Annotated in this window: 460 protein-coding genes, 11 tRNA genes, 3 pseudogenes and 1 riboswitch (1 of these 475 running past the window's edge); of the genes and pseudogenes, 221 read left to right on the top strand and 253 right to left on the bottom strand. The window is 68.3% G+C overall.

Going from position 1 to position 438,523, the window contains the following annotated elements:
* Positions 1 to 6: 6 nt before the first annotated feature.
* The 5 genes from gcvPB to gcvT form a co-directional block, all read right to left on the bottom strand.
* Positions 7 to 1,602 carry an aminomethyl-transferring glycine dehydrogenase subunit GcvPB gene (gene gcvPB / locus BS69_RS0105605; protein WP_029940990.1) on the bottom strand — a complete coding sequence of 532 codons (1,596 nt, stop codon included), beginning with the start codon at positions 1,600 to 1,602 and terminating at the stop codon, positions 7 to 9.
* A complete protein-coding gene (gcvPA, locus tag BS69_RS0105610) occupies positions 1,599 to 2,957 on the bottom strand; it encodes an aminomethyl-transferring glycine dehydrogenase subunit GcvPA (RefSeq protein WP_029940991.1) in 1,359 nt (452 codons plus the stop codon). Before gcvPA ends, gcvPB begins: the two co-directional genes overlap by 4 nt.
* On the bottom strand, positions 2,958 to 3,704 hold the full coding sequence (locus tag BS69_RS0105615; RefSeq protein WP_029940992.1) for a class I SAM-dependent methyltransferase: 747 nt from the start codon (positions 3,702 to 3,704) through the stop codon (positions 2,958 to 2,960). It lies immediately after the preceding gene.
* A 104-nt stretch (positions 3,705 to 3,808) separates the two neighbouring features.
* A complete protein-coding gene (gene gcvH / locus BS69_RS0105620; protein ID WP_029940993.1) occupies positions 3,809 to 4,180 on the bottom strand; it encodes a glycine cleavage system protein GcvH in 372 nt (123 codons plus the stop codon).
* Entirely contained in the window at positions 4,177 to 5,289 is a 1,113-nt protein-coding gene (gene gcvT / locus BS69_RS0105625) for a glycine cleavage system aminomethyltransferase GcvT (RefSeq protein ID WP_037504395.1), read from the bottom strand. The genes gcvH and gcvT overlap by 4 nt, the downstream gene beginning before the upstream one ends.
* Positions 5,290 to 5,453: 164 nt before the next feature.
* A riboswitch (glycine riboswitch) is annotated at positions 5,454 to 5,545 on the bottom strand.
* Between the two features lie 146 nt (positions 5,546 to 5,691).
* On the opposite strand from gcvT, the gene BS69_RS0105630 reads away from it, so the two are divergent.
* Together BS69_RS0105630 and BS69_RS0105635 are read left to right on the top strand one after the other, a co-directional pair.
* Positions 5,692 to 6,954 carry a vanadium-dependent haloperoxidase gene (locus BS69_RS0105630; RefSeq protein ID WP_051676569.1) on the top strand — a complete coding sequence of 421 codons (1,263 nt, stop codon included), beginning with the start codon at positions 5,692 to 5,694 and terminating at the stop codon, positions 6,952 to 6,954.
* Positions 6,954 to 7,307 carry a hypothetical protein gene (locus BS69_RS0105635; protein ID WP_029940996.1) on the top strand — a complete coding sequence of 118 codons (354 nt, stop codon included), beginning with the start codon at positions 6,954 to 6,956 and terminating at the stop codon, positions 7,305 to 7,307. The genes BS69_RS0105630 and BS69_RS0105635 overlap by 1 nt, the downstream gene beginning before the upstream one ends.
* Here the strand turns inward: BS69_RS0105635 and BS69_RS0105640 are convergent.
* Entirely contained in the window at positions 7,297 to 7,938 is a 642-nt protein-coding gene (locus BS69_RS0105640) for a hypothetical protein (protein ID WP_245605115.1), read from the bottom strand. The two genes, BS69_RS0105635 and BS69_RS0105640, sit on opposite strands and share 11 nt — an antisense overlap.
* Before the next feature lie 50 nt (positions 7,939 to 7,988).
* Between BS69_RS0105640 and ispH the strand changes: the two genes are divergently transcribed.
* Both ispH and rnhA read left to right on the top strand, forming a co-directional pair.
* Complete coding sequence (ispH, locus tag BS69_RS0105645; protein WP_029940998.1) at positions 7,989 to 8,945, top strand: 4-hydroxy-3-methylbut-2-enyl diphosphate reductase; 957 nt, start codon at positions 7,989 to 7,991, stop codon at positions 8,943 to 8,945.
* A 32-nt stretch (positions 8,946 to 8,977) separates the two neighbouring features.
* Complete coding sequence (rnhA, locus tag BS69_RS0105650; RefSeq protein WP_029940999.1) at positions 8,978 to 9,400, top strand: ribonuclease HI; 423 nt, start codon at positions 8,978 to 8,980, stop codon at positions 9,398 to 9,400.
* Here the strand turns inward: rnhA and BS69_RS0105655 are convergent.
* On the bottom strand, positions 9,397 to 10,467 hold the full coding sequence (locus BS69_RS0105655; RefSeq protein WP_029941000.1) for an NAD(P)/FAD-dependent oxidoreductase: 1,071 nt from the start codon (positions 10,465 to 10,467) through the stop codon (positions 9,397 to 9,399). The two genes, rnhA and BS69_RS0105655, sit on opposite strands and share 4 nt — an antisense overlap.
* Before the next feature lie 167 nt (positions 10,468 to 10,634).
* On the opposite strand from BS69_RS0105655, the gene cpaB reads away from it, so the two are divergent.
* The 7 genes from cpaB to BS69_RS0105690 all read left to right on the top strand — a co-directional run bounded on the left by cpaB (position 10,635) and on the right by BS69_RS0105690 (position 17,623).
* A complete protein-coding gene (gene cpaB, locus BS69_RS0105660; RefSeq protein ID WP_029941001.1) occupies positions 10,635 to 11,693 on the top strand; it encodes a Flp pilus assembly protein CpaB in 1,059 nt (352 codons plus the stop codon).
* Position 11,694: 1 nt separating this feature from the next.
* Positions 11,695 to 13,170: a type II and III secretion system protein family protein gene (locus BS69_RS0105665; RefSeq protein WP_029941002.1), complete on the top strand. Its 1,476-nt coding sequence runs from the start codon at positions 11,695 to 11,697 to the stop codon at positions 13,168 to 13,170.
* Between the two features lie 26 nt (positions 13,171 to 13,196).
* Positions 13,197 to 13,838, top strand: a complete 642-nt coding sequence (locus tag BS69_RS0105670; protein WP_029941003.1) for a CpaD family pilus assembly protein — start codon at positions 13,197 to 13,199, stop codon at positions 13,836 to 13,838.
* Complete coding sequence (locus tag BS69_RS0105675) at positions 13,838 to 15,115, top strand: pilus assembly protein CpaE (RefSeq protein WP_029941004.1); 1,278 nt, start codon at positions 13,838 to 13,840, stop codon at positions 15,113 to 15,115. The genes BS69_RS0105670 and BS69_RS0105675 overlap by 1 nt, the downstream gene beginning before the upstream one ends.
* 48 nt (positions 15,116 to 15,163) lie before the next feature.
* Positions 15,164 to 16,138 carry a type II secretion system F family protein gene (locus tag BS69_RS0105680; RefSeq protein ID WP_029941005.1) on the top strand — a complete coding sequence of 325 codons (975 nt, stop codon included), beginning with the start codon at positions 15,164 to 15,166 and terminating at the stop codon, positions 16,136 to 16,138.
* Between the two features lie 16 nt (positions 16,139 to 16,154).
* Entirely contained in the window at positions 16,155 to 17,153 is a 999-nt protein-coding gene (locus tag BS69_RS0105685) for a type II secretion system F family protein (RefSeq protein WP_029941006.1), read from the top strand.
* Positions 17,154 to 17,260: 107 nt separating this feature from the next.
* Positions 17,261 to 17,623, top strand: coding sequence for a hypothetical protein (locus tag BS69_RS0105690; protein ID WP_051676570.1), 363 nt, complete (start codon positions 17,261 to 17,263; stop codon positions 17,621 to 17,623).
* 84 nt (positions 17,624 to 17,707) lie between these two features.
* Here BS69_RS0105690 and glyS read toward each other — a convergent pair whose 3' ends face one another.
* Both glyS and BS69_RS0105700 read right to left on the bottom strand, forming a co-directional pair.
* A complete protein-coding gene (gene glyS, locus BS69_RS0105695; RefSeq protein WP_051676740.1) occupies positions 17,708 to 19,774 on the bottom strand; it encodes a glycine--tRNA ligase subunit beta in 2,067 nt (688 codons plus the stop codon).
* Positions 19,775 to 19,878: 104 nt separating this feature from the next.
* A complete protein-coding gene (locus BS69_RS0105700) occupies positions 19,879 to 20,754 on the bottom strand; it encodes a glycine--tRNA ligase subunit alpha (protein WP_029941009.1) in 876 nt (291 codons plus the stop codon).
* Between the two features lie 83 nt (positions 20,755 to 20,837).
* Between BS69_RS0105700 and BS69_RS0105705 the strand changes: the two genes are divergently transcribed.
* From BS69_RS0105705 to rsmD, 8 genes are all read left to right on the top strand, one after another.
* Positions 20,838 to 21,728: a TraB/GumN family protein gene (locus BS69_RS0105705; RefSeq protein WP_029941010.1), complete on the top strand. Its 891-nt coding sequence runs from the start codon at positions 20,838 to 20,840 to the stop codon at positions 21,726 to 21,728.
* 102 nt (positions 21,729 to 21,830) lie between these two features.
* Positions 21,831 to 22,631, top strand: coding sequence for a TraB/GumN family protein (locus BS69_RS0105710; RefSeq protein ID WP_169738062.1), 801 nt, complete (start codon positions 21,831 to 21,833; stop codon positions 22,629 to 22,631).
* Positions 22,632 to 22,753: 122 nt separating this feature from the next.
* Positions 22,754 to 22,885, top strand: coding sequence for a hypothetical protein (locus BS69_RS14620; RefSeq protein WP_281169695.1), 132 nt, complete (start codon positions 22,754 to 22,756; stop codon positions 22,883 to 22,885).
* Between the two features lie 11 nt (positions 22,886 to 22,896).
* Positions 22,897 to 23,376 (top strand): hypothetical protein, encoded by a 480-nt coding sequence (locus BS69_RS0105720; RefSeq protein ID WP_029941012.1) that lies wholly within the window; start codon positions 22,897 to 22,899, stop codon positions 23,374 to 23,376.
* The gene (locus BS69_RS0105725) at positions 23,373 to 23,570 is read left to right on the top strand and encodes a helix-turn-helix transcriptional regulator (protein WP_029941013.1); all 198 of its coding nucleotides are present in this window, start codon (positions 23,373 to 23,375) and stop codon (positions 23,568 to 23,570) included. The genes BS69_RS0105720 and BS69_RS0105725 overlap by 4 nt, the downstream gene beginning before the upstream one ends.
* Positions 23,554 to 23,979: a hypothetical protein gene (locus tag BS69_RS0105730; RefSeq protein WP_029941014.1), complete on the top strand. Its 426-nt coding sequence runs from the start codon at positions 23,554 to 23,556 to the stop codon at positions 23,977 to 23,979. The genes BS69_RS0105725 and BS69_RS0105730 overlap by 17 nt, the downstream gene beginning before the upstream one ends.
* Before the next feature lie 30 nt (positions 23,980 to 24,009).
* A complete protein-coding gene (locus BS69_RS0105735) occupies positions 24,010 to 24,930 on the top strand; it encodes a TraB/GumN family protein (RefSeq protein ID WP_029941015.1) in 921 nt (306 codons plus the stop codon).
* A 35-nt stretch (positions 24,931 to 24,965) separates the two neighbouring features.
* Entirely contained in the window at positions 24,966 to 25,505 is a 540-nt protein-coding gene (rsmD, locus tag BS69_RS0105740; protein ID WP_029941016.1) for a 16S rRNA (guanine(966)-N(2))-methyltransferase RsmD, read from the top strand.
* 6 nt (positions 25,506 to 25,511) lie between these two features.
* On the opposite strand, the gene BS69_RS0105745 is transcribed toward rsmD, so the two are convergent.
* Entirely contained in the window at positions 25,512 to 25,880 is a 369-nt protein-coding gene (locus BS69_RS0105745) for a hypothetical protein (RefSeq protein ID WP_029941017.1), read from the bottom strand.
* 18 nt (positions 25,881 to 25,898) lie between these two features.
* Positions 25,899 to 26,489, bottom strand: a complete 591-nt coding sequence (locus tag BS69_RS0105750; protein ID WP_037504398.1) for an SOS response-associated peptidase — start codon at positions 26,487 to 26,489, stop codon at positions 25,899 to 25,901.
* A gap of 146 nt (positions 26,490 to 26,635) precedes the next feature.
* On the opposite strand from BS69_RS0105750, the gene BS69_RS0105755 reads away from it, so the two are divergent.
* Both BS69_RS0105755 and BS69_RS0105760 read left to right on the top strand, forming a co-directional pair.
* Positions 26,636 to 26,941, top strand: a complete 306-nt coding sequence (locus tag BS69_RS0105755; protein ID WP_029941019.1) for a glycine zipper 2TM domain-containing protein — start codon at positions 26,636 to 26,638, stop codon at positions 26,939 to 26,941.
* A gap of 85 nt (positions 26,942 to 27,026) precedes the next feature.
* Positions 27,027 to 28,139, top strand: coding sequence for a hypothetical protein (locus BS69_RS0105760; RefSeq protein ID WP_029941020.1), 1,113 nt, complete (start codon positions 27,027 to 27,029; stop codon positions 28,137 to 28,139).
* Here BS69_RS0105760 and BS69_RS0105765 read toward each other — a convergent pair.
* Both BS69_RS0105765 and cysE read right to left on the bottom strand, forming a co-directional pair.
* On the bottom strand, positions 28,120 to 28,464 hold the full coding sequence (locus tag BS69_RS0105765; protein WP_029941021.1) for a DUF2794 domain-containing protein: 345 nt from the start codon (positions 28,462 to 28,464) through the stop codon (positions 28,120 to 28,122). The two genes, BS69_RS0105760 and BS69_RS0105765, sit on opposite strands and share 20 nt — an antisense overlap.
* Complete coding sequence (gene cysE, locus BS69_RS0105770) at positions 28,461 to 29,147, bottom strand: serine O-acetyltransferase (RefSeq protein WP_029941022.1); 687 nt, start codon at positions 29,145 to 29,147, stop codon at positions 28,461 to 28,463. The genes BS69_RS0105765 and cysE overlap by 4 nt, the downstream gene beginning before the upstream one ends.
* 141 nt (positions 29,148 to 29,288) lie before the next feature.
* Between cysE and BS69_RS0105775 the strand changes: the two genes are divergently transcribed.
* Positions 29,289 to 30,053 carry a sulfite exporter TauE/SafE family protein gene (locus tag BS69_RS0105775; protein WP_029941023.1) on the top strand — a complete coding sequence of 255 codons (765 nt, stop codon included), beginning with the start codon at positions 29,289 to 29,291 and terminating at the stop codon, positions 30,051 to 30,053.
* Positions 30,054 to 30,057: 4 nt separating this feature from the next.
* Here the strand turns inward: BS69_RS0105775 and BS69_RS0105780 are convergent, their stop codons facing one another.
* Positions 30,058 to 30,735 carry a DUF2490 domain-containing protein gene (locus BS69_RS0105780; RefSeq protein ID WP_029941024.1) on the bottom strand — a complete coding sequence of 226 codons (678 nt, stop codon included), beginning with the start codon at positions 30,733 to 30,735 and terminating at the stop codon, positions 30,058 to 30,060.
* Positions 30,736 to 30,841: 106 nt separating this feature from the next.
* Between BS69_RS0105780 and obgE the strand changes: the two genes are divergently transcribed.
* Both obgE and BS69_RS0105790 read left to right on the top strand, forming a co-directional pair.
* Positions 30,842 to 31,885: a GTPase ObgE gene (obgE, locus tag BS69_RS0105785; RefSeq protein WP_029941025.1), complete on the top strand. Its 1,044-nt coding sequence runs from the start codon at positions 30,842 to 30,844 to the stop codon at positions 31,883 to 31,885.
* The gene (locus BS69_RS0105790) at positions 31,882 to 32,787 is read left to right on the top strand and encodes an NAD-dependent epimerase/dehydratase family protein (protein ID WP_029941026.1); all 906 of its coding nucleotides are present in this window, start codon (positions 31,882 to 31,884) and stop codon (positions 32,785 to 32,787) included. The genes obgE and BS69_RS0105790 overlap by 4 nt, the downstream gene beginning before the upstream one ends.
* Before the next feature lie 7 nt (positions 32,788 to 32,794).
* Here BS69_RS0105790 and BS69_RS14220 read toward each other — a convergent pair whose 3' ends face one another.
* On the bottom strand, positions 32,795 to 32,944 hold the full coding sequence (locus BS69_RS14220; RefSeq protein WP_156956916.1) for a hypothetical protein: 150 nt from the start codon (positions 32,942 to 32,944) through the stop codon (positions 32,795 to 32,797).
* 123 nt (positions 32,945 to 33,067) lie between these two features.
* Between BS69_RS14220 and purS the strand changes: the two genes are divergently transcribed.
* Both purS and purQ read left to right on the top strand, forming a co-directional pair.
* Positions 33,068 to 33,304, top strand: a complete 237-nt coding sequence (purS, locus tag BS69_RS0105800) for a phosphoribosylformylglycinamidine synthase subunit PurS (RefSeq protein ID WP_029941027.1) — start codon at positions 33,068 to 33,070, stop codon at positions 33,302 to 33,304.
* Entirely contained in the window at positions 33,301 to 33,972 is a 672-nt protein-coding gene (purQ, locus tag BS69_RS0105805) for a phosphoribosylformylglycinamidine synthase subunit PurQ (RefSeq protein ID WP_029941028.1), read from the top strand. The genes purS and purQ overlap by 4 nt, the downstream gene beginning before the upstream one ends.
* Here the strand turns inward: purQ and BS69_RS14225 are convergent.
* Positions 33,969 to 34,142 carry a hypothetical protein gene (locus tag BS69_RS14225; RefSeq protein WP_156956918.1) on the bottom strand — a complete coding sequence of 58 codons (174 nt, stop codon included), beginning with the start codon at positions 34,140 to 34,142 and terminating at the stop codon, positions 33,969 to 33,971. The genes purQ and BS69_RS14225 overlap by 4 nt on opposite strands.
* 133 nt (positions 34,143 to 34,275) lie before the next feature.
* Between BS69_RS14225 and BS69_RS0105815 the strand changes: the two genes are divergently transcribed.
* The 4 genes from BS69_RS0105815 (at position 34,276) to BS69_RS0105830 (ending at position 37,983) form a co-directional block, all read left to right on the top strand.
* Positions 34,276 to 34,352, top strand: a tRNA-Arg gene (locus tag BS69_RS0105815).
* A 25-nt stretch (positions 34,353 to 34,377) separates the two neighbouring features.
* Entirely contained in the window at positions 34,378 to 34,926 is a 549-nt protein-coding gene (locus BS69_RS0105820) for a pseudouridine synthase (RefSeq protein ID WP_029941029.1), read from the top strand.
* A gap of 35 nt (positions 34,927 to 34,961) precedes the next feature.
* A complete protein-coding gene (locus BS69_RS0105825) occupies positions 34,962 to 35,792 on the top strand; it encodes a 23S rRNA (adenine(2030)-N(6))-methyltransferase RlmJ (RefSeq protein WP_029941030.1) in 831 nt (276 codons plus the stop codon).
* A 40-nt stretch (positions 35,793 to 35,832) separates the two neighbouring features.
* Positions 35,833 to 37,983 (top strand): penicillin acylase family protein, encoded by a 2,151-nt coding sequence (locus BS69_RS0105830; RefSeq protein ID WP_029941031.1) that lies wholly within the window; start codon positions 35,833 to 35,835, stop codon positions 37,981 to 37,983.
* Here the strand turns inward: BS69_RS0105830 and BS69_RS0105835 are convergent, their stop codons facing one another.
* Entirely contained in the window at positions 37,984 to 39,228 is a 1,245-nt protein-coding gene (locus BS69_RS0105835) for a metal-dependent hydrolase family protein (RefSeq protein ID WP_029941032.1), read from the bottom strand. It lies immediately after the preceding gene.
* 55 nt (positions 39,229 to 39,283) lie between these two features.
* Positions 39,284 to 41,278 carry a TonB-dependent receptor gene (locus BS69_RS0105840; RefSeq protein ID WP_051676571.1) on the bottom strand — a complete coding sequence of 665 codons (1,995 nt, stop codon included), beginning with the start codon at positions 41,276 to 41,278 and terminating at the stop codon, positions 39,284 to 39,286.
* A gap of 107 nt (positions 41,279 to 41,385) precedes the next feature.
* Here BS69_RS0105840 and bchI point away from each other — a divergent pair, with 107 nt between their 5' ends.
* The 4 genes from bchI to BS69_RS14625 are packed head-to-tail and all read left to right on the top strand — an operon-like array spanning position 41,386 to position 44,929.
* Positions 41,386 to 42,381 (top strand): magnesium chelatase ATPase subunit I, encoded by a 996-nt coding sequence (gene bchI / locus BS69_RS0105845; protein ID WP_029941034.1) that lies wholly within the window; start codon positions 41,386 to 41,388, stop codon positions 42,379 to 42,381.
* On the top strand, positions 42,378 to 43,946 hold the full coding sequence (locus tag BS69_RS13625; protein ID WP_245605116.1) for a VWA domain-containing protein: 1,569 nt from the start codon (positions 42,378 to 42,380) through the stop codon (positions 43,944 to 43,946). The genes bchI and BS69_RS13625 overlap by 4 nt, the downstream gene beginning before the upstream one ends.
* Positions 43,947 to 43,949: 3 nt before the next feature.
* Complete coding sequence (gene bchO, locus BS69_RS0105855; protein WP_029941036.1) at positions 43,950 to 44,810, top strand: alpha/beta fold hydrolase BchO; 861 nt, start codon at positions 43,950 to 43,952, stop codon at positions 44,808 to 44,810.
* Positions 44,807 to 44,929, top strand: a complete 123-nt coding sequence (locus tag BS69_RS14625) for a hypothetical protein (protein WP_281169696.1) — start codon at positions 44,807 to 44,809, stop codon at positions 44,927 to 44,929. The genes bchO and BS69_RS14625 overlap by 4 nt, the downstream gene beginning before the upstream one ends.
* On the opposite strand, the gene BS69_RS0105865 is transcribed toward BS69_RS14625, so the two are convergent.
* Positions 44,926 to 45,792, bottom strand: coding sequence for a hypothetical protein (locus BS69_RS0105865; protein WP_342665816.1), 867 nt, complete (start codon positions 45,790 to 45,792; stop codon positions 44,926 to 44,928). The two genes, BS69_RS14625 and BS69_RS0105865, sit on opposite strands and share 4 nt — an antisense overlap.
* Entirely contained in the window at positions 45,765 to 47,312 is a 1,548-nt protein-coding gene (gene crtD / locus BS69_RS0105870) for a 1-hydroxycarotenoid 3,4-desaturase CrtD (protein ID WP_029941038.1), read from the bottom strand. The genes BS69_RS0105865 and crtD overlap by 28 nt, the downstream gene beginning before the upstream one ends.
* 77 nt (positions 47,313 to 47,389) lie before the next feature.
* On the opposite strand from crtD, the gene BS69_RS0105875 reads away from it, so the two are divergent.
* The 10 genes from BS69_RS0105875 (at position 47,390) to pufC (ending at position 57,298) form a co-directional block, all read left to right on the top strand.
* Positions 47,390 to 48,490, top strand: a complete 1,101-nt coding sequence (locus tag BS69_RS0105875; protein WP_037504401.1) for a methyltransferase — start codon at positions 47,390 to 47,392, stop codon at positions 48,488 to 48,490.
* Between the two features lie 110 nt (positions 48,491 to 48,600).
* Positions 48,601 to 49,536: a chlorophyll synthesis pathway protein BchC gene (gene bchC / locus BS69_RS0105880; protein WP_029941040.1), complete on the top strand. Its 936-nt coding sequence runs from the start codon at positions 48,601 to 48,603 to the stop codon at positions 49,534 to 49,536.
* Positions 49,536 to 50,516, top strand: a complete 981-nt coding sequence (locus tag BS69_RS0105885; protein ID WP_211248107.1) for a chlorophyllide a reductase iron protein subunit X — start codon at positions 49,536 to 49,538, stop codon at positions 50,514 to 50,516. The genes bchC and BS69_RS0105885 overlap by 1 nt, the downstream gene beginning before the upstream one ends.
* 96 nt (positions 50,517 to 50,612) lie before the next feature.
* Positions 50,613 to 52,049 carry a chlorophyllide a reductase subunit Y gene (gene bchY, locus BS69_RS0105890; protein WP_211248119.1) on the top strand — a complete coding sequence of 479 codons (1,437 nt, stop codon included), beginning with the start codon at positions 50,613 to 50,615 and terminating at the stop codon, positions 52,047 to 52,049.
* The gene (gene bchZ / locus BS69_RS0105895; RefSeq protein ID WP_029941043.1) at positions 52,046 to 53,488 is read left to right on the top strand and encodes a chlorophyllide a reductase subunit Z; all 1,443 of its coding nucleotides are present in this window, start codon (positions 52,046 to 52,048) and stop codon (positions 53,486 to 53,488) included. Before bchY ends, bchZ begins: the two co-directional genes overlap by 4 nt.
* A 49-nt stretch (positions 53,489 to 53,537) precedes the next feature.
* Positions 53,538 to 53,864 (top strand): light-harvesting antenna LH1, beta subunit, encoded by a 327-nt coding sequence (pufB, locus tag BS69_RS0105900; RefSeq protein WP_245605117.1) that lies wholly within the window; start codon positions 53,538 to 53,540, stop codon positions 53,862 to 53,864.
* A gap of 12 nt (positions 53,865 to 53,876) precedes the next feature.
* Positions 53,877 to 54,092, top strand: a complete 216-nt coding sequence (pufA, locus tag BS69_RS0105905; RefSeq protein ID WP_029941045.1) for a light-harvesting antenna LH1, alpha subunit — start codon at positions 53,877 to 53,879, stop codon at positions 54,090 to 54,092.
* Positions 54,093 to 54,208: 116 nt separating this feature from the next.
* Positions 54,209 to 55,030, top strand: a complete 822-nt coding sequence (gene pufL, locus BS69_RS0105910) for a photosynthetic reaction center subunit L (RefSeq protein WP_029941046.1) — start codon at positions 54,209 to 54,211, stop codon at positions 55,028 to 55,030.
* A gap of 16 nt (positions 55,031 to 55,046) precedes the next feature.
* Complete coding sequence (gene pufM / locus BS69_RS0105915) at positions 55,047 to 56,147, top strand: photosynthetic reaction center subunit M (protein ID WP_084184326.1); 1,101 nt, start codon at positions 55,047 to 55,049, stop codon at positions 56,145 to 56,147.
* Between the two features lie 11 nt (positions 56,148 to 56,158).
* Entirely contained in the window at positions 56,159 to 57,298 is a 1,140-nt protein-coding gene (gene pufC / locus BS69_RS0105920; RefSeq protein ID WP_051676572.1) for a photosynthetic reaction center cytochrome PufC, read from the top strand.
* A gap of 16 nt (positions 57,299 to 57,314) precedes the next feature.
* On the opposite strand, the gene BS69_RS0105930 is transcribed toward pufC, so the two are convergent.
* The 15 genes from BS69_RS0105930 to bchF form a co-directional block, all read right to left on the bottom strand.
* The gene (locus tag BS69_RS0105930) at positions 57,315 to 57,521 is read right to left on the bottom strand and encodes a hypothetical protein (RefSeq protein WP_029941049.1); all 207 of its coding nucleotides are present in this window, start codon (positions 57,519 to 57,521) and stop codon (positions 57,315 to 57,317) included.
* 118 nt (positions 57,522 to 57,639) lie between these two features.
* Positions 57,640 to 58,860, bottom strand: coding sequence for a 5-aminolevulinate synthase (gene hemA, locus BS69_RS0105935; protein ID WP_029941050.1), 1,221 nt, complete (start codon positions 58,858 to 58,860; stop codon positions 57,640 to 57,642).
* Positions 58,850 to 59,659, bottom strand: coding sequence for a putative photosynthetic complex assembly protein PuhE (puhE, locus tag BS69_RS0105940; RefSeq protein WP_169738063.1), 810 nt, complete (start codon positions 59,657 to 59,659; stop codon positions 58,850 to 58,852). The genes hemA and puhE overlap by 11 nt, the downstream gene beginning before the upstream one ends.
* Positions 59,656 to 60,696: a magnesium-protoporphyrin IX monomethyl ester (oxidative) cyclase gene (gene acsF, locus BS69_RS0105945; RefSeq protein ID WP_029941052.1), complete on the bottom strand. Its 1,041-nt coding sequence runs from the start codon at positions 60,694 to 60,696 to the stop codon at positions 59,656 to 59,658. Before acsF ends, puhE begins: the two co-directional genes overlap by 4 nt.
* A complete protein-coding gene (locus BS69_RS0105950) occupies positions 60,693 to 60,989 on the bottom strand; it encodes a hypothetical protein (RefSeq protein WP_029941053.1) in 297 nt (98 codons plus the stop codon). Before BS69_RS0105950 ends, acsF begins: the two co-directional genes overlap by 4 nt.
* Positions 60,986 to 61,468, bottom strand: coding sequence for a photosynthetic complex assembly protein PuhC (puhC, locus tag BS69_RS0105955; protein WP_037504402.1), 483 nt, complete (start codon positions 61,466 to 61,468; stop codon positions 60,986 to 60,988). The genes BS69_RS0105950 and puhC overlap by 4 nt, the downstream gene beginning before the upstream one ends.
* The gene (gene puhB, locus BS69_RS0105960) at positions 61,465 to 62,091 is read right to left on the bottom strand and encodes a photosynthetic complex putative assembly protein PuhB (protein WP_029941055.1); all 627 of its coding nucleotides are present in this window, start codon (positions 62,089 to 62,091) and stop codon (positions 61,465 to 61,467) included. The genes puhC and puhB overlap by 4 nt, the downstream gene beginning before the upstream one ends.
* A gap of 5 nt (positions 62,092 to 62,096) precedes the next feature.
* Positions 62,097 to 62,870, bottom strand: coding sequence for a photosynthetic reaction center subunit H (gene puhA / locus BS69_RS0105965; RefSeq protein ID WP_029941056.1), 774 nt, complete (start codon positions 62,868 to 62,870; stop codon positions 62,097 to 62,099).
* Positions 62,871 to 62,891: 21 nt separating this feature from the next.
* On the bottom strand, positions 62,892 to 64,313 hold the full coding sequence (locus tag BS69_RS0105970) for a BCD family MFS transporter (RefSeq protein ID WP_029941057.1): 1,422 nt from the start codon (positions 64,311 to 64,313) through the stop codon (positions 62,892 to 62,894).
* A complete protein-coding gene (gene bchM, locus BS69_RS0105975; RefSeq protein WP_029941058.1) occupies positions 64,310 to 65,026 on the bottom strand; it encodes a magnesium protoporphyrin IX methyltransferase in 717 nt (238 codons plus the stop codon). Before bchM ends, BS69_RS0105970 begins: the two co-directional genes overlap by 4 nt.
* Complete coding sequence (gene bchL / locus BS69_RS0105980; RefSeq protein ID WP_029941059.1) at positions 65,026 to 65,928, bottom strand: ferredoxin:protochlorophyllide reductase (ATP-dependent) iron-sulfur ATP-binding protein; 903 nt, start codon at positions 65,926 to 65,928, stop codon at positions 65,026 to 65,028. Before bchL ends, bchM begins: the two co-directional genes overlap by 1 nt.
* A complete protein-coding gene (locus tag BS69_RS0105985) occupies positions 65,925 to 69,458 on the bottom strand; it encodes a magnesium chelatase subunit H (protein WP_029941060.1) in 3,534 nt (1,177 codons plus the stop codon). Before BS69_RS0105985 ends, bchL begins: the two co-directional genes overlap by 4 nt.
* On the bottom strand, positions 69,448 to 70,995 hold the full coding sequence (gene bchB, locus BS69_RS0105990) for a ferredoxin:protochlorophyllide reductase (ATP-dependent) subunit B (protein ID WP_029941061.1): 1,548 nt from the start codon (positions 70,993 to 70,995) through the stop codon (positions 69,448 to 69,450). The genes BS69_RS0105985 and bchB overlap by 11 nt, the downstream gene beginning before the upstream one ends.
* 6 nt (positions 70,996 to 71,001) lie before the next feature.
* Positions 71,002 to 72,279 (bottom strand): ferredoxin:protochlorophyllide reductase (ATP-dependent) subunit N, encoded by a 1,278-nt coding sequence (locus tag BS69_RS0105995; protein WP_029941062.1) that lies wholly within the window; start codon positions 72,277 to 72,279, stop codon positions 71,002 to 71,004.
* Positions 72,276 to 72,779: a 2-vinyl bacteriochlorophyllide hydratase gene (gene bchF, locus BS69_RS0106000; protein WP_029941063.1), complete on the bottom strand. Its 504-nt coding sequence runs from the start codon at positions 72,777 to 72,779 to the stop codon at positions 72,276 to 72,278. The genes BS69_RS0105995 and bchF overlap by 4 nt, the downstream gene beginning before the upstream one ends.
* A gap of 102 nt (positions 72,780 to 72,881) precedes the next feature.
* Between bchF and BS69_RS0106005 the strand changes: the two genes are divergently transcribed.
* The 6 genes from BS69_RS0106005 to BS69_RS0106030 are packed head-to-tail and all read left to right on the top strand — an operon-like array spanning position 72,882 to position 79,225.
* Positions 72,882 to 73,859, top strand: coding sequence for a cobalamin B12-binding domain-containing protein (locus BS69_RS0106005; RefSeq protein ID WP_169738064.1), 978 nt, complete (start codon positions 72,882 to 72,884; stop codon positions 73,857 to 73,859).
* A gap of 26 nt (positions 73,860 to 73,885) precedes the next feature.
* Positions 73,886 to 75,307 carry a transcriptional regulator PpsR gene (gene ppsR, locus BS69_RS0106010; protein WP_029941065.1) on the top strand — a complete coding sequence of 474 codons (1,422 nt, stop codon included), beginning with the start codon at positions 73,886 to 73,888 and terminating at the stop codon, positions 75,305 to 75,307.
* Positions 75,308 to 75,355: 48 nt separating this feature from the next.
* Positions 75,356 to 76,258: a chlorophyll synthase ChlG gene (gene chlG, locus BS69_RS0106015; protein WP_029941066.1), complete on the top strand. Its 903-nt coding sequence runs from the start codon at positions 75,356 to 75,358 to the stop codon at positions 76,256 to 76,258.
* Positions 76,255 to 77,568: an MFS transporter gene (locus BS69_RS0106020; protein ID WP_051676575.1), complete on the top strand. Its 1,314-nt coding sequence runs from the start codon at positions 76,255 to 76,257 to the stop codon at positions 77,566 to 77,568. Before chlG ends, BS69_RS0106020 begins: the two co-directional genes overlap by 4 nt.
* Complete coding sequence (locus tag BS69_RS0106025) at positions 77,541 to 78,728, top strand: geranylgeranyl diphosphate reductase (protein WP_029941068.1); 1,188 nt, start codon at positions 77,541 to 77,543, stop codon at positions 78,726 to 78,728. The genes BS69_RS0106020 and BS69_RS0106025 overlap by 28 nt, the downstream gene beginning before the upstream one ends.
* On the top strand, positions 78,725 to 79,225 hold the full coding sequence (locus BS69_RS0106030) for a TspO/MBR family protein (RefSeq protein ID WP_029941069.1): 501 nt from the start codon (positions 78,725 to 78,727) through the stop codon (positions 79,223 to 79,225). Before BS69_RS0106025 ends, BS69_RS0106030 begins: the two co-directional genes overlap by 4 nt.
* Before the next feature lie 3 nt (positions 79,226 to 79,228).
* Here BS69_RS0106030 and BS69_RS13210 read toward each other — a convergent pair whose 3' ends face one another.
* Positions 79,229 to 79,768, bottom strand: a complete 540-nt coding sequence (locus BS69_RS13210; RefSeq protein ID WP_037504404.1) for a c-type cytochrome — start codon at positions 79,766 to 79,768, stop codon at positions 79,229 to 79,231.
* Between the two features lie 129 nt (positions 79,769 to 79,897).
* Between BS69_RS13210 and BS69_RS0106045 the strand changes: the two genes are divergently transcribed.
* Positions 79,898 to 81,151: a DUF3422 family protein gene (locus BS69_RS0106045; RefSeq protein WP_029941071.1), complete on the top strand. Its 1,254-nt coding sequence runs from the start codon at positions 79,898 to 79,900 to the stop codon at positions 81,149 to 81,151.
* A 3-nt stretch (positions 81,152 to 81,154) separates the two neighbouring features.
* On the opposite strand, the gene BS69_RS0106050 is transcribed toward BS69_RS0106045, so the two are convergent.
* The 7 genes from BS69_RS0106050 to cyoA are packed head-to-tail and all read right to left on the bottom strand — an operon-like array spanning position 81,155 to position 87,875.
* Positions 81,155 to 81,688, bottom strand: a complete 534-nt coding sequence (locus BS69_RS0106050; RefSeq protein WP_029941072.1) for a response regulator transcription factor — start codon at positions 81,686 to 81,688, stop codon at positions 81,155 to 81,157.
* Complete coding sequence (locus BS69_RS0106055; RefSeq protein WP_084184334.1) at positions 81,685 to 82,992, bottom strand: sensor histidine kinase; 1,308 nt, start codon at positions 82,990 to 82,992, stop codon at positions 81,685 to 81,687. The genes BS69_RS0106050 and BS69_RS0106055 overlap by 4 nt, the downstream gene beginning before the upstream one ends.
* Positions 82,992 to 83,693 (bottom strand): SURF1 family protein, encoded by a 702-nt coding sequence (locus BS69_RS0106060; RefSeq protein WP_037504405.1) that lies wholly within the window; start codon positions 83,691 to 83,693, stop codon positions 82,992 to 82,994. Before BS69_RS0106060 ends, BS69_RS0106055 begins: the two co-directional genes overlap by 1 nt.
* Positions 83,690 to 84,073 (bottom strand): cytochrome o ubiquinol oxidase subunit IV, encoded by a 384-nt coding sequence (gene cyoD, locus BS69_RS0106065; protein WP_037504406.1) that lies wholly within the window; start codon positions 84,071 to 84,073, stop codon positions 83,690 to 83,692. The genes BS69_RS0106060 and cyoD overlap by 4 nt, the downstream gene beginning before the upstream one ends.
* Positions 84,070 to 84,702, bottom strand: a complete 633-nt coding sequence (gene cyoC, locus BS69_RS0106070; RefSeq protein WP_029941076.1) for a cytochrome o ubiquinol oxidase subunit III — start codon at positions 84,700 to 84,702, stop codon at positions 84,070 to 84,072. Before cyoC ends, cyoD begins: the two co-directional genes overlap by 4 nt.
* Positions 84,702 to 86,753, bottom strand: a complete 2,052-nt coding sequence (gene cyoB / locus BS69_RS0106075) for a cytochrome o ubiquinol oxidase subunit I (RefSeq protein ID WP_051676576.1) — start codon at positions 86,751 to 86,753, stop codon at positions 84,702 to 84,704. The genes cyoC and cyoB overlap by 1 nt, the downstream gene beginning before the upstream one ends.
* Positions 86,754 to 86,762: 9 nt before the next feature.
* Positions 86,763 to 87,875 carry a ubiquinol oxidase subunit II gene (cyoA, locus tag BS69_RS0106080; RefSeq protein ID WP_211248108.1) on the bottom strand — a complete coding sequence of 371 codons (1,113 nt, stop codon included), beginning with the start codon at positions 87,873 to 87,875 and terminating at the stop codon, positions 86,763 to 86,765.
* 146 nt (positions 87,876 to 88,021) lie between these two features.
* Between cyoA and BS69_RS0106085 the strand changes: the two genes are divergently transcribed.
* Entirely contained in the window at positions 88,022 to 89,380 is a 1,359-nt protein-coding gene (locus tag BS69_RS0106085; RefSeq protein WP_029941079.1) for an MFS transporter, read from the top strand.
* Here BS69_RS0106085 and BS69_RS0106090 read toward each other — a convergent pair.
* Together BS69_RS0106090 and BS69_RS0106095 are read right to left on the bottom strand one after the other, a co-directional pair.
* Positions 89,377 to 92,448: a helicase-related protein gene (locus BS69_RS0106090; RefSeq protein WP_245605118.1), complete on the bottom strand. Its 3,072-nt coding sequence runs from the start codon at positions 92,446 to 92,448 to the stop codon at positions 89,377 to 89,379. The two genes, BS69_RS0106085 and BS69_RS0106090, sit on opposite strands and share 4 nt — an antisense overlap.
* 102 nt (positions 92,449 to 92,550) lie before the next feature.
* The gene (locus tag BS69_RS0106095) at positions 92,551 to 93,948 is read right to left on the bottom strand and encodes an FAD-binding oxidoreductase (RefSeq protein ID WP_029941081.1); all 1,398 of its coding nucleotides are present in this window, start codon (positions 93,946 to 93,948) and stop codon (positions 92,551 to 92,553) included.
* 108 nt (positions 93,949 to 94,056) lie between these two features.
* Here BS69_RS0106095 and BS69_RS13630 point away from each other — a divergent pair, with 108 nt between their 5' ends.
* Positions 94,057 to 94,908 carry a class I SAM-dependent methyltransferase gene (locus BS69_RS13630; protein WP_245605149.1) on the top strand — a complete coding sequence of 284 codons (852 nt, stop codon included), beginning with the start codon at positions 94,057 to 94,059 and terminating at the stop codon, positions 94,906 to 94,908.
* Complete coding sequence (locus BS69_RS0106105) at positions 94,905 to 95,384, top strand: dihydrofolate reductase (RefSeq protein WP_029941083.1); 480 nt, start codon at positions 94,905 to 94,907, stop codon at positions 95,382 to 95,384. The genes BS69_RS13630 and BS69_RS0106105 overlap by 4 nt, the downstream gene beginning before the upstream one ends.
* Here the strand turns inward: BS69_RS0106105 and BS69_RS0106110 are convergent.
* From BS69_RS0106110 to rpsJ, 24 genes are all read right to left on the bottom strand, one after another.
* Positions 95,381 to 95,908: an SRPBCC family protein gene (locus BS69_RS0106110; RefSeq protein ID WP_029941084.1), complete on the bottom strand. Its 528-nt coding sequence runs from the start codon at positions 95,906 to 95,908 to the stop codon at positions 95,381 to 95,383. The genes BS69_RS0106105 and BS69_RS0106110 overlap by 4 nt on opposite strands.
* Positions 95,909 to 95,947: 39 nt before the next feature.
* Entirely contained in the window at positions 95,948 to 96,598 is a 651-nt protein-coding gene (locus tag BS69_RS0106115) for an adenylate kinase (protein WP_029941085.1), read from the bottom strand.
* 60 nt (positions 96,599 to 96,658) lie between these two features.
* The gene (gene secY, locus BS69_RS0106120) at positions 96,659 to 98,032 is read right to left on the bottom strand and encodes a preprotein translocase subunit SecY (RefSeq protein WP_029941086.1); all 1,374 of its coding nucleotides are present in this window, start codon (positions 98,030 to 98,032) and stop codon (positions 96,659 to 96,661) included.
* Positions 98,033 to 98,175: 143 nt separating this feature from the next.
* Complete coding sequence (gene rplO, locus BS69_RS0106125; RefSeq protein ID WP_029941087.1) at positions 98,176 to 98,721, bottom strand: 50S ribosomal protein L15; 546 nt, start codon at positions 98,719 to 98,721, stop codon at positions 98,176 to 98,178.
* A gap of 121 nt (positions 98,722 to 98,842) precedes the next feature.
* Complete coding sequence (gene rpmD, locus BS69_RS0106130; RefSeq protein ID WP_029941088.1) at positions 98,843 to 99,019, bottom strand: 50S ribosomal protein L30; 177 nt, start codon at positions 99,017 to 99,019, stop codon at positions 98,843 to 98,845.
* 5 nt (positions 99,020 to 99,024) lie between these two features.
* Positions 99,025 to 99,771, bottom strand: coding sequence for a 30S ribosomal protein S5 (rpsE, locus tag BS69_RS0106135; RefSeq protein WP_029941089.1), 747 nt, complete (start codon positions 99,769 to 99,771; stop codon positions 99,025 to 99,027).
* 2 nt (positions 99,772 to 99,773) lie between these two features.
* Positions 99,774 to 100,127, bottom strand: a complete 354-nt coding sequence (gene rplR / locus BS69_RS0106140) for a 50S ribosomal protein L18 (RefSeq protein WP_029941090.1) — start codon at positions 100,125 to 100,127, stop codon at positions 99,774 to 99,776.
* Entirely contained in the window at positions 100,127 to 100,663 is a 537-nt protein-coding gene (rplF, locus tag BS69_RS0106145; protein ID WP_029941091.1) for a 50S ribosomal protein L6, read from the bottom strand. Before rplF ends, rplR begins: the two co-directional genes overlap by 1 nt.
* A 1-nt stretch (position 100,664) precedes the next feature.
* Entirely contained in the window at positions 100,665 to 101,060 is a 396-nt protein-coding gene (gene rpsH / locus BS69_RS0106150; RefSeq protein WP_029941092.1) for a 30S ribosomal protein S8, read from the bottom strand.
* Between the two features lie 10 nt (positions 101,061 to 101,070).
* Complete coding sequence (gene rpsN, locus BS69_RS0106155; protein ID WP_029941093.1) at positions 101,071 to 101,376, bottom strand: 30S ribosomal protein S14; 306 nt, start codon at positions 101,374 to 101,376, stop codon at positions 101,071 to 101,073.
* Between the two features lie 21 nt (positions 101,377 to 101,397).
* Positions 101,398 to 101,982, bottom strand: coding sequence for a 50S ribosomal protein L5 (gene rplE / locus BS69_RS0106160; RefSeq protein ID WP_029941094.1), 585 nt, complete (start codon positions 101,980 to 101,982; stop codon positions 101,398 to 101,400).
* Positions 101,975 to 102,295 (bottom strand): 50S ribosomal protein L24, encoded by a 321-nt coding sequence (gene rplX, locus BS69_RS0106165; protein ID WP_029941095.1) that lies wholly within the window; start codon positions 102,293 to 102,295, stop codon positions 101,975 to 101,977. The genes rplE and rplX overlap by 8 nt, the downstream gene beginning before the upstream one ends.
* On the bottom strand, positions 102,295 to 102,663 hold the full coding sequence (gene rplN, locus BS69_RS0106170; RefSeq protein WP_029941096.1) for a 50S ribosomal protein L14: 369 nt from the start codon (positions 102,661 to 102,663) through the stop codon (positions 102,295 to 102,297). Before rplN ends, rplX begins: the two co-directional genes overlap by 1 nt.
* Positions 102,664 to 102,692: 29 nt before the next feature.
* Positions 102,693 to 102,968, bottom strand: a complete 276-nt coding sequence (rpsQ, locus tag BS69_RS0106175) for a 30S ribosomal protein S17 (RefSeq protein WP_029941097.1) — start codon at positions 102,966 to 102,968, stop codon at positions 102,693 to 102,695.
* A gap of 12 nt (positions 102,969 to 102,980) precedes the next feature.
* The gene (gene rpmC / locus BS69_RS0106180) at positions 102,981 to 103,193 is read right to left on the bottom strand and encodes a 50S ribosomal protein L29 (RefSeq protein ID WP_029941098.1); all 213 of its coding nucleotides are present in this window, start codon (positions 103,191 to 103,193) and stop codon (positions 102,981 to 102,983) included.
* Between the two features lie 2 nt (positions 103,194 to 103,195).
* Positions 103,196 to 103,627, bottom strand: coding sequence for a 50S ribosomal protein L16 (rplP, locus tag BS69_RS0106185; RefSeq protein WP_029941099.1), 432 nt, complete (start codon positions 103,625 to 103,627; stop codon positions 103,196 to 103,198).
* 12 nt (positions 103,628 to 103,639) lie between these two features.
* Positions 103,640 to 104,353, bottom strand: a complete 714-nt coding sequence (gene rpsC / locus BS69_RS0106190; protein WP_029941100.1) for a 30S ribosomal protein S3 — start codon at positions 104,351 to 104,353, stop codon at positions 103,640 to 103,642.
* Positions 104,353 to 104,730, bottom strand: coding sequence for a 50S ribosomal protein L22 (rplV, locus tag BS69_RS0106195; protein ID WP_037504408.1), 378 nt, complete (start codon positions 104,728 to 104,730; stop codon positions 104,353 to 104,355). Before rplV ends, rpsC begins: the two co-directional genes overlap by 1 nt.
* On the bottom strand, positions 104,730 to 105,005 hold the full coding sequence (gene rpsS / locus BS69_RS0106200) for a 30S ribosomal protein S19 (protein ID WP_029941102.1): 276 nt from the start codon (positions 105,003 to 105,005) through the stop codon (positions 104,730 to 104,732). Before rpsS ends, rplV begins: the two co-directional genes overlap by 1 nt.
* Positions 105,006 to 105,008: 3 nt before the next feature.
* The gene (rplB, locus tag BS69_RS0106205) at positions 105,009 to 105,851 is read right to left on the bottom strand and encodes a 50S ribosomal protein L2 (RefSeq protein WP_029941103.1); all 843 of its coding nucleotides are present in this window, start codon (positions 105,849 to 105,851) and stop codon (positions 105,009 to 105,011) included.
* 6 nt (positions 105,852 to 105,857) lie between these two features.
* The gene (locus BS69_RS0106210; RefSeq protein WP_029941104.1) at positions 105,858 to 106,178 is read right to left on the bottom strand and encodes a 50S ribosomal protein L23; all 321 of its coding nucleotides are present in this window, start codon (positions 106,176 to 106,178) and stop codon (positions 105,858 to 105,860) included.
* Positions 106,171 to 106,797 (bottom strand): 50S ribosomal protein L4, encoded by a 627-nt coding sequence (rplD, locus tag BS69_RS0106215; protein WP_029941105.1) that lies wholly within the window; start codon positions 106,795 to 106,797, stop codon positions 106,171 to 106,173. The genes BS69_RS0106210 and rplD overlap by 8 nt, the downstream gene beginning before the upstream one ends.
* Before the next feature lie 3 nt (positions 106,798 to 106,800).
* Positions 106,801 to 107,550 (bottom strand): 50S ribosomal protein L3, encoded by a 750-nt coding sequence (gene rplC / locus BS69_RS0106220; protein ID WP_029941106.1) that lies wholly within the window; start codon positions 107,548 to 107,550, stop codon positions 106,801 to 106,803.
* 208 nt (positions 107,551 to 107,758) lie between these two features.
* The gene (gene rpsJ / locus BS69_RS0106225; RefSeq protein WP_028969184.1) at positions 107,759 to 108,070 is read right to left on the bottom strand and encodes a 30S ribosomal protein S10; all 312 of its coding nucleotides are present in this window, start codon (positions 108,068 to 108,070) and stop codon (positions 107,759 to 107,761) included.
* Between the two features lie 335 nt (positions 108,071 to 108,405).
* Between rpsJ and BS69_RS0106230 the strand changes: the two genes are divergently transcribed.
* Positions 108,406 to 109,164 (top strand): imm11 family protein, encoded by a 759-nt coding sequence (locus tag BS69_RS0106230; RefSeq protein ID WP_029941107.1) that lies wholly within the window; start codon positions 108,406 to 108,408, stop codon positions 109,162 to 109,164.
* 70 nt (positions 109,165 to 109,234) lie between these two features.
* Here the strand turns inward: BS69_RS0106230 and BS69_RS0106235 are convergent, their stop codons facing one another.
* The 7 genes from BS69_RS0106235 to BS69_RS0106265 form a co-directional block, all read right to left on the bottom strand.
* Positions 109,235 to 109,624 carry a reverse transcriptase-like protein gene (locus BS69_RS0106235; protein ID WP_029941108.1) on the bottom strand — a complete coding sequence of 130 codons (390 nt, stop codon included), beginning with the start codon at positions 109,622 to 109,624 and terminating at the stop codon, positions 109,235 to 109,237.
* A gap of 27 nt (positions 109,625 to 109,651) precedes the next feature.
* Positions 109,652 to 110,074, bottom strand: a complete 423-nt coding sequence (locus tag BS69_RS0106240; RefSeq protein WP_342665808.1) for a DUF6481 family protein — start codon at positions 110,072 to 110,074, stop codon at positions 109,652 to 109,654.
* Between the two features lie 35 nt (positions 110,075 to 110,109).
* Positions 110,110 to 111,300, bottom strand: a complete 1,191-nt coding sequence (gene tuf, locus BS69_RS0106245) for an elongation factor Tu (RefSeq protein ID WP_029941110.1) — start codon at positions 111,298 to 111,300, stop codon at positions 110,110 to 110,112.
* Positions 111,301 to 111,374: 74 nt separating this feature from the next.
* Positions 111,375 to 113,468, bottom strand: coding sequence for an elongation factor G (fusA, locus tag BS69_RS0106250; RefSeq protein ID WP_029941111.1), 2,094 nt, complete (start codon positions 113,466 to 113,468; stop codon positions 111,375 to 111,377).
* A 70-nt stretch (positions 113,469 to 113,538) separates the two neighbouring features.
* Positions 113,539 to 114,009, bottom strand: coding sequence for a 30S ribosomal protein S7 (gene rpsG / locus BS69_RS0106255; protein WP_029941112.1), 471 nt, complete (start codon positions 114,007 to 114,009; stop codon positions 113,539 to 113,541).
* Between the two features lie 59 nt (positions 114,010 to 114,068).
* Positions 114,069 to 114,440: a 30S ribosomal protein S12 gene (gene rpsL / locus BS69_RS0106260; RefSeq protein WP_028969180.1), complete on the bottom strand. Its 372-nt coding sequence runs from the start codon at positions 114,438 to 114,440 to the stop codon at positions 114,069 to 114,071.
* 183 nt (positions 114,441 to 114,623) lie between these two features.
* Positions 114,624 to 115,319 (bottom strand): hypothetical protein, encoded by a 696-nt coding sequence (locus BS69_RS0106265; protein ID WP_029941113.1) that lies wholly within the window; start codon positions 115,317 to 115,319, stop codon positions 114,624 to 114,626.
* 155 nt (positions 115,320 to 115,474) lie between these two features.
* Here BS69_RS0106265 and BS69_RS0106270 point away from each other — a divergent pair, with 155 nt between their 5' ends.
* On the top strand, positions 115,475 to 116,380 hold the full coding sequence (locus BS69_RS0106270; protein WP_169738066.1) for a UDP-2,3-diacylglucosamine diphosphatase: 906 nt from the start codon (positions 115,475 to 115,477) through the stop codon (positions 116,378 to 116,380).
* Complete coding sequence (locus BS69_RS0106275) at positions 116,377 to 117,438, top strand: glycosyltransferase family 4 protein (RefSeq protein WP_037504409.1); 1,062 nt, start codon at positions 116,377 to 116,379, stop codon at positions 117,436 to 117,438. The genes BS69_RS0106270 and BS69_RS0106275 overlap by 4 nt, the downstream gene beginning before the upstream one ends.
* A gap of 2 nt (positions 117,439 to 117,440) precedes the next feature.
* On the opposite strand, the gene BS69_RS0106280 is transcribed toward BS69_RS0106275, so the two are convergent.
* The 5 genes from BS69_RS0106280 to BS69_RS0106305 form a co-directional block, all read right to left on the bottom strand.
* Positions 117,441 to 117,860 carry a cupin domain-containing protein gene (locus BS69_RS0106280; RefSeq protein ID WP_029941116.1) on the bottom strand — a complete coding sequence of 140 codons (420 nt, stop codon included), beginning with the start codon at positions 117,858 to 117,860 and terminating at the stop codon, positions 117,441 to 117,443.
* Positions 117,861 to 117,923: 63 nt separating this feature from the next.
* Positions 117,924 to 119,219: a Xaa-Pro dipeptidase gene (locus BS69_RS0106285; protein ID WP_029941117.1), complete on the bottom strand. Its 1,296-nt coding sequence runs from the start codon at positions 119,217 to 119,219 to the stop codon at positions 117,924 to 117,926.
* Positions 119,220 to 119,238: 19 nt separating this feature from the next.
* Entirely contained in the window at positions 119,239 to 120,651 is a 1,413-nt protein-coding gene (gene lpdA / locus BS69_RS0106290) for a dihydrolipoyl dehydrogenase (protein WP_029941118.1), read from the bottom strand.
* Complete coding sequence (locus BS69_RS0106295; protein ID WP_029941119.1) at positions 120,644 to 121,027, bottom strand: hotdog domain-containing protein; 384 nt, start codon at positions 121,025 to 121,027, stop codon at positions 120,644 to 120,646. The genes lpdA (BS69_RS0106290) and BS69_RS0106295 overlap by 8 nt, the downstream gene beginning before the upstream one ends.
* A 445-nt stretch (positions 121,028 to 121,472) precedes the next feature.
* A complete protein-coding gene (locus tag BS69_RS0106305; protein WP_029941121.1) occupies positions 121,473 to 122,798 on the bottom strand; it encodes a pyruvate dehydrogenase complex dihydrolipoamide acetyltransferase in 1,326 nt (441 codons plus the stop codon).
* A 93-nt stretch (positions 122,799 to 122,891) separates the two neighbouring features.
* Here BS69_RS0106305 and BS69_RS0106310 point away from each other — a divergent pair, with 93 nt between their 5' ends.
* The gene (locus BS69_RS0106310) at positions 122,892 to 123,362 is read left to right on the top strand and encodes a universal stress protein (RefSeq protein ID WP_029941122.1); all 471 of its coding nucleotides are present in this window, start codon (positions 122,892 to 122,894) and stop codon (positions 123,360 to 123,362) included.
* Positions 123,363 to 123,478: 116 nt separating this feature from the next.
* Complete coding sequence (locus tag BS69_RS0106315; RefSeq protein ID WP_051676580.1) at positions 123,479 to 124,051, top strand: hypothetical protein; 573 nt, start codon at positions 123,479 to 123,481, stop codon at positions 124,049 to 124,051.
* A gap of 19 nt (positions 124,052 to 124,070) precedes the next feature.
* Here the strand turns inward: BS69_RS0106315 and BS69_RS0106320 are convergent, their stop codons facing one another.
* Genes BS69_RS0106320 through BS69_RS0106330 form a run of 3 tightly spaced genes read right to left on the bottom strand, consistent with a single transcriptional unit; the run spans position 124,071 to position 126,457 of the window.
* Positions 124,071 to 124,550: a GAF domain-containing protein gene (locus tag BS69_RS0106320; protein ID WP_029941124.1), complete on the bottom strand. Its 480-nt coding sequence runs from the start codon at positions 124,548 to 124,550 to the stop codon at positions 124,071 to 124,073.
* Between the two features lie 10 nt (positions 124,551 to 124,560).
* Complete coding sequence (locus tag BS69_RS0106325) at positions 124,561 to 124,980, bottom strand: DUF4112 domain-containing protein (RefSeq protein WP_029941125.1); 420 nt, start codon at positions 124,978 to 124,980, stop codon at positions 124,561 to 124,563.
* Between the two features lie 4 nt (positions 124,981 to 124,984).
* Positions 124,985 to 126,457, bottom strand: coding sequence for an ABC transporter substrate-binding protein (locus BS69_RS0106330; protein ID WP_051676581.1), 1,473 nt, complete (start codon positions 126,455 to 126,457; stop codon positions 124,985 to 124,987).
* A gap of 151 nt (positions 126,458 to 126,608) precedes the next feature.
* On the opposite strand from BS69_RS0106330, the gene BS69_RS0106335 reads away from it, so the two are divergent.
* The 4 genes from BS69_RS0106335 to BS69_RS0106350 all read left to right on the top strand — a co-directional run bounded on the left by BS69_RS0106335 (position 126,609) and on the right by BS69_RS0106350 (position 129,586).
* Positions 126,609 to 128,696, top strand: coding sequence for a transglycosylase domain-containing protein (locus BS69_RS0106335; protein ID WP_051676582.1), 2,088 nt, complete (start codon positions 126,609 to 126,611; stop codon positions 128,694 to 128,696).
* A 146-nt stretch (positions 128,697 to 128,842) separates the two neighbouring features.
* Complete coding sequence (locus BS69_RS13950; protein ID WP_084184338.1) at positions 128,843 to 129,007, top strand: Flp family type IVb pilin; 165 nt, start codon at positions 128,843 to 128,845, stop codon at positions 129,005 to 129,007.
* 205 nt (positions 129,008 to 129,212) lie between these two features.
* Positions 129,213 to 129,377, top strand: a complete 165-nt coding sequence (locus tag BS69_RS13955) for a Flp family type IVb pilin (RefSeq protein WP_084184340.1) — start codon at positions 129,213 to 129,215, stop codon at positions 129,375 to 129,377.
* 133 nt (positions 129,378 to 129,510) lie between these two features.
* Positions 129,511 to 129,586, top strand: a tRNA-Ala gene (locus BS69_RS0106350).
* A 37-nt stretch (positions 129,587 to 129,623) separates the two neighbouring features.
* Here the strand turns inward: BS69_RS0106350 and BS69_RS0106355 are convergent.
* Entirely contained in the window at positions 129,624 to 130,157 is a 534-nt protein-coding gene (locus BS69_RS0106355) for a hypothetical protein (protein ID WP_029941128.1), read from the bottom strand.
* 110 nt (positions 130,158 to 130,267) lie between these two features.
* Positions 130,268 to 130,597: a TIGR02300 family protein gene (locus tag BS69_RS0106360; protein WP_029941129.1), complete on the bottom strand. Its 330-nt coding sequence runs from the start codon at positions 130,595 to 130,597 to the stop codon at positions 130,268 to 130,270.
* 102 nt (positions 130,598 to 130,699) lie between these two features.
* On the opposite strand from BS69_RS0106360, the gene cmk reads away from it, so the two are divergent.
* The 3 genes from cmk to BS69_RS0106375 are packed head-to-tail and all read left to right on the top strand — an operon-like array spanning position 130,700 to position 133,454.
* Positions 130,700 to 131,338 (top strand): (d)CMP kinase, encoded by a 639-nt coding sequence (gene cmk / locus BS69_RS0106365; RefSeq protein ID WP_029941130.1) that lies wholly within the window; start codon positions 130,700 to 130,702, stop codon positions 131,336 to 131,338.
* Between the two features lie 9 nt (positions 131,339 to 131,347).
* Positions 131,348 to 133,018, top strand: a complete 1,671-nt coding sequence (locus tag BS69_RS0106370) for a thiamine pyrophosphate-binding protein (protein WP_029941131.1) — start codon at positions 131,348 to 131,350, stop codon at positions 133,016 to 133,018.
* 22 nt (positions 133,019 to 133,040) lie between these two features.
* A complete protein-coding gene (locus BS69_RS0106375; RefSeq protein ID WP_051676583.1) occupies positions 133,041 to 133,454 on the top strand; it encodes a hypothetical protein in 414 nt (137 codons plus the stop codon).
* A gap of 10 nt (positions 133,455 to 133,464) precedes the next feature.
* On the opposite strand, the pseudogene thiS reads toward BS69_RS0106375, so the two are convergent.
* Positions 133,465 to 134,475 (bottom strand): annotated as a pseudogene (gene thiS / locus BS69_RS0106380) (sulfur carrier protein ThiS).
* 38 nt (positions 134,476 to 134,513) lie between these two features.
* Between thiS and aroQ the strand changes: the two are divergent.
* The 4 genes from aroQ (at position 134,514) to aat (ending at position 137,628) form a co-directional block, all read left to right on the top strand.
* A complete protein-coding gene (aroQ, locus tag BS69_RS0106390; protein WP_029941135.1) occupies positions 134,514 to 134,945 on the top strand; it encodes a type II 3-dehydroquinate dehydratase in 432 nt (143 codons plus the stop codon).
* Between the two features lie 35 nt (positions 134,946 to 134,980).
* Entirely contained in the window at positions 134,981 to 135,460 is a 480-nt protein-coding gene (gene accB / locus BS69_RS0106395; protein ID WP_029941136.1) for an acetyl-CoA carboxylase biotin carboxyl carrier protein, read from the top strand.
* Complete coding sequence (accC, locus tag BS69_RS0106400) at positions 135,460 to 136,815, top strand: acetyl-CoA carboxylase biotin carboxylase subunit (RefSeq protein ID WP_029941137.1); 1,356 nt, start codon at positions 135,460 to 135,462, stop codon at positions 136,813 to 136,815. The genes accB and accC overlap by 1 nt, the downstream gene beginning before the upstream one ends.
* 123 nt (positions 136,816 to 136,938) lie before the next feature.
* Positions 136,939 to 137,628: a leucyl/phenylalanyl-tRNA--protein transferase gene (aat, locus tag BS69_RS0106405; protein WP_037504410.1), complete on the top strand. Its 690-nt coding sequence runs from the start codon at positions 136,939 to 136,941 to the stop codon at positions 137,626 to 137,628.
* A gap of 35 nt (positions 137,629 to 137,663) precedes the next feature.
* On the opposite strand, the pseudogene BS69_RS14705 reads toward aat, so the two are convergent.
* The 5 genes and pseudogenes from BS69_RS14705 to BS69_RS0106425 form a co-directional block, all read right to left on the bottom strand.
* Positions 137,664 to 138,038 (bottom strand): annotated as a pseudogene (locus BS69_RS14705) (DUF2155 domain-containing protein); the annotation flags it as partial.
* A gap of 2 nt (positions 138,039 to 138,040) precedes the next feature.
* Positions 138,041 to 138,424 (bottom strand): NADH:ubiquinone oxidoreductase subunit NDUFA12, encoded by a 384-nt coding sequence (locus tag BS69_RS0106410; RefSeq protein WP_029941139.1) that lies wholly within the window; start codon positions 138,422 to 138,424, stop codon positions 138,041 to 138,043.
* Between the two features lie 61 nt (positions 138,425 to 138,485).
* A complete protein-coding gene (locus BS69_RS0106415; protein WP_084184342.1) occupies positions 138,486 to 138,926 on the bottom strand; it encodes a DUF192 domain-containing protein in 441 nt (146 codons plus the stop codon).
* Positions 138,927 to 138,967: 41 nt separating this feature from the next.
* Positions 138,968 to 139,555: a cold-shock protein gene (locus tag BS69_RS13635; RefSeq protein WP_281169698.1), complete on the bottom strand. Its 588-nt coding sequence runs from the start codon at positions 139,553 to 139,555 to the stop codon at positions 138,968 to 138,970.
* 47 nt (positions 139,556 to 139,602) lie between these two features.
* Positions 139,603 to 140,184 (bottom strand): regulatory protein RecX, encoded by a 582-nt coding sequence (locus BS69_RS0106425; protein ID WP_051676585.1) that lies wholly within the window; start codon positions 140,182 to 140,184, stop codon positions 139,603 to 139,605.
* 117 nt (positions 140,185 to 140,301) lie between these two features.
* Here BS69_RS0106425 and BS69_RS0106430 point away from each other — a divergent pair, with 117 nt between their 5' ends.
* The 5 genes from BS69_RS0106430 (at position 140,302) to nusG (ending at position 144,015) form a co-directional block, all read left to right on the top strand.
* Positions 140,302 to 142,056, top strand: a complete 1,755-nt coding sequence (locus BS69_RS0106430; protein WP_051676742.1) for a fatty acyl-AMP ligase — start codon at positions 140,302 to 140,304, stop codon at positions 142,054 to 142,056.
* A gap of 72 nt (positions 142,057 to 142,128) precedes the next feature.
* Positions 142,129 to 142,977 carry a sterol desaturase family protein gene (locus BS69_RS13640; protein WP_051676586.1) on the top strand — a complete coding sequence of 283 codons (849 nt, stop codon included), beginning with the start codon at positions 142,129 to 142,131 and terminating at the stop codon, positions 142,975 to 142,977.
* Positions 142,976 to 143,051: transfer RNA gene (locus BS69_RS0106440), tRNA-Trp, on the top strand. The genes BS69_RS13640 and BS69_RS0106440 overlap by 2 nt, the downstream gene beginning before the upstream one ends.
* Before the next feature lie 217 nt (positions 143,052 to 143,268).
* On the top strand, positions 143,269 to 143,466 hold the full coding sequence (secE, locus tag BS69_RS0106445) for a preprotein translocase subunit SecE (protein ID WP_029941145.1): 198 nt from the start codon (positions 143,269 to 143,271) through the stop codon (positions 143,464 to 143,466).
* A 9-nt stretch (positions 143,467 to 143,475) separates the two neighbouring features.
* Positions 143,476 to 144,015: a transcription termination/antitermination protein NusG gene (gene nusG / locus BS69_RS0106450; protein WP_029941146.1), complete on the top strand. Its 540-nt coding sequence runs from the start codon at positions 143,476 to 143,478 to the stop codon at positions 144,013 to 144,015.
* A gap of 110 nt (positions 144,016 to 144,125) precedes the next feature.
* On the opposite strand, the gene BS69_RS0106455 is transcribed toward nusG, so the two are convergent.
* Both BS69_RS0106455 and BS69_RS0106460 read right to left on the bottom strand, forming a co-directional pair.
* On the bottom strand, positions 144,126 to 144,797 hold the full coding sequence (locus BS69_RS0106455; RefSeq protein WP_051676587.1) for a hypothetical protein: 672 nt from the start codon (positions 144,795 to 144,797) through the stop codon (positions 144,126 to 144,128).
* A 100-nt stretch (positions 144,798 to 144,897) separates the two neighbouring features.
* Positions 144,898 to 146,238, bottom strand: coding sequence for a S8 family serine peptidase (locus tag BS69_RS0106460; RefSeq protein ID WP_051676588.1), 1,341 nt, complete (start codon positions 146,236 to 146,238; stop codon positions 144,898 to 144,900).
* A gap of 75 nt (positions 146,239 to 146,313) precedes the next feature.
* On the opposite strand from BS69_RS0106460, the gene BS69_RS0106465 reads away from it, so the two are divergent.
* Both BS69_RS0106465 and BS69_RS0106470 read left to right on the top strand, forming a co-directional pair.
* Complete coding sequence (locus BS69_RS0106465; RefSeq protein WP_245605119.1) at positions 146,314 to 146,820, top strand: RNA polymerase sigma factor; 507 nt, start codon at positions 146,314 to 146,316, stop codon at positions 146,818 to 146,820.
* On the top strand, positions 146,817 to 147,509 hold the full coding sequence (locus tag BS69_RS0106470; protein ID WP_029941150.1) for a hypothetical protein: 693 nt from the start codon (positions 146,817 to 146,819) through the stop codon (positions 147,507 to 147,509). Before BS69_RS0106465 ends, BS69_RS0106470 begins: the two co-directional genes overlap by 4 nt.
* Here the strand turns inward: BS69_RS0106470 and BS69_RS14415 are convergent, their stop codons facing one another.
* The 7 genes from BS69_RS14415 to BS69_RS0106505 all read right to left on the bottom strand — a co-directional run bounded on the left by BS69_RS14415 (position 147,510) and on the right by BS69_RS0106505 (position 152,497).
* Entirely contained in the window at positions 147,510 to 147,683 is a 174-nt protein-coding gene (locus BS69_RS14415) for a hypothetical protein (protein WP_169738067.1), read from the bottom strand.
* A gap of 64 nt (positions 147,684 to 147,747) precedes the next feature.
* Entirely contained in the window at positions 147,748 to 148,347 is a 600-nt protein-coding gene (msrA, locus tag BS69_RS0106480; protein WP_425423529.1) for a peptide-methionine (S)-S-oxide reductase MsrA, read from the bottom strand.
* The gene (msrB, locus tag BS69_RS0106485) at positions 148,347 to 148,841 is read right to left on the bottom strand and encodes a peptide-methionine (R)-S-oxide reductase MsrB (protein ID WP_029941152.1); all 495 of its coding nucleotides are present in this window, start codon (positions 148,839 to 148,841) and stop codon (positions 148,347 to 148,349) included. The genes msrA and msrB overlap by 1 nt, the downstream gene beginning before the upstream one ends.
* Positions 148,842 to 148,898: 57 nt before the next feature.
* Positions 148,899 to 149,609, bottom strand: a complete 711-nt coding sequence (locus BS69_RS0106490) for an anti-sigma factor (protein WP_029941153.1) — start codon at positions 149,607 to 149,609, stop codon at positions 148,899 to 148,901.
* Positions 149,606 to 150,175: a sigma-70 family RNA polymerase sigma factor gene (locus BS69_RS0106495; RefSeq protein WP_029941154.1), complete on the bottom strand. Its 570-nt coding sequence runs from the start codon at positions 150,173 to 150,175 to the stop codon at positions 149,606 to 149,608. The genes BS69_RS0106490 and BS69_RS0106495 overlap by 4 nt, the downstream gene beginning before the upstream one ends.
* 156 nt (positions 150,176 to 150,331) lie before the next feature.
* On the bottom strand, positions 150,332 to 150,877 hold the full coding sequence (locus tag BS69_RS0106500) for a fasciclin domain-containing protein (protein WP_029941155.1): 546 nt from the start codon (positions 150,875 to 150,877) through the stop codon (positions 150,332 to 150,334).
* Positions 150,878 to 150,973: 96 nt separating this feature from the next.
* Positions 150,974 to 152,497, bottom strand: coding sequence for a hypothetical protein (locus BS69_RS0106505; RefSeq protein ID WP_156956928.1), 1,524 nt, complete (start codon positions 152,495 to 152,497; stop codon positions 150,974 to 150,976).
* Positions 152,498 to 152,932: 435 nt separating this feature from the next.
* On the opposite strand from BS69_RS0106505, the gene rplK reads away from it, so the two are divergent.
* The 12 genes from rplK to rplL all read left to right on the top strand — a co-directional run bounded on the left by rplK (position 152,933) and on the right by rplL (position 161,607).
* Positions 152,933 to 153,364, top strand: a complete 432-nt coding sequence (gene rplK / locus BS69_RS0106510) for a 50S ribosomal protein L11 (protein WP_029941157.1) — start codon at positions 152,933 to 152,935, stop codon at positions 153,362 to 153,364.
* A 4-nt stretch (positions 153,365 to 153,368) separates the two neighbouring features.
* The gene (gene rplA, locus BS69_RS0106515) at positions 153,369 to 154,064 is read left to right on the top strand and encodes a 50S ribosomal protein L1 (RefSeq protein ID WP_029941158.1); all 696 of its coding nucleotides are present in this window, start codon (positions 153,369 to 153,371) and stop codon (positions 154,062 to 154,064) included.
* A gap of 86 nt (positions 154,065 to 154,150) precedes the next feature.
* Positions 154,151 to 154,375: a hypothetical protein gene (locus BS69_RS0106520; protein WP_156956930.1), complete on the top strand. Its 225-nt coding sequence runs from the start codon at positions 154,151 to 154,153 to the stop codon at positions 154,373 to 154,375.
* Positions 154,376 to 154,378: 3 nt separating this feature from the next.
* The gene (locus BS69_RS0106525; protein WP_029941160.1) at positions 154,379 to 155,563 is read left to right on the top strand and encodes a BaiN/RdsA family NAD(P)/FAD-dependent oxidoreductase; all 1,185 of its coding nucleotides are present in this window, start codon (positions 154,379 to 154,381) and stop codon (positions 155,561 to 155,563) included.
* Between the two features lie 54 nt (positions 155,564 to 155,617).
* Positions 155,618 to 155,812 carry a hypothetical protein gene (locus BS69_RS0106530; RefSeq protein ID WP_029941161.1) on the top strand — a complete coding sequence of 65 codons (195 nt, stop codon included), beginning with the start codon at positions 155,618 to 155,620 and terminating at the stop codon, positions 155,810 to 155,812.
* A 204-nt stretch (positions 155,813 to 156,016) separates the two neighbouring features.
* The gene (locus BS69_RS0106535) at positions 156,017 to 156,442 is read left to right on the top strand and encodes a UrcA family protein (RefSeq protein WP_029941162.1); all 426 of its coding nucleotides are present in this window, start codon (positions 156,017 to 156,019) and stop codon (positions 156,440 to 156,442) included.
* Between the two features lie 298 nt (positions 156,443 to 156,740).
* Positions 156,741 to 157,754, top strand: a complete 1,014-nt coding sequence (gene aroF, locus BS69_RS0106540) for a 3-deoxy-7-phosphoheptulonate synthase (RefSeq protein WP_029941163.1) — start codon at positions 156,741 to 156,743, stop codon at positions 157,752 to 157,754.
* Complete coding sequence (locus BS69_RS0106545) at positions 157,751 to 159,244, top strand: chorismate-binding protein (protein WP_029941164.1); 1,494 nt, start codon at positions 157,751 to 157,753, stop codon at positions 159,242 to 159,244. Before aroF ends, BS69_RS0106545 begins: the two co-directional genes overlap by 4 nt.
* Positions 159,241 to 159,813, top strand: coding sequence for an anthranilate synthase component II (locus tag BS69_RS0106550; RefSeq protein ID WP_029941165.1), 573 nt, complete (start codon positions 159,241 to 159,243; stop codon positions 159,811 to 159,813). The genes BS69_RS0106545 and BS69_RS0106550 overlap by 4 nt, the downstream gene beginning before the upstream one ends.
* Positions 159,814 to 159,869: 56 nt before the next feature.
* A complete protein-coding gene (locus BS69_RS0106555) occupies positions 159,870 to 160,388 on the top strand; it encodes a GNAT family N-acetyltransferase (RefSeq protein WP_029941166.1) in 519 nt (172 codons plus the stop codon).
* 268 nt (positions 160,389 to 160,656) lie between these two features.
* The gene (rplJ, locus tag BS69_RS0106560; RefSeq protein ID WP_029941167.1) at positions 160,657 to 161,169 is read left to right on the top strand and encodes a 50S ribosomal protein L10; all 513 of its coding nucleotides are present in this window, start codon (positions 160,657 to 160,659) and stop codon (positions 161,167 to 161,169) included.
* 63 nt (positions 161,170 to 161,232) lie between these two features.
* Positions 161,233 to 161,607, top strand: coding sequence for a 50S ribosomal protein L7/L12 (gene rplL / locus BS69_RS0106565; protein ID WP_029941168.1), 375 nt, complete (start codon positions 161,233 to 161,235; stop codon positions 161,605 to 161,607).
* 81 nt (positions 161,608 to 161,688) lie between these two features.
* Here the strand turns inward: rplL and BS69_RS0106570 are convergent, their stop codons facing one another.
* Together BS69_RS0106570 and BS69_RS14235 are read right to left on the bottom strand one after the other, a co-directional pair.
* Positions 161,689 to 163,158 (bottom strand): hypothetical protein, encoded by a 1,470-nt coding sequence (locus tag BS69_RS0106570; RefSeq protein WP_029941169.1) that lies wholly within the window; start codon positions 163,156 to 163,158, stop codon positions 161,689 to 161,691.
* Positions 163,159 to 163,244: 86 nt separating this feature from the next.
* Complete coding sequence (locus BS69_RS14235) at positions 163,245 to 163,418, bottom strand: hypothetical protein (protein WP_156956932.1); 174 nt, start codon at positions 163,416 to 163,418, stop codon at positions 163,245 to 163,247.
* 311 nt (positions 163,419 to 163,729) lie between these two features.
* Here BS69_RS14235 and rpoB point away from each other — a divergent pair, with 311 nt between their 5' ends.
* From rpoB to BS69_RS0106590, 3 genes are all read left to right on the top strand, one after another.
* Complete coding sequence (gene rpoB / locus BS69_RS0106580; protein WP_029941170.1) at positions 163,730 to 167,899, top strand: DNA-directed RNA polymerase subunit beta; 4,170 nt, start codon at positions 163,730 to 163,732, stop codon at positions 167,897 to 167,899.
* Between the two features lie 68 nt (positions 167,900 to 167,967).
* Positions 167,968 to 172,239, top strand: a complete 4,272-nt coding sequence (gene rpoC / locus BS69_RS0106585; RefSeq protein ID WP_029941171.1) for a DNA-directed RNA polymerase subunit beta' — start codon at positions 167,968 to 167,970, stop codon at positions 172,237 to 172,239.
* Positions 172,240 to 172,310: 71 nt separating this feature from the next.
* On the top strand, positions 172,311 to 173,648 hold the full coding sequence (locus BS69_RS0106590; RefSeq protein WP_156956934.1) for a DUF5691 domain-containing protein: 1,338 nt from the start codon (positions 172,311 to 172,313) through the stop codon (positions 173,646 to 173,648).
* Positions 173,649 to 173,713: 65 nt separating this feature from the next.
* On the opposite strand, the gene BS69_RS14240 is transcribed toward BS69_RS0106590, so the two are convergent.
* Positions 173,714 to 173,851, bottom strand: coding sequence for an entericidin EcnA/B family protein (locus BS69_RS14240; RefSeq protein WP_156956936.1), 138 nt, complete (start codon positions 173,849 to 173,851; stop codon positions 173,714 to 173,716).
* A 298-nt stretch (positions 173,852 to 174,149) separates the two neighbouring features.
* Between BS69_RS14240 and BS69_RS0106605 the strand changes: the two genes are divergently transcribed.
* The 3 genes from BS69_RS0106605 (at position 174,150) to BS69_RS0106615 (ending at position 176,233) form a co-directional block, all read left to right on the top strand.
* Positions 174,150 to 174,235: transfer RNA gene (locus BS69_RS0106605), tRNA-Leu, on the top strand.
* A gap of 64 nt (positions 174,236 to 174,299) precedes the next feature.
* Complete coding sequence (locus tag BS69_RS0106610; protein WP_051676590.1) at positions 174,300 to 175,916, top strand: putative bifunctional diguanylate cyclase/phosphodiesterase; 1,617 nt, start codon at positions 174,300 to 174,302, stop codon at positions 175,914 to 175,916.
* A gap of 122 nt (positions 175,917 to 176,038) precedes the next feature.
* A complete protein-coding gene (locus BS69_RS0106615) occupies positions 176,039 to 176,233 on the top strand; it encodes a hypothetical protein (RefSeq protein WP_029941175.1) in 195 nt (64 codons plus the stop codon).
* A 3-nt stretch (positions 176,234 to 176,236) separates the two neighbouring features.
* Here the strand turns inward: BS69_RS0106615 and BS69_RS0106620 are convergent, their stop codons facing one another.
* Positions 176,237 to 177,574 carry an MFS transporter gene (locus tag BS69_RS0106620; protein WP_029941176.1) on the bottom strand — a complete coding sequence of 446 codons (1,338 nt, stop codon included), beginning with the start codon at positions 177,572 to 177,574 and terminating at the stop codon, positions 176,237 to 176,239.
* Positions 177,575 to 177,689: 115 nt separating this feature from the next.
* Between BS69_RS0106620 and pgsA the strand changes: the two genes are divergently transcribed.
* Positions 177,690 to 178,256, top strand: a complete 567-nt coding sequence (gene pgsA / locus BS69_RS0106625; RefSeq protein WP_029941177.1) for a CDP-diacylglycerol--glycerol-3-phosphate 3-phosphatidyltransferase — start codon at positions 177,690 to 177,692, stop codon at positions 178,254 to 178,256.
* Between the two features lie 61 nt (positions 178,257 to 178,317).
* Positions 178,318 to 178,614: an SCP2 sterol-binding domain-containing protein gene (locus tag BS69_RS0106630; protein WP_029941178.1), complete on the top strand. Its 297-nt coding sequence runs from the start codon at positions 178,318 to 178,320 to the stop codon at positions 178,612 to 178,614.
* 59 nt (positions 178,615 to 178,673) lie between these two features.
* Here BS69_RS0106630 and BS69_RS0106635 read toward each other — a convergent pair whose 3' ends face one another.
* A complete protein-coding gene (locus BS69_RS0106635; RefSeq protein ID WP_029941179.1) occupies positions 178,674 to 179,456 on the bottom strand; it encodes a LytTR family transcriptional regulator DNA-binding domain-containing protein in 783 nt (260 codons plus the stop codon).
* A gap of 78 nt (positions 179,457 to 179,534) precedes the next feature.
* On the opposite strand from BS69_RS0106635, the gene BS69_RS0106640 reads away from it, so the two are divergent.
* The 7 genes from BS69_RS0106640 (at position 179,535) to BS69_RS0106670 (ending at position 185,069) form a co-directional block, all read left to right on the top strand.
* Positions 179,535 to 180,113 carry a DUF2306 domain-containing protein gene (locus BS69_RS0106640; protein WP_156956939.1) on the top strand — a complete coding sequence of 193 codons (579 nt, stop codon included), beginning with the start codon at positions 179,535 to 179,537 and terminating at the stop codon, positions 180,111 to 180,113.
* 119 nt (positions 180,114 to 180,232) lie between these two features.
* Positions 180,233 to 180,943 carry a CoA transferase subunit A gene (locus BS69_RS0106645; RefSeq protein ID WP_029941181.1) on the top strand — a complete coding sequence of 237 codons (711 nt, stop codon included), beginning with the start codon at positions 180,233 to 180,235 and terminating at the stop codon, positions 180,941 to 180,943.
* Positions 180,943 to 181,578 carry a 3-oxoacid CoA-transferase subunit B gene (locus BS69_RS0106650; RefSeq protein ID WP_029941182.1) on the top strand — a complete coding sequence of 212 codons (636 nt, stop codon included), beginning with the start codon at positions 180,943 to 180,945 and terminating at the stop codon, positions 181,576 to 181,578. Before BS69_RS0106645 ends, BS69_RS0106650 begins: the two co-directional genes overlap by 1 nt.
* A gap of 22 nt (positions 181,579 to 181,600) precedes the next feature.
* Positions 181,601 to 183,097 carry a S41 family peptidase gene (locus BS69_RS0106655; protein ID WP_051676592.1) on the top strand — a complete coding sequence of 499 codons (1,497 nt, stop codon included), beginning with the start codon at positions 181,601 to 181,603 and terminating at the stop codon, positions 183,095 to 183,097.
* Positions 183,078 to 183,374, top strand: a complete 297-nt coding sequence (locus tag BS69_RS0106660; RefSeq protein WP_029941184.1) for a hypothetical protein — start codon at positions 183,078 to 183,080, stop codon at positions 183,372 to 183,374. The genes BS69_RS0106655 and BS69_RS0106660 overlap by 20 nt, the downstream gene beginning before the upstream one ends.
* Positions 183,371 to 184,063, top strand: a complete 693-nt coding sequence (locus tag BS69_RS0106665) for a glutathione S-transferase family protein (protein WP_029941185.1) — start codon at positions 183,371 to 183,373, stop codon at positions 184,061 to 184,063. Before BS69_RS0106660 ends, BS69_RS0106665 begins: the two co-directional genes overlap by 4 nt.
* Before the next feature lie 10 nt (positions 184,064 to 184,073).
* The gene (locus BS69_RS0106670; protein ID WP_029941186.1) at positions 184,074 to 185,069 is read left to right on the top strand and encodes an NADPH:quinone oxidoreductase family protein; all 996 of its coding nucleotides are present in this window, start codon (positions 184,074 to 184,076) and stop codon (positions 185,067 to 185,069) included.
* A 4-nt stretch (positions 185,070 to 185,073) separates the two neighbouring features.
* On the opposite strand, the gene BS69_RS0106675 is transcribed toward BS69_RS0106670, so the two are convergent.
* The gene (locus BS69_RS0106675) at positions 185,074 to 185,427 is read right to left on the bottom strand and encodes a hypothetical protein (protein ID WP_029941187.1); all 354 of its coding nucleotides are present in this window, start codon (positions 185,425 to 185,427) and stop codon (positions 185,074 to 185,076) included.
* A gap of 126 nt (positions 185,428 to 185,553) precedes the next feature.
* Here BS69_RS0106675 and BS69_RS0106680 point away from each other — a divergent pair, with 126 nt between their 5' ends.
* From BS69_RS0106680 to nadA, 9 genes are all read left to right on the top strand, one after another.
* Positions 185,554 to 185,880, top strand: a complete 327-nt coding sequence (locus BS69_RS0106680) for a DUF1476 domain-containing protein (RefSeq protein ID WP_029941188.1) — start codon at positions 185,554 to 185,556, stop codon at positions 185,878 to 185,880.
* 4 nt (positions 185,881 to 185,884) lie between these two features.
* A complete protein-coding gene (locus tag BS69_RS0106685; protein WP_029941189.1) occupies positions 185,885 to 186,121 on the top strand; it encodes a BolA family protein in 237 nt (78 codons plus the stop codon).
* A gap of 5 nt (positions 186,122 to 186,126) precedes the next feature.
* Positions 186,127 to 186,441 carry a Grx4 family monothiol glutaredoxin gene (gene grxD / locus BS69_RS0106690; protein WP_029941190.1) on the top strand — a complete coding sequence of 105 codons (315 nt, stop codon included), beginning with the start codon at positions 186,127 to 186,129 and terminating at the stop codon, positions 186,439 to 186,441.
* 273 nt (positions 186,442 to 186,714) lie between these two features.
* A complete protein-coding gene (locus tag BS69_RS0106700) occupies positions 186,715 to 187,974 on the top strand; it encodes a glycosyltransferase (RefSeq protein ID WP_037504413.1) in 1,260 nt (419 codons plus the stop codon).
* 74 nt (positions 187,975 to 188,048) lie between these two features.
* Positions 188,049 to 188,525, top strand: coding sequence for a hypothetical protein (locus tag BS69_RS0106705; protein WP_029941192.1), 477 nt, complete (start codon positions 188,049 to 188,051; stop codon positions 188,523 to 188,525).
* Between the two features lie 54 nt (positions 188,526 to 188,579).
* A complete protein-coding gene (locus tag BS69_RS0106710; RefSeq protein ID WP_029941193.1) occupies positions 188,580 to 189,413 on the top strand; it encodes an MBL fold metallo-hydrolase in 834 nt (277 codons plus the stop codon).
* Positions 189,401 to 190,108, top strand: a complete 708-nt coding sequence (locus BS69_RS0106715) for a DUF4230 domain-containing protein (RefSeq protein ID WP_051676593.1) — start codon at positions 189,401 to 189,403, stop codon at positions 190,106 to 190,108. The genes BS69_RS0106710 and BS69_RS0106715 overlap by 13 nt, the downstream gene beginning before the upstream one ends.
* Before the next feature lie 66 nt (positions 190,109 to 190,174).
* The gene (locus BS69_RS0106720; protein WP_051676594.1) at positions 190,175 to 190,909 is read left to right on the top strand and encodes a hypothetical protein; all 735 of its coding nucleotides are present in this window, start codon (positions 190,175 to 190,177) and stop codon (positions 190,907 to 190,909) included.
* Between the two features lie 21 nt (positions 190,910 to 190,930).
* Positions 190,931 to 191,941, top strand: coding sequence for a quinolinate synthase NadA (gene nadA, locus BS69_RS0106725; protein ID WP_029941196.1), 1,011 nt, complete (start codon positions 190,931 to 190,933; stop codon positions 191,939 to 191,941).
* Between the two features lie 4 nt (positions 191,942 to 191,945).
* Here nadA and BS69_RS13645 read toward each other — a convergent pair whose 3' ends face one another.
* The 3 genes from BS69_RS13645 to BS69_RS0106740 are packed head-to-tail and all read right to left on the bottom strand — an operon-like array spanning position 191,946 to position 195,240.
* Positions 191,946 to 193,850 carry a TIR domain-containing protein gene (locus BS69_RS13645; RefSeq protein WP_029941197.1) on the bottom strand — a complete coding sequence of 635 codons (1,905 nt, stop codon included), beginning with the start codon at positions 193,848 to 193,850 and terminating at the stop codon, positions 191,946 to 191,948.
* Positions 193,851 to 193,896: 46 nt separating this feature from the next.
* The gene (locus BS69_RS0106735; protein ID WP_029941198.1) at positions 193,897 to 194,970 is read right to left on the bottom strand and encodes a hypothetical protein; all 1,074 of its coding nucleotides are present in this window, start codon (positions 194,968 to 194,970) and stop codon (positions 193,897 to 193,899) included.
* Positions 194,971 to 195,240: a YdeI/OmpD-associated family protein gene (locus BS69_RS0106740; RefSeq protein ID WP_029941199.1), complete on the bottom strand. Its 270-nt coding sequence runs from the start codon at positions 195,238 to 195,240 to the stop codon at positions 194,971 to 194,973. It lies immediately after the preceding gene.
* A gap of 119 nt (positions 195,241 to 195,359) precedes the next feature.
* Here BS69_RS0106740 and BS69_RS0106745 point away from each other — a divergent pair, with 119 nt between their 5' ends.
* Together BS69_RS0106745 and BS69_RS0106750 are read left to right on the top strand one after the other, a co-directional pair.
* Positions 195,360 to 195,977, top strand: a complete 618-nt coding sequence (locus BS69_RS0106745) for a hypothetical protein (RefSeq protein ID WP_169738068.1) — start codon at positions 195,360 to 195,362, stop codon at positions 195,975 to 195,977.
* A gap of 37 nt (positions 195,978 to 196,014) precedes the next feature.
* The gene (locus BS69_RS0106750) at positions 196,015 to 196,329 is read left to right on the top strand and encodes a hypothetical protein (RefSeq protein ID WP_156956941.1); all 315 of its coding nucleotides are present in this window, start codon (positions 196,015 to 196,017) and stop codon (positions 196,327 to 196,329) included.
* A gap of 18 nt (positions 196,330 to 196,347) precedes the next feature.
* Here BS69_RS0106750 and BS69_RS0106755 read toward each other — a convergent pair whose 3' ends face one another.
* From BS69_RS0106755 to BS69_RS0106765, 3 genes are all read right to left on the bottom strand, one after another.
* Complete coding sequence (locus BS69_RS0106755) at positions 196,348 to 196,719, bottom strand: hypothetical protein (RefSeq protein WP_029941202.1); 372 nt, start codon at positions 196,717 to 196,719, stop codon at positions 196,348 to 196,350.
* A gap of 80 nt (positions 196,720 to 196,799) precedes the next feature.
* Positions 196,800 to 197,210, bottom strand: coding sequence for an alternative ribosome rescue aminoacyl-tRNA hydrolase ArfB (gene arfB / locus BS69_RS0106760; protein ID WP_029941203.1), 411 nt, complete (start codon positions 197,208 to 197,210; stop codon positions 196,800 to 196,802).
* Positions 197,200 to 197,964, bottom strand: coding sequence for an RluA family pseudouridine synthase (locus tag BS69_RS0106765; protein WP_084184348.1), 765 nt, complete (start codon positions 197,962 to 197,964; stop codon positions 197,200 to 197,202). The genes arfB and BS69_RS0106765 overlap by 11 nt, the downstream gene beginning before the upstream one ends.
* Before the next feature lie 303 nt (positions 197,965 to 198,267).
* Here BS69_RS0106765 and ctrA point away from each other — a divergent pair, with 303 nt between their 5' ends.
* Together ctrA and BS69_RS0106775 are read left to right on the top strand one after the other, a co-directional pair.
* Positions 198,268 to 198,975 (top strand): response regulator transcription factor CtrA, encoded by a 708-nt coding sequence (gene ctrA, locus BS69_RS0106770; protein ID WP_029941205.1) that lies wholly within the window; start codon positions 198,268 to 198,270, stop codon positions 198,973 to 198,975.
* A gap of 34 nt (positions 198,976 to 199,009) precedes the next feature.
* On the top strand, positions 199,010 to 199,678 hold the full coding sequence (locus tag BS69_RS0106775; RefSeq protein WP_051676595.1) for a VIT1/CCC1 transporter family protein: 669 nt from the start codon (positions 199,010 to 199,012) through the stop codon (positions 199,676 to 199,678).
* On the opposite strand, the gene BS69_RS0106780 is transcribed toward BS69_RS0106775, so the two are convergent.
* From BS69_RS0106780 to mdh, 12 genes are all read right to left on the bottom strand, one after another.
* Entirely contained in the window at positions 199,675 to 200,463 is a 789-nt protein-coding gene (locus BS69_RS0106780) for an arginyltransferase (protein WP_029941207.1), read from the bottom strand. The genes BS69_RS0106775 and BS69_RS0106780 overlap by 4 nt on opposite strands.
* Positions 200,464 to 200,586: 123 nt before the next feature.
* Positions 200,587 to 201,621, bottom strand: a complete 1,035-nt coding sequence (locus tag BS69_RS0106785; RefSeq protein ID WP_029941208.1) for an LLM class flavin-dependent oxidoreductase — start codon at positions 201,619 to 201,621, stop codon at positions 200,587 to 200,589.
* Entirely contained in the window at positions 201,618 to 202,532 is a 915-nt protein-coding gene (locus BS69_RS0106790) for an ATP-grasp domain-containing protein (protein ID WP_029941209.1), read from the bottom strand. Before BS69_RS0106790 ends, BS69_RS0106785 begins: the two co-directional genes overlap by 4 nt.
* A gap of 62 nt (positions 202,533 to 202,594) precedes the next feature.
* A complete protein-coding gene (locus BS69_RS0106795; RefSeq protein WP_084184350.1) occupies positions 202,595 to 202,954 on the bottom strand; it encodes a DUF423 domain-containing protein in 360 nt (119 codons plus the stop codon).
* Positions 202,951 to 204,375 carry an NAD-dependent succinate-semialdehyde dehydrogenase gene (locus tag BS69_RS0106800; protein ID WP_029941211.1) on the bottom strand — a complete coding sequence of 475 codons (1,425 nt, stop codon included), beginning with the start codon at positions 204,373 to 204,375 and terminating at the stop codon, positions 202,951 to 202,953. The genes BS69_RS0106795 and BS69_RS0106800 overlap by 4 nt, the downstream gene beginning before the upstream one ends.
* A gap of 9 nt (positions 204,376 to 204,384) precedes the next feature.
* On the bottom strand, positions 204,385 to 205,065 hold the full coding sequence (locus BS69_RS0106805) for a PepSY domain-containing protein (protein WP_029941212.1): 681 nt from the start codon (positions 205,063 to 205,065) through the stop codon (positions 204,385 to 204,387).
* A gap of 10 nt (positions 205,066 to 205,075) precedes the next feature.
* Positions 205,076 to 206,467, bottom strand: coding sequence for a dihydrolipoyl dehydrogenase (gene lpdA, locus BS69_RS0106810; protein WP_029941213.1), 1,392 nt, complete (start codon positions 206,465 to 206,467; stop codon positions 205,076 to 205,078).
* Positions 206,468 to 206,476: 9 nt separating this feature from the next.
* Positions 206,477 to 207,712, bottom strand: a complete 1,236-nt coding sequence (gene odhB, locus BS69_RS0106815) for a 2-oxoglutarate dehydrogenase complex dihydrolipoyllysine-residue succinyltransferase (RefSeq protein ID WP_029941214.1) — start codon at positions 207,710 to 207,712, stop codon at positions 206,477 to 206,479.
* A gap of 9 nt (positions 207,713 to 207,721) precedes the next feature.
* A complete protein-coding gene (locus tag BS69_RS0106820; RefSeq protein ID WP_051676745.1) occupies positions 207,722 to 210,547 on the bottom strand; it encodes a 2-oxoglutarate dehydrogenase E1 component in 2,826 nt (941 codons plus the stop codon).
* Between the two features lie 95 nt (positions 210,548 to 210,642).
* The gene (sucD, locus tag BS69_RS0106825) at positions 210,643 to 211,527 is read right to left on the bottom strand and encodes a succinate--CoA ligase subunit alpha (RefSeq protein ID WP_029941216.1); all 885 of its coding nucleotides are present in this window, start codon (positions 211,525 to 211,527) and stop codon (positions 210,643 to 210,645) included.
* On the bottom strand, positions 211,524 to 211,994 hold the full coding sequence (locus tag BS69_RS0106830) for a hypothetical protein (protein ID WP_029941217.1): 471 nt from the start codon (positions 211,992 to 211,994) through the stop codon (positions 211,524 to 211,526). The genes sucD and BS69_RS0106830 overlap by 4 nt, the downstream gene beginning before the upstream one ends.
* Positions 211,987 to 212,949: a malate dehydrogenase gene (gene mdh, locus BS69_RS0106835; protein WP_029941218.1), complete on the bottom strand. Its 963-nt coding sequence runs from the start codon at positions 212,947 to 212,949 to the stop codon at positions 211,987 to 211,989. Before mdh ends, BS69_RS0106830 begins: the two co-directional genes overlap by 8 nt.
* Before the next feature lie 166 nt (positions 212,950 to 213,115).
* On the opposite strand from mdh, the gene BS69_RS13650 reads away from it, so the two are divergent.
* A complete protein-coding gene (locus tag BS69_RS13650) occupies positions 213,116 to 213,544 on the top strand; it encodes a hypothetical protein (protein ID WP_051676596.1) in 429 nt (142 codons plus the stop codon).
* Between the two features lie 59 nt (positions 213,545 to 213,603).
* Here the strand turns inward: BS69_RS13650 and BS69_RS0106845 are convergent, their stop codons facing one another.
* Positions 213,604 to 215,037, bottom strand: a complete 1,434-nt coding sequence (locus BS69_RS0106845; RefSeq protein WP_029941220.1) for a M20/M25/M40 family metallo-hydrolase — start codon at positions 215,035 to 215,037, stop codon at positions 213,604 to 213,606.
* A 25-nt stretch (positions 215,038 to 215,062) separates the two neighbouring features.
* Positions 215,063 to 216,493, bottom strand: coding sequence for a M20/M25/M40 family metallo-hydrolase (locus BS69_RS0106850; RefSeq protein WP_037504415.1), 1,431 nt, complete (start codon positions 216,491 to 216,493; stop codon positions 215,063 to 215,065).
* Positions 216,494 to 216,560: 67 nt separating this feature from the next.
* On the opposite strand from BS69_RS0106850, the gene BS69_RS0106855 reads away from it, so the two are divergent.
* Positions 216,561 to 217,100 (top strand): phosphatase PAP2 family protein, encoded by a 540-nt coding sequence (locus tag BS69_RS0106855; protein WP_029941222.1) that lies wholly within the window; start codon positions 216,561 to 216,563, stop codon positions 217,098 to 217,100.
* Here BS69_RS0106855 and BS69_RS0106860 read toward each other — a convergent pair.
* From BS69_RS0106860 to BS69_RS0106880, 5 genes are all read right to left on the bottom strand, one after another.
* Positions 217,078 to 217,878 carry a COG4705 family protein gene (locus tag BS69_RS0106860; protein ID WP_029941223.1) on the bottom strand — a complete coding sequence of 267 codons (801 nt, stop codon included), beginning with the start codon at positions 217,876 to 217,878 and terminating at the stop codon, positions 217,078 to 217,080. The genes BS69_RS0106855 and BS69_RS0106860 overlap by 23 nt on opposite strands.
* Positions 217,879 to 217,930: 52 nt before the next feature.
* Positions 217,931 to 219,709, bottom strand: coding sequence for a methyl-accepting chemotaxis protein (locus BS69_RS0106865; protein ID WP_051676598.1), 1,779 nt, complete (start codon positions 219,707 to 219,709; stop codon positions 217,931 to 217,933).
* 72 nt (positions 219,710 to 219,781) lie between these two features.
* Positions 219,782 to 220,885 (bottom strand): cell division protein ZapE, encoded by a 1,104-nt coding sequence (gene zapE / locus BS69_RS0106870; protein WP_029941225.1) that lies wholly within the window; start codon positions 220,883 to 220,885, stop codon positions 219,782 to 219,784.
* Entirely contained in the window at positions 220,882 to 221,349 is a 468-nt protein-coding gene (locus tag BS69_RS0106875) for a PaaI family thioesterase (RefSeq protein WP_029941226.1), read from the bottom strand. The genes zapE and BS69_RS0106875 overlap by 4 nt, the downstream gene beginning before the upstream one ends.
* 54 nt (positions 221,350 to 221,403) lie before the next feature.
* A complete protein-coding gene (locus tag BS69_RS0106880; RefSeq protein WP_029941227.1) occupies positions 221,404 to 222,189 on the bottom strand; it encodes a succinate dehydrogenase iron-sulfur subunit in 786 nt (261 codons plus the stop codon).
* 149 nt (positions 222,190 to 222,338) lie between these two features.
* On the opposite strand from BS69_RS0106880, the gene BS69_RS0106885 reads away from it, so the two are divergent.
* Positions 222,339 to 222,857, top strand: a complete 519-nt coding sequence (locus tag BS69_RS0106885) for a biliverdin-producing heme oxygenase (protein WP_051676599.1) — start codon at positions 222,339 to 222,341, stop codon at positions 222,855 to 222,857.
* A gap of 4 nt (positions 222,858 to 222,861) precedes the next feature.
* Here the strand turns inward: BS69_RS0106885 and BS69_RS0106890 are convergent, their stop codons facing one another.
* The 3 genes from BS69_RS0106890 to BS69_RS0106900 all read right to left on the bottom strand — a co-directional run bounded on the left by BS69_RS0106890 (position 222,862) and on the right by BS69_RS0106900 (position 228,715).
* Positions 222,862 to 225,468, bottom strand: coding sequence for an HWE histidine kinase domain-containing protein (locus tag BS69_RS0106890; RefSeq protein ID WP_084184354.1), 2,607 nt, complete (start codon positions 225,466 to 225,468; stop codon positions 222,862 to 222,864).
* A gap of 116 nt (positions 225,469 to 225,584) precedes the next feature.
* Positions 225,585 to 226,040, bottom strand: coding sequence for a peroxiredoxin (locus BS69_RS0106895; RefSeq protein WP_029941230.1), 456 nt, complete (start codon positions 226,038 to 226,040; stop codon positions 225,585 to 225,587).
* On the bottom strand, positions 226,037 to 228,715 hold the full coding sequence (locus BS69_RS0106900; RefSeq protein WP_029941231.1) for a bifunctional [glutamine synthetase] adenylyltransferase/[glutamine synthetase]-adenylyl-L-tyrosine phosphorylase: 2,679 nt from the start codon (positions 228,713 to 228,715) through the stop codon (positions 226,037 to 226,039). The genes BS69_RS0106895 and BS69_RS0106900 overlap by 4 nt, the downstream gene beginning before the upstream one ends.
* Positions 228,716 to 228,774: 59 nt before the next feature.
* On the opposite strand from BS69_RS0106900, the gene BS69_RS14245 reads away from it, so the two are divergent.
* Complete coding sequence (locus BS69_RS14245; protein ID WP_169738069.1) at positions 228,775 to 228,975, top strand: hypothetical protein; 201 nt, start codon at positions 228,775 to 228,777, stop codon at positions 228,973 to 228,975.
* Between the two features lie 53 nt (positions 228,976 to 229,028).
* Here the strand turns inward: BS69_RS14245 and BS69_RS0106910 are convergent, their stop codons facing one another.
* The 3 genes from BS69_RS0106910 to BS69_RS0106920 form a co-directional block, all read right to left on the bottom strand.
* Positions 229,029 to 229,655 (bottom strand): sigma-70 family RNA polymerase sigma factor, encoded by a 627-nt coding sequence (locus tag BS69_RS0106910; RefSeq protein WP_029941232.1) that lies wholly within the window; start codon positions 229,653 to 229,655, stop codon positions 229,029 to 229,031.
* 79 nt (positions 229,656 to 229,734) lie between these two features.
* Positions 229,735 to 229,875, bottom strand: a complete 141-nt coding sequence (locus BS69_RS14420) for a hypothetical protein (protein WP_169738070.1) — start codon at positions 229,873 to 229,875, stop codon at positions 229,735 to 229,737.
* A gap of 74 nt (positions 229,876 to 229,949) precedes the next feature.
* Entirely contained in the window at positions 229,950 to 230,750 is an 801-nt protein-coding gene (locus tag BS69_RS0106920) for a response regulator (protein WP_029941233.1), read from the bottom strand.
* 240 nt (positions 230,751 to 230,990) lie between these two features.
* On the opposite strand from BS69_RS0106920, the gene BS69_RS14540 reads away from it, so the two are divergent.
* The gene (locus tag BS69_RS14540; RefSeq protein WP_156956944.1) at positions 230,991 to 231,212 is read left to right on the top strand and encodes a NepR family anti-sigma factor; all 222 of its coding nucleotides are present in this window, start codon (positions 230,991 to 230,993) and stop codon (positions 231,210 to 231,212) included.
* A gap of 31 nt (positions 231,213 to 231,243) precedes the next feature.
* Positions 231,244 to 232,794: a sensor histidine kinase gene (locus tag BS69_RS0106925; protein WP_029941234.1), complete on the top strand. Its 1,551-nt coding sequence runs from the start codon at positions 231,244 to 231,246 to the stop codon at positions 232,792 to 232,794.
* 91 nt (positions 232,795 to 232,885) lie between these two features.
* On the opposite strand, the gene tatC is transcribed toward BS69_RS0106925, so the two are convergent.
* From tatC to argS, 9 genes are read right to left on the bottom strand one after another with little or no spacing between them, the layout of a single operon-like run.
* Positions 232,886 to 233,707: a twin-arginine translocase subunit TatC gene (gene tatC / locus BS69_RS0106930; protein ID WP_084184355.1), complete on the bottom strand. Its 822-nt coding sequence runs from the start codon at positions 233,705 to 233,707 to the stop codon at positions 232,886 to 232,888.
* Positions 233,704 to 234,132 (bottom strand): Sec-independent protein translocase subunit TatA/TatB, encoded by a 429-nt coding sequence (locus BS69_RS0106935; RefSeq protein ID WP_029941236.1) that lies wholly within the window; start codon positions 234,130 to 234,132, stop codon positions 233,704 to 233,706. Before BS69_RS0106935 ends, tatC begins: the two co-directional genes overlap by 4 nt.
* Positions 234,133 to 234,150: 18 nt before the next feature.
* The gene (locus tag BS69_RS0106940; RefSeq protein ID WP_037504418.1) at positions 234,151 to 234,435 is read right to left on the bottom strand and encodes a twin-arginine translocase TatA/TatE family subunit; all 285 of its coding nucleotides are present in this window, start codon (positions 234,433 to 234,435) and stop codon (positions 234,151 to 234,153) included.
* A gap of 31 nt (positions 234,436 to 234,466) precedes the next feature.
* On the bottom strand, positions 234,467 to 235,036 hold the full coding sequence (scpB, locus tag BS69_RS0106945) for an SMC-Scp complex subunit ScpB (RefSeq protein WP_029941238.1): 570 nt from the start codon (positions 235,034 to 235,036) through the stop codon (positions 234,467 to 234,469).
* Positions 235,033 to 235,776, bottom strand: a complete 744-nt coding sequence (locus tag BS69_RS0106950) for a segregation and condensation protein A (RefSeq protein WP_029941239.1) — start codon at positions 235,774 to 235,776, stop codon at positions 235,033 to 235,035. The genes scpB and BS69_RS0106950 overlap by 4 nt, the downstream gene beginning before the upstream one ends.
* Before the next feature lie 4 nt (positions 235,777 to 235,780).
* A complete protein-coding gene (nagZ, locus tag BS69_RS0106955) occupies positions 235,781 to 236,791 on the bottom strand; it encodes a beta-N-acetylhexosaminidase (RefSeq protein WP_029941240.1) in 1,011 nt (336 codons plus the stop codon).
* A 10-nt stretch (positions 236,792 to 236,801) separates the two neighbouring features.
* Complete coding sequence (locus BS69_RS0106960; protein ID WP_084184356.1) at positions 236,802 to 237,461, bottom strand: SPOR domain-containing protein; 660 nt, start codon at positions 237,459 to 237,461, stop codon at positions 236,802 to 236,804.
* 1 nt (position 237,462) lies between these two features.
* Positions 237,463 to 238,236, bottom strand: coding sequence for an SPOR domain-containing protein (locus BS69_RS0106965; RefSeq protein ID WP_029941242.1), 774 nt, complete (start codon positions 238,234 to 238,236; stop codon positions 237,463 to 237,465).
* 3 nt (positions 238,237 to 238,239) lie between these two features.
* Complete coding sequence (gene argS, locus BS69_RS0106970; protein ID WP_029941243.1) at positions 238,240 to 239,970, bottom strand: arginine--tRNA ligase; 1,731 nt, start codon at positions 239,968 to 239,970, stop codon at positions 238,240 to 238,242.
* A 105-nt stretch (positions 239,971 to 240,075) separates the two neighbouring features.
* Here argS and BS69_RS0106975 point away from each other — a divergent pair, with 105 nt between their 5' ends.
* Positions 240,076 to 241,449: a M48 family metalloprotease gene (locus tag BS69_RS0106975; protein WP_029941244.1), complete on the top strand. Its 1,374-nt coding sequence runs from the start codon at positions 240,076 to 240,078 to the stop codon at positions 241,447 to 241,449.
* Positions 241,446 to 242,162: a DsbA family protein gene (locus BS69_RS0106980; RefSeq protein ID WP_029941245.1), complete on the top strand. Its 717-nt coding sequence runs from the start codon at positions 241,446 to 241,448 to the stop codon at positions 242,160 to 242,162. Before BS69_RS0106975 ends, BS69_RS0106980 begins: the two co-directional genes overlap by 4 nt.
* Positions 242,163 to 242,271: 109 nt before the next feature.
* Here the strand turns inward: BS69_RS0106980 and BS69_RS14630 are convergent, their stop codons facing one another.
* A complete protein-coding gene (locus BS69_RS14630) occupies positions 242,272 to 243,330 on the bottom strand; it encodes an outer membrane protein (protein ID WP_051676601.1) in 1,059 nt (352 codons plus the stop codon).
* Between the two features lie 172 nt (positions 243,331 to 243,502).
* On the opposite strand from BS69_RS14630, the gene BS69_RS0106990 reads away from it, so the two are divergent.
* Together BS69_RS0106990 and BS69_RS0106995 are read left to right on the top strand one after the other, a co-directional pair.
* Positions 243,503 to 243,763, top strand: coding sequence for a hypothetical protein (locus tag BS69_RS0106990; protein ID WP_029941247.1), 261 nt, complete (start codon positions 243,503 to 243,505; stop codon positions 243,761 to 243,763).
* 110 nt (positions 243,764 to 243,873) lie between these two features.
* Positions 243,874 to 246,552, top strand: a complete 2,679-nt coding sequence (locus BS69_RS0106995) for a BTAD domain-containing putative transcriptional regulator (RefSeq protein ID WP_029941248.1) — start codon at positions 243,874 to 243,876, stop codon at positions 246,550 to 246,552.
* 38 nt (positions 246,553 to 246,590) lie between these two features.
* On the opposite strand, the gene BS69_RS0107000 is transcribed toward BS69_RS0106995, so the two are convergent.
* The 6 genes from BS69_RS0107000 to BS69_RS0107025 all read right to left on the bottom strand — a co-directional run bounded on the left by BS69_RS0107000 (position 246,591) and on the right by BS69_RS0107025 (position 252,215).
* A complete protein-coding gene (locus BS69_RS0107000; protein WP_169738071.1) occupies positions 246,591 to 247,508 on the bottom strand; it encodes a TolB-like translocation protein in 918 nt (305 codons plus the stop codon).
* Between the two features lie 85 nt (positions 247,509 to 247,593).
* Complete coding sequence (locus BS69_RS13230) at positions 247,594 to 247,809, bottom strand: hypothetical protein (RefSeq protein WP_037504421.1); 216 nt, start codon at positions 247,807 to 247,809, stop codon at positions 247,594 to 247,596.
* A 9-nt stretch (positions 247,810 to 247,818) separates the two neighbouring features.
* Positions 247,819 to 248,949 (bottom strand): DUF1501 domain-containing protein, encoded by a 1,131-nt coding sequence (locus tag BS69_RS0107010; protein WP_029941250.1) that lies wholly within the window; start codon positions 248,947 to 248,949, stop codon positions 247,819 to 247,821.
* 3 nt (positions 248,950 to 248,952) lie between these two features.
* Positions 248,953 to 250,392, bottom strand: a complete 1,440-nt coding sequence (locus tag BS69_RS0107015; RefSeq protein ID WP_029941251.1) for a DUF1800 domain-containing protein — start codon at positions 250,390 to 250,392, stop codon at positions 248,953 to 248,955.
* A 67-nt stretch (positions 250,393 to 250,459) separates the two neighbouring features.
* A complete protein-coding gene (locus tag BS69_RS0107020) occupies positions 250,460 to 251,128 on the bottom strand; it encodes an RlmE family RNA methyltransferase (protein ID WP_245605121.1) in 669 nt (222 codons plus the stop codon).
* Between the two features lie 31 nt (positions 251,129 to 251,159).
* On the bottom strand, positions 251,160 to 252,215 hold the full coding sequence (locus BS69_RS0107025; protein WP_037504683.1) for a Ppx/GppA phosphatase family protein: 1,056 nt from the start codon (positions 252,213 to 252,215) through the stop codon (positions 251,160 to 251,162).
* A 177-nt stretch (positions 252,216 to 252,392) separates the two neighbouring features.
* Here BS69_RS0107025 and BS69_RS0107030 point away from each other — a divergent pair.
* Positions 252,393 to 252,466 (top strand) — tRNA-Gln (locus BS69_RS0107030).
* Between the two features lie 20 nt (positions 252,467 to 252,486).
* On the opposite strand, the gene BS69_RS0107035 is transcribed toward BS69_RS0107030, so the two are convergent.
* The 4 genes from BS69_RS0107035 to typA form a co-directional block, all read right to left on the bottom strand.
* Positions 252,487 to 253,758 (bottom strand): L,D-transpeptidase family protein, encoded by a 1,272-nt coding sequence (locus BS69_RS0107035; protein WP_051676602.1) that lies wholly within the window; start codon positions 253,756 to 253,758, stop codon positions 252,487 to 252,489.
* 75 nt (positions 253,759 to 253,833) lie between these two features.
* Positions 253,834 to 254,343, bottom strand: coding sequence for a LytR/AlgR family response regulator transcription factor (locus BS69_RS13655; RefSeq protein WP_051676603.1), 510 nt, complete (start codon positions 254,341 to 254,343; stop codon positions 253,834 to 253,836).
* A 135-nt stretch (positions 254,344 to 254,478) separates the two neighbouring features.
* Positions 254,479 to 255,219 carry a cell wall hydrolase gene (locus BS69_RS13660; protein WP_051676604.1) on the bottom strand — a complete coding sequence of 247 codons (741 nt, stop codon included), beginning with the start codon at positions 255,217 to 255,219 and terminating at the stop codon, positions 254,479 to 254,481.
* A gap of 488 nt (positions 255,220 to 255,707) precedes the next feature.
* Entirely contained in the window at positions 255,708 to 257,540 is a 1,833-nt protein-coding gene (typA, locus tag BS69_RS0107050) for a translational GTPase TypA (protein ID WP_029941257.1), read from the bottom strand.
* A 77-nt stretch (positions 257,541 to 257,617) separates the two neighbouring features.
* On the opposite strand from typA, the gene BS69_RS0107055 reads away from it, so the two are divergent.
* Together BS69_RS0107055 and BS69_RS0107060 are read left to right on the top strand one after the other, a co-directional pair.
* Complete coding sequence (locus tag BS69_RS0107055; protein ID WP_029941258.1) at positions 257,618 to 257,851, top strand: hypothetical protein; 234 nt, start codon at positions 257,618 to 257,620, stop codon at positions 257,849 to 257,851.
* A gap of 95 nt (positions 257,852 to 257,946) precedes the next feature.
* Entirely contained in the window at positions 257,947 to 259,134 is a 1,188-nt protein-coding gene (locus BS69_RS0107060) for an MFS transporter (RefSeq protein WP_051676605.1), read from the top strand.
* Here BS69_RS0107060 and BS69_RS0107065 read toward each other — a convergent pair.
* Positions 259,127 to 259,408, bottom strand: coding sequence for a hypothetical protein (locus tag BS69_RS0107065; protein ID WP_051676606.1), 282 nt, complete (start codon positions 259,406 to 259,408; stop codon positions 259,127 to 259,129). The genes BS69_RS0107060 and BS69_RS0107065 overlap by 8 nt on opposite strands.
* A gap of 107 nt (positions 259,409 to 259,515) precedes the next feature.
* Between BS69_RS0107065 and BS69_RS0107070 the strand changes: the two genes are divergently transcribed.
* The 6 genes from BS69_RS0107070 to BS69_RS0107095 all read left to right on the top strand — a co-directional run bounded on the left by BS69_RS0107070 (position 259,516) and on the right by BS69_RS0107095 (position 264,948).
* Positions 259,516 to 259,950, top strand: a complete 435-nt coding sequence (locus BS69_RS0107070) for a hypothetical protein (protein ID WP_156956948.1) — start codon at positions 259,516 to 259,518, stop codon at positions 259,948 to 259,950.
* Positions 259,947 to 260,816, top strand: a complete 870-nt coding sequence (gene panB, locus BS69_RS0107075) for a 3-methyl-2-oxobutanoate hydroxymethyltransferase (RefSeq protein ID WP_029941262.1) — start codon at positions 259,947 to 259,949, stop codon at positions 260,814 to 260,816. Before BS69_RS0107070 ends, panB begins: the two co-directional genes overlap by 4 nt.
* 98 nt (positions 260,817 to 260,914) lie before the next feature.
* Positions 260,915 to 261,604 (top strand): tetratricopeptide repeat protein, encoded by a 690-nt coding sequence (locus BS69_RS0107080; protein WP_029941263.1) that lies wholly within the window; start codon positions 260,915 to 260,917, stop codon positions 261,602 to 261,604.
* Positions 261,605 to 261,621: 17 nt separating this feature from the next.
* Positions 261,622 to 262,941: an outer membrane protein assembly factor BamB family protein gene (locus BS69_RS0107085; protein ID WP_029941264.1), complete on the top strand. Its 1,320-nt coding sequence runs from the start codon at positions 261,622 to 261,624 to the stop codon at positions 262,939 to 262,941.
* A 156-nt stretch (positions 262,942 to 263,097) separates the two neighbouring features.
* Positions 263,098 to 264,450, top strand: a complete 1,353-nt coding sequence (der, locus tag BS69_RS0107090; RefSeq protein ID WP_029941265.1) for a ribosome biogenesis GTPase Der — start codon at positions 263,098 to 263,100, stop codon at positions 264,448 to 264,450.
* Between the two features lie 60 nt (positions 264,451 to 264,510).
* Positions 264,511 to 264,948 carry an Hpt domain-containing protein gene (locus BS69_RS0107095; protein ID WP_245605122.1) on the top strand — a complete coding sequence of 146 codons (438 nt, stop codon included), beginning with the start codon at positions 264,511 to 264,513 and terminating at the stop codon, positions 264,946 to 264,948.
* On the opposite strand, the gene BS69_RS0107100 is transcribed toward BS69_RS0107095, so the two are convergent.
* From BS69_RS0107100 to BS69_RS0107125, 6 genes are all read right to left on the bottom strand, one after another.
* On the bottom strand, positions 264,945 to 266,207 hold the full coding sequence (locus BS69_RS0107100) for a DUF418 domain-containing protein (protein WP_029941267.1): 1,263 nt from the start codon (positions 266,205 to 266,207) through the stop codon (positions 264,945 to 264,947). The two genes, BS69_RS0107095 and BS69_RS0107100, sit on opposite strands and share 4 nt — an antisense overlap.
* A 68-nt stretch (positions 266,208 to 266,275) precedes the next feature.
* Positions 266,276 to 266,758, bottom strand: a complete 483-nt coding sequence (gene bfr / locus BS69_RS0107105; RefSeq protein WP_029941268.1) for a bacterioferritin — start codon at positions 266,756 to 266,758, stop codon at positions 266,276 to 266,278.
* Positions 266,759 to 266,811: 53 nt separating this feature from the next.
* Positions 266,812 to 267,009: a (2Fe-2S)-binding protein gene (locus tag BS69_RS0107110; protein WP_029941269.1), complete on the bottom strand. Its 198-nt coding sequence runs from the start codon at positions 267,007 to 267,009 to the stop codon at positions 266,812 to 266,814.
* Between the two features lie 69 nt (positions 267,010 to 267,078).
* Positions 267,079 to 268,206, bottom strand: a complete 1,128-nt coding sequence (locus tag BS69_RS0107115; protein WP_029941270.1) for an acyl-CoA dehydrogenase family protein — start codon at positions 268,204 to 268,206, stop codon at positions 267,079 to 267,081.
* A gap of 92 nt (positions 268,207 to 268,298) precedes the next feature.
* On the bottom strand, positions 268,299 to 269,456 hold the full coding sequence (locus tag BS69_RS0107120) for an acyl-CoA dehydrogenase family protein (protein WP_029941271.1): 1,158 nt from the start codon (positions 269,454 to 269,456) through the stop codon (positions 268,299 to 268,301).
* A 44-nt stretch (positions 269,457 to 269,500) separates the two neighbouring features.
* Positions 269,501 to 270,088 carry a hypothetical protein gene (locus tag BS69_RS0107125; protein ID WP_051676608.1) on the bottom strand — a complete coding sequence of 196 codons (588 nt, stop codon included), beginning with the start codon at positions 270,086 to 270,088 and terminating at the stop codon, positions 269,501 to 269,503.
* An 88-nt stretch (positions 270,089 to 270,176) separates the two neighbouring features.
* On the opposite strand from BS69_RS0107125, the gene BS69_RS0107130 reads away from it, so the two are divergent.
* The 6 genes from BS69_RS0107130 (at position 270,177) to BS69_RS0107155 (ending at position 276,786) form a co-directional block, all read left to right on the top strand.
* The gene (locus BS69_RS0107130) at positions 270,177 to 271,433 is read left to right on the top strand and encodes an acyl-CoA dehydrogenase family protein (protein WP_029941273.1); all 1,257 of its coding nucleotides are present in this window, start codon (positions 270,177 to 270,179) and stop codon (positions 271,431 to 271,433) included.
* Between the two features lie 90 nt (positions 271,434 to 271,523).
* A complete protein-coding gene (locus BS69_RS0107135) occupies positions 271,524 to 272,303 on the top strand; it encodes an SDR family NAD(P)-dependent oxidoreductase (protein WP_029941274.1) in 780 nt (259 codons plus the stop codon).
* 4 nt (positions 272,304 to 272,307) lie between these two features.
* Positions 272,308 to 273,081 (top strand): SDR family NAD(P)-dependent oxidoreductase, encoded by a 774-nt coding sequence (locus BS69_RS0107140; RefSeq protein ID WP_029941275.1) that lies wholly within the window; start codon positions 272,308 to 272,310, stop codon positions 273,079 to 273,081.
* 73 nt (positions 273,082 to 273,154) lie between these two features.
* Complete coding sequence (locus BS69_RS0107145; protein WP_029941276.1) at positions 273,155 to 275,218, top strand: 3-hydroxyacyl-CoA dehydrogenase NAD-binding domain-containing protein; 2,064 nt, start codon at positions 273,155 to 273,157, stop codon at positions 275,216 to 275,218.
* Positions 275,219 to 275,246: 28 nt separating this feature from the next.
* On the top strand, positions 275,247 to 276,137 hold the full coding sequence (locus BS69_RS0107150) for a hypothetical protein (protein WP_029941277.1): 891 nt from the start codon (positions 275,247 to 275,249) through the stop codon (positions 276,135 to 276,137).
* 52 nt (positions 276,138 to 276,189) lie between these two features.
* Positions 276,190 to 276,786, top strand: coding sequence for a cytochrome b (locus BS69_RS0107155; RefSeq protein WP_029941278.1), 597 nt, complete (start codon positions 276,190 to 276,192; stop codon positions 276,784 to 276,786).
* A gap of 13 nt (positions 276,787 to 276,799) precedes the next feature.
* Here BS69_RS0107155 and BS69_RS0107160 read toward each other — a convergent pair whose 3' ends face one another.
* The 4 genes from BS69_RS0107160 to BS69_RS13665 all read right to left on the bottom strand — a co-directional run bounded on the left by BS69_RS0107160 (position 276,800) and on the right by BS69_RS13665 (position 281,275).
* Positions 276,800 to 277,369, bottom strand: a complete 570-nt coding sequence (locus BS69_RS0107160) for a L,D-transpeptidase family protein (RefSeq protein WP_051676609.1) — start codon at positions 277,367 to 277,369, stop codon at positions 276,800 to 276,802.
* 54 nt (positions 277,370 to 277,423) lie between these two features.
* On the bottom strand, positions 277,424 to 279,007 hold the full coding sequence (locus tag BS69_RS0107165; protein ID WP_029941280.1) for an FAD-dependent oxidoreductase: 1,584 nt from the start codon (positions 279,005 to 279,007) through the stop codon (positions 277,424 to 277,426).
* Positions 279,008 to 279,033: 26 nt separating this feature from the next.
* Positions 279,034 to 280,593: a glutamine-hydrolyzing GMP synthase gene (gene guaA / locus BS69_RS0107170; RefSeq protein WP_029941281.1), complete on the bottom strand. Its 1,560-nt coding sequence runs from the start codon at positions 280,591 to 280,593 to the stop codon at positions 279,034 to 279,036.
* 82 nt (positions 280,594 to 280,675) lie between these two features.
* A complete protein-coding gene (locus tag BS69_RS13665) occupies positions 280,676 to 281,275 on the bottom strand; it encodes a hypothetical protein (protein ID WP_156956950.1) in 600 nt (199 codons plus the stop codon).
* A 264-nt stretch (positions 281,276 to 281,539) separates the two neighbouring features.
* On the opposite strand from BS69_RS13665, the gene BS69_RS0107180 reads away from it, so the two are divergent.
* Entirely contained in the window at positions 281,540 to 282,088 is a 549-nt protein-coding gene (locus BS69_RS0107180; RefSeq protein WP_051676611.1) for a L,D-transpeptidase family protein, read from the top strand.
* A 48-nt stretch (positions 282,089 to 282,136) separates the two neighbouring features.
* Here the strand turns inward: BS69_RS0107180 and BS69_RS0107185 are convergent, their stop codons facing one another.
* Complete coding sequence (locus BS69_RS0107185) at positions 282,137 to 284,311, bottom strand: prolyl oligopeptidase family serine peptidase (RefSeq protein ID WP_029941284.1); 2,175 nt, start codon at positions 284,309 to 284,311, stop codon at positions 282,137 to 282,139.
* 107 nt (positions 284,312 to 284,418) lie between these two features.
* Between BS69_RS0107185 and BS69_RS0107190 the strand changes: the two genes are divergently transcribed.
* From BS69_RS0107190 to BS69_RS0107205, 4 genes are read left to right on the top strand one after another with little or no spacing between them, the layout of a single operon-like run.
* Positions 284,419 to 285,627 (top strand): M20 metallopeptidase family protein, encoded by a 1,209-nt coding sequence (locus BS69_RS0107190; protein ID WP_029941285.1) that lies wholly within the window; start codon positions 284,419 to 284,421, stop codon positions 285,625 to 285,627.
* Positions 285,628 to 285,633: 6 nt separating this feature from the next.
* Positions 285,634 to 287,628: an OPT family oligopeptide transporter gene (locus tag BS69_RS0107195; protein WP_051676612.1), complete on the top strand. Its 1,995-nt coding sequence runs from the start codon at positions 285,634 to 285,636 to the stop codon at positions 287,626 to 287,628.
* Positions 287,625 to 288,077: a preQ(1) synthase gene (gene queF / locus BS69_RS0107200; protein WP_029941287.1), complete on the top strand. Its 453-nt coding sequence runs from the start codon at positions 287,625 to 287,627 to the stop codon at positions 288,075 to 288,077. The genes BS69_RS0107195 and queF overlap by 4 nt, the downstream gene beginning before the upstream one ends.
* Positions 288,077 to 288,904, top strand: a complete 828-nt coding sequence (locus BS69_RS0107205; protein ID WP_029941288.1) for a sulfurtransferase — start codon at positions 288,077 to 288,079, stop codon at positions 288,902 to 288,904. The genes queF and BS69_RS0107205 overlap by 1 nt, the downstream gene beginning before the upstream one ends.
* Here the strand turns inward: BS69_RS0107205 and BS69_RS0107210 are convergent.
* The 6 genes from BS69_RS0107210 to BS69_RS0107235 form a co-directional block, all read right to left on the bottom strand.
* Entirely contained in the window at positions 288,901 to 289,257 is a 357-nt protein-coding gene (locus tag BS69_RS0107210) for a hypothetical protein (protein ID WP_029941289.1), read from the bottom strand. The genes BS69_RS0107205 and BS69_RS0107210 overlap by 4 nt on opposite strands.
* Before the next feature lie 63 nt (positions 289,258 to 289,320).
* Entirely contained in the window at positions 289,321 to 289,872 is a 552-nt protein-coding gene (locus BS69_RS13670) for a winged helix-turn-helix domain-containing protein (protein WP_029941290.1), read from the bottom strand.
* A 26-nt stretch (positions 289,873 to 289,898) separates the two neighbouring features.
* Entirely contained in the window at positions 289,899 to 290,318 is a 420-nt protein-coding gene (locus tag BS69_RS0107220; protein WP_029941291.1) for a DUF3035 domain-containing protein, read from the bottom strand.
* Positions 290,311 to 290,811: a signal peptidase II gene (gene lspA / locus BS69_RS0107225; protein WP_029941292.1), complete on the bottom strand. Its 501-nt coding sequence runs from the start codon at positions 290,809 to 290,811 to the stop codon at positions 290,311 to 290,313. Before lspA ends, BS69_RS0107220 begins: the two co-directional genes overlap by 8 nt.
* A complete protein-coding gene (gene ileS, locus BS69_RS0107230) occupies positions 290,808 to 293,792 on the bottom strand; it encodes an isoleucine--tRNA ligase (protein WP_029941293.1) in 2,985 nt (994 codons plus the stop codon). The genes lspA and ileS overlap by 4 nt, the downstream gene beginning before the upstream one ends.
* A gap of 122 nt (positions 293,793 to 293,914) precedes the next feature.
* Positions 293,915 to 294,838 carry a bifunctional riboflavin kinase/FAD synthetase gene (locus BS69_RS0107235; protein WP_029941294.1) on the bottom strand — a complete coding sequence of 308 codons (924 nt, stop codon included), beginning with the start codon at positions 294,836 to 294,838 and terminating at the stop codon, positions 293,915 to 293,917.
* 256 nt (positions 294,839 to 295,094) lie between these two features.
* Between BS69_RS0107235 and rpsM the strand changes: the two genes are divergently transcribed.
* From rpsM to rplQ, 4 genes are all read left to right on the top strand, one after another.
* The gene (gene rpsM / locus BS69_RS0107240; protein ID WP_029941295.1) at positions 295,095 to 295,463 is read left to right on the top strand and encodes a 30S ribosomal protein S13; all 369 of its coding nucleotides are present in this window, start codon (positions 295,095 to 295,097) and stop codon (positions 295,461 to 295,463) included.
* A 71-nt stretch (positions 295,464 to 295,534) separates the two neighbouring features.
* Positions 295,535 to 295,924 carry a 30S ribosomal protein S11 gene (gene rpsK, locus BS69_RS0107245; RefSeq protein WP_029941296.1) on the top strand — a complete coding sequence of 130 codons (390 nt, stop codon included), beginning with the start codon at positions 295,535 to 295,537 and terminating at the stop codon, positions 295,922 to 295,924.
* Between the two features lie 76 nt (positions 295,925 to 296,000).
* Entirely contained in the window at positions 296,001 to 297,083 is a 1,083-nt protein-coding gene (locus BS69_RS0107250; protein WP_029941297.1) for a DNA-directed RNA polymerase subunit alpha, read from the top strand.
* A 112-nt stretch (positions 297,084 to 297,195) separates the two neighbouring features.
* Complete coding sequence (rplQ, locus tag BS69_RS0107255) at positions 297,196 to 297,621, top strand: 50S ribosomal protein L17 (RefSeq protein ID WP_029941298.1); 426 nt, start codon at positions 297,196 to 297,198, stop codon at positions 297,619 to 297,621.
* A gap of 86 nt (positions 297,622 to 297,707) precedes the next feature.
* On the opposite strand, the gene BS69_RS0107260 is transcribed toward rplQ, so the two are convergent.
* From BS69_RS0107260 to BS69_RS0107270, 3 genes are all read right to left on the bottom strand, one after another.
* Positions 297,708 to 298,157, bottom strand: a complete 450-nt coding sequence (locus BS69_RS0107260) for a hypothetical protein (protein ID WP_156956952.1) — start codon at positions 298,155 to 298,157, stop codon at positions 297,708 to 297,710.
* 73 nt (positions 298,158 to 298,230) lie between these two features.
* Positions 298,231 to 299,031, bottom strand: a complete 801-nt coding sequence (locus BS69_RS0107265; protein WP_029941300.1) for an undecaprenyl-diphosphate phosphatase — start codon at positions 299,029 to 299,031, stop codon at positions 298,231 to 298,233.
* A 3-nt stretch (positions 299,032 to 299,034) separates the two neighbouring features.
* Positions 299,035 to 299,988, bottom strand: a complete 954-nt coding sequence (locus BS69_RS0107270) for a complex I NDUFA9 subunit family protein (RefSeq protein WP_029941301.1) — start codon at positions 299,986 to 299,988, stop codon at positions 299,035 to 299,037.
* Positions 299,989 to 300,112: 124 nt separating this feature from the next.
* Here BS69_RS0107270 and BS69_RS0107275 point away from each other — a divergent pair.
* A tRNA-Leu gene (locus BS69_RS0107275) sits at positions 300,113 to 300,199 on the top strand.
* A 47-nt stretch (positions 300,200 to 300,246) separates the two neighbouring features.
* On the opposite strand, the gene BS69_RS0107280 is transcribed toward BS69_RS0107275, so the two are convergent.
* On the bottom strand, positions 300,247 to 301,164 hold the full coding sequence (locus BS69_RS0107280) for a flagellin (RefSeq protein WP_037504425.1): 918 nt from the start codon (positions 301,162 to 301,164) through the stop codon (positions 300,247 to 300,249).
* The gene (locus BS69_RS0107285; protein WP_084184538.1) at positions 301,161 to 301,550 is read right to left on the bottom strand and encodes a flagellar basal body rod C-terminal domain-containing protein; all 390 of its coding nucleotides are present in this window, start codon (positions 301,548 to 301,550) and stop codon (positions 301,161 to 301,163) included. Before BS69_RS0107285 ends, BS69_RS0107280 begins: the two co-directional genes overlap by 4 nt.
* Before the next feature lie 131 nt (positions 301,551 to 301,681).
* Here BS69_RS0107285 and BS69_RS0107290 point away from each other — a divergent pair, with 131 nt between their 5' ends.
* From BS69_RS0107290 to BS69_RS0107320, 7 genes are all read left to right on the top strand, one after another.
* Positions 301,682 to 302,251: a glycoside hydrolase family 108 protein gene (locus tag BS69_RS0107290; RefSeq protein WP_029941304.1), complete on the top strand. Its 570-nt coding sequence runs from the start codon at positions 301,682 to 301,684 to the stop codon at positions 302,249 to 302,251.
* Between the two features lie 51 nt (positions 302,252 to 302,302).
* Positions 302,303 to 302,716 (top strand): holin family protein, encoded by a 414-nt coding sequence (locus tag BS69_RS0107295; protein ID WP_029941305.1) that lies wholly within the window; start codon positions 302,303 to 302,305, stop codon positions 302,714 to 302,716.
* Positions 302,717 to 302,808: 92 nt separating this feature from the next.
* Positions 302,809 to 304,275 (top strand): phospholipase D-like domain-containing protein, encoded by a 1,467-nt coding sequence (locus tag BS69_RS0107300; RefSeq protein ID WP_037504428.1) that lies wholly within the window; start codon positions 302,809 to 302,811, stop codon positions 304,273 to 304,275.
* Positions 304,275 to 305,195, top strand: a complete 921-nt coding sequence (locus BS69_RS0107305) for an alpha/beta hydrolase (RefSeq protein ID WP_051676613.1) — start codon at positions 304,275 to 304,277, stop codon at positions 305,193 to 305,195. Before BS69_RS0107300 ends, BS69_RS0107305 begins: the two co-directional genes overlap by 1 nt.
* Before the next feature lie 11 nt (positions 305,196 to 305,206).
* Positions 305,207 to 305,743 carry an ATP-dependent protease subunit HslV gene (gene hslV / locus BS69_RS0107310; RefSeq protein WP_029941308.1) on the top strand — a complete coding sequence of 179 codons (537 nt, stop codon included), beginning with the start codon at positions 305,207 to 305,209 and terminating at the stop codon, positions 305,741 to 305,743.
* Between the two features lie 91 nt (positions 305,744 to 305,834).
* The gene (gene hslU, locus BS69_RS0107315; RefSeq protein ID WP_029941309.1) at positions 305,835 to 307,133 is read left to right on the top strand and encodes an ATP-dependent protease ATPase subunit HslU; all 1,299 of its coding nucleotides are present in this window, start codon (positions 305,835 to 305,837) and stop codon (positions 307,131 to 307,133) included.
* 70 nt (positions 307,134 to 307,203) lie between these two features.
* Positions 307,204 to 307,608, top strand: coding sequence for a GFA family protein (locus BS69_RS0107320; RefSeq protein ID WP_029941310.1), 405 nt, complete (start codon positions 307,204 to 307,206; stop codon positions 307,606 to 307,608).
* Here BS69_RS0107320 and BS69_RS0107325 read toward each other — a convergent pair.
* Complete coding sequence (locus BS69_RS0107325; RefSeq protein ID WP_169738072.1) at positions 307,596 to 308,222, bottom strand: TIGR02117 family protein; 627 nt, start codon at positions 308,220 to 308,222, stop codon at positions 307,596 to 307,598. The two genes, BS69_RS0107320 and BS69_RS0107325, sit on opposite strands and share 13 nt — an antisense overlap.
* Positions 308,223 to 308,373: 151 nt before the next feature.
* Here BS69_RS0107325 and BS69_RS0107330 point away from each other — a divergent pair.
* The 10 genes from BS69_RS0107330 (at position 308,374) to BS69_RS0107375 (ending at position 317,606) form a co-directional block, all read left to right on the top strand.
* Positions 308,374 to 308,450: transfer RNA gene (locus BS69_RS0107330), tRNA-Pro, on the top strand.
* A gap of 33 nt (positions 308,451 to 308,483) precedes the next feature.
* A complete protein-coding gene (gene yajC / locus BS69_RS0107335; RefSeq protein ID WP_084184361.1) occupies positions 308,484 to 308,828 on the top strand; it encodes a preprotein translocase subunit YajC in 345 nt (114 codons plus the stop codon).
* Positions 308,828 to 310,420: a protein translocase subunit SecD gene (gene secD / locus BS69_RS0107340; RefSeq protein WP_029941313.1), complete on the top strand. Its 1,593-nt coding sequence runs from the start codon at positions 308,828 to 308,830 to the stop codon at positions 310,418 to 310,420. Before yajC ends, secD begins: the two co-directional genes overlap by 1 nt.
* Positions 310,421 to 310,431: 11 nt before the next feature.
* Entirely contained in the window at positions 310,432 to 311,394 is a 963-nt protein-coding gene (secF, locus tag BS69_RS0107345; protein ID WP_029941314.1) for a protein translocase subunit SecF, read from the top strand.
* A gap of 68 nt (positions 311,395 to 311,462) precedes the next feature.
* Complete coding sequence (locus BS69_RS0107350) at positions 311,463 to 312,257, top strand: outer membrane protein assembly factor BamD (RefSeq protein ID WP_029941315.1); 795 nt, start codon at positions 311,463 to 311,465, stop codon at positions 312,255 to 312,257.
* 22 nt (positions 312,258 to 312,279) lie between these two features.
* Entirely contained in the window at positions 312,280 to 313,932 is a 1,653-nt protein-coding gene (recN, locus tag BS69_RS0107355) for a DNA repair protein RecN (RefSeq protein WP_029941316.1), read from the top strand.
* A gap of 16 nt (positions 313,933 to 313,948) precedes the next feature.
* Positions 313,949 to 314,659, top strand: coding sequence for a dienelactone hydrolase family protein (locus BS69_RS13965; protein ID WP_029941317.1), 711 nt, complete (start codon positions 313,949 to 313,951; stop codon positions 314,657 to 314,659).
* A 1-nt stretch (position 314,660) separates the two neighbouring features.
* Positions 314,661 to 315,176: a DUF1697 domain-containing protein gene (locus tag BS69_RS0107365; RefSeq protein WP_029941318.1), complete on the top strand. Its 516-nt coding sequence runs from the start codon at positions 314,661 to 314,663 to the stop codon at positions 315,174 to 315,176.
* On the top strand, positions 315,173 to 317,197 hold the full coding sequence (gene ligA / locus BS69_RS0107370; RefSeq protein ID WP_029941319.1) for an NAD-dependent DNA ligase LigA: 2,025 nt from the start codon (positions 315,173 to 315,175) through the stop codon (positions 317,195 to 317,197). The genes BS69_RS0107365 and ligA overlap by 4 nt, the downstream gene beginning before the upstream one ends.
* An 88-nt stretch (positions 317,198 to 317,285) precedes the next feature.
* On the top strand, positions 317,286 to 317,606 hold the full coding sequence (locus BS69_RS0107375; protein WP_029941320.1) for a UrcA family protein: 321 nt from the start codon (positions 317,286 to 317,288) through the stop codon (positions 317,604 to 317,606).
* Positions 317,607 to 317,672: 66 nt separating this feature from the next.
* Here BS69_RS0107375 and BS69_RS0107380 read toward each other — a convergent pair whose 3' ends face one another.
* The 4 genes from BS69_RS0107380 to BS69_RS0107395 are packed head-to-tail and all read right to left on the bottom strand — an operon-like array spanning position 317,673 to position 321,524.
* Positions 317,673 to 318,551 carry a 50S ribosomal protein L11 methyltransferase gene (locus tag BS69_RS0107380; RefSeq protein WP_029941321.1) on the bottom strand — a complete coding sequence of 293 codons (879 nt, stop codon included), beginning with the start codon at positions 318,549 to 318,551 and terminating at the stop codon, positions 317,673 to 317,675.
* Positions 318,548 to 319,456 carry a subclass B3 metallo-beta-lactamase gene (gene bla, locus BS69_RS0107385; protein WP_037504431.1) on the bottom strand — a complete coding sequence of 303 codons (909 nt, stop codon included), beginning with the start codon at positions 319,454 to 319,456 and terminating at the stop codon, positions 318,548 to 318,550. The genes BS69_RS0107380 and bla overlap by 4 nt, the downstream gene beginning before the upstream one ends.
* Positions 319,446 to 320,144 carry an SDR family NAD(P)-dependent oxidoreductase gene (locus tag BS69_RS0107390; protein ID WP_029941323.1) on the bottom strand — a complete coding sequence of 233 codons (699 nt, stop codon included), beginning with the start codon at positions 320,142 to 320,144 and terminating at the stop codon, positions 319,446 to 319,448. Before BS69_RS0107390 ends, bla begins: the two co-directional genes overlap by 11 nt.
* Before the next feature lie 54 nt (positions 320,145 to 320,198).
* Positions 320,199 to 321,524, bottom strand: a complete 1,326-nt coding sequence (locus BS69_RS0107395; RefSeq protein ID WP_029941324.1) for a methyl-accepting chemotaxis protein — start codon at positions 321,522 to 321,524, stop codon at positions 320,199 to 320,201.
* A gap of 178 nt (positions 321,525 to 321,702) precedes the next feature.
* Here BS69_RS0107395 and sdhC point away from each other — a divergent pair, with 178 nt between their 5' ends.
* The 3 genes from sdhC to sdhA are packed head-to-tail and all read left to right on the top strand — an operon-like array spanning position 321,703 to position 324,343.
* Entirely contained in the window at positions 321,703 to 322,113 is a 411-nt protein-coding gene (gene sdhC, locus BS69_RS0107400) for a succinate dehydrogenase, cytochrome b556 subunit (RefSeq protein WP_084184363.1), read from the top strand.
* On the top strand, positions 322,110 to 322,541 hold the full coding sequence (gene sdhD / locus BS69_RS0107405; protein ID WP_051676616.1) for a succinate dehydrogenase, hydrophobic membrane anchor protein: 432 nt from the start codon (positions 322,110 to 322,112) through the stop codon (positions 322,539 to 322,541). Before sdhC ends, sdhD begins: the two co-directional genes overlap by 4 nt.
* The gene (gene sdhA, locus BS69_RS0107410) at positions 322,541 to 324,343 is read left to right on the top strand and encodes a succinate dehydrogenase flavoprotein subunit (protein WP_029941327.1); all 1,803 of its coding nucleotides are present in this window, start codon (positions 322,541 to 322,543) and stop codon (positions 324,341 to 324,343) included. Before sdhD ends, sdhA begins: the two co-directional genes overlap by 1 nt.
* 37 nt (positions 324,344 to 324,380) lie before the next feature.
* Here sdhA and BS69_RS0107415 read toward each other — a convergent pair whose 3' ends face one another.
* Positions 324,381 to 326,306, bottom strand: coding sequence for a potassium transporter Kup (locus tag BS69_RS0107415; RefSeq protein WP_084184365.1), 1,926 nt, complete (start codon positions 326,304 to 326,306; stop codon positions 324,381 to 324,383).
* Between the two features lie 153 nt (positions 326,307 to 326,459).
* Between BS69_RS0107415 and BS69_RS14685 the strand changes: the two genes are divergently transcribed.
* Together BS69_RS14685 and BS69_RS0107425 are read left to right on the top strand one after the other, a co-directional pair.
* Entirely contained in the window at positions 326,460 to 327,770 is a 1,311-nt protein-coding gene (locus tag BS69_RS14685; protein WP_169738073.1) for a DUF4118 domain-containing protein, read from the top strand.
* Positions 327,771 to 327,831: 61 nt separating this feature from the next.
* The gene (locus BS69_RS0107425; protein WP_029941330.1) at positions 327,832 to 328,716 is read left to right on the top strand and encodes an LOG family protein; all 885 of its coding nucleotides are present in this window, start codon (positions 327,832 to 327,834) and stop codon (positions 328,714 to 328,716) included.
* Here the strand turns inward: BS69_RS0107425 and BS69_RS0107430 are convergent.
* The 4 genes from BS69_RS0107430 to BS69_RS0107445 form a co-directional block, all read right to left on the bottom strand.
* On the bottom strand, positions 328,677 to 329,144 hold the full coding sequence (locus BS69_RS0107430) for a DUF1801 domain-containing protein (RefSeq protein WP_051676617.1): 468 nt from the start codon (positions 329,142 to 329,144) through the stop codon (positions 328,677 to 328,679). The two genes, BS69_RS0107425 and BS69_RS0107430, sit on opposite strands and share 40 nt — an antisense overlap.
* A 1-nt stretch (position 329,145) precedes the next feature.
* Positions 329,146 to 329,892 carry a c-type cytochrome gene (locus BS69_RS0107435; RefSeq protein ID WP_051676618.1) on the bottom strand — a complete coding sequence of 249 codons (747 nt, stop codon included), beginning with the start codon at positions 329,890 to 329,892 and terminating at the stop codon, positions 329,146 to 329,148.
* A 64-nt stretch (positions 329,893 to 329,956) separates the two neighbouring features.
* Positions 329,957 to 330,802, bottom strand: coding sequence for an NAD(+) diphosphatase (gene nudC, locus BS69_RS0107440; RefSeq protein WP_029941333.1), 846 nt, complete (start codon positions 330,800 to 330,802; stop codon positions 329,957 to 329,959).
* Positions 330,792 to 331,778 (bottom strand): A/G-specific adenine glycosylase, encoded by a 987-nt coding sequence (locus BS69_RS0107445; RefSeq protein WP_029941334.1) that lies wholly within the window; start codon positions 331,776 to 331,778, stop codon positions 330,792 to 330,794. The genes nudC and BS69_RS0107445 overlap by 11 nt, the downstream gene beginning before the upstream one ends.
* A 27-nt stretch (positions 331,779 to 331,805) precedes the next feature.
* Between BS69_RS0107445 and BS69_RS0107450 the strand changes: the two genes are divergently transcribed.
* From BS69_RS0107450 to BS69_RS0107465, 4 genes are all read left to right on the top strand, one after another.
* Positions 331,806 to 332,393, top strand: coding sequence for a DUF721 domain-containing protein (locus BS69_RS0107450; protein ID WP_051676619.1), 588 nt, complete (start codon positions 331,806 to 331,808; stop codon positions 332,391 to 332,393).
* The gene (locus BS69_RS0107455) at positions 332,390 to 333,133 is read left to right on the top strand and encodes a thioredoxin domain-containing protein (RefSeq protein WP_029941336.1); all 744 of its coding nucleotides are present in this window, start codon (positions 332,390 to 332,392) and stop codon (positions 333,131 to 333,133) included. Before BS69_RS0107450 ends, BS69_RS0107455 begins: the two co-directional genes overlap by 4 nt.
* A gap of 42 nt (positions 333,134 to 333,175) precedes the next feature.
* Positions 333,176 to 336,580 carry a chromosome segregation protein SMC gene (gene smc, locus BS69_RS0107460; RefSeq protein WP_029941337.1) on the top strand — a complete coding sequence of 1,135 codons (3,405 nt, stop codon included), beginning with the start codon at positions 333,176 to 333,178 and terminating at the stop codon, positions 336,578 to 336,580.
* Between the two features lie 138 nt (positions 336,581 to 336,718).
* Positions 336,719 to 338,809, top strand: a complete 2,091-nt coding sequence (locus tag BS69_RS0107465; RefSeq protein ID WP_245605151.1) for a TonB-dependent receptor — start codon at positions 336,719 to 336,721, stop codon at positions 338,807 to 338,809.
* Here BS69_RS0107465 and BS69_RS13245 read toward each other — a convergent pair.
* The 11 genes and pseudogenes from BS69_RS13245 to BS69_RS0107520 form a co-directional block, all read right to left on the bottom strand.
* Positions 338,806 to 340,121: pseudogene (locus tag BS69_RS13245) on the bottom strand (TIGR03915 family putative DNA repair protein). The gene BS69_RS0107465 and the pseudogene BS69_RS13245 sit on opposite strands and share 4 nt — an antisense overlap.
* Before the next feature lie 113 nt (positions 340,122 to 340,234).
* Positions 340,235 to 341,479, bottom strand: coding sequence for a putative DNA modification/repair radical SAM protein (locus tag BS69_RS0107475; protein ID WP_029941339.1), 1,245 nt, complete (start codon positions 341,477 to 341,479; stop codon positions 340,235 to 340,237).
* A 62-nt stretch (positions 341,480 to 341,541) separates the two neighbouring features.
* Complete coding sequence (locus BS69_RS0107480; protein WP_051676621.1) at positions 341,542 to 342,354, bottom strand: DUF1206 domain-containing protein; 813 nt, start codon at positions 342,352 to 342,354, stop codon at positions 341,542 to 341,544.
* A gap of 87 nt (positions 342,355 to 342,441) precedes the next feature.
* Positions 342,442 to 342,846, bottom strand: coding sequence for a hypothetical protein (locus BS69_RS0107485; protein WP_029941341.1), 405 nt, complete (start codon positions 342,844 to 342,846; stop codon positions 342,442 to 342,444).
* A 54-nt stretch (positions 342,847 to 342,900) separates the two neighbouring features.
* Positions 342,901 to 343,392 carry a demethoxyubiquinone hydroxylase family protein gene (locus BS69_RS0107490; RefSeq protein ID WP_051676749.1) on the bottom strand — a complete coding sequence of 164 codons (492 nt, stop codon included), beginning with the start codon at positions 343,390 to 343,392 and terminating at the stop codon, positions 342,901 to 342,903.
* Between the two features lie 44 nt (positions 343,393 to 343,436).
* A complete protein-coding gene (locus BS69_RS0107495; RefSeq protein ID WP_051676622.1) occupies positions 343,437 to 343,937 on the bottom strand; it encodes a disulfide bond formation protein B in 501 nt (166 codons plus the stop codon).
* Positions 343,937 to 345,262 carry a S41 family peptidase gene (locus BS69_RS0107500; RefSeq protein WP_029941344.1) on the bottom strand — a complete coding sequence of 442 codons (1,326 nt, stop codon included), beginning with the start codon at positions 345,260 to 345,262 and terminating at the stop codon, positions 343,937 to 343,939. Before BS69_RS0107500 ends, BS69_RS0107495 begins: the two co-directional genes overlap by 1 nt.
* Positions 345,263 to 345,272: 10 nt before the next feature.
* Positions 345,273 to 346,418, bottom strand: coding sequence for a murein hydrolase activator EnvC family protein (locus BS69_RS0107505; RefSeq protein ID WP_037504433.1), 1,146 nt, complete (start codon positions 346,416 to 346,418; stop codon positions 345,273 to 345,275).
* 4 nt (positions 346,419 to 346,422) lie between these two features.
* Positions 346,423 to 346,845, bottom strand: a complete 423-nt coding sequence (locus tag BS69_RS0107510; RefSeq protein ID WP_029941346.1) for a 23S rRNA (pseudouridine(1915)-N(3))-methyltransferase RlmH — start codon at positions 346,843 to 346,845, stop codon at positions 346,423 to 346,425.
* Positions 346,846 to 347,232 carry a ribosome silencing factor gene (rsfS, locus tag BS69_RS0107515; protein WP_245605123.1) on the bottom strand — a complete coding sequence of 129 codons (387 nt, stop codon included), beginning with the start codon at positions 347,230 to 347,232 and terminating at the stop codon, positions 346,846 to 346,848.
* The gene (locus BS69_RS0107520) at positions 347,216 to 347,875 is read right to left on the bottom strand and encodes a nicotinate-nucleotide adenylyltransferase (protein WP_084184369.1); all 660 of its coding nucleotides are present in this window, start codon (positions 347,873 to 347,875) and stop codon (positions 347,216 to 347,218) included. Before BS69_RS0107520 ends, rsfS begins: the two co-directional genes overlap by 17 nt.
* A gap of 62 nt (positions 347,876 to 347,937) precedes the next feature.
* On the opposite strand from BS69_RS0107520, the gene BS69_RS0107525 reads away from it, so the two are divergent.
* Positions 347,938 to 348,909, top strand: a complete 972-nt coding sequence (locus BS69_RS0107525) for a DUF3667 domain-containing protein (RefSeq protein ID WP_051676623.1) — start codon at positions 347,938 to 347,940, stop codon at positions 348,907 to 348,909.
* Here BS69_RS0107525 and BS69_RS0107530 read toward each other — a convergent pair whose 3' ends face one another.
* The 3 genes from BS69_RS0107530 to ftsH are packed head-to-tail and all read right to left on the bottom strand — an operon-like array spanning position 348,910 to position 351,704.
* A complete protein-coding gene (locus BS69_RS0107530; RefSeq protein ID WP_051676624.1) occupies positions 348,910 to 349,293 on the bottom strand; it encodes a hypothetical protein in 384 nt (127 codons plus the stop codon). It abuts the gene before it with no gap.
* A 33-nt stretch (positions 349,294 to 349,326) separates the two neighbouring features.
* A complete protein-coding gene (locus BS69_RS0107535) occupies positions 349,327 to 349,698 on the bottom strand; it encodes a hypothetical protein (RefSeq protein WP_029941351.1) in 372 nt (123 codons plus the stop codon).
* 56 nt (positions 349,699 to 349,754) lie between these two features.
* On the bottom strand, positions 349,755 to 351,704 hold the full coding sequence (gene ftsH / locus BS69_RS0107540) for an ATP-dependent zinc metalloprotease FtsH (RefSeq protein ID WP_029941352.1): 1,950 nt from the start codon (positions 351,702 to 351,704) through the stop codon (positions 349,755 to 349,757).
* 212 nt (positions 351,705 to 351,916) lie between these two features.
* Between ftsH and BS69_RS0107545 the strand changes: the two genes are divergently transcribed.
* Entirely contained in the window at positions 351,917 to 352,771 is an 855-nt protein-coding gene (locus BS69_RS0107545; protein ID WP_245605124.1) for a serine hydrolase, read from the top strand.
* Here BS69_RS0107545 and tilS read toward each other — a convergent pair.
* The 7 genes from tilS to BS69_RS0107580 all read right to left on the bottom strand — a co-directional run bounded on the left by tilS (position 352,768) and on the right by BS69_RS0107580 (position 360,944).
* Positions 352,768 to 353,703: a tRNA lysidine(34) synthetase TilS gene (gene tilS, locus BS69_RS0107550; RefSeq protein ID WP_051676625.1), complete on the bottom strand. Its 936-nt coding sequence runs from the start codon at positions 353,701 to 353,703 to the stop codon at positions 352,768 to 352,770. The genes BS69_RS0107545 and tilS overlap by 4 nt on opposite strands.
* A complete protein-coding gene (locus tag BS69_RS14430; protein WP_169738074.1) occupies positions 353,694 to 354,551 on the bottom strand; it encodes a tol-pal system YbgF family protein in 858 nt (285 codons plus the stop codon). The genes tilS and BS69_RS14430 overlap by 10 nt, the downstream gene beginning before the upstream one ends.
* A gap of 40 nt (positions 354,552 to 354,591) precedes the next feature.
* Entirely contained in the window at positions 354,592 to 355,389 is a 798-nt protein-coding gene (locus BS69_RS0107560) for a helix-turn-helix domain-containing protein (RefSeq protein ID WP_037504435.1), read from the bottom strand.
* An 83-nt stretch (positions 355,390 to 355,472) separates the two neighbouring features.
* Positions 355,473 to 357,737, bottom strand: a complete 2,265-nt coding sequence (ptsP, locus tag BS69_RS0107565; RefSeq protein ID WP_029941357.1) for a phosphoenolpyruvate--protein phosphotransferase — start codon at positions 357,735 to 357,737, stop codon at positions 355,473 to 355,475.
* Positions 357,738 to 357,797: 60 nt separating this feature from the next.
* A complete protein-coding gene (locus tag BS69_RS0107570) occupies positions 357,798 to 358,640 on the bottom strand; it encodes a J domain-containing protein (protein WP_029941358.1) in 843 nt (280 codons plus the stop codon).
* A gap of 73 nt (positions 358,641 to 358,713) precedes the next feature.
* On the bottom strand, positions 358,714 to 359,697 hold the full coding sequence (locus BS69_RS0107575) for an NAD(P)H-dependent flavin oxidoreductase (protein ID WP_037504711.1): 984 nt from the start codon (positions 359,695 to 359,697) through the stop codon (positions 358,714 to 358,716).
* 17 nt (positions 359,698 to 359,714) lie between these two features.
* On the bottom strand, positions 359,715 to 360,944 hold the full coding sequence (locus BS69_RS0107580; protein WP_029941360.1) for an aspartate kinase: 1,230 nt from the start codon (positions 360,942 to 360,944) through the stop codon (positions 359,715 to 359,717).
* 56 nt (positions 360,945 to 361,000) lie between these two features.
* Between BS69_RS0107580 and ubiG the strand changes: the two genes are divergently transcribed.
* Positions 361,001 to 361,723 (top strand): bifunctional 2-polyprenyl-6-hydroxyphenol methylase/3-demethylubiquinol 3-O-methyltransferase UbiG, encoded by a 723-nt coding sequence (gene ubiG, locus BS69_RS0107585; RefSeq protein ID WP_029941361.1) that lies wholly within the window; start codon positions 361,001 to 361,003, stop codon positions 361,721 to 361,723.
* A gap of 3 nt (positions 361,724 to 361,726) precedes the next feature.
* Here ubiG and BS69_RS0107590 read toward each other — a convergent pair whose 3' ends face one another.
* Positions 361,727 to 361,993, bottom strand: coding sequence for a PilZ domain-containing protein (locus BS69_RS0107590; protein WP_029941362.1), 267 nt, complete (start codon positions 361,991 to 361,993; stop codon positions 361,727 to 361,729).
* Between the two features lie 184 nt (positions 361,994 to 362,177).
* Here BS69_RS0107590 and BS69_RS0107595 point away from each other — a divergent pair, with 184 nt between their 5' ends.
* Both BS69_RS0107595 and BS69_RS13685 read left to right on the top strand, forming a co-directional pair.
* A complete protein-coding gene (locus BS69_RS0107595; protein ID WP_029941363.1) occupies positions 362,178 to 362,435 on the top strand; it encodes a PilZ domain-containing protein in 258 nt (85 codons plus the stop codon).
* Positions 362,432 to 363,013 carry a PilZ domain-containing protein gene (locus BS69_RS13685; protein ID WP_051676627.1) on the top strand — a complete coding sequence of 194 codons (582 nt, stop codon included), beginning with the start codon at positions 362,432 to 362,434 and terminating at the stop codon, positions 363,011 to 363,013. Before BS69_RS0107595 ends, BS69_RS13685 begins: the two co-directional genes overlap by 4 nt.
* 4 nt (positions 363,014 to 363,017) lie before the next feature.
* Here the strand turns inward: BS69_RS13685 and BS69_RS0107605 are convergent, their stop codons facing one another.
* Positions 363,018 to 363,689, bottom strand: coding sequence for a glutathione S-transferase family protein (locus tag BS69_RS0107605; RefSeq protein ID WP_029941364.1), 672 nt, complete (start codon positions 363,687 to 363,689; stop codon positions 363,018 to 363,020).
* A gap of 57 nt (positions 363,690 to 363,746) precedes the next feature.
* Between BS69_RS0107605 and rlmB the strand changes: the two genes are divergently transcribed.
* From rlmB to BS69_RS0107630, 5 genes are all read left to right on the top strand, one after another.
* Positions 363,747 to 364,493: a 23S rRNA (guanosine(2251)-2'-O)-methyltransferase RlmB gene (gene rlmB, locus BS69_RS0107610; protein ID WP_029941365.1), complete on the top strand. Its 747-nt coding sequence runs from the start codon at positions 363,747 to 363,749 to the stop codon at positions 364,491 to 364,493.
* On the top strand, positions 364,493 to 365,110 hold the full coding sequence (locus BS69_RS0107615) for a DNA-3-methyladenine glycosylase family protein (RefSeq protein WP_029941366.1): 618 nt from the start codon (positions 364,493 to 364,495) through the stop codon (positions 365,108 to 365,110). The genes rlmB and BS69_RS0107615 overlap by 1 nt, the downstream gene beginning before the upstream one ends.
* Positions 365,111 to 365,113: 3 nt before the next feature.
* Complete coding sequence (locus BS69_RS0107620) at positions 365,114 to 365,671, top strand: NADPH-dependent FMN reductase (RefSeq protein WP_029941367.1); 558 nt, start codon at positions 365,114 to 365,116, stop codon at positions 365,669 to 365,671.
* Positions 365,668 to 367,131, top strand: a complete 1,464-nt coding sequence (locus tag BS69_RS0107625) for an FGGY family carbohydrate kinase (RefSeq protein ID WP_029941368.1) — start codon at positions 365,668 to 365,670, stop codon at positions 367,129 to 367,131. The genes BS69_RS0107620 and BS69_RS0107625 overlap by 4 nt, the downstream gene beginning before the upstream one ends.
* Before the next feature lie 111 nt (positions 367,132 to 367,242).
* The gene (locus BS69_RS0107630; RefSeq protein ID WP_169738075.1) at positions 367,243 to 368,874 is read left to right on the top strand and encodes a DUF885 family protein; all 1,632 of its coding nucleotides are present in this window, start codon (positions 367,243 to 367,245) and stop codon (positions 368,872 to 368,874) included.
* On the opposite strand, the gene BS69_RS0107635 is transcribed toward BS69_RS0107630, so the two are convergent.
* On the bottom strand, positions 368,864 to 369,043 hold the full coding sequence (locus BS69_RS0107635; RefSeq protein ID WP_029941370.1) for a hypothetical protein: 180 nt from the start codon (positions 369,041 to 369,043) through the stop codon (positions 368,864 to 368,866). The genes BS69_RS0107630 and BS69_RS0107635 overlap by 11 nt on opposite strands.
* 194 nt (positions 369,044 to 369,237) lie before the next feature.
* On the opposite strand from BS69_RS0107635, the gene BS69_RS14255 reads away from it, so the two are divergent.
* Positions 369,238 to 369,393, top strand: a complete 156-nt coding sequence (locus BS69_RS14255) for a hypothetical protein (RefSeq protein ID WP_156956959.1) — start codon at positions 369,238 to 369,240, stop codon at positions 369,391 to 369,393.
* A gap of 26 nt (positions 369,394 to 369,419) precedes the next feature.
* On the opposite strand, the gene BS69_RS0107645 is transcribed toward BS69_RS14255, so the two are convergent.
* From BS69_RS0107645 to BS69_RS13690, 7 genes are all read right to left on the bottom strand, one after another.
* Positions 369,420 to 369,493, bottom strand: a tRNA-Gly gene (locus BS69_RS0107645).
* A gap of 191 nt (positions 369,494 to 369,684) precedes the next feature.
* A complete protein-coding gene (locus tag BS69_RS0107650) occupies positions 369,685 to 370,077 on the bottom strand; it encodes an antitoxin Xre-like helix-turn-helix domain-containing protein (protein WP_029941371.1) in 393 nt (130 codons plus the stop codon).
* A 152-nt stretch (positions 370,078 to 370,229) separates the two neighbouring features.
* Complete coding sequence (locus tag BS69_RS0107655; protein WP_084184373.1) at positions 370,230 to 371,243, bottom strand: tyrosine-type recombinase/integrase; 1,014 nt, start codon at positions 371,241 to 371,243, stop codon at positions 370,230 to 370,232.
* 277 nt (positions 371,244 to 371,520) lie between these two features.
* Positions 371,521 to 374,529: a helicase gene (locus BS69_RS0107665; protein WP_029941373.1), complete on the bottom strand. Its 3,009-nt coding sequence runs from the start codon at positions 374,527 to 374,529 to the stop codon at positions 371,521 to 371,523.
* Positions 374,526 to 376,337, bottom strand: coding sequence for a phospholipase D family protein (locus BS69_RS0107670; protein WP_029941374.1), 1,812 nt, complete (start codon positions 376,335 to 376,337; stop codon positions 374,526 to 374,528). The genes BS69_RS0107665 and BS69_RS0107670 overlap by 4 nt, the downstream gene beginning before the upstream one ends.
* Positions 376,334 to 377,491 (bottom strand): DUF6361 family protein, encoded by a 1,158-nt coding sequence (locus BS69_RS0107675; RefSeq protein ID WP_029941375.1) that lies wholly within the window; start codon positions 377,489 to 377,491, stop codon positions 376,334 to 376,336. The genes BS69_RS0107670 and BS69_RS0107675 overlap by 4 nt, the downstream gene beginning before the upstream one ends.
* A gap of 857 nt (positions 377,492 to 378,348) precedes the next feature.
* A complete protein-coding gene (locus BS69_RS13690; protein WP_051676628.1) occupies positions 378,349 to 378,921 on the bottom strand; it encodes a hypothetical protein in 573 nt (190 codons plus the stop codon).
* Positions 378,922 to 379,684: 763 nt separating this feature from the next.
* Between BS69_RS13690 and BS69_RS13970 the strand changes: the two genes are divergently transcribed.
* The 8 genes from BS69_RS13970 (at position 379,685) to BS69_RS0107705 (ending at position 386,804) form a co-directional block, all read left to right on the top strand.
* Complete coding sequence (locus BS69_RS13970; RefSeq protein ID WP_084184375.1) at positions 379,685 to 380,155, top strand: response regulator transcription factor; 471 nt, start codon at positions 379,685 to 379,687, stop codon at positions 380,153 to 380,155.
* A gap of 38 nt (positions 380,156 to 380,193) precedes the next feature.
* The gene (locus tag BS69_RS14260) at positions 380,194 to 380,535 is read left to right on the top strand and encodes a hypothetical protein (protein ID WP_169738076.1); all 342 of its coding nucleotides are present in this window, start codon (positions 380,194 to 380,196) and stop codon (positions 380,533 to 380,535) included.
* Between the two features lie 39 nt (positions 380,536 to 380,574).
* Complete coding sequence (locus tag BS69_RS14265) at positions 380,575 to 381,039, top strand: hypothetical protein (protein WP_156956963.1); 465 nt, start codon at positions 380,575 to 380,577, stop codon at positions 381,037 to 381,039.
* On the top strand, positions 381,006 to 381,467 hold the full coding sequence (locus BS69_RS14270; protein WP_156956965.1) for a hypothetical protein: 462 nt from the start codon (positions 381,006 to 381,008) through the stop codon (positions 381,465 to 381,467). The genes BS69_RS14265 and BS69_RS14270 overlap by 34 nt, the downstream gene beginning before the upstream one ends.
* A 4-nt stretch (positions 381,468 to 381,471) precedes the next feature.
* Complete coding sequence (locus BS69_RS13975; RefSeq protein ID WP_084184377.1) at positions 381,472 to 381,954, top strand: helix-turn-helix domain-containing protein; 483 nt, start codon at positions 381,472 to 381,474, stop codon at positions 381,952 to 381,954.
* A gap of 358 nt (positions 381,955 to 382,312) precedes the next feature.
* On the top strand, positions 382,313 to 383,044 hold the full coding sequence (locus BS69_RS0107695) for a 16S rRNA (uracil(1498)-N(3))-methyltransferase (RefSeq protein ID WP_029941379.1): 732 nt from the start codon (positions 382,313 to 382,315) through the stop codon (positions 383,042 to 383,044).
* Positions 383,045 to 383,054: 10 nt separating this feature from the next.
* Positions 383,055 to 384,425, top strand: coding sequence for a glutamate--cysteine ligase (locus BS69_RS0107700; protein ID WP_029941380.1), 1,371 nt, complete (start codon positions 383,055 to 383,057; stop codon positions 384,423 to 384,425).
* Between the two features lie 114 nt (positions 384,426 to 384,539).
* On the top strand, positions 384,540 to 386,804 hold the full coding sequence (locus BS69_RS0107705) for a TonB-dependent receptor (protein ID WP_029941381.1): 2,265 nt from the start codon (positions 384,540 to 384,542) through the stop codon (positions 386,802 to 386,804).
* Between the two features lie 4 nt (positions 386,805 to 386,808).
* Here BS69_RS0107705 and ligD read toward each other — a convergent pair whose 3' ends face one another.
* Positions 386,809 to 389,334 (bottom strand): DNA ligase D, encoded by a 2,526-nt coding sequence (gene ligD / locus BS69_RS0107710; RefSeq protein WP_029941382.1) that lies wholly within the window; start codon positions 389,332 to 389,334, stop codon positions 386,809 to 386,811.
* Between the two features lie 6 nt (positions 389,335 to 389,340).
* Complete coding sequence (ku, locus tag BS69_RS0107715) at positions 389,341 to 390,219, bottom strand: non-homologous end joining protein Ku (RefSeq protein ID WP_029941383.1); 879 nt, start codon at positions 390,217 to 390,219, stop codon at positions 389,341 to 389,343.
* Positions 390,220 to 390,294: 75 nt separating this feature from the next.
* Between ku and BS69_RS0107720 the strand changes: the two genes are divergently transcribed.
* Positions 390,295 to 390,621, top strand: coding sequence for a hypothetical protein (locus BS69_RS0107720; RefSeq protein WP_029941384.1), 327 nt, complete (start codon positions 390,295 to 390,297; stop codon positions 390,619 to 390,621).
* On the opposite strand, the gene phoB is transcribed toward BS69_RS0107720, so the two are convergent.
* The 11 genes from phoB to BS69_RS0107775 all read right to left on the bottom strand — a co-directional run bounded on the left by phoB (position 390,618) and on the right by BS69_RS0107775 (position 400,487).
* Positions 390,618 to 391,313, bottom strand: a complete 696-nt coding sequence (gene phoB, locus BS69_RS0107725) for a phosphate regulon transcriptional regulator PhoB (protein WP_029941385.1) — start codon at positions 391,311 to 391,313, stop codon at positions 390,618 to 390,620. The two genes, BS69_RS0107720 and phoB, sit on opposite strands and share 4 nt — an antisense overlap.
* The gene (phoU, locus tag BS69_RS0107730) at positions 391,313 to 392,008 is read right to left on the bottom strand and encodes a phosphate signaling complex protein PhoU (RefSeq protein WP_029941386.1); all 696 of its coding nucleotides are present in this window, start codon (positions 392,006 to 392,008) and stop codon (positions 391,313 to 391,315) included. Before phoU ends, phoB begins: the two co-directional genes overlap by 1 nt.
* A gap of 14 nt (positions 392,009 to 392,022) precedes the next feature.
* Positions 392,023 to 392,769 carry a phosphate ABC transporter ATP-binding protein PstB gene (gene pstB / locus BS69_RS0107735; RefSeq protein WP_051676750.1) on the bottom strand — a complete coding sequence of 249 codons (747 nt, stop codon included), beginning with the start codon at positions 392,767 to 392,769 and terminating at the stop codon, positions 392,023 to 392,025.
* Positions 392,770 to 392,974: 205 nt separating this feature from the next.
* The gene (pstA, locus tag BS69_RS0107740; RefSeq protein ID WP_029941388.1) at positions 392,975 to 393,868 is read right to left on the bottom strand and encodes a phosphate ABC transporter permease PstA; all 894 of its coding nucleotides are present in this window, start codon (positions 393,866 to 393,868) and stop codon (positions 392,975 to 392,977) included.
* On the bottom strand, positions 393,861 to 395,252 hold the full coding sequence (gene pstC, locus BS69_RS0107745) for a phosphate ABC transporter permease subunit PstC (RefSeq protein ID WP_029941389.1): 1,392 nt from the start codon (positions 395,250 to 395,252) through the stop codon (positions 393,861 to 393,863). Before pstC ends, pstA begins: the two co-directional genes overlap by 8 nt.
* A gap of 10 nt (positions 395,253 to 395,262) precedes the next feature.
* Complete coding sequence (locus tag BS69_RS0107750; RefSeq protein WP_029941390.1) at positions 395,263 to 396,297, bottom strand: substrate-binding domain-containing protein; 1,035 nt, start codon at positions 396,295 to 396,297, stop codon at positions 395,263 to 395,265.
* Positions 396,298 to 396,402: 105 nt separating this feature from the next.
* Positions 396,403 to 397,404, bottom strand: a complete 1,002-nt coding sequence (locus BS69_RS0107755) for a sensor histidine kinase (protein WP_051676630.1) — start codon at positions 397,402 to 397,404, stop codon at positions 396,403 to 396,405.
* Positions 397,405 to 397,646: 242 nt separating this feature from the next.
* A tRNA-Tyr gene (locus BS69_RS0107760) sits at positions 397,647 to 397,732 on the bottom strand.
* A gap of 57 nt (positions 397,733 to 397,789) precedes the next feature.
* The gene (locus BS69_RS13695; RefSeq protein ID WP_029941392.1) at positions 397,790 to 399,151 is read right to left on the bottom strand and encodes a hypothetical protein; all 1,362 of its coding nucleotides are present in this window, start codon (positions 399,149 to 399,151) and stop codon (positions 397,790 to 397,792) included.
* 79 nt (positions 399,152 to 399,230) lie between these two features.
* Positions 399,231 to 399,923 (bottom strand): pirin family protein, encoded by a 693-nt coding sequence (locus tag BS69_RS0107770; RefSeq protein WP_029941393.1) that lies wholly within the window; start codon positions 399,921 to 399,923, stop codon positions 399,231 to 399,233.
* 39 nt (positions 399,924 to 399,962) lie between these two features.
* The gene (locus tag BS69_RS0107775; protein ID WP_029941394.1) at positions 399,963 to 400,487 is read right to left on the bottom strand and encodes a gamma carbonic anhydrase family protein; all 525 of its coding nucleotides are present in this window, start codon (positions 400,485 to 400,487) and stop codon (positions 399,963 to 399,965) included.
* Positions 400,488 to 400,565: 78 nt separating this feature from the next.
* Here BS69_RS0107775 and BS69_RS13700 point away from each other — a divergent pair, with 78 nt between their 5' ends.
* The 4 genes from BS69_RS13700 to BS69_RS0107795 are packed head-to-tail and all read left to right on the top strand — an operon-like array spanning position 400,566 to position 404,947.
* Positions 400,566 to 402,899 (top strand): PAS domain S-box protein, encoded by a 2,334-nt coding sequence (locus tag BS69_RS13700; RefSeq protein WP_051676631.1) that lies wholly within the window; start codon positions 400,566 to 400,568, stop codon positions 402,897 to 402,899.
* Complete coding sequence (locus BS69_RS0107785; RefSeq protein WP_029941396.1) at positions 402,892 to 403,242, top strand: response regulator; 351 nt, start codon at positions 402,892 to 402,894, stop codon at positions 403,240 to 403,242. The genes BS69_RS13700 and BS69_RS0107785 overlap by 8 nt, the downstream gene beginning before the upstream one ends.
* 53 nt (positions 403,243 to 403,295) lie before the next feature.
* Positions 403,296 to 403,637 carry a thiol-disulfide oxidoreductase DCC family protein gene (locus BS69_RS0107790; protein WP_029941397.1) on the top strand — a complete coding sequence of 114 codons (342 nt, stop codon included), beginning with the start codon at positions 403,296 to 403,298 and terminating at the stop codon, positions 403,635 to 403,637.
* Positions 403,634 to 404,947 carry an ABC1 kinase family protein gene (locus BS69_RS0107795; protein WP_029941398.1) on the top strand — a complete coding sequence of 438 codons (1,314 nt, stop codon included), beginning with the start codon at positions 403,634 to 403,636 and terminating at the stop codon, positions 404,945 to 404,947. Before BS69_RS0107790 ends, BS69_RS0107795 begins: the two co-directional genes overlap by 4 nt.
* A gap of 7 nt (positions 404,948 to 404,954) precedes the next feature.
* Here the strand turns inward: BS69_RS0107795 and BS69_RS0107800 are convergent.
* A tRNA-Thr gene (locus BS69_RS0107800) sits at positions 404,955 to 405,030 on the bottom strand.
* Positions 405,031 to 405,398: 368 nt separating this feature from the next.
* Here BS69_RS0107800 and BS69_RS0107810 point away from each other — a divergent pair.
* Together BS69_RS0107810 and BS69_RS14640 are read left to right on the top strand one after the other, a co-directional pair.
* Positions 405,399 to 405,737 (top strand): methyl-accepting chemotaxis protein, encoded by a 339-nt coding sequence (locus BS69_RS0107810; RefSeq protein ID WP_029941399.1) that lies wholly within the window; start codon positions 405,399 to 405,401, stop codon positions 405,735 to 405,737.
* On the top strand, positions 405,719 to 405,847 hold the full coding sequence (locus BS69_RS14640) for a hypothetical protein (RefSeq protein ID WP_281169700.1): 129 nt from the start codon (positions 405,719 to 405,721) through the stop codon (positions 405,845 to 405,847). The genes BS69_RS0107810 and BS69_RS14640 overlap by 19 nt, the downstream gene beginning before the upstream one ends.
* Here BS69_RS14640 and BS69_RS0107820 read toward each other — a convergent pair.
* From BS69_RS0107820 to BS69_RS0107840, 5 genes are all read right to left on the bottom strand, one after another.
* Positions 405,844 to 406,629 carry a class II aldolase/adducin family protein gene (locus BS69_RS0107820; RefSeq protein ID WP_051676751.1) on the bottom strand — a complete coding sequence of 262 codons (786 nt, stop codon included), beginning with the start codon at positions 406,627 to 406,629 and terminating at the stop codon, positions 405,844 to 405,846. The genes BS69_RS14640 and BS69_RS0107820 overlap by 4 nt on opposite strands.
* Positions 406,630 to 406,655: 26 nt before the next feature.
* On the bottom strand, positions 406,656 to 407,297 hold the full coding sequence (gene maiA / locus BS69_RS0107825; RefSeq protein WP_029941401.1) for a maleylacetoacetate isomerase: 642 nt from the start codon (positions 407,295 to 407,297) through the stop codon (positions 406,656 to 406,658).
* 171 nt (positions 407,298 to 407,468) lie between these two features.
* A complete protein-coding gene (locus tag BS69_RS0107830) occupies positions 407,469 to 407,867 on the bottom strand; it encodes an acyl-CoA thioesterase (RefSeq protein ID WP_029941402.1) in 399 nt (132 codons plus the stop codon).
* Entirely contained in the window at positions 407,864 to 409,261 is a 1,398-nt protein-coding gene (locus tag BS69_RS0107835; protein WP_051676632.1) for a hypothetical protein, read from the bottom strand. Before BS69_RS0107835 ends, BS69_RS0107830 begins: the two co-directional genes overlap by 4 nt.
* A complete protein-coding gene (locus BS69_RS0107840; RefSeq protein ID WP_029941404.1) occupies positions 409,258 to 411,324 on the bottom strand; it encodes a S9 family peptidase in 2,067 nt (688 codons plus the stop codon). The genes BS69_RS0107835 and BS69_RS0107840 overlap by 4 nt, the downstream gene beginning before the upstream one ends.
* Before the next feature lie 150 nt (positions 411,325 to 411,474).
* On the opposite strand from BS69_RS0107840, the gene BS69_RS0107845 reads away from it, so the two are divergent.
* Positions 411,475 to 413,259 carry an aminopeptidase P family protein gene (locus BS69_RS0107845; RefSeq protein WP_029941405.1) on the top strand — a complete coding sequence of 595 codons (1,785 nt, stop codon included), beginning with the start codon at positions 411,475 to 411,477 and terminating at the stop codon, positions 413,257 to 413,259.
* A 1,035-nt stretch (positions 413,260 to 414,294) separates the two neighbouring features.
* Positions 414,295 to 414,480, top strand: coding sequence for a hypothetical protein (locus BS69_RS0107860; protein WP_029941408.1), 186 nt, complete (start codon positions 414,295 to 414,297; stop codon positions 414,478 to 414,480).
* On the opposite strand, the gene BS69_RS14645 is transcribed toward BS69_RS0107860, so the two are convergent.
* A complete protein-coding gene (locus BS69_RS14645) occupies positions 414,477 to 414,599 on the bottom strand; it encodes a hypothetical protein (protein WP_281169701.1) in 123 nt (40 codons plus the stop codon). The two genes, BS69_RS0107860 and BS69_RS14645, sit on opposite strands and share 4 nt — an antisense overlap.
* 59 nt (positions 414,600 to 414,658) lie before the next feature.
* Between BS69_RS14645 and BS69_RS0107870 the strand changes: the two genes are divergently transcribed.
* Positions 414,659 to 414,733: transfer RNA gene (locus tag BS69_RS0107870), tRNA-Thr, on the top strand.
* Between the two features lie 28 nt (positions 414,734 to 414,761).
* Here the strand turns inward: BS69_RS0107870 and BS69_RS0107875 are convergent.
* Positions 414,762 to 415,817 (bottom strand): DUF2855 family protein, encoded by a 1,056-nt coding sequence (locus BS69_RS0107875; protein ID WP_029941409.1) that lies wholly within the window; start codon positions 415,815 to 415,817, stop codon positions 414,762 to 414,764.
* 66 nt (positions 415,818 to 415,883) lie between these two features.
* Between BS69_RS0107875 and BS69_RS0107880 the strand changes: the two genes are divergently transcribed.
* Genes BS69_RS0107880 through pepN form a run of 3 tightly spaced genes read left to right on the top strand, consistent with a single transcriptional unit; the run spans position 415,884 to position 420,413 of the window.
* Positions 415,884 to 416,885, top strand: coding sequence for a threonine aldolase family protein (locus tag BS69_RS0107880; RefSeq protein WP_029941410.1), 1,002 nt, complete (start codon positions 415,884 to 415,886; stop codon positions 416,883 to 416,885).
* The gene (locus BS69_RS0107885; protein WP_029941411.1) at positions 416,882 to 417,805 is read left to right on the top strand and encodes a DMT family transporter; all 924 of its coding nucleotides are present in this window, start codon (positions 416,882 to 416,884) and stop codon (positions 417,803 to 417,805) included. Before BS69_RS0107880 ends, BS69_RS0107885 begins: the two co-directional genes overlap by 4 nt.
* A 10-nt stretch (positions 417,806 to 417,815) precedes the next feature.
* Entirely contained in the window at positions 417,816 to 420,413 is a 2,598-nt protein-coding gene (gene pepN, locus BS69_RS0107890) for an aminopeptidase N (RefSeq protein WP_029941412.1), read from the top strand.
* A gap of 3 nt (positions 420,414 to 420,416) precedes the next feature.
* Here the strand turns inward: pepN and BS69_RS0107895 are convergent, their stop codons facing one another.
* Genes BS69_RS0107895 through BS69_RS0107910 form a run of 4 tightly spaced genes read right to left on the bottom strand, consistent with a single transcriptional unit; the run spans position 420,417 to position 423,843 of the window.
* A complete protein-coding gene (locus tag BS69_RS0107895; RefSeq protein ID WP_029941413.1) occupies positions 420,417 to 420,986 on the bottom strand; it encodes an ABC-type transport auxiliary lipoprotein family protein in 570 nt (189 codons plus the stop codon).
* Positions 420,986 to 421,939 (bottom strand): MlaD family protein, encoded by a 954-nt coding sequence (locus BS69_RS0107900; RefSeq protein WP_029941414.1) that lies wholly within the window; start codon positions 421,937 to 421,939, stop codon positions 420,986 to 420,988. Before BS69_RS0107900 ends, BS69_RS0107895 begins: the two co-directional genes overlap by 1 nt.
* A gap of 9 nt (positions 421,940 to 421,948) precedes the next feature.
* Positions 421,949 to 422,719 carry an ABC transporter ATP-binding protein gene (locus BS69_RS0107905; protein WP_029941415.1) on the bottom strand — a complete coding sequence of 257 codons (771 nt, stop codon included), beginning with the start codon at positions 422,717 to 422,719 and terminating at the stop codon, positions 421,949 to 421,951.
* A gap of 38 nt (positions 422,720 to 422,757) precedes the next feature.
* Complete coding sequence (locus BS69_RS0107910; RefSeq protein ID WP_029941416.1) at positions 422,758 to 423,843, bottom strand: ABC transporter permease; 1,086 nt, start codon at positions 423,841 to 423,843, stop codon at positions 422,758 to 422,760.
* A 104-nt stretch (positions 423,844 to 423,947) separates the two neighbouring features.
* On the opposite strand from BS69_RS0107910, the gene BS69_RS0107915 reads away from it, so the two are divergent.
* The 6 genes from BS69_RS0107915 (at position 423,948) to BS69_RS14275 (ending at position 427,811) form a co-directional block, all read left to right on the top strand.
* The gene (locus tag BS69_RS0107915; RefSeq protein WP_029941417.1) at positions 423,948 to 425,048 is read left to right on the top strand and encodes a CDP-alcohol phosphatidyltransferase family protein; all 1,101 of its coding nucleotides are present in this window, start codon (positions 423,948 to 423,950) and stop codon (positions 425,046 to 425,048) included.
* Positions 425,045 to 425,827: an NTP transferase domain-containing protein gene (locus BS69_RS0107920; protein ID WP_029941418.1), complete on the top strand. Its 783-nt coding sequence runs from the start codon at positions 425,045 to 425,047 to the stop codon at positions 425,825 to 425,827. Before BS69_RS0107915 ends, BS69_RS0107920 begins: the two co-directional genes overlap by 4 nt.
* Positions 425,827 to 426,495, top strand: a complete 669-nt coding sequence (locus BS69_RS0107925) for an HAD family hydrolase (protein ID WP_029941419.1) — start codon at positions 425,827 to 425,829, stop codon at positions 426,493 to 426,495. Before BS69_RS0107920 ends, BS69_RS0107925 begins: the two co-directional genes overlap by 1 nt.
* A gap of 326 nt (positions 426,496 to 426,821) precedes the next feature.
* Positions 426,822 to 427,295: a MarR family winged helix-turn-helix transcriptional regulator gene (locus BS69_RS13270; RefSeq protein WP_156956968.1), complete on the top strand. Its 474-nt coding sequence runs from the start codon at positions 426,822 to 426,824 to the stop codon at positions 427,293 to 427,295.
* A gap of 86 nt (positions 427,296 to 427,381) precedes the next feature.
* On the top strand, positions 427,382 to 427,555 hold the full coding sequence (locus BS69_RS0107935) for a hypothetical protein (protein WP_156956969.1): 174 nt from the start codon (positions 427,382 to 427,384) through the stop codon (positions 427,553 to 427,555).
* Between the two features lie 79 nt (positions 427,556 to 427,634).
* Complete coding sequence (locus tag BS69_RS14275) at positions 427,635 to 427,811, top strand: hypothetical protein (RefSeq protein ID WP_156956970.1); 177 nt, start codon at positions 427,635 to 427,637, stop codon at positions 427,809 to 427,811.
* 90 nt (positions 427,812 to 427,901) lie between these two features.
* Here BS69_RS14275 and BS69_RS0107945 read toward each other — a convergent pair whose 3' ends face one another.
* The 4 genes from BS69_RS0107945 to BS69_RS0107960 form a co-directional block, all read right to left on the bottom strand.
* Positions 427,902 to 429,209 carry a cystathionine gamma-synthase family protein gene (locus BS69_RS0107945; protein ID WP_029941422.1) on the bottom strand — a complete coding sequence of 436 codons (1,308 nt, stop codon included), beginning with the start codon at positions 429,207 to 429,209 and terminating at the stop codon, positions 427,902 to 427,904.
* Between the two features lie 37 nt (positions 429,210 to 429,246).
* Positions 429,247 to 430,653 (bottom strand): SLC13 family permease, encoded by a 1,407-nt coding sequence (locus BS69_RS0107950; protein ID WP_029941423.1) that lies wholly within the window; start codon positions 430,651 to 430,653, stop codon positions 429,247 to 429,249.
* A gap of 66 nt (positions 430,654 to 430,719) precedes the next feature.
* Positions 430,720 to 430,965 (bottom strand): hypothetical protein, encoded by a 246-nt coding sequence (locus tag BS69_RS0107955; protein WP_156956971.1) that lies wholly within the window; start codon positions 430,963 to 430,965, stop codon positions 430,720 to 430,722.
* A gap of 48 nt (positions 430,966 to 431,013) precedes the next feature.
* Positions 431,014 to 433,365 carry a S8 family peptidase gene (locus BS69_RS0107960; protein WP_029941425.1) on the bottom strand — a complete coding sequence of 784 codons (2,352 nt, stop codon included), beginning with the start codon at positions 433,363 to 433,365 and terminating at the stop codon, positions 431,014 to 431,016.
* A 111-nt stretch (positions 433,366 to 433,476) separates the two neighbouring features.
* Here BS69_RS0107960 and BS69_RS0107965 point away from each other — a divergent pair, with 111 nt between their 5' ends.
* The 3 genes from BS69_RS0107965 to BS69_RS0107975 all read left to right on the top strand — a co-directional run bounded on the left by BS69_RS0107965 (position 433,477) and on the right by BS69_RS0107975 (position 435,405).
* Positions 433,477 to 434,175: a pyrimidine 5'-nucleotidase gene (locus BS69_RS0107965; RefSeq protein WP_051676635.1), complete on the top strand. Its 699-nt coding sequence runs from the start codon at positions 433,477 to 433,479 to the stop codon at positions 434,173 to 434,175.
* A gap of 23 nt (positions 434,176 to 434,198) precedes the next feature.
* A complete protein-coding gene (gene dapD / locus BS69_RS0107970; RefSeq protein ID WP_425423535.1) occupies positions 434,199 to 435,002 on the top strand; it encodes a 2,3,4,5-tetrahydropyridine-2,6-dicarboxylate N-succinyltransferase in 804 nt (267 codons plus the stop codon).
* A gap of 67 nt (positions 435,003 to 435,069) precedes the next feature.
* Positions 435,070 to 435,405: a hypothetical protein gene (locus BS69_RS0107975; protein WP_029941428.1), complete on the top strand. Its 336-nt coding sequence runs from the start codon at positions 435,070 to 435,072 to the stop codon at positions 435,403 to 435,405.
* Here the strand turns inward: BS69_RS0107975 and BS69_RS0107980 are convergent.
* Together BS69_RS0107980 and BS69_RS0107985 are read right to left on the bottom strand one after the other, a co-directional pair.
* Positions 435,402 to 436,946: an MFS transporter gene (locus tag BS69_RS0107980; protein WP_029941429.1), complete on the bottom strand. Its 1,545-nt coding sequence runs from the start codon at positions 436,944 to 436,946 to the stop codon at positions 435,402 to 435,404. The genes BS69_RS0107975 and BS69_RS0107980 overlap by 4 nt on opposite strands.
* A 6-nt stretch (positions 436,947 to 436,952) precedes the next feature.
* A complete protein-coding gene (locus BS69_RS0107985; protein WP_029941430.1) occupies positions 436,953 to 437,510 on the bottom strand; it encodes a TlpA family protein disulfide reductase in 558 nt (185 codons plus the stop codon).
* Between BS69_RS0107985 and BS69_RS0107990 the strand changes: the two genes are divergently transcribed.
* Both BS69_RS0107990 and BS69_RS0107995 read left to right on the top strand, forming a co-directional pair.
* A complete protein-coding gene (locus tag BS69_RS0107990) occupies positions 437,509 to 437,865 on the top strand; it encodes a hypothetical protein (protein ID WP_342665810.1) in 357 nt (118 codons plus the stop codon). The genes BS69_RS0107985 and BS69_RS0107990 overlap by 2 nt on opposite strands.
* Positions 437,862 to 438,523 carry the 5' portion of a UTP--glucose-1-phosphate uridylyltransferase gene (locus BS69_RS0107995; protein ID WP_029941432.1) on the top strand. 208 nt of this gene lie beyond the right edge of the window, so only the first 662 of its 870 coding nucleotides appear in the window; its start codon is at positions 437,862 to 437,864; the stop codon falls past the right edge of the window. Before BS69_RS0107990 ends, BS69_RS0107995 begins: the two co-directional genes overlap by 4 nt.

Consider the following 438,523-nt stretch of genomic DNA (forward strand, 5'->3'; position numbering starts at 1 on the left):
GTTCGCCTAGCGGTCGCCGACCTCGCTCGGGGTCGGCGCCTCGGCCGCGGCGGGGACCGGCTCCTTCCAGGCGACCACGGGCTTCCTCGCCGCGAGCGTCTCGTCGAGGCGGCGGCGCGGGGCATGGACCGGCGCGGACTTGAGGCTCTCGTCGCCCGCGCGGCAACGCTCCGCCACCGAGCGCAGCGCCATGATGAACTGGTCGAGCGCGGCCTTGCTCTCGGTCTCGGTCGGTTCGACCAGCATCGCGCCATGCACCACCAGCGGGAAGTACATGGTCATCGGGTGATAGCCCTCGTCGATCAGCGCCTTGGCGAGGTCGAGCGTGCTGATCCCGTCGGCAAAGCCCTTATCGCTGAACAAAGCCTCGTGCATGCACGGGCCCGAAAAAGCGAAGGGCGCGTCGAGCACGTCCTCGAGGCTGCGGAGGATGTAGTTGGCGTTGAGCACCGCGTCCTCGGCGACCTGCTTCAGGCCATCGGCACCGTGGCTGAGGATGTAGGAGAGCGCTCGGGTGAACATGCCCATCTGGCCGTGGAAGGCGGTCATCCGGCCGAAGGTGTGCGGATGCTCCTCGCCCGCTTCCTCTTCCTCGATCAGCTTGACCGAGCCGTCGGCATAGCGGGCGGTGAAGGGCAAGGGACCGAAGGGCGCCAGCGCTTCCGACAGCACCACGGGGCCCGAGCCCGGCCCGCCGCCGCCGTGCGGGGTCGAGAAGGTCTTATGGAGGTTGATGTGCATGGCGTCGACGCCAAGGTCGCCCGGGCGGACCTTGCCGACGATCGCGTTGAAGTTCGCGCCGTCGCAATAGACGAAGGCGCCGGCGGCATGGACCGCATCGCTGATCGCCTTCATGTCGGGCTCGAACAGGCCGCAGGTGTTGGGATTGGTGATCATCACCGCGGCGACGTCGGGACCAAGCCGGGCCTTGAGCGCTTCGAGGTCGACGCGGCCGGCCGCGGTCGCGGGGATGTTCTCGACCCGGTAGCCGCAGAAGGCCGCGGTGGCGGGGTTGGTGCCGTGCGCGCTCTCGGGCACCAGCACGACCTGGCGCGCGTCACCGCGGGCTTCGAGCGCGGCGCGGATGCAGAGCAGGCCGCAGAGCTCGCCATGGGCGCCGGCCTTGGGGCTCATCGCGACGCCGTGCATGCCGGTGAGGTCGACCAGCCAGAAGGCGAGCTCGTTGATCAGCTCGATCGCGCCCTTGACCGTTTCCTTGGGCGCGAGCGGATGGATGTCGGCGAAGCCGGGCAGCCGCGCGACCTTCTCGTTCAGGCGCGGATTGTGCTTCATCGTGCACGAGCCGAGCGGGAAGAGGCCGAGGTCGATGGCGTAATTCTGCCGCGACAGGCGGGTGTAGTGGCGGACGGTCTCGGGCTCGGTGAGGCCGGGAAGCCCGATGGGAGCCGAGCGAAGGAGCGTGCCGAGCCGGCCGGTGTCGGCGCTGGCCGGGGCGATGTCGACGCCGGTGCGGTCGGTGTCGCCGATCTCGAAGATCAGCGCTTCCTCGAGCATCAGCGCGCGATTGCCGGTGACGGTGCCGGTGTCGGTCGCCGAGGCGATGGGGGTGGTGGGCTTCCAGCCGCTCTGGTTGATGGTCACTTGACTGCCTCCGTCAGCGCTTCAACCAGCGCATCCATGTCCTTGTCGGTCGCGGTTTCGGTGACGGCCACGACGAGGCCGTTGGCGAGCGCCGCTTCGCCCGGATAGAGTCGGCCAAGGCTGACCCCGCCGAGCACGTTCTTCTCGACCATCCGGTGGACGGCGGGACGCGCCTCGACCGGAAGCTTCAGCGTGAATTCGTTGAAGAAGAGGTCGTTGACGAGCTCGACGCCCGGGATGGCGGCGAGACGCTGCGACAGTTCGACCGCGCGGGCGTGGTTGAGCTCGGCCAGTTGCCGCAGCCCCTTCTCGCCGAGCAGGGTCATGTGGATCGAGAAGGCGAGCGCGCACAGGCCCGCATTGGTGCAGATGTTGCTGGTCGCTTTCTCGCGGCGAATGTGCTGCTCGCGGGTCGAGAGGGTGAGGACGAAGCCGCGGCGGCCGTCGGCGTCGATGGTCTCGCCCGCGATCCGGCCGGGCATCTGGCGGATGTGCTTCTCGCGGCAGGCGAACAGGCCGACGTAGGGACCGCCGAAGTTGAGGCCGACGCCGATCGACTGGCCTTCGCCCACCACGATGTCGGCGCCCATCTCGCCGGGGCTCTTGAGCAGGCCGAGCGCGACCGGCTCGGTGACCACCGCGATCAGCAGCGCGCCCTTGGCTTGGGCGGCCTGGGCGAGGCCCGAGAGGTCCGCGACCCGGCCGAGGATATCGGGATATTGGACCACGACCGCGCTGGTCTCGTCATCGATCCGGCCGATGAGGTCGTCGATGTCGGTCTCGGTGGTCAGCGTCGGGACGGCGGTCTCGAGCGTGTCGCCGGTGAACTTCGCCATGGTGTTGCAGACCGAGACGTAATGCGGGTGAAGCCCGCTCGAGATCAGCGTCTTCGACTTGCGGGTGATGCGCCGGGCCATGCCGATCGCTTCCCAGCAGGCGGTCGAGCCGTCGTACATCGAGGCATTGGCGACCTCGCAACCCATGAGCCGGGCGACCTGGCTCTGGAATTCGAACAGGACCTGCAGCGTCCCTTGCGCGATCTCGGGCTGGTAGGGCGTGTAAGCGGTCAGGAACTCGCCGCGCTGGATCAGGTGATCGACGCTGGCGGGGACAGGGTGCTTGTAGGCGCCGCAGCCGAGGAAGAAGGGCACCTCGCCCGCCGGCACGTTCTTGCGGGCGAGCGCCGAGAGGTGGCGCTCGACCTCGAGTTCGGTCGCATGGGACGGAAGCTTGGCGATCGGGCCATCGAGGCGGGCCTCTTGCGGAACATCGCGGAACAGGTCGTCGACATGGGCGACGCCGATCGTCTCGAGCATCGCCGACCGGTCGGCATCGGACAGGGGAAGATAGCGCATCTAGGGCTTTCTCATGGTGAAGCGGAGGCGGACGTAATCGGCGATGTTGCTGCCGTGGCGCTCGGCGACGGCGGCGGCGATGGCGGGGCGCTGGTCCTCGGGAACGCCGGCCCGGTCGAGCCAGCCCTTGCGGAAGGCGAGGACCCAGCCTTCGACCCCATGGTCGAGCGGGGTCGGGCGGTCGATCAGCTCGGCATCGACGTCGCGGAAGCCGACGCTCTCGTAGAGCTCGGTGAACTCGGCCACGGTCGGATACCAGTTGGCGGCATAGGTCGGCGGGCCGAAGCCGCGCGCGACCAGTTCGTCGTCGAGGTCGCGGCGAAGCGCGGCAAGGTTGCCCGCCCCGCCCATCTCCCCGACGAAGCGCGCACCGGGCTTCAGCGCGAACCAGATGGCGCGCGCGGCGCGTTCCTTGTCGAGCACCCAGTGAAGGGTGGCGTTGGAGAATGCGGCGTCGAAGGCCTCGGAAAAGCGCAGGTCGGCGACGTCCATCAGCCGCGCGTCGAGCCCCTTGGCCTTGGCCGCCGCGATCATCGACAGGCTGTTGTCGATGCCGACCACGTCGGCCCCGGCTTCCTTGATGCGGAGCGTGAGCGTCCCGTCGCCGCAGCCGACGTCGAGGATATGCTCGCCCGGCTGCGGGGCGAGCAGATTGAGCGCGGCCGCGCCGAGCGCCGGCACGAAGCCGCCGACCCGGGCATAATCCGCAGCGTCCCAGCTCGAGGTGGAGAGAATGTCGGTGGTCATGAAGTCAGCAACCCCGGACCGTTCGTGCCGAGTGAGGTCGAAGCACGCTTGCGCAGGCGCCCTTCGACTTCGCTCAGGGCGAACGAGGATGGGGATTGGGTCATTCAGAGCGTCGCCACCCAGTCGCGGTAGGCGGCCTCGTCCATCAGGCCGTCGAGCTCGCCCGGGTCCGACAGGCGAAGCTTGAAAAACCAGCCGGCCCCCTCGGGGTCGCTGTTGATGATCGAGGGATCGTCGGCGATGGCCGGATTGGCCTCGACCACCTCGCCGCTCGCCGGCGCATAGACGTCGCTCGCGGCCTTGACCGATTCGACCACCGCGGCGTCGCCGCCCTTGGTCAGCTGCTTGCCGGCTTCGGGCGCCTCGGCGAAGACGATGTCGCCAAGCTGGCTCTGGGCATGGTCGGTGATCCCGACCGTGGCGGTGTCGCCTTCGACCCGGATCCACTCATGCTCTTTGGTGAAGTGGAGGCTCATGCGGTTTTCCCCTTGCGATGGTAACGATGCGGAACGAACGGGAGCGTCGCGACGGTCCCGCGGAAGAGCTTGCCGCGCTGCTCGAGCGTCAGCGCAGTGCCGGGCTGGCCAAGGTGGGCCGCGACATAGCCCATGCCGATCGGCGCCTCGGTGCTGGGCGAGAAACCGCCGCTGGTGACCCGGCCGACCTCATTGCCCTCGTCGTCGAGGATCCGGGCGCCCTCGCGGACCGGCTGGCGGCCCTCCACGGTGAAGCCGACGCGTTTCGCGACAGGGCCCTGCTCGAGCTCGGCGAGGATCCGGTCGGCCCCGGCGAACCCGCCCTCGGCGCGGCGGCGCTTGTTGATCGCGAACAGGAGGTCGGCGGCGACCGGGGTGGTCGTCTCGTCGAGGTCGTGCCCGTAGAGCGGGAGCCCCGCCTCGAGCCGGAGCGAGTCGCGGGCACCGAGCCCGATGGGGCGGACCCGTTCGTCGGCGAGGAGCAGGTCGGCGACCGCCTCGGCGGCCGCGGCAGGAATGGAGATCTCGACCCCGTCCTCGCCGGTGTAGCCGGAGCGGCTGATCCACGCCTCGGTCCCGCCGAGCGAGAAGGCGCCGGCCTGCATGAAGCCCAACTCCGCGACGCCCGACGCATGCGCCGCGATCACCGCCACCGCTTCGGGCCCCTGGAGCGCGAGCAGGGCCTGGTCCTCGAGATAGGTGAAGGCGACCCCGGCGGCGCGGAGCACGTCCATGTCGCCATGCTTGGTCGCGCCGTTGACGACGAGGTACCAGCCGTCGGCCCGCCGCGTGATCATCAGGTCGTCGAGGATCCCGCCGGCCTCGTTCAGCAGCAGGCTGTACTTGGGCCGGGCCTCGCTCATCGCCTGGAGGTCGCCCGGAAGCAGCCGCTCGAGCGCCTCGGTCTGGTCGAGCGGCGCGAGGATCTGCCCCATGTGGCTGACGTCGAACAGGCCGGCGTGGGTCCTCGTCCAGCGATGCTCGGCGATGATGCCCTCATACTGGACCGGCATGTGGTAGCCGGCGAAGGGCACCATCCGGCCGCCGCGGCCACGGTGCCAGCCGTCGAGCGGCAGGGAGTTCAGGTCGGTTTCGAGCACGTCGGCCACGGGGACACTCCAAGAGGTTCGGCCCTCCCCCGCCCGTTTCCGCGCGACGAAAGAGCATTCGAACCCCCGTCTGTCCCTTGGCGCCTGAGAGCTTTCCCCCGCTACGGGCGAGGTTACCCCTTCGGCGGCCGGGGCCGGAGCCGCGGCACTTTCCAGACGACCTTCGACCACGCGCGGTCCTTTTGCCTGAGAGATTCCGGGGGCGGTTGCTCCTTCGGCGCCCTGGTCGAGCCAGGGCCTCTCCCGCGCGAGTCGCCCGGCGTTGCCGCCGGACTGGCTGAGTGCGGCTCTAGGGGGCGGTGCCTCCAAGTCAACGCGCCTTGAGGCCAGGGGTGAAGATTACACTTTGGGCCGGGCCAAGCTGTGATAGTTTCGGGTCCGCATTGTCAGGGGGATCGACCGATGCGTCACATCAGGCTGCTGCTCGCCACCACGCTCGCGCTCGGCGCGGCCGTACCCGCTCACGCCGACACCATCTGCGAGTGGATGGATTTCGCGCGAAAGGCCCTGCCCGAGCGGCCGCCACAGGGACAACTCACCATCATCCGCGATGGGCAGGGCGACCATAGCGAGACCAAGGTCGCGCTGGCGATGTTCGAGGCGCTGAACGCGATCGACCATCGCTATCGAAGCTATGTGGGCCTGCCGGTCGGGGCGGCCGATGCCGACCAGCAGGCCGCGGCGATGACCGCTGCAACCGAAGTGCTGCTGAAGCTCGCGCCCACGAACCGCACCGCGGTCCAGGAAAGCTACGACCTTGCCCTGGCCGGGATCGCCGAGGGACCGGCCAAGGCCAGCGCCATTGCGATCGGCAGGCAGGCCGCCGCCGCGGTGCTCGCCCTGCCCGACATCGATTCGACGGTGAAGCAGTCCGACTATCGGCCCGCCGCGGCGCCCGGTCAGTGGGTGCCGACCGCGCTACCGGTGATCGGCCCCTATTCGGTGGCCTACCGCCCGTGGGTCCTGCGGAGCGCAAGCGAAGTGCGGCCCGCGCCGCCGCCGCCACTGACCAGCGAGCGCTACGCCCGCGACCTCGACGAAGTGAAGCGGCTGGGCGCGATGAACAGCCAGGAGCGCACGCCGACGCAGACGCTGATGGCGCGCTACCGGATCAACAGCGACGAAATGCCGGCGCTCAGGGAACTGATGGACCAGAGCGGGCGCCGGCTGGTCGACAATGCCCGGATATTCGCACTCTACGACATGATCGGTGACGACGCCGGCATGGCGATGTCGGACGGCAAGCTGCATTATGATTTCTGGCGGCCGATCACCGCGATCCGCAACGCCGACAAGGACGACAATCCGGCGACGACCGCAGACCCGGCCTGGGTCCCGCTGATCAATACGCCCAATCACCCGGAATATCCGTGCGGCCATTGCATCGGGGCGGGCGCGGTCGCCGAGCTGATGGCCGCGGTCGGCGGCAGGAAGCCAGCCTGGGGCGTGCGGATCGCCAGCGGCTCGCTCGGCACGTCGGCGGTGCAGGTCACCCCTGACTGGGAGGAATGGGCGCGCCAGGTCAGCTTTTCGCGGACGCTGGGCGGGGTGCACTATCGCTTCAGCAACGAGGCGGGCGAAGCGATGGGCCGCAAGGTGGCAAGGCTCGGGCTTGAGCGGGCGCTCCAGCCGCTGCCGGCAAACGAATTGAGGCCGGCCTCCTGATGCTGCGGCGGATCTTCGGGACCCTTGGCGGCATCGTCGCTGGCATGGCAAACATCATGCTCATCGAATGGGTTGCGCATGTTGCGATCGGGGGCGACTCGTCCTCCCCCACCACCCCGATGCTCGTGTCCGTGCTGATCGCCTGGGCCGCGGGCTCGCTTGTCGGAAGCTCGGCGGCGCTTCGCCTGGCCAGGTGGCGCGGCGGCCCCTGGGTCGTCGGGGGTTTCATTGCGCTTGGCGTGATCGCCAATCAGTTCAGCGTTCCGCAGCCGGTGTGGATGACGGTCGTGGGCATCGCCGCGGCCCTCGTCCCCGCCTGGCTGATCGCGACGCGGGCGCCGCTTAGCGCGTAGCGTTATAGCGGAGCTGGTCGGTCGAGAGCTGGAAGCCGACCAGCTGTTCGAAGGTCGCCTTGGCGACCGCCTCGCGGACGCGCGGATCGGTCAGCGGGTCGACCGCGGCGTCGGCGTCGCCGGGGCGGCGCTCGCGGGTCAGCTCGCGCTGGATGTCGGCCGGGAGCATCACCGCCGAGCGGGCGACCCGGACCGTGGTCTGGCTGCTGGTCTGGGCGCGCAGCGAACCGGCCGGGAAGTCGAGCGCGACCGCGCCGACCTTCTTGGCGACGAGATTGGTCCCGCCCTGCACCGCCACCGCGAAATAGGGCAGCACGACCTGGCGCGCGGCGCCGGGATCGCGGCGCGTGGCGACGACATCGAAGGTCGCGGTGCTGACGACATTGGCCGCGTCCTCGGTGCAGGTCGCGCGCAAATTGGTGATGGTCGCCACCACGTCGATCGCGCGGCTGTCGCGGCTGGTCGCCGGATCGAACAGGGTGACGTCGCCGGTCGCGGCGGGAATCGCCACCTGCGGGCAGCCGGTGCGGGTGACGTAGACCCCGTTGTCGGCGATGGTCCCGTCGCGGGCACAGGCACCGAGGGCAAGGGCAAGGGCGGCGGCCGACAGGGCCCGATGCGACATCTTCATGGGAACAGGCTCATAGGAAGGCCCTTCTCGGCAGGCAAGCGATCGCTTACATGGCCGGCATGCTCGAAGGCCGTTCCCCGCTTCACCTGATCATCGCCGCGCCACGCGGTTTCTGCGCCGGCGTCGAGCGGGCGATCCGGATCGTCGAGCTCGCGCTCGAGCGCTACGGCGCGCCGGTCTATGTCCGCCACGAGATCGTCCACAACAAATATGTGGTCGACCGGCTGAAGGCGATGGGCGCGATCTTCGTCAAGGAAGTGAGCGAGGTGCCCGACGGCGTGCCGGTGGTCTTCTCGGCCCATGGCGTGCCCAAGACGGTTCCGGCCGAGGCGCGGGATCGCGGCCTCGACTATCTCGACGCGACCTGCCCGCTGGTCAGCAAGGTCCACCGCCAGGCACAGCGACTGATCGAGGCCGGGCGGCACATCATCTTCATCGGCCATGCCGGCCACCCCGAGGTGATCGGCACCTTCGGCCAGGTGCCCGCGGGCGCCATGACGCTCGTCGAGACCGAGGAGGATGTGGCGACCCTGGACGTCGCCGATCCCGAGAATCTCGCCTTCCTCACCCAGACGACCCTGTCGGTCGACGATACCGCCGCGATCGTCGCCGCGCTCCACGCGCGCTTTCCTTCGATCAAGGCGCCGCGCGGCGAGGACATCTGCTACGCGACCTCCAACCGGCAGGCGGCGGTCAAGGCGATCGTCCCCAAGGTCGAGAAGATGCTGGTGATCGGCGCGCCCAACAGCTCGAATTCGCTGCGGCTGGCCGAGGTCGCCGAGCGCGAGGGCGTGCCGGCCCGGCTGATCCAGCGCGCGGTCGAGATCGACTGGGAGTGGCTGGGCAAGCCGCGGGCCGTCGGCCTGACCGCCGGGGCGAGCGCGCCCGAGGTGCTGGTCGACGAGGTGATCGAGGCGCTGTCCGAACGCTTTCTCCTCACCACCGAGGAAGCCGAGCATGTCCCCGAGGGGCTGACCTTCAAGCTGCCGCGCGAACTGGTCGCGTGACCCCTTCCCCTTCCGACCTCCCGAAGGTCGAGATGTTCACCGACGGCGCCTGCAAGGGCAATCCGGGCCCGGGCGGCTGGGGCGTGCTGATCCGCATGGGCGCGCGCGAGAAGGAATTGTCGGGCGGCGAGAGCCCGACGACCAACAACCGGATGGAGCTGATGGCGGCGATCGAAGGGCTGAACGCCCTCACCCGCCCGTGCCACGTCATCCTCTCGACTGACAGCATGTACGTCCGCGATGGCATCACCAAGTGGGTCCACAACTGGCGCCGCAACGGCTGGCGGACGAGCGACAAGAAGCCGGTCAAGAATGCCGAGCTGTGGCAGGCCCTCTGCCAGGCGGCCGAGCGGCACCGGATCGACTGGAAATGGGTCAAGGGCCACGCCGGCCACGCCGAGAACGAACGGGCCGACCAGCTCGCCTGCGCGGCGGCCGACGCGCTGCGAAGCTAGCGGAAGCGCGCCGGGTCGTAGGTGCCGGGCTCGACCCCGGCGGGAAGGTCGCTGTCGCCAAGGATCAGCGCCGCGCCGAGCTGCGCGGCGGCGGGCGCGGTCTGGATTCCGAAGCCGCCCTGTCCGACGCACCAGAAGAAGCCGGGCTCGGCGGGGTCGACGCCGATGGCGGGGACCCGGTCGGGGGTGAAGGTGCGCAGTCCCGCCCAGCGCCGCTCGACCTTTTCGATCGGCCAGTCGACGACGTGCTGGAAGCGGTCGATGGCGATTGCGACGTCGAGCTCCTCAGGGGCGGCGTCGCAGGGCGCGCTGTCGATCTCGTCATGCGGGCTTAGCCAAATCGTCCGGTCGCCCTCGCCCTTGAAATAGAAGCTGCCGTCGGCGCCGACGACCAGCGGCAGGCGCCTGAGGCCTGTGCGTCCAAGGCGCAGCTGGACCATGGTCCGGCGCTTTGGCGCAAGGCCGAGCGGGGCGATCCCGCAGTTCGCCGCGACGTCATCGCCCCAGGCCCCCGCCGCATCGACGATGAGGCCGGCCGTGATGGCAGTCCCGTCGGCGAGCCGGACCGACCAGCCTCCCGCGGCCAGCCGGGTCGCAGCGGCAAAGGCGGCCGAAGTCCGGACGCGGGCGCCGGCCCGGCGGGCGGTGGCGAGCGCATCGGCGTGGAGCCGGGCGACATCGATGTCGGCGAGTCCCTCCTCCAGTGCGCCGTGGGTCCATGACGGTGCTAGGCCGGGCAGCCGTTCCTCGAGTTCGGCGCGGGACAGCGGACGAACGGCGACGCCCTCGACCAGCGCGATTTCCTCGCCGGGGCGGGCGAGATGGATCGCGCCACGCGGGTCGAGATAGCCGCCAGCCTCGAGCAGCGGCCGGCTGGCGCGGGTGAGCGGGGCGACCAGCGGGCCGCCATAGCCCTCGTGCCAGAAAGCTGCCGAGCGGCCGGTCGAGTGATAGCCGGGCTGGGCCTCGGCCTCGACCAAGGTGACCGAGCGCCGTGACGCCAGCGCCGCGGCGAGGCTCGCCCCGGCAATTCCAGCGCCGACGATCAGGACCTCGGTATCATGCATCCCGGGCCGGTTACGGGTTGGAAAGGCCTTTCGTCCAGTCTGCACGGGTGGAGCGGTCGCGAGGCCGGTCCGGGGGAAGTTCGCCGAACCATATCTTAACCATTTTGGCCGATTGGTGCGGCGTTCGACAATTTTCCTACGTGAGTGAGGAAGGGGCGGAAGTCGCCATGGATGTGAAGAAGATCGCGCTTCTGGTGGGAGCGTTGCTGGTTGCGGCGGTGACGGCCGTCATGGCCAAGAATATGTTCACCGGCGCTTCCGCGCCCGAGGCGCAGGCTGCGGCCGTGCCGATGGGCCCGAAGATCCTGGTGGCGAAGAAGCCGCTCCCGGTCGGGACGATCGTGGATGCGGAGAGCTTCACCTTCCAGCCCTGGCCAGCCGAGCTCATGCAGCAGGCCTATTACAGCGAAGGCGCGCCCGATGCGGACGCCGGCAAGCTGATCGGCATGGTGGTTCGCAATGCGATCACCGCCGGCCAGCCGCTGACCCGCGGCTCGCTCGTCGGTCCGCAGGATCGCGGCTTCCTCGCTGCGGCGCTCAGCCCCGGCATGCGCGCCGTCACGGTGCCCGTGAACGACAACAGCGGCGTCGCCGGCTTCGTCTTCCCGGGTGACCGCGTCGACATGGTCCTGACCCAGACGGTCACGGGCGGCGGCGACGGTCCGGCGCTCAAGGTGTCCGAGACGATCATCCGCAACCTGCGGGTGCTCGCCACCGAGCAGCGCACCGACAGCAAGGGCGAGGACGGCAAGCCCGTCGTCAAGACCTACTCCAACGTCACCCTCGAGGTGACGCCCAAGATCGCCGAGAAGGTCGCCGTGGCGCAGAGCCTGGGCCAGCTGAGCCTCGCGCTCCGCAGCCTGGCCGACAATGGCGCCGATCTCGAGCGGCTGGTCGCCAGCGGCCAGGTCAAAGTGCCCGCCGGCACCAACCCCGCCGACGAGCGCAAGATGCTGCTGGCGGTCGCCAACCAGCCGATCGACACCGCTCCGACCTTTGCCACCGGCGGCGACGTGTCGCGCTTCCAGCGCCGCACCGTGCCCGCCAAGCAGTCGGACCGTGCCGCCGAGGCACTCGGCGCCATCGGCAAGATGACCGGCGAGATGATCCGCGCCGCCCAGGGTGGCGCTCCCGCCGCCCAGGGTGCGGCTGCCGCTCCTTCGGGTCCGGTGGTCCGGGTTGCTCGCGGCAACAACGTCAGCTTCGTTCCTGTGGGGGCTCGCTAACATGAGCAACGTTTCTCGCCGCACCGGTGGCCTGGCTTCGGCCTTCGCCGCTCTGGCCCTTGGCGCCTCGGCGCTGAGCCTCGCCGCCAGCCCCGCCGCCGCGCAGCCCATGGCTGCCCGCCCGTCGGAGACCCTCAACCTGTCGGTCAACACCGGCACCATGGTCCGCCTGTCGGCCCCGATGTCCGACCTGTTCGTCGCCAACGACCAGATCGCCGATGTCCAGGTCCGCTCGTCGAACCAGCTCTACATCTTCGGCAAGGGCCGGGGCGAGACGACCGTCTATGCGACCGACAAGTCGGGCCGCGTCGTCTATGCCGCCAACGTCCGGGTCGGGAACAACATCAGCTCGGTCGACGAGATGCTCCGCGCGGCGATGCCCGAGGCGGCGATCCAGGCGACGCCGATGAACAATCTCGTGCTGCTGACCGGCACCGTGGCTTCGCCCGACGACGCCGCCGAAGCCCAGCGACTGGTCCAGGCCTATGTCGGCGACGGCACCCAGGTCATCAGCCGCCTGCGCTCGGCCGTGCCGCTGCAGGTCAACCTCAAGGTCCGCATCGCCGAGGTCAATCGCTCGGCGCTCAAGCAGATCGGGGTCAATCTGTTCAGCCGCGACTCGACCAGCGGGTTCAAGTTCGGCGTGAACCAGGGCAGCGGTGCCGCCATCACCCCCGGTGGGACCTTCAGCGTGGCGGGTGGTACCGCCGGCGGACTGACCCTGGGCGGCGCCGGCAAGCTTCTCGGCCTCGACCTCATCGGCACGCTCGACCTGCTCGCCACCGACGGGCTGTCCTCGACGCTCGCCGAGCCGAATCTGACCGCGCTCTCGGGCGAAACCGCCAGCTTCCTCGCCGGCGGCGAATTCCCGATCCCGATCAGCCAGGGCGTCGGCGGTGCGATCACCGTCGAATACAAGCAATATGGTGTCGGCCTCGCCTTCACTCCGATCGTGCTGGCCGACGGCCGGATCTCGATGCGGGTGCGGCCCGAGGTCAGCGAACTCAGCACCGAAGGGGCGCTCAAGCTCAACGGCTATGACGTCCCGGCGCTGACCACCCGTCGCGCCGAGACCACGGTCGAGCTGGGCTCGGGCCAGAGCTTCATGATCGGCGGCCTGCTGCGGGCGACCGCGTCCAACACGATCAGCAAGGCGCCGTTCCTCGGCGACCTGCCGATCCTCGGCGCGCTGTTCCGCTCGACCGGCTTCCGCAAGTCGGAGACCGAGCTGGTGATCGTGGTCACGCCGTATCTGGTCAAGCCGGTCAACGGGCAGCTCGCGACGCCGGTCGACGGCTATCGCGTGCCGCGTGACGGAACCGCCGCCTTGGAAGGCCAGATTTACAGCGGTGTCTCCGGCCCGCGTCCGGTCGCGGTCCAGGCCCGTCCGGGCATGGCCGTGAGCACCGCCGGCGCTGCCGCGGCCACCGCGGCTCCGGCCCCGGCCCCGGCGCCCGCCCCCGGCTTCAAGCTGTGAACGCCCCCGAGCGCAAGGAAACACCCATGACCAACAAGCTTTCCTTCCTGCTCCTCGCCTCGGCCGCGCTGGCCGGGTGCCAGGTCCATCGCGGGGTCGACGAGCCCGCCCGCGGCCTCGTCGCGGTCAACCAGCCGGTGGTCTCGCGGGTCGATTATGCCTTCGACGCCGCGGCGCCGGGCGGCAACCTCGATCCGACCGAGGCCGCGCGCCTCGACGGCTGGTTCCGCGGGCTCGAGCTCAGCTACGGTGACGTGGTCAGCGTCGACGGTCCCGATGCCGCCGCCGCCCGCGGCGACATCGCCCGGGTCGCCGGCCGCTACGGCATGCTCGTCTCGGACGGCGCCCCGGTCACGCCGGGCGCGATCCCGCCGGGTGCCGTGCGCGTGGTCGTCAGCCGCACCCGCGCCGACGTGCCGGGCTGCCCGAACTGGTCGGTCCCGAGCAACCCCAATTACAACAACGAGCTGATGAGCAACTACGGTTGCTCGGTGAACAAGAACCTTGCCGCGATGGTCGCCAATCCCAGCGACCTCGTCAGCGGCCGCGACCCGGGCTCGGTCAGCGATCCCCGCGTCGGGACCCGCGCGATCGAATCGCTGCGCTCGCAGCGGCCGACCGGCGAAGGCGGGCTCAAGGACATCAGCACCAAGTCGGGAGGCAAGTAATGAACGCCCCGTTCCAGGCCCGCGCCGGGCTGCGTGACCCCTTCACTGCCTTCGTCTGCGACGATGCTACCGCCGACATGCTTCGGCCGGTCGCAGTCGAGCACGGCTGGAGTCCCGAGAAGGTCAACAAGGGCGGTCTGCGCAATGCCGTGCAGTCGCTGTCGGTTTCGGCCAGCCCGAACATCCTGTTCGTGGACCTGTCGGAATCGGCCGACCCGCTGAACGACATCAACGCGCTGGCCGAAGTCTGCGAGCCGGGCACGATCGTGATCGCCGCCGGCGCCGTCAACGACGTCCGGCTCTATCGCGACCTGCTCGCCAGCGGCATCCACGACTATCTGCTCAAGCCGTTCAGCGTCGACCAGCTGCGCGACACCTTCGCCAATGCCCAGATGATCCTGTCGGGTCCGCGGGGCGAGGCGCAGGCCGACAAGCCGCACATCATGGCGGCCGTTGTCGGGGTGCGTGGCGGCGTCGGGGCCTCGACCGTGGCGACCAGCCTCGCCTGGATGCTCGGCTCGCGGGCGCAGCGTTCGACCGCGCTGCTCGATCTCGACATCCACTTCGGGACCGGCGCGCTGGCGCTCGACCTCGAGCCCGGCCGCGGCCTCACCGACGCGATCGAGAACCCCAGCCGCATCGACGGCCTGTTCATCGAGCGCGCCATGGTCCGCTGCAACGAGCGTCTGAGCGTGCTGTCGGCCGAAGCGCCGATCAACCAGCCGCTGATGACCGACGGCACCGCCTTCTTCCAGCTTCAGGAGGAGATGCGCAACGCCTTCGAGTCGACCGTGCTCGACCTGCCGCGGCACATGCTGATCCAGTATCCGCACATGGTCCATGACGCCCATGTCGCGGTGGTGGTGAGCGAGCTCACCCTGGCTGCGACCCGCGACACGATCCGGATCCTCGCCTGGCTCAAGAGCAATGCGCCGCAGACCAAGGTCATCGTGGTCGCCAACCGCGTCCCCTCGGGCGGCGCGCTGGAGATCAGCCGCAAGGACTTCGAGCAGTCGATCGAACGCAAGGTCGACATCGTGATCGGCGAGGACGGCAAGACCGCCGCCCAGGCCGCCAAGCTCGGCAAGCCGGTGGCGGAGATCGCCAGCGGCAAGTCGGCCGCGCCCTACACCCAGCTGTGCAACATGGTGCTGAGCCATGCCACCGAAGAGGGCTCGGGCGACACGGTCAAGGCCATCGCCCCGGCGGGCGGCGGCAAGAACCTGGTCGACAGCCTGAAGTCGATGCTGGCCAAGCAGCCGAAGGCGGCGGCCTGAGCGCCGTCCGCCCCACGCCTTCACCTGTGACCGAATAAGGAACGACGAATGTCCTTCACGCTTCTGCTACTCGGCCTCGGCCTGTTCGGAACGCTGGCGCTCGTCGTCATGTCCTTTTCGGGTCCGAGTGCGAGCAAGGCGACCAAGCGGCGGCTGGAGCTGATCCGCGAGCGGCATATTGAGGGCAATCTGGCGGTCGCCGCCAATGCCCAGATCCGCAAGCTGTTCGCCAACCGCAACAGCAAGGTCGAGGGCTGGTTCTCGACCCTGGTGCCCAAGCCCGCGCTGATGCGGCTCCGGCTCGAGAAGACCGGGCGCAACATCTCGCTCGGCCGCTATGCGATGGTCAGCGTCGGCCTCATCGTGGTCATCGCCGCCGGCGTCCTGGCGAAGGGCGGCCCGATCACCCTCGCGCTGACCTTCGGCCTGTTCATCGGCATCGGCCTGCCGCACCTGGTGGTCAGCCGGATGATCGCCAAGCGGCTGAAGCTCTTCAATGCCAACTTCCCCGACGCGATCGAACTGATGGTCCGCGGCCTGCGCTCGGGCCTGCCGATCACCGAGACCCTCGGCGTCGTCGCCGGCGAAATCGGCGGTCCGGTCGGCATCGAATTCCGCTCGGTCAGCGACAAGATGAAGATCGGCCGGACGATGGAAGCGGCGCTGCAAGACGTCGCGGACCGTCTCGGCACGCCCGAATTCCAGTTCTTCGTGATCACGCTGGCGATCCAGCGGGAGACCGGCGGCAACCTCGCCGAGACCCTGTCGAACCTCGCCGACGTGCTCCGCAAGCGGGCGCAGATGAAGCTCAAGATCAAGGCGATGAGCTCGGAAGCCAAGGCCTCGGCGATGATCGTCGGCGCCCTGCCCTTCATCGTGTTCACGCTCGTCTACATGCTCAACCCCAATTACATGGGCGGCTTCTTCACCGAGCAGCGGCTGATCGTCGCGGGGCTGGGCGCCCTGGTGTGGATGAGCATCGGCGTGGCCATCATGGCCAAGATGGTCAATTTCGAGATTTAGGGGGCGTTTGAGAACCATGGAACCCGTTGCTACCGGGCCTACGCTCCTCGGCGTCGACGTCATCTGGGTCGCGACCCTGCTGACCGCCGTCGCGACCATGGCGGTGCTGGTCGCCGTCTATGCCGCGACCACCGTGCGCGATCCGATGGCGCGCCGCGTCAAGGCGCTCAACGAGCGGCGCGAGCAGCTCAAGGCCGGCATCGTCGCCTCGACCAACAAGCGCAAGAAGCTGACCAACAAGAACCAGGCGGCCGACAAGGTCCGCGGGATCCTGTCCAGCTTCAAGATGATCCAGGAAGACCAGCTGCAGTCGATCCAGACCAAGCTGCTGCAGGCCGGTATCCGGACCAAGGACCTCGCCTTCTTCATCATCTTCGGCCGGCTAATCATGCCGATCGTGCTGGGCGGCGCGGCGATCCTTGCGGTCTATGTCTTCGACAGCTTCCCCGAGTGGGGCGCGTTCAAGAAATATGCGCTGGTCGCGGGCACGCTGATCGGGAGCTACAAGGCGCCCGACATCTGGCTGAAGAACAAGATCACCAAGCGCAGCCACGCGATCCGCAAGGGCCTGCCCGACGCGCTCGACCTGCTCGTCATCTGCGCCGAGGCGGGTCTCACCGTCGACGCCGCCTTCGGCCGGGTCGCCCGCGAACTGGGCAAGGCCTATCCCGAACTCGGCGACGAATTCGGCCTGACCGCGATCGAGCTGGGCTTCCTCAACGAGCGTCGCCAGGCGTTCGACAACCTCGCCAACCGGGTTGACCTCGAAGCGGTGCGCGGCGTGGTCACGACCATGATCCAGACCGAGAAATACGGTACGCCGCTGGCCAGCGCGCTGCGTGTCTTGTCCGCCGAATTCCGCAACGAGCGGATGATGCGCGCCGAGGAAAAGGCCGCGCGCCTGCCGGCGATCATGACCGTGCCGCTGATCCTGTTCATTCTGCCGGTGCTGTTCGTCGTCATTCTCGGCCCGGCGGCCTGCTCGATCAGCGACAGCATGATCGGCAAGAGCTGAGCCTCTAAGTTCCGGAGTGGGGCCGGGCGGGGCGGTCGATGGGGAACCATCGGCCGCCCTTCTCGTCTTTGTCGTTACGCATCCGCATTCGTGACGAGAGGGACGCCATGCTTAATTTCACCACCGACCAATGGGTCATCATCGGCCTGGTGTTCGTGCTCGGCCTGCTGGTCGGCATGTGGGCCACCAGCGGCGGGCGCCGCAAATGGAAGAGCCGCTACAACGAGGAAGTGACCCAGCGCAAAGCGCTCGACACTCGCCTCAAGGAACGCGAAACCCACTGGACCACCCAGGAAAAGGAATGGCGCGAGCGTGACGCACGCCGCGAGGAAGAGCTTCGCAGCCGCCCGGTCGCGGCGCCGGTGGCGACCCCGGTTCGCGACGATTATGTCGAACCCCGCCGCGACCTCGATCGCGATGGCGTTCCCGACGATTACGACCGGCGTCCGCTCGACGGCGATCGCCGCTAACCCTTCCGTCGTCCTGGCGCAGGCCGGGACCTCAGGAGGACAAGGCTTTCGTCCGCTGGGGTCCCGGCCTTCGCCGGGAAGACGCTAACCCTCGATCTTCGAGAAGTCCGCCACCGTGTGCACCGCGTTGCGGAAGCGCGCGAGGAGGTTGAGGCGGCGGCGGCGGACGGCGCTATCGCTGTCGTTGACCGTCACCTTGTCGAAGAAGGCATCGATCGGCGCGCGCAGGCTGGCCAGCGCGGCCATGGCGCCGCCGAAGTCCTCGTCCTCGACCGCCTTGCCGGCGCGCGGCTCGACCTCGTCGAGGACCATCACCAGCGCCCGCTCCTCGGCCGGCGCGTCCATCGGCAGGTCCGACCCCAGCGCCTGGCCGGCGATGGCGGCGGCAAGCTCGGGCGACTGATCGACCCCGACCAGCGGATCCTCTTCGCCGGTCTGGGGCATGCCCTGCTCGCCGGGCGAGGCCATCACCCGGGGCAGGTCCCAATTTTCTTTCTTGAGGATGTTGGCGGCGCGCTTGTAGCCGGCAAGGAGATTGCCCCCCTCCCCGCCCTCGACGAAGGCCTGGAGCGCGGCGACGCGGGCGAGCAGGCGGACGATGTCGTCCTCCCCGCCCAGCGCGAACACCGCATCGATGAGGTCGTGGCGGACGCCCGCTTCGCGCTGCTGGACCTTGAGGCGGTCGGCGAAGAAGTCGAGCAGATCGCCTGACGCGATCGGCAGGCGCAGGCCGTTGGCGGTCACGAGCTGAATGACGCCGAGCGCGGCGCGGCGCAGCGCGAAGGGATCCTTGCTTCCGGTCGGCGGCATGCCGGCGTCGAAGAACATGCGGAGCGTATCGAGCTTGTCCGCCAGCGCGACCGCGACCGTCACCGGCGCGGTGGGGACGTCGTCGCCCTGGCCGACCGGCTTGTAATGGTCGCGGATGGCGTGCGCGACCGCCTTGGGTTCGCCCTGCGCCTCGGCGAGATAGCCGCCGATCAGGCCCTGCAGCTCGGGGAATTCGCCGACCATGCCGGTGACGAGATCGGCCTTGGCAAGCTCGGCGGCGCGGCGGGCGTGGTCGGGGTCGCAATTCGGGACCACCGCCTCGATCGCAAGCCATTCGGCGAGGTCGGCGACACGGGCGACCTTGTCGGCGACGGTGCCGAGCTTTTCGTGGAAGACGATGTCCCTGAGTTTCGCCGCCTGCTCGTCGAGCGGGACCTTCAAATCCTGTTCCCAGAAGAAGCGGGCGTCGCTGAGGCGCGCGGCGAGCACACGCTGGTTGCCCGCGACGATGGCCGCTCCGCCGTCCGCCGCTTCGATGTTGGCGGTGCAGATGAAGGCGGGGGCGAGCGCGCCGCTCTCGTCCTTCAGCACGAAATATTTCTGGTTGGTGCGCGCGGTGAGCTGGATGACCTCGGGCGGCACGTCGAGATAGTCGGCGTCGAAGCGGCCGAGGAGCGGCACCGGCCATTCGGTGAGCCCGGCATTCTCGGCGACGAGGCCCTCGTCCTCGACGAGGGTCAGCCCGGCTTCCAGCGCCAGCGCCTGGGCACGGTCGCGGACGATGGCGGCGCGCTCGTCGGGATCGACGATGACATGGGCCGCGCGCATCTTCACGGCATAGTCCGTCGCGCTGCCGATGGTGATCTGGCCCGGATGATGGAAGCGGTGGCCGGTGGTGGCGGCACCGGCCTCGATCCCGTCGATGGCGACCGGCACGATCTCTTCGCCGAGCAAGGCGACGATGCCCTGCAGCGGCCGGACCCAGCGGAGCGAGGCGGTGCTGGCCGACGCAGCGCCCCAGCGCATCGATTTGGGCCAGGGGAAAGCGCGGACGATCCGTTCGATCGCGGGGCCCAGCACGGCGGCGGTCGACTGGCCGGGCCGGTCGATCACCGCGAACAGCACGCCGTCGCGCTCGACCAGCTGGTCGGCGGTGAGCCCGGTCTTGCGCAGGAAGCCTTCGAGCGCTTGCGGCGGCGCGGAGGCGCGCGGGCCTTTCAGCTCCTCGGACACCGCCGCGGTGGCGAGCGGCAGGTCGCGAGCGATGAGGCCGAGGCGGCGCGGGGTGGCGAAGGTCTCGATCGCGCCCGCCTCGAGCCCGGCCCTGGCCAGCTCCTCGGCGAACAGGCGGGCGAGGTCGTTGCGCGCCTTGGCCTGCATCCGCGCGGGGATTTCCTCCGAGCGCAGCTCGAGCAGGAAGTCGGCGGTGGTGGCGACGGCGGGCGGCGCCTCGAAGGGCGCATGGTCGCGGGTCGAGGGGGCGTTCATGCCGCCTGCTCCTGACGGCTTTCGAGCCATGCCCCGCAGGCCGCCTTCGCCAGGTCGCGGACGCGGCCGATATAGGCCTGGCGTTCGGCCACCGAGATGACCCCGCGCGCCTGGAGCGTGTTGAAGATGTGGCTGGCCTTGATCGCCTGTTCGTAGGCGGGGATGGCGAGCTTGCGGTCGAGGCAGTTCTGGCACTCGTCGGCGGCCTTGCGGAAGGCGTCGAACAGCCGCTCGGTCCCGGCGACCTCGAAATTATACTCGCTCATCTGGCGTTCGTTGGCGAGGAAGACGTCGCCATAGGTCACGCCCTCGTTGTTGAACTTGAGGTCGAAGACGTTGTCGACGCCCTGAATGTACATGGCGAGCCGCTCGAGCCCGTAGGTGAGCTCGCCCGCCACCGGCGTGCAGTCGAACCCGCCGACCTGCTGGAAATAGGTGAACTGGGTCACTTCCATGCCGTCGCACCAGACTTCCCAGCCGAGGCCCCAGGCGCCCAATGTCGGGCTTTCCCAGTCGTCCTCGACGAAGCGGATGTCGTGCGCGGTGACATCGATGCCGATCGCGGTCAGGCTGTCGAGGTAGAGCTGCTGGAGGTCGGGCGGGCTCGGCTTCAGCATCACCTGATACTGGTAATAGGCGCCGAGCCGGTTGGGGTTCTCGCCATAGCGCCCGTCGGTCGGCCGGCGGCACGGCTGGACATAGGCGCATTTCCACGGATCGGGGCCCAGCGCACGCAGGACCGTCGCGGGATGGAAGGTCCCTGCCCCCATTTCCATGTCGTAGGGCTGGAGGATGAGGCAGCCGCGCTCCGACCAGTAATGGTGGAGGGTCAGGATCAGGTCCTGGAAGCTCAAGGCCGATGATGCGGTCATGGGCCGCGGCCATAGTCGTCCTGCTGGCGAGCAAGCAAGCGGCACCCTACATGAGCGGAGAAAGTGGTTCGGGAGACAAGTGCATGGCGTTCGGCTGGATACTGAAGGGGCTGGCCGCGCTCGGCCTGGTGACGGCCGGCGGTGCGGCGGAGGCAAGGGCCCCGCAACCGCGCCCGGCGCTGTGGAAAGTGTCCGACCGCGACACCACCATCTACCTGTTCGGGACGATCCACCTGCTTCCCGCCAATTACCCGTGGCGGAGCCCCGCGCTGGAGAAAGCGGCGCAGCAGAGCCAGAGCCTGGTCCTCGAGACCATCGTCGACGAGAAGAACCCGGCGAGCTTCGCTTCGGCCTTCTCGAAGCTCGCGCTCAGCCCCAATCTGCCGCCCGTCCTCGACCGCGTGTCGCCCGACAAGCGCCCCGCGCTCGCCGCCTTGCTCGCCAAGGCGGGGCCGGCGGCCAAGGGCTTCGACCGGCTCGAGACCTGGGCGGTGGCGCTGATGCTGCTCGGGCCGCAGTTCAACTCGATCGGGCTCAAGCAGGAGGACGGCGTCGAGACCGTCCTCAAGCAGAATTTCAGCGCGGCGGGCAAACCGATCGGGCAGCTCGAGACCAATGGCGAGCAGCTTGCCTTCTTCGATGTGCTGCCCGAAGCGGCGCAGCGGACCCTGCTGGAGGGCGCGCTCGAGAATCCGGCCGAGGTTCGGACCCAGTTCAACGCGATGCTCGCCGCCTGGTCGCGGGGCGACGTCAAGGCGATCGCCAGAACCTTCAACGCCGAGATGAGCGACAGCCCGGCGCTGGCCGAGAATCTCCTCAAGCGCCGCAACGCCAATTGGTCGCGGTGGATCGAGCAGCGCATGGGCCAGCCGGGGACGGTGATGATCGCGGTCGGGGCCGGGCACCTCGCGGGCCCCGATTCGGTCCAGTCCATGCTCCAGAAGCGTGGCTTCCGGGTCACGCGCGTCCAGTGATTTCCTCACTGCCTTCAAGGCGTTGACTTGCCCCCGGCCGCTCGCGACACTCGGCGGCGAACATGAGCGGCTGGGGGGTCGCAGATGGAGTGGAAGGGCTGGGTGCGCGGCACCCGCTTGTGCGCGACGGCTCTCGCGAGCCTCCTGCTGCTGACGGGCAGCCCCTCGCCGGCACGCGCGCAGCAGGCTGCTCCCGACCCCGCCGCCTTCGCCCGTCCGGCGCTTTGGGTCGTGGGCGACGCGGATACCACCATCTTCCTGTTCGGGACGATCCACACCCATGACGGGCGCGCGCACTGGTTCGACCATGCGGTGAAGCGGGCGTTCGATTCCGCCGATACCCTGGTCCTCGAGACGATCGTCCCGGACAAGCTGCCGAGCGTCGGCGCGCCCCCGGCGGGCGGCCTCGCGGCGGCCCGGGCCACGGTCGGGGAGGCCCGCAAGCTCGGGCTGAGCGTCGAACTCGGCGCCGACCAGGTGCTGGCGCGCGCGGCGGGGGTGGTCGGCAAGCCCGTGCTCGGGCTGGAGAGCTTCGCCCAGCAGCTCGACATGTATCGCAGCCTGCCCTCGCCGGCACGCCCCGCCGCGACCGCCGGTCCGGCCGTAACCGCCGCGCCGCCCGATCCCGCGCTCGCGCCCTTCCTGCAAGCGATGGTCGACAGCTGGAACCGGGGCGATCCCAGCACCATCGCCGCAGTGGTCGGCGAAGTCCGGCGCCAGTCCCCGCAGGCCTATCAGCGGCTGTTCGTCGACCGCAACGCGGCCTGGGCGCAATGGATCGAGCGCCGCCTCCGGCAGCCGGGCGTGGTGTTCGTCGCGGTCGGCACCGGTCATCTCGTCGGTGACGACAGCGTTCAGGTGCGCCTCGCCGAAGCCGGCATCCGCAGCGCGCGCGTCAATTAAGCCTCACCTTTTGTCAGCCTTGCCGGACCTTTTGTCATGGTCGCTTGACATAGTCTCGAATCGGCGTATGTAAGGTGTCCATGACAAATGGTCATGCAGACGCGACAGGATGGACCCGCGAGATGAGGCTCTTCAATTCCTCCAGCTGCGATACGCGGCGCACTCCCGCCGAGCGGCGCCGCGACGATGCGCTCGTCTTGGGATCGAGCCTCTTCACGGTCTTCCTCTGCCTCTTCGTCGTGCTGCTGGGCTGAGGAGAAGGACGATGATCTTCTACCGTTCGCTTCGCAATCCGGGCGGCAAGCCGCGCTCGCTCGCCACCATTCGAGGTCTCGCGATCCTGACCCTCGCCGCCTATCCGGCCGGGGCGCTGATGCGGGTCTTCCTCGGCGACGACCTGGCGGTGAAGGCGGTCGGCCTCGTGCTGGTGGTCGCCAGCCTGGTCGGCCTCGCGCTGCTGGCGGGAACGCGGCTCAACCGGATCACGGGCGAGCAGCCGGGCCAGCTCGACGAATATGAGCGCAACCTTCGCGCCAGCGCGATGGAGACGGCGTTCCAGCTGTTCACCGCGCTCGTCCTCCTCGGCGTCATCTACATCGCCATCGCCAGCGACCACGGCTGGTGGGTCCCGCGCGGCTATGACGAGTGGAACGGGGTCTTCTGGGGTGCCTTCCTCTATTCGCTGACCCTTCCCACCGCCGTGCTCGCCTTCCGGCTTCGCGACGAGGACGAGGAAGGGGCATGAACAATCGCCTCCGGGTTCTCCGCGCCGAACGGGGCTGGAGCCAGGCCGAGCTCGGCGGCCGGCTGGGCGTGTCGCGCCAGGCGGTGAACGCCATCGAGACCGGCAAATATGACCCGAGCCTGCCCCTCGCCTTCAAGCTTGCCCGCCTGTTCGACCTTCGGATCGAGGAAATCTTCCATGACGACCAGCAATGAATTGTCGGGCGAACTGCGCCTGAAGCAGCGCGAACGGAAGATCTGGCTGATCAAGGGCAGCCTGTTCGCCATCGGCCTCGTGAGCGGCGGGATTGTCGGTTACCTGGTTGCCGATGACGGCTTCGCGCCCGACGCCAAATGGCCGCCCTCGCTCGCCATCGGGCTGGTCGCGACCTTCCTCGCGGCGATCGGGATCGGCTCATGGCTGCTGCGCGCGCTGTGCGACGAGGTCGAGCGCCAGCTCCAGTACAAGGCGACCGCCGCCGCAGGCCTGTTCTACGTCCTCGCCTATCCGGTCTGGTTCGTACTCTGGAAGGGCGGCCTGCTGCCCGAGCCGAGCCACTGGATGCTCTTCCTCGGCTTCTACGCGGCGCTGGCCGCCAGCTACCTCTTCTACCGATTTCGCTGAAAACCCACGGTTCCAACAGGAGTGAATGACATGCGCAAGACCCTGAAGACGGCCCTCCTGGCCGCCTCCTTCCTGCTCGCCCCGCCGGCCCTGGCCCAGGCGGCCCCGGCGACCGCGGCGCCCGCGGCGGCCAAGCTGCCCGACACCGATCCGGCCTTGTGGGTGGTGAAGGACAAGGACACGACCATCTACCTGTTCGGCACCTTCCATGCGCTCGACGGCAAGACCGACTGGTTCAACGACGAGGTCCGGGCCGCCTTCGACCGCTCGAGCAAGGTCTATCTCGAGATCATCCAGCCCGAGAATCCGGCCGAGGTTGCGCCGCTCATGCAGAAATATGCCATGGCGACCGACGGCAAGCCGCTGACCTCGAAGCTCAGCGACAAGGGCAAGAAGGACTTCGCCGAAGCCCTCGCCAGCCTTGGTGTCCCGGCGACCGGCTTCGACCAGTTCAAGCCCTTCTTCGCCTCGATGATGCTGAGCGTGCTTAGCGCCCAGAAGCTCGGCAAGACCGGCGAGCAGGGCGCCGAGGCGATCATCACCAAGGCGGCCAAGGCGACGGGCAAGCCGCTCGACCAGCTCGAGACGCTCGAATTCCAGATGGGCATCTTCGACGCGCTGCCCGAGGCCGAGCAGGTCCGCCTGCTCGAATATACGGCGGCGACGATGAAGGATGCGCCCGCGACCTTCGCGCGCATGACCAAGCTGTGGAACGACGGCGACGCCGAGGGTTTCGCCAAGCTCATCAACGAGATGGAGACGCAGAGCCCGATGCTGGCCGACGTCCTGCTGGCCAAGCGCAACGCGACCTGGGCCAAGTGGATCGACAATCGCCTGAAGGAGCCGGGAACGGTGTTCGTGGCGGTCGGCGCGGGCCATCTCGCGGGCAACAACAGCGTGCAGGACTATCTGGCGAAGCAGGGGATCAAGACCACGCGCGTCGTCTACTGACTTGCCTACCCCGGCGGTGATAGGGGCTCGTCCCCATGAGGATCATCGCCGGCACATGGCGGGGCCGCCCCTTGGTGGCCCCGCCCTCGCTTTCTACCAGGCCCACCGCCGACCGCACCCGCGAGACCTTGTTCTCGATGCTGGTGAGCCGGCTCGGCAGCTTCGAGGAGCTGCGCGTCGCCGACCTGTTCGCCGGGAGCGGCGCGCTGGCCTTCGAAGCGCTGTCGCGCGGCGCAGGGCATGCGACGCTGGTCGAGACCGACAGCGCCGCGCGCAAGGCGATCGAGGCCAATGCGGCAAAGCTGGGCGCCGCGATCGAGCTGCTCTCAGGCTCGGCGCTCCGCCTCCCCGCCCGCGCGCCCTTCGATCTCATCTTTGCCGATCCGCCTTATGCGGCGGGGTCGGGCGATGCCGTCCGTGAGGCGGTGGAAAAGGCCGGCTGGCTGGCGCCCGGCGGCTGGCTGGCGCTCGAGACCGAGCGGCGCGAAGTCGTGACGCCGGGCGGCCTCGACCTCGACACCGAGCGGGAGACCGGCCGGGCGCGGATCACCCTCCTCAGGCGACCCGCGGCCTGACCTTTTCTACTTCTTCGCCGCGGGCTTGGCCGGAGCGGCGTCCTTGGCCGCGGTGAATTCCTTGAGCAGTCGCGCACCGATTGCGGCCGCGGCGGCCTTGCCGGCCTTTTTCGCGCTGTCGGCCGACTTGATCGCGTCGGCATTCTTCGAACCGGCCTCGGCCACCGCCGCGACCGCCGCCAGCGCGCCGGCCGCGAGCAGTTCGGAGACGAGCGGATGATCGGCAAGCTTGGACAGGGCCTCGAGCGGATGGGGCCGCTCGGTGAAGCGGATCTTGAGCTTGGCGCCCTTACCCTTCTTCGCCTTGTCCTTGGCCTTCTTCGGCTTGGCAGCCTCGGGCTGGTCGCCCTTCTTCGCCTTCTTGTCCTTGGCCATCGTCCATTCCCCTGATCGTTACGGCAGACGTCGCATATCGGTGTCGGCATAGGGGACCGCAAGTTCGCAGGCGGTCGCCGCCTCGCTGTCGAGCCAGCGCGGGACGTCGGCCGGGCGGAGCATCACCGGCATCGCCTTGGGGTGAACCGCGCCGACGGTCGCATTGGGCTCGCAGGTGAGAAAGGCCATGTAGGCGATCCCGCCCTCGCCCGGGCGCCACAGGCCGGCGAAGGCGAACAACGGCTCGGATTCCTCGTGAAGCCCGAACCAGACCTTGCGCTTGGAGCCCTTCTCCCCCTCCCATTCGCAGAAGCGCGTGACGGGGACGATGCAGCGGCGATCGGGCCGGTTGAGCGCGCTTCGCCAGAAGGGGCTGGCAAGGTTTCGGATGTTGGTCACTGGCCGGCCTTTGGCCGCGGCGGGCCCGGGGAAACCCCATTCCATGAGATCGAGCCTGAGGCCGCCGGTCTCGCCCCGGCGGAGCACCGGCGCGGGCTTGCCCGGATAGATTTCGGCGAACGGCGGAAGGTTGCTGGTCTCGCCGTCGAAGCTTCCGAACAGGCGCTTCATCTCGTCCACGCTCGCGGTCATCGAGTAGAGATTGCACATGCCCTGCTTCGTCCCGTCGGAGCTTCCGCGTCGCTTGGCCGTTAATGGCTTATCCAACGCTTAACCATGCTGATCATTGCTCGACCGTTCAGGTTCAGATGTCCAGACAAGGGAAGCGATACCGCAACGAGACAGGAGAAGACGAGATGCGGAAGATGATGCTGGCGCTTGCCGCCACCAGCCTGGCGGTCCCCGTCGCCATGGCCCCCGAGGCTTCGGCGCGGACGCGCTATTATTCGGGCAAGACCTGGTACGATGGCCAGGGCCGCCTGCGCTGCCGCCGCAACAACGGCACCACCGGCCTTATCGTAGGCGCGGCCGGCGGTGCGCTGATCGGCCGTGCGATCGACACCCGCGGCTCGCGCGTGACCGGCACCATCGTCGGCGCCGCCGCCGGTGCGCTGATCGGCCGCGAGGTCGAACGCAGCCGCAAGCGCTACGTCTGCCGCTAAGCCGGCCTGACGCGGCAACTGCGCCGCTGTATTGACACAATAGCACACCTCCCTGTAGCCTCCGCGGCAACAGGGAGGTGTTTTCATGTACACACAGAACGACCTCGATGAGGCGGTGGCGGCCGGGGCGATCAGCCCCGAGTCGGCGACCGCCCTTCGCACCTTCGTCGATAACCAGCGCAGCGCGCCCGGCGTCGACGAAGAGCATTTCCGGCTGATCACCGGCTTTAACGACATCTTCGTCTCGATCGCAGCGGCGATCCTGCTGTTCGCGGTCGGCTTCCTCGGCCAGAGCCTCGGCGCCGCCGCTGGCCTGCGGATCGAGACCGACGGTCCCTCGCCCGTCGCGCCGGCGCTGATCGCCGCCACCGCCTGGGGTCTCGCCCTCTTCTTCACCGCGCGGCGCCGCATGGCCCTGCCTTCGATCCTGCTCCTCCTCGCCTTTGTTGGCGGGGTCGTCGCGGCGGTCGGCTTCACGGGCGTGCTGACGGTCGGCGAGCAGCGCTTCGACGGGCCCAATGACGGCGGCGAAGTCGTCGCCGGCATGGTCGCGGCGATCGCCGCAGCTGCGGGTGCCGCCGCCGCCTGGCTGCACTGGAAGCGCTTCCGGGTTCCGATCACCGTCGCCGCCGGCGCAGCCTCGGTCGCGGGGATTGTCGTGGCGCTGGTCGCGGCCAGCCTCGGCGACGTGCCGATGCTCAAGACCTTCGTGCTGGCGACTGTGCTGCTGCTGGGGGTCGGCGTGTTCCTATTCGCGATGCGCTGGGACAGTTCGGACCCCGCCCGCGTCACCCGCCGCTCGGACGTCGCCTTCTGGCTGCACCTGCTGGCGGCGCCGATGATCGTCCACCCGGTCTTCACCCTGCTCGGGCTGAACGACGGCGACGCGACCATCGGCGAAGGCCTGACCATCGTCGGTATCTACGTGCTGCTGGGGATCGCCGCTTTGGCGATCGACCGCCGAGCGCTGCTGGTCTCGGCGCTGGCCTATGTGCTGTTCGCGCTCAACAGCCTGTTCGAGACCTTCGGCGCGGTCGGCATCAACATCGCGCTGACCGCGCTGATCATCGGCTCGGCGCTGCTGCTCCTGTCGGCCTTCTGGCACCAGGCGCGGGCCGCGATCGTTGAGCGGCTTCCCGACGGCCTGCAGCATTACCTGCCGGCCACCGGCGCGCGGGTCAGTCCGCAACCAGCTTGATCAGCCGGCGCTCGAGCGGGGCGAGCACGGGTCCGAGCTCGTGTCCCCGCTTGAGCACCGCGCCATGTTCCGAGACCAACGCCCACGCCCCTTGCTTCACCCGAAGCGAGGGGCGTTTTTCGATGCGGATTTCGGGCCGCTCGGCAGTGCGACGGAAGGCGGCGAAGCTGGCGAGGTCGGGCGCGAACTGCATGGCATAGTCGCGCCAGTGCCCCGCCGCGACCATCCGGCCGTAGAGGTCGAGGATCTTCTGAAGTTCCCAGCGGTCGAAGGTGGCGACGGCTTTCCGGTCAACGCGCCCCGGAAAGGGAGTGACGCTGCTCACGCGCTCCGGGTCTCCGGCCGGGGCTGGCGCCGCGTCTTGAGGCTGGCGAGTTCGGCGCGAAGCTCGGCGAGCTCCTCCTCCATCGTCGCGAGCCGGGCGCGGACCGGATCGACGTCCTCGCCGCAGGGCGTGCCATAAGGGACGAAACCCGGGCTGTAGTGGACGAGATCGACCGGCACCGGCCGCGCGGGGATCCCGACCACGGTGGTGTCGGGAAGCACGTCCTTGGTCACCACGCTATTGGCCCCGACCCGGCCGCCGCGGCCGATGGTGATCGGGCCCAGCACCTGCGCGCCCGAGCCAATCACGACATTGTCCTCGAGCGTCGGGTGGCGCTTGCCGCCGATTCCCGTCGAGGGATTGGTCCCGCCGAGGGTCACGCACTGGTAGATGGTGACATTGTCCCCGATGGTGGCGGTCTCGCCGATCACCGTGAAGCCATGGTCGATGAAGAAATGGCGGCCGATGGTCGCGCCGGGATGAATGTCGATCCCGGTCATGAAACGGCTGAAATGATTGACGAACCGCGCCAGCCAGGTGAGCTTTCCCATCCACAGCCAGTGGGCGATGCGATGGTAGAGCAGAGCCCAGGCGCCGGGGTAGAGGATGACGTCCCACCGGCTTCGTGCCGCCGGGTCCCGTTCCTTCACGCTGTCCAGATATTCGAGGAGTGCCAGAGCCAAACGGCGCGTCCTTAAGTGTGGCTGTTCGGCGTGAATGTATGTCTTCCCGGCGCGGTTGCAAAGGATGCGGGCCGCCCCGCCCCTTCTCGCTCGCCCCGATGTGGGGCATGGGAGCCAACCGAACAGCGCGAGGTCGCCGCCATTTTCGCCGAAATTGCCGCCGATCCCGCGCTGCTCCTCCCCTTCATCCTGATCGGCTTCGCCGCCCAGCTGATCGATGGCGCGCTCGGCATGGCCTATGGGACCATCAGTTCGACCCTGCTGGTCGGCATGGGCGTTCCGCCGGCGGTGGCGAGCGCGGGGGTGCATACCGCGGAGACCTTCACCACCGGGATCAGCGCGGTCAGCCATGTCGCCCACCGCAACGTCGACTGGCGGCTGTTCACCCGGCTGGTCCTGCCCGGGGTGATCGGCGGGGTGCTCGGCGCCTATGTGCTGAGCAACATCCACGCCGATGCCGCGCGGCCGTTCGTGCTCGCCTATCTGCTACTGCTCGGCCTCTATCTCTTCTGGCGTGGCTTCACGCATCGCCATGTGGTGAGGCCGCCGAAGATCGTCGCGCCGCTCGGCCTCGTCGGCGGTTTCCTCGACGCGGCGGGCGGCGGCGGCTGGGGGCCCGTGGTGACCTCCAACCTGATGGTTCAGGGCAGCGAGCCGCGCTTCACCATCGGCACGGTCAACACCGCCGAATTCTTCCTGACGCTGACGATCTCGGCGACGTTCCTGCTGACGCTCGGCTGGGAAGCATTCACCACCACCATCATCGGGCTGCTGATCGGCGGGGTCGTCGCCGCTCCGCTCGGCGCGGTGATGGCCAAGCGGATCGCGGCCGACAAACTGCTGGTGATGGTGGGAATCGTCCTGACCGCCACCAGCAGCTGGGGTTTGTGGCGCCTCCTCGCCTAGCCGATCAGAGGCTCAGGCCGAGCGAGATCGAGGCAACGTGGTCGATGTTGTCGGGCCCGCCGCGGACGATGCCGTACTGGTTGAGATAGCCCGCCTCGACGTTGAGCTGCTTCGACAGCGGCACATTGACCGCGACGAGGTTGCGGAAGCGGTCGAGCCCGTTGACCTTCTGAAACGGGGTCTTCTTCAGATTGACGAAGGCTTCCGAGCTCAGGGTCAGCGAGGTCTTGCCGACCAAAGGGTGCGAATATTTGAGATAGGGCCGCATCCGCCAGGCGGTGCCGTCGACATTCTCGCGCCAGCGCTGCTCGAGCCGAAGCCGGCCGCTCAGTGAACCGCCGCCCAGCTTGGCGATGTTGTCGACCGTCACCTGCTCGCGGGCACGGTGCTCCATCATCGTGAAGTCGCCCGCGGCGTAGAGCGGGTTGTGGACGTAGCCGCCGGCCAGCGTGACCTTGGAGTCGAGCTTGTAGCCGAGCATGGTCACCGCCTCGACCTCGTAGAGGCCGTTGCGATTGTCGCTGAAGCGGCCGATCAGCTCCTGCGAGATGCGCCACTTGGGATCGAGCTTCACCGTGGCGGTGGCACCGGTCCAGACCTGGCTGTCCTCCCGCGCGGCGGCGGGTGTGGCGACGAATGCCGCGCACAGCGCGACGGCGGCAGAAATCGAAAAGTTCTTCATGGGATGCCCCTTCAAGCTCGAGGCGCGCCATGTCACAGCGATGTTACGCTTGTGTGTCAGCGCGCGCGATTGGCCTTTGCCGAGCGTCGCGGCTAAAGGCGGGCCCATGCATTTCCTTGACCAGGCCAAGATCTTCGTCCGCTCGGGCGCGGGCGGGCCGGGCGCCGTCAGTTTCCGGCGCGAAAAATATATCGAATATGGCGGACCCGACGGCGGCAACGGCGGCAAGGGCGGCGACATCGTGTTCGAGGCCGTCCACGGCCTCAATACGCTGATCGACTTCCGCTACACCCAGCATTTCCGGGCTCCGCGCGGCAAGGGCGGCGCGGGCTCGAACCGCTCGGGCGCCTATGGCGAGGACCTCGTCATCAAGGTGCCGGTTGGGACCCAGATCCTCGCCGATGATGAAGAACGCACCGTGCTCGCCGATCTCACCCGCGAGGGCGAGCGGATCGTCTTCCTCAAGGGCGGTGACGGCGGCCGCGGCAATGCCAGTTACAAGACCAGCACCAACCGCGCGCCGCGCCAGCACCAGAAGGGCTGGCCAGGCGAGGAGATGGCGGTGTGGCTGCGGCTGAAGCTGCTCGCGGACGTCGGGCTCGTGGGCCTGCCCAATGCCGGCAAGTCGACCTTCATCAACGCGGTCACCAATGCCGATGCCAAGGTGGGCGCCTACGCCTTCACCACGCTCCGCCCGCAGCTCGGCGTCGTCAGCCACCGCCAGCGCGAATTCGTCGTCGCCGACATTCCGGGGCTGATCGAGGGCGCCGCCGACGGCGCGGGCATCGGCGACCGTTTCCTCGGCCATATCGAGCGGACCCGCGTGCTGCTGCACCTCGTCGACTGCAACGATGAGGACGTGGCCGAAAGCTACCGGATCGTCCGGACCGAGCTCGATGCCTATGGGGCGGGGCTCGAGGAAAAGCCGGTGGTGGTCGCGCTGAACAAGGTCGACACGATCGACGCCGAGTTGATCGAGGCGCTGTCGGCCGAGCTCGCGGAGGAGAGCGGCGCGAAGGTGTTCGCGCTGTCGGCGGCGGGCGGAATCGGGCTGGAAGCGGTGCTCGACGCGCTCGCCGACTATCTCGATGCGCCTTCCGAGGACGATCCGCCCGAGGACGCGGCGGAAAAGGCCTGGTCGCCGCTGTGAGGATCGCGATCACCGGCGCGACGGGGTTCGTCGGCGGCCGGCTGCTGGCGCTCGCCGTCGAGGAAGGCCACGAGGTCGTCGCGCTGACCCGCCGCTCGCAGGGCGAGCGTCACGGCGTGACCTGGGTGCAGGGGGCGCTCGACAATCGCCAGGCGCTCCAGCGGCTGGTCGAGCATGCCGAGGCGGTGATCCATGTCGCGGGCGTCATCAATGCGCCCGATAAGGCGGGCTTCGAGGCGGGCAATGTCACGGGCACGCTGGCGGTGCTGGCGGCGGCGACCGCGGCCGGGGTGCGCCGTTTCGTCCATGTCTCGAGCCTCGCCGCGCGCGAGCCAAAGCTGTCGGACTATGGCGCGTCCAAGGCCCGGGCCGAGGAACTGGTTTCCCGCAGCGGGCTCGACTGGGCGATCGTCCGGCCGCCCGCAGTCTATGGGCCCGGCGACCGCGAGACGCTTGAACTGTTCAAGGCGGCCCGGCTGGGCCTGGTCCCGCTGCCGCCGGGTGGGCGGCTCAGCCTGATCCATGCCGACGACCTTTCGCGCCTTTTGCTGGCGCTGGCCGATCCCGCGGCACCGTCGCAATTGCTGGTCGAGCCCGACGACGGCCGCGAGGGCGGCTGGACCCACCGCGAATTCGCCGCGGCGCTGGCGGCCGCGCAGGATCGTCGGGCGATTGCCCTTCCCGTGCCCGCGGCGATGATCCGGATGGGCGCGAGGATCGACGGGCTGCTGCGGCGCGACAAGGCCAAGCTCACGCCCGATCGCGCGGCCTATTTCTGCCACCCCGACTGGACGGTCGATCCGGCCCGCCGTCCGCCCGAATCTTTGTGGTCACCGCGCATTCCCACCCCGCAGGGCCTTGCCGACACCGCCGACTGGTACTGCCGGCACGACTGGCTTTGAGCCGGGCTCAGCCCTTCGCCTTGTAGCCCGCCACCGCGCCGAGCAGGAACGCGGTCAGCAGCGCGAGCGACACCCGGCCGCCGGGATCGGACCAGTGGAAATAGGTCGGACCCACCAGGAACAGTCCGAGGAACAGCGCAGTCGCAAAATAGGCCATGAAAGCGGTCCCCTTACCCCCTGGTGCGGCATCCAGGTGCCGAGCGCAGGATGCGGGCTAATGCTTGCTCAACCCTTACCCATTGTCCATAGGCGCCGTGACCAAAGCGGGAGTGACAAGGCGATGAAGGCGCGGGTGCTGGTAACCCTCAAATCCGGTGTGCTCGATCCCCAGGGCAAGGCCATCCATCATGCGCTGGAAGGCCTCGGCTTCCGCGGCGTCAACGACGTTCGCGCGGGCAAGCTGATCGAACTCGACGTCGACGAGAGCGTCGACGACCAGGCGATCGAGGAGATGTGCCGCAAGCTCCTCGCCAATACCGTCATCGAGAATTTCAAGATCGAGCGGGCGGCGTTATGAAGAGCGCGGTCCTCGTCTTCCCCGGCTCCAATTGCGACCGCGACCTCGCCGTCGCGCTGGAGCGGATCGGGGGGGCCAAGCCGCACATGGTCTGGCACCGCGAGACCGCCCTGCCCGACGGCATCGATCTCGTCGCCATTCCCGGCGGCTTTTCCTACGGCGACTACCTGCGCTCGGGCGCCATGGCGGCGCGCTCGCCGATCATGCAGGCGGTGGTCGAGGCCGCGGGCAAGGGCACGCCGGTGCTCGGCATCTGCAATGGCTTTCAGGTGCTGACCGAGACGGGCCTCCTGCCCGGCGCGCTGATGCGCAACGCCGGCCTCAATTTCGTCTGCCGGTCGGTGCCGCTGCGGGTCGAGAACAACCAGACCATCTTCACCCGCGGCTACGAAGCGGGCGAAGCGATCACCATCCCCGTCGCCCACCATGACGGCAATTACCAGGCCGATGCCGAGACACTCGCCCGGCTCGAGGGCGAGGGCCGGGTCGCGCTGCGCTACACCGCGCCGGTCAACGGCTCGGCCAACGACATTGCCGGGATCGTCAACGACGCCGGGAACGTCCTCGGCCTGATGCCGCATCCCGAACGCGCGGCCGAGACGGCGCATGGCAATGAGGACGGGCGACGCCTGTTCGAAAGCCTGCTGGGCGCGCTCGAGACCGCCTAGGGGCGGCGCGGCGTGACGTCGAGGCAGCCGGTCGTCGCCGGCGGCAAGGCGCACAGCCAGACGCGGTCGGGACCCCTGGGATCGACCACCAACGTCCGCCGTTCGAGCGTCATCGGGTCGGTGACGATGACGATCGTCGCGGCCTCGGCCGCCGCGGGCGACGCAAGCATCAGAAGCAGCAATGCGGCCCGGGTTCGTCGCATGACCTTGTCCCCTGTCGTGCTCGTTCAAGACAGGCCAGCGGCGTTGAACTGCCGATGAACGGCTTGAGCGCGCGGCCGCACCCGCCTAGCGAGGGGCCGGGCGCCCGTAGCTCAGCTGGATAGAGCACGTGCCTTCTAAGCTCGTGGTCGCAGGTTCGAGTCCTGCCGGGCGCGCCACCTCGCACACCACGACCGGATGACGATGGCGCGGCTGATCCTGTTCAACAAACCCTATGGGGTGCTGTCGCAGTTCACCGACCGGGGATCGCCGACCGCTCGCGCGACGCTGTCGAACCATATCGCGGTGAAAGGCGTCTATCCCGCCGGGCGGCTCGACCGGGACAGCGAGGGCCTGCTGCTGCTGTGCGACGACGGGCGGCTGCAGGCGCGGATCGCCGATCCCCGGTTCAAGCTGCCCAAGACCTATCTCGTGCAGGTCGAGGGCGACCCGCAGGAGGAGGCGCTGGAGCGGTTGCGCAAGGGCGTGCTCCTCAACGACGGCATGACCCGCCCGGCCGAAGTCGCGATGATCGACGACCCCGGTCTGTGGCCGCGCGATCCGCCGATCCGCGTGCGCAAGTCGATTCCCGATCATTGGCTTCAGATCTCCATCCGCGAGGGCCGCAACCGGCAGGTCCGGCGAATGACCGCGGCCGTCGGCCTTCCGACCCTCCGGCTGGTGAGATGGGCCATTGGCGACTGGACCGTGGCAGGGATCGCGCCCGGCGAATATCGGGAGATCGCGGTCTAGGTGCCGAGGCTTCTGCGTCCTAAAGCGCGCTCCCGATGAACTACCGCCACTCCTTTCATGCCGGGAACAGCGCCGATGTGGTCAAGCACAGCCTGCTGATCGCGCTTGTCCGCGCGCTCCAGCAGAAGCCCGCTGCGCTGACCCTGATCGACACCCACGCCGGCAGCGGCCTCTACGACCTCGAGGGCGAGACCGCGCAGCGGACCGGCGAAGCGCTGGAAGGCGTGGTTCGGGCGCTGGCCGACGGCAGCCCGCTGCTCGACGACTATCGGGCCGCGGTGAATGCGGTGAACGGCGATGGCGAAACCCGTCTATACCCCGGCTCGCCGCTCGTCCTCGCGCAACTGCTCCGGCCGCAGGACGCGCTGATCCTCAACGAGAAGCATCCGCAGGACGTCGTGGCGCTGCGCCAGGCGATGCGCGGCACCCCGGCCGCAATCCACCAGCGTGACGCCTACGAGCTGTGGCTCGCGATGCTGCCGACCAAGACGCCGCGCGGGCTGGTTGTGGTCGACCCGCCCTACGAACAGACCGACGAGCGCGCCCGGATCACGGCCACGCTCGCCGCCGCGCAGCGCAAATGGGCGCATGGCGTGACCGTCATCTGGTATCCGCTCAAGGAGCGCGAGACGCACGAAAAGTGGAAGCAGCAGCTGCGCCGGCTCGGGATCCCGAAGTTCCTGACGATCGAGCACTGGCTGTTCGATGCCGAGCAGCCGGGAGTCTACAACGGTGCCGGCCTGTTCGTCGTCAATCCGCCTTATGCCTTCACGCAGGGACTGCCGCCGATGCTCGAGGCGCTGCGCAGCGCGCTCGCGCCCGAGGGACATCGCGGCTCGCTCACCGCGGAGTGGCTGAACCCCTGAGCCTCTTGCCGAGCGGCGGCGGGTCGCGCAGCATCCGTGGATGACCCTCGCCCTCCGCCGCACCGCCCCCCTCGCCTTTCTCGTCCTCGCTGCCGCGGCCCCGGCGCCGGTCCCGGTGGAGGCGCAACGGGTGAGCATTACCCGCGACGACTGGGGCATCGCGCACATCAAGGGCAAGACCGACGCCGACGCCGTGTTCGGGATGATCTACGCCCAGGCCGAGGACGACTTTCCGCGGATCGAGGCCAATTACCTGACCGCGCTCGGGCGCACCGCCGAGGCCGAAGGCGAAAAGGCGATCTGGCAGGATCTGCGCGCCCGGCTCTACGTCAGCGAAGCCGGGCTCAAGGCCGATTATGCCGCGAGCCCGCCGTGGCTCAGGCGGCTGATGGACAGCTGGGCGGCGGGGCTGAACTACTATCTCGCGACCCACCCCGAGGTGCGCCCGCGCGTGCTGACCCGGTTCGAACCGTGGATGGCGCTCAGCTTCACCGAGGGGAGCATCGGTGGCGACATCGAGCGGATCGACCTCGGCAAGCTCCAGCGTTTCTATGGCGGTACGACGTCGCAGACGGCGGCGGCCTATGACGGGGAGCCACGTGGCTCGAATGGAATCGCAATCGCCCCGCAGCTGACCGCCGACGGTCACGCGCTGCTGCTGATCAATCCCCACACCAGCTATTTCTTCCGGGCCGAGCAGCAGGTGTCGAGCGAGGAAGGGCTCAACGCCTATGGCGCGTCGACCTGGGGGCAATTCTTCATCTACCAGGGGTTCAATCCCGACATCGGCTGGATGCACACGTCGAGCGGGGTCGACAGCGTCGACCAGTTCGCGTTCGACGTCCGGGCCGGTGCCGCGCAGCCGCGATACCGCGTTGGCAAGGACTGGCGGCCGCTCGCCCGCCGCGACGTGACCCTGCGTTACCGGACCGCGGACGGCCACCTCGCCAGCCGGACGTTCCGGACCTGGGCCACCCCGCAGGGCCCGATCGTCGCGGCCGAGGGCAGGCGCTGGATCGCCTTTGCGATGATGGACCGGCCGGTGGCCGCGCTCCAGCAGAGCTTTCTGCGGACCAAGACCAAGGACCTCGCCTCGTTCATGAGCGTCGCCGACCTCAAGGCCAACAGCTCGAACAATACGCTCGTCGCAACCCGCAAGGGCGAGGTCGCCTACCTTCATCCCCAGTTCGTGCCCCGCCGCGACGACCGTTTCGACTATCGCGGCGTGGTCGACGGGAGCGATCCGCGGACCGCCTGGCGGGGGCTGCACGCGGTAGCCGACCTTCCCAACGCGCTTCGGCCCGCCACCGGATGGGTCCAGAACACCAATGCCTGGCCCTATCGCGCCGCGGGCAGCGCCAGCCCCGATCCCAAGCGCTTCCCGCGCTACATGGACAGCTTCGGCGAAAATTATCGCGGCCTCCACGCGCAAGCGCTGCTGACGGGGTCGAAGGGGTGGACGCTCGAGGGGCTCCGCGCGGCGGCCTATGATCCCGACCAGCCGGGCTTCGCCGAGCTCCTTCCCCCGCTCCTCGCCGCCTATGACGCGCTGCCGCCAGCCGACCCCCGGCGCGCGTTCCTGGCCGGGCCGATCGCCGCGCTGCGCGGATGGGACACGCGCTGGAGCGCGGCCAGCGTGCCGCAGACGCTCGCCATGTTCTGGGGCGAGGCGCTCCAGCCCAAGCTTCCGCCTTTGCCCAACGAATCGCGCAACGCTGCCTTCGCCCGCCTGGCCTCTGGAACGACGGGCGCGCAGAAACTCGACGCGTTGGCGCAAGCGGTCACCCGCCTCATCGCCGACTTCGGGCGCTGGCAGGTGCCATGGGGGGAGATCAACCGCTTCCAGCGGATCTCGCCCGCGATCGACCATCCGTTCAGCGACTCGGCGCCGAGCATCCCGCTGCCCTTTTCCTCGGGCATCTGGGGCTCTCTCGCCTCGGTCGGCTCGGGACCGAAGTCGGGCACGAGAAACTGGTATGGGACGAGCGGAAACAGCTTCGTCGCGGTGGTCCAATTCGGACCCCGCGTCCGCGCGGTGGCGATCACGGCCGGCGGCGAGAGCGGCAATCCCGCCTCCCCGCACTTCAACGACCAGGCGCAGCGCTTTGCGGCCGGCGACCTCCGGCCCGTCTATTTCTACCCGGACGAACTGAAGGGCCACACCGAACGGACCTACCGCCCGGGCCAATGATCAGTCGCGGGCGACCCGCCCGTTCTTGACCACCATCCGGACCCGCCGGACGGCGGTGATGTCGGCGGTCGGATCGCCCTCGACCGCGACGAGGTCGGCGCGAAGGCCCGGCCGGATGCTGCCCCGGTCGGGCAGCGCGAACGCCGCGGCATTGCCCGCGGTCGCCGCCGCCAGCACCTCGAGCGGACGCATCCCGCCTGCGACCATCAGCGCCATCTCGCGGGCGTTGTCGCCATGGGCATAGACCCCGACGTCGCCGCCCATGCAGATCCGTACGCCCGATTTCAGCGCCGCGGAAAAGGCCCGCCGGCTCTCCGCCACCCCGGCCGGCGCCGGCTCCTGCCCGTTCCAGCCGGCGTAGCGTGCCACCGCGTCGGCTGCGGCGAGCGTCGGGCATAATGTCATCCCCCGCGCCTTCATCGCCGCGAAAATCTCGGCCGTGCCGCCATAGCCATGTTCGATCGTGTCGGCGCCGGCCGCGATCGCACGGCGCATTCCCTCCGGGGTCGAGGTGTGGATCGCGACCTCGCGTCCCGCGTCATGCGCCGCCTCGACCGCGGCTTTGAGTTCGGCGAGCGAAAAGGTCGGACGGCTCTCCTCGCCGCTCCGCCAGCGATAATCGCCATAAAGTTTAATCAAGTCCGCCCCGCCCGCGATCTGCTCGCGGACCGCGCGCACGACCTCGTCGATTCCGCTCGCCTCCTGCGCGCCTTGCGGGATGGGAACCCCGGGCTCGAACCCCTTGGGGCCATAGGCGCCGCGCGCGACGATCGCCTTGGTCGCGACGAGGAGATGGGGTCCGGGGACGATCCCCTGATCGATCGCCTGGCGAAGCCCGACGTCCGCGAAACCCGCCCCCTCGGTGCCGAGGTCGCGCAAGGTGGTGAAGCCGGCCTCGAGCGTCTGCCGGGCCGCGACGACAGCCCGCGCGGTGCGCAGCGCAAGCGGCTCGTTCAGCACCTGCGCGTCCCACTTGGCCTCGTTGTAGGGATGGAGGAAGAGATGGCCATGCCCCTCGATCATGCCGGGCATCAGGGTCGTCCCGGGCAATTCGATCACCCGGACGTCGGCCGGGGCGGCAAGGGTGGGGCCGGCCGCCTCGATCCGGTCGCCGCGGACCAGCACCTGCCAGCCGGCATGCACCGCCGCTCCGTCGAAGACGCGGGCGGGCTTGAGAAGCAGGGCGGACGGTCCCGCCGGCTGTGGTTGCGCCACGACAAGGGCGGCAAAAGCGAGGCTGAGCAAGAGCGGTCTCCTTCAGCGCCGAAACGAAGCGTATCGCAGGGCGGCGCGCAAGCGCTCAGCCGCCGATCCTGATCCCCAGCCAGAAGGTGCGCGGGGTGGCCCGCTCGGTCACGCCATCGGCGGTGCGCCCCGCCACCACCGTCGCGTCGAACAGATTCTCGCCCCGAGCGAACAGCGCGACCGACCTTCCGATCGGGAGCGCGCCAAAGGCATCGAGCGTGGTCGCGGCGGGCAGGCGGATGCGGTTGAGGTCGTCCTCATATTGTGCGCCCACGTGGCGCAGCGCGAGGGTGGCGGTCTGCCCTCCGCGCGACCAGCCGCCGCCGAGCGTCGCGACGATGGCGGGCGTCTGCGCCGGGCGGAGGCCCGCGAGGGGCGCGGCGCGCCCCGGCGCGCGCACCCTTGCCCGGCTGAGGCTGAGCGATCCGTCGAGTGACCACGGACCCGAGTGCCAGCGTCCGTTCGCCTCCAGTCCGTGCACCGTGATCGCGCCGAGGTTCTGCCGCTGACGATAGGAACCGCCCGCAGGCACGAAGCCGACCCCGGGAAAGCTGCCCGGGCCGGCTGCCAGCGTCACATTGGCGACAGGATCGACCAGGCGATTGGCGAAGGCGGTGAGCGCGATGTTCAGCCCCTTCCCCTTCCAGTCGATCCCGGCCTCGATCCCGCGCAACCGTTCGGGGTCGAGTGCGGGATTGGCGGCGGTGGCATCCTGCCCGGCCCGGAATGGCCGGAACAGCTCGTTGAGGGTCGGAAGGCGCCAGCCGAGATAGGCCGCGGTGCGCAGCGCGAGGCCGGGCGCCAGGGTGAGGCCGGCCGCGGCGCGCGCGGTCGGGAGCCAGCCCGAGCGGGAGGGATAGGATTGGTCGATGGTCACCTGCCCGGTCGCCAGCAAGGTCTCGCGCAGGCTTCCGTCGCGGATCTGCCAGCGATCGATCCGCGCGGTACCGCTCAGCGTCAGCGCGCCCTCGGTCGCGGTCAGTTCGGTGAAGGCGCCGGCGGTCAGCGACTTGCCCCCCGACTTGCGGTCGCGCGTGGCGAGGCCGGCGACATAACTGCCAAGCTCCTCCGAGCGACCCCGTGCCGCGCGGCCGTCGGTCCCGATCCGCAGTTCGAGGCCCTCGCCGACCGGCGGGCGAAGCTCGGCGCTCCAGCCGAGGGCGCGGCCGGGGACATGATATTGAAGCGAGCTGCGCGTCGCGGTGGTCCGGGCGCTGTTCGTGCTCGCGGCGCTGGCCTCGAAGTGGCGGCGCTGGCCGTAGACGAGCGCCGACCAGGTCCAGTTGCCGCTCCCGACCAGCCGGGCGGAGACATCCTCGCCCTCGCTCCGGTTGGCGGTGAAGGCGAGGCCGCGTTCGCGCCGGTCGAGGAACGCCGAAGCCGCGAGGTCGAGCCGGACCTGTTCCCCCAGCGGCAGCGACCAGCGCAGCCGCCCGCCGCCATTTTCGTAGGGTGAGCGGCGGTCGGCCGGGCCGCGCCGGTCGGCGGTGATCGGCACGAAGCCGTCCCCGCGCGCGCCGTAAGCGGCGAGCGACAAGGTCCCCCCGCCCGCCTCTGTCCCGGCATAGACCCGCGCGGCGATCGCGCCCCGGCTTCCGCCCTCGAGGCTTGCCTCGACCCTGCGGTCGTTGCGACTCTCCATCGCAATGGTGCCGGCCAGCGCCCCCGGTCCGTCGGCCACCCCGCCGCCGCCACGCACGATCCTGACGCTCGCCAGCGCGGACGGGTCGTAGGCCGGCCAGTTGATCCAGCCGCCGAAGGGATCGCTCTGGGGCACGCCGTCGAGGACGAGCAGGGCCCGGCTCGCCGCATTGCCGCCCAGCGCGCGGAGGGTCAGGCCCTGGCTGGTGGGCTGGCCGCTCCGCGCGTCCGAGCGGCGGAACAGCTGGAGCCCGGCCTCCCCCTTCAGGATCTGGTCGAGGCCGGTCGACGCCGTGTCACGCAGCTGCGCGCGGTCGATCACCGTCACCCCGAGCAGACGCTCGACCGCCGGCGCGGGCAAGGCCCGGGCGGTGACGACGATCTCGGCGGGCGGCGGGACGGCTTGCATGACCGGGCTCTAGCAACTTCGCGTGCGTCGACAATCGGTCGTGCTGCACTGGACCATCGTCTGGATTGACGGTAGCAAGTGTGAAGCCGCGTTGACACTGGAGCATCATGGGCGCCTTTCCCTTCTCGGCCATCGTCGGACAGGACGAGATGAAGCGGGCGCTGTTGATCGCCGCGGTCGAGCCGCGGATCGGCGGGGTGATGGTGTTCGGCGATCGCGGCACGGGCAAGTCGACCGCCGCCCGGGCCCTCGCCAATCTCCTGCCGCCGATGGACGTGGTCGCCGGCTGCCGCTTCAATTGCGATCCCAAGGGCGCCAAGTGCAGCCACGGCGGCAATGGCAAGGTCGACCGCATGGCGGTGCCCTTCGTCGACCTGCCGCTCGGTGCGACCGAGGACCGGGTGACCGGCGCGCTCGACATCGAGCGGGCGCTGGTCGCGGGCGAGAAGGCGTTCGAGCCGGGCCTGCTCGCCAAGGCCAATCGCGGCTTTCTCTACATCGACGAGATTAATCTTCTCGAGGACCACCTCGTCGACCTCCTCCTCGACGCGGCGGCCAGCGGCGAGAATGTGGTCGAGCGCGAGAGCCTCAGCGTCCGCCACGACGCGCGCTTCGTGCTGATCGGCAGCGGCAATCCCGAGGAGGGCGAACTTCGCCCGCAATTGCTCGACCGCTTCGGCCTGTCGGTCGAGGTGCGGACGCCGCAGCGCGTCGAAGAGCGGATCGAGATCATGCGCCGCTGCGATGCGGCCGAGCGCGATCCCGCGGCCTTCAAGGCCAAGTGGCGCCGCAAGGAAACGCAGGTGGTGAAGCAGATCGCGGCGGGCCAGGCGCTGCTCGCCGAGGTCGCCGTTCCCGATTCAACGCTCGCCGATGCCGCGCAATTGTGCATGGCGGTCGCCGCCGATGGCCTGCGCGGCGAATTGACCCTGATCCGGTCGGCGCGAGCGCTTGCGGCGCTCGAGGGCGCGACGGCGGTCGGGCGCTCGCACCTGCGCGCCATCGCCCCGATGGCGCTGCGCCACCGCCTTCGCCGCAACGTCCTCGACGAGACCGGCCCGACGATCCGCATCGACCGGGCCATGGCCGACTTGTGGGATTGAGCGACGACGTCGCGCTGGCCGCGCGACTGGTCGCGGCCGACCCTGCCGGGCTGGGCGGAATCTGGCTGCGAGGGGTAAGAGACGAGGAAGCGCTGCTTGCGCTGTTTCCGCCCGGCGCGATCCGCAAGCTGCCCCTTCAGATCGACGAGGAACGGCTGACCGGCGGGCTCGACGTCGCCGCCACCCTGTCGGCCGGACGGCCCGTCCATCGCCCCGGACTCCTCGCCGAAGCGGCCGGGTCGGTGCTGGTGGTGAGCGGCGCGGAGCGGCTCCAGCCGGGGATCGCCGGCCGCATCGCCGCGGCGATGGACGAATCCGGGACGGCGCTTGTCCTGCTCGACCGCGGCGAGGACGACGACCCGCGACCACCGGCCTGCCTGCTCGAGCGGACTGCGTTTCACTTCCTCGATGGCGAAGCGGCGGCGATCGGGGTCGAGCCGGGATCGACGCTGGGCGACGAGGAGCTCACCGCCACCATCGCGGCGGCAGGAGCGGCGCTTGGCATCTCCTCGGCGCGCGCCGACCTCTTCGCCCGCCGCGCGGCACGGGCCCACGCCGGCGCGCGCGGGCACGGCCAGGCCGACGAGCCTGCGCTGGCCTTCGCCGCGCGGACCATCCTCGCGCCGCGCGCCACGCGGATGCCGGCCGAGGAAGCGCCCCCGCCGCCCGAGGACCAGGCGCAGCCGCAATCCCGGACCGAAACCGGCAAGCTCGAGGACGTCGTGCTCGACGCCGTGCGGACCGCGCTTCCCGCCGACCTCCTTGCCTCGCTGCTCGCCGCCGACAGCCTGCGCACCCGAAGCCCGGCGCAGGGCACGGGAGCAAAGCGCACCTCGCCGCAGCGCGGCCGGACCATCGGCGCGCGGCGCGGACGGCCCGGCGGCGGCGCTCGGCTGGCGATCCTCGACACGCTGCGCGCGGCGGCGCCGTGGCAGCGGCTGCGCGGCCGGACCGGGCGGATCCTCCTCACCCGCGACGACCTGCGCATCCGCCGCCACGAGAGCCGCTCGGCTTCGCTCACCATCTTCGCGGTCGACGCCTCGGGCTCGGCGGCGGCACAGCGGTTGGCCGAGGCCAAGGGCGCGGTCGAGACGCTCCTCCAGCAAAGCTATGTGCGCCGCGCCGAGGTCGCGCTGATCGCCATCCGCGGGAATGGCGCGATCCTTCTTCTGCCCCCCACCCGTTCGCTGACCCGGGCCCGCCGGCTGCTCGCCGAACTGCCGGGTGGCGGCGGGACCCCGCTTGCCGCCGGGATCGACGCCGCCCGGGCTTTGGCCGAGGCCGCACCGGCGCGGGGCCGGACGCCATCGGTCGTCCTGCTGACCGACGGCCGCGCCAATATCGCGCTCGACGGAAGCCAGGGCCGCGAGGCCGCGCAGGCCGATGCCAGCGCCGCGGCCCGGCGCCTGGCGAGCGCGGGCATCCGGGCGCTGGTGATCGACATCGGCCCCCGCGCGCGGCCCGAGGCGGCGAGCCTCGCCGCAGGGATGGCGGGACGCTATCTCCATCTTCCCGTCGCCGACCGCGCCGCCGTCAGCCGGGCGGTCGCGGCCTCGGCCGCCTGAGGAATGCTCGACTTCGCCAGCGACGGCCGCGACTGGCCATGGCGCGAGCATAGCCGCTTCGTCGAGGCAGGCGGCCTTCGCTGGCACGTCCAGGTCTGGGGCGAGGGACCCCCGCTCCTGCTGCTCCACGGCACGGGGGCGGCAAGCCACAGCTGGCGCGGGGTCGCGCCGCTGCTCGCCGACCGATTCCGGCTGGTGGTCCCCGACCTTCCGGGGCATGGCTTCACCCGCGGTCGGCCGCGCCTCGGCCTGACGCTCGATGGAATGGCCGAGTCGCTCGGGAGCCTGATCGACGCGCTGGAGATCGAGCGGCCGCGTGTCGCCGGGCACAGCGCGGGCGCCGCCATCGCCTGCCGGATGGCGGTGGCCGAACAGGTTGCGGGCCCGATCACCGCCTTCTGCCCGGCGCTGCTGCCGATGGGCGGCGCGGCCGCGCCGCTGTTCGGAAGCCTGGCGCGAATGCTGTTCCTCAACCCGGTCGCGCCGCACCTCTTCACCGGGATTGCGCGCCAGCCGGGCTCGGTTGCGCGCTTTCTCGAGCGCTCGACCGGTTCGACCCTCGATGCCGAGGGGGTGGCGCTCTATTCCCGACTGTTTGCCGATCCCGACCATGTCCGCGGCACGATCGAGATGATGTCGGGGTGGCGGCTCGAAGGCCTCGAGCGTGCCCTGCCGCACATGGGTGTCCCTTTGACCATCGTGCATGGCGAAGAAGACCGTGCGATCCCGCTGGCCGACGCGCGCAAGGCGGGTCGGCTGGCCAAGGCGCGGGTCGCGGTCCTGCCCGGCCTCGGCCACCTCGCGCACGAGGAACGGCCGGACCTCGCGGCGCAGGCCATCGCACGGGCGGGAGCGCAGGAATGACGAACAATTATGGCTGGGTCGAAGTGATCGTGGTCGGCGCCATCGCGCTCGGCCTCGGCTTCTGGCAATTGTGGTCGGTCAACCGCGAGATCCGCAAGGATCGCGAGCGCAAGGACTAGGGCCGGCGCGGCATCTTGTAGGGCAGCATCCACTGCACGATCGGCGACTTGAACCGGTCAAGCGACAGGCTCTCGTGGACTGCCAGCACGTCCTTGCCGAAGAGCCGGCTCGCCACCGCCGAACGCGCGTAGAAAGGCGAATCCTCCCAGGTCCTGACCACCCGCGCATGGCCGCGATCCGCGCGGGTTCGCCGCCCCATCAGCCAGCGCGTCGGCGGGAGCGGCGCGCCCAATGGCAATTCCTCCTCATGCGCCCGGCCGGAACCGTCGAAGCGTAGCGCCGTTGCGAAGCGCGAGCCGTCGCGCCGCACGCCCTCGTAGAGCACCGCCGCTTCCTTCCCGAGATGGGCACGCGACCAATGCCAGTCGGCAAAGCCGTCCTCGATCGGCTCCGACCCCCAGTTGCCGTCGAGATAGCCGCTCCCGCGCCAGCTCAATTCCGGCCGCTCCATCTCGACCCTGACCCGCGCCCGCGGCGCCATCGAGCGCCAGTGGTGGTTGCGCGCGGGATCGAGCGCAAAGCTTTGTCCGCTCCAGACTTCGGGCTCGACCACCACCTGCCCGCGCACCACCGGACGGACCGGGCAGCCGAGCCAGATCGCGCGTTCCTCGATATCGATGACGAGCTTGTCGCCCAACCAGCGCATCGAACTGTCGCCGATCGCCAGCGTGTCGCGGCTGCGCTCGACACTGTTCCGCCCGCGCTCGGTCATCGTCCAGCGCGCGCCGCGGGGCCCGTAGAGCGCGACATTTAGGCAGCTGTGGTCGACCGGATCGCTTCGCCCGCTGCGCTTGTAATAAGGCGAGAAGACCGAGCCGGTGAAGCCGATGATCGTCAGCCCGAAGGCACCGCAGTCGGAGATCGCATCGACATACCACCAGGCATAGCCGCCCGGCCCGACCGGACGATCGAAGAGCGGTCCCGAAGCAGGGTCGTGACCGCGAGTTGCCCGGACAAGGCGGCCATCGGCACGCCCGCGCCCGGATGGGTGCTCCCGCCCGCGCAATAGAGCCCAGGGATCCGCGTCCGGGCGCTCTGCCGGAGGAAGGAGGCCGCCCACCCGTGCGAGGCCCGTCCATAAAGGGCTCCACCCGTCGACGGCAGCAGCGCCTCGAAGTCGCGCGGGGTCGTGACCCGCGGCGGCGCCAGCGGTCGCAGCCGCAGTCCGCAAGCTGCCAGCCTCTCCTCCATCGCCGTTCCACATCGTGCGATCTCCTCGGGTCCGTAAGCATGGGTGTCGCCGTTGGCCGGCGCGTTGACGATGATCTGCAGGCGGTCGCCCGCCACGACGGGACCGTCCGGCCGGTCGAGCGCGCAGACGTAGGCGGTCGGCCGGTCGGGGAGGCGGCCGCGGCGCAGCGCGTCGAATTCGGCGCGATAGTCGGGCGAGAAGAAGACATTGTGCCGGTCGAGCGGGAAGCCGTCCGCTTCGGCCTTCATCAGCCAGACCATCGCCGAGAGCGAACGGCGACGCGGCGGCACCTTGCCCACCGCGGCCACGTCGCCCGTGCGGACCCGGCCCGAGGCCAGCGCCGCCGGATCGCAATTGGCGATCACCGCGCCAGCGCGGAGCGATTCGCCCGAGGCCAGCCGCACCCCGGCGGCGCGACCGTGCTCGACGAGCACTTCGCGGACCTCCTCGCCAAAGCGGAAGACAACGCCATGCTCGCGGGCGAGCGCTTCGAGGGCTTCGGCGAGCGCGGTGAGACCGCCGTCGATCAGCCACACCCCCATCGCCTCGACATGTGTGATCAGCATCAAGGTGGCGGGCGCGTCGAACGGCGACGAGCCGCAGTAAGTGCTGTAGCGGGCGAACAGCTGGCGCAGGCGGGGATCGCGGAAATGATCGCCGAGCGCGTTCCACAGGCTTTCGTACGGGCGAATGGCCCGCAGCGCGCCCAGCCGCCACAGACCGATCCGCCACATCAGCATCGGCGGATAGACCCGACTGTTGCGGAGGAACGGCGCGTCCAGAATGTCATGGATGCGCTGCGCCTCGACGCGGAAGTCGCGATAGCCGCGCGCGGCGTCGGCCCCGGCAAAGTCGCCGATGGCCGCCTCGCTTCGGGCGGGATCGTCGAACAGGTCGAGTCGCTCGTGCTCGCTCCAGGCGTGGCGGGCGAGAAGATCGGCGCGGCGGACGGTGCAGCGCTCCTCGAGGCGGGCGCCCGCCGCCGCAAATATCTCGTCGAACAGCGGCTTCATCGTGAAGACCGTTGGTCCCGCGTCGACCGGGACCCCGCCGACGGCCAGCTGGCGGACCTTTCCGCCCGCCTGGCGCTCCTTGTCGACGACGGTCACCCGCAGGCCCTGGACCGCGAGGAGCAGGGCGCTGGTGAGCCCGCCGATCCCGGCGCCGATCACCACCACCTCGTCGCGCATTGGCCGGGCTCCTCGCTCCCACGTTGACGCACAGGCTAACATGTGTCCATCTTGATGGACAGCCGCAGGAGGCACATTTGCTTGACACCCGGCGTTTTGCCCAGCGGCGGCAGCACGGCCTCCGCCTGCGCTGGCTGCTGTTTCGCAACCGGCTGATCGCCTCGCCGGCCTTCCAGCGCTGGGCGCTCGGCAACCCGCTCACCCGGATGAAGACCAGGCGTCACGCCCGCGCCCTGTTCGATCTCACCGCGGGCTTCGTCTACAGCCAGGTCGCGACGGCCCTGGTTGAAAGTGGCCTCCTCGACGTCCTCGCCGCCGAACCGCTCGCAACGTCCGACGCGGCGATGCTTGCAGGCCTCGACGAGGCGGCTGCGAGAACGCTCCTCACCGCCGCCGCCTCGCTCGACCTCACCGAGATGCAGGACGGCCTGTGGACGCTAGGCGAGCGCGGAGCGGCGCTGGCCGGGACGCCCGGGCTGGGCGACATGATCCGCCACCACCGGCTCTTCTATGCCGACCTCGCCGATCCGCTGGCGATGCTGCGCCGCGAGGGACCGACCCGGCTGTCGTCCTTGTGGGACTATGCGGCGGGCGCCGGAGCGGAGGAGGCCGCCACTTATTCGCGGCTGATGACCGCGACCCAGCCGCTGGTCGCCGCGCAGGCGATCGCCGCCTTTCCGTTCGCGCGCCACCGCGCCCTGCTCGACATTGGCGGCGGCCAGGGCGCCTTCCTGCGGGCGGTGGGCGACGCCGCGCCGGGTCTTCGCCTCGGCCTGTTCGACCGGCCCGAAGTGATCGCGACCCTCGCGCCCTCCGCGAACATCACGGTCCATGCGGGCAGTTTTCTCGCGGATCCGCTGCCGCGCGGTTACGATCTCCACACGCTCGTCCGCGTGCTTCACGACCATGACGATGCGGCGGCGATGACGCTCCTGAGGGCGAGTCGCGCGGCGCTCGCCCCGGGTGGCAAGCTGGTGATCGTGGAGCCGATGGCCACGCTTGGCGGTGCACCCGAGGGCCACGCCTATTTCGGCTTCTACCTCGCGGCGATGGGCTCCGGGCGGCCCCGCGAAATGGCGGAAATCAAGGCGATGGCGGCGGCCGCCGGATTTATTTCGGCCAAGGAACGTTCGACCCCGCTTCCTCTCGTGGCGAGGTGCCTGGAAGTCCGCGCCTGACCGTCAACAAAGATTGACAAGATTTTGTGTCAAGCGCACAAGACACCCGGGGGAAGGTCGGACGAAGCGGTATGTCCGCGACGCCGTAGCCGTCCCCCGCCGGAACGTTCATGGACGCACTCGCCGTCATTATCGAAGCCCCGGAGCGGCTCTCGCTGCGTCCGCTGGAGCTCGAACCGATGGGCGAGTCCGATGTTCTGGTCGAGGTCGCCTGGAGCGGAATCAGCAGCGGCACCGAGAAGCTCCTCTGGTCCGGCGCCATGCCGCCCTTCCCCGGCATGGGCTATCCCCTCGTGCCCGGATACGAATCGGTGGGCCGGATCGTCGACTCGGGATCCACCGCCCGCGGCCGCATCGGCGAATGGGTCTTCGTCCCCGGCGCGCGCTGCTACCGCGAGGCGCATGGCCTGTTCGGCGGAACCGCCCGGCGGGTCATCGTGCCGGCCGCTCGCGCGCTTCCCATTCCCGAAGCGCTGGGTGAACAGGGCATCCTCTTCGCGCTGGCCGCGACCGCCAGCCACCTGCTCGACGGAGGCGATCCACCCGAGCTGATCGTCGGCCACGGTGTCCTCGGCCGGCTGATCGCCCGCCTCGCCATCGCCTGCGGCGCCCCGCCCCCCACCGTGTGGGAGACCGACCCCCGGCGTGCGGACGGCGCGGTCGGCTACACCGTCACCACGCCCGAGGCCGACGAACGCCGCGACTATCGCGTGATCGTCGACGTCACGGGCGATTCGGGGCTCCTCGACACGTTGATCGGCCGCCTCGCGCCCCAGGGCGAGCTGGTGCTCGGCGGTTTCTATGCCGAGCCGATCCGCTTCGCCTTCCCGCCCGCCTTCATGCGCGAGGCGCGGCTTCGGATCGCCGCCGAATGGCAGCCCGACGACCTCGCCGCCGCGCGCGTGCTGGTCGATCGCGGCCTGGTCAGCCTCGACGGCCTGATCACCGACGTCCGGCCGGCGGAGGAAGCGACCGAGGCCTATCCGCACGCCTTCACCGACACGCGCTGCCTCAAGATGGTTCTCGACTGGAGAGGATGGGCCTGATGCTCGATCATCACGAAGCCCTTCGCCACGAGGCGGGGATCGAGCCCGATCCGGTCCCGACCGGCGAGCCGACCAAGACCACGCAGATCATCGCCATCTACGGCAAGGGCGGGAGCGGCAAGAGCTTCGCGCTCGCCAATTTGAGCTACATGATGGCCCAGCAGGGCAAGCGCGTGCTGCTGATCGGCTGCGACCCCAAGAGCGACACCACCAGCCTCCTCTTCGGCGGCAAGTCGACCCCGACCATCATCGAGACCAGCGCGGCCAAGAAGCTGGCCGGCGACGAGGTACGGATCGAAGACGTCTGCTTCCAGCGCGACGGCGTCTTCGCGATGGAATTGGGCGGACCCGAGGTCGGTCGCGGCTGCGGTGGTCGCGGGATCATCCACGGCTTCGAGACCCTCGAGAAGCTCGGCTTCCACGAATGGGGCTTCGACTACGTCCTACTCGACTTCCTCGGCGACGTGGTGTGCGGCGGCTTCGGCCTGCCGATCGCCCGCGACATGTGCCAGAAGGTGATCGTCGTCGGCTCGAACGACCTCCAGTCGCTCTACGTCGCCAACAACGTCTGCAAGGCGGTGGAATATTTCCGCAAGCTCGGCGGCAACGTCGGCGTCGCGGGCATGATCATCAACAAGGATGACGGCACCGGCGAGGCGCATGCCTTTGCCGAGGCGGTGGGGATCCCGGTGCTGACCGCGATCCCGGCCAACGAGGACATCCGCAAGAAGAGCGCCAACTACCAGATCATCGGCATGCCCGGCGGCCAATGGGGCAGCCTGTTCGAGGAGCTTGCCACCAACGTCGCCGCGGCCCCGCCGCTGCGCCCGGCGCCACTCGATCAGGATGGGCTGCTCGGCCTGTTCAGCGCCGACGTGACCGGGGCCGATTTCACGCTGAGGCCCGCCACCCAGGCCGACATGCGCGGCGGCGACTTCGTGCCCAAGCCCAGCCTCGAGGTCATTTACGATGCCATTTGAGTGGCGCCCCTGATGGACTATGCCGCGCCCTCCCCGCGCGAGCTCGACCGCATCGAGGTCGAGACCGGTTCCGGCTGCCATGCCGGCGCCGAGCGGATGAGCGCGGAAGCGGCGGCCAACGGCAAGAGCGCGCTGCTCGAGGGCCTTGCGAAAGACTATCCGGTCGGTCCGCACGACCAGCCGCAGAGCATGTGCCCGGCCTTCGGGTCCTTGCGCGTCGGCTTGAGGATGCGGCGCACCGCGACCATCCTCTCGGGCTCGGCCTGCTGCGTCTATGGCCTGACCTTCACCTCGCATTTCTACGGCGCGAAGCGGAGCGTCGGCTACGTCCCCTTCAACTCCGAGACCCTCGTCACCGGCAAGCTGTTCGAGGACATTCGCGACGCGGTCCACGAGATTGCCGACCCGGCGCTTTATGACGCGGTGGTCGTCACCAACCTCTGCGTCCCCACCGCGAGCGGCGTCCCGCTGCAACTCCTTCCCAAGGAGATCAACGGGGTCCGGATCGTCGGCATCGACGTGCCGGGCTTCGGGGTTCCGACCCATGCCGAGGCCAAGGACGTGCTCGCCGGGGCGATGCTCGGCTATGCCCGCCGCGAAGCCGAGGCCGGCCCCGTCGCCGCCCCGCGCGACCGCAGCGACCGGCCGTCGATCGCCCTGCTGGGAGAGATGTTCCCGGTCGATCCGGTGATGATCGGCCAGATGCTCGAGCCGATGGGTCTGGCCGCCGGGCCGGTCGTCCCGACCCGCGAGTGGCGCGAGCTTTATGCCGCGCTCGACTGCGCGGCGGTCGCGGCGATCCACCCCTTCTACACCGCCAGCATCCGCGAGTTCGAGGGCGCCGGCCGCCCGGTCGTCGGCTCGGCCCCCGTCGGCGCCGACGGCACCGCGGCCTGGCTCGACTCGATCGGCGAGACCTGCGGGATCGCCGCCGCGAAGACCGCCGCGGCCAAGAACCTCTTCCTTCCCGCGATCCGCGGCGCGCTCGCCGCCATGCCGATCAAGGGCCGGGTCACCGTCTCTGGCTACGAGGGGAGCGAGCTTCTGGTCGCGCGCCTGCTGATCGAGAGCGGCGCCGACGTCCCCTATGTAGGCACCGCTTGCCCACGCACCCGCTGGTCCGATCCCGATCGCGAATGGCTCGAGGCGCGCGGGGTCCGGATCCAGTATCGTGCCAGCCTCGAACAGGACCTTGCCGCGGTCGAGGAATATCGTCCCGACCTCGCCATCGGCACCACCCCCGTGGTCCAGCACGCCAAGGCCAAAGGCGTCCCCGCCCTCTATTCCACCAACCTCATCTCGGCCCGCCCGCTGATGGGACCGGCCGGCGCGGGCAGCCTCGCCACGGTCGTCAACGCCGCCATCGCCGGCAAGGACCGCATGGCCGCGATGAAGCATTTCTTCGAAGGGGTGGGCGAAGGGCATGCCGCGGGTCAGTGGCAGGACCTTCCGGTCGACCGCCCCGACTTCAAGGCGCGCTACGCCGCGAAGCGCCTCGCCGCCGCCAAGGCCGAGCAGGCGGTCGGCTCATGACCCTGATCCTCGATATGGACCGCGCGGGCGGTTACTGGGGCGCGGTCTATGCCTTCACCGCGGTCAAGGGACTGCAGGTGATCATCGACGGCCCGGTCGGCTGCGAGAACCTGCCGGTCACCAGCGTCCTCCATTACACCGACGCGCTTCCGCCGCACGAACTTCCGATCGTGGTCACCGGCCTCTCCGAGCAGGAACTCGGCCGCGACGGCACCGAAGGCGCGATGAAGCGCGCGTGGGCGACGCTCGACCCCGACCTCCCCGCCGTGGTCGTCACCGGCTCGATCGCCGAGATGATCGGCGGCGGCGTGACGCCCGAGGGGACCAACATCGTCCGCTTCCTGCCGCGCACGATCGACGAGGATCAGTGGCAGTCGGCCGACCGCGCGCTCGCCTGGCTGTGGACCCAGTTCGGCCCGAAGAAGAGCGCGCCGCCGAAGAAGCTGAAGGACGGCGAGAAGCCGAAGGTCAACATCATCGGCCCGCAATATGGCACCTTCAACATGCCGTCGGACCTCGCCGAGATCCGCCGGCTGGTCGAGGGGATCGGGGCCGAGGTCAATTGCACCTTCCCGCTCGGCACGCACCTGGCCGACATCCGCAAGCTGGGCGACGCGAGCGTCAACATCTGCATGTACCGCGAGTTCGGCCGCAAGCTCTGCGAGGAGCTCGACCGGCCCTATCTCCAGGCCCCGATCGGGCTGACCTCCACCACCCTCTTCCTCGAGCAGCTGGGCGAATTGCTCGGTCTCGACCCCCAGCCCTTCATCGCGCGCGAGAAGCACACGACCATCAAGCCGTTGTGGGATCTGTGGCGCTCGGTCACCCAAGACTTCTTCGGCACCGCGAGCTTCGGCATCCACGCGAACGAGACCTATGCCCGCGGGATCCGCGCCTTCCTTGAGACCGACATGGGCCTCCCTTGCAGCTTCGCCTTCGCCCGCCGGGCGGGGGTAAAGCCCGACAACCAGGCCGTGATCGAGGCCTGTCGGGCGTCCCCGCCGCTGATCGTCTTCGGCAGCTTCAACGAGCGCATGTACCTTGCCGAAGCGGGGGCCCGCGCGACCTTCATCCCGGCGAGCTTCCCGCTCCCGATCATCCGCCGCCACACCGGCACGCCCTTCATGGGCTATGCCGGCGCAACCTACCTCGTCCAGGAAGTGTGCAACGCGCTGTTCGACGCGCTCTTCCACATCATCCCGGGTGCGAGCCAGCTCGACCGGGTCGACGCCACGCCCTCGCGCGGCCTGGCCGAGTTGCAGTGGGATCCGCAAGCCAAGGCCAAGCTCGACGCGATCGTCGACGCGCAGCCGGTGCTGGTCCGGATCTCCGCTGCCAAGCGCCTTCGCGACGCCGCCGAGCGCGCCGCCGGGTCCGCGGGCGAGCGGGTGGTCACCGCCGACCGCCTCGCCGACACCCTGATGGAGCAGCCGGCATGACCCTGCTCCCTGCCTTTCGCCTGGCCCGTCCAGGCGCACCCCCTTCGCGATGGCGCAAGCGATCGCGGAGCAAGCCGCCCGGTGGCGTCCGCGCCTCAATTCTCATGCCGGGCAATTTGGAGAGCGAAGCATGAGCGACAGCAGAGAGCGTGATGATCGCTTCGGGCCAGGGACCTACCTGACGCCGGAAGAAGCGAAGGAATTTCACCGGATCTTCGTGACGAGTTTTCTCATCTTCACGGTGATCGCCATCGTGGCCCACTTCCTGGCCTGGCAGTGGCGGCCCTGGCTTCCCGGAGCCAATGGCTATGCCGATCATGCGATGATCCAGGGTGCCCAGCACCTGGCGAGCATCACCACGTCGATGTTTGCCTGAGGAGACCAAGCCATGTGGAGAATTTGGCTCATTTTCGATCCGCGCCGCACCTTGGTCGCGCTGTTCACCTTCCTGTTCGTCCTGGCCCTGCTGATTCACTTCATCCTGCTCAGCACGGACCGGTTCAACTGGCTCGATGGTCCGCGCGCTGCGGATCCGGCCGCGGCCGCGATGAGCGCGCCCGCTGCCGCACCGGCCGCAGCCCCGGCTGCCGCACCGGCGCAGTAACGCGTTCCTTCCGATCCGTGGCCGCGCGGGCGGCGGTCTGACCGACCGTCCCGCGGCCCGGAGAGGGACTTGCCGACCAATACCCCCGCGAGTCCGCGGGACAGGAGAGCTGGCCCATGATCCTGAGCTATGAGCGCAAGTACCGTGTCCGAGGGGGCACGCTGCTGGGCGGCGACCTGTTCGATTTCTGGGTCGGCCCCTTTTACGTCGGCTTCTTCGGAGTGACGACGGCCTTCTTCGCCCTCTTGGGCACCGGGCTCATCCTGTGGGGGGCCGCGATCGGCCCGACCTGGAACCCGTGGCTGATCTCGATCGCGCCGCCGGACATCAGTTACGGCCTGGCGCTGGCTCCGCTCCGCGAGGGCGGGCTCTGGCAGATCATCACCTTCTGCGCGATCGGCGCCTTCGTCAGCTGGGCGCTGCGCGAGGTCGAGATCTGCCGCAAGCTCGGCATCGGCTATCATGTGCCGGTCGCCTTCGGCTTCGCCATCTTCGCCTATGTCAGCCTGGTGGTGATCCGCCCGCTGCTGCTCGGCGCCTGGGGCTTCGGCTTCCCCTACGGCATCTTCAGTCACCTCGATTGGGTGAGCAACACCGGCTACCAGTACCTCCACTTCCACTACAATCCCGCGCACATGCTGGCCGTGAGCTTCTTCTTCACGACCACGCTCGCGCTGGCGATGCACGGCGGTGCGGTGCTGTCGGCGGTCAATCCCGCCAAGGGCGAGCCGGTCAAGACTCCCGAATATGAGGACAGCTTCTTCCGCGACCTGATCGGTTACTCGATCGGGACGCTCGGGATCCACCGCCTCGGCCTCCTGCTGGCATTGAACGCCGGCTTCTGGAGCGCGGTGTGCATCATCATTTCCGGACCGTTCTGGACCCGCGGCTGGCCCGAATGGTGGACCTGGTGGCTCAATCTGCCGATCTGGTCCTGAGGGGGGAGACAAGACGATGGGTGCCTATCAGAACATCTTCACCCAGGTGCAGCTCAGGAGCGCACCCGAATATGGCGCGCCGCTTCCCGTGGGCGACGATCCGCGCCTCGGCCGCGGCGGTTATCATTACTGGCTGGGCAAGCTGGGCGCCGCGCAGGTCGGCCCCTTCTACCTCGGCAAGCTCGGCCTCGCCTCGCTGATCTGCGGCTTCCTCGCCTTCGAGATCATCGGGCTGAACATGTGGGCGAGCGTCAACTGGAATCCGGTCCAGTTCGTCCGCCAGCTCCCCTGGCTCGCGCTCGAGCCGCCGGGGCCGGAATGGGGCTTCCAGCTGTTCGTTCCGCTGGCGCAGGGCGGCTGGTGGCAGATCACCGGCTTCCTCCTAACCTGTTCGGTGCTGCTGTGGTGGGCCCGCACCTATCGCCGCGCCCGCCAGCTCGGCATGGGCACGCACGTCGCCTGGGCCTTCGCCAGCGCCATCTGGCTGTTCCTGGTGATCGGCTTCATCCGGCCCTTCTTCATGGGCTCGTGGTCGGAGAGCGTGCCGTTCGGAATCTTCCCGCATCTCGACTGGACCGCGGCCTTCTCGATCCGTTACGGCAACCTCTTCTACAATCCCTTCCACGCCCTCTCGATCGCCTTCCTCTACGGCTCGACCCTCCTGTTCGCGATGCACGGGGCGACGATCCTGGCGGTCAGCCGCTACGGCGGTGAGCGCGAGATCGAGCAGATCACCGACCGCGGCACCGCGCTCGAGCGGGCGGCGCTCTTCTGGCGCTGGACCATGGGCTTCAACGCGACGATGGAATCGGTCCATCGCTGGGCGTGGTGGTTCGCGGTGCTGACGACGCTGACGGGCGGAATCGGCATTTTGCTGACCGGCACCGTGGTCGACAACTGGTACCTTTGGGCGGTTGAGCACCACTATGCCGAATCCTATCCGTCGACCAACGTCGCGGATCCGGCGCTGCAGCCGCTCCCGGCACCCTATCAGGTCGCGCCGCCGAGCCCGGCCGCGCCGGTCGATGCCGGCGGTCTTCCGGTCGGAGAACCGGCCACGGCCGCTCCGGCGGCGACCGCCCCCGCCCCCGCGCCCGCGCCCGCCCCGGCCCGCTGAGGAGAGACGTGATGACCAGAGGCCGCACCCTCCTTCTCGCCACCCTGCCGCTGCTGGCGCTCGGTGGCTGCGAACTCGGCAGCAAGACCGCGCAGCAGACCGGCTATCGCGGGACGGGCATGGACCAGATCACCGACGTGAGCTCGGTCCAGAAGGCGGCGTTCATCCCGCCTGCGCCCTATCCCCTGTCGCCGACCGCCGCATCGGGTCCGAAAATCCAGGGCCAGAACATCCAGGTCCTCGGCAACCTGTCGGAAGAGCAGTTCGGGCATCTGATGAGCTCGATCAGCCAGTGGGTCGCGGGCGACGCGGCCAATTGCCAATATTGCCACAATCCGGCGAACATGGCGGACGACAGCCTCTACACGAAGCGCGTCGCCCGGCAGATGCTGCTGATGACGCTGTCATTGAACTCCCAATGGTCGAACCACACCGGCCAGACGGGCGTCACCTGCTACACCTGCCACCGCGGCCAGCCGGTGCCCAAATATGTCTGGACCCCCGAGGCGCCGACCGACCGGCTGTCGGTTCGCGGCCAGAAGCGCGGACAGAATTCGCCCGACGGCAACGTCGGCTACGCCTCGCTGCCCGGCAACATCTTCGAGCAATATCTCGGCGGCAATGCCGAGAGCGTGCGGGTCCAGGCGAGCAGCGCCTATCCGGGCGGCGACAAGAACGGCACCCGCAATGCCGAAGACAGCTATGCGATCATGATGCACGTGTCGAAGGCACTCGGCGTCAACTGCACCTTCTGCCACAACAGCCAGAGCTTCCGCTCCTGGTCGCTGAGCCGGGTGCAGCGGGCGACGGCCTGGTACGGCATCCGCATGGTGCGCGACATCAACGGCACGCACATCGGCTCGCTGGCGCGGGCCGATGTCTTCCCGCCCAACCGGCTGGGACCGACCGGGCAGCCGCTTCAGGTGAACTGCCTGACCTGCCACCAGGGGCTGAACAAGCCGCTAGGCGGCAAGTCGATGATCCCCGACTATCCCTACCTGCGGCCGGCCGGCTACGTCCCCAACCCGCCTTCGCCGGCGGAACAGGGCGTGGTCCAGGCGATCCGGCAGCCCGGAGCGATGGCAGGCAAGATCGCGCCGCCCAACCAGCCGGCGACCCAGCCCGCGCAGACGGCCCAGCCGGTCCGCTAGGCGCGGACGCTATCCCTCAGGGACGGCGGATGTCGGGGACGTCGACGACGTCCTCGGCATTGCCGCGCGCGCGTTCCTCGTCGAGCGCGCGGCCGCGGTCGCCTTCCATTGGGTGACGGTTGGCGGGCTTGCGCAGGAACCACAGCAGGCTTGCGAGCACGACCAGGAAGACCGCGCCGAGGATGAACAGGTTATTGGCTGCCAGATAGTCGCCGAGGCTCATGGCTGTGACTCGCTACTGGGGTGGTCCCCGCCCGTAAGCGCCTCGAACCACAACGAAGAAAGGCGGCCGGTGGTCCGACCGCCTTTCTTCCACCCTGCCCCTGCCCCTGCCCTGTCGGTCAGGCGGCGACGGGGATCCGGCTCAATGCGCAGCGCGACCAGATTTCGCTCAGTGCCTCGACCAGATGGTCGACGTCGGCCGCCGAATGGACCGGCGAGGGCGTGATGCGCAGCCGCTCGGTCCCGCGCGGGACGGTCGGGTAATTGATCGGCTGGACGTAGATCCCATAGTCCTCGAGCAGCCAGTCGCTGATCGCCTTGCAGTGGACGGGGTTACCGACCATCACCGGGATGATGTGGCTGTCATTGTCCATCACCGGGATGCCGACGGCCTTGAGCCGCGCGCGGACGGTGGCGACGCGATCGCGCTGCCCCTGGCGCTCGACCTCGCTTTCCTTGAGGTGGCGGATGCTGGCGCAGGCCCCGGCAGCGAGCGCGGGCGGCAAGGCGGTAGTGAAGATGAAGCCGCTCGCGAAGCTGCGGACGAAGTCGCACAACGCGGTCGACGCCGCGATATAGCCGCCGAGCACGCCATAGGCCTTGCCGAGCGTGCCCTCGATCACCGTGATCCGGTCCATCAGTCCCTCGCGCTCGGCAACCCCGCCGCCGCGCGGGCCATAGAGGCCGACGGCATGGACTTCGTCGATGTAGCTCATCGCGCCATGCGCTTCGCAGACGTCGAGGATCTCGGCGATCGGCGCGATGTCGCCGTCCATCGAATAGACGCTTTCGAACGCGACCAGCTTGGGCCGATCCTTGTCGAGCGCGCCGAGCCGCCGGTCGAGATCGCGCCAGTCGTTGTGGGCGAAGACCTGCCGCTCGGCCCGGCTGTGGCGGATGCCCTCGATCATCGAGGCGTGGTTGCCGGCGTCGGACAGGATCACGACGTTCGGAATCTTGGCGCCAAGCGTGCCCAGCGCCGCCCAGTTGGAGACATAGCCGCTGGTGAAGAGCAGCGCCGATTCCTTGCCGTGGAGGTCGGCAAGCTCGCGCTCGAGGCAGACATGCTGGTGGGTGGTGCCGGCGATGTTGCGGGTGCCCCCCGCCCCCGCCCCGCAGCTGTCGAGCGTCCCGTGGATCGCGTCGAGCACGACCGGGTGCTGGCCCATGCCGAGATAGTCGTTCGAGCACCAGACGGTGACTTCGTCGTGGCCGTCGCCGGTGTGCCGCCTGGCCCTGGGATATTGGCCCGCGCGCCGCTCGAGCTCGGCGAAGATGCGGTAGCGTCCCTCGCCGCGAAGGTCGTCCAGCGCCTGGTTGAAATAGGCTTCATAATCCATGGACGGTCCCCCTAGCTTGTCCCGCAATGTGTGTCGTGGAATCCCGCCGGAGCGCCCAGTGCCACAAAGCACCGTCGCGGACCGGAAGGGCGAGAAAGGTGAGTTCGAGCACGCCGAGGCCGGCGAGCGTGAAGACGAGGCTGGGCGCGATCGCGGCGTCGCCGGCGCCTGCCGCAAGCGCGCGCTGCGCCAGCAAGGCGGCGAGGACGAGGCTGGTCGCGAGCGACGCCAGCAGGGTCGCGCTGATTCGCCGCGGGCCGAAATAACTGCGCAGATATTGCAGGTGCGCCGGGATCAGCTCGTCGCTGAAATTGGGCACGCCGCTGAAGATGCTGAGCTTGGCGGCGAGGCGCAGGACGAACAGCAGCCCGAAGACGCCCGCCGCGACCTGGTTGGCGGTGCCCCAGCTGATAGCCGCCAGCAGGACCAGCAGTCCGGCAAGCGCCAGTTCGTGCCACAGCAGCGCCTCGGTCGCCTGGCGAAAACGGAGGAAGCCGACGGCGTTACGATCGGCGGGAAGCCGGCGGGGCCCGGCCGCGGCGCCGGTCAGGAAGGCGAGTTCCTGCCATGCCCAGATGGCGAGGGCGGCGGCGGCGGCGGCGTAGGTCGCGGCCGGTCCGCTGTCGTGGCGGGTGGCGGCGATCATTCCGATCCCGACCATCGCCGCGACCGTCGTGCCAACCATCGACGCGCGGTAGGTCGCGCGCGGGCGATGGACGAGCCAGACGATGAGGCCCGTGCTTGCGAACCAGCTCAGCAGCACCGCGATCCCGGGCAGGAAGTGGCCAGTCAGGCTCACCACGCCGGCGCCACCCGGACGGTGGCGGGAAGCGCGACTTTCTCGGGTCGCATGAAATACATCCGGGCAAAGGCGAGCGCGGCCGATGCGAGGTGCGGCAGGCGGGCGAGACCGCGGCGGCGCGACAGGCCCTCATTGGCCCGGCGCAGCTGCTCCATCGCCGCGCGGAATCGCGGATCGCTGGTCTGGAGCTGGACCGGGAAGACCTGGCGGCTGATCGCCGAGCAGATGTCGAACACCTGGTAATCGTAGTCGGTCGGGCTGACGCCGAGCGCGGCGTGGAAGGCCGGCCGGCCATGGTCGCGGACGTACATGGTCGCATAGACCGACAGCAGGAAGAAGCGGATCCACAGCCGGTTGAGGCCGGTCAGCAGCTTCGGGTCGGACCGCATCAGCAAGGCGAAGGCCTCGCCGTGGCGGAACTCGTCCTGGCACCAGCGCTCGAACCAGGCGAAGATCGGGTGGAAGCGAAGCTCGGGATGCTTCTCGAGCTGGCGGTAGATGGTGATGTAACGCGCGTAGCCGATCTTCTCCGACAGATAGACGGCGTAGAAGATGAACTTGGGCCGGAAATAGGTATATTTCTTGGTCTTGGTGAGGAACCCGAGGTCGACCCCGAGGCCCGCATCCTTGAGCGTCTCGTTGATGAAGCCGGCGTGGCGGCTCTCGTCGCGGGCGAGGATCTTGAAGAGCTTCCTGACGTCGGGATTGGTCACCCGTTTCGCGATCTCGGCATAAAGGATGCAGCCCGAGAATTCCGAGGTCAGCGAGCTGACGAGAAAGTCGATGAATTCGCGCCGAAGCTCGGGCGAGAGCTTCTCGAGGATCCCGTCGAAGCTTTCCTCGCTGCGGAAATGGCGCTTGTTCTCGTCACGCTCGAACTCGGCCATGAGCGAGTCCCACTCGGCCCGCACGGGCGTCACGTCGATCCGGTTCAGCGCGGCATAGTCGGTGGTGTAGAAACGCGGCGAGAGGACCGTGTCCTGGCTGGCGAGGGCAAGGCTTTCCGCCGACTTCACCTGCGTATGCGCGTTCATGCGAGCCTCCCGGCAGTGAAACTGACCTCGTAGAGTTCGGCGAGGTCGAAATAGGCAGCCGCCCGGGTCCAGGCGCGGCGAAGCGGCCCGGCGACCTCGACCGTCGCGGTGCGGTCGATCACCATGCTGGTGCCGAACGGGACGACCACCGGCGCGCCGTGGACCTGCACCCGGTCGCCCGGTCCGATCTCGATTTCGTCGGGAAGCTCGAGATGGGCGTGGAGCGATTCCGGGCTGTGCTCGACATTGATCCGGCACGGGGTCTCGAAACGGGCGGCGCAGAGCAGGCTCACTTGAGGGCTCCCTCGGTCAGGAAGGCGGCGAAGGCGGCGCGGTTGGTGGGGCCGAAGCTGCCGAGCTCGATCACCCGGCCGGTCGCGGTATCGGTGAGGCTGAGTGCGCCGTCGGGCCAGCGCGCCAGGCGGAACGGAGCCGCGGCGCCGTCGCCGGCGAGGTGCCGCTCGCGGGCAAGGCCGCGCATCACCCCACGGATGAAGCCGCTGCCCTCGGTGCCGATGGCCGCGACCTCAGCGCCGCTGCTGGCGTCGCTGACGAGCACCTTGCCATCGGGGCTGTCGGCGAAGCGGAGCAGGCGCTCGGCGACGGGCACTTCATGCGCCTCGGCGCGGGCCTCGGCCGGGCTCGGACCGGCGGAGACCAGGCCCAGCCGAACCGCCGAGACCAGCAGCAGCGAGACCGCGATCAGCGCAAAGGCGGCCTTGAGCGCGCCCGGCGGCACCATGTTCTCGTGGCTGTGCTCGAGTTCGGTCATGCGGCGGCTCCGACGGGCTCGGCGGCGGGCCTCGCCTTGCGGCGGCGCGGGGCCGGCGCGGCTTCCGGCTCTGCCTCGACCGAGACCAGGGCGGCGCAGGCGCGGTACAGAAGGATCGCGACCGCTTCGGCTTCGGGCAGCGCGCGGAGCATCGGCTCGGGATGGCGCATCCGCCACGGCCGGACATGCGGCCACAGCAGGGCGAAGGCGATCCGGTCGCGGCCCTTGAGACGGAGCGCGATGTCGCCGCAGCCTTGGCCCAGTGCCTTCAGGTCCGCGGACTCGATCTGCTTGAGCGGGAGGTTGAAGCTCATCGGCAGCGCGACCCCGATCTTCATCACGATGCGGCGATCGGTCAGCGTGTAGACGCTGGTCCGGGCGATGGCGCGGGCGAGCAGCGTCATGACGCCGAGGCAGGCAGCACCGGCGGCGACGGTCAGCAGCGCGCCCACCACACTCCCGAGGGCGAGGCCGGCGACCGCGAGCAGACCGAAATAGATCGCCACCAGCCGTGCGTGGAAGACGCCCGCGAGAAGCTTCTTCCACTCAGGTCTGCCCTGCCAGAGGATCGTCTCTCCCCTGGGCAGCGGGCCGGGCAGGCCCTGAAGCCGGTCGGTCAGCATCGCGCTCACAGCAGCGGCTCCGCGCGGTCCGGAAGGCCATAGAGATAGCCGCCGCCGAAATAGCCCATCAATTGGTCTTCCTCGCGGCGGGTGATCTGACCGGCGGTGGCGATCGACGGGGCATTGGCGAACTGCGCCGCGCTGATCGCATCGACGTGGTAGACGCGCTTGCGGCCGTGGACGGTGCCCATCAGGAACGGCACCATCACGGTCCGGCCGCCGGTCGCGACATCGACGTAGCGGACGAGATGGTCCGAGCGATCGATCCAGACGTCGCTGATCTCGCCGACCACGACACCGTCCGCCGCGACCACCTTCATGCCGACGAGGTTCGGGTCCTCGCGGGCGATCGACCAGTGCGAGTCGCTCGACAGCGGGACGATCCGGTTGCGGCCTTCCATGTCCTGGTCGGGCCATTCGGCGCGCTTCACCCACGAGGCCGGACCGACGCCGTCGACCAGCGGATCGCCCGTCGGGACATAGGGCGCGCCGGGGAAGCGGGCGAAGGGCTGGGCGGCGATATCGACCGGCTCGCGGCCTTGCGCGGGCGTGGTCGCATAGCCCCGGTCGAAGGGCAGCTTGTAGCGCTTGAAGGTCGAGGCGGTCAGCGGGCCGAAGGCGCTGTCGACCCGGCCGGTGACCGAGTCCTCGAGGGGATAGCCCTCGCGGCGGTCCTCGCGGCGGAGGTAGACGACGAGGCCGATGAAGAAGAGCACGAACGCGTAGAAGACCAGCTCCGCCACATCGAGCCGCCCGACGATGATTTCATGATGCTGCATGGCCCCGATCTCCTTTTCCTGTCAGCTCGGGAAGTGTGCCAGGCCGAAGCGCGGCGGATTGGCGGGCGGCGCGGTCTGCGCGCGCACCAGTGGCCCCAGCACCGCGACGGTGAGGAGCAACAGCAGGATTTCGGTGGCATAGACCGCGCCATAGCCGGTGGCGCGGACCGCGAGCGTCTCGCCGAGCCGGCCGTTGGTGGCGAGCCCGGCGATGGCGTCGCGGGCGAGCCCACCGATGAAGATTGCGGCTCCGGCGGCCGAGGCCTGAACCGCGCCCCACGCGCCGAGCGCGAGGCCCGATTGCGCGTCGCGGGCGAGCGTCATGGCAGCGACCAGGGTCCCGACCATGAACAGGCCGCCACCGAAGCCGATCAACGCCGCGCCGATCATCAGCAGGAGGGGGAGCGATGTCGGCGCGGCGAAGATCACGAACAGGAAGGCGAACAGGCCGGCAACGCAGCCGAAGCCGGCCAGGCGGTGCGGCTCGCTGCCGCGGGCGAGACGCGCGCCCGCCAGCGCGAAGCCGATGAGCGCGCCCAGCGCCCAGACCGAGGTCAGCGAGGTCGTCGCCCCGACCGACAGGTGCAGGATCTCACCGCCATAAGGCTCGAGCAGCACGTCCTGCATGCTGAAGGCCGCGGTGCCGAGACCGAGGCCGACCAGCAGCCGGCGGGTGGTCTCGGCGCGCATCAGCTGCGCCCAGACCTCGCCGAAGGAAGGGCCGGGCGTGTTGACAATGGCCGCGCGCGGACGCCGCGGTTCCTGCTTCCAGCTGGCGGCGATGTTGAGCACCAGGGTCAGCAGCGCCGCGCCCTGGATGACCTGGACCAGCCGGGTCGGCGAGAATTCGGTGAGGAGCCCGCCGATGACGAGCGCGCTCACCATCGTGCCGGCGAGTAGCATGACGTAGAGCAGCGCCACCGCGCGCGGCCGGGCATGTTCGGGCGCAAGGTCGCTGACGAGCGCGAGGCCGGCGGTCTGGGCGACGTGCAGGCCGGTTCCCGTCAGCAGGAAGGCGAAGCCGCAGCCCAGAAGCCCGACCGTGTGACCGGCGGGCACACTCAGGATCAGCAGGGCGAAGGGCATGAGCGCGAGGCCGCCGAACTGCAGCAATGTCCCGAACCACAGATAGGGCACGCGGCGCCAGCCGAGCAGCGAGCGATGATGATCGGACTTGTGGCCGATAAGCGCGCGGAACGGCGCGGCGAGCAAGGGAATGGCGATCAGCGCCGCGACCAGGCCCGCGGGCACGCCCAGCTCGACGATCATCACCCGGTTGAGCGTCCCGTTGAGCAGTGCGGCGGTCATGCCCGCGGTCAGCTGGAACAGCGAGAGGCGAAGCAGCCGGCCAAGCGGAAGCTCGACGGTCGCGGCATCGGCAAAGGGCAGCCAGGCGGTCGCGACCCTGGTCCACATGCCGGGCGAGAGGAGCCGCGCGCTCAACCGATCCTCACCAGCTCGAGCGCATGGCTCTTGTAGAAGCCGCTCGACACGCGGCGGCTGCGGCCGACGGTCCAGCCGGGAAGCGCGGCGAGCTGGCGCCGAAGCGCCTCCTCGCGGACGGGAACGATCGCGGGCGAGCGATTGGCGCGCGGAAAGATCCGGCCGACGAGCAGCATCGCCGCGAGGAGGTTGCTGTAGGGCGCGAAGGTGAAGACGATCGAGTGGCGGGTCCGGCTCGACAGCTCGGCCAGCGCCGCGACGAGGTCGGGGGTCGAATAATGGATGAGCGAATCCATCGCGACCACATGGTCCATGGCGCCAAGCGCGGGGTCGAGCATGTCGCCCGAGCGCCAGTCGATCGTCTCGCCGATCCCGGTGGCGCCGCGGGCGCGGGCGACTTCGACGAGGCCGTCGGCGACATCGATGGCCGTGACCCTGGCACCGCGCTCGGCCGCCGCCAGCGCGAAGGCACCGGTGCCGCAACCGGCGTCGAGGATGGTGCGCCCGGTGAGATCATGCGGAAGCCAGGACAAGAGGGTCGCGCGCATCTCGTCGCGGCCGGCGCGGACCGTCTGGCGGATGCGGCCGACCGAGGCGTCGGAAGTGAGGTCGATCCACGCCTTGCGCGCGGTGGAATCGAAATAGGTGCGCAGCCGCTCGCGCTGGCGGCCGTAGCGGGCGCCGATCGTCGTCGAGGAAGCCGCGCTCGCCATCATTCGAAGCCCAGGAAATCGAAGATGTCGCGGTCTTTCATCGGCTTGGCGGCATTGGGCTCGACCCCGGCCCAGAGCATGCGGGCAAGCCGCAGATATTCCTCACGCGCGGCCTGGACCTCGGGTCCGTCCTCCATCTCGAACAAAGTGCACTTCTTCAGCCGCGAGCGGCGGATCGCATCGACATCGCGGAAATGGGCAAGGCGGGTGAGGCCCGTCGCCTCGGCGAAACGGTCGATCTCGTCGGTCTGGGTCGAGCGATTGGCGATCACGCCGGCCAGGCGGACGTCGTAATTCTTGGCCTTGGCGCCAATGGCGGCGATGATGCGGTTCATCGCGAAGATGCTGTCGAAGTCGTTGGCGGCGACCACCACCGCCCGCTCGGCATGCTGCAAGGGCGCGGCAAACCCGCCGCAGACGACATCGCCGAGCACGTCGAAGATGACGACGTCGGTGTCCTCGAGGAGATGATGCTGCTTCAAGAGCTTGACCGTCTGCCCGACGACGTAGCCGCCGCAGCCGGTGCCCGCCGGCGGTCCGCCCGCCTCGACGCACATCACGCCGTTGAAGCCCTCGAACATATAGTCTTCGGGGCGCAGCTCTTCGTGGTGGAAATCGACGCTTTCGAGCACGTCGATGACCGTCGGCATCAGCTTCTTGGTCAGGGTGAAGGTGCTGTCGTGCTTGGGATCGCAGCCGATCTGGAGCACGCGGTGGCCGAGCAGGGAGAAGGCCGCCGATAGGTTGGACGAGGTGGTCGACTTGCCGATCCCGCCCTTGCCGTAAACGGCGAACACCTTGGCGCCCTTGATCCGGACCGCCGGGTCCTGCTGGACCTGGACCGAGCCCTCGCCGTCGCCATGCGACGAACCGGGAAGCGTGAAGGGACTGTCTAAAGTCATTCGGCTGCCATCAGGCCTTCCAGCCTGTCCTCGATCTCGTCGCTGGCCGCATGCAGGGCAGCGAGGGTTTCGGCGTCCGGCTGCCAATATTGCCGGTCATGCGCCTCCAGCAGGCGATCGGCCATTCGGGCCGAGGCCTTGGGATTGAGATTGGCGAGACGCGCGCGCATCTCGGGATCGAGCACGAAGGTCTCGCTGATCCGCTGGTAGATCCACGGCGCGACCGCCCCCGTGGTCGCCGACCAGCCGAGGGTCGTCGCGACATGCGCCTCGATGTTGCGCACGCCTTCGCCGCCATGCTTGAGCATGCCTTCGTACCAGGCGGGATTGAGCGTCCGGGTGCGGCTCTCGAGCTCGACCTGCTCGGCGAGCGTTCGGACCTTCGTCGCACCGCGCGTCGCGTCGACGATGTAGATGGGCGGGGCCTTGCCGCGGGCACGGGCGACCGAGCGGGTAATCCCGCCGAGGCTATCCATATATTGGTCGACGTCGGTCACCCCGAGCTCGACCGATTCGAGGTTCTGGTAGGTGAGTTCGACGCCGGCCAGCGCACTCTTGAGAAGACCGCGCTGGGCAACCGGCGGGCCCTTGCGGCCGTAGGCGAACCCCTTGCGCCGCTCGAAGACTTCGGCAAGCTCGTCAGGATCGGTCCAGGCCCCGCCGTCGACCAGCTGGTTGACGTTGGCGCCATAGGCCCCTTCGGCGTTGGAGAAGACCCGCAGCGCCGCCGTCTCCATGTCGCAGCCATGCTCGGCCATGTGCGCGAGGCTGTGCTTGCGAACGAAATTCTTGTCCTCGGGTTCGTCGGCGTTGGACGCGAGCCAGGCCGCCTCGGCCAGCATCCGCGTCTGCAGCGGCAGGAGGTCGCGGAAGATGCCCGACAGCGTGGCGATGACATCGATCCGTGGACGGCCGAGCTCGGCCAGCGGGATGAGTTCGGCGCCGGCCAGCCGGCCATAGCCGTCGAGGCGGGGGCGCGCGCCGATCAGCGCCAGCGCCTGGGCGATCTGCGCGCCCTCGCTCTTGAGATTGTCGGTGCCCCACAGGACCATGGCGAGGCTTTCGGGAAGCGCACCCGTGCCGGCCCCGTGCCGCGCGATCAGCTCGCGGGCCGCGGCCTCGCCCTGGGTCACCGCAAAGGCGCTCGGCAGACGGAAGGGATCGATCCCGTGGACGTTTCGACCGGTCGGCAGCACGTCGGGATTGCGGATGACGTCGCCGCCCGGGGCCGGCCGGACATAGCCGCCGTCGAGCGCGTGGACGAGCGCGCCCAGCTCGTCGGTGGCGTCGAGCCCGGCGGCGACCGCCTCGCGGCCATCCTCCGGCAGCGCGTCGAGGAAGCGGGTGCGAACGTCGCCCTCGGGCATGGCACCAAAGACATGCAGGCCGTCGGGAATGAGCGTCGTCTCAAGTTCGTAGAGGCGCCGGGCGATGGCGGCGGGACCGCCGGCGACGTCGAGGTCGATCTCTTCCGCCTTGGCCGCGACCAGCGCCTCGAGCTCGGCCGCCTCGGCTTCCTCGGAGGCGGTCACCCGCCAGCGTTCGACCAGCGCCTTGAGCTCGGCGAGCCCCTTGTAGAGCCCGGCATTGGCAAGCGGCGGGGTCAGGTAGCTGACCAGCGTCGCGCCGCTCCGGCGCTTGGCGAGCAGGCCCTCGGACGGGTTGTTCGCGGCATAGAGATAGAAATTGGGCAGGTCGCCGATCAGCCGCTCGGGCCAGCAGGTGTCCGACATGCCGGCCTGCTTGCCGGGCATGAACTCCAGCGCGCCATGGGTGCCGAAGTGAAGCACCGCATTGGCGCCGAAGTCCTCGCGCAGGTAGCGGTAGAAGGCGCTGAACGCATGGGTCGGCGCGAAGCTCTTCTCGAACAGCAGGCGCATGGGATCGCCCTCGATCCCGAAAGCCGGCTGGATCCCGACGAAGACGTTGCCGAAGCGATGGCCGAGGACATGGATACCGCTTCCGTCGGCCTGCTGACGGCCGGGCGCCGGACCCCATTGTCCTTCGATCTCGGCCAAGTGGGGCTCGCGGCGGACATGATCGTCGGCGCTGATCCGCACCGCGACATTGGCATCGCTTCCGAACCGCTCGCGGTTGCCGTCGAGGACCGCCTGGCGGAGCGTTTCGACGCTGTCGGGGACGTCGACCGCATAGCCCTCGGCGGCCAGCCGGTGCAGCGTGGCGTGAAGCGACTCCCATACCGCGAGGAAGGCGGCGGTGCCGGTCGCCCCGGCATTGGGCGGGAAGTTAAACAGGACGATGGCGAGCTTGCGCGCATCGCGGGGGGTGCAGCGCAGGGCAATCAGTCGCGCGGTCTTGGCGGCGAGCGCGGCGGCGCGTTCGGGGCAGCTCGCCATCGCCCGCATCGGCTGGCCGCCGGTCGCGGTGCGTCCCCCGAACACGCTGGTGCAGGTCGCACCGTCAAGCTCGGGAATGGCGACCATCATCATCGCCTCGAGTGGAAGCAGCCCCTGGCTGCCCTCCTGCCATTGCTCGATCGACTGGAATTCGAGCGCCTGGGCGGCGATGTACGGAAGGTCGAGCCCGGCCAGGGTCGCGACCGCGCCGTCGGCGTCATTGTAGGCGGGACCGCCGACCAGGCTGAAGCCGGTCAGGCTGACGATGGCATCGACCGTCGGCTTCCCGTCACGCACGAAGTAACGCTCGATCGCAGGGCGCGAGTCGAGCCCGCTGGCGAAGGCCGGGACGACCGTGAGCCCCCTCGCCTCCATCGCCGCGATCACCCCGTCATAATGGCCGGTGTCGCGCCCGAGGAGGTAGGAGCGCAGCATCAGCAGGCCGACGGTGCCATTGGCCCCCTCGGACCTCGGCAGATCCTCGAGCCGCTCGACGATCCGCTGGCCGAGCGCGGGATGGTAGAGGCCGACGTCGGGATAGTCGCGCGGCGGCTCGGCCTTGAGCGTGCCGCGAAGGGCCCGCCGTTCACCGTCGGCATAGCGGTCGACCAATGCGCGGACCATCGCCACGACATTGTCGTCGGACCCGGCCAGCCAATATTGCAGCGTCAGGAAATAGGCGCGCACGTCCTGCGCCGCGCCCGGGATGAAGCGGAGCAGCTTGGGCAGCCGCCGAAGCATCTTCATCTGCCCCGCGCCCGAGCTTGCGCCGGGCTTCTTCGATCCGCGCAGGCGCTTCAGCAGCGCCATCGGCCCGCGCGCGGGCACGTCCATCCGGTAATTGCCGAGGCGGGTCAGCTGGACCACTTCGGCCCCGCTCATCAGCCCGAGCATCGCGTCGCATTCCTCGCGCCGAGCCTGGAGCGCCGGCATGACCGCGCGGATATGGTCGTCGAGGAACAGCATGGTCGCGACGACGATGTCGGCGCGGGCGATGTCGTCGCAGGTCGCTGCAAGCGCCGCGGGATCGCGGTCCCACTCGCTGGCGGCGTGGAAGTCGACCCGGATGCCGTCTTCGGCAAGGCGCAGGTTCGCGCGGTCGACCGCACCGGCGAGATGCTTATCGAGGGTGACGATCGCCACCCGAACGGGAATGGGCGCGCTACCGGCCATAATGCGCCTTGGCGTCGTAGAGGGTCGCAAGCTCGATCGTCGCAAGCCCACGCTCGGCGGCGAAGGCCTCGGTGTTGCGGCGCGCCTTGCCGCGCACGAAGAACGGGATCTTGCGCAGCTCGGCCTCGGCGTCGGCGGTCCAAGCCCCTTGCCCATCCGACGGCGCACTGACCGCCGCATGCTCAGTCTCGCTCGGCACGAGCGGGGCTGGCGCATGGCTGTGCAAATGGCTCGGCCCCGCGCCGTCGTGGAACTCGGGATCGTCGCGGAACATCGTCAGCAGATGCTCCTCGAGGCCCATGACCAGCGGATGCACCCAGCTGTCGAAGAGGACGTTCGCGCCCTCGATCCCCATCTGCGGGCTGTGCCGCGCGGGGAAATCCTGGACGTGGACCGGGGCCGAGATGACCGCACAGGGGATCCCAAGCCGCTTGGCGATGTGGCGCTCCATCTGCGTGCCCAGCACCAGTTCGGGCTGGGCCGCGATGATCGCCGCTTCGACCTCGAGATGGTCATCGGAGACGAGCGGATCGAGCCCGAGCTCGGCCGCGACCGCGCGGATTTCGCGGGCGAATTCGCGATTGTAGCAACCGATGCCGCAGACCTCGAAGCCGAGCTCTTCACGCGCGACTCGGGCGGCGGCGGCGGCATGGGTCGCGTCGCCGAAGACGAACACGCGCTTGCCGGTGAGATAGGTGGAATCGACCGAGCGGCTCCACCACGGCAGGCGCAGCGTCGGGTCATCGAGCGCGGGCGCCGGATCGACCCCGGCGAGCGCCGCCACTTCGGCGATGAACCGGCGGGTCGCGGCGGCGCCGATCGGGATCGTCTTGGTGCAAGGCTGAACGTGCACCCGCTCGAGCCAGCGCGCGGTCTCGTCGCCGATTTCGGGATAGAGGCAGATGTTGAAGCGGGCGTCCGGGATGCGCGCGATATCGGCCGGGGCGGCGCCAAGCGGGGCGACGACATTCACCGCGATCCCAAGCATCTCGAGCAGGCGGGTGATCTCGCGGACGTCGTCGCGGTGGCGGAAGCCGAGCGCGCAGGGCCCGAGGATATTGGCGCTCAAGCGGCTGCGATCGGGCACCGCCTCGGGTTTCGGGCAGAGCGCGCGAACGATCTGGTAGAAGGTCTCGGCCGCGCCCCAATGTTCCTTGCGGCTGTAGCTAGGAAGCTCGAGCGCGACGACCGGGCACGGGAGGCCGAGCGCCGTGGCAAGGCCGCCGGGATCGTCCTGGATGAGTTCGGCGGTGCAGGACGCGCCGACGATCATCAGTTCGGGCTTGAAGCGATCGTAAGCGTCGCGCGCGGCGGACTTGAACAGGTCGGCGGTGTCCTTGCCGAGGTCACGGGCCTGGAAGGTGGTGTAGGTCACCGGCGGCCGCTCGCCCCTTCGCTCGATCATGGTGAAGAGGAGGTCGGCGTAGGTGTCGCCCTGCGGCGCGTGGAGGACGTAGTGGACCCCGCGCATGGCGGTCGCGACCCGCATGGCTCCGACATGCGGCGGTCCCTCGTAGGTCCAGACGGAGAGTTTCATCGCCGCCTAGACCTTGAGCACGTCGCGGCGCCGCAGCGGCCGGGCGAAGAGTTCGGCGAGATCGCCGGCCTGGTCGAAGCCGTGGATCGGGGTGAAGACCAGCTCGATCGCCCATTTGGTCGACAGCCCTTCGGCCTCGAGCGGATTGGCGAGGCCGAGCCCGCAGACGGTGAGGTCGGGCCGTGCGGCGCGGACCCGGTCGAGCTGGCGGTCGACGTCCTGGCCCTCGCTCAGCACCACGTCGGCGGGCAGGGCGTCGAGCTCCGGCGCGAGGTGGCGGGCGTGAAGATAGGGGGTGCCGACCTCGATCAGGCGCATGCCGAGCTCGGCGTGAAGGAAGCGCGCCAGCGGCACCTCGAGCTGCGAGTCGGGCATGAAGAAAATCGACTTGCCGGCGAGGCGCTCGCGGTGGCGTTCGAGCGCGCGTTTGGCCCGTTCGCGGCCCGGGGCGATCGTGCGGCGGAAGAGCAGCGGATCGACCGCGAAGCAGTCAGCCGCCGCCTGCAGCCAGGCGGCGGTACCGTCGGCGCCAAACGGGAATGGCGCTGGCAGGCGAATGGCGCCGCGACCATCGATGACCGATGCCGTCTCACCGAGGAAGGGCTGGGCGAGAAGATAGCGGCTGTGCGGGCCGATGGCCGGCAGGTCGACCGAGGAGCGGCCGGGGAAGAAGCGGACCGGCACGCCCATTTCGGCGAACAGCCGCGCGAACTGGTCCTCGACGATGTCGGGGAGGGCGCCCACCACCAGCAGCTCGGGCTCCAGCGCCGACGCTGCCTGAGCTGGGGTCTCGGGCAGCGAGCGGGCGAGCGCTGCAAGGCAGGCGTCCTCCCCTTCCGTGAAGGTGGTTTCGATGCCGCTTCCCGAATAACTGAGGATGCGGATGCCCGGTCGGGCGTCCTGAAGGCGCTGGGCGGCGCGCGGCAGGTCGAGCTTGATGACTTCGCTGGGACAGCTACCGACCAGGAACAGGGTGCGGATGTCGGGCCGCCGTTCGAGCAGCCGGCCGACCTCGCGGTCGAGCTCCTCATTGAGGTCGGCGAGCCCGGCGAGGTCCTTTTCCTCCATGATCGCGGTGGCGAAGCGCGGCTCGGCGAAGATCATCACGCCCGCCGCCGACTGGATGAGGTGCGCGCAGGTGCGCGAGCCGACCACGAGGAAGAAGGCGTCGGGCATCTTGCGATGGAGCCAGACGATTCCGGTCAGTCCGCAGAAGACCTCGCGCTGCCCGCGTTCGCGCAGGACCGGCCGAACCGGGGCGACCGCAGGCGCCGCGACGCTCATGCGCCGACCGCCTGGAGTCGAGGGGCACCTTCGAGTCGGGCGAGCCGCAGCTTCCACAGAAACTGGCCGGCGTTGACGACGTAAGTGACATAGGCTGCGAGGGCGACGAGCATTCGATCCGAGGTAGATCCGAATTCGCCGACCAGCATCACGACATAGGCCGTGTGCAGCGCGATCACGAGCATGCTGAAGACGTCTTCCCAGAAGAAGGGCGCGGCGAAGAGCCAGCGGCCGAAGACCTTCTTCTCCCAGGCGGCGCCGGTGACCATGATCGTGTAGAGCGTCGCAGTCTTGGCGAGAACCGAGATGTCGGCGGCGAATGCCCCCTCGCCGGTCAGCAGGTAGCGCAGGACGAGGCCCAGGCTGACGAGGAAGACGAGAAACTGGATCGGGGCAAGAATTCCCTGAACCAGGGTCCAGCGAGTCGAGTCGCGGCGGCGACGTTGTTCGGCCGTGTAGATCGGCGCTCCCACCCGTCCCCTTCCGTCCTGCCCGTGCATGAAAGCCTGGCCCTCACTTCAACGCGAAGGTTACGCCCCCCTTGCGCAAAGTGTCAATCTGCCTTGACGTAAGCTATTTTTGACAGATGTCGGCTACCCGCATTGCCAGCCCGCTCCGAGTTCGATAGCCTCCCGGCCGGAACGACGTTCACGCGGCAGGTACGCCCATCGTTTCTGGCCGACGCAAAAGCGCCGACTACACTCGAGGAGACCGCAATGGCCTCAGTGATCGGTGTCGGACCCTGGGGGACGGGGACTGGCAGGACGGGACGAAGGAAGCGCGACTCGGGCCATCGCGGTGCCCGCGGCAAGGCGCACGTCGAACACGTCATCGAGTCGGAAGTCATTCCCCGCCTGCTCGTCTCGCACGACATCCTCCCGCATTCGATGCCGACGGGCAGCGGTGCCGTCGACCCGATCGAGGTCGCCGCCTTCGCGCCGCTCGCGGTCACGCTCGAAGCCCATGAACTGCTCGCCGAGGTCGAGGCCTTCGCCCGCCGCGGCCTCAGCGTCGAACGCATCTTCATCGAACTGCTGGCCCCCGCCGCCCGCTGGCTCGGCGACGAATGGACCGAGGACCGGATCGACTTCCTCGACGTCACCATGGGGCTGTGGCGGCTTCAGGAAGTGCTTCGCGAGCTCGCCGCGCGCTATCCCTCGTGCGGGCTCGGGCCGTGCTCGCCCCGCTCGGCGCTGTTCGCGCCCGTCCCCGGCGACCAGCACAGCTTCGGCGCCGCGATGATCGACGAATGCTTCTCGCGCGCGGGTTGGGATACCGAATTGCTGCTCAGCCCGACCCGAACGAGCCTGCTCGAGGAAATCAGCACGAGGCATTTCGACGTGGTCGGATTGACCGTCTCCAACGACTGCCATATCGGCCCGCTCTCCTCGCTTGTGACGGCGGTGCGAAACGTGTCCCGGAATCCGAATATCTGCATCATGCTGGGCGGCCGCGTGCTGACCGCGGACCCGGGACTTGCCGAACGGGCAGGCGCGGATGCGACGGCAGCGACGGCGATTGACGCCCTCGCCATCGCGGATCGCCTGATCGCCCCGTCCGTTCACGTCGCCACCGCCTGATTGCGCCACCCGGCGCCGGAGCATTGATGAAGCAAGCGACCCCCAGCGCCGACGATACGCGTCGCTTCAGGCAGGCCAGCCAGTGGCTGGGCCAGCTTGACGCCGATGTCGCCGCCGAGCTGGCCGCCGCCGGCGGGGACCTTGCGCTGCTGATCGATCGCGACGGCGTCATTCGCGACGTCGCCTCGGGCGAGGAAGACGAGCTCGAACTTCGGCAGTGGCTCGGCCGGCAATGGGCCGACACCGTGACCGACGAGGGCCGGGTCAAGGTTGCCGAGATGCTGGCGAGCCCGTCCGGCGCCGCCGCGCGCTGGCGTCAGGTCACCCACCCCGCCACCGGCCACGACATCCCCGTTCGCTACCGGGTGGTGAAGCTCGCCAATGGCGCTACGCTGGCGATCGGCCGGGACGAGCGGATCCTCGCCCGATTGCAGCAGCGCCTGCTCCAGGTGCAGCAAAGTCTCGAGCGCGATTATCTGCGGCTGCGCCAGGCGGAATCGCGCTACCGGCTGCTGTTCGAAATGACGGCCGAGCCGATGCTCATCGTCGATGCCGCCAGCCTCCGCATTCGCGAGATCAATCCGGCCGCGTCGCGGATCCTCACCGGCAGCGGCAACCTCCCCGGCCAGCCGCTGGTCGCGCAGGTCAATGCCGAGCATCGCGACCGGCTGATCGCCTTCCTCGGCGCGGCCGGCACCGGCAACAGCATCGCCCCGGTTCGGATCGAGCTCGCGCGCTCGGGCGAGGAAGTGGCGCTGTCGGCACGCCTGTTCCGCCAGCAGGGCGAGGGCTATTTCCTGGTCGGCCTCGCCACCGACCGCGACTCCGCGCTCCAGCCCGAAGAACGGCTCACGCTCGATCTCGTCGAGCGCCTGCCCGACGCCTTCGTCCTCACCGATTCCGCGCTCACCGTCGTCAGCGCCAACAGCGCCTTCTCCGAACTCGTCCATGCCGCCACGGTCGAGCAGCTGGTCGGGCGCCCGCTCGGCGACTTCCTCGGGCGGCCGGGGATCGACCTCGACCTCATCCGCGCCCAGGTCGGCGAGCATGGCGTCGCCCGCAATGTCGCCACGATCGCCCGCGGTATCGACGGCGGGCAGGAGGAGGTCGAAGTGTCGGCCGTCCGCACCGGCGACGGGCACGCCCATTATGCCTTCACCATGCGGCTGGTCGCTCGCCGCCTGCGCGACCTGCCCCCGGTCACCCGCGACCTCCCCCGCTCGGTCGAGCAGCTGACCGACCTCGTCGGGCGGATGCCGCTCAAGGACATCGTGCGCGAGAGCACCGACCTCATCGAGCGGCTCTGCATCGAGGCGGCGCTCAACTACACCTCGAACAACCGCGCCTCGGCCGCCGAAATTCTTGGCCTCAGCCGGCAGAGCCTTTATTCCAAGCTTCACCGCCACGGCATGGCCAGGATGGACGACACTGACGCCGCCGCCGAATAAGTGTCCAATTCGTTTGACGCCGTAGAGTGTCTGACATAGCCTACGGCCATGACTCGGCTTGCCCGCCAGCTCGCGCCGCCGGCGCCTCCTGCCGCTGCCGACATCCTTGAGCTTACCAAGCCGATCACCTGGTTTCCGCCGATGTGGGCGTTCGGCTGCGGCGTGGTCGCCTCGGGCCAGCCGGTTGGCGGAAAGCTCCTCCTCCTCATTGCCGGCGTGGCGCTGACCGGGCCGCTCGTCTGCGGCACCAGCCAGATGGTCAACGACTGGTTCGACCGCCACGTCGACGCCATCAACCAGCCCGAGCGGCCGATCCCCTCGGGACGGATCGCGGGAAGCTGGGGGCTGTGGCTCGCCTGTCTCGGCACTGCCGGGTCCCTGGCGTTGGCCGCGACCATGGGCAGCCTCGTCTTCCTGGCGACCATCGCCGCGCTGGTGCTGGCCTGGGCCTATAGCGCCCCGCCCGCGCGGCTGAAGACGAGCGGCCTGTGGGGCCCCCTCGCGGTCGGCCTCAGCTACGAATCGCTGACCTGGTTCACCGGCTCGGCGCTGATGCTCGGCGCCCTGCCCCCGGTCACGACCCTCGAGGTGCTGCTGCTCTACGGCATTGGCGCCTGGGGCATCATGACCCTGAACGACTTCAAGGCGGTGGAGGGTGACCGGCTGACGGGCGTGCGCTCGCTCCCGGCGGAAGTCGGAATCAACCCGGCGGTCCTGCTGGCCTGCCTCGCCATGGCCATTCCCCAGGCGCTGGTGGTGCTGCTCCTGCTCGGCCAGGGACTGGACAAGAGCGCGGGGGCGGTAGCGATCAGCCTCGCCCTGCAGGTCGCCTGCATGGCGCGGCTTACCACCGATCCCAAGCGCTTCGCTCCCTGGTACAATGCGACCGGGGTCACCCTCTACGTCCTCGGCATGGCGGCCGCGGCGATCGGGCTCGGATCGCTCGCATGAACGGCTGGGGCGTGATCCTCCGCCTCGGCACCGTCCAGGCGGCGATCGGCGCCATGGTGATGCTGGCGACATCGCTTCTCAACCGCGTCATGGTGGTCGAGCTCGGGCTCGCCGCGGCCATCCCCGCGGGTCTGGTCGCCTGGCATTATGCGGTGCAGCTGTCGCGCCCCTTGAGCGGCCATGCCTCGGACCGCACCGGCCGGCGGACGCCGTGGATCGTCGCGGGCATGAGCCTGCTTGCGCTGGGCTCGCTGATCGCGGTCGAGGCCGTCGCCGCGCTGCCCGTCGGCGCGGCGTCACAGCTGACGACCCTCGTCCTCGGCTTCACCATGATCGGCCTCGGGGTCGGCGCCGCCGGGACCGCGCTGCTCGCGCTGCTTGCCGCCGCGGTCCCGCCCGACCGCCGCGCCGCCGCCGCTGCGACGACATGGATCATGATGGTGGCGGGGATCGCGGTCGCGGCGGGAGTCGCGGGTAGCCTGCTCCAGCCCTTCACCTTCGACCGTCTGGTCGTGGTCGCGGGCGGGCTGGTCGCCATCGCCCTCGCCGCCGCGCTCGCCGCGATCGTCCGGCTCGAGCGCGGCATCACCGTCGCCGAGCCCCGGCCGGCGGTGCCTTTCGGGAGCGCCCTCCACGAGGTCCGCCGGGACCGCGAGGCCGTCCGCTTCACCCTCTTCGTCTTCCTGTCGATGCTCGCCTACAGCATGCAGGACCTGATCCTCGAGCCCTTCACCGGCCTCGTCTTCGGTGCGGCACCCGGCCAGTCGACCCAATATGCCGGGGTCCAGCACGGCGGGATCCTGATCGGCATGGTGCTGGCGGGCCTGGGCGGCGGGCGGGCGCGGCGGCGCTGGGGCCTGTCGCTCCAGTGGTGGACCGTCGGCGGCTGCCTCGGCTCGGCCATCGCGCTCGCCGGCCTCGCCGGCTCGGCGCTCGCCGGACCTCCCTGGCCGATTGCCGGCAACATCTTCCTCCTCGGCCTGATGAACGGCATCTTCGCCGCCGCTGCGATCGGCGCGATGATGGAGCTTGCCGGCACCGACGGCTCGGCGCGGGCCGGCGTCCGGATGGGAGTGTGGGGCGCGGCGCAGGCTTTTGCCTTCGGCACCGGCGGCCTCCTTGGCGCGGTCATCACCGACATCGCGCGGCGCTTGCTTGGCCATGACGGGCAAGCCTTTGCGCTCACCTTCGCCGGCGAGGCCGGCCTGTTCCTCGTGGCCGCCTTGTTCGCGGTCCGCCTGCCCGCCGCAGCCCGCGGCCGCCCCGAAGCTGGAGACTATCAATGGAGCGCTTCGACGCCGTCGTCATAGGTGGCGGCCCCTCGGGGGCCACCGCCGCCGACGACCTCGCGCTGGCCGGCCGCAAGGTGCTGCTGCTCGACCGGGCCGGGCGGATCAAGCCATGTGGCGGCGCGGTCCCGCCGCGGCTGCTCGAGGACTTCGCCATCCCCCATTCGCTGCTGGTCGCCCGCGCGACTTCGGCGCGGATGATCGCCCCCTCCTCCAAGGCGGTGCGGATGCCCGTCGGCGATGGCTTCGTCGGAATGGTCGACCGCGACACCTTCGACGAATGGCTCCGCAATCGTGCCGCCAGCCACGGCGCGCACCGTCGCACCGGCTCGTTCGAGCGGATCGAGCGCAATGCCGAGGGCGGCGCGGTCGTCTGCTATCGCGAGGAACGCGGCGGCGAGTTGATCCGGGTCGGGGCACGCTCGGTGATCGGGGCCGACGGCGCTCGGTCCGCCGTCGCCCGCGAGTCCCTCCCCGGCGCCGAGCGCGTGCCCTGCGTCTTCGCCTATCACGAGGTGATCAGCGCGCCCGACATCGACAACAAGGCCTATGAAGGCGAGCGCTGCGACGTCTTCTACCAGGGCGACCTCTCGCCCGATTTCTACGGCTGGATCTTTCCGCACGGGAAGACCGCCAGCGTCGGCGTCGGCGTCGCCAACAAGGGCTTTGCCCTGCGCGACGCGGTCAAGACCATGCGCGCGCGAAACGGGCTCGAGGATTGCACGACGATCCGCCGCGAGGGCGCGCCGATTCCGCTGAAGCCCCTCAAACGCTGGGACAATGGCCGCGACGTGGTCGTCGCCGGCGACGCCGCAGGCGTGGTGGCACCAGCCTCCGGCGAAGGCATCTATTATGCCATGACCTGCGGGCGCATGGCGGCCGAAGCGGTCGCCGAATTCCTCGACAGCGGCGACCCGAAGGCACTCGGGCTCGCTCGCAAGCGCTTCATGAAGGCCCATGGCCGGGTCTTCTGGGTGCTGCGGATGATGCAATATTTCTGGTATTCGTCGGACAAGCGACGCGAGCGCTTCGTCCACATCTGCGACGATCCCGACGTCCAGCATCTCACCTGGCAGGCCTATATGAACAAGCGGCTCGTCAAGGCGAAGCCCGGCGCTCACCTGCGCATCTTCCTCAAGGATACCGCCCATTTGCTGGGCCTGGCGACGGTGCGGGCATGACCCGCGAGGACGATCTCGGGCGGCCCTGGCTGCTGCCGGCCACGCTGGCGGCGGGCTGCGCGATCATCGTCGCGATGGTCGGCATGACGCTGACCGACCTCGGTCCTTGGTATCAGTCGCTGCGCCAGCCCGACTGGGCGCCGGCGCCGGCCGTCTACGGGGTCGCCTGGACGACCATCTATGCGCTGGCGGCGCTCTCGGCGGTCAGTGCGTGGAGCGCCGCGCCCAATCGCGCCTCGGCCGAGCTGATCGTCGGCGCCTTTGCGCTCAACGGCTTCCTCAACATCGTCTGGAGCCTGCTGTTCTTCAACGCGCGACGGCCCGACCTCGCTTTCTACGAGGGGATCGCGCTGTGGCTGTCGGTCGCCGCGCTGATCCTCCTGTGCCTCAGACATTCGCGCCCGGCAGCGCTCCTCCTCCTGCCCTATCTGGCGTGGGTGAGCGTTGCCGGGCTGCTGAATGCCGAGGTGGTCCGCCTGAACGGACCCTTCGGTTGAGCCTTACTTCTGGGTCGCCAGCCAGGCGATCAGGTCGGCGCGCTTCTGCGGGTCCTGGATGCCGGCAAAGGCCATCTTGGTGCCCGGAACGACGCGCTGCGGGTTCTCGAGATACTGGAACAGCTTCTCGGGGGTCCAGGTGATGCCGCTGTTCTTGTTGGCGGCCGAATAGGCATAGCCCGGCTCGACGCCCGAGTGGCGGCCGACAATGGCATGGAGGCTCGGCCCGATCCGGTTCACGCCGGCGTCGGTGACGTGGCAGGTCTTGCACTGGATGAAGACCGCCTCGCCCTTGCTGGCATCACCGGTGAAGTCGGCGAGCTTGGCGCCGCTGACGGTGGCGGTGTCGGCAGCGGCCGGAGCAGCCGCGGCGGCGGGAGTCGCGGCGGGCGCGGCCGCAGCGGTGTTGGTGGCGGCCGGCGCCGTGGTGTTGGCCGCGGTCGTCGTTCCCTCGCTCTTCGAGGAGTCGCCGCCGCCGCCGCAAGCTGTGGCCGATACAGCAACGAAAAGGGCAGAGGCGATAAAGCTGGAAGTGCGATTCATGAACGATTCCTCCCTGACTGCGACGCGGAAGTAAGCAGAAACTTCGAAGCCCGGCAATGAATACAAAGGCCAGTTGTCAACGTCGCAATTACCGGGTTTTCTCCATCAAACGGCAGAAGGGTCACACCCGTGGAATTCCACCCCTCGCGCGATACCCTGCTTGCCGAGGTCCATGCCCGGCCCTCGACTCCGATCGAAGCGCCGATGCTGGTCACCCGGATCGCCGCTCTGTCGGGCCAGGAGGGGGTCGCCGCCGACCGCCGGCACATCGCCGACCTCTGCACCCGCATGGGCAAGACCAGGCCCGCCGACGACTCGGTCTGGTGCGCGATCGACGGCGGCGACTGGCAGCTCCGCTGGGAGCGGCACGGCGAATTCTCGAGCTGGACCTTCTTCGCCAAACCCAATTGGGTCGCGGGCGAAAGCGCGACCGACCGGGTGCCCAAGGCGTGGCTCGACTCGCTGCCGGGGCCGGTCCTCGTGCTGACCACCCTCATCATCGACCGGGTCGAGGAGGAACAGGCAATCGACGCCGCCCGCTCCGAGGCGATCGGCTCGCGCGTGATGGGGGGCGCCGCGACCGTCCTTACCGATCTTCGCGCCGATGCCGCGGGTATGACCCGCTTCCTGCTGACGATGCACCGCGACGACCCCGTCCTCACGGGCCGGATTGCGCTCATCCTGCTCGAGATCGAGAGTTACCGGCTGATGGCGCTGCTCGCCTTCCCGGTCGCCCAGCAGACCGCCGCCAAGCTGTTCGACATCGAGGCCGAAGCCCGCGAGCTGACCGAGAAGATCGCGACGCATCTCGGGGTCGACGACGACCGCGACCTCCTCGCCAGACTGGTCGCCCTGTCGGGACGGATGGAGGCCATGGGGGCGAGCACCAGCTTCCGCTTCGGCGCCGCGCGCGCCTATTTCGACATCGTCCAGACCCGCATCGGCTGGCTCGGCGAAGAGCCCCTGCCCGGCCGCCAGACCATCCGCGAATTCATGGATCGCCGCCTCGTGCCCGCGATCCGGACCTGCGTCAGCGTCGCCGACCGCGAGGCCGGGATGATCGCCCGCATCGCCCGCGCCGGCCAGATGCTCAGCACCCGGGTCGAGCTCGTCACGCAGAAGATCAACGCCGACCTCCTGAACTCGATGAACCGCCGCGCCTCGATGCAGCTCGGGCTCCAGCGGACGGTCGAGGGCCTGTCGGTCGCGGCGGTCTCTTATTACGTTGTCTCGCTGCTGCTGATCCCGGTGAAGGCGCTCGGCGACCATCGCGCGGGGCTCCGGACCGACCTCATCACGATCGCCCTGGTGCCCATCGTGGTCCTGCTGGTGTGGCTGTCGCTGCGCCGGATCGGCAAGCGGATCGACGACGACGACCACTAGGCCCTAGCGGACCGGGCGCTTCTCCAGCTTCCGGGCAAGCGTCCGGCGGTGCATCCCGAGCCGCCGCGCCGTCTCCGAGATGTTGAAGCCCGTCGCGATCAGCGTCTCGTTGATCTTCTCCCATTCGAGCGTCTTGATCGAGGTCGCGCGCCCGTCGACCGGGACGTCGGCATCGCCCGCGACCCGGCCGAAGGCGGCCTCGATGTCGTCGGTGTTGCTCGGCTTGGGAAGATAATGGGCCGCGCCGAGCTTGATCGCCTCGACCGCGGTGGCGATGCTGGCGAAGCCGGTGAGGACGACGATGCGGGTGTCGGGATTGGCCTCGGCGAGCGCGGCGACGCACGGCAGTCCCGAATGCACGCCGAGCTTGAGGTCTACCACCGCGAAGTCGAAGCCGGTCTGGGCCAGCAGCGCCTCCAGCGCATTCGGGCTGAACGCGGTGCTGACGGCATAACCCCGCCGTTCGAACGAACGGGCGAGGGTGCGCGCGAAATCCTCGTCATCCTCGACGATCACCAGTCGCCGCCCGGCGCTCATGCGGAGGCCTCGGCACCGACCAGCGGAAGCGCGATGCGGACCGACGCCCCGCCCTCGCGGCGATTGCGCGCGGTCAGTTCGCCGCCCAGCCGGCGCGCGACACTGGCAGCGAGGAACAGCCCGAGGCCATGGCCCGGCCCCTTGTTCGAGCGCCCGGCGAGGCCGAGCTCGTCGAGCTGCTGGCGGGTAAAGCCGCGCCCGCGGTCGACGACGTCGATGACCAGTCGCTCGCCGCGAATTCCGGCGCGCAGGCCGATTCCTCCCGGCGAGGCCTCGCCGGCATTGTCGAGCAGGCTCCACAATGCCTGCCGGAGCGCGGGCTCGGCGGGAACGCGAAGCCCGCGGACATGGGCGACGTCGCAGGCGATCGGCACGCTCTCGCGCATCTCGCGCCAGTCGGCGACCAGCCCCTCGAGCAGGCCGGCGGCCTCGACCGAGGCCATGGCCTCGCCCCGCGTCTGACCGGACGTGTCGAGAATGTCGCTGACGATCTCGCGGCAGCGCTCGACCGCCCGGCGCGCGTCGCCCAGTTCCTCGAGGAAAGCCGGGTCACGCGACAAGGCGGGATCGCGCTGCCAGTCGCCGATCAGCACCGACAGCGAGGACAGGGGGGTGCCGAGCTCGTGCGCCGCGCCGCTCGCGAACAGGCCCATGCGCACGATGCTGTCCTCCTCGGCGGCGCTGCGGCGAAGCTCGGCGACATAAAGCTCGCGCGCGCGCAGGTTGCGGATGATCCGGGTCATGAAGGCGACCAGCAGCACCGCGACCATGACGAAGGCGATTTCCTCGCCCAGCAGGCGCAGGTCGAGCTTGCGGTCGACCGCCGGCGGAAGCGCCAGCGGCAGGTGGTTGAAGGTCAGGAAAACGAAGGCCACCACCGAGAGGACGACCAGCAGCCAGGCCCGGCTGGCAGGCAGCAGGATGGCGCCGAGCACGATCTGGAGGAGGTAGAGCGAGACGAAGGGATTGTTGGTCCCGCCCGACAGGTAGAGCTGCGCGGTCAGCGCCGCCATGTCGAGCAGCAGCGCGAGGAGGAGCTCGCCCGGGACCACCCAGGCAGTGCGCAGCGTCGAAGCGAAGAGGAGGTTGCCCAGGGCGAGCAGCGCGGCGATCGCCAGCATCGGCCCCAGCGGCAGCGGCACGCCCAGCCCGAGGCTCGCCGCCAGGATCGCCGCCACCTGGCCGCCGACCGCGATCCACCGCAGCTGGTTCAGCAGCCGCATGTTCTCGACCACGACCTGCTGGGTGCTGCGGCCGGTGGTGCGCGTCGTGTGCGGCGTCAGGGCGAGCAACGGGGCGTCCATCAGGGACGACTATCGGGGCTTTTCCAGACCAGGACCAGCCCGACGATGCTGAGCGCGGCGAGGCCGAACCAGGTCAGCGCGTAGACGAGGTGCGCATTGCGGAAGCGGACCACGGTCAGCCCGCCGCGCGGCCAGCCGGCCTGGCCCCTGGCGGCGGCGGCATCGATGAAAAAGGGCGCGACCTTGCCCAGTCCCCTCCTCGCCGCGATGGCCGCGACGTCGCGCGAATAGAACAGGTCCTGCGCGGGCCGGTTGGGGCGGAGGACGCGGCCCCCGGGCTCGCTCGGACGGAGAAGCCCGGTGACGCTGACCTCTCCGGCAGGCGAAGGCGCAAAGGCGGTCTTCTTGGGCACGAAGCCGCGATTGACGAGGATGGTGCCGGTGGCGGTGCGAAGCGGGGTGAGGACCCACCATCCGGGCCCGAGCTCGGTCAGTGCGTCGACCCGGGTGGCCTGGTCGTCCGCGAACCGGCCGCTGACGGCGACCCGGCGATAGTCGATGTCCGAAGGCGCCAGGGTCGCCCACTCCCCTGGCGCGGGCGGCGCGACCGGCGGGGCGGCGAGCCGGGCCTCGACCCGGCGGATGAGGTCGAGCTTCCACTGAAGCCGCTCGACCTGCCAGATGCCGAGGCCGCCGAACAGCAAGGCGAGGAGCCCGCAGAGCGACAGCAGGAGGACGCGCTTGGGCGCACCCCGGGTCACGGCGTGCCGGCGACCTCGCCGCTGTCCATCATCCCCGGCATCATGTTGCTGTTGAGATGGTACATGATCCACAGCGAGCCCGCGATGGTGATCACCAGCAGCACGCCGGTGAAGACATAGGCGAGCAGGGTCCAGCCGCCTTCCGAGGTCGTGTTCACGTGCAGGAAGCAGATGGTGTGAACGAGGATCTGCGCCACCGCGAACAGGATCACCAGCACCGCGGTCGCGGTCGGGTCGGCGAGCGGACGGGCCATCACCAGCCAGAAGGGGATGATGGTCAGGACCGCCGACAGCGCGAAGCCGATCAGATAGCTCTTGCGGGTGCCGTGGGTCTGGCCGTCGTCATGCGCGTGGAGGTCGGTGTCGGCGGACGAACTCATCGCAGCATTCCCAGAAGATAGACGAAGGTGAAGACGCCGATCCAGATGACGTCGAGGAAGTGCCAGAACATGCTGAGGCACATCAGCCGGCGCTTGTTGACCGTGTTGAGGCCGAACCGGCCGACCTGCACCAGCATGATCCCGATCCACAGGATGCCGACGCTGACGTGAAGCCCGTGGGTCCCGACCAGGGTGAAAAAGCCCGACAGGAAGCCCGAGCGCTGCGGTGTCGCGCCCTCGTGGATCAGCTTGCCGAACTCGTAGAGCTCGACCGCGACGAAGCTCATTCCGAGCAGCGCGGTGATGGCGAGCCAGGTCTGGACCGAGCGGACCCGGCCCTTGTCCATGGCCAGCATCGCGAAGCCGTAGGTGATCGAAGACACCAGCAGGATCGCGGTATTGAGCGCGACCAGCGGAAGCTCGAAGATCTCGCGCGGGCTGGGACCGCCGGCGAAGCTCGAGGAGAGCACGCCATAGGTCGCGAACAGCGAGGCGAAGATGAGCGCGTCGCTCATCAGGTAGATCCAGAAACCCAGCAGGACCGGGCTCGAGTGGCTGCCGTGGCCGTCCGCCTCGTCGAGGTGGAAGACGTCGCGGTCGACGGGGGCGGCGGGAGTGGGCTTGAGCATCAGCGGGCTCCCACCGGCGCCGGGTGGCGGTCTTCGATGGTCGGCACGGGCTTGGCCGGCGCCGCGGCGGCGGGGGTGAGGAAGCCGATCCGCTCGCGTTCGGTCCTCGCGACCTCGTCGGCCGGGATGTCATAGTCCCGGTCGTAGTCGAAGCTGTGCCAGATGGTCACCGCGACCAGCGCCAGCGCCGAGACGATCGCCAGCCACCAGATGTACCAGACCATCGCGAAGCCGAGCGCGGCGGCGAGCCCGGCCTGGATCACCGGCGTGCCCGTGTTGCGCGGCATGTGGATCGGCCGGAAGCCGTCCTTGGGGTGGTCGTAACCGCGGCACTTCATGTCATACCAGGCGTCGAGGTCGTGGATCACCGGCGTGAAGGCGAAATTATAGGCCGGCGGCGGCGAGCTCATCGACCATTCGAGCGTCCGCGCGTCCCACGGATCGTTGCCGACCCTGAGCCTTTCGCGGTCGCGGATCGAGACCACGATGCTGATCAGGAAGCCGACGATGCCGACGAGGATGATCGCGGCGCCGATCGCGGCGACGATGAAGTAGGGCTGGAGCGTCGGATCGTCGAAATGACGCACCCGGCGCGTGGTCCCCATCAGGCCGACGATGTACATCGGCGTCCAGGCGACCCAGTAGCCGATCACCCAGCCCCAGAAGTGGACCTTGCCCCACTTCTCGTCGAGCTTGAAGCCGAACGCCTTGGGCCACCAATATTCGATCCCCGCGAACAATCCGAACACCACGCCGCCGATGATCACATTGTGGAAATGGGCGACGAGGAACAGGCTGTTGTGGAGCACGAAGTCGGCCGGCGGGACGGCCAGCAGAACGCCGGTCATGCCCCCCACCGTGAAGGTGAGCAGGAAGGCGACGACCCACATCATCGGCAGCTCGAACCTTATCTCGCCCCGGTACATGGTGAACAGCCAGTTGAAGATCTTCGCGCCCGTCGGGATCGAGATCACCATCGTCGCAATGCCGAAGAAGCTGTTGACGCTGGCGCCCGAGCCCATGGTGAAGAAGTGGTGGAGCCAGACGAGGAAGCTCAGGATCGTGATGACCACCGTCGCATAGACCATCGACGAATAGCCGAAGAGGCGCTTGCCGGTGAACGTGCTGGTCACTTCCGAGAAGATGCCGAACACCGGCAGGACCAGGACGTAGACCTCGGGGTGACCCCAGATCCACACCAGGTTCCAGTACATCATCGGATTCCCACCAAGGTCGTTGGTGAAGAAGTTGGTGCCGATGTAGCGGTCGAGCATCAGCATGCCGAGCGCGCCCGTCAGGATCGGGAAGATGGCGATGGCGAGCGTCTGGCTGCACAAAGTCGTCCAGCAGAAGACCGGCATCTTCATCATGCTCATGCCCGGCGCGCGCATCTTGATGATGGTCGTCACCATGTTGATCGCGCTGAGCGTGGTGCCGACGCCCGCGATCTGGAGCGCCCAGAGATAATAGTCGGGCCCGACGCCGGGCGAATTCTCGAGATTGGCGACGGGCACGTAGTTGAGCCAGCCCGCGGTCGAGAACTCGCCGACGAACAGCGAGACCATCACCAGCCCGGCGCCCGCCGCGGTCAGCCAGAAGCTCAAGGAGTTGAGATAGGGAAAGGCAACGTCGCGCGCGCCGATCTGGAGCGGCATCACGAAGTTGATCACGCCCGAGATCAAGGGAATCACCACGAAGAAGATCATGATCGTCCCGTGGGCGGTGAAGATCTGATCGTAATGGTGGGCGTTGAGGTAGCCCTCATTCGCCCCGAAGGCGATCGCCTGCTGCGCGCGCATCATGATCGCGTCGGAGAAACCGCGAAGCAGCATCACCACGCCGAGGATCATGTACATGATCCCGATCTTCTTGTGGTCGACGGTGGTGAACCACTCGTTCCACAAATAGCCCCACAGCTTGAGCTTGGTGATGGCGCCGAGCACCGCGAGCCCGCCCAGCGCGACCACGATGAAGGTGCCGACTACGATCGGCTCGTGGATCGGCAGGCTGTCGAGGCCGAGGCGGCCGAAGATGATCTTGGGATCGAACACGGGTGGTGCCTAGCTCATGTTGCGGTTGGCAGGATCGCCGGGCTTGGTGACGCCAGGCGCCTTGCTCGGATCGATCGGCTTGCCGACGTTGGTTCCGGTGCCCTTTTCCTCGGGCGACTTCATCAGCGCGCCCTCGGGCTTCTGGCCGGCGATGGGCGCCGAGCCGCGGCCCGCCGGCATCGCCATGCCCTGGTGCATGCCACGGCCCATGTCCTTGGCCATGACCTCGCTCATGCACGGCTGGCCGGGGAGCAGGCAGCGCTCAAGGATGCGCTTGTAGATGTCGGGCTCGGCCGCGGCGAACAGGATCGGCGGGACCTTTTCGGTCGGCTTGAGGAGCGCGATGGCGGTCGCCCGGTCGAGCGTCCGGCCGCTCGCCTTGGCCTGGCCGATCCAGCCGGCGAACTGCTGCTCGCTCACCCCGCGGATGCGGAAGCGCATGCCCGAGAAGCCCGCGCCACTGTAATTGCCCGAATAGCCCTGGTCGTCGACCGGCCGGTCCAGCACCGCGTGGAGCGTGCTCTGCATGCCCGGCATGGCATAGACCATCCCCGCCATGGTCGGCGCGTAGAAGGTGTTCATCATGTTCGACGAGGTGATGTCGAAGCGCACCGGCCGGTCGAGCGGGAGGACGAGGTCGTTGACCGTCGCAATGCCCTGTTCGGGGTAGATGAACAGCCACTTCCAGTCGAGCGAGACGACCTGGACCCGAAGCGGCGGGAGGCTCTTCTCGGCCTGCCCCTCGAGCGCGGTCGCCTTGGCATTGATCGGCCGGAAGGGATCGAGCAGGTGGGTGCTCGACCAGGTCAGCGCGCCCAGCGCGATGATGATCAGCAGCGGGGCCGACCAGATGACGAGCTCGAGGCTGGTCGAATGGTCGAACTTGGGATCGTAGGTTCCGCCATTCCCCTTGCGGTAGCGCCAGGCGAAAACCACGATCAGCACCATCACGGGCACGATGATCAGCAGCATCAGCGCGGTCGAGATGTAGATCAGATCGCGCTGCTGGCGCGCGACGTCGCCCGCGGGATTGAGCACCCCGCGGTCGCAGGCGCCGAGCAGCAGTACGCAAACGGCAAGCGCCGCGCACTTCAGTCGATTGGAAACGGTCTGCAATTGCATGGCGCCCACCTAGGCTGCCGCCAAAATCGGCGACATTGGACAAAATGTCCAATCCCTCCCAACCGACTGCTGCGGCATTGGCTCCTCATGCGTTCGTGCGCGCGGTGTCGCGTGCTATGAAGGTGCCCGTGGGAGACGAAGAATCAATGACTGCCACCGCCGACCAGGCCAGCAGCGAGACGCTCGAGCGCGACGCCCGGGTCCTCCATGCCGATGAGGATCACGTCCGGCCGGGCGAGATCGCGATCGGGGTGATCATCGGCCGAACCACCGAATTCTTCGACTTCTTCGTCTACGCCATCGCCTCGGTTCTGGTCTTCCCGAGCTACGTCTTTCCCTATGTCGATCCGCTGACGGGGACGCTCTACAGCTTCGCGCTGTTCAGCCTGGCCTTCTTCGGCCGGCCGCTCGGCACCTTCCTCTTCACCTACATCGACCAGCACCACGGGCGCGGGGTGAAGCTCACCATCGCTTTGTTCCTGCTCGGCGGCTCGACCATGGCGATCGCGCTCCTTCCGAGCTATGCGCAGGTCGGCGCGACGAGTGCCTGGCTGCTCGGCCTGTTCCGGCTGCTGCAGGGCGTCGCGCTCGGCGGCGCCTGGGACGGCCTGCCTTCGCTCCTTGCCCTCAACAGCCCGCGCGACCGGCGCGGCTGGTATTCGATGATCCCTCAGATCGGCGCGCCGCTCGGCCTCGCGCTCGCCTGCGGCCTGTTCGCCTATTTCGTCGCGCTGCTCGAGCCCGCCGATTTCCTGTCCTGGGGCTGGCGCTATCCCTTCTTCGTCGCTTTGGCGCTCAACATCGTCGCCTTGTTCGCGCGCCTGCGGCTGGTCGCGACGCCCGAATTCAAGCGACTGTTCGACACTCGCGAGCTGCAGCCCTCGCCGCCGTTCGAGACCCTTTCGGCGGAGTGGCGGACGATCCTCCTCGGGGCCTTCGCTCCGCTGGCGAGCTTCGCCCTGTTCCACCTCGTCGCGGTGTTCCCGCTCTCCTACAACCAGCTCTTCACCGACACCGACCCGGTCCGCTTCCTCATCATCGAGGGAGTCGGCGCGCTGATCTGCGTGCTTGCGATCGTCGGGTCGGGCGTGCTTGCCGACCGGGTCGGCCGCCGCGCGGTGCTCGGGGTCTCGGCAGCGCTGATTGGTGCCTACAGCGGCTTCGCGCCCCAGCTACTCGGCGCCGGCCAGCTCGGCGAGGCCATCTACCTGTTCGGCGGCTTCGTCCTTCTGGGGCTCGCCTTTGGCCAGTCGTCGGGCGCGGTGAACAGCAGCTTCAGCCTCAATTATCGCTACACCGGCGCGGCGATCGTCTCCAACTCGGCCTGGTTCATCGGCGCGGGCTTCGCCCCGCTGGTCGCGCTGTGGCTCACCGCCCATGTCGGGCTGTGGGCGGTCGGGCTCTACCTCCTGTCGGGGGTGATCTGCACGCTGGGCGCGCTGCTCATCAACCGCGAGTGGGGCCTGCGCGAGGCCGAAAGCGCTCGGGCCGGCGCCGCCGGCTAGGCCTCGGCCAGCCCGGCCAGCACTTCCTCGAGCGCAGCGGACCGGTCCGGACCTTCCGCCGCCCGGAACAGCCAGCGCCCGTCCTTGGCCTTCACCCCGTCGGGCGCCGCCGCCTTGGGGTCGCGCGGCGTCAGCGCGATCGCCGCAGGACCGGCGTCGATCCGGCCGATGTTCGCTGACTGGGCGAGAATGCGCAGCCGCGCTTCCTCGACCAGCGCCTCGGCCTCGGGCGGCAAGTCGCTGAACCGGTCGGCAAGCTCGTCCGCGAAATCCTGCAGCGCGCCAAGATCGGTCAGCCGCGCCAGCCGGAGATAAAGCGACAGCCGAACCTCCTCCTCGGGGATCCAGTCGGCCGGCCACCGCCCCGCGCTGCCCAGCCTGATCTCGGGCGCGAGCTCGTCGGCCGGCTCGCCCCGCGCCTGCTTCAGCGCCTGGCCGAGGAGATGCTGGTAGAGGTCGATTCCGATCAGCTTGACGTGGCCCGACTGCTCCTCGCCGAGCAGGTCGCCCGCGCCCCTCAGATCGAGGTCGCGGGCACTGATCGCGAACCCCGCCCCCAGCCGGTCGAAGGCGGCGAGCGTGTTCAGCCGGTCGAGGGTCCGCGGCGCGATCGCCTTGTCCTTGCCGGTCATCAGCAGGATGTGCCCGCGCCGCGCGCCGCGGCCGACCCGGCCGCGCAACTGGTGAAGCTGACCGAGCCCGAAGCGCTCGGCATTGACCACCACCATCGTATTGGCGCGCGGAACGTCGAGCCCGGCCTCGATGATGTTGGTCGCGAGCAGGACGTCCCCCTCGCCACTGGCAAAGCCGACCATCGCCTCGTCGATCGTCGCCGCGGCCATCTTGCCGTGCGCCTCGACCACCGACAGCTCGGGCACCAGTTTCTTGAGCGTCTCGGCGAGCGGGGCCATGTCCTCGATCCGCGGAACCACCACGAAGCTCTGCCCCCCGCGCGAGCGCTCGCGCAGCAAAGCGGTCCGCAGCCGGGCGGTGTCGAAGCCGCCGACCTCGGTCCGGATCGGCTGGCGCCGCGCGGGCGGGGTCGCAAGCACGCTCATCGGCTGCAGTCCGATCAGCGCGGACTGGAGGGTACGCGGGATCGGGGTCGCGGTGAGGCTCAGGGCATGCGGTGCGCCGAGCGATCGGAGCTTGTCCTTGTCCTTGAGGCCGAAGCGCTGCTCCTCGTCGATGATGACGAGGCCGAGGTCATGATATTGGACCCCCTTGCCCGCGACCGCGCCGGTCCCGACCACCATCGCGATACTGCCGTCGGCGAGCCCCGCCTTGATCGTCTTCTTGTCCGCGGCCGACACCAGCCGCGACAGCATCGCGACCTCGATCCCCACTTCGGCGAAGCGCTCGCGGAAGGTCTCGAGATGCTGGCGGGCGAGCACGGTGGTGGGCGCGGCGAGCGCGACCTGCTTGCCCGCGAGGATCGCCATGGCCGCGGCGCGAAGCGCGACCTCGGTCTTGCCGAAGCCGACGTCGCCGATCACCAGCCGGTCCATCGGCTTGCCGCTAGCCAGGTCGGCGCGGATCGCGGCAATGGCCTTCAGCTGGTCGGAAGTCTCGCTGTGCGGGAAGCTTCCGGCGAGCTGCTCGTAGCGGGCGGAATCGGGCTCGAGCACGGGCGCGGTCTCGGCCTCGCGCTCCTTGGCGAGGGCCACGAGCCCGCGAGCGCTGGCGGCAACCGCGGCCATCACCTCCCCGCGGCGCTGTTCCCAGGTCGAGCCGTCGAGCTTGTCGAGCGTTACCGCTTCCTCGTCCGACCCGTAGCGCCACAACTTGCCCGCGTCGGCGACCGGGACCAGCCGCCGCGCCTCGCCGGCAAAGCGCAGGACGATGGCGTCGCCGCCGTCGGGCAGGTCGGTGAGGCCGGTGACCACTCCGAGCCCATGATCCTCGTGGACCACGACGTCGCCTGGACGGATTTCGGGCGCGGCAAAGGCTTCGACCGCCGAGGGGCCGCCGGTGCCCGCCTGCTCGGCGCGCGAGCCGATGATGTCGTTGGCGGCGATGGCGACGATGTCGCCGCGGGCGAACCCGCGCGGCACCGTCATCGGCAGGCAGTGGACCGTGCCCGCCTTGGCGGCGGCGACCTCTGCCCAGCTGTCCGCGGCACGGATGTCGCGCTTCAGCACCCGCTCGGCCCGTCGGACGAGGAAGCGCAGGTCGCGGCGCGAGCCCAGCAGCACGAGCTTGCGGCCCTCGTCGAGCGCGGCCTTGGCGAAGCGCGCAAAGGCCCGCTCGGGTGATTTCTGCTCGACGAAGCGCGGCGGCGAATCGCCCGCGCCTGCGCCGAGGTCGATCCGCGCACGGCCCTTGACGCTTTCGGCCCAGCGCTCCTCCGAGCAAATGTCGGCCAGCGCCCGCGCCGGTCGCCGCCGGGCCACGTCGGCGGCGAGGGCGAGGAACGTCTGCCGGCGCCGGTCTGCCCCGCGCTCGATCGCGATGGCGGCGTCGGGAAGATGCTCGGCGAGCGCCACGCCGCCTGCCGCCCGGGGTTCGGTGACGATCCCGATCTCGAGCCGCGCGCGGTCCTCGGTGGTGAGCTGGGTCAGCGGGTCATAGGCGCGCAGCGCGGTGATCGTGCCGTCCGCCACCTCGATCCGCGCGGGCCCGTGCGAATCGCCCGGAAAGATGTCGATCACCCCGCCACGGATCGCGACTTCGCCCGGCTCGTCGACCCGCTCGTCCTCGACATAGCCGAGCTTGAGCGCGGTCTCGCGAAAGTCCTCGGGGTCGAGCGCCTGCCCGACCTCGAGCGAGGGAGGCTTGGCCGCATAGGCCTTGGGGTCCGCGACCAGCCGGCCCGCCGCCTCGCCGGTCGACACAAGGAGGACGGCTTTGCCCTTTCCGAGCGCGTCGTGGAGATGGCGCAGCGCCGCGGTGCGCTGGCCGGCCACGGCGGGCGAAGCCGGTGCCTCGTCGCCCGGAAGCGCGTCGCTGCCGGGCAAGAGAAAGACCATTCGGTCGCCCCCGCCCTCCCGCGCCGCGTCGGCAATCGCCGCCGCGCGGACGTCGTCTCGGGCGAGGAACAGCAGCCGCTCCTGCGGTGCCTCGATCAACGCCGCGGCGATTTCGCCAATTTCAAGTTCACGCTCACGCGCAGGTGGTTCGTCGCCCCGTGCCATCGCGCAGCAACGGGCCGCCGGTCACGCATGTTCCGCTCAGTCGACGAGCTTGCCCGGATTGAAGATGCCGTGCGGATCCATCGCCCGCTTGATCGCCCGCAGCGCCTGCAGCCGCGCGGGAGGCGCGATCCGGGTCAGTTCGTCCCTCTTCATCTGCCCGATTCCGTGCTCGGCCGAGATCGAGCCACCGGCGGCGGTGACGAGATCATGGACGAAGGCGCTGACCGCCTTGCCCTCGGCGCTGTCCGCCCAGTCGCGAGCGGCCCCTTGAGGGGCGCGGACGTGGAAATGGACGTTGCCGTCGCCGAGGTGACCGTAGCCGCTCGCCGCCGTGCCCGGAAAGCGCTGCTCGACCGCCCTTGCGTCGTCGACAAGGAAGCCCGGCACCCGGTCGACGGGGAGCGAAATGTCGTGCTGCGCGGCCGGCCCTTCGCTCCGCTCGGCCTCGGAGATCGAATGGCGGAGCCGCCACAATTGCTCGTTCTGGTCGAGGCTCTGGGCGATGACCGCGTCGGCGACACCCGCCTTGCCGAGCAGCTCCTCGAGCAGCGCGGCGGGCGGCTGCTCGCCCTCGGGAGATACCGCCTCGATCAGCACGTTCCACGGATGCGCGGCCGCGAGCGGTGCGCGGGTGCCGGGGATGTGGCGAAGGACATGGGCGAGGCTGCTGGCGGGGATCAGCTCGAACGCCTCGATCCGGTCGGTGGCGCGCTCCACCCGGCGGAGAAGATCGAGCGCCGCGCCCGGGGTGGAAAGGCCGAGCCAGGCGACCGCGCGATGGACCCGGCCCGGCACCAGCCGAAGCCGGAGCGCGGTGATGATCCCGAGCGTCCCCTCCGCCCCGATCAGCAGCTGGTCGATCGAGGGACCGCGATTGTCCTTCTTGAGGCCGCCCAGGCCATCGTGGACGAGTCCGCCCGACAGCACCGCCTCGACCCCCAGCACCTGCGCCCGCATCGTCCCGAACCGCAGCACCTGGACGCCCCCCGCATTGGTCGAGGCGAGCCCTCCGACCGTGGCCGAGCCGCGCGCGCCGAGGTCGAGCGGAAAGCGCGCGCCGACCCCCTCGGCCGCCTCGTGCAGGTGATGAAGGATCACCCCGGCCTCGGCCACGGCATGACCGGGGGCGATGTCGCGAAGGCGATTCATCCGCCGCAGCGAGAGCAGGACTGCGCTGCCGTCGGCCGGGGGCGTCGCGCCGCCGACCATCGAGCTGTTCCCACCCTGGGGGACGAGCGCGACCCCGTGCTCCTCGGCCGCCGCGACGATTCTCGCCACCTCGGCCGTGTCGCCAGGCTCGAGCATCACCGCGCTCGTCCCGGTCCAGCGTCCGCGCCAGTCGGTCAGCCAGGGCGCAATGCGCTCGGCGTCGGTGACCAGCGAGCGCGGCTCGAGGAGCGGCGTCAGCGCGGCGATGAACGAGGCGAGACTCATTATCTTCCCCCTATCCAACTGCGCCTTGGCAGGCGAGCCCGCAGCCGCCACAAGGCCGCGGGGCTTGAGAAGGAAATAACGGCGTTGAACGGGTGGATGTTGGGCTTGGTGCTGGTCGTTTTCGTGGTGGCGACGATCGTGGTGGCGGGGCGGATGGTCCAGCTTCGGCTGCGCAGGCTGCGGGATGACCACAGCCTCCGTCCCAACCTGTGGAACCGCTTCTACGACGTCGACTGGGGCGACACCGCGACCAACAATTACGGCTTCGCGCCCGCCGACCCCGCCGATCCCGCGCCCGACCGCTTCCAGCGCCAGATGTACCGCGAGATGTTCAAGGCGCTGCAGGCAAGCGGCAAGACCATCCCGCCCGGTGCGCGCCTGCTCGAGGTCAGCTGCGGGCGTGGCGGCGGGCTCGATGCCTTTCTCGAGGCAGCCGGGCCCGGCGCGTTCCAGGCGACCGGCCTCGATGTCGCGACAAGCGCGGTGAGCTATTGCCAGCGCCAGTGGACCCGGCGCGACGGCCTCGATTTCGTCGAAGGCAGCGCCATGGACCTCCCCTTCCCCGACGCCAGCATCGACGTGCTGCTCAACGTCGAGGCGTCGAACGACTATCCCGATCGCCAGCGCTTCTTCCGCGAGGTGCGGCGGGTTTTGAAGCCGGGCGGCACCTTCCTCTACGCCGACACCGAAAAGGCCAAGAACGAGGGCCGGATGGCGGCCGAGCTGACCGAGGCCGGCTTCCGCTTCACGCTTCGCGAGATCACCCCCAATGTCGTCGAGGCCTGCCGCGAGGATAGCCCGCGCCGCCGCCAGGTGATCGCCGATCGCGCGCCCCTCGCCGCCCGGCTCCTGCTGCGCCGAGAGCTTGCCAATTATGCCGCGATCGAGGGCAGCAAGAAGTTCAACCGCTTCGCCAGCGGCGCCCGGCGTTATTATCTGACCGCGGCCGAGCCGGCATGATCCAGCTGGTCGTCGCGCGGGCGCGCAACGGAGTGATCGGCCGCGACGGCGCGCTTCCCTGGCACCTGCCGGCCGACCTGCAGCGGTTCAAGCGACTGACCCTCGGCACCGCGATGGTGATGGGCCGCAAGACCTTCGAGAGCCTGCCTGGCCTGCTGCCGAAGCGGCGTCACATCGTCATCACGCGCGATCCCGACTGGACCACGCCTGGCGCCGAGGTCGTCCACTCGCTCCCCGACGCCTTCGCCCTCGCCGAGCCCGATCCGGTGAGCGTCATCGGCGGCGCGGAGATCTTCGCGCTCGCGGTCCATTACGCCAACCGGATCGAACTCACCGAGGTGCTGGCCGACATTGCCGGCGACACGATCATGCCCGACCCCCGCGAAACCGGCGCGTGGCGCGAGACCTTTCGCGAGGAGCATTGCGCTGCGGGCGATGGCCCGGCTTATGCGTTCGTGACGCTCGAGCGCGCCTAGCGCCGGGCAAGTCCCGCCGCATAGGGACCGATCCGCTTCACCTGCTCGCCCAGCACCTCGTCGACGGCAGGCGCCAGCTTCGCCGCGCCGCCCTTGAAGAAGCCCGCGGCGCGATAGTTGATCACCAGCACTGATCCGGTGGGGGTCGCGTCGATCGCGACCTGCATGACGCCGGTGGTCGCCTCGGCCAGCAACGGCCCGAGCGAGCCGGTGAGGACGACGCGCTTGCCGGGCTCCACATAAGCCACCCGCATGTGCTCGACCCCGCCGCCGCGAGGCAGCCTTTCGCACCAGCAGCCGCCAGGCCTGAGGTCCAGGCTGAGATTGGCCGCCTTGCCCGAATAGGTGTGCGCGTCGGACCACCAGCCCGGAAGGTCGGCGAAGGCGCGGTAGAGAATGGCGGGCGGAACGGCGACCTCGGCGCGCTGTTCGACTTCGAAGCCATTGCTTCCCGCCGATTTGACCTCGGCCAGCGCGGGCGACGCGGCCGCCATCACGGCCAGTCCGATTGCCAGTTGTCGCATGATCCCCCCTCCGATCGCAGAGGGGGAGGATGCCCGCGATCAGCGTGCGCTGTCGAGTATCCGGTCGATCTGCGCCGCGACCTCTTCGACCGAGGCCATGCCGTCGACCCGGCTGACCAGCCCGCGCTCCTCGTAATAAGGAAGGATCGGCGCGGTCTTGGCGCGATATTCGGCCATGCGGGTGCGGACGGTCTGCTCGTTGTCGTCGGGGCGGCGCTTGAACTCGTGCCCGCCGCAGACGTCGCAGGTGCCCTCGACCTTGGTCGGCTTGAACCGGTCGTGATAGGGCGCGCTGCAGGTCGCGCAGGTGAAGCGGCCGGTGATGCGCTCGACCAGCGCTTCCTCATCGACGCCGAGCTCGATCACGTGGCTGAGCGCGCGGCCGCGTTCGCCGAGCAGGATGTCGAGCGCTTCGGCCTGGTGCTGGGTGCGCGGGAAACCGTCGAAGATCGCGCCCTTGCCCGCGCTCTGATCGAGATGCTCGCCGATCAGCGCCGAGACGATGGCGTCGCTGACGAGCTCGCCCGCCTCCATCACCGCCTTGGCCTTGAGGCCGACGGGGGTGCCGGCCTTGACCGCCGCCCGCAGCATGTCGCCGGTCGAGAGCTGGACCATGCCGCGCCTGTCCACCAGCCGTTGCGCCTGGGTGCCCTTGCCCGCACCCGGCGGCCCCAAGAGGATGATGTCCACGCCCGAAAAGCTCCCTGTTGTGCAGTCGGTTGTCACGGGCTTGTCACAGCCCGTCAAGCGTCAGCGGCGCGCCGGTCGTCCGCCGCTCTTGAGCTTCGACTTCTTGATGAGGTCGCCATATTGATGGGCGATGAGGTGGCCCTGGATCTGGCTGACCGTGTCCATCGTCACGTTGACGACGATGAGCAGGCTGGTCCCGCCCAGATAGAACGGAATGCCGGCCTGGGTGACCGCGAATTCGGGCAGCAGGCAGATCACGGCCAGATAGGCCGCGCCGATCACCGTCAGGCGGGTCAGCAGGTGATCGAAATAGGCTTCGGTCGCCTTGCCCGGGCGGACGCCCGGAATGAACCCGCCATGCTTCTTGAGGTTGTCGGCGGTCTCTTCCGAGTTAAACTGCACCGAGGTGTAGAAGAAGCAGAAGAAGACGATGCCGAGCCCGTAGAGGGTCATGAAGACCGGGCTGCCATGCTGCAGGTAGGTCGAGAGCGTGATCAGCCACTCCGAGCCGCCTTCGCTGCCCGGGGTTGCCCCGGCCATCTGGATGACGGTCAGCGGCATCAGTAGCAGCGACGACGCGAAGATCGGCGGGATGACGCCGGCGGTGTTGATCTTGATCGGCAGGTGCGAGCGCTCCTGCGCCATCATCCCGCGCGCGGTCGCCCGCTTCGGATACTGGATCAAGACGCGGCGCTGGGCCCGCTCCATGAAGCAGATGAAGAGGATCAGCCCGACCACCAGCGCGATCACCAGCACGATGATCAGCGGGTCGATGGTGTTGCTGCGGCCGCCTTCGAGCAGCTGCGCCAGCGTGCGCGGAAGCGAGGCGACGATTCCCGCCATGATGATCAGGCTGACGCCGTTACCGATGCCGCGGCTGGTGATCTGCTCGCCGATCCACATCAGGAACAGCGTGCCGCCGACGAGGCTGACGGTGGCGGCGACGCGGAACATGATGCCGGGGTCGACGACCGCCGGAATGCCCTGGTTGGCGCCAAGGCCCTCGAGCCCGACCGCGATGAAATAACCCTGCACCGTGGTCAGCAGGACCGTCAGGTAGCGAGTGTACTGGTTGAGCTTCTTGCGCCCGGTTTCACCCTCCTTCTTGAGGGCCATCCATGGGCCGTACATGGTCGCGCCAAGCTGCACGACGATCGACGCGGTGATGTAGGGCATGACGCCGAGCGCGATGATGCTCATCCGCGCCAGGCTGCCGCCCGAGAAGGTGTTGAAGAAGTCGAGGACGCCGCCGCGCTGCGTGTTGAACAGCGCGGCCATGGCACGCGGGTCGATGCCCGGCATCGGCACGTGGCTGAGCAGCCGGAACAGGATCAGCGCACCGATCGTGAACCAGATGCGCTTCTTGAGCTCGGTCGCCTTGCCAAAGCTGGCGAGGCTGATGTTCGAAGCCAGTTGCTCGGCTGCGGATGCCATGTGTTCTTTTCGTCCCTACCCCAGGCGGCCCATATAGGGGGCGGCGCTGCGGATGAAAGCCGTCCTCCAGCGAAAGCCGGAGCCCAGTCGCTTCTTCACCACGCGGGAAGGCACACTGGGCCCCGGCGGTCGCCGGGGATCAGTTACTTGGCCTGCTTGGCAGCCTTGTCGGCGATACGCGCGTCGCGGGCCTTGCCCTTCTTGGCCTTGGCCAGCTCGGCCTTGTCCTTGCGCTCGATCAGCTCGACGCTGCCGCCGGCCTTCTCGATCGCCTCACGGGCGCCCTTGCTGACGCCGGCGACCTTGAAGTTCAGCTTGGCCGAATAGTCGCCCTTGCCGAGGATGCGCACGCCGTCCTTGCCACCGCGAGCGACGCCCGCCGCCTTGAGCGCGGCATGGTCGATCACGCCCTTGGCATCGAGGGTGCCGGCGTCGATCAGCTTCTGGATCGCGCCCAGGTTCACCTCGGCATGGTCCTTGGCGAAGATGTTGTTGAAGCCGCGCTTCGGGATCCGCATGTGGAGCGGCATCTGGCCGCCCTCGAAGCCGAAGATCGAGACGCCCGAGCGGCTCTTCTGGCCCTTCTGGCCGCGGCCGCCGGTCTTGCCGACGCCCGAACCGATGCCGCGACCGACGCGCACGCGGCTCTTGCGGGCACCGGGGTTGTCGCGGAGGTCGTTGAGCTTGATCGTCATGTTCTGCACTCGCTTTCGCTGTTGTCGCGCATCTGGCCCCCGAACGAAACCGGAGGCCAGTCACTGGTGATGAAATGGAAACGAGCCCCTGCACGAACAGGGGCTCGAAGCCAACTTACTTTTCGACGGCCACCAGATGCTGGACCTTGCGGATCTGGCCGAGGACCTCGGGGGTCTCCTCCACTTCCACGGTACGGTGCATCTTGTTGAGGCCGAGACCGACCAGCGTCGCGCGCTGGGTCTTGTCGCGGCGGATCGGCGAGCCCGTCTGGGTGATCTTGATGGTCGCCACTTGCATTACTCCGTGATGCTGTCGGCGGTGGCCTCGGCCTCCGCCTGGCTCACGCCACCGCGGCCGAGCAGGTCGGCGACCTTCTTGCCGCGACGCTGCGCCACCGAACGGGGGCTGGTCTGATCCTTGAGCGCCTCGAAGGTGGCGCGGATCATGTTGTACGGGTTGGAGGTACCGACCGACTTGGTCACCACGTCCGCCACGCCCAGGCTCTCGAAGATGGCGCGCATCGGGCCACCGGCGATGATCCCGGTGCCGGCCGGCGCCGCACGAAGCGCGACCTTGCCGGCGCCGAAGTGGCCCTTGCCGTCGTGGTGCAGGGTGCGGCCGTCGCGCAGCGGAACGCGGATCATGGCCTTCTTGGCCGCCGCGGTCGCCTTGCTGATCGCTTCCGGCACTTCGCGGGCCTTGCCGTGGCCGAAGCCCGCGCGACCCTTGCCGTCGCCGACCACGACCAGCGCCGCGAAACCGAAGCGCTTGCCGCCCTTCACGGTCTTCGAGACGCGGTTGATGTGGACCAGCTTCTCGATCAGCTCCTCGCCGCCGTCGTCGTCCTGGTTGCGACCGCCGCGGCGATCGTCACGACGACCACGGTTGCCACCGCCACGATTGTCGCCGCCGCGGCCACGGCCGCCACGGGGACCGCGCGGACCGCGGGCATCCTGCGCCGGCTGACCGGCATCGGCCGCCTCGGTCACGGCGCCCGCTTCGGGAGCACCGGCCTGGGTCTGGGTTTCAGTCTCGTCAGCCATCATTAGAACTCCAGCCCGCCCTCACGGGCGGCATCGGCCAGGGCCTTGACCCGACCATGGAAGAGGAAGCCACCGCGGTCGAACACGACCCGGTCGATGCCAGCGGCCTTGGCGCGCTCGGCAAGCGTCTTGCCGACCAGCTTGGCGCCCTCGGTGGTGGCGTTGGCCTTGCCGCGCAGGTCCTTGTCCAGCGTCGAGGCGGCCGCGATGGTCCGCCCGGCGGCATCGTCGATCAGCTGCGCATAGATGTGGCGCCCCGAACGGTGCACCGACAGCCGCGGCTTGCCCGACGCGCGGGCCCGAAGGGTCGTGCGCACGCGGCGCCGACGACGGTCGAAGAGGGAGAGCTTGGCCATTACTTCTTCTTCCCTTCCTTGCGGAAGATGAACTCGCCGCGATACTTGATGCCCTTGCCCTTGTACGGCTCGGGCTTGCGCCAGCGACGGATCTCGGCCGCGACCTGACCGACCTTCTGCTTGTCGATGCCGCTGATCTCGACCGTGTTGGGGTCGGGAGTCTTGACGTCGATGCCCTCGGGGATCGCGTAGTTGACGTCGTGGCTGTAGCCGAGCTGCAGGCGCAGGTTCTTGCCCTGGGCTGCGGCGCGATAGCCGACGCCGGTGATCTCGAGCACCTTGGTGAAGCCCTCGGTCACGCCGGTGACGAGGTTCAGCACGTTGGTGCGCTGCATGCCCCACGCCGCGCGCGAGCGCTGGCTGTCGTTGACCGGCTGCACGCTGATCTGACCGTCCTCGATCGAGGTACGGACCAGGTCATCGAGAACCTTCATCGACAGGGTGCCCTTGGGGCCCTTGACGCTGAGGGTCTGGCCCTCGAGGCTCGCCGTCACGCCGGCCGGGACCGGGACCGGCTTCTTGCCGATACGGGACATCTTAGAACACCTCCGCCAGGACTTCGCCACCGACGTTCTGCTCACGCGCTTCCGCATCGGAAAGCACGCCGCGCGGCGTCGAGACGATGGTCATGCCCAGGCCGTTGCGGACCCGCGGAAGCTCGCGAGCGCCCGAATAGACCCGGCGACCGGGCTTCGAGACGCGCGCCAGATGCTGGATCGCGGGCTGGCCTTCGAAATATTTGAGTTCGATCCGGAGGCCCTTCTGGCCCGCCAGTTCTTCCTCGGAATAGCCACGGATGTAGCCCTCGCGCTGGAGCACGTCGAGGACGTGCGCGCGGAGCTTGCTGGCGGGAGTGAGGACGCTGTCCTTCTTCGCCTGCTGGCCGTTGCGGATGCGGGTGAGCATATCACCCAGGGGATCGGTCATCGCCATCTTGTGACCCTTACCAGCTCGACTTGGTGAGACCCGGAATCAGGCCCTTGTTGCCCAATTCGCGAAGCATCACGCGCGAGAGACGGAACTTGCGGTAGTAAGCGCGGGACCGGCCCGTCAGCTCGCACCGATTGCGGATACGGGTCGGATTGCCGTTACGGGGCAGCTCCGCCATCTTCAGACGCGCGATCAGACGCTCGGTCTCGTCGCGGCTCTCGTCGTTCGCGAGGGCCTTGAGCTTGGCGTACTTGGCCGCCTGCTTCGCGACGAGCTTCTTGCGACGCTCGTTCTTGTTGATGGAACTCAGTTTCGCCATGACTTAAGTTCTCCTGACCGCTTACGCGGCAGCCTTTTGCTGTTCAGCGTCTGCGGGGAACGGGAAGTTGAAGAGGCGCAGCAGCTCGCGCGCTTCCTCGTCGGTCTTCGCCGTGGTGGTGACGATGATGTCCATGCCGCGGACCTTCTCGATCCGGTCATATTCGATCTCGGGGAACACGATCTGTTCCTTGAGACCCATCGCATAATTGCCGCGCCCGTCGAAGCTCTTCGGGTTGAGGCCGCGGAAGTCGCGGACGCGCGGAAGGGCGATCGTGACGAGGCGGTCGAGGAACTCGTACATGCGCTCGCGGCGAAGGGTGACCTTGCAACCGATCGGCATGCCCTCACGCAGCTTGAACTGCGCGATCGACTTCTTCGCCTTGGTGATCACCGGCTTCTGGCCGGCGATCGCCTGCATCTCGGCCGCAGCGGCCTCGACCTTCTTCTTGTCCTGGGTGGCTTCACCGACACCCATGTTGATGACGATCTTTTCGAGCTTCGGAACCTCGAGACGGTTCTTGTAGCCGAACTTCTCGGTCATCGCCTTGACGATGCGCTCGTCATAATCCTTCCGCAGGCGCGGAGTGTAAGCCTGCTCAGCCATTGATCAGCTCCCCGGACTTGGCCGCGATGCGGACCTTCTTGCCGTCGCGCTCCTCGAAGCGAACGCGGGTCGCCTTGCCCGTCTTCGGGTCGGCGATCGCGACCTTCGAGATGTGCAGCGGCGCTTCCTTGCGCTCCAGACCACCCTGCGGGGCCGCCTGGGTCGGCTTCTTGTGGCGGACGGCGACGTTGACACCGCTCACCACGACCTTCTGTTCCTTGGGCATGGAGCGCACGACCTCACCGGTCTTGCCCTTGTCCTTGCCCGAGAGGACGACGACCTTGTCGCCCTTCTTGATCTTCGCGGCGGCCATTACAGCACCTCCGGCGCAAGGCTGATGATCTTCATGTGCTTCTTGGCGCGCAGTTCGCGCACCACCGGCCCGAAGATACGGGTGCCGATCGGCTCCTCGTTCTTGTTGACCAGCACGGCGGCATTGCTGTCGAAGCGGATCACCGAGCCGTCGGGACGGCGGATGTCCTTGGCGGTGCGAACGATGACGGCGCGATGCACGTCACCCTTCTTCACGCGGCCCTTCGGCGCAGCTTCCTTTACGGAAACGACGATGATGTCGCCGACGCCCGCGGTGCGACGCTTCGAGCCACCGAGCACCTTGATGCACATGACTCGCTTGGCGCCGCTGTTGTCCGCGACATCGAGGTTGGACTGCATCTGGATCATGGGTCTATCCTATCCTTGACCAGTGCCGCTCAGACGTTGGCCGCTTCGGCCAGGTCGGAGGCCTTGGCCTCGCCAACCAGCCCGGCAACGGTCCAGGTCTTGAGCTTCGAAACGGGGGCGCATTCTTCGATGCGCACCTGCTGACCCACCGAATAGGCATTCGCCTCGTCGTGGGCATGGTACTTCTTCGACAGCTTGATGATCTTGCCGTACAGCGGGTGCTTCACCCGCCGCTCGACGCGGACCACCACGGTCTTGTCACCCTTGTCGGACACCACGGTGCCGGTGAGGACGCGCTTGGGCATCTGTTACTCTCCTCAGCCCTGCTGCGCCGGCGCGCTCTTCGAGCGCTGGCCCTGAAGGGTCTTGATGCGGGCGATGGTCCGACGGACCTCACGCACGCGGCTCGGCTTCTCCAGCTGGTTGGTTGCCGACTGGAAGCGCAGGTTGAACTGCTCGCGCTTCAGCTCGGCGAGCTGGGTCGAAAGCTGGTCGTCGGTCTTCACCGACAGGTCGTCACGCTTCGCCATGGTCAGTCGGCCTCAACCAGGGTTTCGCCAAGGCGGGCAACCACCTTGACCTTGATGGGGAGCTTCTCCGCCGCCCGCTCGAAGGCGGTCTTGGCGAGCGGGCCGGGAACGCCGTCCAGCTCGAACAGGATGCGGCCGGGCTTGACCCGGGCGACCCAGAATTCGGGCGAACCCTTACCCGAGCCCATGCGGACTTCGGCGGGCTTGCTCGACACCGGCACGTCCGGGAAGATCCGGATCCACAAGCGCCCCTGGCGCTTGATGTGACGGGTGATCGCGCGGCGAGCCGCTTCGATCTGGCGGGCGGTGATCCGCTCCGGCTCCATGGCCTTCAGGCCAAAGGCGCCGAAGTTGAGCTCGGTGCCACCCTTGGCATTGCCATGGATGCGGCCCTTGAAGGCCTTGCGGAACTTGGTGCGCTTAGGCTGCAACATTGGTTCTGTTCCTTACCGGCGCCGGTCGTCGTCACGCGCGGGGCGGACGCCGGAAGTCTGCGCTTCCATCATCAGGCGGTCCTGGGCGAGCGGGTCGTGACCCAGGATCTCACCCTTGAACACCCAGACCTTGACGCCGCACACGCCATAAGCGGTGTGGGCCTGCGCCTCGGCATAATCGACGTTGCCGCGCAGCGTGTGCAGCGGAACGCGGCCTTCGCGATACCATTCGGTCCGGGCGATCTCGGCGCCGCCGAGACGGCCGGCGCAGGTGATCCGGATGCCTTCCGCGCCGAGGCGGAGGGCCGACTGGACCGCGCGCTTCATGGCGCGGCGGAAGGCGATACGACGCTCGAGCTGGTCGGCGACGCCCTGGGCAACCAGGCGCGCGTCGATCTCGGGCTTGCGGATCTCGACGATGTTGAGGCTGACTTCCGAACCCGTCATCTTCGACAGGGTCTTCTTCAGCTTCTCGATGTCCGAGCCCTTCTTGCCGATGATCACGCCGGGGCGCGCAGCATAGATGGACACGCGGCACAGCTTCGCCGGACGCTCGATCACCACCTTGGAGATGGCGGCCTGGGGCAGCGTCTTGACGATGTACTGGCGGATCTTGAGGTCCTCGAGCAGCAGCCGCCCGTAGTCCTGGCCTTCCGCGAACCAGCGGCTGTCCCAGGTACGGTTGATCTGCAGCCGGAGGCCGACGGGGTTAGACTTCTGACCCATTAGGCTTCTTCCTGCTCGCGAACGACGACGCGGATGCGGCTGAACGGCTTGACGATGCGGCTCGAACGACCACGCGCACGGGTCGCGAAGCGCTTCATCGAGATCGACTTGCCAACGCTGGCCTCGGCGACGACGAGCGCGTCGACGTCGAGGTTGTGGTTGTTCTCGGCATTGGCCACGGCCGACGCGAGGACCTTGTAGACATCCTCGCTCATGCCCTTGGGCGAGAACTTGAGGATGTTCAGCGCTTCCTCGACCTTGCGGCCGCGGATGAGCTGCGCCACCAGGTTCAGCTTGCGCGCCGAGCCACGGATGGTGTTGCCGACGGCGAGCGCTTCCTTGTCGCCCACCTTGCGGGGTGCTGCCACCTTGCCCATTAGCGCTTGCCCTTCTTGTCGGCCGCGTGACCCGGGAAATACCGGGTCGGCGCGAACTCGCCGAGCTTCATGCCGACCATGTCCTCGTTGACCGAGACGGGCACGAACTTGCGGCCGTTGTAGACGTTGAAGGTCAGGCCGACGAACTGCGGCAGGATGGTCGAGCGACGCGACCAGGTCTTGATCGGCGCGCGGCCACCATTCTCCTGGGCCGTCTCGGCCTTCTTCAGGAGCGACAGCTCGACGAACGGACCCTTCCAGACGGAACGAGCCATCTCTTAGCCCTTCTTCTTCGCGTGACGGCTACGGATGATGAACTTGTCCGTGGCCTTGTTGTGACGGGTGCGGGCACCCTTGGTCGGCTTGCCCCACGGGGTGACCGGGTGACGGCCGCCCGAGGTCCGGCCTTCACCACCGCCGTGCGGGTGGTCGACCGGGTTCTTGGCGACGCCGCGGGTGAGCGGGCGACGGCCGAGCCAGCGGGTACGGCCGGCCTTGGCGAGGGTCTGGTTGCCGTTGTCCGGGTTGGACACCGCACCGACGGTCGCCATGCAGTCCGAGCGGACATAGCGCTGCTCGCCCGAGTTCAGGCGAACGATGACCATGCCCTTGTCGCGGCCCACGACCTGCACATAGGTGCCGGCGGCGCGGGCAATCTGGCCACCCTTGCCGGGCTTGAGCTCGACATTGTGGACGATGGTGCCGACCGGCATCTGGCCGATCTCCATCGCATTGCCCGGCTTCACGTCGACCTTCTTGCCGGCGACGACCTTGTCGCCCGGCGCGAGGCGCTGCGGCGCGAGGATGTACGCCTGCTCGCCGCCTTCACCCTCGTAGGTGATGAGGGCGATGAACGCCGAGCGGTTGGGGTCGTACTCGAGCCGCTCTACGGTGGCCGAGACGTCCCAGTTACGACGCTTGAAGTCGATGATCCGGTACTTCTGCTTGTGGCCGCCCGCGATGCCGCGGCTGGTCACATGGCCCTTGTTGTTGCGGCCGCCGGTCTTGCGCTTGCCTTCGGTCAGCGCCTTGACGGGCTTGCCCTTCCACAGCGCGCTCTTGTCGACGAGGATCAGGCCACGGCGGGCCGGGCTCGTCGGCTTATATGCTTTGAGTGCCATCGGTCCTTAGATCCCGCTCGTGATGTCGATCGGGTCCTGGCCCGGGGCCAGGGTCACGATCGCCTTCTTCTCGTCCGACCGCTGGTAGGGCTTGCCCTTCCAGCGCTTCGACTTGCCCTTGGTGACGAGGGTGTTCACGTTGGCAACCTTGCGGTTGAACAGCGCTTCGACCGCCGCCTTGATCTCGGGCTTGCTGGCGTCGCCCGCCACCTTGAACACGACCGCATTATGCTCGGAGAGCATGGTCGTCTTTTCGGTGATGTGCGGCCCGCGGATCACGTCATAGTGGCGGATGTCGACCGCCTGGGTGGTCGGCTTCTTAGCCATTGAACCGGGCCTCCAGCTTCTCGACCGCGGCCTTGGTCAGGACCAGGGTCTCGTGGCGCATGATGTCGTAGACGTTGGCGCCAACCGCCGGCAGCAGGTTGATGCCGACGAGGTTGGACGAGGCGTGCGCGAAGCTGACGTTCAGCGCGTCGCCGTCGATCACCAGCGCGGTCTTGCCGAAGCCGAGCTTGCCCAGCTTCTCGACCAGCGCCTTGGTCTTGCCTTCGGCCACGTCGAGGTTGTCGAGAACGATCAGCTGACCGCCCTTCGCCTTGCTCGACAGCGCCATCTTGAGACCGAGCGCGCGGACCTTCTTGTTCAGCGACAGCGTGAACAGGCGGGCACGCGGGCCGTGGGCCTTGCCGCCGCCGATGAAGATCGGGGCGCGGCGATCGCCGTGGCGAGCCGTACCGCCGCCCTTCTGGCGACCGAACTTCTTGCCCGAACGGGCGACATCCGACCGCTCGCGGGCCGCGCGGGCCATGCCGCGGCGGTTGGCAAGCTGCCAGGTGACGACGCGGTGCAGGATGTCGGCACGCGGCTCGACGCCGAACACGGCATCATTGAGCTCGACATTGCCACTTCCAGCGGCGTCGAGGGTCTTGACTTCGACCTTCATCGCTTAGCCTTCCGTGCTCTCGTCGGCGGCCGGCGCATTGTCCGTCACCTGAGCGTCGTTGTTCTGGGGAGCCGCAGCCGCGGTCCGAAGACCGGCCGGATACGGCGCATTCTCGTTGCGGGCGATCTTCACGCTGTCCTTGACGGTCAGCCAGCTGCCCTTGTGACCGGGCACCGAGCCCTTCACGAACAGCAGGCCGCGCTCGACGTCGGTGCGGACGATCTCGAGGTTCTGCTGGGTGCGGTTGCGGGCGCCCATGTGGCCGGCCATCTTCTTGTTCTTGAAGACGCGGCCCGGATCCTGGCGGTTACCGGTCGAACCGTGCGAACGGTGCGAGACCGAGACGCCGTGGGTGGCGCGCAGACCGCCGAAACCCCAGCGCTTCATCGCGCCGGCGAAGCCCTTGCCCTGGGTGACACCCGAGATGTCGACCAGCTGGCCCTCGACGAAGTGATCGGCGGCGATCTCGGCGCCGACATCGAGGAGCGCGTCCTCGGCGACCCGGAACTCGACCACCTTGGCCTTCAGCTCGACCTCGGCCTTGCCGAAGGCACCGCGCTGCGGCTTGTTGACATTCTTGGCCTTGGCCGCGCCCGCGCCGAGCTGCACGGCGGTATAACCGTCCGTACCCTCTTCGCGGCGGCCGACCACCTGGACGCCTTCGAGCTGGAGAACCGTCACGGGAACGTGACGTCCGTCCGCCTGGAACAGGCGGGTCATTCCAACCTTCTTAGCGATCACGCCAGTGCGCATGATCTTGCACTCCTCACAGAGGCCTAACCCGTTACCGGGAGAGGCATGCAGCCCGTGAAAAAATGCGTCGGCCCCGCCTGGGCTATTCCTGCGAAAACAGGAAGCGGGGGACGCAGGCCGGACAACCTTGTGAAAAGGTCGCCCGCGGTATCCCTAACTTGTTGGCGCAGCAGGATCGCTAAGCGATTCAACCGCCACGCCGAGGCCCTTAGGCCAGTTTGATCTCCACGTCCACCCCGGCGGCGAGATCGAGCTTCATCAAAGCGTCGACCGTCTGCGGGGTCGGCTGGACGATGTCGAGCAGGCGCTTGTAGGTGCGCACCTCGAACTGCTCGCGCGACTTCTTGTCGACGTGCGGCGAGCGGTTGACGGTGAACTTCTCGATGCGGGTCGGAAGCGGAATCGGACCACGGATCAGAGCACCGGTGCGACGCGCGGTGTCGGCAATGTCGCCGGTCGCCTGGTCGAGCACGCGGTGATCGAAGGCTTTCAGACGAATCCGGATATTCTGAGTTTCCATGGGTTCCACTACCGATTGCAAAGAGCCGCTGGACGGTTACCCGCCCAAGAAAACATGAGGCCGCACCCGACTGTCCCCGGTTTCCCGGGTCGGACGACCCCAACGCTGAAACTTGACTGGCCGGGACGAATCCCCGCCGGTGGAGCGCCTCTACAGAGGACGGGGGGCGAGATCAAGCCCTTCGACCCGATGTCGAACCGAGAGCGGCCTGTCGGCGTCTCCCGAAGATAGGGGGAAACGGGTGCGCTTTGGAAAGAAATCTCTGATAGGCCGGGCCTCAGCGAGCTCCGATCCGGGAGCGTGCTGGCGGACAGGCGTGATGGGAGGGGGGAACGATGGTCTGGGGGATGAGCCTGCCGTCAACATTCGGCGAGTTTTGGCCCGACGGCGAGTTCGAAGGACCCGACACCGGCAGCCTTCCTCCCTGGTGGGAGCGGCTGCGTCTGCATTATCTGGCGCAGTCGCCGGACGAGCAGCGTCGGCTCTACGACCCTGGCGACCAGCATGTCGGGTACGGCGCGGGCAACTACCCCTCCTTCGTGACCGCCAAGTTCAGGCAGGAGCAGGGAACGCGCACCGAACCCGAAGGTCCGCCCATCGGCGCGATTCAAACGCACGAGCCGCCGCAGTCGTTCGTCACTGTGAAGAGCTACGAAACGCTCGGATCGATCATCGCCCTGAACTTCGGCCTGATCGCAGTCGAAACGAGCTTGAAGACGATCATCGAGCGATTCGAGCCGGGACGGCACCTGTTCTTTCCCATTGAGATCCGGATGCCGCGGGGCCGGGCCCTCCCCGTCAACTATCACGTGCTGGTCGTCGGGCGGTTCCTGCACGCGTTCGTGCCGGAGGAGAGCAAGAGCGGATCATGGTCCGGCTTCGGCCCCGCCTATCCGGACACTTACGCCTTTATCGACAAGGCCGCCGGGATCCAGGGGCTGGCGATGTCTGAGGCGAAGTTCGGCGACGTCCACTTGTGGCGCGAACGAAACTCCACACAGATCCTCTTCTGCCTCTCGGACGACCTTCGAGGTGCGATCGTCGATGCGGGGCTGCGCCTGCCTAGGCATTTCAAGATGAAGCAGGTCCCGTGAGATCACTCGTCGAGGGATGGCTCGTTCAGCTGGCCTCGACGACCGGCTGAACGCGGGTCCCCGCGTCAGGTCAGGCCCGCCGCCGCCGGTCGAGCGCGATTCCGGCGAGATTCTGGTGACGGGCGATCCAGCGGATCCGGCGCGGCGGGAGGACGGCGGCGACCCGATCGAAACGGGTCTTGTGGCCCTGTGCGGCCGGGTTCCGGCACGGCGCCTGCCCGTTCGCCTGACGAACGACGGCGAGGCTATCGCCGATGAGGTCGAAGGCTTGAGCCCCGAGGGCCTGCGCGACTTCCAGCGCCTTGCCGAGCGCCAGCCACTCGGCATCGGCGTGATCGCCGGTCCCGAGATCGTCGAAGAAATACACCTGCCCGCGCGCCACCACGGCGACCTCGATCCGGCCGGGATTGGGCCGGCAACCGCCGTCGAAGAAGATCTTCAGGACCCTGGCCGAAGTCACGGCGCCCCCTTCAGGCGATGATCCCCGCTACTTGCGCGCCTTGCGCGCAGCATAGCGGGCATCGCGCGCCGCCTTCATCTCTTCCGGCGATGCGGGCTTGAGGCGGGCCGCCTTGAGCTCCGCCGCCGCCTTCGCCGCCTCAAGGTCGGCCGCCTTCCGGGCCGCCTTCTCGGCCTTCAGCCGGGCCGCGGCTTCCCGCTTCGCCGTGCGCTCGGCCGCAAGCCTGAGCTGCTCGGCTTCCCACGCCTCGCGCTTCGCGGCCAATTCCGCCGCATCAGGCGCCGGCTTCGCCTTGAGCTGGGCCAGCGCTTTGTGCCTTGCGTTTCCGGCCGCTGCGACGCGGTCCTGGAACGAGGGATCCTTGAATGAAGCCAATGTAGATTCCCACTTTTGTTGAAGGAAGCACCAAAGAGAAAAGGCCCGGCACCTCATGCGAGGCGCCGGGCCCAATCTGTCAATTCCTCGCACCCGAAGGCGCGAAGCGCTTACTTGGTGATGGTGCCCACCACGCCGGCGCCGACGGTGCGGCCGCCTTCGCGAATTGCGAAACGCAGGCCCTGGTCCATCGCGATCGGAGCGATCAGCTTGACGCCGAGGGTGACGTTGTCGCCCGGCATGACCATCTCGGTGCCCTCGGGGAGGGTCACTTCGCCGGTCACGTCAGTGGTGCGGAAGTAGAACTGCGGACGATAGTTGGCGAAGAACGGCGTGTGACGGCCACCCTCGTCCTTCGACAGCACGTACACTTCGGCCGAGAAGTCGGTGTGCGGAGTGATCGAGCCCGGCTTGCAGAGAACCTGGCCACGCTCGACTTCGTCACGGGCGACGCCGCGGATCAGCGCACCGATGTTGTCGCCGGCCTGGCCCTGGTCGAGCAGCTTGCGGAACATCTCGACGCCGGTGACGACGGTCTTCTTGGTGTCCTTGATGCCGACGATCTCGACTTCCTCGCCAACCTTGACGATGCCGGTCTCGACGCGGCCGGTCACGACGGTGCCGCGGCCCGAGATCGAGAACACGTCCTCGATCGGCATCAGGAACGGCTTGTCGAGCGGACGCTCCGGCTGCGGGATCCACTCGTCGACGGCCTTCATCAGCTCGAGGATCTTCTCGTCGCCGATTTCGGGGTTGCGGTCCTCGAGGACGGCCAGCGCCGAACCGTTGACGATTGGAATGTTGTCGCCGTCGAAGCCGCGCTTCGAGAGCTCTTCGCGGATCTCGAGCTCGACGAGCTCGAGCAGCTCGGGATCGTCGACCTGGTCGACCTTGTTGAGGAACACGACCATGGTCGGAACGCCGACCTGCGCCGCGAGCAGGATGTGCTCCTTGGTCTGCGGCATCGGGCCGTCAGCGGCCGACACGACCAGGATCGCGCCGTCCATCTGGGCGGCACCGGTGATCATGTTCTTCACATAGTCGGCGTGACCCGGGCAGTCGACGTGCGCGTAGTGGCGGTTGGCCGTCTCATACTCGACGTGGGCGGTCGAGATGGTGATGCCGCGCTCGCGCTCTTCCGGCGCCTTGTCGATGTTCGCGAAGTCGACGGCTTCGCCGCCGCCGTGCTTCGAGAGCACCTTGGTGATCGCCGCGGTGAGCGAGGTCTTGCCATGGTCGACGTGACCGATGGTGCCAATGTTCACGTGCGGCTTGTTCCGCTCGAATTTCGCCTTCGCCATTTTACGCCTCTTCTTGGGTTGTCAGCGGGCCCGCTCGCCCGATTGCGAGCGCGCCCTTAGCGTCAAAAAACAGGTTACGCCAGCTTCGCCTTGACCTCGTCCGCGACGTTCTGCGGAACTTCGTCATAGTGCGAGAACTGCATCGAGTACTGCGCCCGGCCCTGGGTGAACGAGCGCAGCTGATTCACGTAACCGAACATGTTGGCCAGCGGGACCATCGCCTCGACCACCTGGGCGTTGCCCCGGCTGTCGGTGCCCTGGATCTGGCCACGGCGGCTGTTGATGTCGCCGATCACGTCGCCGAGATAATCCTCGGGGGTAACCACCTCGACCTTCATCACCGGCTCGAGCAGCGTGATGCCCGACTTCTGGGCCGCTTCGCGCATCGCGCCGCGGGCGGTGATCTCGAACGCCAGCGCCGACGAGTCGACGTCGTGGTAGGCGCCGTCATACAGCACGATTTCGAAGTCGATGATCGGGAAGCCGACCAGCGAGCCGGTCGCCGCGGTCTCGCGGAAGCCCTTTTCGATCGCCGGGATATATTCCTTGGGAATATTACCGCCCTTGATCTCGTCCTTGAAGACGATGCCCGCACCGCGCTCACCCGGGGTCAGCTTGACCTTGACGCGGCCGAACTGGCCGGTGCCGCCCGACTGCTTCTTGTGGGTGTAGTCGATGTCGACCGGCTTCTTCAGATATTCGCGATAGGCGACCTGCGGAGCGCCGACATTGGCCTCGACCTTGAACTCGCGCTTCATGCGATCGACCAGGATCTCGAGGTGGAGTTCGCCCATCCCCTTGATGATGGTCTGGCCGCTCTCGTGGTCGGTGGTGACGCGGAACGAGGGATCCTCGGCGGCCAGGCGGTTGAGGGCGACGCCCATCTTCTCCTGGTCGGCCTTGGTCTTCGGCTCCACCGCGACCTCGATGACCGGCTCCGGGAATTCCATGCGCTCGAGCACGATCGGCTTGGCCGGATCGCACAGCGTGTCACCCGTGGTGGTCTCCTTGAGGCCCGCGATCGCGACGATGTCGCCCGCGCGCGCCTCATCGATGTCCTCGCGGCTGTTCGCATGCATGAGGAGCATGCGGCCGATCTTCTCCTTCTTGTCCTTCACCGAGTTCAGGTAGCTGCCCTTGGTCAGCGTGCCCGAATAGATGCGGGTGAAGGTCAGCGAGCCGACGAACGGGTCGTTCATGATCTTGAACGCCAGCGCCGAGAAGGGCGCGTCGTCCGAGGCCGGACGGCTGTCGGCTTCGTCGGTGCCCGGCTTGACGCCTTCGACCGGCGGAATGTCGAGCGGGCTCGGCAAATAGTCGATGACCGCGTCGAGCAGCGGCTGGACGCCCTTGTTCTTGAACGCCGAACCGCAGACGATCGGAACGAAGTCCATCGCCAGCGTGCCCTTGCGGATCAGCTTCTTGAGCGTCGCGACGTCGGGCTCGTTGCCCTCGAGATAGGCTTCCATCGCCGCGTCGTCCTGCTCGACGGCGAGCTCGATGAGGTCGCTGCGATACTTGGCGGCCTTCTCCTTCAGGTCATCGGGGATGTCCTGATATTCGAACTTCGCGCCCAGCGACTCCTCGAGCCAGATGATCGCGCGGTTGTTGACCAGGTCGACGAGGCCCTTGAAGCCGCCCTCGATGCCGATCGGAAGGTACAGCACGGCCGGACGCGCACCGAGGCGCTCGACGATCGTGTTGACGCAATAATAGAAATCGGCGCCGGTGCGGTCGAGCTTGTTGATGAAGCACATCCGCGGGACCTTGTACTTGTCCGCCTGGCGCCACACGGTCTCCGACTGCGGCTCGACGCCGGCAACGCCGTCGAAGCAGGCAACCGCGCCGTCGAGCACGCGCAGCGAACGCTCGACTTCGATGGTGAAGTCGACGTGGCCCGGAGTGTCGATGATGTTGATCAGGTGCTCGGGGCCCTGACCGTCCTCGGCCTTCCACTTGCAGGTGGTGGCGGCCGACGTGATCGTGATCCCGCGCTCCTGCTCCTGCTCCATCCAGTCCATGGTGGCGGTGCCTTCGTGCACTTCGCCGATCTTGTAGGACTTGCCGGTGTAATAGAGGATGCGCTCGGTCGTCGTGGTCTTGCCGGCGTCGATGTGCGCCATGATGCCGATATTGCGGTAACGGTCGAGCGGATGGCTGCGGGCCATGGGTCTCAGTTCCTTAGCGATGTGGGGAAGAGCCGGGGTGCGGCCCTCCCCCACGATATAGGGATGGTTTTTACCAGCGGTAGTGGCTGAAGGCGCGGTTCGCCTCGGCCATGCGGTGCGTGTCCTCGCGCTTCTTGACCGCGTTGCCGCGGTTCTGCGCGGCATCCATCAGCTCACCCGACAGGCGGGCGGCCATGGTCTTCTCGCTGCGCGCACGGGCGGCACCGATCAGCCAGCGGATGGCCAGCGCCTGGGCACGCTCGGTACGGACTTCGACCGGGACCTGGTAGGTCGCACCGCCGACGCGGCGGCTGCGGACCTCGATGCCCGGCTTCACGTTATTGAGCGCGTCGTGGAACACGCCGAGCGGCTCGCGCTTCAGGCGGGTCTCGACGACCTCGAGGGCACCGTAGACAATGCTCTCGGCGACCGACTTCTTGCCGTCGAGCATGATGTTGTTCATGAACTTCGACAGGACGATGTCACCGAACTTCGGGTCCGGCAGGATCTCGCGCTTTTCTGGGCGACGACGACGGGACATAGGATATTCCTTCTTGAGCAGCGCGCCCGCGTGACGACGCGGCGCGGCCGACGATCAGCTTACTTGGGCCGCTTGGCGCCATACTTGGAGCGCGACTGACGCCGGTCCTTGACACCCTGCGTGTCGAGCACGCCGCGAAGCACGTGGTAGCGCACGCCCGGAAGGTCGCGCACACGGCCGCCGCGGATCAGCACGACGCTGTGCTCCTGGAGGTTGTGACCCTCGCCCGGGATGTAGCTGATGACTTCGCGCTGGTTGGTCAGGCGGACCTTGGCCACCTTGCGCAACGCCGAGTTCGGCTTCTTCGGGGTCGTGGTGTAGACACGGGTGCAGACGCCGCGCTTCTGCGGATTCTGCTCCATCGCAGGGACCTTGCTCTTGGCCTTCTGCGGCTCGCGACCCTTGCGGATCAGCTGGTTGATCGTTGGCATGAAGCCCTTCACCTTATGATTGCCGGAAGACCCGGCGGTTACTTTGGCTCTCAAGCGCGAAGGCCGGCCGACCCGAAGGCCGCCGGCCATCCCGCTTCAAGAAACGCAATGTTCTGCTCTGTCCGCCTTCGGCTCGAGACCGGCGCCGGACGAGCGGCCCCTTAGCGCCAGCCCCCGATCAGGTCAACCAGCCTGCGACTTGCGCCCGAAGACCGGGCGCGCCGGGGCGACGGGTTGCGTCGGCGCGGCGGCGGCCTGCGCGGCGGCGACCGGGTCGGCGTCCTTGCGGGCGAGGTAGCGGGCCAGCGCCGCGTCGGCGTCGAACTCGCTCGCGGCCTGCGGCTGGCTCCCGAGACTGACCGATTTCGCGCCCCAGCCGTGGCGCCCGGCCCCGGCCATCGCGACCCCCGCCTCGCCCACCGCCGCCACCTGCGCGGCGGTGAGCATCGCCACGAGCTGCCCGGCCCCGCCCGGCGGCAACTGCACCAGCTTGAGCGCGGTCCGCAGCCGACGCGCGCCGAACAGCCCGCCGTCGCAGCGCACGACCAGTGTTTCGTGGCGTGCGATGGGGATGATCCCCCAGTAGCGCATGGTCAGCACCTCGACCGAAATGCCCTGCACCTCGTCCCACGCAATGACCGCGGTCTGGCCCCAGGTGCGGCGGATCCGCAGCCCCTCGGCGTCGAAGGCGATCGCGGGCGCGTCGCTCATCGCGTCCAGCGTCAACTTGACCGCCGCCAGTCCGCAAACGAGCGCAATCCCCAGCGAGAAGATGCCGCCATCGGGGTCGAGCCAGCTCCATCCCGCCAGCAGCGCCGCGACTCCCGACACCAGCGCCAGAAAGGCCGACTTGCCCGATCGATAGTGAAACTTGTGCATTCCCCGCCCCCTCGGGCGTGATCCTGGGCCGGCAAGGTACAGAAAAGTTTAACGGCCAGCCGGCCGCCCGTTCACCAATCTGTCGCGAGACCGACAAACCGGCGACTCGCGCCCCTCCTATGCTGCGACCGCAAGCAGGCAGGGGAATGCCCGTCATGACGAAGAAGATGCTCGCAAGGGTGGCGGCGCTGGCCCGGACCAGCCGTCCGCCGGAGCGCCCGTCGGCCGACTGGATCGCCGAGCCGCGCCACTTCGATCCCCGCAAGCCGCGCCTCGCCTATCGCACCGTGTTCATCAGCGACTTCCACCTCGGCACGCCCGGCTGCAACGCCGAGCTGCTGCTCGACTTCCTGAAATCGGTCGAATGCGAGACGCTCTACCTCGTCGGCGACATCATCGACGGGTGGCAGCTCAAGAAAGGCTTCTACTGGCCGGCCCGCCACAACGACGTCGTCCGCGCGATCCTCAAGATGGCCAAGCACGGCACCCGCGTCGTCTATATCCCCGGCAACCACGACGAATTCCTGCGCGGCTATACGACCCTGGCCTTCGGCGGGGTCGAGTTCGCGCAGGAGGCGATTCACGTTACCGCCGACGGCCGCCGCCTGCTGGTCCTCCATGGCGACGAGTTCGACGGGGTTGTGCTCTACGCCCGCTGGCTCGCCTTCCTCGGCGACCATGCCTACACCCTGCTCCTCAAGCTCAACCGGCTTGTGAACCTCGGCCGCAAGCTCCTCGGCCTGCCTTATTGGTCGCTGTCGGCGCACCTCAAGAAGAAGGTGAAGAACGCCGTCTCCTACATCTCGGGGTTCGAGGCGGCGGTCGCCCACTCGGCCGCCGAACGGGGCGCGACGGGGGTCGTGTGCGGCCATATCCACAGCGCCGCGATCGAGCAGATCGGCACGGTTACCTATTACAATGACGGGGACTGGGTGGAGAGCTGCACCGCGCTGGTCGAGGATTATTCGGGCGAGATGTCGATCCTCAACTGGGCCGAGCGGGTCCGCGCCGAAGCCATGGCCGCCCGCCGCGCTGCTGCCCCGCTCGCCCTTCCCGCATGAAGCTTGCCCTCGCCAGCGACGCCTGGCACCCGCAGGTCAATGGCGTCGTCCGGGCGCTGAGCGAAACCGAACGCCGCCTCCGCTCGCGCGGCTGGACGGTCGAGCTTCTCACCCCGGACCGCTTCCGCACCATCCCCTGCCCGACCTATCCCGAAATTCGCCTCGCACTCGGCTGCGGACGCGCGGTGGCGGCACGGCTCGACGCCTTTGCGCCCGCCGCCGTCCACATTGCCACCGAAGGCCCGGTCGGCCTCGCCGCGCGGCGCTGGTGCGTCAGGAACGGCCGCCCCTTTACCACCAGCTTCCACACCCGCTTTCCCGATTATGTGGCGGTCCGCACCGGCCTGCCCGCCGACTGGATCTGGCCGATGATCCGCCGCTTCCATGCGCCGGCCGAGCGGGTCTTCGCCGTCACGCCGACGCTGGCCTCGGAACTTGCCGAGCGACGGATCGGCCCGGTCCATCGCTGGCCGCTCGGCGCCGACCTCGGCCTCTTCTCGCCGTCGACCGGTCCGCACCCGGCGCTAGCCCTGCTGCCGCGCCCGATCCTGCTCAGCGTCGGCCGCGTCGCGGTCGAGAAGAATCTCGCCGCCTTCCTTGCCGCCGATGTCCCTGGCACCAAGGTCGTCGTCGGCGACGGACCTGCCTTGCCCGAGCTGCGCGCGGCCTTCCCGCAGGCGATCTTCCTCGGCGCCCTCCACGGGCCCGAGCTCGCCGCCGCTTATGCTGCCGCCAACCTGTTCATCTTTCCGAGCCGGACCGACACCTTCGGCCTCGTCAACATCGAGGCGCTCGCCTCGGGCCTGCCGGTCGCGGGCTTTCCGGTCCCCGGACCGCGCGACATCCTCGGGCCCAGGGGCACCGGCACGCATGGGGGCGACCGGCGGATCGGTGCCGTCCACGAGGATCTCGCCGTCGCCATTCGGCTCGCGCTAGACGCCGACCGCGCTGCCTGCGTCCGCGAAGCGGCCCATTACGACTGGGAACGGTGCACCGACGCCTTCGTCGCCGGTCTCGCCACCGTCAGCGAACTCGCGCCGAGCCTCGCCTTCGCCTGACCTCACTCGGTCGTCCGGCCGTCCCACTCGTCCTCGTCATGCTGGGCCTCGGCCTGCGCCTTGGTCTGGTGGACCGTGCCGTCCTTGTGCTCGGGCGGGCCGTAGAGCGTGTAGAACTGCAGCGGCTCCTCGCCCGTGTTCTTCACATTGTGGCGCGCGCCGGCCGGAACGATCACCGCATAATCGTCCTTCACCCGGTTCTCGACCCCGTCGATCACCACCACGCCCTCGCCTTCCTCGAAGCGAAAGAACTGGTCGCGGTCGGGGTGGGTCTCCTCGCCAATCTCCTCGCCGGGCGCGAGGCTCATCAGCACCAGCTGCAGATGCTCGCCGGTGTAGAGAACCCGCCGGAAATCGTTGTTGGCGATGGTCGCTTCGTCGATGTCGGCGCAATAACCGCGCTTGGTCGTCAGCGTGTTCATGGGATCCACCCTCCTACCATGTTCGCAGCGCCAACCCGGAAGGGCGGCGGGTCGTTCCGCGCCTCAGCGTGGGGCGGCGGGGGCCTTCACCAGCACGCCGCCCTTGACCACCGCCAGCGGGCTCGCGAGCACCGTCGGATCGCGCAAGGGATCGCCGCCGACCGCGACCAGGTCGCCGTAGCGCCCCACCGCGATCGCCCCGACGTCGCCCTCCCGGCCCAAAGCCTCCGCGCCGTTGCGGGTCGCCGCCTGGATCGCCTCCAACGGGGTCATCCCATATTGCACCATGGTCGCGAACTGGCGGCCGGCAAGGCCGTGCGGCATCACGCCGGCGTCAGTCCCGAACACCATCCGCACACCCGCCCGGTGGCTTTTCCGGAAATTGTCGCGCTGGATCTGGGCGACCTCGCGGTCCTTCCTCAGATTGTCCTCGAGAATGCCGTTCTTCTTGCCCTCGGCCTGCGTGTAGTCGGTGTTGTAGATGTCCATCGAGAACCAGCAGGGCTGCTTGCGCTCCTTGCAGAGCCTGATGCCCTCGTCGTCGACCAGGCTGACATGCTCGATGGTGTCGATGCCCGCGCGGATCGCGGCCTTGATCCCGCTCGCGCCATGGGCGTGGGCGGCGACCCGCAGACCCCATTGATGCGCTTCGTCGGCAATGGCGCGAAGCTCGGTCTCGGACAATTGCTGCTGCCCGGGCTCGGTGTTGCGCGAGAAGACCCCGCCGGTCGCGCAGACCTTGATCACCTCGGCCCCGAACTTGCGCTGGCGGCGGACCTGGTAGCGAAGCTCCTCGACCCCGTCGCCGACGCCCTCCTCCTTCTTCGCCTTCTCAAGGCTGGGCGGGAGGAAGGTGCTGTCGCAATGCCCGCCGGTCGCGCCCAGCGCGTAGCCGGCCGGCACGATCCTCGGGCCCACCGCATAGCCATTGTCGATCGCCTGCTTCAGCCCGATGTCGTTGCGATTGCTCGACCCGACGTTGCGGACCGTGGTGAACCCTGCGTCGAGCATGTCGCGCGCATTCCTGACCGCGGTCATGCCGAAGAAGCTGTCGGTGAACTCCAGCCCGCGATAGCCGCCGATGTCGGCCGGGCTGTCGAGGTGGACGTGCATGTCGATCAAGCCCGGCAGCAGCGTGCCGCTCAGCGCGATGTGCCGGACGTCGCTCGACCAGCGGACGAGCCGCGCGTCGGCGATTCCCGTGATCCGCCCGTCGTCGCCGATGAACACGGCCGGGCTCTCGACCACCTTGCCGGTCAGTACGTCGACCATCCGGTCGGCGGTGACCACGACCTTCTCGGCCGCCGCCGGCGTCGCCAGGCCGAGCAGCGCCGCCGCGCCAAGGAGCAATCGCTTCATGTGGTCCCCCGCTACCAAATCAGATGTGAATCACCCGCCCCTGCGCGGCGAGGATGCTTTCGTGCATCATTTCGCTCAGCGTCGGGTGCGGGAAGATGGTCTGCGCGAAATCCTCGTCGAGGAGTTCGGCGGTCTTGCCGACCGTATAGCCCTGGATCAGCTCGGTCACTTCGGCCCCGATCATGTGCGCGCCGAGCAGTTCACCGGTCTTGGCGTCGACAACCGTCTTGATGAAGCCCTCGGTCTCGCCGAGCGCGATCGCCTTGCCGTTGCCGATGAAGGGGAACTTGCCGACCCGCACCTCATAGCCCGCTTCCTTGGCCTTGGCCTCGGTCAGCCCGACGCTGGCGACCTGCGGGTGGCAGTAGGTGCAGCCCGGAATGGCCGAGCGATTGAGAGGATGCGGATGCACCTCCTTGTTGCCGAGCTCCTGCGCGATCGCTTCGGCAGCGGTGACGCCTTCGTGGCTCGCCTTGTGCGCCAGCCACGGCCCCGGCGTGCAGTCGCCGATCGCCCACAGCCCCTTGGACCTGGTCCGGCCATAGGGATCGATCTGGATGAAGCCGCGGTCCATCTCGACCAGCGTCTCGATTCCCACATTCTCGGTATTGGGGACGATCCCCACCGCGACGATGCAGTGGCTGAAATCCTGATCGGCGACCTTGCCGTCCTTGCCCTTGATCTTCGCCTTCACGCCCGAGGCCGAGGCGGCGATCGATTCAACCCCCGCGCCGGTCATGATGGTGATGCCCTGCTTGGTCAGGCTCTTCTCGAGCTGGGCGGAGATTTCGGCATCCTCGACGGGCACGATCCGGTCGAGCATCTCGACCACGGTCACTTCCGCCCCCATGTCGTTGTAGAAGCTCGCGAACTCGATCCCGATCGCGCCCGAGCCGATGACTAGCAGCCTGGTCGGCATCTCGGTCGGGGTCATCGCGTGGCGATAGGTCCAGATCCGCTTGCCGTCGGCCGGCGCGAACGGAAGGTCGCGGGCCCGCGCACCCACCGCCAGGATGACATGCTTGGCGCTGAGCTGTTCCTCGCCCTTGTCGCCTTTCACCGTCATGCTGGTCGGGCCGGTCATCGTCCCCGTCCCCAGATGCACGGTGATCTTGTTCTTCTTCATCAGGTGCGTGACGCCCTGATTGAGCTGCTTGGCGACGCCGCGGCTGCGCTTCACCACCGCCGCGAGATCGGCCTCGATCTTGCCCGCGAGCTTCAGGCCATAGCTGTCGGCATGCTGCGCATAATGGAGGATCTCGGCCGAGCGGAGCAGCGCCTTGGTCGGGATGCACCCCCAGTTGAGGCAGATGCCGCCCAGGAGCTCGCGCTCGACGATGGCGACCTTGAGCCCGAGCTGCGCCGCCCGGATCGCCGCGACATAGCCGCCGGGCCCCGAGCCCAGCACGATGAGGTCGTAATTCTCAGCCATGTGTCTCTTCCTTCGCCGCGATCGGCCGCGGCCGGTTGTTCTCGTCCAGGGCGACGAAGGTGAACTCCCCCTCCGCCACCAAAGTCTCTTTGTCGCCGTCGCGCTCGCGGGCGATGCCCTCGGCCTTGAGGCGGAGCGAGGTCCGTCCCTCCTTCAGCACCTCGACATAGACCGACAGTTCGTCGCCGACCGCCATCGCGCCCGGAAATTTCAGCGCGTCCGCCGCCACCAGGATCGCCTTGCCGCCCGTCCGCCGCGACACGAAGCTCCCGCAGGCCAGCCCCATCTGCCCCATAAGCCACCCCCCGAACACGCCGCCATAGGGGTTGGTGTCGGTCGGCATGGCCGTGGTGCGGATAAGCGGAGCGCGGGTCACGACTGCCTCTCGCTCACACTGATCCGGGCTCGCCTCCTGATACTCGACCACCACGCCAATCCGGTGAATGCCCCGATCACGGCCCCGACACTCCCCGCCAACACAATGTCGCCAAGAGGCGAGATCCGACCCTCAGGGCTCTTCAAGCCAAGAAGCGACATGAAAGCAAACCCGATGAGAGCCCCCGTAAGCGGCAGCATCATCACCAGTGGTTGCGATAGGGCAGATAACCATCGAACCAACGGACTTGCGCAAGCGACGATGACGGCGATGATCGGCAGCGAAATCGCAAAAACCATTGCCGCAAAGCCGATCGCCTCTAGTACCGATGGGGGAGGCTGGGACCATCCCGCCCAAACGGTTATCAGAACAGCAGCTACCAATGCCGCTGACACGGCGGCGTCGCGGGCCGCCGCGAATCCCTGAGTGCCTTCGAGTTGCGGCGTCAAGCCACCAGACCCAGCGGGCTTTCGATCAGTTCCTTGAGCGTCTTCATCAGCCTGGCCCCGTCGGCGCCGTCGATCGCGCGGTGGTCGAAGCTGCCGGTGATGCTCATCACGGTCGCCACCGTCACCGCGTCGCCGTCAACCCACGGACGCTTCTCGCCCGCGCCGACCGCAAGGATCATCGCCTGGGGCGGGTTGATGACCGCGTCGAACTGCTTGATCCCGAACATGCCCATGTTCGAGATGCTCGCGGTGCCACCCTGATATTCGTACGGCTGGAGCTTGCCTTCCTTCGCACGGCTCGCGAGCTCGTGCATCTCGGTCGAGATGCGGCTCACCGACTTCGAACCGGCGTCGACGATGATCGGGGTGATGAGCCCGCCCGGGATGCTGACCGCGACCGCGATGTCGCTGCGGCTGTACTTGATCAACTGGTCGGGGGTGAAGCTGACGTTGCACTCGGGCACCGCCTCGAGACCGACTGCCAGTGCCTTGATCAGGAGGTCGTTGACGCTGAGCTTGACCCCGCGTCCCGACAGGCCGGCGTTGAGGTCGCTGCGCAGCTTCAGGAGTGCGTCGAGGCGGACGTCGACGGTCAGGTAGATGTGCGGGATCTCGCGCTTCGCCTCGGTCAGGCGCCGCGCGATCGTCTTGCGCATGTTCGAAAGCTTGACCGCCTCGTGCGGGATGTCGGTCGTGAAGGGCTGGGCCGGAGCCGCAGCGGCGGCCGGGGCCGGGCTGGACGGCGCGGCGGCGGCCTGCGGCTGGGCAACTGCCCCCCCGGCGGCCTGGCCAAGGTCGGCGCGAACGATCCGCCCGCCCGGGCCTGAACCCGTGAGGGTCGACAGGTCGATCCCCTGCGCTTCCGCCAGCTTGCGCGCGAGCGGGCTCGCCTTGATCCGCTCGCCCTCGGCCTTGGGCGCAGCGGCCGGCTGGGCCGGAGCGGGCGGCGTTTCGACCGGGGCGGGGGCCGGTGCGGCGGGCGCGGGCGCGGGCGCCTCGGCCTTCGCCGGAACCGCATCGGCCTTGGGCGCGGGCGCCGGAGCCGCAGGAGCGGCCGCCGCGGGAGCCGCCGCTTCCTCGCCCTCGCCGCCGATCAGCGCGATCGGGGTTCCGACCTTCACCCCGTCGGTGCCTTCGGACACCAGGATCTTGGTCACGGTCCCCTCGTCGACCGCCTCGAATTCCATCGTCGCCTTGTCGGTCTCGATCTCGGCGAGGATGTCGCCGCTGGCGACCGTGTCCCCCTCCTTCACTAGCCATTTGGCAAGCGTGCCCTCCTCCATGGTCGGGCTGAGCGCGGGCATCTTGAGTTCGATCGCCATCATGAACCTTGTGGCTTGGAGGGGAGGAATCGCGGTCCTCAAAAGACCATGCCCCCTTGCCCGTCAAGCAGCGCTGGGCCAGTTGTAGCTACGATGGCCACCGGCAAGCGCACCTATCTGGTCGTGATCGACGACAGCAAGGAGGCCCGCGTCGCCTTGCGCTTCGCCGCCCGCCGGGCCGCCAAGACGGGCGGCGCGATCGAGGTGCTGGCAATCACCGAGGCGCAGGAATTCGTCCAGTGGGGCGGGGTGCAGGCCGCGATGGAGGAAGAACAGCAACTCCGCATCGAGGCCCGCGTCGCCGCCGCTCTGGGCGACCTTCCGGGCATCGACGGGATGAAGCCCGACGCGATCCTGCTCCAGCCGGGCGAACCCGTCGCGGTGGTCCGCGAGATCGTGTCGCGCCGCGACGACATCGCCGCCCTCGTCCTCGGCGCCGCCCCGGCCGGCGACCCCGGCCCGCTCGTCACCGCCTTCTCCGGCAATGACGCGGGCCGCCTGCCCTGCCCCGTGATGGTCATTCCCGGCGGCCTCAGTGACGAGCGGCTCGAAGCGCTGAGCTAACGCGCCTGTCGAAAATCGTCGCGTCGCTTCCGTTAACCATTGATTGTCTTGCGACGATTGCAAAGATCGTCAACATCGGACCAGCCATTACTGGCTAGTCACAACGGGGGTTTTTCATGTTTGATCACGTTCGCGCCGGTCTCGGCGTCGCGGCGCTGTGCCTTGCAGCGACCGCCGGTGCCCAGTCGGCCGACCCGGTCGTCACACCGACGCCGCCGGTCGCCGTCACCGTCGCCAAGCCGCTCGAGGTCGTCTCGGGCACCATGCTGCCCAGCAATACCGAAGTCTTCCTGGCTCTCGACAAGGATCTCACCTCGAAGAAGGCGCGAGTTGGTGATTCGCTTGAATTCCACGTCGCGCGCGACGTGATGCTCGGCCAGTATGTGGTGATCCCGCGCGGCACCCCCGCGACCGGCAAGATCACCTACCGCACCGGCAAGGGTGTCTTCGGCAAGTCGGCCAAGATGGAATTCAGCATCGATCAGCTGGTGCTCGCCGGCAAGCCAATCACCTTGAGCGGCGTGCATCGCATCTCGGGCGACGGCAACACCGGTGCGACGGTCGGCGCAGTTGTCGCAGCCGGCGTCATCGGCGGCCTCGTCGTCACCGGCCGCAGTGCGACCGCCGCCGCCGGCAGCGAGTGGAAGGCGATGACCAAGGAACCGGTCGCGGTGTCGATCACCGGCTAAAGGTTCGGCGAAGCGGCGGTCAGAGCCGCTTCGCCAATACCTCACAAAGTTTCACGCAGCCCGCCTCGTCCTCCGCGTCGAAGCGGGCTTTTTGCGGGCTGTCGAGGTCGAGCACGGCGATCAGCTCGCCATTGCGGACGATCGGCACCACCAGCTCGCTCTGGCTCGCAGCGTCACAGGCGATGTGGCCGGGGAAGGCGTGGACGTCCTCGACCCGCTGGACCTTCAGCGTCTCGGCCGCCGCTCCGCATACCCCGCGCCCGAACGGGATGCGGATGCAGGCCGCGCGGCCCTGGAACGGCCCCAGCACCAGTTCGCCGCCGACGTTCCGATAGAAGCCGGCCCAGTTGAGGTCGGGCAGCGTTTCCCAGATCAGCGCCGCCGTATTGGCCATGTTGGCGATGGCGTCGCTCTCGCCAGCGGTCAGCCCGTCGAGGGCCTGGGCGAGGTCGTCGTAGAGCGTCGCCTTGTCGGCGGCAGCGATCTTGAAGTCGTACATGGAAATGTTCCTAGCGGGCCGGCACGTCGAGCGTCACGGTCGAGGGGTGATGCTTGTCGAGATGCCGCTTGATCATCCGGAGGTTGCGGGTGTTCGAGCGGAAGAAATAGTCGGGGATCGCGCCGACGAACGGGATCAGGCCGAGCAGCCAGTCGATCCCGATATTGCTCCCCATGCGAGTGATCTGCCACTTGGACATACCGAGGTTGCGCGCTTCCCAGGCCAGATAGGCACCCAGCCCCGCCGCCACCGTCGGTCCCACGCCGGGCACGAAGTCCAGCAACACGTCCAACCCCACCTTCTTGCTGGTGCCGGGGATCGTCACCAGCCCCTCGAGCAGATGCTCGAGCGCCTCGATCCGCTGGCGGACGTGGGACGGCTCGCGGCCAAGGGGCAAGTCGCGGCGAAGGGCCTGGGGTCTGACGCTCATGCCCCTAATCTTGGGTGCCGCGCTTGGCACGCAAGTCCGTCAGCGTGTGGCGGGCGAAGCGATTCTCGCTGAAACCATCGATTCCGCGCCCGACGAGCGACCAGCGGACCGGTGCCGCGACCGGGATGAACAGCACGGACTCGCGCATCATCCGCTCGGCATCGGCGAAGAAGGCGTTGCGCTGGGGGACAAACCCCGTCAGCCGGGCCGCGTCGAGCAACTTGTCCGCTTCCTCCGAGCAGATCGGCACGAACTCGCAGCGGAAGCTGCGCAGGAACCAGGCGGGCGAGGTCGAAGGCGCGACCGAATCGACCCACCGGAAATCGGCCGGTCCGCCGGGCTTCGCCGCCGCCACCGTCAGATGGCCGAGCGGCTCCCAGTCGGCCTTGAGTCGCTGCAGGATGATCGCCCCGCCCGGCCCCGGCGGAAGCGCGACCAGGATCGGGCGCGGCGGCTCCAGGGTCGGCGGCTGCTGCGCTCCGCTCGGCCGGGGAAAGAGGCGGTCGCCGGTCTCGACCAGCAGCTGGCGGCGCTCGGGCGTCATCGGGCTTGCCGACCAGGCCGGCTGGGCGGGCGCACTAACCCCATCGAGCCCCGGTTGGAGGATGGTCGCGCGCGGCTGGAGATCGGGAACGCCAAGTGCCCCGACCAGCGCCGCGCGGTCGAGCGCTTCGTCGAGCAGGGCGCGGACTTCGGGATCGGCGGCCGGGCCGTCCTTGCGCGCCGGGACCAGCCCGAACAGCCCCGCAACCGGATCGAGCCGGAGCGCGCCACGCGGCAACTTCGCGCCCAGCGCCACCGCGAGGTCGCCGACCGTGCCGCCGAGCACCAGCTCGGTCTGGCCGTCGACGAACGCCTTGACCGCCCGCTCGGCCGGGGCCGCCGAAAGCGCGACTTCCTGCTTCTGGTCCTGGTCGCCGTCGAACCCCGGCAGCGTCCGGCTCAGCAGCAGCGCCTCGTCCTTGCGGGTCGCCTTGAACGGGCCGGTCCCCTGGTCGTTGCTGACAAGCCCGAACTCGGGCTGGGCCAGCAGCTGCAGAAGATGCGGCCGCGGCGCGTTCAGTTCGATCGCGATCACCCGATCGGTCATCGCCACCACCTGGGCGATCGCGCCGATCGAATCGCGCACAGGATCGCGCCCGGCACGGGCAAGCTGGCGCTGGAGCAGCCGCACCACGTCGCGGGCGCGGACCTTGCGGCCGTCGCTCCAGTTCGTCTTCTGGAGCCGGAAGACGTAGCTCAGGCCGTCGTCGCTGACCGCCCAGCGCTCGGCGAGGCCGGGCGCGATATTGCCCGCCGCGTCGAACCGGACCAGCCCCTGCGCGACATTGCCGACCAGCACCAGATCGGCGGGCGACAACGGCTTCGCGACCGGATCGCCTAGCGCCGGCGGGCGATCGCCGATCACGGTCGCGCTGACCGCTTCATTGTCCTGGTTGCGGCATCCCCCGAGCGCGGCCAGCACCAGCAGGGGCATGGCGCCAAGCCAGAGTCGATGCGCTCGCCGTCTCGTCACGCCGCTTCACTAGACGAGGGCGCGCTTCGACACCAAGGGTTCAGTTCACCGGCCCTAGTCACGGCACTTTGAGTGTATTAGGGCGTTAGGTCACCTCTTGTCGACGGGATCAATGGCGGATCGCGACTCACCCTGGCAGCGCGGCGGACGCAACATCGAGGATCTTCCCGATCCCTTTGCCGCACCCCTGTTCGGCGCGCCGCCGACGGTGAAGCGCCTCAACTGGTGGCAGCGCCGTGAGCAGCGCCTGGCGGAGGCCAGCCGCGAGCAGGCGGTCTTTCCGACCGAGCCCGGGGCCGCCGAGCCCCCGCCGCCCCCCACGCGGCCGTCGAATCGCCGCCGCTACTGGCGCTGGGGCTTCACCGCGTTCGGCGCGCTCCTCCTCGTTATCCTGCTCTGGCTGGTCGTCACCGCGCCCTTGAGCCGTGCGCTCGAGCCGCTGCCCGACCCGGCCATGCTGATCGTCTCGAGCGAGGGGCGGGCCATCGCCCGCCGCGGCGCGATCAAGGAAGCGCCGGTCGAGGTCGCGAAGCTCAATCCCCACACCCCGGCCGCCTTCGTCGCGATCGAGGACCGCCGCTTCTACCGCCATTGGGGGATCGATCCGCGTGCCATCGCCCGCGCGATGGTCGCCAACTTCCGCGCCGGCGGGGTCCGCCAGGGCGGCTCGACGCTCACCCAGCAGCTTGCCAAGACCAGCTTCCTGAACGGTGACCGGAGCCTCAAGCGCAAGGCGCAGGAGGTGATCATCGCCTTCTGGCTCGAAGGCTGGCTGACCAAGGACGAGATCCTCTCGCGCTACCTGTCGTCGGTCTATTTCGGCGACGGCGTCTATGGCCTGCGGGCCGCCTCGCATCATTATTTCGGCCGCGAGCCCGAGCGGCTGAGCCTCGCCCAGTCGGCGATGCTCGCCGGGCTCGTTCAGGCGCCGAGCCGCCTCGCCCCAACCCGCAACCTCGCCGGCGCCCAGAAGCGCAGCCGGCTGGTGCTCGCGGCGATGGCGGATACCGGCGTCATTTCGCCCGCGCGAGCCCGCGCGACCGTGCCCGCCCGCCCGATCCGGCAGCTCGAGAAGGTGCCCACCGGCACCTATTTCGCCGACTGGGTCGCGCCTCAGGCCGCCCAGGCCTTCGAGAGCGACTTCGGTGAGGTGAAGGTCCGGACCACCCTCGACGCCGACCTTCAGCGCCTCGCCACCCGCGCGGTCGCCAACGCCCCGCTCGGGCCCGGCGTCCAGGCGGCGCTGGTCGCGATGCGCCCTGACGGGCGGGTCGTGGCGATGGTCGGCGGCCGCTCCTACAAGGATTCGACCTTCAACCGCGCAACCCAAGCGCGGCGCCAGCCGGGCTCGGCCTTTAAGCTGTTCGTCTATCTCGCGGCGATGCGCGCGGGCTACACGCCCAGCACGATCCTGCAGGACAGGCCGATCACCATCGACGGCTGGACCCCGGCCAACAGCGACGGCGTCTATCGCGGCCCCATCCCCTTGCGCGCCGCCTTCGCCCGGTCGAGCAACGCCGCGACCGTCCGCCTGTCCGAAGCCGTCGGCCGGGCCAATGTCCTGCGCACCGCGCGCGAACTGGGCATCAGCTCGCCGCTCCCCGACACGCCCAGCGTCGCGCTCGGCACCGCGGGCGTTAGCCTGCTCGAGCTGACCTCGGCCTATGCCGCGGTCGCCGGGGGCCGCTATCCCGTCGCGGCGACCGGCCTGCCGCTGGTCCCGGCCAAGGACGAAGCGCCGGGCTTCACCGCCTCCTTCTTCGGCCGTGGCGGACAGCTGGACGAGGCGCGCGACTGGCGCCCGATGCTCGACATCCTGTGGGCCGCCGCCAACGAGGGCACGGGCAGGCGCGCGGCGCTTTCCACTCCGACCTTCGGCAAGACCGGCACCAGCCAGGACAATCGCGACGCCCTGTTCGTCGGCTTCGCGGGCGATCTCGTGGTCGGCGTGTGGGTCGGGCGCGACGACAACAAGTCGCTTGGGCGCGACGTGTCGGGCGGGACCACCCCCGCGCAGATCTGGCGCAGCTTCATGGCCCCCGCGCTCAGCATCGATGGCCGAGGCGCTTCCTCGCTCCCCGCCGGCTACCGAGTCCCGCGCCGCACCGCCGCGTCGGCGCCGGCCGCCGATACCAGCCTCGACGACTTCATCGCCGGCGCCGCCAAGGCCATCGAGGAGATGTTCGGCAGCGGACGCTGAGCCGCGAAAAATGGTGAACTTGCGTTTACCGGCGCGTGCAAGAACTCCTTAACTCCTCGCTCCTAGAACGGGCTTCGACCGACGGGCTTCAACGTCTGCCGGTCCGGGGCCAGGCCCCGGGGACAAGTGGAACTAGGAGACCGGACATGACCAATTTCATCAAGATGCTGAACAACGAAGATGGTGCCACCGCGATCGAGTACGGCCTGATTGCCGCCCTCATCGCCGTTGCCGCGATCACCGCGCTCACCAACATCGGCGGCAACCTGAACAAGACGTTCTCGAACGTCGCTTCGAACCTGAACAAGTAAGCTTCAGGTCAGCAAAAGGGGCCCCGTCGCTCACCTCCCGCGCGGAGGTGAGGGCGGGGCCTTCCTGTTTTCGGCCTTGGCCGAAAAATCAGTTGCGTTGCGTTTACCGAATGGGAAGCATTGGCATCCATCATTGATGCCCTGGGACGCGGGGAGCGTGTAAGGGTAAGCTCGAAGGCCTGCGATCCTCTCGGGAGATTGCACGATGACAAGCTTTATCAAGCTGCTGACCAACGACGACGGCGCCACCGCCATCGAATATGGCCTGATCGCCGCGCTCATCGCGGTTGCCGCGATCACCGCGCTGACCAGCATCGGCACCAACCTCAACACCACTTTCAGCAACGTCGCCAGCAACCTCAACAAGTAGGCTGGCGTCCGCGTCGAGTGGACAAGTGGGCGGCGCCGCGTACTGGCGCCGCTTTCTTTTTGCGGGAAGCCGCCAAGAGGCAACAAAGGGGTTGGCAGCGGCCGAATGACCCCCTAAAGGCCGCCGCGGACAAGGGGCCGTAGCTCAGCTGGGAGAGCGTCGCAATGGCATTGCGAAGGTCAGGGGTTCGATCCCCCTCGGCTCCACCATTGTCCTGAAAGGCTCGCCGAACGGCGGGCCTTTTTGCTATCGGCCTTCCTCGGGCGGAGCGCTGCCGGTCTCCTCAACCTCGCGCTCGCGCTTCAGCAGCTGGTAGATCTCATATTCGGTGAGCTCGTGCCCGGTCTGGAGGATCTTGCCGACATCGCCCCCGGTCGCGAGGGCCTGCGCTACCGCCACCGCCGTGGCCGCCGCGCCGACGACGTTGATGGTCGGCTGGTTGATGCAGCCCATCGGACCCACGACCTGGCAGCTCGTGTCAACGAAGCGCTCGGGGCCACGCGGCGCGCTCTGGTTCTTCACCATCTTGCGCGCGGCCATCACGTCGGGGTCGATGCGATAATCCTGCCGCTTGCCGCAGACGAGGATCACCCCCGGCTCGACCGCCTGGCTGAGGCACGGGTCGCTCGCGGCCGACGTCACGGGCTTCTTCTTCGGCGCCTTGGGTTCGACCGGGCCATAATCGGTCGTCGCGGCGGATGCGGCCTCGGGCTCGGGCGCCGACGGTACCGCCGCGACACTTTGCGCGAACAGCAGCAGGGACAGGAGCGGGCCGGCCATCCCTCCCCTGATCCCGTCCAGCGGCTGAACGCCAGCCGAACGGGTGCTCACACGAAAAAGGGCGGAAGCCTTGCGGCCCCGCCCCTCTTCTTCAATCGCGTCAGAAGCGACTAGAGATTTTCTTCGTCGTCGCTCGCCGCCTCGACCCCGAGGTCGTCGTCGCCGGTCGACAGATCGACCTCATCGTCGGCGCTGGGCTCCTCGTCCTCGTCGGGCAGGGCCAGATCCTCGGCACCGAGATCGCTGTCCGCCTGCTGGGCCGGGGCCGCGGTGGTCGAGACCTGCTCGAACGGCATCGGCTGCTTGGACTTGAGCACGGGCTCGGGAACGAAGGTCGTGCCGCACTCGATGCAGGTGACCGGGTCATCCTTGCCGAGGTCGTAGAAACGAGTGGCACATTTGGGGCAGGTGCGCTTGGCGCCCCACTCGGGCTTCACCATGGACTGATGATCTCCAACTGAAATGAGGCCGGCGGCATGACTGCCCCGGCCGGTTCGGGGCGCGCCTTGCCATAGCGGGGGGTGGCTGTCAAAGCCCGCCCCATGTCCGATCGCCCGCTCGTCATCGCCGTGGACGGCCCCGCCGCCAGCGGCAAGGGGACCATCGCCAAGGGCCTCGCCCAGCATTTCGGCCTGCCCCATCTCGACACCGGCAAGCTCTATCGCGCGGCCGCGCTGGCGCTGCTGCGCCACGACGGCGACCCCGAGAGCGAATTCTCCGCGGTCCGTGCGGCACAGGACATCGCCGGCCTGCTCGACGATCCCGAGCTCAAGAGCGAGATGGTCGGCGGGATCGCCAGCCGGATCAGCGCCTACCCCGCGGTCCGCGCCGCCCTGCTCGAGCGGCAGCGCGAATTCGCGGCGCAACCCTCGGGCGCGGTCCTCGACGGGCGCGACATCGGCACCGTCATCGCGCCGGATGCGACCGCCAAGCTGTTCGTCACCGCCTCCTCGGAGGAGCGCGCCCGCCGCCGCCACGCCGAGCTCTCCGCCAGCGGCCTACCCGTCCATCTCGCCGACGTGCTGATCGACATCCGCGCCCGCGACGAGCGCGACTCGCACCGCTCGGCCGCGCCGCTGGTCCAGGCCGGGGACGCGCTTCTTCTCGACACCACCAGCCTCGATCCCGCCGCCGCGCTGGCCGAGGCGATCCGGCTGGTCGAAAGCCGCCTTCGCTCCTAAGGAGCGGGCATGACCACAACTTCCTTGCGCACCGGCGGCCGGATCCTCGTCGACCAGCTTCGCCGCCAGGGCTGCGACCGCCTCTTCACCGTGCCCGGCGAAAGCTTCCTCGCCGTCCTCGATGCGCTCCACGACACGCCCGAGATCGAGACAATCGTCTGCCGCCAGGAGGGCGGTGTCGCCTATATGGCCGAGGCTGATGGCAAGATGACCGGCCGCCCCGGAGTCGCTTTCGTGACCCGCGGCCCCGGCGCGACCAATGCCTCGGCCGGCGTCCACGTCGCCTTCCAGGATTCCACCCCGATGATCCTGTTCGTCGGCGACCTCGACCGCCGCGACAAGGACCGCGAGGGCTTCCAGGAGATCGACTTCCCGGCCTTCTTCGGCCCCATCGCCAAATGGGCCGCGCGGATCGACGATGCGCGCCGTATCCCCGAATATGTCGCCCGCGCCTGGCGAGTCGCCACGGTCGGCCGCCCGGGCCCCGTGGTCCTCGCGCTCCCCGAGGACATGTTGCGGGACGAGGTCGAGGCGCTCGACCGCCCGCCGGTGCCGCCGCTGGTCGAGCACCCCGACCCCGCCGCCATCGCCACCCTCTACGAGCTGCTCAAGGACGCCGCCGCTCCCCTCGCCATCGTCGGCGGGGCCGACTGGAGCCCGTGCGCCGCGCATCATTTCGCCGCCTGGGCGAGCCGCATCGGCCTGCCCACCGCCGCCGCCTTCCGCCGCCAGGACGCGATTCCCAACGATTGCCCGGTCTATGCCGGCAACCTCGGCTACGGCCCCAACCCCAAGCTCCTCAGCCGCGTCCGCGACGCCGACCTGCTGCTGGTCGTCGGCGCCCGTCTCGGCGAATCCACCACCGAGGGCTATACCCTCGTCACCCCCGACCATCCGGGCCAGACGATCGTCCACGTCCACCCCGACCCCAACGAGCTCGGCCGCGTCTATCATGCCGACCTCCCCATCTGCGCCGACATGGGCGAGTTCGCGCAGGCGCTCGACAGCTGGGAGGATCCCGACCTCCTCCCCTTCGGCGCCGGCCGCGAAGCCCATGCCGATTATCTCGAATGGACCACGCCGGCCCCGCGCGAGGGCGTGACGCTCGACCTCGGCCCCTGCGTCGCCCTCCTCCGCGACAAGCTGCCGAAGGACACCATCATCTGTAACGGCGCGGGCAATTTCTCGGGCTGGTTCCATCGCTACTGGCGCTACGCCGCCATGCCGACCCAGCTCGCCCCGACCAGCGGCACCATGGGCTATGGCCTCCCCGCCGCGGTCGCCGCCGCGATCCGCTTCAAGGACCGGCAGGTGCTGTGCGTCGCGGGCGACGGCGACTTCCTGATGAACGGGCAGGAGCTCGCCACCGCCGCCCAATATGGCGCCGACCTTCTCGTCATCGTCGTCGACAACGGCAGCTACGGCACCATCCGCATGCACCAGGAGCGCGACTATCCCGAGCGGCTGTCGGCGACGACTTTAGTCAATCCCGACTTCGCCGCCCTCGCCCGCGCCTTCGGCGGCTGGGCCGCGACGGTCGAGACCACCGAGGAGTTCGGCCCCGCCATCGACGAAGCGCTCGGCAGGAAGGGCATCCGCCTCCTCCACTGCAAGACCGACGTCGAGGTCATCACCAACCAGACGACGATCAGCGCGCTGCGGGCCAAGGCGAAGGGCTGAGCGGCTGGACGTGTCGCCCTCCATGCCGCTCGAACAAGGCTATGCGGCGGCACTCGGCCGCGCGGTCTTCTGCTTCGCGAGCCTTGAATGGACGGCCGTGCGCTGCTGCGAGCGATTGCAGCCGGGCTGCATGGACGACCTTTCCGAACGGACCGCGGGGCGGATCGCCGACACCTTGATCCACCTCATCAAGCGCTGGCCGGCCTCGGCGGAGCATAGCGCGCTTCACGAAGCGGCGCGCGACTTCGAGGCGCTTGTTGGCACCCGCAACAACCTCGTCCACGCCAAGCCCGGCCGGACCGCCGAAGGGACGCAGGCCCTGTTCCGGCATGGCGACCAGTGGCTGCTGGAGGAGCTGGAGCGGGTCGCCGACCGGTTCACCGACTGCAGCCGGAAACTCGAGGAGGCCTTGGCCGCGCTCCTCGCCGGGGGTTGAGCCCGGCCGCCTAGATCAGCCCGGCCAGCGGGCTCGACGGATCGGCATACATGCGCTTGCCCATCCGCCCGGCGCGATAGGCGAGGCGCCCGGCTTCCACCGCGGCCTTCATCGCCCGCGCCATCAGGATCGGGTCCTTGGCCTCGGCGATGGCTGTGTTCATCAGCACGCCGTCGCAGCCCAGCTCCATCGCCGCCGCCGCGTCGCTCGCCGTGCCGACGCCCGCATCGACCAGCACCGGCACCTTCGCGCCCTCGACGATCAGCCGGATGGTCACCGGGTTCTGCACCCCGAGCCCCGAGCCGATCGGTGCGCCCAGCGGCATGATCGCCACCGCGCCCGCGTCCTCGCAGCGCCGCGCCATGATGGGATCGTCGGTGCAATAGACCATCACTTCGAACCCTTCCTTAGTCAGGAGCTCGGTCGCGCGGACGGTCTCGATCATGTCGGGATAAAGCGTCTTGGCCTCGGCCAGCACCTCGAGCTTGACCAAGGTCCAGCCCCCAGCCTCGCGCGCCAGCCGGAGCGTCCGGATCGCTTCCTCGGCGGTGAAGCAGCCCGCGGTGTTGGGCAGGTAGGTCGTCACCTTGGGATCGATATAGTCGGTGAGCTTGGGCGCATTGGGGTCGGTGAGGTTCACCCGCCGCACCGCGACCGTGACGATCTCCGCCCCGCTCGCCGCCACCGCCGCCGCATTCTGCTCGAGGCTCTTGTACTTGCCCGTGCCGACGATCAGCCGCGAGGTGAAGTTGCGCCCCGCGACACTCCAGCCGTCCTTGTCGATCTGCGCGTGCGCGTTCACTCAACCACCTCCAACGAAATGCACGATCTCGTAATCGTCGCCATCCTCAACCTTCACATCCCCGAGCGTCGAGCGCGGCACGATCTCGAGATTGCGCTCGACCGCCACCCGCGCGGGATCGAGCCCGAGTTCGGCGACCAGTCCGGCGACAGTCATGCCGGCCGCCACGCGCCGGTGCTCGCCGTTGACGCTGATGCTGTGGGTTTCGGTCTCGCTCATTTGACTAGCGCATCTAGGTGGCGGAAGGGTGCGGAGCAATGCGCAAGGTTCTTGTTCTGAACGGCCCCAACCTCAACCGGCTCGGCACCCGCGAGACCGAGGTCTACGGGTCCGACACGCTCGACGACATCGCCGCCATGCTCCACGAGCGGGCGGGGCCGCTCGAAGTCGAGCTCGACGTCCGCCAGTCGAATCACGAGGGCCACCTCATCGACTGGCTGCACGAGGCGGCCGACACCGGCGTCCACGCCGTGCTCCTCAACGCGGGCGGCCTCACCCACACCTCGGTCGCGCTGCGCGACGCCATTTCGGCGATTGCCGTGCCGGTGATCGAGGTCCACCTCTCCAACCCCGCGGCCCGCGAATCCTTCCGGCGCCGGAGCCTGATCTCGGGCGTTTGCAAGGGGATCATCAGTGGCTTCGGCGCGCATGGCTATGCGCTTGCGCTGGACGCCGCCGCCCGGCTCTGACAAGGGCCGCCGCGACAGATTGCAGGGAAGTTTCCATGTCCGACGAACACAAGCAGATGCGGATCGACGCCGGCCTCGTGCGCGAGCTTGCCGAGCTGCTGAGCGCCAATGAGCTGAGCGAGATCGAAGTCGAGGACGGCGACCGCAAGATCAAGGTCAAGCGCGAGCTGACCGTGGCCCAGGCGCCCGCGCAGCATTTCGTCGCGGCCGCCCCGGCCGCCGCCGCGCCCGCCGCCGCCGCTCCGGTCGCCGACAGCGCACCCCAGGCGCCCGCCGTCAGCGGCGAGGCCGTGCGCTCGCCGATGGTCGGCACCTGCTACCTCGCCGCCGAGCCCGGCTCGCCGCCGTTCGTGTCGGTCGGCGACACGGTGAAGGTCGGCGACACCCTCCTCATCGTCGAGGCGATGAAGGTGATGAACCCGATTGTCGCGACCAAGGGCGGCAAGGTCACGCAGATCCTCGTCGCCAACGCCCAGCCCGTCGAGTTCGACCAGCCCCTGGTGGTCATCGACTAGTGGGCAAGATCAACAAGCTGCTAATCGCCAACCGCGGCGAGATCGCGCTGCGCATCCTGCGCGCGGCCAAGGAACTGGGTATCAAGACCGTCGCGGTCCACTCGACCGCCGACGCCGACGCGATGCACGTGCGTCTCGCCGACGAGGCGGTGTGCATCGGCCCGCCCGCCGCGCGCGACAGCTACCTCAACATCCCCAACATCATCTCGGCCGCCGAGATCGTCCACGCCGATGCCATCCACCCGGGCTACGGCTTCCTCTCGGAGAACGCCCAGTTCGCCGAGATCGTCGAACTCCACAACATCATCTGGGTCGGCCCCAAGCCCGAGCACATCCGGATCATGGGCGACAAGGTCGAGGCCAAGCGCACCGCCGCCGCGCTCGGCCTGCCGCTTGTTCCCGGTTCGCCCGGGCCCCTCGACAGCGTCGAGGAAGCGAAGAAGATCGCCGACGAGATCGGCTATCCGGTCCTGATCAAGGCCGCCTCGGGCGGCGGCGGACGCGGCATGAAGGTCGTCCCCGAGCCCGACCAGCTCGAGACCCTGATGGCGCAGGCGTCGTCGGAGGCGAACGCCGCCTTCGGTGACCCCACCGTCTACATGGAAAAATATCTCGGCGATCCCCGGCATATCGAGTTCCAGGTGTTCGGCGACGGCGACGGCCAGGCGGTCCACCTCGGCGAGCGCGACTGCTCGATCCAGCGCCGCCACCAGAAGGTCATCGAGGAAGCTCCCTCGCCGGTCATCTCGGCCGAGCAGCGCGCGCAGATGGGCGAGCGGGTCCGCAAGGCGATGGCCGACATGGGCTATCGCGGCGCCGGCACGATCGAGTTCCTCTACGAGGACGGCGAATTCTACTTCATCGAGATGAACACCCGGCTCCAGGTCGAGCATCCGGTGACCGAGATGATCACCGGCCTCGACCTCGTCGCCGAGCAGCTCCGCATCGCGGAAGGGCGCGGGCTGAGCGTCACCCAGGACGAGGTCCGGCTGTCGGGCCACTCGATCGAGTGCCGGATCAACGCCGAGGATCCCGAGACCTTCGCCCCCTCGCCGGGGCTGGTGAAGAATTTCGTCGCCCCCGGCGGGCTCCAGACCCGCGTCGATAGCGGGCTCTATTCGGGCTACAAGGTGCCGCCTTACTACGACAGCATGATCGGCAAACTGATCGTCTGGGGCGAGGACCGGCCGCAAGCCATCGCCCGCCTCCGCCGCGCGCTCGAGGAATTCGTGGTCGATGGCCCGAAGACCAACATCCCGCTCCACCAGCGCATCCTCGCCGAACCGGCCTTCGCCGCCGGCGACTATACGATCAAGTGGCTGGAGCGCTGGCTGGAAGAGCAGCGCGACTCCTGACCCGTCGTCCCGGCGCCGGCCGGGACCTCAGGCAGCGAGGTGCAAGCCTCACCAGGTCCCGGCCTGCGCCGGGAAGACGGACGGGGTGTATCCCTTGCCGCCCTCCCGCGTTACCCTCGCGCGATGAGCGCCCGGCTCGACCTCAACCTGCTGCTGCGTGGCTATGCCTCGGGGGTCTTCCCCATGGCCGACAGCCGCGACAGCGACGAGCTCTTCTGGGTCGAGCCCCGCACCCGCGCGATCATCCCGCTCGACCGCTTCCACGTCTCGCGGAGCCTCGCCAAGCGCCTCCGCTCGGGTCGCTTCACCGTCACTGCCGACCGCGATTTCGCCGGGGTGCTGCTCGGCTGCGCGGACCGCGAGGAGACGTGGATCAACCGCCCGATCGAGCAGGCGATGATCGGCCTGTTCGAGCGCGGCCAGGCCCATTCGGTCGAGGTGTGGGAAGAAGATCGCCTCGTCGGCGGGGTCTATGGCGTCGCCTTGGGTCGCGCCTTCTTCGGCGAGAGCATGTTCAGCCGCGCCACCGACGCCAGCAAGGTCGCGCTCGCCTTCCTCGTCGCGCGGCTGCGCGCCGGCCACTTCACCCTGCTCGACTGCCAGTTCATGACCAGCCACCTCGCCAGCCTCGGCGCGGTGGACGTGCCCCGCGCGTCCTACGTCGGGTTGCTGGGCGACGCGCTCGGCTCGGCCTCGGTCCCGCCCGAGCCCGACTGGCGCTCGCTCGACGGGCTGCTGTCGTCGCTCAAGGAGCCGGCTTCCTCGGCGGCCGCCGGGAAGTTCATCTCGCAGCTCCTGGGCCAGACGTCATAGACCCGGTGCTCGACCGTGTTGAGTGACGGGCTTTCCTTGTAGAGCCAGCCCGAGAAGACGCGGTCCCACGTATCGTCGGGCTGCCGCACGTCGACCTGCACGAAGGCGCCGGTCAACTGGTCGAACTCCCACGGCGGGGTCTTCTCGCACGCCCGCAGCCGCACGATCAGGTCGTTCATCCGCACCGCTTGGCCCGGCTTGAGCCGAATGTCGCGGGCGATTCCGTTGCGCTTGTTGAGGACGCCCAGCACCGCCACCCGCTCGTTCATCGGCGTGGTGCCGGGCGGCGGCGGCGCGGGCTTCTCGGCCTGCGCGGCCTTGTTCTCGTCCTGCCCCTTGCCGCCAGGCAGCCGGTCGCAGCCCGCGCCGAGCAGGCCGAGGCAAAGCATGGCGGCGACGCGCCAGCGCATGCTTATTCGGGAGTCCAGGCCTGGTAGTCGCCGGTCGCCGCAGCGCGCTTGCCGCCACGCGAGAGCGAGCCCGCCGGCCGGTAGGTTTCGCCGGTCCCCGACAGGTTGGGCATCGCCGGCTTCTCGAACGAGCGGCGCGGCGGAAGCGACTTCTCGGGCACGTCGTCGATCTGCCCGCGCAGCCAGCTCTGCCACTGCGGCGGGGCGCGGCTGGCGTCGTTGGGACCGTTGTAGATCACCCAGCGCCGGCGCGGATCGTCCTTGTGCTGGTAATAAAGATTGCCCAGCTCGTCGCGCCCGACCTCGCGGCCGTGCCGCTTGGTGAAGCGCCGGGTGGTCATGCCCGCGCCGTTCCACCAGGTGAAGATGTTCGCCAGTAAACCCATGGCCGAGCGCCCTAGCGGGAGAGGGCCCGAGGGTGCAACCACCTTCGGCCCCTCGACCCCGTCACTTCGAATGGACCCACTCGACCTTGTCGCCGACCTTGATCCCCAGTTCGGCGCTGCGGCCCCCGGCGATCTCGAGCACCGCGCCGACCGGTTCGAGGCTGGCGACCGGCTCGAGGCTCAAGGGCACCGTATTCTCGGCGATGCTGCTGATCGTCCCGTCGGCGCGGACGAAGATCATGTCGAGCGGGATCAGCGTGTTCTTCATCCAGAAGCTCGCCGCCTTGGGGGGCTCGTAGGGAAAGATCATGCCTCGGTCGGGGGCGAGGCTCTGGCGGTTCATCAGTCCCTGCTCCTGCTCGGCCGGACTGGCCGCGACCTCGACGGTGAATTTGTGAACCTGCCCGCCGGCGGTGCGGATGGTAAGCGGGACCTGCGCCAGTCCCGCGGCCGATTTCTCGAGCGGCGCGCTGTCGCTCTGGTTCGAGGTGCATGCCGCCATGCCCAGCGCCAGCGGCAGCGCCGCCAGCAGCGCCAGCCGGCTCAGTCCGCGCGCAGGTCGACCGCGGTCAGCCCCTTGCGGCCTTCCGCAATCCGCGCCGAGACCCGGTCGCCCGGCTGAAGGTCGCCGAGCCCCGCCCGGCGCACCGTCTCCATGTGCAGGAAGATGTCCTGATCCGGAGTCTCCGCCCGATTGACGAAGCCATAACCCTTGACGCGATTGAACCACTTGACCTCCACCGGTTCGAACGGCCCAGCGCCGTCGAGCAGGCCCGACCGGTCCGACCGATCCTCGCTCGGGCTCGCCGGCGCCCGCACGGGCACCGCCTGGCTGAGATCGATGGAGACCACCTGGGTCGCCTGCAGCCCGCGATCCTGCCGCAGCACGTCGCAGGTCACAACCGCTCCTTCGGGAAGCGACCGCCGCCCATGCTCGCGAAGGAGGGAGAAATGGATGAGGACGTCGCCCTCGATGTCGTCGCTGACGAGGAAGCCGAAACCCCGAGTCGCGTCGAACCACTTGACCCGGCCGGTGACGCGGACGCCAGAACCGGGGCCTGCGTCCGCCGCAGGGCCTGCAGCGCCCGAACCCTCGTCGTCCACCGACACCGACGCATACTCCCGTTGCACGATGCTACGAATAACACAGAGTGCCGGGCAGAGGAAGTTACGTCGGCTTAACGACTTTCATCAATCTCGGTTAATATTTCGTTTAATTGACTGGGCGTCGCAGCCACCACCCGGCGGGCCAGGTCGAACGAATGGCCGGCCCTGATCATCGCCCCGATCGCCTTTTCGCGCGCCGCCGGATCGTGCATCGGGGCGGTCGCATAGGGCCCGATCCGCTTGCGCTCGGCGAAGCGCAGCGCCGCCGCAAGCGCTTCCGTCTCGGCCCGCTCCAGCGCCTCGGCCCCGTCCTCCTCGCCGATCCCGCTCGCCGCGAGGGTCGCGCGGACGCGTCCGCGGCCATAGCCGCGGCGCAGCAGGCTCGCGGTCTTCATTCCCGCAAAGGCGCGATCGTCGATGAACCCCAGCTCCCGGATCCGGTCGACGAGCCGGTCGAGGTCGGGCTCCGTTTCGCCCGACCACCCCCGCTCGCGCAGCTTGCGCCGGCAATAGGTCAAGAGCTTCGCCCGGCTGGTCGCGAAGCGCGCCACATAAGCCAGCGCAAGCTCGCGCAGCGCCTCCGGATCGAGCGGTCGCGGGGCCCGTCTGCGCCGCCCGCCGCTGCCTTCGCGCTCCTCGTCCCCGCTGCCCACGCCTTCTTTGTGCCACACTCAACCGCGAACAACCACGGTCAACATGGGAGTGGCGTGCGCGCCCGCTCCCGGCTCGAACAAGACCAGATACAGGACCAGAACAACGTGATCGACGTCATGGAACAGGCCCCCATGCTCAGCCCGCTGGGCGCCACCCCGACGCTCGACGACCTGCCGCGCCGGATGGCCGACTTCGCCACTCTCGGCGACGCGCTCGACTATGCCGCCAAGGGCAAGAAGGGTCTCAACTTCCACGATCCGCGCGGCACCCTGACCCGCGCCTACACCTATGCCGAAATGCGCGAGGACGCGCTCGCCAATGCCCGTCGCCTGATGGGCATGGGCTTTCAGAAGGGCGACCGCATCGCGCTGATTGCCGAGACCGGGCCCGAATTCGCGGCCGGCTTCTTCGGCGCGGTCTATGCCGGGCTGTGGCCGGTGCCGCTTCCGCTCCCGACCAGCTTCGGCGGGCGCGAGGCCTATGTCGAACAGCTGACGGTCATGCTGACGAGTTCGGACCCCGCGCTGTTCCTCTACCCCGAGGAGCTGGCCGACTTCTGCGTCGAGGCGGGTGCCCGTCGCTCGGTCCGCGCGATGAGCTGGAACGCGCTCGCCGCCGAGCCCTTCGATCCCGCCGCCGCCCTTCCCGAGGCCAGCCCCGACGAGATCGGCTACCTCCAATATTCGAGCGGCTCGACCCGCTTCCCGCACGGGGTCGCGGTCACCCACCGCGCGCTGCTCCACAATCTTCGCGGCCACGCGCTCGGCCTCCAGATGCAGGACAGCGACCGCGTCGTCAGCTGGCTGCCCTGGTACCATGACATGGGCCTCGTCGGCTGCTTCCTCTCGCCGGTCGCCAACCAGATCAGCACGGACTATATGAAGACCGAGGATTTCGCCCGGCGGCCGCTCGCCTGGCTCGACCTCGTCAGCCGCAACCCCGGCACCACCCTCTCCTATTCGCCGACCTTCGGCTACGACATCTGCGCCCGCCGCATGTCGAGCCAGATCAAGGCCAGCGAGCGCTTCGACCTGTCGCGCTGGCGGATCGCGGGCAATGGCGCCGACATGATCCGTCCGGACGTCATGCAGGCCTTCGTCGACGCCTTTGCCGACGCCGGTTTCAAGGCCAATGCCTTCTGCCCCTCCTACGGCCTCGCCGAAGCGACGCTGGCGGTCAGCCTGATGCCGCCGGGCGAAGGCATCCGCCTCGAGCTGGTCGAGGAAAGCCAACTGTCGGGCGCCGCTGCCGAGGACGGCGAGGACCGCCCCAAGCGCTATCGCGCCATCGTCAACTGCGGCCGTGCGCTCGAGGGCATGGAAATCGAGATCCGCGACGGCGCGGGCAACGTCCTCCCCGACCGCGAGATCGGCAAGGTCTGGACCCGCGGCCAGAGCCTGATGGTCGGCTATTATCGCGATCCCGAGGCCACCGAGGCCTGCATGAAGGACGACTGGCTCGACACCGGCGACATGGGCTACCTCTCGGGTGGCTACATCTTTATCGTCGGCCGCGCCAAGGACATGATCATCATCAACGGCCGCAACCACTGGCCGCAGGACATCGAGTGGGCGGTCGAGCAGCTCCCCGGCTTCAAGTCGGGCGACATCGCCGCCTTCGCGATCACCGGGCCCTCGGGCGAGGAGCAGCCGGCGGTGCTCGTCCACTGCCGCGTCTCCGACCTTCAGGAGCGCAGCCGCCTCAAGGACGACATCAAGGAGCGGGTCCGCGCGATCATCGGCATGAGCCCGGTGGTCGAACTGATTCCGCCGCGCTCGCTGCCCCGCACCAGCTCGGGCAAACTGTCGCGGACCAAGGCGCGCAATCTCTACCTTTCGGGCGAGATCGTCCCCCTCGACATCGCCGCCTGATCGCGGACGGGCGGGCCGTCTCGTTAATAAGATTTATACCTCACTGGCGCAGTTCCTGGCTGCAAAGGGAGGATGGCGTTGATCGTCGAGCAGCTGCGTGGAATCCCGGGCGTCATCTTCTCGACCGGCTATCTGATCCTCCTCTGCACGATCGCTGAGATGGTCAGCCAGCAGGAGCCATTCCGCTGGCGGGTGCGCTGGCCGGGCGTCATGTTCGGACTGATGGTCCCGGTCTTCGCCGTGGTCGTCTCGACCCCGCTCAACTGGCTGTGGGGCCACCTTGGCATCGGGCCGCTCATCAGGCTTCCGACGCAGCAGGTCGGCAGCGTCGGCGCCGTGCTCGCGATGCTGCTCGTGACCGATTTCCTGATGTACTGGGAGCACCGCTTCGAGCACCGATTCCTCTGGCCGGTCCATGCCGTCCATCATTCGGTCGAGCACCTCAGCGCGGCCACGAGCATCAGCCATCCCCTCCAGTTCGTGCCAATGTTCCTGTTCGTCGCGATCCCGCTCTCGTTGATCGACTTCGGCTCGTACGCCATGCCCTCGATGGTCGTCATCGTGACGTCCTTCCTGCTCCTCTTCATCCACTCTCCGGTCAGGACGGGGTTCGGTCCGCTTCGCCATCTCCTCGTCGAGCCAGCCTTTCACCGGATCCACCACAGCCTCGAGGAGCGGCACTTCGACCGCAATTTCTCGATCCTCTTTTCCTTCTGGGACCGGTTGTTCGGGACCTGCGTCATGCCCCGGCCCGGCGAGTGGCCGAAGACCGGGATCCACGAGGCGCCCTCGCCCCGCAGCCTTGCCGAGCTCCTCGCCTTTCCCTTCCGCCTGTGGCGCCGCGAACAGCCCCCGGCACCGATCGTCGACTCGACCGCCTTGCAACCGGCAGTCCCTGACGCTAACCGGCAGGCGGCCTAGGGGTATAGCTCAGTTGGTAGAGCATCGGTCTCCAAAACCGAGGGTCGTGGGTTCGAGTCCCTCTGCCCCTGCCAGGCCGCAGCGAGGCGCGTAGCGAAGCAGCGCGCCGCTCCGCGAAGCGGACGCGAAGCCGCCGGCCGGGCTCGCGAAGCGAGCGTCGACGTCGGCGAATTCACTTCGCCGACGGCTCGCCTTGAACCTTCGCGGCGACCACGCTACATGCCGCTTCAACCGAGGTCCGGCGGAGCCATCCGCGGACCTCGTTTTTCTATCACGTGAAGGGTGCCTGCAGTGGCCAAGACATCCCCCGGCGAATTCATCCGCCAGGTCCGCTCCGAAGCCGGCAAGGTCGTCTGGCCGACCGGCAAGGAAACCTGGGTCACCGCCGTCATGGTGTTCATCCTGACCGCGATCCTCGCTCTCTTCTTCTTCGCGGTCGACAGCATCTTCGGCAAGATCGTCGAGTCGCTGCTCGGCCTCCTGGGGTAAAACAGAACCATGTCCCGCTGGTACATCATCCACGCTTATTCGGGCTTCGAGAACAAGGTCCGCGAGTCGATCCTGTCGGAAGCCAAGCGCCTCAACCTCGAGCCGCTGGTCGAGGCGGTCGAGGTCCCGACCGAGAAGGTCACCGAGATCCGCCGCGGCAAGAAGGTCACGAGCGACCGCAAGTTCTTCCCCGGCTACGTGCTCGCCAAGCTCGGCATGAACGACGACGTCTACCACCTCGTCAAGAACACACCCAAGGTGACCGGCTTCCTCGGCCCCAACGGCAAGCCGCAGGCGATCAGCGAGGCCGAGGCCGCGCGCATCCTCAACACCAAGGAGGAAGCCGCCGCCGCCGCGCCCAAGGCGAAGATCAACGTCGACTATGAGATCGGCGACAGCGTCAAGGTCCTCGACGGTCCCTTCGCGAGCTTCAACGGCCTGGTCGAGGAACTCGATTTCGATCGCGGCCGGGTCAAGGTCGGCGTGTCGATCTTCGGCCGCGCCACCCCGGTCGAGCTCGAGTTCGAGCAGGTCGAACGCGTCAAGTAATTCGCTCTCCCCGCGGGGAGGGCACAAGACGACAAACGGCCCGCCGGGGAGGACTCGGCGGGCCGTTTCCGTCTGCCCATCACGCGGCAGACGATAGGGGACGATCAGGCTTAGTCGTCGCGCGAGACGCGGGCCTCGCCCTGGGCCGAGCCGCTCGCCTGGCCCGAAGCATTGAGGCTTCCGCCCGCCGAACGGGTGGCGGCCAGCGCTCCGTTGAGCATGCCCGTGGCCTGGCCCTCGGCCTGCCCGCGCACCGCGCCCGCCTGCTCACGCGCCGCCGCGACCTGGCCGCGCGCCATGCCCGCGGCGCTGCCCGCGACCGAGGCGACCGTGTCGGTGCCGACGCCCTGCAGACCGAAGCTGGCGCTCTTGCTGCCCGAGGCATTGCCCGAGAGGCTGCCGGCAAGCCCGCCCGACTGGCCCGCGCCGGTCCCCGCCAGCGCGCCCTCGGCCGCGCCCGCGAGGCTCCCGGCGAGGCCCACGTCGCCGCTCGCCGAACCGCTGCGGGTATCGACCGAGCGGCTGCCGGTCAGCGATCCCGTGCCCGCGACGCTGCCCGTGACGCTCTTGGTGACGCTGCCGCTGACGCCATTGAGCGTGCCCGACAGCGCGCCATTGCCGCCAAGCGCGCCGCCGATGGTGCCGCCGAGCGAATTGCTGCCGTTCACGGTCCCGCCAACGACCCCCCCAAGGGTGCCGCCGACATTGCCGAGGAGCTGGGCCGAAGCGGGAGCAGCGGCGGTGCCGGCGACCAGCGCCAGCGCAAGGGTGAGACGGATCATGTCAGGTCCTTTCCTGTCGTTCTCTTGAATCCATGCAGCCCCGGGGGGCTTGCCTGTTGAGAACGACACGCCTTGCGCGCTTCATCCCCGCCCGCGCTTTTTATTTCGCGCCGACGATCCTCGGGTCGGTGCGGCAGGTCCGGCAGACGATTCCGCGCCCGATCTTGCCGCTGCCGCGCGACAGCTCGCGGTCCAGCGCCTGTGTCGAGCCCGTGGCCGCCAGCCGCGCGGCGACCAGCGGGGTGGCGAAGCTCGTCCCGCGTACCTTGGCATAGCCCCTTCCCGGAAGCGCCGCCGCCATGTCCGCGCCGGGCGCGGCGAAGTCGAGGCGCGCCGCCCGCCCTGCCTCGGGGAGCGCCCGGTCGCGCGCGTCGACCGCGGTCACCGCCGTCACCCCGTCATAGGCCGCCGGATACTGGATCGGCGCCGCCGGCCCGTCATTCCCGACCGCCGCCACCATCCGCACGCCGCGCCGGGCGAGGATCGCCACCGCGCGCTGGAGGAGGAGATTGCTCGGGCCGACGAGGCTGATGCTGATCGCGTCGGGCTGCTTCGACGCCGCCCAGGCCAAAGCGCGGACGATCGCGCTCGCGCTCCCCGCCGCCGGGCTCCCGCCATAGATGTCGGCGACATAGAGCCTGGCCCCGTCGGCCGCGCCTCGGAAGGCGCCGTCACGGCCGACCAGGAGGGACGCGACGGCGGTCCCGTGCCCGGTGGCCTTGGCCGGCCCGGCAAAGCCCTGCTGGACGATCGCCGCATTCTTGAGGCTGGCATGCGCCGCGACCCCGCCGTCGATCATCACGATCGATCGTCCGGCGGGCATCGGCGGCGGGCTCGCCCCCGCCAGCACCGCGCCCGCGACCGGCAGCAGCGCCCCGCCCGCGGGCTCGTAGATAGGGTCGTAATCGGCCGCGAGGCCGGGCGCGGCCGCCTTGAGCCGCTTCATCGCCGCCTTGCCCGACAGCCGCCCCGGCGCGCGCAGGGTCACGCTGACGAGGCCGCCGAGATCGTCGCGCCGCTCGACCGTGAAGCCGGCCGCGGCCACGCTCCGCAGCTGGGCATCGGTCGGGTCGATCGCGATCAGCACCCCGCGCCGCACCGGCACGCCGTCGGGCCCCGACTCGAGCTGCGCCGGATTGGCGCGGATGAGCTCGCCCAGCCGAAGCTTGCGGAGTTCGGCGAGCGACGCCTGGCCGAGCTCGCCCACCCCCTGCGCCACCCCCAGCCGGTCGAGGCTCGGCAGGGTCGCGGCCTGGCGCTGGGCCGGTGACAGCGGCGCGAGGAGGTCGCCCACCACCGTCACATTGCGCACCGCGCTCGGCAGCGGCAGCCCGCCGACCGGCAGCGAGGGCAGCAGCTGCGCCCGCGCCGCGCTCCCGGCGGCGGCGAGCGCGGCACCGGCCATCAGCAGCGCGGCAAGGGCGGAAGAGCGTCTGGACATTGCAATCGATCCTAATCAGTTCGTCGTCGGGGATGAAACGGTGCAGCCGCGTCGTTTCATCCCGCATGGAGCCCGATGACCGCCAACGACGAATTTGCCGACGCGCTGGGAATGATGCTGCCGCGATTGCGGCGCTTTGCCTTTTCGCTGTCGCGCAGCCCGGCCGATGCCGACGACCTCGCCGCGCAGGCGGTCGAGCGCGCGTTGCGCAGCCGGGCGCAGTTCATGCCCGGTACGCGACTCGACAGCTGGCTGTTCCGGATCACCCGCAACCTGTGGATCGACGAGGCCCGCAGCCGCCAGCGCAAGGCGGCCTGGGAAGCGCCTCCGGAAGAGGGCGAGCGCCAGGGTTTCGATGGCGCGGCGGCGATCGAGCAATCGGCCGAGCTTGCGACCGTGATGCGCGCGATGGGACAGCTTCCCGACGAGCAGCGCGAGGTCGTCGCCCTGATCATGATCGAGGGCCTCGGCTATCGCGAGGCGGCCGAAGCGCTCGGCCTTCCGATCGGCACCGTCTCGAGCCGCCTCGTGCGCGGCCGCAACGCCTTGCTGGCCTCGCTTGGGGCAGGAGCTGACACATGACCGACGACCCCGATTTCTACGCCTGGCTCGACGGCGAGCTCGCCGAGCCCGCGGCCTCGGCGATGGCCGCCAAGGTCGCCGCCGATCCCGAGCTCAGCGCCTTGGCCGCAGAACATCGCGCCCTCGCCGCGCGCCTCTCCGCCGCCTTCGCGCCCATCGCCGCCGCGCCCGTGCCCGAGCGCCTCGCCGCGGCCGCCCGCCCCACCGCCGAGGTCGTCGACTTCGCCGCCGCCCGCGCCTCGCGCCGCCGGTGGAGCGTCACCGGCCTCGCGCTTGCTGCCAGCCTCGCGCTCGGCCTCACCATCGGCGTCGCCCTGCCCCGCGGCGGCAGTGGCCCGTTCGAAAGCCGCGACGGCCAGCTCGCCGCCACCGGCCCCCTTGGCCACGCGCTCGACCGCCAGCTCGCCAGCGCGGGCGAGCAGGACGGGATCCGCATCGGGCTCAGCTTCAAGGACCAGTCGGGCCGCTTCTGCCGCAGCTTCTCCGCCGCCACCCAGAGCGGCATCGCCTGCCGCGCCGGCGAGGGCTGGGCGGTCGAGGGACTGGTGGCGGGTCAGCCGGGCCAGGGCGACTATCGCATGGCCGCCGGGCCCGATCCGGCGCTCGGCGCGCTCATCGACAGCCGCATCGCGGGCGAGCCGCTCGACCCCGCGGCCGAGCAGGCGGCGGCCAAGGCAGGCTGGCGCTGACTAACCGGCGAGGATCGCCGCGGCGACTTCCTCGATCGTGCCCGCCACCTGGATCGGCTCGCTGCCGATGATCCCGATCTTGGTCTGGCCGTTCTCGTGCGCGCGCAGCCAGGCGACGTTCTGGGCGATGACGAGATAGTCCCCGCCATGCGACTTCAGCAGTACGAATTTCATGGCCGGGCTTCCTATGGTGAAGCCACTCCCTAGGCCCGATAGCCTCGAGTCCCGTTAATGCCGCTCAACCCTTGTAGAGCGCCGGATAGCGCCTCTTCAGCGCCGCCACCTTCTCCACGTCATTGGCGAGGATATAGGGGTGGCGCGGGTTTCGGGCCATGAAGTCCTGGTGATAGCCCTCGGCCGGGTAGAAGCCGCCCTGCTCGATCTTCGTCACGATCGGCCGCTTGTACGCGCCGGACCTGGCGAGGCTGGCCATGAAGGCCCTGGCCTGCGCCAGCTGTTTCGGGCTCTGCGGGAAAATCGCGCTGCGATAGCTAGGCCCACTGTCGGGCCCCTGCCGGTTCAATTGCGTCGGATCGTGCGCGACCGTGAAATAGACCTGCAGCAACTGGCCGTAGCTCACCTTGGCCGGATCGAAGCGGATCCGAACCGCCTCGGCATGGCCGGTGGTCTCGCTGCTGACCTTGTCATAGGTCGCGTCGGCCGCGCTTCCACCGGCATAGCCCGAGGTCACGTCGCTGACCCCGCGGACATGCTCGAACACGCCCTCCATGCCCCAGAAGCAGCCGCCCGCGAACACCGCCGTCTCCTCGGCCGCCGCCGCCGGCGAAGCCGCGCCCACCAGCGCCAGCAGCGCCGCTCCGATCAACCGCTTGCGCATCATGCCGCTCCCGCCCTGAAGGTCATCGCCAGCCCGTTCATGCAATAACGCAGGCCCGTCGGCGGGGGCCCGTCGTCGAACACGTGGCCCAAGTGCCCGCCGCAGCGCCGGCACAGGACCTCGGTCCGCTTCATGCCGAGGCTGAAATCGCTCTTGGTCACCACCGCATTGGGCAGCGCGCGCCAGAAGCTCGGCCAGCCGGTCCCGCTGTCGAACTTGGTCGCCGAGGAATAAAGCGGCAGCGCGCAGCCCGCGCAGTCGAACACGCCCTTGCGATGTTCCTTGTTGAGCGGGCTCGAGAACGGCCGTTCGGTCGCGGCCTCGCGCAGGATCGCATAACGCTGCGGCCCGAGCTGCGCCCGCCACTGGGCCGGGCTCTTCTGGACCTGGAAGGCCGCATCGGCCCGGCCGCCAAGGCCCGTCCCCACCGCCACCGCGATTCCCGCCAGACCGGCCCCCGCGAGGACGGTTCGTCGATCGATCTGCGCCGTCATCATTGGCTCTCCTTGCGCTTCCGCTCAGATACGGCCCGTGAACGCCGCCGGATGCACTCAGGTCGTCTCGAGCTTGCCGGCCGCCACCACCGGCCCGGTCGGCAGGCCGCTCTTCGATCCGCCCAGCGGCTCGACCGACACGGCCATGGTCGCCCCCGCCTGGAGCAGCCGCGCCTGCTCGGGCGTCAGCTCGCCATGCATCTTGCCATTGCCCGGCATGACCCCGAGCGAATGCGGCTTGCCGTCGGCCGGGATGACCCACAATTCGTGGCTGTGCGGCCCGGGATCGCCCACCGCGGTCGCGGCCGCCACCACCAGGCTGCGCCGCGCCGGATCCCAGGTCGCGACCAGCCGCAGCGGGCTTCCCTCGGCGCTCATGGCGGCGACCATCGGCGGCACGGTCGGAAGGGTCGCGGGGGCCGGCACCGGCGGCGCGGGACGCACCGCGATGAACAACGCCAGCGCCGCCGCCACCGCGGTCGAGGTCATCGACCAGCCCCGCCAGAAGCGCAATTTCGCCCCGCCTTCATTATCGTTGGCGTATTGCCGCTCCGGCAGCAGCCGCTCGACCAGCCCCGGCGGAGGGGCGACCGGCTCGACCTCGTCGAGCAGCGGCGCAAGCCTCGCCGACCAGCGCCGAACCGCAGCCGCGAAGTCGGCATCGCTTGCCGCCAGCCGCTCGGCCTCGGCGCGTTCGGCCCCGTCGAGGAGCCCCATCGCCAGTTCGGCGGCCAGCGCGTCGCGCCCGCTTTCGTCTCTCCCGCTCATCCTTCCATGCACCCCTTCAGCCGCATGAGCCCGCGCCGTATCCAGCTCTTCATCGTCCCCAGCGGCACCCCTTCGCGCGCCGCGAGCTCGGGATAGGTCAGGCCGTCGAGGAAGGCCGCGCGGATCATCGTCCGCGCCTTTTCGTCGAGCCCGTCGAGGCAATGGTGGAGACGCGCCTGTTCGTCGGCGCTGGCCGCGAGCTCATCGGCCCCGGCCGAGAGATCCGGCACCTCGCCCGCCGCCTCGATCGGCTCGGCCGCGAGCGTGCGCCGGCGGCGGCGCTGGTCGATCGCCCGGCTCTGCGCGATCAGCGCCAGCCAGGTGATCGGGCTCGCCCGTCCGCCGTCGAAACGCCCGGCCTTCCGCCAGACGGTGAGATAGGCCTCCTGCAGGGCTTCCTGCGCCTCGGCCTCGCTGCCGAGGATCCGCAGGCAGATGCCGTAGAGCTTGGCGCTGGTCCGCTCATAGACCTCGGCCAGCGCCGCCCGCTCGCCAGCCGCGACCCGGCCCAGCAACGCGGCCAGTTCCTGCCGAAGCAGCGTGGAAGTCGAAGCGGGCCGGTCCATCGCTCGTTTCATGGCAGGGGCGGCGGACGCTGGAAAGGGAAACCCGGCGGGGGCCTGGCCGACCGTCAGCACGTTGGTCATGGGCTTGGGCTCCCGCCGGGCGGCGCGCGGCGTACAGGGGGGCGAACCGCCGCGCGCCTGGGTGTGGCTCGAAATTTACGGCAGCAGGACGCTGTCGATGACGTGGACCACGCCGTTCTTCTGGAAGACATTGGCCTGGGTCACGATCGACTTGCCGCCCTGGGCGTCGGTCAGCACGACCTTGCCGCCCGACAGGCGCGCGGTGAGCGTGCCGCCGGCGACCGTCTTGAGCGTCGCATGGCCCTTGCCCGCCTTGATCTTGGCGATGATGTTGGCCGCGGTCAGGCGGCCCGGCACCACGTGATAGGTCAGGACGCCCGTCAGCTGCCCCTTGTTCTCGGGCTTGAGGAGGGTGTCGACCGTGCCCGCCGGAAGCTTGGCGAAGGCGTCGTTGGTCGGCGCGAAGACGGTGAAGGGGCCCGGCCCGCTCAGCGTGTCGACCAGCCCCGCGGCCTTCACCGCGGCCACGAGCGTGGTGAGGTTGGGCGCGGTCGCGGCATTCTCGACGATGGTCTTGCTCGGGTACATGGCGGCCCCGCCAACGGTCGGCGTCTTCATGTGGGCGGCGGCGGGAACGGCGGCGGCGGCGAGGATGGCCGCGGTCAGTCGAACGAACTTCATGGCGTCGAAAACTCCCTTGTCTGTCGCAGCCCATGGGGTGGCTGCACGACAAGCTACGGGAGCGTGCGCCGAGCGGATGCGGCTACGGACGAAAGGTCAGGGTGGGCCTCGCCCGGCGGCGGCGGGATAGGCATAGACGACATAGCGCTCGTCGCTGATCGCGGGTCCGGTCACCGCGAGCCGCCGGGTCGCCGCGCGGAAGCGGGCATATTCGCCCGGATCGAGCAGCATGTCCTCCTCGAAGCCGGTGTCGGCGATCCTGCGCGCTGGCGGCGCATCGAGCGGGGTCAGGATCGCAATCACCACCGGCCGGCCCGTCCGCCGGTGCAGCCGCTCCACCTGGCCCAAAAGTTCGGCATAGCCGAAGTGCAGCCGCGCGGTCCGGGTCAGCGGGCTGACCCGCCCGAAGCGCTCCTGGCGGGTCAGCCAGACGTCGCGATCGAGCTGGTAGGCGATCGGCTCGAGCGCCGTGTCGGGCTGCCCCGTCACCACCGCATCGCCGAGCCCTTCGCGCCGCATCACCGCAACCAGGTCGCGTGCGCGGCTTTGCGGGACCTTGGCGAGCGCGAGGTTGAGAATGCTCGCGGTGAACAGCAGCTGGAGCACCAGCGTCGCGCCGAACACCGCCTCTCCCGCAAGCGCGATCGATCTCGACGCCCGCCCCCCGCCGCGTGCACGCCCGTCCGCGGCGCTCATCCAGGCGAGCGCAATCAGGAAAACGAGGAATTGCGTGCTGTGCCGATAGCTCGCCGGATAGACGAAGAAGAAGAACAGCCGGAACCCGACCAGCGCCGCCGCCGCCGCGACCAATGCCGGGCGATTGCGCGCGAACATCGCCAGGCTCAGCGCTGCCAGCAGCAGTCCGCTCGCCCAACCATAGCCGAAGTCGAACCCCCGGCTCGGACTCGCCAGCGCCGCCACCGCCGCCTGCACCCCGAACGGCCGCGTCGAAAGCGCCGACACGGCGTCGTTGGCGGGCGGATAGACGGTGAGGAAGCAGAGCAGCGCTCCAGCCAGCAGGATCGACCCGTTGACGACCAGCATGCGCATCTGCCGGGTCCAAGCCATTCCCTGCTCTGCCAGCACGGTCAGCGCGCGATAGAGAAAGAGCCCGCCCGCGAGGAAGATCGTCGGCACCGCGCTGTTGCACAGGAGCAGCAGCGCCACCCCGAACCAGGGGCTGTCGCGCAGCCGCGGCCACCAGGCGGCCAGCGGGAACATGATGAGCGCGGCCAGCCCGTAATTTCGCGCGACGACATTGTGGTGGAACAGCAAAAAGGCGCTGAAAAGCACGGCGACAAGGATCGGCAGCCGGAATGGCGCGCGAAATGCGAACAGCGCCGCCGCCGATATTCCCACCATCAGGCCCGCCACCGGCAGCACCAGCGGCGAGGGCCAAAGGTCGTGGAGCGCGCGCAGGATGACATACCAAAGCGCGGGATGACCCTCGCCATGGATCGCCCGGAGCATCGCCGCCCAGTCGCCGCCGACGGTCGCCAGCGCATAGGCCCGCGCCTCGTCCTTCCACGGCACGTGCGGGATGGCGAGCCAGGCAACCAGGATCAGCCACGTTGCGAACAGCATCGCCCGCGCCGGCCAGCCGACTGCCGTCTCGGGCACCAGCAGGCTCGCTGGCCACTTCCCGCCTGTGTCGTCCCGCTCCCCGCTCACCCGCCGACCATAGCGGGTGCCGCCCAAGACTTCCCAGCCTTGCAATGTAGGAGATTTTGCCTTTCTATGAACCGATATCTTTCAGACGGCACACTCCCGCCATTCCCGTTGCCCTATCTCGCCGGAAATCGCGGCAGCCCGGGCGCATCTGACCCGAACGCGACTCGCGCACCCTGTGACCTTCGTGACCTTCGGGCTCGTTGCGACTCGCGCACCCCGTGACCTTTGTGACCTTTGCCACCTCTTCCCTCTCGCTCCGGCCTCTGCTAGGGGCGGCGCCTTCCAGCATCACTGGATTCGCCGCGGGAGGGTGTCCTCGGGCGCCCGCTTGTACCGCTAAACTTCGTGCCCTCCGCGTGCGGCGGGCCTTTAACGAGAGTGATCATGGCCAAGAAGATTACCGGCTATATCAAGCTGCAGGTGCCCGCAGGCGCCGCCAACCCGTCCCCGCCGATCGGCCCTGCGCTGGGTCAGCGCGGCGTCAACATCATGGAATTCTGCAAGGCGTTCAACGCCGCCACGCAGGAGCTCGAGAAGGGCATGCCGATCCCGACGGTGATCACCGTCTATGCGGATCGCAGCTTCTCCTTCGCCACCAAGACCCCGCCTGCCTCGTTCCTGATCAAGAAGGCCGCTGGCCTCAAGTCGGGTTCGAAGGAGCCGGGCAAGGTCAGCGCGGGCAAGATCAAGCGCTCGCAGCTCGCCGAGATCGCCGAGACCAAGATGAAGGATCTCAACGCCAACGACATCGAGGCCGCGACCAAGATCATCGAAGGCAGCGCCCGCGCGATGGGCCTCGAAGTGGTGGAGGGTTAAGACCATGGCCAAGCTGACCAAGAAGCAGAAGAGCCAGGCCGACCAGGTCGACCGCGAGAAGCTGTACAACGTCGACGAGGCGATCGCGCTGGCCAAGAGCCTCGCCACCGCCAAGTTCGACGAGTCGATCGAGGTTGCGCTCAACCTCGGCGTCGATCCGCGCCACGCCGACCAGATGGTCCGCGGCGTCGTCAACCTGCCCAAGGGCACCGGCAAGACCGTCCGCGTCGCCGTCTTCGCCAAGGGCGCCAAGGCTGACGAAGCCACCGCTGCTGGCGCCGACCGCGTCGGTGCTGAGGACCTGATGGAAGAGATGCAGGCCGGCAAGCTCGACTATGACCGCGTCATCGCGACCCCGGACATGATGGGTGTCGTCGGCCGTCTCGGTAAGGTGCTGGGTCCCAAGGGCCTGATGCCGAACCCGAAGCTCGGCACCGTCACCATGGACGTCACCAAGGCCGTCACCGACGCCAAGGCCGGCCAGATCGAGTTCCGCGTCGAGAAGGCTGGCATCATCCACGCCGGCATCGGCAAGGCGAGCTTCGCCGCCGAGGACCTGCGCGCCAATTATGACGCGTTCGTCGACGCCATCACCAAGGCGAAGCCCGCCGGCGCCAAGGGCAAGTATCTCCGCAAGGCGGCGATCAGCTCGTCGATGGGCCCGGGCATCAAGGTCCAGCTCGAAGAGACTGCGGCCTGAGGCCGTCGACCTTTGAGGGAAATGAGGGGCCGCGGCGGAAACGTCGCGGCCCTTCTCACGTTGGGAGGGCAAGAGGAGACATGATCATGACCGACCGCCCCCGCGACGAAGACCGCCTGCTCGACGCCGAGGAAGAGCATTTCAGCAACGACCACCCCCTCGCCTCGCCCAACGAGCTCGCCGGTGACGCGCAGAGCGGGGTCGAGATGGAATTCCTTGCCCGCGACATCGCCGACGCCGAAGGCGCGGCCAGCGGCGCCGCGCTCGAGGATGGCGAGGAAGTCGACACCTTGCCGCTCGAAGGCGAGTAGTCGCTGACCCGGGGGGCCCGCCAGTTTGACGCGATCATCCTCGGCGCCGGTGGCGCCGGGCTGATGTGCGCCGCCATCGCCGGCCAGCGCGGCCGGCGGGTGCTGGTCCTCGACCATGCGCCCGAGCCGGGCCGCAAGATCCTGATCTCGGGCGGCGGCCGGTGCAACTTCACCAACCTCCAGGCGGTCCCCGACCGCTATCTGTCGGCCAATCCGCATTTCGCCCGCTCGGCCATCGCCCGCTACACCCCGCGCGACTTCCTCGGCCTTGTCGAGAAGCACCGCATCGCCTGGCACGAGAAGACCCTCGGCCAGCTCTTCTGTGACGGCTCGGCCCGGCAGATCGTCGCCATGCTCCTGGAAGAATGCCGCGCCGGCGGGGTGACCCTGGGCCTCGACGCGCCGATCCGGTCGGTCGACCATGCCGACGGCCGCTTCCGGGTCGAAGCGGGAAGCTGGAGCGCCGAGGCCCCGGCCCTCGTCATCGCCACCGGCGGCCCTTCGATCCCCAAGCTCGGCGCGACCGGCTTCGCCTACGACCTCGCCCGCCAGTTCGGCCTCAAGGTGGTCGAGCCCCGCCCCGCCTTGGTGCCGCTGACGCTCGGCGGCGAGGAAGCGCTGTTCCGCGAGCTGTCGGGCGTCGCCGCCCCGGTCGAGGCGCGCTGCGGCAAGGCCGCGTTCCGCGAGGCCGCGCTCTTCACCCACAAGGGCATGAGCGGCCCGGCGATCCTCCAGGTCTCGAGCTACTGGCGCCACGGCCAGGCGATCGCGATCGACTTCCTTCCGACGGCCGGCACCGACTGGCTTCGCGAGGCCAAGCGCCAGCGCCCCCGGGCAAAGCTCGCGACCGTGCTCGGCGAGCATCTGCCGGCGCGGCTCGCCGACACGCTGGCCGAACGGCTCGGCGTCGCTGGCGAGCTCGGCAATGCCTCCGACAAGCTGCTGGCAGCGGCCGAGCAGCGGCTCGCGGGCTGGCCCTTCCAGCCGAGCGGGACCGAAGGCTTCGCCAAGGCCGAGGTGACGGTCGGCGGGATCAGCACCGCCGAATTGTCCTCGCAGACCATGGCCGCCCGCAAGCTTCCCGGCCTTTACGCCATCGGCGAGGCGGTCGACGTCACCGGCTGGCTCGGCGGCTACAATTTCCAGTGGGCCTGGGCGAGCGGCTGGGCGGCGGCACAGGCCTTGTGAGGTAGCGCGCATCCCGACGCCGCGCGGTTCGTTGGGGGCGGGAAGGAGACCAGCATGACCGACCAGAACCGCGATACCCCCGTCATCCCCGAGCCGACCGATTTCGCCACCGCCCGCGAGGACGGCGTCGCCGACCGCATCGCCAGCGCCGACACCGAGGGCGGGACCGACCAGTTCACCCCGTCCGACGAAGCGCATTCCTCGACCGACGAACGTCGCACCAGCGACGGCAAGGTCAGCAGCCTCTAAACTAAGCAGAAAATCGAATGGCGGGAGCGGTTCCACGGGCCGTTTTCCGCCGTTCGCCGACAGGTCGAGTCCCATCGGTCGTCTGCCCGGGGGTCGACCGGCGGCGGCGGCAAGTCGAACCTCGCGCGCATCGCGCCGCCCCCATGCCTATGCCCCAATCAGCCCGGTGGGATCGTCCCGCCGGCCTGACCAGGGGTTTTGACCATGACCAAACAGATCAAGAGTACGGGCCTTGCCGCCCTTGCGTTTTCGGTATCGCTCGGGCTCGTCGGCCTGACCGTCGCCCAGCCGGCCTCGGCCGCCAATGGCCCGAACGAATATCGCGTGATCGCGCCGAGCGAGGATACGGTGCTGACCAAGACCGTCCGCGTCAGCGACCTCGACCTTGCCAATCCGGCCGACTTCCGCCGCCTCGAGTTCCGCATCAGCGCAGCCAGCCGCTTCGTCTGCGCGCCGCTCAGCAACGGCCAGGTCACGCCGGCCGAAGCCAAGTGCCGCGCTTACGCCAAGGGTTCGGCCAATCGCCAGGTCGCTTCGCTCCTCGAGCGCGCCGACAAGCTGGCCGCCGCCGGTCTCCCCAGCCGCTTCGACGCCGTGCTGACGGTGGTCGCGCCCGACAGCGGCGAGTGATCCTTGCGGCTCGGCACAAGGCCATGCGCGTCGCCCCCGGGCCCGCGCATGGCCTTCCTGCCGTCGTCAAGGGGCTTGACCTCTTGGAAAGTTTCCGGTTTTCCTGAGGCCATGGTTCGCAGCCTCCTCACGTCAAACCTACGCCATTGGTGGCGCTGGCAGACCCTTGAGCGGCGTGCCGGCCACTAGCGCGATCTTTTTCCAGCGCTGACTGCCCGACCCGCCGTGCCCCGGCGGGTTTTTTGTGGTCGCGAAATGTCCTGCCGGCTCCCCGATCCCCGACCGACAGGATTTGAAGATGATCATCGTTTTAAAGCCCGAAGCGCCCGCCGACAGTGCCGAGCGGCTGATCGCCAAGATTGCCGACGCCGGCCTCAAGCCGCTTCACATGCCCGGTGCCGAGCGAGTCGTCCTCGGCGCGCTGGGCGACGAGCGCGTGCTTGCCGAGCTGGCGCTCGACAGCGACCCCGCGGTCGAGAGCGTCAAGCCGATCCTCGCGCCCTACAAGCTCGTCAGCCGCGAGCTTCAGGCGCACGATACGGTGGTCGAGGTCGGCGGGGTCGCCATTGGCGGCGACCGGCTGGCGGTGATCGCCGGCCCCTGTGCGGTCGAGAGCCCCGAGCAACTTCACGAGACCGCCAGCGCGGTGAAGAAGGCCGGCGCGACGCTGCTGCGCGCCGGGGCGTACAAGCCGCGCACCTCGCCTTATGGTTTCTCGGGCCACGGGCTCGAGGGCCTGAGGATCCTGCGCGAGGTCGGCGACGATCTCGGCCTTCCCGTCGTTACCGAAGTGATGGACACGGCCGATGTCGCCGCGGTCGCCGACGCCGCCGACTGCCTCCAGATCGGTGCGCGCAACATGCAGAATTTCGCGCTGCTGCGCGCGGTCGGCGCGGCCGGGCGACCGGTGCTGCTGAAGCGCGGCCTGTCGGCGACGATCCAGGAATGGCTGCTGGCGGCCGAATATCTGATGGCCGCGGGCAATGCCCAGGTGATCCTGTGCGAGCGCGGCATCCGGACCTTCGAGCCGGCGACCCGCAACACGCTCGACCTCAATGCCGTGCCCTACGTCAAGAACAAGACCCACCTGCCGATCATCGTCGATCCCAGCCACGGGACGGGCGCCCGCGACCTCGTCCCGCCGATGAGCCTCGCAGCGACCGCGGCGGGGGCGGACGGCCTGATGATCGAGGTCCACCGCGATCCCGCAGTTGCCATGTCCGACGGCGCACAGTCGCTCTATCCGCACCAGTTCGAGGCGCTGATGGCGGCGCTGGCCCCCGTCGCGGCGGCGATCGGCCGCCAGCTGTGAAGGTCGAGGCACGGGTGCTCGCCCGGCGCCTGCCCGCCGGGCTCGATCCTTTGGGCGCCTATCGCGCGCTGACCGGCGGGGGGAGCGCGACCGGGCTGTTCGAAGCGCCCGACGGGCAGGTCCTGGTCATGGGCCGCGCCTGCGTCAGGGCCGAGGCCCGCGAGGGCATGGTGGTGGTCGAGGCGCTGAACGCCAATGGCGAGGCGCTGCTGGCCGCCTTCGATTCGCCCGCGATCGTCGAGCGGCGGATCGACCGGCTGCTCCTCGCCTACAGCCAGCCCGAGAGCGAGGATGCGACCGAACGCCTGCTCGGAGCGCAGCCGCTCCACGCGCTGCGCGGCCTGCTCGACGCCGCCGCGGCGCCGCGCGGCGAGCCGTTCGGCGCGGTGCTGCTCGGGGTCGCGGGGTTCGACCTCGCGGGTTGGGGCGAGGAAATGCCGGCCGCAGCGGCGGCCGACTTCCCCGACTTCCTGTTCTACGTCCCCGACACGTTGCTCACCATCGCGCCGGGCGGCGCGGCGCGGCTGCTGTGCAGCGCCTTCGGGCCGGACGAGCGCCACGCCCATGACGCGGCGCGGCGGCTGGAAGAGGGGCTGGCCGCCCTCGCCGCGCCCCGCGAGGTCGCGCAGGACCGGCCGGCCGCGCCGTCGACGGGGCCGAAGGCCTTCACTCCCGATCTCGACGATGCCGCCTTTGCCGCGCTGGTCGTTCGGCTGAAGGAAGAGATTGCGGCGGGCGAAGTCTATCAGATCGTGCCCAGCCGCACCTTCCGCGGCCCCTGCCCCGATCCGCTCGGCGCTTACGCCCGGCTGCGGCTGGCCGAGCCCGCCAGCTATCGCTTCTTCCTCGCGGGCGAGCGCTGGACCCTGCTCGGCGCCAGCCCCGAAACCAGTGTGCGGCTGTCCTCGGGCGGCCCCGGCGGGCGGACGGTCGAGGTCAAGCCGATCGCCGGCACGCGGCCCCGCGGGACCACCGCCGACGCCGACGACCGGCTCGAGGCCGAGATGCGGCTGGATGGCAAGGAGCTGGCCGAGCACATGATGCTGGTCGACCTTGCCCGCAACGACGTGGCGCGGGTGTCGCTGCCGGGGACGCGACGGGTGGCGAAGCTGCTGACGGTCGAGCGCTTCGCCCGGGTCATGCACCTCGTCTCCTCGGTCACGGGGACGCTCCGCCCCGGCCTCGACGCCTTCGACGCGCTCGCGGCCTGCCTCAACGTCGGGACCTTGGTTGGCGCGCCCAAGATCCGCGCGATGCAATTGCTTCGCGCCGCCGAGGCGACCCGCCGCGGGCCCTATGGCGGCGCCATCGGCTGGGTCGCGGGCGATGGCCGGATGGATACCGCAGTGGTGATCCGCTCGGCCCTCGTCGAGGACGGGATCGCCGCCGTGCGCTCCGGCGCGGGCGTGGTCCATGACAGCATCCCCGAGGCCGAGGCGGCGGAGACGCGTGCCAAGGCCTCGGCCCTTCTCGGAGTCCTCGGCGCATGAGGCCGGTCCTGCTCATCGACAATCTCGACAGTTTCACCTTCAACCTGGTGGAAAGCCTCGAGCGACTGGGCGCGCGGGTCACGGTTCGTCGCAACCGGGTCGTCGCCGCCGAGGCGCTGGCCGAAGCCCAAGCAATGGGCGCGGTCCTGATGATCTCGCCGGGGCCGGGCTCGCCAGCGCAGGCCGGCTGCATCCTCGAGCTGATCGCGATCGCGAAAGGCCGGGTCCCGCTGATCGGCATCTGCCTTGGGCACCAGGCGATCGTCGAGGAAGCGGGCGGCACCGTCACCCGCGCCGACCTCCCCGTCCACGGCAAGTCGATGCTGCTCGAGCATGACGGCGCCGGTCCGTTTGCGGGGATCGAAAGCCCGGCTCGGGTCGGGCGTTACCATTCGCTTTGCACCCGCGACCTGCCCGCTCGTTTCACCGTCCACGCCGAGGTCGACGGCATGGCCATGGCCTACAGCGATCGGGTGGCGCTTCAGGCCGGGCTGCAATTCCATCCCGAAAGCATCCTCACCACCCACGGCGACGCGATGCTGGCGAACCTGCTCGCGATATTCGATTAGGGCGGCGGCGAGCACTTCACCTTGGCAGGGCGCGCGGCGGCGGCCATGCCACGCGCGTGCAACCCGTCATCCGCCCTTACCGGCCAGGCGACGCCACCGCGCTTGCCGCCATCTATGCGCATCACGTCGCCCACGGCACCGCCTCCTACGAGACCGAGCCGCCCGGCGAGGCGGAGATGGCGCGGCGGCTGGCGACGGTGGTCGAGGCGGGCTGGCCGGCGCTGATCGCCGAAATTGGCGGCCGGGTCGCGGGCTATGCCTATGCGACCCAGTATCGCCCGCGCCCGGCCTATGCCTACGCCTGCGAGGACAGCATCTATGTCGACCAGGCGCTGGTCGGCCGGGGGGTTGGCAAGGCGCTGCTGGCCGCGCTGATCGAGGCGTGCGCGGCCTTGGGCTTCCGGCAGATGGTGGCGGTGGTGGGCGGGGCCGAGCCGGCCTCGATCGCCCTTCACGAAGCGCTCGGCTTCCGCGAGGTCGGGCGCCTGCCCGGCCTTGGCTGGAAGCATGGCCGCTGGCTCGACAGCGTCTATCTCCAGCGTCCGCTCGGGGTCGGCACCGGCTCCCCGCCTTGATCTCCCGGCACTTTCTGCTATTGGCCCGCCCGTGCCGGGTTCGCCCGGCCGCCGTCCGAGACAGCTGGTGGGGCCTCGCCCCTTAATTTCCGGCCTAGACGGGGAAGAGAGTTTCAGGCGGGTCCACCCGCCCCTGTCGTGCGTGGGCTTACCCTCGTACGCCGCCTCCCAACCCCACGGACATGAGCTCCCGCCCGGCCCCGGCCGAGCGGGTCATGAAGCCGGTCGTTCGTCCCTCGGGACAGACGGCCATTTGTTTGGAGTTGGCATGGATCGCAACGAAAAGGCGGATCTGGTTGCCGAACTGAAGCAGGTCTTTTCCGAGACCAGCGTGGTGGTTGTCACCCGCAATCTCGGTCTGACGGTGGCCCAGTCCACCGATCTCCGCCTGCGGATGCGCGACGCCGGAGCCCAGTTCAAGGTTGCGAAGAACCGTCTCGCCCTCATCGCGCTCGATGGCACCCGCTATCAGCCGATCGGCGAGCTGCTCAAGGGCCCGACGGCCCTCGCCACGTCCATCGATCCCGTCGCGGCCGCCAAGGTCGCGGTGGACTTCGCCAAGACCACCGACAAGTTCGAGGTTCTTGGTGGCGCGATGGGCGATACCGTTCTTGACCTCGCTGGGGTCAAGGCGCTGGCCGAGCTGCCCAGCCTCGATGAACTCCGCGGCACCCTCATCGGCCTCATCCAGGCGCCGGCGAGCAAGATTGCCCGGACCATCAACGAGCCGGGCGCCATGCTCGCGCGCGTGTTCGGCGCTTACGCGGCCGAAGCGGCTTAAGGTTCTTCGTTTCAATACCCGCACGACAATCTGGGGCCGACGAGCCCCGCAAAGGAGTATCAAATGGCTGACATCACCAAGCTCGTCGACGACCTGTCGGCGCTGACCGTCCTCGAGGCCGCCGAGCTGGCCAAGGCCCTCGAAGAGAAGTGGGGCGTTTCGGCCGCCGCTGCCGTCGCCGTCGCCGGCCCGGCCGCTGGCGCTGCCGCTCCGGCCGCCGAAGAGAAGACCGAGTTCGACGTGATCCTCACCGGCGACGGTGGCAAGAAGATCAACGTCATCAAGGAAGTCCGCGCCATCACCGGCCTGGGCCTCGGCGAAGCCAAGGCGCTGGTCGAGGGCGCTCCGAAGGCGCTCAAGGAAGGCGTCAACAAGGACGAGGCCGAGAAGATCAAGAAGCAGATCGAGGAAGCCGGCGGCACCGTCGAGCTCAAGTAAGCTTCTGCTGAGTTTGCGGGTGTCTTGAAGCGCCCGCGGACGGAAGGGGCGGCCTCGCAAGAGGTCGCCCCTTTTTGCGTGTCAGCTGTTCGCCCGGACGAAGATGGTCGCGTTCCTGTCCTCGGCGAAGACCCGCCAGCCCGGCTCGCGCTTGAGCTTGGGCAGCAGCGCGTCGTCATATTCGAGGACGACCCAGCCGATATGATAGCGCGCGGCGTCCTCGCGGAACTTGGCGATGTCGCCGGCGGTGATCGCCTTGGCGCGGAAGGTGAAGTCGTCGCCGTACATGTCGGCGCGGCCGTCGATGTAGGGCCGGACGCCGATCATCACGAGCGGGCCGCCCTGGCTATATTCGTTGTAGACCGGCTGGCGGCGGATCTCCTCCGGCACCTTGGCCAGCAGCGACAGCGGATAGGTGCTGTGCTCCTGGAACTGATAGGGCACCGCAAGCCGCACCGCGATCAGCAGCGTCAGCGCCGGGACCATCCACGCGGTCCGCTTCAGCGCCGGGCGGGGGGTCCGCGAAGGCTGGAGCAACGGCAGCACCACCAGCAGCCCGACGATCGCGAACAGCATCTGGTGGCGGGCGTGGAGGATCGCCATGACCGACAGTCCGGCAAGCAGCAGCACCCTGAGCGGCGGGAGCGTCCGCCAGCGCTTCGCGGCAAGCAGCAGCAGCCCCCCGAGGCAGGTGTAGAACAGAAAATCGGCCGGGAGCGTCGAGCGGCGCCACTCGCCGATCACCGACAGCGCCTTCATCCCGCTGACTTGGAAGGGATAAAGGAAATGCTCGGCGCCGAAGGGCGTGGCCAGCACCGCAATCGCCAGCGACAGCGCGCCGAACGCGATCCAGCGGCCGAGGAGCTTGCGGTTCCGCGGATTCTCGATCAGCGATTCAAGCCCGAACAGCCCGGCGAGGCCGAAGGCGACGATGTAGCTCGCATGAAGATTGGCCCAGACCGCCATCAGCAGCGCCGCGGCGAGCGGCGGGGCGGCGCGGGCCTCGCGGGCACGAAGCAGGATCAGCGTCCACCAGGCGAGCAGCGACCAGGCGAGCATGTGCGGCCGGGCGAGCGCGAAGGGGAACAGGATGCCCGCCGCGACCGCGACCGCGACCACCGCCAGCCGGGCGGGAAGGAAGCGGAAGGCCTCCCGGGCAAGGAGCCAGAAGGTGAAGGCGGCCGACAGGGCGAACAATGCCGCAAGGCCACCCCAGCCGCGCAGCCACTCGGCACCGACCATGACCACCTCGGCCAGCCATTCGTGCGCCATCCAGGCCTTGCCCGGCATGGTGTGGCTGAAGGGATCGACCAAGGGCACGGTCCGGTTGGCGACGATCCAGTGGCCCGCACCAAGGTGCCAGCCGGTGTCACCGTCCATGAAGAGATTGACCGGGAAGGCGATCAGCAGCGCGAGGAACAGTGGGAGCGCCGACTGGAGCGCGCGGGCATGGGCGTCGAGCCGGTCGGGCGCGAAATGGTCGGTGCCGTCGTCGGCGCGCAGCCTCGCCCGGGTCCGTTCCCACCAGCCCGCCGTCGCCGCACTTGCCATTCCGCTTCGCTCCCCGTGCCGCGCGTCGCGGCCATTGCCGGGGTCATGCCTAGCGTCCGAGCGTCACAAGATAGTTAACGCGGCGCTCAGGCGGGCGGCGTGGCGGGATCATCCTCGTCGCGCTCGCCCGGGGCCGCGGCGAGAACGCCGGGACGGCTCGCCTCGCCCGCCACATCGGGCAGTGGTCCCCGCGCTTCGGCCGAGGCCGATCCGAGAACCGCGAGAAGCACGAACGCAGGAGAGACGAGCATCAGGCGCATGGGAACCCCCTCTTCCACCAGGCGACCCGGATGAATGCGCGGAGCGGCAAATGGTTGCGTTCCCTCTTGCGAAGCAGGGGCGGAAGGTTATATGGGCTTCCTATCCGACAAACATACCGGCTCCGCCGCATGGGTTCCCATGCGCCTGGGGCCTTTCCTGCCCTCTCCGGGACAGGGTCCGAATAGCGCGCGGGCCGAACGAAGTGGAGAGACAGCGGGAGCAGCGCTCCACTATTTACGACCCCGGTTCGCGCCGGGGGACTACGGGAGCGCAGGCACGGCCTGTTCTCCCGTCCATCGCAGGGACGACCATGGCCACCAAGTCGATCGAAATTCCGCACAACACGTCTTCGGGACGCTCCACCAAGACGCGTCGCATCCGCAAGATCTTCGGCAACATCCACGAGATCAGCGAGATGCCGAACCTCATCGAGGTTCAGCGCGAAAGCTACGAGCAGTTCCTGCGCTCCGATCCCGCGACCGGCTATGTGTCGGGCCTCGAGAAGACGCTTCGTTCGGTCTTCCCGATCCAGGATTTCGCCGGCACCGCGCACCTCGACTTCGACCATTACGTCCTCGAGGACCCCAAGTTCGACACCGACGAGTGCCGCCAGCGCGGGCTGACCTATGCCGCGCCGATGCGCGTGACGCTGCGCCTCACCTCCTTCGAGATCGATCCCGACACCGAGGCCAAGTCGGTGATCGATATCAAGGAGCAGGACGTCTACATGGGCGACATGCCGCTCATGACGCAGAACGGCACCTTCATCATCAACGGGACCGAGCGCGTCATCGTCAGCCAGATGCACCGCTCGCCGGGCGTCCTGTTCGACCATGACCGCGGCAAGACCCATGCCTCGGGCAAGTATCTCTTCGCCGCGCGCGTCATTCCCTATCGCGGCAGCTGGCTCGACTTCGAGTTCGACGCCAAGGACATCGTCAACGTCCGCATCGACCGCAAGCGCAAGCTCCCGGTCACCGCGCTGCTCCACGCGCTTGGCCTGACCTCGGAAGAGATCCTCAACGAATTCTACAACCGCGTGACCTACGTCCGCGGCCCGAACGGCTGGCAGATTCCCTACGTCGCCGAGAACTGGCGCGGCCAGAAGCCGATGTTCGACATCGTCAACGCCGACACCGGCGAAGTGGCGTTCAAGGCCGGCGAGAAGATCACTCCCCGCCGCGCCAACCAGGCCGGCAAGGAAGGCCTCGCCAACCTGATCATCCCGACCGAGACCATCTTCGGCCGCTTCTCGGCCTATGACCTGATCAACGAGTCGACCGGCCAGATCTACGTCGAGGCCGGTGACGAGATCAGCCCCGAGAACCTCGAGGCGCTCGACAAGGCGGGCGTCGACCGGCTCGAGCTGCTCGACATCGATTATGTCAACACTGGCCCCTGGATCCGCAACACGCTCAAGGCCGACAAGTCGGAAGACGGCGACCAGGCGCTGAGCGACATCTACCGCGTCATGCGCCCCGGCGAGCCGCCGACGCGCGAGACCGCCGATGCCCTCTTCTACGGCCTGTTCTTCGATCCGGAGCGCTACGACCTGTCGGCCGTCGGCCGGGTCAAGCTCAACATGCGCCTCGGCCTCGACGCCGAGGACACGGTCACCACGCTTCGCCGCGAGGACATCCTGGCGGTGGTCAAGGAGCTGGTGAACCTCAAGGACGGCAAGGGCGAGATCGACGACATCGACAACCTCGCCAACCGCCGCGTGCGTTCGGTCGGCGAGCTGCTCGAGAATCAGTATCGCGTCGGCCTCCTGCGCATGGAGCGCGCGGTCAAGGAGCGCATGAGCTCGGTCGACGTCTCGACCGTCATGCCGAACGACCTAATCAACGCGAAGCCCGCGGTCGCCGCGGTGCGCGAGTTCTTCGGCTCCTCGCAGCTCTCGCAGTTCATGGACCAGACCAACCCGCTGTCGGAAGTCACCCACAAGCGGCGCGTCTCGGCCCTCGGACCGGGCGGTCTCACCCGTGAGCGCGCGGGCTTCGAAGTCCGCGACGTCCACCCGACCCACTATGGCCGCATCTGCCCGATCGAGACTCCGGAAGGCCCGAACATCGGCCTGATCAATTCGCTCGCCAGCTTCAGCCGGGTCAACAAGTACGGCTTCATCGAGACCCCGTATCGCAAGGTGGTCGACAACAAGGTGACCGACGAGGTCGTCTATCTGTCGGCGATGGAAGAGGCCAAGCACACGATCGCGCAGGCCAACGCCGAGCTGAACCCCGACGGCACCTTCGCCGAGGAGATCGTCTCGTCGCGGCGCAACGGTGACTTCCTGATCGCCCCGCGCGACCAGATCACGCTGATGGACGTCAGCCCCAAGCAGCTCGTCTCGGTCGCGGCCTCGCTGATCCCGTTCCTCGAGAACGACGACGCCAACCGCGCGCTGATGGGCTCGAACATGCAGCGCCAGGCGGTTCCGCTCCTGCAGGCCGACGCGCCGCTGGTCGGCACCGGCATGGAAGAGACGGTCGCGCGTGACTCGGGCGCCGCCATCGCGGCCCGCCGCGCCGGCATCGTCGACCAGGTCGATGCGACCCGCGTGGTCATCCGCGTCACCTCCGAGCTTCGCCCCGGCGAGAGCGGCGTCGACATCTACAGCCTGATGAAGTTCCAGCGCTCGAACCAGTCGACCTGCATCAACCAGCGTCCGCTGGTGAAGGTCGGCGACGTGGTCGAGGCCGGCGAGATCATCGCCGACGGTCCCTCGACCCAGTTCGGCGAGCTGGCGCTCGGCCGCAACGTCCTCGTCGCGTTCATGCCGTGGAACGGCTACAACTATGAGGACTCGATCCTGATCTCCGAGCGGATCGTGAAGGACGACGTCTTCACCTCGATCCACATCGAGGAGTTCGAGGTCATGGCCCGCGACACCAAGCTCGGGCCGGAAGACATCACGCGCGATATCCCCAACGTCGGCGAGGAAGCGCTCCGCAACCTCGACGAGGCGGGCATCGTCTACATCGGGGCCGAGGTCGAGCCGGGCGACATCCTGGTCGGCAAGATCACGCCGAAGGGCGAAAGCCCGATGACGCCGGAAGAAAAGCTCCTCCGCGCCATCTTCGGCGAAAAGGCCTCGGACGTCCGCGACACCTCGCTGCGTCTGCCGCCGGGTGTTGCCGGCACGATCGTCGACGTTCGCGTCTTCAACCGTCACGGCATCGACATCGACGACCGTACCCGCGCCATCCAGGCCGAGGAGAAGGATCGTCTCAAGGGCGACGCCGAGTCCGAGCGCCGGATCCTCAACCGCGCGACGTTCGCGCGTCTGCAGGAAATGCTGGTCGGCCAGGTCGCGACCGCCGCGCCCAAGACGATCAAGAAGGGGGCTACCCTCGACGCCGAGATGCTCGAGGCGACCGAGAAGCACGACTGGTGGAAGATCGCCGTCAAGGACGATGCCCGCCAGGCCGACATCGAGGCGCTCAAGGGCCAGTATGACGAGGCCGAAGCGGCGATCCGCCGCAAGCTCGAGGACCGCATCGGCAAGGTTGAGGCGGGCGACGAGCTGGCCCCGGGCGTGCTCAAGATGGTCAAGGTCTTCGTCGCGGTGAAGCGCAAGCTGCAGCCGGGCGACAAGATGGCCGGCCGTCACGGCAACAAGGGCGTCATCAGCCGCATCCTGCCGATCGAGGACATGCCGTTCCTCGAGGACGGGACTCACGCCGACATCGTGCTGAACCCGCTGGGCGTGCCCTCGCGCATGAACGTCGGGCAGATCTTCGAGACGCACCTCGGCTGGGCCGCGCGCGGCCTCGGCCGGCAGATTGGCGAGATGCTCGAGGACATGCACAATCGCGGCTCGGACTTCGCCGGCAAGGACGTGGCGGCGATCCGCGAGAAGCTGAAGAGCCTCTACGGCGAGCAGTATCACGGTGATGTCGACGCGCGTTCGGACGAGGAAGTCATCGACCTCGCCCGCAACCTCGTCGGCGGCCTGCCGATGGGCACCCCGGTGTTCGACGGCGCGCGCGAAGCGGACGTGTCGGCCATGCTGACCAAGGCCGGCCTCGCCACCTCGGGCCAGTCGACGCTCTACGACGGCCGCACCGGTGAGCCGTTCGACCGCCAGGTGACCATGGGCATCATCTACATGCTCAAGCTTCACCACCTGGTCGACGACAAGATCCACGCGCGTTCGATCGGGCCGTACAGCCTCGTCACCCAGCAGCCGCTGGGCGGCAAGGCGCAGTTCGGCGGCCAGCGCTTCGGCGAAATGGAGGTCTGGGCGCTCCAGGCCTATGGCGCCGCCTACACGCTGCAGGAGATGCTGACGGTCAAGTCGGACGACGTGATCGGCCGGACCAAGGTCTACGAAGCGATCGTCAAGGGCGACGACACCTTCGAGGCCGGAATTCCGGAGAGCTTCAACGTGCTGGTCAAGGAAATGCGCTCGCTCGGCCTCAACGTCGAACTCGACAGCGTCGACAACCTCGACGAGCCGCCGGCGCTCGCGGCGGAGTGAGGGCTCCGGCCCTCCTCCTTCCGCCACAAGATATGACCTCGAGGCCCTCCGGGGCTCAGGAGTAAAGTATGAACGAGCTGACCAACTTCGCGAACCCGGTGGCCAAGCCGGAGACCTTCGACCAGATCAAGATCGGCATCGCCTCCCCGGACAAGATCCGTTCGTGGTCGTTCGGCGAGATCAAGAAGCCCGAGACGATCAACTATCGCACGTTCAAGCCCGAGCGTGACGGCCTGTTCTGCGCGCGCATCTTCGGTCCGATCAAGGACTACGAATGCCTGTGCGGCAAGTACAAGCGCATGAAGTACAAGGGCATCGTCTGCGAGAAGTGCGGTGTCGAAGTCACCGTCTCGAAGGTCCGCCGTGAGCGCATGGGCCACATCGAGCTGGCCGCGCCGGTCGCCCACATCTGGTTTTTGAAGTCGCTGCCGAGCCGCATCGGCCTGCTGCTCGACATGCAGCTCAAGCAGCTCGAGCGGATCCTCTATTTCGAGTCTTACGTGGTCATCGAGCCGGGCCTGACCCCGCTCGAGAAGTATCAGCTGCTGACCGAGGACGAGCTCCTCGAGGCGCAGGACGAGCATGGCGAAGACGCCTTTTCGGCCGGCATCGGCGCCGAGGCGGTCAAGATCATGCTCATGGACCTCGACCTCGAGGGCGAGCGCAAGCAGCTCCTCGAGGAGCTCGCGGTCACAAAGAGCGAGCTCAAGCCCAAGAAGATCATCAAGCGGCTGAAGGTCGTCGAGAGCTTCCTGGAATCGGGCAACCGTCCCGAGTGGATGATCCTCGACGTCGTTCCGGTCATCCCGCCCGAGCTTCGCCCGCTGGTGCCGCTCGACGGCGGCCGGTTCGCGACCTCGGACCTCAACGACCTCTATCGCCGCGTCATCAACCGCAACAACCGCCTGAAGCGGCTGATCGAGCTGCGCGCGCCGGACATCATCGTCCGCAACGAAAAGCGCATGCTCCAGGAAGCCGTCGACGCTTTGTTCGACAACGGCCGCCGCGGCCGCACCATCACCGGTGCCAACAAGCGTCCGCTCAAGTCGCTGTCCGACATGCTCAAGGGCAAGCAGGGCCGCTTCCGCCAGAACCTGCTCGGCAAGCGCGTCGACTATTCGGGCCGTTCGGTCATCGTCACGGGTCCGGAGCTCAAGCTCCACCAGTGCGGCCTGCCCAAGAAGATGGCGCTCGAGCTGTTCAAGCCGTTCATCTACTCGCGCCTCGACGCCAAGGGTCTGTCGATGACCCTCAAGCAGGCCAAGAAGTGGGTCGAGAAGGAGCGCAAGGAAGTCTGGGACATCCTGGATGAAGTCATCCGCGAGCATCCGGTCCTCCTGAACCGCGCGCCGACGCTCCACCGCCTCGGCATCCAGGCGTTCGAGCCGGTGCTGATCGAGGGCAAGGCGATCCAGCTCCACCCGCTGGTCTGCGCCGCCTTCAACGCCGACTTCGACGGTGACCAGATGGCCGTGCACGTTCCGCTGAGCCTCGAGGCCCAGCTGGAGGCGCGCGTGCTGATGATGAGCACTAACAACATCCTGTCGCCCGCGAACGGCAAGCCGATCATCGTGCCGTCGCAGGACATGGTGCTCGGTCTCTATTATCTTTCGATGGAGAAGGACGGGGAGCCCGGCCAGGGCTCGCTGCTCGCCGACATGGCCGAGGTCCACCAGGCCCTCGCCGCCGGCGTGGTGACCCTGCACACCAAGATCGTCAGCCGCGTCCCGCAGACGGACGAGAACGGCAAGACCTACATGAAGCGCTTCGAGACGACGCCGGGCCGCATGCTGCTCGGCGAGACGCTCCCGAAGAGCCACAAGGTGCCGTTCGAGACCGTCAACCGCCTGCTGACCAAGAAGGACATCGGCGACGTCATCGACGAGGTCTATCGTCACACCGGCCAGAAGGACACGGTGCTGTTCGCCGACGCCATCATGGGCCTCGGCTTCCGTCACGCGTTCAAGGCCGGCATCAGCTTCGGCAAGGACGACATGGTCATTCCCCAGGCCAAGGACACCCTGGTCGAGGAAACCCGTGCGCTCGTGAAGGACTATGAGCAGCAGTATCAGGACGGCCTGATCACCCAGCAGGAAAAGTACAACAAGGTGATCGACGCCTGGTCGCGTTGCGGTGATCGCGTCGCCCAGGAGATGATGAAGGAAATCTCGGCCACGCCGAAGGGCGAGGACGGCCGCGAGCGTCCGGTGAACTCCATCTACATGATGGCCCACTCCGGTGCCCGTGGTAGCCAGGCCCAGATCAAGCAGCTCGCCGGCATGCGCGGCCTCATGGCCAAGCCGTCGGGCGAGATCATCGAGACCCCGATCATCTCGAACTTCAAGGAAGGCCTGACCGTCCTTGAGTACTTCAACTCGACCCACGGCGCCCGCAAGGGTCTCGCCGACACCGCGCTCAAGACGGCGAACTCGGGTTACCTGACCCGCCGTCTCGTCGACGTGTCGCAGGATGCCGTCATCGTCGAGGAGGATTGCGGCACCGACCAGGCGCTCGAGATGCGCGCCATCGTCCAGGGCGGCTCGGTCATCGCCAGCCTCGCCGACCGCGTCCTTGGCCGCACCACGGCCGAGGAAGTCGTCGACCCCAAGACGGGCGAAACCGTGATCGCCGAGGGCGTGCTCCTCGACGAGGCGATGGTCGCGAAGCTCGAGGCCGCCGGCCTCCAGGGCATCAAGATCCGCTCGCCGCTGGTCTGCGCCAGCCGCCAGGGCGTCTGCGGCAAGTGCTACGGGCGTGACCTCGCCCGCGGCACCCCGGTCAACATCGGCGAAGCGGTCGGCGTCATCGCCGCCCAGTCGATCGGTGAGCCGGGCACGCAGCTGACCATGCGCACCTTCCACATCGGTGGTGCGGCGCAGCTCAACGAGCAGTCGAACCTCGAGGCGCCGGTCGACGGCACCATCGAGTTCCGCGACATGCCGACGATCACCGACCCGCGCGGCCGGCACATCTCGCTGTCGCGCTCGGGCGAGATCGCGATCCTCGACATGGACGGCCGCGAGCTCTCGACGCACCGCGTGCCCTACGGCGCGCACCTGCTGTGCGAGAACGGGCACATCGTCTCGAAGGGCGACCGCATCGCCGAGTGGGATCCGAGCTTCAGCCCGGTGATCACCGAGAAGGCCGGCTCGATCAAGTTCCAGGACCTGATCGAGAACCGCACCATGACCGAGCAGACCGACGAAGCGACCGGCATCAGCCAGCGCGTCGTCACCGAGGACATGGCCAAGTCGAAGAAGGAAGATCTTCGTCCGCGCCTGACCCTGCTGGGCGACAATGCGCAGGAAGCGGGCGTCTATCGCCTCGCGGCCGGCGCGATCGTCGCGGTCGAGGACGGGGCCACCGTGGAGGCCGGCGAAGTGCTCGCCCGCATGCCGCGTGAAGCCGCCAAGACTCGCGACATCACCGGCGGTCTGCCGCGCGTCGCCGAGCTGTTCGAGGCCCGCACGCCCAAGGACAAGGCGATCATCGCCCGCGTCTCGGGCCGCGTGCAGTTCCTCAAGGACTACAAGGCGAAGCGGAAGATCGCGATCGTCCCCGACGACGGCAGCGAGCCGCACGAGGAGCTGGTCCCCAAGAGCCGCGTCATCGACGTGCAGGAGGGCGACTATGTGAAGCGCGGCGACAATCTCGTCGGCGGGTCGCCCGATCCGCACGACATCCTCGAGGCGCTCGGCGTCGTCGCACTGGCCGAATATCTCGTCACCGAGATCCAGGAGGTCTATCGACTGCAGGGCGTGAAGATCAACGACAAGCACATCGAGGTGATCGTTCGCCAGATGCTGCAGAAGGTCGAGATCACCGACGACGGCGACACCACCCTCCTCAAGGGTGAGCAGGTCGATCGCGAGGAGATGGACGAGATCAACTCCAAGCTCGGCAAGGGCGAGCGTCCGGCGAGCGGCAAGCCGATCCTCCTCGGGATCACCAAGGCGTCGCTCCAGACCCGGTCGTTCATCTCGGCGGCCTCCTTCCAGGAGACCACCCGGGTGCTCACCGAGGCCTCGGTCCAGGGCAAGATCGACACGCTGAACGGGCTCAAGGAGAACGTCATCGTCGGTCGCCTCATCCCCGCCGGCACCGGCGCGGGCATGAACCGCCTGCGGGTCGCCGCCTCGAGCCGCGACGCCTCGCTCCGTGCCGCGCAGCGCAAGCTGCAGGAAGCGCTGATCGCGCCGAACTCGGCCGCCGAGGAGCATGCCGCCGAACTCGCGCAGAACCCGCGCGACGCTTCGGCCGGTGGCCATGACCCGCTCGGCGACGTCGTCGCCAGCGGCCACGGCACCGACGCCGATGCCGGTGACTATCTGCAGAGCTAGTCCCGGCCTTCCGGCCCGGAAGTCCTGACAAACGAAGACCCCGTCGGCCCAGCGCCGGCGGGGTTTTTCGCATGCGCGGGCTGGCATTGGCCACGAGACCGGGGCAGTCTCGACACGGGGGAGCGTGGCGTATGTCTCTGGGGTCGTTTCAGACGGTCAAGCACCGCAGCACGGGCTTCGGCCCCGGGATCCACTTTTTCGCGGACGAGGCGCTCGCCGCCCGGATGCCGCCGCTGGCCCTACCGCCGATGCGGGAAGAAGCGCGAGCGGCGTTCCGGGCCGCCATCGCCTTCCTTCGGCCGACCGGCAACGGCAGCCTCAAGGACCTGCTCAACCTGGCGCAGGCACGTGGCTACAGCGCCGATCCGCGTGACTGGGTGCCCGACGCCAAGCTCCTCGACCGCTCCCCACTCCTCTATCAGCCGTGGGTCGACTTCTTCTCGGAAGAGGGGCTGACGCCCTTCAACGAGGGGAATCGGCTTACCGGCGATAATTGGAAGTGCTGGAAGCCGAAGCCACGAAGCGCGGCCTTGTCGCGCATGGCGGCGTGGGACCCGGAGGCCTACACGCGGCTCGTGACCGACGTCGGGCCATCGCTGTCGGTCACCGACCGGCTGAGCCTGCTCAACCACCTGAATGCAGGCGCGTCGCATCGCGGTATTCTCCCTTGGCAGGTGCCGCTCATCCGGCGCTTCCTCGACGATCCCGCGGCCAAGGTCCGGGAGCAGGCGCAGGCCAAGCTCGATTCCATGGGTGGCATCGAGACCGAGGCCGACCACGCCGCGATCCTCGCCGGGCACCTCGCGGTGGAAAATGGTCGAGTCCGCTACGCCGAGCGTCCGGAGCCGAATACGTTTCCCTTCTGGGCGCACTGGAAGAGCACCAGTTTTGCGGCGTTGGCGGCAGCGCTCGGCCTGACGCCGATCCAGCTCGCCCATGGTGCCGAACTCGACCTCCTCGACCAGAATTTCGTGATGCTCGCGATCCAGAGCGGCGATCGCGAGGTGCGCCACATCCTCGCGAAGCGCGAACTCGCCGGGGAGCGACCGGACGAGGTGCACCTCGCCTTGCTGCATGACGCCGAGCCGGGCCTCAGGCGCCGCGTCCTCGAGATGCTCTTCCAGGCGGTCTATTGGAACAGTGTGCAGGATTTCCTCGCGCCTGATCTCGGCAGCTTGCCGCCGTCGGACATGCACCGGATGTCAGCCTTTTCGGCGCTCGAGCCCTCGGTCGTCCTTGAGCGCAAACAGCGCAAGCTGCCGGTCAACACGAGCTACGATCCGCTCTGTGCGCTCGCCTGGTCGGTGAACAAGGAGGCCGCGCAGGAGGCGGTGGACGTCGCGCTCGCAGCGGGCATGAAGCCCGACAACTGGCGCCTCGCGCCGCTCCGCTTCAACCTCGCGCTCTGAGGCAAAGAAAAGCCCCGCCGGCACGAGGCCGACGGGGCTTGTCTTTTCGATCCTGGCGAAGCGCCTTAGCAGCGCGCCCCGTTGATCGTGTTCTCGGTGCAATTGGCGGCCGAGTTCATGTCGGCTGCCGCGCCCCGGACGGTGTTGCAGGCCGAAAGAGCCAGCGTGCCGCCGATCAGTGCCAGGGTAACGAACTTGCGCATGGGTTCACTCCGTTAAATAGGCGAAATGACCCATGGCCGATCTTAGGTGGCCTTGTCGACCGCGTTCGCCGCCGAGTTCACGTCCGCCGCCGCACCGCGAACGGTGTTGCAGGCCGCGATGCTCATCGAACCGGCGATGAGAGCCAGAGTCATTACCTTGCGAAACATGGTCTTCTCTCCTGTCTTGCGGCTGAACGAACGCCGGACTTCCGTTCCGGGTCCATGACGACCACGTTATTTTCGTCGCCCCCTGTGCGGCTTGACCGAGGGGCGTGCGGAGGGGCAAGCCTCGCCCCGCGCGGACGTGGCGGAATGGTAGACGCTGCCGACTTAAAATCGGCTTTCGGGAACGAAGTGCGGGTTCAAGTCCCGCCGTCCGCACCAGCTTCGCCCGGCAATGCTTCCAGAATGGGCAATTTGTTAAGCCTTTGGCGCTTAACAGACATCAATGTTCGGTACCGGATCAGTCCTGTTCCCGCGGGTCAGCCGCGTTTCGGCGGCGCGCGCCGAATGGATCATCATCCTGTTCCTGATCTCGGCTGTCGCCGCCTTCATCTGGAACGGAAGCGGCCTCCTCCACCTCATCGCGCAGGACAAGGTCAGCGGGCTCGACCCAAGCGTCCAGGTCGCCGCCGCCGCGCTGGTCCTGAATGTTGCGCTGATCCTGTTCGGCTGGCGCCGTTACGCCGACCTCCAGCACGAGGCTGAGCTTCGCGCCGATGGCGAGCAGCGCGCCGCGCGCCAGGCCGCCACCGACAGCATTACCGGGCTCGCCAATCGCAAGGGCTTCGCCGACGGGGTCGAGCAATTGTGCGCGACCCGGATCGACAGCGACCACTGCCTCGTCATCATCTCGCTCCAGATGCAGCGTTTCAAGCGGATCAACGACCGCTTCGGCTATGACATGGGCGACGCCCTGCTGCGCGAGATCGCCGCGGCGATGCTCGCCGACGTGCCCGAGAACGCCGTCGTCGCGCGCCTGTCGGGGGACGAATTCGCGATCGCCGCCTGCGTTCGCACCGCCGAGCTCGCCGGTGCCGAAGCCCTCGCCGAGACGCTTCTGCGCGACGTCAGCCGCACCTATGACATCCACGGCACCTACGTGCAGGTCGGGGCGATTGCCGGGATTGCCAGCGCCGGGCCGGGCGTATCGTGCCGGGCGTCGGACCTCCTGCGCCGCGCCGACATCGCGCTCGACCATGCCCGAAGCGCCCGCGCCGCCCGCCCGACCTGGTTCGACAGCGGGATGGAGCGCGCGCTGATCGAGCGCAGCGAGCTCGAGCAGGCGATCCGGGTCGCCATCGACCACGGCCAATTCGTACCCTTCTTCGAGCCGCAGGTGGACCTGGCGACCGGCTGTCTGACCGGCTTCGAGGTGCTCGCTCGCTGGCGGCACCCCAATCGCGGCCTGCTCGCGCCCGAGATCTTCATTCCGGTGGCCGAGGAAATGGGACTGATCGGGCCCCTGTCCGAGGGCCTCATCGCCGAGGCGCTCGAGCAGGCGCGCGACTGGGACGCAGACCTGTCGCTTTCGATCAATATCTCGCCCAGCCAATTGTCCGACCTGTGGCTCGCGCAGCGGCTCGTGCGGTTGCTGACCGAGCGCAACTTCCCGGCCGAAAGGCTGATCGTCGAGGTGACCGAAAGCTCGCTCTTCGCCGACCTCGACCTGGCGAAGAACCTCGTCGTCAGCCTTAAGAACCAGGGGGTGCGCCTCGCCCTCGACGATTTTGGCACGGGCTTCTCGAGCCTGTCGCACCTGCGCCTGCTGCCGCTCGACATGATCAAGATCGACCGTAGCTTCACCGCCACCCTTCACGTGGACCGCGAGAGCGTGGCGATCGTCAAGGCGGTGACGACGCTCGCCCAGGCGCTCGATATTCCCGTCACCGCCGAGGGGCTTGAGGACGCCGCGACTTTCGAGACGGTGCTCGGGCTCGGTGCCCGTACCGGGCAGGGCTGGTTCATCGGCAAGCCGATGGACGCCGAAGCCGTCGCCGATCTCCTCGCCCGCCGCCGGGTCGCCGCCGCGCCGAACGAGCCTGCCGCCCGCCGCATCGGCTGAGCGCCCGCTCCGCGACGGCGGAGCGACCTTCCCCATCTGTCAGATTCCCGATCCGGGACAGGGGCAACCGTGTCGTCGCGACTCCCGTTTGTGCATGGTAAAAATCGCGTTAAGGTTTTGCCATGCGTCGCCTGTCGACACTTTCCCTTCCCGCATCGATCCGCCTCGGCGGACCGCATCCCCTGTCGTTCGGCACCGGCCGCCGCTGGCTGCTGGAATGGGCGGAGCAATTGCCGGCCAGGTGGAGCGCGGACGCGAAACTCTTCGCCGGCGCCTATGTCGCCGGTTTCCTCGCGATCAGCCTGTTCATCGCCTGAGGCTCAGGCGCAGCCCGCTTCGAGGCAGGCGAGGTGCAGCTTGCGCCCCAGCCAGGCCGAGACGATCGTTCCCGCCGCCACCAGCAGCAGGGTCTGCGCCACCGACACGCCGAGTTTCAGCAGGCCGGCCAGCAGCACCGCCGACAGGACCATCGCCCCGGCATTGACGATATTGTTCGCCGCCACGGTGCGGGCGGTCTCCGACTTGGGCACCGTGGTCGTCAAAAAGGCGTAGAGCGGGACCACGAACATGCCGCCGAAGGTCGCCACGCCGAACAGGCTCAGCACCACCGGCCAGCCGGTCGGCTCCTCGAGGAATATGCGGGTTCCGACGAGCTCGGGATAAGGGGTCCAGCTGATGCTCAGGCCGTAGAGCGCGAGGACGCAGGCGCCCATGAGCAGCGCCGACATCGGCGCGAAACGGGCTGACACCTCGCCCTTGAGCAACCGGTTGATGATCACCGAGCCGACCGCGACCCCGATCGAGAAGATGGCGAGGAACAGGGTCGCGACGCTTTGGTCGCCGCCGAACACATTCTTGACCAGCGGCGGGAACTGCGCCGCCAGCACCGCGCCGATCGCCCAGAAGAAGCTGATCGCCATGATCGCGACGAACAGCCGCGGCACGTGCATGGTGGCCTTCACGAGATTGATCGAGGCGCGGACGATGTGCCAGTCGAGCCCCGGGCGCGGCAGGTCGGGATCGTTGAGCGTCCCGCTGTCCTCGGTGGAGGGCGGCGCGGCAGGGATGAACTGGCCGGCGATCCGACCGGCGATGGCGACCAGCAGGACGCCCAGCGCCGCATATTCGGCATGGTAGCGCCCGTCCGGGTCCTGCACGACGAGCAGGCCGCCGAGGATCGTCCCGCCGAGGATCGCGATATAGGTGCCGGCCTCGACCAGTCCGGTCCCGCCGAGCACTTCGTCGCGCTCGAGATGCTGCGGCAGGATCGCATATTTGATCGGGCCGAAGAAGGTCGAATGGATGCCCATGGCGGTCAGCGCGACCAGCATCGCGGGGATGTTGAGGAAATAGAGCCCCGCCGCGCCGAACAGCATGATCACGATCTCGGCGCTCTTCACCGCCCGCGCGATCCGCGCCTTGTCATAAGCGTCCGCAAGCTGCCCCGACAGCGCCGAGAGGAGGAAGAAGGGCGCGATGAACAGCAGCCCGGCGATCGCCGAGAACAACGCCTCCTGCTCCGCCGAGCGGTAGATGCCGTAGATCACCAGCAGCACCATCGCGGTGCGGAACAGGTTGTCGTTGAAGGCCCCGAGGAACTGCGTGACGAACAGCGGCACGAAACGCCGGGTCTTGAGCAGGTGGGTGACGTTCTGGATCAAGGAGAAGCCTATTGGCGAGAAAGGGTTGCACCGGCCTTAGCCCGGCATCCCGCCTTCGCCAAATGCGCCGCTTTGGCAAAGCGCCCAAGCCGGGCTAGACAGGCCCGAAGCAATGCTGTCGCTGCCCAACCTCCTCACCCTGTCCCGCATCTTCGCGGTGCCGATCCTGGTGTTCCTGCTGTGGACCCCGGCCCCGCTCGATTATGCGATCACCTTCGTCCTCTACTGCATCGTCGGGATCACCGATTATTTCGACGGCTATCTCGCCCGCGCGCAGGGGCGGATCAGCCGGCTGGGGCAATTCCTCGATCCGATCGCCGACAAGATCATGGTCGCCGCGGTCATCATGATGCTGGTCTCGACCCGCCAGGCGAGCGCCGAGCCGATCATCCACGGCCTCCACATCATCCCCGCGCTCGTCATCCTGCTGCGCGAGATCATCGTCTCCGGGCTGCGCGAATTCCTTGCCCCGCTCCATGTCTCGATGCCGGTGTCGCGGCTGGCCAAGTGGAAGACCACCTTCCAGCTGGTGGCACTGGGGGCGCTCATCCTCGCGGGGGCGGTGCCCGCGGCCGAGTGGGTCCACTGGACCGGCCTCGCCAGCCTGTGGGCCGCCGCGATCCTCACCGGCATCACCGGCTGGGATTATCTGCGCATCGGCCTTCGCCACATGGATTGACGCCGCTTCGGCGCTGCCGCTACCGCCTCACTGACAACTTTGTGAACAAGGAGCTCTCGAAATGACCAAGCAGGAACTGGTGCAGAAGATGCAGGACGCGGGCGCCTTCGTGCCGGGCAAGAAGGTCAAGCTCCACTTCGGCGACGAAGGCGCGATCATGCTCGACGGCCAGAACAGCCAGGTCACCGAGGACGACGGCGCCGCCGACACCACGCTCAAGGTCAGCTGGGCCGACTGGGAAGCCATGGCCGCAGGCCAGCTCGACGGCATGACCGCCTTCATGACCGGCAAGCTCAAGGTCGAGGGCGACATGTCCAATGCCATGCAGCTCCAGGGCGTGCTGGCGAAGCTTCGCTAGGCCACAGCCTCATCAAGGGCCGCGTCCGCTCCCGACCGGGACGGATGCGGCCCTTTTCGTCAGAGCCAGCCGCGCTGGCGCAGCGCCGGGACCCGGTCCCGCGACACCGGGGCTTCGAGCCCCCCACCCAGCCGCAGGAAGAGCCGGCGCCCGTCGCGCCGAACCCCCTCGACGGCGGCGCGGGCGATCCACCAGCTGCGGTGCACGCGCTCGCCCTCCACCCCTGACAATTCGCGCTCGGCATCGGCCATCCGCATCAGCAGCAGGTGCGAGCGTCCTTGCGGCCCGTGTGCGCGGACATAATGGTCCTCCATCTCGAGCGCCCGGAGCTCGCCCCGCCAATCGGGAGGAAGGCGGTCGAGGAAGGCGGGCCGTGACACGGGCGCGATCGGCGGCTGAGGCGAAGGCTCGGCCGGCAGAACGACAGGGCGCTTCTCCAGCGCCACGAAGAGGCCGGTGACGAGGGCTCCGACGATCGCGACGTTGAGATAGAGCGGGGCCAGGCCGCCGAGCGGCGGCATCCCGCCGCGGAGCGCTCCGTTCAGCCACGCGATCGCGAGCGTCCCCGGCAGGGCGGCCACCAGCACGGCGGCGACCAGTGCCCCGGCCCGCGGCAGGTCGAGCGAGCGCACCGCCCAGTCGGCGAGAAAGACGATCGGCCGGAAGACGCAAAAGCCGACCAGCACGGCCGCCAGCCAATAGCCGAGCCGGTCGACGAAGCTGCCGTTGGCGAAGCTGCCGAACGGCCCGAGCGCCGCGAGGACGAGCCCGACCAGCGCGACGACGGCGAGGCTGACCAGCCCCTCGCGCAGCCACCCTTTCGCCCCTCCCGACCGGTTCACGCTTCGCAAATCGTCCACTTGCCACCCCCGGCGAAATCCACTGCACGGCTAACGCAATCGCGCTTGCCGGAACAGGTCGTGGCTTCGCATCTCGTGCCGATCTCGACCAGACGGGGATTTGCCGTGACCGCCGCCGCCTTTATTCGACCCACCGCTCCCGCTCGCCCGCTCGACGAACGAGGCTGGGTCCGCCTCCTCATCGCCCTGTCGGCGACGCTGCTGACGGCAGTGCTGGTCTACGGGCTTGTCCGCTGGCTCGCCGGGATGGCACCGCCGACGCCGTGGGTCCGCGAAACGGCACTCGCCATCCATCTCGCGACGGTCATCCCGGCAATGCCGCTCGGCGCCTTCGTCCTGCTGACCCGCAAGGGGACCATCCGCCATCGCTGGCTCGGCGGGCTCTGGCTCGCCCTGATGCTGATCACGGCGGGCGTCAGCATCTTCATTCGCAACCTCAATCACGGAAGCTTCAGCCCAATCCACCTGCTGACGCTGGTGACGCTCATCTCCATTCCGCGGGCGTGGGCCGCCGCTCGGCGGCGCGACTTTGCCGCGCACCGCCGCCACATGCTGATCTTCTATACCGGCTCGATGCTGATCGCCGGCTTCTTCACCTTCCTGCCGGGCCGGACCATGTGGCAGTGGGCATTCGCTTGACGGTCGTCGCCCTTGCCCTTGCCGCGTCGGCGGACCACTACGCCGGCGGTGACGCGGTCGGCCGGGAAGTTGAAAAGCGATTCAACTTTGCCTAGTCGGACGGCCGTTCAGGAGGGTTGATGGCCAACAAGATCTATCCCGATGCCGCAAGCGCGCTCGACGGGCTGCTTCACGACGGCATGACCATCGCGGCGGGCGGCTTTGGCCTCTGCGGAATCCCCGAGCGGCTGATCGACGCGATCGTCGCGAGCGGCGTCACCGGCCTGACCGTCGCCTCCAACAATGCCGGGATCGACAACGAGGGCCTCGGCAAGCTCCTGCGCACCCGCCAGATCGCCAAGATGATCTCGTCCTACGTCGGCGAGAACAAGGAATTCGAGCGCCAGTATCTCGCCGGCGAGCTCGAGGTCGAATTCTGCCCCCAGGGCACGCTTGCCGAGCGGATGCGGGCGGGCGGCGCGGGCATCCCCGGCTTCTACACCAAGACCGGCGTCGGAACGAAGGTCGCCGAAGGCAAGGAAGTGAAGAGCTTCGACGGCGAGGACTATATCCTCGAGCGCGGGATCCGCGCCGACCTCGCCATCATCAAGGGCTGGAAGGCCGACGAGGCGGGCAATCTCGTCTTCCGCAAGACCGCGCGCAACTTCAACGCGCCCGCCGCCACCTGCGGCCGGATCTGCGTCGCCGAAGTGGAGGAGATCGTGCCCGTCGGCAGCCTCGATCCCGACGCCATCCACCTGCCTGGCGTCTATGTGAAGCGCCTCGTCCTGGGTGCGCCCTACGACAAGAAGATCGAATTCCGCACCGTCCGCAGCCGGGAGACCGCGTGATGCCCTGGACCCGTGACGACATGGCCGCCCGCGCCGCCAAGGAATTGCGCGACGGCTTCTACGTGAACCTCGGCATCGGCATCCCGACGCTGGTCGCCAACCACATCCCGCAGGGGCTCGAGGTCACCCTCCAGTCCGAGAACGGCATGCTCGGCATCGGCCCCTTCCCCTATGAGGACGAGGTCGACCCTGACCTCATCAACGCCGGCAAGCAGACGATCAGCGAGCTTCCCTCGTCGAGCTATTTCAGCAGCGCCGACAGCTTCGCGATGATCCGCGGCGGGCATATCGACCTCACGGTGCTAGGCGCGATGGAGGTCAGCGAAGGCGGCGACATCGCCAACTGGATGATCCCGGGCAAGATGATCAAGGGCATGGGCGGGGCGATGGACCTCGTCGCCGGCGTCAAGAAGATCATCGTCGTGATGGAGCATAACGCCAAAGACGGCAGCCCCAAGTTCATCCCGGCCTGCACGCTTCCGCTGACCGGCAAGAACGTGGTCGACATGATCATCACCGATCTTGCCGTCTTCCAGCGCCCCGACCACGCCAGCCCCTTCCGGCTGATCGAGACGGCACCGGGCGTGAGCGCCGACGAGGTCAAGGCCAAGACGACGGCGCATTACGAAGGCTGACGGCCGCAAGGGGGCCGACGGGATGACGGGCAATGGCGGGAAGGCCGCACTGGCGCTGCTCGTCGGGGCGGCGCTCGCCGGGGCCGCTCCGCCGGCCGAGCGTGAATGGGGGGCGCTTCTCGCCAGTGACGCCAAGGCGCTCCACGACGACATCGCCGCCAACCACCCCGGCCCGGTCAACAGCCTCGACCCCGGCTTCGCCGCCAATAACGACCGCCAGCTTGCCATCGCGCTCGAGCGGGCCAGGACCGCGCGCTCCTACGCCGATTATTATTTCCCGCTGCGCATCTACGTCTCGTCCTTCGACGATGGGCACATGGGCTTCGGCGCGGTCGGCGACACGCCCAACGACCTTCGCTGGCCGGGCTTCGCCACCCGCTACGACGGGCGCGGCAGGATCGTGGTCGGGACCGACGAGCCCGGGCAGGCGGTGCCCAAGGGCGCCGAACTGCTGGGCTGCGATCGCCTGAGCGCGGCGGCCTATGCCGAGGCGACGCTGGGCAGGATGTGGGGGCGCTGGCAGCTCGAGGCACAGCAGCAGCGCTTGGGCTACCTGCTCTTCATCGACGAAGGCAGCAACCTCGTTCCGATCGCCAAACAGTGCCGTTTCGCCGTCGCCGGCAAGGCGCGCACCGTCGACCTCGACTGGCGTCCGCTACCGGTCGAGCGGATGGCCGGGCTGACCGAATTGCTTCGCGGGGCGGGCCGGCGCGACTTCGGCGCGCGCACGGGAGTCGGCGGCCTCCGCTGGCTCGCCATCCCGTCGTTCAGCGGATCGCCCGGCTCGGCCGCCGCCAAGGCGCTGCCGCCGCTCATCGAGACGCTCAAGAGCGAGCGGACGGCATGGCTCGCGGCGCCCGCCATCGTGCTGGACGTGCGCGGCAACGGCGGCGGCTCGTCCGACTGGTCGCGGCAGATCGCCGAGGCGATCTGGGGCAAGGACGCCCTCGCCGCCCTCCCGCAGGACGAGGACGTCACCACCGACTGGCGCGCCTCGCCCGCCAATCTCGCCGAAATCGCCGCTGCCTATGCCGAGCGCCGTGGCACCGACGGCTTTTCGCTCGAGGCCGACGGCTGGTTCCGCTCGGTAATCGCCGGGCTCGGCACCGCGATCGGCCGCAAGCAGCCGCTGTGGCGCTTCGCTGACATCGACGCCGCGCCCGCCGCCGCGCCGCCACCGACGCCGGTCCCGCCCCGGCCCGCGCCCTTGCCGCGCCCGGTCTATGTCCTGACCGATTCCACGTGCGCCTCGGCCTGCCTCGACGCGGTCGACCTGTGGACCGCGCTCGGCGCCCTCCAGCTCGGCCGGCCGACCAGCGCCGACACGCTCTACATGGAGATCCGCGACCGCACGCTACCCTCGGGCCTGACAAGCATCAGTGTGCCGATGAAGGTCTATCGCGGCCGGACGCGCGGGGCCAACCAGCCGGCCATCCCCAAGGTCCGCTTCGCCGGCGACATCGCCGACACGCCCGCCCTCGAGCGCTGGGTGGCCGGCCTTGCCGCGAACCGCCGCTAGGCCGCTCGCCGCGGCGCTGGCGCTGCTGCTCGCCGCCTGCGCGCCCGCCGCGCCAACGGTCATCGACGGATCCTCGGCCGAACGATTCGCCGAGACGACCGAGCAAGCCCGCCGCGACCTGTCGGTGAGCGACCGGCTCGACTTCGATCGCGCGATCGCGACGGTGCCGACCCGCCGATTTTCTGCCCCCGACGCCGACCGATTGCGCCGCACGACCTTCGACGGCATGACCGCCGCGCAGGTGGTCGAGGATTACCGCCGCCGGGGGAATCGATGAAGCTCGTCATTGCCAACAAGAATTATTCCAGCTGGTCGCTGCGCCCGTGGGTGCTGATGACCGCGCTCGGGATCCCGTTCGAGGAAGAGCAGGTCCCCTTCGCCGGCCTCGACAATTACGACGAATTTCGCCGCTTCAGTCCCAGCGGGCAGGTCCCGGTGCTGATCGACGGTGCGCGCACGATCTGGGACAGCCTCGCCATCACGCTTTATCTTGGCGAGCGTTTCCCGGCCGTATGGCCGAGCGACGCCGATGCCCGCGCCTGGGCGATGTGTGCCGCGGCCGAGATGCACGGCGGCTTTTCCGCGCTGCGGTCCGACTGCTGCATGAACGTCGGGGTTCGGGTCAGCCCGCGCCCGCCCCGCCCGGCCCTGCAGCGTGACGTCGCCCGCATCGCCGAGCTGTTCGAGGAGGGCCTGACCCGCTTCGGCGGCCCCTTCCTCGCCGGTGCCGACTTCACCGCCGCCGACGCCTTCTTCGCGCCCGTGGTCTTCCGGATCCGCACCTATGGCCTCGCCATGGGCCCGCTCGGGAGCGCCTGGGTCGAGCGGATGCTTGCCCTTCCCGCGATGCGCGCCTGGGAGGAAGCCGCGCTTGCCGAAACCTATCGCGAAGAGGGTCACGAGGACGAACTTGCCGCCGCCGGCCTCATCACCGCGGACTTTCGCACCACCACCCAGACCTGTTGAGGACCGACCTATGAAAGCCCTTCTCTCCAACGCCCCCGGTGGTCCCGACACGCTCGAACTCGCCGACCTTCCCGATCCCTCTCCGGGCAAGGGCGAGCTGCTGGTCCGCGTCCGTGCGGCGGCGATCAACTATCCCGACGTCCTCATCATCGAGGACAAGTATCAGATGCGCCCGCCGCGCCCCTTCGCCCCCGGCGGCGAGATTGCGGGCGAGGTGATCGGGATCGGCGACGGCGTCGAGGGCTGGGCCATCGGCGACCGGCTGATCGCGGTCCCGGGTTTCGGCGGCCTCGTCGAACAGATCGTCATCCCCGCCAGCTCGGCCTTCCGACTGCCGGCCAGCCGCAGCTTTACCGAGGGCGCGGCGCTGCTGCTCACCTACGCGACCTCGATCCACGCGCTGTGGGACCGGGGGCAACTGAAGGCGGGCGAGACCCTGCTCGTGCTCGGCGCGGCCGGCGGCGTGGGCCTCGCGGCGATCGAGCTCGGCAAGGCCCGCGGCGCACGCGTCGTCGCCGCCGTCTCGAGCGAGGACAAGGCCGCCGCCGCGCGCGAGGCCGGGGCCGACGAGACCCTCGTCTATCCGCGCGGACCCTTCGACAAGGACGGCAGCAAGGCGCTCGCCGAGCAGTTCAAGGCCGCGGTCGGTCCCAATGGCGCCGACGTCATCTACGATCCGGTCGGCGGCGACTATTGCGAGCCCGCGCTGCGCGCGATCGCCTGGGAAGGTCGCTACCTCGTGGTCGGTTTCCCGGCCGGCATTCCGCGGCTTCCGCTCAACCTCACCCTGCTCAAGAGCTGCGACGTGCGCGGGGTTTTCTGGGGTGCCTTCGCGGCGCGGGATCCCCGCGCCAACCAGGCCCATGTCGAGGAATTGTTCGCGCTGTGGGACGCGGGCAAGATCGCGCCGAAGGTCAGCGCCACCTACCCGCTCGAGCGGGCCGGCGAGGCGATCGCGTCGCTTGCTGCGCGCCAGGTGATCGGGAAGGTGGTGGTCGAGGTCTGAGGGCCTAGCGACCCATCGGCTGGCCCTTGGCCGCCGCGGCTGCGTTCGCCCGAAGCGTCGTGATTGCGTCGATCACGCCCTGCCGCCCCTCGGCGATCCCGTCATCATATTCCTTCTGCGCCGCCGCCTTCTCGGCATCGGGGACCTTTTCGAGGATGCTCGCGAAGGCCGCGTCGAGGCCGGCCTTCTCCGCCCCGCACTGGCCGATCAGCGCGTCCGCCGCGGCTTCGGGACTGAGCTCCGCCGGCGCGGTCGCAAGCTTGCCGCGGATGCAGCCGCTGAAGGCCCTCGCGGCGTTCGCGATCGGCTCGGCCGGCGCGGACTGGGCGAGGGAGGCGGCAAGGAACAGGATCAGCACGGGACTTTCCTCCGACGCGGGGGTGGTCCCGTGTGTGGACCCCCTCCCCACCCCGTGCAAGCGCCCGCATTGCGCCAGCCACCGCGCCCGCCTATCTCGGCCCCATCAATATTGCGGGAGCAGCATGTGACCACCTTCGACGATCGTGAACGCGCCTACGAAAGCAAGTTCGCGCATGACGAGGAGATGAAGTTCCGGGTCATCGCCCGGCGCAACAAGCTGCTCGGTCACTGGGCCGCCGGCCTGATGAAGCTCTCGCCGGTCGAGGCCGAGGCCTATGCCAAGGAAGTCGTCCGCGCCGAATTCGAGGAAGCCGGCGACGAGGACGTGATCCGCAAGCTGCTGGGCGACCTCACCGCCGCCAATGTCGAGATCGACGAGGCCGCGATCCGCCAGGCGCTCGAGGACAAGCAGGTCGAGGCCCGCCGCCAGCTGATGGAAGCGCAGGGCTGATTCCATGCCAATGGCCGCCACCGAGATCGAAGCGCTGATCCGCGCCGCGCTGCCCGACGCGCAGGTCGAGATCCGCGACCTCGCCGGCGACGGCGATCATTATGCGGCGACCGTGGTGAGCGCGGCCTTTGCCGGCATGCCGCGCGTTCGTCAGCACCAACTGGTTTACCGGGCGCTCGGCGGGCGCATGGGGGGCGAACTGCACGCCCTCCAGCTGACCACCGCGACCCCGCAGGAGTAGAAGAAATGAGCGACGTGAACGAGCGCATCGACGCTTTGGTCAAGGGCAACGACGTAGTGCTCTTCATGAAGGGCACCGCGCTCTTCCCGCAATGCGGTTTCTCGAGCCGGGCGATCGCCATCCTCGAGCATTTCGGCGTCCCCTACGAGACCGTCGACGTGCTCCAGGACCAGGAAATCCGCCAGGGCATCAAGGAATATAGCGACTGGCCGACCATCCCCCAGCTCTACGTCAAGGGCGAGTTCGTCGGCGGATCGGACATCATGATGGAGATGTTCGAGAGCGGCGAACTCAAGAGCCTGGTCGGCGCGCCCGCCTGATTGCGGCCACAGAAACGCGCTAGCCAGAAACAAGAAGGGGCGGCGAGACGGGACCAGAAACCGTCTTGCCGCCCCTCTGTTTGGCGTGGAACCAAAGTGGACGCCATACAAGAAGCAGATGGCGTGCCAGTTTCTGTACAGCTTCGGTTTTCTGCGGTTTTTTGAAAAGAGGCTCTTCGTGACGCTCGGCAGGATGTCAACAATTCCGACAGGTTCGGCCCGGGCCGTCGCCGCGACCGGCACTTTGTCCGCGCTTGCGCATTGGGTGCGCGCATGAATGCCGTGCCCCCGCCCCTGACGCCCGAGCGGCCGCTGCTGCTCGCCGACCTGACGCAGAGCTGGTCGGCGGTGGGTGGCGGCGTCGGCACCTATCTGCGCGCCAAGCGCGCGCACATCCTCGCCAACACGCCCCATACCCACCTGATGATCCTCCCCGGACCGCACGACGCGATCGAGGAGAGCGCCGGCGGCCGCGCGATCACCGTCTGGCTGAAGAGCCCGAGCGTGCCCTTCAGCCCCAATTACCGGCTGCTGCTCCGCAATGGCGCGGTCCGCCGTGCGCTCGCCAGCTTCCGTCCCGACCTGATCGAGTGCCAGGACGCATACAACCTGCCGTGGGCGGCGATCCGCCACCGCAAGGACTTCCCCGAGACCGCGCTCGTCGCCGCCTACATGACCGACTTTCCGACGGTCTATGTGGCCCGTCCCTTCGCCAAGGTGATGCCCAAGGCGATGGCCGATGCCGCCGGCCGGCTTTGCTACGATTATTGCGGGCGCCTCTATCGCCAGTTCGACCAGGTCTATGCCCTGTCGGAAAATGGCGGCGGCAAGCTGCTTCGCTCGCTCGGTGTCGAGGATGTCCGCCTGCTCCCGCTCGGCGTCGACCTCAGCGATTTCGGTCCCGAGCGCCGCGATCCCGAATTGCGCCGTTCGCTCGGCCTTACCGACGACCAGCCGCTGCTGATCTACGTCGGTCGTCTCGACATCGAGAAGCGTCCCGACATCGTGGTCGAGTCCTTCCGCGCGCTCCCCGATGCCCTCGGCGCGAAGATCGCCATCCTCGGCCAGGGCCCGCAGAAGGAACAGTTCGAAGCGCTCGGCGACCCGCGAATCATCACCCCTGGTTTCGTGACCGACCGCGACGAGCTCGCCCGCTGGCTGGCGAGCGCCGACCTCTATGTCTCGGCCATGCCCAACGAGACGTTCGGCGTGTCGGTGATCGAGGCGCAGGCGTCGGGCCTCCCCGTGGTCGGGGTCGACGGCGGCGCCATGCCCGAACGCGTCCTTCCCGGCATGGGCCTTCTCGGTCCCGTCGGCGACAGCGCGGCCATGACCGCCAACATCCTCGAGGTTCTCGGGCAGGACCATCGCGCGATGGGCGAGAAAGGCCGCGCCCATGTCGCCGGCGAATATAGCTGGGGGCACAGCATGGAGCAGCTGTTCGGCACCATCGTCCCCGCCGCCCTCGCCAAGCGCCGCGCAGCGCTCGGCCGTTCCTCCGTCGTCCCCACCGGTTCGCTGGTCGAAGCCTGAACGCCCGTTCATCCGCGGTTTAACCGGGCGGCGGCAGTCCTCGTTTCAGGGACGCAACCATCAGGGGAATTGCCGTGCTCAATCTGCTCATGCTCGCCGCCGCCGTGCAGGCCGCGCCGCCGGCACCGCCGGCCGCGACCGGCCAGAAAGTCGTCAGCGAAGTCGTGGTCATCCGCAAGGATGACAAGGACGCGCCCAAGGAGAAGATGCGGGTCGAGGAGCGCAAGGTCGTCATCATCCAGGGCGGCAAGGATGGCGCCGACGCAGCCACCCATGCCGAGCACATGGCGCACATGCACGGCGACCACGCGATGATCGTCGCCAAATGCAACGATGGGACCCAGGTCTCGTCCGACGCCACCGGCGAGAAGGACGGCAAGAAGACCGAGACCCGGATCATGGTCTGCGCCAAGGGCGAGAACCGCCTCGCCGCGCTGGAGCAGGCGCAGAAGAGAATCTCGGAAAACAAGGACATTCCCGACAATGTCCGTTCCAACGTCCTCGCGCAGCTCAGCGCCGAGATCGCGAGGCTCAAGGCCGACAAGAAATAACAGGGAGGGGCAGAGGAGTTGCCGTCAGGGCACTCCTCTGCTTTTCCTCGGCCGGTGACCCACGAGCCCGGCCGCCTCTACCCCCTCGCCGACGATCTCGCCCGGCTGCTCGCGCCCAACCCCTCGCCCTACACCGGGGAGGGGACGTGGGTGCACCTGATCGGAACCGACCGGCTCGCTGTCCTCGATCCCGGCCCCGCCGACCCCGACCATATTGCGGCGATCCTTGCCGCCATCGCCGGCCGACCGGTCGACGCCATCCTCGTCACCCACACCCACCGCGACCACAGTCCTGGCGCCGCTCCCTTGCGCGCGGCGACCGGCGCGCCCCTCTGGGGCTGCGCGCCGCTGGTCATTCCCGGCAGCCAGGAAGCGGGCTTCGACGCCGATTACGCCCCCGACCGGGTGCTGACCGATGGTGAGCGGGTCGCGCTTGGCGGAACGACTATCGAGGCGGTCCACACCCCCGGCCACACCTCCAACCACCTTTGCTTCGCGGCCGGCGAGCGCCTGTTTAGCGGCGACCATGTGATGGGCTGGTCGACTACCGTCGTGATCCCGCCCGACGGCCACATGGGCGACTATATGAAGAGCCTCGCCAAGCTCCAGGCGCGCCCCGAGACCATCTACCACCCGGCGCATGGCGAGCCGGTCGCGGACCCCCAGCGGCTTCTGCGCGGGCTTCTCACCCACCGGGTCCAGCGCGAGCGCCAGCTCCTCCGCCTGGTGGAGGAGCAAGCCGGTGACGTCGCTGCGCTGACCGCGCGCGCCTATCCCGCGCTCGACCCCCGGCTGGTCCGCGCCGCCGAAGCAACTGCGCTCGCCCATCTCATCACGCTCGAGGAGCGCGGGGCCTTGTCCCGCGTTGGCGATACGTGGAAGGTCTAAAACGCTACTGGCCCCTGCTGCTCCTCGCCGCGCTGCTGCTCGGCGGGATTGGTTGGTGGGTCAACCGCCAAGCCGAAAAGGCGCAGGTCGAGGAGGAGCTCGCGCAGGCGCAGGGCATCGTCCGGGTGCTGTCGGCGACCTTTGCCAACAAGGCCGCGCTCAAGGTCGGTGAGGTCAATGGCACGCTCGACGTGACCAGCGTCGACCCCGGCGCCATTCCCGCACTCCGCTCGGCGCAGAAGGCGACCATCCCTTACAGCGTCGGCTACACGCTTGATCTCTCGGCCCTCGGCGCCGACGACTATCGCTGGGACCCGGCCAGCCGCACCCTGGTCATCCGCGTGCCTCTGGTCACCGCCGAGCCGCCCAACATCGATGAGGCGAAACGCTCCGTGCACGGCACCAGCGGGATCTTCGTCACCCGCGGCGCCTCGACCAACCTCGCCCGCCGTGCCTCGCAGCTCGCCACCGCCGAAGCAGGCCGGATCGCCGCCGAGCCCAAGAATCTCGCCAAGGCCCAGGCCAATGCCGAGACGGTCGTCGCCGACCTCGCCAAGGCCCCGCTCGACGCCGCCGGACTTGGCCCCGTCACCGTTCGCGTCGTCACCCCCGCCTCGGGCGTTCGCGACGGTGAGCGCTGGGACGTCAGCCGTTCGATCGAACAGGTGCTCGCCGAGCGTCGCCAGGCCCGCTGACAATTTGGTGGATTTGCGCTAAGGACTCGCGCGCGGCCGCAGGGGAGCGGCGTCAGGGGATTTTGCATGGCAAGCAATGCGTATTCCGCCGCACCCGCGCGCGGGTTCATGGCCGATCAGGCGTTCTTCACCCGTTTCGCGGTGGCGCTGACGGCCTTCATCCTGTTCGGCTTCATCCAGTTCGAGCTGCGCGGCTTCGTCAACATCATGACCGTGCCCTGGTTCCTGCACGTCCACGGGGCGCTGATGGTGACCTGGCTCGCCATGTACGTCCTCCAGTCGAGCCTCATTTCGGCCGGGCAGGTCGCGGTTCACCGCAAGACCGGCTGGCTCGCTTTGCTTCTTGCGGTCGGGGTAGTCGGCTTCGGCAGCTTCACCGGCATTAGCGCGATCCGCGTCGGCATGGTGCCGCCCTTCTTCACCAATCCCTTCTTCCTCGCCCTGAACCAGGTCGGCATGATCGCCTTTGCCGGCGTGGTCGCCCTCGCGATCGTCAAGCGCCGGCAGGTCGAATGGCACCGCCGCCTGATGGTCGGCACCGGCATCATCGTGATGGAGCCCGCGCTCGGCCGTCTGCTGCCGATGCCGCTGATGGGCCAGACCGCCGGCGAGCTTACGGCTGCGCTCATCCAGCTGCTCATGGTCGGGATCCTCGCCCGCCACGATCGCAAGGTCCTTGGCCGGGTCCACCCAGCCACGCTGACCCTCGCGCTCGTGCTGGTGGTCAGCCACCTCGCCATCGAGCTTCTCGCGCGGACCCCGGCCTTCCAGGCGCTCGCCGCAAGCATTGCGGCGGGCTGAGGCCCCGCCTATCTCGGGGGCATGTCCGCACCCCATGCAAGCCTCAAGGGCGTCGACCTGCTCGGCGAGATCCAGCGCCTCAAGAAGGAGCGGAACGCCGTCATCCTCGCCCATTACTACCAGAAGCCCGAGCTTCAGGACCTGGCGGACTTCGTCGGCGACAGTCTCGACCTCAGCCGCAAGGCGGCGGCGACCGACGCCGACGTCATCGCCTTCTGCGGTGTCCGCTTCATGGCCGAGACCGCCAAGATCCTGTCACCGCAGAAGACCGTCATCCTGCCCGACATGGACGCCGGCTGCAGCCTCGAGGACAGCTGCCCGCCCGATCAGTTCGCGGCCTTCCGCGCGGCCCACCCGGACCATATCGCGCTGACCTACATCAACTGCTCGGCCGCCGTGAAGGCGCAGAGCGACATCATCGTCACCTCGTCCAGCGCGGACATCATCCTCAGCCAGATCCCCAGGGAGCAGAAGATCATCTTCGGCCCCGACCGCCACCTCGGCGGCTATCTGGCGCGCAAGACCGGGCGGGAGATGCTGCTGTGGCCGGGCATCTGCATCGTCCATCAGGCGTTCAGCGAGACCGAACTCCTCAAACTAAAGGCGCAATATCCCGGCGCTCCGGTCGCCGCGCACCCCGAGTGCCCGCCGCACATCATCGACCATGCCGACCATGTCGGTTCGACCCGCTCGATCCTCGATTTCGCCACCGCCAGCCCGGCCGAGGTCATTCTCGTCGCGACCGAGCCGCACATCATCCATCAGATGGAGAAAGCCGCACCCGACAAGACCTTCATCGGGGTCCCCGGGGGCGACGGCAACTGCAACTGCAACATGTGCCCGTACATGGCGCTGAACACGCTCGAGAAGCTGTACGTCGCCCTGCGCGACCTCGAACCCCGGATCGAGCTCGACGCCGACCTCATGGACCGCGCCCGCGTGCCGCTCGAGCGGATGCTCGAGATGGCCGGCCGCACCGTTGGCCAAGGCGATGTCGGCAAGCCGGTGATCGCCACCCCGTCGGGCGACTGACGCCTCACGCAGGGAAATTCATTCGCGCCACCAGCGCGGCGAAGCGGGCACTTCCGCGAAGGGGATCGAGGAACGGGTCGACCTTGAGCGCCAGGAGATCGGAATCGCGCACCTCGAAGGCGCGTTCGAGCGACTCCATCGCGCCGTCGACCTCGCCCAATTGGGCCTCGATCCGCGCTCTGACGGAATGAAGATTGGTACTCGCCGCGCTGAAGAAGCCGCGGACCTTCCCGGCACTGCGCTCCAGCTGCGCGAGACGCGCGAGGGCATCGTCGCGCCGACCGGCCCGCGCCGCGATCAATGCCTGCCCCTCGACATTGTCGCCATAGGCCGCCGCCGCCTCTTCGGTCCTGCCGAGCATCAGCAGCGAGCGCCCGACAACTTCCGGAAAGCGGAACAGTTCGGGCGACCGGGCCTGCAGGCGCCGCGAATAGCTCACCGCCTCGGCGAACCGCCGGGCATTGGCCAGCGCCACCACATGCGCATAGTGCGACGCCCAGTTGAGCGGATCGAGAGCCTTGGCCTCGTCGACATAGCGCAACGCCTCGGCATGATTGGCATTGGCGGTCAGGGCGAAGCCGAAGTTGCGGATGACGTCGGGATCGCCGCTCGCCAGCGACACCGCGATGCGATGCTCGCGCAGGCTTTCCGCGACCTGGAGGGTGAGCGAATAAGCGAAGGCCAGCGCCGAGCGGGCGATCGGCAGCTTCGGCGCCAGCGCGAGCGCTTTCCGGGCATGGCCCTCCGCTTCCGCCCGTCCCTGCATCAGCGCCGCGGGCGACGGCGCGGACTGGCTGGCGAGGTTGTTGGCGACGAACGACTTGATCGCATAGGCCCGCGCATAATCGGGATCGAGCGCGATCGCCTGGTCGAGCAGGGCGATACATTGCCGAAGCGCCGGCACGGTCAGTTCGTAGCTGAGGTTGCGGGCCTGGAAGACCAGAGTCTGCGCGGCAATGTTGCCGGTCTCGCCCACCGCGATCGCACTTCGCACGCTTGCGCTTAGCGCGACCGACAGCGCCCGTGCGACATTCCTCGCGATGTCGCTCTGGACGCTGATCACGTCGCCCGGCTCACGATCGTAATTCTGGGACCATTTGGTCAGCCCGGTCTCGCCGTCGATGAGCTCGGTCGTGACCCGGATGGTGGACGCTGTCTGGCGGACGTTCCCGGTGAGGATGTTGGCGACCCCGAGCTTCCTCGCCGCGGTCTGCGCGTCGTCCTCGCGCACCGCGTCCGACGAGGTGCTCCCGGCCACCTTCAGCCCTTCGACCTTGGTCAGCGTATTGCGGATCTCGCCCGCGATCCCTTCCGCGAAATAGGCCTGCGCGGGGTCGGCGCTGAGGCTCGCGAAAGGAAGGACGGCAATGCTGTCGGTGCCGTCCGCGGGCCTTCGCCCGAACCAGGCCCAGGCGCCAATTCCTGCCGCCGCCAGAGCCGCGACGCCGCCGCCCAGTACCAGCCGGCGGTCGACCCCCTGCCGCGTCGCCTGGACCGGCGTTGCCGCGGGCGGAGCCCCGACCACCCGGTGCACCGCCGCCAGCACTGCCTGGAAGCGCGGATCGGCGCGCTCGCCCTTCCACCCGCGCAGCGAGGCCGCCTGGCTCTCGCCGAAGCCGAGCGGGATCTGGACAGTGTCGATGGTCACCGGGACATAGACCCGGCGCCGCTGGGCCCGGGTCGCCTCGTCGCGGACGAACTGGCCCTCGGGCCCGACCGAGCGCTTGCTCCAGGCGACGATGACGCAGCGCGCGGTGTCTAGCTCGTGCTCGATCGTCTGCCGCCAGTCATCGCCGGTCGCGATATACTGGTCCCACCAGACCGAATAACCCTCGGCCTGAAGCGCCTCGATCAGCGGCTGGATGCGCCGCCGGTCTTCCGCTTTGTAGGACAGGAACACGTCAGCCATCGGCACGGAAGATTGCCGGAAAAGCACGGCGCGGCAATGGCCGAGGTCAGCGCGAGCCAATGGCCTTCCGTCCTGCCTGCCCCTCCGCCGACAGGAACGGGGAAAGCTCGGCGAAGCTGAGGCTCAGTTCCTCCGCGCAGCCCTGCGCGACGTGCGGCAGGTTTGGGGTGAAGCCGAGGCCGCCTGCCGTCAGTCCGATCCGCCAGCCGAAGGCATAATCGAACACCTCGGCCTCGCAGTCGTCGCCGCCCTTGGGCCAGCGCGCGCGGAGCAAGCGCTTGAGCGCCGGCGAGGGCTGATAGGTGATCGCCCCGTCGCTTTCCTTCGACGGGACCATGCCGCGCGGTGAGACCCAGCGCGCAAGTTCGACCAGCCCGCCGGTGCCGAGATCGAAGGTCAGCGGCTCGATGTCCCAATAAGGATGCGCGCCGCCGCACGACCCGCCGAGATTGTGCGTGACGCTCAGAAAAGGCCCGCGCACCGCCTTCGGCGTATAGCTGTCGTCATAGTCGCCGTCGGTCCCCTGCATCGCCGCCGCGCCGCGCAGGCAGTCGAACCAGTCCTCGGTCTTGAGCTGCTGCGCGACCCGCGCGTTGATCGCGGCCGCCGCAGGCGTAGCGGCCGCCAAGGCAAAAGTGTCGACATTGACCGTCGTGAAGCCCTTGCCCGGCACTAACCGAATCCTCTCATAGGCAAGACGTCCGATGCGGGCCGGCGTGCGCTGCCAGCTGACCTTGCCCAGTCGCGGGCGATGGAAGGCGAGCGAGCCGCAGGGGCGCTCATCGTCGTCGTCGGCAAGCGGCGCTGCCCGGACGAGGGAGATCGGAAGGGACCGGTCCTTGTCGCTCCAGCTGCCCGCGAGCCGGTCGGGGCCCGCCGGCGCGACTCTAAGCTTCGGTCCATCCTTGCCCTCACGCCAGTGCCCGGCCTCGTCCCTGTCGAGCGCGATCAGCGCGGCCCGGCTGCGATAATAATATGCGCCGAGGTCGCCCCAGTCGCGCTGCTCGAAGCACATCTGCACCGGATAGGGCCCGATCGTCCCCTGCCACACGCCCTGCCATGCGGGGGGCGCGGGATCGGCGGCCAGCGCCGCCAGCATGACGATCCCAGCCGCTGCCACCTACGCCTTTCCGTTGCGCTCGCGATGCGGACAGCCCGGCCAGCAGCAGGGCCGACGCTTGCCTTCGGACAGGCTCTCGATCCCCCACGCGATGCGCTTCGCCCGGGTTTCGACCTTCTTCGGACTGGTCACCCAGCAGATCCACTCGTTGCGCGCGAGCGGCGTGATTTCGGCCCAGGTCATGCGAGCCGGCTGCGACGCCTTGAGCGCCTCCGCGAGGTCGTCGGGCAAGTCGTGGACAGTGCCGCCGGCAAGGGTCGTCGTCGCCATGCGCTGGAGGATTGCCGCACTTCGGATCGACCGCAACAGCGAGCACGCAAATCTTCTTTGGACTTTGCCGGCGGCCCGGGCAGACTGCCGGTACCAAGGGGGAGTAAATGCTTATGATCATGATGTTGGCGGCCGCGACCGCTCTTGCCGCCGCGCCTGCGCCGAAAGGCGAGCAGGTGGTGCAGATCGGTGCCGTGCGGAACGTGGTGCCCATCCCGGCCGGATTCTGCCTTCCGAGCGGCGACGACATCGGCATCTTCCAGGCCCTGGCGGCGCCCGACGTCGACAATGTCACGCTGCTTTCGCTGACCGAGTGCCGCAAGACCGCGGCCCGACGCTATCTGCTGGTGAAGACGCCGGTCGCCGCACTCAATGCCGAGGTCAGCCGCGCCGAGCTTCTCAAGGAGCTTGGCGATGCGATGGAGACACCCGAGATGAGCAAGCAGCTCGAAGAAGTGCCCGGCGAAATCTCGAAGGGGAAGACCAGGCAGCTTGGCGAGCCGACCAAGGTCACCGGGGAATTCGGACCTCGGGGACGAGACGATGTCTGCGTCTATATCGGCGGTAGGGCGACGACGGCCACCGCGTCCGATTCACAGACGCAGGCGGTTGCCGGCTGCATGACTGCCGTGAACGGCCGCATGATCAGCCTCTATGCCTTTGCGGATTCGACTGATGCCGAGGCCTACAAGAAGCTGCTCCCGCAGCTGAAGGCCTGGGCCCAGTCGATCCGCTAATACGGACTTCGGAACGTTGAGAGTTCGCCGCGCCCGCGTGACCGGCGCGTTGGCCGGCGTCCTCGCGTCCCTGCCGGCCCTGTTCCTCGCGCTCCTGTCGGCTGGCGCGGGACATGGCGATTACGGATTTGCGCGCGCACTCTTCCCGGTGCCCATGCTCCTCACCCTGATTCAGGGTGACAGCCTCGGCAGGATCTCGCTGGCCGCGTCGCTGCTGCAATTCCCGATTTACGGTCTGGTCCTGGCCGACGCCTTCGCGCGACGGCGCATGCTTTGGGCAGCACTGCTGGTCATCGGTCACGCAGCGGCGGCGATTCCCTGTTTCGCCGGCACCGTCCCGAACTTCAGCTGAGACGCGCTCCGACCAAGCTCAGCCTGCGGGTGGGGCGGGCGGCGGCGGTGGCGGATTGATGGCGACTTCGGCCGCCCAGTTCTCGACCAGGGTGCAGGGATGATTGACCGTACAGATGCCGGCATCGTTCAACAGCGAGATGAGCGCGCCGCGGCGCTCATCGGTGACGCCCGGCCGGAGCACCAGTGCCGTTACCGGTCCGGGCTGCAATTGGGCGACGATCTTCGCGTAGGAAAGGACCTGGGCATCGGTCACCCGCGAGCCGTTCCAGAGTAACGCCGAATCCGGGGCGACGGTAATCTGGTTCAGCACCACCGCCTTGCCCGAGGGTGGCTCGGCGGCGACGGACCAGTTCGTCGAAGACGGAAAGGTGGCGGGCGCCGATGCCAAGCTGAAGCGATCGCGAGCGGGAGCAGTGACATGACGCAGCCTCCTGTTGGTCTCGGCGCATCCTCTCGCTTCGGCGCGGATCAGTCCAGTGCCACCTTCCCCCGCATCGCCTTGACCGCCCCGCGGCCCTTCTTGCTGTCGACCCGTTTCGCCTTGGCGGCGCGGCTGGGTTTGGTCGGGCGGCGGCGGGCGTCCTGGTGATGCGCATCGGAGATCAGGGTCGCGAGGCGGCGGCGCGCTTCCTCGCGATTGGCTTCGCGGGTGCGGTGGGTGCGCGCGGTGATGACGAGCTCACCGCCCTGCGTCAGCCTGGAGCCCGCCAGGATCTTGAGCTTCTCATAGGCGTGCAGCGGCAGGCCGAGCGCGTAGACGTTGCAGCGCAGCTGGCAGGCGGTCGCGACCTTGTTGACGTTCTGCCCGCCCGGCCCGGTGCTCGCGAGGAAGGTTTCGGACAGCGCCTCCTCGGGGACGCGGACGTCCTCAGGCTTCATCGTCCGAGTTCCCAGCCACCTCCGTCGTCCCCGCGGAGGCGGGGACCTCAGGAAGGCCCGGCGCCAACTCGCCCGAGGTTCCGGCCTGCGCCGGGAGGACGCCAGCCGCCAGCTCCGCCCATTCACCCCAATGCGCCGGGAGCGGGGCAGTGACGTCGATAGCGGGCTTCTTGGGCCGCGGCACGACCAGCCGCGCGGCGTGGAGCAGCATCGGGCCGCCCGGCACGCCGTAGACACGGTCGCCGACGATGCCCTTGCCCAGCCCCTCGCGGGCATGGACCCGTATCTGGTGGGTGCGGCCGGTGAGCGGCTTGAACTCGACCAGGGTACGGTCATCGCGCTCCGCGAGCTTGCGCCAGTTTGTCACCGCCCGCTGCCCCTTGGGGTCGCCAACCATCCGCCAGCCGGCTTCGGCGCTGCTCTTCTTGGAAAGCGGCAGGTCGATCGTCCCTTCCTCGCCCTCGATCGTGCCCGCGAGGAGTGCGAGATAGGTCTTCTCGACCGAGCCGGCCTCGAACGCCTGCTGGAAGACCGCGCGCGCGCTCGGGTGGCGGGCGAAAAGCAGGCAGCCCGACGTGTCCTGGTCGAGACGGTGCATCGCCGTCGGCGGCCGCTTGAAGCCTGCCTTGAGCTCGTCCAGGCGCCGCTCGATGCTGTCGCCGCCGCGCTTGGGCGTGTCGACCGGAAGCCCCGCGGGCTTGTCGATCACCAGGGCTTCGCCGTCGATGAACAGCACGAGGTCGGAGAGGATCATCAGCGGCCCCTACCCCAAGCCCGCTCCCGCCGCACCCCTCTTCCCGCCGCCATTCTTCCTGCTCCGCGGCGTTGACAATCGATTCCATTATCGAGCCATCGGTTGAGCGAAGGAACGACAATGGCCCGCCGGATCGGCGGTTTTCCTGTGGAAAACTGATGCAGCGGCGCAACGATTCCACCGGAATCCAGATGTTTAGGGCATGTTAACCTTTTCAGGCGACACGGCTAATGGTTAATGCACGCTTCAGGGCCGTTAAGCCGTCGTAACGCTTGGCTGCTCCTTGAACGGGGGAATTGAGAAATGCGCGTTCTGCTGATCGAGGATGAGCCGACCACCGCCAAGTCGATCGAGCTGATGCTCGGGACCGAGGGGTTCAACGTCTACACCACCGACCTCGGGGAAGAAGGCCTCGATCTCGGCAAGCTCTACGACTACGACATCATCCTGCTCGACCTCAATCTGCCCGACATGCACGGCTATGACGTGCTGAAGAAGCTCCGCACCGCCAAGGTCTCGACCCCGGTGCTCATCCTCTCGGGCATCGGCGAGATGGACTCGAAGGTCCGCGCGCTGGGCTTCGGCGCCGACGATTATGTCACCAAGCCCTTCCACCGCGACGAGCTGGTCGCCCGCATCCACGCCATCGTCCGCCGCTCGAAGGGTCACAGCCAGTCGGTCATCCGCACCGGCAAGCTGGCGGTCAATCTCGACGCCAAGACGGTCGAGGTCGACGGTGCCCGCGTGCACCTCACCGGCAAGGAATATGCGATGCTGGAGCTGCTCTCGCTCCGCAAGGGCACCACGCTCACCAAGGAAATGTTCCTGAACCACCTCTACGGCGGGATGGACGAGCCCGAGCTCAAGATCATCGACGTGTTCATCTGCAAGCTCCGCAAGAAGCTGAGTCTCGCCTGCGGCGGCGACAATTACATCGAGACCGTCTGGGGCCGCGGCTACGTGCTGCGCGACGCGGGCGACGTCGAGATGGCCGAAGCGGCCGTTGCCTGATCTTGTGGCTCCGAGGCACGGCGAACGCCATGCCATGGAGCGGATCGGCTGGTTGCGGGCCGCGGTTCTCGGCGCCAATGACGGGATCGTCTCGACCGGCAGCCTGATCGTCGGCGTCGCCGCATCGGCCGCCGGCCGCAACGAAGTGCTGATAGCCGGGGTCGCCGCGCTGGTCGCTGGCGCGATGTCGATGGCGGCGGGCGAATATGTCTCGGTCAGCAGCCAGGCCGACACCGAAAAGGCCGACCTCGATCGCGAACGGACCGAGCTCGCCACCATCCCCGAGGCCGAGAAGCTCGAGCTGGCCAAGATCTACGAGGAGCGCGGTGTCGAGAAGGCTCTCGCGCTCGAGGTCGCCGGGCAGATGATGGCGCATGATGCGCTGGGTGCCCACGCCCGCGACGAACTCGGCATTTCGGAAATCACCTCGGCGAGGCCGCTCCAGGCCGCGATCACCTCCGCCCTCACCTTCACCGCCGGGGCCGGTGCGCCTCTGCTGGCAGTGCTGCTGGTGCCCGTCGGAATGCTCATTCCGGCGGTCGTCATCGTCTCGCTGCTGTGCCTCGTCATCCTCGGCGCGGTCGGGGCGAAGCTCGGCGGCGCGCCGGTCGGACGATCGGTCCTTCGGGTCGGTTTCTGGGGCGCGATGGCGATGCTGGTGACGGCCGGGGTCGGCCGCCTGTTCGGGACCGCGGTCGGCTAGACCTTGCTGAGCCCGGGCGCGCGGACCTTGCCCGCGCTTCCGATCACCGGACCCGGATCGAACCGCTTCCAGCCGTCGCGGCCAAGCCGTTCGATCGGGCGGAACTTGGCCTTGTAGGCCATGCGCTCGGACCCCTCGACCCAATAGCCGAGGTAGACGTAGGGCAGGCCCGCCCGCGCGGCGCGGATGATGTGGTCGAGGATGATGAAGGTCCCAAGCCCCTTCCGGTCGCTGAGCGAGGGGTCGTAGAAGCTGTAGATCATGCTCAGCCCGTCGCTCTGCTGGTCGCTGAGGCAGGCGCCGACCAGACGGCCCGGGCGGCCATCGACCGAGGGTTCGCGATATTCGACGACATAGGTGCGGACCGGGGTCTGCTCGACCATGTCGGCGAAATCGTTCTCGTCCATCTCGGCCATGCCGCCGCCGGGGTGGCGCACGGCAAGATAGCGGCGGAGGAGATCGAACTGCTCCTCGGTGGTCCACGGCTTGCAGGCGGTGACCTCGAGATCGGCATGGCGGCGGAGCAGCTTGCGCTGCGTGGCCGAAGGCTCGAACTCATTGGCCGCAACGCGGACCGAGACGCACGCCTGGCACTCGACGCAGCTCGGCCGGTAGGCGACCGACTGCGAGCGGCGGAAGCCGATCCGGCCCAGTGCCTCGTTGAGCTCACCCGCATGGTGGCCCGACAGCTCCGTGAACACCTTCCGCTCGATCTTGCCCGGAAGATACGGACAAGGCGCCGGCGAGGTGACGAAGAATTTCGGGAAGCGGAACGGAGCGCTCAAGCCGGGGCCTTCGGATCAGAAATGGTTACGAAAGTGTTTATGCGCTCGACCAACGCCCATGGGAAGGCCCCGCTCCCGCCCAAAGATGGTTAAGCCCAAAGCCTGTACCGCTTCGGGTCAGCGCTACAGTTTCCCGGCCCGCATCGGCGCCATCACCGTGTCGGCAAAGCGGTCCATTTCCTCGGCCTGCGGGCTCATCTGGAGGAGCAGGAGATCGAGCCCGACCGCCTCATAGGCGCGGATCCGCTCGGCGACCTGCTCGGGGGTGCCGACGAGGTTGGGCCGGAGCCCGCGGTTCGAGACGCTATACTCCTGCAGCTTGAGCGTTCGCTCGAGCTCGGTCCCCGACAGCCACTGGTCGAAATTCGCAAAGCCGGGCGGCGGCTCGCTGGGCATGGCGGTGATCCGCTCGAGCTCGGCCTTTGCCGCGGCCTCGGTGTCGCGGACGATGACGTAGGCGGCCATGCCGAACGGCATCGGCGGCCCGCCCACCTTTTCCCGCCGCGCGCGCATGTCGGCGATTCTTGCGGCGATGGCCTCGACGGGATCGCCGTGCATGACATAGGCGTCGCACTGGGTGGCGATGAGCGTCTTGGCGGCCTCGCTCTCACCGCCGGCATAGACGACGGGCCGGCGGACCGGCTTGGGCGAGACGATCGCATCGCGCAGCTGGTAGCGTTCGCCCTGGTGGGAGAAGCGCGCCTCGCGCCACAGCCCGTCGACCACGGTCAGCCACTCGGCGGTGCGGGCATAGCGGTCGTCATGCTGGTCGAAGGCGAGGCCATATTGCTCGGCCTCCGCCTTCCACCAGCTGGAGACGACGTTGAGCGCGAGCCGCCCATTGGAGATGCGGTCGATGTTGGCCGCCTGCTTGGCGAGCAGGGCGGGATGGTGGAAATTGGGCCGCACCGCGACCATCAGCTCGATGCTGCGAGTCACCGCCGCGAGCGCCGCGGCGGTGCTCCAGGCGTCCAGCGCGGGCTCCTCGATCCCCTTGATGTCGTTGAGGTAGAGCTCGGCGATGAGGGACAGGTCCCAGCCCTTTGCTTCCGAGCGCAGGGTAAGGTCGCGCACCGCGTCCCAGCTTGCCGCCGGACCCTCGTCGGGGTCGTTGCGAAGCCAGCCGCCGAACACCGGCATCCAGTAACCGAACCTCATGCCCGCGCCTCCGCGATCCTTGCCTTGAGCCATTCGACCAGCCGGTCGTGCGGATCCCAGCCAAGCACTTGCACCGGCCGCGCGACGAAGTTCGAGAGGGCATTGATGTCGTAGAATTTCGACGTCCCGTCGCGGTCGTCGACCATCACCTCGACCCCGCCGACATCCATGCCCATGGCCTGCGCGACCCGTTCGGCCGCAGCCACGATGTCGGGCGGCGGCGCGAACGCGGTCATGGCGATGGGGGTGCCGCGCTCGTCGTCGCAGGCATCGGCCGGGCAGAGGTCGAACTGCCCCGCGCCATCGACGTTGATGGCGTAAAGGAAGCGGCCGCCGAGGGTCTCAAGCCGCCAGATGACGCCATCTCGCGCGGGGATGGCTTCCTGCACCAGCAGCACGCGATCGACCGAGGCTGGAGCCTCGCCCGCCGCGACCACCGCCTCCAGCTCGGCGCGGCTGTCGAAGCGCATGATCCCCGCGCCCGACCCGCCGACATTGGCCTTGACCAGCAGGGGATAGCCGATCGCCTCGGCTGCCTTGGCGAGGTCGGCGGCACGATGGACGACGCGGGTGCGCGGGGTGGCGAGGCCGAGGCCCTGCAGCAGCGAGAGTTGCCGCGCCTTGCTGCTGTCGACCGCCATCACCTCGGGGCCGTTGAGGATGGTCGCGCCCTGCCGTCGCCAATGGTCGAGCAGCGCGATCGCGTAAAAGAGCGGATGCTCGGGCTCGCGCAGGAAGCTCGACATGGCGACGCGGTTGAGGACGACGGGAGCCGGCGGGGGCGAGCCAGCCGGATCGAAGTCGTGGTCGCCGGCGGAGATTTTAACATAGTCGATGCCCGCGCGGTCGAGCGCCGCGAACAAGGGCTCGAACCACAGGGGATGCTCGTAGAGGATGGCAAGCTCGGGCATTCGCTTCCTTCGGCTGAAGTGCGCTTGCCCGAGCACGTGGGCGGCCGCTTGCTAGCTGCGGCTCAGCCCTCTCGCAAGGCCCGCCAGGCGAGCAGCAGCCAGCCGGCGATCATCGCCGTGCCGCCGAGCGGCGTAATGGCGCCGAGCCAGCGGGGAAGTCCCAGCGCCATGGCGTAGAGAGTGACCGCGAAGAGCAGGCTTCCGCCTGCCAGCAGTCCGCCGGCGAGGGCGAGGCGTGGCCGCTTCGCAAGCCCGATCGCGACCGCCGCCACCGCATGAGTGAGGAGGTAGAAGGTCGCGGTCTGCCACCAGCCGATCGCCTCGGTGTCGAGCCGATCTTTCAGCGCATGTGCGCCGAACGCGCCAAGGCCGACCGCGGCCGCCGCGATCAGGGCCCCGGTCGCGGTCAGCCGCCGGCTCACGCCTGGTGGATGGCCTTGGTGACCTGGTAGCTCTGCAGGCCCTCGACCCCGCCCTCGGAGCCCGACCCCGATTCCTTGACCCCGCCGAACGGCGCGTCGGCGCTCGAAATCGCGAAGGTGTTGATCCCCACCATCCCGCTCTCGATCCCGTCGCCGAGCCGGTTGGCGCGGCGGCCGTTCTCGGTGAACACGAAGGCGGCGAGCCCGAAGGGAAGCCGGTTGGCCTCGTGCAGCGCCTCGTCCTCGGACTTGAAGCTGCGCATGAGCGCGAGCGGGCCGAACGGTTCGACGTTCATCGCCTGCGCCTCGTTGGGCACGTCGGCGAGCACGGTCGGCTGGAAGAAGAAGCCGGCGTCGCCCGCCTCACCGCCCGCCAGCACGCGCGCCCCCTTGGCCCGGGCATCTTCGACGAGGCCAGCGATGGCCGGCAGCCGCCGCTGGTTGGCGAGCGGTCCCATCCTGGTCTCGGCCTCGAGCCCGTTGCCGATCTTCACCTTGGCGGTGCGTTCGGCAAAGCCCTTGGCGAAGGCGTCGTAAATGCCTTCCTGGACGTAGAAACGGGTCGGCGAGACGCAGACCTGGCCGGCATTACGGAATTTCTGCGGGACGATCATGTCGAGCGTCTTGTCGAGGTCGCAGTCGTCGAAGACGAGCACCGGGGCGTGGCCGCCAAGCTCCATGGTGATGCGCTTCATGCCGTCGGCGGCGAGCTTCATCAGGTGCTTGCCGACCGCGGTCGAGCCGGTGAAGCTGATCTTGCGGATGACCGGCGAGCCGATGATGTGGCGCGACACGGTGTCGGGCACGCCGTGGACCAGCTGAAACACGCCCTTGGGGATGCCGGCGTCGTCGAGCGCCCTGGCCATAGCGCCGGTGCAGCCAGGAGTCTCCTCGGGCGGCTTGGAAATGACGGTGCAGCCCGCCGCCAGCGCCGCGGCGACCTTCTTGGCGAGAAGGTAGATCGGGAAATTCCAAGGCGTGAAGGTCGCGGTCGGACCGACCGGCTGGGGAATGACGATCGAGCGCTGGCCGGTCGGACGGACCAGCACGCGGCCGCCCTGGCGCTTCGCCTCCTCGGCATAATAATCGAACATCTGCGCGGCGCCGTGGACCTCGCCCACCGCCTCGGGAAGCGGCTTGCCCTGCTCCTGCGTCAGCAGCATCCCGATGTCCTGCGCCCGCTCACGCAACAGGGCGGCGGCCTTGTGGAGGATCGCGCCGCGCGCCTCGACGTCGGTCGCGCGCCAGGCCGGCCAGGCACGGTTCGCCGCCTCGAGCGCCTCGTCGAGCTCGGCGGCGCTGGCGAGCGGCACTTCGGCGATGGCCTGACCGGTCGCGGGGTTGATGACGGGAGCGCGGTCGCCCTCCCCCTGGCGCCAGGCGCCGTCGATGAAGAGCTTGAGCTCGGCTTCGTAGGACATGCGCCCTATCTAGGCGCGGCGGCGGCGGACTACCAGCGGCAGCAGGACAAGGGCGAGCAGGACCGTCAGCAGCGCCACCGCCGCGAAGCCGACGACGAAGACATTGTGGGTGTCCTCATGCTCCTTGAGGTCCATGACATGGAGCCCGAACATCCAGTCGTAGAAGCGCCACCACCGGGTGCGGGTCGCAATCACCCCGCCGGTCTGGGCATCGACGAAGATGTGGGTGCCATCGCTGAGGTTCACTTGCCAGGTCGCGAGCGGCCGGCGCAGTTCGAGCGGCGGGGCATCGGCGCCGGTCCGCTCGACCGAGGCGATCCGCGCCGTGCCCGTGTAGCGGCGCATGACCTCGACGGCGGCGTCGGCGGCGCTTGGCGAGGGAAGCAGCTGACCGGTAGCGGGGTCGGCGATCCGGGTCGGGCCGTTCCTCAGTTCGATGATCCAGCGCGGACCCGCGGCGCGGCTCTCGAGGCTGACCTTGGCCAGGGGCAGCCCCGCGACCTCGCTCGGAAGCACCGCGGGGGCGGTCAGGGTGACCGGATCGAGCGGGCGCAGGAGGTCGGTGCCCCGCACCTCGTCGATGGGCTTCCACACCATGACGAGGCCCGACACCGTCCAGAACAGGAGCGGCAGGCCGACGATCCAGCCGAGCCACACATGCCAGCGGCGAAGGGTGGCCCGGAGCTTCACGCGCGGTGGATCAGACGTGGATCGGCTTGCCGGTCACCGCCATCGCCGCTTCCTTGAAGGCCTCGGCGTGGGTCGGGTGGGCGTGGCAGGTGTAGGCAATGTCCTCGGACGTGGCGCCAAACTCCATCGCCTGCGCGGCCTGCGCGATCATCGTGCCGGCAAGGTTGTTGATCATCCACACGCCGAGCACGCGGTCGGTCTTGGCGTCGGCGATCACCTTGACGAGGCCGTCGGGCTCGCCGTTGGTCTTGGCGCGGCTATTGGCCATCATCGGGAACTTGCCGACCTTGACCTCGCCGCCGGCGCGGGCCTGCTCCTCGGTCAGGCCGACGCCGGCGATTTCCGGGGTGGTGTAGACGACGCTCGGGATGATCGCGTGGTTCACGATGCCGGTGAGGCCCGCGATATTCTCGGCGACCGCAATGCCCTCGTCCTCGGCCTTATGCGCGAGCATCGGGCCGGGGATGACGTCGCCGATCGCCCAGATGCCGGGCACGCTCGTGCGGAAGCTGTGATCGGTCTCGATCTGGCCGCGCTGGTTGAGGCTGAGTCCGGCGGCGTCGAGACCGAGGCCTTCGGTGTTCGGACGACGACCGATCGACACCAGCACATGGCTCGCCTCGATCGTCTCGGCCGCGCCGCCCTTGGCGGGTTCGACCGTGACGGTGACGCCGTTGGCGGTCGCCTCGGCCCCGGTGACCTTGGTGCCGAGCTTGTATTCGAAGCCCTGCTTCTTGAAGATCTTGTTGGCTTCCTTGCGGATTTCCTCGTCCATGCCGGGGAGGATCTGGTCGAGATATTCAACCACGGTGACCTTGGCCCCGAGCCGGCGCCAGACAGACCCAAGTTCGAGCCCGATCACGCCGCCGCCGATGACGACGAGGTGGCTCGGCACTTCGGGAAGCTCGAGTGCACCGGTCGAGTCCACGATGCGCTGTTGGTCGACGGTGACGCCCGGAAGCGGGGTGACCGACGAACCGGTGGCAACGACGATGTTCTTGGCGCGGACCGTCTGGCCGGCAACCTCGACCGTGTCGGCCGCGGTGAACTTGGCGAGGCCCTTGAGCCAGGTCACCTTGTTCTTCTTAAACAGGAATTCGACGCCCTTGGTGAGGCCGCCGACGGCCTCGCGGCGACCGTCGTGCATCTTGGCGAGGTCGAACTTGAATTCGCCGGTGATGCCCCACTTGGCCATATGGCCGTGCGCGGCTTCCTCGAACAGTTCGCTCGCGTGGAGCAGCGCCTTCGACGGGATGCAGCCGACGTTGAGGCAGGTTCCGCCGAGCGTCTCGCGGCTTTCGGCGCAGGCGGTCTTGAGCCCGAGCTGCGCGGCGCGGATCGCGGCCACGTAGCCGCCGGGGCCGGCACCGATGACCAGCACGTCGTAATCGTAATCAGCCATGTTCAAATCCTAGAGATCGATGAGGAGCCGGGTCGGATCCTCGATCGCTTCCTTGATCCGCACCAGGAAGGTGACCGCCTCGCGGCCGTCGACCAGGCGGTGGTCGTAGGAGAGCGCCAGATACATCATCGGGCGGGCGACGATCTGGCCGTCCTTCACCACCGGCCGTTCCTCGATCCGGTGAAGGCCGAGCACCGCCGACTGCGGCGGGTTGATGATCGGGGTGCTCATCAGGCTCCCGAAGACGCCGCCGTTGGAAATGGTGAAGGTGCCGCCCTTCATGTCGTCGGCGGTCAGCGTGCCGGCCTTGGCGCGGGCGCCGAAGTCGGCGATCGTGCGCTCGATCTCGGCGAAGCTCATCTGGTCGGCCGAGCGGACCACCGGCACCACCAGGCCCTTGGGGGCCGAGACCGCGACCGAGACGTCGAGGTAATTGTGGTAGACGATCTCGTCGCCCTCGATGCGGGCATTGACCGACGGCACGTCACGAGCGGCGAGCGCGGCGGCCTTGGTGAAGAAGCCCATGAAGCCGAGGCGGATGCCGTGCTTCTTCTCGAACAGGTCCTTGTAGCGGGCGCGGGCGGCGATCACCTCGGTCATGTCGACGTCGTTGAACGTCGTCAGCAGCGCGGCGGTGTTCTGCGCGTCCTTGAGCCGGGTCGCGATGGTCTGGCGCAGGCGGGTCATCTTGACCCGTTCCTCGCTACGCTCGCCCTTGGGCGACGCCGGGACCGACGCCTTGGCGGGGGCCGGCGCGGCGGCGGCCGGAGCCGGAGCGCTGCTCGCCTTGGCGACGTCTTCCTTGGTGATCCGTCCGTCCTTGCCGGTACCGGTCAGGCTCGCGGCATCGATCCCGCTTTCCTGGACCGCGCGGCGGACCGAGGGCGAAAGGCGCAGGGCCTGCGCCTGCTCGTCGGTGATCTCGTGACCCGAGGTGGAAGCTGCGGCCGGTGCCGGTGCAGCGGCAGGCTCGGCCGGCTTGGTGGCCGGAGCAGCAGCAGCGCCGCTGCCCTCGCCGATCGTCGCGATCACCGCGCCGACATTGACCGTGTCACCTTCGGCGACCAGCGCCTCGCCGAACACGCCGGCGACCGGCGACGGCACGTCGACGCTGACCTTGTCGGTCTCGAGGCTGGCGACGGGTTCGTCGACTGCGACCGCGTCGCCCGGCTTCTTCAGCCACGCGCCGAGCGTCGCTTCGGTGATGCTTTCGCCCAGTGCCGGGACTTTGACTTCGATGCCCATGCTTCTCCCTTACGCGTTCGCTTTGCCGGCATGGCGCACGGTGTCCACCGCGGCATCGGTCGCCGCCGCGTCAGCCCGGGCGGTGCCGAGCGCATCGGCGATCAGCGCGCTTTGTTCGGCGACATGCCGCTTGGCAAGTCCGGTCGCCGGCGAGGCCGAGGCGGCACGGCCGGCATAACGCGGACGCAGCGGCTTGCCCGCGGCCCGCAGGCAATCTTCCAGATAGGATTCGACGAAGAACCAGCTGCCGTTGTTGCGCGGCTCTTCCTGGCACCAGACCAGTTCCTCGAGCGCCGGCATCGCGGCCAGGCGCTTGACCAGAGGCTCGGCCGGGAAAGGATAGAGCTGCTCGATCCGCAGGATCTCGACGTCGCTCGCTCCGGCGGCGTCGCGCGCTTCCATCAGCTCGTAGGCGACCTTGCCCGAGCAGAGGACGAGGCGCCGGGTCTGGCCCTCGGCTGGCGGGGTCAGATCCGACAGAATCCGCTTGAAGTGCGATTCGCCGGTGAAGTCGCCGACATTCGAGACTGCGAGCTTGTGGCGGAGCAGCGACTTGGGCGTCATCACCACCAGCGGCTTGCGGAAGTCGCGCAGCAACTGGCGCCGCAGCAGGTGGAAGTAATTGGCCGGCGTGGTGCAGTTGGCGACCTGGATATTGTCCTCGGCGCAGAGCTGCAGATAGCGCTCGAGCCGGGCCGAGCTATGCTCCGGCCCCTGGCCCTCGAAGCCGTGCGGCAGCAGCAGGACGAGCCCGCTCGCGCGCAGCCACTTGGCTTCGCCGCTGGCGATGAACTGGTCCATGATGACCTGCGCGCCATTGGCGAAGTCGCCAAACTGCGCTTCCCACAGCACCAGGGTGCGCGGATCGGCGAGGCTGTAGCCATATTCGAAGCCGAGCACGCCGAACTCGCTGAGCGGCGAATCGCGGACCTCGAAGCGGCCGCCCTCGATCGTGGTCAGCGGCACGAATTTGTGGCCGTCCTTTTGATCGGTCCAGACCGCGTGACGCTGGCTGAAGGTGCCTCGGCCACTGTCCTGCCCCGACAGTCGGACATTGTGCCCCTCGGCGATCAGACCACCGAAGGCGAGCGCCTCGGCGGTCGCCCAGTCGAAGCCGGCGCCAGTGTCGAACATCGCCTTCTTGGCGTCGAGGATTCGCTGCAGCGTCTTGTGGATCGTGAGGTCGGCGGGAACGTGCGTCAGCACCTTGCCCAGCCGCGCGACCTCATCCTCGCCGATCGCGGTGCCGGTGTTGCGGCGCCCTTCGACCGGCTCGGCCGGGCGATTCAATCCGGCCCAGCGGCCCTCGAACCAGTCGGCCTTGTTGGGGAGGTAGGTCGCGCCCGCCTCGAATTCGGCCTCGAGATGCGCGACGAAATCATTGGTGCGCGCGTCGATCCAAGCCTGGTCGACCACTCCCTCGGCGACCAGCCGGTCGCCATAGAGCTTGCTCACCGGCGGATGCTGGCGGATCGCGGCATACATGAGCGGCTGGGTGAAGCTCGGCTCGTCGCCCTCGTTGTGGCCGAAGCGGCGGTAGCACCACATGTCGATGACGATGTCGCGGTTGAACTCCTGGCGGAATTCGGTCGCAAGCTTGCAGGCGAAGGTGACCGCTTCCGGGTCGTCGCCGTTGACGTGGAGGATCGGGGCCTGGATGCCCTTGGCGACGTCGCTCGGATAGGGCGACGATCGCGCGAACTGCGGGCTGGTGGTGAAGCCGACCTGGTTGTTGATGACGAAGTGGATGCAGCCGCCGGTGCCGTAGCCGGGGAGGCCGGAAAAGCTCAGGCACTCCCAGACGATGCCCTGGCCGGCAAAGGCCGCGTCGCCGTGGAGCAGGATCGGAAGGACCTTGTCGCCCTCGGCGTCGGCCTTGATCACCTGGACCGCGCGTGCCTTGCCGAGCACGACCGGATTGACCGCCTCGAGGTGCGACGGATTGGCCTGGAGCGAGAGGTGGACCTTGATCCCCTCGAATTCGCGGTCGCTCGAGGTGCCGAGGTGATATTTGACGTCGCCCGAGCCGCCCACGTCCTGCGGGTTGGCGCTGCCGCCGGCAAACTCGTTGAAGATGGCGCGATAGGGCTTGCCCATCACGTTGGCGAGGACGTTCAGCCGGCCGCGATGGGCCATGCCGACGACGATCTCCTCGACCCCCGCCTGCCCGCCATATTTGATCACCGCTTCGAGCGCGGGAATCATGCTCTCGCCGCCGTCGAGGCCGAAGCGCTTGGTGCCCACGTACTTGCGAGCAAGGAACTTCTCCCACTGCTCGCCGTGGATCACCTTCTCGAGGATCGCCTGCTTGCCCTCGGGGGTGAAGCTGACGCCCTTGTCGCGGCCTTCCATCCGATCCTGGAGGAAGCGGCGCTCCCCAAGATCGTTGATGTGCATATATTCGAGGCCGATCTTGCCGCAGTAATTCTTGCGCAGGATCGCCACGATCTCGCGCACGGTCGCGGTCTCGAGCCCGAGATTGCCACCGATGAAGATCGGGCGGTCCATGTCGGCGGCGGTGAAGCCGTGGAACTCGGGCGTGAGATCGGCCGGAAGCTCGCGCTGGCTGAGGCCAAGCGGATCGAGGTCGGCGGCGAGGTGGCCGCGCACCCGGTAGGTGCGGATCAGCATCATCGCCTGGATGCTGTCCTCGGCGGCGCGGCGGACCTCGGCGTCGGAGGCCCCGGCGGCGACGGCCTTTTCCTTGGCCTTGGCAGCGACCTTCTCAATTCCCGACCGAGTGGGGTCGAGCCCGGCATTGAGATCGTCGAGATCGGCCGACGGCCAGTTCGCCCGTTGCCAGCTCGGTCCCTGCTCGATCTCGATCTCGTCCATCACATCCTCGTCGTCCCGGCGACGGCCAGAACCTCAGGCAATATAGTCACAAAAACACGGATTTCCCGGCCTGCGCCGGGACAAGGCGCGTTTTCCTAGCCCTGCAGCAGTTCCTTCAGCGTCTTGCCAAGCTCAGATGGGCTCGGCGACACGCGGATTCCAGCGGCTTCCATCGCGGCGATCTTCGATTCCGCGTCGCCCTTGCCGCCCGAGACGATCGCCCCGGCGTGGCCCATGCGGCGGCCCGGAGGTGCGGTGCGGCCAGCGATGAAGCCGACGGTCGGCTTCGAACGACCGCGCTTCGCCTCGTCGGCGAGGAACTGCGCGGCCTCTTCCTCGGCGCTGCCGCCGATCTCACCGATCATGATGATCGACTTGGTCGCGTCGTCGGCAAGGAACATCTCGAGCATGTCGATGAACTCGGTGCCCTTGACCGGATCGCCGCCGATTCCGACCGCGGTGGTCTGGCCGAGGCCCTCGTTGGTGGTCTGGAACACCGCTTCATAGGTCAGCGTGCCCGAGCGCGAGACGACGCCCACCGAGCCCTTGGAGAAGATGTTGCCGGGCATGATGCCGATCTTGCACTCGCCCGGCGTCAGCACGCCCGGGCAGTTCGGCCCGATCAGCCGCGACTTGGAGCCCGAAAGCGCGCGCTTGACCTTGACCATGTCGAGCACCGGAATGCCCTCGGTGATTGCGACGATCAGCGGCACTTCGGCGTCGATCGCCTCGAGGATCGAATCGGCGGCGAAGGGCGGCGGGACGTAGATGACGCTCGCATCGGCACCGGTCTTCTCGACCGCCTCATGAACCGTGTCGAACACCGGCAGGTCGAGGTGAGTGGTCCCGCCCTTCCCCGGCGTGACGCCGCCGACCATCTGGGTCCCGTAGGCGAGCGCCTGGCTGGTGTGGAAGGTGCCGGTCTCCCCGGTCATGCCCTGGGTGATGACGCGGGTGTTCTTGTTGACGAGGATGCTCATTTGGTGCCTGCCGATGATTTGCTGACGAAACGGATTGCGGGCGTTGCCGAGATCCGATCCGGAATGATGGTAAGATTGCGCGGCCCCGATGCCGTGGCGAATTGCCAGGGCTGTCCGTCGACGAGTGTCTTTCTGAGAAGGACCTGGAGCGCCTTGAGAACTTGGTCCTGATCGGCCTGAGATGCCATCTTCGCTGTGGCTTCGCAGGATCGAACGACCCCATCGGGATCCTTCGCGAACGCGATGACGACCTTTCCGGTCTGCCCCGTGACGGTTCCGCTGACGGCGTCCTGAGTCCAGCCGGGCTTACCCGCGAAGTAAAGCGTATCGACCCGCTCTTCGCCCGTCGCGACCGCGCACCCGATCCCGGCTGCGACCGTTTCGGCGATCAACTGCGCATCCTCGGCATGGGCGACCGAGCCGAAGAGGAGAAGCGATCCGGCGACGAGCAGGCGTGCCTTACCCAAGGCTGGGGTCGATCTGCTTGCAGGCATCGAGGAGTTCCTTGACCGCGTCGACGCTGACCTGGAGATTGGCCTTGGCCTCGTCGTCGAGGGCGATCTCGATGATCTCCTCCGCGCCGCCGGCACCGATCACCACCGGAACGCCAACGTAAAGGCCGTCGAGGCCGTACTTGCCGTCGACATAGACCGCGCAGGGCAGGATCCGCTTCTGGTCGCCGAGATAGGCCTCTGCCATGGCGATCGCGCTGGTCGCCGGGGCGTAATAGGCCGAGCCGGTCTTGAGGAGCGCGACGATCTCACCGCCGCCGCCGCGGGTCCGCTTGACGATCTCGGCGATCTTTTCCTTCGACGACTTGCCCATGGCGACGAGGTCATCGACCGGGATGCCGCTGATGGTGGTGTAGCTGGTCACCGGGACCATGGTGTCGCCGTGGCCGCCGAGCACGAAGGCGTTCACGTCGCGGACCGACACGCCGAATTCCTCGGCGAGGAAGTGGGCGAAGCGCGCCGAGTCGAGCACGCCGGCCATGCCGACGACCTTGTTGTGCGGGAGCCCCGAGAATTCGCGCAGCGCCCAGACCATCGCGTCGAGCGGATTGGTGATGCAGATGACGAAGGCGTCGGGCGCGTTCGCCTTGATGCCCTCGCCGACCGCCTTCATCACCTTCAAATTGATGCCGAGCAGGTCGTCGCGGCTCATGCCCGGCTTGCGGGCGACACCGGCGGTGACGATGATGACGTCGGCGCCCTTGATGTCGGCATAGTCGTTCGAGCCGGTCACCTTGGCGTCGAAGCCCTCGACCGGGCCGCACTGGCTGAGGTCGAGCGCCTTGCCCTGCGGCACGCCCTCGACCACGTCGAACAGGACGATGTCGCCAAGCTCTTTCTGGGCGGCGAGGTGGGCAAGGGTGCCGCCGATATTGCCGGCGCCAATGAGGGCGATCTTCTTGCGGGCCATGGGTCTCCGTCGGGTCTGGACTGGGGGGCCGCCGGGAGACGGCCGGGTCGCTGGCGCCTCTAGCCCCAAGGAGGCCAAGGGGCAACCGCAAGCCGCGCGGCACGTTGGACAAAGATGAACGGAACCGTCACGACCGGTTCAGCGCCACTCTTCTAGGAGAAGCTCCATGAAACAGGCACTCATCCTCGCGGGCGCTGCGCTCGCCCTCGCCGCGGCTCCGGCCGCCGCCAAGCCCGGCAACGGTCATGGCCATCACGGCAAGCATGGTCAGCAGGCCTATGGCCAGCAATATGGCTATGGCGGCCAGTATGGCTACGGCCAGGGCGGCTGCCCGCCGGGTCTCGCCAAGAAGAACAATGGCTGCCTGCCGCCGGGCCAGGCGAAGAAGCTGCGGCTCGGTCAGCGTTATTACAACAGCTACGGCTATCGCCAGTACAGTTACAACAACCTGCCGTATGACATCCGCAGCCGCTATTACGGCAGCCGTCCGGACTATTACGACAATTACGACTATTACTATGGCGACGGCAATCTCTACCGGGTGGATCCCACCACCCAGGTCGTCCAGCAAATCATCCAGGCGCTGATCCGCTAAGCCGTTTCAACCGAAGAAAAGGGGGCGTCGCGAAACCATTCGCGGCGCCCCTTGTCGCATCAGCGGCCGGCGAGCCGCTTCAGCATCGCTTCCCAGAAGAGCACGTTGTCATAAACGGCCTTGACCGGGGTCCGCTCGTCGAGACCGTGCGCGCGCTCGTCCTCGGGCGAAATCACCCAGGTCGAGTCGACGCCGTAGACGGGGATACCGTTGGCGCGGAAGAAGCGGCCGTCCGACGCGCCCGTGCTCATCACTGGGCTCAATTCCTGCTTGCCGAGCAACGGCACCAGCGCGGCCTCATAGGCCGAGGAGATGTCGGCCCGGAGCGGCGAGGCATCGGCGGCCGCGGCAATGAAGCCGGGCTTGAGGCCGACCTCGACCCCGTCCCCGACCGCCTGCTTCAGTTCGGCCAGCACCTGGTCCGGCGTCACGCCCGGCATGATCCGGCAGTTGACCGTCGCCCGCGCCATCTGGGGCAGGGCATTGTCGGCATGACCGCCCTCCAGCCGGGTCGCGACGCAGCGGGTCCGGGTCAGGCCGACCTCCAGTTCATTCGCCTCGATCGCGTCGGCCGCCGCGCCTTCGTTGGGATTGGCGAGCCAGGCGGCGATCGACCGGCCGAGCGGGCTGTTCCCCTCCTGCTTGGCGCGCAGGGTGAAATAGGCGCGGCTCGTCTCGTTCATCATCGGGGTGAAGCGATGCGTCTCGACCGCCTTCAGCGCGCTTGCCAGCTCGTAGATAGCGTTGTCCGGCCGCGGGCGGCTCGAATGGCCACCCTTGTTGCGCACCGTCAGCCAGTAATTCTGCGAAATCTTCTCGGCGGTCTGGAGGCCGTAACCGAGCGGCGTACCATCGGCCTTGAAGGCGCCCCCGCCGCCGTCGGAATTGAGGGCATATTCGGCATCGGTCCACTGGCGCCAGTCGGTCGCGCCGAGCCGCGCGCCGATCCCGCCCGTCTCCTCGTCGCCGGTGAAGAAGAGGATGAGATCGCGCTTCGGCTTGAAGCCGGCCGCCTTCAGCTTGAGTAAGGCGGTGGTCAGCCCGACCAGCCCCGACTTGTTGTCGAGGCTCCCGCGGCCGTAAAAATAGCCGTCCTTCTCGATGAAGGCGAAGGGATCCTCCTTCCAGTCCTCGCGCTTGGCCTCGACCACGTCCATGTGCGCCATCAGCAGGATCGGCTTCGCAACGGGCTTCTCCGCGCGCCAGCGGGCGATCAGCGTCACCGTGTCGTCGCCGTTGACGTCCTTGTAGGGCATCAGCCGGATGTCGTCGGCGGCAAAGCCCGCCGCCTTGAGCTGGTCGGCGAGATAGGTGGCAAGGATTGGCACCTGGTGGCGGCCCGTCACCGTCGGGGTCTCGACCGCCTTTTGATAAATGGCGCGGGTCTTTGCCTGCCAGGTCGTATCGAGCCTGGTCGGCGTCCCCACCGGCGACGCGGCCATCGCCGTTCCGCCGAGCAGCAGCCCCAGCGCCGCTCCGATTGCCTTCCTCATCTTGCCCTCCCCTGTCGATCCCGGCCTATTTGCCGGCCAGTTCCCGCACCATCGTCTCCCAGTGCAGCACGTCGTCATAGGCCGCGCGGACCGGAATCCGCTCGTCGAGACCGTGCGCGCGCTCGTCATCGGGACTGATCCCCCAGCCGCCGTCGACGCCGTAGGTCGGGATCCCGGCCGAACGGAAGAAACTTGCGTCGCTGGTGCCGGTCGCCATGTTGGGAATGACCCGCATGGTCTTGCCCATCGCGCCCTGCACCGCCTCGGTATAGGCAGCGAGCACGTCGGGGCGGATCGCGGGCACCGGGGTCGGCTTTCCGATGAAGCTCGGGTCGGGGACGATCTCGACGCCGCGCCCGACCAGCGCCTGCAATTCGGCCTGGATCGCCGCCGGCTCGACCCCCGGCATGATCCGGCAATTCACCGTCGCGCGCGCCATCTGCGGCAGCGCATTGTCGGCATGGCCGCCGCTGAGCATCGTCGCGACGCAGCGGGTGCGGGTCTTGCCGACCTCGAGCTCGCTCGCCTCGATCGCGTCGGCCGCCTCGCCGTCGTTCGGATTGGCGAGCCAACGCCGCATCGCGTCGCCGAGCGCGCCCTTCTCGTCCTGCTGGCGGGCCTGGAAGTAAGCGCGGGTGACCTCGTTCAGCTGCGGCGCGAAGCGATGGGTCTCGAGCTTCTTCAACGCGTCGCCGAGCTGGTAGATGGCATTGTCCGGGCGCGGCCGGCTCGAGTGGCCGCCCTTGTTGCGCACGGTGAAGAAATAGGTCTGGTAGGTCTTCTCGGCGGCGTCGAGCGCGAAGCCCAAGGGACGGCCGCCGGTGTCGAACGCCCCGCCCCCGCCATCGGCGTTGAGCGCGAATTCGCCGTCGAGCCTCCCCTTCCACTCGGTCGAGCCGAGGAGTGCGCCATTCTGCTGAGTCTCCTCGTCGCCGGTGAAGAAGAGGATGATGTCGCGCTTCGGCTTGAAGCCCTCGGCCTTGAGCTTGGCCAGCGCGAGCGTGGTGGCGGCGATCCCGGTCTTCATGTCGGAGGTGCCGCGACCGTAGAAATAGCCGTCCTTCTCGAGGAACTGGAAGGGATCGTTCTTCCAGTCCTCGCGCTTGGCCTCGACCACGTCCATGTGGCCGATCACCAGCATCGGCTTCGCGGTCGGCTTGTCGGCCTTCCAGCGGAACAGGAGCGCGGCGGTCTTGTCGCCCGGCAGGCCCTCATAGGGCAGGATCTGGATGTCCTCCGCGGGGAAGCCGGCGGCGCGCAGCTGGGCCGCGACCGCCTCGGCGACCTTGGGAACTTGCCCGCGCTGGACCACCGAGGGCGTTTCGATGATCTGCTGGAGGAAGCTCCGCATCTTGGCCTGCCACGGCGCGGGCAAACGGCTCGGTGCCGCGACTGGACTGGCGGCGAGCGCGGGAACGGACAGGCAGGAGAGCAGCAACGCGAGACAGGGACGCATGGTCAGGTTCCTCGAAACGGATGCCTAGGCTAGGCCTCCTCTGTCCCCGGAAACAAGAGGCACGACCATGCGCCCTGTCCTGCTCACCACCACTGCCCTTGCGCTGATGCTCTCCGCCACTCCCGCCGAGGCAAGCAAGCGCGGCTGGGCCAAGGCGAGCGACATCAGCCGCGACCTCGTCGTCGGCTTCAGCCTCGCGCTCCCGGCCTATCACGGCGACTGGCGCGGGCTCGGCAGCACCGGCCTTGCGCTGGGCGTCACCGGCGCGGCGACGGCGGGACTCAAATATGCGATCCCCGAGACCCGGCCCGACGGCAGCGACCGCAAGAGCTTTCCCTCGGGCCACACCTCGATCAGCTTCGCGGCCGCGGCCAGCCTTCACAAGCGCTACGGCTGGCAGGCGGGGCTTCCGGCCTATGCGCTGGCGAGCTTCACCGGTCTCGCCCGGGTCAAGGCGGACAAGCATTATGTCCATGACGTGATCGCAGGCGCGGCGCTCGGCACCGCCGGCGGCTGGCTCCTCAACAGCAAGCGCAACGACAAGGTCGAGTGGCTGCCTTGGGCGAGCCACAAGGGCGGCGGGGTCAGCCTGTCGATGCGCTTCTAGGCGGATTTCGCCGGCTGTCGGTCCACACCAGCACGGCCATGATCGCCAACAGCACCAGGCTGGCGAGCGGACGGCTGAGGTCGAGCCCGCCCTTGGCCAGCGGCTTGTCGAGGAAATCGCCGACGGTCGCGCCGAGCGGACGGGTGAGGATGAAGGCGCTCCAGAACAGGAAGGCGCGATTGATCCGGGTCGTCGCGGTGAGGATCGCGAGCAGGGCGATCAGCCCGCCGAACAGCGCCGCGCCGCCGAGATAGCCAAGCCCGCCATCGTCGGCCGCCCAGTCGCCGAGCGCGGTGCCGAGCGTCTGCGAGAAGGTGATTGTCAGCCAGTAGAAGGCCTCGGTCCGGGGCGCGCTCACATGATCGGTCGCAATCCGGCCTTCGACAGCCTTCCACGCCCCGAGGCTCGCGAGCACCAGCCCGAACAGCAGCGCCGAGCCGCCCGCATAGCCGAGTCCGACCGACCGAGTCGCGAAATCGGCGAGGGTCGTCCCCGCCGTGGTCGAGGCGAGGATCGTCGCCCAGTAGAGCGCGGGATGGAAGCGCCTTGCCCGGATCTGCAGCGCGACCAGGATCGCGAGGGTCGCGCCGAACAGCACCGTTCCGACGAGATAGCCGTTGAGCCCCGCCGACCCGGCGTCGGGGGTCGCCTCGCCGAGCCAGCTCATCGACACCGTATCGCCGGCGGTCTCGCCGAGCGTGGTGGCGCAGATCTTGATGACCCAGAAGGCCAGCGTGAGCGCCGGGACCTTGCTCAGCGACGAAGCAGACGAAGCCATGGTGTCCGCGCTAGGCCTGTCCCCGGCGCGGTTCAACCCGCGCCGGGCCCGATCAGGCGGCGTGCCGGATCTCGCCTGCGACGATCCCGCGCCGTTCGACCGCGACCGGGCGATTTTCCTCGCGGCGGTTCCACTTGAAGCTTTGGGCGCGATCGACCAGCTCGCGCGCGTCGCCGAGCAGGTTGGACGCGGCCGCGCTGGTCTGCTCGACCATCGCCGCATTCTGCTGGGTGCTGATGTCCATCTGGCGCATCGCGGAGCTGATCTCGGCGATCGCCCCGGCCTGCGCCTTGGCGTCGTCGGTCAGGCGCGCGATCAGCTCCGACACCGAGGCCACGTCCTCGACGATATCGCTGAACTGCTCCTCGACCTCGCCGACGCTGCCGACCGCCTGAGCGATCCGCTCGCTCGTCGCGGTCAGCTGTTCGCGCGCATTGCGGGCTTCCTGTTCGGCCCTGCTGGCGAGCTGCGAGACGAGGTCGGCAACCACCGCGAAGCCCTTGCCGGCCTCGCCCGCATGGCCCGCTTCGACCGCCGCGTTCATCGCCAGCACGCGGGTCTGGAACGCGATCCGGTCGAGCGCTTCCATCACCCCGTCGACGCTGGCGGCGGCCTCGCGCACTTCCTCCATCGTGGCGGCCGCCGAGCGCGCCTTGCCGAGCCCCTGCTCGACCGCCGAGCGCGCCCGGGCGACCGATTCGGCGGTGCTCTGCGCCGCGTCGCGGGTCGAGGTCACCCGGCGGTCGACGTCGGTCAGCGCGGCAGTGGTCTCCTCGATTGCCGCGGCGTTGGACTGGGTCCGGCTCGACAGGTCGGCCGAGGCATCGGCGATCTCGCCGGCGGCGAGCTTGATCGACCCGGCGCTGGTAACCACGTGCTGGACCATCTCGCGGAGCGCCACGATCGCGTCGTTGAGATTCTCGCGAAGCGTGCTGTATTCGCCCTGGAAGTCGGCTTCGAGCACCTTGCGCAGATCGCCCTGCGACATCCGGGTCAGCGTTTCGGCCAGGGTATCGACCATCGCCTTCTTCTCGGCCGCATCCTTCCGGTCGGCTTCCCGCCGCTCCGCGGAAGCCTGGACGAAGTGATCGAAGGCACCGGCCAGGCCGCCGAGTTCGTCGGTGCGATCGAGCAGCGGAATCGCCGCTTCCTCGCCCGCCGACAGGCGCTGCGCGGTCGCGGTCAGCTCGCCGAGCGGGCTGACGACGCGGCGACGCAGGATCCCGCCGTAGGCAAGGACCCCGCCGAGCAGGGCGATGCCGAGAAGAACCAACACGATGCTCCACATTTCGAGGGCGAAGTCGGCGTCGTCGCGGACCTCGGCTTTGAACCGGTTGGTCACCGTCACCAGCTTCGCAATGGCGTTGCGCTGGGCATTGTAGGTCGAGGCCAGCGCTTCCAACGCCTCGTCGTAGCGCGCCTCCTCGCCGCGCTGCATGATCGGCAGTGCCTTCTCGTCGAGCAATTTCCAGAAGGCGTCGGCGTTGCGTTCGACGTCGGCGAGACTGGACTTGATCTCGGGGTCGAGCTCGCGCGAGCCCCAATAGTCGGTCCGCTGGTCGTAGATGCGGTGCATCTCCTTGAGCCGCGTGATCGAGGTCGCGCGCTTCTCCTCATGAAGGAAACCTTCCATCGCCACCGCATAGGGTTCGACGATGAACAGCGGCGGCGGCAGGATGTCCGCCTTGAGCTCGGCCGACAGCTCGATGTCGAGCTCGTGACCGCCGCCGATCCGGATGGTGTTGACGGCGGTGGCGAAGACGATGGCGCTGACGACCACCAGCCCGAGCAGGGCGGCGGAAGCAAATCGGACGAGGCGTTCGATGGACATGGCGGGCTCGCGATAGAGATCGACCCATCCATCTTAGAGCGTCGCCGCGCAGTTCGGCCTTGCGCCCTTCGTTCAGTCCCGGCCGTGTCCCGAAGCGAGATAGTCGGCGCTTCGCATTTCCTCGAGGCGGCTGACGGTCCGCTGGAACTCGAACGCGCCGGTCCCGGCCGGATAGAGGCGTTCGGGCTCGGCATCGGCGGCCGCGAGCAGCTTCACCCGATGCTCGTAGAGCTCGTCGATCAGAGTCACGAAGCGCGCCGCCTCGTTGCGCTTGTCCGGGCCCATCACAGGAATGCCGACGATGATCACCGTGTGGAAACGCCGAGCGATGGCGAGATAGTCGGCCGCGCCGCGCGCCTCGCCGCACAAGCGCTTGAACGAAAAGACCGCGACGCCCTTGAGACTCTTGGGCACGTGCAGCGTCCGGCCGCCGCCGACCTCTAGCTCTTCGGTGGGGACGTGCGCACGGTCCTCGGGCGGATAGTCGGTGAGCTGGAAGAAGGCGCGGCTGAGCGCTGCGGTCGCAGCGGGGCCATTGGGGACGTGCCAGGTCTCGACCCCCTGCATGCGATCGAGGCGATAGTCGGTGGGCCCATTGAGCGCGATGACCTCGAGCCGCTCCCCAATAAGGTCGATGAAGGGCAGGAACAGCTCGCGGTTGAGCCCGTCCTTGTAGAGTTCGGCGGGCGCACGGTTGGAGGTGGTGACCACCGCCACCCCTTCCTCGAGCAGGGCGGAAAACAGGCGCGACAAGATCATCGCGTCGGCGGGGTTGTTCACCACCATCTCGTCGAAGCAGAGCAGGGTCGCGCCCTCCGCAATCGCTTCGGCGACCGCGGGAATGGGATCGCCCTCGCCCTTCGCCCGCTCGGCGCGAAGCCGCTCGTGCACCTCGATCATGAAGGCATGGAAATGGACCCGCCGCTTGGGCTCGACCGCGATATGCTCGAAGGCGAGGTCCATCAGCATCGACTTGCCGCGCCCGACCCCGCCCCACAGATAGACCCCGCAGACGTCGCGTCGGCGGCCGAGCAGGCGGGCGAAGAAGCCGCGGCGAAGCGCCAGTTCTTCACCCAGCCGGTCAAGCGCCGCCGCCGCACGCGCCTGGTCGGGATCGGCCTTCAGCTCGCCCGCGGCCAGCAGGCGCTGGTAGGCCGCGGCGACGGGTCCGCTCACGTGACGTCGCGCAGCTTCTTCAGCGTACCCGAGAAGCTGTAACAGGCCTCGCCGTCCTGTTTCACGACGCCCTGGAGGAAAGCGAGGCTGCGGGTCTGGCGGACCAGTTCGACATGCGCGTCGAGCGGCTTGCCGGCTTCTCCCCGGCCCATGAACTTGGTGGTGAGGTCGAGCGTCACATAATGGGCGCGCCGCATTCCCGCGCAGCGCCCGCCGCCGAACAGCGCCATGTCGATGAAGCTCATCACCATGCCGCCGTGCAAGCTGCCGCCGAGGTTGAGGTGGCGTTCTTCGGGGAACATGCGGACCACCGCCCGGCCGGGCCCGTCGGGGCGGAAGATCATTTTGCCGGTCTGCGCGGCAAAGCTGTCGGCCGGCAGGTCGATCCAGCTGTACCAGCCGGGATGATCGGGATCCTCACGAGCGCCCGAGGGGCGGTTCTCTACGTCTTCGGGCGCGTCCATGGGGGCGGGTTAGTCGGCGCCGTGAGCGGGTGCAACAGACGCCGACAAGACCCGTTAGGCCGCGCGTTCGGCGATCAGCTTCTTGGTCTCGGCAATCGCCTTGGCCGGGTTCAGCCCCTTGGGGCAGACGTTGGCGCAGTTCATGATCGTATGGCAGCGATACAGCCGGAACGGGTCTTCCAGCTGGTCGAGCCGCTCGCCGGTCATCTCGTCACGGCTGTCGGCGAGCCAGCGATAGGCCGCGAGCAGGATCGCCGGCCCAAGGAAGCGGTCGCCGTTCCACCAGTAGCTCGGGCACGAGGTCGAGCAGCAGAAGCACAGGATGCATTCGTAGAGGCCGTTGAGCTTCTCGCGGTCCTCGGGGCTCTGCAGCCGCTCCTTGCCGCTCGGCGTCGGGGTCGCGGTCTTCAGCCACGGCTGGACCGATGCATATTGCGCGTAGAGGTGGCTGAAGTCGGGAACCAGGTCCTTGATCACGTCGCAGTGCGGCAGGGGCGTGATCCGGACCTCGCCCTTCACGTCCTCGATCGCGGTGGTGCAGGCAAGGCCGTTCTTGCCGTCCATGTTCATCGAACAGGACCCGCAAATCCCTTCGCGGCACGAGCGGCGGAAGGTCAGCGTCGGATCGAGCTCGTTCTTGATCTTGATCAGCGCGTCGAGGACCATCGGCCCGCAATCGTCGAGATTGACCTCGTAGGTGTCGTAGCGCGGGTTCTGGCCGGTCTCGGGATCGTAACGGTAGATCTTGAAGCTCTTGACACGGTTGGCGCCGGCGTCCGCCTTGTAGTGGCGGGACTTGCCGGTGATCCTGCTGTTCTTGGGAAGCGTGAACTCAGCCATCTTTTTCCTCTAGCGCTGGGCGCGAAATAGGAGCCTCGGCGAGGAAAGGCCAGCCCTTGCAAAGGACCGTATCGCGCTTGGGTACAGATGCCGATTGCCAGCCGCCCCGCGCTTTGCGAAGCGGGTGCACGATGCGTCCAAGCCCTCGAATGCAATTGCGCGAAGCGACGGCGGAAAGCCACGACCGGGTGGATCGCCTGTTCGCGCCGCTCAACCTTGGCCACGCCGGCGACTATGGGCGTTTCCTCGCCGCGCAGGCCACGGTGCTGCTGCCGCTCGAGCAATGGCTCGATGAGCAAGGGGCAACCGACCTCCTCGACTATTGGCCCGAACGGCGCCGCGCGGACCTGCTTCGCGACGATCTCGCCAACCTCGGCCAGCAGATCCCGCAGGCCGAAGACATCAATCTTCCCGCCACCCCTGCCGCGATGCTGGGCGCGGCCTATGTGCTCGAGGGATCGCGGCTCGGCGGCGCGCTCCTCGCCCGCCAGGTCGGCGCCGACCTCCCCCGCCGGTTTCTCGCCGGGGAGCGGGCGGCCAGCTGGCGCGGGTTCGTCGGCCAGCTCGACCGTCGGCTCCAGGACCCGGCCGATCTCGACGCGGCGATCGAGGGTGCCCGGACGGTCTTCGAAGCGTTCGAGCGCGCCGGCCGGCGAGTCCTGGGCTGAACGCTCAGCCGAGGAGCTCCACATAAGCGGCGATGACGTTGCCCGCGCTATAGGGCTTGGTCAGGATCGGCCGCTGGCGGAAGCGCTCGTCGATCATCGAGGTGTCGCCATAGCCGGTCGCGAAAACGAACGGCACGCCCAGCCGGTCCAGTTCCTCGGCGACCCGCGTGCTCTGCTCGCGCCCGAGATTATAATCGAGCACCGCGAAGTCAGGCTTCTGCGCGGCGAGGAAGTCGAGCGCGCTGGCGACGGTTGACGCGACCTGGATATCGCTCGCGCCGAGCGACTGGAGCATGGCCTCGGCCTCGAGCGCGATCAGCAGATTGTCCTCGACCAGCAGCACCGAGCCGGTGATTCGGTCGTTGATCGCCTTGGACGCCAAGCCCATCGCCATCCGGTCGTGCATCTGCACGTCGACGCTCTCGCCGGCGGTCACGAGGTGCGGCGGGAGCCGGAAGGCGGCGCGAAGTCCGTCGGGCTCGAAGGCGACGCTCGCCTCGCCGCCAAGCTCGTGCGGGATCGCGCGTTCGATGATCGTCGAGCCGAAGCCGCGGCGGGTCGGAGCGACCACCGGGGCACCGCCCGTTTCCTTCCAGTAGATCGCGAGGCCCTCGTCGGAAAGCTCGTCGATCCGGATCGAGACCGTGCCCGAAGCATCCTTGAGCGCGCCATATTTGGCGGCGTTGGTGATGAGCTCGTGCATCACCAGCGCGACCGTGGCGAAGGCATCCGGCTGGATCGCCATATCCTTGCCGAGCACGGTCACCCGGTCCGCGCCCGATCCGAGGTACGCGCCGGCCTCGACCTTGATCATGTTGGTCAGCGAGCGCGCCCCCCAGCCGCTGCTGGTCAGCTGGTCGTGCGCCCGCGACAGGGCGTGGACCCGGCTGTTCACGTCCTTTGCAAAATCGTCGATGTCGGTCGCGCCCTCGGCGCACTGGCGGACCAACCCGATGATCAGGTTGAGGATGTTGCGGACCCGGTGGTTGAGTTCGGCAATCAGCAGGTCCTGCTGGTCGTTCGAGCTCTTGCGGCGCTTCTCGGCCTGGTCGGTCAGTTGGAGCATGATCTCGAGCAGCGAGATGCGCAGCCCCTCGGCCAGTTCGCAGTCGATGTCGGACCAGTGGCGCGACTGAAGGCGGACGACCTCGCGCCATTCCTCGAAGCTGGCGCGCGGAGTGAGGCGCAGCGTGCCGGTTTCGTCGCGCCGGACCGCCTTGGTCGGCTCGCCGCCCCAGCGCACGGTGGAGACCAGCTCGGGCCGGAAGAAGACAACATAGTCGCGCGGTCGCCGCGAGACGGGAATGGCGAGGATGCCGGCCACATTGGCTTCGTAGTCGGCGGCCGGCGGATGCGACTTGGAAAGGGCGTGGGTCGCATAGACCCGGCTTGCCGCGGCACCGTTGAGGAAGCGCATGAGGTCGAGGGTCTCGCGCTCGGTCGGGGTTTCGCCCCCCAGCCGAAGCCGGCCGTCGACATAGGTCGCAAGGCCGGTCGCGCCGAGCTCCTCGCCAAGCTCGGTCAGCAGGCCGAAGAGGTCGTCGATCGACCCGTTCTGGGTCGACACCTGCGAGAGCATCCGGGCGTGCCGATCGCGCGCCGCTTTCTGCCGCTCGACCACGCGGCCGCGCACCACGGTCTCGATCGTCATCGACAGGATGTTGGCATAGAAGGCGAGCGACTGCTGGATGGGCGCCGGGAGCGAGCGGGGCGACTGGTGATGGCAGCTGATCAGCCCCCACAAGCGCCCTTCGACCACGATCGACAGCGACATGGACGCGGTGACGCCCATGTTCTTGAGGTACTGGATGTGCACCGGCGAGACCGCGCGCAGCGTGCTGAGCGAGAGGTCGATCCGGTCGCCGCCGGCACCCACGCGCGGCGAAACCGGGACGGTCACCGCATCGACATCGGCAATCTGGCGGATCGGGTTTCGCAGGTAGAGCGCGCGCGCCTGGGCCGGAATGTCGGTCGCGGGATAGTGGAGACCAAGATAGGGATCGAGGTCGCGGCGGCGGACCTCGGCGATGACCTCCCCGCTCTCGTCGGCGTGGAAGCGGTAGAACATCACCCGGTCATAGCCGGTCAGCGCGCGGATATGGCGGACGGCGAGGTTGGTTAGCGTGTCGAGCGAGGTGAGGTCGCGCACCTGCGCCAGCATCGCCTGGATGTTGAGCTGCAGACGGTCGTCGCGCGCGCTCGCCGGCTCGCCCTCGACGATCACGCTTTCGCCCTCGCGGTGGATGATGAGATCGAGCGGCTGGTCACGACCGGGAATGGTAACTTCGGTCAGCACGTGTGGGCTCGAGCCCTGGCTGATCTGGAGCTCCGACCGGATGTCGTGAAGGCAGCGCCGACCGAGGAGGTCCGCTGCCGACTGCCCGATCAGCGCCTCGCTCGGGCGTCCGAAAAAGTCGACGACATTGTCCGAAGCGCGGCGAAGCAACCAGTCGGAGGAAAGCTGCAGAAGAAAGCCGTGCGGCTGGATTTCGCCGAGGAACTGGATCTGCTCCATCGCGCACAGAGCGGCAGCGTCGACGCCCATCCCGTCCAGCGAGACCGTGTTGTCATCGGCATCGGCGGACGTCCCGGCGCCATCTTCCAGATCCATGTGCGAAGAATACTCCCCTCGGGTGCAATGCGCCTCTGCAGGCGTCACTATTATGAAGGCTCTCGGAAGCCTCTGCAATTTAATAGAAATCAAGCCGTCCGCGGCTCAGCGTCGAGTCAGGCTCCGGTTGCCGCCGCAAGCACGGCCGCGGCATGGCCCGGCACCTTCACCTTGCGCCATGCCTTGAGGACGTTGCCATCCGCGCCGATTAGGAAGGTCGCGCGCTCCATGCCCATATATTTGCGGCCATACATGCTCTTCTCGACCCAGGTGCCGAACGCCTCGCTGACCTCGCCCTCATCGACCGCAAGCGGGACCTTGAGGTCATATTTGGCGATAAACTTGTCGTGGCTCTTGGCGCTGTCGCGCGAGACCCCGACGACCTTGACCCCAGCCGCGGCGAAATCGTCGGCGAGTGCGCTGAAGTCCTGCGCTTCGCGCGTACAACCCGACGTATCGTCCTTGGGATAGAAATAGAGGACGAGCTTGCCGCCGGGGGCCGACAGGTCGACCGTTTCGCCGTTGGTGGTGGCGACCTTCAATGCCGGTGCCTTCTGCCCTTCCTCGATCATGTCCCGTTCCTCGCCTTGTCCCAGCGCGTGGCGATTCTTGCCCGTGCTTCGTCAAGCGCCGCCACAAGCGCATCCCAGTCCGCCTGTCCACACAGGCTTGCGACGAGGGCGCGGCTGGGTTCGGCCAGCGCTACCGCGCCGGGGGCGACGAGCCGCATGACCACGAGAAAAGCGCTGAGCAGCCGGAGGTCCGGATCGGCCAGGGGATCGAGCAACCCCGACTCGACCAGTGCAGCAATGGCCAGCTCGAGCCTCGGGTCGAGCCCCACCCCGCGGGTCAGCTGGAGCACGTGCACCGTGAACTCGAGGTCGATCAGTCCGCCCGGGCCAAGCTTTACGTCGAGCGGCCCGACCGGCGGTTTGTGCCGCGCCATCTGGAGCCGCATCTCCGCCGCGTCGGCCCTGACCCTGGCCGCGTCGCGCGACATTCGGAGCACATCCTCGATCGCCCGGCGGACGCGCGCGCGGAAGGCGACCGACCCGGTCAGCGCACGTGCCCGGCACAAGGCCAGATGCTCCCAGGTCCAGGCCTCGGTCCGCTGATAATCCTCGAAGGCGGCGAGGCTGACCGCGAGCATCCCCTGTTCGCCCTGCGGCCGGAGCCGGGTGTCGACCTCGTAGAGCGGCCCGGCGGCCGTCGGGACCGACAGCGCGGCGACGATCCGGCTGGCGAGCCGGTTGTAGTAATCGGTGCCGGTCAGCGGCCGGGCCCCGTCCGAGCGGCTGCCTTCGGGGCAATCGAACAGGAAGATGAGGTCGAGGTCGCTGGCGTCGGTCAGCGCCTGGCCGCCGAACCGTCCCAGCGCGACCAGGGCGAGGTCGCCCCCGGCAATCCGGCCGTGGGTCGCGGCAAATTCCTCCTCGACCTTGCCGGCGAGCACGCGCACCGCGGCCTCGGCGAGATCGCTGTAGCCCTTTGCGATGGTGAGCGGATCGCGATGCCCGGCGATGAGCTGGACGCCCAGCGCGAAGCGGCGCTCGCCGACGAGGCGCCGGACCCGGTCGAGCGACTGGTCGAGCCCGCCTGCGGCAAGCTCGTCGGCGAAGCGCGCGGCCAGCGCATCGGCATCGGGCGGCGCCGCGAAGCTGCTTTCGTCGATCAACCCGTCGAGCAGGGTCGGACGCCGCGCCAGCTGGTCGGCGAGCGCGGGAGCCTGGGCGAGGATCAGCGCAAGCATGTCGGCAAGCGCCGGGCGGGCCTCCAGCAACCGGAAGAAATTGACCCCGCTCGACAGCCGCTCGACGATGTCGCTGAAGCGGTTGAGCGCCCGCATCGGATCGGGCGCGGCGGCAATCCGCGGCAGCAGCGCCGGCAGCATGGCCTCAAAGGCACCGCGCGCAGCCGGTGAGCGCAGCGAGCGGGCCTTCCCCGTGCGCCAGTCCGCCACCCGCCGCGCGACCTCCACGGAATCGGTCCAGCCCATCGCTCCCAATTCCTGGGCCAGGAGTTCGGGGTCGCCCGACAGGCGCACTTCCTCGCTGCTGACCAGCCCGTCAAAGGCCTTGCCGACCAGCTCGACATGCGGGGAAAGGGCGGCGAGCATCGCGTCCGCATCGGCATAGCCACCGAGGCCGGCCACCGCCTCGAGCGCATCCCCGACGGGAAGTCGATGCTCCTGCCGGTCGTCGATCATCTGCACCCGGTGCTCGATCGTCCGGAGAAGGCGATAGGCCGCGCCGATTCCCCCGGCGATGGCGGGATCGAGCCGTCCCTGCCCGGCCAGCGCCGCCAGCGCATCGAGCGTCGCCGGCGCCCGCAACAGCGGGTCGCGCCCGCCGTGGACCAGCTGCTGGACCTGGGTGAAGAATTCCGCCTCGCGGATCCCGCCACGCCCGCGCTTGAGGTCGAAGCCGGGCCCGAAGCCCTGTCCCTGCGCATAATGGTCGCGGATCCGGAGCGAGATGTCGCGGATCTCGTCGATCGCCCCGAAGTCGAGCGCGCGCCGCCACACGAATGGACGGATTTCGGCAAGGAAGCGCTCGCCGAGCGCGCGGCCTCCGGCGCAGGCCCGCGCCCGGATGAAGGCCGCCCGCTCCCACGGCAGCGCCGAGCTTTCGTAATAAGAGATGGCCGCGCCGACCGGGAGCGCAATCGGGGTGACCTCGGGCGATGGCCGAAGCCGCATGTCGACCCGCGCGACATAGCCATGCTCGTCGCGGGCCTGCATCAGCTCGATCAATCGGCGCCCGTAGCGCACCGCCGCTTCCCCCGCCTCCTCGCGCGCACGGCGCGGCAGGGTCTCGGGGTCGAACAGCAGGATAAGGTCGACATCGCTGCTGTAGTTGAGTTCGCGGCTGCCGAGCTTGCCCAAGGCGAGAATGGTCATGCCCGTTGGCGCCGCATCGGGATGACGTTCGGCGATCGCCGCGGCGAGGCACGCGTCGAGTGCGCGGTCGGCAAAATCGGACAGCGCCGCGGTCACCTGTTCGAGGCTGAGTTCCCCCGCGAGGTCACCGAGCGCGGTCGCCAGCGCCAGCTGCTGCCGCTCGATCCTCAGCCGGTCACCGAGCGGGCGGTCGGGCGGTGCGCTGACGGCCGCCAGCGCGGAATCGGCTCCATCCCGGACGAAAGTCTCGGCAATCTGCGGTTGCCGTTCGATCAGTCCCTTGAGAAAGGGAGACCAGCGAGAAGCCCGCTCGAGCGCGCCATCGCGTGAGGGTTGCTGACCGGCCACGTCAGCGGCGTTCCTGACCTAAGGCACAGGTTGCGGGCAACGAAATCAGTTTCCCGACGTTGACCAAGCAAATGAAATCCGCATCTGAAATGAAGGCGGCGACGGTAGAAGAGAACGGCCACATGGATCGACGCATCATCCGGGTCGAATTACCGCCTGCACATGCCGGTGTCACCGCCGCCCTGCGCCGCGCCTTCGCGGCGGAGCCGCTGAGCAGCGACGAGCGGGCATTCGAAGACCTGCTCGCGCGACTGGGCTGAGCCCTTTCACGATTTGAATATAAGCAGAATGGGTCAGCCGGGACGACAGTCGGTCAGTCCCGGTTGCCTGCCAGCTGGTCGACTTCGCCCATGATCTGGGACAGCGCGCTGTGGTTGGGGTCGGTCTTGTGCTGGCGCCGGCTCGGCAGCTTGCCGCCCGACAGCAGCTGTTCGAGCGCGACTCGGCCGCGCGCGACCCGGCTCTTGATCGTACCGACGGCGCAGCCGCAGATTTCGGCCGCTTCCTCATAGGCGAAGCCGCCTGCCCCGACCAGGATCAGCGCCTCGCGCTGCGGCTGGGGAAGGTGGAGGAGCGCGCGCTGCATGTCGCCGAGTTCGACGTGCCGGTCCTGGCTCGCCGGCGCGGCCAGCAGCTTCGAGGCCGTGATCTCGTCCCATTCGCCCTTGAAGCGCGCGCGGCGCATCTGGCTGAGGAAGAGGTTGCGCAGGATGATGAAGGTCCAGGCGCGCATGTTCGTGCCGGCCTGGAAGCGCTTGCGCGCCGCCCACGCCTTGAGCAGTGTTTCCTGCACGAGGTCGTCCGCGAGGTCGCGGCTGCCCGACAGCGAGCGGCCGAAGGCGCGAAGGTGCGGAATGACCTGCGCCAGCTGCTGCTTGAATTCCGGATCCGACAGCGGGACGGGCTCGGCCCGGGCCGCTTCGGCCGGATGATCGTCCATCGAATCGCTCAACGTACCCCGCCCACTATCGTCTGCCCGGCCAAGCCGAGCTGGAACCTACCGTCATTCAGCACGAGGCTCAGGACGCAATCAAGTAGATGATGGCAAAGGCGAGGATCACAAGCCCCAGCCCGCCGAACAGTGCGACGCGCGCGACGCCGGGAGTCGTTCCGGCGCGCGCCTGCGTTCCGGTTAGATGCTCCGGTGGGTCCTGATTCATGGATTTCGGCACTCCGAGAATATTTGAAGCGCCAACGCAACGAAGGGAACTCAAGTTCCCTGCGAAGCCTGGGTTCAACCCGCCGGAACGGTCGCCGCGTCGAAGAACAGCGCCTGCGCGATCGCCGCCTTCACCGTCGCCCGCTGGAAGGGCTTGGTGATGAGGAAGGTCGGCTCGGGCCGGGTCCCGGTCAGCAGTCGCTCGGGGAAGGCGGTGATGAAGATCACCGGCACCGAGAATTCGGCGAGGATGTCGCGGACCGCGTCGATCCCGCTCGAATCGTCGGCGAGCTGGATGTCGGCCAGCACCAGCCCCGGCGGATGCGCGCGGGCCTGGGCCACGGCCTCGTCACGGGTGACCGCGACGCCGGTAACATTGTGGCCGAGGTCACGGACGATCGTCTCGATGTCCATCGCGATGATCGGCTCGTCCTCGATGATAAGGACGTCGGCGAGGGTCTGGCGCTCGATCTCGGCAAGCGCTTCCTGGACGAGATTGTCGACCTCCGACGCCTGGGCGCCGATCAGGTAGCCGGCGTCCGAGGCCGAGAAGCCCTCGAGCGCGGTGAGCAGCAGCGCCTGGCGCGAGAGAGGCGTGATCCGGCTCAAACGCGCCTGCGCGATCGCTTCGGGATTGCCGAGGCTGCCGCCGGCGTCGCCGCCTTCCTCGATGTTGGCGGTCGACCAGATGGCGTGGAAGGTCTTGTAGAGCCCGAGCCGAGGCTCGACCTCACGCGGAAAGCTTTCCGGCGCGGCGACAATCGCTTCCAGGGTCGCGCGGACGAATGCGTCGCCGTGATTCTGGCTGCCGGTGAGTGCGCGGGCGTAGCGCCGCAGGAATGGAAGGTGCGGCGCAAGTTCCTGGCCAAGCGACATGGTTCAGCATTGCTCCTGTAAATCTGATTGACGCCCCTATTGGGAGCCGCTTCAGCAAACTGCAACCCTGCGCGCGCCGACCTCGGGATCGTGGCGAGCGTCGCGCGGGGTTTGTTGCGGTCGACGGAACAAAGCGGCTCGGATTTGGTTTCCCGGCGGCAGTCTACTGATTGACGAGTCGGCTGCCGGACTTTTACGGGGGCGTTCGCGTTACCTTTCAAGTAACTTGAGGAACAGGCATTGCGTCATGCCACGCAACGTCGGGAGGGGAATACGGGGTTGAGTGCAGAGAATAGCAATCTTCCCTCTTCCCCGGCCGACCCGAAAGTGAAGAAGGCAGCGTCCAAGCGACGCGCATCCGGTCCCGACGATGTCGGCCGGGCCCTTCGCAGTGCCTACGACGAGGCGCTTCGCGAAGACGTTCCCGACGACTTTCTCGATCTGCTCGGCAAATTGAGTTGAGCGGGACGGCCTTGCCCGTCCCCCGTAACTGATGTCCAGCGTCAAGGCATGGTTCCAGCAACTGCCCACTGCCGGCAAGTTGCTCCTTCTCCTGACCGCAGCGATCCTGCCGCTCGGGCTGGTCCTCGTCGCGGCTGCGACCAGCGGCATCAACCAGGCCAATGACGCGCTCGCCGCCCGGGCCAGCGACCAGGGCCGGCTCGCCATTCGTGCGATCGACAGCCTGATCGGCCGCAACGTGCTCGCGCTTCGAGTGGCGGCCAATGGCGCGATCGACGGCTCGGCCGATCCCTGCCAGCAGGTCCAGCGCGCGCTCAGCAGTGCACCCGGAACGCCCTTCACCTTCCTCCTCAGCGACAGCGTGGGCACGCAATTGTGCGCCCGCGGCACGCCCGACGACGGCGAGCGGCCGACCCTGCTGGTCGCTCCCGGGCAGGTGAAGATCTGGCTCAGCCCGACGCGCGGGCGGCTTTATTACCGGGTCGGGGTGATCGGCGGCTCGGCCACCGGATCGATCGACCGCGACCAGTTCCGCAGCGCGCTGATCGCCGCACGGGCGGGCACGGCGACCCTCGTCCTGTCCGACGACCGCGACCGGATCGAGATTGTCGGCGGCGCTGGGCAAACCCTCGGGTCGGGCATGGAACGCACCCTCTACAGCGTCGCGCAGTCGATCGTCGGCGGCCAGCTCGACATTCGCGCCGAGGTTTCGACCGAGCGGATCGCCGAGGTCGACCGGCTGGTCATCCTGCTGCCCGTGCTGATGTGGATCGTCGCCGCGCTGCTGAGCTGGCTGGTGGTCCGCACCTTTCTCCTCAACCCGCTCAAGCGCATCCAGGTCGCCATCACCGCGCACGATCCAGGCACCGGGCCGCTCCAGCTCCCTTCGCGGCTCGGCTCGGCGATCGAAATCCGCGAACTCGGCGCCTCCTTCTCGCGCGCGGTCGAGCGGATCGAGCAGAACGAGAAGGACATGGCCGAGGCGCTCGAGGGACAGCGCAAGCTCGTCCGCGAGGTTCACCACCGGGTGAAGAACAACCTGCAGGTGGTCGCTTCACTACTCAACATCCATCGCCGCAGCGCCAAGTCGGACGATGCGAAGGACGCTTATTCCTCGATCGGCCGCCGGGTCGACGCGCTCGCGGTGGTTCACCGCAATCATTATGCCGAGCTCGAGGAAAATCGCGGGATCGCACTCCGCTCGCTGCTGAGCGAACTCGCCGCCAACCTGCGCGGCAGCGCGCCCGACAATGCGCGATCGCTCGACATCGGGCTCGATCTGGAAAGCATCAATGCCACCCAGGACGTCGCAGTCGCCACCGCCTTTCTCACCACCGAGGTGGTCGAGCATGCGATGTTGACCCAGCCCGAAGCACCGGTGACGCTGACGCTTCGCCGGACCGGCGACACCACCGCCCGCTTCACGCTGGCGACCAATGCGCTGTCCGAAGCGGCCGCCGCCGACCCGGAGCATCAGCAGTTCGAGCGGATCATCGCCGGCCTTGCCAAGCAGCTCCGGTCGACGCTCGACCGGGCACCGGGCAGCTACAGCGTCGAACTCCCGGTCTATCCGCCGCGGTGAAAATTTTTGCGGTGGTCGTGGAACCCCCGCCCGGCAACACCGTTATGCTCTTCGGATAGTGACCTTTTGCCCCCCCGCTCTCGCTATCCGCTTACACGGGCCCGAAGTCGTCAACCCTCCCCCCCCCCGGTGACGATTTCGGGCCCGCTTTGCGTCCAGCGTCGGAAGCTTCGCGACGCGCGGCCCGCCAATGGGTCAGCCGGATGGCGAGGATGGCAAATTCGTAGAGCATGTAGAGCGGCACCAGCAGCAGCAGCATCGACACCGCGTCGGGCGGCGTCAGCACCGCCGAGACCGCCGCACAGGCGACAATCGCGTAGCGCCGCTTGGCAGCGAGCTGCTCGCGGGTGACGAGCCCGGCCCGCTCGAGGATCATCAGCAGAACCGGCGTCAGGAACGCCACCCCGAAGCCGAACAGGAAGCGGGTGACGAACGACAGATAATTGCCGACCCCGGGCAGTGCCTCCTGCTGGACGCCCCCGACATTGCCCTCGAAGCTCAGCAGGAACTTGAGCGCATAGGGCATGGCCACGAGATAGGCGAACAGCGCCCCGCCCGCGAAAAAGAAGGGCGTCATTACCAGGAACGGGAGGAAGGCCTTCTTCTCCTTGGCGTAGAGGCCAGGCGCGACGAATCGCCAGACCTGCGTCGCGAATACCGGGAAGCAGAGCATCAGCGCGGCGAACAGCGCGACCTTTACCTCGGTGAAAAAGGCTTCGAACACGTCGGTGTAGATGAGCTTGCCCTGCCCGGCCGCGAGCAAGGGCTGGACCAGCAGGCCGAAGATCGGCTTGGCGAAGTTCAGGCAGAGGATGAAGGCCAGCACCAGTGCGGCAAGGCTGATCAGCAGCCGCCGGCGAAGCTCGACCAGATGCTCGAGCAAGGGCTGCCTGGTTTCGTCGATGTCCTTCACGGCAATTCGCGCCGGTGATGCTCGGGTTCGGGAAGCGGGAGCGGGGGTTCATCGCTCGGTACGGACGGTGTTGGTGCAGCCCCCTCCTCTCCGTTCGCTCCGAGCGACGTCGAGGCGCCTTGCCCATCAGCTGGAAGCGCCGTCATCACCGCGCCATGCGCCTCGCTCGCCCCGACATAGGGCAGCGCGACGGGATGCTCGCGCATGATCCGCTCATTCTCCTCGCGCCACTTTTTCTCCATCTCCTCGAGCTCGGCCTCGCGCATGATGTTCTCGATGCCGGCGGTGAAGTGCCGGGCATGCGCCTTGGCGCGCCCGACCCACCGGCCGAGGATTCGGAGCGTGCCGGGCAGCTCCTTGGGGCCGATGAAAATCAGCGCGAGCACGGCGACGATGAAGAGCTCGGTACTGTCGACGCCGAACATGCGGCGCGCTCCTGGCGACTAGCGCGGATACTGGTCGGACGGCGGCGGCGGCGGCGGCGGCGGCGCGACGGGGTCGGCGGCGCGCGGGTTGGGCGTCACGTCGATCGGACGGTCGGCGCTGCCGAGCCGGCGCGCATCCTCGGCCTTGCGGCGCTGTTCCTCGTCGTCGTCGGCGAGGCCCTGCTTGAAGCTCTTCAGGCCCTTGGCGACGTCCCCCATCATCGCGGAGAAGCGGTTGCCGCCGAACAGCAGCAGGACGAGGATGCCCAGGATGATCCAGTGAATAAGGCTAAACCCGCCCATGATCGATGAACTCCGTTGACTGGCGAGCTACTTAGTCCTCTTCCCCGCCGCTTTCCAGTTGCAGCATGAGGCTCGTCTCGTCCACCGGGTCGAGGAGGCCGGCGGCCTGAAGGTCGTCGATGCCCGGCAGATCGCGGCGGCTGGCGAGCCCGAAGTGGGTCAGGAACTCGGGGGTGGTCGCGTAGAGCAAAGGCCGGCCCGGGCTCTCGCGCCGCCCGGCCGGCCGGACCCAGCCCGCCTCCATCAGGACATCGAGCGTGCCCTTGGCGGTCTGGACGCCGCGGATCGCCTCGATCTCGGCCCGGCTGACCGGCTCGTGATAGGCGATGATGCTGAGCGTCTCGGTCGCCGCGCGGGACAGGCGCCGCGGTTCCTCGCGGGTTCGGCGAAGCAGGTGGGCGAGGTCGGCCGCGGTCTGGAAGTGCCAGCGTCCGCCGCGCTCGACGAGGTTGATCCCGCGCCCGGCATAAAGACCGGCCAGCGTCTCCAGCGCGCCCGTGATATCGCCCTCGCCCACATAGGCCTCGATGTCGTGCCGGCTGAGCGGCTCGGCGGCGGCGAAGAGCACCGCCTCGACCGCGCGGACATAATCCTCGCTCACCGGCTCGCCACCCTGAGCTCGAGCGGCGCGAACGGCTCTTCCTGGCGCATTTCGAGGCGCCCCTGCCGCGCAAGCTCGAGCGCCGCGACGAAGGAGGAGGCGAGCGCCGAGCGAGCGAACGCCGGATCATGGCTGGGGACGAGGAAGCGCTCGAGCCGGGTCCATTCGATCGCGGTCCCGATCAGCGCCGACACCCGTTCGATCGCTTCCTCGAGGGTCAGCACCGCGCGGCGGGCGACGACGTGCATCACCGGTGCGCTCCGGGCGCGGACCTGCCCATAGGCCGCGGCGAGTTCGAACAGCGAGGCGTCCCACTTGCTCTTGCGGATCTGCCGCAGCCCTTCGGGCGCGCCCCGGACGAAGACGTCGCGGCCGAGCCGGTCGCGCGCCATCAGGCGTGCGCCCGCCTCGCGCATCGCGTCGAGCCGCTGCAGCCGCAACTGGAGCCGCGCGGCCAGTTCCTCGGGGCTCGGGTCCTGCGCCGGGTCCTTGGGCAAGAGCAGGCAGCTCTTGAGATAGGCCAGCCAGGCCGCCATCACGAGATAATCGGCCGCGATCTCGAGCTTGAGCGCCTTGGCGCCCTCGAGATAGGCGAGATATTGCTCGACCAACTCGAGGATCGAGATGTGCTTGAGATCGACCTTCTGGGCCCGGGCGAGGCTCAGCAGGAGGTCGAGCGGTCCTTCCCACGCGGAGAGATGCAGTTGCAGCGTCTCGTCGTCGGCGGGAAGGAGGGTCACCGCCCTATGCCAGCGCCAGGAGCTCGTCCCGGACCGCCACCGCCGCGGCGAAGTCCGGCCCGTCCGAACCGCCCACCATCGCGCCCGCCATCGCCCGGGCCAGCCGCGCCTCGGAATCGACCGTCATCGCCCCGACATGCGCCGCGACGTCGAGCATCTCGTCGAACTTGCCCGAGCAGTGAAGGGTGAGATCGCAGCCTGCGGCGATCGCCGTGGCCGACCGCTCCCCGGCCGAGCCCGACAGCGCTTCCATGCCGATATCGTCGGTCATCAGCAGACCGGCAAAGCCGATCCGCTTGCGGATGATTTCCTCGATCACGAACGGCGACTGGCTCGATGGATGCTCGGGATCCCAGGCTTCGAACAGGATATGCGCGACCATCCCCATCGGCGCTTCGCGCAGCGCCTCGAACGGCTCGAGGTCGAGGTCGAGTTCCTCGGCCGAAGCACTCACGCGCGGAAGTTGCTTGTGGCTGTCGACCGTCGCGCGGCCGTGGCCGGGCATATGCTTGACCACGCCAACCACGCCCGCCGAGGCCATTCCGTCGAGCACCGCACGGCCGATTGCGGCGACCTGCATCGGCTCCATGCCATAAGCTCGGTCACCGACGACCTGGTCGGCGTCGGGCTGGCGGACGTCGAGATTGGGCGCGCAATTGACGTTGATCCCGTGGCTCGCCAGCAGCAGCCCGATCGCCCGCGAATTCAGCCGCGCCGCCTCGATCGCCGAGGAGGGCGCGGTCTGGTAGAGACGGTCGAACGCCCCGCCGGCGGGAAGCGCCGGCCAGACCGGCGGCTTCATCCGCATCACCCGCCCGCCTTCCTGGTCGATCAGGATCGGCAGGTCGGCACGGCCGTGAAGGTCGCGCAGCGCCGCGGTCAGCGCCTTCAGTTGATCGGGCTCGCCGCAATTGCGCGCGAACAGGATGTAGCCCGCCGGATCGACCTCGCGGAAAAAGGCGGTCTCGTCGGCGGTCAGGCTGAGCCCCGACATGCCGTAGATTGCTGCTTGCATGATCGCGCCCCTAGCGCGCCACGAAGCAGGCGTCGCCTGCCGCTTTCAGCAGCTGGCAGGCCTGGCGGGCCTCTTCCGCGCTGCCGAAGCCGGCGCGGAGCCGCTGCCCCTTCTGATAGGGCACGACGATCTTGGTCGCGCCCGACAGCACCGGGAAGCGGCCGGCAAGCGAATTCCACGCGGCATTGGCCTGCGCAGGATTGTCGTAGAAGCCGAGCTGGACCGTGCTCCCAGCCGGCCCGGCCGGCACCGCCGCGGCGGCCTCGGGCGCGGCTTCGGCAGCGGCCGGTTCTTCCTTGGGCGCCGCCTTGGGCTTGGCGATCGGCGCTTCGGGCACGGCGTTCAGGTCGAGCTGGCCGTCCACGTCCTGGCCAGCGCCCGTGGCGAAGGTCGTCTCGCTGTCCCCCGCGACGTCGATTCCGCCGGGGTCGGTCGGCTTTATCTTGTAGGGCCCTGGCTCGGCCTTGATGAGCGTGGGCGGCCCGCTGCCCTCGTCCGCCTGGCGCTTGCCCAGCCAGTAGAGCGTGCCCGCGACCAGCGCCGCGGCGAGCAGCACCACGACGATCGCGGCCAGCATCTTGCGTGCCGACAGCGCGGGCGGTTCATCCTCGTCCTCGACCGGTTCGAGCCACGGCAGCGGCTCGCCCGTCACCCCTCGCGAAGTCGCCATTTCAGTACACCACCACGCAGCTCTGCCCCGCCCTCTCGAGCTGCTGGCATATGACCGCCGACTGGGCTTGAGAAGAGGTGCCGAGCTGGAGGCGATACATTCGTGTCGGCCGGCCGCCGCCGAGCCCGCGCACGTCGACCGTGTTCACCATCTTGGGCTTGGTCGCGAGATAGGGATAGCGCCGGGTGATCTTGCGCCAGCTCTCCTCCGCCTGGGCGCGGGTTGGGAAAGCGCCGAGCTGGACCACCCGCCCGCGATTGGGATTGGGGTGGTAGACGACGACCGGCGACGGTCCTGTCGGCGGCGGCGCAATGGTCGGATCGTCCGCCGGGAAAGTCGGCCTCGCACTGCCCTCTTCCGCGGGTTCGGTGCCCGCGCGCGGCCCGGTTGCGACGGGCCGGGCGCTACTGCGCGGGACCGGGCGGGCGCGGCCGCTGGGGCTCGGCGCGGGTGGTGCGGTGGTGAGCGGCGCGGGCAAGGCCGGATCTCCTGCCGACGCGGCGCCGTTCGATGCCGCCTCAGGCGAGCTATTGACGGGTATGGGCACCGCTTCCTCTGCCGGAAGCTCGGGCGGCGCAGCCTCGCGCTGGTGAGTCCCAAGCCACCAGGCGCCAAAGCCGACGAGCCCGATCAGCAGGGCGAACAGCAGGTACCAAGGCCAGAGAAAGCGGCCCCCTCTGACCTTCGGGGTGGAGACGGGGCGAGCGGCGCGGTTCGGGCCGGCGATCGCCGGTTCGTCCTCGAGCCAGGGCAGGCGCTCGCTCGTCGACCGCATCGGCTAGCGCATCTCCTCTGCCGCCTCGACGCCCATCAGCCCCAGTCCGTTCCCGATCACTTGCGCGATCGCCCCCGCCAGCGCGAGGCGCGCGGCGCTCAATCCGGGCTCGCCGTCGATCAGGAAGCGGCGGCCGGGATCGTCGTTGCCGCGGTTCCACAACGCATGGAAGGCGGCCGCCAGTTCATAGAGGTAGAAGGCGATGCGGTGCGGCTCGTGCGCGACTGCGGCACTCTCGACCACCCGCGGATAGTGACTGGCGAGGCGGACGAGGCCCAGTTCCTCGTCGTCGAGCAGGCCGATGTCCGCACCGGCCGAGTCGATCCCCGCCTCGGCTGCCTTGCGCTTGAGGCTGGCGATCCGGGCATGGGCATATTGGACGTAGAAGACCGGATTGTCCTTCGACGCCTCGACCACCTTGGCGAAATCGAAGTCGAGCGGCGTGTCGGCGCGCTTGGTCAGCATGATGAAGCGCGCGACGTCCTTGCCGACCTCGCGCACGACATCGGCAAGCGTAACGAAATTGCCTGCCCGCTTGCTCATCTTCACCGGTTCGCCGGCGCGCAGCAGCTGGACCATCTGGACCAGCTTGACGTCCAGATCGACCTTACCGTCGGTCAGCGCCTGGACCGCGGCCTTGATCCGCTTGACCGTCCCCGAATGGTCGGCGCCCCAGATGTTCACGAGGTGGTCGGCACTCTCGGCCTTCTGCAGGTGGTAAGCGGCATCGGCGCCGAAATAGGTCCAGCTGCCGTCGGCCTTCTTCATCGGCCGATCTTCGTCGTCGCCGAACTGGGTCGAGCGGAACAGCGTCAGCTCGACCGGCTCCCAGGGGTCATGCTCGTCGATGCTCTTGGGCCGCTCGCGCGTGCCCTCATAGACGAGGCCCTTGGCGCGCAGCGTCTCGAGCGTCCGCTCGGGCGCGCCCGAGGCCTGAAGCTCGGCTTCCGAACTGAACTTGTCGTGGACGATGCCAAGGAGGCCAAGGTCGTGGCGAATGAGGTCCATCATCGCCGCGACGGTCTTCTGCTTGAAGGCGGGCAACCACTCGGCTTCGGGCGCGGCCACCATCGACGAGCCATATTCGGCCGCCAGCAATGCGCCGACCGGCTTCAGATAGTCACCCGGATAGAGCCCTTCGGGGATCTCGCCGATGTCCTCGCCGAGCGCCTCGCGGTACCTGAGGTGCGCCGAGCGGGCGAGCGTATCGACCTGGCTGCCGGCGTCGTTGACATAATATTCGCGGGTGACCGCAAAGCCTGCCGCCTCGAGCAGGCTGGCGAGCGCGTCACCCACCACCGCGCCGCGGCAATGACCCATGTGCATCGGCCCGGTCGGATTGGCCGAGACATATTCAACATTGACCCGTTCGCCCTTGCCCGCGTTCGACAGGCCATAGCGCTGACCCTCGGCGGCGATCCGCACCAGCTCCTCGCGCCAGACGCCCGATTCGAGCCGCAGGTTGATGAAGCCGGGACCGGCGACCGACACCTCGGCGACGCCCGGAAGCGCCTCGAGCTTCGGCACCAAAAGGCCGGCGAGCGCGCGCGGATTGGTCGCGGCCGCCTTGGCCAGCACCATCGCGGCATTGGTCGAAAGGTCGCCATGGGTGACATCGCGCGGCGGCTCCACCGTCACGGCGGTGCGCGCCAAGCCCGGCGGCAGGTCGCCCTGTTCGACCAGCTGGTCGAGGGCCCGGTTCACGTGGTCGGTAAAAGTTGCGAAGATGCTCAAGATGTTGGCAATCGTATCAGCTGTGTCAGGAAGAGACATGTCCTTACGCGAAGCGGGCGGTGACAGTCACCCCCCGTTCAGCCCTTGTCCCCAAGGGGAACGACCATGCGACGCGTGATTCCGCTCAGCCGCTGGCTGATGCTCTTCCTCGGGCTCGTCTTCGCCGCGGCCCAGCCTGCCGCCGCCCAGGAGGTCCTGCGCGACAGCGAGACCGAAAAGCTGTTCGCGGACATGTCCAAGCCGCTGATCGAGGCGGCCCAGCTCGACCCCAAGAACGTCAAGATCGTCCTCATCAACGATCCCGAGATCAACGCCTTCGTCGCCGGCGGGCAGGTGGTCTACATCCACACCGGGCTGCTCACGTCGGCCGACAATGCCAACCAGGTCCAGGGCGTCATCGCCCACGAACTTGGCCACGTCGCCGGTGGGCACGCCATTCGCGGCGGCGAAGCGGCCAAGCAGGCGACCGGGATCACCATCCTCAGCCTGATCCTCGGCGGGCTCGCCATGGCGGCCGGGTCGGGCGACGCGGCGATGGGCGCGATGGCGATCGGTCAGCAGGCGGCAATGGGCAGTTATCTCGCCTTCACCCGCAGCCAGGAGACCAGCGCCGACCTCGCCGGCGCTTCCTACCTCGCCAAGGCGGGCATTTCGGGCAAGGGGTCGCTCGACTTCTTCAAGAAGCTGCAGAACCAGGAATATCGCCTCGCGGTCTATGCGACCGACAGCTACAATCGCACCCACCCCTTGTCGTCCGAACGCATCTCGACGCTGACCGGCCTCTACCAGAAGGACCCGGCGTGGAGCCGCCCGACCGACCCCGCGCTCGAGGCTCGCTTCCAGCGCGTCCGTGCCAAGCTGATCGGTTACATCAGCGACAAGACGGCGGTGCTGAGGACCTATCCGACCACCGACCAGAGCGTGCCCGCGCATTACGCCCGCGCTTATGCCTATCACCGGATGGGCGACCGCGAGAAGGCGCTGGCCGAGGCCGACGCCCTGCTCGCGACCGCGCCGCGCGACCCCTTCTACCTCGAACTCAAGGGGCAGATCCTGCTCGAGAGCGGACGCCCCGCCGAGGCCGTGCCGGTGCTCCGCCAGTCGGTCGCGGTCGCACCCGACCAGCCGATGATCCAGGCAATGCTCGGCCACGCCCTCCTCTCGACCGAGAAGCCCGAGAATCTGACCGAGGCCGAGAAGGTGCTCAAGGCCTCGATCGGCCGCGACAACGAGCAGCCCTTCGCCTGGTACCAGCTCGGCATGATCTACGACCGGAAGGGCGATCCCGCCCGCGCCGCCCTCGCGACCGCCGAGCGCTACAACCTCGAAGGTAATGCCAAGCTCGCGCTCGTCAGTGCCAAGTCGGCGATGCAGGGCATCCCGCAGGGCTCGCCCGATTACATTCGCGCGCAGGACATCGCGATGGTATCGCAGGTCGAAGTCGACAAGGACAAGAAGAAGGGCAAGCGCGAGCAGTGAGCGAGGCAAGGGGGGGAAGCGGCTGGGGCGCGGCACTGGCGGGCGCGGCAGGGGGTGCGATCGCCACCATCGTGTTGGCCGTGGGCGCGGTGCAGAGCGGCTGGGCCGGCCAGCTCGTCCGCAAGGCGATGCTCGACAATCCCGGGATCCTGATGGAGACCGCCGACGCGCTCCGCGACCAGCAGCATGCCCCCGTCCTCACCGCCAATCGCCAGGCGATCGAGACTCCGTTCGGCTCCTCATGGGAAGGGGCGAAGGACGCCGACGTCACCCTGGTCGAATTCTACGATTACGCCTGCGGCTATTGCAAAGCCTCGCTCCCGGTCATCGACAAGCTGGTGAAGGAAGATCCAAAGCTCCGGGTTGTCTACCGCGAATTCCCCATCCTCGGCCCCGAAAGCGAGGCTGCCTCGCGGCTTGCGCTCGCGGCCAGCAAGTCGGGGCGCTTCATGGCGTTTCACGACGCGCTCTATGCCGCGGGCCGGCCCAGCGAGCAGACCTTGGCCCAGGCCGCGGCGGCCGCGGGGTTGCCGGCGGCAATTCCCTCGAGCCCCGAATTCGATGCCGAGCTTCGCCGCAACTTCCAGCTCGCCCAGCAGCTCGGCGCGACCGGCACGCCGCTGTTCGTGGTCGGCGACCGGGTGATGAACGGTGCGGTCGGCTATGAGGCGCTCAAGGAAGCCATCGCCGCGGCCCGCGCCAAGAACGGCTGAGCCACCGGGGCGCTGGCCCCTGTGGCGCTCGTTTTCCCACGTTTCCTGATAAAGAAATGGCCCGGTCTTTCGACCGGGCCATTCCCTTTTACGCGATATCCGCGAACGCTTAGCCGCGCTCGGGCGCCGGCGGCGGCGGCGGCGGCGGCGGCGGCGGAACCGGGCACGCGTCGGTCGCCAGGATCACCGACCCGTCCGGGCAGGTCTGCGTCGCGGGCGGCGCAGGCGGCGGCGGGGGCGGGGGCGGCGGGGGCGGCGGCGGGGGCGGCGGAGCCGCGGTGCTGCCGAAGTTGAAGATCAGGCTGGCGAGCAGGCTGTGCGACGAGAAGCGGTTGTTGTAGTTGCCGCCAAGGGTCGCCGTGCGGGTGAACGCCACGTTGGTGCTGCCGACAGCGGCCGGACCGCCCGGAGCCGCGACGTTCGGGATCGCCGCAACGAGGTTGGTCGAGAAGGCCGTGGTGCCCGGATCGAGGTCCAGACGACCGGTGCGGAAGTAGCGATACTTCAGGCCGAGGTCGATGTTGTCGCTGATCGGGAAGCGGACGCCCGCGATGCCCTGATAGGCCCAGGCGCTGTCACGATCACCGAACGCCTTGACGCGAGCGCGGCCGAAACCGGCACCGGCGTAGAAGTTCGGGCCATTCTCGTTGCCGATGTCGAGCAGCGCGTTGACCATGCCCGACAGCACGCTGACGTGGCTGCCGAGGTCGAAGCTGCTGGTGTCGGTCGGGAACACGAAGGTGCCGCCGGTGGTGCCGGTCGGGACCAGGCCGTTGCTCACCGCGGTGATGAACGCCGGATCGGTGTTGATCGACTTGATCTTGCTACGCTTGTAGCCAAGCTCGCCCTCGAGGCGGAACAGGCCGAAATCGTAGCCGGCGATGGCGTCGATGTCATAGCCGCGCTTGTACTTGACGCGGGTGCTGCCGGTGACGGCGAGCGGGGCGACCGGAGCCGTGCCGACGAGACCAACGCCCGGAGCCGGAGCGACGGTGCCAGCGGCAGGGGTCTGCGCGCCCTGCGTGAAGACGGTGTTGAGATCGGCGCGCTTGCTCTTCGGGAAGAGGACGCCACCCTCGACGCCGACGTAGCCGCCGCTCGAGGACTGCGCGAATGCCGGGCCGGCAATCACGGCGGCCGCTGTCGCGGCCAACAAGGTGAGCTTCATATGTTTTCCTTCTGGGTTGATGTGGATCAACGCCCGCCCAACCCCCGCCCCCGGCGAAGGTTTCCTTGGATCACGGGTCCGAACGCTCCTCGGGACAAAAGTGCGACTTTCCTGCCACACTTCGCCAGGGCCCGAGATCGCGCCGGGCCCGGTCCTCGCTTATGGTAAACCAATGAATCTCGACGATCTTCTCATTCGCTATTTCGCCGCGACCGACCTTTCGGCGGTCTCGCCGGCAATGCTCGAGGCAGGAATCGACCGGCTGCGGGTCGACTTCGGCCTCGCGACCGATCGCGCCCAGCGCTTCGCCTTGTGGTCGCTGCTGTTCCTGCTCGGTGCCGCGCCCGACCTCGACGTCGCCTTCCCCGAGCCTGCCGACCGCGACGCTGCCCGCAACTTCATGGACCTGATGGATCGCGGTTCGGACGACTGAGCGGACGCCTTGGCGGCGCGAACCTAATCTCCGTGTTCAACCCGGATTGACCGCATGGACGATACGCCGGGTTTGCGGCATGATCGCGCGCGTTTCGGGGGCGCTCGATCATGCTCGATGTACCGACCCGGGTAAGGCCAGTCCTTCAGCGCGGCGCCGCGCGGGTCCATGCGCTCGGCCGCTTCCGCCTGACCCGCGAGGACGGCCGGGCGATCCCGGTCCGTTCGCGCAAGGCGCGGGCGCTGCTCGCCTATCTCGCGCTCACCGGAAAGACCGCCTTGCGCGGGGAGATCGCCGCCCTGCTGTGGAGCGACCGCGGCGAGGAGCAGGCACGGGCGAGCCTGCGCCAGACCCTCCACGAACTGCGCCGGCTCGACTGGACCGGCGGGGAGAGCCCGCTCCTGGCTGATGGCGAGACGCTGTCGCTCAGCCCGGGCGCATTGACCCACGACCTGGCGGCGATGCGCGCCGCAGCCGAGGCCGACGACCTCGGCACGCTCACCGAACTGCTCAACGATGCGGCCCCCGACGGGGCGCTGCTCGCCGACCTCGACGGGATCGACCGCGAACTCGACCAATGGCTGCGCCAGTTCCGCGCGCGCGAGCCGGGCGACACGATCGATGCCGTGCAGGCCGCCGCCGACCGCGCCGTGGCTGGGGGCCGTCATCACGAGGCCAAGGCCCTGCTCGCCGCGCTCGAAGCGTGCGAACCGACCCGCGAGGACATCGCCCGGCTCCAGTTCCGGGTCGCGCGGGCGCTCCACGACGATCATATGGCCGCGCGTCGCTGGGACCGCCTGGTCGCGGCCCTCGACAGCGAGCTCGGCACCCGCCCCTCGCCGGCGACCGAACAGGCCTATCGCGCTTTGGCCGCGCCCGAGACATCCCCGCCCCCTTCTCCGCCAGGGGCAGTTTCTGCGGTGCCGCGGGCCGTCGGGCGCAGCCGCGCCGGCCTGCCCTTGCTGATCGGCCTGTCGCTCCTCCTCCTCCTCCTCGCGGGGCTCGCCGCCGCCTGGTGGTGGAGCGCCCGACCAGCGATTGCGCCGGACCGGCCGGTCGTCGTGGCGGTTGTTCCGTTCGAAGCACGGCCCGGGACACTCGACTTCCTCGCCGCGGGGCTGTGGGAAGACACCCGCACCGCGCTTGCCCGCAACCCCGGGCTCCGGCTGCTCGGCCGCGCGACCTCCGATGCCAATGGCTCGGCCCGGCTCACCCCGGCGGAGTGGCGACGACGGACCGGCGCCGACTATCTTCTCGGCGGCTATCTCGATCAGCGCGCGGGTAAGGTCTCGGTCACTGCCGAGCTGACCCGCACCGCCGACGGACTGGTGATCTGGCAGGGCCGCTTCGAAGCTCCGGCGGGCGAGCCGGCGAGCGGACAGAGCTCGATCGCCAGCGCCATCGAGGGCCAGTTGCGCAGCCGCCTCGCGCCGGGCGGCGGCCGCCTTGCCGAGCAGATCACGACCTCGTCCGACGTTCAGGCCCTCTATGGCGAGTCCGCGATCCTGCTCGGCGGCCGTCGCTACGAGGATCATGCCCGCGCCCGCGGCCTGCTGCTCGAAGCGGTCCGCCGGGATCCCCAATATGCCCCTGCCTGGGCCGCCCTCGCGCAGGCCGCGATATTCACCAACGCCGGCGTCGTCGATAATGCCGCCCTGCGCGAGGAAAGTCTCAGGGCAAGCCGCCGCGCCCTCCAGCTCGCGCCCAATCTTGCCAAGGCCCATGCGGTCGCGGGCCTACTCATGGGCGACGATACCGCCGCCGCGCGCGCGCACCTGCGCCGGGCGATCGCGCTCGACCCCAGCGACGTCGATGCATGGAACTGGCTCGGCAACAGCCTCGCCCGCGACGGCGACCCCGAGCTGTCGATGACCGCCTATCGCACCGCGACCGGGCTCGACCCGCTCTACACCCCCGCCCTGATGAACCTCGCCCAGACGGCGGGCGACCTTGACCGCCCCGACGAGATTGACCGGCTGGCCGCCGCCTCGCGCCGCGCGGGCGCCGGACCCGACATTCTCGCCGCGCTGGCCGCCTATCGCGCGCTCGCCGACAACGACCTGTCGCAGGCCGCCAAGGCCCTCGCCCGCGGCGGCAAGGACGACGAGGGACGCGCCCGCCCAGCCTCGTTCATGCCATGGATCCTAACCCTCCAGCGCCTCGACATGCTCGAGCCCCTGCATCGCATCGTCGGCTGTCCGCGCTGGTATCCCGCGCTGATGCGCGGGCAATCCATGCCCCCGGCCGCGATCGACGGCCGCAAGGTGACCCCCGAAGAATTCTGGTTGTCCTTCTATTATTCCTATGCCGCGGCCCGAGCACTCTACAACCACGGCGAGACCGAGCGGCTCGTCACCCTCTATCGGCAGGCCTTCGGCACGGCCGACCGCTTCCTCGCCGAGGCGCGCCGCGCGCAGCAGCTGAGCTCGACCGCGCCGACCCTGGCGATGGCCCTGCTAGCACAGAGGCAGCCAGCGGAGGCTCGCTACATCCTTGCCGGGGCCGAGCGCGACCTCGACAAGCCCGGCCGACGGGCCTGGCAGCGCGATGACCTTGCCGACCTTGCCGCGATCAAGGCCGCACAGGGCGAGCACCAGGAGGCGCTCGCCCTGCTTGGCCGGGCCGTCGACCGGAAGTGGCTACCCGACGGTCGGGCAAAGCCGATCGATCTGCGCCAGGAGCCAGCCTTCGCGAAGCTTCGCGGCGATCCCCGCTTCGACGCGCTTCGCTCCCGCATCCTCGCCACCGTCACGCGCGAGCGGGCGGAGACTGGGTCGCTCCCGCTCTAGGCGTGGCCCCCACGGCGTCATCACGACCCCGGCTGAACTCACTGGCCGGTCACCTTGGTCCGGCGCGAGACATAGACGTCGGCCGAACCCTCGGCCGGGGCGCCGGTCCGGGTCGAACCGAACATCAGCGTCGTCCCGTCCCAGCTCAGCGACGCCCGGGTCTCGTTGGCGGCGCTGTTGATGCCGTTTTCGAGATGGATCGCCGAGCCCCAGGGTTCGTCGACGCTGCTGCGATGCGCGGTGAAGATGTCGGGTCCGCCAAGCGTGCCAGTACGGTTGCTGTCCCAGACGATCTCGAGCCCGTTACGGCTGACGTTGGGACGTGCATCGCTGGCGCTGCTGTTGACCCCGCCCTGGGCAAGATTGGCCGGCCCGAAGTCGACGCTGTAATAGACGTCCTGCGCCGGTCCGCCGGTCTCGCGCGTGCTCGAGAAATAGAGGAATTCGCGGCCGTCCGCCGCCTGGAACCACGACGGGCTCCACTCCTCGCGGTCGCTGTTGATCTGCCCCTCGCCCTTGGGCAGCCGCTGCGCATCCTGGAAGCCACTCGGCAGGTGCTTTACGACAAAGATGTCGGTGTCGGTCGCGCTCGACCGGCGGACGAAGAAGAAGCGGTTGCCCCGCGCCGGAGTTGGGCAGAATTCGTCGGCGGCGGTGTTGATCTTGGGCCCGGCATTGACCGGCGTTCCCCAGCCGTCGCCGCTCTTGGGCGCGATCCAGATGTCGAGCCCGCCCTGCCCCCCGGGCCGATTGGAGGCGATATAGAGGCTGCCGTCATAGGGATTGAGGATCGGGCAGCCGTCGTTGAACGGCGTGTTGAGCTGGCTGCTCGAGCCGTTCAAGGCCTCCGCCCAGGTCGGCGGGCCCCAGTCGCCATATTGCTGTGCGCTGGCGTTCACGCTCAGCCCGATCGCCAAGACGCTGGCGGTCGCGATCCATCGCTTCATGCCGTTCATCACCATCCCCTATCTCGCTTCGGACCACATGAGGTCCGGCGGGAATGTCTTGCCCGGCACCCGTTCGACGGGCGTCAATCGGGCGTCAAACCACCGTTAAATCGTGCTTTTCGGTGGCGGCGACCGGCGAAACGGGCCGCGGCACGCGCTTCCCCTTGCGCCGACTGGTGAGATGCGCCCGTTGGCAACGATCGCAGCGATAGGCGCGCAGGCCCGAGTCGAACGCCGCAGCAGCCGCCATTGCGGCGTCGATGCTTTTATAGGCCGCCTTGCGCCGGCAGACGCTGAGCCGGGTCCGCATGCGCGACGCCTAGACGAACTGCTCGGCCAGTGGCCTGGCGCCGGTGTCGGGGAAGAGCGCTGCGGCGAGGCGCGCCGGATCCTGCCCGAAATGCTGCGCCAAGGCGGTTGCGATGACCGCATCGAGGGCATGGGTCGGCTTGAGGTCCCGCCCCTCGTAGAGCTGGCTTGCGCCGAGGCCCGGCCAGTCGGCAAGGACGCGGCCGCCCCGAACCGCACCGCCGAGGAGCCAAGCCACCGAGCCGGTCCCATGGTCGGTCCCGCCGGTCCCGTTCTCCGCAGCGGTCCGTCCGAACTCGGTCGCGACGATGACCAGCGTGTTGCGCCAGTCGGCACCGAGCCCGGCCTGGAAGGCAGCGAGCAAACCGTCGAGCCCGGAGAGCTGGGCGCCAAGCCGCGCTTTCTGCCCGCTGTGCGTGTCCCAGCCGTCGGTCTCGATCATCCCGATCCGGGCGCCATTCGCCCCCGCCATCATCTTGGCCGCAAGCGCGCCCGCCGCCGCCGCGCCCTTGCCCGAGGCGAGGTCCCCGGCCTGCGCGCGCGCCGCCAGCGCCTGGTTCCACAGCGGCCCGAGCTGCGGGTCGGCCCCGTAGAGGTCACCGACCCGGAGCATCAGGTCCGCGCCCGCGTCGGGCAGCTTCGAGGGCGCATAGGAGGTCACGTTCGCCGCCCCGCGCAGCACCGGCGGGATGGTCGGCGCGAAGGCGATCGCATGGGGATCGTCGGGCATGGTCGCGACCAGCCGGTTCATCCACCCGTCGCGCAGCCGGTAGGGCAGCGCTCCGCCCGTCTCGAGCACGTTCTGCCCGTCGAAATGCGAGCGGTCGCGATAGGGCGAGGCGACTGCGTGAACGAACAGGGCCTGCTTCGCCGCATGCAGCGCCGCCGTCGCCTTTAGCGCGGGATGGAGCGTGAAGAAGGGATCGATCCGGCTCCCGCCCTCGAATCCGATCAGCGGCCGCAGCCGGGCGAGCGCCGGGTCGCCGGTCGGCGCGAGGATTGCCAGCCCGTCGGCAGCGCCGCGCTGGATCACGAACAGGAAGCGCTTGTCGGTCGCCGCCTTGGCGAAGGCGAGCGAGGGGGCGAAGGTCGCCGCGGCGAGGCCGGCGGCACCGCAACCGAGGAAAGAACGGCGGTCCATCGACTACCTCCGCAGGAATTCAGGAGAGACGAGCAGCAGCGCGAGGCCCGTCGCGGGGCTCTCGGCGCGGCTGATCGCTTGCGCGGTGGCCGGGGAGAGCCGGCTTCCGAGCGTGACCGGAGCGAGCGCGCGGGCGTCGATTTCCTGCCCGGCCGTCGCCGCCAGCCGCTGCGCCGCCTCGACCCGGCGGACGAGCGCGTCGGGCCCGGCCCAGCTCGCGGCAATGTCGTCGAACCCCGCCGGCGAGGTCGGTCTCCAGACCGGCATACCGAGCTCGTTCAGCATGCCGACGGCTCGTTGCCCCGGCGCCTTGTCGAGGCCGAGCGCGCGGAAGCTCGCCACGGTCCATTCCCACGGATTGCGGAATTTCGGGCGCGCCGGATCCCAGGCCTCGGGCGAGGCGATCAGCGCGCGATAGACGGTCGGCAAGTCGCCGCCGCTCTTCAGGAATGCCTGCTCGACCCGCGCGATCACCGCCGGCGGCGGATCGTCGGCGACGAAATGGCGGGCAAGCTTGGTCGCGACGTGGCGGGCGGTGGCGGGCGCGACCGCCAGGTCCATCAGCACCGCGCGGCCCTGCTCCTCGCCGCCCTCGCCATAGTGCTTGCCGAGGATCGTCCGGGCGCCCGGCTCGTGCAGCATCTCGGCGAAGGCGAAGTCGCCGGGCGCGCCGCCCAGCCGCCGCTGCAACGGCCCCCGCCCCAGCCCCGCCACCGTCCAGCCGGTCAGGGCGCGCGCGAATTCGGTGACGTCGGCTTGGGCATAGCCGGTCCGCACCCCGAGGGTGTGCAGCTCAAGGATTTCACGCGCGAGATTCTCGTTGAGCCCGAGGTCGCGCCCCCGCGCCCCGGCGCGCTCGCCGGCGAGACTGTTGGGCCCGATCGACTGCGCCTGGTCGAGATAGAGCAGCATCGCCGGGTGCCGCTCGACCGCCAGCAGCATGTCGGCGAAGCGCCCCGTGACGTGCGGCCGGATCGCCTCCATCTCGAGCAGCCCGGCAAAGCCGACCGTCGTCATCTTGGTGGCGCCGACCGCGAAATGATTGGCCCAGAAATGCGCCATGCGCTCGAGGAAGGGCGATGGCCCGGTCAGCGCGGCGTTCAGGCGGGCATCGACCGCGCGGAGGTAGAGGTCGCGCTGTTCCTTGCGCAGGCCCACAAGCTCGGGCGGCTGCTTGGGCTTGGCCGAGGCCTTTTCGCCCGACATGGTCATGGTGGGCGCTGTGGGTTCAGGCTCCTGCCTGCGCTCCATCCTGAGGTCGCGGCGTTCGTCGCGATAGGCGAGCAAGGCCTCGGCCGCTTCGGCGCGGGTCGGCGTTCCGGCCGGCACGGCCAGCCTGTCGCCGAGCTGCGCCTCGACCCACGCCCGGCCGTCGCCGCCCCCGCTTCCCCGCGGACGCGGACCAAGGCCGAAGCGGTTTTCCGCGAAGATGCGGTCGTTCATGGCTAACCCCGATGATCGAGACGGCCACGCTGCCGTTATGCGACTGAACCGCCGATGACCGCGGCCCTCAGGCCGCCTCGGGCTCCGCCTCCTCGCGGCGGCCCTTGAAGCCCTGCGCGATCACATACCATTCGCTCGAATCCTTGCGGCTGGCGGGCGGCTTGGCATGCTTGACCGTCGCGAAATGCTTCTTGAGCTCGGCCAGGAGCTGATTGTCGGTCCCGCCCGCCAGCACCTTGGCGACATAGGCGCCGCCGGGCTTGAGCACGTCCTTGGCGAATTCGAGCCCCAGCTCGACCAGCCCCATGGTGCGCAGATGGTCGGTCTGCGGATGACCCACGGTATTGGCCGCCATGTCGCTGAGCACGAGATCGGCCGGGCCGCCGAGCGCTTCTTTGAGGCGCGCATCGGCATCCTCGTCGGTGAAATCCATGTGGAGGATGGTGACCCCGTCGAGGGGATCGACCGGCAGAAAATCGATCCCGACCACGGCCGCCCGCGGCGCCTTCTTGCGCACCACCTGGCTCCAGCCACCGGGCGCGATGCCGAGGTCGACCACCGCCTGCGCGCCGCGCAGCAACCCGAACTTCTCGTCGAGCTCGATCAGCTTGTAGGCCGCGCGGCTGCGATAGCCCTCGGCCTTGGCCTTCTTGACGTAGGGGTCGTTCAGCTGGCGCTGCAGCCACTTGGTCGAGCCGACCTTCCGCCCCTTGGCGGTCTTCACCCGGGTGTTCACAGGCAAACGCCTCGGTTGGCAGGGTGGGCGTTCACAATATATGTCCGTCGCGCGCCATCAGGCTTCTCAAAATCCCTTCGCGGATGCCGCGGTCGGCAATCCCCAATTGTTCGGCCGGCCAGATGTCGAGGATCGCCTCGAGGATGGCGCAGCCCGCCACCACCAGGTCGGCGCGCTCGGCGCCGATGCAGGGCAGGCCCGAGCGACCCTCGAAATCCATCTCGGCGATCATGGTCGAAATGTCGCGCATCGCCCCGATCGGCACGTGCAGCCCGTCGACCGCGCGGCGGTCGTAGCTGGGCAGCGCGAGGTGGACCGAAGCGAGCGTGGTCACGGTGCCGCTGGTGCCGAGCAGCCGGATATTGTCCTTGTTCTCGGGCAGTAGCTCGGTGAACCGGGCGAAGGCATGGCGCGCGCGCTCGCGCATCCGGCGATAGGCGGCGACCCGATCGGGCCCCTCGATTGCGGTCCGGCCCTCGCTTTCGGTCAGCGAGACGACACCCCAGGGCGCGCTCCACCAGGCCTTGATGCGGGGCGCCATGTCCTCGCCGCCGGGCTCGACCAGCACCAGCTCGGTCGAGCCGCCGCCGATGTCGAAGATCAGCGCCGGGCCGTCGCCGGGTTCGAGCAACTTGTGGCAGCCGAGGACCGCCAGCCGGGCTTCTTCCTGCGGCGCGATGATCTCGAGGACGATCCCGGTCTCGCGCCGCACCCGCTCGACGAAATGACGGCCGTTGGCGGCACGGCGGCAGGCCTCGGTCGCGACCGAACGGGCAAGCCCGACCCTTCGGCGGCGCAGCTTGTCGGCGCAGACCCCAAGCGCCTCGACCGCGCGGTCCATCGCGCCGTCGGTCAGCCGGCCGCTCGTCGCCAGCCCCTCGCCCAGCCGGACGATTCGCGAGAAAGCGTCGACCACGGTGAAGCCGCCGGGAGTCGGCCGGGCGATCAGCAGTCGGCAATTGTTGGTGCCGAGGTCGATCGCCGCATAGGTCTGGTGTGAGGAGGCGGCCGGTGCCCGACGGGGCTCGGCTGCGGAGTGCCTGGCCGGAGGTCCCGGCGTCGGCGCGCTGGCTGGGTGAGACGCCATCACGCGATTGTCCATCGATCCTGCACCGACCGGGCAATACCGATCGGCTGACTTGGCACCGGCTTAAGCCAGATTGCGCAAGCAGCGCAAGGTTGCGGCTTGGCATTGACAGTCCGCGGCGACGCCCCTAGCTGCCCACCCAGCCCACGGCCTCGGCCTTGCGGGCTCATCGGTCCTTGCCCGATCGTCTAATGGTAAGACTACGGACTCTGACTCCGTCAATCGTGGTTCGAATCCACGTCGGGCATCCACCGTCTCTTCGATTTCACCTCTAGCGGACCGCCGCCAGCTTGGGCTCCTCGCCATTGTCGAGCCCGTAGATGTCGGGCGCGTAGGCGAGGCTTCCGTCGGCTTCGGGGCGCACCGTCAGATAGGTGAGGAACACCGGCACGCCGGCGCCGAGCGCGACATTGAGTTCGGGCTGGCTGCTCGCGGCAACGGCATCGCGGCCCATTAGCCAGCGGCCGAGCCGCGGCGCATCCTCGAGCCGGACACAGCCCGAGCTGAAGGTCCGCGCGGCCTCGTCGAACAGGTTCCGGGCGGGCGTATCGTGGAGATAGATGCCGAGCTCGTTCGGGAATTCGAACTTCATCGCGCCCATCATGTTGCCGCGGCCGGGCTTCTGCCGGACCCGCGCCTCGATCCGCCCGTCGGCGACGGCCTGCCAGTCGACGCTGGCGGGATCGATCACGCGCGCATCGGCGTCCCAGCCGGACAGCACCTCGTAATTCTTGGCCTTGAGCCAGCCGACGCCCTGGCGGAGGACGTTGGGCGCGATGTTGCTGGCGGCGAGGTCGACTGGCACGTTCCAGTAAGGATTGAAGGTCACCTGCCGAAGCGTGCCCGCCATCAGCGGGGTCTTCATCTCGGGCTTCCCGACGACGACCTTCATCCGGTCGACGACCTTGCCCTCGTCGATCATCATCAGCTGCTGGCTGGCGATGTCGACCAGCACGAAGCGGCCGTCGGACGGCAGCAGCCGCGCCCGGTCGAGGCTGCCACGCATCGCCCGGCTCGGCTCGCCAAGGAAGCGGCTGTCCTCGGCCGCGGCGGCCTTGAGCGCGGCATGGATCGGATTGACCTCGGCGGTCCGGCGGACGAGCGCGGCGAGATCGTCGCTCCGCGCCATGCCGGCGAGCACTTCGGCGGGGGTCGGGACCTTGGGCGCGAGCGCCGGGTCGGCGTAGATGACCTTTGCCCCGCCCGGCCAGCGCATCGCCTGCGCGTAGAGGATGAAGGCACTGCTCATCAGCCGCTCGGCCTCCTGGGCGGCGCCGGGCGTGCCGGCCTCGGCGTCGGCCAAAGCCTGCTCGATCGAGGCGGCAAGCTCGGGGCCGTCCTCGAAGCCGTCGAGCGGCGAGGTCTTGAGCGCCGCGGTCAGCGCCCCGATCGCCCGGGGCGACTCGAGCCAGAGGGGCTGGCTTCGGCCGGCATAGAAGGAGGAGACCGCGGCGGCGGTGGGAAGGCTCTCGGCGCTGACGGTAGCGGCAGCGGCCGGAACGGAAAGGGTCAGCGCGGCAATGGCTGCGGCAGCGCCCAGCAAGGAACGACGGAACACGGCAAATCTCACCTCGAAAGAGGAACTTGCCGCGTTTAACGCCCGGTCAACCGTAAGGGTTCAATGCGTGACGCTGCCCCCGATCCAGCGCTCGAGCCGGGCCTTGAAGCCGCGGCGGGGCGGGACGAAGATCGGGGTCTCGGCGGGCTCCGGCTCGGCCTCGGGATCGTAGAGCTCGAGGTTGCGCGGCAGGCGCGGGCGGAGCGTCTCGCGGCCGCGCATTACGTCCTCGGCCAGCGCCAGCGCGCGGTGCACGTCGTTGCCGGTGAAGGGCTTGAGAAGGAGCCCCAGGGCGAGGTCGGGCATGGCGAAGCCCGGCGCTCGGCCGGTCACGAACAGGCAGGGCACGCCGATGTCGTTCAGCCGCACCGCGACCGAGAAGCCGGTCGAACCGCGGGCGAGGTGGAGATCGACCAGCGCGAGGTCGGGCTCGTCATGCTCGAGGATTTCGAGCGCGCTGGCGAGGTCCTCGGCAATCCCGATCACCCGGTAGCGCGGATTGTCCTCGACCAGGTAACGCAGCGTCTCGGCCAGTGGCCGTTCGTCTTCGACGATCAGGATCTTGAGCACGTGGGCAATCCTCCCGGCGGCGGGGCCGCCCTGTGGATAAGATTGCCGGGCACCGGACGCCGCGCGAATCCCGGATTCGCCACATTATCGGTGAACCGAATGAAACTGACGCCAAGGCGTCAGTCGTCGCCCTCGTTAACTGCGGGCGAAGGCCCGGTAGAAAAGGTGTGCGCCGATCTTCTCGACCATGGCGAGGCGGCGGCCCCAACTCGGCGCGACATAATCGGCGTGATACCAAAGGACGTCGGAAGGCAGCGCGTCGGCGGCCTTGCTGACCGCGATGCGGGTGATCGCCTGGGCATAGGACCAGGAAGCGCTCGAGCGGTTGACCGCGGGCATCTTGCCCGAGCGCGGATTGACGAAGCTGAACTGCCAGGGCTGCTTCACCACCTCGCACCAGCTCGCCGGGTAAAGACCCGAGGCGGCGCGGTTCATGATCACTTCGGCCACCGCGAGCTGGCCGTCAAACGGCTCGCCCCGCGCCTCGTGATAGACGGCGATCGCGATGCACTCTTCCTGCTCGCTGAGCGCAGCGCCGTTCATTCGGGCGTACATCAGCGGCCAGAGCGAGGCGTGGGTCACGGCGGGGCGGACGTCCTGGGCGCCGGTCGGCGGAGTCAGGCCGCTCGCCGGACGCGGGGTGGCCGAGAGGATGGCGGCACGGCCCTGGGCCGCATTGACCGCAGTGGGAAGCGCCGGGGCCGCAACGCTGGTCGCGGCGATCGGGGTGGACATCGATGGTGCGGCGACGACGGCCGCGCTGGTGGTCGGCGTCGCGGCGATTGTCGCCAGCTGGGCCGAAACGGGGCTGGCACCGACCAGCAGAAACAGGGAGGCAGTCGCCGGCACGAGGCCGAGCGGCAGTCGCTTGATCAATGGGGTCTCTATCCTGTGCGGTCGAGGGGTCCAGCCGCCCATCTACTCCGCACTCTGGTGCGCGGCGGCTGGAGCCTTCGTCCGACTTGCCCTGGACCCGCCCTCCGCGGATCCGTCGCTCTCGTCTTGTTGGATGGCGAGATACGGAGCGTTCACCGCATGGGAACCCCGCGAGGGGTGAACGGAGCGAGTCCTGCGGTGAACGACAGGAACATTTCCCGTGCTGGGACAAGGAGTTGGACGAAGCGAGTTACCGGAACGACGAAGCGATCGGGCGCGCGGGGCGGCGAAGCTCTTACTTGCCCGGAAGTTGCGCGACTCCGCGCGTGGCCCGCGCGGGAAGCTGTGCCCCTCCCCAAGACCGTTAGACAGCTTCTTATTATTGTGCAGCCGAAGCGCGTAACCGGGAGCTTGGATCAGGTCCGGGGCGACGTGAAGGCCATTAAAAAACCTCCCCGCCGGATGTCGACGAGGAGGTTCTTGCTAAATCAGGCCGCTTCGCTCTTGCGGCTCTGGCGCTTGCGCTCGTGCGGATCGAGGAAGCGCTTGCGCAGGCGGATGACCTTAGGGGTCACCTCGACCAGCTCGTCGTCCTGGATGTAGGCAATCGCCTGCTCGAGCGTCATCTTGCGCGGCGGGGTCAGGCGGATGCCCTCGTCCTTGCCGCTGGCGCGGAAGTTGGTGAGCTGCTTGGCCTTCAAGGGGTTGACCTCAAGGTCCTGCGGCTTGGCATTCTCGCCGATGATCATGCCCTCGTAGAGGTCATCATTGGGCGAGATGAACATGATACCGCGATCTTCGAGCGCGTTCAGGGCGTAGGCCTGCGCCTTGCCCTTCTCCATCGAGATCAGGACGCCGTTCTGGCGACCCGTGATGACGCCCTTGTGGGGGCCATATTTCTCGAACAGGCGGTTCATGATGCCGGTACCGCGCGTGTCCGACAGGAACTCGCCGTGGTAGCCGATCAGCCCGCGCGAGGGCGCGCTGAAGGTCAGGCGGGTCTTGCCGGCGCCCGAGGGACGCATGTCGGTCATCTCGGCCTTGCGCTGGCTCATCTTCTCGACGACCGTGCCGCTGTATTCGTCGTCGACATCGATCACGACGGTCTCATACGGCTCCTCGCGGCCGTTCGGGCCATCCTGGAACAGCACGCGCGGACGGCTGATCGACAGCTCGAAGCCCTCGCGGCGCAGGGTCTCGATGAGCACGCCGAGCTGGAGCTCGCCGCGACCGGCGACTTCATAGCTGTCGTTGTCGTGCGCGACGGTGACGCGGATCGCGACATTGGTCTCGGCCTCGCGCTCGAGGCGCTCGCGGATGACGCGGCTCTGGACCTTGTCGCCATCGCGGCCGGCATAGGGGCTGTCGTTGACCGCAAAGCTCATGGCGAGCGTCGGCGGATCGATCGGGCGGGCCTTGATCGGGGTGGTGACCGACGGTGTCGCGATGGTGTTCGAGACGGTCGCGTTCATCAGGCCGGCGATGGCGATGATGTCACCCGCCTGCGCCTGCTCGACCGGAACGCGCTCGAGGCCGTGGAAGGCGAAGATCTTGGTCGCGCGACCTTCCTCGACCTTGTGGCCATCGACGTCGAGCGCCCGGATCGGCTGGTTGATGTGGAGCGTGCCCGATTCGACGCGGCCGGTGAGGATTCGCCCGAGGAACGGATCGCGGTCGAGCAGGGTGGCGAGCATCTTGAACTCGCCGTGGATCGGCAGGCCGGGGGCGGGCACGTGGCTGACGATGGTCTCGAACAGCGGCGTCAGGTCGCCGTCGCGAACCGTGTCCTCCCGCCCGGCATAGCCGTTGCGGCCCGACGCATAGAGCACCGGGAAATCGAGCTGCTCGTCATTGGCGTCGAGGCTGAGGAACAGGTCGAAGCATTCGTCGAGCACTTCGGCCGGACGCGCGTCGGGGCGGTCGATCTTGTTGACGACGACGATCGGCCTGAGGCCGAGGCCGAGCGCCTTGCCGGTGACGAACTTGGTCTGCGGCATCGGGCCTTCGGCGGCGTCGACCAGCAGGATCACGCCGTCGACCATCGAGAGGATGCGCTCGACCTCGGCGCCGAAGTCGGCGTGGCCCGGCGTGTCGACGATGTTGATTCGGGTCGCAGTGCCTTCCGCATCGGCCCACTCGACCGAGGTGCACTTGGCGAGAATGGTGATCCCGCGTTCCTTTTCGAGGTCGTTCGAATCCATCGCGCGCTCTTCGACGCGCTGGTTGTCACGGAAGGTGCCGGACTGGCGGAAGAGCTGATCGACGAGGGTCGTCTTGCCATGATCGACGTGGGCGATGATCGCCACGTTGCGGAGTTCCATCGGTTTTCCTTGGGAGAGGTTCGCCGCGCCCTTAGTCGAATTGGTGCGTTGCAGCAATGGGAAGCAGGAGAAATGCCATGCCGCAGGGTGACAAGGGGGCCTATACCGACAAGCAGCGGCGCAAGGCGCGCGACATCGAGAAGAGCTACGAGGACCGCGGGGTGCCGGCCAGGGAGGCCGAGCGGCGGGCTTGGGCGACGGTCAACAAGCAGGACGGCGGGGGCAGGGAATCGGGCTCGGGCCGATCGCGCGACCGGTCGGCGGCGGCGAAGAAGGGCTGGGAGACGCGGCGGAAGAAGGCAAAGGGGTAGTCCTTGTTCGCCATGCCGGACTTGACCCGGCATCCGCCATCTTCTCCAGAAGGCGGACGGACCCCGGATCAGGTCCGGGGTGACGGAGATTGAGGTTGGCTTCACGACATTCCCGCCCCGCCCTTCCCCGCTCGGTCTGGGTGCTGGGGTTCGTCAGCCTGTTCATGGACCTGTCGAGCGAGATCATTCACGCGCTGCTGCCGCTGTTCATCACGGTGACGCTGGGCGCGAGCGTGGCGGTGCTGGGCGCGATCGACGGGGTGTCCGAGGCGACCGCGAGTTTCGCCAAGCTCGCCGGCGGGCGGCTGTCGGACCGGCAGCAGAAGCGCAAGCCGTGGATCCTCGCCGGCTATGGCCTTGCCGCGGTGACCAAGCCGCTGATGGCGCTGGCGACGGGGCCGTGGACGGTGCTCGGCGCACGGCTGGTCGACCGCACCGCCAAGGGCCTGCGCGGGGCGCCGCGCGACGCGCTGATCGCCGACGATACGCCCGCCGACCAGCGCGGCGCGGCTTATGGCCTGAGGCAGAGCCTCGACACCATCGGTGCGCTGCTGGCGCCGATCGCCGCGGCGGTGCTGATGGTCGTGCTGGCCGGCGACATCCGCAGCATCTTCTGGATCGCGGTGGTCCCGGCCTTCGTCTCGGTGGCGATCATCATCCTCTACCTGCGCGAGCCCGAGCGGCGCTCGGGCGAGGCGAAGCCGCAGCCGCTGCTGAGCGGATTCCGCGAGGTCGACAAGGATTGCCGGCGGATCATCCTCGTCGCCTTCCTGTTCACGCTCGCCCGGTTCTCGGAGAGCTTCCTCGTCCTCAAGGGCGCGGAAGCCGGGCTCAGCCTCGCCACCGCGCCGCTGGTGCTCGCGGTGTTCAACCTCTCCTACGTCCTCCTGTCCTATCCTGCGGGTGCGCTCGGCGACCGGCGCGATCCCCGGCTGATCCTGAGCGCGGGAATCGCGCTGCTGATCGTCGGCAATCTGGTGCTGGCGAATTCGACCGGGCTGGTCGGGCTGGTGATCGGCGTGTCGCTGTGGGGGGCGCATATGGCGCTGACCCAAGGTTTGTTCGGGAAACTGGTGGCGGATGCGGCGCCGGCGCATCTGCGCGCGACGACCTTCGGCCTGTTCCATGTCGCGACCGGCTTCGGGCTGCTGCTGGCAAGCCTTGGCGGAGGGATGCTGTGGGACCGCGACGGGCCGGCCGCGACCTTCCTGGCGAGCGCGGCCATCGCGGCCGCCGCCGGCGTGATGCTGTGGCTGCTGCCGAAACCCGCCCCGATTAGTTGATCAGCCACTCGGTCGCGACGTTGCGCCATTCCTGCGGGCCGATCAGCTGGCGATGGTTGAGGCGGATCGAATGCAGGGTGGCCTCGATCTCGCGCCGCCAGTGATCGAGGAAATGGTGAAGCGCCGGAAAGCCTGGCGCGACGTCGTGATGCTGGAAGGAGAAGAGCTGGAGCAGGCTCGGATGGTCCGGAAGATAATAATGGACCTCGACCAGGCTCAGTCCATAGCCTTCGAGCTGAAGCTGCAGTTCCGGGGTGACCAGACCCTTGACCATATGCGCTCCTCGTCTGCCGATCTCCTTAGGCCACCATTGGTTGCGTTTCCGTTCCCAGCGTCAAGCGGGCGCGCTATGAGGGTGAAATCTTCAAGGGGGAGATGATCATGGCAGAGGCAAATTATGCGCCCCAGCCGCTCAAGGGCTGGTACTGGCTGGGCGCGATCGCGACGCTCGCCTTCATGGTGATCGGCGTGCTCGGCTATCTGGCGACGGTGACCGCCGATCCGGCGAGCGTGCCGGCCGACCAGCAGGCGCTGATGGCGGCGATGCCCAAGTGGCAGACGGCGGTCTATGCGATCGCGGTCTGGTCGGGGCTGGTGGGTGCGATCGGGCTGCTCCTGCGCCGCCGCTTCGCCGTGCCGCTGCTGCTCCTGTCGCTGATCGGCGCGGTCGGGACCTTCCTGCCCTTCGCCATCGTGCCGCGGGTCCGCGAGCTGGCGACCGAATCGAACGGGGTCGCCGCGGTGATCGTCGTCGGCCTGTGCTGGACGAGCTTCTGGTTCGCCCGCCATTCGGCGCAGCGGGGCTGGCTGCGTTGAGCACCTTCACCATCGACACCGCGACCAGCCGCGCGACCCCGACCCCGGTCCCGGGCAAAAGGATGACCGTGCCCGGGCTCAAGGGGCGCAAGGTCGACGGGCGCACCGAGCAGCCGATCGTGATGCTGACCGCCTACACGATGCGGATGGCGCAGTTGCTCGACCCGCATTGCGAGATGCTGCTGGTCGGCGACAGCCTGGGGCAGGTGATCTACGGCCTGCCCTCGACCGTCCCGGTGACCCTCGAGATGATGTGCAATCACGGCGCGGCGGTGGTGCGCGGGAGCTGGCACGCGCTGGTCGCGGTCGACATGCCGTTCGGCTCCTACGAGGCGAGTCCCGAAGCCGCCTTCGCCAGTGCGGCGCGGGTGATGAAGGAGACGGGCTGCGCGGCGGTCAAGCTCGAGGGCGGGGAAGCGATGGCACCGACCATCCGCTTCCTGACCGAGCGCGGGATCCCGGTGATCGGCCATGTCGGGCTCACCCCCCAGGCGGTGAATGCGCTCGGCGGCTATGGCGCGCGCGGACGGAGCGAGGCGGAGGCCGCCAAGATCCGCGCCGACGCGATCGCGGTCGCCGAGGCGGGCGCCTTTAGCGTGGTGCTCGAGGGTGTGATGGAAAGCCTTGCGACTGACATCACCCGCGCCGTCCCCGTCCCCACCATCGGGATCGGCGCCTCGGCCGAGTGCGACGGGCAGGTGCTGGTGACCGAGGACATGCTCGGCCTGTTCGAGCGCACGCCGCGGTTCGTGAAGCGCTACGACGACCTTGCCAGCCGGATCGGCGCGGCGGTCGCCGACTATGCCGGCGAGGTCCGGGCGCGCAGCTTCCCGACCGCCGACCAGACCTACCGGCCCAAAGCCTAGCCGCTCTCTTCAAAACCGGTTAGGACGCCGCCCACTCAAGCTTCCGTTCATCTGAGCCCGGCGATTGACCGGCGCGATTTACCGACGAGGAAAATTTCTTGGCTCTGGCTCCCGGCGAAACCAGCGAAACCTTCATCCGCGAAGTCGACGAGAACCTGCGACGCGACCAGGCGGAAGCCGTCTTCAAGCGCTACGGCAAGCTGTTCATCGCCGCGGCGGTGCTGCTGCTGCTGGCGGTGGGCGGCTACCTCTTCTGGCAGAATCGCCAGACCGAGAAGGCGGCCGCGAACAGCGAGACCTTCAGCGCGATCCTCGAGGACGTGGGCAAGCGCAACACCGCGACCGCGCCGCAGCGGCTCGACGCGCTGGCGGCCGACGCCAATGGCAGCATGACCGGCGCGGCCCGCCTGACCCGCGCCGCGCTGGCCCTGCAGAACGGCGACCGGCAGACCGCCATTGCCCAGTATCGCGAGATCGCCGCCAACGACGACATCCCGCAGACCTATCGCGACAGCGCCACCATTCGCCTGACCCAGCTCGAATATGACACGCTGAAGCCCGCCGACGTCATCGCCCGGCTGCAGCCGCTGGCGGTCAAGGACAATGCCTGGTTCGGCACTGCCGGCGAACTGACCGCGCTGGCGATGATCAAGTCGAACCGTCGCCAGGAGGCCGCCACCCTGCTCACCGCCATCGCGGGCGAGAAGAGCGTTCCCGAGACCATCCGCGCCCGGGCCGGGGAGCTCGCCTCGGGCCTCTCCATTCCGGCCGCGCCCGCCGCTCGCTGAGGACCGAAAGACAGAATATGAAGCGTAACGTCGTCACTATCCTCCTGGCCGCCTCGCTGCTCGCGGGCTGCGGCGTGGTCGGCAAGTCCCGGCCCAAGACCCCCGTGGTCGGCGACCGTATCTCGGTGCTCGAGACCGATCCCGACGTGCAGGTCGATCCCGCGACCGCCGCCTTGCCCTTCACCTTGCCCGCCGCGGTGGCCAATGACAGCTGGACCCAGCCGGGCGGAAGCGCGTCCAAGTCGAGCGGCCATCCGGCGCTCGGGACCACGCTCGGCCAAGCCTTCGACGTCTCGATCGGCCAGGGCACCAGCCTCGACGAGCGGCTTGCAGGCGGACCGGTGATCGCGAACGGCACGGTCTACACGATCGACACCACCGCCACCGTCCGCGCCTTCGACGCCGCCACCGGCGGGCTGCGCTGGGCGAGCCAGTTCGGCACCGAGAAGGGCAATTCCAAGTCGCTGTTCGGCGGCGGCGTCTCGGTCGAGGGCAACCGCGTCTACGCGACCAACGGCCTCGGCTTCGTCGCGGCGCTCGACACCAGCAATGGCGGCAAGGTGTGGCAGGTCCGCCCCGGCGGCCCCTTGCGCGGCGCCCCGACGGTGGTCGGCGACACGCTCTACGTGATGAGCCAGGACAACCAGCTCTACAGCCTCAAGACCGCCGACGGCACGCAGAACTGGTCGGCCACCGCCGCGGTCGAGATCGCCGGCGTGTTCGGCACCGGCGCCCCGGCCTTCGCGCAGGGGACCGTGGTCGCGGGCTTCTCCTCGGGCGAGCTCAACGCCTATCGCTACGAGAACGGCCGCGCGGTGTGGCAGGACGCGCTGTCGCGCACCTCGATCTCGACCAGCGTCGCCAACCTTTCCGACATCGACGCCTCGCCGGTGATCGACGGCGGGCAAGTGTTCGCGCTCGGCCAGGGTGGCCGGATGGTCGCGCTCGACCTCATCACCGGGCAGCGCATCTGGGAATTGAACCTCGCCGGGATCGCCACGCCGTGGGTCGCGGGCGACTGGGTGTTCGCGGTGACCGACGACGCCAAGGTGATGGCGATCGCCCGCAACACCGGCAAGATCCGCTGGATCAACCAGCTGGCGGCGTTCGAGAAGCCGAAGTCGCGGCGCGGGCCGATCTCCTATGTCGGCCCGGTGCTGGCGGGCGGACGGCTGATCGTCGCTGGCGACAATGGCGTCCTCATCAACATCGATCCGGCGACGGGCGCCTTCCAGAGCCAGACCAATGTCGGCGCTCCGGTCAGCCTGACCCCGGTGGTCGCCAACAGCACGCTTTACGTCCTCGACGACAAGGGCCGGCTGCACGCCTATCGTTGATGACTTTCCCTCCCCTCCGGGGGAGGTGGCGGCCGCGCCTGCGGCTGACGGAGGGGCTCTCGGCATCGGTCGAGGGCCCCTCAGTCGCTTCGCGCCAGCTTCCCCAAGGGAAGCGGCGAAGTGGCGGATGCTTCCTCCTTTCGCTAAAGGCCCTTCATGCCCCTACCCATCGTCGCCATCGTCGGGCGCCCGAACGTGGGCAAGTCGACCCTGTTCAATCGCCTCGTCGGCAAGCGCGTCGCGCTGGTCGACGACCGCCCGGGCGTGACCCGCGACCGGCGAGTGGGTGATGCCCACCTCCTCGGGCTCGAATTCCAAGTGATGGATACCGCCGGCTTCGAGGACGAGGACCCTTCGAGCCTGCCCGGGCGGATGCGGCGCCAGACCGAGGCCGCCGTTCGCGAGGCCGATGCCGCCCTGTTCATCGTCGACGCGCGCGAGGGCGTGACGCCGCTCGACGAGGAGATCGCCCGCTGGCTCCGTGCCGAGGACACGCCGGTGATCGTCGCCGCCAACAAGGCCGAGGGACGGCAGGGCGAAGCGGGACGGATCGAGGCTTTCTCGCTCGGTTTCGGCGAGCCGATCGCGCTGTCGGCCGAGCATGGCGAAGGGCTGGTCGATCTGTTCGAATCCTTGCGCCCCTATGTCGAGCGCGAGGAGGAAGAGGAAGAAGAGGAGCTGGCGCCCGAGGATCCGGCGCGGCCGCTCCACCTCGCCATCGTCGGCCGGCCGAACGCGGGCAAGTCGACGCTCGTCAACAAGATGCTCGGCGAGGACCGGATGATCACCGGGCCCGAGGCCGGGATCACGCGCGATTCGATCAGCCTCGACTGGGAGTGGCAGGGCCGCAAGGTGAAGCTGGTCGACACCGCGGGCCTGCGGAAGCGCGCCAAGGTCGAGGACAAGCTCGAGAAATTGTCGGTGATGGACACCCGCCGGGCGATCGACATGGCCGAGGTGGTGGTGCTGCTGCTCGACGCGACCCGCGGGCTCGAGGTGCAGGATTTGAAGATCGCGAGCCAGGTGATCGACGAGGGCCGCGCCTTGGTGATCGCCTTGAACAAGTGGGACGTCGCCGAACATGCCTCGTCGCTGTTCAACGGGGTCAAGGGCGCGCTCGAGGAGGGGCTCAGCCAATTGAAGGACGTGCCGCTGCTGACCGTCTCGGCGGCGACCGGCAAGGGGATCGACCAGCTGCTGGGCGCGGCCTTCACCATCCGCGAGGGCTGGAACCGGCGTGTCTCGACCGGCGAACTCAACCGCTGGTTCGAGGCCGCGGTCGAGCAGAACCCGCCCCCAGCCCCCGGCGGCAAGCGGATCAAGCTGCGCTACATCACGCAGGTGAAGGCGCGGCCGCCGAGCTTCGTCGTGTTCGGGACCCGCGTCGACCAGCTCCCCGAAAGCTATCGCCGCTACCTGCTCAACAGCCTGCGCAAGGCGTTCGACCTCGGCGCGGTGCCGCTGCGGATGAACCTGCGCGCGCCCAAGAACCCGTTCGACGAGCGCTAACGCCCCCTTTACCTCTCGGGCCTAGGGTTTCCTCCCAAGTGGACCGAAGGAAGTAGCAACGTGGACGAAACTGGCGGCGACATCGTCGACTGGGGGCATTTCGAGAAGGCGCGGGCCGAGCTTGGCCCGGGCTTCATCCGGATTCTCTCCTATTTCCGTGAGGACGGGGTTAAGTCGGTCGCCGCGATCGAGCAGGCGATGCGCGAGGAGAATACCGTCGCGCTGGTGATGCCGGCGCACACGATCAAGGGCGAGGCCCGCCAGTTCGGTGCCGAGCCGCTGGCCAAGGTCGCCGAACTGATCGAATCGACCGCGCGGCTGTGCATCGAGACGCGCCGCTTCCCGGACGAGCTGGTCGCCGACGTGGTCAAGATGCGCAAGCTGTTCGACCAGACCATCGCGCTGTTCGACCAGGCCACCAATCCGCTGAAGAGCCGGCCGGGCGCGCAGGGCGGCTTCGGCCGGCGCGCCAACAACCAGAATTTCGGCCGGATCTAGGCCGTCGCAGGCAGGGTCGCGGGGCGCCGCCGCATCGGCTCGAGCCGCCCCCGCGACAGGCTCCGCCAGGCCCATTCGAGCGGCCCGTAGTTGAAGCGCTCGAGCCAGGGCTTCGACCACAACAGCATGATCGCCCAGACGAGCGGGACGGCGACCGCCCACGCCTGCCAGCGCGACAGTTGGGCGTAGAGGCCGAGGCCCCAACCGTAGAAGATGAACGCAGCGATGATGCTGGTGCCCAGATAATTGCTGAACGCGCAGCGGCCGGCGGCGGCAAGGCGCTGCGACAGCGGTCCGCCCGCGCGCGCCAGCAGGATGATCAGCGCCGCAAAGCCGAACGCCATGATCACCCGGAACGGCGCCGAGGCGACGATGAACAGGCCGAACACCACCGGCACGTAGAAATGCGTCGCGATGTCGGCGACGACGATCAGGGTGAAGGCGATGGCGCCGATGGTGAGGCCCCAGACGGCGACCCGGCGGTAGGCCGCGAGGTCCCAGCGTCCGGTCAGGAAGCCGCTCTTGAAGCCGGCCATTCCGAGCAGCATCAGGCCGAGCGTCTCGGGGCCGGTGACGAGGCTGTTCACGAACGGCTCGGCGAGGCGCCGGGTGACCATGTGGTGAAGGCGGGTGCCTAAGTCCGCGTGGACGGCGATGTCCTTCGCGATCGTCTCCGGGAAGGGGTAGAACATCAGCCCGAACTGGTTCCACGACCGGATCTGTTCCGCCGTCGCGCCGGGCAGATGCGCGGCCTTGTCGAACGTTGCCATGCTGGTGGCGACCGCCGCGAACAGTGCCATGTTGAGCGCGATGAAGACGCTTCCCCAGATCGCCAGCGACCGCGGCGAGCGCTTGCGGAAGACGAAGGCGAGCATGCCGGTGAGCGCATAAGCGGCGAGAATGTCGCCGAACCAGATTAGGTAGAAATGGGCGAGGCCGAACAGCAGCAGCACGACCATCCGGCGATAATGGACCGCCGCTCCCGAGCGCCCGCCGGCCTCCGCCCGCTCGATCACCAGCAGCATCGAGGCGCCGAACAGCATCGAGAAGAGGCTGCGCATCTTGCCGTCGATCACCACCATGTTGACCGCCCAGAGCAGGAGATCGGCGCCGGTGTGCCCGCCATAGGCCGCCGGATTGAAGTAAGCGCCCTCGATCATCGCGAAGGCGATCACGTTGACCGAGAAGATGCCCATGACCGCGACGCCGCGGATCACGTCCAGCGAGGCGATCCGCTCGCCCTGCCCCAGTTCGTTCATTGGCGCTTCCCCCCAGATGCGTGGCCGGAGGGTAGTCGCCCGCGAGCCCACTGACTAGCGGGCGCGGCTCAGTGCGCCTCGGCCGGCTTGGAGTGGAGCTGGACGTAGTTCTGGAGGCCCATGCGGGCGATCATCTCGAACTGGGTCTCGAGAAAGTCGATATGGCCTTCCTCGTCCTTCAGCACCTCGGCGAACAGGTCGCGGGAGACATAGTCGCGAACCTCCTCGCAGACCTGGACCGCCTCGCGATACATCTTGGCGGCCTCATATTCGGCTTCGAGGTCGGCCTTGAGGATCTCCTCGACCGTCTCGCCGACGCGCAGGCGGCCGAGCATCTGGAAATTGGGCAGCCCCTCGAGGAACAGGATCCGCTCGGCGAAGCGGTCGGCATGCTTCATCTCGTCGATGCTCTCGTGCCGCTCATAATCGGCGAGCTTGTGCAGCCCCCAATTGTCGAGCAGCCGATAGTGCAGCCAATATTGGTTGATCGCGGTGAGTTCCGCCTTGAGCGCTTCGTTGAGCAGCTCGATGACCCTGGGTTCGCCCTTCATGGCCTCGCTTCTATCCTGACGGTGGCCCGGAACGAAGCGCTAACCGCTCGCAACTAGGCGGCGGCGGCCGGCGGGTTGGCGGCGATGGCGGCGCGTTCCTCGTCGATGATCGCCCGGGCGAAGGGCAGGCAGCTCCCGCACTTGGCCTTCTTTCCGCAGCGGGCATAGGCTTGGGCGGGCGAACGCGCGCCGGTGCGCGCGGCCTCGCGGACTTGGCTTTCCCGAATCGCATTGCAGACACAAACGATCATGGGGGCAGATGCTAATGGTAATGCGAAGCGTTCGCAAGAACCTTGTGATCGCCCTCGCCCGCCGCGTCGCTAGGCGGTCAGCATCCCCACCATGCGGGCATGGTAGTTTACGTCGCCGAACAGCGCGTCGAGCACCTTTTCGCGCTTCATGTAGAGGCCGATGTCATGCTCGTCGGTCATGCCGATGCCGCCGTGCATCTGGACCCCTTCCTGGACCGCGAGGGCCGAGACGCGGCCGGCCTTGGCTTTGGCGACGTGGCTCATCACACCGGCGCGCTCGTCGCCCTTGTCGAGAAGCTCGGCGGCCTTGAGCGTCGCGGCGCGAGCGATCTCGATCTCGCCGAACAGGTGCGCGGCGCGGTGCTGGAGGACCTGGAATTCGCCGATCAGCTTCCCGAACTGCTTGCGCTGCTTGAGATAGTCGAGCGTCATCGCCGAGGCGCCGGCGGCGACCCCGACCAGCTCGGCCGCGGCGCCGGTCCGGCCGGCGCGCATCGCCCGGCGGAGCGGCTCGAAGCCGTGGTCGACCTCGCCCACCACGGCGTCGGCATCGATCGCGACATTGCTGAGCGTCAGGCGCGCGGCCTTGCTCGCATCGGCCAGCGTGACGTTCTCGATCTCGAGCCCGGCGGCGTCGCGGGGCACGGCGAACAGGGTCAGGCCCTCCGCCTCACCCGCCGAGCCGGCGGTGCGGGCAGCGACGAGGATCACGTCGGCCGAAGCGCCGTGGACCACGAACTGCTTGGTCCCCGAGAGGGAGAAGCCATTGCCCGAGCGCTTCGCCTCGAGCGCGATGGCCCGGGGCCGGTGGTGCGGGCCCTCGTCGACCGCGATGGCGGCGACGGTTTCGCCGGCGATGATGCCCGGGAACCAGCGCTTGCCCTGCTCGGTGCCCTTCAGCGCCTCGACCGCGACCAGTGCGGTGGTGAGGAAGGGCGAGGGGGTGAGGTTGCGGCCGATCTCCTCCATCACGAGGGTCGCCTCGGTCGCGCCGAGGCCGAGCCCGCCCTCCTCCTCGGGAATGGCGAGGCCGGTGAGGCCAAGCTCGGCCATCTGCTTCCACAGGCCGTGGCCGAACCCGTCCTTGCAACCGGTGTCGCGCCAGTGGCGGAGCTGCTTTTTGATGGTGCCTTCCTCGGCGAGGAAGGAGCGGGTCATGTCGGCAAGTTGGCGCTGGTCGTCGGTAAGGAGGGTCATTCTTTCCCAATCCGTTTGTGTCGAGCGAAGTCGAGACACCTGGCCGCTTCATCCGTCCCTCGACTTCGCTCGGGACTAACGGCCTGAGAGGCTTACGCCCCCGGCAATTGCAGGATGTGCTTGGCGACGATGCCGAGCTGGACTTCGCTCGTCCCCCCCTCGATCGAATTGGCCTTGGTGCGGAGCCATTCGCGGGGGGCCTTGCCGCCGCGCGAGCGCTCGCTCTCCCATTCGAGCGCGTCCGAGCCGCCCGCGGCCATGATCAGCTCGTGGCGCTTCTTGTTCAGTTCGGTGCCGGCATATTTCATCATGCTCGGCATGGCGGGATGCGCCTCGCCGGCCTTCAACTGGTCGATGAAATGCTCGCTCATCGCGGCGAAAGCCAATGCGTCGACGTCGAACAGGGCGACTTCGGCGGCGAGGATGGCGTCGTCGATCTCGCCGAGGCTCTGCGCGAGCGTCTTCGCGCTGCCCGAGCCGAGCCCCATGCCGCTGATCATCTCGCGCTCGTGGCCGAGGAGATATTTGGCGACGTCCCAGCCGCGGTTCACCTCGCCGACGAGCTGGTCCTTGGGAACGCGCACATTGTCGAAAAAGGTCTCGCAGAAGGGCGAGTAGCCGCTGATGAGGAGGATCGGCTTGGTCGAGACGCCTTCCGACTCCATGTCGAACAGCAGGAAGCTGATCCCGCCGTGCTTGGATTCGGTGGAGGTGCGGACGAGGCAGAAGATCCAGTCGGCCTTGTCGGCGTAGCTGGTCCAGACCTTCTGGCCGTTGACGAGATAATGGTCGCCTTTGTCCTCGGCCTTGGTCTGGAGGCCGGCGAGGTCGGAGCCGGCGCCGGGCTCCGAATAGCCTTGGCACCAGCGAATCTCGCCGCGGGCGATCTCGGGGAGGAAGCGCTTCTTCTGTTCCTCGGTGCCATATTTGAGCAGCGCCGGCCCGAGCATCGAAATGCCGAAGCTCGATAGCGGATTGCGCGCGCCGATCGCCTTCATCTCCTCGCGCAGGATCTTGGTCTCGGCTGGCGAGAGCCCGCCGCCACCATAAGCCGCGGGCCAGTCGGGAACGGTCCAGCCCTTCTCGCCCATGACGGTCATCCAGCGCTTCTGCGCCTCGGACTGGAAGGTGAAGTGGCGACCGCCCCAGCAGGCGTCGTCCTCGGAGCGCATCGGCGTACGCATCTCGGGCGGGCAGTTCGCCTCGAGCCAGCTACGGGTCTCGGCGCGGAAAGTGTCCAGGTCGGCCATCACAATCTCCTCGGCGCCGTCGATGCGACAAGCGCCGGGAGGCGTCAATGCGGGCTCGGGGGCGTGTCGATCTTGCTGATGTGCCAGCGGCGCTGCTCGGCGGTCGAGCCGTCGACATCGTTGACCCGGCGGAGGGTCACGACCTGCGGCTCCTCGAACTTCTCGCCCTTGGCGGTGACGCCATAGGCCTTGACCGGGACGGTCACGTAGATCGAGCCGGCCGCGCCCTCGGTGTCGCCGGGTTTGTACACCTCGGCATGATATTCGCGGTAGGCGGAAAGGTCGGGCGCGAGGCTGGCGGCGCTGCCCCACAGCTTCTTCGCCTCGGCGAACTTCTTCGCTTCAATGAGCGCGAAATAGGTCTGCACGATCTGCGCGGCGCCCTGCGCGCTCCTGGGATCGATCGGGCCTTCGCTGACGACCTCGCGTTCTGGTGTCGCCCTACCCGGAGCGGCGGGAGCGGCGGTGTTGGCCGGCGCCGCCGGCGCGGCCGGGGCTGGCGCGTTCTGGTCGGCGAGATTCTCCTCGACCGGGAGGTTGATCGCGGGCCCCGCCTCGTTGTCGGGGTTGGCAGCGGGCTGGTTGCTGCAGGCGGCGAGCGCGCAGCTGGCAAGGAGGACAAAGCGTTTCATCGCGAAGCGAACGGTCGTCGCGCGACGGGGGTTCCGTGGCCGCTTCCTTTCTGCAACAGCATCCGCCGAGCCAAACTCAAGGGGTGTCATGGACTTCAACCTCACCGACCGTCAGGCCCACTTCCGCGACCGGGTTCGCGCCTTCATCGAGCGTTACGTCCGCCCGGCCGTTCCCGAACTCGCCGCCGAACTGAACAGCGGCGACCGCTGGCATCATCTCGAGCGACTCGAACCGCTCAAGGCCAAGGCCAAGGCCGAGGGCCTGTGGAACCTGTTCATGCCGCCGGGCGGGGCCTTGAAACATGTCGACGAGAGCTTCCCGTTCGAGGGCGAGCAGCTCACCAACCTCGAATATGCGCTCTGCGCCGAGGAGATGGGCCGGGTCGGTTTCGCCAGCGAGGTGTTCAACTGCTCGGCGCCCGACACGGGCAATATGGAAGTGCTCCACCGCTACGGGACGCGGGCGCAGAAGGACCAGTGGCTGGCGCCGCTGATGCGGGGCGAAATCCGCTCGGCCTTCCTGATGACTGAGCCCGCGGTGGCGAGCTCGGACGCGACCAACATCCAGTGCGAGATCAAGCGCGACGGCGACGACTATGTCATCAACGGGCGCAAATGGTGGTCGAGCGGCGCGGGCGATCCGCGCTGCAAGGTCGCGATCCTGATGGGCAAGACCAATCCCGAGGAGCGCCGCCATGCGCAGCAGTCGATGATCCTGGTGCCGATGGACGCGCCCGGAATCACGATCGAGCGGGCGCTCACCGTCTATGGCTATGACGATGCGCCGCACGGGCACATGGAGATCGAGCTCAAGGACGTCCGCGTGCCGGCTGAGAATTTGCTGCTCGGCGAGGGCCGCGGGTTCGAGATCGCGCAAGGGCGCCTGGGACCGGGCCGGATCCACCATTGCATGCGCACCATCGGCGCGGCCGAGGAAGCGCTCGAGCTGATGGTCCGCCGGCTGCAAAGCCGCACCGCCTTCGGCAAGCGCATCTCCGAGCACAGCGTGTGGGAACAGCGCGTGGCCGAGGCGCGGATCGAGATCGAATGCACCCGCCTCCTCTGCCTCAAGGCGGCGGACATGATGGACAAGGCCGGCAACAAGGCCGCCAAGGCCGAGATCGCGATGATCAAGGTCAAGGCGCCGCGCATGGCGCTCCAGATCATCGACGACGCGATCCAGGCGCATGGCGGCATGGGCGTCAGCCAGGACACCAGCCTCGCGCACAGCTGGGCGGGGATCCGCACGCTGCGGCTCGCCGACGGGCCCGACGAGGTCCACAATCGCTCCATCGCGATGATCGAATATGGCAAGCACCCGCCGATCGATCCGATGGTGGCGTAATCACAACCCAATCTCGTTCGTGCCGAGCGAAGTCGAAGCACGTTCGCGCCAACGCCCTTCGACGTCGCTCAGGGCGAACGGAGTTTGAGAATGAGCAGCTCACTTTTCGACCTCACCGGCAAGACCGCCATCGTGACCGGCTCCAGCCGCGGGATCGGGCGGGCGATTGCCGAGGAGATGGCGGCGCATGGCGCCAATGTCGTCATCTCGAGCCGCAAGCAGGATGCCTGCGAAGAAGTGGCCGCGGCGATCAATGCGCGTGGCCAGGGGCGCGCGGTGGCGATCGCCGCGTCCATCTCGGACAAGGAAGCGCTCAAGGAGCTGGTCGAGCGGACCAAGGCCGAGTTCGGGCAGATCGACGTCCTCGTCTGCAATGCCGCGTCCAACCCCTATTACGGGCCGATGGGCGGGATTACGGACGAGCAGTTCCGCAAGATCATGGACAATAATGTCCTCTCGAACCACTGGCTGACGAGCTTTGTCGCGCCCGAGATGGTGGCGCGCAAGTCGGGCGCGATCATCATCGTCTCGAGTGTCGGCGGGATCACCAGCTCGACGGTGATCGGGGCCTACAACATCTCCAAGGCCGCCGACCTCCAACTGGTCCGCAACCTCGCCGCCGAGTTCGGACCGGCCGGGGTGCGGGTCAATGCGATCGCGCCAGGGCTGGTGCGGACCGACTTCGCCAAGGCGCTTTGGGAGAATCCCGAGATCCTCAAGTCCGTGACCAAGGTCTCGGCCCTCAAGCGGATCGGCGAGCCGCGCGAGATCGCGGGCGCGGCGCTGTTCCTGGCGAGCGAGGCGGGCAGCTTTGTCACCGGCCAGACTCTCGTCGTCGACGGCGGCAGCACCTTCGGCGCGGGGTTCTGAGGCGATGAGCAGCACGCCCGACAGCAGCGGCCGGCTCGGCGGCAAGGTCATCATCGTCACCGGCGCGGGCTCGGGGATCGGCAAGGCGACCACCGAGCTGTTCCGCGCCGAGGGGGCGACGGTGATCGCGGCCGATCTCAAGGGCGCCGACCACCAGGCCGACGCCGGCCGCGAGGAGGATATCGTCCGCCTCGTCGAAATGGCCACTCAGGAGCATGGCGCACTGCACGGTTTCTTCGCCAATGCCGGCATTTCGGGCGGGCTCGCCTCGATCTTCGAGCAGAGCGTCGAGGACTGGAACGAGATCCTGCGGGTCAACCTGATCGGCCCATTCCTCGCAATCAAGCATGCCGCGCCGGTGATCAAGGCGCAGGGCGGCGGGTCGATCATCTGCACCGCGAGCGTCGCCGGGCTTCGCTCGGGCGCGGGCGGGCCGGCCTATTCGGCGTCGAAGGCGGGGGTGATCAGCCTGGTCAAGTCCGCGGCGCAGCAGCTCGCCACCTCGAACGTGCGGGTCAATGCCATCTGCCCGGGCCTCATCGAGACCGGCATGACCGAGTTCGTCTACGAGCGCGCGCGGGCCAAGGGCGTGGAAGACCGTCTGGGCCACCTCAACCCGCTTCGGCGGGGCGGCGTGCCCGGCGAGATCGCCCAGGCGGCGCTGTTCCTGGCCAGCGACGAATCCTCCTACGTCAACGGCCATGCTCTGGTCGTCGACGGCGGCCTGTCGTCGAGCCATCCGTTCAACCGCCAGGATTTTGGGCGCACCGCGATCTGAGCGGCTGCCCCCTTCCCTTTCCCCGACCGCGGGCTAGGGACCTGTTCACAACATTGTCAGCGAAGGACCAGACATGACCTCGCCCATTACCACCACTCGCCACGGCCACGTCCTCATCATCTCGTCGAACAACCCGCCGGTGAACGCGCTCGGCCATGCGGTGCGCGAGGGTCTGGTGAAGGGGATCGAGGAGGCCGACGCCTCGGACGAGATCAAGGCGGTGGTGATCATCGGCGAGGGCGCGACCTTCTTCGCGGGCGCCGACATCAGCGAGTTCGGCACCCCCAAGGCCTTCGCCCAGCCGGTGCTTCCGCAGGTCGTCGACATCATCGAGAATTGCACCAAGCCGGTGGTCGCCGCGATCCACGGGACCGCGCTCGGCGGCGGGCTCGAAGTGGCGCTCGCCTGCCACTACCGGGTGGCCGTGCCGACCGCGAAGCTCGGCGTTCCCGAAGTGAAGCTCGGCCTGCTGCCGGGCGCGGGCGGGACCCAGCGGCTGCCGCGCGCGGCGGGCGTCCAGCATGCGCTCGAAATGACCACCAGCGGCAATCCGATCGGGGCCAAGCAGGCCGCCGAGATCGGGCTGGTCGACCGGCTGATCGAGGGCGATCTCCTCCAGCATGCGGTGGCCTATGCGACCGAGGTCGCCGACATCCGCCCGCTGCCCCGGACCAGCGAGCGGACCGACAAGATCGAGGGCACCGATCCCGCGATCTTCGAGCAGTTCGTCGCCGCCAATCCGCGCGCCTTCAAGGGCTTCGAGGCGCCGATGAAGAACCTCGAGGCGGTCCGCGCCGCGACCCAGCATCCTTATGCCGAAGGCGTGCAGGTCGAGCGCAAGCTGTTCATGGAGCTGATGGCCGGCACCCAGGCCAAGGCGCAGCAATATTTCTTCTTTGCCGAGCGCAAGGCGGCCAAGATCGAGGGCGTCGACGAAAGCGTGAAGCCCCGCGAAATCAAGAAGGTCGGCGTGATCGGCGCCGGCACCATGGGCGGCGGCATCTCGATGAACTTCCTCCAGGCGGGCATCCCCGTCACCATCGTCGAAACCAGCCAGGAAGCGCTCGACCGCGGCACCGGGGTCATGCTCCGCAACTATGAGGCGAGCGCCAAGAAGGGCCGCTTCACCGCCGAACAGGTCGGCCAATTCATGGGCGCCCTGAACCCGACGCTCGACTTCGACTCGCTGGCGGACTGCGACCTCATCATCGAAGCGGTGTTCGAGCAGATGGAGATCAAGAAGGAGATCTTCGGCCGGCTCGACAAGGTCGCCAAGCCGGGCGCGATCCTCGCGTCGAACACCAGCTATCTCAACATCGACGAGATCGCCGCCGCCACGAGCCGTCCGCAGGACGTGGTCGGCCTCCACTTCTTCTCGCCGGCGAACGTGATGAAGCTGCTCGAGGTGGTGCGCGGGGCCAAGACCGCCGACGACGTGCTGGTCACCGCCATGGCGCTGGCGAAGAAGATCAAGAAGGTCGCGGTGGTCGCGGGCGTCTGTTACGGCTTCATCGGCAACCGGATGCTGATCCCGCGCCAGACCGAGGCGACCAAGCTCCTCCTCGAAGGCGCGACCCCGGCGCAGATCGACAAGGTCCACACCGACTTCGGCATGCCGATGGGCCCGTTCCAGATGGCCGACCTCGCCGGCGTCGACATCGGCTGGCACCGCGACCCGAACCGGATCGAGAACATCCGCGACGCGCTCTGCGCGGTCGACCGCTGGGGCCAGAAGAAGGGCGCGGGCTTCTACGATTACGACGAGAAGCGCCGCCCCAGCCCCTCGCCGACCGTCCAGCAGATCATCGAGGACTTCCGCGCCAAGGCCGGCGTCACCGCGCGCGAGATCAGCGACCAGGAGATCAAGGAGCGGACGCTCTACACCATGGTCAACGAGGGCGCGAAGATCCTCGAGGAAGGCATGGCCCAGCGCGCGAGCGACATCGACGTGGTGTGGGTCTACGGCTACGGCTGGCCGGTCTATCGCGGCGGCCCGATGCACTGGGCCGATACGGAAGGGCTCCAGTCGATCGTCGACGGATTGCGCCGGTCTGCCGAACATATGGGCGATGATTTCACCTTTTCGGCTTTGCTTCTGGACAAGGCGCAAAAGGGGGAGAAATTCACCGGTCGCTGAGCCTTGAGCGACCGAGGATGAGGCCAAATTGTACTTCGATTCTCACCTGCAGCAGGCAGAGCTCGCGCTCCTGAACGCGCCCTTCGAGGCGGACGGCTGGTTGAAGGCCGTCCGCGCGATCGGCGAGGCGACCGGGACCGAAACGGTGCAGCTCGTCGGGGTCGGCGGACCGCTGCATGTGGCGTTCAACGTGATGAGCGCGCTGCCGCACGATCCGCACGGCCACATGCGCAACATGCGCCTGCTCGGCCCCGACAACTGGCGAATCGCAGTCACCGACAAGGCGATGGCGATCCGTCATGAGGAGCATTATCGCGCGCAAGGGGTGGGCCGCGGCAGCACCGACTATGACGATGCGATGAGCGACCTCGACTTCCAGTTCGGCTGCCACGCAGCGCTGCTGCACGAACCACACAGCTTCACCCGGCTGGGCCTGCTGCGCAGCCGCCGCGAAGGCCCCTGCTCGCCCGAGGTGCTCCAGCGTTTCGCCTGCCTCGCCCAGCAGGCCGAGCGGGCGATCCGGACCCAGCTCGCGCTTGGCGAGGATGCCGCGCAGCTGATGCTTGGCGGGCTCGACGGACTCCACGAGGCGACCTTCCTGCTCGACCGGACGGCCCAGCTGTGCGCGCTCACTGAGGCCGCCGAAGCGGCGCTGAGCGACGGGAGCGGCGTGAGAATCGAGGGCTTTATGTTCAAGCTCGCCAACGCCGCCGAGGACGCCGCCTTCGGCGCGGCCTTCGCCCGGCTGATCACCAGCGACCCGGCCCACCAGGCGATCATCCACGAGACCAGGGTCGGCCGCAGCGTCGATTTCCCGCAGGGCCGCTGGCGGCTGGTCGCCGCACGGCTTCCCGAGGCACCGCACGGTTTCGGCTTCGAACCGGCGGTGGCCGTGACCTTGAGGCCATATTCGAGGTAGGACCTTCTGGCGCGTCCGGCCGTTGCCGCCATTCCAGAAGGAGAGCCGACCCATGGCCAGCGCTGCCGCCGCCGAACCGCAGAACCCGATCAGCCGCTACTCGAACGTGGCGGCGACCTTTCACTGGCTGACGGCGCTCTTCGTCGTCTTCCAGATCTGGCTCGGCTTCAGCCTCGGCGAGGATGGCCCCCCGGCAGAGCCCGCGTTCAGCTGGCACAAGACGATCGGCGCGCTGATCCTACTCCTGACCTTCGCCCGGCTGACCTACCGGCTGACCAATCCTCCGCCGCCCTTTCCCGACGACCTGCCGAAGTGGGAGCGGGTCGCCGCGGTGTGGAATCACCGCCTGTTCTACCTGCTGCTGATCGGGCTTCCGGTCGGCGGCTATCTCGCGGTCTCGGCCTTTTCGCAGGGCAAGCCCACCCCGCTCGTCGGCGGGATCATGCTCCCGACCATCCCCGGCATCCCGAAGGAATATGGCGAGATCTTCGGCGGGCTGCACGGCGCCGCCGCCTGGGCGCTGATCGTGCTGCTGGTGGTCCACGCCGGCGCGGCGCTCAAGCATCGCTTCATCGACAAGTCGCCGGCGAGCGGGCGGATGCCCGGCCTCGCGCTGCCGGGCGAGGAAACGGTGGTCGGCCAGGGCTGAGCCCGGCCGAGGGTCAGCCCTCGATGATCACCTCGGTGCCCATGGCGGTGAGGCCGTAGAGTTTCTTCGCGAACTCGACCGGGATTCGGACGCAGCCGTGGCTGGCCGGATAGCCGGGCAGCTTGCCGCCGTGGAAGGCGATGCCCTTCTCGTCGTACATCTGCATGTAGGGCATGGGGGCATTGTCGTACTTGCGGCTGAAGCCCTTCACCTGCTTGCGGAACACCTTCCAGTAGCCGAGCGGCGTCTCGCGCCCCTTCTTGCCGCTCGAAATGGTGGTGAGCCCGACGAGCGTGTCGCCCTTGTAGACGAACATCAGCTGCTGGAGCCGGTCGATCACCACCTTGGCCGGCGCGTCGGGAATGGTGGGAGTCCAGCGATAGTCGCCCGCCCTGAGCGCGACCGTCCCGAACGCCGCGCGCGCATCCTTGGTCGCCTTTGGCGCGTGGCCGTGGGTCCACTGATAGGGGAGCTGCGCTTCCTCTACGGGCGGTGGCGCCTGGACGACCTTGGGCGGGGTGGTCGCGCAGGAGGCGAGCAGCGAAGCGGCGATGGCGGCCGCAATGAACTTGAACGAGCGCATGTCGGTTCAGTGCCCGACCCGCGCGGCGGGTCAAGTCACTGGTAAATGCGAAATTTACCCGCCGATGCCGGCCGTCTCGGGCGGCGGCGCATTGAGGTGGCTCCAGATCGCGCTGACCACCACCGAGCCCTCGCCGACCGACGAGGCGACGCGCTTGACCGAGCCCGAGCGGACGTCGCCGACCGCGAAGATGCCGGGGCAGGAAGTGGCGTAAGCCGAGGCCGCGCCAACCTCGGACCCGGTGCGGACGAAGCCCGCGCGGTCGAGCTCGACCAAGCCCGAGAGCCAGTCGGTGTTGGGCGCGGCGCCGATCATGATGAACAGGGCGCGGCAGCCGACCGACCAGTCGCCGTCGGGCGAGCTGACCCGGACGCTCTCGAGATGCGTGTCGCCGTCCAATGCATCGAGCTGGCTGCGATAGTGGATCTCGATTCCCGGCTCATGCTCGATCCGCTCGCGTAAGTAGGCGCTCATCGAATCGGCGAGGCTGTCGCCGCGGACCAGCAGATGCACCTTCCGCGCGACCCGCGAGAGATACATGGCGGCCTGCCCCGCGCTGTTGCCGCCGCCGACCACGATCGCCTCGGTCTGGTTGCAGAAGCGCGCCTCCATCTCGGTGGCGGCGTAGAAGATGCCGGCGCCCTCGAATTCCTCGAGCCGGGGAATCGGCAGTCGGCGGTACTGGACCCCGGTCGCGACCAGCACCGCGCGGGCGCAGACTCGGTCGCCCTCGTCGAGCGTGACGCAGAAGCCATCGTCGGTGCGGGAAAGCTGCTCGACCCGGCGCGGCATGGCGAAGCAGGTCCCGAACTTCATCGCCTGGACCTGACCGCGGAAGGTGAGGTCAGCGCCCGAAATGCCAGTCGGGAAGCCCATGTAATTCTCGATCCGCGAGCTGGTCCCGGCCTGGCCGCCGATCGCATTGTCCTCGACCACCAGCGCCGCCAGCCCCTCGGCCCCGGCATAGACGGCCGCGGCGACCCCGGCCGGGCCGGCGCCGACGATCAGCAGGTCGCGGACCCGGTCCATGTCGGGCGAAAGGTCGAGCCCGTAGAGCCGAGCGAGCTTGCGCGGGCTCGGATCCTCGATCACCCGGTCGCCGAAGCGCACGCCGGGCGGGCCGTCGATTTCCTTGAAGGGCAGGCGGTTGCGGCTGAGGAAGCTCGCGACCCGCTGAACCGCCGGGTCGCCGGCAGGATCGGAGATGAAGACCCCCGAGCGGCCCTGCTCGAAGATCATCCGCCGCCGCGCCGAGAAGACGGTCAGGACATGATCGCCGATCTCGGGGATGTCGCTCATCAGCTGGAGCATGGCGGCCCGCTGGACCTCGAGCGTGCGGGTCGGGCGCGAGGCGCGCATCGCCAGCGTCATCGGGCCGCCGGACAGGAAGTTAAGCTCACCGAGGAACTGGCCGGGCCCGAGCCCCGAGGGCATGAGCCGGCCGCCGCCCTCGGGGTCGACCACCTCGATCTCGCCCTCCTCGACCAGCACGAAGCGCTCCATCGGCTCGCCTGCGTCGAGGACGATGTCGCCGGCCGCGTAGGAGCACGGGCGGGCGTTGCGGCGAATCGCTTCGAGCTGCTCGCCCGCGAACGGGCGCGGGGTCATGAAGGCGAGGTCGCCGCCGATCGAGTCCATGTCCCTCGCCTCCTAGCTCTTCGAGATCATTCCCACTCGATCGTGCCCGGCGGCTTGGACGTATAGTCGTAGACCACCCGGTTGATGCCCTGCACCTCGTTGACGATGCGGGTCGCGACCCGGCTCAAGAATTCGGCGCTGAAGGGATAGACGTCGGCGGTCATGCCATCGACGCTGGTCACTGCGCGAAGGCCGCAGACATAATCATAGGTGCGCGCGTCGCCCATCACCCCGACCGTGCGGACCGGGAGGAGCACCGCAAAGGCCTGCCAGATGGCATCGTAGAGCCCGGCATTGCGAATTTCCTCGAGGTAGATGGTATCGGCCTTGCGTAGGATGTCGCACTTCTCCTTCGAGACCTCGCCCGGGATGCGGATCGCAAGGCCCGGCCCCGGGAAGGGGTGGCGGCCGACGAAGGCGGGCGGCAGGCCGAGCTCGACGCCGAGCGCGCGGACCTCGTCCTTGAACAATTCGCGCAGCGGCTCGACCAGCTTCATGTTCATGCGCTCGGGCAGGCCGCCGACATTGTGGTGGCTCTTGATCGTGACCGAGGGGCCGCCGGTGAAGCTGACGCTTTCGATCACGTCGGGATAGAGCGTGCCCTGGGCGAGGAAGTCGGCGCCGCCGATCTTCTTCGCTTCTTCCTCGAACACCTCGATGAAGGTCTTGCCGATGAACTTGCGCTTGGCCTCGGGGTCGCTGACCCCGGCGAGGCCAGAGAGGAACAGCTCCTCGGCCTGAACGTGGACCAGCGGGATGTTGTAGTGGCCGCGGAATAGCGAAACGACCTGCTCGGCCTCGTTGGCGCGCATCAGGCCGTGGTCGACGAAGACGCAGGTCAGCTGCTCGCCGATCGCCTCGTGGATGAGTACCGCGGCGACCGCGCTATCGACCCCGCCCGACAGGCCGCAGATGACCCGGCCCGAACCGACCTGCGCGCGGATGTCGGCGATCTTCTGCTCGCGATAGGCGGCCATGCTCCACTCGCCCGAGCAGCCGCAGATGTGGCGCGCGAAATTGGCGAGGAGCTTGCCGCCGTCGGGGGTGTGGACGACCTCGGGGTGGAACATCAGACTGTAGCGCTTCGCCGCTTCGTTGGTGGCGATGGCGTAGGGCGCGCCTTCGGAGCGGGCGACCACCGAGAAGCCGGGGGCGAGGCTTTCAACCCGGTCGCCGTGGCTCATCCAGACCTGATGGTTCTCGCCGACCTGCCAGAGGCCGTCGAACAAGGCGGAGGGCGCGACGACCTCGATGAAGGCCCGGCCGAATTCCTTCTGGTCGGACGTGACGACCTTGCCGCCAAGCTGCTGGTGGAGCGTCTGCTGGCCGTAGCAGATGGCAAGCAGGGGAAGGCCCGAATCGAACAGCAGCTGCGGCGCGCGCGGGCTGTCTTCCCAGGTCACCGACGACGGGCCGCCCGAGAAGATGATCCCCTTGGGCGAAAGGCGGTGGAACGCCTCCTCGGCGGCGTTGAACGGAGCGATCTCGCAATAGACGCCGGCTTCGCGGATGCGGCGCGCGATGAGCTGGGTCACCTGGCTGCCGAAGTCGACGATGAGGAGGGATTCGGCGGGCTGGACGGTCAAGGCTCTCGAGGCTCCGCAGGCAAAGGAAAGGGCGCCGCAGCCCTATGGCCGCGGCGCCCTCCTGTCCACTCAGCCTGCCAGCTTAGTAGCCGTAGGCGTAACGGTTGCGGTTGATGTCGAGGTCCGAGATCCGTCCGCTGCGATCGTACTTGCAGTTGAACTGATACTGCGGAGCGCCCGCCTGGCCGTAACCACCGTAGGGCTGGTTGTAGCCGTTGTTGTAGCCGTAGCCGTAATTGCCGCGGTAGGCGGTGCTGCCGGCCTGGCCGTAGACACGCATGTTGCCATTGCGGGTGCGCTGGACGCGGTCGATCTGGACCACGCGGATCGCGCCGGCCTGGTTGTAGCCATAGCCGCCGTAGCCGTTGTTGTAGCCACCGTAGCCGCCATAGCCATTATTATAGCCATAGCCGCCACCATTCAGGCGCTGCTCGGCCGCACGGGCACACTGGTCGACCGCGGCGCGCTCGAGGTTGTAATCGTTGCGCCCGTAATAGCTGTTGTAGCCATACGGATTCTGGCCGCGGAGGATGTTGTTGAGGATGGCACCGGTGATCACGTCACCGAGGCCACCGCCATAACCACCACCAGGATAATATTGAGCCGCGGCCGGAGCCGCTGCACCGACCGACACTGCCGCAACCGCGGCAGCACCGGCGAGGATCTTCGAAACAGCCTTCATGGCCACGTCTCCTTGAGTTCACTCGAAGCGGGCCCTCCCGCTCGTGCTAACGCTCATCTTCGATTCGCGATGCATCATGTCTGAATGATGTTGATTGCTGGCGTTCAGCTTTCGGGCCGCCGCCGCAACGATCGACCCTTGTGATCGTCCACAATTTTCTTTCGGACCTCAAACTAAATCGCTTGACAATGGTGCAAAAGCGATTCGCGGTTTGGAACCTCACCGCTTGGATGCACGTTTTGCATTCAAACGGAGACACGAAAAATGAAGACTTTTGCTACGCTTGCGGCGGCCATCGCCGTGGCGGTGGCGACCCCGTGCGTCGCCGCCGACCTCGCCCCGGACGAAAGTAGCACCGCGATCATGGCTGCCGCCTCGGCGGTCGCCGCGGCGCGTGACGAGGCTGCCCCCGTGCTGGGCGACCGCGACCTCAAGCCCGGCGGTTACTGGTGGAACAGCGCCGGCCCGAGCAGCGGTCCGGTCGAAGTCCGGGTCAGCCTCGAAGAGCAGCGCGCCTATGTCTATCGCGCGGGCGAACTGATGGGCGTCTCGACCATTTCGTCGGGCAAGCCCGGCAAGGACACGCCCCCGGGCATCTTCCCGATCCTCGAGAAGAAGACGATGCATCGCAGCCGCAAGTACGACAATGCGCCGATGCCCTTCATGCAGCGGATCGACAATTACGGGATCGCGCTTCACGCCGGCCACATCCCGGGCCGTCCCGCCAGCCATGGCTGCGTCCGGCTCCCGTCGGCTTTTGCCGCCAAGCTGTTCGGGATCACCAAGGTCGGCGACCGGGTGGTCATCGGCTAACAGGTTCTGGCCGGCGAGGGTCTCCCCTGCCCTCGCCGGCCGGTTCGCCTACTTGATCTCGAGCCCGGTATACTTGGCCATAAAGGCCGAGACGTCGCTCGCCTCCTCGATGATCTTGTCGGTCGGCTTGCCCGAACCGTGGCCCGCGCGGGTCTCGATCCGGATGAGATGCGGCTGGCCGTTGGGATCGGCGTGCTGGAGCGCGGCGATATATTTGAAGCTATGCCCCGGCACGACGCGGTCGTCGGTGTCGGCGGTCGTCACCAGCACCGCCGGATAGCGCACCCCCGCCTTGATGTTGTGATAGGGCGAGTAGCTCAGCAGGGTCCGGAAATCGGCCTCCTTGTTGGGATAGCCATAATCGTCGACCCAGTAGCGCCCGGCGGTGAAGCGGTCGAAGCGCAGCATGTCCATGACGCCGACCGCCGGGTTGGCCGCGGCGAAGAGGTCGGGCCGCTGGTTGACGACCGCGCCGATCAGCAGGCCGCCGTTCGACCCGCCCTGCACCGCAAGCCCGCCCTTGGGCGTGACCCCAGTCGCGATCAGCGCCTCGCCGGCCGCGATGAAGTCGTCGAACACGTTCTGCTTGTTCTGGAGACGACCGGCGTCGTGCCAGGCCTTGCCATATTCGCCGCCGCCACGGATGTTGGCCTGGACCCAGGCCCCGCCCTGCTCGAGCCAGGCGAGCCGGGTCGCCGAGAAGCTCGGCGTCAGCGAGATGTTGAACCCGCCATAACCGTAGAGCAACGTCGGCGCCGGGCCGGTCACGCCCTTCTTGCGGACGATGAACATCGGCACCCGCGTCCCGTCCTTCGAGGCGTAGAATCGCTGCTCGACGGTGAAGTCGTCGGGATTGAACAGCAGCTTGGGGCTGAACCAGGCCGTGCTCGCGTTCGAGCGGACGTCGTAGCGGTAGATGGTGGTCGGCCGGTTGAAGCTGGTGAAGGCGTAGAAGGTCTCGGGGTCGTCGAGGTCGCCCGAGAAGCCGCCCGCGGTTCCAAGCCCCGGAAGCTCGATCACGCGCTCCTTCGCGCCGGCCAGGCTGTGGACCCGGACCTCGGTCGAAGCATCCTTCAGATAGGAGAGGATGAGCTTGCCGCCGACCAGGCTCGACCCGCTCAGCGTCTCGGGCTGTTCGTCCACGATCACCTTCTTGTTCGGACGGGCGGCGTTGACGTCGATCGCCACGACCTTGAGGCGCGGGGCGCCGTCATTGGTCTGGAAATAATAGGTCGAGCCGCGATTGCCGATGTAGCTGTAATCGTGGGTGAAGCCGGGGATGAGGGTGCGCGGCTTGGCCCCCTTCTTCTGCCAGTCGAGCAGCGTGACTTCGTAGCGCTCGTCGGTGCCGCTCGACGAGGTGACGACGAGGGTCGAACCGTCGTCGCTGATCACCGCGCCATGGTTGAGGTCGGGCCGGTCGGGCGTCGCATAGAGCAGCCGGTCGGCGGCCTGCGCGGTGCCGACGCGGTGGAAATAGACCATCTGGTTCTTGTTGAGCGACACGAAGTCCGCGCCCGCCGCGCTTTCGGGATAGCGCGAATAGACGAAGCCCTTGCTGTCCTTGGCCCATGAGAGCCCGGAGAACTTCACCCACTTGATCTCGTCGCCGATGACCTTGCCGCTGGCGACGTCGAGGACCTTCAGCGTCCGCCAGTCCGAGCCGCCGTCCTGGATCGCGTAGAGGAGATATTTGCCGTCCTCGCTCGGCACCCATTCGGCGAGCGCGGTAGCGCCATCGGTGCTGAACGTGTTGGGGTCGATCAGCAGTCGCTCAGGGCCGTTCAAACTGTCGCGGACGTAGAGCGGCGACTGGTTCTGGAGGCCGCTGTTGCGCTGATAGAAGTAGCGGTTGCCCTTCTTCACCGGGGTCCCGACCCGCTCGTAATTGTAGAGCTCGGTCATGCGCTTCTTCAGGATGTCGCGGCCCGGCAGGGTCGAAAGGAAACCGTTGGTGACCTTGTTCTCCTCGGCGACCCAGGCGGCGACCGCCGGATCCTTGCGGACGTCATTCTCGAGCCAGCGATAGGGATCGGCGACCGGGGTCCCGAACTGGGTCTCGACCACATCCTCGCGGCGGGTCGCGGGATAGACGAGCGCGGGCTCGGCCGGGGTCGTCGCTTCGGCGGTGGCGGGCGGCGGGGTCATGGCGGCCTCGGGGGGCGGTGTGGTCGAACAGGCGGAGACGATCGGAAGGGTCATCAGCAGGAGGCTCTTGCGCATGGAAGTCCCTGATATGGGGAGGGAAGAGGCGCGAAAGGCTAGCAGCCGCATGGACAAGCGCAAGGCGCGACTTGCGTCCATAGCGGAACCGGCGCAATCGCTTGCCCATGACCCTCGTCAACACCGACTTCACCGCGGCCGCCGAGGCCGAATTCGACGCGATGATCGCGCTTCGCCGCGCGATCCATGCCGATCCCGAGCTGGGGCTGCACTGCACCCGCACCAGCGCCAAGTTGAAGGCCTCGCTCGAAGGCCTTCCGCTCGAGATCCGCGACAGCAAGAGCACCAGCGGCTTCGTCGCGATCCTGCGCGGCGCCCGCCCGGGCCGGACCGTGCTGCTGCGCGGCGACATGGACGCGCTTCCGATCCACGAGGAGACCGGGCTCGACTTCGCCTCGGCGACCGACGGCAAGATGCACGCCTGCGGCCACGACACCCATTCGGCGATGCTGTCGGCGGCGGCGCGGATCCTGTGCGCGAGCCAGGCCAGCCTCGAGGGCACGATCGTCTTCATGTTCCAGCCGGGCGAGGAAGGGCATCACGGCGCCCGCTTCATGATCGAGGACGGGCTGCTGGATGATCCCGTGCCCGACGCCGCCTTCGCGCTGCACATCTGGCCGACCATGCCGGGCGGGCAGGTCACCAGCCGGGCGGGCGCCTTGCTCGCTTCGACCGACGCGCTCAACGCCACCATCCGCGGCCGCGGCGGTCATGCCGCCATGCCCTATGACGCGATCGATCCCATCCCCGTCGCTTGCCAGGCGGTGACCGCGCTCCAGACGCATATCGCGCGGCGAATCGCCTTCTTCGATCCGGCGATCCTGACCATCACCCAGATCCATGCGGGCAGCGCCTACAACGTCATCCCGGAAACGGTGGAGCTGAAGGGCACGCTCAGGACGCTGTCCGACAAGGTCCGCGCCGAGGGCAAGGCCGCGTTCGAGAGAATAGTGACCGACGTCGCCCGCTCGGCCGACTGCACCGCCGAGATCCGGATCGACCAGGGCTACCCCGCCTGCAAGAACGACCCGCGCGCGGTCGCGCTCGCGGCCGATATCAGCCGCGACCTGTTCGGCGCGGACGCCTTCGTCGAGATGCCGAGCCCGATCATGGGCGGCGAGGATTTCGCCTACGTTCTCCAGCGCGTGCCGGGCTGCATGGCCTTCATCGGCGTCGCCCCGCCCGAGGAGGCGACGCCCGAGACCCGGCCCGGCCTCCACCATGCGAAGATGACGGTGCACGAGGAGTGGCTGACCCGCGGGGTTGCGCTTCACTGCGCCTTCGCCACCCGCTTCCTCGCCAGCGGCTGGGAGTAAGCGGTCATGAAGGAACTCACCCTCCGCGGGATCATCCTCGGCGCGCTGCTGACGATCCTGTTCACCGCCGCCAACGTCTATCTCGGCCTCAAGATCGGGATCACCTTCGCGACCTCGATTCCGGCCGCGGTCATCTCGATGGCGGTGCTGAAGCTGGTCCGCGACGCGACCATCCAGGAAAACAACATCGTCCAGACGATCGCCTCCTCGGCGGGAACGCTGAGCGCGATCATCTTCGTCCTGCCCGGCCTGATCATGGTCGGCTGGTGGACCGGGTTCCCCTACTGGCTGAGCGTCGCCGTGATCGGCATCGGCGGCATCCTCGGCGTCATGTATTCAGTGCCGCTCCGGCGCGCGCTGGTGACGGGGAGCGACCTTCCCTACCCCGAGGGCGTCGCCGCGGCCGAGGTGCTCAAAGTCGGCGCGGGCGTCGGCGGGGCCGAGGAGAACCGCCGCGGGCTCAACGCCATCATCATCTCGTCGGTCGTCTCGGCCTTCTATTTCATGTTCGCCAAGACGCGCGTGGTCGCCGAGGCGGCGGAGAAGAGCTTCCGGCTGGGCGCCGGCGCGACCAGCGCCTCGGCCAGCCTGTCGATGGCGCTGATCGGCGTCGGCCACCTCGTCGGCTTGGGCGTCGGCATCGCGATGATCGTCGGGCTGCTGATCGCCAAGGTCGGGCTGCTGCCGTGGCTGACCGCCGACCAGGTCGCGGGCGGCGGCGCGATCGACGAGATCGTCTCGACCACCTTCCGCCAGCAGGTCCGCTTCATCGGTGCCGGCACCATCGGGGTCGCCGCGATCTGGACCTTGCTCAAGATCATCGGCCCGATTCTGAAGGGCATCCGCGAGGCACTTGCCGCCAATCGCGCCCGCCACGGCGGCGAGACGCTGGCACTGACCGAGCGCGACCTTCCGATCACCATCGTCGGCGGGACGATCGTCGTGGCGATGATTCCGATCGCGCTGCTGCTTGCGGCCTTCGCCCAGTCGGGGCCGATCGCCTCGGCGGAAGGGATCACGCTCACCCTGTCGATCCTTTACATCCTGGGCGCCGGGATCGTGATCGCCTCGGTCTGCGGCTACATGGCGGGGCTGATCGGCGCCTCGAACAGCCCGATCTCGGGCGTCGGCATCCTCTCGGTCCTCGGCATCGCGCTGATCCTCGCAGCCTTGTTCGGGCAGGGTGCTGGCGACGGGGCGGACACCAAGGCGCTGGTCGCCTTCGCCCTGTTCGTGACCGCGATCATCTTCGGCGTCGCGACCATCTCCAACGATAATCTCCAGGACCTCAAGACCGGCCAGCTGGTCGGTGCGACGCCGTGGAAGCAGCAGGTCGCACTGGTGCTTGGAAACATCTTTGGCGCGCTGGTCATCCCGCCGATCCTCGAGCTCCTCAACAGTGCCTTCGGCTTCCAGGGCGCGCCCGGGGCCGGGCCGAATGCGCTCGCTGCCCCGCAGGCCGCGCTCATCTCGGCGATCGCGCAGGGTGTGCTCGGCGGAAGCCTCGACTGGAACCTGATCGGAATCGGCGCGGGCATCGGCGTCGCGGTGATCATCGTCGACGAAGTGCTGCGCGGGACGACGAGCAAGTACAGCCTACCCGCGCTGGCGGTCGGGATGGGCATCTACCTGCCGATGGACCTGACCCTGCTGATCCCGATCGGCGCACTACTCGGCTGGCTCTACAATCGCTGGGCCGAGAAGCAGTCGAACTCCGGCTTTGCCGAGCGGATCGGGACGCTGATGGCGACCGGCCTGATCGTCGGCGAAAGCCTGATGGGCGTCGCCTATGCGGCGATCGTCGCCGGGGCCGAGCGCGCCGGCAGCGAGAATGCCGGCGAAGTGCTGGCACTGGTCGAGGATTTCCCCTGGGCGGTGCCGCTCGGCATCCTCCTGTTCACCGCGCTGGTGCTCGGCCTCTATGCCTGGACCCGCGGCGCGGCGAAGGGGGCACCGGTGCAGGATGAGCCGCTCGAACCGAGTGAGGCGACCTACCGATGAGCCTCAATCCCAGGTTCCTCGGGCAGAACAGCACGCTGCCCGCGTCGCCGGACGAGGCGACGCTCGACTATGTGCCCAATCCGCGTGTCGGCTCGCTCTATCTCGTCCGCTTCGCCGCGCCCGAGTTCACCTCGCTCTGCCCGGTGACCGGCCAGCCCGACTTCGCGCATCTCGTGCTCGATTATGCGCCGGGCGAGACGATCGTCGAGTCCAAGAGCCTCAAGCTGTTCCTCGGCTCGTTCCGCAACCATTGCGGCTTCCACGAGGACGTGACGGTCGGGATCGGCCAGCGCCTGACGCAAGAGATGAAGCCCCGGTGGCTGCGCATCGGCGGCTACTGGTATCCGCGTGGCGGAATCCCGATCGACGTCTTCTGGCAGTCGAGCGCGCCGCCCGAAGGTCTGTGGGTGCCCGACCAGGGCGTGGCGGGATATCGCGGGAGAGGGTGATGGACGATCTGGTCTCGGTCGAATGGCTGGCGGCGAACCTTCGGGCGGCCGACCTCGTCGTCCTCGATGCGAGCTGGCACCTCCCCGCCGCCAATCGTGATCCCCGCCAGGAATATGAGGCGCGCCACATTCCGGGTGCGCGCTTCTTCGACATCGACATGCTGGCCGATCATGACGCCGCGACGAGCCACATGCTGCCGAGCGCCGAAGCCTTTGGCGCGGGGATGGAGGCGCTGGGAGTCGGGCGCGACGACCGGATCGTCGTCTACGACGACAGCGCGCTCCGGACCTCGGCGCGGGCCTGGTTCATGCTCCGCCATTATGGCGCGCGGCAGGTGGCGATCCTTGACGGCGGCTTGGCCGCCTGGCTGGCGGCGGGCCAGCCGGTGACCGACGCTCCGCCGCCCGGGCGCCCGGCCCGCTTCGCGGCTACCGCGCAGCCGGGCGAGGTGGTGACCAAGCGCGACCTGCTGCAAGGGGTCGGAGTGCCGGTCGCCGACGCGCGCGGCCCCGGCCGCTTCGCCGGGTCCGAGCCCGAGCCGAGGCCCGGGGTCGAGCCAGGCCACATCCCGGGTGCCAGGAATCTCCCCTTCAGCGCGCTCTATGGCGAGGATGGCCGCTTCCGGCCCGTGGCCGAGCTTCGGCGGGCCTTCGCAGCGGCGGGAATCGATCCCGAGCGGCCGTTCGTCGCGACCTGCGGATCGGGGGTCACCGCCAACAGCCTGATCTTCGCCGCGCGGCTGATCGGCAACCGCGACACGCGGCTCTATGACGGCAGCTGGAGCGAATGGGGGTCGGACCCGCAGACGCCCAAGGAACAGGGTTAGGCGCGGCCCGCGAAGAGGGCTTCGATCCCGGCAAGGTCGCGGCGAAGGCTTTCGCCGAGCACGTCCAGCGCGGCCGGATTCGGGGTCTCGCCCGCGCTTTCCGCCCCGAGCAGCGCCTCGATCCCCGCCGCGGCGGCCCCGGCGGCGCGGATCGAGCGGCCGTCGACGCAGCGCTGGACCGGTGCCGGTGCGAGCGGAAGCAACTCCTCGAAAGCGATAGTCGCGGGATCACGGCGAGGCCGGCCCTCGAACATCTCGACCAGAGCGAGCGCCTGGCGAACGCTGCGCAGGCGGGCGACCGCCTCGGCATAAGGCGCCGTTTCGGCCGGCTGCTCGGGCTGGAAGTGGATCATGCGACTCGGAAGTAAGCGCGCATGGTTGAGGAAGGGTGAATCCTCACCCCTCCCCGGTATTGATCAGGCGGCCGCGGTCTCGAGGTCGCGGAGGATCCAGCCGCGCTGCGGAATGGTCTCGATGAACTCGGCTCCGCCGCTCGCCATCCTGAGCTTCTTGCGCAGCTTGGAGATGAAGACGTCGATGATCTTGGGCTGCGGCTGGTCGTCCGAGCGGCGGTAGAGATGCTTCAGAAGCATCGTCCGCGTGACGACATTGTTGCGCGCGAATGCGAGCAGCTCGAGCACGCGATATTCCATCTCGGTGATGGCGATCGGGTGGCCGTCGATGCGGATCAGGCGCTGAACCTGGTCGACCGCCATGCGACCGCCGCACAGGGTCGGCGGAAGCTCCGAGCCGGCCGCCTTGAGGCTGGCGAGCAGCTTCGAGGCGACGTCGTCGGCATCGTCGCGCGCGCCGAGGCTGACCGGCGCCCCGATCAGCTGCTGCTGCAGGTCGGCGACCAGCGCATGCGCTTCCTCGGCCATCTTCTGACCTTCCTCGAAGCGCTTGCGCGAACGCTCGAGCAGCGCCTCGACCTCGACCAGGCGGGCGGAAATCGTATCGTCAGCCATGTATCACCCTCCCCTGGTTCACGCGTCTACGGGGTCTGCACCGAGGCGACCTGGCCGTCGCTGGCGGGCGCCGCGAGGATGGTCTGGGTCATCGGCCCCTTGTCGACCACCGCGGTGTCCGGGCTTCCGGCGACCGAGCGGGCGCCGAGCGCGGTGCGGTCGGCACCGGCCTTCTCGAGCAGCTGGCTCTCGCTCTGCGGGCGCGGCGCGGGACCGCCGAACAGGGTCTGGACCGCCTGCTGCTGCGCGCCCTCGGCCGACAGCGAGGCCGTGCCCGGCTTGGGCGGGGTCAGGCTGTAGTCGGGCGGGATCACCAGCGGCGCGTTGCGCGCCACGCGGAACTCGTCGAGCTTGGCGCCGCCCCCACCGCCGATGCCGAAGACGCCGCAGCCGGAAGTGGCCAGCGCCGCCGCGGTCAGGGTGAGGAAGGTCAGGGACTTACGCATCGTCAAGCTTCTCCGTGGGGTTCGGTTCGCGAACCAGGAAGGCCCGCAATATCAGGATCGCGACGCCGATGCTAATGCTGGCGTCGGCGACATTGAAGACCAGAAATGGGCGAAAGTCGCCGATGTGAAGGTCCAGGAAGTCGAACACATAGCCAAGCCGCGCGCGGTCGACGATGTTGCCGAGCGCGCCGCCCAGCACCATGCCGAGCGCGATCCGGTCGCCGCTCTTCTCCTCGCGGGTCAGCCACCAGGCGACCACCAGCGCAATGACGCTGGTCCCGGCGACGAGCAGCCAGCGCGTGGTGTCGCTCCCGGCGGTCAGGAGCCCAAGCGAAATGCCCATGTTGTGGACGCGGGTCAGCGCGAAGAAGGGCAAAAGGTCGATGCTCTGCCCGAGCTCGGTCAGGCCGAGCGGGCCGGCGACGAACCACTTGATCAGCTGGTCGACGAGAAAGATCGCGCCCGCCAGCGCGAAGCCTGCCTTGCCCTTCATGCCACCACCTCGGTGCACCGGTCACACAAATCGCCATCCTCCACGACTTCGGGCAGGTGCCGCCAGCAGCGGCCGCATTTCTTGTAGTCGACCCGGTGGGCGACGACCGCAGGGCCATGTTCGACCCGGCCGGTGTCGATCATCACTTCCGAGACGATGAACAATTCGGCAAGCTCGTCCGAGGAGAGCATCGGCCGGTCGGCATCGTCGGGCAGCCCGATCGCGACCCGCGCCTCGAGGCTCGAGCCGATCACCTTGTCGCGCCGCATCGGCTCGATCTCGGCGGTGACCTGCTCGCGAAGCGCCCGGTAGGTCGCCCAGATCTCGAGCAGCCGCGCGTCCGCGGCGTCGGGGAGGACGGGCCATTCCTCCAGGTGGACGCTCTGGGCGTCGGGATAGCGGGTGGCCCACACTTCCTCAGTGGTGAAGACCAGCACCGGGGCGAACCAGCGGACGAGCGCGTGGAACAAGGCATCGAGGACGCTGCGATAGCTGCGCCGCTTCACGCTGCCATAGGCCTCGCAATAGAGGCAGTCCTTGCGGATATCGAAGTAGAAGGCGCTGAGGTCGTTGTTGCAGAAGTCGCCGAGCGCGCGGGCGTAGCCGTTGAAGTCGTAGGCAGCGACCGCCTCGCGCAGGTCGGCGTCGAGCTTGCTGAGGAGCGCCAGCATGTAGCGCTCGAGCTCGGGCATCTCACTGACGTCGGTGATCCGTTCGGCTTCCTCGAAGCCCTCGAGCGCGCCGAGGAGATAACGGAAGGTATTGCGGATCTTGCGGTAGCTGTCGGAAACGCCGGCGAGGATCTCCTTGCCGATGCGATGGTCCTCGGTGAAGTCGACGGATGCGACCCACAGGCGCAGGATGTCGGCCCCGGTCTCCTTCATGAGGTCGAGTGGATTGACCGTGTTCCCCAGGCTCTTGGACATTTTCATGCCCTTGGAATCCATGGTGAAGCCGTGGGTCAGGACCGTGTCGTAGGGCGCCCGGCCGCGGGTGCCGCAGCTTTCCAGCAGCGAGGACTGGAACCAGCCGCGATGCTGGTCCGAGCCCTCAAGGTAGAGGTCGGCGGGCCAGCGCTGCTCGGGCCAGTGGCCGCTCTCCAGCGTGAAGACATGGGTGCAGCCGCTGTCGAACCAGACGTCGAGGATGTCGGTGACCTGCTCGAAGTCGTCGGGATGGCGCCAATCTCCATTAACCTTTCGAGCAGCCACGACGATGTCGCCATCGTCGTCATGTATGCCATTGAGGAGAAACGCCGCATTCCCTGCCGTCCAGGCATCCACCCCCTTCTCGCGCACGGCGGCGACGATGCGGGCGTTGACCTCCGGGTCGACCAGATACTTGCCGGTCTTGCGATCCACGAAGAGCGTGATCGGCACGCCCCAGGCGCGCTGGCGGCTGAGCACCCAGTCGGGGCGGCCCTCGACCATCGAGCCGATCCGGTTGCGGCCCTTGTCGGGGACGAAGCGGGTGTCGGCGATCGACTGGAGCGCGAGTTCGCGCAGCGTCGGCGAGCCGGCATGGGCCTCCTCGTCGATCGCGGCATTGCCACCCTCGCCTTCCCAGCGCTGTTCGGACTTCGACAGCGCCGGCAGGTGAGCGAGCGGCCGGTCCATCGCGACGAACCATTGCGGGGTGCAGCGGTAGATGACGCGGGCCTTGGAGCGCCACGAGTGCGGGTAGCTGTGCTTGAAGTCGCCCGCGCTCAGCAGCGCGCCGGCTTCGCGCAGATCGGTGAGGATCGGACCCTCGGGACCGTTGAACTTGGTGTTGATGACCGAGCCCTGCCCGCCCAGCCACAGCCAGTCCTCGCGATAACGCCCATCGCCCTCGACCGCGAAGACGGGGTCGATGCCGACCGCCTTGCACGCCTCGAAATCCTCCTCGCCATGATCGGGCGCCATGTGGACGAGGCCGGTGCCGGCGTCGGTGGTGACGTGCGGCGCCGGGATCAGCGGGCGCGGCTTGGCGAAGAAGCCGCCGAGATGGTGCATCGGGTGGCGGGCGATGCTGCCGGCGAGATCGGAGCCGTGCACGAAGCGGTCGATGCTCCAAGCACCCTTAAGCTCCGGCGCGTCCGCACCTCTCAGCGACGGATCAACGCGATCTTGGAAAGCGCTCACAAGATCCGTAGCGACGAGATAACGCCCGAGCGTCCTTCCGTCGTGATCGCGGAGGCTCGTCAAAGAGTAGTCGACCCCATCACCATAGGCGATCGCCTGATTGACCGGGATCGTCCACGGCGTGGTCGTCCACACCACCGCATGGGCACCGACCAGCTCCGGGATCGGGCTCTCGACGATTTCGAACGCCACGTCGATCTGGGTCGAGACGACGTCCTCATATTCGATTTCGGCTTCGGCCAGCGCGGTCTTTTCGACCGGGCTCCACATCACCGGTTTGGCGCCGCGGTAGAGCTGGCCGCTTTCCGCGAACTTGGTCAGCTCGGAGACGATGGTCGCCTCGGCCTCGAAGCTCATCGTGAGATAGGGCTTCTTCCAGTCGGCGAGGATGCCGAGACGCTGGAACTGGCCGCTCTGCACGTCGACCCAATGCTGGGCGTAGGCGCGGCATTCGGCGCGGAACTCGGCCGGGGGGACCTCGTCCTTGTTGCGCTTCTTCTTGCGATACTGCTCCTCGACCTTCCACTCGATCGGGAGGCCGTGGCAGTCCCAGCCCGGCACGAACGGCGCGTCCTTGCCGAGCAAGGACTGGGTGCGGACCGCGAGATCCTTCAGCGTCTTGTTGAGGACGTGGCCGATGTGAATGTCGCCGTTGGCGTAGGGCGGGCCGTCGTGAAAGATGAACTTGCTCCGGCCGGCGCGGGCCTCGCGCAGCTTGGCATAAAGGTCATCGGCCTGCCACTTGGCGAGGATCGCCGGTTCCTTCTGCGGCAGGCCGGCCTTCATCGGGAAGGCGGTCTTCGGCAGGAAGACGGTGTCGCGCCAGTCGCGCTTTTCGGGGAGAGTCTCGTCGGCCATTTGGCGGGGGCTCTAGCGGCCTATGGCCGTTTCGCAAACAACCAGTCGTTCGCCCTGAGCGACGTCGAAGGGCGCCGGCGCAGTCGTGCTTCGACTTCGCCCAGCACGAACGGCCTTTGTTATCAGGGCTGGAGGAGCGCCCGCGCCTCGGCTTCGTCGCGCCGCATCTGCTCGGCCAGCGAGTCCATGTCCTCGAAGCGGCGCTCGGGCCGGAGGAAGTGGCGCAGCGCGACCTCGATCTCCTGGCCGTAGAGGTCGCCCGACCAGTCGAACAGATAGGTTTCGAGCAGTTCGACCGGTGGCTCAAAGGTCGGGCGGACCCCGACATTGGCGACCCCGGCCTGCTCGCGCCCGTCGGGCAGCCGGACCGTCACGGCGTAGATGCCATAGGCCGGGCGCTGGTAATCGGCGAGGACCATGTTGGCGGTCGGGTAGCCGAGTTCGCGGCCGCGCTTGTCGCCGTGCTGGACGGTGCCGCGGATGGCGAAGGGGCGGGTCAGGAGCCGGGTCGCAGTGGCGGTGTCGCCTTGGGCCAGCGCGCGGCGGATGCGGCTCGAGCTCACCGCCTCGTCGCCGTCCGCGACGGGGCCCACCGCCTCGGCGGCAAGGCCGTGCGCCGCCCCCACCGCGCGCAGCACCGCGGCATTGCCGCCGCGGCGGGCGCCGAAGGTGAAGTCCTCGCCGGTCACCACCGCGGCCGCGCCCACCTGCTCGCGGAGCATGGCCACGAAATCCTCGGCGCTGGTGGCGGCGAGCGCGGCGTCGAAGTCGAACACGAGGCAGGCGTCGGCGCCGGCGGCGGCGAACAGCTCGGCCCGCTGGTCGAGGCTGGTCAGCCGGAATGGCGCGGCGTCGGGCTTGAAGAAGCGCACCGGATGGGGATCGAAGGTCGCAACCAGCGCGGGCCGCCCCCCATGCGCCGCCCGCGCGACCGCGCGCCCGACCACGGCCTGGTGGCCGAGGTGGAAGCCGTCGAAATTGCCAAGGGCGACGACCGAGTCCCGGAAGGAGTCCGGAATGCCGTCGCGCAGGGAGAGGCGCTTCATGTCGCCCGGGGCTGTAGAAGAGAGTGGGGCGAACCGCTAGTTCCCCCGTCGTCCGGTGCGGATCGATGCCCCACCCCCGTTGACTCTCCGCCCTCCCGGACATATCTGGCCCGCATCCCGTTCCTCCGGTCCCGGCGGCGCTCTCGTTGCGTCCGCCGTTTTGGCGTTAGTCAGGATCCGGAATGCGGGTGTCAGCGAAGAGATGGGTCGGCGTCGTGCCGGCCTGTGGAGCTAACTCGAAGGAAAACGACACCACATGGCTCGTATTGCCGGGGTCAACATCCCCACCAACAAGCGCGTCGAGATCGCGCTTACCTACATCCACGGCATTGGTCGCACCAAGGCCAAGGAAATCGCCGCCAAGCTGAACATCGCGCCCGAGCGCCGCGTTCAGGACCTGACGGACCAGGAAGTCCTGTCGATCCGTGAGACCATCGACGCCGATCACACGGTCGAGGGTGACCTCCGCCGCGAGACCGCGATGAACATCAAGCGGCTGATGGACCTGGCCTGCTACCGTGGCCTGCGCCACCGCAAGGGCCTGCCGGTCCGCGGCCAGCGCACGCACACCAATGCGCGCACCCGCAAGGGCAAGGCCAAGCCGATCGCCGGCAAGAAGAAGTAAGCTTCTTTCTCGTCGCAGCTTCACGTCCTTCGAGCTTCGCGCTCGGGACGAACGGATAAGGATAGTAGGATATGGCACGCGAACCCCAGCGCCTTCGGCGCCGCGAGCGCAAGAACATCTCGGCTGGCGTGGCTCACGTCAACGCGAGCTTCAACAACACCATGATCACCATCACCGACGCGCAGGGCAATGCGATTGCCTGGTCGAGCGCCGGCATGATGGGCTTCAAGGGCAGCCGCAAGTCGACCCCCTATGCCGCGCAGGTCGCGGCCGAGGACGCGGGCCGCAAGGCTGCCGACCATGGCGTCCGCACCCTCGAGGTCGAGGTCAAGGGCCCGGGTTCGGGCCGCGAGAGCGCGCTTCGTGCCCTCCAGGCCGTCGGCTTCCAGATCACCTCGATCCGCGACGTGACCCCGATCCCGCACAACGGTGTCCGTCCGAGCAAGCGCCGCCGCGTCTGACGCGGGCCGAAGCTCACCGCACTGAACTGAACCTCCAGGGGACCGGACGCGGTCCCCGCTCTGCCAAGGAAGCAAAATGGCCGTCAACGCAAAGAACTGGCAGGAACTGAAGAAGCCCAACGCGCTCGAGCGCAAGGCCGCCGGCGATGCCCGCCGCAAGGCCGTGTTCGTCGCCGAGCCGCTCGAGCGCGGCTTCGGCATGACGCTCGGCAACTCGCTGCGTCGCGTGCTGCTCTCCAGCCTCCAGGGCGCCGCGATCACCTCGATCAAGATCGAAGGCGTGCTGCACGAGTTCTCGAGCCTCGCCGGGGTCCGCGAGGACGTTACCGACATCGTCCTCAACGTGAAGCAGATCGCGCTGAAGTTCGAGGGCGAGGGTCCCAAGCGCCTCCACCTCACCGCGACCGGCCCGGGCGAAGTCACCGCCGGCCAGATCCAGACCTCGGGCGACATCGAGATCACCAACCCCGAGCTGGTCATCTGCCACCTCGACCAGGGTGCGACGCTCAACATGGAGCTGACCGCCGACATCGGTAAGGGCTATGTCGCGGCCGCCGCGAACCGCCCGATCGACGCGCCGATCGGGCTGATCCCGATCGACGCGCTGTACAGCCCGGTCCGCCAGGTCGCCTACAAGGTCGAGAACACCCGCGTCGGCCAGGAACTGGACTACGACAAGCTGACGCTCACCATCGAGACCGATGGCACCGTCAGCCCCGAGGAAGCCGTCGGCTATGCCGCGCGCATCCTCCAGGACCAGCTGGCGCTGTTCGTCGGCTTCGACGACCAGAGCTACCGCGCGGCCTCGCCGATGATCGGCCAGGCGATCCCGTCGGCCCCGATGGGCGGCGGCGCGGTGCCCGAGACCACCGACACCAACCAGCTCAACCGCTACCTCCTCAAGAAGGTGGACGAGCTCGAGCTGTCGGTCCGTTCGGCCAACTGCCTGAAGAACGACAACATCATCTACATCGGTGACCTCGTCCAGAAGACCGAGGCCGAGATGCTCCGCACGCCGAACTTCGGCCGCAAGTCGCTGAACGAGATCAAGGAAGTCCTTGCCTCGATGGGCCTGCGCCTCGGCATGGACATCCCGGGCTGGCCGCCCGAGAACATCGAAGAGATGGCCAAGAAGCTCGAGCAGGAAATGCTCGGCTAAGCCTCTGGCCCCGGCTTCGGCCGGGGCCGACAGGGTCAGGGCGGTGCCCTCAATCACCGCCTGGCTGGACCTACCTCATACGGGGTCCTGACGAACGAGAAGGAAGAATATCATGCGTCATCGCGTCGGCGGCCGTAAGCTGCAGCGTACCTCGGCCCATCGCGCGGCCCTGTTCCGCAACATGGCGGCGGCCCTCATCAAGCACGAGCAGATCACCACCACCCTCGCCAAGGCGAAGGAGCTTCGCCCCTATGTCGAGAAGCTGGTGACCCTCGCCAAGAAGGGCGGCCTGTCGAACCGCCGTCTCGCCCATGCGCGCCTCCTCGACGACGCCCAGCTGGTGAAGCTGTTCGACGTCCTGGCCGAGCGTTACGCGGGCCGCAACGGCGGCTACACCCGCGTCATCAAGGCCGGCATCCGTCAGTCGGACGCCGCCCCGATCGCGATCATCGAGTTCGTCGACCGCGACGTCAGCGCCAAGGGCCAGGACTCGGGTCCGGTCATGGGTGACGACGAGGACGATCAGCTCGCCGCCTGAGGCGACAGCCCAACATGAGAAAGGGGCCGCTCCGGGACGACCGGGGCGGCCTTTTCTTTTGCGCTCCTGCCCCGGCAGGAGAATGGTCAGCGGCGCGGATAGCCCGGCTGGGGAAGATTGGCGGTGGCGCGTTCGATCTCGTCGCCGGCGCGGTTCAGCGCGTCGCGAATGACCGGCAGCGCCCGAACCATCGCCTGGCCGCCCGCCTTCATCGCGCCCTTGCTCTGCTCGATGTCCTGCGACAGCTCGCGCTCATTGGTGCCGGTGACCGAGCGGACGGTCTTGCGGCGGTCCTCGCGCGTGGCCGGGCGGTTCTCGACCGCGGCTTCGACCTCGCCGACCGGCAGGTCGAGGAAGGCCTTGGTCAGCGCACCGACCATGTTGCCGACCTGGTCGAGCGTACGGTCGTCGAGGATCTCGGGCGGGATCCCGGACTGCGCCGCAGGCGGGGGCGGCGGAACGGCGGGCCGTCCGGTCTGGGCCGCCGCGGGAACGGCAATGGCGCTCAGCAGCGCCAGGGCAAGCAAGCGTCGCATGGCTTTCACATCCTCGAATCGATCAATCGAACGAGTTAGTTAGCACTTCATCCTTGGCCTTGCCTGAACGAGGCTAGCGGACCGCCAGCCAGGCCAGCGCCCCTGCCCCGGCCACGATCCGGTACCAGGCGAAGGGCGCGAAGCCGTAGCGGGTGACGATCGCGATGAAGGCCTTCACCACCACCACCGCGACCACGAACGAGACGAGCGCACCAAGTGCGATCCACTGGACCATGCCCGTGCCCAGCTGGTCGTGGTGCTTGGCGAGCTGGAGCACGGTCGCGCCGGTGAGCGTCGGCACGGCGAGGAAGAAGCTGAATTCGGCGGCGGTGCGCCGGTCGACCCCGAAGCTCATCGCGCCGAGGATGGTCGCGCCCGAACGGCTGACGCCCGGGACCATCGCCAGGCACTGGACGAGGCCGACCGCGATCGACTGCTTGAGGCTGACCCCGCTGATTCCACCCGTGGGCTCGGTCCTGGCGAAGCGCTCGACCAGCAGGATGCCGATGCCGCCGATGATCAGCGCCCAGGCGACTACCGCGGCATTGCCGAGCAGAGATTCGATCACGTCGTCGAGCGCGAGCCCCACCACCACCGCGGGGGTGAAGGCGACGAGCAGGTTGCGGGTGAAGATGACCGCCCCCTTCTCCCAGCCGAGCAGGCCGCGGGCGACGGTCCAGAAGGTCCGCCAGTAGAGCACCACGATGGCGAGGATCGCGCCGGGCTGGATGGCGATGTTGAACAAGGCCCAGCGGTCGGCGTCGAAGCCCATCAGCTCGGTCGCGAGGATCAGGTGGCCGGTCGAGGAGACGGGAAGATATTCGGTCAGCCCCTCGACGATGCCGAGGATCACCACCAGCCAGAGGATCGGCATCGTCTAGTCCGCGCTCACCTGGGTCCGACGGCTGGCGAAGCGCCCGCCCTCGTGGAAGCGGTCGAGCCATTCGGGCGCGACGGCGGCGAGCGGGGTCGGCTGGATGCCGAAGGCCTCGAGCCCGGGGCCGGTCGCGACATTGTCGCGCTGGAGCATGATCCACTGGTCACGGCTGAGCGGCGCGCCGGGCAGGAACCCGAGCCTGCTCATCGCGTCGCCGACGAAATCGGGCAGGTCGATGATCTCGGGCGAGCGGCCGGCGGCGGTCGCGATCGCACGGTTGAGTTCGTGCATGGTCATGACATCGGGCCCACCAAGCTCGAATGTCTCGCCGCCGAACCGGCCCGGATCCTGCGCCGCCTTGGCGACCGCTTGGCCGAGGTCGCGGACGAAGATCGGCTGGAACTTGGTCCTGGCCCCCAGCACCGGAAGGACCGGCAGGCGGCTCATGCCGGCGAAGCGGTTGGTGAATTGGTCTTCCTGGCCGAACACCACGCTCGGGCGGATGATGGTCGCCCGGGGATAAGCGGCGCGGACCGCCTGCTCGCCCGCCGCCTTGGTCCGGGCATAGGCCGAGCCGCTGTCGGCCGAGACGCCGATGGCCGAGACGTGGACCAGGCTCTCAACGCCGTTTGAGGCGGCCAGTTCGGCGATCCGGCCCGGCGCCTCGCCATGGATCGCGGCAAGCCGGCCGTCGAAGGCACCGACGAGATTGATCACTCCCCACGCGCCCTCGACCGCGGCCGCGAGACTGTCCGGACGGGTGAAGTCGGCGCGGACGAGGTCGAGCTGCCCGACCGCCGCCAGCGGCTGAAGGAAGAAGGCGTTGCGGGGGGTGCGCTGCGCGACCCGGACCCGGACGCCGGTCTTGAACAGGGCCTCGCAGACGTACCGGCCGATGAAGCCGCCGCCGCCGAAAACCGTGATGATGCGATGCTGCCAGGGGGAGCCGTTCATGCATGGGGCCCTAGCGCCGGAGGGCGGGAGCGACAAGGCAGTGCGAGCAGAGTTGACAGCGTGGCCCGAGGCCCCCTAGGGGCGTCCGCCTACCAGCGAGAAACTGCTCGCGAACAGCTCCTGTGCCCAGGTGGCGGAATTGGTAGACGCACCAGCTTCAGGTGCTGGCGCTCGCAAGGGCGTGGAGGTTCGAGTCCTCTCCTGGGCACCATTTCTCGCGGGCCGAGCGCCGCGGTCTCCCAAACGACGGTTCCGCGCCTAGCGCAGGAAGTTCACCAGGCTGAGGTTCGAAAGCCGGCTGAAGACGGTGTAGCTCGCCTGGAGCGTCGTCTGCTGCTGGGTGAGCGTGCTCGCCACCTCGGCCATGTCGGCATCCTCGTTGCGCGCGACCAGCCGTTCCATGATCAGTGCCCGGTCGGCCGCGCGGTCGGTCATGCTCTCGACCTGCGCCTGGCGCCGCCCGACCTCGGCCCGGACGGCGCGAAGGCTCTTCATGCCATCGTTGATCTGGCCCACCGCCTGGCCCAAAGCGGCAAGCTGCGCGGGTGTCGGGGCATCGGGGATCGGGCCGATCCCGGCGAGTGTCCGGAACGCATCGTACAGTCCCGCACCAAGCGCGCTCGCAGTCGTGCCGTAGGCGATGTCATAGCCCTCGGCGACGCGGGCGCTGGCCTCGACATTGTCGTTGGCGAAGGCATTGGCGGTCGGAACGCCGGCGCTCGCCGCAAGGCTGGCGGGGACGAAGGGCGCGGTGTCGGTGCGCGACCCGGCGAACAGGAAGGTCCCGCCCTCGTCGCTGTTGAGCGCGGTGCGGAAACGCTGGAACGTCTCTTCCGCCAGTTCCTGAAGCCCCTCGGCACGGCCGGTCGCCGAGGCTTCGAGGAGCTTGGTGCGGAGGTCGTTCATCGCCTCCTCGATCCCGCCGATCTGGGTGTCGACCAGCGCCAGCGTGGTGCCGACCCGCGCCCCCACCGCGGCATGGGCTTCCTGCCGCGCGAGTAGCGTCCGCGCCGACAGGTTGCGCATCGTCTCGATCCCGAGCGAGGCGAAATCGGGCGCCTTCTTGCCCGTCGCCAGCTGCTGCTGGGTCTCGGCCAGCCGCCGCTGCGAGAAGGCGATCGATTCGAACAGGGTCCGCTGCATCGGCACGGTCGCCACCCGATTCCATCCGCTCATCGCCGCATCATCCCGATCAGAGTGTCGTACATCTCGGTTGCCGTGGTCATCACCCGGGCGGCCGCCGAATAGCTGTTCTGGAGCGTGACGAGACTGGCCAGTTCCTCGTCGATGTTGACGCCCGAATAGCTGTCGCGGCGGTTGACCGCGTCGGCCTTGCGCGCGGCCATGTCGTTCAGCCGATCCTTGGCGCCCGCCGAATCGAGCCCGGCCTGGCCGAGCACGTAGCTTGCGAAATTCTCGATCCCCGAGACCCGTCCGCGGCCAAGGTCGACCGCCGCGCGGAGCTGGTCGACGAAGGCATTGGCGCCGCGATTGTCGCCCGCACCGGATGCGGCGCCCGACAGGTCGGGGCCGGCAACAAGGGCAAGGAAAGCGACCAGCATGACCGCAAGGTGCACCTGGCACCGTCGCCAGGCAAGCAGGCGCGAGGCCGGCAAGAGAGTCCTGTCCTACACATAACCGATTAGGTTAGCTTTATAGCGACTCGGAAGCCCCCGTATCGAGGAATGACATCATGACCGGAAGCGCCTCGTCCTTCGACGTCCAGACCTTGATCGAAGAACTGATGGCCCGCGAGGGGGATTTTGTCGACCATCCGGCCGACAAGGGCGGGGCGACACGCTTCGGAATAACCGAAGCGGTTGCCCGGGCCCATGGCTACGACGGCCCGATGGCGCTTCTCCCGCGGGACGAGGCGGCGGCCATCTATCGTCGCCTCTACTGGCTCCGTCCGGCTTACGACCAGGTCGCCCGCCGCGCCCCGCGCGTTGCCGCCGAACTGTTCGACACCGGGGCCAACATGGGACCGGGCGTCGCCACCACCTTTCTCCAGCGCGCACTCACCGCCTTGAACCGGAATGGCAAGGATTATCCGGATCTCGAGCCCGACGGTCGGGTCGGTGCCGCCACCCTCGCCGCGCTCGACGCCTATCTCGCGCTGCGCAAGGAGGAGGGCGAGACGGTCCTCCTCCGCGCGCTCGAGGCGCTGCAGGGCGAACGCCATCTCCGCCTGGCCGAGAAAAGACCCGCAAACGAGGCCTTTCTCTATGGCTGGCTCGCGAACCGGAGCGGTGATTCCGACTGAGACGCGACTCGCGCACCCCGTGACTTTTGTGACCTTTGTCAGGAACTGCTCATGCCCATCATCGAAGCCATCGTCGGCCCCGTCGCCAAGGTCATCGACAAAATCATTCCCGATCCCCAGGCGCGCGACCGCGCCAAGCTCGAACTGCTCAAGCTCGAGGGCGACCAGGAGATGGCCGCGATCGCCCAGCAGATGCAGGCGATCGTGGTCGAGGCGCAGTCGGCCGACCCGTGGACGAGCCGGGCGCGCCCGAGCTCCCTCTACGTGATGTACGCGCAGATACTGTGGTCGATCCCGATGGGGCTGATCGCCGCCGCCAACCCGGCCACCGCCGCCGCCATCGGTACCGGCATGACCAGCTATCTGCGCGGCCTGCCGAGCGAACTCTACACGCTCTTCGGCACCGGCTATCTCGGCTACACCGCCGCCCGGACCTGGGGGAAGATGCGCGGGGTCGAGCGCTAGGCATCCGCGGGCATCTTGCCCCTTTGGTCCACTCGTGGAACGATCTTCCCGGTCTCGCCTTCTAGAAGGGCATCAGGGAGGACGTTTCACGCTTGGGGCAGCTACTGGAACCGGGGCGCAATTGCTGGCGGATCGAGCAGGCCGATCGGGCGTTGGTGATCGTCGACGCCTGCGACTATTATCGCATCATCCGCGAGGCGATGCTGCGCGCCAGGCATCGCATCATGATCATCGGCTGGGATTTCGACCCCCGAATCGAACTTGACCGCACCGAGAGCGACCAGAGCCTTGGCGACTTCCTGCTGGAGCTGGCGCGAACCAAGCCGGACGTCCCGATCAAGATCCTCAGCTGGCGGGTCGGAGCGCTCAAGCTCGCGTTGCGCGGATCGGCACTGCTCTGGCTTGCCCGCCTGACCTGGACCAAGGCGATCCGCTTCGTGATGGACGGCGCCCATCCGGTCGGCTGCTCGCACCACCAGAAGATCGTGGTGATCGACGATTGCTTCGCCATTTGCGGCGGGATCGACATGACCGGCGACCGCTGGGATCGCTCCGCCCACGCCGACCACGACCCCGACCGCAAGCGTCCCGACGGCTCCGAATATGGCCCGTGGCACGATGCCACCATGGCCTGCGAGGGGGCGCTCGCCTCGGGCCTTGGCGAACTTGCCCGCGAACGCTGGGCGCATGCCACCGGCGAAACGCTCGCGCCGATCGCCTGCCATGACGAGATCTGGCCCGACCACCTCGAAAGCCAATTCGAGGGCAGCCGCTTCGCCATCGCGCGCACCGTCGCCGCCTATCAGGACTGGAAGGAGGTCCGGGAGATCGAGGCGCTGACCCTCGACCTGATCGCCGCGGCCAAACGCTTCATCTACGCCGAGAACCAGTATTTTACCTCGCCCAAGATCGCCGCCGCGATCCTTCGCAAGATGGAAGAGCCCGACCCGCCCGAGATCGTGCTGGTCAATCCGATCAAGGCCGACGGCTGGCTCGAGCAAGTCGCGATGGACGCCACCCGTCTGCGCCTCATGGAAATCATCGGCGCGCACGACCCCGGCAACCGCTTCCGCATCTTCACCCCAAAGACCGAGGGCGGGGACGACATCTACGTCCATGCCAAGCTGATGATCGTCGACGATCGGCTGCTCAAGATCGGCTCGGCGAACATGAACAATCGCAGCCTCGGACTCGACAGCGAATGCGACGTGGCGCTCGACGCCAGGACCGATGCCGAGCGGTCGGCGCTGACGGCCCTGAGGACGCGATTGATGGCCGAGCACCTCGGCCGCGATGAAGCCGAGGTCGCGGCGAGCTTCGCTCGCACCGGTTCGCTCCTCGCCACCATCGCCGAACTCACCGACCCCGCCGGCCGGCGGCTCGAGCCTTTGCCCTTTGAGAAGCCGACCGGCACCGCCAAGGCGATCGCCGAGACCGAACTGCTCGACCCCAAGAGCCCCGATGCCATGTTCGAAGGGATGACCAAGCGCACCCTGTTCACCGACCTTCGCGGCCGCTGGCACGGCTGGCGCGACCGTCACCGCAAGGCGAAAGGCTGATGGCGAGGCCGTCGCGTCAGGCGCCGTGGCGCAACATCCCCCGTGCCGCGGCCGAACTGGTCGACCGCTTCGGCTGGAACCCGGTCTCGCTCCTCAACCGGATCGATCGCCTGACCCCGGGCCGCGGCGACCGGGCGCGCAAGGCAGGCGAGGACGTCAAGTTCGGCCCCCACGCCCGCCATCACCTCGACATCTGGGTCCCTTCGCACCCGACCTCGGCGCGGCTTCCGGTGGTGATCTTCTTCTATGGCGGCGGCTGGCACTCGGGCGAGCGCGGCGATTATGGCTTTGCCGGCGCGGCCTTCGCGGCGAACGGCTTCGTCGCGGTGGTGCCCGACTACCGGCTGGTGCCCGAGGTCCGCTATCCCGACTTCCTCGACGATGCCGCGCTGGCGCTCAAATGGGTCTGGAACAACATCGCTCACTATGGCGGCGATCCGACCCGGATCAGCGTCGCCGGCCATAGCGCGGGCGCATATATCGCCGCGATGCTGGCGCTCGACCCGCGCTGGACGGACTCGGTCAAGCTGCCGAGGAACACGGTCAAGGCGGGCGTGCTTCTCTCGGGGCCGTTCGACTTCGCTCCCTTTCGCGAGTGGCGCGGCCGGGCGACCTTCGGGAGTTTTCCCGACCCGTTCGAAACCCAGCCGGTCAATCACGTCCGCGCCGACGCCCCGCCCCTGCTGCTCCAGCACGGCAGCGCCGACCGACTGGTCTATGCCAAGAACAGCCGCAGCCTTGATGACGCGCTGACCAGGGTCGGCGCGCCGCACGAGATGAAGATCTACCGCGGCTGCGACCATGCCGGGACCGTGGTCGCCCTCTCCCGCCCCTTTCGCGGCCGCTATCCGGTGCTTGCCGACGCGGTCGCTTTCTTGCGCTCGGTGCTCGGCGTTCCCACCTCTCCGCCAACCAAGTGAGCGGGACAACAATGGAACAATGGCACGGCACCACCATCCTCGGGGTGCGCAAGGACGGCCGCACGGTGATCGCCGGCGATGGACAGGTCAGCATGGGCAATACCGTTATGAAGCCCAATGCGAAGAAGGTGCGGCGGCTGGGCCGTGACGGCCAGGTGATCGGCGGCTTCGCCGGCGCGACCGCCGACGCCTTCACCCTGTTCGAGCGGCTCGAAAAGAAGCTCGAGGCGAGCCAGGGCCAGCTGCTGCGCGCCGCGGTCGAGCTCGCCAAGGACTGGCGGACCGACAAATATCTCCGCAACCTCGAGGCGATGATGATCGTCGCCGATGCCGAGGTGATGCTGGTCATCACCGGCAATGGCGACGTGCTCGAGCCCGAGGGCGGGATCGCCGCGATCGGCTCGGGCGGGCTCTACGCCTTGTCGGCGGCGAAGGCGCTCGCCGACTATGAGGGGGACCCCGAAAAGCTTGCCCGCCGCGCGATGGCGATCGCGGCCGAAGTCTGCGTCTTCACCAACGACCGGCTGACCGTGGAGACGGTCGGCTAGGCTCACCCCATCGCCGTTCGTGCCGAGCGAAGTCGAGGCACCCAAGCGCGAACGGCCCCTCGACTTCGCTCGGGACCAACGGAGCTCTACCTTGAATTCTGACCTGACCCCCAAGACCATCGTCGCCGCGCTGGACAACCACATCATCGGCCAGGCCGACGCCAAGCGCGCGGTCGCGGTCGCGCTTCGCAATCGCTGGCGGCGCCAGCAGCTCGGGCCCGAGCTGCGCGAGGAAGTCACGCCCAAGAACATCCTGATGATCGGGCCGACCGGATGCGGGAAGACCGAGATCAGCCGCCGATTGGCGAAGCTTGCCGACGCCCCCTTCGTAAAGGTCGAGGCGACCAAGTTCACCGAGGTCGGCTACGTCGGGCGCGATGTCGAGCAGATTGCCCGCGATCTCGTCGAGGAAGCCGTCCGGCTCGAGAAGGAGCGCCGCCGCGAGCGGGTCCGCGCCGCCGCCGAGGAGGCGGCCATGGACCGGCTGCTCGACGCGCTGACCGGCAAGGGCTCGAGCGAAGCGACACGCGCCAGCTTCCGGGACCGCTTCTCCGACGGCAGCCTCGACACCGCCGAGGTCGAGATCGAGGTCGCCGAGGCGCCGAATATGCCGTTCGACCTGCCGGGCCAGGGCGGGGTCGGCATGATCAATCTCAGCGAGATGATGTCGAAGGCGATGGGCAGACCGCCCAAGAAGCGGCGCAAGCTCAAGGTGCCGGCGGCCTTCGCCAAGCTGACCGAGGAAGAGGCCGACAAGCGCCTCGACCAGGACGACATCACCCGTGTCGCGCTGGCCGACGCCGAGGCCAACGGGATCGTCTTCCTCGACGAGATCGACAAGATCGCGGTCAGCGACGTGCGCGGCGGCTCGGTCAGCCGCGAAGGCGTCCAGCGCGACCTCCTGCCGCTGATCGAGGGGACGACGGTCGCGACCAAATATGGGCCGCTCAAGACCGACCACATCCTGTTCATCGCGAGCGGCGCCTTCCACGTCGCCAAGCCCGCCGACCTCCTGCCCGAGCTTCAGGGCCGGTTGCCGATCCGGGTCGAGCTGAAGGCGCTGACCGAGGGGGATTTCGTCCGGATCCTGTCGGCAACCCGCGCCAGCCTGACCGAGCAATATCGGGCGCTGCTGGCGACCGAGGGAGTGAGCATCACCTTTGCCGACGAAGGCATCCGCGCGCTCGCCCGGATCGCCGCCGAGGTGAACGAGAGCGTCGAGAATATCGGCGCGCGGCGGCTTCAGACGGTGATGGAGAAACTGCTCGAAACCGTCAGCTTCGAGGCCGAGGACCGCAAGGGCGAAAGCCTCACCGTCGACGCGGCCTTCGTCGAATCGCAGCTCGCCGACCTTGCGCGCAACACCGACCTCAGCCGCTACGTGCTCTGATGTTCTTGTAATGTTCCGTCGCCTCGCGCATTCTCCCCGCCATCGAATCGAACGGCAGGGAGAATGGGCGATGGCGGCGGAACAGGGCGGATGCCTGTGCGGAGCGATCCGCTTCGAGGTGCGCGACGGGGCCCAGCCGGTTCACCATGCGCTTTGCCATTGCCGCGACTGCCAGCGCGCCAGCGGCGCACCCGCCAACAGCTGGAGCCTGTTCGCGAAGGGCGGTGTGACAATCACCGGTGAACCGAAGGGCTATCGCAGCAGCGAACATGCGGAGCGCCAGTTCTGCGCCACCTGCGGGACCAGCCTGTTCTACCTCAACGACCAGATCTTCCCCGGCCAGATCGACATCCAGTCGGCGACCTTCGACAATCCCGACGCCTTTCCGGTGCAGGGGCAGATCCAGACCGCCGAGCGGATCGGCTGGATGGGCCGGCTCGACAGCCTGCCCTCGTTCGAGCGCTATCCCGGCTGAGACGAATCGGCGCGGCGGTAGCGCCAGGTGAGGCCCTCGACGAAGGGGGACCAGAGGCTGGTCTTCACGCCCGCAAGCCGGAGCTTGTCGGCGACCCACTGGTTGCAGGTCTGGACCGCGCTTGCCCGGCCGCGGCCGCGATAAAAGGCGTCGTCGTCGCCATAGCCCGGATGGTCGAGTCGCCGCGGCGGGCCGTCGAACTCGGCCCGGACCGCCGCCCACAGCCGGCGATATTCCTCGGGCCGCAGGCGGATCGCGACGAGGTCCCTGCCCGGTTCGGCGGTGCGATCGACGTGAAGCACCCGCTCTCCCCCGGCCAGCGCATGAAAAGCGGTGGCGGCGGTAAGGTCGCGCCATGCGGGGGTGTCGAGATACACTCGCCGCTCACCCGCGCCGAAGCCGAACCAGCGTGCCTCGAACGGCGGCGCGGCGAAATCGCTCTCGGGAAGCAATGGCCGCCAGTCGAGGCCCTGCGCCCTTGCCGGCATCACGATGTCGGTGTGGACGCCGTTCGAGCGGAGATAGATGGTGGTCCCGTCCTCCGCCTCGCGCCAGTCGGCGTTCACGGGCACGAGCGCGCCGGCCAACGCCGCCCCAAGATAGAGAATCGGCACCGCCAGCACCGCGAGGAGAGCGCGGCCAAGCCAGCCCTTTCGCCTCTTTTGTCGCCCCCGCCGTGCCACCCTTGTCCGTCTCGCCTTGCCTATTCGTTCGGCGCTGACTATCTGCGCCGCTCGTCGCCCGACGCAAGGGCGGCACTTCGGTCGGGGCGTAGCGCAGCCTGGTAGCGCATCACACTGGGGGTGTGGGGGTCGCTGGTTCGAATCCAGTCGCCCCGACCATTTCTTCTTCGCTTTGAAAGTCCAGTCCACGCGATGCCCGACTTGAGCCTGATCCTCGCCGCAGCCGCTGCTCCAGCCGCTCCGTCCGGTGCGACCGCCTTCCTGATCCAGACTTTCCCCTTCCTGCTGATCTTCGTGATCTTCTATTTCCTGATGATCCGCCCGCAGCAGAAGCGCGTGCGCGAGCATCAGGCGATGATCGACGCGGTCAAGAAGGGTGACGACGTGATCACCGCCGGCGGAATCCGCGGCCGGGTGACCCGGGTCGTCGACGAGCGCGAGGTCGAGGTCGAGATCGCACAGGGCGTTAAGGTCCGTGTGGTGAAGTCGACCCTGACCCAGATCCTCGGCGCCCCGACCAAGCAAGCGAACGACTGATGTTCGATCCGCCGAAGTGGAAGATCTGGACGATCTTCCTCGCGATCGCCCTCGGCGTCGCCTTCGCCATTCCGAGTTTCTTTCCGCGCAGCGAAGTCGCCACCTGGCCGAAGTTCGCCCCGCGGACCCAGATCGCCTACGGGCTCGACCTTGCCGGCGGCAGCCAGCTGCTGCTCGAAGCCGACCTTGCCGACGCCACCCGCCAGCGGCTCGCCGCCATGGAGGACAGCGTTTCCCAGGAGCTTCGGCGCGAGCCGCGGATCCAGGCCGGCGACATCTCGGTCGCCAACGGCCAGCTGAGCTTCATGCTGCGCGACCCCACCCAGCTCGACGCTGCGGTGGAGCGGGTCCGCACCCTGACCCAGGGCGTCGGCCTGACCGGCACCCGCACCTGGAACGTCAGCACCCAGGACGGCAACCGGGTCATCATGGTCCCGACACCCGAGGGCAATGCCCAGGCGGTCAAGGAAGCGATGACCGTCGCCCGCGACGTCGTCCGCCGCCGCATCGATCCGTCGGGCACCCGCGAAGTCACCGTCATCAATCAGGGCTCGAACCGGATCCTGGTGCAGGTCCCGGGGATCGACGATCCCGAGGCGCTGAAGCGCCTGATCGGCCAGACCGCCCGGCTCGAGTTCAAGCTGGTCGACCAGCGCGCCGATCCGGCCCAGGTCGCGCAGGGCCGCGCGCCCGCCGGCAGCCAGGTCCTGCCGATGGCCGATGGCCAGGGCAATATCGCAGTCCAGCGCCGCGTGATGGTCTCGGGCGAGCAGATCGCCAGCGCGCAGCAGACCTTCGACCAGCAGACCGGCGCGCCCAACATCACCATCCGCTTCGATTCGGCCGGCGCCAAGCGCTTCGGCCGGACCACGACCGAGAATGTCGGCAAGCCCTTCGCCATCATTCTCGACAACAAGGTGCTGTCGGCGCCCAACATCAACGAGCCGATCCTCGGCGGCACCGCAACCATCAGCGGCGGCTTCACGGTCGAGACGGCCAACGAGCTCGCCATCTCGCTGTCCTCGGGCAAGCTGCCGGTGAAGCTCGATCCGATCGAGGAGCGGACCGTGTCGCCCGACCTCGGCAAGGATTCGATCCAGTCGGGCCTGATCGCCTCGGCCATCGCGATCTTCGCGGTGATGTTCTTCATGGTCATCACCTATGGCCGCTTCGGCTGGTATGCGAACCTCGGGCTCGTCATCAACGCGCTGCTGATCCTCGGCATCATGGGGATCTTCGGCTCGGCGCTGACGCTGCCGGGCATCGCGGGCTTCGTGCTGACGATCGGTGCGGCGGTCGACGCCAACGTGCTGATCAACGAGCGCATCCGCGAGGAGCAGCGGCGCGGCCGCAAGATCCTCGACGCGATCGAGACCGGTTACAAGGAAGCCTCCACCGCCATCTTCGACGCCAACATCACCAACGTCATCGCCGCCGCGCTGATGTGGTATTTCGGCTCGGGCCCCGTGCGCGGCTTCGCCATCGTCCTCCTGATCGGCATCGTCACCTCGGTCTTCACCGCGGTGAACTTCACGCGCCTGCTGGTCGCCCTGTGGGTCCGCAAGAACCGCCCGCGCGAACTGCATATCTGAGGCGCTGACCCATGAAACTGCTCAAGCTCGTTCCCGACAACACCAACATCGACTTCATGCGGGTGCGCAACATCGCGCTCGTGCTGTCGATCCTGGTGACCATCGCCAGCCTGTCGCTGGTGGCGGTCAAGGGGCTCAACCTCGGGATCGACTTCGTCGGTGGCCAGGTCGTTCGCGCGACCTTCGCCCAGCCGGTCAACATCGAGGACCTGCGCGGCCGCATCAACGCGCTCGAGGTCGGCGAGGCGAGCATCCAAGACTTTGGCGACAGCCGCACCTACCAGGTGCGCCTGCCGAGCCCGCCGGGCGATCCCGCCGCCTCGGCCCGGATCATCGGCCAGGTCCGCGGCACGCTCGAGAAGAACTATCCGGGCGTGAAGGTCGGTGCCGGCGAGGCGGTGTCGGGCAAGGTGTCAGGCGAGCTTGCCCGCGACGGCCTGCTCGCAATCAGCCTCGCGATGCTGGGCATCGCCATCTACATCTGGTTCCGGTTCGAATGGCAGTTCGGCGTCGGCGCCCTGGTCACCCTGTTCCACGACGTCTCGATGGTGCTCGGCTTCTTCGCGCTGACCCAGCTCCAGGTCGACCTCAACATCGTCGCGGCCTTCCTCGCGATCGTCGGCTATTCGCTCAACGATACCGTCGTCATCTACGACCGGATCCGCGAGAATCTGCGCAAGTATCGCAAGATGCAGATGCTGCAGATGCTCAACCTGTCGCTGAACGAGACGCTGTCGCGCACCATCGTCACCTCGGGCTCGATCATGCTCGCGCTGGCGATGCTGCTGATCTTCGGTCCGGACGTCATCTTCGGCCTGACGATCGCGATCCTGCTCGGCACCTTCGTCGGCACTTATTCGTCGATCTACATCTCGGCGCCGATCCTGGTCTGGCTGGGGGTTCGTCCCGACAGCTTCCTCAAGGCCGAAGACAAGGCACCGGCGGTGGCCGGCGGCGACGGCGCGGTGGTGTAAGGCGGCGTTCAGACGACCGCCTCCATCTCCGCTTGGCCTCCCCTTTCGACTGTCCTAGAAGGCCGCTCATGCTGAAGCCCTCCCGTCCGTTACTCGTCCTCCTGACCCTTGCGGTGGCGCTGCCCGTCGCGGGGTGCGCCCGTAACCGGACCAAGGCCGACACCGCCTATGTCGCGCGCGACGTCAACACGCTCTACGCGCTCGCCAAGAGCCGGCTCGACCGCCGCGACTACCAGCAGGCGGCCAAGATCTTCGACGAGGTCGAGCGCCAGCATCCCTATTCGGTCTGGGCCCGCCGCGCGCAGCTGATGAGCGCGTTCAGCTATTACATGGGCGAGCAATATCCCGACGCGGTCAGCTCGGCCCAGCGCTTCCTGACGATCCACCCGGGCAACAAGGACGCGCCCTACGCGAACTATCTGATCGCGATGAGCTACTACAACCAGATCTCGGACGTGACCCGCGACCAGAAGATCACCGGCCAGTCGAAGGACGCCTTCGAGGAGCTCATCCGCCGCTATCCCGAAAGCCGCTATGCGGCCGATGCGCGGCTCAAGCTTGACCTCATCAACGACCAGCTCGCCGGCAAGGAAATGGAAGTCGGGCGCTACTACCAGCGCTCGGGCAACTGGCTCGCCAGCGTCAATCGCTTCCGTGAGGTGGTCGACAAGTATCAGACCACCACCCACGCGCCTGAAGCGCTGATGCGGCTGACCGAGAGCTATCTCGCGCTCGGCATTCCCGACGAGGCGGTCAAGTCCGCCGCCGTGCTCGGCCGCAACTACCCCGGCACGGTCTGGTACGAGCGTGCCTACGCCCTGATCCGCAAGCACGTGCCCAACGCGCCGCAGAGCGCGGCCTGACGGAGGGCCGGGGGCCCGCGCCATGCTGAGGCAGCTCGTCATCCGTGACGTGGTGCTGATCGACCGGCTGACCCTCGACTTCGGGGAAGGGCTCGGCGTCCTCACCGGCGAGACCGGCGCGGGCAAGTCGATCCTGCTCGATTCGCTCGGTCTCGCGCTCGGCATGCGCGCCGACAGCGGCCTCGTCCGGGCCGGGCAGGACGGTGCCGCGGTCACTGCCGAATTCGAACTTGGTGCCGACCATCCCGCGCTCGGCCTGCTCGACGAGGCCGGGGTCGACCGCGACGGCGACGAGCCGCTTATCTTCCGCCGTACGCTCAAGGCCGATGGCGGCAGCCGCGCCTTCCTCGCCGGGGCTCCCGTTCCCGCCGCGACCCTGCGCGAGATCGGATCGAGCCTGGTCGAGATTCATGGCCAGCACGACGATCGCGGCCTGCTCAATCCCAAGGGCCATCGCGCGATGCTCGACAGCTTCGGCCGGGTCGACACCGCGCCCGTCGCGCGGGCCTGGACCCGGCTTACCGACCTTCGCCAGGAACTGGACCAGCTCCGCCGAAAGCAGGACGATGCCGACCGCGACCGCGAGTTCCTCGAGCATAGCGTCGCGGAATTGCGCAAGCTCGAGCCCGAGGAAGGCGAGGAGCAGGCGCTGGCCGACAAGCGCGCGGCGATGAAACAGTTCGCGCGGATCGCCGACGATCTCGACGGGCTGCAGGGGCTGTTCACGGGCTCCGAGGGCGGGCTGTCGCAGCTTCGCCAGGCCGCCCGTCGGCTCGAACGGATCACCGATGCCCATCCCCTGCTGGCAGAGGCGCTCGCCGCGCTCGACCGCGCGATCATCGATGCCAGCGAGGCCGAGGACAAGGTGGAACGCGCACGGGGAGAGCTCGATTTCTCGCCTGACGACCTCGAGGCGGCCGAGGCCCGGCTGTTCGAGCTTCGCGGTCTTGCCCGCAAGCATCGGGTCGAGCCCGACCAGCTGCCCCAGCTGCTGAGGCAGATGGAGGAAGCGCTCGACACGGCCGAGGGCGGATCCGCACGGATCGCCGAGCTCGAGCGCGCGCTCGACGTCGCCGAAAGCGACTATGCCGCCGCCGCTGCCGCTCTCACCGAGACCCGCGCAGTCGCCGCCGCGCGGCTGGACGCAGCGGTCGCGGCCGAACTCGCCCCCTTGAAGCTCGAGGCCGCGCGCTTCCGTACCGTGGTCGCGCCGGGCGAACCCGGACCCAATGGTGCCGACCGGGTCGAGTTCGAGGTCTCGACCAATCCCGGCGCCCCGTTCGGCGCGCTGATCAGGATTGCCTCGGGCGGCGAACTGTCGCGCTTCATCCTCGCCTTGAAGGTCGCCTTGGCCGAGGAAGGCAGCGCCTCGACCATGATCTTCGACGAGATCGACCGTGGGGTCGGCGGGGCGGTGGCGAGCGCGATCGGCGAGCGGCTCGCGCGGCTGGCGCAGCGCAGCCAGCTCCTCGTCGTCACCCACAGCCCGCAGGTCGCCGCCCGCGCGGCGCATCATTACCGGATAGAGAAGAACCACGGCGAGGACGGCACCCGGACCACGGTGCGCCTGCTCTCGCCCGACGAGCGGCGCGAGGAGATTGCGCGGATGCTGTCAGGCGCCGCAGTCACCGACGAGGCGCGGGCGCAGGCCGCGCGGCTGCTCGAAACTGCCTGAGGACAGGGAACGCATCATGACCGAACGGACCATCACGCACGACTTCAGGGGCGAGGCGTTGGAAAGCATCTTCGTCGACACCGGCGGAGCGGCGCGCGGTACGGTCATCATCGTGCCGACGGTCGCCGCGATCAGCGACCTCGAGCTGCGCTTCGCCCGCGATCTTGTCGAGCGGGGCTATCATTGCCTCATCGCCGACTTGTGGGGGCGCCGCTTCAGCCTGCCCGACGAGCGCGACGTCGCCTTCGCGCACATGGGCCGCCTCAAGGGCGACCGCGCCGCGCTGCGCGACCGGCTGCTCGCCATCGTCGATGTCGCGAAGGCGCAGGACGGGGTCGACCCGGCCCGGATCGCGGCAATCGGCTTTTGCTTCGGCGGGCTGTGCGTGCTCGACCTCGCCCGCTCAGGGATCGACATCGCCGGGGTCGCGAGCTTCCACGGCCTGTTCGATGCGCCCGGCCTGCCGCCGCAGCCGATCAGGGCCAAGGTCGTCGCCTATCACGGCTGGAACGATCCGATGGTCCCGCCCGAGGCGGTGGTCGCACTCGCCGCCGAGCTCACGCAAGCCGGCGCCGACTGGCAAATCCATGGCTATGGCAATGTCGGCCACGGCTTCACCAATACCCATGCCGACCGCATCGGCGTGCCCGGGGTCGCCTACAACCAGCTGGCCGCGCGCCGTAGCTGGACCGCGCTCGCCGATTATCTGGACGAATTGTTCGGCTGAAGTGACCGCCTTCGTCGCGCTCCTGCGGGCGGTCAACGTCTCGGGCACCGGCCTCCTCCCGGTGGCCGAACTGCGCGCCATGGGCGAGCGATGCGGTTTCGGACATGGCCGGACCCTGCTCGCAAGCGGCAACCTCCTCTTCACCACCGAGGAGGGTGAAGCGCAGGTGATCGAGGCGCTCGAGTCCGAGCTCGAGAAATTCTTCGGCCGCCGCGTTCCAGTGTTCGTCCGGACCGCGGCCGAGATGCGCGCCATCGCCCGCTCCAACCCCTTCCCGGACGAGAAGGGCAGCCGCAACATGGTCTTCTTCCTGGCGGGGAAGCCACCGGCCGATTTCCTTGACCGGGTCCGCGGCCAGCAGGACGAGCGGATCGCGCTCGGCACCCGCGAAGTTTCGGTTGCCTATGGCGAGGGCATCGGCAAGTCGAAGCTCAAGCTGCCCGACCCCGAGGGGCGACCGGCGCGCAACCGCAATACCGTCGAGCGAATCGCGGACCTGCTGGAGGAGAAAGCGTGAACCAAGTCGAGGCCGGGCGGCGGCTGCGGTGGCTGGCGAAGGAGATCGCCCGCCACAACCGGCTGTATCACGACCAGGACGCGCCCGAGATCAGCGACGCCGACTATGACGCGCTGATCCGCGAGAATGCCGCGCTCGAAGCCGAGTTTCCCGACCTGGTCCGCGCCGATTCGCCCAGCCGCCAGGTCGGTGCCGCTCCGTCCTCGGCGCTGGCCAAGGTGACCCACGCCCGGCCGATGCTGAGCCTCGAAAATGCCTTTTCGGCCGAGGACGTGCATGATTTCGTCCGCCGGGTGCGCCGCTTCCTCAGCCTCGGCGAGGACGAAACGGTGGCGCTTACCGCCGAGCCCAAGATCGACGGCCTGTCCTGTTCGCTCCGCTACGAGGGCGGCGCGCTGGTCCTCGCCGCGACCCGCGGCGACGGGGCGGTCGGCGAGGACGTCACCGCCAACGTCCGCACCATCGGCGACGTCCCGCAAACCCTGAGCGGCGCCCCGGACGTGGTCGAGGTGCGCGGCGAGATCTACATGTCCAAGGCCGACTTCGCCGCCCTGAACGAGCGGCAGGCGGCGAGCGGGGGCAAGGTCTTCGCCAATCCCCGCAACGCCGCCGCGGGCTCGCTTCGGCAGAAGGACCCGACGATCACCGCCGCGCGGCCCCTGCGTTTCCTGATGCATGGCTGGGGCGAGACCTCCGAGCCCCTTGCCGGCACTCAAATGGCGGCGGTGGAGCGGCTCCGCGACCTCGGCTTCCCGGTCGATCCCCGCGTCATTCGCTGTCCCGACGCCGAGGCCGCGCTCGCGCATTATACCCGGATCGAGCATGAGCGCGCCGACCTTCCGTTCGACATCGACGGGGTGGTCTACAAGGTCGACCGGCTCGACTGGCAGGAGCGGTTGGGCTTCGTCGGGCGGGCGCCGCGCTGGGCGATCGCGCACAAATTCCCGGCCGAAAAGGCCGAGACGACGCTCGAGGAGATCGAGATTCAGGTCGGCCGGACGGGCAAGCTGACCCCGGTCGGGCGCCTGACCCCGGTCGGCGTCGGCGGCGTGATCGTCAGCAACGTCACGCTCCACAATCGCCACGAGATCGCCCGGCTGGGGTTGCGTGTCGGGGACCGCGTGCGAATCCAGCGCGCGGGCGATGTCATCCCGCAGGTGGTCGAGAACCTCACTCGCGATGAGCCGCGCCCGGCCTACGTCTTTCCCGAGCGCTGCCCGGCCTGCGATTCCGAAGCGGTCGCCGAGGAGGGCGAGGTCGACGTCCGCTGCACCGGCGGGCTCATCTGCCCGGCCCAGCGGATCGAACGGCTCAAGCATTTCGTCAGCCGCGGCGCGATGGACATCGATGGACTCGGCGAAAAGTCGATCCTCGAATTCGCGGACCTCGGCTGGATCGAGAAGCCGTCGGACATCTTCCGGCTCGGCCAGCACCGCGGGGACCTTCTGGGCCGCGAGGGCTGGAAGGAGAAGAGCGTGGACGCACTGCTCGCCGCGATCGAAGCACGCAAGGACTTCGACAGCGCGCGGCTGCTGTTCGGGCTCGGCATCCGCCACGTCGGGATCGTCACCGCCCGCGACCTGCTCAAATGCTTCGGGACGATCGAGGCGCTCGAGGCGGCGGCGCGCAGCGAGACGGGAATTGCCGAATTGTCCGCGGTCGAGGGCGTCGGCCCGGTGGTCGCCGAGGCGGTGCATGATTTCTTCCATGAAGCGCACAACCGCGAGGAGGTCGCGGCCTTGCTCGCGCTTGCCCGCCCCGCTCCCTTCGTCAGTCAGGCCCGCGAAACGGAGTGGAGCGGTAAGACCATCGTCTTCACCGGCAGCCTCGAGACGATGAGCCGCGACGAGGCCAAGGCGCAGGCGGAGCGACTCGGTGCGCGCGTTGCCGGCTCGGTCAGCGCCAAGACCGACCTCGTCGTCGCCGGACCGGGTGCGGGCTCCAAGCTCAAGAAGGCCGAGGAACTCGGGATCCGGGTGGTCAATGAGGAGGAATGGGCACGGATCGTGGCCGAGGCTTAAGGCCTTGCATTGTCACAATTCCATGACATTTGACAGAAATGTGACGTTATGATTTCTGGACGGTGACAACCGTTCGAGGAGATCATCCATGCGCGCTTTCCTGATCGCTTCCGCCGCCCTGCTCGCCTCGACCGCGGTCAGCGCCGAGCCTGCCGGAACCCTCGTCATCAAGGCCGACCGGGTCCTCGCCGACAACCAGCGCGCCGTCGCCTACGGGGATCTCCAGCTCGCCTCGGCCGAGGGCCGCGCGGCGCTTCGCAACCGGGTCGGCATGGCGATCGACAGCCTGTGCGATCCCAAGCGCTTCTCGGTCGCCGAGCCGACCGACGCCAACAAGTGCGCGGCGCAGGCCTGGGCCGATGTCACCCCGCGCCTCAACGAACTCAGCCCGCGCCTCGCGGCGCGCTAAGCCTCACTCCTTCGGGATCTGGGAGCGCCGCCCGGCACCAGCCGGCGGCGCTCCTCTCGTTTGGGCTCAGGTGCGCTCGAGCACGAGCACGCGCCACTCGCCTTGGCCGCCCTCGACCAGCCGGCAGCCCCGGCGGGTGTAGGCCTCGGTGACCGCATCGGCCTGGGTGTCGAGCAGGCCCGCGAGGAGGATGGTGCCGCCCGGCGCCGTCGCGGCGACGAAATCCTCGGCGAGTTCGATCAGCGGACCAGCGAGGATGTTGGCGATCAGGAGGTCGAAGGGCGCGCGCTCGGCCAGCGCGGGATGGCCCATGCCGTCGGCAACGGCCAGCGCCAGTGCACCCTTCCCCTCGCCCAGCGGCACCCGGTTCAACACGGCATTGTCGCGGGTGACGTCGATGCTGACGGGATCGATGTCGGTGGCGATGGCGAGCGCTTCGGGCCACAGCCGCATCGCCCCGAAGGCAAGCAGGCCCGTGCCGGTGCCGATGTCGGCGATATTCGAGAAGTTCCTGCCCGCGCGTTCGAGCCGGTCGAGCGCCTCGAGACAGCCCTTGGTCGTGTGGTGGTGGCCGGTCCCGAAGGCGAGCCCGGCATCGATCAGGAAGTTGATCGATCCCGGATCGGGCGCATGGGCGGGGGTATGGACGTGGAAGCGACCGGCGCGGATCGGCTCGAGCCCGGCTTGGCTGCGGGTCACCCAGTCCTCGTCCTCGAGCTGCGCGACGCTCGGCTCACCGCTCGCCAGCCGCCGCAGCACCGCAAGGTCGGCCTCGCCGGGCTCTTCTTCGAAATAGGCATGGATCACCCACTCGTCGGGGCGATCTTCGTCGGGCTCGTCGGCGACGATCACCGGCGGATTGGGATGATCGGGAAAGGGATCGTCCATCGCGCCGATCGCCTCGCCCTCGGCGCGATTGCAGGGAATGGTGACGCGCCAGCTCACTTGGTGGCTTCCTTCGCAAGCCGCTCGTCGAGTTGCCGGGTCTTGGCGGCGGCATAGTCGGCGCAGCCCTTGGGATCGAACAGTGGCGCGGTCCCGGCAAAGCGCGCGGCCATGTTGCTCGCGGAAGGGTGCGGGGTCAGCAGGATGTCGCAGTCGAGCGCGGCGACCTTGGCGATGCTCGACCGGAAGGCGGCGACGAGCTCGGGGTGATCGGTGAAGCGATAGTCGTCGCGACTGACCGGGCTGAGGCTGTCGGCGAAGACGAAGCTCCGGCAGACCCCGCCGTCGCAGCTCACCCAGCTCCAGCTAAGCGCTCCGGCGGTGTGGCCGGGGGTCGCGTGGGCGGTGAGCTGGATCGCACCCACCCGCACCGTGTCGCCGTCTTTCACCGTCCGCGCGACGGGGACCCGCGGCACGGGATCGATGACGCCGCGCTGGGGATCGTCATCGGCGACCAGCCCGGTCCGAAAGGCGGCCGCGGCGGCAGCCGAGGCGATGACCTCGCCCCCGGTCAGCTGCTGCATCCGCGCCATGCCGCCCACATGGTCGACATGCTCGTGGCTGTGGAGGATGTATTTCACGTCGCCCATCTGGAAGCCCAACCGGCGGATATTGGCGGCGACGAGGTCCGCCCCCTTCTCAGTCCCGGTATCGATCAGGATGTCGCCATCCTTGTCGGTGATCAGGATCGCGGCGATCCCGCAGGTCCCGACATAATAAGTGTTTCCGTGGAGGCGGATCGGGGGCGCGGGCTTGTCCCAGTCGTCGCTGCCGCGACAGACGCGCGCGAAGGCCGGGCCCGCGACCGCGATCGGGGCGGGCAATTTCTCGACCGGCTTTGCCCCGCCGAGCGGAATGGTGATCTGCGCCGCCGCCAGCGCCACGAGCACGGTCTTAGCGAACATAGCTGGCTCCATTGACGTCGATGACGCTGCCGGTCGCGCTGGCGGGCGCGTCGGTCGCCAGCCAGCGGATCGTCTCGCCCACCTCGGCCGCGCTCGCAACCCGGCCGAGAGGGATGTCGGCAAGGATCTTCTGGCCGCCGCGGCTGGCGAGATATTCCTCGGTCATCTCGGTCACGGTGAAACCGGGCGCGACCGCGAAAGCGAAAATGCCCTCGGCCGCATAGCCGCGCGCGATGGTCTTGGTGACCGCGACCAGCGCTGCCTTGGACGCCGCATAATGCCAGTGCTGGGGCGAATCGCCGCGATAGCCCGCCCGACTGACGACATTGACGATCCGGCCCCCGCCATGTTCGCGGAAATGGGCGATGGCGCGCTGGCTGAGGTCGGCCGCGGCCTGGAGATTGACCTGCATGGTGCGGGCCCAGGCGGCCTGCCATGTGGACTCGGCGGCGTCGTCGGCGATCGCCTCGTAGATGCCGGCATTGTTGATCAGCACCTCGATCCGGCCGAGCCGTTCGACCGCCTCGGTCCAGCAGCGCGACGCCGCGGCCGGGTCGGCGAAATCGGCGGCGACGAGTCCGTCACCGCCCCTGGTGGAGGTGCCGAGGACCTTGTGCCCAGCGGCGATCAGGGCGTCATGCGCCGCCTTGCCGATCCCCCGGCTCGCGCCGGTCAGAAGAATGTTCATGGGGGTGGCTGTGTCACCACCTCCAGATGCACGCAACAGCTCGTTGTCGCGCGTTTACGCCGCGAACTTGGCGATGAACTCGGCCGTCGCGCTCTTGAATTCGCCGATCTGCTCGGAGAAGCGACCGAAGCCCTGCTCGACCCCGTCGATGTCGCGGGCGACATTCTCGGTGTCGGTGCGGATCGCCGCGATGGTCGAGCTCATCGAGTCGGCGGCGAGCGCGGTCTCGTCGACCGCGGCGGTAATCATGGTGACGGTCTGCGCCTGCAGTTCCATCGCCTGGCGGATGCGGTCGGCGCTGGTCTGCACCTCCTCCACCGTGCCCTGGATCGAGCTGTTGGCATCGACCGTCTGGCGCGTCGCCGCGGTGATCGCCGAGATCTTGGCGGTGATGTCGTCGGTCGCACGCGCCGTCTGGCTGGCGAGGCTCTTCACTTCCTGTGCGACCACCGCGAAGCCGCGGCCGGCATCGCCCGCGCGCGCCGCCTCGATGGTGGCGTTCAAGGCCAGGAGGTTGGTCTGGCCGGCAATGTCGCGGATCAGGCCGAGGATCGATTCGATCGCCTCGACATGGGCGGAAAGGGCCTGGCTAACCTTGACCGCCTGGCTCGCCTGGTCGCCAGCGCGGCTGGCGACGTCGGCGGCGGTCTCGACTTCCGAACGGGCGTCTTCGATCGCGCGGATGAGCCCGGCGGCCGTATGCGCGGCCTCGCGCATCGCCACGGCGGACTGCTCGGCGGCGGCGGCGACTTCGCTGGTCTTGCCGAGCATGCCGCGGGTAGCGGCGGCGGTAGCGCTGGCCTGGCCGCGCAGCATGTCGCTGTCGCTCGACGCGCGGGCGACGCTGGCGACCACCCGGCGGTTGAACTCCTCCGCCTTGGCCTGGCGCTCCTTGTCGTGGCTCTGCTGCTGCCAGTGGATGGCGTGGGCGACGAACACGTCGATCTCGACCATGTTCATCTCGTGAATGGTGCGCGCGGCGGCGGCCCGCTCGTCGCTGTCGGTGAAGGTCTCGCGCATCGCGGTGGTCAGCGCCTCGGCCTCGCCCGAGAGGCCCGCCAGCAGCGTCGTCAGCGAGACGTTGGCGGCCATCGCGTCCTCGACATAGCCGCGGGCGGTGTTGACCCAGCCATTTTCGGTCAGCCGGAGGAACTTGTTGCGCAGGTAGGGCAGGATCCGCTCGACCAGTTGCTCGAGCTTGGCGTCGCCGAACGCCTGCTGGTCGCCGCCATGCTCGCGATAGCGCTGCCAGAACTTGCGGGCGATGTCGCGCTCATGGCCCTGGACCGAGCTCCACAAGGCGGCGGCGCGGGCCGGAAGGTCACCGGCGGGATCGAAGGCCCGGAGGCGGCGCTGGTGCGTGGCTTCGGTAGCGGGCATCGTCAACTCTACTCCCAATCCGCGGTTTGCGTGGTCTGGAGCTTGACTAGTCGCCATTGGTTAAGAGCCGGTTAGGCCGAACGGCCGTGCCGCTTCGCCTTGCCTCGCAAAGCCGCGCGTCCTAGGTGCAGCGCACACATCCACCTGCCGTCCCAAGCCGGAGCAATCGAAGGGTCTCATGGCGCGCAACACAGCAAGGCCGCTTTCGCCGCACCTCACCATCTGGAAGTGGGGGCCGCACATGGTCGTCTCCATCCTCCACCGCGCGACCGGCGTCGCGCTGACCATCGGCGGGCTGATCCTGCTGACCTGGTGGCTGCTCGCGCTGTCGGGCGGGACCGAGGCCTATGCGACCTTCGCGGGCTTCCTCGGCTGGAAGGCCGGGCCGGTTCCGCTGATCCAGCTCGGCCTGGTCGCGCTGACCTGGGCCTTCTTCCAGCACACGCTGTCGGGCATTCGCCACCTCGTCATGGACACTGGCGCGGGCTTCGAGCTCAAGACCAACCGGACCATGGCCTATGCGACCATCGTCGGTTCGCTGCTGCTGACCGCGCTCTTCTGGGCCCTCCTGCTGGGGAAGGGCGCATGACCGGTCCCAAGAATCTCGGGCGCCACGAGCGCAATGCCGTTCCCGAGGGCAAGACGCCGCTCGGCCGGGTCCGCGGGCTCGGCTCGGCGCACCACGGCGGCGAGCACTGGATCAAGGAGCGCGTCTCTTCGGCCGCTTTGCTACTGCTCGGCAGCTGGTTCCTCGTTTCGCTGCTGCTGCTGCCGGACCTGTCGCCCTCGACCCTCGCCGCCTGGCTGTCGGGCCCGTTCGGCTTCGTGCCGATGGCGCTCCTCGTGTATCTCAGCTTCGAGCACAGCCTCGAGGGCGTGAAGGTCATCGTCGACGACTATCAGGGTGACGAGGGCGGTCGCCTGACCTGGCACGTCGTCAGCCTCTTCCTCCATGTCGGGGCCGGCGCGCTCGCGCTGTTCGCCCTCGCCCGTCTCGCTTTCGGAGCCGCTTCCTGATGTCTGCCGCCTACCAGATTATCGACCATGTCTACGACGTCGTGGTGGTGGGCGCCGGCGGCGCGGGCCTGCGCGCCACCATGGGTGCCGCCGAAAAGGGCCTCAAGACCGCCTGCGTCACCAAGGTCTTCCCGACCCGCAGCCACACCGTTGCCGCGCAGGGCGGCATCGCGGCAAGCCTCGGCAACATGGGTCCGGACCACTGGACCTGGCACATGTACGACACCGTCAAGGGCTCCGACTGGCTCGGCGACCAGGACGCGATCGAGTATCTGACCCGCGAGGCCCCGGCCGCGGTCTATGAACTAGAGCATGCCGGCATGCCGTTCAGCCGGACCGAGGACGGGCGCATCTATCAGCGCGCCTTCGGCGGCATGACCCAGAACATGGGCGAGGGGCCCGCCGCGCAGCGCACCTGTGCCGCCGCCGACCGCACCGGCCACGCGATGCTGCACACGCTCTACCAGCAGAGCCTGCGCTACGACGCCGACTTCTTCGTCGAATATTTCGCCCTCGACCTCATCATGGAGGGGGGCGAGTGCCGCGGCCTCGTCGCCCTGTGCATGGAAGACGGGTCGATCCACCGCTTCCGCAGCCAGGCCGTGGTGCTCGCGACCGGCGGCTATGGTCGCTGCTATTTCTCGGCGACCAGCGCCCACACCTGCACCGGCGACGGCAATGCGATGGTGCTTCGCGCCGGCCTGCCGCTCCAGGACATGGAATTCGTCCAGTTCCACCCGACCGGCATCTACGGCGCCGGCGTCCTCATCACCGAGGGCGCGCGCGGCGAAGGCGGCTATCTCACCAATTCCGAAGGTGAGCGCTTCATGGAGCGCTATGCGCCGAGCGCGAAGGATCTTGCCAGCCGCGACGTCGTCAGCCGCTCGATGGCGATGGAGATCCGCGAGGGCCGCGGCGTCGGCAAGGAAAAGGACCATATCTTCCTTCACCTCGACCACATCGACCCGAAGATCCTCGCCGAGCGCCTGCCGGGCATCACCGAGACCGCCAAGATCTTCGCCGGCGTCGACCTGACCCGCGAGCCGATCCCGGTCACCCCGACCGTCCACTACAACATGGGCGGCATTCCGACGAACTATCATGGCGAAGTCGTCACCCTGAAGGACGGCAATCCGGACAGCATCGTCCCCGGCCTGTTCGCGGTCGGCGAAGCGGCCTGCGTTTCCGTCCACGGCGCCAATCGCCTCGGCTCGAACAGCCTGATCGACCTCGTGGTGTTCGGCCGCGCGGCCGGGCTTCGCCTCGGCGAGATCCTCAAACCCGGGGCCGCGCAGAAGCCGCTTCCGGCTGACAGCGCCGAGCTGTCGCTCGGACGGCTCGACCACTTCCGCCATGCCGAGGGCAGCACCCCGACCGCGCAGATCCGGCTCGCGATGCAGCGCACGATGCAGGCCGATTGCGCCGTCTTCCGGACCGAACGCACGCTTGCCGAGGGCGTGGAGAAGATCGACGCCATCTATCGCAACCTCGCCGACGTCCGGGTCACCGATCGCAGCCTCGTTTGGAACACCGACCTCGTGGAGACGCTCGAGCTCGACAACATGGCCGCCCAGGCGCTCGTCACCATGCACAGCGCCGCGAACCGCAAGGAAAGCCGCGGCGCGCACATGCATGAGGACTTCCCCGATCGCGACGACGCGAACTGGATGAAGCACACCGTCGCCTGGTTCGACGGCTGGGGCGGCAAGGGCGGCAACGTCCGGCTCGATTACCGCCCGGTCCACGATTACACGCTCACCGACGAGATCAGCTACATCAAGCCCAAGGCCCGCGTGTACTGATCAGGCCCTGACCTCCCGTCGCCGTCCGGCGGGAGGATCAGATCCGCAGCTGGCTGCCGAGTTCGATCACGCGGTTGGTCGGCAGCTTGAAGAACTCCATCGCGCTCTCGCTGTTCTTCATCATCCACGCGAACAGGCGTTCGCGCCACAGCGCCATCCCCGCTTCCTCGCGCGTTGCCACCAGCTTCTGGCGGCCGAGGAAGAAGCTCGTGTTCATCATGCTGAAGGGCGCGCCGCACTGGGTGATGCGGGCAAGGTCGGCGGGGACGTCGACCTCTTCCATGAAACCATAGTGGAGGATCACCCGGAAGAACCCGGATTCGGCCGGATGGATCTCGAGCCGCTTCTCGGGCGCGACATGGGGCACGTCCTCGACCTTGACGTTGAGGATTAGCACCCGCTCGTGGAGCACCTGGTTGTGCTTGAGGTTGTGGAGCAGCGCCGAGGGCACGGAATCGGCCGAGGTCGAGAGAAACACCGCGGTCCCCTTCACCCGGTGAACGCTCTTCGCCGACTTGGTGAAGACCGCCAGCGGTAGCGCGTCAGCCGCCAGTCGCTTGCGCATCAGCGCGCGGCCGGTCGCCCAGGTCGTCAGCACGGTGAAGATGACCGCCGCGACGCACAGCGGGAACCAGCCACCGTCGAGGATCTTGGTCACGTTCGAGGCGAAGAAGATCGCGTCGACCACCGCGAACAGGCCGATCACCAGGCACGACAGCCAGCGATTCCACCTCCACACCTGGAAGATGAGCACGGCCAGCATTGCGGTGGTGATGAGCATCGTGCCGCTGACCGAGATGCCGTAGGCGGCGGCGAGCGCGGTCGATTCCTTGAACCCGATCACCAGCAGAAGGACCATGACGAGCAGGGTCCAGTTGACCGCGGGAATGTATATCTGCCCGGCGGCGCGGGCGCTGGTGTGCTTGGTATGCAGCCGCGGGAGGAAACCCAGCTGGACTGCCTGGTGGGTGACGCTGAACGCGCCCGAAATCACCGCCTGGCTGGCGATGATGGTCGCTGCGGTCGCGATCAGCACCATCGGCAGGCGGGCCCACTCGGGGGCCATGTAGAAGAAGGGATTGGTGGCGGTCTCGGGATGGCCGAGCAGCAGCGCCCCCTGCCCCATGTAATTCAGCATCAGGCACGGATAGACGAGCGTCAGCCACGACAAAGCGATCGGCCGCCGCCCGAAATGGCCCATGTCGGCGTAGAGCGTCTCGGCGCCGGTCACCGCGAGGAAGACCGAGCCCATGGCAAGGAAGGCCAGCCTGGGATCGTAGAGAAAGAAGGCCAGCGCATGATGCGGGCTGAGCGCGCCGAGGATCTGCGGCTGGTCGATGATGTTGGCGATGCCAAGTGCCGCCAGCGCCGCGAAATAGACCAGCACCACCGGCCCGAACAGCAGGCCGACCCGCGCGGTGCCGTAGGACTGGACGAAGAACAGGCCGATCAGGATGACGATCGCGATCGGCACCACCAAAGGCGCGAATCCCTGGTTGACCACTGCCAGCCCCTCGACCGCGGACAGGACCGAGATGGCGGGCGTGATCATCGCGTCGCCGTAGAAGAGTGCCGTGGCGAGGACGCCGAGCGTCACCAGCGCCGCGGTCCACCGCTTCTCGCCCAGCGTTCGAGAGATAAGCGCCAGCAGCGCGAACGACCCGCCCTCGCCCTTGTTGTCGGCGCGCATCGCCACGAACACATATTTGGCGGTGACGACCAGCATCAGCGACCAGAAGACGAGGCTGATCACCCCGAAGATGTGGACGGGATCGACCGCCAGCGGGTGCGCGCCGACGAAGGTCTCCTTCATCGCGTAGAGCGGCGAAGTCCCGATATCGCCATAGACGATCCCGACCGCGCCCAGCATGAGTGCCGGAAGCGAATGGCTGCGATGCTGGTCGGCGCCACCGTCCGCGGCGGGGGAAGCGACGGGCACGGGCTTGGAGACGGTGATGGCCATCGCCGGCAGATGGGCGCGGGCCGCATTAAGTTTCCATGTGGATTATATGTGCTCCCCATGAAGGAAGGGCGTGAGATCGACCCCTTCCCCCTCGACGAAGTCGCCGGGCAGGCGCACCTAGTCGAGCGACACTGGACAGCCGGAGTGCCTGCGTTGCGCCGCTATTTCGAAGCCCTGCTCATGGTGGCTGCGGTTACCCTGCTCGGGCTGGTCATCGCCCCGCGCTGGGGCACCTCCGCGGTCGACCTGCTGTTCCTGCCCGCGGTCATCGTCGCCGCGATCCGGGGTGGGCGGGGCGCGTCGCTGCTCGCGGCGGCGGCTTCGACCCTGGCCTATAATTTCTTCTTCACCGCCCCGCGCCTGTCGCTGCGCATCGACGATCCGACCGAATTCGCGACCGTGCTGGTACTGTTCGGGGTCGCCCTGGTCACCAGCCAGCTCGCCGCCTCCGTCCGCCGCGAGGCCGAGGCCGCCCGCGCCCATGCCGAGCGCAACGCCACCATCGCGGGCCTTGCCCGTCGTCTCCTCGGCTGCACCAGCGAGGAGGATGTCCTTGCTGCCTCCACCGTCGAGCTCGCCAAGGTGTTCGGCGGCAATGCGGTGCTGGTCGGCGGCCCGCCGGCGCGCCTGCTCGGCAGCAGCCCCCCGGGCGTGCAGCTCACCCCCAGCGACATCGCGACCGCAGGGCTGGTGCTCGACACCGGCCAGCCCGCCGGCCGCGGCCTCGACCGGGCGCTTCCGGTCGAATGGCAATTCCACCCGATCCGCTCTGGCGAGACGGTGCTCGCGGTCGCCGGGCTCGCCCGCGACGACGGTGCACCGGCCGTGGTCGCCGACCAGTTCGCGCTGCTCGGGAGCCTGCTCGATCAGGTCGCGCTGGCGCTCGAGCGCAGCCGGCTCGAGCGCGACGCGCAGGAATTTGCCCGCACCCGCGAGCGCGACCGGGTCCGCTCGGCGTTGCTGGCCAGCATCGGCGACGACCTTCGTCCGCCGCTCAAGGCCATCACCGACGCCTCGCGCCAGCTCCGCCGCGAGGGTGAGGCGCGGCGCGAGCTTTTGTCCGAGATCGACGCCGCCGGCGCGAAGCTCGACCGCTACCTCACCGGGCTTGCCGACCTCGGGAGCGACGAACCGCAGCGCCCGGTCAGCATCGGCGACGTCACCATCGACCTGTTCCAGCGCAGCGTCAGCCGCGGCGGGCGGGCGGTCCGGCTGACCCCCAAGGAATTCGGGATCCTGGCCGAGCTCGCCAAGCATCGCGGCCGCGTGCTGACCCATGCCCACCTCCTCCGCGCGGTGTGGGGTCCGGCGCAGGAGAAGCACACCGACTATCTGCGCGTCGCCGTACGCGGGCTTCGCCAGAAGCTCGAGGCCGATCCCGCCCACCCGGCGCTGATCATCAACGAGCCCGCAGTCGGCTACCGGCTGGCTAGCGAAACTCCGGCCCTGGCCGGCACCGACTGACAGCCGCCACAAACGAATTCCTTGGGAAAGTCACGAGGGCTCGGCTAAGGGCTCGCCGCTTATGACTGATCCCATCCCCCCGAAGCGCATCTTCCCCGAAGCCAAGGTCGACGCCGAGGCCGCGAAGCACATCCCGTCGAGCCCGCAGACCGAGGACCCGGCTTACACGCTCGCGTTCCAGGACAAGGACTTCCTGCTTCGCCCCGACCTGCGGCCCGTCCGCTTCCAGCTCGAGCTGCTGAAGCCCGAACTGCTGCTCGACGAGCAGAAGATCGGTTCGACCTTCGTCTTCTACGGCTCGGCGCGGGTCCCCGAGCCCGCCAAGGCCGATGCCGTGCTTCACGCCGCGCGGACCGACAAGGAAAAGCTGATCGCCGAGCGGCTCAAGGCCAAGTCGCATTATTACGAGACCGCCCGCGAGCTTGCGCGGCTCGCCAGCCAGGTCGAGCGCGACGACGAGGGCAAGCGCCACTTCGTGGTCTGCTCGGGCGGCGGACCCTCGTTCATGGAAGCCGCCAACCGCGGCGCCGAGGACGTCGGGGCGGAGAGCATCGGGCTCAACATCGTGCTTCCGCACGAGCAATTGCCCAATCCTTATGTTACCCCGCATTTGAGCTTCCAGTTCCACTATTTCGCGCTCAGGAAGATGCACTTCCTGCTTCGGGCCCGCGCGGTGGCGGTCTTCCCGGGCGGCTTCGGCACTTTCGACGAGATGTTCGAGCTGCTGACGCTCATCCAGACGGGCAAGGTCCGGCCGCTGCCGATCCTGCTCTACGGACGCGAATTCTGGGAGCGGGTGGTGAACTTCGAGGCGCTGGTCGAGGAAGGCGTCATCTCCGAGCGGGACCTCGACCTCCTGACCTGGTGCGAGACCGCCGAAGAGGGCTGGGCCAAGGTCTGCGACACCTATGCCTGCGAGGACGAGCCGCTGCGCGCCCGCTCGTAGGCGGCGAGGAAGTCCTCGACCCCGACCGGCCGGATCGCGTTCGTGATGGCCGCTTCGTTGAGCCCTTCGGCGCTGACGAAGCGGACGCAGCCCTTGCCCATGTCGAGCTTCTGGCCCGCTTGCGCATAAGCGGCGCGAAACGCCGCGTCATGGGCGGGGCTCATGTAGAGCAAGGGGAAATGCAGCGCATTATGCCCCTTGGTCGTCGCCAGGGCGACGAACATCAGCGGCTGCTTGTTGTAGGTCTTGGGATAAAGGGCGAGCGGGACCGACCAGCAGATCATCCGCCCGCTGACCGATTCCTCATAGCCCGCAGGCATGGTGCTACGGACCAGCGCATAGGCCGCCCGCAAGGCTTCGGCCCGTTCGGGCGGCAGGGCAGCGGCGAGAGTGTCGAGGAGGGCAGCGCTGTCGCCGCCCTCGCTCACCTTACTTCTTGGGGGCCGGCGGCGCGGTGGTGCCCGCCGCGCTGACGTTCGGAGCGCCTTCGCCCCGGACATTGGCCATGCCGCCCTTGGCCGCCTGCTGCTCGGTCAGGACCGGCTCATTGGCCGCCTTCTGGGCATTGGCATCGTCGGCCTCGGCCGCGGCCTTGTCGCCCGCCGCACCGTCGGCCGGAGCGCCAGCCGCGGGCGCTTCGCCAGCCGCCGGGGCCGCCGGCATCGGCAGCGGCGACGGGCTGTTCTGGTTGAGATAGGCGATGACGTTGGCGCGGTCCTCGGGGGCGCTGAGACCCGCGAAGGTCATCTTGGTGCCCGGCGCGAAGGTCTTGGGGCTCTTCAGCCATTCGTTGAGGGTGGCGAAGTCCCAGTTGCCGCCCTTGCCCGACAGGGCGTCGGACCAGGCGAAGCCACGGCCCTGGCCGACCGGCTCACCGATGACGTGATAGAGGTTCGGGCCGAGACCGTTGGCGCCACCCTGGTTGATCGTGTGGCAGGCCTGGCACTTCTTGAACACCTCGGCGCCCTTCGCCGGATCGGCGCTGGCGAGGTAGAATTCGATCGGCTTGTCGGCCTCGGCGCCGCCGGCGCCTTCCTCGACCACGCCGGCGATCGGATAGCCCATCTTCTCCGGCCGCTCGGCCTTGAAGTAGGTGCCCGCGGCCAGGCTTCCGCCCAGCGCGACGATTCCGGCAAACAGCACCCAGCCGGCGATGGTGTTGTTATTGTCCTTCATGTGGGTCTTTTGGGTCCGATCGGGAGAAAAACTCGCGCCCCTTTAAGCGGCGACCGGCGCTTCTTCAAGCGGCCAGCCAGTGCTCCAGCAGGCTGCGGGCGATGGCGAAGGGGGGTGGCGCGATGAAGCTGGCCGAGGGGGACCCCGCCAACGCCGCCGCGACCTCGTCCCGGGTGAACCAGCGCGCGTCCTCGAGTTCGGTCGTGTCGACGGTGAGCGCGTCCCCCTCGGACCGGGCGGTGCAGGCGATCATCAGCGAGGACGGAAAGGGCCAAGGCTGGCTCGCGACATAGCGAACGTCGTGGACCCTTACCCCCGCTTCCTCGAACAATTCGCGGGCGACCGCATCCTCGAGGCCTTCGCCGACCTCGACGAAGCCGGCGAGCGCCGAATAGCGATTGACCGGGAAGCGCGGCTGGCGGCCGAGCAGGACCCGCCCCTCATGCTCGGCGAGCATGATGACGACGGGGTCGACCCGCGGGAAATGCTCCGCCCCGCAATGCGGGCACTGGCGCGACCAGCCGCCGCGGACGATGGCGCTGGCATGGCCGCAGACCGCGCAGAAGCCGTGCCGCCGATGCCACGACGCAAGGCTGGTCGCGGCGGCGAAGATCGGCGCGTCGGCGGGCCCGAGGTGGCCGAGGGCATTGAACTGGGCGCGCAGGTCGCCGGCATCCTCGCCGACCGACGAGAAGCAGGGGCAGTCGCCGTCCATGCCGAGGAACAGCGGCGCGTCGCCCATCTTCTCCCAGCGCAGGCTTCCTGCGGCATCGATTGCGGGGAGCCCGTTCTCCCAGACGAGTGCCCTCGCCTTCGAGGATCGGGCCAGAGCGGCAATCTGCTCGGGGTCGGAGCGGAGACTGTCGACCCGGTCGAGGCCGGGCCCAGCAAAGAAGATTTCAGTCGGCAAGACGCGGCTCCCGTTCGGACTTGAGCGCCGCCTCGACAGCGCGGCGATAGAGGGTGGGCAGGCCGGCGCGGTCGAGCTCGCCGAGCGGCTGCCACCACCCCTCCCCGGGCGGCGGCTCGACCCGAGGCACGACGTGCAGGTCGAGGGTGAAGTGAGTGAAGCCGTGGCGGTGGATGGCGAGCGCATTCACCATCGCGGGCGCTTCGTCCCATTCGCCGCCCGGCAGCGCGGCCATGCCGCCGAGCAGACCCTCGGCCGGCCGGCGCACCAGCCAGACCTCGTCGCCGCGCCGGATCCACCAGGCGACGCCATGGCGATGCGGCCGCTCCTTCTTCACCTTGGGCGCCGGGAAGGCCTCGGGCTTGCCGAGCGCCGCGGCGCGGCAATCCGCTTCGAGCGGGCAGCGGCCGCATTCGGGCTTTTTGGGTCGGCAGAGGCTCGCGCCAAGATCCATCAGCGCCTGCGCGAAGTCGCCGTGGCGGCCGGTGGGAAACCAGGCCTTGGCCGCCGCCGGCACGTCCGCGCGGTTCGCAAGGCCGAAGACACGGGCGACGACGCGCTCGACATTGGTATCGACCGGCACCGCATCCTCGCCGAACGCGATCGCCGCCACCGCCGCCGCCGTGTAGGCGCCGAGGCCCGGCAGCTTGCGCAGCTCACTTTCGGTTTCGGGAAAACTGCCGCGTTCGGCCACGGCGCGGGCACAGGCGATGAGGTTGCGGGCCCGGGCGTAATAGCCGAGCCCTGCCCACTCGCCGAGGATGTCCTCGTCCTTGGCGGCGGCCAGCGCCTCCACCGTCGGCCAGCGTTCCAGAAAGCGGCGGAAACGCGGGGTGACGGTGGCGACGGTGGTCTGCTGGAGCATCACTTCACTCAGCCAGGTGCGATAGGGATCGCGCTCGCCCCGCCGCCAGGGCAGGTCGCGGGCGGTCGCCTGATAATGGTCGAGAAGCTTCGCCGCCGCGGTAGCGTCCATGCGCCGCCTATGGCATGACCCGCCGCGATGTCGAAGAAAAAGCCCGCGACCGAAGAAGCCGCACGGCGCGCCAAGGCCGCCGACGCGCCGCGTCAGGGCCGGCTCCGCGCGGCGGGCGAGCTTGCGCTCGACATCGGGGGCATGGCGTTCAAGCGCTTCGGCTTCGTCCAGGGCGCGGTGGTCGCCCGCTGGACCGAGATCGTGGGCGAACGCTACGCCAAGGTCTCGACCCCGGAATCGATCCGCTTTCCGGCCGGCAAGAAGAGCGGCGGCACGCTGACGCTGTGCGTCGAAGGCGCCCACGCCCCGCTGATCCAGCATCTCGCGCCGATGATCATGGAGCGGGTCAATCGCTTCTTCGGCTATGAGGCGGTGGCGAAGATCGTCTTCCGCCAGGGCGCCGTCACCCGCGCCAAGGCGCAGCTCCAGCGGCCCCGACCGGTCCCCGTCCCCCGCGAACTGGGTGACGGCCTGCGCGAGATCGCCGACCCCGAGCTTCGCACCATGCTCGAAAGCCTTGCCGGCAAGATCGCCGCGGCCGAGGGTCCGCCGCGGATCGTCGCCGCGCCCTTCACACTTGGAAAACTCACCAATCGGAGTGATCAGGACGTATGAACAAGTTCTCCCTCGCCGTCGCCGCCAGCCTCCTGGTACTGGGCGCCTCGGCCTGCAAGAAGGAGCCGACGGCGGCCAATGACAGCCCGTCGGCCGCGCCGGTCCAGGCGCCCAACGGCGACTGGTCCAAGCTCGTCAGCCAGACGAGCGAGGGCGGGATGCTGATGGGCAATCCGCAGGCCAAGGTGAAGATCGTCGAGTTCGGCTCGATGAGCTGCTCGCACTGCGCCGAATTCTCGAAGGAGGGTGAGCCCAAGCTGGTCGAGAATTACGTCAAGACCGGCAACGTCAGCTTCGAATTCCGCAACTTCGTCCGCGATCCGCTCGACATCAGCGCGTCGCTGATCACCCGCTGCGTCGGCGCGACTCCGCAGTTCTTCGACCTGACCAACGGTATCTACGCCGACCAGAAGAGCTTCTTCGACCGGCTCCAGGCGGTACCGCAGCAGCAGCTCGCCGCACTCCAGGGCATGACCCCAGCGCAGCAGTTCACCAAGATGGCGCAGTTCGCGGGCCTGCAGGAATGGGCGGCGCAGCGCGGGGTGCCCTCGGGCAAGTCGAGCCAGTGCCTCACCAACCAGGCCGAGATCGACCGCCTGGTGCAGATGGTGAGCGATGCCTCGAGCCAGTATACGATCGAGGGCACGCCGACCTTCCTCCTCAACGGCGAGGTGGTCGAGATCACCGCGGGCACGCCGACCTGGGACCAGCTCGAGGGAGCGATCAAGAAGGCGCTCTGATCCCAGAGGAGCGCGTTCGCGACCGGGGGGAGTGACGCTCAGGTGCGGTTTCGCCGCCTCAAGCTGACTGGCTTCAAGAGCTTCGTCGAACCGGCCGATCTTCGGATCGAGCCGGGGCTGACGGGGGTCGTGGGTCCGAACGGCTGCGGCAAGTCGAACCTGCTCGAGGCGTTGCGCTGGGTGATGGGCGAAGGCAGTCCCAAGTCGCTGCGTGGCGGCGGCATGGAAGACGTGATCTTCGCGGGCACCACCCAGCGCCCCGCCCGCGACTTCGCCGAGGTCTCGCTGCTGGTCGAGCGCGACGAGGAGGGCGAGAGCGAGGTCACCCGCCGGATCGAGCGCGGCGCGGGCTCGGCCTATCGGATCGATGGCCGCGACGTCCGCCAGAAGGACGTCGCCTTGCTGTTCGCGGACGCGGCGACCGGCGCCCATTCGCCCGCCCTGGTCAGCCAGAACCGGATCGGCGCGGTGATCGCCGCGCGGCCCGCCGAACGGCGCCAGATGCTCGAGGAAGCGGCGGGGATCGCCGGCCTCCACGTCCGCCGCAAGGACGCCGAGCAGAAATTGCGCGCGACCGAAGCCAATCTCCAGCGGCTGGACGAACTGCTCGGCGACCAGGAGCAACGGGTCGCGGCGCTGAAGCGCCAGGCGCGCACCGCCGAACGCTATCGCGCGCTTACCGACCGGATCCGGCTGGCCGAGGGGCGGCTCGTCTACCAGCGCTGGGCGGAGGCGGAGGCGGCGGCCAAGGCGGCGGGCGCGGAGGCCGATTCGGCGATGCGCGAGGTCGACGCCCTGGGCGCGCGGCTCGGCGAAGCGCAAAAGGCGCAGGCGGCCGCAGCGGCATTGGTGGCCGAGAAAAGACAGGCCGCGACCAGCGCCCGCGAGGAAGGCCAGGAGCTCGCGCACAAGCTTGCCACCGCGCGTGCCGGTCTCGACACGGCCCGGAGGCGCCTGACCGAGCTCGATCGCATGGCCGGGCAGCTCACGGTCGAGCGCGAGCGCGAGCAGGCCCTCAAGGCCGATGCCGAGCAGGCGGTGACCGCGCTGGCGGCGGAGATTGCCGCGATTGGCGAACGCCTTGCGAGTAGCGAAGCGCGGCAGGAGCGACTGGTCCGGGCGCTGGGCAAGGCCGAGGAAGCCAACCGCACTGCCGAGGCGGCGCTCGCCGGGCTGCTGACCCGCGAGGCGGCGCTGCGGGCCGAAAGGCAGGTCGCGGTCGCCGCGCTCCATGCCGCACGAAGCCAGGCCAGCCGGCTCGCGGCCGAGGTCGAGGAGCTCGAACGCGCGCTGGCGGAGCTGCAGTCGGGCGAGGACCTGGCGGCGCGGCGGGCTGCGGCGACCAAGGCGGCGGAGCGCGCCGTCGCCGAATCCGCGGCGGCCGAGCAGGCGATCGAAACCGCCGAAGGGCGTCGCCAGCAGGCCGCGGCCGAGCGGGAGACGGCCGACCTCGCGCTGTCGGCGGCGCGCGCGGCGCATTCGGCGGCGACCAGCGAAATCGCCGCGCTCGAGCGGACCCTGGCCTCGGCCCCGGGGAAGGGTGTGCTCGCGCGGATCAAGGTGGCAGCCGGCTATGAAAAGGCGCTGGCGGCGGCGCTCGGCGACGATCTCGGCGCACCGGTGGGAACCACGGAAGATCGTGGCTGGGCGGGCGCGGAGCCGGCCCGCGACGACCCACCGCTCGGCGCCGGGCTCCAACCCCTGGCCGACCGGGTCGAGGCGCCCGCCGAGCTCGCCCGGCGGCTCGCGCAAATCGGAGTGGCCGACGCGGACACGGGGCAGGCGCTTGCGGTCGGCCAGCGGCTGGTCACCCGCGACGGCCGGCTGCGACGGTGGGATGGCTTCGTCAGCTCGGGCAATGGTTCGGCGGCGGCCGAGCGGCTCGAGCGCAGCAACCGGCTGGCCGCGCTTCGCGAGGAATTTCCTCGCCTCGAGCGTGAGCATGAGGCGGCCGCCGGGGCCCAGCAGGCCGCTTCCGCCATGCTTGCCGAACAAGGCAAGGCGGTGGAGAAAGCGCGCCGTGCGCTGGCGGAGGCCGAAGGACGCGCGCGGCTCGCCCGGCGCGAGGAGGATAGCGCACATGCGCTGCTCGAGCGCCAGCAGCAGCAGCGCGAATCGCTCGACAGGAGGCGCGCCGAACTCGACCCCGTCCATGCTTCGGCCCGAGCCGCGGTGGTCGAAGCCGAGCGCGTGCTGGCAGCGCTTCCCGCCGAGGACATGCTTGCCGCGTCCGTGGCGGAGGCGCGGGCCGAAGCCGCCGAGCAGGGCCGCCTGCTGGCCGAGCGCCGCGCCGACCTGGCCACCGCCGGCCGCGCCGCCAGCAGCGACCGCGAACGCCAGCTTGCCGCCGCGCGCGAGCAATCGGCATGGGAGGAGCGCACCAAGGCCGCCGACCAGCGCATCGCCGACACCCTTGTCCGCGCCGAGCGGATCGCGGCCGAGAAGACCAGCCTCGAGGACGAGCCCGAGCGGCTCCAGGGCGAGGTCAAGCGCGTCGAGCAGGCGTTGCAGGGATCGGGGCGGCTGCTCCAGGTCGCGCTCCACGCCGAGCGCGAGGCCGAGCAGGCGCTGGCCGACATCGGCGCCGCCTTCGCCCGCGAGAACGAGGCGATGGCGAGCGCGCGCGAGCGGCGGGCGGCGGCGGCGGCCCGGGCCGAGGCGCAGGTCGCACGGCGGATCGAATATGCGCGGGTGTGCGGCGAAAAATTCGAATGCCCCCCGCCCCTGCTGCCCGGAAAACTCGGCTTCGATGCCGCCGTGCTGACCGATGCGGCCGAGGAGAGCGCGACCCTCGAACGGCTGTCGGCCGAGCGCGAACGGCTGGGGCCGGTCAATCTCGTCGCCGAGCAGGAACTGGCCGAGCTCGAGCAATCGCGGCTTCAGGGCGCGGCCGAACGCGACGAGCTGGCCGAGGCGATCAATCGCCTGCGCGGCTCGATCGGCAGCCTCAACCGCGAGGGTCGCGCCCGGCTGCTTGCCGCGTTCGAGGCGGTCGACCGCCATTTCCGGAGCCTCTTCACGACCCTGTTCGACGGCGGCCAGGCCCATCTCGCCCTGATCGACAGCGACGATCCGCTCGAGGCGGGGCTCGAGATCATGGCGCAGCCGCCGGGCAAACGCCTGACCGCCTTGTCGCTGCTGTCGGGGGGCGAGCAGGCACTGACCGCGGTCGCCCTGATCTTCGCCCTCTTCCTGACCAAGCCCTCACCGATCTGCGTACTGGACGAGGTCGACGCGCCGCTCGACGACGCCAATGTCGAGCGCTTCTGCGACCTTCTCGTGCGGATGACCGCCGAGACCGATACCCGCTACCTGATCGTTACCCACAATGCCGTGACGATGAGCCGGATGCACCGCCTCTACGGCGTGACCATGGTCGAGCGGGGAGTGAGCCGGATCGTGTCGGTCGATCTTGGCGGGGCAGAGGCGCTGCTGGCCGCCGAATAGATCGGGTTTTCCAATCGACGAGACGCCCTCGATGAGAGATTCCGAACATCGCGCGCGGCTTGTTGCGAATAACTCTCATTAGCTTTAGCAAGACCTCACCGAAACGATCCCGCGTTTTCGAAGGAACTGACCTTGACCGTGCTTGCGCGCGCCCTTGCTGGCGCCACCCTTCTCGTCGTCCCCAACGCCGCCGCCATCGCCAGTGGCGGCACGACCACCGAGGCCGCCGCCGCGACTGAGGAACAGGCCGCGCAGGTCATCACCGTGACCGGCAAGCGCGAGGAATATGGGGTCAAGTCGACCATCACGGGGACCAAGACCAACACCCCGCTCAAGGACATTCCACAGGCGATGTCGGTCGTGTCGGAAGCGCAGATCGAGGACCAGTCGCTGCGCTCGGTCGCCGATCTCCTGCTCTTCGTGCCCGGCGCGACCCCGGGAACGGGCGAAGCCAATCGGGACCAGCTGACCCTGCGCGGCAACAACACCACCGCCGACTTCTTCGTCGACGGCCTGCGCGACGATGCTCAATATTTCCGCGACTTCTACAATCTCGACCGGGTCGAGGTACTGAAGGGTCCCAATGCGATGATCTTCGGTCGTGGCGGCGGCGGCGGGATCATCAACCGGGTGACCAAGCGCGCGACCCTGTCCGACGACCATCAGTTCCTGATCAGCCACGATAGCGAGGGCGGTACCCGCCTGACGGCCGACGACAATGTCCGTCTCGGCGGCGCGCTGGGCCTGCGGGTCAATGGCGTGTGGGAGCATGGCGACAGCTTCCGCGACTTCACCAAGGTCAAACGCTACGGCGTCAATCCGACGATCGGCTGGCAGCCCGGCGCCGATACCCGCGTCGACCTGTCCTACGAATATTTCCACGACCGTCGCACCGCCGACCGCGGCATCCCGTCGCAGGGCGGACGCCCGCTCGAGGGCTTCGACCGGGCCTTCTTCGGCGATCCCGACGACAGCTACTCGGACGCCGACGTCCAGATCGCGTCCCTCGCGATCGAGCAGAAGTTCGGCGACAACCTCCTGCTCCGCCACCGCAGCCAGTTCGCCGATTACGACAAATTCTACCAGAACATCTATCCGAGCGGCGCGGTGAGCAGCACCGGCACCGTCTCGCTCGGCGCCTACAACAGCCGCAACGACCGCCGGAACCTCATCAGCCAGACCGATCTCGTCTGGGACGGCAGCCTCGCCGGCATCGACCAGACCTGGCTGGCCGGTTTCGAGCTCAGCCGGCAGACCAGCCGCAACCACCGGATGAGCGGCACCGCCGTCGCGCCCGTGACGCTGGGCGAAACCGCCGTCGACCGGACGCCCAGCTTCACCACCCTGGCGAGTGACGCGGACAACCGGACCCGCGCGACCGTGGGCGCGGCCTATATCCAGAGCCAGCTGCGACCAGCGGACTGGATCGAACTTGTCGCGGGCCTGCGCTTCGACCGCTTCCGCCTGTCGGTCGACGACACGCGGCCCACCGTCGCCGACTTCGCACGGACCGACGAACTGGTGTCCCCCCGCATCGGCCTCGTTCTGAAGCCGCGCCGCGAACTGTCCCTCTACACCAGCTATTCGCGCTCTTATCTCCCGCAATCGGGCGACCAGTTCAGCGGGCTGACCTCGCTTACCAGCGAACTCAAGCCCGAGCGCTTCGACAACATCGAGGCGGGCGCCAAATGGGAGCTGCTCGACGGGCTGCTCGCGACGGCCGCCGTCTACCAGCTCGACCGGACCAACACCCAGTATCGCGATCCCGCGACCGGGGTGGTCCAGTTGTCGGGCGCGACCCGCAATCGCGGCCTCGAGCTGGGCATCGAGCGGAGCATCGCCTCGCGGCTGCAGATCTCGGCCGGCTATGCGCTGCAGAAGAGCGAGATCCGCCGCGCGACCAGCGCGCCGGCCGGGCGCAAGGTGCCGCTCGTCCCGCGTCACAGCTTCTCGCTCTGGTCCAAATATCAGTTCAGCAAGCCGTTCGCGGCGGGGCTGGGCGTGCTGGCGCGCTCGAAGAGCTATGCGTCGATCAACAACGCCGTCGTGCTGCCCGGCTATGCCCGGCTCGACGGGGCGCTCTATTACAAGCTGATGCCGGGCATCGAGGCGCAGCTCAACGTCGAGAACATCACCAACCGCGACTATTTCCCGACCGCGCACAACGACAACAATATCGCGCCCGGAGCCCCGCGGACGGCGCGCCTGACGCTGCGCGCGGACTTCTAGGCGGCCACGAGCGCCTCGCTTCGCGCGCGGATCCGCTGAAGGTCCTCGACGAAGCGGGCGCGTTCCTCGCGGCGGCGTTCCTCGTCGGGGATGCGAAGAAGGAAGCTCGGGTGAACCGTCACCCAGCATTCGCTTCCATCCGCCAGGACGAGGGGCGCCTCGCGCGCCTTGGTGATGGTCAGCGTCTTGCCGGTCAGCGAGCGAGCCGCGGTCGCGCCGAGTGCGACGGTCAGCGGCGGACGAATGATCGCCCGCTCCTGCTCCTGCCACCAGCGGCAGGAGTCGATCTCGCCCGCACCGGGCTTGGAATGGATGCGCTGCTTGCCGCGCAGCACGAACTTGAAATGCTTGACAGCATTGGTGACGTAGGTCTGGCTGCCTGCTCACCGACGAAGAAGATGCGCGCGTCGAGCGGCCCCTCGCCGAAGACGGTCTGGGTGCCGCAGCGGTGGAGGTCGCAGCGGGTGCAGGCCAGCGCCTCGCTCCGCAGCGCCGCCCAGGCCGCCTCGATGTTGCCGCCCGCCCGAGGCTGCGATTGTGCGCGTTCGATCATCTCCAGCTCCCGTGCCCGCGCCCCCGCGATCAGGGGAGCAACGAGCGCGGTCTCGGGCATGTTGCGCCAATATTTCTTCGGCATCTCCTTGAGCATCGCCTTCACCTTGAGGCGCGCGGGATTAAAGATGCTCGAATAATAGGTCCGCCAGGTTTCCTCGAGCGGGTCGCCGTCGGGCGCGTCGGCCCGAGTCGCGCCAGGACCTTCGCTGAGCGTCTCGCTCTCGGGCTCCCAGTGGATCGACAGCTCGGGCGTCAGGATCGACCACCGCATCGTGGCGAAGCGGCGGACGAAGAAGCCCGCCTCGCGCCGGACGATGTGATGGTCGGGCTCGAAGAAGGCGACGAAGCGGGTACCGCCCTCCTCCGCCACTTCGCGGAAGCGGACGAACGCGTGCATCTTGTGCGCGTCGCGGCGGACTTCCTTGGCCAGCTTCTCGAGCCGGTCGACGAGCGGATCGGCGCGGTCGTCGAGCGCGCGGCGATTGGCCTTCAATTTCCACAGCAGGCTGTAGAGAAGCGCGAAGCGCTGCGGGTCGGAGTGGCAGATGGCCGCCTTGGCGAGGTCGATGAAGGGCTTGGGCACGGAGAACATCGGTTCGCCCCCGGTCGGCGGCGGGACCGCGCCTTCGCTCCCGAACAATCCGCCGTCGTCGCCCGCGACCTGCCACACCACGCCCATGGGAGGCACGCCCGCGAGGATCAGCTCGCGCGCGGCGGCGCGCCAGCCATCGAAGTCGTCCGGCCGGTCGAGCGTGATCTTGAGCGGGTCGACCTGCGGCCCGTCGGGGAGCAGCACCCCCGCCTTGCCGCTGAGGCCGTGCCGCGCGTCGAACAGGTCGGCCGGATTGCCGCAGCGGCCGTTGGCGTCGCTCACGCCGCGAACAATTCCATCTGCTTGGCGTCGGGCTTGATCCAGCGCTTGAGGTCGGCGCGGTCGGTAAGCAGGGTCGGTCGCCAGTCGCTGGTGACGATGAACGGGCGGATCTTGGCGATGCTGACGGTCAACCGCGCGACGTCGTCGAGCGTGAAGGTGCGATAGCGGCGCGAGCGGAGCAGCCGGTCGACCGCCTTGGTCCCAAGGCCGGGCACCCGCAGCAACTGCTCGCGGCTGGCGCGATTGACGTCGACCGGGAAATGCTCCCGGAACTTGAGCGCCCAAGCAAGCTTGGGGTCGATGTCGAGCGGAAGCATGCCGTCGGGCTCGGCCGCGCTCACCACTTCCTCCGGCTTGAACCCGTAGAAGCGCATCAGCCAGTCGGATTGATAGAGACGATGCTCGCGCATCAATGGCGGGCGCTGGAGCGGGAGCACCGCGCTGGCGTCGGGGATGGGCGAAAAGGCCGAGTAATAGACGCGGCGAAGGCTGAACCGGCCGTAGAGCGTGCTGGCCTTGAGGACGATGTCGCCATCGGTCGCTGCGTCGGCACCGACGATCATCTGGGTCGACTGGCCAGCCGGCGCAAAACTGGGCGCCGAGCGATATTTCTTCTTCGCGTCCTTGCCGTCCTCGATCGCGCCTTTCATGCCGAGCATCGCACCCTCGATCTGCGGCGCGCTCTTCTCGGGGGCGAGGCGCTTGAGGCCGGGCTCGGTCGGAAGCTCGACGTTGATCGAGACGCGATCGGCGTAGAGGCCCGCCATCAGGACCAGCTCGGGATCGGCGTCGGGGATGGTCTTCAAATGGATGTAGCCGCGGAAATCATGGTCCTCGCGCAGGCTGCGCGCGACCTCGACCAACTGCTCCATCGTGTAGTTGGACGAGGCGATGATCCCCGACGACAGGAACAGGCCCTCGATATAGTTGCGCTTATAGAAGGCGAGAGTGAGCTGGACGACTTCCTGCGCCGTGAAGCGCGCGCGGCGGACGTTCGAACTCTTGCGGTTGATGCAATAATGGCAGTCGAAGATGCAGCTGTTGGTCAGCAGGATCTTGAGGAGGCTGATGCAGCGCCCGTCGGGAGCATAAGCGTGGCAGATGCCCATACCCTCGGTCGAGCCGATGCCCTTGCCGCCGACACTGTTGCGCTTCGACGTCCCCGAGGACGCGCAGCTGGCATCATATTTGGCCGCATCCGCGAGGATCGCCAGTTTCTCGCGAGTGTCGAGCTGCGCCATATGTTCGGTATATGTTCCCCGCTCGCGATTGCAAGCTTTTCCGGTCTTTTCCTCGGCTTAGGTCAAACCGGAAGCTTGTCGCGCGCCTTAGCGGCGAGCTTGCCGACGGGAACGTCGTTGAGCATCCGATAGCGTGCCTCGATCAGGCAGTAGAGGCCGAACAGGAACAAGCCGACCGCGACGATCGAATCCCACGGCGAGGTCAGCCAGTCGAGCGCTTCCTCCATCCCGCCGGCCTCGCGCGACTTCTGCTCGAGCCCGGCGCTCACCAGGAAGCTGCCGGTGATGAGGAAGACGAGGCCGCGCGCGGCATAGCCCCCCTGCCCCGTCCAGCGCGCCCAGGGCTGGCCGGCCACGCGCGGCTCGAGATGCCGGAGGAAATCCGCCTTCCACGCCTTGATTAGTTGTGCGACGCCGACGCCGAGGAGGACGAGACCGGCGATCTCGAGCATGAACGTGCCAAGCGGAAGCTGGAGCGCGGTTGCCGCCCCCTGCTCGGCCCCGCTGTCCGCGCCACCTCCGCCCGCGCCAGTCCCGCGGAACAGTCGGAGCGCCTGCCACGCGAGGAACAGGTGGACGACCCCACTGACCGCCGCGCCGACCCGTTCGCGCTTGCCGCGGCCGTCGCTCCCGTGCCGCTCGACATTGAAGGCGGCGTCGGCGAGCCGCCACAGGCCATAGGCGAGGAAGCCGAGGATGATGAGGAGGAGGAGGATCCGGCCGCCCCCCTCGGCGACGACCCCGAGCGCGCCGGTCGCATCCTCGGTCCTGCCCGAGCGAAGGACCAGAAGGCCGATCACCAGATAAAGCAGCCCGCGCGCGGCAAAGCCGAGGCGGGTGAATATGGTCATTGCGGCGCTGGGGTCGGTGCGCATCGGGTCGGCTCTCCTTCCAGGGCCCAACCCGCGCCAGTCAACAGCCGTTCCGTGCCGGCAACAGCGGCCTTTCGGCCATGTGCCCGCTTATTGCTCGGGCGGGGTGTCCGCGGCGTCCTGCTCGTTGCGCTCGGCAACGCCCTGCTGGATTTCCTTCAGGCCGCAGCCGAGTTCGCCGCCGGGGCCAACGCCCGAGCAGGTGCCGGGTCCGGTCTGGCCCACAGTCGCGAGCTGCTTGGAACGGGTCGCCCAGCTCTGGCTGAGTTGCGGCGGGCCCGACGGACGCAGCGCCTCGGGCAGCCGATAGCGTTCCTTCTCGGGGCGCCGGGCGCAGACCACGACCTCGTCATCGGTGGCGCGCGGGCAGGGATCGGTGCCGAACACCACGATCTCCTTGGTGCGCGGCGCGGACTGCTGCGCCGCGGCCGGAAGCGCGGCGGCAAGGTCGGCGCCGGCGAGGGCGAGGGCCGCGAATGACAGGCTGGTCTTCATGTTCGTCGTCCTTTCAGGCGCTTCAGCGCTTGGGGGCGCCGCGTCGTTCCGCGGCTAGACCTTCTTGGAGACCGCAATGGCGGCCTTGCAGATGGAGCGGATGGCAAAGCTGAGCAGCGGATAGGCCGGCGTCTCGAGCGCGCCATGCTCGCGCGCGGTGTCGCGATGCTCGAGCTCCTCGGCCTGGAACTGGCGGATGTCTGCGCTCAGTTCGGGGTCGCGGTCGCCGAGCTGCTCAAGCTGCTCGGCATAATGGATGTCGATCTCGGTCTCGACCGCCTCGGTGCAGGCCATGGCCGCCTTCTCGCTGATCAGCGCGGTGACCGCGCCGAGCGCGAAGCCGCCGACGTGCCAGAGCGGCTGGAGCAAGGTCGGGCGGACCCGGCGCTCGGCCAGCAACTGATTGAAGCGGGCGAGATGCCGCTCCTCCTGCGCCGCCATGTGCGCCACCAGATGCGCCGCCGGCGAGGCCCCGCGCAGCACGGCAAGCTGGCCGGCGTAGATGCGAGTTGCGCCATATTCGCCGGCATGGTCGACACGCAGCATCGAATGCAGGTCGGGCCTGCGGTCGCCCGGCTTCCAGCCGGGATTCAGCGCTTCGCCATCAGCCACGTGATCACTCCCACCGACAACAGCGAGATAATGGCATTCCAGGCCGCGAGCGACAGACCGGCAAAGGACCATTGCACCTGGTCGCAGCGGACCAGCGGGGTCGCGAGGATCGACTTCAGGAGCTCGTCGGGTGTCGCGCCGGCGGCGGTGGTCGAGCAGGCCGTCAGCCCCTGCCACCAGCCCGCCTCGACTCCGGCATGGAAAACCCCGATCGCGCCCGAGACGGCGATGGCGATCACCGCCAGCACGGTCAGCAGGCGGGCCTGCCGCGGCAGCGCGAGCGAGAGGCCGGCAAGAACGATGGCAGCAAGGTGCGGCCAGCGCTGCCACATGCACATCTCGCAGGGCACGAGCCCGCCGATCACCTGCGAACCGAGCGCGCCGAGCAGCAGGGCGCCGGGCACCGCCAGCGCAAGCCACTGGGCGAGGCGGAGCCTTCCGCCGGACACCGCCGCGAGCGAGGTCGTGCGGGCGTCCATCAGCGCGCCTTGGACAGGCTCGAAGGCCCGGAGGCCAAGCGGCGCAGCGCCTTTACCGCATAGTCGAGCTGGAAGTCCTTGACCCCCTTCTTCTCGAGCTCGGCGGCGGTCAGGTTGAAGCGCGGATCGACGCTGTCGTCCTTTTCAAGGAGCTTGTCGTCGACCTTGTTCTGGCTGATCAGGTGACGGCGGAGGTCGGCTTCGCGGACGGTCGGGCGATCCTTGTAGTCGGGGTCGCTGAGCTGGGGCACGACGATGTCGGGGTCGATCCCGCCCGCCTGCACCGAGCGGCCCGACGGCGTGTAATAGCGTGCCGTGGTCAGGCGCAGCGCGCTGTTCTGGTCGAGCTGGATCACGGTCTGGACCGAGCCCTTGCCGAAGCTCCGCTCACCCATGACCAGCGCGCGGCGATGATCCTGAAGCGCGCCTGCGACGATCTCGGCCGCGCTCGCCGAACCGGCGTCGACCAGCACGATCAGCGGCTTGCCGCCGGTGAGGTCTCCCGGGCGGGCATAGAAACGCTCGATATCGTCCTTGGCGCGGCCGCGCTCGCTGACGATCTCGCCGCGGTCGAGGAAGGCGTCGCTGACCGACACCGCCTGGTCGAGCAGCCCGCCGGGGTTGCTGCGCAGGTCGATGATGTAGCCGATCGGCTTGGCCGCGCCGGCGGCCTTGTCCATCGCGGTCAGCGCCGCGGCGACCTGGTCACCGACATTGGCGGAGAACTGGTTGATGTTGAGGACGCCGACGCCGTCCTTGATCTCCCACTTGACCGGGCGAAGCTCGATCCGCTCGCGCTTCAGGGTCACGTCGAACGGCTTGTCACGGCCCGGGCGGACGATGGTCAGCTTGATCGCGCTGCCGGGAGGGCCGCGCATCTTCTCGACCGCCTGGTCGAGGTCGAGGCCGTAGAGCAATTCGCCATCGAGGTGGGTGATGTAGTCGCCCGCCTTGATGCCCGCGCGGTCGGCCGGCGTGTCCTCGGTCGGGGCGATCACCTTGACGGTGCCGTCCTCCTGCGTGACCGACAGGCCGAGCCCGCCGTAATTGCCGTCGGTGGTGGTCTTCAATTGCTGGAAGTCCGACGCCTCCAGATAGCTGCTGTGCGGATCGAGGCTGGCGAGCATGCCGTCGATCGCCCCCTTGATCAGCTGGTGGTCGTCGACCTTGTCGACATAATTGGCGCGGACCCGCTCGAAGACCCCCATGAAGGTCTCGAGCTCCTTGTAGGTGTCGGCATCGGCCGCGGCGACGGTGGCCGTGGTGACGGGGACCAGCGCGAGCGCGCCGACGAGGGCCAGAGGCGGAAGGAGCTTGCGGATCATGGACTCACTTCTAGCGATTACTGCCGCCAGTTAACAGCGGCGAGGATGAACGGGCGATGAGGGCGGCAGGCTCGGCCGTGCCGCCATGAAACAGTTCGGCGGTGACCGGGCCGAGCGCGCGGCCGACCGGCGTCCCGGCGGCGACCCGCTCCCCCGCGCGGACCGAGGCGCGGGTCCCGGTCAACAGGGTCATGAAGCCCCCGCCATGATCAATCACCACTACCGCGGCCTGGCGACGGAAGGGGCCGGCGAAGGCGACGGTGCCGGCGGCCGGCGCGGTCACCTGCGTCCCCGCCGCCGCGGCGATGGTGACACCGCGGCTGCGGACCCCGTTGGCGAGGAGCTCGCCCATGCCCACCGAGACCGGCCCGGTGGCGGGGACCTGCCAGGCGAGGCCGGCATCGGGCGCCGCGCCCTCGGGGCCGAGCGGCCGCGCCTCGGCTGGAGGAAGCGCCGCCAGCTGCGCGGCGAGGCGGAGCGCGAGCCGGCGCTGTTCCGCCTCGCCGGCGAGGTCGGCGACCCGCTCGCTGCGGTCGATCACCCGGTCCGTTGCCCCAAAGGCCAGCGCACCGTTGCGCTCGGCACTGGCGAGAAGGGCCTGCTCGAGCGACAGCAGGCGCTGGCGGGCCTTGGCGGAACGATCGCGCTCGCTCGCAAGCTGCGCCTGCAGCTGTCCCTGCCGGCGCTCGAGCGCGGTGGCCGAATCGAGCTGTCGGCGAAGTCCCGCCGAGCGCCGCTCGACCTCGGGCCCCAGCGTCCGGACCAGGGCGGCGAGCCGGACCTGCTCCTCGGCGGTGCGGGCGCCTGCGAGCGCCAGCCAGGCGGGACGGCGCGCGGCTTCGGCCAGTCCGGCGAGAAGTGCCGCAGTCGGCCGGCGCGCCTCGGCCAGCCGGGCAGCGGCAGCCTCGCGGCGACGGCGCAGGTCGAGAAGCTGGGTTTCGGCAAGCGCGATCCGGGCGTCGATCGCGACGATCGCCTGGGCGGCGGCGGCGGATTGCGCGGCGGCGCGCTCGGCCCCGCTGCGCGCATCTGCGGCGGCCCGGTCGAGGCGCTGCTGCTCGGCCTGCGCTTGGGCGGCCTCGTCGGCGGCGACGCGGACGGGATCGGCCGCCGAGGCAAGCAGGGGCGCGAGACCGAGGATCAGCAGGCGGCGCATCGGCTCAGCCTTGCCGGTGATAGGGGTGTCCTGCAAGCCAGCTGGTTGCCCGGTAGAGCTGCTCGGCGAGCATGGCGCGGGCAAGAAGGTGCGGCCAAGTCGCCGGCCCGAAGCTCAGGAGCAGGTCCGCCGCCTCCCGCTCGGTGTCGGAATGGCCGTCGGCGGCCCCGATCACGAAGCGGCATTCGCGCCGGCCTTCGTCCCGCCAGCGTTCGAGCCGGGCGGCGAGCTCGCTCGAAGCCAGCGCCTTGCCGCGCTCGTCGAGGAGCACCGTGACGGCCGGGGTCGTCGGCGGCGGGACGGACCCGCCGCGATCCGGGAGCTCGGTCAGCTTCGACGGCCAGGTCAGCCGCTTGAGATAGCGGTCGGTAAGCTCGGCCTCGGGCGAGCGGCCGATCTTGCCCCTCGCGATGATGTGCAGCAGCAACTAGCCCGCCGCGACCGCCTTCTCGTCCCCGAATGCCCACATGCGCTCGAGATTGTAGAAGGTGCGGACCTCGGGGCGGAACAGGTGGACGATGATGTCGTCGGCATCGATCAGCACCCAGTCCGCCGTCGGCAGCCCCTCGATCCGGACCAGTTTGCCATGGTCCTGCTTGAGGCGGTCGGCGAGCTTGGTGGCCATGCTGGCGACCTGGCGCGTCGAACGGCCCGAGGCGATGACCATGTGGTCGGCGATGCTGGACTTGCCCGCAAGGGGGATGGAGACAATGTCGAGGGCCTGATCATCGTCGAGGCTGCGCAGGACTGCGTCATGCAGTTCGTCGACGGTGGCCGATGCGGGTGCACTGGCCTGTTCAGGGGTGTCGGCCAAGGTCTCTCCTGTGTCTTGCATAAGGTGGAACGCACGAGGCCGCGGCCGTGTTGCGGCCGAAGCGTTCATGCCAAAGGGGGTCGGCGGCGCGGAGCTGCGTGGCGGAGGTCCGATCGGGCGGAAGCCTCAGGAAAATGATCGCCGGGGCACTCCAACGCGTCCAGTCGCTTTGCTGGCTGCGGGGCCGGACGAAGCGCCGAAGCCAGCTCGCAGCGCGAGCCGTGCGAGCGTCGTCATCATACCCCGGCCGGGACATGACCGCAATCGGCAGCTGTCGGGCGAGCGTTCGCCAGTCCTTCCACTGATGGAATTGCGCCACAGTATCCTCGCCCATCAGCCAGATGAAGCGGTCGTTGGGATAGCGGCGGAGCACCGCCCGGACGGTGTCGACGGTATAGACGGTGCCCAGCCGGCACTCGAGGTCGGTCGGCCGGATCCGCGAGCGCCGGGCCATTGTCCGTGCCGAGGCGAGCCGCGCGGCGAAGGGCGCCATACCCTGCTTCGGCTTGAGCGGATTGCCGGGCGAGACCAGCCACCAGACTTCGTCGAGGCCGAGCGCATCGGCCGCCGCGAGGCTCATCGCCCGGTGCGCGCGATGCGCCGGGTTGAAGCTCCCGCCGAGAAGTCCGATGCGCCGTTCCACGCCGCCGGGGCTAGCAGGCGTCGCTCGCCTCTGCCAATCTGGCCGCCTCTCGGGGGAGAAGAATGAACGCGCTCGAACAGCCCATCGTCGCGACCGGCGACGCGAGCTGCCTCAATTGCGGCACGCCGCTCGGCGGCGCCTTCTGTGCCAATTGCGGCCAGAAGGCGCGGATCAATCGCTCGCTCGCCGCTTTCTTCAGTGATCTCGTCGCCGGGCTGTTCAACTTCGAGAGCCGCTTCTGGCGGACGCTGCCGATGCTGGCCTGGTGCCCGGGCGATCTCACCCGCCGCTATGTCGAGGGTCAGCGGGCGCGCTTCATCTCGCCGATCGCGCTCTACCTGTTCAGCGTGTTCCTGATGTTCGCGGCGCTCGGCGCGAGCATGGGGGGCGACGGCGGAATCAGCTTCAACAGCAAGGTCGACGAATCGATCGTCAAGACCCGCCAGCAGATCGCCACCCTCGAGAAGCAGCGGGCCCAGCTTTCGGCCAAGGGGGCCAGCACCGCCAGCGTCGACCGCAAGCTCGCCGCCGAGCGCGACGACCTTGGCGACCTCCAGAAGGTCAAGGACGGCACGATCGTCGGTGGCTTCACCGACGGGACAAGCCAAGGCCCGCCGCAACTGGTCAATGCGGTGAAGAAGGCGACACAAAATCCGCGCGAGGCGATGGGCCATGTCCAGGAAGCCGCGTCGAAATACAGCTGGGTGCTGATCCCAATCTCGCTTCCCTTCATGTTCCTGCTGTTCCCGCTGCGGCGCCGCCACGTCTTCGACCACGCGGTGTTCGTGACCTATTCGCTCTCGTTCATGATGCTGCTGATCCTGGCCGGCAGCCTGATGGTCCTGATCGGGATCAGCAACTGGGTCCCGCTGCTGCTGCTGCTGCCGCCGATCCACATGTACCGGCAATTGAAGGGCGCCTATCAGCTGCGCTGGTGGAGCGCCCTGTTCCGCACCTTCCTGCTGCTGAACTTCGCCTTCATCGCGCTCGGGCTCTTCACCGCCGCGGTCGTCGCGCTCGGCCTGCTCAGCTGATCAGGCGCAGGGGTAGCGCCGCGCGAGGATGTGGCGAAAGCCGTCGGTGGTGGTCATGCCCTTGGCCTGCGCGGCGGGGATGGCGCGCAATTCGGCAAGGACCTGCTGCGGCTTCATTGCGAGCGACTTCTGGTCCTTGGGCGGGCAATAAGGCGGCTTGCGGCCCGCCTTCTCGGCGGCGAGGCGCTCGGCGCGGAGCGCTGCCGCCGCAGCCTTCATCTCGTCCTGCAGCGCCCTGATCTCGCCCATGCTGAAGACCGCCAGCGGTCCCTTCTTCTCAAGCGCAGTCCCGCGCTGCACGAATGACGGGAGCGGCATCGATTGCGCCGCCGCGAGGCTGGCGGTGGAGGCAAGCGCAAGGAAGGCGAGAATAGGTCTGATCATGGGTCCCCCCGGACAAGTGGCGTAGGCGCCGGCTCAGCGCCGGCAGGGATATTTCTTCTGCAGGACGACGAGCATGGCGGCGCGCAGGCTCATCCGCTGGCGCTGGGCCTGCGGAATCTTCCGCAGCGCACCAAGGAATTCCATATTGCCCATCTCGGCGCGCGGCTTCGCGCTGCAATAGAGGATCGGCTTCCCCGCCTTTTCGGCGGCCTCGCGCTCGTGCTGGATGCTCTCCCCCGCTGCGGTGCCTTCGCGCTGGAGCTTCTTGTAGTCGGGGTCGAACAGCGCGAGCGGCCCCTTGCCGAGCAGCCGATCGGCCCGCTCGAGAAAATTCTGCGCTGTGCCCGGGGCGGCCGCCGCGACAGGGGTGGCAAGGGCGACGATGACAAGGGCGAGGCCCGGCACGAAAAAGCGGCTTATGCCCGAGACATGCGCCGCAGGAGTGAACGCGATGTGAATGCTCAGGCGCCGGCCGAAGCGGTCCCGCCGATCCCGCCCGCCTTGCGGGTCTTGGGAATGCCGGCACCCGCAGGGGGCACGACCGGCTTGGACGAGCCGCCACGATCGATCGAGCCGCCCTCGAGGACGTGCTTGATCTCGTCGCCCGACAGCGTCTCATATTCGAGCAGCGCCTTGGCGAGCGAGTGCAGCTGATCCTCGTGGGTAGTCAGCAGCTCGCGCGCCCGCTCGTAACCCGCCTCGACGATCCGGCGGATTTCCTTGTCGATCGCCTGCGCCGTCTCGTTCGACATCTGCCGGCCCGAGTTGCGTGAATAGCCGAGGAACACCTCCTCCTCGGCCTCGGCATATTGCAGTGGGCCGAGCTCGTCCGACATGCCCCAGCGCGTGACCATGTCGCGGGCGAGGCCGGTCGCATACTGGATGTCCGACGAAGCGCCCGAGCTTACCTTGTCGTAGCCGAAGATGACTTCCTCGGCGACGCGGCCCCCCATGGCGACCGACAGGTTCGCGTACATCTTGTCGCGGTGGTAGCTGTAATTGTCCCGCTCGGGCAGCCGCATGACCATGCCCAGCGCGCGGCCGCGCGGGATGATCGTCGCCTTGTGGATCGGATCGGACGCGGGCTCGTGGAGGGCGACGATGGCGTGGCCGGCCTCGTGATAGGCGGTCATCCGCTTCTCGTCCTCGGTCATGACCATCGAGCGCCGCTCGGTGCCCATCATGACCTTGTCCTTGGCTTCCTCGAATTCCTGCATCGCCACCAGCCGCTTGCCCTTGCGCGCGGCGAGCAGCGCGGCCTCGTTGACGAGGTTGGCGAGGTCGGCGCCCGAGAAACCGGGCGTGCCGCGGGCGATGGTCCGCGAGTCGACGTCGGGCGCCAGCGGCACCTTCTTCATGTGGACGCCGAGGATCTGCTCGCGGCCCTCGATGTCGGGACGGGGCACCACGACCTGGCGGTCGAATCGGCCCGGGCGCAGCAGCGCGGGATCGAGCACGTCGGGACGATTGGTCGCGGCGATGATGATGATGCCCTCGTTGGCCTCGAAGCCGTCCATCTCGACCAGCAGCTGGTTGAGCGTCTGCTCGCGCTCGTCATTGCCGTTGCCGAGGCCGGCGCCGCGATGGCGGCCGACGGCGTCGATCTCGTCGATGAAGACGATGCAGGGCGCCGACTTCTTTGCCTGCTCGAACATGTCGCGGACCCGGCTCGCGCCGACGCCGACGAACATCTCGACGAAGTCCGAGCCCGAGATGGTGAAGAAGGGGACGCCCGCCTCACCCGCGATGGCGCGGGCGAGCAGGGTCTTGCCGGTGCCGGGCGAGCCGACCAGCAGCGCGCCCTTGGGGATCTTGCCGCCGAGACGCGCGAAGCGGCCCGGATCCTTCAGGAATTCGACGATCTCCTGGAGCTCTTCGCGGGCCTCGTCGATGCCGGCGACATCGGCGAAGGTCACGCGGCCTTCCTTGGGCGTCAGCACCTTGGCTCGGCTCTTGCCGAAGCCCATCGCGCCCGAGCCCGCATTCTTCTGCATCTGGCGCATGATGAAGAAGCTGATTCCGAGGATCAGCAGGAACGGCAGCGACTGGTAGAGGAGGATGAGCCAGAAGCTCGACTGTTCGGCTTCCTTGACCTGGACCTGGACGCCGGCCTGGAGCAGCCGCTCGGTGACCTGCGCATCGGCCGGGGCGGTGGTGCGGAAGCTTTCGCCGCTGGCGAGCTTGCCGGTGATGACCTGGTTGCCGCTGGTGGTGGTCGAGCTGGTGACCTGCTTGACGTCGCCCTCGGTCACCTTGCGGACAAATTCGGAATAGGCGATCGGATTGCCGGTCGCCGCATTGCTGCCGCCCCCGAGCATCTGCGCGAACAGCACAAGGGCGAAGAGGACGCCGACCCAGATCAGCAGGCTCTTGGTCCAGGGGTTCCCGGGCTTCTTGTTCTTCTCGTCCATGGCGACAATGTAGGTGAGGCAGGGCCCACCGCCTAGAGGGGCCCGTGGGCCATGCCGGGATTCGATTCGCCGCGCTCAGGTCACGGTTCGCCTCACCCGCCGGCCAAGTGCTTGTCCGGGAAGGGAACATCACCCTAGCGTTAAGGAACCGTTGGGCTGATCGCCGCGATACTGCGCGGAACGTCGGTCCTTTCCCTGTCGATGGAGCCCAGATGCGCGTTCTCGCCTTTGCCGCCTGGATTCTGGCCCTCTTCTCCGCGCAGCCCGTGCTGGCGGCCTCCAACCCCGCGCTGAAGTCGGTGGAGCAACAGCTGGCCTCGCTCCTCGCTTCGCGCAGCGGTGACGTCGGGGTCGCCGCGCTGGACCTCGCCTCGGGCGAGATGATCGCGGTCAACGGCGACAAGAGCTATCCAATGGCGAGCACGATGAAGGTCGCGGTCGCCGCCGCTTTCCTCGCGCAGGTCGACCACGGCCGGCGCAGCCTCGACGACCGAATCGCCGGCCAGTCGGCGCGCGGGCTGCTCGAGGCGATGCTGATCCATTCGAACAACGTCGCGACCGATCATCTCATCAACAATCTCGGCGGACCGACCGCGGTCCAGAGCTGGCTGACATTCAACAATGTTCGCGGCGTTCGCGTCGACCGCACCATCGCCCGCCTGCTCGCCGACAAGCGTGACCTGTGGGACCTGCGCGACAGCGCGACACCGCTGGCGATGGTTCAGCTGCTGCGAACGATCGACAGGGGTAATGTCCTAAGCCAGTCCAGCCACCGCTACCTGCTGAGCGTCATGGCCCGCTGCCAGACCGGCAAGAACCGGATTCGCGGCATGCTGAGCGGCGTGCCCATCGAGCACAAGACCGGCACGCTCAACAATTACGCCAGCGATGTCGGCTTCATCACCATGCCCGACGGCCGCCGGCTGGCCATCGCCATTTTCGCCCGCGGCGGCACGGATCGTCCGACCACCATCGCGCAGACCGCGCGCACCATCTACGACGGCTTCGCGACCTGGGTGCGCGCCAACCTGTTCGATCCCCTCGGTTCGAGCGCCACCGCCAACTAGGCGCGCGGCGGCTCGGGCGAGAGCTTCCACACTTCCCCGCCAGTCAGCAGCGCGCCCGCGAGCGTGCACCGCCCCCCGCGGCGCAGACACTCGAGCGCGCGGTCGAGTTCGGGCCCGCGCGGGCGTCCCGGTCCCAGCCGGCGGAAGGCCCTGGCGAGTAGCCTGCGCTGCAATTCGGCGGGAAGGTCGAAGGCATGCAGGCTGACGCCCGAAGCGGTCACCCACAGCCGCTCCTGCTCGAGCGGGCGAAGGGCAAAATCGAGTGCTTCCTCGGCCTCCGCCAGCGCAGCCGCCGAACGGGCCAGCCGGGCGGGCTCGATCCAGTCATGCGCCGCCAGCAGCGAGCGGAAGCGGGTCCGGTCGTGCGCCGGGTCGCGGTTCGAGGGATCGTCGACGGGGTCGATGCCAGCCTGCTCGACCACCGCCCGGAGCTCGGCCTTGGACCAGTCGAGTAGCGGGCGGATGATGGTGAGGTCGGGCGAGATGGGCAGCCGCTCGCGGATCGCGGACAGGCCCGACAGGCCGCTACCGCGCGCGAGGCGCATGAGCAGGGTCTCCGCCTGGTCGTCGGCATGATGCGCGGTGGCAAGCCAGCGCAGCCGCCGCGCCATCATCCACAGGGCAAGCACGTCGTAGCGGGCGTCGCGGGCACGCGCCTGCCGGCTGGCACCGTCGGCGACTTCGGCGCGGAGGGTGAAATGGGGAACGCCGAGCCGGTCGCAGATGTCGGCGACCTTCGCCGCCTCGGCCGCGCTTTCGGGCCGGAGGCCGTGATCGACCGTCGCGACCTCGATGTCGTTCGGCCGCGCGCGGGCAGCGAGGAGCAGCAGGGCGAGGCTGTCGGGCCCTCCCGATACCGCAAGGCCGACCCGCCCCTCGGGAGCGAGCCGGTCGAGCGTGGCGTCGAAGAGTGGGTCGCCCGTTACTTGCACCCCGCCTTGGCCTTGGCCGCCGGAAGCAGCGCCCGCAGATCGGCGCGGATGCCGCTGCCGTAGACTTCCTCCAGCTCGGCATAGGCCTTGCAGGCCTGCGCGGGCTGCTTGAGCGCCATCAGCGACTGGCCGAGATAAAATAGGCTGTCGGGCGCCCGCTCGCCTTTCGGATTGCCGCGATAATTGGCGAGCAGCGCCTCGGCGGCGGCGCGCGGCTGGCCGCTGTCGAGCAAGGCGCGCCCGGCAAGGTTGTTGGCCCAGCTCACCCGGCGGTGGCCCGGGAAGCTCGACGCCATGGCCCGCAGCGCGGCGACCGCCTGCGGATATTTCTTCTGCATCCACAGCTGGTAGCCGACGTCATAGGCCGCTTCGCCGTCGGCGGTGACGTCGCCGGTCCGAACGGGCTTGGGTGCCGGCGCCGGCTTGGGCTCGGCCGGCAGGGCGGCTTCGGTCGGGGGCTCGCTCGTGGCCGCCGCGGGCTCGGCCGGCGCGCTGGTCTCGATCCGGCGAAGGCGCGTGTCGAGGTCGGTGCGCAGCCGCGACAGCTCGGTCTCGAGCGTGGCGACGCGGTTGCCATTTTCCTCGGCGAGGCGAGTCATTTCGGCCAGCTGCCGCTCGAGCGCGTCGATCCTGTTCGACAAGGCGACCACGACCACCTGGCTGGCGGCGGGGCTGTCGTCGACTCCAGCGGTGTCGGCGGGCTGGCCCTTGGGGAAGACCTGCCGCTGGAGCTGGCGGGTCTGCCGCTCGAGGCGGTCGATCCGCTGCTCGGGGCTCGGCTGGCGCTGGGCGGTGGCAGGGACGGCAAGGGCGAAGGCCGAAAGGCCGAGGAGAAGGTGGCGCATCATGACCTTTTCCGTGTCGGCAGCGAGCTTGCCGGTCAATGAACTAGCGCGCGGCGGGCGCAGCCGGGGCGGCGGGCGTTGCGGCAGGGCCACGCATCAGGTCGGCAGGAAGCAGGCTGACGTTGCCGACCGTGGTGTCGGCAGGGCCGACCGGCGGGGCGTCCGCGGTTCCGACCGAGATGCGGATCGACTGTGGCCGTCCCGTGCGGAGGACCGGCGCGGTCGCGGTCGCGGGCACCTCGTAGCTCTGGCCCGAGGAGAGCTCCGCTTCGAACAATTTCTTGCCGCCGCGCTCCTTGACCTGGATCCAGACCGGTTCGTTGGCGGTGATCACGACCGGGCCGGTCGGCGTGGCGGCCGGCGTCGCCCCCGGGGCCGGCGGAGCGCCTGCGGCAGGAGCCTGCGCCGGGTCGGTAGCGGGCGCGGGATCGGCCGAGGGGCTAAGCTGCCGATTGTGCCAGAGGAGCGCTGCGGCGATCACGGCAACCAGCGCCAGCAGCGCCACGATGACCAGCCAGCGCGGCATGACCCGGGCCGGATCGGCCGGCTCGAACACCTGCGCTTCGGGACGGGCGGCGAGCGCGCCATGACCAAGCTCGGCCCGGAGTGCATCGCCGATCTCGGTGCGGTCGAGGCCGACCACCGTGGCATAGGATTTGGCAAATCCCATGGTGTAGGTCGGGGCCGGAAGCTTTCCCCACTCCGAATTCTCGAGGCTCTCCAGGTGCCGCGTCGGAATGCGGGTTCGAGCAGCGACGTCCTCGAGCGTGATTCCCTGGGCCTCGCGCGCGGTTCGCAGCTGCTCGCCGACTGTCACCGAACCGTCCGTCACGTCATCCATTGCGAACCGCCCCGCCTCTTCATGAACGCCACTTGCTGCACCGCCTTGTTGCGGGGTGAAGGGCAACCGTCAACTTGCACGCCTCAGTCGAGCGCGACCGAGTGCCGCCTGGCCCAGTCGGTGAGGGTCTTGCGCATGTCGCGCGGGGGCTTGGCGAGCAGGGCCGCCACCTTGGCCTGAACCGCCGCCGCGTCGAGCGAGCGGAGCATCGCCTTGACCGGCCCGACCGCGGCCGGGGTGATCGAGAAATTGGTGATCCCGATCCCGACCAGCGCCATGGCCTCGAGCGGGCGGCCGCCCATCTCGCCGCAGACGCGGACGGGCACGCCCGCCGCATTGGCCTCGACCGAGATGCGGCGCAGGAAGCGCAGGATCGCCGGGCTCAGCCAGTCGTAGCGCAGCGCGAGCCGCGGATCGGCGCGATCGGCCGCGAACAGGAACTGCGTGAGGTCATTGGTGCCGATCGACAGGAAGTCGACTCGCGGCAGCAGCTGGTCGAGCATTTCGGCAAGGCTCGGCACCTCGAGCATCGCGCCGAATTCGATCTTCGCGGGCCCGGGCTTGCGCTTCTTCACCCACTCGATCTGCGCCTCGAACAGCGCGCGCGCCTCCTCATATTCCCATGGCTCGGAGATCATCGGGAACATGACCCGGAGGATGCGGCCCTCGGCGGCCTCGATCAGCGCCCGGGCCTGGGCTTTCATCAGCGCGGTGCGATCGAGGCTGAGACGGAGCGCGCGCCAGCCCATCGCCGGATTCTCGGATTCGTCGCTGGCGTCGGCGAGATAGGGCAACGCCTTGTCGCCGCCGATGTCGACCGTGCGGAAGACCACCGGCCGGTCGCCCGCCGCCTCGAGCACCTGGCGGTAGAGCCGATACTGGGCGTCGCGCCCCGGCAAGGCGGCGGAGATGAGGAACTGGAACTCGGTCCGGAACAGGCCGATCCCGTCGGCGCCGCTCAAATCGAGCTGGGCCGCGTCCTCGGCGAGACCGGCATTGACCATCAGGGTCGCGCGCAACCCGTCCTTGGTGATCGGCGGAAGCGCGCGGATCGCCGCAAATTCGGCGCGGCGGCGCTGGCTCATCGCCATGCGCCCCTCGAACGAGGTGGCGACGGTCCGCGTCGGCCGGACGACCAGGCTGCCCTGGTTGCCGTCGATCAGCAGGGTATCCCCCTCGCCCGCGATATGACCGATGTCCTTGACCCGGCCGATCACCGGCACCCCCATGGCGCGGGCGACGATGGTGACATGGGCGGTGAGCGAACCTTCCTCGAGCACCACGCCCTTCAGCCGGCGGCGGTCATATTCGAGAAGCTCGGCGGGTCCGAGGTTGCGGGCGATGAGGATGGCGTCCCCGCTCAGCCCGGTCTGCGCCGCCGTGCCCATCCGCCCGCTGACGATTCGCATCAGCCGGTTCGACAGGTCCTCGAGGTCGTGCATCCGCTCCTTGAGCAGCGGATCGTCGATCTCCTGCATCCGGGCGCGGGTGCGCTGCTGGACCCGCTCGATCGCCGCCTCGGCGGTGAGGCCGCTGTCGATCGCGGTGTTGATCCGCCGGACCCAGCCCTCGTCATAGGCGAACATCTTGTAGGTCTCGAGGATCTCCTGATGCTCGCCCGCGGTGCCGAATTCGGCTTCGCGGGTCATGTGCTCGATCTGCTCGCGCATCTTGCGGAAGGCGGAGATGACGCGCGACCGCTCGAGCTCGGGATCGTCGGCGACCGTATGCTCGACCACCACCCGCGGCTGGTGGAAGACCGCGGTTCCCCGCGCCATGCCAGCGACGAGTTTCAGGCCGGCGAGGCGCACCATTCCCTCGCGCTGGCCGCCGCGCCGCTCGGCGCCGTCGACCAGCCGCGCCCCGGCGATGAGTTCGCTCAGCACCATGGCGACGGTCTGCAGCGCCTCGATCTCGACATCGGCATAGGCCCGCGGATCGGCATGCTGGACCGCAAGCACCCCGATCGCACGCTCGCGAAAGATGATCGGCACGCCCGCGAAGCTGTGGAACTTGTCCTCGCCCGTTTCGGGCCGATAGGCGAAGGCCGGGTGATTGCTGGCCTCGGCAAGATTGAGGATCCGCCCTTCCGAAACGATCGTGCCGACCAGGCCCTGGCCGGGCGCAAGGCGGGTGACGTGCACCGCTTCCTTGTTGAGGCCATGGGTCGCGAACAGCTCGAGCACCGAATCGCGCAGCAGGTAGATCGAGCAGACCTCGCTCCCCATCGCTTCGGCGATCAGGTCGACGACATGGTCGAGCTTGGTCTGCGCCGCGCCGCGTCCGGCCATGACTCCGTGCAGACCCGTCAGGATCTCGCGGGCGGAAGTGGCGGCGGACAGGGGCATGGGCGCATTCGCTAACAGACAGGCCCGCGGCTTCCAAGCGAGCAGCCCGGCCGCGGCGGGTCAGTTGCGCATGATCTCCGCGATTTCCTGGTTGCGACGGAGATAGGCGTCGCGACGGCAAAGGTCGGTGGCACAGGCCGAGAGCTTCGCGACGAACTGGTCGCGGGTCGAGAAGAGCCGCGCCCGCTTGGCCGCGTTGCCGTAGCGGACGCTCTGGTCGGTCAGCAGCTGGAGGTGATGCTCGAGCCCGGCAAGGTCGATGGTGGGCGTCGTCGGCACCGGACCCTCGGATCGCGACGGGACCGGGGAAACCGGCATCCTGCGCGCCGGGTCCGCGCGGGGGGCCGGGGCGGAAGCGGCGCCGGGCGCGGGGCGGACCACGGGTAGCGGGGGAAGGATGATCGATCCCTCCAGGGGCGTTTCGACCCGCTCCCTGGCGATCGGTAGCGGCGATTCGACGCGCAGAAGCGGATCGGCCGCCTCGACCTCGATGGGCGCGAAGCGGACGTCGGCCGCCGGCTCGACCGGCTCGGCACGCGCCTGGACGGAATGGCCGCGCGGCGCTGGAAGCGGCTGCTGGAGCGCCCAATAGCCGAGGCCCGCGGTCCCCGCGGCGACCAGCAGGAACAGGTTGCGGCCGAGCGGACCGCCGCGGACCCGCGAGGGCGGCGGGGCGGCGGCGGTCCCGGCGAAGGAAAGGACGCGCGCCCGGTCATAGGCCGCGCGTCGCTCGGGATCGCGCAGCACCTCATAGGCGGCGGTCACGTCCTGCGCCTTCTGCCGGTCGGCCTCGCCCCCGTGCCGATCGGGATGGAAGCGGCGCATCCGTTCGACATAGGCGCCGCGAATGGTGGCTCCGTCGGCGTCCGGGTCGATCCCGAGCGTGCGATAATGGTTGGTCATGCCCTCCCGGCCCGACGACGCTGGCGTCGCTCCTGCCATCTATAGCCGAGCGCGACCGCCCGCGCGACCGGGACTATTGCCGACGGCCGAGCGCCGCCTCGGCTTCGCCAACCAGCTCGGCGATGATATCGGCGGTGGGCTCTTCCCTGGTCACCATGCCGACCGACTGGCCGGCCATAACGCTGCCGGTCTCGACGTCGCCGTCGATCACCGCGCGGCGCAAGGCCCCTGCCCAGTAATGCTCGATCTGGAGCTGGGCCTCGGCCATCTCGAGCGCCTTGCTGTCGAGCTGCGCGGCGATCTCGCGCTGCTTGGCGGCGAATCGCTCGGTTTCCTTGTTCTTGAGCGCCCGCACCGGGATCACCGGCAGGCGGGGGTCGATCTGCACGCTCGGCACCGCATCGCGCGCCGAGGCACGGATGAAGGCCTTCTTGAAGTTGGCATGGGCAATGCTCTCGGTCGCGCAGACGAAGCGGGTGCCGAGCTGGACTCCGGCCGCGCCCATTTCGAGATAGGCGGCGATCGCCTCCCCCCGACCGATCCCGCCGGCGACGAACACCGGCACGTCGGCGGCGACGTGCGGAAGGATCTCCTGCGCCAGCACCGAGGTCGAAACCGGCCCGATGTGCCCGCCCGCTTCCATGCCTTCGATCACGATCGCGTCGGCGCCCGAGCGGGTCAGCTTCTTGGCGAGGCTCAGCGCCGGCGCGAAGGCGATGAGCTTCGCGCCCGTGCCCTTGATGCGGTCGATCGCGCCACCCGGCGGAAGCCCGCCGGCGAGCACGACATGGCCAACCTGGTGGCGGCCGCAAACGTCGATCAGCTCGCTTAACTGCGGGTGCATGGTGATGAGGTTGACGCCGAACGGCTTGTCGGTGCGCTTCTTCGTCTCGGCGATTTCGGTGTCGAGGAGCTCGGGGGTCATCGCCCCGCAGGCGATGACGCCGAAACCGCCGGCATTGCTGATCGCGGCAACGAGGTTGCGCTCGGAGACCCAGCTCATCGCCCCGCCGAGAATGGCGTAGCGGGTGCCGAGGAAGTCGGCGCCGCGCGCCATCAGTGCATCGAGGCGGCTCATGCCTGCGGCTCCTCGTCGAGGCCGAAGCTGGTGTGGAGCACCCGGACCGCGAGCTCGAGCTCGTCCTCGGCGATCAGGGCCGACACCTTGATCTCGCTGGTGGTCACGGCGAGGAGGTTGATCCGTCGCTCGGCCAGCACGTCGAACATGCGGGCGGCGAGCTCGGGATTGGAGCGAATGCCGACGCCCACGATCGAGACCTTGGCGACCCGGTCGTCGGTGATCAGCTTGTCGTAGCCGATGTCGCCCTTCCAGTCCTCGATCACCGCGATCGCCTGCGACAGGCTGGCGCGCGGAACGGTGAAGGTGAGGTCCGAGGCGCCCGCGCTCGGGGTCGCGGCATGGACGATCATGTCGACCGCGATGCCCGCCTGGGCGAGCGGGCGGATGACCCGGGCGACCGTCCCCGGCTTGTCGGCGATCCCCGTCAGGGTGATGCGCGCCTCGTTGCGGTCGGCGGCGATGCCGGCGATTTCGTTTCTTTCCATGTCCCCGCTCAGTTCGACCACGATCTGCGTGCCCGGCTTGTCTTCGAACGCGCTCAGCACCCGGAGCGGCAGGCGCTCGCGCATGGCGAGGCCGACGCTGCGGACCTGGAGCACTTTGGAACCGACCCCGGCGAGCTCGAGCATTTCCTCGAACGTCACTTCGGCAAGCTTGCGCGCCTTGGGCACGATCCGGGGATCGGTGGTGTAGACGCCATCGACGTCGGTGTAGATGTCGCAGCGGTCGGCCTTGACCCCGGCGGCGATGGCGACCGCGCTGGTGTCCGAGCCGCCGCGGCCGAGGGTCGCGATCCGGCCATCGTCGCTGACCCCCTGAAAGCCCGGGATGACGCAGACCGTGCCGGCCTTGAGCGCCTCGTCGAGGAGCCGGCGCTCGACCGTCTCGACCCGCGCATTGCCGTGGGTGCCGGTCGCGCGGACCAGCTGCCAGCCCATGAAGCTGCGCGAAGGCACGCCGTTATTCTGGAGCGTCATGGCAAGAAGGCCCGCGGTGACCTGCTCGCCGCTCGCCACCACCACGTCATATTCGCGCGGGTCGTGGAGGGCAGCAGCCTCGCGGCAGAGCTGGACCAGTCGGTCGGTCTCGCCCGCCATGGCCGAGACCACCACCAGCACCTCATTGCCCGCCGCCGCCTCGCGTCCGACCCGCTCCGCCACGCTGCGGATGCGCTCGATCCCGGCCATGGAGGTGCCGCCGAACTTCATCACGATGCGGGCCATGGCCTGGGGTGCAGCACTTTCTTGGGTTGAGGGCGGCGTCCTGTTAGGGGGCGGAAATGGCCGAAACAAGTATCCGACCCGAAGAAGCCGCGCACTTTGGCGCCATGGCCGCCGACTGGTGGGACCCCAGGGGTTCTTCGGCGATGCTCCACCGGCTCAATCCGGTCCGCCTGGGCTTCATCCGGGCCGAGATCGACCGCCACTTCGGCAGTGACGCGCGGACTCTTCGTCCGCTTGAGGGCCGCTCGGCGCTCGACGTCGGCTGCGGGGCCGGGCTGCTGGCCGAGCCGCTGGCACGGATGGGCGCCTTCGTCACCGGCGTCGATGCCGCGCCGGAATTGATCGAGGCCGCACGGACCCATGCCGGGCAGAGCGGTCTCGCGATCCGCTATGTCGCCGGTGAAGTGGCGGCGCTCGACGGTTGCTTCGATCTCGTCACCGCGCTCGAGGTGGTCGAACATGTCGCCGACCCCGCCACCTTCGTCGCCGACCTGTCGGCGCGGCTCGCCCCCGGCGGCCTTCTCGTCATGAGCACGCCCAACCGCACCCCCTTGGCGCGGCTGCTGACCATCACGCTCGCCGAAGGGACCGGGCAGATCCCGCGCGGCACCCATGACTATGAGCAGTTCATTCCGCCCGAGGGGCTCGCGGGGCTGCTCGGCGCGGCGGGGCTTGAGGTCCGGGCCACGCGCGGGATCGCCTTCAGCGCGACGCGCGGCCTTCATCTCAGCGACGATCTCAGGCTCAACTATCTGGTGGCAGCGGCGCGCGCCGCCTGAACGTTACTTGCCCTCGGCCTGATGGACCGCGAGGATCTTCAATCCGCTGCGGCCGCCGATCGACCAGCGGACCTGCGCCTCAACCGTGCCGAGGGTCGGAATGGTCGCGACCAGCATTTCGCCGATGCGAAAGTCGCCGCGGATGCAGCAGCCGCCCTCCGACACGTCCTCGAACTCGGCCGGCTGGATCGCATCGCCGGACCGGCGGACGTACCCGCGCAGCTCGCCCTTCCGGCGTTCCTCGCTGCGTGGAACCTCGTCGATGCCCATGACGCCCCCGGAAACTGGCCGCTCGCTTAACATCGATAACGCAACTGGGCTAGTATGGGTTCTGACAGCTGGCGGAATTCCGCGAATGATCTATTCTTGGTCGGTTCCGCCTAGCATCCTGTTAAGCGTAGCTGTTTAACGCGTGCTGATACTTCGGCTTCATTGAAGCTCCCAGGAGTAGGAAATGAACGCGCCCCTCACCCGGCCGAGAAACAACCGCAGCAGCGTCGCGCTGCAGGCGCTGCTCAGCCGCGTGCCCGGCGCCTCCGAAACCGTGGAGGTCGAGGACATCTCGATCGACGGCTGCTGCATCCGCGGTTATTTCCGCGTCGGCGAGCAGGTCTCCCTGCACCTCCCGAGGATCGGCCGCTTCACCGCCCGTGTGCGCTGGGCCCGCGGCGGCAAGGCGGGTCTCAAGTTCGATCGCGAGCCGGCGGCATGAACGTTCCCCACCCCCCCGTCGGCCCCGACCTGCGTCCGCGCAAGTCGCGTGACGAGCGGCGGCCGGTGGCCCTCCGGGGGTGGATGGTCCTGTCCTCGGACAATTCGATCTGGGACTTCACCCTCACCGATCTCTCCTATGGCGGGTGCCGGCTCGAGACGGCGGCGCCCTTGCGCCGGGGCGACGAGGTCAAGCTGTCGGTCGCCAATCGCGGCAAGATCGACGCGGTCGTGCGCTGGCGCCGCGAGCGGGCGGCGGGCTTCGCCTTCACCCAGGCGGCCGAGGTGGGGCAGACCCCGCGCCAGGTCGAACGGCTCAAGACCGATCTCGAGGTCATCGTCCGGCGGCAAGGTCGCCGCGGCCAGCCGCTCGATGCCCGCGACATTTCGCCTCTCGGCTGCTGTCTCGTATTCGTCGACGTGCCCCGGGTCGACGACCGGATCTGGATCCAGCTTCCGGGGCTCGAGGCGATCGAAGCCAAGGTCCGCTGGGTCGAGGGTCACTGCGCCGGCGTCATGTTCGAGAAGTCGATCCACGACGCAGTGTTCGACCTGCTGTTGGAGCGCTGGCTGCGCTGAGCGCCTAGAAGTCGACCTTGTCGTAATGCTGCGGCGGCACGATCACCTCCATCCGCTCGCCGAGCAGGGGACGGAAGGCCGGCCGGCTCTTCATCACCGAATACCAGTCCTTGGTCTGCTTGTGCCCGCGCCAGTCGACCGCGCCCAGGTAATCGATCACGCTCAGATGCGCGGCGGCGGTGAAGTCGGCAAGGCTCAGCGCCGGCCCGGCCAGCCAGCGCCGGTGGTCGAGCAGATAGTCGAGATAGTCGAGGTGGTTGTTGCCCACCCGCATCGCCTCGCGAAGCACGCGCGTGTCGGGGCTTTCCTTGCTGACGAGGCGCTTGCGCATCCGCTCGACCATCAGCGGCTCGACCACCTCGCGGAACAGCTTCTCGTCGAACCATTCGGTCAGGCGGCGGATCTCGGCGCGCTGCTTGGCATCGCCGTGGATCATCGGCACCTTGTCGATGGTCTCCTCAAAATATTCGGCGATCGGCTGGCTGCCGATCAGCGTGATCCCGAGTTCGGTTTCGACCAGCACCGGGGTCTCGCCGGCGGGATTGAGGTCGATGAATTCGTCCCGCCGCTCCCACGGATTTTCGCGCACCAGTTCGGCCGGCACGCCCTTCTCGGCCATGATCAGCCGGACCTTGCGCGAGAAGGGACACAAAGGAAATTGCAGGAGCTGCCACATGGGTCCGGCTTTAACGCGGGTTCACCACGGGGCAAGGCGAAGCTACAGCGTGGGCCCATGACCCGCCGCAAGAAGTCGCACCAGTCGAGCCACGGCTCCGCCAACCGTCCCCGTTTCTGGGGCAAGCATGCGGTTGCCGCCGCGCTCGATAATCCCGATCGCCACGTCCTCAAGGCGTGGGCGACGCAGGACGCCGCCAATTTCATGAACTTCCCGCCCGAGGTCGTGCTGACCCGCGCGGAAGTCACCGACCTCGCCCGCCTGGTTCCCCACGACGCCCCCCACCAGGGTGTGGTGATCGAGGTCGAGCCGCTCGAGGACCTGTGGCTCGGCGACGTGCTCGCCGAGGCCGACGAGAGCGCGGTTCTGCTGGTCCTCGACCAAGTCACCGATCCGCACAATGTCGGCGCGATCCTGCGCTCGACCGCGGCCTTCGGCGCGATCGGGATCGTAACCCAGGACCGCCACTCGCCGCCCGAGGGCGGCGCGCTCGCCAAGGCGGCATCGGGCGCGCTCGAGCGGGTGCCGTGGGTGCGTGTCGTCAACCTTGCCCGTGCGCTCGACGAAATGGCCGAGGCCGGCTTCTGGCGGATCGGCCTGACCGGCGATGCCCGCGCGACGCTCGGCGAAGCGCTCGGCCCAAAGAAGGTCGCGCTGGTGCTCGGCGCCGAGGGTGCGGGGATGCGCCAGAACATCCGCGAGCATTGCGACGCCCTCGCCAAGCTCCCGATCACCGACGCGGTCGAAAGCCTCAACGTCTCCAACGCGGCCGCCATCGCGCTCTACGCGGCCAGCCAGGCCTGATGGTCCACAGTCCCGAGAGCATCGACCGGGCGCTCGACCATCTGACCGGGGCCGAACCCGCTTTCGAGGCGGTGATCGAGCGGCACGGCGTGCCCGAGCCGCGTATCAGCGAGCGCGGCACGGCGGCGCTCCTGCGGACAATCGTCGGCCAGCAGGTCAGCGTCGCCGCCGCCCGCTCGATGTGGAACAAGCTCACCGAGGCCTATGGCGATCCGCCCGACCTCGAGCGGCTGCAGGCGGCGAGCGACGAGGAATTGCGCGCGCTCGGGCAGTCGCGCCAGAAGGCCGGCTATCTGCGCAGCCTCGCCGGGCTCGTCCTGTCGGGCGAGCTCGACCTCGCTTCGCTACCGGCCGACAATGAGGAAGCCATCGCGCTCTTGACCCGGGTGAAGGGCATCGGCCGCTGGTCGGCCGAGATCTACCTGCTGTTCGCCGAAGGGCGCGAGGACGTCTTCCCGGCGGGCGATCTCGCGGTCCAGATCGAGCTCGGCAGGATGTTCGGCCTCGCTGAGCGGCCGAGCGAGAAATGGCTTCGCGAGCGGGCCGAGGGATGGTCTCCTTACCGGGGTGCGGCGGCGCTGCTGGCGTGGCACAGCTATAACACCAAGGTGATCTGACCCATGAGCCGCCGCATTGTCGCCATCGGCGGGACTACCCGCCCCGCCAGCAGCACCGAGCGCGTGCTCGGGCTTGCTGCCGACGCCGCGCGCGAGATGGGGGCCGAGATCAACCTCTTCGGTGGCGACTATATCGCCTCCCTGCCCCATTATCGCGGACCCGACTGGACACCCGACAAGGGCGCCGAACTGATCGCGGCGGTGCGCGAGGCCGACGGCATCCTGCTCGCCACGCCCGGCTATCACGGCACCGTCTCGGGCATGGTCAAGAACGCGATCGACTATCTCGAGGAGCTCGCCGACGATGCCCGTCCCTATCTCGAGGGTCGGCCGGTCGGGCTCATCGTCACCGCCTTCGGTCACCAGGCGGCGAACAGCTCGATGACCACGCTGCGGACCATCGCCCATGCGCTGCGGGGCTGGCCGACGCCGTTCGGCGCGGCGCTCAAGATCAATGCCGACAGCTTCGGGGCCGACGGCCGTCTCGCTGACCCCGACATCGCCGCGCAGCTGCGGTTGGTCGGAGGCCAGGTCGCGCAGGCCGCCGGGCGCCTGGGGTGAGCGAGCGCGAGCTCCTGGTCCTCGACGCCGGGACCAGTTCGACCCGCGCCATCCGTTATGCCCCCGATGGCCGCGTGCTCGGCCAGTGCAGCCGCGACATCGTCCAGCATTATCCGGGCCCGGGCCTCGTCGAACATGACGCGGCGGAGATCTGGACCAAGACCCTGGGCTGCGCGCGGCAGATGGTCGCCGAAGCCGGTGGACCCGACCGGATTGCCGCCATCGGTATTACCAACCAGCGCGAGACCGTGGTCGCCTGGCGCCGCTCGACCGGCGAGCCGCTCGCCCGCGCGATCGTCTGGCAGGACCGCCGTACCGCCGACCGCTGCCGGATCCTCCGGGAGGCCGGGCACGAACCGCAGTTGCAGCAGCGGACCGGGCTTCGCCTCGATCCCTATTTCTCGGCCACCAAGATGGGCTGGCTGCTCGCCAATGACGCAGCCGTTAGCAGCGCCGGCAGCGACCTTGCGCTCGGCACGATCGAGACCTGGCTTGCCTGGAAGCTGACCGGTCGCCAGCTGACCGACGCCAGCAATGCCAGCCGCACGCTCCTCCTCGACCTCGAAGGCAAGGACTGGGAACCCGAGCTGCTGACCCTGTTCGGCGTGCCCCGCGCCGCGCTTGGCGAAGTGGTCGGCAATGCCGGGAATTTCGGATCGACGATGCCCGCGCTGTTCGGCGCGCCGATCCCCCTCACCGCCCTGGTCGGCGACCAGCAATCGGCGACAATCGGCCAGGCCTGCCTTGCCCCCGGCCAGACCAAGCTCACGCTCGGCACCGGCGCCTTCGTGCTGACCAATCGCGGGACCGCGCGCCCACAGGCGGCCGAGGGCCTGCTCGGCACCGTGCTGTGCGAACTCGGCGGCGCGCGCCAGTTTGCGCTCGAGGGCGCGATCTTCGTCGCCGGGAGCCTGATCAAGTGGCTGCGCGACAATCTCGGGATCGTCCGCTCGGCCGCTGAGACCGACGCGCTCGCCCGCTCGGTCCCCGACAATGGCGGGGTCGCCATCCTGCCCGCGCTCTCGGGTCTCGGCGCGCCCTACTGGAAGCCCGACGCGACCGCCGCGATCACCGGCCTCAGCTTCGCCGCCACCCGCGCCCATGTCGCGCGGGCTGCGCTCGAGACCGTCAGCCACCAGCTGGTCGACCTTGCCGCCGCCTTCGCCGCCGCCGACTGCCCGTGGCACGACCTCAGGATCGACGGGGGCATGGCCGCCAACGACTGGCTGGCGCAGGACATCGCCGACATGACCGGCCTCGCGGTCGGCCGACCGAGCGACGTCGAGACCACGGCGCGCGGCGCCGCGATCCTCGCCGCGGTGGGCGCGGGCCTTTACCCCGACCTCGCGTTGGCCGCCGCCGCCATGACCCCGTCCCGCGACCACTTTGCCCCGCGCGACATCGGTGCCGAGCGCTCGACCCGGCTCGCCGCGTGGCGCAGGCTGGTCGACCAGGCCTGAGCCCTCCCCTTGCCTTGGGCCGGGGCCCGGGTGCATCCTCCCGCTGAAGGGGGACAAATCATGCGGCATCTGACCTTGGCAATGGCCCTGGCGTTCTCGGGCGCGCCGGCGATGGCGGCCCAGTCCCCGGTCCCTGCGGCAGCGCCTGCCAGTCGCGGTCATGCCGAGCTCGTGACCCTGTTCCGCGAGTGGCGCGCTTTCGTCAGCCCACGAATGGTCGCCGGCGTCCCCGATTATTCGGCCGCGGCGATGACCCGGCAGGCCGCGGCGCTCCCCGCCTGGCGCGCGCGGCTGGCGGCGATCGACCGCAGCGGCATGAGCGTCGCCGAGGCCAATGACGCGCGCTACGTCGAGAGCGAGATCAACGCCCTCGACTTCTTCCAGCGCGTCCTCCGGCCGTGGGCACGCGACCCGGGCTTCTACCAGAACGTCTTCGCCGAGATGAGCGACGTCCCCGCGCACGAGGGCCCCTCGGCCGAGCCCAATGTCGACCTCTGGCAGTTCCGCTATCCCTTGACCCGCGCCGACGATCGCCGGCTCGCCACCCTGCTCGAGACCGTCCCGCCGCTCCTTGCGCAGGCCCGCACCAACCTCGCGGCAAGCACCGTCCACGACCTCTGGGCCTATGGCGACCGCGCCTTCATCGACCAGGTCGAGGCGCTCGCCGCGCTCGAGGCGGGGACCTTGTCCCTGAACGACCTCGATGGTCGCCGCACCGCCTCACTGGCGGGCGCGAGCGCGCGCCTCAAGGCCGCCGTCCGCAATGCCCGGCTGGCCTCGGAGAGCTTCGCCGCCTGGGTCAAGGCGGAAGCGCCACGGCGGGTCGGCCCTTCGGGCGTCGGGAAGGACAATTACAACTGGTATCTGAAGAACGTCCTGCTCAGCCCTTATGACTATGACCAGCAGGTCGTGATCCTCCAGCGCGAACTCGACCGGTCGCTCGCCTCTCTCCGGATCGAGGAAGCCCGCAACCGCGCCGCGCCGCCGATCCCCGAACTCAGCGATCCCGCGGCCTATCGGCGGATGGCCGAGGGACGCAACCAGCGCCTGTGGGAGTTGCTGGTATCGACCGGTATCACGCCTGACCGGCCTTATTACCGCTCCGCGCTCTTCGGCCAGCTCGGCGACTATACCCCGCCCGCGCAGCGCAACTTCTTCACGCACGTGACCGCGCTCGACCCGCTGCCTTTGTCCTCGCACCAGTTCCACTGGATCGAACTCGCGCGGCTGAAATACGAGCCGCACGCGAGCCCGATCCGCGCGACCCCGCCCCTGTTCAACATCTATGCCGACCGCTCCGAAGGCTTCGCGACGGCGATGGAGGAGTTGCTGGCGCAGGCCGGCCTCTACGACGACGAGCCCCATGGGCGCGAGCTGGTCTGGATCATGCTCGCCAACCGGGCCGCGCGTGGGCTCGCCTCGCTCCGGGTGCAGGCGAACGAGATCGATCTTGCCCAGGCCGGCCAATTCCACGCCGCCTGGACCCCGCGCGGCTGGTCCGATGCCAACAGCAAGCTCGTCGGCTTCGAGCAGCTGCTTTATCTCCGCCAGCCGGGCTATGGCCCCAGTTACATCATCGGCAAGACGCAGCTCGACCGGCTGCTCGCCGTCCAGTCGCATGCTGCTGAGGTGGCGGGTCGCCCCCTCACACTCGGCGCCGCCATGACCCGCATCTTCGCCAGCGGGATCGTCCAGCCCTCCCTGATCGAGCGCGAGCTGGCGGCCGGCGCGCCTAGGCCATGATGCACTCGGCCGGCGCGTCGCACGGGGCGAGCGCGTCGGCCCGGCGCTCGTAATCCTCGGCGATGCTGGTCAGCGCCCAGGTGCGATAATCGTCGGAAGCGGTTTCGGCGAGGCGGCGGCAGATGGCGGCGCGGCGGCGCAGATAGGTGACGCTCGGACGATCAGACATTACTTGGGATTATTGACGCGGATCAGTTTTCGGTAGCCGCCCGTCTACGGATTGCCTTCTGCGGTCGACCAACGCCCGCCGGCGATGCCACAGCGGGCCGCGCCATCGTCCCATGCCGAGGCTCGGGATTTCAGTGGCACGAATGGAACCGATCTTAACCGACCGGCAATTCCTCGCCCCCTATCCCCTCGGGCGTGTCGCTGTTCCAGTCCGCCGCCTTGGTCGGCATATTCCTTGTCGCCTTCAGCTCGCTTGCCGTCGCCTATCAGGGCGAGACCTCGCGGCGCGAACTCGAGCGCTGCAACGCTCTCCTCAAGGACCTGCTGGCTACCATGCGCGAGCGTCTTTGAGCGGGATGGCTAGGCGTTTCGGGCGGTGGAGCGGGTGAAGGGAATCGAACCCTCGTCGTAAGCTTGGAAGGCTTCTGCTCTACCATTGAGCTACACCCGCAGTTTTCCGCAGAAAACGGACATTTCGAGCAACGGAATTTCGCAACTCTGTTCGTCTTTTTACAGGCCCTTTTACAGGCCCTGAAAACGCTGTCGCGAGATGCTCGAGCACTGCGATTGCCACAGGGAGCGGCAGCAGGTCAACTCGCTCAAAGCCCGGAGTGGCGCGGCCTAGCTGACCTTCGCGAACCCTCAGACGAGCTGAGAATCAAGATACTGACGGACCACGTAGAGATCCCCGACGTTGCCTGCAGTCATGCGCTGGATTGCGCTTTGGCCGGCGAAGAGCGGCGCCCGGTCTGGCCGACGCATCCAACCATCTGCTCGACTCCGCTCCGGCAGAAGGATGTTGATGGCCTTGTAAATGCCGAACACATACGAGATCCGCTCAACTGTGTCGCGCCGAAGGATCTGGACACGCCCGTTCCTCCACCTTTGCAAGGTCGAGCGGGCTTCTATGCCCAGAATTCTCATTTGCTCTTCGTCACTGAGTCCCCAGGCCTCGGCCACATTGAAGAAGGTACGGAGCGCCGGTCCCCCCAGTCCGCGTATCGCAGCTGCCTTTCGGTCTCCGGCGGATTTCATATTCTCATTCTCCAAGCGCAGCGCCCCAATACGATTTTGTTCACCTTTGTCTAACCACGGATTGGCCGATCCAGTCTCACCTCACCAATCCTTTGCTCCGCCAAGGCTGGGTCACCGAGCTTGCACGCCCCTCGCCTCCAATAGCTTGCGGCTCAATGCCGGTTAGCGTTCGCGCGGCGCTCATTCCGGCGTAGAACGAGAGCCGAAACATAGGCGTCCTGGTCAATGTAGAATTTCCGAATATTGGCCACGCGATCAGACGCCCACCCCATGATGTCTGCGATCTCGGGATCGGAGAGCTCGAGCTCTTTGATCAGCCGCGTGATGAAAGTGCCGCGGAGGTCATGGAAATGCTTCTTGCGAGCGCGGGGACGGCCGTCGTCGTCGAGCTCATCTTCATCGAAGTGGACCAGGGCGAGATCGTCGCGGATCTCCTGAACGGCGCGGGTCAGAACGTCCGGATTCCATGGGGCACCCTTGTCGTTCACCAGGATGGTCTCACACGCCACACCCCGAGGACGTGCCTGAAGCTCCTCGAGAAGGTCGTTCAGCTCGGGCAGACGGGGAATGGCCGCCGCCGGCCGGCGCCGCTTCGTTCTCTTCTTCGTGCGCTTGACGATCGTATGCTGCCGCAAATGGGCAGTGGTCAGGCTGACCAGATCGGCGCGTCGCAGACCAGTGAGCGCTGCCAGCCTCACCGCGTCTCCAACGGCGGGCTGACCCTTGTCATTGGCCGCGGCCACGAAGTTCGTGATGTCTTCGTCGGTCCAGATGATCTCGGGCCTGTTCCCATCTTCATAGAGGCGAGAAATATTGGCGGCGATATTGATGCAGGAGCCAACGTAGGGGCCTCCGAATTTCAGCAAAGCTCGAAGCACACTTACCCCGGTGTCGGCGGCTCGAGGAGTGACCCGACGGCTATTGCGCCATTTGATGACCTTGAGCTTCGACCGCTCGTCGTAGAAAGTCTCAATCGCTTCCTTCCCCCACTTGCGGTTGATGAGGTTCAGCGCCGAGCCCCAGGTTTTCCGGGTGTTGCTCGTCATGCTGCACCATTCGGGGCTCGCGACCCAAAGAGCGATCAGCCACGCGAGAGGCTTACCAGTCGGATCATCCGGATCTTCGGCAAGTTTACGCTCCTCGAGCAGCGTATGCACTTTCGCCATGATCGCCGAAGTTAGGATCGGGCGAGCGTCGCTCTCCGCGCGGAGAACCCGGGGACCACCGCGCCAAGCATAGACATACCAGACACCGGGTTTACCGACCCGCTGGCAGTGCACAAAGTGAACCCCATTAATAGTTTGCGCCGCAGGGTCGAGGCCGGTCCCTGATGCTGAACCGGCTCGTGACCAAGGAAGTGGAAGTCTATGCCGACGAAGGGACTGCGACAATCTCTGGCGCCGGGGAAATGCTAAGTTTCGATGGCAAGGCTGTCGTTGAGGCCTAGTCCAGTTTCCTATGCGCGAAGGCAGACAGGTTCAGGGTAAGGCGCTGCAGTGACTGCGTAGCTTCGGGATCGTCATCGGTGAGAAGCTCGACCAGATCCTCCTGATCGGGCTGGCCGAGCGCCACGCGGTAGAGCAGCCGCTGCGTCTTCAGCTTCGTGAAGCGATCGATGTCGCGGCTCTGTGGCAGCGCGAACAGGTGCCGCTTGAGCTCTGCACCTGGTAACGTCCACCAGGGCGTTAGACCGCTTTCGTCGTCCTTGAAGGTCTTATTGGCGCAGGCGGCGATCATCTCCCAAGGCGAACTGCCATCGCGCCGCGCTGCGGCCAAGGCGTCCGCCCCGAGCATTTTGGCGAGCGGACGCCGCACCGTCAGCCCGCCGAAGCGCTGAACGCGTCCTTCCCGCTGTTCCAGATCGACCGGGCTCGAACATAGATCCCAATGACCAAGCCGGTCGCACCAGCTGTGGAAATCGAGACCTTCCTGACCGACCGACGTGGTGGCGAGAATGTAGGGCCAAAAGGGCGTGTTGAAGGCGCTGCGGATCTCCTCCGAACGAGCGGGCCTCTGGGTGTCGTCGCCCTGATCCTGGCGAATGGGCTCGCTCTCGGTCATACCAAACGGCACTGCCGCATGACAGCGGATGCGAATCTTGTCCTTCTTGGCCTGACCCTTGAAGCCGAACGTTCCGATGTTGGCGGACAGCGCCGCCGACAGATCGTCGATGAGGCCGGCCGCGCCCACCTTCGATTTACGCAGCCAGAAATGCTCGTCGAGAACCGCCTCGAGGCAGCCCTCAACGCAGGCGCGCTGATATTTCGCCGTGGCGTCTTCGCCGGGCAAAACGGCCCAAAAGACCGGACGATCGAGATAGGTGCGAAGCTTCGTCCAGCAGAACCGCGCCAGTTTTCGGTAATGTTTGGCCTTGAAGTCGAACAGGTCCGGCAGGTGCCGGAGAAGCGCGCGCCCCGCCACCACCCCCGGCGCACCGAGGGAAATCTCCACAAGAGCGTCGAGCTCCCACTTGCTAATCCAGCTGATAGGCTCGGCTTCGCTGCGGAGGTCGAGAAGCGACTGGAGCGCGGCGTCCTTTGGCGCGGCCTTGGACCAGGCTCTCTGGGTCGATGCAAACTCACCCGCGTAGGGCTGCTTTTGCGCCGCTTCGATCGCAGCGAGCACCGCCCAGGCGGGCTTGCGGCGGCGACCGTCGCGCTTGTTCGGGGCTTCAGGCGCAATGGATGGCGGCAGCGCGCGAATGATCTGTTGCCGAGCGCGAGCACGGATTCGCCTGATTGACGCGCTTGCGCGGACGTCGAGCGGGTCGACAGCGCGGATCAGGAATGGGCTTGGGTGGAAAAGCGCCAGGGTAGGTCCCTGATTGGGTTTGGGGTTGAGGTGCCGCTTCTTCCAGGCGTTCTCGTACTGGAGGCTAGGCTTCGCCACGAATTTACGTTCGACCTCCAGGCTGACGAGGGCGGCCACGCTCTGCGGCGTCGCCCTGAAGCGGCTGAAGATCAGCATTTTTTGCGGATGTGTGACTCTCGCCCACGGACCGGCTGCATCCCACCAGGTGAGCGACGGCAGCATCCAAGGTAAGGCGAGCGCGTCGGTCGGAACGATTTCGCCCAGCGCTCGAAGCTTGGCACTACCCCACCCATCGCGTGGAGGTTTGGACCAGGTGGTGACGCCGAGCCGCGGAACGCTCCGCGTGGCCGGGAAGTCCAGGCCACGCGTGATCTGATAGCGCTCGCCGAGGGACTGTGCGGGCAGGGGGACGGACAGCCAGTACGCGATTGTCGATGTCCTCAGCTTTTCGGCAACCCCCTTGGTGAAATGACGGTAGACGTCGAGGTCGTGCGGTTCGATCCGCACGGGCTTTGGCGGCGGTTCCTTGCCCTCTCGGACTGTCGTGCGCTCGGTCCGCGACATGAGCGGCGTCAGAAGGGCCTCGAGCTCATGCTTGATCGTCTCAGCCTCGGCGATCGCGGGTTGGCGTTTCTCGACCGGCAAGCGACCGATCAAATGGAGCAGGTCGCCGAACCGACGGAATTGCGTCTCCGCCTTCCCGCGAATGTCGGTGCCGCCTAGAAATGCGATAAGATCGAAAAGCTCGAGGTGCGGCGCGGCACCCGCTCCGGTTTCCCAACGTTCGGCGTAGAAGCGATAGGGCGTGGCGGAGAGCAGCAGGATGGGAGGCGCGGTCGTTCCATCTTTGCCATTAAGCAGCTGTTTCGCAAGCGGGTTGTCGGCGCCCGCATCGAGCAGCTCACGGTAGCACTGGAACTCATCTAGGATGACGAGATGCGGCATGGTTGAGTCAAGCGCCGCCTGTGCCAGAGCACTACGCATCAGACCGATCGTATGACCGTGCGAGATCTTCGGGTCGTTTGCCATCTTGGCGATCGCGTGACGTGCTGGCATGCCAAATTGACTTCGAAGCGCGCGACCGTAGGCGGTCTTGAACCCTGTGGATGCGTGCTCAAACTTCTCTTCCGCTTCGGCGACCGCCCGGCGCCAGCCAGTTGTCGCACCGTGCTCGATAAAATGCTTTGGGAAAGCATCTGTCAGGCCGGGATAGATCTCGTCGAGCAGCAACTTAATAAAGGCACGCTCGACCGCCTTTCCGCCATAGAGGCGCTTAGTCCCGGGGAACGAGGTGAGCGGGGTGAACGCGTACAGACGGAGGCTACCGGCGCGTTTCTCTTCAAACGGGATGAGCCCGACGCGATCGACTTTCGATAGCGCCGCGTCAGCGGCATCCTCGTCGAGGAAGCGCAGCAGCTCGGTCTTATTCTGATCCGCCACCTTGTGGCCGCTCGAGATGTAATACACCGTGAATTTGCGCGCATTGTCACAAAGGGCCGCCAGCGTGTCGCGGGCAACGACGGTCTTGCCGAGGCCGACCTCGTCAGCGACAAGGAACCGGCGGAGCGGGTTAGCGCCCCGAAGAGCCTCTGTCGCGGCCGCGACGGTCGCCTTCTGGAAGGGCTTTGACGATGCGCTCATCGTACGAGTTGCATGCGGGCCATAGCCCATATTTGCCGGAGCTCGTTCAGATCCTTCTTCTCTGCCAAACTGAGGTTCTCATCATGGGTGAGCAGCGCCTCGACATAGGGATCAAAGTGCTTGTCTACTCGTGCGAACGCATCTGGGTCGCGCGCCCACGCGGTGAGGATATCTTCAAGCGTCAATCGGCTATCTGCAAGCGCCGAGCGCCCCCTGGCTGATCCACCCACGTCTTCGTCCCAGGCAAAGTTGCCGGCTGGAATTGTCTCGCCATTCAGCCTTGCCCGCATCCAGTCGTGAAAGGCGCGCAAGCCCATGTGGCTCGCGAGAGCAGCGAGGTCTCGCGTGTCGTCAAGGGGCGGATCCACCTCCACCCGCTGCAGCCACCGCAGCGCTTCATCGCCCGAGGCGATCTGGATCTGAATGAAGGCGGATTGGATCGACAGCGGTAGCTTCCCGAGATCGAGGCGGGTGCCGCCTTGCGGCCATGCGAGAAGGTCACTGTTGGCGTGCCCGGCTGAAAGTCGGTGTCCTTGATGTGCAAGCCGCGGCAGCGCTCTCGCGTCGAGGACGAAGAGATCTTGATCGCGGCGCAAGATCGGGTCCCAAGACGCGGTCAGTGCCTTGCGGGATTCCTCGAGAGCATCGACTACGCTGGTGTCGGCGGGTTTTGCCTGCGCAAGTTCGGCCAGCGTGACCGTTGTGGCCTTGCCAATCAGAAATTGTAGGCCGGGATTGAACGCGTCACTCGCCTCCAGTTCGATCATCACTTCCGAATTGCGGCCCGACCAGGCACGTCCAGTCGCGTTGGCACTACCGACTCGGACTATCGTCGTGTCGCCCTGATGAAAGGCGACGAATTTGGCGTGAAGCGCCATTGGCTGTGGCTCGGCGTCGTCGTCGTCGGCCGGCGATGCTGCGGAGGGCGCCGGCAGCATATTCTCGATTGTCTCGTCCGGAGCCGCATAAGCGAGCACGCGAGTGAAGGCGCTGAGCGGGGCGCTCGGTCTGTTCGCCATGTCGACCAGCGCCGGCATCGACGAGATCAAGGTCCGAGTTCCTGCCTGACCCCAGCGCCCGGCTGTTTTCAAAAAGTCAGGAGACAGGAAGGGACTGACGATCGTGACGCCATCGATCGCGCCCTCCTCCGGCGGATCAATCGGCAGAGCGACATTCTCTTCTAGCCCATCAAGGAGCGCGCGTAGACGGAATCCGTCAGGAGCTTCCCACCACACGGCATCCAGCTCCGCGGCGATAGCGGAGGAGTCCGAGCGCCCGGCGGCCTTTGCGAGGTTAGCCCCAAGGCGCCCAATGCCTTTGAGACCTGCTCTGCCTTTGCCGCGCTTTGGCTGCCCGTGGAGGAGAACGCCGAGCTCGAGATCCTGAGTCCGGGTGAGATTGCGGCTTCCGATCCAGAGCTTCCACCCCGTCGAACCCTTTTCGCTTTCGTAAGCCACAAGCGCGATTTTCGGATGCCAGCTGCGCTCGCGCTCGTCATGCGTCTGCTCAACGACAAACTGGTCCAGAATGCCTGCGACACGGGGCAGGGCGATCGGCTTCGCGATCCTTCCACGCTGAATGATAATCCGCACGCGGTCTCGCAATTGATCGACTGCCTCCGCAAAATCGATCGCGGCGCCGCTGCCTCTCTCATTGTTCCGGCCGATCAGCGCCAGCAGCACGGCCGCGATCGCAGACAGGTCCACCGAGTAGGTCGCGAACAAGGCGAGTCGAACGGTCTCGCCGCGCTCGGGCCGCAGTTCATCCAGATAGGGCTGCCCAGGCCAAGCTGGCGGGCGCTCTTTCATGCGACACCCTCCAGATCGCGGAGCAGGCGTTTCACGTTTCCCCAGCGATAGTGAAGCGGCTCGGCACAGCCATGCTTGTCGGCTTGCCACTCCATGCGCCGATCGACGCCGAATTGGTTGTTGGCGAGGCGGGCTCGGTTGCCTTTGCGGCTATATTCGGCTTTCTCGTAGACGCCGAGCAGCGGGAGGGGATCCTTGGCCTTCGAGCGGATCCAGGCGAGTGTTTCGCGAAGCGCAGCCTCGACGGGTGCTGGCAGGTGGCCGACGTCCTCGAGAAACTGAGCAAAATCGAGGGCTGCTGCCCGTGCCCCCCACTGTCCGACGATTTCGGCTAGATCTTCTCTGTGCAGCCTCTCCTGCGGACGCTTGTCACGCTCTTCCTTTAGGGTCTCCACCAAGGCTGCATAAATGGCCCGGCCTATCGCTGAGACCGCAGCTGCCTGTCCTGCGCGCTTCAGGCGTGCCGCTTCATTGCCTGCTAACGCCAGGATTTCATCGTTCCAACAATGTTGGACGTCGGTCAGCGGGCGCCCGACGAGCTTGGAAAGCAGCGAAGATTCGCGGGGATCGGTTGGCGAGCGTACCGCGCGCAGTTTGCGCGCCAGAAACGCGCGCTCGCATTCGGAGAGTTCAAGGGTCAATTTGCCGGTGCCGTTCCACTCCACAGGCGCCTCGATCATCCCGGTGATCGGCCAAGCCACCGTTTCGAGCGGCTTCTCGTCATCATCCAAGAGTGATTTCTTGCTCCCGGCAGCGAGGAGCCTTGCCATGTCGGGGCGGCTCCAGGGACGTCCGTCTGGCCGCGTGCCAATCAATCCCCATTTGGCAAGCGCGGTCCAGTAGACATAAGCCGGCGGCTGGCTGATGGCTCGGGGGTAAACGTCGCCACCGATCACGCCGTCCGGCTCGCCCGCGCCGTCCTTGAATTGAAGGCGACCGGTCAGGCCATGTTCGAGATCGACGAAAGCCTGCGCGAAATCCTTGGGAACAGGTCGCTTGGCGCGCAGGCTTTGATAGAGCCAAGGGATGAGGAGCGCATATCGCAGCCGGGTATGCAGGACCGAGGTCCCCGGAAAGAGATGGTCCGCGTAGCGCTGGTGAACAAGCAGGAAGCCGACCTCGTCGCGCACGCCCGCATTGGCGCCGAACATCATCTGCTCTGCTTGCCCAAGCGCCTTCCGTGATAGAAACGTAAAACCAAATGACGACAAACTATGGTCCCCCCGGAACGCGACGCTTCGGATCGCTGTTCGACCGCGGTCTGGGCGATCAAGCCTAGTTCCCGCAATCTGGCCTCGCAACGGAGGTCCAATCAACCCTTTCATCGGACGTTTCGCATCGACCTGGCTCAATATTGCCACTGTAATTACATGGGAGTTGGCAAGGAGCGAGGTTTGATCAAAGGGTCGGAATCGCCTTTTCCGGTCGTCGGATTCTACGATGCAATGCAGCCTGGAAGAAAACTAAGTCTCGAAATAGCGAAACCGGTCTCTCGCAAACGGGACAGCAGTTGGTCTCTTGGGCACCTTTTCTCTCCGCATCAGTCGGAGCGGATCTTACAGGCAAACGCTTTGCACTCTACCAGAGCTTCCAACGCGAGCTGCGGCGCTCGATCACCTTGACGACGGCGCCCGTGCGGCCTCCACTTTCGTCAGGAGCTGCCGTCCGCGCCGGGTTCATCCGTAAGCCGCTTTGTCCCGCTTTCAGCAATTTTTCGGGTGACGACCACGATGAACGAACGGCGGGTTTAGGCATCGCGCCGGATCAGGCTGAACGGCGACAATGGGCGCTAAGGCGCTGCCCGGGCGTCCACACGGTTAAACGTCTGCTTTTGCCGGTGCGGGCCCGAAAGCCGCCATTCCGCTTCCCACCACCAGCAGGCGTTCGGATTTGCCAACCTAGGCGTCTGCCTCTGGCCGGCAGAAGACGGTCCGGGGTTCGTGTTCAAACTTGAAAGGCGGCCACTAATAGACCTGCGCCAAAGGATCCGCTCTTGGACGCAGTCGCCGCGCTAGATATCGCGTGGGGATTCAAGAGGCGCTGATCTCGGCGGGTAGCCCAGGTGAGCCTCCATCAGCCTCGATGCGAGCCGTAGGGCATCGGGGCCCGCTCGATGGGGGACTGGGGCGCGGCTGAGGAGACAGGCGAGCTGACGGTGCTGGTCTGAACTGAAATCGGCGGTCATGATTTCGATGTTGAATAGCGTGAACTGCTGTTCGCGGCCTGCGGCCTTGAACAAGGTGTCGAGCCAGTCCTGGTCATAGCGTGGAGCATCACTCGCGACGATCGTTCTCGACCCCAGCAGGGTATTAAGCCAGTCGCACACCTGCTCCACTTCGCGGCCATCCCTTTCCGCAAGCTCGAGTGGAATGCCGTGGACAGCCGCGGATGCGTCCGACCACAAACCACTTCGAAGCCATGCTTCCGTCGGTTGGATCAGCGAGGCACCAACTTCGATAATCTTGGTAGGGGCCCGAACCAGCGCTACCCCGACCTCAAGGGGATAGCTTCCGGTCCCCAATGCTGAGGCCTCAATATCGAGCACGGCGACCGGCCGGTCACTCTGAATTAGAATGTTTTTCATCCATTCAGTCCTTTCGCCACCGTGATCTTCAACCCTCAAAAGGATCAGCCGACCCCGACCTTTTCCTTGCGAGGATAGCCGCTGATTAGGTCTTGTTTGGATCGCCGTTTATCGTGCGGCGCCGCATGTAGAGGGTTTGATCCACAACTCGCTCGGCTTGGAACAGGGAATACCGAGTCTGGTCTGGAATCTTACGGCCCCAGTGACGAGACCGGGCCTCAGACGGGCCTGATTCCGCGTCTCCGCGCGGGCGCGGATGACGCGCGGGTAGAGCGTAGTCGTGGACCGGTGCTACAGCCCTTCATTGGCCGGACGCTACCGCGGCGCCAGCTGACGCCGCAGGTAATCTTACGCAGGTGCCAAATGTGTCGGCAATGTGCTCGAAGTGCCTTGAGAGAAAAAGCATTTCACTTCATCAGGCGATTAGCCTCGAGGAGACATAAACGCTCTCAAAATGATCTTTCATCCCTTCGCTGAACCGACGACGGATTCGGAGCGCCTGATCTACCGACCTGAACGGCCGGATTGGCGCCAAGTGGCCATCCGCGCCATCTGTGAGCGGGTTTCGCGTCTATCTGAAATGCTTTCATTACGCTCTTGGTCGTGGCCTACTGCTTGAAAACTTTTATCACTAAGCCCGCAGCCCGACGCTTGCCGCCGTCGATTTGCTGCGCCAACGGCATCGGCAACACGAAAGCGGCCAATCGACTGGAAACTCTTTCTTATCGAGAGCATAATTTTTGCCGCCGATTGAGGATAAGTGATGCCCAATGCCGTAGGCGCAAAATCCGGGTCTTTGCTAACTGACCGCCAGACCGAATGCCTTCGACTGTTCTGGTCTCGAAAGAGCGCGAAGGAAATCGGGCAGGAGCTCGGCATCTCCCATCATGCGGTTGAAAAGCATCTACAGGCCTGTCGCGAGAGACTTGGAGTACAGACTTCGGTTGAGGCCGCGCGAATGGTGTTCGGTGGCAGCGTGAACGCTACGGTCCGACCGTATTACGACGCCTCGGAGCTTCATGCCGACCTTCCGTCGCTGCACCTGTCTGTAACCCCATCAGCGCACGAACGAGACTGGGGGGGAACAGACGAGAAAGGGCTGATAAACCGTTTCGGCCCAGTCTCTATTCTGCTGTTGATACTCGGGGTCGGGATCGGAGCGATTCTGGCGGTTGCCGTCATTATTGAGGCGGCACAGGGGATCGATCAGTTGGGTAGCGTTCTCTTCAACTGACCCCGTTCAAGACGTGCGCCTCTGACAGGAGAGAATGCGTGTTGAACGAACGCCACGAAGTCGCCCGAATGATTGCAGGTGAATTGCTTCCAGCCGAAAAGGACATTGACACTGCAATCGTGCGCAATGCCCGACTGACCATCGCCGTGGTTGAAGGCCGCACCAAGCTACGGCTGCCGCTGACGACGGGTCAGGAAGGGCTTGAACTCGTATCGAAAGCTAATGCTAGCCTTGTGGAAGCTCGCGGGCTCATGGCAGAAGCGCATATCGCCTTCCGCGCAACGCAGTCGGAAATTGGCCTCGATGCCTTCAGCTACGGTGATATTGTCGAGTGTCCGCCGAGCAAGGCGAACGCGACTCCACTAGTTCGCGTCGCGTAGGAACAGAGCAGCCATGAACGAGTGCCGGCGAGGCGAGTAATGATCCGCGTCGGCCTCTTTCTGACTGCCTTTACTTTATGCGCAGGCTACGCATTCAAAGCGGGCGGCAAACCAGAGCGGGTCGCAATGATGGCCCAACTGATCGCACTCCTGCTCTCTTCATCGGTCGCCTTCTGGAGAGATTCTGGCGTATTCGCTACGCTAATTCGCGGCTGGCTAATGATCGATCTTACGCTCTTGCTGGTACTGATTTTAGTGGCACTTCGCGCCAATCGAATTTGGACAATTGTGCTGGCCGGTCTCCAGCTCGCAGCGATTTTCGCTCATCTTTCCAAAACACTTTATCCGGGGCTGTCACCCCTGGGTTATGCTGTGTTCGTGCAAATTTGGGCTTGGCCCATGCTCATTGCGACAGCGCTTGGCGTTCGGAATCATCGTCGACGAGTCGCGATTTCTGGCAAAGAGGCCGATTGGAAACCGCTGACCTTCAGCGGGCCAGTCTAGCCGGCACCCACACCAAATTTTCTAAGAAAGCGTCCGTTTCTCTTCATCGCCCGCATCTGAAGGGCCGTAGAGAGATGATTGATTTCCTTCGCATCCATGCTCGCGAGACGCCAGGCGCTTCTCTTCGAGCCGTTTTTATCGACCAAAACTGTGTCTACCTCGGCTCCACGCTGATCGCCGAAAGCGAAGCTGCGATACGCGATTACGATCCAAGGGCGGTCTTAGACGCAGCGTTCGTCGCAGGAGCCGCTGGCTTTGTTCTTGGCAAAGCAAATGTGGCAGAAAGTCTCGATCTCGAAAAGAATGAGTTAGCCAAAGCACGCTGGCTTCTTTGGGAAGGCGAGCGCGTAAACCTGTATCTGCTTGATTACCTAATAGTCCACAGGATGGACGTAGGTGGCCGAGCGTACACCCTTGAAAGGCGGTAATCTTATGGCGAGTAACGGCCCCGACGGCTTGCCACGTTCAGCCGAATCAGAACTCTCCCTGCGGCCTATTCTTTGCCGAATTGAAAATGCTCAAAAAAGACGTGCAGCAGGTTTCACGGCAGAGACCAAATTGTCGGCGCATAATGACCCGCAGCCGATACTTAAGGCTGGCGCCGCTGAATTGCTGGAAATGCGTCGGCGGCGGGAGCGAATACTGTCGCCGGATCTTGTGGACGGTCCTTCTTGGGTCATGCTCTTGCATGCCTACGTATCGCCTAACAGCGTGATGATGACCAAGGAGCTTCTCAACGCGACCTCGGTCCCACAGACCACCGCGTTTCGCTGGCTTCAATACCTTGAGCAGGAGGGATATCTAGAGAAGGCTGAGCATCCTTCATTGACCGACAATCGCGCGACATTTTACCGGCTGACACCTGACGGCCGTGTCAGCTTGGAGCGGGTTCTCGAGGACATGTTGCGCGAATGACCATGCCGCCGCATTGTCCCTCCCGCTTCGGTGGGAGGCAGCAGACCGCAGATGGCGCAAGCGGCTCAAGAGCCTGGCGGTGTGAATCGTGCCGAAGCGCTTCGCGCGGCACTGCTTCATGCCCGCGAAGCGCTGCGAATCCTGGACGAAGCCGATTCACACTCTATGGCCGCTCTTCGCTGTCAGTGGCTGGTGGATGAGATCCTGTCGCAGCTAGAACGCTAACGCTGGCTTGTTTTCGCAAAGGACATTCTTACGAAGACTCACGAGCGCCGAACCCATTTGGCCGGCCCAAGCCCTCCCAGGGGGGCGCGGTCAACCTTCCCTTCGCTGCCGGGCGGGGTTAGCGCTTTTCGCCATGCCCGCCACTCCCGCCTGGCCGCCGCGCGCCCTGCCCCGCCTGTTCGTCGAACAGCCGCTCGGCCCCGACCATGCCGTCCTCCTAGAAGGCAAACCTGCCCACTATCTCTCCAATGTGCTGCGGCTGGGTGAAGGAGCTCAGCTCCTTGTGTTTGACGGGGACAGCGGTGAATGGCGGGCGCGGATCGAGGGAGTGGCCAAGAGGCGACTGGTGCTGCGGGTTGTTGACCACGTCCGCCCGGCCGAGACGCTGCCGCCGCTGACCCTCGCCTTCGCCCCGGTCAAGCGCGCGTCGGTCGAGTGGCTGGTCGAAAAGGCAACCGAACTCGGCGTCGCGCGGCTGCTGCCGGTGGCGACTCAGCGCACCGTGATCGAGCGGCTCAACCCCGAGCGCCTGCGCGCGATCGCGATCGAGGCGGCCGAGCAATGTGGACGGACGCGGCTGCCCGAACTTGCCGAACCGGTGAAGCTGGCGGCACTCCTCCGGGATTCCGGCGGCACCTTGCTCTTCGCCGACGAGACCGGCGGCGTGCCTTTGCTGTCGATCGCCGCGCCCGGCCCGGCCACCATCCTGATCGGTCCCGAGGGCGGCTTCACGCCCGACGAGCGCGAGGCGATCCTCGCCGCCGGTGCCCACGGCGTCGGCCTCGGCCCGCGCATTCTGCGAGCGGAGACCGCCGCGCTCGCCGCCGTCACCCTCTATATGGCGGGCGCCGGAGATTGGCGCTAACGCGCCCCTCATGACGACGCGAACCGACCTGAGTGAAAGCCCGCTGATCGAGGGACGGGACGATCTCCTGTCGGTATTCGCCAAGGGCGAGAAGCCGCCCGCCGACTGGCGGATCGGGACCGAGCACGAGAAGTTCGTCTATCGCACCGCCGACCATCGCGCGCCCTCGTGGGACGAGCCCGGCGGAATCCGCGACCTCCTCCTGGGCCTGACCGACTATGGCTGGCGCCCGGTCGAGGAGAATGGGAAGATCATCGCGCTGACCGGCAGCGACGGGACGATCAGTCTCGAGCCGGCCGGCCAGCTCGAGCTGTCGGGCGCGCCGCTCGCCTCGCTCCACGAGACCTGCGCCGAGGCCGGGCGTCACCTCGAGCAGGTGAAGGCGGTCGGCGACCGGCTCGGGCTCGGCTTTCTCGGGCTCGGCATGTGGCCCGACAAGACCCGCGCAGCACTGCCGATCATGCCCAAGGGCCGCTATGCGATCATGCTGCGCCACATGCCGCGGGTGGGCAATCTCGGCCTCGACATGATGCTTCGGACCTGCACCATCCAGGTCAATCTCGACTATGAGAGCGAAGCCGACATGGCCAAGAAGTTCCGGGTCGGCCTCGCGCTGCAGCCGGTGGCGACCGCGCTCTTCGCCAATTCGCCGCTGACCGAAGGCAAGCCCAACGGCTTCAAGAGCTTCCGAAGCCACATCTGGACCGACACCGACCCCCACCGGACGGGCATGCTCCCCTTCGTGTTCGAGGACGGCTTCGGCTACGAACGCTACTGCGACTATGCGCTCGACGTGCCGATGTATTTCGTGATGCGCGACGGGCGATACATCGACTGCGCCGGCGAAAGCTTCCGCGCCTTCCTCGATGGCAAGCTCCCGCAGCTGCCGGGCGAGAAGCCGACGATCGCCGACTGGACCGACCATCTCTCCACCGCCTTCCCCGAAGTGCGCCTCAAGAGCTTCCTCGAGATGCGCGGCGCCGATGGCGGACGGTGGGGCCGGATCTGCGCGCTTCCGGCCCTGTGGGTGGGGCTGCTCTACGACGGCCAGGCGCTCGACGCGGCCTGGGACCTCGTCAAGCACTGGACGATCGAGGAGCGCGAGCAGCTTCGCGCCGACGTGCCCGCGCAGGCGCTCGAGGCCAGGGTGCCGGGCGGCGGGACCATGCAGGAGCTTGCCGCCAAGGTGATCGACATCGCCTCGACCGGCCTCTCCAACCGCGCGCGGCTCGATGCCGGCGGGACCAACGAGGTCGGCTTCCTCGACCCCCTGCGCGAAGTCGTCGCGACCGGCGTCACGCCGGCCGACCGGCTGCTCGGCCGGTATCATGGCGAGTGGGCTGGCGATGTGTCGCGCGTGTACCAGGAGCTGAGCTTCTAGGGCGAACAGTTCACGCCGCCCTTGGCCTCGGCGGCCGTCGGGAGTAGAGGGGCGCGGCAAGCAGCCGGGGGGCTGCCCGTAACCGTATCCGTCGCACTTTCCACCGGGGGCATCATGCGCCGTACCTTCCTGCTTTCCGCCGCTTCTCTCCTCGCGCTCACCGCTGCGCCCGCCTTTGCGCAGGCGACCGGCGACGCCGACCAGCCGGCCGCCGACGCGACCGACAGCATCGAGGAAATCACCGTCACGGCCCAGCGCCGCGAGGAAAGCCTCCAGGACGTGCCCGTCAGCGTCGGCATCGTCGACGACAACACGCTGGCCGCGATCAATTCGGGCGGCGCCGACGTCCGCTCGCTCGCCGGCCGCGTGCCCAGCCTCAACATCGAGAGCAGCTTCGGCCGGACCTTCCCGCGCTTCTACATTCGCGGGCTCGGCAACACCGACTTCGACCTCAATGCCAGCCAGCCGGTCAGCCTGCTCTATGACGACGTCGTCCTCGAGAACCCGATCCTCAAGGGCTTTCCGGTGTTCGACCTCGACCGGGTCGAAGTGCTGCGCGGGCCGCAGGGCACGCTGTTTGGGCGCAACACCCCGGCCGGCATCGTCAAGTTCGACACGGTGAAGCCCGGCCGCGGCAAGAGCTTCGCCAAGGTCAGCTGGGGCAGCTACAATACGGTCAATGCCGAAGGCGCGGTCGAGGTGCCGATGGGCGAAGGCTCGGCCTTCCGTCTCTCGGGGCTCGTACAGCACCGCGACGACTGGGTCGACAACGTCGCAACGACCAAGAAGAACGACCTCGAAGGCTATGACGACCTCGCCGTCCGCGCTCAGTTCAAATGGGCCGCGAGCGACGTCTTCAACATCCGCCTGTCGGGCCAGGCGCGCGACTACAAGGGCAGCGCCCGGCTGTTCCGCGCCAACCTCTTCAACACCGGCAGCAACAAGCTCCAAGGCCTGACCTCGGGCGCCGACTTCGAGCGCGACAAGGTCTATAATGACGGCCTCAATTTCCAGCGGCTGCGCGCCTACAACGGCGCGATCAACCTCGACTACGACCTTGGCCCGGTGACGCTCTACTCCATCACGTCCTACTGGAACGGCAATCTCAAGAGCCGCGGCGACATCGACGGGGGCTTCGGCAACCAGTTCGCGCCGGTCATGGGCCCGGGCTTCATCCCCTTCTCGGCGCAGAGCCGCGACGATGTGCCGAGCCTCGACCAGTTCACGCAGGAACTGCGCTTCGCCTCCAACGCCAAGGGCCCCGGCCTCGGCTATCAGGGCGGCGTCTTCATCTTCAACGAGAAGCTCGATATCCGCAGCGAGGACTACAGCAACCCGACCGATCGCAATGCGGCGGCGGTCGCGCTCCAGCGTCAGGTCAGCGACGCCTTCGGCCTGTTCGGCTCCTTGAGCTACAATTTCGGCAATGGCCTGACCCTTCAGGGCGGCGCGCGCTGGAACCACGACAAGCGCGACTTCAAGGCGAGCCGGCCCTACGACGTCCGTCCGGGCTTCCTCGGCTTCGGCGGGCCGGTCCCCGAGCTTACCAAGAAGGTCAAGGATTCGGTCCTGACCTGGGACGCGAGCGCGGTCTACGAGGTCTCGCGCGCCGCAAATGTCTATGCCCGCGTCGCCCGCGGCTATCGCGCGCCCTCGATCCAGGGCCGCCTCCTGTTCGGGCGTGACCTGTCGGTCGCGGACAGCGAGAAGACCATGTCCTACGAGGCGGGCGTCAAGACGACCCTGCTCGATCGCCGCCTGCGCCTCAACGTCGGCGTCTATGCGTTCGACACCAAGGACCTGCAGCTGACCGCGGTCGGCGGCGCGTCCAACTTCACCACCTTGCTCAACGCCGACAAGGCGCGCGGCCGGGGCGTCGAGGTCGAGCTCGAGGCGCGTCCGGTCACCGGCCTCAGCCTCACCGGCGGGCTCAGCTACAACCATACCAAGATCGACGATGCCGGCCTGTTCGTCGCCGGCTGCGCCGCGCCCTGCACCGTGCTCGATCCGCAGCGTCCGGGCAGCCCCGGCATCTATTCGATCGACGGCAATGCGCTGCCGCAGGCGCCCAAGTGGACGCTGAACTGGACCGCAGGCTACGAATTCCCCGTCGGCGACGGCGCGGTCTATGCCTTCACCGACTGGTATTACCGGTCGAAGATCCAGTTCTTCCTCTACAAGTCGGTCGAGTTCAGCGACGACAAGCTGCTCGAGGGCGGTCTCCGCCTTGGCTGGCGCAACGCCCGCTACGACATTGCGGCGTTCGCGCGGAACATCACCAACGACAAGAGCGCGGTCGGCGGGATCGACTTCAACAATCTGACCGGTTTCGTCAACGAGCCGCGCATCTTCGGCGTCGAAGGCGGGATTAAGTTCTGAGCCGTCAGAGGTCCGGCAGCGCCTGCCGCGCCTCGCCCCAGCCCTTGAGGGCCTTGCCTGAAGCGCGTTCGAGCAAGGCCCGGGCATCGCGGATCGAATAGATGTTGGCACCGGTGATGGCGGGCAATTCGTCCCACGCCACCGGCACCGCGACCGGCGCGCCTTCGCGCGCGCGGGCCGAATAAGGCAGCACCGCGGTCGCGCCGCGCTGGTTGCGCAGCCAGTCGAGGAAGATCCGGTCCTTGCGCTGATTCTTGCGGATGTTGGCGGTGAAGGTGTCGGGCTCGGCCTCGGCGATGGCGCGGCTGAACCGCTCGGCGAAGCTCTTGACCGTCGGCCAGTCACGGCTCTGGTCGAGCGGCGCGATGACGTGGATGCCCTTTCCTCCCGACAGCAACGGGAAGGTCTCGAGCCCTAGGTCTGCCAGCAACTCCTTCAGTCGTACCGCCGCGGCCTTCACCTTGTCGAAGCCGAGGCCCTCGTCGGGATCGAGGTCGAATACCAGCCGGTCGGGCTTCTCCAGCGCGTCTATCCGGCTGCCCCAGCTGTGGAATTCGATCGTGTTCATCTGCACGCATTCCAGCGCACCAATGGCTTCATCCACATAGAGATAATCTTCGGTCGATCCGTCGCTTTCCTTGACCGGCACGTGCCGGACATGCGCGCCCATGCTGCCGCTGTCGTGCTTCTGGAAGAAGCAGTTCTTGGCCCTGCCCGAGGGGCAGCGAATGAGGGTCATCGGCCGGTCGCGAAGATCGACCATGAGCAGGTCGGCGACCGCGGCATAATAATCGGCGAGGTCGGCCTTGGTGAGCCCGTCCTCGGGAAAGACGACCCGGTCGGGCGAGGTCAGGCGCAGGCCGAGATCGGCATGGGTCCGCAGCGTACCCGCCTTCTTCGCCGCTACCTTCTTTGTCGCGGCCTTGGTTGCCGACGGCACCGGGGCTTCGAGGACCACGTCCTTGGCGCCCTTGTCCTCGCGCAGGCCGAGGAAGCTCGGATGGCGCAGCACGCCGTCGCCCGTGAATTCGGTATAGGCGATCTCGGCCACCAGCGTTGGACGAACCCAGGTCGAACCGCGGCGCGCGGTCTTCGGCACCTCCAGCGGCGGCGCGTCGATCGCGAGCGGCTTCATCCGCTCGATGAGGCTTTCGATCGTCGCGGCGTCGAACCCGGTGCCGACCTTGCCGACATAGCGCAGGCCGCCCTTCTCGTTGACCGCGAGATGAAGCGAGCGGAAGCCGCGGCGCTTGTCGCTCGCCTGCCAGCCGACGATCACGAACTCCTGCCGGGCAGTGCACTTGATCTTGAGCCAGTCGCGGGTGCGCTTGCCCGCGTAGGTCGCGTCGGCGCGCTTCGAGATGATGCCCTCACCGCCGTCCTTGCAGACCGCCTCGAACAGCTTCTCGCCTTTGCCCGTCACATGATCGCCGTAGATGATCGGTAGCCGAGCAGGGGTCAGCAACGCCGCCAGCCGCTCCTTGCGTTCAAGGAGGGGCAACCCGCGAATGTCCTCGCCGCGGTCGATCAGCAGGTCGAAGGCGTAATAAGCGATGGTCGGGCCGGCCTTGCCATGGCCACGCTTCACCGTCGCCTGCATCAGCTGGAAGCTTGGCTTGCCCTTGGCGTCGAGCGCCACCGCCTCCCCGTCGAGCAGGCACCCGGCCGGAAGCGCGGCGGCGGCCTCGACCAGCGGCGCGAACTGCTCGCTCCAGTCCTTGCCGTTGCGGGTGAAGGCCAGCGCCCCGCCCCCGCCGACGCTGAGGAGAAGCCGATAGCCGTCATATTTGAGCTCGTGGATCCAGCCGCTGCCGGTCGGCGCATGGTCGGCGAGCGTGGCGAGTTGCGGCGGTTCGAAACCCGGCGGCGGCGTGACCTTGCGCTTCGTCCGCCCGCCCTTCTTGCCGCTTTTGTTCGATTCCCACACGTCGGCACCGGCGGCGATCTCGGCCATGCTGCGGTCGCTGGCGACACTGGTCAGGCCCTTCTCGACCAGCGCCTCGCCGGCATCGGGCCGGGCGAAGTCGTCGGTGACCTTCTTCAGCATCCACGCCTCGCCCTTCTCACCCGGCTTGGGCTTCATCCGGAACATCACCCACTCCCCCTTCATCCGCTCGCCTTCGAGCGTGAAGTGGAGATGGCCTTCCTCAAGCGTCTTCCTCGGATCCTTGTCGGGATGCGGGATCCAGCGGCCGCGGTCCCACAGCATGACCGTGCCCCCGCCATATTCGCCTTGCGGGATGATCCCCTCGAAGCTGCCATAATCGAGCGGATGGTCCTCGGTCCGCATCGCGAGGCGATTTGTCCTGGGATCGAGCGAGGGACCGCGCGGGACGGCCCAGCTTTTCAGCACGCCATCGAGTTCGAGCCGGAAATCCCAGTGGAGCCGGCTGGCGTCGTGCTTCTGGACGACGAAGCTGTCGCCCCTGCCCTTGCGCTTCCTCCCCTTGGGCTCCTTCGTCTTCGCGAAGTCGCGCTTGGCATTGTAGGTCTCGATGTCGAGACCGTTGGGGCGGGGTTTTCGCGCCATCGGCCGCTACTTTTTCCCGCCGGCCGCCTTCTTGGCCGGCGCCGCCTTCTTGCCTGCCCCGGGCTTCCTCGCAGCCGGTTTTGCTGACGTATCGCCGCCATCGCCGAGGCTCTTCTTCAAAGCCGCCATCAGGTCGATGACATTGCTCTTGGGCGCCTTGCCGGTGTCGGGGTCCTGGATGACGAGGCCCCCACCCTTCTTCTTGCGCTTCTGCTCGATCAGGCCCTTCACCGCATCGACATAGCGATTGTGGAATTCGCCCGCGTCGAACTTGCCGCTCTTCTTGTCGATCAGCGTGGTGGCGAGTTCGAGGAGGTCGGCGTCGGGCTCGGCATCCTCGATGTCACGGAAATAGCTCGACGCCTTGTTGAGCTCGTCAGCGTAGCGCAGCGTCTCCATCAGCATGCCGCGGCCGCAGGGCTTGATCGCGACCACATATTCCTGCCCGCGCATCGCAAGCTGGCCGACCCCGACCTTGCGCGCCCGGCGAAGCGCCTCGCGCAGCACGATGAAGGCTTCCTCGGCGAGGTCGTCGGCGGGGACCACGAAATAGGGCTTGTCGAAGTAGAGCGCGTCGATGTCGTCGGCGTCGACGAACTGGGCGAGTTCGAGCGTCTTGCGGCTCTCGAGCTTGACGCTTTCGATCTCCTCGGGCTCGAGCAGGACATATTCGCCCTTGGTCACCTCGAAGCCCTTGACGATGTCGTCAGTGCTGACCGGGCCGATGCCCGGCACCACCTTCTCATATTTGATGCGCTTGCCGCTCGGCTCGTGAATCTGGTGGAAGCTGATCGCCGCCCCCGACTTGGAGGCGGGATAGATTTCGACCGGGATCGAGACGAGGGCGAGGCGAATCTGTCCGCGCCAGCTGGGACGGGCGGCCATTGCGGGGGCTCCTGCAAAATCGTTTCGCGTCTGAATCGCTTGGGGACGCCGCCCGGTTCCTTTATTCTGCCGCCCATGAACCCAGCCATCACCGCGGCGCTCGCCGCCGCCAACAAGCAGCAGGCGAGCAGCGCCGAACTGCTCGCCCAGATGAAGAAGGCGGGCGCTCATTCGAAGGCGACGGCGATCGCCCCTGACCTTTCCGCCAAGGGTGCCGACAAGGTCCTGAGGAAACTGGTCGAAGACGGCTACTTACGTGCCGCCGGAGACGGACGCTATTTCGCCGACAGGGAGCGGGTCGCCGAGAATGCGGCGACCGCGCGCAACGTCGCGCTGGTGATGCTCGCCTTCCTGCTCAGCGCGGGCGCGAGCCTCGTCGCCCTGCTGGTCCGCGCGGGCTAGTTCGCCACCCCGTCGGCGTCGAGCGCGTAGCCGGCGCTGCGGACCGTGCGGATAAGATCGGGCTCACCCAGTGCGAGGCGCAGCCGACGGATGTGGACGTCGACCGTGCGCAGCTCGATCTCCTCGCTGTGCGGCCACACGGTCTCGAGCAACTGCTGGCGCGAGAAGACCCGGCCGGGATGCTCGAGGAAATGGCGCAGCAGGCGATATTCGGTCGGCCCGAGGCTGAGCGTCTTGCCGTCGCGCTTCACCCGGTGCGCGGCGATGTCCATCTCGAGCCCGGCATAGTCGAGCGTCTGCGCGGCGAGCGCGGGACGGACGCGGCGGAGCACCGCGGCGGCGCGGGCGACCAGTTCCTTCGGACTGAAGGGCTTGGTAATGTAATCGTCGGCGCCGGTCTCGAGCCCGCGGATCCGGTCGTCTTCCTCGCCGCGCGCGGTCAGCATCAGGATCGGGAGGTTGGATGTCGCCGGGCGGCGGCGCAGGCGGCGGCAGACCTCGATCCCGCTGATCCCCTCGATCATCCAGTCGAGGACCATGAGGTCGGGACGGACCTCCTCGGCGAGCAGCAAGGCTTCCTCGCCGTCGCCGGTGCGGGTGACCGCATAGCCCTCGCGCTCGAAGTGGAAGGTGATTAGCTCGGCGAGCGAGCGGTCATCCTCCACCAGCAGCAGGCGACCCTGGCTGGCCATCAGAAGGCGATCCCTTCGGGGCCCTTCACGCGGTCGGCCATGTGCTGGCCGGTCGCCGCATAATAGACCATCTCGGCGATGTTGGTGGCGTGGTCGCCGACCCGCTCGAGGTTCTTGGCGACGAACAGCAAGTGCGCCGCCTGACCGATATTGTGCGGATTCTCCATCATGTGGGTGAGGAGCGTGCGGAAGACGCTGTCGTAGAAATCGTCCACCGCCTTGTCGCGCTCGGTCACCCGGACCGCGGCCTCGGCGTCGCGCTGGACGAAGGCGTTGAGGACGTCATGGACCATGCCGACCGCGATCCGCGCCATCTCGGGGAGCAACGACAGGGGCTCGATCTTGCCCGCATCCTCGAGCACCGCGACGCGCTTGGCGATGTTCTTGGCATAATCGCCGATCCGCTCGACCACGCCCGAGATCTTGAGCGCGGCGACCACGTCGCGCAGGTCGCCCGCCATCGGCGCGCGCAGCGCGATCAGCTGGATCACCCGCATCTCGGTCTCGACCTCGAGCGCGTCGATCTTCTTGTCTTCCTCGATCACCCGGAGCGCGCCGTCGGCGTCGCGTTCCGAGAGGCAGCGCATCGCCTCGATGATCGCATGCTCGGCCCGGCCGCCCATCTCGGTGATGAGCGCGCGCAGCCGATCGAGATCCTCGTCGAACGCCTTGAGCGTATGTCCTTGGCTTGCCACGTTTGCCGTCCCCCTCAGCCGTACCGGCCGGTGATATAGTCTTGGGTGCGCTGCTCGCGCGGGTTGGTGAAGATGTCCTTGGTCTTGCCGTATTCGATCAGCTCGCCGAGGTGGAAGAAGGCGGTCCGCTGGCTGACCCGCGCCGCCTGCTGCATGTTGTGGGTGACGATCGCGATCGCGTAGCGGCCGCGCAACTCGTGGATCAGCTCCTCGATCTTGGCGGTGGCGATCGGGTCGAGCGCCGAGCAGGGCTCGTCCATCAGGATGACCTCGGGATCGACCGCGATGGCGCGGGCGATGCACAGGCGCTGCTGCTGGCCGCCCGACAGCGCCGTGCCGCTTTCGCCGAGGCGATCCTTGACCTCGTCCCACAGGCCCGCGCGGCGGAGGCTCTTCTCGACGATCCCGTCCAATTCGTCCTTGCCACTGGCAAGCCCGTGGATGCGCGGGCCGTAGGCGACATTCTCGAAAATCGACTTGGGGAAGGGATTGGGCTTCTGGAAGACCATGCCGACGCGCGCGCGCAGCTGGACCACGTCCATGTCGGGCGAGCTGATGTCCTCGCCATCGAGGGTGATCGTGCCGGTCACGCGAGCGCCCGGAATGGTGTCGTTCATCCGGTTGAGACAGCGCAGGAAGGTCGACTTGCCGCAGCCCGACGGGCCGATGAAGGCGGTGACCTTGTCCTCGTGAACCTCGATCGAGACGCCCTTCAGCGCTTCCTTCTCGCCATAGAAGACGCGGACGTCGTGGGCGCGCATTTTGGGCTCGGGGCCGCTGACGCTGTCGGGTTCGAGCGCGATTTCCGAAGGCTCGCCGTCGCGGCTCATCGCCTCGGGCTCGGGGACGGCCGCGACCGGCTCCTCCCCTTCGCGCGCGGCTTCGGCCGCGATGGCGGTGGAAGGAAACGGCACCGGCGAATTGGTGACGATCGGCTGTTTTTCATTCGACATGGGATCGCGGGCCTTACCAGCGGCGCTCGAAGCGGTTGCGAAGATAGATGGCGAGGCCGTTCATCAGCAGCATGAACAGCATGAGGACGATGATCGCCGCGCTGGTCTTCTCGACGAAGGCGCGGTCGACTTCGTCCGACCAGAGGAAGATCTGGACGGGAAGCACTGTCGCAGGGTCGGTGAAGCCCTGCGGCGGCGTGGCGATGAAGGCGCGCATCCCGATCATCAGGAGGGGCGCGGTTTCGCCCAGCGCGCGGGCCATGCCGATGATCGTGCCGGTGAGGATGCCCGGCAGGGCGAGCGGCAGCACATGGTGGAAGACGACCTGCATCTTCGACGCGCCGACGCCCAGCGCCGCGTCGCGGATCGAGGGCGGCACCGCCTTGATCGCATTGCGCCCGGCGATGACGATCACCGGCATGGTCATCAGCGCGAGTGTCAGCCCGCCGACCAGCGCCGCCGAGCGCGGCAGGTGCATGAAGTTGAGGAACACCGCGAGGCCCAGCAGGCCGAAGATGATCGACGGCACCGCGGCGAGGTTGTTGATGCTGACCTCGACGAAATCGTTGAAGCGGTTCCGCTTGGCGAATTCCTCGAGATAGACCGCGGTCAGCACGCCGACCGGAAAGGCCAGCCCCATGGTCACCACGATGGTCAGGAACGAGCCCTTGAGCGCGCCCCAGACACCGACGGCGGTGGGGTCGGTCGCGTCGCTCGCAGTGAGGAAATTGGCACTGAACCCGCCCACGCCGCGCACCGTCATGGTGACCAGCAGGAAGACGAGGAAGGCGAGGCTGATCAGGACCGCGGCGAGCCCGAGCGCCTTGAACCGGCGCTCGGCGGCGTAGCGACGCGCCACCCGCTTGTTCATGGTCTCGCTCGACCAGCGCGAGGCGGCCTTATTCATAAGCTTCCCGGTAGCGGCGAACGACGCGCAGCGCGATGAGGTTGAGGAACAGGGTCACCAGGAACAGCACCAGGCCGAGCGCGAATGCCGCCAGAGTCTTGGGGCTGTCGAACTCCTGGTCGCCGGTCAGCAACTGCACGATCTGGGTGGTGACCGTGGTGACGCTGCCGAAGGGATTGGCGGTGAGATTGGCCGAAAGGCCCGCGGCCATGACCACGATCATCGTCTCGCCGATCGCGCGGCTGACCGCGAGGAGGACGCCGCCGACCACGCCCGGGAGGGCGGCGGGCAGGATCACCTTGCGGATCGTCTCCGAGCGGGTCGCGCCGAGCGCGAGGCTGCCGTCGCGCATCGCCTGCGGCACGGCGGCGATGCTGTCGTCGGCCATGGAGCTCACGAACGGAATGATCATCACCCCCATGACGAGGCCCGCGGCAAGCGCGCTTTCGCTCGAGGCGCTGCTGATCCCGATGGCGAGGCCCAAGTCGCGAACCATCGGCGCGACGGTGAGCGCGGCGAAATAGCCGTAGACCACGGTCGGAACGCCGGCGAGGATCTCGAGCAGGGGCTTCAGCACCGAGCGGACCCGCGAGGCGGCATATTGGGTGAGGTAGATGGCGCTCATCAGGCCGAGCGGGATCGCCACGACCATCGCGATGATCGCGCCGATGAACACCGTCCCCCAGAACAGAGGCACCGAGCCGAAGGCGCCCGACGAGCCCGCCTGGTCGGCCCGGATCGCGGTCTGGGGCGACCATTGCAGCCCGAACAGGAAGTCGGTCGCGGGCACCTTGGAGAAGAAGCGGATCGTCTCGAACAGCAGCGACAGCACGATCCCGAAGGTGGTCAGGATGGCGATCAGCGAGGCGGCGACGAGCAGCCCCATCAGCCAGCGCTCGACCCCGGCCCGGGCGCGCAGGTCGACACCGATCCGCGACAGCGCCCAGACCCCGCCGGCAATGGCCAGCAGTAGCGCGAAGCCGCCGCCGATCAGCCCATATTTGCCAAGCGCCTGGCTGTAGACCGGGACCAGTTCGCGGGCGAGCGGGGTAAAGGCGAGGTCGGTCCCCCCGGTCGCGACCGCCCGAGCCTCGTCGAGGATCGAATCGCGCGCGAGATCGAAGGCCGGAAGCTGCTGGCCGGCCGGACTTGCGATCACTGCCTGCTCGACCAGCCCGGTCTGGATCGGCGCCCAGACGGCAAGGAACAGCAAGGCCGGGACCGCTGCCCAGATGAAGGCGAAGCCGCCGTGGTAATTGGGTAGGCTGTTGAGCCGCTGCCGGCCGGCCCCGGCACCCTGGAGCGCGGACGCGCGCCCCCGCCCGACGACGAACACCGTCGCCGCGACAGCGAGAACCAGGACCAGGCCGAGCAGCAGGCTCATTCGTTTCTGCTTACTTGAGCGACGCGGGGTCGAGCGGGGTGAGGCCCGTCGCGGCCTTGTTGGCCGCCTCGGCGTCCGCACCCTTGAACGGCACGAGGCCGCGCTTCTCGAGCAGGCCGCCGGTGCTCCACTCCTTGGCATATTGCGCAAGGAAGGCCTTGATGCCCGGCTTCACCGCTGCATGCTCGCCCTTGACGTAGATGTAGAGCTTGCGCGCACCCGGATATCTGAGGTTCGAGATGGTTTCCTCGCTCGGCAGCACGCCATCGATTTCGACCGGGCGGATCTTGTCGGCATTCTCGGCGAGGAAGCTGTAGCCGAGGACCCCGATGGTGCCCGGATCGGCTTCGACCTTCTGGACGAGGAGATTGTCGTTCTCGCCGGCTTCGACGAACACGCCGTCCTCGCGCACCTTGGTGCAGACTTCCTTGTGCTTCTTCTCGTCGCTCTTCTTGAGCGCCTTCATGGCGGGATCGCTTTCGCAGCCCTTGGTCAGCATGAGCTCGGCGAAGCTGTCGCGGGTGCCGCTGGTCGGCGGCGGGCCGAGAACGCGGATCTTGAGCGCGGGAAGCGCCGGATTGACGTCCTTCCAGGTCTGCGCCTTGTTCGGACCCTTGCCGAACGGATCGGCAGCGACCGCCTTGTAGATGTCGGCGAGGCTGACCTTGAGCGGCTGGGCCTGGTTCGATTCGATGAGGGTCAGGCCGTCGATCCCAATCGGGACCTCGATGACCTGCTTGGCGCCGACCTTGGCGCAATCCTCATATTCGCTTTTCTTCATCGGGCGCGAGGCGTTCACCATGTCCGGGAACTTGCCGCCGACGCCTTCGCAGAACAGCTTGATGCCGGCACCCGTACCGGTCGATTCGACGATCACGCTCTGCCCCGGATTGGCCTTCTGGAAGGCTTCCGCGACCGCGGTCGTAAACGGATAGACGGTCGACGAACCGACGATCTTCAGCTGCGACGATGCAGTGTTGCTGCCGCCCCCGCCGCACGCGCTCAGCGCCACCGCAAGCGGAAGCGCGACCCAAATCCTGGTCATGTATTGATCTCCCATTGGGCCCCTCGGCCCCCGCCGAGGCGCCTTAGCGTCAGTGCGGCGACCGCAATGTGACGTGGACGTTACAGACTGATGACATCGCCCCCGTCAGGTCTGTGGAAGCCGCACCTCGAACTCGCTTCCCTGGCCGAGGACGCTCCGAATCTCGAGCAGGCCGCGGTGGCGTTCGACCACCTGCGCGACGATCGCGAGGCCGAGGCCGGTCCCGCCGCCGTCGCGGCTGCGGGCCGCATCGACCCGATAGAATCGCTCAGTCAGCCGCGGGATATGCTCGGCAGGAATGCCGTCGCCATGGTCGCGGACGATCAGCTTCTGCCAGCTCCCCGCTGCCTGGAGCGTAACCTCGATCCGCTCCCCCGGTGCCCGGCAACCGTAGCGCAAGGCATTGCCGAGGAGATTGTCGACCAGCTGGCGAAGCTGGGCGGTGTCGCCGCGAACGGACGGCAGCCCGGCCTCGAGGTCGAGGGCGATCTCGCAGCCGCGCTGCACGGCCAGCGCCTGCACCGCCTGCGCGCTCTCGCGCACCACCGAGGCGAGCGAGACCCGGTCGCGGGGGCCACGGAAACGGTCGGCCTCGATCCGCGACAGGCTCATGAGGTCGCGGATGATGACCATCATCCGGTTGGCCTGCTCGTGGATCTGCTTGCCGAAGCGGCGGCGGATCGCCTCGGGGACCTCGCCTTCGTCGGCCAGCGTCTCGGAAAAGCCGATCACCGCCGCCAACGGGGTCCGCAATTCGTGGCTGGCATTGGCGACGAAATCGATCTGGGCCTTTTCCGCGGCGCGGCGGGCGCTGCGATCGACCAGCCGGACCAGCAGCAGCGCGTCCGGAAGCGGGGTCAGCGCCACTTCCCAGCTGCGTTCGACCCCGCCGATGCCGCGCACCTCGAGCTGGCCTGCGCGGCCCGACAGGATGGCGTCGAGCGCCTGCGGATGGCGGATGGCAAAGCGCACGTCCTGCCCGACGAGCTGCTGGCCGAGAAGTGCCGCCGCCACTCGGTTCGCCGCTACGGTCCGCTGCCCCGACACGAGCAGCGCGGGTTCTTCAAGGGCGTCGAGCAGCGCGAGGACCAGCGGAGGGACGGACATGCCTCGCCGGGCTAGGTCAAGCGCTCCCGTCAGGCAACCTGCTGGGCCCGCCAGCGCTCGAACAGGCTCGTGCTTTAGGCACCGACCCCAATCAGCACCAGGTTCGGATAGGACCATACCGCCAGAGCCGCGTCGAAGGCGAAGCCCATCACCGAGAGATTCCGAATCGGCTTCGATTCGGTGACCGGATGGTGGGACCTGTGGTGGTGGATCGAACCGGGGCGCCTCGCGCCGGTTCGTCGTGGTGGAGAGGGCTGGATTCGAACCAGCGTACGCTTGCGCGGGCAGATTTACAGTCTGCTGCCTTTAACCACTCGGCCACCTCTCCACGAGGTCAGGCCGGGCGCCAATGCCGCCCGGGGGGATGCCTGTCAACGCTCAACCGTCAGCGACGCACCGCTTCGTCGAGCCGGCGCACCCCGAGGCCGAGCATTCGCGCCGCGCCCGGATCGAGCGGAAGCGGGGCAAGGCGGTCGGCGCCCGGCCGCTCGCGCCCGATCAGATAGGCGGCGCTAGTGCGGCCTTCGCCGGCGCCTGCACGATAGGTGGCGTTGAAGGCGATCACCGGCACGAACAGGCTGCGCCCCTGCGCCTCGTAGGCGCGAATCGCCGAGCGCGGCATGCGGATTTCGTGGCTGACGGTGGCCGAAGCCATGGGCGCGATCTCGTCGATGCCTTCGGCGGTGCTGGGCGCAAGCGCGAAGAAACGGCTGAGTTCCTGACCCTGCTGGTCGCCCGCGTTGAGCGCGAGCGCCTCTACCACGATGGCCCGGGCGCCCGCCGCGCCGCCGTTGACGATCACGAGGTCGAACCGGATCAGCGCCTCCGCCTCGTCGAGCAGTATCTCCCGCACCGCGAGGTCGAGGTCGAGCCACGGCCGCAGCCGCCGGCTGACCACCGCACCCACGGGCGCGGGCTGCGGGGCTGGCGCCGACGCGGGCGCGGGCGGTGCGGCAGGCGGCGCGGGCGCGGGCGGTGCGGCAGGCGGCGCGGGGCGAAGTCGGGTCGTGACCACGCCCGCCGGAAGCGTCGAACTTGGCTCAGGGGCGGCGGGCACCGGCCGAGCCGACGGCGCGGGCGACCTGGCGGGCGGCGCCGGGCGCGGTGCGGGCGCGGGGGCCGGCGGCGCATCGGGCGCGAGGAACAGGGCGCGCCCCAGGTCCCCGCCCGCGGGGGCGAGCCGCTGGCGGCGCGACCGCAGGGCCAGCGCCAGCGCAATGCCCGCCAGCGCCGCGCCGATCATCCACGGCCACCAGCCGAAGCCGGTCGCGGGACCGGAGGCCGGAACGGCCGGCTCGGACACGGTCAGCGGGGCAAGGTCGGGCGCTGCGGTGGTGGGGGCGGGTTCGGCCGGCGCGCTGGTTGCGGGCGGAAGAGCCGAGGGCAATTCGGGCGCCGGGCTCGGCGTGGTCTCGGCCGTGGCCGGCTGCCGTGTCGACACCGTCGGCGCCGACCGGGTGACCTCGGCGGCAGGCGCGGCCGATGGCGGCGGCGCGGCCTCGGCCCGGGGCGTGGCCGGCCGGGGCCGGGTGGTGGAGGGCGCCGGCGCGGGCGCCGGATCGGTGGCGGCCGGGGCCGGTTCGGTCCGAGTGCCGGGCAGCGCGAAATCGCGCAGCTGCTCGGGACCCACCGTGCCCGCGCGCGGCGGCGGCGCCGGGGTCACGACATTGGCCGGACCCGGCGCAGTCTGGGCGAAGGCCGCCGTGCTCAGCGAGAAGCAGGCGAGGGCAATGCAGAGTCGAGCCACAAGGCGTTCTAAATCATCATCTTGACGAGGAAGAACGCCCTTTGGACCAGCCGCGTCGCGACCACAAGCCGCAAGCCTGTCAGCGAGCGTCGACCAGCACCAGTTCGGCGTCGTGGTCGCCCTCGATCCGAAGCTCGGTCTCGCCGGTGATGGCGATCCCGTCACGCGCGCCAGCTTCCTTGCCGTTCACCCTGACCGGGGCGGAGGGCACGAGATAGAGGTGCCGCGCAGGGTCGATCGCGAGGGTCACCGCGCCGCCGCCGCGCAGGGTCGCACCGAGGATTCGGGCGTCGGCATTGATGGTCAGCGCGCCATCCTCGGCATTGCCGCTGGCGAGAAGCTGGAAGGCGTTGTCTCGTGCTTCCCGCGGGAAAGGCATCGCGCCCCAGCTCGGCTTGACGCTCGGCCGGTCGGTTTCGATCCAGATCTGGAACAGGGTCGTCTCTTCGTCCTCGAGATTATATTCGGCGTGGACGACCCCGTCGCCCGCGCTCATCACCTGGACGTCGCCCGCCCCGGTGCGGCCCTTGTTGCCGAGGCTGTCCTGGTGCGTGATCGCGCCGGTCCGGACATAGGTGACGATCTCCATATCGCGATGAGGATGCGGCGGAAAGCCCGACTTGGCCGCGATCCGGTCGTCGTTCCAGACGCGGATCCGACCCCAGCCCATCCGGCCGGGATCATAATAATTGGCGAAGGAGAAATGGTGGCGCGCGTCGAGCCAGCCATGGTCGGCGTGGCCGAGCGACTTGAAGGGGCGGATGTCGATCATGAGCCGCTAATTGGGCCTCTCCCGGACGGCCCTCAAGTGTCAGGCCTGTAACCGCAGGCGGGCCGAATATACCGCGGCCTTGTCGGCGTAATGGAGCGCGCTTGCCGCGAGCATCTGGCGCTCGGCCTCGCTCAGCGCCCGGACGATTCGCGCCGGCGCGCCGACCAGCAGGTGCCCGGGCTCGTAGGTCTTGCCCTCGGGGACCAGCGCGCCCGCGCCGACGATGCAGCCGGCGCCGATGAAGGCCCCGTTCAGCACCCGCGCGCCCATCCCGATCAGCGCTCCGTCGGCAACCGTGCAGCCGTGGAGGATCGCCTGGTGGCCGACCGTCACCCCGCGCCCGATGGTGAGCGGCGCATGGGGATCGCTGTGGCAGACCGCGCCATCCTGGACGTTGCTCTCGTCGCCGATCAGGATGGGCGTGTTGTCGGCCCGAATCACCGCTCCGAACCAGACGCTCGCCCGCGCGCCCAACCGGACATCGCCGATGAGGTCGGCCGAGGGCGCCACCCAGCTGCCTTCTCCAAGGGTCGGTCCGATGTCGTCGAGCTGGTAAAGCGGCATGACCGATGGTGTAGCGGTTGGACAATCGTCGGCAAAGTCGCTCTTCCAGATTGCCTCGGGCTTCGCTAGCGCATTGCGATGCCTGCATTCCTCGATGGCGGCGGCGAGTGCGGCGCCCTGATCAAAGCGCGTGACTGGTCGGACAGCCTCGGGCCCGTCGCCGGCTGGCCGGTCAGCCTCAAGGCCGCCACCGGACTTCTCCTTCGCTCGCCCGTGCCGATGGCCATGTTGTGGGGCGAAGAGGGCATCATGCTATACAACGACGGCTATTCGGTCATCGCCGGCGGCCGCCACCCGCAGCTCCTCGGTTCACGGGTGCGCGAAGGCTGGCCCGAAGCCGCCGAGTTCAACGACCGGGTGATGAAGGTCGGCCTCGCGGGGGGCACCTTGTCCTTTGCCGATCAGGAATTCGTCCTGCACCGCCACGGCCGGCCCGAGGCCGTCGCCTTCAACCTCGATTATTCCCCGGTCCTGGGCGACGATGGGCGCCCCGCCGGGGTGCTCGCCATCGTGATCGAGACCACCGCGCGCCTCCGCGCCGAGCGGGAGGTCAAGTCGCGCGCGGCCCGGCTCGCCTTCTTCGATTCGCTGTCCGAAGCGATCCGGGATCTGTCGTCGCCGGTCCAGATCATGTCGGAAACCGCCCGGCTCCTCGGGCAGCATCTCCAGGCCTCGGTCGTCGCCTATGCCGACATGGAAGCCGACGAGGACGTCTTCACCATCCGCGGCAGCTGGGCCGCGGAGGGCTCGCCAAACATCGTCGGCCGCTACACGCTCGAAACGTTTGGCCCGACCGCCAATCACGCGCTTCATGCCGGCAAGCCCTTCATCACCCGCGATTCGCTTGCCGAATTGGGTCCGGTCGAGGCGCGGGCGCTGCTCGACCTCGGCCTCGGCGCAACGGTGTGCATGCCCTACCATCGGGCCGGCCGCCTGATCGCGCTGATGGCAGTGCACCAGAAGGACCCGCGCGACTGGACCGCGGACGAACTTGGGCTCATCGCCGAAGCGACCGAACGCAGCTGGGCCCATGTGGTGCGGGTCCGCTCCGAAGCCATCCTGCGCGAGAGCGAGACCCGATTCCGCAACATCGCCGATCACACGCCGGTCATGTTGTGGGTGACCGACGAGACCGGCTACTGCACCTATCTCAACCGGACCTGGTACGAATTCACCGGCCAGTCCGAGGGCGACGGCGAGGGCTTCGGATGGCTCAACGCGGTCCATGAAGAAGACCGTCCCGGCGCGGAACGCGCCTTCATCCAGGCCAATGAGGCACAGAGCGGCTACGAGACCGATTTCCGGCTTCGTCGGCACGACGGCAATTTTCGCTGGTGCATCGATGCCGCGGCGCCGCGCTTCGACGCATCGGGCGAGTTTCTTGGCTATGTCGGGTCGGTGATCGACGTCCAGGATCGGCGCGAGGCGGTCGACCAGGTACGGCGCAGCGAGGAACAACTGCGCGCGGTGATTGACCAGATGCCGGTCGGGGTCGCCCTCGCCCGCATTCCAGGTGGCGAGATCCTCGTCTACAATCAGGCGATGGACGAGATACTCGGCCACCCGTTCCTGTCGGGCGGCTCGGAGGGCTACGGCGGCTACGGCGGGCTCGACCCCGACGGCAACGCGCTCGCGCTCGAGTCCTATCCCCTGTGGCGCGCGGTCAATCGCGGCGAAACCGTGATCGACAACGAGATGATTTATCGCCGCCCCGACGGCCGGATCGTCAGCCTGCTGTCCCAGGCAGCACCGGTGGTCGGCGACGACGGCAAGGCCGACATCGCCATCGTCGCGGTGCAGGACATCAGCCAGCGCAAGCAGGCCGAAGCGCACCAGCAACTGCTGATCAACGAGCTCAGCCACCGCGCCAAGAACCTGCTCGCGATCATCCAGAGCCTCGCCCAGCAGAGCTTCAAGGGCGACGGCACCGCGGCCGAGCAGCTCGCCCGCTTCGAGGGCCGGCTGGGCGCGCTGTCGGCCGCGCACGGGATCCTCACCCGCGAGAAATGGGAAGCCGTCCCACTCCGCCGCCTGATCTGCGACACCTTCACCGCCGTCCGCGCCGACGACGACCGCCTCCGCCTCGAGGGTCCCGACCTCATGCTCTCGCCCAAGAGCGCGGTCAGCCTCGCCATGGCGATCCACGAGCTCGCCACCAACGCGCTCAAATATGGCAGCATCGGGGTCGAGGACGGAACGGTCACGGTGCGCTGGCGCGCGGAGGAAGGCCGGCTCTACCTCGACTGGAAGGAGCACGGCGGCCCGCCGGTGACCGAGCCCGCCAGCCGCGGCTTCGGCAGCCGGATGATCGAGCGCGGCCTCGCCGCCGAGCTTGGCGGGTCGGTCAGAATCCTCTTCGAACCCGACGGGGTACGGTGCGTGGTCGACGCCCCGATTCCCGACCATGGCTGAGCCCCGCCGCATCCTGCTGGTCGAGGACGAGCCCGTCATCGCCTTCGCGCTCGAGGACCTGGTCGCGGACCTCGGCTACGAGGTCGTCGGACCCGCGTTCCGCCTGCCTCAAGCGCTCGACATTGCTACCGCCGAGCCGCTCGACGCCGCCATTCTCGACGTCAATCTGAACGAGCTGACCAGCTATCCGGTCGCCGAACGGCTCCACGCCCGCGGCGTCCCCTTCCTGTTCGCCACCGGCTATGCCGAGAGCGGAGTCGATTGGCCGCACGAGGTGGCCGTGATCGCCAAGCCCTACACGCGTGACCAGGTCAAAGTCGCGCTCCGGAGCCTGCTCGGCTGAGCACCGCCTTGAGGCCGGGTGGTCGCGCGTTTCCCAGTCCCTACATCGTCGCCATGCTGACCGTCTGGTTCGATGGGGCCTGCCCGCTCTGCCGCCGCGAGATCGCGCTGATGCGCCGGCTCGACCGCGCCGGCCGGATCGCGTTCGTCGACGTCTCGGGGGAGGTCGCCGACTGCCCGATCGACCGCGCCGCTTTGCTCGCCCGCTTCCACGCCCGCGAGGATGGCCAGCTCCTCAGCGGCGCCGCCGCCTTCGCCGCCATGTGGCGGGCGATCCCCTGGCTCCGTCCGCTCGGGCTGGCTGCGCGTCACCCGCGTGTGCTGGCCCTTCTCGAGCGCGCCTATCTCCGCTTCCTCGAGATTCGCCCCGCCCTCCAGCGCCGGCTCTCGGCATGAGCGACGAGGAGGGTCGCGCGGTCCCACGCTCGCGCATCGCCCGGGCCGGGCAGTTCGGGCGGCTGGCGGGCGGGCTCGCCGGCGGCATGCTGGCCGAGGGCGCGCGGCGCCTGGCCGGGGGCGAACGTCCCAAGGTCCGCGACCTGCTGCTGACCCCCGGCAATCTCACCCGCGTGGCCGATCGCCTCGCCCACCTGCGCGGCGCGGCGATGAAGCTCGGGCAGATGATCAGCCTCGACAGCGGCGATTTCCTCCCGCCCGAATTGTCGGACATTCTCGCGCGCCTGCGCAGCAATGCCTTTCACATGCCGCCCGCCCAGCTTGCGGCAGTCCTCGCGGCCGAATGGGGGCCCGACTGGCGGCGTCGCTTCCGCCGCTTCCAGGCGCATCCCATCGCCGCCGCCTCGATCGGCCAGGTCCACCGCGCCGAAACCCACGACGGCCGTATCCTCGCCATTAAGGTGCAGTATCCAGGCGTGGCCGAGAGCGTCGATGCTGATGTCGACAATGTCGCGACGCTGCTCAGGGTCTCCGGGCTGATTCCTCCCGAGCTCGACCTCACCCCCCTGCTCGCCGAAGCCAAGGCCCAGCTCGCGCGCGAGGCCGACTACCGCCGGGAGGGGGAGCAGATAGAGCGCTATCGGGCGCTGCTTGCGGGCAGTCCCGAATTCGTCGTGCCGACCCTCGAGCCCGAATTCACCACCGGCCGCGCGCTCGCGATGAGCTTTGTCGAAAGCCGGCCGATCGAAGCACTCGACGAGGCCGGCCAGGCCGAGCGCGATCAGGCCGTGACCAGGATCGTGACGCTGGTCCTGCGCGAATTGTTCGAATTCGGCACCATGCAGACCGATCCCAATTTCGCCAACTACCGGCTGCTTGCGGACGGGCGGATCGCGCTTCTCGACTTCGGCGCCGCGCAGGCGGTCCCCGAACCGATCCGTGACGGCTACCGGACCCTCCTCGCGGCCGCGCTCGCCGGGAACCGGGACGCGGTCAAGGGCGGTGCCGTCGCGGCCGGTTTTATCGGTGCGGGGGTCGCCCAGCGCCACGGTGCGGCACTCGACCGGATGGTCGACGTCGTCCTCGCCGAGCTCCACAAGCCCGGCCCCTTCGATTTCGGCGACCGCGCCTTTCTTGGCGTCCTGCGTGAGGAAGGGCTGGGAATCGCCGCCGACAAGGCAAGCTGGCACCTGCCCCCGGCCGACCTCCTGTTCGTCCAGCGCAAGATCAGCGGCACCGCGCTGCTCGGCGCCCGCCTCAAGGCCCGCGTCCCCATCCGCGACCTCGTCGCCGACGCGCTCTCGCGATGAAGGAAGATGGTGCCGCTTACAGGACTCGAACCTGTGACCCCCTCATTACGAATGAGGTGCTCTACCAACTGAGCTAAAGCGGCAGCGATGCGGCCCCTAACAGGGTGCGGTGCCACGCTCAAGCGTCGTGGCGATCACAATTCCCAGCCGAGGCGGACGGTGCCGACCAGCAGCGGCCGCCGCTCGGCGAGGCCGCCGGGATGGCGGACAAGCTGCAGGCTCGGCTGCATCGTCACCGGTCCGAACAGGCGGTCGCGCCAGGTCAGCTCGAATCCCGCCTCGGTTTGGGCCAGGCGGCCCTCTCAAGGCGGATCGCCGCGCGCTCGCCCGCGGAGAGTAGCGCGTGGTGGAACCCAGTCGAGCGTAGTCAGATTGCGTTAGACGACCGACATGGCGGTCGCAGCGATGACCCGCGTCAGCGAGGCCCGCCTTGCAGACGAGGGTGCCGGCGATGAATGCGGCGGTCGAGGCCGGCTGGCCGGGCGAGGCAGTCCGCAGCTTCGCGGTGGTCGCCTACCTCTTAAGCGCGCTTGCCATGCAGGCCGAGGAGGAGGCCAAGCTCGCCCGCGCCAAGCTGACCACCACTCGGGCCGATATCGGCGAGGCGGTCGCGGCCGTGCCGTCGGTGGACCACGCGCTCGACGAGATCGCGGGCAATGTCGGGAGAAAGTATGCCCGTGTCGCGGGCATCACCAGCCCCAACGAGCGGCAGGCCGGGCTGATCGGGCAGATCCGCGACGCGATCGAGGAGATGAACCGGGCGACCCAGCAGTGCGCGGCGATGGTCTAGGAAAGCGCCGCAGCCGCCTGCTCAACCGCCAGGCCGAACTCCTCGAGCATTCCTCGCGCCGCTTCCGCCTGTCGCCGACTCCCGACGGGCGGCTCCGGCTCGCCGCCTAGCTGGCGAAGGCGGGATCAAGCCGATAGGCCTTCCGAAGCAAGGCCGGCCAGGCGAGGAATTGCGCGGCGAGCTTCAGCCCCTGCGCCCCCTGCTGCGCGGCGATCTCGGGCGTGCCCTGCGGCGGATTATTGACCTTGTCGCCGGCCGACAGCGCATAGATTTGCGCCTCGCAGGCCCGCTCGAGAAAGTAGATGCGGATGAACGCCTCGCCGACGCTCTCTCCGACGGCGAGCGTGCCGTGGTTGCGCAGCAGCATCGCGTTCCTGGTGCCGAGGTCGGCGACGATCCGCTCGCGCTCCTCATGGTCGGTGGCGACGCCTTCATAGTCGTGGAAGGCGAGGTCGCCGCGGATCAGCATGGCGGTCTGGGTCAGCGGCAGAAGCCCCTCTTCGTGCGCCGCGACCGCCTGGCCGTGGGGCGTGTGGAGGTGGATCACCGCATGGGCGTCCTCGCGCGCCATGTGCACTGCCGAATGGATGGTGAAGCCCGCCGGATTGGTGATGAAGGGCGAGGGCTCGACCGGATTGCCCTGGAGGTCGACCTTGACCAGCGAACTTGCGGTCACTTCCTCGAACATGAGGTTGTAGGGATTGAGCAGGAAGTGATGCTCGGGCCCCGGCACCCGTACGCTCATGTGGGTGAAGATGAGATCGTCCCAGCCATAATGAGCGACGAGGCGATAGGCGGCCGCGAGGTCGACGCGAAGCTTCCACTCCTCCTCGCTGACCTCGCCCTCGAGGCTGGGAATCTCGACCTCGGACAGGGCCCGGACCTTGCCCATGTCGCCCATGATATTGTCGACGCGGTTCATGCCTGTGTCTCCTGACGGTCGGGGTGGGCGGCCTGGAAGGCCTCAAGTTCGAGCGCCGCGGCCTCGGCCCGAAGCAGGGTCGGATAGGCATCCATCGGGACGTCGAAGCGGCGGCCGTTGTAGAGCTGGGGGACGAGGCAGATATCGGCCATGCCGACCGTATCGCCATAAAGAAACTTGCCCGCGGTCAGCTTGGCCAGCTGCTCGAGCGCGGCCAGCCCCTCGGCGACCCAATGGCGATACCAGGAGTCGACGGCCTCCTGCTCCTGCCCGAGTTCGCCCTTCAGATATTTGAGCACGCGCAGGTTGTTGAGTGGATGGATGTCGCAGGCGACGGTCAGCGCCAGCGCGAGGACGTGCGCGCGGCCCTCGGGATCGGATGGCACGAAGGGCGGCTCCTTCACCTGCGCGTCGAGCCAGTCGAAGATGGCAAGGCTCTGGGTGAAGCGCTTGCCCTCCCATTCGAGCATCGGCACGAACCCCTGCGGGTTGATCGCGGTATAGGCCGCCTCCTTCTGCTCTCCCTTGGCCAGGCTGACCGAGTGCTGCTCGTAATCGACGCCCTTTAGCTTGAGCGCGATTCGCACGCGGTAGCTCGCCGAAGAGCGGAAATAGTCGTGAAGGACGACCCTGGTCATGCGCAACGTCCACCGGCCAGGGTCACGAAGTTCTCGAAGTTCCCATAGTGCGGGGCCGCGGTGCGGCTGCGCTTCGGCCCTATCCGCCGCGTGAGCAGCAGGCGCGGGCAGGATTCAGGCGAGGACATGGGGTCCTTGTGCCAAAAAGGACGCGTGTAGGACAGCGCTAAGTCAGCCGAGGAACGGGGCCACGATCTCGGTCGTGATCCGCTGCGGCCGCCCGCTTTCCTTGTCGAGCATGGCCCAGGTGGTCCGGGCGCGGACGAGGGTTTTCCCGTCTTTTCCGGTGAACTCCATGAAGCGGTCGAAGCGGGCGCCCTTGGGCGCGTCGCCGACCCAAGTCCGTCCGGTCACCACGTCGCCTTCGAAGGCCGGGCGGAGATAGTCGATCTCGTGCCGGATCACGACCCAGACATAAGCGTCGCGATAGGCGGGGTCGGCCATCGCGTACCAGTGGCTGGTGGCGACGGTCTGGATCCACTGCACCCAGACCGCATTGTTGACGTGCCCGAGCTCGTCGATGTGCTCGGGCAGCGCGGTGAGCTCGAGGGTGAAACTCGGGGTGGTCATGTCCTGGTCCCTGCGGCGGGGGTGAAGAGCGCGGTAATGCCGGTTTCGACGGCGAAGCGGTCGAGCGCGGCTTCCGGGTCGAGGTGCGCACGGTCGAGGAGATCACCGACCGCGGCGCTGCTGCGGCCGTTGCCCGAGACGCGATCGAGTTCGGCCAGCCATTCGGCGCGGGTGACCTCGCCGTCGGCGCCAGGGCCGGCAATCAGCCCGCGCACGAAGGCGGGAAAATCGCCGCCATTGGCCTTTTCGGCGGCAAGCGCGATCAGCGCCCCGCATGCGTAATAAGCGCGAAAGTCAGCCGCGCGGCGATAGGCCGAGGCCACGCCGCCGTTCCTGAGGAAGGGCGCGCATTCGGCGCGCGCTTCAGCGAGGCGCTTGCGGACGTCGAACTTCGGGTCGGCCGCGGCAGTGGCGCGGAAGGCGAGCAATTCGGCCCCGCCCTCGGTGATCCAACTTTCAGCCGGAGTCGAATAGCTGACCGCCTGGCCGAGCCAGAAATGCGCCGCCTCGTGGCTGACGAACCAGCGGGCATATTGAGCGGCCTTGTCGCTGGGCTGCTGCAGCCGCGCGCCGGCGAACGTCATGACGACGAGGCCCGGAAGCACGCTCCCGCTGAGGCTGGCCTGGTCGGGCTGGTTGGGCAGCGTGCCGCCCCAGGTCACCATCAGCGTCGGCTGTCCGACCGGCGAGGGACCGAGCTCGCGCTGGTAGCGGCCGAGCACCTTGGGCATCTCGCCGTTGAGGTAACCGGAGATCCACGCCGGAACCGCGGGGTCCATCAGGGTCGTCATCGCGGGACCGACCACGGGGGTCGCCGGTCCGAACACCACATAGGTCGCGCCGTCGTCCATTTCGGCGCGGGCGACCCGGCGGCCGTGGACGAGCACGGGGCCGGCGCGGTCGATGAAGTTCATCCGGGTCCGGAAGGACTGGCCGTCGGGGCCGTCCTCGCTCGGCCCCAGCGCGCGCACTTCGGCGACCGACTTGGCCGGGGTGATCCAGAACTGATCGCCATAAAGCGCGACCGAGCCGTCCGAGAAGGTCAGCGCCGCGTCATAGCCCGCTTCGATGTCCTCGCTGAAGGGCGTGAACTGGAGGCGCACCCGTGCCGGGACCGTCCCGCTGGTGGCGACCAGCGCATCGTAATTGCCGAGCCGTTCGATCCGGACGCCCGGGGTGAGCACCTTGACCGAGCCCAGCCGCCACGATGTCCGGCGTTCGCGCGGAAGCACCGATTTCACGAACAGCCAGACAGGCGAGCGCCCGCCGAGCCGATAGTCGGCGGTCCAGCGCTGGCCGTCGCGGCGGACCGTCACCTCCGAGGCAGCACGCTGGCGTCCCGGAACCCCCGGGATGCTCGCGGCGGCCATGGCGACCGCCGCAGCCAGCATCATTTGGCGACCCCGAGCTGGGTCAGGACGAAGGTGTAATCCTCGGCCACTTCCTTGAGGCTGTCCCAGCGGCCGGACTTGCCGCCGTGGCCCGCGCCCATGTTGGTCTTGAGCATGAGCAGGTTGCTGTCGGTCTTGGTGGCGCGGAGGCGCGCGACCCACTTGGCCGGCTCCCAATAAGTGACGCGCGGGTCGTTCAAACCGGCGGTGACCAGCATCGGCGGATAGGCCTGTGCGGTCACATTGTCGTAGGGGCTGTAGCTCTTGAGAAGCTTGAACGCCGCCGGATCGGTGATCGGATTGCCCCATACCGGCCATTCGCCGGGGGTCAGCGGAAGCGTGTCGTCGAGCATGGTGTTGACGACATCGACGAAGGGAACGTCGGCGATGACCGCGCCCCACAGCTTGGGATCGGTGTTGACGACCACGCCCATCAGCTTGCCGCCGGCCGAGCCGCCCTGGATCGCGATCCTGCCGGGCCTGGCGAAGCCGGCGGCGTTCAGGCCCTTCGCGGCGTCGACGAAGTCGTGGAAGGTGTTCCAGCGGTTCTTGGCGGTGCCGTCCAGGTACCAGCCGTAACCGAGGTCGTCGCCGCCGCGGATGTGGGCGATGGCATAAGCGAAGCCGCGGTCGAGGAGGCTGAGCCTTGCCGAGGAGAAGCTCGGCGGGATGGCATAGCCGTAGGCGCCATAGGCATAGAGGAAGAGCGGCTGGCTGCCGTCCTTCTTGTAGCCCTTCTTGTAGACGATGCTGACCGGTACCTTCTTGCCGTCGCGGGCCGGGATCATCAGCCGCTCGGTCACATATTGCGACGGGTCGTAGCCCGAGGGGATTTCCTGGACCTTGAGGGTGACCAAAGTCTTCGATTTGGGGTCGTAATCGTAGACCGTGCCCGGGGTGACCATCGACGAATAGCTCAGCCGGTAGGCAGCGGGATCGAACTCTGGATTGCTGCCGAGTCCGGCGCTGTAGCTCGCTTCCTTGAAAGGGACGCGGCCGATGGGGCCGCCGCGATAATCCTTGAGCAGGAGCTGGTCCAAACCGTCCTCGCGGACCGTGACCACCAGCTCGTTCCTGAACGCGCTGACGCCGCGGATGTAGGTCCGGTCCGAGCCCTTGATGACGTCGTGCCAGTCGCCGGGGCGGGCGATGTCGGCCGAGGCCAGGCGGAAATTGATGTGGTCGTCGTTGGTGACGATCCACAATTTCCCGTGCGCGGCATCGGCTTCGTAGAGGCGGTTCTCCTTGCGCGGGCTGATCAGGGTCAGCGGCTGGAGCGGATCGGCGGCGGAAACGAAGCGGACCTCGCTGGTGCGGTTGTCACCCGTCGAGACGAAGATCAGGCTCTTGTCCTGGCTCTTGCCGAGGCCGACCGAGAAGCCCTTGTCCTGGGTTTCCTCGTAGATGGTGCGGGCGTTCCTGGGATCGTCGCCGAGGCGGTGGTAACGGGCGCGGTAGCTGCGCCAGTTGTCGTTGACCTCGGTGAAGAGGACCGCCTTGCTGTCGGCGCTCCACACCGGGCTTCCGATGCCGACCGCGGTGACGGTCTCAAGGTCCTTGCCGGTCGCAAGGTCGCGAATCTTGAGCTTGAAGCGCTCCGAGCCGTCGTCGTCGGCGAGGATCGCGGCAAGCTTTCCGTTGGGGCTGACCTGCATCGCGCCAAGGCGGAAATATTCTTTGCCCTCGGCTTCCTTCACCTCATCGAGGATCAGCTGGTCGGCACCGCCGGCGACGGGCTTGCGATACCATTGCCGATACTGCGCGCCGGGCTGGAAGGCCCACCAGTAGAGGTAGTCGCCGTCCTTCACCGGGACCGAGGAATCGTCCTCCTTCTGGCGGCCCTTCAGTTCCTGGAAGATGGTCTCGACCAGCGGCTCGTGGGGCTTCTTCCAGGCCTCGAAATAGGCGTTCTCGGCCTTGAGGTAATCGAGGACGTCCTTGTCATCGACCTTGGGATAGCCCTCGTCGCGAAGCCAGTGCCACGGGTCCTGGATGGTCTCGCCATGGCGGGTGTAACTGTAGGGACGCTGGTCGGCCTTGGGCGGCGGGGGGAGCTGGTCGGTCATGGAGGCTTTCTGGGCTGTGGCGGGAACGGCCGCGGCGATCAGCGCGGCGAGAAGCAGGAAACGCATGGATACCCCCCAAGTGTGTTCCCCCGAAAGGTGGCGCAAGAGAGCGGCTTTCGTCCAGCCCCGGTCCGCGGCTACAAGCGGCCCATGTCCAGCCATGCCGACCGCCTCGCCGCCCTTCGCGCCCAGCTTGCCGAGGACCGCCTCGACGGTTTCGTCGTGCCCCTCACCGACGAGCATATGAGCGAATATGTCGGGAGCTATGCCCAGCGCCTCGCCTGGCTGACGGGCTTCGAGGGCTCGGCCGGGTCGGCGGTGGTGCTGCCGGAGGAAGCGGCGATCTTCACCGACGGGCGCTACACGCTGCAGGTCCGCCAGCAGGTCGACGGGGCGCACTGGTCCTACCAGTCGGTGCCCGAGACGAGCATCGCGGGCTGGCTCAAGGAGCATGCGCCCGAGGGTGCGCGGATCGGCTACGACCCGTGGCTCCACCGCGCCGACTGGGTGAAGGCCGCGACCAAGGCGCTGGCCGAGCGCGGGGCGACTTTGGTGCCGGTGGCGGACAATCCGATCGACCGGATCTGGGCCGACCGCCCCGAGGCGAGCAAGGCCGCGCTGGCGGTCCATCCCGAGAAGTTCGCCGGCCGCTCGAGCGCCGACAAGCGCCAGTCGATCGGGGACTGGCTGGCCGAGCACAAGGCCGATGCCGCCGTGCTCGCGGCACTCGATTCGATCGCCTGGACCTTCAACGTCCGCGGGACCGACGTCAGCCACACGCCGGTCGCCTTGGCCTATGCCCTGGTCCACGCCGACGGCACCGCCGACCTGTTCGTCGCGGGCGAGAAGGTGACGGCGGAGCTTCGCCAGCATCTCGGCAACGGGGTACGGCTGCACGAGCGGGCGGCGTTCGAGGGCGCGCTGGGCGAGCTTGCCGGCAAGACGGTGGCGGTCGATCCCGAACGCTCGGTCGCGGCGATCTTCGAGGCGCTCGAGACGGCGGGCGCGAGGATCGTCGAGCTGCGCGATCCGACCGTGCTTCCGCGCGCGATCAAGAACGAGGCCGAGCTCAATGGCCAGCGCGCCGCCCAGACCCGCGACGGCGCGGCGATCGCGCGGTTCCTCAAGTGGGTCGAGGAGACGGACGGGCTCGACGAGCTCAAGGCCTCGGACAAGCTGGAGGCGATCCGCCGCGAGGACCCCGCACTCAAGGACCTGTCGTTCAGCAGCATCTCGGCCTTCGGCGGCAATGCGGCGAGCCCGCATTATCATTCGACCGAGAAGACCAACGTGCCGTTCACGGCGGGCTCGCTCTACCTGATCGACAGCGGCGGCCAGTATGAGGACGGGACCACCGACATCACCCGCACGGTCGCGATCGGCGAGCCGACGGCGGAGATGCGCGACCGCTTCACCCGCGTGCTCCAGGGCCATATCGCGATCGACACCGCGGTCTTCCCCAAGGGCACCCGCGGCGGCCAGCTCGACAGCTTCGCGCGGCGGCCGCTGTGGGAGGCGGGCCTCGATTATGCCCATGGCACCGGCCACGGGGTCGGCAGCTTCCTCTCGGTCCACGAGGGCCCGCAGCGGATCTCGCCGATGGGAAGCTCGCAGTCGGGCGGCGACGAGCCGCTGGCGGCGGGGATGATCCTCTCGAACGAACCCGGCTATTACAAGGCGGGCGAATATGGGATCCGCACCGAGAACCTGATCCTCGTGGTGCCGGTCGACGTGCCCGGCGCCGAAAAGGAGATGCTCGGCTTCGAGACCCTCACCTTCGCCCCGATCGACCGCCGGCTGATCGTCACCGAGATGCTGTCGGACCGCGAGCGGAAATGGGTCGACGACTATCACACCGAAGTGGTGAAGCGGATCGGGCCGGGGCTGGGCGCCGAAGAGCGCGCCTGGCTGGAAGCGGCCTGCGCGCCGCTTTAAGGCTAATCTCGCGCGGCGGAGGTAACGTCCGCTTGCGACCCATTGCGGACATTGGCGCGGCCACTCCATACTGGCGAGGAGGATTGAGGGCCAATGATGACCGTAACCAGAGTGTTTCTCGCATTGTCGGTGGTAGCGTTCTTGGTGAACCTCTACGTTCTGATCGATGCCCAAAGCCTTATGCGACCCTCCCTTGATGAGGTGCGCTACCTCTGGGTGTCCCTACTATGCATCGGCGGCATGTATTTCATCTCGAGGGAAATCGCAGTCTACGGTCGTCGATTTGTGGGCAGGAAGATTGGTCGCCGCTGAGACCAGAGAACAAGGTCGGCTGATGTCCGCTTTCCACCCATTCAGGACATTTACGCCGAACGTCTGACGTCGACCCATTGCGGACCTTGGCACAGTACTCCACTCTTTCGGCATGAAACGCCGCGTGATGACCGCTGCGGGGCTGGCACTCAGCGCTTGGCTTGGATGGTCGGCGCGAGGTTGGCTGGCCGTGGACGCCTGCCTAGATTCCGGAGGAGCGTGGGTCTCCATCGGTGGATATTGCAGCGGTGCTCGGCAAGGGCGCTGACGTCCGTTTTCCGCCCGTTGCGGACTTAAGATTAAAGGTGGACCTCTTCGATCCGAAACTGAGCCTTCGTATTCCAATGAGTAGCAAATTCTAGCACCCCGGCTAGCGTTTCGCCCGGATGTGAAGACGTTGTTATGTACCGTTCGACGCTTTCTCCATCGGCAACGATCAGCCAGTCGATCTCCTCCTCGAGATCCTCGCAGCCCGAGCCGATCGTCGCGATTAGTTCGACTTTGTCCCTCAGGCATTGCTCCACGAAAGGCGCTAGGCGCTCTCTCACAAGAACGGGAGAATGCAAAACTATGACGGGAGCTAACGACACCGCAAAAAGTTAGATCATCTCGTGTCCGCGTTCCACCCATCGCGGACATTGGCGATTTCGGCAGAGCCAAGCGCTTGCTCAGGGTCTGGTAACGGGTCGGTGCTAGCGAGAGGGCATGGACTTTCCAGTGCACTTGAAGCGGAAGCTCTGGGCGCTCGAGATCGCCGGGTTTGCAAGCCTGTTCCTGGCATTCCTCGGCCACAACCATTTCGTCGATGACGTGTCGGAGCGTGCCGGCATTGTCTTCATCGCGGTCGCGTTGCCGGCGATCGGAATCCTGTGGCGGGTCAGCCGCCATTTTCTGATCCGGAACGGCTAGGCTTGTTCGTCGTCGGCCTTCGGGGTTTCCGGTCTGGTCGCCACCGCCCCCGCCTTGCGCTTGCGGAGGTTCTCGCGGAGCGCGGCGGCGAGGCGGGCTTCCTTTTCCTGCTTATTCATTCTCTTCCCTTGACACTTGCGCCAGCCAACCGCCATAGGCCCGCCCGTCTCCGGACAGTGCTGCCGTAGCTCAGTGGTAGAGCGCATCCTTGGTAAGGCTGAGGTCGTGAGTTCAATCCTCACCGGCAGCACCATTTCCCCCCTCCCTCGCCGGACCGCCCCTCAAGGGACGACGATGTCGCCCTCGTCGGGGGTGCCCGCACCCGCCAGCACCCGGGCATAGGCCGCCGCCAGCCCCTCGGGGCCGCGGTGCGTGACGATGCGCAGCCAGCCGGAATCGGCGATGAAGTGCGAGAGCGCCTCCCCCGTCTTCTGCTGCACTCCCGCCGCGCCCCAGTCGCCAAGCCTTTTCGCGAAACGCTCGGGCGCGAAGAAGAAGGTCGGTTTCGGACCGGGCAAGGGCGCGCGCTCGCCCGGGTCGGCGCCGAGGTGGGTGGTGCCGACCACGATGCTCGCCTGCAGGTTCGCCCCGAGCTTCTCGTGGACCCGGCGGCGAAGCCGGGGATCGCCCGCAAGGTCGACGAAGACGGCCGGACCATCGGTGGGGAGGTCGTCGACCGATTCGTAGGCAATCGCGCGGGCGAACAGGCCCGGCGACCCGACCCGGGCGAGATGGCGCGGCGAGGTGAGCCCGATCGCCCGGCCGCCGCGGCGGCTGACCAGCCAGCCGAGCCCGAGCGCGGTCCGGCTCGACGCGCTCGAGACGATGATGGTCGCTTCGGGATGCGCGTCCGCGAGGAGGTCGTCGATCAGGAAGCTGGTGAGGAACAGCGGCCGCAACAGCGCCGCGAGGTCGTCGTCGGCGCGGGGCTCGGCGGGTTCGTAGCGATTGTAGGCGGCGGCGAGGTCGGCACGGTGCGGGCTCCCATCGACCGCGCCGCGACCGCGCGGCTCGAGCCGTCCGACATGGTGGCTCGCCATCGGCCAGTAGCCGTAGAAACGGGCTCCGACCTCGATCCCCGGCGCGCGCGAGGCGGTGACCGTGGCGAAGCCCCAGACGGGGATGATCCCCCATCCCTCCTCGCCGCTCGGGAAGAAGCGCCAATAGCCCATGCGGTCGCCGAAGGCGCCGTAGGTGATGTTGTTGGCGGTGAGCGAGAAGCGCTCGATGGCGAACAGCGCCTCGCCCGCGCCGAGCGCGGCGGGATCGGGATCGGGCTCGGCGCGGAGCCGCGTCCGGCCAAGGTCCTCGCGCCCGACCAGATATGTCCACGTCATCGCCGTCCGCCTCCCCTGATGCGCCAGCCCCTTGCCGAGCGCGCCGCGCCGGACCATGGCTCGGCCATGCGCTTCTTCTCCGACAATGCCGCGGCCGTCCATCCCGCCGTGTTCGAAGCGATGGCCAGGGCCGACCGGCTCGACACGGCCTATGACGGCGATGCGTGGAGCCAGAAGCTCGACGCGGCCTTTTCGGACCTGTTCGAGCGCGAGGTGACGGCGCTGTGGGTGACCACCGGGACCGCCGCCAACTGTCTCGCGCTTGCCGGGATAGTGCCGCCTTACGGGGGCATTCTCTGCCACCGCGAGGCGCATATCCAGGTCGACGAGGCCGGCGCGCCCGAATTCTTCACCGGCGGGGCGAAATTGCTGCTGGTCGACGGGCCGGGGGCGAAGCTGACCCCGTACGCGCTGGAGGAGGCGCGGTCGCGGATCCGGCCGGACGTCCACCAGGTGCAGGCGAACGCTTTGTCGATCACCAATGCGACCGAATATGGGCTGACCTATTCGGCCGCCGAGACCGCGGCGCTGGGGGCATGGGCGAAGGGGCACGGCATCGGCTTCCACCTCGACGGGGCGCGCTTCGCCAATGCCGTTGCCTCGACCGGCGCCAGTCCCGCCGAGCTGACCTGGAAGGCCGGGGTCGACGCCTTGTCCTTCGGCTTCGTCAAGAATGGCGGGCTGTCGGCCGAGGCGCTGGTGCTGTTCGATTCCGCCCTCGCCGACGGGATCAAGCGGCGGCGCAAGCGGTCGGGCCATCTCCTCAGCAAGGGGCGCTATCTCGCGGCGCAGCTGCTGGCGATGCTCGAGGATGACATCTGGCTGGCTAATGCCCGCGCCGCCAACGCGGCCGCACGGGCGCTGGCCGAGGCCGCGGGCGAGCGGCTGGTCTTCCCGGTCGAGGCCAATGAGGTGTTCCTCAAGGTGACCGCCGACGAGGCCGCGGCGCTTCGGGCCCAGGGCTTCGATTTCTACGACTGGGGCGTCGGCGAAGCGCGGCTGGTGACGAGCTGGGACCAGGACCGCGGCGCCGTCGACCGGCTGGCGGAAGCGATTTCGGCGCTGTGAGTGCCCCCCTCGGGCGCGGCGCGGTCCTCCTCTTCTTCACGATCATCACCCTCATCTGGGGGTCGACCTGGATCGTCATCCGCGACCAGCTCGGCGTGGTGCCCGCGCACTGGTCGGTCGCCTATCGCTTCATCATCGCGGCCTCGGCGATGGCGGCCTTCACCCGCTGGCAGGGTGTGAGCCTGACGCTTCCGCCGGGCGCTTGGCGGATCGCGATGCTATTCGGCTTCTGCCAGTTCTGCGTCAATTTCAACGCGGTCTATCTGGCCGAGCATCACATCACGAGCGGGCTGGTCGCCTGCGTCTTCGCGCTGCTGCTGATCCCGAATTCCCTGCTCGCCTGGGCCTGGACCGGGCACCGGCCCAGCCGCAGCTTCATCCTCTCGGCGATCCCCGCGATCGGCGGGATCGCGCTGCTCTTCGTCAACGAGGTGCAAAGCGCGCGCGCGCCGCTGGGCGAGGCGGCGCTGGGGATCGGGCTGACCCTGCTGGGCGTGATGGGGGCGAGCGTGTCGAACGTGCTCCAGACCACCGAGCGCGCCAAGGCGGTGCCGCTGCCGACCATGCTGACCTGGGGAATGACCTTCGGCGCCATCTTCGACGCCGCCTTCGCGCTGATGGTCAGCGGGCCGCCGGTGATCGACCCCCGTCCCGGCTACTGGCTCGGCCTCGCCTATCTTGCCTTGTTCGCTTCGGCGCTGGCCTTCAGCCTCTACATGCCGATCATCCGCACCATCGGCCCCGGCCGCGCCGCCTATTCAAGCGTCATCGTGCCGATTATCGCCATGGCGCTGTCGACCCTGTTCGAGGGCTATCGCTGGACCGGGCTGGCGATCGCCGGAGCGGTGCTGGCGATGGCCGGCATGATCTGGGCGCTGACCAGCCGCCACGAGGTTGTCCCCTCCCCGGCCGCGGACTAAGCCACCCGCCATGTTCGATGCCCGTGACGCGTTTGCCGCGCCTGCCGCCCCTGCCCCGACCTTGCGCGAAGATTATCGGGCGCCCGACTGGCTGGTGCCCGACATCGCGCTCGGCTTCGACCTCGATCCGGCCCGGACGGTGGTCCGGGCGCGTCTGTCGGTCACCCGCAACGGCGAGCATGACCGGCCGCTGCGGCTCGAGGGCGAAGAACTCGAGCTTCTCTCGCTGACGGTCGACGGTGAGCGCCGCGAGCCGGTGTTGGAGGACGGCCGGCTGGTGGTCGCGCTGGGCGGCGCTGAGGCCGTGGTCGAGACCGAGGTCGCGATTTGCCCGGAGAAGAACAGCCAGCTGATGGGGCTCTACGCCTCGGGCGGGATCCTCTGCACCCAGTGCGAGGCCGAGGGCTTCCGCCGGATCACCTATTTCCCCGACCGGCCCGACGTGCTCAGCCGCTACCGGGTCCGCCTGACCGCCGACAAGGCGCGCTATCCGGTGCTGCTCGCCAACGGCAATCCGGTCGAACAGGGCGAGGCCGGCGAGGGCCGCCACTTCGCCGTGTGGGAAGACCCCTTCCCCAAGCCCTGCTACCTGTTCGCGGTGGTCGCGGGCGACCTTGCCTGCAACGCCGACCGCTTCCGGACCATGAGCGGGCGCGAGGTCGCACTCGGCATCTGGGTGCGCGAGGCCGACCTCCCCAAGACCGCGCTCGCGATGCAGGCGCTCAAGGATTCGATGGCGTGGGACGAGCGGACCTACGGCCGCGAATATGACCTCGACCGGTTCAACATCGTCGCCGTCAGCGATTTCAACTTCGGCGCGATGGAGAACAAGGGCCTCAACATCTTCAACACGCGCTACGTGCTGGCCGACCCCGAGACCGCGACCGACGCGGACATCGACGCGGTCGCCGCCGTGGTCGCGCACGAATATTTCCACAACTGGTCGGGCAATCGGGTCACCTGCCGCGACTGGTTCCAGCTCAGCCTCAAGGAAGGCCTGACGGTCTTCCGCGACCAGAGCTTCAGCGAGGACATGGGGAGCCCCGCGGTCCAGCGGATCGACCAGGTCCGCACCCTGCGCGCCGCGCAATTCCCCGAGGACGCCGGCCCGCTCGCGCACCCGATCCGGCCGGACTCCTATCTCGAGATCGCGAACTTCTACACCGCGACGGTCTACAACAAGGGCGCCGAAGTGATCCGGATGATGCGGACGCTGCTCGGCCCCGAGCGCTATCGCAAGGGCACCGACCTCTATTTCCAGCGCCACGACGGACAGGCGGTGACCTGCGAGGACTTCGTCAAGGCGATGGAGGATGCGAGCGGGGTCGACTTGTCGCAGTTCCGCTTGTGGTACAGCCAGGCCGGCACCCCGACCGTCCGCGCCCGGCTCGACCAGAGCGGCGGGCGGACCGCGCTCCACCTCGACCAGTCGGTTCCCCCGACCCCGGGCCAGCCGGCCAAGCAGCCGATGGTCGTGCCCTTGAAGGTTGCACTGATCGGCGCGGCGAGCGGGCGCGAGATCTCTCCCGAGCGCCTGGTGGTGCTGCGCGAGGAACGGCAGGTCGAGCCCTTCGCCAACGTCACCGAACCCGCCTTCCTGTCGATCAATCGCCAGTTCTCCGCGCCGGTGATCGTGGTCGCCGAGCGAAAGGCCGGCGAGATCGAGGCGCTGGCCGAAAGCGATACCGATGCCTTCGCGCGCTACGAGGCGGGCCAGGAACTGATGCAGCGCGATCTCCTCGCCGCGATCGGCGGGGGCGAGCTTCGGACCGAGGCGGTGGTGACCGCGGTGGCCGCGACCTTGCGCAGCAATGCGCTCGATCCCGCCTTCAAGGCCGACGCCATCGCGCTGCCGGGCGAGAGCCTGCTGATCGAGAAGCTCGACGCCGCCGATCCGGCCCGGGTCCACACGGTGCGCGAAGCGATGCGGCGCGCGATCGGGGTCGGGCTCAAGGACGATCTTTCGCGCGCCTACATGGGCACCAGCCGCGCCGATCCGTCCAGCCTGTCGGGCGAGGCCAAGGGGCTGCGGCGCCTGCGCGGCGCGACGCTCGGCCTACTCGCCGCGGCCGATGCCGGGCTGGGCCGGACGCTGGCCGCGCGCCAATATGCGAGCGCCCGTACCATGACCGAGCGCCAGGCGGCGCTGATGGTGCTCGCGATGCTCGGCGGCGAGGAAGCCGAAGCCGCGCTGGCCGACTTCTACGGGCGCTACGAGAGCGATCCCCTGGTCATCGACAAGTGGTTCGCGGTACAGGCCTCGGTTCCGGCCGAGGAAACGCTCGACCGGGTCGAGGTGCTCGGCCGCCATCCCGCCTTCACGCTTGCCAATCCGAACCGCCTGCGCGCGTTGGCGGGGAGCTTTGCCGGCACCCCGGCGGCCTTCCACCGTGCCGACGGGCGCGGCTACGACTGGCAGGCGGAGATCATCGTCGCCGCCGACAAGCTCAATCCGCAGACCGCGGCGCGGTTTGTCGCCCCGCTCGGGCGCTGGCGGAAGATCGAGCCGGGTCGGGCGGCGAAGATGCGCGCCGCGCTCGAGCGGATCCTGCGCGAGCCGGGGCTTAGCAAGGACGTGCTCGAGCTTGCGGGCAAGAGCCTCGGCTGAGGCTTAGCCGCCGATCCAGGCGGCGACCTGCCGAGCGACGTCGTTGGCGGCCTGGTTGATCGCCGGCCCGACCGTCCGGGCGGTGCCGTCGGCCGGGACCGAGGCGGTGAAGCGGCGGGTCTGGACGGTCGCGCCGCGCGCCGCGGTGGCGTCATAGGTGACGATCACCTGGCCGGTGGCGGTGTCGTAGCCGAAGCGCTCGAGCACGCCCGAGACGCGGGTTCCGGGGTCGATCCCGGTCTGGCGCGGATCGACCACGACGCGGTTGGTGGTCCGCTTGACCGTCTCGCTGACCAGCTGCTGGAACAGCCGGTCGGGGGTCTCGAGATACTGGAGGTCCTTGACGTAGGTGACCTGGCCCGAGCCCTCGAGCACGGGCACGCGGACCTGGCGGATCTCCTTGCCGGTCACCGGAAGCTCGATCGTCACGGCCTGGCCGGCCGCGGCGGTGCGGTCGATCGCCGCCTCGGCCGCGCTGGGCGTGAGGGTCAGGAGGGTCGGCGGGACCTTGCCGCCGCCGAAGCAGCCGGCGAGGGCGAGCGCGGCGAAAGCGGGAAGCAGGTGAACGCGCATCAGCGGGACTTTCCGGGCTTGTGGTCGGGGAGCTTGGGTGCGCCGAGGACGCCGCCCACCCCGCCCTGTTCGAGGCGGCTGGAGACACCCTCGAGGCTGGTCGTCAGGTCGCGCAGGTCGCGGACCAGACGATTGACCTCGGGCAGCGTCGACTTGGAGAAATTCTGCACGCCGGGCCGCGCATCGGCGACGAGCGTGTCGATGTTGGCCGAGGTCTGGCGCAACGATTCGAGCGTCTTGCGGAGGTCCGCCGCGGCCGGCTGGACGTCGCGCTGGACGACGGTGTTGCTGCTGTTGGCGAGCTTGGCGACCTCGTCCGCGGCACGGGCGGCGTTACGCGCGGCGACCCGCGCCTCGGCCAGCGTGTCGCCCATCTCGGGCGCGCGGTCGGCGAGCACCTTCGAGGTCTTGTCGATATTTTCGAGGATGTCCGAGATCGCATTCTGGTTGCGGTCGCTGAGCAGCTCGGTGAGCCGCTCGGTCAGGCGCTGGATGCGCTCGAGCAGTTCCGGCGCCGAATTGAGGAGCGCGCCGAGGCCGCCGGCCGAACTCGGGATGACCGGGCAGCCCTGCGGACCGACCTGGTCGAGCGGCTTGGCGCCCTTGACCGCACCGTCGAGCTGGATCTCGCTGACGCCGGTGAAGCCGACGCCCTTGATCTGGGCATTGGTGCCCTGGAGCACCGGCGTGTCCTCCTCGACCTCGATCCGCACCCAGACGAATTCGGGGCGGTCGGGGAGCAGCCGGATCTTGGTGATCTGGCCGACCGGAACGCCCGAAAAGCTGACGCTTGAGCCGGTGTTGAGACCGCCGACGCCCTGGCTGAAATAGATGTCGAAGCACTTGCGCTTCTCGGTGTTGAGCCCCGCGATCCACACCGCGAAGAACAGCAGGCCCACCAGCAGGGCCAGGACGACGGTGCCGACGAGCACCTGGTTGGATCGGGTTTCCATGTCTTCTCGCTACGCCGCCGCCGCGCGGCCGCGCGGTCCGTTGAAATATTCTTGGATCCAAGGGTGATCGAGCTCGAGCAGCCGGTCGATCGTGTCGACCGCGATCACCTTGTGGTCGGCCAGCACCGCGACCCGGTCGCAGATGGCGTAAAGGCTGTCGAGGTCGTGAGTAATGAGGAAGACGGTGAGGTCGAGCCGCTTCTGGAGGCCGAGGATGAGCTGGTCGAACGCCTGCGCGCCGATCGGGTCGAGGCCCGCGGTGGGCTCGTCGAGGAACAGCAGTTCGGGGTCGAGCGCGAGGGCACGGGCAAGGCCGGCGCGCTTGCGCATGCCGCCGCTCAGTTCGCTCGGATATTTGGCGCCGGCATTGTCGGGCAGGCCCGACATGGCGATCTTATAGCCCGCGATCTCGTCGAGCAGCGCGCCCTTGATGAAGGGGAAATATTCGCGGATCGGGACCTGAACGTTCTCGGCCACGGTCAGGGTCGAGAAGAGCGCGCCGTTCTGGAACAGGATGCCCCAGCGGCGGCGGATGTTCTTGGCCTCGTCCTCGGGCCGGTCGATCATGTTCTCGCCGAGCACTTCGATCTCGCCAGCGGTCGGGCGCTGGAGCCCGATGATCGAACGCATCAGCACCGACTTGCCGGTGCCCGAGCCCCCGACCACGCCGATGATCTCGCCGCGGCGGACGTCGAGGTCGAGATCCTGGTGGACGATCTGGTCGCCGAACCGGTTCTCGAGGCCGCGGACGCGGATGATCGGCTCCTCGACGTCGGGCAGCGTCGGGCTCGAACGGGCGGGGGTGACGAACTCGGCCACTAGAGCCAGCCGATCGAGCTGAAGAAGACCGCGAACACCGCGTCGAGCACAATCACGAGAAAGATCGACTGGACCACTGCGGCGGTGGTCTTGAGGCCGACCTGCTCGCTGTCATTGGCGACGAGCATTCCCTGGAAGCAGCCGGCAAGCGCGATGATGAAGCCGAATACCGGCGCCTTGATCAGCCCGACCCACAGGTCGCTTGCGGGCACGACTTCGGCCATGCGCTGGATGTAGGTGAGCGGCGGGATGCCGAGCCCGAGCCAGCAGAAGATGCCGCCGCCGATGATCGCGGTCAGCATCGCCCAGAAGGCGAGCAGGGGCATGGTGACGATCGCCGCGAAGACCCGGGGCACGACCAGCGCCTCGATCGGCGACACGCCGATGGTCCGCATCGCGTCCACTTCCTCGGTGATCTTCATCGTTCCGATCTGCGCCGCGAAGGCCGAGCCCGAGCGGCCCGCGACCATGATCGCGGTCATCAGCGGTCCCAGTTCGCGCACGGTGATCCGGCCGATAAGGTTAATCGTATAGACCTCGGCGCCGAACTGCTGGAGCTGGACCGCGCCCTGCTGGCCGACGACGATGCCGATGAGGAAGCTCATCAGCCCGATGATTCCAAGCGCGCGAACGCCGACCACGTCGAACTGCTGGACGACCGCATTGAAGCGGAAGCGCTTGGGCCGCGAGATGACCGAGGCGAAGCCCATCAGGGTCGCGCCGAAGAAGCCGAGCAGGCCGACGAAGGTCTGCCCGAACTGGATGGCCCATTCACCAAGCTCGCCGACTGCGCCAATCTTCTTTGGCGGCACGATCTCGTTGGGCCGGTCGGCCTCGGCCACCTGGTCGAGGAGCTTGCCGACCTCGCTCGACGCGCCGACCAGCTTGGCGCCCCGGTCGCGCACGGTGCGGTGGACCATCCACGCGCCGACCGTGTCGATCCGCTCGACGCTGGAGAGGTCGATGGTCAGGGGATCGGGCAAGGCGTCGATGTCGCGCTGGGTCGAACCGACGCGCGCGATGGTGAGCGCCCCGCTGGGCGCGAAGACATGATTGTCCGTCTCGTTCAACGCCGCAGAAGCCATCCTGAAGGCGACATGCCCGCAAAGGGCGCAATCGGCAAGCGCAAGCCCTGTCGCACCATCTGCCTTGCTATTGCCAAGCTTTGCCGCTTTTCGGCTGTCCCATCATGGCCGAGACGATCCCCGCCCCCATCCAGTTCCTTGCCATCGGCGATCCGCCGGTGCGCCTGTTCGGTCGCACCGCCCGCGCCCGCGCCGAGCAGGTTGCCGCCAAGGCCGGCCTTGCCACCGGTGAAGCCGAGGACCTGTCGCGCCCCCGAATCCTCGCCGACATGGCGTTCGCCTGGGACCCGGCGTGGCTGGCCGAGCTCAGGAACCGGCCCGACACCGCGCTGATGCTCGACGGCCGGCCGGTGCTGGTCCACCTCGCCGCCGGGCGGCCCGCCGACACCGATCCCGCGAGCCTCGCCCAGCTCGACGCGCGCACCGCGAGCCTCAGCTATTTCGAGCTGCGCAAGCGCGAGCGGCCGTTCGTCATGCCGCTCGACCCCGCCGACCCGCTGCCGGTCGAGCGCGCGCTCTACGACGCCTCCTACAAGGGCGTGACCGATATCCTCACCCTCTATCTGTGGCGCCGGCCGGCCTTCTGGCTGACCCGCTGGGCGGCGCAGGCGGGCATGAGCCCCAACCAGGTCACGCTGATCGGCTTCGTCTTCTGCCTCGCCGCCTTCTGGCTCTATTGGAACGGCCATTACTGGAGCGGGATCGCGGTCGGCTTCGTCTTCATGGTGCTCGATACGGTCGACGGGAAGCTCGCCCGCACCACCGGCCAGTCGAGCAAGTGGGGCGACGTCTTCGACCACGGCATCGACCTCGTCCATCCGCCCTTCTGGTGGTGGGCCTGGCTGCACGGGCTCGGCGCCGCCGGGCACCAGTTGGAGGAAGTCTACAAGGGCGGTCTGCTCGCGGTGATCGTCGGCACCTATGTCGTGGGGCGCCTGATCGAAGGCATCTTCAAGTGGCGCTTCGGGATGCACATCCACGTCTGGCGGCGGATCGACAGCCGCTTCCGCCTGATCACGGCCAGGCGCAATCCCAACATGGTCATTCTCGTCGCCTGCCTCGTCATCGGCCGTCCCGACCTCGGGATCGAGCTGGTCGCCTTGTGGTCGGTGCTAAGCCTGATCTTCCACGCGGTCCGCCTGGCGCAGGCCGAGGGCGTGGCGGCGCGCGGCCGTAGAATCGTCAGCTGGCTCGACGCGGGGTGAGCGCCGACAAGCCCAGGCAAGGCTGGACCGCGCTGCTGCTTGCGGGCTCGCGCCCCAATGACCCGCTGGCGCTCAGCCTCGGCACCGACCTCAAGCCGCTGCTTCCGCTGGCCGGCGAGCCGATGCTGTTGCGACCCTTGCGGGCCCTGCTCGCGGTGCCCGAGGTGGCGGCGGTCCGGGTGCTGACGCAGCAGCCCGAGCGAATCGCCGCGGTGCTTCCCGACGACCCGCGAATCGCGGTCGAGACCTCGGACTCGACCATCGCCGCGACCCTGCTTCGCCTCTGCGACGATCCGGCGACCCGCTTCCCCTTGCTGGTGACCACCGCCGACCACGCGCTTCTGACGCCCGCGATGGTCGAGGAATTCCTGGCCGGGGCGACGGGCAGCGATGTCGCGGTCGGGGTGGTCAGCCGGACGGCGATGCTGCGCCGCTTTCCCGATGCCCAGCGGACCTGGCTGCGGTTCGGGGCCGAGCGCTACAGCGGGGCCAACCTCTTCGCGCTGGCGACCCCGGCGGCCCGCGCGGGGGTCGAACGGTGGCGAGCGATCGAGCAGGATCGCAAGAAGGGCTGGCGGGTGCTCCTCCAGCTCGGCCTGCCCTTGTTCCTCGGCGCGGTGCTGCGCCTCAGCGACATCCACCAAACCGCGCGCGGGCTCGGCCGCCGCCTGGGGGTTGCGCTGAAGGCAGTGGTGTTGAGCGATCCCACCGCCGCGATCGACGTCGACAAGCCCGCCGATCACCTGCTGGTCAGCGCGATCATCGAGGGGCGCGCCTGATGGACCTTGCCATCTACGACATGGACCGCACCGTCACCCGGCGCGCGACCTTCACCCCCTTCTTGCTGCATTGCGCGACCCGGCGGGCGCCGTGGCGGCTGGTCTTCCTTCCGCTCGTGATCCTGTCGATGCTGGCCTATACGGCGAAGCTGATCACGCGCGGGCGGCTGAAGGAAATCAATCACGCCCTGCTGCTCGGGCGGAGCATCGGGCCGGCGGATCTCAAGCCGCTGGTCGACAGCTTTGCCGAGCGGCAGGTCGCGACCAACATCCGCCCCGGCGCGCGCACCGCCATCGCCCGCGACAAGGCCGAGGGGCGCCGGATCGTGATGGCGACCGCGAGCTATCGCTTCTACGCCGCCGCCATCGCCGAGCGGCTGGGCTTCGACGACGTGATCGGCACGGGCAGCATGCTCGGGCTCGACCAGGCGCTGCTGGCCCGGATCGATGGCGAGAATTGCTACGGCGAGGCCAAGCTCCGGATGGTCGCCGACTGGGTCGAGAAAAGCGGCCTCACCGGCCGTCACGGCCATGTCCGTTTCTATTCGGACCATGCCAGCGACGCGCCGGTATTTCGCTGGTCCGACGAACCCGTCGCGGTCAATCCGCACGGGCCGCTCCGGGAACTGGCCACCCGGTCGGGCTGGACCATCGAGGACTGGGGCTGAAGCGCAAAAAGACGGTGCGCCGGACAGCGGACATCCGCCCGACGCACCGCCGATCTTTTGGCCCGGCCCCGCCTCAGTGGGGATTTTTGGCGGCGCCGGGCACAGGACAACTTTTGACCAAATTTCCTGAATAATTGTCCACTAACCGCGCCAAAATGAAATAGAAATTTCGTATACGGCTCAGCGATCTGTCGAATCGAGTCACTTCGTCGACTGCCCCAAAATGGGAGTAATGACGTTTGCCTCGGCTGACGGCACTTTTACAGTCACCGTGATTTCTTCTTTCTACGGGTGAACTGACAAGCAGGACCTCAATGCAAGGCGCCATGACCAATGACACCAAGTCTCCGTCCACTTCCGACCCTACGAACGAATTTGCGGACGTGAACAAGTCGACCCCATTCATTGGCCGGCCCCAATCGGGCAAGACCCAGGCGCGCAGTTCCGCGGATACTGACCCCTATCTGGAGGCTGCCAAGCTCATTCGCCGCGTGCGCAGCCTGCGCGTCGACGCCATGCCGCCGCACCTGTTCGGGGAGGCGAGCTGGGACATTTTGCTCTCGCTCTATATTGCGCATCGCGAACAATATCGGCTGACCATCATGTCGGTCTGCAACGAGGCCGGGGTTCCGCTAACCACCGCCCTGCGCTGGCTCCAGCAGCTGGTGGACGAGGGGCTCGCCATTCGGCGCAGCAATCCGCTCGACCGCCGGACCGTTCACGTCGAGCTGTCGGCCGATGCCATCGCGACGATGGACCAGTTAATGGAAAATGTGCTGAAATATAACACCTCCCTCTGACCATGTTGGCCTGTTAACCTCGGGCCGCTAATCCCTGTGCTTTGCCTCCCTGTATGCATTTGGAGAGCGACGTGCTGGGAACAGGAATGAACGAGGACACCAACCGACTGAAACTGCTTGAGCAGGCGCGCGACCACGCCCGCCAACTGCTCGGCCTGCTCGACGAGGCAGGGGCTCCGCCGCACGTGTCGGCGCAGTTCGATCACGGATTGAGCAAGCTCGACGAATTGCTCTCGTCAGCAGAGCGCCGCTGCGCCTAGTTCCAAAACGGAACCAATCCCGTTTGTTTATCCAGATCAGGGCGATCATCTCCGGGCCCAATACCGCCGGAGAGGATCGATGTTCGAACGCCAGGATTTCAACATGGCCGATGCCCGCAAGCTGTGGGCCGGCACCGACGTTCGGCGGGCGTCCGTGACCCCGGCGGAAGTCGCCACGATCCGCGAATCGAGTGACCCGCAAGCGGCCCTCGCCGATCTTTACCGCAAGGCGCTGCGCGCCCGCTTCCAGGGCTGAGCGCGCGCGCCGCTAGCGGCCGACGCGGGCTTTACCTGTTCCCACGGGCCGACATCGGGTGAAGCCCGGCGCCGGCCCGAGGCCTTCCCATCAGACCGCGTCGAGCGCGTGGGCGAAGTCGGCGATCAGGTCGTCGGCATTTTCGACGCCGATGCTGATCCGGACGAGATTGTCGGTGATCCCGAGCGCAGCCTTGCGCTCGTCGGGCACCGAGAGGTGGGTCATCGCCGCCGGCGCGCTCGCCAGCGTCTCGGTCCCGCCGAGGCTGACCGCGAGATGCGCGATGGTGAGATTGTCGAGGAAGGCGAAGGCCTCCTTCTCCCCGCCCTTGAGATAGAGCGAGAAGGTCGAGCCGGCGCCGGTGCAGTGGCGCTTGTAGATGTCGGCCTGGCGGCTGCCTTCCTCGAGAAAGCCGAGGTAACCGACGCTCTCGACCTTGGGATGGTCCTTGAGGAAGGCGCAGACCTTCGCTGCATTCTCGCCCGCCCGGCTCATCCGCAGCTCGAGCGTCTCGAGGCTGCGGAGCAGCATCCAGGCGGTGTTGGGGTCGCAGATGGTGCCGATGGTGTTGCGCATCATCCGGATCGGCAGGAGGAATTTCTTCGCGCCCACCAGGCCGCCCGCGACGAGGTCGCTGTGGCCGCCGGCATATTTGGTGAGCGAGTAGACGGTGATGTCCGCGCCCTGGTCGAGCGGCTTGGCCCAGAGCGGCCCGAGGAAGGTGTTGTCGATCGCGATCGGCGGCTTGTCGTCGCCCGGGAAGGCGGCGTCACGCGCGGCGCGGACCGCCTCGACGTCGACCAGCGCATTAGTCGGATTGGCCGGGCTCTCGAGGTAGATGAGGCTGAGGCGCCCCTTGGCCTTGGCGGCCTCGATCACTGCGGCGATTTCGTCCTGGGTCGCACCCGCGGGGAAGTCGAGCCAAGTGATCCCGAACTGGCCGAGGATCTTGGCGATGAGCGTCTCGGTCGCGGCATAGAGCGGGCCCGAGTGGACGATGACGTCGCCCGGCCGGGCATAGGTCAGGAGCAGGGTGGCGATGGCCGACATGCCGCTCGAGAAGGCGAGCGCTTCCTCGGCGCCTTCCCACAGCTTGAGGCGGGCCTCGAGGATTTCCTGGTTGGGACCGTTGAAGCGCGAATAGACGAGGCCTTCGGCCCCACCCGGGCGCTTGCCGGTGATGCCCTCGAAGAAGCGCTTCCCGTGGGCGGCGGTCTCAAACACGAAGGTAGAGGTGAGGAAGATCGGCGCCTTGAGGCTGCCTTCGCTCAGCGTGGGGTCAAACCCGAAGCCCATCATCAGGGTCTCGGGACTGAGCTGGTGATTGCCGATCTGGGTCGGGCTCTGCTTGGGGCGGCGCGAAGCGGGCACGCCGCTCATCTCGGCTTCGTTTTCCATGGTCGCGCCCCTAGCCCAGCCGCGCGGGCTAAGAAAGCTAGCGCGGGACGAAAGGCGCCAGCAGCCAGACCATCGCGACCAGCAGGGGCACGCCGGCGAGGTCGATCCACAGCCCGGCCCGGAGCATCCGCGGGAGGCTAATGTGGCCGGTCGCCCACGCGATGGCATTGGGCCCGGTCCCGCTGGGCAGCATGAACCCCCAGCTCGCCGCCCAGGCCGCGGGCAGCGCGAGGAGGATCGGATCGATTCCCGTGGCCGCAATGATCCCCGCGACCACCGGGATGATCCCCGAAGCGGCGGCGACGTTGCTGGCGAATTCGGTGATGAACACGACCAACGCGACCAGCGCGAGCGCGATGAGCAAGGGGTGGACCGACTTGAGCGGCGCGAGCGCAACCCCGAGCCACTTGTCGAGCCCGCTGGCGCCGATCCCCGCGGCGAGCGCGAGGCCGCCGCCGAACAGCATGATCACGTCCCACGGCGCGCGATTGGCCTCGGTCCAGGTGAGGATCGGGCGGCCGCTTCCGTCGGGGATGACGAACAGCAGCAGCGCCGCGGCGACCGCGACCGTTCCGTCGACCAGCACGTCCTTGGGCAGGCGGTCGGCGACGAGCGGAAGCACGACCCAGGCCGCGACGGTGACAAGGATGATGGGAACGAGCCGTTTCTCGGCGCTCGACCAGGGCCCGGCCTCGCCGATCGCACTGATCGCCGCCGCCGCGTCGAAGTCGGTCGGCGCGACCCTCTGCACCCTCATCAGGATCAGCCAGCACAGGGGGATGGCGACCAGCACCAGCGGGACGCCGAAGCTCGCCCACATCAGGAAATCGATCCGAAGGCCGATCGCCCGCTCGATGATCCCGGCGGCGATGGCGTTGGTGGGCGAGCCGACGAGGGTGGCGAGGCCGCCGATCGAGGCGGCGAAGGCGATCCCCATCGCCAGCGCGCCGGCGAAGCCGTCGGTGTGGCCGGGCTCGATCCGGGCGGCCCGGATCACCGCGATGGCGATCGGCATCATGATGAGCGTGGTCGCGGTGTTGGAGACGATCATCGAGACGATGGCGGTGGCGGCCATGAAGGCGAGCAGCATCGCCCCGGGGGTCTTGCCGCCGCGATTGACGATGGCGAGCGCGAGCCGGCGGTGAAGCCCGGTCCGCTCGATCGCCAGCGCGATGATCGCGCCGCCGAGCACGAGGAACAGGATCGGGCTGTAATAAGCCGCCGCGGTGTCGGTCGCTGTCATCACCCCGAACAGCGGGAGAAGCAGGAAGGGCATCAGCGCGGTGGCGGTGAGCGGCAGCGCCTGCGTCATCCACCAGACCGCCATCAGGCCTGCGAGCGCGACCACCCGCCAGGCGCTGAGCGGCATGCCCGCGGGCGGCGGGAGCAGCAGCAGGACGACGAGCAGGACCAGCCCGCCCCACAGACCCCAGCGTTGTGCCATCACCCCTCCCCCTTGCCGCCTTCATGGCGGCTGGGCGGCGGTCGGCGCAATCCGATTATTGCAGGGTCAGGCGCGGCGACGGGTCGCGAGCAGGCCCGCGGCGAGCCCGACCGCGAGGCCCGCGACGCTCCCCGCCGTCAGCGCGGTCCGTTTCCAGAAGCGCTCGGACGCGCTCGGCGGGGGCGGAACGGGGGCGGGCCGCGGCGGGCGGAGCTGGCCGCCCTCCTCGACCGGAATGCTGTGCACGGTCCGGCTGATCGCCTTGATTCGTTCGCGCTTGGCGGCGGCAGGATCGGCTGGAACATCGCTCATGTCCCCCACCCTAGCCGCGACCGGTTGCGCCGTCGTTAAACTTCTCGCTCAGAAATCGAGCGAAAAGCGCACCGCGCCGCCGACATCGGCATCGGCCGCCGCGATGTGGCCGGGCTGGCGACGCGCGAACAAATTGCCGCCGAGCCAGCCGCTGCCGAGCAGGCGGCGCTGGTAGCTGAGTTCGGCGTCAACCTCGCGGCCGCGCGGCACGAGGCTGGAGCGGACGATGCTGTAGCCGGGTGTCATCGTGTCATAGTCGAACGAGGTCGGCAGGCTCATCGCGAAGCCGCCGCTGTCGATCCGGAGCGGCTGCGACAGGCGGAAGCCGAGGCGGTCGCCCGCGCTCAGCAGGCCGACCTTCGAGAGGTCGAAGCCATAGGCCCCGCTGGCAAAGCTGCCGCCCGCGAAGTTCGTCCAGCCGCGCCGGGCGGTCAGGCTGGCGTTCCAGCCATTGCCGAGGCTGCGCCGCGCCTCGAGATCGAGGAAGGTGGTCGCCGCGCCACCGCCGCCCAGCAGGTCGTTCATCCGCCCGCCGAGAACCGAGCGCTGCTCGTCCAGCCGGCCGACGCCGAGCGACAGCCAGGTGCTGCCGAAATTGCGGTCGAGCGCGATGTTGGTCCAGCGATAGGGCGCGCCGTCGGCGGTGGTGCGGCGCTCGGAATAGACCTCACCGGTCTCGCCCGACACGGTGACGGCAACCGGGCCGAGGTCGCGGCGCAGCGCGAGCGCGCCGCCGCGGCTGGCGTCGAAGCCCGGATTGCCGGCAATGTCCTTGGCGATGAGGAAGGAACCCGCATCGGCCCCCGACAGGCGCCGCTCCATCGCCTTGGCGCCTTCGGCGAAACCGAGCGCGATGGCGGTCCTGTTGTCGACCCGGGCGACCGCCGAGCCGGCGATAAGGCGCGCCTTGCGCAGGTCCTCGGGGCCGATCCCGGTCTGGCGGAGCATGTAGCCGACGGCATTCTTCTGCTCGGCGACGGTCATGGCGATGCTGAGCCCGCCCGCCTGCGCGCCGGCGACCCGGACCGAACCCTCGAGCGCGCGGTGGAGCGGCTCGGCCCGCGGCGCACTCTTGATGGTCTGGGCAAGGTCGACCGCGAAGGCGCGCGAATAGCCGTCGAGGATGATCGCGCCGAGGCCCTTGCCGCCGACCGGCGGGGCGTCGCCCGAGGCCGGCGGCGCGTCGGACGAGCCGTTCACCGGCGTCGCGCTGCCGGCGAGGCTGGTGGTGCCGATCGGCTGCATCGCGCGGGCGATGTTGAGGCGGCCACGGCCGAAGATGTTGTCGGTGCCCGCGGCGCCGAGGTCGTCGGCGCTCTTGAACAGGATGTCGACGATCTGCGCCCCGGTGAGGTTGGGGAAGGCGGTCGCGAGCAGCGCCACTGCGCCGCTGATGGTCGGCGCCGAAAAGCTGGTGCCGCTGTAGAGGTAATGGCCGCCATAGCCGTTGGCATCGGCGACCTGGTTGACCGTCCGCACCCCGGCGCCGAGCGCGGCGAGATAATTGCTGGCCGAGGTGCCGGCGCGATTGCTGAAGTCGGACAGCTGGTCGAGGTTGGTGACCGACTGGTCCGCGTTGAGCGTCCCGACTGAGCCGGCGATGATGACGTTGGTCGGGAAGTAGCTGGCCGGGACCGCCGCGAAAGGATCGGCGGTCGCGCCGAGCGTGGGATCCTTGCCGTCGTTGCCGGCCGAGATGACCACCACCACGCCGGCATTCACCGCGCGCTGGATGGCGTTGAGCAGGGTCGAGCCCGGGGCCGAACCGCCAAGCGACATGTTGATGACTCGCGCGCCGGCCGCGACAGCGGCATCGACCCCGCGGGCGATGTTGGTGTCGGCGAAGGAGCAGCCGTCGCCGGTGGTGTCGGTGCAACTGCCCGGGGTGTCGGCGCGGAGCGCGACGATGGTCGCGTCGAAGGCGACGCCGTGCATCCACTTGCCGTCGCGGTTGGCGGCGATGGTCCCGGCGACGGCGGTGCCGTGCCCTTCCTCGTCGGCAAGGGCGCGACCGGCGGTGGTGACATCGCGGCTGGCGGGATCGAGCCGGCCCGCGAAGTCGAGCAGCGCGGGATTGATGCCGCTGTCGATCACCGCGACCTTGATGTTCCGCCCGGTGGCACCGGCATTGTAGGCGGCGATCGCGCCCGAGCTCACCGCGGCGTTCGAGTTGCGATATTCGGATGTGTCGTAGTTGATCCCCGGGGTCGGCGTGGGCGTCGGGGTCGGGGTCGGGGTCGGCGTGGGGGTCGGAGTCGGGGTGGGCGTCGGAGTTGGCGTCGGAGTCGCGCTCGGCGGGGTCGGGGTCGAACCCACACCGCCGCCGCCGCCCCCGCCGCCGCATGCGGAAAGGGCCAGCATGGCTGCGCAGCCGGTGGTTGCGAGGAGCGCCTTCTTCATCCGTTCAACCTTCCGCAAACCGCTATAAATGAATGACTTTCCCGGCATGGCTATGCCTTCCGATTCCTTTCGTTTTGCTGAAAGGTGGAACCAAGGCTAGTGCCAATCATTATGACAGGTTCGACTGTATCCCGGGCGCATCAGGCGACATTCGGTCATGTGACCGCCTGGATCTTCGACCTCGACAATTGCCTCTACCCCGCCTCCACCGGGCTGTTCGCGCTGATCGACGAGCGGATGGGGGCCTATATCCAGCGCCTGCTGGGGGTCGAAGCGGCCGAGGCCAAGCGGATCCAGAAGCATCATTTCCACACCCACGGCACCACGCTCGCCGGGCTGATGAAGGAGCATGGGGTCGATCCCCACGATTTCCTCGAGGACGTGCACGCGATCCCGCTCGACCGGGTCGGCGCCAATCCGCGGCTGGCCCAGGGGCTCGGCCGCTTGCCGGGGCGCAAGTTCGTCTTCACCAATGGCGATGCGCCTTATGCCCGCCGCGTGCTCGAGCGGATCGGGATCCACGACCAGTTCGAGCATCTCCACGACATCCATGCCGCCGAGCTGAGGCCCAAGCCTGAGCCCCATGGTTACGAGCTCCTCTGCGCGCGGATGGGGATCGATCCGAGCCGCGCCTGCATGGTCGAGGACATGGCGCAGAACCTCAGGCCGGCGAAGGCGCTCGGAATGACCACCGTGTGGGTGGACAATGGCTCCGAGCGCGGCAATCACGACGCCGACCCGGGCCATATCGACTGCCGCATCAGCGACGTCGGCGACTGGCTGCACGACCTGCTTGGAGAAGAGGCTTGAACCAGAACAACGAACTCGAGCCGATCATCGATCAGCTGTGGGAGAAGCGCGACAGCCTCGGCCCCGACGCACTCAAGGAAGTCCGCCAGCCGGTCGAATGGGCGCTCGGCATGCTTGACGCCGGCGTCGTCCGCGTCGCCGAGCCGGGTCCCGATGGCTGGACGGTCAATCAGTGGCTCAAGAAGGCGGTGCTCTTGAGCTTTCGCCTGAACGCGATGGAGACCATCCCCGGCGGCCCAGGCGGCGCGCCCTGGTGGGACAAGGTGCCAAGCAAGTTCGAGGGTTGGGACGCGGCGAAGTTCGGCGAGGCCGGCTTCCGCGCGGTGCCGGGCGCGATCGTCCGCCGCGGCGCCTATGTCGCGCCGGGCGCGGTGCTAATGCCGAGCTTCGTCAACCTCGGCGCCTATGTCGGCGAAGGCACGATGGTCGACACCTGGGCGACCGTCGGCAGCTGCGCGCAGATTGGCAGGAACGTCCATATCTCGGGCGGCGCGGGGATCGGCGGGGTGCTCGAGCCGCTGCAGGCCGGCCCGGTGATCATCGAGGACGGCTGCTTCATCGGTGCCCGAAGCGAGGTCGCCGAGGGCGTGGTAGTCGAAAAGGGCGCGGTCCTCTCGATGGGCGTGTTCCTCGGCGCCTCGACCAAGATCGTCAACCGCGCGACGGGCGAAGTCATGTACGGCCGCGTGCCGGCCTATTCGGTGGTCGTCCCGGGCTCGCTGCCGGGCAAGGACGGGGGCCCGAGCCTGGCCTGCGCGGTGATCGTCAAGACGGTCGACGAGCGGACCCGTTCGAAGACCGGGATCAACGAGCTGCTGCGCGACTGACCGGGCGGGGGCACCGCTTGGGCCGATCGTGCGTTCGCCCGCCGATCATTTGCTCAAAGGTGCCGCCATGCGCTCGTCGCTCGTCCTTCTTGCCCTCGTGACCCTCGGCGCCTGTTCGCGCACCCCGCAGGAGGAGCAGGTCCATCAATTGCGGGCGACGGCCGAGACCCAGGCCGACGCGCTCGAGAAAGACGCCGACGCCCGCGCCGATCCGCTCGACGAGCAGGCGAAGGCGCTCGAGGCGCAGGCCAAGCAGGTCGGCGGCTATGACGGCAAGCGGCTCGAAATCCAGGCCGATGCGCTGGAGAAGCAGGCCGACCTCATCCGCGAGCAGGGCAATGCCAAGGCCGATGCGGTGCGCGCCGAGGCCAACGCCAAGGCGAAAGCGCTCGAAAGCCGCTAGGACTGGCCGGCCTCGAGTTCGCGCAGGCTCCGGCCGCGCGTCTCGCGCCCGGCCCAGCCGATCATCACCGCCGAGATGGCGGTCGGGATGAGCAACGCGGCGGCGGCCCCGACGAGCGTCGGCACGAACCCCGCCAGCACCGCAACCTGGGCCGGCAGGCCACCGATCTTGCTCGAGCCCGCGACCAGCCCCGTCGCCCGCCCGCGCGAGCCGAGCGGATAGTTTTCGGCCGTATAGGGCAGCAGCACCGCGATGGTCCCGTTGGTGCCGACGATCAGCAACGCGATCACGCCGATCAGCACGGGCTGGAGCGTGAGCAGGCTGGCGGGAAGCAAGGCCCCGACGAGACCGGCGAGCGTGACCGCGATGGTGGCGACCAGCGTCCACTTGCTGCTCAGCCGGGCATAGCAGAGCGCGCACAGGAGGATGGTCGGAAGCGCGAGGAGCGAGGACTTGGCAAGGATGCCGCTCGCGAGTTCGGCGCTGAAGCCCCGGGTCTGAAGGTCGGTCGGAAGCCACAGCAGCAGGCCGAAATTGACGAAGCTCCAGGTGAGCGCGGCGACGACGAGGGCGGCGGTCAGCTTGCGGTGCGCGGCGGAGGCGCTGGCGGCGTCGGCGGGGGGCACGGCGCGGGGCCTGGGGACGAGCCCGAAGCGCTGCTCCATCAGCTTCAATTCCTCGGTCCGGCCCTGCTCGGCGAGGAAGCGCGGGGTCTCGGGAATGAAGCGGGCGAGCGCGAGAAGGAGGAGGCCGCTCGGGAAGCCCTGCAGCCACAGGGCGCGCCAGCCGTAAACCGGCTCGAGCAGGTGCGCGGCTCCGCTCGCGGCGAGATAGCCGCCGACGAGGCCAGTACCGCCGACCAGCACCAGCACCCAGCTGCGGTGCTTGGGCGGCATCACCTCGGCGAGGAGGGCATAGACCACCGGGAGCATCCCGCCCGCCGAGCACCCCATCAGGAAGCACATGACGAGGTTCCACTCGAACGCCGGCATCGCCCCGCAGATGGCGGTGGAAGCGAACAGGATCGAGGAGAGGAGGATCGAGACCCGCCGCCCGTAGATGTCGGCAAGCCATCCCCAGACGAACGAGCCGACGGTCGTCCCGGTCAGCGCGACCAGCGGCAGCAGCGCCGCCATCTTGCCGATCCCATATTCCTCGCGGACCCCGGGGAGGACGAACCCGAGGGTCGCGGGCTTCATCACGTCGATGATGAGGCCGAGGGTCAGGACGGCAAGGACGGCGGCATGCCAGCGATTGAGCGGCGTTGAATCGGGAGCTTCGTAATTGGTGCCGGCATGGTCGCCGTGGGGCGAGCGGCGCGGCGGCAGCGCCCCCCAGCAGGAAAGCGGCACGCCGATCGCGATCAGCGCCATGCCGACATACATTTCCGGGTCCATCGGCATGCCAGACAGGTGATTGCCCATGCGGTGGGCCATGGCGAGCATCGGCAGGTGGAGCAGGACGCCGACGCTGATCGCCGCCGCGCCCGCCCAGAACCAGCCGGCGCGCTCACCGATGATCGATTTTGATTGCCCCCCCATGGTCCCCTATTTCGCCTGCTCGAGGAGTTCGGCCGCCTTGGCCGAGGTCCAGTCGAGGTCGCCCGACCAGCGCCAGATTTCCTTGCCGTCGGAGCCGTAGAGAATCGTCGTCGGCAGGATCTGCACCCCGAGCGCGCCCGACACCGCCATTTCCTTGTCCTGATAGCTCTCGAGCCCGATCTTCTTCTCGTCGAGGAAGGCCGAGACGGTCGGCTGCGGCTGCATGTCCTGGCTCAAGGCCATCACCTGCGGCGCGCCGGGCTGCGCAGACAGCTTGTCGAGGGTCGGCAGTTCCTTGACGCAGGGCGCGCACCAGGTCGCCCAGAGATTGACCAGCAGCGGCTTGCCCCCCGCGACCGCCGCGAGGCTGGTCTCCTCGCCATCGCCGTCGAGAATGGTGACGGTGGGCATGGGCTTGCCCGCCTGGCTGCGATCGAGGCCGGGTTCGCCGGGACGGGCGGCAACGGCGGCGGCGGCATTGGCTTGGCTTTGGTCTGGGCTTTGCCTATCGCAGCCCGCAGTCAGCAGGGCAGCCACGACGGCGCCGATGAGGGTGACACGCATGATGACGCGCTACCCGCCCAAGGGCGTGCCGCACAAGCTTGGGCTTTGGCCCATCGCACTCAGCCTCGCGCTCGCGGCCTGCGGCTCGGTCGGGGACCTGAAGCCGCCGCCCGGCGAGCCGCTCCCGGTCAAGCCCAAGCTCGCCACCACCACGCCGACTCCCGAGGAACTGATGACCCCGCCGGCGATCGCCCGGCCGGTGCGGGTCGACGAGATCCTGACCCGCTCCGAACCGCGCAAGCCCGACCGCTTCGACTTGCCGCCGCCGAGCGGAGCCGAGGCCGCGCCGGAACCCGAAGTCGATATCGGCGCTCCTGCCACCAACACCCAGACCCCCGTGCAGGAGCCCCGATGAATTCCTCGTTCAAGCCCGTTCGCAAGGCCGTCTTCCCGGTCGCCGGCCTCGGCACCCGTCTGCTGCCGGCGACCAAGACCATGCCCAAGGAAATGCTGACGGTGATCGACCGTCCGCTGATCCAATATGCGGTGGACGAGGCGCGCGAGGCGGGGATCGAGCAGCTGATCTTCGTCACCGGCCGGGGTAAGTCGAGCCTGGTCGATTATTTCGACATGAGCTTCGAGCTCGAGACGACGATGAAGAGCAAGGGCAAGAGCCTTGCCCCGCTCGAGCTCAGCCGGACGGCTTTCGGCGAACTCATCACCGTGCGCCAGCAGCAGCCGCTCGGGCTCGGCCACGCCGTCTGGTGCGCGCGGCACGTGGTCGGCGACGAGCCGTTCGCGGTGCTCCTGCCCGACGACCTCATGGCCGGCGCCCCGGGCGCGCTTGCGCAGATGGTCGAGGCCTATAACCTGGTCGGCGGCAACATCGTCTGCGCCGAGGAGGTCGCGCCCGAAAAGACCGCCAGCTACGGCATCGTCACGCCGGGCACGACCGACGGCAAGCTGACCGAGGTGAAGGGCCTCGTCGAAAAGCCCAGGCCCGAGGTGGCGCCGTCGCGGCTGGGGGTGATCGGCCGCTACATCCTTCAGCCCGAAGTCATGCAGGTCCTCGA

The organism is Sphingomonas astaxanthinifaciens DSM 22298 (assembly GCF_000711715.1).
In the GTDB taxonomy this organism is placed as follows: Bacteria; Pseudomonadota; Alphaproteobacteria; order Sphingomonadales; family Sphingomonadaceae; genus Sphingomicrobium; species Sphingomicrobium astaxanthinifaciens_A.

Excerpts from the sequence above, each read along its gene's own strand:
- gcvPA (WP_029940991.1), bottom strand. The coding sequence starts at position 2,957 with ATGCGCTATCTTCCCCTGTCCGATGCCGACCGGTCGGCGATGCTCGAG.
- BS69_RS0105615 (WP_029940992.1), bottom strand. The coding sequence starts at position 3,704 with ATGACCACCGACATTCTCTCCACCTCGAGCTGGGACGCTGCGGATTAT.
- gcvH (WP_029940993.1), bottom strand. The coding sequence starts at position 4,180 with ATGAGCCTCCACTTCACCAAAGAGCATGAGTGGATCCGGGTCGAAGGC.
- BS69_RS0105630 (WP_051676569.1), top strand. The coding sequence starts at position 5,692 with ATGCGTCACATCAGGCTGCTGCTCGCCACCACGCTCGCGCTCGGCGCG.
- BS69_RS0105635 (WP_029940996.1), top strand. The coding sequence starts at position 6,954 with ATGCTGCGGCGGATCTTCGGGACCCTTGGCGGCATCGTCGCTGGCATG.
- BS69_RS0105640 (WP_245605115.1), bottom strand. The coding sequence starts at position 7,938 with ATGAAGATGTCGCATCGGGCCCTGTCGGCCGCCGCCCTTGCCCTTGCC.
- ispH (WP_029940998.1), top strand. The coding sequence starts at position 7,989 with ATGGCCGGCATGCTCGAAGGCCGTTCCCCGCTTCACCTGATCATCGCC.
- rnhA (WP_029940999.1), top strand. The coding sequence starts at position 8,978 with ATGTTCACCGACGGCGCCTGCAAGGGCAATCCGGGCCCGGGCGGCTGG.
- BS69_RS0105655 (WP_029941000.1), bottom strand. The coding sequence starts at position 10,467 with ATGCATGATACCGAGGTCCTGATCGTCGGCGCTGGAATTGCCGGGGCG.
- cpaB (WP_029941001.1), top strand. The coding sequence starts at position 10,635 with ATGGATGTGAAGAAGATCGCGCTTCTGGTGGGAGCGTTGCTGGTTGCG.
- BS69_RS0105665 (WP_029941002.1), top strand. The coding sequence starts at position 11,695 with ATGAGCAACGTTTCTCGCCGCACCGGTGGCCTGGCTTCGGCCTTCGCC.
- BS69_RS0105670 (WP_029941003.1), top strand. The coding sequence starts at position 13,197 with ATGACCAACAAGCTTTCCTTCCTGCTCCTCGCCTCGGCCGCGCTGGCC.
- BS69_RS0105675 (WP_029941004.1), top strand. The coding sequence starts at position 13,838 with ATGAACGCCCCGTTCCAGGCCCGCGCCGGGCTGCGTGACCCCTTCACT.
- BS69_RS0105680 (WP_029941005.1), top strand. The coding sequence starts at position 15,164 with ATGTCCTTCACGCTTCTGCTACTCGGCCTCGGCCTGTTCGGAACGCTG.
- BS69_RS0105685 (WP_029941006.1), top strand. The coding sequence starts at position 16,155 with ATGGAACCCGTTGCTACCGGGCCTACGCTCCTCGGCGTCGACGTCATC.
- BS69_RS0105690 (WP_051676570.1), top strand. The coding sequence starts at position 17,261 with ATGCTTAATTTCACCACCGACCAATGGGTCATCATCGGCCTGGTGTTC.
- glyS (WP_051676740.1), bottom strand. The coding sequence starts at position 19,774 with ATGCAGGCCAAGGCGCGCAACGACCTCGCCCGCCTGTTCGCCGAGGAG.
- BS69_RS0105700 (WP_029941009.1), bottom strand. The coding sequence starts at position 20,754 with ATGACCGCATCATCGGCCTTGAGCTTCCAGGACCTGATCCTGACCCTC.
- BS69_RS0105705 (WP_029941010.1), top strand. The coding sequence starts at position 20,838 with ATGGCGTTCGGCTGGATACTGAAGGGGCTGGCCGCGCTCGGCCTGGTG.
- BS69_RS14620 (WP_281169695.1), top strand. The coding sequence starts at position 22,754 with ATGAGGCTCTTCAATTCCTCCAGCTGCGATACGCGGCGCACTCCCGCC.
- BS69_RS0105720 (WP_029941012.1), top strand. The coding sequence starts at position 22,897 with ATGATCTTCTACCGTTCGCTTCGCAATCCGGGCGGCAAGCCGCGCTCG.
- BS69_RS0105725 (WP_029941013.1), top strand. The coding sequence starts at position 23,373 with ATGAACAATCGCCTCCGGGTTCTCCGCGCCGAACGGGGCTGGAGCCAG.
- BS69_RS0105730 (WP_029941014.1), top strand. The coding sequence starts at position 23,554 with ATGACGACCAGCAATGAATTGTCGGGCGAACTGCGCCTGAAGCAGCGC.
- BS69_RS0105735 (WP_029941015.1), top strand. The coding sequence starts at position 24,010 with ATGCGCAAGACCCTGAAGACGGCCCTCCTGGCCGCCTCCTTCCTGCTC.
- rsmD (WP_029941016.1), top strand. The coding sequence starts at position 24,966 with ATGAGGATCATCGCCGGCACATGGCGGGGCCGCCCCTTGGTGGCCCCG.
- BS69_RS0105745 (WP_029941017.1), bottom strand. The coding sequence starts at position 25,880 with ATGGCCAAGGACAAGAAGGCGAAGAAGGGCGACCAGCCCGAGGCTGCC.
- BS69_RS0105750 (WP_037504398.1), bottom strand. The coding sequence starts at position 26,489 with ATGTGCAATCTCTACTCGATGACCGCGAGCGTGGACGAGATGAAGCGC.
- BS69_RS0105755 (WP_029941019.1), top strand. The coding sequence starts at position 26,636 with ATGCGGAAGATGATGCTGGCGCTTGCCGCCACCAGCCTGGCGGTCCCC.
- BS69_RS0105760 (WP_029941020.1), top strand. The coding sequence starts at position 27,027 with ATGTACACACAGAACGACCTCGATGAGGCGGTGGCGGCCGGGGCGATC.
- BS69_RS0105780 (WP_029941024.1), bottom strand. The coding sequence starts at position 30,735 with ATGAAGAACTTTTCGATTTCTGCCGCCGTCGCGCTGTGCGCGGCATTC.
- obgE (WP_029941025.1), top strand. The coding sequence starts at position 30,842 with ATGCATTTCCTTGACCAGGCCAAGATCTTCGTCCGCTCGGGCGCGGGC.
- BS69_RS14220 (WP_156956916.1), bottom strand. The coding sequence starts at position 32,944 with ATGGCCTATTTTGCGACTGCGCTGTTCCTCGGACTGTTCCTGGTGGGT.
- purS (WP_029941027.1), top strand. The coding sequence starts at position 33,068 with ATGAAGGCGCGGGTGCTGGTAACCCTCAAATCCGGTGTGCTCGATCCC.
- purQ (WP_029941028.1), top strand. The coding sequence starts at position 33,301 with ATGAAGAGCGCGGTCCTCGTCTTCCCCGGCTCCAATTGCGACCGCGAC.
- BS69_RS14225 (WP_156956918.1), bottom strand. The coding sequence starts at position 34,142 with ATGCTTGCGTCGCCCGCGGCGGCCGAGGCCGCGACGATCGTCATCGTC.
- BS69_RS0105820 (WP_029941029.1), top strand. The coding sequence starts at position 34,378 with ATGGCGCGGCTGATCCTGTTCAACAAACCCTATGGGGTGCTGTCGCAG.
- BS69_RS0105825 (WP_029941030.1), top strand. The coding sequence starts at position 34,962 with ATGAACTACCGCCACTCCTTTCATGCCGGGAACAGCGCCGATGTGGTC.
- BS69_RS0105830 (WP_029941031.1), top strand. The coding sequence starts at position 35,833 with ATGACCCTCGCCCTCCGCCGCACCGCCCCCCTCGCCTTTCTCGTCCTC.
- BS69_RS0105840 (WP_051676571.1), bottom strand. The coding sequence starts at position 41,278 with ATGCAAGCCGTCCCGCCGCCCGCCGAGATCGTCGTCACCGCCCGGGCC.
- bchI (WP_029941034.1), top strand. The coding sequence starts at position 41,386 with ATGGGCGCCTTTCCCTTCTCGGCCATCGTCGGACAGGACGAGATGAAG.
- bchO (WP_029941036.1), top strand. The coding sequence starts at position 43,950 with ATGCTCGACTTCGCCAGCGACGGCCGCGACTGGCCATGGCGCGAGCAT.
- BS69_RS14625 (WP_281169696.1), top strand. The coding sequence starts at position 44,807 with ATGACGAACAATTATGGCTGGGTCGAAGTGATCGTGGTCGGCGCCATC.
- crtD (WP_029941038.1), bottom strand. The coding sequence starts at position 47,312 with ATGCGCGACGAGGTGGTGGTGATCGGCGCCGGGATCGGCGGGCTCACC.
- bchC (WP_029941040.1), top strand. The coding sequence starts at position 48,601 with ATGGACGCACTCGCCGTCATTATCGAAGCCCCGGAGCGGCTCTCGCTG.
- BS69_RS0105885 (WP_211248107.1), top strand. The coding sequence starts at position 49,536 with ATGCTCGATCATCACGAAGCCCTTCGCCACGAGGCGGGGATCGAGCCC.
- bchY (WP_211248119.1), top strand. The coding sequence starts at position 50,613 with ATGAGCGCGGAAGCGGCGGCCAACGGCAAGAGCGCGCTGCTCGAGGGC.
- bchZ (WP_029941043.1), top strand. The coding sequence starts at position 52,046 with ATGACCCTGATCCTCGATATGGACCGCGCGGGCGGTTACTGGGGCGCG.
- pufB (WP_245605117.1), top strand. The coding sequence starts at position 53,538 with ATGGCGCAAGCGATCGCGGAGCAAGCCGCCCGGTGGCGTCCGCGCCTC.
- pufA (WP_029941045.1), top strand. The coding sequence starts at position 53,877 with ATGTGGAGAATTTGGCTCATTTTCGATCCGCGCCGCACCTTGGTCGCG.
- pufL (WP_029941046.1), top strand. The coding sequence starts at position 54,209 with ATGATCCTGAGCTATGAGCGCAAGTACCGTGTCCGAGGGGGCACGCTG.
- pufM (WP_084184326.1), top strand. The coding sequence starts at position 55,047 with ATGGGTGCCTATCAGAACATCTTCACCCAGGTGCAGCTCAGGAGCGCA.
- pufC (WP_051676572.1), top strand. The coding sequence starts at position 56,159 with ATGACCAGAGGCCGCACCCTCCTTCTCGCCACCCTGCCGCTGCTGGCG.
- BS69_RS0105930 (WP_029941049.1), bottom strand. The coding sequence starts at position 57,521 with ATGAGCCTCGGCGACTATCTGGCAGCCAATAACCTGTTCATCCTCGGC.
- hemA (WP_029941050.1), bottom strand. The coding sequence starts at position 58,860 with ATGGATTATGAAGCCTATTTCAACCAGGCGCTGGACGACCTTCGCGGC.
- acsF (WP_029941052.1), bottom strand. The coding sequence starts at position 60,696 with ATGAACGCGCATACGCAGGTGAAGTCGGCGGAAAGCCTTGCCCTCGCC.
- puhC (WP_037504402.1), bottom strand. The coding sequence starts at position 61,468 with ATGACCGAACTCGAGCACAGCCACGAGAACATGGTGCCGCCGGGCGCG.
- puhB (WP_029941055.1), bottom strand. The coding sequence starts at position 62,091 with ATGCTGACCGACCGGCTTCAGGGCCTGCCCGGCCCGCTGCCCAGGGGA.
- puhA (WP_029941056.1), bottom strand. The coding sequence starts at position 62,870 with ATGCAGCATCATGAAATCATCGTCGGGCGGCTCGATGTGGCGGAGCTG.
- bchM (WP_029941058.1), bottom strand. The coding sequence starts at position 65,026 with ATGGCGAGCGCGGCTTCCTCGACGACGATCGGCGCCCGCTACGGCCGC.
- bchL (WP_029941059.1), bottom strand. The coding sequence starts at position 65,928 with ATGACTTTAGACAGTCCCTTCACGCTTCCCGGTTCGTCGCATGGCGAC.
- BS69_RS0105985 (WP_029941060.1), bottom strand. The coding sequence starts at position 69,458 with ATGGCCGGTAGCGCGCCCATTCCCGTTCGGGTGGCGATCGTCACCCTC.
- bchB (WP_029941061.1), bottom strand. The coding sequence starts at position 70,995 with ATGAAACTCTCCGTCTGGACCTACGAGGGACCGCCGCATGTCGGAGCC.
- BS69_RS0105995 (WP_029941062.1), bottom strand. The coding sequence starts at position 72,279 with ATGAGCGTCGCGGCGCCTGCGGTCGCCCCGGTTCGGCCGGTCCTGCGC.
- bchF (WP_029941063.1), bottom strand. The coding sequence starts at position 72,779 with ATGCACGGGCAGGACGGAAGGGGACGGGTGGGAGCGCCGATCTACACG.
- ppsR (WP_029941065.1), top strand. The coding sequence starts at position 73,886 with ATGAAGCAAGCGACCCCCAGCGCCGACGATACGCGTCGCTTCAGGCAG.
- chlG (WP_029941066.1), top strand. The coding sequence starts at position 75,356 with ATGACTCGGCTTGCCCGCCAGCTCGCGCCGCCGGCGCCTCCTGCCGCT.
- BS69_RS0106020 (WP_051676575.1), top strand. The coding sequence starts at position 76,255 with ATGAACGGCTGGGGCGTGATCCTCCGCCTCGGCACCGTCCAGGCGGCG.
- BS69_RS0106025 (WP_029941068.1), top strand. The coding sequence starts at position 77,541 with ATGGAGCGCTTCGACGCCGTCGTCATAGGTGGCGGCCCCTCGGGGGCC.
- BS69_RS0106030 (WP_029941069.1), top strand. The coding sequence starts at position 78,725 with ATGACCCGCGAGGACGATCTCGGGCGGCCCTGGCTGCTGCCGGCCACG.
- BS69_RS13210 (WP_037504404.1), bottom strand. The coding sequence starts at position 79,768 with ATGAATCGCACTTCCAGCTTTATCGCCTCTGCCCTTTTCGTTGCTGTA.
- BS69_RS0106050 (WP_029941072.1), bottom strand. The coding sequence starts at position 81,688 with ATGAGCGCCGGGCGGCGACTGGTGATCGTCGAGGATGACGAGGATTTC.
- BS69_RS0106055 (WP_084184334.1), bottom strand. The coding sequence starts at position 82,992 with ATGGACGCCCCGTTGCTCGCCCTGACGCCGCACACGACGCGCACCACC.
- cyoD (WP_037504406.1), bottom strand. The coding sequence starts at position 84,073 with ATGAGTTCGTCCGCCGACACCGACCTCCACGCGCATGACGACGGCCAG.
- cyoC (WP_029941076.1), bottom strand. The coding sequence starts at position 84,702 with ATGCTCAAGCCCACTCCCGCCGCCCCCGTCGACCGCGACGTCTTCCAC.
- cyoA (WP_211248108.1), bottom strand. The coding sequence starts at position 87,875 with ATGCAATTGCAGACCGTTTCCAATCGACTGAAGTGCGCGGCGCTTGCC.
- BS69_RS0106085 (WP_029941079.1), top strand. The coding sequence starts at position 88,022 with ATGACTGCCACCGCCGACCAGGCCAGCAGCGAGACGCTCGAGCGCGAC.
- BS69_RS0106095 (WP_029941081.1), bottom strand. The coding sequence starts at position 93,948 with ATGAGTCTCGCCTCGTTCATCGCCGCGCTGACGCCGCTCCTCGAGCCG.
- BS69_RS0106105 (WP_029941083.1), top strand. The coding sequence starts at position 94,905 with ATGATCCAGCTGGTCGTCGCGCGGGCGCGCAACGGAGTGATCGGCCGC.
- BS69_RS0106110 (WP_029941084.1), bottom strand. The coding sequence starts at position 95,908 with ATGCGACAACTGGCAATCGGACTGGCCGTGATGGCGGCCGCGTCGCCC.
- secY (WP_029941086.1), bottom strand. The coding sequence starts at position 98,032 with ATGGCATCCGCAGCCGAGCAACTGGCTTCGAACATCAGCCTCGCCAGC.
- rpsE (WP_029941089.1), bottom strand. The coding sequence starts at position 99,771 with ATGGCTGACGAGACTGAAACCCAGACCCAGGCCGGTGCTCCCGAAGCG.
- rplR (WP_029941090.1), bottom strand. The coding sequence starts at position 100,127 with ATGGCCAAGCTCTCCCTCTTCGACCGTCGTCGGCGCCGCGTGCGCACG.
- rplF (WP_029941091.1), bottom strand. The coding sequence starts at position 100,663 with ATGTCCCGTATCGGCAAGAAGCCGGTCCCGGTCCCGGCCGGCGTGACG.
- rpsH (WP_029941092.1), bottom strand. The coding sequence starts at position 101,060 with ATGGCGATGACCGATCCCCTGGGTGATATGCTCACCCGCATCCGCAAC.
- rpsN (WP_029941093.1), bottom strand. The coding sequence starts at position 101,376 with ATGGCGAAACTGAGTTCCATCAACAAGAACGAGCGTCGCAAGAAGCTC.
- rplE (WP_029941094.1), bottom strand. The coding sequence starts at position 101,982 with ATGGCTGAGCAGGCTTACACTCCGCGCCTGCGGAAGGATTATGACGAG.
- rplX (WP_029941095.1), bottom strand. The coding sequence starts at position 102,295 with ATGGCCGCCGCGAAGATCAAGAAGGGCGACAAGGTCGTCGTCCTCTCG.
- rplN (WP_029941096.1), bottom strand. The coding sequence starts at position 102,663 with ATGATCCAGATGCAGTCCAACCTCGATGTCGCGGACAACAGCGGCGCC.
- rpsQ (WP_029941097.1), bottom strand. The coding sequence starts at position 102,968 with ATGCCCAAGCGCGTCCTCACCGGCACCGTGGTGTCCGACAAGGGTGAC.
- rpmC (WP_029941098.1), bottom strand. The coding sequence starts at position 103,193 with ATGGCGAAGCGTGACGACCTGTCGGTGAAGACCGACGACCAGCTTTCG.
- rplP (WP_029941099.1), bottom strand. The coding sequence starts at position 103,627 with ATGTTGCAGCCTAAGCGCACCAAGTTCCGCAAGGCCTTCAAGGGCCGC.
- rpsC (WP_029941100.1), bottom strand. The coding sequence starts at position 104,353 with ATGGGTCAGAAGTCTAACCCCGTCGGCCTCCGGCTGCAGATCAACCGT.
- rplV (WP_037504408.1), bottom strand. The coding sequence starts at position 104,730 with ATGGGCAAGGTGGCAGCACCCCGCAAGGTGGGCGACAAGGAAGCGCTC.
- rpsS (WP_029941102.1), bottom strand. The coding sequence starts at position 105,005 with ATGGCTCGTTCCGTCTGGAAGGGTCCGTTCGTCGAGCTGTCGCTCCTG.
- rplB (WP_029941103.1), bottom strand. The coding sequence starts at position 105,851 with ATGGCACTCAAAGCATATAAGCCGACGAGCCCGGCCCGCCGTGGCCTG.
- BS69_RS0106210 (WP_029941104.1), bottom strand. The coding sequence starts at position 106,178 with ATGGCTAAGAAGCCGACCACCCAGGCGGTCGACATCCGCCACTATGAC.
- rplD (WP_029941105.1), bottom strand. The coding sequence starts at position 106,797 with ATGAAGGTCGAAGTCAAGACCCTCGACGCCGCTGGAAGTGGCAATGTC.
- rplC (WP_029941106.1), bottom strand. The coding sequence starts at position 107,550 with ATGCGCACTGGCGTGATCGCTAAGAAGGTTGGAATGACCCGCCTGTTC.
- rpsJ (WP_028969184.1), bottom strand. The coding sequence starts at position 108,070 with ATGGAAACTCAGAATATCCGGATTCGTCTGAAAGCCTTCGATCACCGC.
- BS69_RS0106230 (WP_029941107.1), top strand. The coding sequence starts at position 108,406 with ATGGTCTGGGGGATGAGCCTGCCGTCAACATTCGGCGAGTTTTGGCCC.
- tuf (WP_029941110.1), bottom strand. The coding sequence starts at position 111,300 with ATGGCGAAGGCGAAATTCGAGCGGAACAAGCCGCACGTGAACATTGGC.
- fusA (WP_029941111.1), bottom strand. The coding sequence starts at position 113,468 with ATGGCCCGCAGCCATCCGCTCGACCGTTACCGCAATATCGGCATCATG.
- rpsG (WP_029941112.1), bottom strand. The coding sequence starts at position 114,009 with ATGTCCCGTCGTCGTCGCCCAGAAAAGCGCGAGATCCTGCCGGACCCG.
- rpsL (WP_028969180.1), bottom strand. The coding sequence starts at position 114,440 with ATGCCAACGATCAACCAGCTGATCCGCAAGGGTCGCGAGCCGCAGAAG.
- BS69_RS0106265 (WP_029941113.1), bottom strand. The coding sequence starts at position 115,319 with ATGCACAAGTTTCACTATCGATCGGGCAAGTCGGCCTTTCTGGCGCTG.
- BS69_RS0106270 (WP_169738066.1), top strand. The coding sequence starts at position 115,475 with ATGACGAAGAAGATGCTCGCAAGGGTGGCGGCGCTGGCCCGGACCAGC.
- BS69_RS0106275 (WP_037504409.1), top strand. The coding sequence starts at position 116,377 with ATGAAGCTTGCCCTCGCCAGCGACGCCTGGCACCCGCAGGTCAATGGC.
- BS69_RS0106280 (WP_029941116.1), bottom strand. The coding sequence starts at position 117,860 with ATGAACACGCTGACGACCAAGCGCGGTTATTGCGCCGACATCGACGAA.
- BS69_RS0106285 (WP_029941117.1), bottom strand. The coding sequence starts at position 119,219 with ATGAAGCGATTGCTCCTTGGCGCGGCGGCGCTGCTCGGCCTGGCGACG.
- lpdA (WP_029941118.1), bottom strand. The coding sequence starts at position 120,651 with ATGGCTGAGAATTACGACCTCATCGTGCTGGGCTCGGGGCCCGGCGGC.
- BS69_RS0106305 (WP_029941121.1), bottom strand. The coding sequence starts at position 122,798 with ATGGCGATCGAACTCAAGATGCCCGCGCTCAGCCCGACCATGGAGGAG.
- BS69_RS0106310 (WP_029941122.1), top strand. The coding sequence starts at position 122,892 with ATGGCCACCGGCAAGCGCACCTATCTGGTCGTGATCGACGACAGCAAG.
- BS69_RS0106315 (WP_051676580.1), top strand. The coding sequence starts at position 123,479 with ATGTTTGATCACGTTCGCGCCGGTCTCGGCGTCGCGGCGCTGTGCCTT.
- BS69_RS0106320 (WP_029941124.1), bottom strand. The coding sequence starts at position 124,550 with ATGTACGACTTCAAGATCGCTGCCGCCGACAAGGCGACGCTCTACGAC.
- BS69_RS0106325 (WP_029941125.1), bottom strand. The coding sequence starts at position 124,980 with ATGAGCGTCAGACCCCAGGCCCTTCGCCGCGACTTGCCCCTTGGCCGC.
- BS69_RS0106330 (WP_051676581.1), bottom strand. The coding sequence starts at position 126,457 with ATGCCCCTGCTGGTGCTGGCCGCGCTCGGGGGATGCCGCAACCAGGAC.
- BS69_RS0106335 (WP_051676582.1), top strand. The coding sequence starts at position 126,609 with ATGGCGGATCGCGACTCACCCTGGCAGCGCGGCGGACGCAACATCGAG.
- BS69_RS13950 (WP_084184338.1), top strand. The coding sequence starts at position 128,843 with ATGACCAATTTCATCAAGATGCTGAACAACGAAGATGGTGCCACCGCG.
- BS69_RS13955 (WP_084184340.1), top strand. The coding sequence starts at position 129,213 with ATGACAAGCTTTATCAAGCTGCTGACCAACGACGACGGCGCCACCGCC.
- BS69_RS0106355 (WP_029941128.1), bottom strand. The coding sequence starts at position 130,157 with ATGGCCGGCCCGCTCCTGTCCCTGCTGCTGTTCGCGCAAAGTGTCGCG.
- BS69_RS0106360 (WP_029941129.1), bottom strand. The coding sequence starts at position 130,597 with ATGGTGAAGCCCGAGTGGGGCGCCAAGCGCACCTGCCCCAAATGTGCC.
- cmk (WP_029941130.1), top strand. The coding sequence starts at position 130,700 with ATGTCCGATCGCCCGCTCGTCATCGCCGTGGACGGCCCCGCCGCCAGC.
- BS69_RS0106370 (WP_029941131.1), top strand. The coding sequence starts at position 131,348 with ATGACCACAACTTCCTTGCGCACCGGCGGCCGGATCCTCGTCGACCAG.
- BS69_RS0106375 (WP_051676583.1), top strand. The coding sequence starts at position 133,041 with ATGCCGCTCGAACAAGGCTATGCGGCGGCACTCGGCCGCGCGGTCTTC.
- aroQ (WP_029941135.1), top strand. The coding sequence starts at position 134,514 with ATGCGCAAGGTTCTTGTTCTGAACGGCCCCAACCTCAACCGGCTCGGC.
- accB (WP_029941136.1), top strand. The coding sequence starts at position 134,981 with ATGTCCGACGAACACAAGCAGATGCGGATCGACGCCGGCCTCGTGCGC.
- aat (WP_037504410.1), top strand. The coding sequence starts at position 136,939 with ATGAGCGCCCGGCTCGACCTCAACCTGCTGCTGCGTGGCTATGCCTCG.
- BS69_RS0106410 (WP_029941139.1), bottom strand. The coding sequence starts at position 138,424 with ATGGGTTTACTGGCGAACATCTTCACCTGGTGGAACGGCGCGGGCATG.
- BS69_RS0106415 (WP_084184342.1), bottom strand. The coding sequence starts at position 138,926 with ATGGCGGCATGCACCTCGAACCAGAGCGACAGCGCGCCGCTCGAGAAA.
- BS69_RS0106430 (WP_051676742.1), top strand. The coding sequence starts at position 140,302 with ATGGAACAGGCCCCCATGCTCAGCCCGCTGGGCGCCACCCCGACGCTC.
- BS69_RS13640 (WP_051676586.1), top strand. The coding sequence starts at position 142,129 with ATGGCGTTGATCGTCGAGCAGCTGCGTGGAATCCCGGGCGTCATCTTC.
- nusG (WP_029941146.1), top strand. The coding sequence starts at position 143,476 with ATGTCCCGCTGGTACATCATCCACGCTTATTCGGGCTTCGAGAACAAG.
- BS69_RS0106455 (WP_051676587.1), bottom strand. The coding sequence starts at position 144,797 with ATGATCCGTCTCACCCTTGCGCTGGCGCTGGTCGCCGGCACCGCCGCT.
- BS69_RS0106460 (WP_051676588.1), bottom strand. The coding sequence starts at position 146,238 with ATGTCCAGACGCTCTTCCGCCCTTGCCGCGCTGCTGATGGCCGGTGCC.
- BS69_RS0106465 (WP_245605119.1), top strand. The coding sequence starts at position 146,314 with ATGACCGCCAACGACGAATTTGCCGACGCGCTGGGAATGATGCTGCCG.
- BS69_RS0106470 (WP_029941150.1), top strand. The coding sequence starts at position 146,817 with ATGACCGACGACCCCGATTTCTACGCCTGGCTCGACGGCGAGCTCGCC.
- BS69_RS14415 (WP_169738067.1), bottom strand. The coding sequence starts at position 147,683 with ATGAAATTCGTACTGCTGAAGTCGCATGGCGGGGACTATCTCGTCATC.
- msrA (WP_425423529.1), bottom strand. The coding sequence starts at position 148,347 with ATGCGCAAGCGGTTGATCGGAGCGGCGCTGCTGGCGCTGGTGGGCGCG.
- msrB (WP_029941152.1), bottom strand. The coding sequence starts at position 148,841 with ATGACGGCGCAGATCGATCGACGAACCGTCCTCGCGGGGGCCGGTCTG.
- BS69_RS0106490 (WP_029941153.1), bottom strand. The coding sequence starts at position 149,609 with ATGAGCGGGAGAGACGAAAGCGGGCGCGACGCGCTGGCCGCCGAACTG.
- BS69_RS0106495 (WP_029941154.1), bottom strand. The coding sequence starts at position 150,175 with ATGGACCGGCCCGCTTCGACTTCCACGCTGCTTCGGCAGGAACTGGCC.
- BS69_RS0106500 (WP_029941155.1), bottom strand. The coding sequence starts at position 150,877 with ATGAAGTTCGTTCGACTGACCGCGGCCATCCTCGCCGCCGCCGCCGTT.
- rplK (WP_029941157.1), top strand. The coding sequence starts at position 152,933 with ATGGCCAAGAAGATTACCGGCTATATCAAGCTGCAGGTGCCCGCAGGC.
- rplA (WP_029941158.1), top strand. The coding sequence starts at position 153,369 with ATGGCCAAGCTGACCAAGAAGCAGAAGAGCCAGGCCGACCAGGTCGAC.
- BS69_RS0106520 (WP_156956930.1), top strand. The coding sequence starts at position 154,151 with ATGACCGACCGCCCCCGCGACGAAGACCGCCTGCTCGACGCCGAGGAA.
- BS69_RS0106530 (WP_029941161.1), top strand. The coding sequence starts at position 155,618 with ATGACCGACCAGAACCGCGATACCCCCGTCATCCCCGAGCCGACCGAT.
- BS69_RS0106535 (WP_029941162.1), top strand. The coding sequence starts at position 156,017 with ATGACCAAACAGATCAAGAGTACGGGCCTTGCCGCCCTTGCGTTTTCG.
- aroF (WP_029941163.1), top strand. The coding sequence starts at position 156,741 with ATGATCATCGTTTTAAAGCCCGAAGCGCCCGCCGACAGTGCCGAGCGG.
- BS69_RS0106550 (WP_029941165.1), top strand. The coding sequence starts at position 159,241 with ATGAGGCCGGTCCTGCTCATCGACAATCTCGACAGTTTCACCTTCAAC.
- rplJ (WP_029941167.1), top strand. The coding sequence starts at position 160,657 with ATGGATCGCAACGAAAAGGCGGATCTGGTTGCCGAACTGAAGCAGGTC.
- rplL (WP_029941168.1), top strand. The coding sequence starts at position 161,233 with ATGGCTGACATCACCAAGCTCGTCGACGACCTGTCGGCGCTGACCGTC.
- BS69_RS0106570 (WP_029941169.1), bottom strand. The coding sequence starts at position 163,158 with ATGGCAAGTGCGGCGACGGCGGGCTGGTGGGAACGGACCCGGGCGAGG.
- BS69_RS14235 (WP_156956932.1), bottom strand. The coding sequence starts at position 163,418 with ATGCGCCTGATGCTCGTCTCTCCTGCGTTCGTGCTTCTCGCGGTTCTC.
- rpoB (WP_029941170.1), top strand. The coding sequence starts at position 163,730 with ATGGCCACCAAGTCGATCGAAATTCCGCACAACACGTCTTCGGGACGC.
- rpoC (WP_029941171.1), top strand. The coding sequence starts at position 167,968 with ATGAACGAGCTGACCAACTTCGCGAACCCGGTGGCCAAGCCGGAGACC.
- BS69_RS0106590 (WP_156956934.1), top strand. The coding sequence starts at position 172,311 with ATGCGCGGGCTGGCATTGGCCACGAGACCGGGGCAGTCTCGACACGGG.
- BS69_RS14240 (WP_156956936.1), bottom strand. The coding sequence starts at position 173,851 with ATGCGCAAGTTCGTTACCCTGGCACTGATCGGCGGCACGCTGGCTCTT.
- BS69_RS0106610 (WP_051676590.1), top strand. The coding sequence starts at position 174,300 with ATGTTCGGTACCGGATCAGTCCTGTTCCCGCGGGTCAGCCGCGTTTCG.
- BS69_RS0106615 (WP_029941175.1), top strand. The coding sequence starts at position 176,039 with ATGCGTCGCCTGTCGACACTTTCCCTTCCCGCATCGATCCGCCTCGGC.
- pgsA (WP_029941177.1), top strand. The coding sequence starts at position 177,690 with ATGCTGTCGCTGCCCAACCTCCTCACCCTGTCCCGCATCTTCGCGGTG.
- BS69_RS0106630 (WP_029941178.1), top strand. The coding sequence starts at position 178,318 with ATGACCAAGCAGGAACTGGTGCAGAAGATGCAGGACGCGGGCGCCTTC.
- BS69_RS0106645 (WP_029941181.1), top strand. The coding sequence starts at position 180,233 with ATGGCCAACAAGATCTATCCCGATGCCGCAAGCGCGCTCGACGGGCTG.
- BS69_RS0106650 (WP_029941182.1), top strand. The coding sequence starts at position 180,943 with ATGCCCTGGACCCGTGACGACATGGCCGCCCGCGCCGCCAAGGAATTG.
- BS69_RS0106655 (WP_051676592.1), top strand. The coding sequence starts at position 181,601 with ATGACGGGCAATGGCGGGAAGGCCGCACTGGCGCTGCTCGTCGGGGCG.
- BS69_RS0106665 (WP_029941185.1), top strand. The coding sequence starts at position 183,371 with ATGAAGCTCGTCATTGCCAACAAGAATTATTCCAGCTGGTCGCTGCGC.
- BS69_RS0106670 (WP_029941186.1), top strand. The coding sequence starts at position 184,074 with ATGAAAGCCCTTCTCTCCAACGCCCCCGGTGGTCCCGACACGCTCGAA.
- BS69_RS0106685 (WP_029941189.1), top strand. The coding sequence starts at position 185,885 with ATGCCAATGGCCGCCACCGAGATCGAAGCGCTGATCCGCGCCGCGCTG.
- grxD (WP_029941190.1), top strand. The coding sequence starts at position 186,127 with ATGAGCGACGTGAACGAGCGCATCGACGCTTTGGTCAAGGGCAACGAC.
- BS69_RS0106700 (WP_037504413.1), top strand. The coding sequence starts at position 186,715 with ATGAATGCCGTGCCCCCGCCCCTGACGCCCGAGCGGCCGCTGCTGCTC.
- BS69_RS0106720 (WP_051676594.1), top strand. The coding sequence starts at position 190,175 with ATGGCAAGCAATGCGTATTCCGCCGCACCCGCGCGCGGGTTCATGGCC.
- nadA (WP_029941196.1), top strand. The coding sequence starts at position 190,931 with ATGTCCGCACCCCATGCAAGCCTCAAGGGCGTCGACCTGCTCGGCGAG.
- BS69_RS13645 (WP_029941197.1), bottom strand. The coding sequence starts at position 193,850 with ATGGCTGACGTGTTCCTGTCCTACAAAGCGGAAGACCGGCGGCGCATC.
- BS69_RS0106740 (WP_029941199.1), bottom strand. The coding sequence starts at position 195,240 with ATGGCGACGACGACCCTTGCCGGCGGCACTGTCCACGACTTGCCCGAC.
- BS69_RS0106745 (WP_169738068.1), top strand. The coding sequence starts at position 195,360 with ATGATGTTGGCGGCCGCGACCGCTCTTGCCGCCGCGCCTGCGCCGAAA.
- arfB (WP_029941203.1), bottom strand. The coding sequence starts at position 197,210 with ATGAAGCCTGAGGACGTCCGCGTCCCCGAGGAGGCGCTGTCCGAAACC.
- BS69_RS0106765 (WP_084184348.1), bottom strand. The coding sequence starts at position 197,964 with ATGATCCTCTCCGACCTCGTGCTGTTCATCGACGGCGAAGCCCTGGTG.
- ctrA (WP_029941205.1), top strand. The coding sequence starts at position 198,268 with ATGCGCGTTCTGCTGATCGAGGATGAGCCGACCACCGCCAAGTCGATC.
- BS69_RS0106775 (WP_051676595.1), top strand. The coding sequence starts at position 199,010 with ATGGAGCGGATCGGCTGGTTGCGGGCCGCGGTTCTCGGCGCCAATGAC.
- BS69_RS0106785 (WP_029941208.1), bottom strand. The coding sequence starts at position 201,621 with ATGAGGTTCGGTTACTGGATGCCGGTGTTCGGCGGCTGGCTTCGCAAC.
- BS69_RS0106790 (WP_029941209.1), bottom strand. The coding sequence starts at position 202,532 with ATGCCCGAGCTTGCCATCCTCTACGAGCATCCCCTGTGGTTCGAGCCC.
- BS69_RS0106800 (WP_029941211.1), bottom strand. The coding sequence starts at position 204,375 with ATGTCCTACGAAGCCGAGCTCAAGCTCTTCATCGACGGCGCCTGGCGC.
- lpdA (WP_029941213.1), bottom strand. The coding sequence starts at position 206,467 with ATGGCTGATTACGATTACGACGTGCTGGTCATCGGTGCCGGCCCCGGC.
- odhB (WP_029941214.1), bottom strand. The coding sequence starts at position 207,712 with ATGGGCATCGAAGTCAAAGTCCCGGCACTGGGCGAAAGCATCACCGAA.
- BS69_RS0106820 (WP_051676745.1), bottom strand. The coding sequence starts at position 210,547 with ATGGACGAGATCGAGATCGAGCAGGGACCGAGCTGGCAACGGGCGAAC.
- sucD (WP_029941216.1), bottom strand. The coding sequence starts at position 211,527 with ATGAGCATCCTCGTCAACAAGAACACCCGCGTCATCACCCAGGGCATG.
- mdh (WP_029941218.1), bottom strand. The coding sequence starts at position 212,949 with ATGGCCCGCAAGAAGATCGCCCTCATTGGCGCCGGCAATATCGGCGGC.
- BS69_RS13650 (WP_051676596.1), top strand. The coding sequence starts at position 213,116 with ATGAAACAGGCACTCATCCTCGCGGGCGCTGCGCTCGCCCTCGCCGCG.
- BS69_RS0106845 (WP_029941220.1), bottom strand. The coding sequence starts at position 215,037 with ATGAGGAAGGCAATCGGAGCGGCGCTGGGGCTGCTGCTCGGCGGAACG.
- BS69_RS0106850 (WP_037504415.1), bottom strand. The coding sequence starts at position 216,493 with ATGCGTCCCTGTCTCGCGTTGCTGCTCTCCTGCCTGTCCGTTCCCGCG.
- BS69_RS0106855 (WP_029941222.1), top strand. The coding sequence starts at position 216,561 with ATGCGCCCTGTCCTGCTCACCACCACTGCCCTTGCGCTGATGCTCTCC.
- BS69_RS0106860 (WP_029941223.1), bottom strand. The coding sequence starts at position 217,878 with ATGGCTTCGTCTGCTTCGTCGCTGAGCAAGGTCCCGGCGCTCACGCTG.
- BS69_RS0106865 (WP_051676598.1), bottom strand. The coding sequence starts at position 219,709 with ATGTCCATCGAACGCCTCGTCCGATTTGCTTCCGCCGCCCTGCTCGGG.
- BS69_RS0106875 (WP_029941226.1), bottom strand. The coding sequence starts at position 221,349 with ATGGACGCGCCCGAAGACGTAGAGAACCGCCCCTCGGGCGCTCGTGAG.
- BS69_RS0106880 (WP_029941227.1), bottom strand. The coding sequence starts at position 222,189 with ATGGCTGAGTTCACGCTTCCCAAGAACAGCAGGATCACCGGCAAGTCC.
- BS69_RS0106885 (WP_051676599.1), top strand. The coding sequence starts at position 222,339 with ATGCAATTGCGCGAAGCGACGGCGGAAAGCCACGACCGGGTGGATCGC.
- BS69_RS0106890 (WP_084184354.1), bottom strand. The coding sequence starts at position 225,468 with ATGGATCTGGAAGATGGCGCCGGGACGTCCGCCGATGCCGATGACAAC.
- BS69_RS0106895 (WP_029941230.1), bottom strand. The coding sequence starts at position 226,040 with ATGATCGAGGAAGGGCAGAAGGCACCGGCATTGAAGGTCGCCACCACC.
- BS69_RS0106910 (WP_029941232.1), bottom strand. The coding sequence starts at position 229,655 with ATGGACGATCATCCGGCCGAAGCGGCCCGGGCCGAGCCCGTCCCGCTG.
- BS69_RS14420 (WP_169738070.1), bottom strand. The coding sequence starts at position 229,875 with ATGAATCAGGACCCACCGGAGCATCTAACCGGAACGCAGGCGCGCGCC.
- BS69_RS0106920 (WP_029941233.1), bottom strand. The coding sequence starts at position 230,750 with ATGTCGCTTGGCCAGGAACTTGCGCCGCACCTTCCATTCCTGCGGCGC.
- BS69_RS0106925 (WP_029941234.1), top strand. The coding sequence starts at position 231,244 with ATGTCCAGCGTCAAGGCATGGTTCCAGCAACTGCCCACTGCCGGCAAG.
- BS69_RS0106935 (WP_029941236.1), bottom strand. The coding sequence starts at position 234,132 with ATGTTCGGCGTCGACAGTACCGAGCTCTTCATCGTCGCCGTGCTCGCG.
- BS69_RS0106940 (WP_037504418.1), bottom strand. The coding sequence starts at position 234,435 with ATGGGCGGGTTTAGCCTTATTCACTGGATCATCCTGGGCATCCTCGTC.
- nagZ (WP_029941240.1), bottom strand. The coding sequence starts at position 236,791 with ATGCAAGCAGCAATCTACGGCATGTCGGGGCTCAGCCTGACCGCCGAC.
- BS69_RS0106960 (WP_084184356.1), bottom strand. The coding sequence starts at position 237,461 with ATGGCGACTTCGCGAGGGGTGACGGGCGAGCCGCTGCCGTGGCTCGAA.
- BS69_RS0106965 (WP_029941242.1), bottom strand. The coding sequence starts at position 238,236 with ATGCGGTCGACGAGCGAGCGCCTGCCCTGGCTCGAGGACGAACCGGCG.
- BS69_RS0106975 (WP_029941244.1), top strand. The coding sequence starts at position 240,076 with ATGCGACGCGTGATTCCGCTCAGCCGCTGGCTGATGCTCTTCCTCGGG.
- BS69_RS14630 (WP_051676601.1), bottom strand. The coding sequence starts at position 243,330 with ATGAAGCTCACCTTGTTGGCCGCGACAGCGGCCGCCGTGATTGCCGGC.
- BS69_RS0106990 (WP_029941247.1), top strand. The coding sequence starts at position 243,503 with ATGAATCTCGACGATCTTCTCATTCGCTATTTCGCCGCGACCGACCTT.
- BS69_RS0106995 (WP_029941248.1), top strand. The coding sequence starts at position 243,874 with ATGCTCGATGTACCGACCCGGGTAAGGCCAGTCCTTCAGCGCGGCGCC.
- BS69_RS0107000 (WP_169738071.1), bottom strand. The coding sequence starts at position 247,508 with ATGAACGGCATGAAGCGATGGATCGCGACCGCCAGCGTCTTGGCGATC.
- BS69_RS13230 (WP_037504421.1), bottom strand. The coding sequence starts at position 247,809 with ATGCGGACCCGGCTCAGCGTCTGCCGGCGCAAGGCGGCCTATAAAAGC.
- BS69_RS0107010 (WP_029941250.1), bottom strand. The coding sequence starts at position 248,949 with ATGGACCGCCGTTCTTTCCTCGGTTGCGGTGCCGCCGGCCTCGCCGCG.
- BS69_RS0107015 (WP_029941251.1), bottom strand. The coding sequence starts at position 250,392 with ATGAACGACCGCATCTTCGCGGAAAACCGCTTCGGCCTTGGTCCGCGT.
- BS69_RS0107025 (WP_037504683.1), bottom strand. The coding sequence starts at position 252,215 with ATGGCGTCTCACCCAGCCAGCGCGCCGACGCCGGGACCTCCGGCCAGG.
- typA (WP_029941257.1), bottom strand. The coding sequence starts at position 257,540 with ATGGAACTCCGCAACGTGGCGATCATCGCCCACGTCGATCATGGCAAG.
- BS69_RS0107055 (WP_029941258.1), top strand. The coding sequence starts at position 257,618 with ATGCCGCAGGGTGACAAGGGGGCCTATACCGACAAGCAGCGGCGCAAG.
- BS69_RS0107065 (WP_051676606.1), bottom strand. The coding sequence starts at position 259,408 with ATGGTCAAGGGTCTGGTCACCCCGGAACTGCAGCTTCAGCTCGAAGGC.
- BS69_RS0107070 (WP_156956948.1), top strand. The coding sequence starts at position 259,516 with ATGGCAGAGGCAAATTATGCGCCCCAGCCGCTCAAGGGCTGGTACTGG.
- BS69_RS0107085 (WP_029941264.1), top strand. The coding sequence starts at position 261,622 with ATGAAGCGTAACGTCGTCACTATCCTCCTGGCCGCCTCGCTGCTCGCG.
- der (WP_029941265.1), top strand. The coding sequence starts at position 263,098 with ATGCCCCTACCCATCGTCGCCATCGTCGGGCGCCCGAACGTGGGCAAG.
- BS69_RS0107100 (WP_029941267.1), bottom strand. The coding sequence starts at position 266,207 with ATGAACGAACTGGGGCAGGGCGAGCGGATCGCCTCGCTGGACGTGATC.
- bfr (WP_029941268.1), bottom strand. The coding sequence starts at position 266,758 with ATGAAGGGCGAACCCAGGGTCATCGAGCTGCTCAACGAAGCGCTCAAG.
- BS69_RS0107110 (WP_029941269.1), bottom strand. The coding sequence starts at position 267,009 with ATGATCGTTTGTGTCTGCAATGCGATTCGGGAAAGCCAAGTCCGCGAG.
- BS69_RS0107115 (WP_029941270.1), bottom strand. The coding sequence starts at position 268,206 with ATGACCCTCCTTACCGACGACCAGCGCCAACTTGCCGACATGACCCGC.
- BS69_RS0107120 (WP_029941271.1), bottom strand. The coding sequence starts at position 269,456 with ATGGCCGACCTGGACACTTTCCGCGCCGAGACCCGTAGCTGGCTCGAG.
- BS69_RS0107125 (WP_051676608.1), bottom strand. The coding sequence starts at position 270,088 with ATGAAACGCTTTGTCCTCCTTGCCAGCTGCGCGCTCGCCGCCTGCAGC.
- BS69_RS0107130 (WP_029941273.1), top strand. The coding sequence starts at position 270,177 with ATGGACTTCAACCTCACCGACCGTCAGGCCCACTTCCGCGACCGGGTT.
- BS69_RS0107135 (WP_029941274.1), top strand. The coding sequence starts at position 271,524 with ATGAGCAGCTCACTTTTCGACCTCACCGGCAAGACCGCCATCGTGACC.
- BS69_RS0107140 (WP_029941275.1), top strand. The coding sequence starts at position 272,308 with ATGAGCAGCACGCCCGACAGCAGCGGCCGGCTCGGCGGCAAGGTCATC.
- BS69_RS0107145 (WP_029941276.1), top strand. The coding sequence starts at position 273,155 with ATGACCTCGCCCATTACCACCACTCGCCACGGCCACGTCCTCATCATC.
- BS69_RS0107155 (WP_029941278.1), top strand. The coding sequence starts at position 276,190 with ATGGCCAGCGCTGCCGCCGCCGAACCGCAGAACCCGATCAGCCGCTAC.
- BS69_RS0107160 (WP_051676609.1), bottom strand. The coding sequence starts at position 277,369 with ATGCGCTCGTTCAAGTTCATTGCGGCCGCCATCGCCGCTTCGCTGCTC.
- BS69_RS0107165 (WP_029941280.1), bottom strand. The coding sequence starts at position 279,007 with ATGGACTCGATCGGCGGCGACCTCGCCTTCATGACCCCGCGCCCGTTC.
- BS69_RS13665 (WP_156956950.1), bottom strand. The coding sequence starts at position 281,275 with ATGAAGGCTGTTTCGAAGATCCTCGCCGGTGCTGCCGCGGTTGCGGCA.
- BS69_RS0107180 (WP_051676611.1), top strand. The coding sequence starts at position 281,540 with ATGAAGACTTTTGCTACGCTTGCGGCGGCCATCGCCGTGGCGGTGGCG.
- BS69_RS0107185 (WP_029941284.1), bottom strand. The coding sequence starts at position 284,311 with ATGCGCAAGAGCCTCCTGCTGATGACCCTTCCGATCGTCTCCGCCTGT.
- BS69_RS0107190 (WP_029941285.1), top strand. The coding sequence starts at position 284,419 with ATGACCCTCGTCAACACCGACTTCACCGCGGCCGCCGAGGCCGAATTC.
- BS69_RS0107195 (WP_051676612.1), top strand. The coding sequence starts at position 285,634 with ATGAAGGAACTCACCCTCCGCGGGATCATCCTCGGCGCGCTGCTGACG.
- queF (WP_029941287.1), top strand. The coding sequence starts at position 287,625 with ATGAGCCTCAATCCCAGGTTCCTCGGGCAGAACAGCACGCTGCCCGCG.
- BS69_RS0107205 (WP_029941288.1), top strand. The coding sequence starts at position 288,077 with ATGGACGATCTGGTCTCGGTCGAATGGCTGGCGGCGAACCTTCGGGCG.
- BS69_RS0107210 (WP_029941289.1), bottom strand. The coding sequence starts at position 289,257 with ATGATCCACTTCCAGCCCGAGCAGCCGGCCGAAACGGCGCCTTATGCC.
- BS69_RS13670 (WP_029941290.1), bottom strand. The coding sequence starts at position 289,872 with ATGGCTGACGATACGATTTCCGCCCGCCTGGTCGAGGTCGAGGCGCTG.
- BS69_RS0107220 (WP_029941291.1), bottom strand. The coding sequence starts at position 290,318 with ATGCGTAAGTCCCTGACCTTCCTCACCCTGACCGCGGCGGCGCTGGCC.
- lspA (WP_029941292.1), bottom strand. The coding sequence starts at position 290,811 with ATGAAGGGCAAGGCAGGCTTCGCGCTGGCGGGCGCGATCTTTCTCGTC.
- ileS (WP_029941293.1), bottom strand. The coding sequence starts at position 293,792 with ATGGCCGACGAGACTCTCCCCGAAAAGCGCGACTGGCGCGACACCGTC.
- BS69_RS0107235 (WP_029941294.1), bottom strand. The coding sequence starts at position 294,838 with ATGAAGCGCCTCTCCCTGCGCGACGGCATTCCGGACTCCTTCCGGGAC.
- rpsM (WP_029941295.1), top strand. The coding sequence starts at position 295,095 with ATGGCTCGTATTGCCGGGGTCAACATCCCCACCAACAAGCGCGTCGAG.
- rpsK (WP_029941296.1), top strand. The coding sequence starts at position 295,535 with ATGGCACGCGAACCCCAGCGCCTTCGGCGCCGCGAGCGCAAGAACATC.
- BS69_RS0107250 (WP_029941297.1), top strand. The coding sequence starts at position 296,001 with ATGGCCGTCAACGCAAAGAACTGGCAGGAACTGAAGAAGCCCAACGCG.
- rplQ (WP_029941298.1), top strand. The coding sequence starts at position 297,196 with ATGCGTCATCGCGTCGGCGGCCGTAAGCTGCAGCGTACCTCGGCCCAT.
- BS69_RS0107260 (WP_156956952.1), bottom strand. The coding sequence starts at position 298,157 with ATGCGACGCTTGCTTGCCCTGGCGCTGCTGAGCGCCATTGCCGTTCCC.
- BS69_RS0107265 (WP_029941300.1), bottom strand. The coding sequence starts at position 299,031 with ATGCCGATCCTCTGGCTGGTGGTGATCCTCGGCATCGTCGAGGGGCTG.
- BS69_RS0107270 (WP_029941301.1), bottom strand. The coding sequence starts at position 299,988 with ATGAACGGCTCCCCCTGGCAGCATCGCATCATCACGGTTTTCGGCGGC.
- BS69_RS0107280 (WP_037504425.1), bottom strand. The coding sequence starts at position 301,164 with ATGAGCGGATGGAATCGGGTGGCGACCGTGCCGATGCAGCGGACCCTG.
- BS69_RS0107285 (WP_084184538.1), bottom strand. The coding sequence starts at position 301,550 with ATGCTGGTCGCTTTCCTTGCCCTTGTTGCCGGCCCCGACCTGTCGGGC.
- BS69_RS0107290 (WP_029941304.1), top strand. The coding sequence starts at position 301,682 with ATGACCGGAAGCGCCTCGTCCTTCGACGTCCAGACCTTGATCGAAGAA.
- BS69_RS0107295 (WP_029941305.1), top strand. The coding sequence starts at position 302,303 with ATGCCCATCATCGAAGCCATCGTCGGCCCCGTCGCCAAGGTCATCGAC.
- BS69_RS0107305 (WP_051676613.1), top strand. The coding sequence starts at position 304,275 with ATGGCGAGGCCGTCGCGTCAGGCGCCGTGGCGCAACATCCCCCGTGCC.
- hslV (WP_029941308.1), top strand. The coding sequence starts at position 305,207 with ATGGAACAATGGCACGGCACCACCATCCTCGGGGTGCGCAAGGACGGC.
- BS69_RS0107320 (WP_029941310.1), top strand. The coding sequence starts at position 307,204 with ATGGCGGCGGAACAGGGCGGATGCCTGTGCGGAGCGATCCGCTTCGAG.
- yajC (WP_084184361.1), top strand. The coding sequence starts at position 308,484 with ATGCCCGACTTGAGCCTGATCCTCGCCGCAGCCGCTGCTCCAGCCGCT.
- secD (WP_029941313.1), top strand. The coding sequence starts at position 308,828 with ATGTTCGATCCGCCGAAGTGGAAGATCTGGACGATCTTCCTCGCGATC.
- secF (WP_029941314.1), top strand. The coding sequence starts at position 310,432 with ATGAAACTGCTCAAGCTCGTTCCCGACAACACCAACATCGACTTCATG.
- BS69_RS0107350 (WP_029941315.1), top strand. The coding sequence starts at position 311,463 with ATGCTGAAGCCCTCCCGTCCGTTACTCGTCCTCCTGACCCTTGCGGTG.
- recN (WP_029941316.1), top strand. The coding sequence starts at position 312,280 with ATGCTGAGGCAGCTCGTCATCCGTGACGTGGTGCTGATCGACCGGCTG.
- BS69_RS13965 (WP_029941317.1), top strand. The coding sequence starts at position 313,949 with ATGACCGAACGGACCATCACGCACGACTTCAGGGGCGAGGCGTTGGAA.
- BS69_RS0107375 (WP_029941320.1), top strand. The coding sequence starts at position 317,286 with ATGCGCGCTTTCCTGATCGCTTCCGCCGCCCTGCTCGCCTCGACCGCG.
- bla (WP_037504431.1), bottom strand. The coding sequence starts at position 319,456 with ATGTTCGCTAAGACCGTGCTCGTGGCGCTGGCGGCGGCGCAGATCACC.
- BS69_RS0107390 (WP_029941323.1), bottom strand. The coding sequence starts at position 320,144 with ATGAACATTCTTCTGACCGGCGCGAGCCGGGGGATCGGCAAGGCGGCG.
- BS69_RS0107395 (WP_029941324.1), bottom strand. The coding sequence starts at position 321,524 with ATGCCCGCTACCGAAGCCACGCACCAGCGCCGCCTCCGGGCCTTCGAT.
- sdhC (WP_084184363.1), top strand. The coding sequence starts at position 321,703 with ATGGCGCGCAACACAGCAAGGCCGCTTTCGCCGCACCTCACCATCTGG.
- sdhD (WP_051676616.1), top strand. The coding sequence starts at position 322,110 with ATGACCGGTCCCAAGAATCTCGGGCGCCACGAGCGCAATGCCGTTCCC.
- sdhA (WP_029941327.1), top strand. The coding sequence starts at position 322,541 with ATGTCTGCCGCCTACCAGATTATCGACCATGTCTACGACGTCGTGGTG.
- BS69_RS0107415 (WP_084184365.1), bottom strand. The coding sequence starts at position 326,306 with ATGGCCATCACCGTCTCCAAGCCCGTGCCCGTCGCTTCCCCCGCCGCG.
- BS69_RS0107425 (WP_029941330.1), top strand. The coding sequence starts at position 327,832 with ATGACTGATCCCATCCCCCCGAAGCGCATCTTCCCCGAAGCCAAGGTC.
- BS69_RS0107435 (WP_051676618.1), bottom strand. The coding sequence starts at position 329,892 with ATGAAGGACAATAACAACACCATCGCCGGCTGGGTGCTGTTTGCCGGA.
- BS69_RS0107445 (WP_029941334.1), bottom strand. The coding sequence starts at position 331,778 with ATGGACGCTACCGCGGCGGCGAAGCTTCTCGACCATTATCAGGCGACC.
- BS69_RS0107450 (WP_051676619.1), top strand. The coding sequence starts at position 331,806 with ATGTCGAAGAAAAAGCCCGCGACCGAAGAAGCCGCACGGCGCGCCAAG.
- BS69_RS0107455 (WP_029941336.1), top strand. The coding sequence starts at position 332,390 with ATGAACAAGTTCTCCCTCGCCGTCGCCGCCAGCCTCCTGGTACTGGGC.
- BS69_RS0107475 (WP_029941339.1), bottom strand. The coding sequence starts at position 341,479 with ATGGCGCAGCTCGACACTCGCGAGAAACTGGCGATCCTCGCGGATGCG.
- BS69_RS0107480 (WP_051676621.1), bottom strand. The coding sequence starts at position 342,354 with ATGCGCACCGACCCCAGCGCCGCAATGACCATATTCACCCGCCTCGGC.
- BS69_RS0107485 (WP_029941341.1), bottom strand. The coding sequence starts at position 342,846 with ATGAAGACCAGCCTGTCATTCGCGGCCCTCGCCCTCGCCGGCGCCGAC.
- BS69_RS0107490 (WP_051676749.1), bottom strand. The coding sequence starts at position 343,392 with ATGCTGCGTGTCGACCATGCCGGCGAATATGGCGCAACTCGCATCTAC.
- BS69_RS0107495 (WP_051676622.1), bottom strand. The coding sequence starts at position 343,937 with ATGGACGCCCGCACGACCTCGCTCGCGGCGGTGTCCGGCGGAAGGCTC.
- BS69_RS0107500 (WP_029941344.1), bottom strand. The coding sequence starts at position 345,262 with ATGATCCGCAAGCTCCTTCCGCCTCTGGCCCTCGTCGGCGCGCTCGCG.
- BS69_RS0107505 (WP_037504433.1), bottom strand. The coding sequence starts at position 346,418 with ATGCGCCGCCTGCTGATCCTCGGTCTCGCGCCCCTGCTTGCCTCGGCG.
- BS69_RS0107525 (WP_051676623.1), top strand. The coding sequence starts at position 347,938 with ATGAACGCGCTCGAACAGCCCATCGTCGCGACCGGCGACGCGAGCTGC.
- BS69_RS0107530 (WP_051676624.1), bottom strand. The coding sequence starts at position 349,293 with ATGATCAGACCTATTCTCGCCTTCCTTGCGCTTGCCTCCACCGCCAGC.
- ftsH (WP_029941352.1), bottom strand. The coding sequence starts at position 351,704 with ATGGACGAGAAGAACAAGAAGCCCGGGAACCCCTGGACCAAGAGCCTG.
- BS69_RS0107545 (WP_245605124.1), top strand. The coding sequence starts at position 351,917 with ATGCGCGTTCTCGCCTTTGCCGCCTGGATTCTGGCCCTCTTCTCCGCG.
- BS69_RS14430 (WP_169738074.1), bottom strand. The coding sequence starts at position 354,551 with ATGATGCGCCACCTTCTCCTCGGCCTTTCGGCCTTCGCCCTTGCCGTC.
- BS69_RS0107560 (WP_037504435.1), bottom strand. The coding sequence starts at position 355,389 with ATGGATGACGTGACGGACGGTTCGGTGACAGTCGGCGAGCAGCTGCGA.
- ptsP (WP_029941357.1), bottom strand. The coding sequence starts at position 357,737 with ATGCCCCTGTCCGCCGCCACTTCCGCCCGCGAGATCCTGACGGGTCTG.
- BS69_RS0107570 (WP_029941358.1), bottom strand. The coding sequence starts at position 358,640 with ATGACCAACCATTATCGCACGCTCGGGATCGACCCGGACGCCGACGGA.
- BS69_RS0107575 (WP_037504711.1), bottom strand. The coding sequence starts at position 359,697 with ATGGCGCGCGGCGCCGACTTCCTCGGCACCCGCTACGCCATTCTCGGC.
- BS69_RS0107580 (WP_029941360.1), bottom strand. The coding sequence starts at position 360,944 with ATGGCCCGCATCGTGATGAAGTTCGGCGGCACCTCCATGGCCGGGATC.
- ubiG (WP_029941361.1), top strand. The coding sequence starts at position 361,001 with ATGGCCGAAACAAGTATCCGACCCGAAGAAGCCGCGCACTTTGGCGCC.
- BS69_RS0107590 (WP_029941362.1), bottom strand. The coding sequence starts at position 361,993 with ATGGGCATCGACGAGGTTCCACGCAGCGAGGAACGCCGGAAGGGCGAG.
- BS69_RS0107595 (WP_029941363.1), top strand. The coding sequence starts at position 362,178 with ATGAACGCGCCCCTCACCCGGCCGAGAAACAACCGCAGCAGCGTCGCG.
- BS69_RS13685 (WP_051676627.1), top strand. The coding sequence starts at position 362,432 with ATGAACGTTCCCCACCCCCCCGTCGGCCCCGACCTGCGTCCGCGCAAG.
- BS69_RS0107605 (WP_029941364.1), bottom strand. The coding sequence starts at position 363,689 with ATGTGGCAGCTCCTGCAATTTCCTTTGTGTCCCTTCTCGCGCAAGGTC.
- rlmB (WP_029941365.1), top strand. The coding sequence starts at position 363,747 with ATGACCCGCCGCAAGAAGTCGCACCAGTCGAGCCACGGCTCCGCCAAC.
- BS69_RS0107615 (WP_029941366.1), top strand. The coding sequence starts at position 364,493 with ATGGTCCACAGTCCCGAGAGCATCGACCGGGCGCTCGACCATCTGACC.
- BS69_RS0107620 (WP_029941367.1), top strand. The coding sequence starts at position 365,114 with ATGAGCCGCCGCATTGTCGCCATCGGCGGGACTACCCGCCCCGCCAGC.
- BS69_RS0107630 (WP_169738075.1), top strand. The coding sequence starts at position 367,243 with ATGGCGGCCCAGTCCCCGGTCCCTGCGGCAGCGCCTGCCAGTCGCGGT.
- BS69_RS0107635 (WP_029941370.1), bottom strand. The coding sequence starts at position 369,043 with ATGTCTGATCGTCCGAGCGTCACCTATCTGCGCCGCCGCGCCGCCATC.
- BS69_RS0107650 (WP_029941371.1), bottom strand. The coding sequence starts at position 370,077 with ATGAAATCCGCCGGAGACCGAAAGGCAGCTGCGATACGCGGACTGGGG.
- BS69_RS0107655 (WP_084184373.1), bottom strand. The coding sequence starts at position 371,243 with ATGGCGAAAGTGCATACGCTGCTCGAGGAGCGTAAACTTGCCGAAGAT.
- BS69_RS0107665 (WP_029941373.1), bottom strand. The coding sequence starts at position 374,529 with ATGAGCGCATCGTCAAAGCCCTTCCAGAAGGCGACCGTCGCGGCCGCG.
- BS69_RS0107670 (WP_029941374.1), bottom strand. The coding sequence starts at position 376,337 with ATGAAAGAGCGCCCGCCAGCTTGGCCTGGGCAGCCCTATCTGGATGAA.
- BS69_RS0107675 (WP_029941375.1), bottom strand. The coding sequence starts at position 377,491 with ATGATGTTCGGCGCCAATGCGGGCGTGCGCGACGAGGTCGGCTTCCTG.
- BS69_RS13690 (WP_051676628.1), bottom strand. The coding sequence starts at position 378,921 with ATGAAAAACATTCTAATTCAGAGTGACCGGCCGGTCGCCGTGCTCGAT.
- BS69_RS13970 (WP_084184375.1), top strand. The coding sequence starts at position 379,685 with ATGCCCAATGCCGTAGGCGCAAAATCCGGGTCTTTGCTAACTGACCGC.
- BS69_RS14265 (WP_156956963.1), top strand. The coding sequence starts at position 380,575 with ATGATCCGCGTCGGCCTCTTTCTGACTGCCTTTACTTTATGCGCAGGC.
- BS69_RS13975 (WP_084184377.1), top strand. The coding sequence starts at position 381,472 with ATGGCGAGTAACGGCCCCGACGGCTTGCCACGTTCAGCCGAATCAGAA.
- BS69_RS0107695 (WP_029941379.1), top strand. The coding sequence starts at position 382,313 with ATGCCCGCCACTCCCGCCTGGCCGCCGCGCGCCCTGCCCCGCCTGTTC.
- BS69_RS0107700 (WP_029941380.1), top strand. The coding sequence starts at position 383,055 with ATGACGACGCGAACCGACCTGAGTGAAAGCCCGCTGATCGAGGGACGG.
- BS69_RS0107705 (WP_029941381.1), top strand. The coding sequence starts at position 384,540 with ATGCGCCGTACCTTCCTGCTTTCCGCCGCTTCTCTCCTCGCGCTCACC.
- ligD (WP_029941382.1), bottom strand. The coding sequence starts at position 389,334 with ATGGCGCGAAAACCCCGCCCCAACGGTCTCGACATCGAGACCTACAAT.
- ku (WP_029941383.1), bottom strand. The coding sequence starts at position 390,219 with ATGGCCGCCCGTCCCAGCTGGCGCGGACAGATTCGCCTCGCCCTCGTC.
- BS69_RS0107720 (WP_029941384.1), top strand. The coding sequence starts at position 390,295 with ATGAACCCAGCCATCACCGCGGCGCTCGCCGCCGCCAACAAGCAGCAG.
- phoB (WP_029941385.1), bottom strand. The coding sequence starts at position 391,313 with ATGGCCAGCCAGGGTCGCCTGCTGCTGGTGGAGGATGACCGCTCGCTC.
- pstB (WP_051676750.1), bottom strand. The coding sequence starts at position 392,769 with ATGCGCGCCCACGACGTCCGCGTCTTCTATGGCGAGAAGGAAGCGCTG.
- pstA (WP_029941388.1), bottom strand. The coding sequence starts at position 393,868 with ATGAATAAGGCCGCCTCGCGCTGGTCGAGCGAGACCATGAACAAGCGG.
- pstC (WP_029941389.1), bottom strand. The coding sequence starts at position 395,252 with ATGAGCCTGCTGCTCGGCCTGGTCCTGGTTCTCGCTGTCGCGGCGACG.
- BS69_RS0107750 (WP_029941390.1), bottom strand. The coding sequence starts at position 396,297 with ATGACCAGGATTTGGGTCGCGCTTCCGCTTGCGGTGGCGCTGAGCGCG.
- BS69_RS0107755 (WP_051676630.1), bottom strand. The coding sequence starts at position 397,404 with ATGTCCGTCCCTCCGCTGGTCCTCGCGCTGCTCGACGCCCTTGAAGAA.
- BS69_RS0107770 (WP_029941393.1), bottom strand. The coding sequence starts at position 399,923 with ATGATCGACATCCGCCCCTTCAAGTCGCTCGGCCACGCCGACCATGGC.
- BS69_RS0107775 (WP_029941394.1), bottom strand. The coding sequence starts at position 400,487 with ATGCCGCTTTACCAGCTCGACGACATCGGACCGACCCTTGGAGAAGGC.
- BS69_RS13700 (WP_051676631.1), top strand. The coding sequence starts at position 400,566 with ATGCCTGCATTCCTCGATGGCGGCGGCGAGTGCGGCGCCCTGATCAAA.
- BS69_RS0107785 (WP_029941396.1), top strand. The coding sequence starts at position 402,892 with ATGGCTGAGCCCCGCCGCATCCTGCTGGTCGAGGACGAGCCCGTCATC.
- BS69_RS0107790 (WP_029941397.1), top strand. The coding sequence starts at position 403,296 with ATGCTGACCGTCTGGTTCGATGGGGCCTGCCCGCTCTGCCGCCGCGAG.
- BS69_RS0107795 (WP_029941398.1), top strand. The coding sequence starts at position 403,634 with ATGAGCGACGAGGAGGGTCGCGCGGTCCCACGCTCGCGCATCGCCCGG.
- BS69_RS0107810 (WP_029941399.1), top strand. The coding sequence starts at position 405,399 with ATGAATGCGGCGGTCGAGGCCGGCTGGCCGGGCGAGGCAGTCCGCAGC.
- BS69_RS0107820 (WP_051676751.1), bottom strand. The coding sequence starts at position 406,629 with ATGGGCAAGGTCCGGGCCCTGTCCGAGGTCGAGATTCCCAGCCTCGAG.
- maiA (WP_029941401.1), bottom strand. The coding sequence starts at position 407,297 with ATGACCAGGGTCGTCCTTCACGACTATTTCCGCTCTTCGGCGAGCTAC.
- BS69_RS0107830 (WP_029941402.1), bottom strand. The coding sequence starts at position 407,867 with ATGACCACCCCGAGTTTCACCCTCGAGCTCACCGCGCTGCCCGAGCAC.
- BS69_RS0107835 (WP_051676632.1), bottom strand. The coding sequence starts at position 409,261 with ATGATGCTGGCTGCGGCGGTCGCCATGGCCGCCGCGAGCATCCCGGGG.
- BS69_RS0107840 (WP_029941404.1), bottom strand. The coding sequence starts at position 411,324 with ATGACCGACCAGCTCCCCCCGCCGCCCAAGGCCGACCAGCGTCCCTAC.
- BS69_RS0107845 (WP_029941405.1), top strand. The coding sequence starts at position 411,475 with ATGTCCAGCCATGCCGACCGCCTCGCCGCCCTTCGCGCCCAGCTTGCC.
- BS69_RS14645 (WP_281169701.1), bottom strand. The coding sequence starts at position 414,599 with ATGAATAAGCAGGAAAAGGAAGCCCGCCTCGCCGCCGCGCTCCGCGAG.
- BS69_RS0107875 (WP_029941409.1), bottom strand. The coding sequence starts at position 415,817 with ATGACGTGGACATATCTGGTCGGGCGCGAGGACCTTGGCCGGACGCGG.
- BS69_RS0107880 (WP_029941410.1), top strand. The coding sequence starts at position 415,884 with ATGCGCTTCTTCTCCGACAATGCCGCGGCCGTCCATCCCGCCGTGTTC.
- pepN (WP_029941412.1), top strand. The coding sequence starts at position 417,816 with ATGTTCGATGCCCGTGACGCGTTTGCCGCGCCTGCCGCCCCTGCCCCG.
- BS69_RS0107895 (WP_029941413.1), bottom strand. The coding sequence starts at position 420,986 with ATGCGCGTTCACCTGCTTCCCGCTTTCGCCGCGCTCGCCCTCGCCGGC.
- BS69_RS0107900 (WP_029941414.1), bottom strand. The coding sequence starts at position 421,939 with ATGGAAACCCGATCCAACCAGGTGCTCGTCGGCACCGTCGTCCTGGCC.
- BS69_RS0107910 (WP_029941416.1), bottom strand. The coding sequence starts at position 423,843 with ATGGCTTCTGCGGCGTTGAACGAGACGGACAATCATGTCTTCGCGCCC.
- BS69_RS0107915 (WP_029941417.1), top strand. The coding sequence starts at position 423,948 with ATGGCCGAGACGATCCCCGCCCCCATCCAGTTCCTTGCCATCGGCGAT.
- BS69_RS0107925 (WP_029941419.1), top strand. The coding sequence starts at position 425,827 with ATGGACCTTGCCATCTACGACATGGACCGCACCGTCACCCGGCGCGCG.
- BS69_RS13270 (WP_156956968.1), top strand. The coding sequence starts at position 426,822 with ATGACCAATGACACCAAGTCTCCGTCCACTTCCGACCCTACGAACGAA.
- BS69_RS0107935 (WP_156956969.1), top strand. The coding sequence starts at position 427,382 with ATGAACGAGGACACCAACCGACTGAAACTGCTTGAGCAGGCGCGCGAC.
- BS69_RS14275 (WP_156956970.1), top strand. The coding sequence starts at position 427,635 with ATGTTCGAACGCCAGGATTTCAACATGGCCGATGCCCGCAAGCTGTGG.
- BS69_RS0107945 (WP_029941422.1), bottom strand. The coding sequence starts at position 429,209 with ATGGAAAACGAAGCCGAGATGAGCGGCGTGCCCGCTTCGCGCCGCCCC.
- BS69_RS0107950 (WP_029941423.1), bottom strand. The coding sequence starts at position 430,653 with ATGGCACAACGCTGGGGTCTGTGGGGCGGGCTGGTCCTGCTCGTCGTC.
- BS69_RS0107955 (WP_156956971.1), bottom strand. The coding sequence starts at position 430,965 with ATGAGCGATGTTCCAGCCGATCCTGCCGCCGCCAAGCGCGAACGAATC.
- BS69_RS0107960 (WP_029941425.1), bottom strand. The coding sequence starts at position 433,365 with ATGAAGAAGGCGCTCCTCGCAACCACCGGCTGCGCAGCCATGCTGGCC.
- BS69_RS0107965 (WP_051676635.1), top strand. The coding sequence starts at position 433,477 with ATGACAGGTTCGACTGTATCCCGGGCGCATCAGGCGACATTCGGTCAT.
- BS69_RS0107975 (WP_029941428.1), top strand. The coding sequence starts at position 435,070 with ATGCGCTCGTCGCTCGTCCTTCTTGCCCTCGTGACCCTCGGCGCCTGT.
- BS69_RS0107980 (WP_029941429.1), bottom strand. The coding sequence starts at position 436,946 with ATGGGGGGGCAATCAAAATCGATCATCGGTGAGCGCGCCGGCTGGTTC.
- BS69_RS0107990 (WP_342665810.1), top strand. The coding sequence starts at position 437,509 with ATGATGACGCGCTACCCGCCCAAGGGCGTGCCGCACAAGCTTGGGCTT.
- BS69_RS0107985 (WP_029941430.1), bottom strand. The coding sequence starts at position 437,510 with ATGCGTGTCACCCTCATCGGCGCCGTCGTGGCTGCCCTGCTGACTGCG.